Origin of the sequence: Pseudomonas prosekii (assembly GCF_900105155.1) — a bacterium.
Lineage (GTDB): Bacteria > Pseudomonadota > Gammaproteobacteria > Pseudomonadales > Pseudomonadaceae > Aquipseudomonas > Aquipseudomonas prosekii.
The window spans coordinates 2,117,212-2,578,584 of sequence record NZ_LT629762.1 but is presented as its reverse complement, the minus strand read 5'-3'; the positions used below and the strand labels follow the sequence as shown (position 1 = coordinate 2,578,584).

General features: G+C 59.7%; 399 protein-coding genes, 5 tRNA genes, 5 pseudogenes and 1 riboswitch (2 of these 410 cut by a window edge). Of the genes and pseudogenes, 205 read left to right on the top strand and 204 right to left on the bottom strand.

Annotated features, from left to right (window positions below):
* On the bottom strand, positions 1–357 hold the beginning of the coding sequence (locus BLU01_RS11740) for a tyrosine-type recombinase/integrase (RefSeq protein WP_092275148.1). 879 nt of this gene lie to the left of the window's left edge; 357 of the gene's 1,236 nt are visible here — the first part of the coding sequence; the start codon lies at positions 355–357; its stop codon lies beyond the left edge, outside the window.
* 167 nt (positions 358–524) lie between these two features.
* Positions 525–601: transfer RNA gene (locus tag BLU01_RS11735), tRNA-Arg, on the bottom strand.
* 349 nt (positions 602–950) lie between these two features.
* Between BLU01_RS11735 and gabD the strand changes: the two genes are divergently transcribed.
* From gabD to BLU01_RS11720, 3 genes are all read left to right on the top strand, one after another.
* On the top strand, positions 951–2,393 hold the full coding sequence (gabD, locus tag BLU01_RS11730) for an NADP-dependent succinate-semialdehyde dehydrogenase (RefSeq protein WP_092275145.1): 1,443 nt from the start codon (positions 951–953) through the stop codon (positions 2,391–2,393).
* Between the two features lie 185 nt (positions 2,394–2,578).
* Positions 2,579–3,856: a 4-aminobutyrate--2-oxoglutarate transaminase gene (gene gabT, locus BLU01_RS11725; protein ID WP_092275142.1), complete on the top strand. Its 1,278-nt coding sequence runs from the start codon at positions 2,579–2,581 to the stop codon at positions 3,854–3,856.
* Positions 3,857–3,994: 138 nt separating this feature from the next.
* Entirely contained in the window at positions 3,995–5,209 is a 1,215-nt protein-coding gene (locus BLU01_RS11720; RefSeq protein WP_092275139.1) for a response regulator, read from the top strand.
* A gap of 147 nt (positions 5,210–5,356) precedes the next feature.
* Here BLU01_RS11720 and BLU01_RS11715 read toward each other — a convergent pair whose 3' ends face one another.
* Together BLU01_RS11715 and desA are read right to left on the bottom strand one after the other, a co-directional pair.
* On the bottom strand, positions 5,357–6,346 hold the full coding sequence (locus BLU01_RS11715) for a GGDEF domain-containing protein (RefSeq protein ID WP_092275136.1): 990 nt from the start codon (positions 6,344–6,346) through the stop codon (positions 5,357–5,359).
* Between the two features lie 333 nt (positions 6,347–6,679).
* Positions 6,680–7,864 (bottom strand): delta-9 fatty acid desaturase DesA, encoded by a 1,185-nt coding sequence (desA, locus tag BLU01_RS11710; protein ID WP_092275133.1) that lies wholly within the window; start codon positions 7,862–7,864, stop codon positions 6,680–6,682.
* Between the two features lie 147 nt (positions 7,865–8,011).
* On the opposite strand from desA, the gene dibA reads away from it, so the two are divergent.
* From dibA to BLU01_RS11680, 6 genes are all read left to right on the top strand, one after another.
* Positions 8,012–9,931, top strand: coding sequence for a phosphodiesterase DibA (gene dibA / locus BLU01_RS11705; protein ID WP_092275130.1), 1,920 nt, complete (start codon positions 8,012–8,014; stop codon positions 9,929–9,931).
* Between the two features lie 324 nt (positions 9,932–10,255).
* Positions 10,256–10,438, top strand: a complete 183-nt coding sequence (oscA, locus tag BLU01_RS11700) for a sulfur starvation response protein OscA (RefSeq protein ID WP_092275127.1) — start codon at positions 10,256–10,258, stop codon at positions 10,436–10,438.
* Between the two features lie 121 nt (positions 10,439–10,559).
* The gene (locus BLU01_RS11695) at positions 10,560–11,573 is read left to right on the top strand and encodes a sulfate ABC transporter substrate-binding protein (protein ID WP_092275124.1); all 1,014 of its coding nucleotides are present in this window, start codon (positions 10,560–10,562) and stop codon (positions 11,571–11,573) included.
* A 196-nt stretch (positions 11,574–11,769) separates the two neighbouring features.
* Positions 11,770–12,588, top strand: coding sequence for a sulfate ABC transporter permease subunit CysT (gene cysT / locus BLU01_RS11690; RefSeq protein ID WP_092275122.1), 819 nt, complete (start codon positions 11,770–11,772; stop codon positions 12,586–12,588).
* 13 nt (positions 12,589–12,601) lie between these two features.
* The gene (cysW, locus tag BLU01_RS11685) at positions 12,602–13,474 is read left to right on the top strand and encodes a sulfate ABC transporter permease subunit CysW (protein WP_092275119.1); all 873 of its coding nucleotides are present in this window, start codon (positions 12,602–12,604) and stop codon (positions 13,472–13,474) included.
* Between the two features lie 3 nt (positions 13,475–13,477).
* Positions 13,478–14,467 carry a sulfate/molybdate ABC transporter ATP-binding protein gene (locus BLU01_RS11680; protein ID WP_092275116.1) on the top strand — a complete coding sequence of 330 codons (990 nt, stop codon included), beginning with the start codon at positions 13,478–13,480 and terminating at the stop codon, positions 14,465–14,467.
* Positions 14,468–14,566: 99 nt separating this feature from the next.
* Here BLU01_RS11680 and BLU01_RS11675 read toward each other — a convergent pair whose 3' ends face one another.
* Entirely contained in the window at positions 14,567–15,085 is a 519-nt protein-coding gene (locus BLU01_RS11675) for an Mpo1 family 2-hydroxy fatty acid dioxygenase (protein ID WP_092275113.1), read from the bottom strand.
* Between the two features lie 84 nt (positions 15,086–15,169).
* On the opposite strand from BLU01_RS11675, the gene BLU01_RS11670 reads away from it, so the two are divergent.
* On the top strand, positions 15,170–15,856 hold the full coding sequence (locus BLU01_RS11670; protein ID WP_092275110.1) for a Crp/Fnr family transcriptional regulator: 687 nt from the start codon (positions 15,170–15,172) through the stop codon (positions 15,854–15,856).
* A 239-nt stretch (positions 15,857–16,095) separates the two neighbouring features.
* Here BLU01_RS11670 and uraH read toward each other — a convergent pair whose 3' ends face one another.
* Together uraH and BLU01_RS11660 are read right to left on the bottom strand one after the other, a co-directional pair.
* On the bottom strand, positions 16,096–16,506 hold the full coding sequence (gene uraH / locus BLU01_RS11665; RefSeq protein ID WP_092275107.1) for a hydroxyisourate hydrolase: 411 nt from the start codon (positions 16,504–16,506) through the stop codon (positions 16,096–16,098).
* Positions 16,503–17,003: a GlcG/HbpS family heme-binding protein gene (locus tag BLU01_RS11660; protein WP_092275104.1), complete on the bottom strand. Its 501-nt coding sequence runs from the start codon at positions 17,001–17,003 to the stop codon at positions 16,503–16,505. Before BLU01_RS11660 ends, uraH begins: the two co-directional genes overlap by 4 nt.
* A gap of 136 nt (positions 17,004–17,139) precedes the next feature.
* Here BLU01_RS11660 and BLU01_RS11655 point away from each other — a divergent pair, with 136 nt between their 5' ends.
* Both BLU01_RS11655 and BLU01_RS27565 read left to right on the top strand, forming a co-directional pair.
* Positions 17,140–17,505, top strand: coding sequence for a response regulator (locus tag BLU01_RS11655; protein WP_092275101.1), 366 nt, complete (start codon positions 17,140–17,142; stop codon positions 17,503–17,505).
* A 171-nt stretch (positions 17,506–17,676) separates the two neighbouring features.
* Entirely contained in the window at positions 17,677–17,970 is a 294-nt protein-coding gene (locus tag BLU01_RS27565; RefSeq protein WP_101207751.1) for a hypothetical protein, read from the top strand.
* Positions 17,971–18,120: 150 nt separating this feature from the next.
* Here the strand turns inward: BLU01_RS27565 and BLU01_RS11650 are convergent, their stop codons facing one another.
* The gene (locus BLU01_RS11650) at positions 18,121–19,125 is read right to left on the bottom strand and encodes an AraC family transcriptional regulator (RefSeq protein WP_092275098.1); all 1,005 of its coding nucleotides are present in this window, start codon (positions 19,123–19,125) and stop codon (positions 18,121–18,123) included.
* A gap of 100 nt (positions 19,126–19,225) precedes the next feature.
* Between BLU01_RS11650 and BLU01_RS11645 the strand changes: the two genes are divergently transcribed.
* Complete coding sequence (locus BLU01_RS11645; RefSeq protein WP_092275095.1) at positions 19,226–20,299, top strand: fatty acid desaturase; 1,074 nt, start codon at positions 19,226–19,228, stop codon at positions 20,297–20,299.
* A gap of 84 nt (positions 20,300–20,383) precedes the next feature.
* Here BLU01_RS11645 and BLU01_RS11640 read toward each other — a convergent pair whose 3' ends face one another.
* On the bottom strand, positions 20,384–21,199 hold the full coding sequence (locus BLU01_RS11640) for an ABC transporter ATP-binding protein (protein WP_092275091.1): 816 nt from the start codon (positions 21,197–21,199) through the stop codon (positions 20,384–20,386).
* Entirely contained in the window at positions 21,196–22,794 is a 1,599-nt protein-coding gene (locus tag BLU01_RS11635) for an ABC transporter permease (protein WP_092275088.1), read from the bottom strand. Before BLU01_RS11635 ends, BLU01_RS11640 begins: the two co-directional genes overlap by 4 nt.
* Before the next feature lie 385 nt (positions 22,795–23,179).
* Here BLU01_RS11635 and BLU01_RS11630 point away from each other — a divergent pair, with 385 nt between their 5' ends.
* Positions 23,180–24,193: an ABC transporter substrate-binding protein gene (locus BLU01_RS11630; RefSeq protein ID WP_092275085.1), complete on the top strand. Its 1,014-nt coding sequence runs from the start codon at positions 23,180–23,182 to the stop codon at positions 24,191–24,193.
* 97 nt (positions 24,194–24,290) lie between these two features.
* Here the strand turns inward: BLU01_RS11630 and BLU01_RS11625 are convergent, their stop codons facing one another.
* Positions 24,291–25,211, bottom strand: a complete 921-nt coding sequence (locus BLU01_RS11625) for a LysR family transcriptional regulator (protein ID WP_092275081.1) — start codon at positions 25,209–25,211, stop codon at positions 24,291–24,293.
* A 183-nt stretch (positions 25,212–25,394) separates the two neighbouring features.
* Here BLU01_RS11625 and BLU01_RS11620 point away from each other — a divergent pair, with 183 nt between their 5' ends.
* Positions 25,395–26,315: a TauD/TfdA dioxygenase family protein gene (locus tag BLU01_RS11620; RefSeq protein WP_092275079.1), complete on the top strand. Its 921-nt coding sequence runs from the start codon at positions 25,395–25,397 to the stop codon at positions 26,313–26,315.
* 176 nt (positions 26,316–26,491) lie between these two features.
* Here the strand turns inward: BLU01_RS11620 and BLU01_RS11615 are convergent, their stop codons facing one another.
* Together BLU01_RS11615 and BLU01_RS11610 are read right to left on the bottom strand one after the other, a co-directional pair.
* Positions 26,492–28,108, bottom strand: coding sequence for an alkaline phosphatase family protein (locus tag BLU01_RS11615; RefSeq protein ID WP_092275076.1), 1,617 nt, complete (start codon positions 28,106–28,108; stop codon positions 26,492–26,494).
* A gap of 195 nt (positions 28,109–28,303) precedes the next feature.
* Positions 28,304–29,248: a LysR family transcriptional regulator gene (locus tag BLU01_RS11610; protein ID WP_092275073.1), complete on the bottom strand. Its 945-nt coding sequence runs from the start codon at positions 29,246–29,248 to the stop codon at positions 28,304–28,306.
* Positions 29,249–29,413: 165 nt separating this feature from the next.
* Here BLU01_RS11610 and BLU01_RS11605 point away from each other — a divergent pair, with 165 nt between their 5' ends.
* The 7 genes from BLU01_RS11605 to BLU01_RS11575 all read left to right on the top strand — a co-directional run bounded on the left by BLU01_RS11605 (position 29,414) and on the right by BLU01_RS11575 (position 37,258).
* Positions 29,414–31,765 carry a TonB-dependent receptor gene (locus BLU01_RS11605; RefSeq protein ID WP_092275070.1) on the top strand — a complete coding sequence of 784 codons (2,352 nt, stop codon included), beginning with the start codon at positions 29,414–29,416 and terminating at the stop codon, positions 31,763–31,765.
* 23 nt (positions 31,766–31,788) lie between these two features.
* On the top strand, positions 31,789–33,132 hold the full coding sequence (locus tag BLU01_RS11600; RefSeq protein ID WP_092275067.1) for an aryl-sulfate sulfotransferase: 1,344 nt from the start codon (positions 31,789–31,791) through the stop codon (positions 33,130–33,132).
* Between the two features lie 282 nt (positions 33,133–33,414).
* The gene (locus BLU01_RS11595) at positions 33,415–34,236 is read left to right on the top strand and encodes an energy transducer TonB (protein WP_092275064.1); all 822 of its coding nucleotides are present in this window, start codon (positions 33,415–33,417) and stop codon (positions 34,234–34,236) included.
* A 45-nt stretch (positions 34,237–34,281) separates the two neighbouring features.
* Positions 34,282–35,007, top strand: coding sequence for a MotA/TolQ/ExbB proton channel family protein (locus BLU01_RS11590; protein ID WP_092275061.1), 726 nt, complete (start codon positions 34,282–34,284; stop codon positions 35,005–35,007).
* A 1-nt stretch (position 35,008) separates the two neighbouring features.
* Positions 35,009–35,410: an ExbD/TolR family protein gene (locus BLU01_RS11585; protein ID WP_003220570.1), complete on the top strand. Its 402-nt coding sequence runs from the start codon at positions 35,009–35,011 to the stop codon at positions 35,408–35,410.
* A gap of 280 nt (positions 35,411–35,690) precedes the next feature.
* Positions 35,691–36,272, top strand: coding sequence for an alpha/beta hydrolase (locus BLU01_RS11580; protein WP_092275058.1), 582 nt, complete (start codon positions 35,691–35,693; stop codon positions 36,270–36,272).
* Positions 36,273–36,328: 56 nt separating this feature from the next.
* A complete protein-coding gene (locus tag BLU01_RS11575; protein WP_092275055.1) occupies positions 36,329–37,258 on the top strand; it encodes a sigma 54-interacting transcriptional regulator in 930 nt (309 codons plus the stop codon).
* Positions 37,259–37,307: 49 nt separating this feature from the next.
* Here the strand turns inward: BLU01_RS11575 and BLU01_RS11570 are convergent, their stop codons facing one another.
* On the bottom strand, positions 37,308–38,132 hold the full coding sequence (locus tag BLU01_RS11570; RefSeq protein ID WP_231987151.1) for an IS3 family transposase: 825 nt from the start codon (positions 38,130–38,132) through the stop codon (positions 37,308–37,310).
* An 8-nt stretch (positions 38,133–38,140) separates the two neighbouring features.
* A complete protein-coding gene (locus BLU01_RS27990) occupies positions 38,141–38,443 on the bottom strand; it encodes a transposase (RefSeq protein WP_231987094.1) in 303 nt (100 codons plus the stop codon).
* Positions 38,444–38,887: 444 nt separating this feature from the next.
* Between BLU01_RS27990 and BLU01_RS11565 the strand changes: the two genes are divergently transcribed.
* Positions 38,888–39,670 (top strand): MetQ/NlpA family ABC transporter substrate-binding protein, encoded by a 783-nt coding sequence (locus tag BLU01_RS11565; RefSeq protein ID WP_092275051.1) that lies wholly within the window; start codon positions 38,888–38,890, stop codon positions 39,668–39,670.
* Positions 39,671–39,970: 300 nt separating this feature from the next.
* A pseudogene (locus tag BLU01_RS11560) lies at positions 39,971–40,429 on the top strand (glutamine ABC transporter substrate-binding protein); the annotation flags it as partial.
* Positions 40,430–40,717: 288 nt separating this feature from the next.
* Here the strand turns inward: BLU01_RS11560 and BLU01_RS11555 are convergent.
* Positions 40,718–41,878, bottom strand: a complete 1,161-nt coding sequence (locus tag BLU01_RS11555) for an AAA family ATPase (protein WP_092275048.1) — start codon at positions 41,876–41,878, stop codon at positions 40,718–40,720.
* A gap of 317 nt (positions 41,879–42,195) precedes the next feature.
* Between BLU01_RS11555 and BLU01_RS11550 the strand changes: the two genes are divergently transcribed.
* The 3 genes from BLU01_RS11550 to BLU01_RS11540 are packed head-to-tail and all read left to right on the top strand — an operon-like array spanning position 42,196 to position 47,413.
* Positions 42,196–43,299, top strand: coding sequence for an efflux RND transporter periplasmic adaptor subunit (locus BLU01_RS11550; RefSeq protein ID WP_092275045.1), 1,104 nt, complete (start codon positions 42,196–42,198; stop codon positions 43,297–43,299).
* Positions 43,296–44,363: an efflux RND transporter periplasmic adaptor subunit gene (locus BLU01_RS11545; protein WP_092275042.1), complete on the top strand. Its 1,068-nt coding sequence runs from the start codon at positions 43,296–43,298 to the stop codon at positions 44,361–44,363. Before BLU01_RS11550 ends, BLU01_RS11545 begins: the two co-directional genes overlap by 4 nt.
* A complete protein-coding gene (locus tag BLU01_RS11540) occupies positions 44,360–47,413 on the top strand; it encodes an efflux RND transporter permease subunit (RefSeq protein WP_092275039.1) in 3,054 nt (1,017 codons plus the stop codon). The genes BLU01_RS11545 and BLU01_RS11540 overlap by 4 nt, the downstream gene beginning before the upstream one ends.
* A gap of 96 nt (positions 47,414–47,509) precedes the next feature.
* On the opposite strand, the gene BLU01_RS11535 is transcribed toward BLU01_RS11540, so the two are convergent.
* From BLU01_RS11535 to BLU01_RS11480, 12 genes are all read right to left on the bottom strand, one after another.
* Positions 47,510–48,139: a class I SAM-dependent methyltransferase gene (locus BLU01_RS11535; RefSeq protein ID WP_092275036.1), complete on the bottom strand. Its 630-nt coding sequence runs from the start codon at positions 48,137–48,139 to the stop codon at positions 47,510–47,512.
* 243 nt (positions 48,140–48,382) lie between these two features.
* A complete protein-coding gene (locus BLU01_RS11530) occupies positions 48,383–49,027 on the bottom strand; it encodes a methionine ABC transporter permease (protein ID WP_092275030.1) in 645 nt (214 codons plus the stop codon).
* The gene (locus tag BLU01_RS11525; RefSeq protein WP_092275027.1) at positions 49,017–50,138 is read right to left on the bottom strand and encodes a methionine ABC transporter ATP-binding protein; all 1,122 of its coding nucleotides are present in this window, start codon (positions 50,136–50,138) and stop codon (positions 49,017–49,019) included. Before BLU01_RS11525 ends, BLU01_RS11530 begins: the two co-directional genes overlap by 11 nt.
* A 2-nt stretch (positions 50,139–50,140) precedes the next feature.
* Entirely contained in the window at positions 50,141–50,950 is an 810-nt protein-coding gene (locus BLU01_RS11520; protein ID WP_092275024.1) for a MetQ/NlpA family ABC transporter substrate-binding protein, read from the bottom strand.
* A gap of 122 nt (positions 50,951–51,072) precedes the next feature.
* Positions 51,073–52,431 (bottom strand): LLM class flavin-dependent oxidoreductase, encoded by a 1,359-nt coding sequence (locus BLU01_RS11515; RefSeq protein WP_092275022.1) that lies wholly within the window; start codon positions 52,429–52,431, stop codon positions 51,073–51,075.
* Entirely contained in the window at positions 52,431–53,624 is a 1,194-nt protein-coding gene (locus tag BLU01_RS11510) for an SfnB family sulfur acquisition oxidoreductase (protein ID WP_092275019.1), read from the bottom strand. The genes BLU01_RS11515 and BLU01_RS11510 overlap by 1 nt, the downstream gene beginning before the upstream one ends.
* 34 nt (positions 53,625–53,658) lie before the next feature.
* Positions 53,659–54,900, bottom strand: a complete 1,242-nt coding sequence (locus BLU01_RS11505; protein ID WP_092275016.1) for an SfnB family sulfur acquisition oxidoreductase — start codon at positions 54,898–54,900, stop codon at positions 53,659–53,661.
* A gap of 391 nt (positions 54,901–55,291) precedes the next feature.
* Positions 55,292–56,056, bottom strand: a complete 765-nt coding sequence (locus BLU01_RS11500; protein ID WP_092275013.1) for a hypothetical protein — start codon at positions 56,054–56,056, stop codon at positions 55,292–55,294.
* A 498-nt stretch (positions 56,057–56,554) separates the two neighbouring features.
* Positions 56,555–57,310, bottom strand: coding sequence for an L-cystine ABC transporter ATP-binding protein TcyN (tcyN, locus tag BLU01_RS11495; RefSeq protein ID WP_092275010.1), 756 nt, complete (start codon positions 57,308–57,310; stop codon positions 56,555–56,557).
* A 4-nt stretch (positions 57,311–57,314) separates the two neighbouring features.
* A complete protein-coding gene (gene tcyL, locus BLU01_RS11490) occupies positions 57,315–57,980 on the bottom strand; it encodes a cystine ABC transporter permease (RefSeq protein WP_092275008.1) in 666 nt (221 codons plus the stop codon).
* Positions 57,980–58,780 (bottom strand): cystine ABC transporter substrate-binding protein, encoded by an 801-nt coding sequence (gene tcyJ / locus BLU01_RS11485; protein ID WP_092275005.1) that lies wholly within the window; start codon positions 58,778–58,780, stop codon positions 57,980–57,982. Before tcyJ ends, tcyL begins: the two co-directional genes overlap by 1 nt.
* Before the next feature lie 260 nt (positions 58,781–59,040).
* The gene (locus BLU01_RS11480; protein WP_092275002.1) at positions 59,041–60,033 is read right to left on the bottom strand and encodes a D-cysteine desulfhydrase; all 993 of its coding nucleotides are present in this window, start codon (positions 60,031–60,033) and stop codon (positions 59,041–59,043) included.
* A gap of 191 nt (positions 60,034–60,224) precedes the next feature.
* On the opposite strand from BLU01_RS11480, the gene epsC reads away from it, so the two are divergent.
* On the top strand, positions 60,225–61,163 hold the full coding sequence (gene epsC / locus BLU01_RS11475; protein ID WP_092274999.1) for a serine O-acetyltransferase EpsC: 939 nt from the start codon (positions 60,225–60,227) through the stop codon (positions 61,161–61,163).
* A gap of 418 nt (positions 61,164–61,581) precedes the next feature.
* A complete protein-coding gene (gene betT / locus BLU01_RS11470) occupies positions 61,582–63,537 on the top strand; it encodes a choline transporter BetT (RefSeq protein WP_167370469.1) in 1,956 nt (651 codons plus the stop codon).
* Between the two features lie 280 nt (positions 63,538–63,817).
* On the opposite strand, the gene BLU01_RS11465 is transcribed toward betT, so the two are convergent.
* Positions 63,818–64,858, bottom strand: a complete 1,041-nt coding sequence (locus tag BLU01_RS11465) for a LacI family DNA-binding transcriptional regulator (RefSeq protein WP_092274993.1) — start codon at positions 64,856–64,858, stop codon at positions 63,818–63,820.
* Positions 64,859–65,064: 206 nt separating this feature from the next.
* Between BLU01_RS11465 and BLU01_RS11460 the strand changes: the two genes are divergently transcribed.
* From BLU01_RS11460 to mgrA, 3 genes are all read left to right on the top strand, one after another.
* Positions 65,065–67,311: a TonB-dependent receptor gene (locus tag BLU01_RS11460; protein ID WP_092274990.1), complete on the top strand. Its 2,247-nt coding sequence runs from the start codon at positions 65,065–65,067 to the stop codon at positions 67,309–67,311.
* 1 nt (position 67,312) lies between these two features.
* Positions 67,313–68,632, top strand: a complete 1,320-nt coding sequence (locus BLU01_RS11455) for an LLM class flavin-dependent oxidoreductase (protein ID WP_092274987.1) — start codon at positions 67,313–67,315, stop codon at positions 68,630–68,632.
* Positions 68,633–68,784: 152 nt separating this feature from the next.
* Positions 68,785–69,822 (top strand): L-glyceraldehyde 3-phosphate reductase, encoded by a 1,038-nt coding sequence (gene mgrA, locus BLU01_RS11450; protein ID WP_092274984.1) that lies wholly within the window; start codon positions 68,785–68,787, stop codon positions 69,820–69,822.
* Between the two features lie 455 nt (positions 69,823–70,277).
* On the opposite strand, the gene tauD is transcribed toward mgrA, so the two are convergent.
* The 7 genes from tauD to BLU01_RS11415 form a co-directional block, all read right to left on the bottom strand.
* A complete protein-coding gene (gene tauD, locus BLU01_RS11445; protein ID WP_092274981.1) occupies positions 70,278–71,120 on the bottom strand; it encodes a taurine dioxygenase in 843 nt (280 codons plus the stop codon).
* A 143-nt stretch (positions 71,121–71,263) separates the two neighbouring features.
* A complete protein-coding gene (gene tauC / locus BLU01_RS11440) occupies positions 71,264–72,097 on the bottom strand; it encodes a taurine ABC transporter permease TauC (protein ID WP_092274979.1) in 834 nt (277 codons plus the stop codon).
* Positions 72,094–72,888, bottom strand: coding sequence for a taurine ABC transporter ATP-binding subunit (gene tauB / locus BLU01_RS11435; protein WP_092274976.1), 795 nt, complete (start codon positions 72,886–72,888; stop codon positions 72,094–72,096). The genes tauC and tauB overlap by 4 nt, the downstream gene beginning before the upstream one ends.
* 15 nt (positions 72,889–72,903) lie before the next feature.
* Positions 72,904–73,881 carry a taurine ABC transporter substrate-binding protein gene (gene tauA / locus BLU01_RS11430; protein ID WP_092274973.1) on the bottom strand — a complete coding sequence of 326 codons (978 nt, stop codon included), beginning with the start codon at positions 73,879–73,881 and terminating at the stop codon, positions 72,904–72,906.
* Positions 73,882–74,222: 341 nt separating this feature from the next.
* Positions 74,223–75,806 carry a glutamate--cysteine ligase gene (gene gshA / locus BLU01_RS11425; protein WP_092274970.1) on the bottom strand — a complete coding sequence of 528 codons (1,584 nt, stop codon included), beginning with the start codon at positions 75,804–75,806 and terminating at the stop codon, positions 74,223–74,225.
* Between the two features lie 316 nt (positions 75,807–76,122).
* The gene (locus BLU01_RS11420) at positions 76,123–76,506 is read right to left on the bottom strand and encodes a PaaI family thioesterase (RefSeq protein WP_092274967.1); all 384 of its coding nucleotides are present in this window, start codon (positions 76,504–76,506) and stop codon (positions 76,123–76,125) included.
* Positions 76,506–78,830, bottom strand: a complete 2,325-nt coding sequence (locus BLU01_RS11415; protein ID WP_092274964.1) for a Tex family protein — start codon at positions 78,828–78,830, stop codon at positions 76,506–76,508. Before BLU01_RS11415 ends, BLU01_RS11420 begins: the two co-directional genes overlap by 1 nt.
* A 360-nt stretch (positions 78,831–79,190) precedes the next feature.
* Here BLU01_RS11415 and ompR point away from each other — a divergent pair, with 360 nt between their 5' ends.
* Both ompR and BLU01_RS11405 read left to right on the top strand, forming a co-directional pair.
* Positions 79,191–79,931: an osmolarity response regulator transcription factor OmpR gene (ompR, locus tag BLU01_RS11410; RefSeq protein WP_092274961.1), complete on the top strand. Its 741-nt coding sequence runs from the start codon at positions 79,191–79,193 to the stop codon at positions 79,929–79,931.
* 102 nt (positions 79,932–80,033) lie between these two features.
* On the top strand, positions 80,034–81,347 hold the full coding sequence (locus BLU01_RS11405; RefSeq protein WP_092274958.1) for an ATP-binding protein: 1,314 nt from the start codon (positions 80,034–80,036) through the stop codon (positions 81,345–81,347).
* A gap of 627 nt (positions 81,348–81,974) precedes the next feature.
* On the opposite strand, the gene rimK is transcribed toward BLU01_RS11405, so the two are convergent.
* Genes rimK through rimA form a run of 3 tightly spaced genes read right to left on the bottom strand, consistent with a single transcriptional unit; the run spans position 81,975 to position 84,153 of the window.
* Positions 81,975–82,880: a 30S ribosomal protein S6--L-glutamate ligase gene (gene rimK / locus BLU01_RS11400; RefSeq protein WP_092274955.1), complete on the bottom strand. Its 906-nt coding sequence runs from the start codon at positions 82,878–82,880 to the stop codon at positions 81,975–81,977.
* Positions 82,877–83,356, bottom strand: coding sequence for a retropepsin-like aspartic endopeptidase RimB (rimB, locus tag BLU01_RS11395; RefSeq protein ID WP_092274952.1), 480 nt, complete (start codon positions 83,354–83,356; stop codon positions 82,877–82,879). Before rimB ends, rimK begins: the two co-directional genes overlap by 4 nt.
* A gap of 17 nt (positions 83,357–83,373) precedes the next feature.
* Positions 83,374–84,153, bottom strand: coding sequence for a S6 modification regulatory phosphodiesterase RimA (gene rimA / locus BLU01_RS11390; RefSeq protein WP_092274949.1), 780 nt, complete (start codon positions 84,151–84,153; stop codon positions 83,374–83,376).
* A 114-nt stretch (positions 84,154–84,267) separates the two neighbouring features.
* On the opposite strand from rimA, the gene BLU01_RS11385 reads away from it, so the two are divergent.
* Positions 84,268–84,675, top strand: a complete 408-nt coding sequence (locus tag BLU01_RS11385; RefSeq protein ID WP_092274946.1) for an RNA-binding S4 domain-containing protein — start codon at positions 84,268–84,270, stop codon at positions 84,673–84,675.
* Positions 84,676–84,789: 114 nt separating this feature from the next.
* On the opposite strand, the gene BLU01_RS11380 is transcribed toward BLU01_RS11385, so the two are convergent.
* A complete protein-coding gene (locus BLU01_RS11380) occupies positions 84,790–85,590 on the bottom strand; it encodes a phosphatase PAP2 family protein (protein ID WP_092274943.1) in 801 nt (266 codons plus the stop codon).
* A gap of 102 nt (positions 85,591–85,692) precedes the next feature.
* Here BLU01_RS11380 and hslO point away from each other — a divergent pair, with 102 nt between their 5' ends.
* Entirely contained in the window at positions 85,693–86,595 is a 903-nt protein-coding gene (hslO, locus tag BLU01_RS11375) for an Hsp33 family molecular chaperone HslO (protein ID WP_092274940.1), read from the top strand.
* Positions 86,596–86,777: 182 nt separating this feature from the next.
* Positions 86,778–88,319 carry a phosphoenolpyruvate carboxykinase gene (locus BLU01_RS11370; protein WP_092274937.1) on the top strand — a complete coding sequence of 514 codons (1,542 nt, stop codon included), beginning with the start codon at positions 86,778–86,780 and terminating at the stop codon, positions 88,317–88,319.
* Positions 88,320–88,494: 175 nt separating this feature from the next.
* Here the strand turns inward: BLU01_RS11370 and BLU01_RS11365 are convergent, their stop codons facing one another.
* The 5 genes from BLU01_RS11365 to BLU01_RS11345 form a co-directional block, all read right to left on the bottom strand.
* Positions 88,495–88,767: a type II toxin-antitoxin system RelE/ParE family toxin gene (locus tag BLU01_RS11365; protein ID WP_092274934.1), complete on the bottom strand. Its 273-nt coding sequence runs from the start codon at positions 88,765–88,767 to the stop codon at positions 88,495–88,497.
* Positions 88,767–89,210, bottom strand: coding sequence for an antitoxin PaaA2 family protein (locus BLU01_RS11360; protein ID WP_092281580.1), 444 nt, complete (start codon positions 89,208–89,210; stop codon positions 88,767–88,769). Before BLU01_RS11360 ends, BLU01_RS11365 begins: the two co-directional genes overlap by 1 nt.
* Positions 89,211–89,357: 147 nt before the next feature.
* Positions 89,358–89,654, bottom strand: coding sequence for a hypothetical protein (locus BLU01_RS11355; RefSeq protein WP_092274930.1), 297 nt, complete (start codon positions 89,652–89,654; stop codon positions 89,358–89,360).
* A 376-nt stretch (positions 89,655–90,030) separates the two neighbouring features.
* Positions 90,031–91,161, bottom strand: coding sequence for a hypothetical protein (locus tag BLU01_RS11350; RefSeq protein ID WP_092274927.1), 1,131 nt, complete (start codon positions 91,159–91,161; stop codon positions 90,031–90,033).
* Between the two features lie 122 nt (positions 91,162–91,283).
* Positions 91,284–91,565 carry a hypothetical protein gene (locus BLU01_RS11345; protein ID WP_092274924.1) on the bottom strand — a complete coding sequence of 94 codons (282 nt, stop codon included), beginning with the start codon at positions 91,563–91,565 and terminating at the stop codon, positions 91,284–91,286.
* 464 nt (positions 91,566–92,029) lie between these two features.
* On the opposite strand from BLU01_RS11345, the gene BLU01_RS11340 reads away from it, so the two are divergent.
* The 3 genes from BLU01_RS11340 to BLU01_RS11330 all read left to right on the top strand — a co-directional run bounded on the left by BLU01_RS11340 (position 92,030) and on the right by BLU01_RS11330 (position 95,916).
* Positions 92,030–93,958, top strand: a complete 1,929-nt coding sequence (locus BLU01_RS11340) for a RecQ family ATP-dependent DNA helicase (RefSeq protein ID WP_092274921.1) — start codon at positions 92,030–92,032, stop codon at positions 93,956–93,958.
* Between the two features lie 171 nt (positions 93,959–94,129).
* On the top strand, positions 94,130–95,356 hold the full coding sequence (locus BLU01_RS11335) for a 3-hydroxyacyl-CoA dehydrogenase (RefSeq protein WP_092274918.1): 1,227 nt from the start codon (positions 94,130–94,132) through the stop codon (positions 95,354–95,356).
* A 140-nt stretch (positions 95,357–95,496) separates the two neighbouring features.
* Positions 95,497–95,916 (top strand): acyl-CoA thioesterase, encoded by a 420-nt coding sequence (locus BLU01_RS11330; RefSeq protein WP_092274915.1) that lies wholly within the window; start codon positions 95,497–95,499, stop codon positions 95,914–95,916.
* Positions 95,917–95,982: 66 nt separating this feature from the next.
* On the opposite strand, the gene BLU01_RS11325 is transcribed toward BLU01_RS11330, so the two are convergent.
* From BLU01_RS11325 to BLU01_RS11310, 4 genes are all read right to left on the bottom strand, one after another.
* Entirely contained in the window at positions 95,983–96,468 is a 486-nt protein-coding gene (locus BLU01_RS11325; protein ID WP_092274912.1) for a glycine zipper domain-containing protein, read from the bottom strand.
* Positions 96,469–96,814: 346 nt separating this feature from the next.
* Positions 96,815–99,163, bottom strand: a complete 2,349-nt coding sequence (locus BLU01_RS11320) for an FdhF/YdeP family oxidoreductase (protein WP_092274908.1) — start codon at positions 99,161–99,163, stop codon at positions 96,815–96,817.
* Complete coding sequence (gene fdhD / locus BLU01_RS11315) at positions 99,160–99,999, bottom strand: formate dehydrogenase accessory sulfurtransferase FdhD (RefSeq protein ID WP_092274904.1); 840 nt, start codon at positions 99,997–99,999, stop codon at positions 99,160–99,162. The genes BLU01_RS11320 and fdhD overlap by 4 nt, the downstream gene beginning before the upstream one ends.
* Before the next feature lie 94 nt (positions 100,000–100,093).
* Positions 100,094–100,981, bottom strand: a complete 888-nt coding sequence (locus BLU01_RS11310) for a LysR family transcriptional regulator (protein WP_092274901.1) — start codon at positions 100,979–100,981, stop codon at positions 100,094–100,096.
* Between the two features lie 136 nt (positions 100,982–101,117).
* Here BLU01_RS11310 and lysM point away from each other — a divergent pair, with 136 nt between their 5' ends.
* A complete protein-coding gene (gene lysM, locus BLU01_RS11305) occupies positions 101,118–101,561 on the top strand; it encodes a peptidoglycan-binding protein LysM (protein ID WP_092274897.1) in 444 nt (147 codons plus the stop codon).
* A gap of 123 nt (positions 101,562–101,684) precedes the next feature.
* On the opposite strand, the gene yrfG is transcribed toward lysM, so the two are convergent.
* A complete protein-coding gene (gene yrfG, locus BLU01_RS11300; protein ID WP_092274894.1) occupies positions 101,685–102,347 on the bottom strand; it encodes a GMP/IMP nucleotidase in 663 nt (220 codons plus the stop codon).
* A gap of 90 nt (positions 102,348–102,437) precedes the next feature.
* Here yrfG and nudE point away from each other — a divergent pair, with 90 nt between their 5' ends.
* Both nudE and cysQ read left to right on the top strand, forming a co-directional pair.
* On the top strand, positions 102,438–103,004 hold the full coding sequence (gene nudE / locus BLU01_RS11295) for an ADP compounds hydrolase NudE (RefSeq protein WP_092274891.1): 567 nt from the start codon (positions 102,438–102,440) through the stop codon (positions 103,002–103,004).
* Positions 103,001–103,828, top strand: coding sequence for a 3'(2'),5'-bisphosphate nucleotidase CysQ (gene cysQ, locus BLU01_RS11290; protein WP_092274888.1), 828 nt, complete (start codon positions 103,001–103,003; stop codon positions 103,826–103,828). The genes nudE and cysQ overlap by 4 nt, the downstream gene beginning before the upstream one ends.
* Positions 103,829–103,959: 131 nt before the next feature.
* Here the strand turns inward: cysQ and BLU01_RS11285 are convergent, their stop codons facing one another.
* The 7 genes from BLU01_RS11285 to rfbB are packed head-to-tail and all read right to left on the bottom strand — an operon-like array spanning position 103,960 to position 111,052.
* Positions 103,960–104,415: a YiiD C-terminal domain-containing protein gene (locus BLU01_RS11285; protein WP_092274885.1), complete on the bottom strand. Its 456-nt coding sequence runs from the start codon at positions 104,413–104,415 to the stop codon at positions 103,960–103,962.
* 38 nt (positions 104,416–104,453) lie between these two features.
* Positions 104,454–105,848, bottom strand: coding sequence for a sigma-54-dependent transcriptional regulator (locus tag BLU01_RS11280; RefSeq protein ID WP_092274882.1), 1,395 nt, complete (start codon positions 105,846–105,848; stop codon positions 104,454–104,456).
* Entirely contained in the window at positions 105,845–107,653 is a 1,809-nt protein-coding gene (locus BLU01_RS11275; protein WP_092274879.1) for a sensor histidine kinase, read from the bottom strand. The genes BLU01_RS11280 and BLU01_RS11275 overlap by 4 nt, the downstream gene beginning before the upstream one ends.
* A gap of 36 nt (positions 107,654–107,689) precedes the next feature.
* Positions 107,690–108,559, bottom strand: coding sequence for a dTDP-4-dehydrorhamnose reductase (gene rfbD / locus BLU01_RS11270; RefSeq protein ID WP_092274875.1), 870 nt, complete (start codon positions 108,557–108,559; stop codon positions 107,690–107,692).
* Complete coding sequence (rfbC, locus tag BLU01_RS11265; protein ID WP_092274872.1) at positions 108,556–109,101, bottom strand: dTDP-4-dehydrorhamnose 3,5-epimerase; 546 nt, start codon at positions 109,099–109,101, stop codon at positions 108,556–108,558. The genes rfbD and rfbC overlap by 4 nt, the downstream gene beginning before the upstream one ends.
* Positions 109,098–109,973: a glucose-1-phosphate thymidylyltransferase RfbA gene (gene rfbA, locus BLU01_RS11260; RefSeq protein ID WP_092274869.1), complete on the bottom strand. Its 876-nt coding sequence runs from the start codon at positions 109,971–109,973 to the stop codon at positions 109,098–109,100. Before rfbA ends, rfbC begins: the two co-directional genes overlap by 4 nt.
* On the bottom strand, positions 109,970–111,052 hold the full coding sequence (gene rfbB, locus BLU01_RS11255) for a dTDP-glucose 4,6-dehydratase (protein WP_092281578.1): 1,083 nt from the start codon (positions 111,050–111,052) through the stop codon (positions 109,970–109,972). Before rfbB ends, rfbA begins: the two co-directional genes overlap by 4 nt.
* 175 nt (positions 111,053–111,227) lie before the next feature.
* Here rfbB and BLU01_RS11250 point away from each other — a divergent pair, with 175 nt between their 5' ends.
* The 4 genes from BLU01_RS11250 to BLU01_RS11235 all read left to right on the top strand — a co-directional run bounded on the left by BLU01_RS11250 (position 111,228) and on the right by BLU01_RS11235 (position 116,836).
* Positions 111,228–114,140, top strand: coding sequence for an aminotransferase (locus BLU01_RS11250; RefSeq protein ID WP_092274866.1), 2,913 nt, complete (start codon positions 111,228–111,230; stop codon positions 114,138–114,140).
* 246 nt (positions 114,141–114,386) lie between these two features.
* On the top strand, positions 114,387–115,265 hold the full coding sequence (aguB, locus tag BLU01_RS11245; protein ID WP_092274863.1) for an N-carbamoylputrescine amidase: 879 nt from the start codon (positions 114,387–114,389) through the stop codon (positions 115,263–115,265).
* 5 nt (positions 115,266–115,270) lie between these two features.
* Positions 115,271–116,377: an agmatine deiminase gene (gene aguA / locus BLU01_RS11240; protein WP_092274860.1), complete on the top strand. Its 1,107-nt coding sequence runs from the start codon at positions 115,271–115,273 to the stop codon at positions 116,375–116,377.
* 246 nt (positions 116,378–116,623) lie between these two features.
* Positions 116,624–116,836 carry a hypothetical protein gene (locus tag BLU01_RS11235; RefSeq protein ID WP_092281576.1) on the top strand — a complete coding sequence of 71 codons (213 nt, stop codon included), beginning with the start codon at positions 116,624–116,626 and terminating at the stop codon, positions 116,834–116,836.
* Between the two features lie 132 nt (positions 116,837–116,968).
* Here the strand turns inward: BLU01_RS11235 and BLU01_RS11230 are convergent, their stop codons facing one another.
* Positions 116,969–119,071: a TonB-dependent receptor gene (locus tag BLU01_RS11230; protein ID WP_092274857.1), complete on the bottom strand. Its 2,103-nt coding sequence runs from the start codon at positions 119,069–119,071 to the stop codon at positions 116,969–116,971.
* Positions 119,072–119,573: 502 nt separating this feature from the next.
* On the opposite strand from BLU01_RS11230, the gene BLU01_RS11225 reads away from it, so the two are divergent.
* The 5 genes from BLU01_RS11225 to BLU01_RS11205 all read left to right on the top strand — a co-directional run bounded on the left by BLU01_RS11225 (position 119,574) and on the right by BLU01_RS11205 (position 123,303).
* Complete coding sequence (locus BLU01_RS11225) at positions 119,574–120,860, top strand: OprD family porin (protein WP_092274854.1); 1,287 nt, start codon at positions 119,574–119,576, stop codon at positions 120,858–120,860.
* 230 nt (positions 120,861–121,090) lie between these two features.
* Positions 121,091–121,837: a 2OG-Fe dioxygenase family protein gene (locus tag BLU01_RS11220; protein ID WP_092274851.1), complete on the top strand. Its 747-nt coding sequence runs from the start codon at positions 121,091–121,093 to the stop codon at positions 121,835–121,837.
* A gap of 13 nt (positions 121,838–121,850) precedes the next feature.
* A complete protein-coding gene (locus tag BLU01_RS11215) occupies positions 121,851–122,288 on the top strand; it encodes a GNAT family N-acetyltransferase (RefSeq protein WP_178076641.1) in 438 nt (145 codons plus the stop codon).
* Positions 122,285–123,001, top strand: a complete 717-nt coding sequence (locus BLU01_RS11210; protein WP_092274848.1) for an AzlC family ABC transporter permease — start codon at positions 122,285–122,287, stop codon at positions 122,999–123,001. The genes BLU01_RS11215 and BLU01_RS11210 overlap by 4 nt, the downstream gene beginning before the upstream one ends.
* Entirely contained in the window at positions 122,980–123,303 is a 324-nt protein-coding gene (locus BLU01_RS11205; protein ID WP_092274846.1) for an AzlD domain-containing protein, read from the top strand. Before BLU01_RS11210 ends, BLU01_RS11205 begins: the two co-directional genes overlap by 22 nt.
* On the opposite strand, the gene BLU01_RS11200 is transcribed toward BLU01_RS11205, so the two are convergent.
* Positions 123,214–124,140, bottom strand: a complete 927-nt coding sequence (locus BLU01_RS11200) for a LysR family transcriptional regulator (protein ID WP_092274843.1) — start codon at positions 124,138–124,140, stop codon at positions 123,214–123,216. The genes BLU01_RS11205 and BLU01_RS11200 overlap by 90 nt on opposite strands.
* Positions 124,141–124,462: 322 nt before the next feature.
* Between BLU01_RS11200 and BLU01_RS11195 the strand changes: the two genes are divergently transcribed.
* Both BLU01_RS11195 and BLU01_RS11190 read left to right on the top strand, forming a co-directional pair.
* Positions 124,463–124,873, top strand: a complete 411-nt coding sequence (locus tag BLU01_RS11195; RefSeq protein ID WP_092274840.1) for an MbcA/ParS/Xre antitoxin family protein — start codon at positions 124,463–124,465, stop codon at positions 124,871–124,873.
* Positions 124,873–125,550: an RES family NAD+ phosphorylase gene (locus tag BLU01_RS11190; protein ID WP_092274837.1), complete on the top strand. Its 678-nt coding sequence runs from the start codon at positions 124,873–124,875 to the stop codon at positions 125,548–125,550. The genes BLU01_RS11195 and BLU01_RS11190 overlap by 1 nt, the downstream gene beginning before the upstream one ends.
* Positions 125,551–125,686: 136 nt before the next feature.
* Here BLU01_RS11190 and BLU01_RS11185 read toward each other — a convergent pair whose 3' ends face one another.
* Positions 125,687–125,980 (bottom strand): DUF3077 domain-containing protein, encoded by a 294-nt coding sequence (locus BLU01_RS11185; protein ID WP_092274834.1) that lies wholly within the window; start codon positions 125,978–125,980, stop codon positions 125,687–125,689.
* Positions 125,981–126,541: 561 nt separating this feature from the next.
* On the opposite strand from BLU01_RS11185, the gene BLU01_RS11175 reads away from it, so the two are divergent.
* The 3 genes from BLU01_RS11175 to BLU01_RS11165 are packed head-to-tail and all read left to right on the top strand — an operon-like array spanning position 126,542 to position 128,165.
* Positions 126,542–126,763, top strand: a complete 222-nt coding sequence (locus tag BLU01_RS11175) for a tautomerase family protein (protein ID WP_092274828.1) — start codon at positions 126,542–126,544, stop codon at positions 126,761–126,763.
* Entirely contained in the window at positions 126,760–127,416 is a 657-nt protein-coding gene (locus BLU01_RS11170) for a DsbA family oxidoreductase (protein ID WP_092274825.1), read from the top strand. Before BLU01_RS11175 ends, BLU01_RS11170 begins: the two co-directional genes overlap by 4 nt.
* A gap of 38 nt (positions 127,417–127,454) precedes the next feature.
* On the top strand, positions 127,455–128,165 hold the full coding sequence (locus BLU01_RS11165) for an SDR family NAD(P)-dependent oxidoreductase (protein WP_092274822.1): 711 nt from the start codon (positions 127,455–127,457) through the stop codon (positions 128,163–128,165).
* A 502-nt stretch (positions 128,166–128,667) separates the two neighbouring features.
* Here the strand turns inward: BLU01_RS11165 and BLU01_RS11155 are convergent.
* The 7 genes from BLU01_RS11155 to BLU01_RS11125 all read right to left on the bottom strand — a co-directional run bounded on the left by BLU01_RS11155 (position 128,668) and on the right by BLU01_RS11125 (position 134,182).
* Positions 128,668–128,743, bottom strand: a tRNA-Thr gene (locus BLU01_RS11155).
* A 77-nt stretch (positions 128,744–128,820) separates the two neighbouring features.
* On the bottom strand, positions 128,821–129,645 hold the full coding sequence (locus tag BLU01_RS11150) for an FkbM family methyltransferase (RefSeq protein ID WP_092274816.1): 825 nt from the start codon (positions 129,643–129,645) through the stop codon (positions 128,821–128,823).
* 331 nt (positions 129,646–129,976) lie between these two features.
* Positions 129,977–131,209 carry a methyltransferase gene (locus BLU01_RS11145; RefSeq protein WP_092274813.1) on the bottom strand — a complete coding sequence of 411 codons (1,233 nt, stop codon included), beginning with the start codon at positions 131,207–131,209 and terminating at the stop codon, positions 129,977–129,979.
* The gene (locus BLU01_RS11140) at positions 131,190–131,879 is read right to left on the bottom strand and encodes an ABC transporter permease (RefSeq protein WP_092274810.1); all 690 of its coding nucleotides are present in this window, start codon (positions 131,877–131,879) and stop codon (positions 131,190–131,192) included. The genes BLU01_RS11145 and BLU01_RS11140 overlap by 20 nt, the downstream gene beginning before the upstream one ends.
* On the bottom strand, positions 131,876–132,571 hold the full coding sequence (locus BLU01_RS11135) for an ABC transporter permease (RefSeq protein ID WP_092274807.1): 696 nt from the start codon (positions 132,569–132,571) through the stop codon (positions 131,876–131,878). The genes BLU01_RS11140 and BLU01_RS11135 overlap by 4 nt, the downstream gene beginning before the upstream one ends.
* A 77-nt stretch (positions 132,572–132,648) precedes the next feature.
* On the bottom strand, positions 132,649–133,395 hold the full coding sequence (locus BLU01_RS11130) for an ABC transporter substrate-binding protein (RefSeq protein WP_092274804.1): 747 nt from the start codon (positions 133,393–133,395) through the stop codon (positions 132,649–132,651).
* Between the two features lie 13 nt (positions 133,396–133,408).
* A complete protein-coding gene (locus BLU01_RS11125) occupies positions 133,409–134,182 on the bottom strand; it encodes an ABC transporter ATP-binding protein (RefSeq protein WP_092274801.1) in 774 nt (257 codons plus the stop codon).
* A 562-nt stretch (positions 134,183–134,744) separates the two neighbouring features.
* Here BLU01_RS11125 and gabP point away from each other — a divergent pair.
* A complete protein-coding gene (gabP, locus tag BLU01_RS11120; RefSeq protein ID WP_092274798.1) occupies positions 134,745–136,136 on the top strand; it encodes a GABA permease in 1,392 nt (463 codons plus the stop codon).
* Positions 136,137–136,209: 73 nt separating this feature from the next.
* Here the strand turns inward: gabP and BLU01_RS11115 are convergent, their stop codons facing one another.
* From BLU01_RS11115 to BLU01_RS11070, 11 genes are all read right to left on the bottom strand, one after another.
* A complete protein-coding gene (locus tag BLU01_RS11115) occupies positions 136,210–136,686 on the bottom strand; it encodes a hypothetical protein (protein ID WP_092274795.1) in 477 nt (158 codons plus the stop codon).
* Positions 136,687–136,692: 6 nt separating this feature from the next.
* Complete coding sequence (locus BLU01_RS11110) at positions 136,693–137,103, bottom strand: hypothetical protein (protein ID WP_092274792.1); 411 nt, start codon at positions 137,101–137,103, stop codon at positions 136,693–136,695.
* A gap of 37 nt (positions 137,104–137,140) precedes the next feature.
* Positions 137,141–138,109 carry an alpha/beta hydrolase family protein gene (locus BLU01_RS11105; RefSeq protein WP_092274789.1) on the bottom strand — a complete coding sequence of 323 codons (969 nt, stop codon included), beginning with the start codon at positions 138,107–138,109 and terminating at the stop codon, positions 137,141–137,143.
* A 92-nt stretch (positions 138,110–138,201) separates the two neighbouring features.
* Positions 138,202–139,242: a PDDEXK nuclease domain-containing protein gene (locus tag BLU01_RS11100; protein ID WP_092274786.1), complete on the bottom strand. Its 1,041-nt coding sequence runs from the start codon at positions 139,240–139,242 to the stop codon at positions 138,202–138,204.
* Between the two features lie 269 nt (positions 139,243–139,511).
* Positions 139,512–139,862, bottom strand: a complete 351-nt coding sequence (locus tag BLU01_RS11095) for a hypothetical protein (RefSeq protein WP_092274783.1) — start codon at positions 139,860–139,862, stop codon at positions 139,512–139,514.
* A gap of 649 nt (positions 139,863–140,511) precedes the next feature.
* A complete protein-coding gene (locus BLU01_RS11090; RefSeq protein WP_092274780.1) occupies positions 140,512–141,378 on the bottom strand; it encodes an SDH family Clp fold serine proteinase in 867 nt (288 codons plus the stop codon).
* 766 nt (positions 141,379–142,144) lie between these two features.
* Complete coding sequence (locus tag BLU01_RS11085) at positions 142,145–142,573, bottom strand: protein-export chaperone SecB (RefSeq protein WP_092274776.1); 429 nt, start codon at positions 142,571–142,573, stop codon at positions 142,145–142,147.
* A gap of 16 nt (positions 142,574–142,589) precedes the next feature.
* The gene (locus tag BLU01_RS27560) at positions 142,590–142,967 is read right to left on the bottom strand and encodes a hypothetical protein (RefSeq protein WP_157720158.1); all 378 of its coding nucleotides are present in this window, start codon (positions 142,965–142,967) and stop codon (positions 142,590–142,592) included.
* Between the two features lie 12 nt (positions 142,968–142,979).
* Positions 142,980–143,597 (bottom strand): hypothetical protein, encoded by a 618-nt coding sequence (locus tag BLU01_RS11080; RefSeq protein WP_092274772.1) that lies wholly within the window; start codon positions 143,595–143,597, stop codon positions 142,980–142,982.
* 988 nt (positions 143,598–144,585) lie between these two features.
* Positions 144,586–144,810: a hypothetical protein gene (locus tag BLU01_RS11075; protein ID WP_092274769.1), complete on the bottom strand. Its 225-nt coding sequence runs from the start codon at positions 144,808–144,810 to the stop codon at positions 144,586–144,588.
* Between the two features lie 395 nt (positions 144,811–145,205).
* Complete coding sequence (locus BLU01_RS11070) at positions 145,206–145,916, bottom strand: hypothetical protein (protein ID WP_092281572.1); 711 nt, start codon at positions 145,914–145,916, stop codon at positions 145,206–145,208.
* Between the two features lie 568 nt (positions 145,917–146,484).
* Between BLU01_RS11070 and BLU01_RS11065 the strand changes: the two genes are divergently transcribed.
* Positions 146,485–147,036: a hypothetical protein gene (locus BLU01_RS11065; protein WP_092274766.1), complete on the top strand. Its 552-nt coding sequence runs from the start codon at positions 146,485–146,487 to the stop codon at positions 147,034–147,036.
* A 163-nt stretch (positions 147,037–147,199) separates the two neighbouring features.
* Here BLU01_RS11065 and BLU01_RS11060 read toward each other — a convergent pair whose 3' ends face one another.
* From BLU01_RS11060 to BLU01_RS10950, 23 genes are all read right to left on the bottom strand, one after another.
* Complete coding sequence (locus tag BLU01_RS11060) at positions 147,200–147,811, bottom strand: hypothetical protein (protein ID WP_092274763.1); 612 nt, start codon at positions 147,809–147,811, stop codon at positions 147,200–147,202.
* 435 nt (positions 147,812–148,246) lie between these two features.
* Positions 148,247–149,353, bottom strand: coding sequence for a hypothetical protein (locus BLU01_RS11055; protein WP_092274760.1), 1,107 nt, complete (start codon positions 149,351–149,353; stop codon positions 148,247–148,249).
* 142 nt (positions 149,354–149,495) lie between these two features.
* Positions 149,496–149,930, bottom strand: coding sequence for a hypothetical protein (locus BLU01_RS11050; RefSeq protein ID WP_092274757.1), 435 nt, complete (start codon positions 149,928–149,930; stop codon positions 149,496–149,498).
* Positions 149,931–149,978: 48 nt separating this feature from the next.
* The gene (locus tag BLU01_RS11045) at positions 149,979–150,551 is read right to left on the bottom strand and encodes a tail assembly protein (protein ID WP_092274754.1); all 573 of its coding nucleotides are present in this window, start codon (positions 150,549–150,551) and stop codon (positions 149,979–149,981) included.
* Positions 150,548–151,132 carry a tail assembly protein gene (locus tag BLU01_RS11040; RefSeq protein ID WP_092274751.1) on the bottom strand — a complete coding sequence of 195 codons (585 nt, stop codon included), beginning with the start codon at positions 151,130–151,132 and terminating at the stop codon, positions 150,548–150,550. Before BLU01_RS11040 ends, BLU01_RS11045 begins: the two co-directional genes overlap by 4 nt.
* A gap of 3 nt (positions 151,133–151,135) precedes the next feature.
* Positions 151,136–151,486 carry a hypothetical protein gene (locus tag BLU01_RS11035; RefSeq protein ID WP_092274748.1) on the bottom strand — a complete coding sequence of 117 codons (351 nt, stop codon included), beginning with the start codon at positions 151,484–151,486 and terminating at the stop codon, positions 151,136–151,138.
* 111 nt (positions 151,487–151,597) lie between these two features.
* Positions 151,598–152,206: a hypothetical protein gene (locus BLU01_RS11030; RefSeq protein WP_092274746.1), complete on the bottom strand. Its 609-nt coding sequence runs from the start codon at positions 152,204–152,206 to the stop codon at positions 151,598–151,600.
* A 301-nt stretch (positions 152,207–152,507) separates the two neighbouring features.
* Positions 152,508–152,870: a hypothetical protein gene (locus BLU01_RS27555; protein ID WP_157720157.1), complete on the bottom strand. Its 363-nt coding sequence runs from the start codon at positions 152,868–152,870 to the stop codon at positions 152,508–152,510.
* A complete protein-coding gene (locus BLU01_RS11020) occupies positions 152,867–154,660 on the bottom strand; it encodes a DUF927 domain-containing protein (RefSeq protein WP_092274740.1) in 1,794 nt (597 codons plus the stop codon). Before BLU01_RS11020 ends, BLU01_RS27555 begins: the two co-directional genes overlap by 4 nt.
* Positions 154,647–155,528: a toprim domain-containing protein gene (locus BLU01_RS11015; RefSeq protein ID WP_092274737.1), complete on the bottom strand. Its 882-nt coding sequence runs from the start codon at positions 155,526–155,528 to the stop codon at positions 154,647–154,649. The genes BLU01_RS11020 and BLU01_RS11015 overlap by 14 nt, the downstream gene beginning before the upstream one ends.
* A complete protein-coding gene (locus tag BLU01_RS11010) occupies positions 155,525–155,752 on the bottom strand; it encodes a hypothetical protein (protein WP_092274734.1) in 228 nt (75 codons plus the stop codon). Before BLU01_RS11010 ends, BLU01_RS11015 begins: the two co-directional genes overlap by 4 nt.
* Positions 155,745–156,032, bottom strand: a complete 288-nt coding sequence (locus BLU01_RS11005; RefSeq protein WP_092274731.1) for a hypothetical protein — start codon at positions 156,030–156,032, stop codon at positions 155,745–155,747. The genes BLU01_RS11010 and BLU01_RS11005 overlap by 8 nt, the downstream gene beginning before the upstream one ends.
* A 106-nt stretch (positions 156,033–156,138) precedes the next feature.
* Positions 156,139–156,648 carry a hypothetical protein gene (locus BLU01_RS11000; protein ID WP_092274728.1) on the bottom strand — a complete coding sequence of 170 codons (510 nt, stop codon included), beginning with the start codon at positions 156,646–156,648 and terminating at the stop codon, positions 156,139–156,141.
* Positions 156,645–156,908, bottom strand: coding sequence for a hypothetical protein (locus BLU01_RS10995; RefSeq protein ID WP_092274725.1), 264 nt, complete (start codon positions 156,906–156,908; stop codon positions 156,645–156,647). Before BLU01_RS10995 ends, BLU01_RS11000 begins: the two co-directional genes overlap by 4 nt.
* A gap of 472 nt (positions 156,909–157,380) precedes the next feature.
* Complete coding sequence (locus BLU01_RS10990; protein ID WP_092274723.1) at positions 157,381–158,055, bottom strand: KilA-N domain-containing protein; 675 nt, start codon at positions 158,053–158,055, stop codon at positions 157,381–157,383.
* Entirely contained in the window at positions 158,052–158,357 is a 306-nt protein-coding gene (locus tag BLU01_RS10985; RefSeq protein ID WP_092274720.1) for a helix-turn-helix domain-containing protein, read from the bottom strand. The genes BLU01_RS10990 and BLU01_RS10985 overlap by 4 nt, the downstream gene beginning before the upstream one ends.
* The gene (locus tag BLU01_RS10980) at positions 158,358–158,612 is read right to left on the bottom strand and encodes an AlpA family phage regulatory protein (protein WP_092274718.1); all 255 of its coding nucleotides are present in this window, start codon (positions 158,610–158,612) and stop codon (positions 158,358–158,360) included. It lies immediately after the preceding gene.
* A 156-nt stretch (positions 158,613–158,768) separates the two neighbouring features.
* On the bottom strand, positions 158,769–159,794 hold the full coding sequence (locus BLU01_RS10975; protein ID WP_092274715.1) for a hypothetical protein: 1,026 nt from the start codon (positions 159,792–159,794) through the stop codon (positions 158,769–158,771).
* A gap of 122 nt (positions 159,795–159,916) precedes the next feature.
* Positions 159,917–161,119 (bottom strand): tyrosine-type recombinase/integrase, encoded by a 1,203-nt coding sequence (locus BLU01_RS10970; protein WP_092274712.1) that lies wholly within the window; start codon positions 161,117–161,119, stop codon positions 159,917–159,919.
* 208 nt (positions 161,120–161,327) lie between these two features.
* Positions 161,328–161,403, bottom strand: a tRNA-Phe gene (locus BLU01_RS10965).
* A gap of 103 nt (positions 161,404–161,506) precedes the next feature.
* A complete protein-coding gene (locus BLU01_RS10960) occupies positions 161,507–161,779 on the bottom strand; it encodes an oxidative damage protection protein (RefSeq protein WP_092274709.1) in 273 nt (90 codons plus the stop codon).
* On the bottom strand, positions 161,776–162,843 hold the full coding sequence (mutY, locus tag BLU01_RS10955) for an A/G-specific adenine glycosylase (protein ID WP_092274706.1): 1,068 nt from the start codon (positions 162,841–162,843) through the stop codon (positions 161,776–161,778). The genes BLU01_RS10960 and mutY overlap by 4 nt, the downstream gene beginning before the upstream one ends.
* The gene (locus BLU01_RS10950) at positions 162,840–165,071 is read right to left on the bottom strand and encodes an AsmA family protein (RefSeq protein ID WP_092274703.1); all 2,232 of its coding nucleotides are present in this window, start codon (positions 165,069–165,071) and stop codon (positions 162,840–162,842) included. The genes mutY and BLU01_RS10950 overlap by 4 nt, the downstream gene beginning before the upstream one ends.
* A 419-nt stretch (positions 165,072–165,490) precedes the next feature.
* Here BLU01_RS10950 and BLU01_RS10945 point away from each other — a divergent pair, with 419 nt between their 5' ends.
* The 7 genes from BLU01_RS10945 to BLU01_RS10915 all read left to right on the top strand — a co-directional run bounded on the left by BLU01_RS10945 (position 165,491) and on the right by BLU01_RS10915 (position 171,308).
* Positions 165,491–167,155: an OFA family MFS transporter gene (locus BLU01_RS10945; protein WP_092274700.1), complete on the top strand. Its 1,665-nt coding sequence runs from the start codon at positions 165,491–165,493 to the stop codon at positions 167,153–167,155.
* A gap of 270 nt (positions 167,156–167,425) precedes the next feature.
* Positions 167,426–168,019 (top strand): imidazoleglycerol-phosphate dehydratase HisB, encoded by a 594-nt coding sequence (gene hisB, locus BLU01_RS10940; protein WP_007897437.1) that lies wholly within the window; start codon positions 167,426–167,428, stop codon positions 168,017–168,019.
* On the top strand, positions 168,019–168,657 hold the full coding sequence (hisH, locus tag BLU01_RS10935) for an imidazole glycerol phosphate synthase subunit HisH (RefSeq protein WP_092274697.1): 639 nt from the start codon (positions 168,019–168,021) through the stop codon (positions 168,655–168,657). The genes hisB and hisH overlap by 1 nt, the downstream gene beginning before the upstream one ends.
* Positions 168,658–168,915: a DUF2164 domain-containing protein gene (locus BLU01_RS10930; RefSeq protein WP_008024930.1), complete on the top strand. Its 258-nt coding sequence runs from the start codon at positions 168,658–168,660 to the stop codon at positions 168,913–168,915.
* A 42-nt stretch (positions 168,916–168,957) separates the two neighbouring features.
* Positions 168,958–169,695 carry a 1-(5-phosphoribosyl)-5-[(5-phosphoribosylamino)methylideneamino]imidazole-4-carboxamide isomerase gene (gene hisA, locus BLU01_RS10925; RefSeq protein ID WP_092274694.1) on the top strand — a complete coding sequence of 246 codons (738 nt, stop codon included), beginning with the start codon at positions 168,958–168,960 and terminating at the stop codon, positions 169,693–169,695.
* 9 nt (positions 169,696–169,704) lie between these two features.
* Positions 169,705–170,475, top strand: a complete 771-nt coding sequence (gene hisF, locus BLU01_RS10920) for an imidazole glycerol phosphate synthase subunit HisF (protein ID WP_092274691.1) — start codon at positions 169,705–169,707, stop codon at positions 170,473–170,475.
* A gap of 77 nt (positions 170,476–170,552) precedes the next feature.
* Positions 170,553–171,308, top strand: coding sequence for a substrate-binding periplasmic protein (locus BLU01_RS10915; RefSeq protein WP_092274688.1), 756 nt, complete (start codon positions 170,553–170,555; stop codon positions 171,306–171,308).
* A gap of 143 nt (positions 171,309–171,451) precedes the next feature.
* Here the strand turns inward: BLU01_RS10915 and BLU01_RS10910 are convergent, their stop codons facing one another.
* The 4 genes from BLU01_RS10910 to gpmI form a co-directional block, all read right to left on the bottom strand.
* Positions 171,452–172,231 carry a divergent polysaccharide deacetylase family protein gene (locus BLU01_RS10910; RefSeq protein WP_092274685.1) on the bottom strand — a complete coding sequence of 260 codons (780 nt, stop codon included), beginning with the start codon at positions 172,229–172,231 and terminating at the stop codon, positions 171,452–171,454.
* Between the two features lies 1 nt (position 172,232).
* Entirely contained in the window at positions 172,233–173,561 is a 1,329-nt protein-coding gene (locus tag BLU01_RS10905; protein ID WP_092274681.1) for a S41 family peptidase, read from the bottom strand.
* A gap of 34 nt (positions 173,562–173,595) precedes the next feature.
* Positions 173,596–174,891 (bottom strand): murein hydrolase activator EnvC family protein, encoded by a 1,296-nt coding sequence (locus BLU01_RS10900; protein WP_092274678.1) that lies wholly within the window; start codon positions 174,889–174,891, stop codon positions 173,596–173,598.
* 240 nt (positions 174,892–175,131) lie between these two features.
* Positions 175,132–176,661 carry a 2,3-bisphosphoglycerate-independent phosphoglycerate mutase gene (gene gpmI / locus BLU01_RS10895; protein WP_092274675.1) on the bottom strand — a complete coding sequence of 510 codons (1,530 nt, stop codon included), beginning with the start codon at positions 176,659–176,661 and terminating at the stop codon, positions 175,132–175,134.
* Between the two features lie 154 nt (positions 176,662–176,815).
* On the opposite strand from gpmI, the gene BLU01_RS10890 reads away from it, so the two are divergent.
* The 3 genes from BLU01_RS10890 to secB are packed head-to-tail and all read left to right on the top strand — an operon-like array spanning position 176,816 to position 178,018.
* Complete coding sequence (locus tag BLU01_RS10890) at positions 176,816–177,229, top strand: rhodanese-like domain-containing protein (RefSeq protein ID WP_092274672.1); 414 nt, start codon at positions 176,816–176,818, stop codon at positions 177,227–177,229.
* A 1-nt stretch (position 177,230) separates the two neighbouring features.
* Positions 177,231–177,485, top strand: coding sequence for a glutaredoxin 3 (gene grxC, locus BLU01_RS10885; protein WP_045061998.1), 255 nt, complete (start codon positions 177,231–177,233; stop codon positions 177,483–177,485).
* A 41-nt stretch (positions 177,486–177,526) separates the two neighbouring features.
* On the top strand, positions 177,527–178,018 hold the full coding sequence (gene secB, locus BLU01_RS10880; RefSeq protein WP_092274668.1) for a protein-export chaperone SecB: 492 nt from the start codon (positions 177,527–177,529) through the stop codon (positions 178,016–178,018).
* A gap of 118 nt (positions 178,019–178,136) precedes the next feature.
* Here secB and BLU01_RS10875 read toward each other — a convergent pair whose 3' ends face one another.
* Positions 178,137–178,592 (bottom strand): tRNA (cytidine(34)-2'-O)-methyltransferase, encoded by a 456-nt coding sequence (locus tag BLU01_RS10875; protein WP_092274665.1) that lies wholly within the window; start codon positions 178,590–178,592, stop codon positions 178,137–178,139.
* Here BLU01_RS10875 and BLU01_RS10870 point away from each other — a divergent pair.
* Positions 178,591–179,031: a hypothetical protein gene (locus BLU01_RS10870; protein WP_092274662.1), complete on the top strand. Its 441-nt coding sequence runs from the start codon at positions 178,591–178,593 to the stop codon at positions 179,029–179,031. The two genes, BLU01_RS10875 and BLU01_RS10870, sit on opposite strands and share 2 nt — an antisense overlap.
* Before the next feature lie 879 nt (positions 179,032–179,910).
* On the opposite strand, the gene ntrC is transcribed toward BLU01_RS10870, so the two are convergent.
* The 5 genes from ntrC to glnA form a co-directional block, all read right to left on the bottom strand.
* The gene (gene ntrC / locus BLU01_RS10865) at positions 179,911–181,347 is read right to left on the bottom strand and encodes a nitrogen regulation protein NR(I) (RefSeq protein ID WP_054055303.1); all 1,437 of its coding nucleotides are present in this window, start codon (positions 181,345–181,347) and stop codon (positions 179,911–179,913) included.
* Entirely contained in the window at positions 181,344–182,429 is a 1,086-nt protein-coding gene (gene glnL, locus BLU01_RS10860) for a nitrogen regulation protein NR(II) (RefSeq protein WP_092274659.1), read from the bottom strand. Before glnL ends, ntrC begins: the two co-directional genes overlap by 4 nt.
* Positions 182,430–182,659: 230 nt before the next feature.
* On the bottom strand, positions 182,660–183,286 hold the full coding sequence (locus BLU01_RS10855) for a DUF4124 domain-containing protein (RefSeq protein WP_231987144.1): 627 nt from the start codon (positions 183,284–183,286) through the stop codon (positions 182,660–182,662).
* Positions 183,283–183,792 (bottom strand): DUF4124 domain-containing protein, encoded by a 510-nt coding sequence (locus BLU01_RS10850; protein ID WP_092274656.1) that lies wholly within the window; start codon positions 183,790–183,792, stop codon positions 183,283–183,285. The genes BLU01_RS10855 and BLU01_RS10850 overlap by 4 nt, the downstream gene beginning before the upstream one ends.
* Positions 183,793–184,152: 360 nt before the next feature.
* On the bottom strand, positions 184,153–185,559 hold the full coding sequence (glnA, locus tag BLU01_RS10845) for a glutamate--ammonia ligase (RefSeq protein ID WP_092274653.1): 1,407 nt from the start codon (positions 185,557–185,559) through the stop codon (positions 184,153–184,155).
* A 331-nt stretch (positions 185,560–185,890) separates the two neighbouring features.
* On the opposite strand from glnA, the gene thiI reads away from it, so the two are divergent.
* Both thiI and typA read left to right on the top strand, forming a co-directional pair.
* Positions 185,891–187,345, top strand: a complete 1,455-nt coding sequence (gene thiI / locus BLU01_RS10835; protein ID WP_092274650.1) for a tRNA uracil 4-sulfurtransferase ThiI — start codon at positions 185,891–185,893, stop codon at positions 187,343–187,345.
* A 139-nt stretch (positions 187,346–187,484) separates the two neighbouring features.
* Entirely contained in the window at positions 187,485–189,305 is a 1,821-nt protein-coding gene (typA, locus tag BLU01_RS10830) for a translational GTPase TypA (protein ID WP_027922156.1), read from the top strand.
* Positions 189,306–189,928: 623 nt separating this feature from the next.
* On the opposite strand, the gene BLU01_RS10825 is transcribed toward typA, so the two are convergent.
* A complete protein-coding gene (locus BLU01_RS10825; protein ID WP_092281568.1) occupies positions 189,929–190,369 on the bottom strand; it encodes a YkgJ family cysteine cluster protein in 441 nt (146 codons plus the stop codon).
* Between the two features lie 270 nt (positions 190,370–190,639).
* On the opposite strand from BLU01_RS10825, the gene BLU01_RS10820 reads away from it, so the two are divergent.
* From BLU01_RS10820 to BLU01_RS10800, 5 genes are all read left to right on the top strand, one after another.
* A complete protein-coding gene (locus BLU01_RS10820) occupies positions 190,640–193,090 on the top strand; it encodes a glycogen/starch/alpha-glucan phosphorylase (protein WP_092274646.1) in 2,451 nt (816 codons plus the stop codon).
* A 260-nt stretch (positions 193,091–193,350) separates the two neighbouring features.
* Positions 193,351–196,992, top strand: a complete 3,642-nt coding sequence (locus BLU01_RS10815; protein WP_092274642.1) for a DUF2339 domain-containing protein — start codon at positions 193,351–193,353, stop codon at positions 196,990–196,992.
* Positions 196,989–198,362 carry a DUF3999 domain-containing protein gene (locus BLU01_RS10810; protein WP_092274639.1) on the top strand — a complete coding sequence of 458 codons (1,374 nt, stop codon included), beginning with the start codon at positions 196,989–196,991 and terminating at the stop codon, positions 198,360–198,362. The genes BLU01_RS10815 and BLU01_RS10810 overlap by 4 nt, the downstream gene beginning before the upstream one ends.
* 275 nt (positions 198,363–198,637) lie before the next feature.
* A complete protein-coding gene (locus BLU01_RS10805; RefSeq protein WP_092274636.1) occupies positions 198,638–199,648 on the top strand; it encodes a class 1 fructose-bisphosphatase in 1,011 nt (336 codons plus the stop codon).
* Between the two features lie 3 nt (positions 199,649–199,651).
* Complete coding sequence (locus tag BLU01_RS10800; protein WP_092274633.1) at positions 199,652–200,254, top strand: DUF924 family protein; 603 nt, start codon at positions 199,652–199,654, stop codon at positions 200,252–200,254.
* A 134-nt stretch (positions 200,255–200,388) separates the two neighbouring features.
* Here BLU01_RS10800 and BLU01_RS28310 read toward each other — a convergent pair whose 3' ends face one another.
* Together BLU01_RS28310 and BLU01_RS28305 are read right to left on the bottom strand one after the other, a co-directional pair.
* Complete coding sequence (locus BLU01_RS28310; protein ID WP_373561811.1) at positions 200,389–201,153, bottom strand: methyl-accepting chemotaxis protein; 765 nt, start codon at positions 201,151–201,153, stop codon at positions 200,389–200,391.
* Between the two features lie 93 nt (positions 201,154–201,246).
* Positions 201,247–202,269, bottom strand: a pseudogene (locus BLU01_RS28305) (HAMP domain-containing protein); the annotation flags it as partial.
* Between the two features lie 295 nt (positions 202,270–202,564).
* Here BLU01_RS28305 and BLU01_RS10790 point away from each other — a divergent pair.
* Together BLU01_RS10790 and BLU01_RS10785 are read left to right on the top strand one after the other, a co-directional pair.
* Positions 202,565–202,819, top strand: a complete 255-nt coding sequence (locus tag BLU01_RS10790; RefSeq protein WP_092274627.1) for a hypothetical protein — start codon at positions 202,565–202,567, stop codon at positions 202,817–202,819.
* Positions 202,820–202,850: 31 nt separating this feature from the next.
* Positions 202,851–203,420: a lipocalin family protein gene (locus BLU01_RS10785; RefSeq protein WP_092274624.1), complete on the top strand. Its 570-nt coding sequence runs from the start codon at positions 202,851–202,853 to the stop codon at positions 203,418–203,420.
* A 122-nt stretch (positions 203,421–203,542) separates the two neighbouring features.
* Here BLU01_RS10785 and BLU01_RS10780 read toward each other — a convergent pair whose 3' ends face one another.
* Positions 203,543–204,907, bottom strand: coding sequence for a formimidoylglutamate deiminase (locus tag BLU01_RS10780; protein WP_092274620.1), 1,365 nt, complete (start codon positions 204,905–204,907; stop codon positions 203,543–203,545).
* Between the two features lie 200 nt (positions 204,908–205,107).
* Here BLU01_RS10780 and hutC point away from each other — a divergent pair, with 200 nt between their 5' ends.
* The 18 genes from hutC to BLU01_RS10690 all read left to right on the top strand — a co-directional run bounded on the left by hutC (position 205,108) and on the right by BLU01_RS10690 (position 228,161).
* Entirely contained in the window at positions 205,108–205,776 is a 669-nt protein-coding gene (hutC, locus tag BLU01_RS10775; protein WP_231987162.1) for a histidine utilization repressor, read from the top strand.
* Positions 205,777–205,786: 10 nt separating this feature from the next.
* A complete protein-coding gene (locus BLU01_RS10770; protein WP_092274614.1) occupies positions 205,787–206,353 on the top strand; it encodes a HutD/Ves family protein in 567 nt (188 codons plus the stop codon).
* A gap of 489 nt (positions 206,354–206,842) precedes the next feature.
* Entirely contained in the window at positions 206,843–208,543 is a 1,701-nt protein-coding gene (hutU, locus tag BLU01_RS10765; protein WP_092274611.1) for a urocanate hydratase, read from the top strand.
* Positions 208,544–208,677: 134 nt separating this feature from the next.
* Entirely contained in the window at positions 208,678–210,147 is a 1,470-nt protein-coding gene (locus tag BLU01_RS10760; RefSeq protein ID WP_092274608.1) for a purine-cytosine permease family protein, read from the top strand.
* A gap of 167 nt (positions 210,148–210,314) precedes the next feature.
* Positions 210,315–211,283: an ABC transporter substrate-binding protein gene (locus BLU01_RS10755; RefSeq protein WP_092274605.1), complete on the top strand. Its 969-nt coding sequence runs from the start codon at positions 210,315–210,317 to the stop codon at positions 211,281–211,283.
* A 70-nt stretch (positions 211,284–211,353) separates the two neighbouring features.
* A complete protein-coding gene (locus tag BLU01_RS10750) occupies positions 211,354–212,205 on the top strand; it encodes an ABC transporter permease (RefSeq protein WP_092274602.1) in 852 nt (283 codons plus the stop codon).
* Positions 212,202–213,032, top strand: a complete 831-nt coding sequence (locus BLU01_RS10745; protein ID WP_092274599.1) for a quaternary amine ABC transporter ATP-binding protein — start codon at positions 212,202–212,204, stop codon at positions 213,030–213,032. Before BLU01_RS10750 ends, BLU01_RS10745 begins: the two co-directional genes overlap by 4 nt.
* A 163-nt stretch (positions 213,033–213,195) precedes the next feature.
* Positions 213,196–214,719 (top strand): histidine ammonia-lyase, encoded by a 1,524-nt coding sequence (gene hutH, locus BLU01_RS10740; protein WP_092274596.1) that lies wholly within the window; start codon positions 213,196–213,198, stop codon positions 214,717–214,719.
* 141 nt (positions 214,720–214,860) lie between these two features.
* A complete protein-coding gene (hutH, locus tag BLU01_RS10735; RefSeq protein ID WP_092274593.1) occupies positions 214,861–216,393 on the top strand; it encodes a histidine ammonia-lyase in 1,533 nt (510 codons plus the stop codon).
* Between the two features lie 361 nt (positions 216,394–216,754).
* Positions 216,755–217,978 carry an imidazolonepropionase gene (hutI, locus tag BLU01_RS10730; protein ID WP_092274590.1) on the top strand — a complete coding sequence of 408 codons (1,224 nt, stop codon included), beginning with the start codon at positions 216,755–216,757 and terminating at the stop codon, positions 217,976–217,978.
* Positions 217,971–218,774, top strand: a complete 804-nt coding sequence (hutG, locus tag BLU01_RS10725) for an N-formylglutamate deformylase (RefSeq protein ID WP_092274587.1) — start codon at positions 217,971–217,973, stop codon at positions 218,772–218,774. Before hutI ends, hutG begins: the two co-directional genes overlap by 8 nt.
* A gap of 191 nt (positions 218,775–218,965) precedes the next feature.
* On the top strand, positions 218,966–219,937 hold the full coding sequence (pip, locus tag BLU01_RS10720) for a prolyl aminopeptidase (protein ID WP_092274584.1): 972 nt from the start codon (positions 218,966–218,968) through the stop codon (positions 219,935–219,937).
* The gene (dtd, locus tag BLU01_RS10715) at positions 219,934–220,371 is read left to right on the top strand and encodes a D-aminoacyl-tRNA deacylase (protein ID WP_092274581.1); all 438 of its coding nucleotides are present in this window, start codon (positions 219,934–219,936) and stop codon (positions 220,369–220,371) included. The genes pip and dtd overlap by 4 nt, the downstream gene beginning before the upstream one ends.
* Before the next feature lie 275 nt (positions 220,372–220,646).
* Complete coding sequence (locus tag BLU01_RS10710; RefSeq protein WP_092274578.1) at positions 220,647–222,482, top strand: glucan biosynthesis protein G; 1,836 nt, start codon at positions 220,647–220,649, stop codon at positions 222,480–222,482.
* Positions 222,475–225,045 carry a glucans biosynthesis glucosyltransferase MdoH gene (mdoH, locus tag BLU01_RS10705; RefSeq protein WP_092274575.1) on the top strand — a complete coding sequence of 857 codons (2,571 nt, stop codon included), beginning with the start codon at positions 222,475–222,477 and terminating at the stop codon, positions 225,043–225,045. Before BLU01_RS10710 ends, mdoH begins: the two co-directional genes overlap by 8 nt.
* A 571-nt stretch (positions 225,046–225,616) precedes the next feature.
* Positions 225,617–226,414, top strand: a complete 798-nt coding sequence (locus BLU01_RS10700; RefSeq protein ID WP_092281566.1) for a transporter substrate-binding domain-containing protein — start codon at positions 225,617–225,619, stop codon at positions 226,412–226,414.
* A gap of 60 nt (positions 226,415–226,474) precedes the next feature.
* Entirely contained in the window at positions 226,475–227,434 is a 960-nt protein-coding gene (locus BLU01_RS10695) for an amino acid ABC transporter permease (RefSeq protein ID WP_092274572.1), read from the top strand.
* Positions 227,427–228,161 (top strand): amino acid ABC transporter ATP-binding protein, encoded by a 735-nt coding sequence (locus BLU01_RS10690; protein ID WP_092274569.1) that lies wholly within the window; start codon positions 227,427–227,429, stop codon positions 228,159–228,161. The genes BLU01_RS10695 and BLU01_RS10690 overlap by 8 nt, the downstream gene beginning before the upstream one ends.
* 126 nt (positions 228,162–228,287) lie before the next feature.
* On the opposite strand, the gene BLU01_RS28300 is transcribed toward BLU01_RS10690, so the two are convergent.
* The 11 genes and pseudogenes from BLU01_RS28300 to ubiE all read right to left on the bottom strand — a co-directional run bounded on the left by BLU01_RS28300 (position 228,288) and on the right by ubiE (position 236,584).
* A complete protein-coding gene (locus tag BLU01_RS28300; RefSeq protein ID WP_408003142.1) occupies positions 228,288–229,001 on the bottom strand; it encodes a methyl-accepting chemotaxis protein in 714 nt (237 codons plus the stop codon).
* A gap of 144 nt (positions 229,002–229,145) precedes the next feature.
* Positions 229,146–230,216 (bottom strand): annotated as a pseudogene (locus tag BLU01_RS28295) (methyl-accepting chemotaxis protein); the annotation flags it as partial.
* Positions 230,217–230,505: 289 nt separating this feature from the next.
* Positions 230,506–231,213, bottom strand: a complete 708-nt coding sequence (locus BLU01_RS10680; RefSeq protein WP_092274562.1) for a 16S rRNA (uracil(1498)-N(3))-methyltransferase — start codon at positions 231,211–231,213, stop codon at positions 230,506–230,508.
* Complete coding sequence (gene tatC / locus BLU01_RS10675) at positions 231,210–232,004, bottom strand: twin-arginine translocase subunit TatC (protein ID WP_092274559.1); 795 nt, start codon at positions 232,002–232,004, stop codon at positions 231,210–231,212. The genes BLU01_RS10680 and tatC overlap by 4 nt, the downstream gene beginning before the upstream one ends.
* Complete coding sequence (gene tatB, locus BLU01_RS10670) at positions 232,001–232,471, bottom strand: Sec-independent protein translocase protein TatB (RefSeq protein ID WP_092274556.1); 471 nt, start codon at positions 232,469–232,471, stop codon at positions 232,001–232,003. Before tatB ends, tatC begins: the two co-directional genes overlap by 4 nt.
* Positions 232,472–232,481: 10 nt before the next feature.
* The gene (locus tag BLU01_RS10665; protein ID WP_092274553.1) at positions 232,482–232,760 is read right to left on the bottom strand and encodes a twin-arginine translocase TatA/TatE family subunit; all 279 of its coding nucleotides are present in this window, start codon (positions 232,758–232,760) and stop codon (positions 232,482–232,484) included.
* Positions 232,761–232,784: 24 nt separating this feature from the next.
* Entirely contained in the window at positions 232,785–233,117 is a 333-nt protein-coding gene (locus tag BLU01_RS10660) for a phosphoribosyl-ATP diphosphatase (protein WP_008025232.1), read from the bottom strand.
* The gene (gene hisI, locus BLU01_RS10655) at positions 233,110–233,511 is read right to left on the bottom strand and encodes a phosphoribosyl-AMP cyclohydrolase (protein WP_092274551.1); all 402 of its coding nucleotides are present in this window, start codon (positions 233,509–233,511) and stop codon (positions 233,110–233,112) included. The genes BLU01_RS10660 and hisI overlap by 8 nt, the downstream gene beginning before the upstream one ends.
* A 78-nt stretch (positions 233,512–233,589) precedes the next feature.
* Positions 233,590–235,194 carry a ubiquinone biosynthesis regulatory protein kinase UbiB gene (gene ubiB, locus BLU01_RS10650; RefSeq protein ID WP_092274548.1) on the bottom strand — a complete coding sequence of 535 codons (1,605 nt, stop codon included), beginning with the start codon at positions 235,192–235,194 and terminating at the stop codon, positions 233,590–233,592.
* Positions 235,191–235,814, bottom strand: a complete 624-nt coding sequence (locus BLU01_RS10645; protein ID WP_092274546.1) for a ubiquinone biosynthesis accessory factor UbiJ — start codon at positions 235,812–235,814, stop codon at positions 235,191–235,193. Before BLU01_RS10645 ends, ubiB begins: the two co-directional genes overlap by 4 nt.
* Positions 235,814–236,584 (bottom strand): bifunctional demethylmenaquinone methyltransferase/2-methoxy-6-polyprenyl-1,4-benzoquinol methylase UbiE, encoded by a 771-nt coding sequence (ubiE, locus tag BLU01_RS10640; protein ID WP_092274543.1) that lies wholly within the window; start codon positions 236,582–236,584, stop codon positions 235,814–235,816. The genes BLU01_RS10645 and ubiE overlap by 1 nt, the downstream gene beginning before the upstream one ends.
* Positions 236,585–236,739: 155 nt before the next feature.
* On the opposite strand from ubiE, the gene BLU01_RS10635 reads away from it, so the two are divergent.
* The 3 genes from BLU01_RS10635 (at position 236,740) to BLU01_RS10625 (ending at position 238,582) form a co-directional block, all read left to right on the top strand.
* Positions 236,740–237,015, top strand: coding sequence for a polyhydroxyalkanoic acid system family protein (locus BLU01_RS10635; RefSeq protein ID WP_092274540.1), 276 nt, complete (start codon positions 236,740–236,742; stop codon positions 237,013–237,015).
* Between the two features lie 225 nt (positions 237,016–237,240).
* Complete coding sequence (locus BLU01_RS10630; RefSeq protein ID WP_092274537.1) at positions 237,241–237,663, top strand: phasin family protein; 423 nt, start codon at positions 237,241–237,243, stop codon at positions 237,661–237,663.
* 10 nt (positions 237,664–237,673) lie between these two features.
* Positions 237,674–238,582 (top strand): phasin family protein, encoded by a 909-nt coding sequence (locus BLU01_RS10625; RefSeq protein WP_092274534.1) that lies wholly within the window; start codon positions 237,674–237,676, stop codon positions 238,580–238,582.
* Between the two features lie 60 nt (positions 238,583–238,642).
* Here BLU01_RS10625 and BLU01_RS10620 read toward each other — a convergent pair whose 3' ends face one another.
* The 12 genes from BLU01_RS10620 to BLU01_RS10565 all read right to left on the bottom strand — a co-directional run bounded on the left by BLU01_RS10620 (position 238,643) and on the right by BLU01_RS10565 (position 253,798).
* Positions 238,643–239,554 carry a hypothetical protein gene (locus BLU01_RS10620; RefSeq protein ID WP_092274531.1) on the bottom strand — a complete coding sequence of 304 codons (912 nt, stop codon included), beginning with the start codon at positions 239,552–239,554 and terminating at the stop codon, positions 238,643–238,645.
* Positions 239,555–239,558: 4 nt separating this feature from the next.
* Positions 239,559–240,656 (bottom strand): type IV toxin-antitoxin system AbiEi family antitoxin, encoded by a 1,098-nt coding sequence (locus BLU01_RS10615; RefSeq protein ID WP_092274528.1) that lies wholly within the window; start codon positions 240,654–240,656, stop codon positions 239,559–239,561.
* A gap of 130 nt (positions 240,657–240,786) precedes the next feature.
* Complete coding sequence (locus tag BLU01_RS10610; protein ID WP_092274525.1) at positions 240,787–241,407, bottom strand: TetR/AcrR family transcriptional regulator; 621 nt, start codon at positions 241,405–241,407, stop codon at positions 240,787–240,789.
* A gap of 59 nt (positions 241,408–241,466) precedes the next feature.
* On the bottom strand, positions 241,467–243,149 hold the full coding sequence (gene phaC / locus BLU01_RS10605; RefSeq protein WP_092274522.1) for a class II poly(R)-hydroxyalkanoic acid synthase: 1,683 nt from the start codon (positions 243,147–243,149) through the stop codon (positions 241,467–241,469).
* A gap of 125 nt (positions 243,150–243,274) precedes the next feature.
* Positions 243,275–244,129 (bottom strand): poly(3-hydroxyalkanoate) depolymerase, encoded by an 855-nt coding sequence (gene phaZ / locus BLU01_RS10600; protein WP_092274519.1) that lies wholly within the window; start codon positions 244,127–244,129, stop codon positions 243,275–243,277.
* Between the two features lie 146 nt (positions 244,130–244,275).
* Complete coding sequence (phaC, locus tag BLU01_RS10595) at positions 244,276–245,955, bottom strand: class II poly(R)-hydroxyalkanoic acid synthase (RefSeq protein ID WP_092274516.1); 1,680 nt, start codon at positions 245,953–245,955, stop codon at positions 244,276–244,278.
* Positions 245,956–246,217: 262 nt separating this feature from the next.
* Complete coding sequence (locus BLU01_RS10590) at positions 246,218–246,595, bottom strand: gamma-butyrobetaine hydroxylase-like domain-containing protein (protein WP_092274514.1); 378 nt, start codon at positions 246,593–246,595, stop codon at positions 246,218–246,220.
* A gap of 129 nt (positions 246,596–246,724) precedes the next feature.
* Positions 246,725–248,065: an ATP-dependent protease ATPase subunit HslU gene (gene hslU, locus BLU01_RS10585; protein WP_092274510.1), complete on the bottom strand. Its 1,341-nt coding sequence runs from the start codon at positions 248,063–248,065 to the stop codon at positions 246,725–246,727.
* Positions 248,066–248,119: 54 nt separating this feature from the next.
* Positions 248,120–248,650 (bottom strand): ATP-dependent protease subunit HslV, encoded by a 531-nt coding sequence (gene hslV / locus BLU01_RS10580; RefSeq protein ID WP_090176604.1) that lies wholly within the window; start codon positions 248,648–248,650, stop codon positions 248,120–248,122.
* A 255-nt stretch (positions 248,651–248,905) separates the two neighbouring features.
* The gene (locus BLU01_RS10575) at positions 248,906–249,613 is read right to left on the bottom strand and encodes an SPOR domain-containing protein (protein WP_092274507.1); all 708 of its coding nucleotides are present in this window, start codon (positions 249,611–249,613) and stop codon (positions 248,906–248,908) included.
* A 1-nt stretch (position 249,614) separates the two neighbouring features.
* Complete coding sequence (gene argS, locus BLU01_RS10570; protein WP_092274504.1) at positions 249,615–251,351, bottom strand: arginine--tRNA ligase; 1,737 nt, start codon at positions 251,349–251,351, stop codon at positions 249,615–249,617.
* 227 nt (positions 251,352–251,578) lie between these two features.
* Entirely contained in the window at positions 251,579–253,798 is a 2,220-nt protein-coding gene (locus BLU01_RS10565) for a primosomal protein N' (RefSeq protein WP_092274501.1), read from the bottom strand.
* A 289-nt stretch (positions 253,799–254,087) separates the two neighbouring features.
* On the opposite strand from BLU01_RS10565, the gene rpmE reads away from it, so the two are divergent.
* The 3 genes from rpmE to BLU01_RS10550 all read left to right on the top strand — a co-directional run bounded on the left by rpmE (position 254,088) and on the right by BLU01_RS10550 (position 256,582).
* Entirely contained in the window at positions 254,088–254,315 is a 228-nt protein-coding gene (gene rpmE / locus BLU01_RS10560) for a 50S ribosomal protein L31 (RefSeq protein ID WP_092274498.1), read from the top strand.
* A 14-nt stretch (positions 254,316–254,329) separates the two neighbouring features.
* Complete coding sequence (locus BLU01_RS10555) at positions 254,330–255,130, top strand: thermonuclease family protein (RefSeq protein ID WP_092274495.1); 801 nt, start codon at positions 254,330–254,332, stop codon at positions 255,128–255,130.
* Between the two features lie 183 nt (positions 255,131–255,313).
* Positions 255,314–256,582, top strand: coding sequence for a malic enzyme-like NAD(P)-binding protein (locus BLU01_RS10550; protein WP_092274492.1), 1,269 nt, complete (start codon positions 255,314–255,316; stop codon positions 256,580–256,582).
* A gap of 242 nt (positions 256,583–256,824) precedes the next feature.
* On the opposite strand, the gene BLU01_RS10545 is transcribed toward BLU01_RS10550, so the two are convergent.
* Positions 256,825–259,269 (bottom strand): penicillin-binding protein 1A, encoded by a 2,445-nt coding sequence (locus tag BLU01_RS10545; protein ID WP_092274489.1) that lies wholly within the window; start codon positions 259,267–259,269, stop codon positions 256,825–256,827.
* Between the two features lie 215 nt (positions 259,270–259,484).
* On the opposite strand from BLU01_RS10545, the gene BLU01_RS10540 reads away from it, so the two are divergent.
* The 11 genes from BLU01_RS10540 to hemE all read left to right on the top strand — a co-directional run bounded on the left by BLU01_RS10540 (position 259,485) and on the right by hemE (position 275,368).
* Positions 259,485–260,549 (top strand): pilus assembly protein PilM, encoded by a 1,065-nt coding sequence (locus BLU01_RS10540; RefSeq protein WP_092274486.1) that lies wholly within the window; start codon positions 259,485–259,487, stop codon positions 260,547–260,549.
* A complete protein-coding gene (locus tag BLU01_RS10535) occupies positions 260,549–261,115 on the top strand; it encodes a PilN domain-containing protein (RefSeq protein WP_092274483.1) in 567 nt (188 codons plus the stop codon). Before BLU01_RS10540 ends, BLU01_RS10535 begins: the two co-directional genes overlap by 1 nt.
* Positions 261,112–261,735 (top strand): type 4a pilus biogenesis protein PilO, encoded by a 624-nt coding sequence (pilO, locus tag BLU01_RS10530; RefSeq protein ID WP_092274480.1) that lies wholly within the window; start codon positions 261,112–261,114, stop codon positions 261,733–261,735. Before BLU01_RS10535 ends, pilO begins: the two co-directional genes overlap by 4 nt.
* On the top strand, positions 261,732–262,259 hold the full coding sequence (locus tag BLU01_RS10525) for a pilus assembly protein PilP (protein ID WP_092274477.1): 528 nt from the start codon (positions 261,732–261,734) through the stop codon (positions 262,257–262,259). The genes pilO and BLU01_RS10525 overlap by 4 nt, the downstream gene beginning before the upstream one ends.
* A 13-nt stretch (positions 262,260–262,272) precedes the next feature.
* Entirely contained in the window at positions 262,273–264,381 is a 2,109-nt protein-coding gene (pilQ, locus tag BLU01_RS10520) for a type IV pilus secretin PilQ family protein (protein WP_092274474.1), read from the top strand.
* 4 nt (positions 264,382–264,385) lie between these two features.
* On the top strand, positions 264,386–264,904 hold the full coding sequence (aroK, locus tag BLU01_RS10515) for a shikimate kinase AroK (protein WP_092274471.1): 519 nt from the start codon (positions 264,386–264,388) through the stop codon (positions 264,902–264,904).
* Positions 264,905–265,087: 183 nt separating this feature from the next.
* Entirely contained in the window at positions 265,088–266,188 is a 1,101-nt protein-coding gene (gene aroB, locus BLU01_RS10510) for a 3-dehydroquinate synthase (RefSeq protein WP_092274468.1), read from the top strand.
* Positions 266,189–266,198: 10 nt separating this feature from the next.
* Positions 266,199–267,800, top strand: coding sequence for an AAA family ATPase (locus tag BLU01_RS10505; protein WP_092274465.1), 1,602 nt, complete (start codon positions 266,199–266,201; stop codon positions 267,798–267,800).
* Positions 267,801–268,150: 350 nt separating this feature from the next.
* The gene (gene gltB, locus BLU01_RS10495; RefSeq protein WP_092274462.1) at positions 268,151–272,596 is read left to right on the top strand and encodes a glutamate synthase large subunit; all 4,446 of its coding nucleotides are present in this window, start codon (positions 268,151–268,153) and stop codon (positions 272,594–272,596) included.
* Positions 272,597–272,629: 33 nt separating this feature from the next.
* Positions 272,630–274,048, top strand: coding sequence for an FAD-dependent oxidoreductase (locus BLU01_RS10490; protein ID WP_092274459.1), 1,419 nt, complete (start codon positions 272,630–272,632; stop codon positions 274,046–274,048).
* Positions 274,049–274,300: 252 nt separating this feature from the next.
* Complete coding sequence (hemE, locus tag BLU01_RS10485) at positions 274,301–275,368, top strand: uroporphyrinogen decarboxylase (protein ID WP_092274456.1); 1,068 nt, start codon at positions 274,301–274,303, stop codon at positions 275,366–275,368.
* A 142-nt stretch (positions 275,369–275,510) separates the two neighbouring features.
* Here the strand turns inward: hemE and BLU01_RS10480 are convergent, their stop codons facing one another.
* Positions 275,511–276,785, bottom strand: a complete 1,275-nt coding sequence (locus BLU01_RS10480; RefSeq protein WP_092274452.1) for an MFS transporter — start codon at positions 276,783–276,785, stop codon at positions 275,511–275,513.
* Between the two features lie 118 nt (positions 276,786–276,903).
* Here BLU01_RS10480 and BLU01_RS10475 point away from each other — a divergent pair, with 118 nt between their 5' ends.
* Positions 276,904–277,806, top strand: a complete 903-nt coding sequence (locus BLU01_RS10475; protein WP_092274449.1) for a LysR family transcriptional regulator — start codon at positions 276,904–276,906, stop codon at positions 277,804–277,806.
* A gap of 108 nt (positions 277,807–277,914) precedes the next feature.
* On the opposite strand, the gene BLU01_RS10470 is transcribed toward BLU01_RS10475, so the two are convergent.
* The 3 genes from BLU01_RS10470 to BLU01_RS10460 all read right to left on the bottom strand — a co-directional run bounded on the left by BLU01_RS10470 (position 277,915) and on the right by BLU01_RS10460 (position 279,949).
* The gene (locus tag BLU01_RS10470; RefSeq protein ID WP_092274446.1) at positions 277,915–278,361 is read right to left on the bottom strand and encodes an excinuclease; all 447 of its coding nucleotides are present in this window, start codon (positions 278,359–278,361) and stop codon (positions 277,915–277,917) included.
* Between the two features lie 920 nt (positions 278,362–279,281).
* Positions 279,282–279,536 (bottom strand): hypothetical protein, encoded by a 255-nt coding sequence (locus BLU01_RS10465; RefSeq protein WP_092274443.1) that lies wholly within the window; start codon positions 279,534–279,536, stop codon positions 279,282–279,284.
* A gap of 35 nt (positions 279,537–279,571) precedes the next feature.
* Positions 279,572–279,949 carry a DUF6124 family protein gene (locus tag BLU01_RS10460; RefSeq protein ID WP_092274440.1) on the bottom strand — a complete coding sequence of 126 codons (378 nt, stop codon included), beginning with the start codon at positions 279,947–279,949 and terminating at the stop codon, positions 279,572–279,574.
* A gap of 421 nt (positions 279,950–280,370) precedes the next feature.
* Between BLU01_RS10460 and BLU01_RS10455 the strand changes: the two genes are divergently transcribed.
* Entirely contained in the window at positions 280,371–280,967 is a 597-nt protein-coding gene (locus BLU01_RS10455) for a helix-turn-helix transcriptional regulator (protein ID WP_092281564.1), read from the top strand.
* Entirely contained in the window at positions 280,960–281,853 is an 894-nt protein-coding gene (locus tag BLU01_RS10450; RefSeq protein WP_092274438.1) for a queuosine precursor transporter, read from the top strand. The genes BLU01_RS10455 and BLU01_RS10450 overlap by 8 nt, the downstream gene beginning before the upstream one ends.
* Positions 281,854–282,011: 158 nt before the next feature.
* Here BLU01_RS10450 and BLU01_RS10445 read toward each other — a convergent pair whose 3' ends face one another.
* The 21 genes from BLU01_RS10445 to BLU01_RS10345 all read right to left on the bottom strand — a co-directional run bounded on the left by BLU01_RS10445 (position 282,012) and on the right by BLU01_RS10345 (position 300,928).
* Positions 282,012–282,458, bottom strand: coding sequence for an excinuclease (locus tag BLU01_RS10445; protein ID WP_092274435.1), 447 nt, complete (start codon positions 282,456–282,458; stop codon positions 282,012–282,014).
* Between the two features lie 28 nt (positions 282,459–282,486).
* On the bottom strand, positions 282,487–283,713 hold the full coding sequence (locus BLU01_RS10440) for a beta-ketoacyl-ACP synthase (protein WP_092274432.1): 1,227 nt from the start codon (positions 283,711–283,713) through the stop codon (positions 282,487–282,489).
* Entirely contained in the window at positions 283,713–284,441 is a 729-nt protein-coding gene (gene fabG, locus BLU01_RS10435) for a 3-oxoacyl-ACP reductase FabG (RefSeq protein ID WP_092274429.1), read from the bottom strand. Before fabG ends, BLU01_RS10440 begins: the two co-directional genes overlap by 1 nt.
* Complete coding sequence (locus BLU01_RS10430) at positions 284,441–284,899, bottom strand: hotdog family protein (protein ID WP_092274426.1); 459 nt, start codon at positions 284,897–284,899, stop codon at positions 284,441–284,443. The genes fabG and BLU01_RS10430 overlap by 1 nt, the downstream gene beginning before the upstream one ends.
* A complete protein-coding gene (locus tag BLU01_RS10425; RefSeq protein ID WP_092274423.1) occupies positions 284,896–286,092 on the bottom strand; it encodes a beta-ketoacyl-[acyl-carrier-protein] synthase family protein in 1,197 nt (398 codons plus the stop codon). Before BLU01_RS10425 ends, BLU01_RS10430 begins: the two co-directional genes overlap by 4 nt.
* Positions 286,089–286,706, bottom strand: a complete 618-nt coding sequence (locus BLU01_RS10420) for a hypothetical protein (protein WP_092274420.1) — start codon at positions 286,704–286,706, stop codon at positions 286,089–286,091. The genes BLU01_RS10425 and BLU01_RS10420 overlap by 4 nt, the downstream gene beginning before the upstream one ends.
* Entirely contained in the window at positions 286,706–287,431 is a 726-nt protein-coding gene (locus BLU01_RS10415; RefSeq protein ID WP_092274416.1) for a class I SAM-dependent methyltransferase, read from the bottom strand. Before BLU01_RS10415 ends, BLU01_RS10420 begins: the two co-directional genes overlap by 1 nt.
* Positions 287,428–288,675 (bottom strand): NAD(P)/FAD-dependent oxidoreductase, encoded by a 1,248-nt coding sequence (locus BLU01_RS10410; protein WP_092274413.1) that lies wholly within the window; start codon positions 288,673–288,675, stop codon positions 287,428–287,430. Before BLU01_RS10410 ends, BLU01_RS10415 begins: the two co-directional genes overlap by 4 nt.
* A complete protein-coding gene (locus tag BLU01_RS10405; protein WP_092281562.1) occupies positions 288,662–289,819 on the bottom strand; it encodes a sodium:proton antiporter in 1,158 nt (385 codons plus the stop codon). Before BLU01_RS10405 ends, BLU01_RS10410 begins: the two co-directional genes overlap by 14 nt.
* Positions 289,819–292,173 carry an MMPL family transporter gene (locus BLU01_RS10400; protein ID WP_092274410.1) on the bottom strand — a complete coding sequence of 785 codons (2,355 nt, stop codon included), beginning with the start codon at positions 292,171–292,173 and terminating at the stop codon, positions 289,819–289,821. Before BLU01_RS10400 ends, BLU01_RS10405 begins: the two co-directional genes overlap by 1 nt.
* Positions 292,157–292,723 carry an outer membrane lipoprotein carrier protein LolA gene (locus BLU01_RS10395; RefSeq protein WP_092281560.1) on the bottom strand — a complete coding sequence of 189 codons (567 nt, stop codon included), beginning with the start codon at positions 292,721–292,723 and terminating at the stop codon, positions 292,157–292,159. The genes BLU01_RS10400 and BLU01_RS10395 overlap by 17 nt, the downstream gene beginning before the upstream one ends.
* 170 nt (positions 292,724–292,893) lie before the next feature.
* Positions 292,894–293,319 (bottom strand): acyl-CoA thioesterase, encoded by a 426-nt coding sequence (locus BLU01_RS10390; RefSeq protein ID WP_092274408.1) that lies wholly within the window; start codon positions 293,317–293,319, stop codon positions 292,894–292,896.
* A complete protein-coding gene (locus BLU01_RS10385; protein ID WP_092274405.1) occupies positions 293,312–294,856 on the bottom strand; it encodes an HAL/PAL/TAL family ammonia-lyase in 1,545 nt (514 codons plus the stop codon). Before BLU01_RS10385 ends, BLU01_RS10390 begins: the two co-directional genes overlap by 8 nt.
* Entirely contained in the window at positions 294,837–295,784 is a 948-nt protein-coding gene (locus BLU01_RS10380; protein ID WP_092274402.1) for an LpxL/LpxP family acyltransferase, read from the bottom strand. The genes BLU01_RS10385 and BLU01_RS10380 overlap by 20 nt, the downstream gene beginning before the upstream one ends.
* Positions 295,781–296,515 (bottom strand): glycosyltransferase family 2 protein, encoded by a 735-nt coding sequence (locus BLU01_RS10375; protein ID WP_092281558.1) that lies wholly within the window; start codon positions 296,513–296,515, stop codon positions 295,781–295,783. Before BLU01_RS10375 ends, BLU01_RS10380 begins: the two co-directional genes overlap by 4 nt.
* Before the next feature lie 164 nt (positions 296,516–296,679).
* A complete protein-coding gene (locus tag BLU01_RS10370) occupies positions 296,680–298,359 on the bottom strand; it encodes an acyl-CoA synthetase family protein (RefSeq protein WP_092274399.1) in 1,680 nt (559 codons plus the stop codon).
* On the bottom strand, positions 298,356–298,901 hold the full coding sequence (locus BLU01_RS10365; RefSeq protein ID WP_092274396.1) for a COG4648 family protein: 546 nt from the start codon (positions 298,899–298,901) through the stop codon (positions 298,356–298,358). Before BLU01_RS10365 ends, BLU01_RS10370 begins: the two co-directional genes overlap by 4 nt.
* Positions 298,898–299,152 (bottom strand): acyl carrier protein, encoded by a 255-nt coding sequence (locus BLU01_RS10360; RefSeq protein WP_092274393.1) that lies wholly within the window; start codon positions 299,150–299,152, stop codon positions 298,898–298,900. The genes BLU01_RS10365 and BLU01_RS10360 overlap by 4 nt, the downstream gene beginning before the upstream one ends.
* Positions 299,153–299,161: 9 nt before the next feature.
* Entirely contained in the window at positions 299,162–299,437 is a 276-nt protein-coding gene (locus BLU01_RS10355; protein ID WP_092274391.1) for a phosphopantetheine-binding protein, read from the bottom strand.
* The gene (locus BLU01_RS10350; RefSeq protein WP_092274388.1) at positions 299,415–300,227 is read right to left on the bottom strand and encodes a lysophospholipid acyltransferase family protein; all 813 of its coding nucleotides are present in this window, start codon (positions 300,225–300,227) and stop codon (positions 299,415–299,417) included. The genes BLU01_RS10355 and BLU01_RS10350 overlap by 23 nt, the downstream gene beginning before the upstream one ends.
* Positions 300,203–300,928 carry a beta-ketoacyl synthase chain length factor gene (locus BLU01_RS10345; RefSeq protein ID WP_092274385.1) on the bottom strand — a complete coding sequence of 242 codons (726 nt, stop codon included), beginning with the start codon at positions 300,926–300,928 and terminating at the stop codon, positions 300,203–300,205. The genes BLU01_RS10350 and BLU01_RS10345 overlap by 25 nt, the downstream gene beginning before the upstream one ends.
* Positions 300,929–301,285: 357 nt before the next feature.
* Here BLU01_RS10345 and BLU01_RS10340 point away from each other — a divergent pair, with 357 nt between their 5' ends.
* Positions 301,286–302,056 carry a ParA family protein gene (locus tag BLU01_RS10340; protein WP_092274382.1) on the top strand — a complete coding sequence of 257 codons (771 nt, stop codon included), beginning with the start codon at positions 301,286–301,288 and terminating at the stop codon, positions 302,054–302,056.
* A gap of 130 nt (positions 302,057–302,186) precedes the next feature.
* Here BLU01_RS10340 and trxC read toward each other — a convergent pair whose 3' ends face one another.
* Positions 302,187–302,621, bottom strand: coding sequence for a thioredoxin TrxC (gene trxC, locus BLU01_RS10335; RefSeq protein ID WP_092274378.1), 435 nt, complete (start codon positions 302,619–302,621; stop codon positions 302,187–302,189).
* 194 nt (positions 302,622–302,815) lie between these two features.
* Between trxC and BLU01_RS10330 the strand changes: the two genes are divergently transcribed.
* Positions 302,816–303,112: a type II toxin-antitoxin system HigB family toxin gene (locus BLU01_RS10330; protein WP_092274375.1), complete on the top strand. Its 297-nt coding sequence runs from the start codon at positions 302,816–302,818 to the stop codon at positions 303,110–303,112.
* Positions 303,109–303,510: a helix-turn-helix domain-containing protein gene (locus BLU01_RS10325; RefSeq protein WP_092274372.1), complete on the top strand. Its 402-nt coding sequence runs from the start codon at positions 303,109–303,111 to the stop codon at positions 303,508–303,510. The genes BLU01_RS10330 and BLU01_RS10325 overlap by 4 nt, the downstream gene beginning before the upstream one ends.
* Positions 303,511–303,514: 4 nt before the next feature.
* Here the strand turns inward: BLU01_RS10325 and selO are convergent, their stop codons facing one another.
* From selO to BLU01_RS28285, 5 genes and pseudogenes are all read right to left on the bottom strand, one after another.
* Positions 303,515–304,978, bottom strand: a complete 1,464-nt coding sequence (selO, locus tag BLU01_RS10320) for a protein adenylyltransferase SelO (RefSeq protein WP_092274369.1) — start codon at positions 304,976–304,978, stop codon at positions 303,515–303,517.
* A gap of 48 nt (positions 304,979–305,026) precedes the next feature.
* Complete coding sequence (gene mscK / locus BLU01_RS10315) at positions 305,027–308,467, bottom strand: mechanosensitive channel MscK (protein WP_408003130.1); 3,441 nt, start codon at positions 308,465–308,467, stop codon at positions 305,027–305,029.
* A 37-nt stretch (positions 308,468–308,504) separates the two neighbouring features.
* The gene (locus BLU01_RS10310) at positions 308,505–310,247 is read right to left on the bottom strand and encodes a potassium/proton antiporter (RefSeq protein ID WP_092274366.1); all 1,743 of its coding nucleotides are present in this window, start codon (positions 310,245–310,247) and stop codon (positions 308,505–308,507) included.
* Positions 310,248–312,056: 1,809 nt separating this feature from the next.
* Positions 312,057–312,920, bottom strand: a complete 864-nt coding sequence (locus BLU01_RS28290) for a methyl-accepting chemotaxis protein (protein ID WP_408003141.1) — start codon at positions 312,918–312,920, stop codon at positions 312,057–312,059.
* Positions 312,912–313,667, bottom strand: a pseudogene (locus BLU01_RS28285) (MCP four helix bundle domain-containing protein); the annotation flags it as partial. The pseudogene BLU01_RS28285 and the gene BLU01_RS28290, both read right to left, overlap by 9 nt.
* Positions 313,668–313,957: 290 nt before the next feature.
* Between BLU01_RS28285 and BLU01_RS10300 the strand changes: the two are divergent.
* The 3 genes from BLU01_RS10300 (at position 313,958) to BLU01_RS10290 (ending at position 316,541) form a co-directional block, all read left to right on the top strand.
* A complete protein-coding gene (locus BLU01_RS10300) occupies positions 313,958–314,188 on the top strand; it encodes a hypothetical protein (protein WP_054053207.1) in 231 nt (76 codons plus the stop codon).
* On the top strand, positions 314,185–314,487 hold the full coding sequence (locus BLU01_RS10295; RefSeq protein ID WP_092274361.1) for a cell division protein ZapA: 303 nt from the start codon (positions 314,185–314,187) through the stop codon (positions 314,485–314,487). Before BLU01_RS10300 ends, BLU01_RS10295 begins: the two co-directional genes overlap by 4 nt.
* A gap of 101 nt (positions 314,488–314,588) precedes the next feature.
* Positions 314,589–316,541 (top strand): methyl-accepting chemotaxis protein, encoded by a 1,953-nt coding sequence (locus BLU01_RS10290; protein WP_092274358.1) that lies wholly within the window; start codon positions 314,589–314,591, stop codon positions 316,539–316,541.
* 332 nt (positions 316,542–316,873) lie between these two features.
* On the opposite strand, the gene BLU01_RS10285 is transcribed toward BLU01_RS10290, so the two are convergent.
* Together BLU01_RS10285 and putA are read right to left on the bottom strand one after the other, a co-directional pair.
* A complete protein-coding gene (locus BLU01_RS10285; protein WP_092274355.1) occupies positions 316,874–318,676 on the bottom strand; it encodes an acyl-CoA dehydrogenase in 1,803 nt (600 codons plus the stop codon).
* Positions 318,677–318,900: 224 nt separating this feature from the next.
* Positions 318,901–322,851 carry a trifunctional transcriptional regulator/proline dehydrogenase/L-glutamate gamma-semialdehyde dehydrogenase gene (gene putA, locus BLU01_RS10280; RefSeq protein ID WP_092274352.1) on the bottom strand — a complete coding sequence of 1,317 codons (3,951 nt, stop codon included), beginning with the start codon at positions 322,849–322,851 and terminating at the stop codon, positions 318,901–318,903.
* 464 nt (positions 322,852–323,315) lie between these two features.
* Here putA and putP point away from each other — a divergent pair, with 464 nt between their 5' ends.
* The 12 genes and pseudogenes from putP (at position 323,316) to BLU01_RS10225 (ending at position 337,348) form a co-directional block, all read left to right on the top strand.
* Positions 323,316–324,800 carry a sodium/proline symporter PutP gene (gene putP / locus BLU01_RS10275; RefSeq protein WP_092274349.1) on the top strand — a complete coding sequence of 495 codons (1,485 nt, stop codon included), beginning with the start codon at positions 323,316–323,318 and terminating at the stop codon, positions 324,798–324,800.
* Positions 324,801–325,098: 298 nt separating this feature from the next.
* Positions 325,099–327,108, top strand: a pseudogene (locus BLU01_RS10270) (type VI secretion system Vgr family protein); the annotation flags it as partial.
* A gap of 164 nt (positions 327,109–327,272) precedes the next feature.
* On the top strand, positions 327,273–327,791 hold the full coding sequence (locus tag BLU01_RS10265; RefSeq protein WP_092274343.1) for a hypothetical protein: 519 nt from the start codon (positions 327,273–327,275) through the stop codon (positions 327,789–327,791).
* Positions 327,792–328,240: 449 nt separating this feature from the next.
* Entirely contained in the window at positions 328,241–328,633 is a 393-nt protein-coding gene (locus BLU01_RS10260) for a hypothetical protein (protein WP_092274340.1), read from the top strand.
* A 230-nt stretch (positions 328,634–328,863) separates the two neighbouring features.
* A complete protein-coding gene (locus BLU01_RS10255) occupies positions 328,864–329,595 on the top strand; it encodes a DUF4123 domain-containing protein (RefSeq protein WP_092281556.1) in 732 nt (243 codons plus the stop codon).
* Positions 329,595–334,253, top strand: a complete 4,659-nt coding sequence (locus tag BLU01_RS10250) for an RHS repeat protein (RefSeq protein WP_092274337.1) — start codon at positions 329,595–329,597, stop codon at positions 334,251–334,253. Before BLU01_RS10255 ends, BLU01_RS10250 begins: the two co-directional genes overlap by 1 nt.
* Complete coding sequence (locus BLU01_RS10245; protein ID WP_092274334.1) at positions 334,250–334,558, top strand: contact-dependent growth inhibition system immunity protein; 309 nt, start codon at positions 334,250–334,252, stop codon at positions 334,556–334,558. The genes BLU01_RS10250 and BLU01_RS10245 overlap by 4 nt, the downstream gene beginning before the upstream one ends.
* Complete coding sequence (locus BLU01_RS27550; protein ID WP_146198968.1) at positions 334,558–334,794, top strand: hypothetical protein; 237 nt, start codon at positions 334,558–334,560, stop codon at positions 334,792–334,794. The genes BLU01_RS10245 and BLU01_RS27550 overlap by 1 nt, the downstream gene beginning before the upstream one ends.
* An 11-nt stretch (positions 334,795–334,805) precedes the next feature.
* On the top strand, positions 334,806–335,222 hold the full coding sequence (locus BLU01_RS10240) for a hypothetical protein (protein ID WP_092274331.1): 417 nt from the start codon (positions 334,806–334,808) through the stop codon (positions 335,220–335,222).
* Between the two features lie 213 nt (positions 335,223–335,435).
* Positions 335,436–335,813 carry a hypothetical protein gene (locus BLU01_RS10235; protein WP_092274328.1) on the top strand — a complete coding sequence of 126 codons (378 nt, stop codon included), beginning with the start codon at positions 335,436–335,438 and terminating at the stop codon, positions 335,811–335,813.
* 304 nt (positions 335,814–336,117) lie between these two features.
* The gene (locus tag BLU01_RS10230) at positions 336,118–336,306 is read left to right on the top strand and encodes a hypothetical protein (protein ID WP_092274326.1); all 189 of its coding nucleotides are present in this window, start codon (positions 336,118–336,120) and stop codon (positions 336,304–336,306) included.
* A 202-nt stretch (positions 336,307–336,508) separates the two neighbouring features.
* Positions 336,509–337,348: a 23S rRNA (adenine(2030)-N(6))-methyltransferase RlmJ gene (locus BLU01_RS10225; protein WP_092274323.1), complete on the top strand. Its 840-nt coding sequence runs from the start codon at positions 336,509–336,511 to the stop codon at positions 337,346–337,348.
* Between the two features lie 113 nt (positions 337,349–337,461).
* On the opposite strand, the gene msrA is transcribed toward BLU01_RS10225, so the two are convergent.
* From msrA to aceE, 5 genes are all read right to left on the bottom strand, one after another.
* Entirely contained in the window at positions 337,462–338,109 is a 648-nt protein-coding gene (msrA, locus tag BLU01_RS10220; protein ID WP_092281554.1) for a peptide-methionine (S)-S-oxide reductase MsrA, read from the bottom strand.
* 242 nt (positions 338,110–338,351) lie between these two features.
* Entirely contained in the window at positions 338,352–341,045 is a 2,694-nt protein-coding gene (locus BLU01_RS10215) for a sensor domain-containing phosphodiesterase (RefSeq protein ID WP_092274320.1), read from the bottom strand.
* Between the two features lie 439 nt (positions 341,046–341,484).
* Positions 341,485–342,879, bottom strand: coding sequence for an alkaline phosphatase D family protein (locus BLU01_RS10210; RefSeq protein WP_092274317.1), 1,395 nt, complete (start codon positions 342,877–342,879; stop codon positions 341,485–341,487).
* A 278-nt stretch (positions 342,880–343,157) separates the two neighbouring features.
* Positions 343,158–345,143, bottom strand: a complete 1,986-nt coding sequence (gene aceF, locus BLU01_RS10205; protein WP_092274313.1) for a dihydrolipoyllysine-residue acetyltransferase — start codon at positions 345,141–345,143, stop codon at positions 343,158–343,160.
* A gap of 11 nt (positions 345,144–345,154) precedes the next feature.
* Complete coding sequence (gene aceE, locus BLU01_RS10200; protein WP_092274310.1) at positions 345,155–347,800, bottom strand: pyruvate dehydrogenase (acetyl-transferring), homodimeric type; 2,646 nt, start codon at positions 347,798–347,800, stop codon at positions 345,155–345,157.
* A 384-nt stretch (positions 347,801–348,184) separates the two neighbouring features.
* Between aceE and glnE the strand changes: the two genes are divergently transcribed.
* The 16 genes from glnE (at position 348,185) to BLU01_RS10120 (ending at position 367,383) form a co-directional block, all read left to right on the top strand.
* Complete coding sequence (glnE, locus tag BLU01_RS10195) at positions 348,185–351,124, top strand: bifunctional [glutamate--ammonia ligase]-adenylyl-L-tyrosine phosphorylase/[glutamate--ammonia-ligase] adenylyltransferase (RefSeq protein ID WP_092274307.1); 2,940 nt, start codon at positions 348,185–348,187, stop codon at positions 351,122–351,124.
* A 389-nt stretch (positions 351,125–351,513) separates the two neighbouring features.
* Positions 351,514–352,548, top strand: a complete 1,035-nt coding sequence (gene waaF, locus BLU01_RS10190) for a lipopolysaccharide heptosyltransferase II (protein ID WP_092274304.1) — start codon at positions 351,514–351,516, stop codon at positions 352,546–352,548.
* A gap of 1 nt (position 352,549) precedes the next feature.
* Complete coding sequence (gene waaC, locus BLU01_RS10185; RefSeq protein ID WP_092274300.1) at positions 352,550–353,611, top strand: lipopolysaccharide heptosyltransferase I; 1,062 nt, start codon at positions 352,550–352,552, stop codon at positions 353,609–353,611.
* The gene (locus BLU01_RS10180) at positions 353,611–354,732 is read left to right on the top strand and encodes a glycosyltransferase family 4 protein (protein ID WP_092274296.1); all 1,122 of its coding nucleotides are present in this window, start codon (positions 353,611–353,613) and stop codon (positions 354,730–354,732) included. Before waaC ends, BLU01_RS10180 begins: the two co-directional genes overlap by 1 nt.
* Entirely contained in the window at positions 354,732–355,538 is an 807-nt protein-coding gene (gene rfaP / locus BLU01_RS10175; protein WP_092274292.1) for a lipopolysaccharide core heptose(I) kinase RfaP, read from the top strand. The genes BLU01_RS10180 and rfaP overlap by 1 nt, the downstream gene beginning before the upstream one ends.
* A complete protein-coding gene (locus BLU01_RS10170; RefSeq protein WP_092274288.1) occupies positions 355,538–356,272 on the top strand; it encodes a lipopolysaccharide kinase InaA family protein in 735 nt (244 codons plus the stop codon). Before rfaP ends, BLU01_RS10170 begins: the two co-directional genes overlap by 1 nt.
* Positions 356,269–357,021, top strand: coding sequence for a lipopolysaccharide kinase InaA family protein (locus BLU01_RS10165; protein WP_092274285.1), 753 nt, complete (start codon positions 356,269–356,271; stop codon positions 357,019–357,021). The genes BLU01_RS10170 and BLU01_RS10165 overlap by 4 nt, the downstream gene beginning before the upstream one ends.
* Entirely contained in the window at positions 357,021–358,472 is a 1,452-nt protein-coding gene (locus BLU01_RS10160; RefSeq protein WP_092274281.1) for a lipopolysaccharide kinase InaA family protein, read from the top strand. Before BLU01_RS10165 ends, BLU01_RS10160 begins: the two co-directional genes overlap by 1 nt.
* 228 nt (positions 358,473–358,700) lie before the next feature.
* Positions 358,701–359,033: a YceK/YidQ family lipoprotein gene (locus tag BLU01_RS10155; RefSeq protein WP_092274278.1), complete on the top strand. Its 333-nt coding sequence runs from the start codon at positions 358,701–358,703 to the stop codon at positions 359,031–359,033.
* A gap of 173 nt (positions 359,034–359,206) precedes the next feature.
* The gene (locus BLU01_RS10150; protein WP_092274275.1) at positions 359,207–360,964 is read left to right on the top strand and encodes a carbamoyltransferase family protein; all 1,758 of its coding nucleotides are present in this window, start codon (positions 359,207–359,209) and stop codon (positions 360,962–360,964) included.
* Positions 360,948–362,078, top strand: a complete 1,131-nt coding sequence (locus tag BLU01_RS10145) for a glycosyltransferase (RefSeq protein ID WP_092274272.1) — start codon at positions 360,948–360,950, stop codon at positions 362,076–362,078. The genes BLU01_RS10150 and BLU01_RS10145 overlap by 17 nt, the downstream gene beginning before the upstream one ends.
* A complete protein-coding gene (locus BLU01_RS10140) occupies positions 362,078–362,974 on the top strand; it encodes an antimicrobial resistance protein Mig-14 (protein ID WP_092274269.1) in 897 nt (298 codons plus the stop codon). Before BLU01_RS10145 ends, BLU01_RS10140 begins: the two co-directional genes overlap by 1 nt.
* Before the next feature lie 8 nt (positions 362,975–362,982).
* The gene (locus BLU01_RS10135; protein WP_092274266.1) at positions 362,983–364,413 is read left to right on the top strand and encodes a PIG-L deacetylase family protein; all 1,431 of its coding nucleotides are present in this window, start codon (positions 362,983–362,985) and stop codon (positions 364,411–364,413) included.
* Between the two features lie 53 nt (positions 364,414–364,466).
* A complete protein-coding gene (locus BLU01_RS10130) occupies positions 364,467–365,351 on the top strand; it encodes a DUF6625 family protein (RefSeq protein ID WP_092274262.1) in 885 nt (294 codons plus the stop codon).
* Positions 365,348–366,502, top strand: a complete 1,155-nt coding sequence (locus tag BLU01_RS10125) for a glycosyltransferase family 4 protein (protein ID WP_092274259.1) — start codon at positions 365,348–365,350, stop codon at positions 366,500–366,502. The genes BLU01_RS10130 and BLU01_RS10125 overlap by 4 nt, the downstream gene beginning before the upstream one ends.
* The gene (locus BLU01_RS10120; protein WP_092274256.1) at positions 366,499–367,383 is read left to right on the top strand and encodes a glycosyltransferase; all 885 of its coding nucleotides are present in this window, start codon (positions 366,499–366,501) and stop codon (positions 367,381–367,383) included. Before BLU01_RS10125 ends, BLU01_RS10120 begins: the two co-directional genes overlap by 4 nt.
* A 72-nt stretch (positions 367,384–367,455) precedes the next feature.
* On the opposite strand, the gene BLU01_RS10115 is transcribed toward BLU01_RS10120, so the two are convergent.
* Entirely contained in the window at positions 367,456–369,318 is a 1,863-nt protein-coding gene (locus tag BLU01_RS10115) for a bifunctional O-antigen ligase/aminoglycoside phosphotransferase family protein (RefSeq protein ID WP_092274253.1), read from the bottom strand.
* 155 nt (positions 369,319–369,473) lie between these two features.
* Here BLU01_RS10115 and msbA point away from each other — a divergent pair, with 155 nt between their 5' ends.
* From msbA to BLU01_RS10090, 5 genes are all read left to right on the top strand, one after another.
* The gene (msbA, locus tag BLU01_RS10110; protein WP_092274250.1) at positions 369,474–371,276 is read left to right on the top strand and encodes a lipid A export permease/ATP-binding protein MsbA; all 1,803 of its coding nucleotides are present in this window, start codon (positions 369,474–369,476) and stop codon (positions 371,274–371,276) included.
* A gap of 174 nt (positions 371,277–371,450) precedes the next feature.
* Complete coding sequence (gene hldE / locus BLU01_RS10105; RefSeq protein WP_092274247.1) at positions 371,451–372,872, top strand: bifunctional D-glycero-beta-D-manno-heptose-7-phosphate kinase/D-glycero-beta-D-manno-heptose 1-phosphate adenylyltransferase HldE; 1,422 nt, start codon at positions 371,451–371,453, stop codon at positions 372,870–372,872.
* A gap of 126 nt (positions 372,873–372,998) precedes the next feature.
* Positions 372,999–373,979, top strand: a complete 981-nt coding sequence (locus tag BLU01_RS10100) for a glycosyltransferase (protein ID WP_092274244.1) — start codon at positions 372,999–373,001, stop codon at positions 373,977–373,979.
* Positions 373,976–374,680 carry a hypothetical protein gene (locus BLU01_RS10095; protein WP_092274242.1) on the top strand — a complete coding sequence of 235 codons (705 nt, stop codon included), beginning with the start codon at positions 373,976–373,978 and terminating at the stop codon, positions 374,678–374,680. The genes BLU01_RS10100 and BLU01_RS10095 overlap by 4 nt, the downstream gene beginning before the upstream one ends.
* Positions 374,681–374,711: 31 nt before the next feature.
* Entirely contained in the window at positions 374,712–375,518 is an 807-nt protein-coding gene (locus BLU01_RS10090) for a hypothetical protein (protein ID WP_092274239.1), read from the top strand.
* 26 nt (positions 375,519–375,544) lie between these two features.
* Here the strand turns inward: BLU01_RS10090 and BLU01_RS10085 are convergent, their stop codons facing one another.
* The 4 genes from BLU01_RS10085 to BLU01_RS10070 all read right to left on the bottom strand — a co-directional run bounded on the left by BLU01_RS10085 (position 375,545) and on the right by BLU01_RS10070 (position 379,161).
* Positions 375,545–376,516: a metal ABC transporter ATPase gene (locus tag BLU01_RS10085; RefSeq protein WP_092274236.1), complete on the bottom strand. Its 972-nt coding sequence runs from the start codon at positions 376,514–376,516 to the stop codon at positions 375,545–375,547.
* Positions 376,517–376,548: 32 nt separating this feature from the next.
* Positions 376,549–377,361: an aldo/keto reductase gene (locus tag BLU01_RS10080; protein ID WP_092274234.1), complete on the bottom strand. Its 813-nt coding sequence runs from the start codon at positions 377,359–377,361 to the stop codon at positions 376,549–376,551.
* Positions 377,358–378,533, bottom strand: a complete 1,176-nt coding sequence (locus BLU01_RS10075) for an NAD(P)/FAD-dependent oxidoreductase (protein ID WP_092274231.1) — start codon at positions 378,531–378,533, stop codon at positions 377,358–377,360. The genes BLU01_RS10080 and BLU01_RS10075 overlap by 4 nt, the downstream gene beginning before the upstream one ends.
* Positions 378,534–378,828: 295 nt before the next feature.
* Entirely contained in the window at positions 378,829–379,161 is a 333-nt protein-coding gene (locus BLU01_RS10070; protein WP_092274228.1) for a DMT family transporter, read from the bottom strand.
* Positions 379,162–379,263: 102 nt separating this feature from the next.
* Between BLU01_RS10070 and BLU01_RS10065 the strand changes: the two genes are divergently transcribed.
* On the top strand, positions 379,264–380,184 hold the full coding sequence (locus BLU01_RS10065; protein ID WP_092274225.1) for a LysR family transcriptional regulator: 921 nt from the start codon (positions 379,264–379,266) through the stop codon (positions 380,182–380,184).
* Positions 380,177–381,454, top strand: a complete 1,278-nt coding sequence (gene waaA, locus BLU01_RS10060; protein ID WP_092274222.1) for a lipid IV(A) 3-deoxy-D-manno-octulosonic acid transferase — start codon at positions 380,177–380,179, stop codon at positions 381,452–381,454. Before BLU01_RS10065 ends, waaA begins: the two co-directional genes overlap by 8 nt.
* A gap of 149 nt (positions 381,455–381,603) precedes the next feature.
* Here the strand turns inward: waaA and BLU01_RS10055 are convergent, their stop codons facing one another.
* On the bottom strand, positions 381,604–383,043 hold the full coding sequence (locus BLU01_RS10055; RefSeq protein WP_092274219.1) for a TolC family outer membrane protein: 1,440 nt from the start codon (positions 383,041–383,043) through the stop codon (positions 381,604–381,606).
* 192 nt (positions 383,044–383,235) lie between these two features.
* Positions 383,236–383,341: riboswitch (TPP riboswitch) on the top strand.
* A gap of 180 nt (positions 383,342–383,521) precedes the next feature.
* Between BLU01_RS10055 and thiC the strand changes: the two genes are divergently transcribed.
* Together thiC and cytX are read left to right on the top strand one after the other, a co-directional pair.
* Complete coding sequence (thiC, locus tag BLU01_RS10050) at positions 383,522–385,411, top strand: phosphomethylpyrimidine synthase ThiC (protein ID WP_092274217.1); 1,890 nt, start codon at positions 383,522–383,524, stop codon at positions 385,409–385,411.
* Between the two features lie 169 nt (positions 385,412–385,580).
* The gene (gene cytX / locus BLU01_RS10045; protein WP_092274214.1) at positions 385,581–386,873 is read left to right on the top strand and encodes a putative hydroxymethylpyrimidine transporter CytX; all 1,293 of its coding nucleotides are present in this window, start codon (positions 385,581–385,583) and stop codon (positions 386,871–386,873) included.
* Here cytX and BLU01_RS10040 read toward each other — a convergent pair.
* Positions 386,842–387,588 carry an RsiV family protein gene (locus tag BLU01_RS10040; protein WP_092274211.1) on the bottom strand — a complete coding sequence of 249 codons (747 nt, stop codon included), beginning with the start codon at positions 387,586–387,588 and terminating at the stop codon, positions 386,842–386,844. The genes cytX and BLU01_RS10040 overlap by 32 nt on opposite strands.
* 227 nt (positions 387,589–387,815) lie before the next feature.
* Here BLU01_RS10040 and BLU01_RS10035 point away from each other — a divergent pair, with 227 nt between their 5' ends.
* The 9 genes from BLU01_RS10035 to BLU01_RS09995 all read left to right on the top strand — a co-directional run bounded on the left by BLU01_RS10035 (position 387,816) and on the right by BLU01_RS09995 (position 397,251).
* Positions 387,816–388,433 carry an NUDIX domain-containing protein gene (locus tag BLU01_RS10035; protein ID WP_092274208.1) on the top strand — a complete coding sequence of 206 codons (618 nt, stop codon included), beginning with the start codon at positions 387,816–387,818 and terminating at the stop codon, positions 388,431–388,433.
* A complete protein-coding gene (locus tag BLU01_RS10030) occupies positions 388,424–388,876 on the top strand; it encodes a DUF1249 domain-containing protein (protein WP_092274206.1) in 453 nt (150 codons plus the stop codon). Before BLU01_RS10035 ends, BLU01_RS10030 begins: the two co-directional genes overlap by 10 nt.
* Before the next feature lie 99 nt (positions 388,877–388,975).
* Positions 388,976–389,791 (top strand): 3',5'-cyclic-AMP phosphodiesterase, encoded by an 816-nt coding sequence (gene cpdA / locus BLU01_RS10025; protein ID WP_092274203.1) that lies wholly within the window; start codon positions 388,976–388,978, stop codon positions 389,789–389,791.
* Between the two features lie 230 nt (positions 389,792–390,021).
* The gene (locus tag BLU01_RS10020) at positions 390,022–390,630 is read left to right on the top strand and encodes a YqiA/YcfP family alpha/beta fold hydrolase (protein WP_092274199.1); all 609 of its coding nucleotides are present in this window, start codon (positions 390,022–390,024) and stop codon (positions 390,628–390,630) included.
* A 41-nt stretch (positions 390,631–390,671) separates the two neighbouring features.
* Entirely contained in the window at positions 390,672–392,576 is a 1,905-nt protein-coding gene (gene parE, locus BLU01_RS10015; protein WP_092274196.1) for a DNA topoisomerase IV subunit B, read from the top strand.
* On the top strand, positions 392,576–393,565 hold the full coding sequence (locus BLU01_RS10010) for an esterase-like activity of phytase family protein (protein ID WP_092274193.1): 990 nt from the start codon (positions 392,576–392,578) through the stop codon (positions 393,563–393,565). The genes parE and BLU01_RS10010 overlap by 1 nt, the downstream gene beginning before the upstream one ends.
* Positions 393,562–394,083 (top strand): retropepsin-like aspartic protease family protein, encoded by a 522-nt coding sequence (locus tag BLU01_RS10005; RefSeq protein WP_092274190.1) that lies wholly within the window; start codon positions 393,562–393,564, stop codon positions 394,081–394,083. The genes BLU01_RS10010 and BLU01_RS10005 overlap by 4 nt, the downstream gene beginning before the upstream one ends.
* Positions 394,084–394,093: 10 nt before the next feature.
* Positions 394,094–396,352 (top strand): DNA topoisomerase IV subunit A, encoded by a 2,259-nt coding sequence (parC, locus tag BLU01_RS10000; protein WP_092274187.1) that lies wholly within the window; start codon positions 394,094–394,096, stop codon positions 396,350–396,352.
* A 185-nt stretch (positions 396,353–396,537) separates the two neighbouring features.
* On the top strand, positions 396,538–397,251 hold the full coding sequence (locus BLU01_RS09995; RefSeq protein WP_092274184.1) for a PqiC family protein: 714 nt from the start codon (positions 396,538–396,540) through the stop codon (positions 397,249–397,251).
* A gap of 455 nt (positions 397,252–397,706) precedes the next feature.
* Here BLU01_RS09995 and BLU01_RS09990 read toward each other — a convergent pair whose 3' ends face one another.
* On the bottom strand, positions 397,707–399,233 hold the full coding sequence (locus tag BLU01_RS09990) for an AhpA/YtjB family protein (RefSeq protein ID WP_092274180.1): 1,527 nt from the start codon (positions 399,231–399,233) through the stop codon (positions 397,707–397,709).
* Positions 399,234–399,368: 135 nt separating this feature from the next.
* On the opposite strand from BLU01_RS09990, the gene serB reads away from it, so the two are divergent.
* Entirely contained in the window at positions 399,369–400,583 is a 1,215-nt protein-coding gene (serB, locus tag BLU01_RS09985; protein WP_092274177.1) for a phosphoserine phosphatase SerB, read from the top strand.
* Between the two features lie 163 nt (positions 400,584–400,746).
* Here the strand turns inward: serB and BLU01_RS09980 are convergent, their stop codons facing one another.
* From BLU01_RS09980 to BLU01_RS09965, 4 genes are all read right to left on the bottom strand, one after another.
* Positions 400,747–402,531 (bottom strand): molecular chaperone, encoded by a 1,785-nt coding sequence (locus BLU01_RS09980; RefSeq protein ID WP_092274174.1) that lies wholly within the window; start codon positions 402,529–402,531, stop codon positions 400,747–400,749.
* Positions 402,532–402,718: 187 nt separating this feature from the next.
* On the bottom strand, positions 402,719–403,579 hold the full coding sequence (asd, locus tag BLU01_RS09975) for an archaetidylserine decarboxylase (protein ID WP_092274171.1): 861 nt from the start codon (positions 403,577–403,579) through the stop codon (positions 402,719–402,721).
* A gap of 18 nt (positions 403,580–403,597) precedes the next feature.
* A complete protein-coding gene (rhdA, locus tag BLU01_RS09970; RefSeq protein ID WP_092274168.1) occupies positions 403,598–404,413 on the bottom strand; it encodes a thiosulfate sulfurtransferase in 816 nt (271 codons plus the stop codon).
* Between the two features lie 42 nt (positions 404,414–404,455).
* Entirely contained in the window at positions 404,456–405,994 is a 1,539-nt protein-coding gene (locus tag BLU01_RS09965; protein WP_092274165.1) for an HDOD domain-containing protein, read from the bottom strand.
* A 166-nt stretch (positions 405,995–406,160) separates the two neighbouring features.
* On the opposite strand from BLU01_RS09965, the gene motA reads away from it, so the two are divergent.
* Both motA and motB read left to right on the top strand, forming a co-directional pair.
* Positions 406,161–407,012, top strand: a complete 852-nt coding sequence (motA, locus tag BLU01_RS09960; protein ID WP_092274162.1) for a flagellar motor stator protein MotA — start codon at positions 406,161–406,163, stop codon at positions 407,010–407,012.
* A 3-nt stretch (positions 407,013–407,015) separates the two neighbouring features.
* Complete coding sequence (gene motB / locus BLU01_RS09955; RefSeq protein ID WP_092274159.1) at positions 407,016–408,065, top strand: flagellar motor protein MotB; 1,050 nt, start codon at positions 407,016–407,018, stop codon at positions 408,063–408,065.
* A 784-nt stretch (positions 408,066–408,849) separates the two neighbouring features.
* On the opposite strand, the gene BLU01_RS09950 is transcribed toward motB, so the two are convergent.
* From BLU01_RS09950 to rsgA, 4 genes are all read right to left on the bottom strand, one after another.
* Entirely contained in the window at positions 408,850–409,341 is a 492-nt protein-coding gene (locus BLU01_RS09950) for a toll/interleukin-1 receptor domain-containing protein (protein ID WP_092274156.1), read from the bottom strand.
* Positions 409,341–410,300 carry a caspase family protein gene (locus tag BLU01_RS09945; RefSeq protein WP_092274153.1) on the bottom strand — a complete coding sequence of 320 codons (960 nt, stop codon included), beginning with the start codon at positions 410,298–410,300 and terminating at the stop codon, positions 409,341–409,343. Before BLU01_RS09945 ends, BLU01_RS09950 begins: the two co-directional genes overlap by 1 nt.
* Positions 410,301–410,302: 2 nt before the next feature.
* The gene (locus tag BLU01_RS09940; RefSeq protein WP_092274150.1) at positions 410,303–410,710 is read right to left on the bottom strand and encodes a TIR domain-containing protein; all 408 of its coding nucleotides are present in this window, start codon (positions 410,708–410,710) and stop codon (positions 410,303–410,305) included.
* A gap of 210 nt (positions 410,711–410,920) precedes the next feature.
* The gene (rsgA, locus tag BLU01_RS09935; RefSeq protein ID WP_028621995.1) at positions 410,921–411,952 is read right to left on the bottom strand and encodes a small ribosomal subunit biogenesis GTPase RsgA; all 1,032 of its coding nucleotides are present in this window, start codon (positions 411,950–411,952) and stop codon (positions 410,921–410,923) included.
* 107 nt (positions 411,953–412,059) lie between these two features.
* On the opposite strand from rsgA, the gene orn reads away from it, so the two are divergent.
* Positions 412,060–412,602, top strand: a complete 543-nt coding sequence (orn, locus tag BLU01_RS09930) for an oligoribonuclease (RefSeq protein WP_054053345.1) — start codon at positions 412,060–412,062, stop codon at positions 412,600–412,602.
* Positions 412,603–412,822: 220 nt separating this feature from the next.
* A complete protein-coding gene (locus BLU01_RS09925; RefSeq protein ID WP_092274147.1) occupies positions 412,823–413,434 on the top strand; it encodes a trimeric intracellular cation channel family protein in 612 nt (203 codons plus the stop codon).
* Between the two features lie 322 nt (positions 413,435–413,756).
* Here the strand turns inward: BLU01_RS09925 and queG are convergent, their stop codons facing one another.
* Positions 413,757–414,821, bottom strand: a complete 1,065-nt coding sequence (gene queG / locus BLU01_RS09920; RefSeq protein ID WP_092274144.1) for a tRNA epoxyqueuosine(34) reductase QueG — start codon at positions 414,819–414,821, stop codon at positions 413,757–413,759.
* Between the two features lie 63 nt (positions 414,822–414,884).
* Between queG and BLU01_RS09915 the strand changes: the two genes are divergently transcribed.
* From BLU01_RS09915 to BLU01_RS09860, 12 genes are all read left to right on the top strand, one after another.
* The gene (locus tag BLU01_RS09915) at positions 414,885–416,384 is read left to right on the top strand and encodes an NAD(P)H-hydrate dehydratase (protein WP_092274141.1); all 1,500 of its coding nucleotides are present in this window, start codon (positions 414,885–414,887) and stop codon (positions 416,382–416,384) included.
* Positions 416,372–416,842, top strand: coding sequence for a tRNA (adenosine(37)-N6)-threonylcarbamoyltransferase complex ATPase subunit type 1 TsaE (tsaE, locus tag BLU01_RS09910; protein ID WP_092274138.1), 471 nt, complete (start codon positions 416,372–416,374; stop codon positions 416,840–416,842). Before BLU01_RS09915 ends, tsaE begins: the two co-directional genes overlap by 13 nt.
* Positions 416,843–418,270 carry an N-acetylmuramoyl-L-alanine amidase gene (locus tag BLU01_RS09905; RefSeq protein WP_092274134.1) on the top strand — a complete coding sequence of 476 codons (1,428 nt, stop codon included), beginning with the start codon at positions 416,843–416,845 and terminating at the stop codon, positions 418,268–418,270.
* An 8-nt stretch (positions 418,271–418,278) separates the two neighbouring features.
* Positions 418,279–420,177, top strand: coding sequence for a DNA mismatch repair endonuclease MutL (gene mutL, locus BLU01_RS09900; RefSeq protein ID WP_183129277.1), 1,899 nt, complete (start codon positions 418,279–418,281; stop codon positions 420,175–420,177).
* Positions 420,177–421,148: a tRNA (adenosine(37)-N6)-dimethylallyltransferase MiaA gene (miaA, locus tag BLU01_RS09895; RefSeq protein ID WP_092274128.1), complete on the top strand. Its 972-nt coding sequence runs from the start codon at positions 420,177–420,179 to the stop codon at positions 421,146–421,148. The genes mutL and miaA overlap by 1 nt, the downstream gene beginning before the upstream one ends.
* A gap of 92 nt (positions 421,149–421,240) precedes the next feature.
* On the top strand, positions 421,241–421,501 hold the full coding sequence (gene hfq, locus BLU01_RS09890; protein ID WP_007902656.1) for an RNA chaperone Hfq: 261 nt from the start codon (positions 421,241–421,243) through the stop codon (positions 421,499–421,501).
* 12 nt (positions 421,502–421,513) lie between these two features.
* Complete coding sequence (gene hflX, locus BLU01_RS09885; protein ID WP_092274125.1) at positions 421,514–422,815, top strand: ribosome rescue GTPase HflX; 1,302 nt, start codon at positions 421,514–421,516, stop codon at positions 422,813–422,815.
* 96 nt (positions 422,816–422,911) lie between these two features.
* On the top strand, positions 422,912–424,084 hold the full coding sequence (gene hflK, locus BLU01_RS09880) for an FtsH protease activity modulator HflK (protein WP_092274122.1): 1,173 nt from the start codon (positions 422,912–422,914) through the stop codon (positions 424,082–424,084).
* Complete coding sequence (gene hflC / locus BLU01_RS09875; protein ID WP_092274119.1) at positions 424,084–424,953, top strand: protease modulator HflC; 870 nt, start codon at positions 424,084–424,086, stop codon at positions 424,951–424,953. Before hflK ends, hflC begins: the two co-directional genes overlap by 1 nt.
* Before the next feature lie 315 nt (positions 424,954–425,268).
* Complete coding sequence (locus BLU01_RS09870; RefSeq protein ID WP_092274115.1) at positions 425,269–426,456, top strand: ATP phosphoribosyltransferase regulatory subunit; 1,188 nt, start codon at positions 425,269–425,271, stop codon at positions 426,454–426,456.
* Positions 426,457–426,510: 54 nt separating this feature from the next.
* Complete coding sequence (locus BLU01_RS09865; RefSeq protein WP_092274111.1) at positions 426,511–427,800, top strand: adenylosuccinate synthase; 1,290 nt, start codon at positions 426,511–426,513, stop codon at positions 427,798–427,800.
* 149 nt (positions 427,801–427,949) lie between these two features.
* Positions 427,950–429,884, top strand: coding sequence for a methyl-accepting chemotaxis protein (locus BLU01_RS09860; RefSeq protein ID WP_092274107.1), 1,935 nt, complete (start codon positions 427,950–427,952; stop codon positions 429,882–429,884).
* 96 nt (positions 429,885–429,980) lie between these two features.
* Here the strand turns inward: BLU01_RS09860 and BLU01_RS09855 are convergent, their stop codons facing one another.
* The 4 genes from BLU01_RS09855 to BLU01_RS09840 all read right to left on the bottom strand — a co-directional run bounded on the left by BLU01_RS09855 (position 429,981) and on the right by BLU01_RS09840 (position 433,150).
* Entirely contained in the window at positions 429,981–431,546 is a 1,566-nt protein-coding gene (locus tag BLU01_RS09855; RefSeq protein WP_092274104.1) for an ABC transporter permease, read from the bottom strand.
* Positions 431,546–432,556 carry an iron ABC transporter substrate-binding protein gene (locus BLU01_RS09850; RefSeq protein ID WP_092274101.1) on the bottom strand — a complete coding sequence of 337 codons (1,011 nt, stop codon included), beginning with the start codon at positions 432,554–432,556 and terminating at the stop codon, positions 431,546–431,548. Before BLU01_RS09850 ends, BLU01_RS09855 begins: the two co-directional genes overlap by 1 nt.
* Before the next feature lie 255 nt (positions 432,557–432,811).
* Positions 432,812–432,898, bottom strand: a tRNA-Leu gene (locus BLU01_RS09845).
* Positions 432,899–433,063: 165 nt separating this feature from the next.
* Positions 433,064–433,150, bottom strand: a tRNA-Leu gene (locus BLU01_RS09840).
* A gap of 226 nt (positions 433,151–433,376) precedes the next feature.
* Between BLU01_RS09840 and rnr the strand changes: the two genes are divergently transcribed.
* The 9 genes from rnr to BLU01_RS09795 all read left to right on the top strand — a co-directional run bounded on the left by rnr (position 433,377) and on the right by BLU01_RS09795 (position 443,959).
* Positions 433,377–436,013, top strand: coding sequence for a ribonuclease R (gene rnr, locus BLU01_RS09835; protein WP_092274098.1), 2,637 nt, complete (start codon positions 433,377–433,379; stop codon positions 436,011–436,013).
* Entirely contained in the window at positions 436,010–436,771 is a 762-nt protein-coding gene (gene rlmB, locus BLU01_RS09830; protein WP_092274094.1) for a 23S rRNA (guanosine(2251)-2'-O)-methyltransferase RlmB, read from the top strand. The genes rnr and rlmB overlap by 4 nt, the downstream gene beginning before the upstream one ends.
* Positions 436,772–437,083: 312 nt before the next feature.
* The gene (rpsF, locus tag BLU01_RS09825; protein WP_003217491.1) at positions 437,084–437,506 is read left to right on the top strand and encodes a 30S ribosomal protein S6; all 423 of its coding nucleotides are present in this window, start codon (positions 437,084–437,086) and stop codon (positions 437,504–437,506) included.
* Between the two features lie 28 nt (positions 437,507–437,534).
* Positions 437,535–437,765: a 30S ribosomal protein S18 gene (gene rpsR, locus BLU01_RS09820; protein WP_002551829.1), complete on the top strand. Its 231-nt coding sequence runs from the start codon at positions 437,535–437,537 to the stop codon at positions 437,763–437,765.
* 36 nt (positions 437,766–437,801) lie between these two features.
* Complete coding sequence (locus tag BLU01_RS09815) at positions 437,802–438,695, top strand: YybS family protein (protein WP_092274090.1); 894 nt, start codon at positions 437,802–437,804, stop codon at positions 438,693–438,695.
* Positions 438,696–438,714: 19 nt separating this feature from the next.
* Positions 438,715–439,161: a 50S ribosomal protein L9 gene (gene rplI, locus BLU01_RS09810; protein WP_092274087.1), complete on the top strand. Its 447-nt coding sequence runs from the start codon at positions 438,715–438,717 to the stop codon at positions 439,159–439,161.
* 134 nt (positions 439,162–439,295) lie between these two features.
* A complete protein-coding gene (gene dnaB / locus BLU01_RS09805; RefSeq protein ID WP_092274083.1) occupies positions 439,296–440,690 on the top strand; it encodes a replicative DNA helicase in 1,395 nt (464 codons plus the stop codon).
* Between the two features lie 292 nt (positions 440,691–440,982).
* The gene (locus tag BLU01_RS09800; RefSeq protein WP_092281552.1) at positions 440,983–443,286 is read left to right on the top strand and encodes a YgiQ family radical SAM protein; all 2,304 of its coding nucleotides are present in this window, start codon (positions 440,983–440,985) and stop codon (positions 443,284–443,286) included.
* Between the two features lie 295 nt (positions 443,287–443,581).
* Positions 443,582–443,959: an NUDIX hydrolase gene (locus tag BLU01_RS09795; protein WP_092274080.1), complete on the top strand. Its 378-nt coding sequence runs from the start codon at positions 443,582–443,584 to the stop codon at positions 443,957–443,959.
* 73 nt (positions 443,960–444,032) lie between these two features.
* Here BLU01_RS09795 and BLU01_RS09790 read toward each other — a convergent pair whose 3' ends face one another.
* Positions 444,033–444,224: a hypothetical protein gene (locus BLU01_RS09790; protein WP_092274076.1), complete on the bottom strand. Its 192-nt coding sequence runs from the start codon at positions 444,222–444,224 to the stop codon at positions 444,033–444,035.
* A gap of 68 nt (positions 444,225–444,292) precedes the next feature.
* Positions 444,293–444,880 (bottom strand): LOG family protein, encoded by a 588-nt coding sequence (locus tag BLU01_RS09785; RefSeq protein ID WP_092274073.1) that lies wholly within the window; start codon positions 444,878–444,880, stop codon positions 444,293–444,295.
* A gap of 343 nt (positions 444,881–445,223) precedes the next feature.
* Here BLU01_RS09785 and azu point away from each other — a divergent pair, with 343 nt between their 5' ends.
* Complete coding sequence (gene azu / locus BLU01_RS09780) at positions 445,224–445,670, top strand: azurin (protein ID WP_092274069.1); 447 nt, start codon at positions 445,224–445,226, stop codon at positions 445,668–445,670.
* 199 nt (positions 445,671–445,869) lie between these two features.
* Here azu and nadE read toward each other — a convergent pair whose 3' ends face one another.
* The 3 genes from nadE to BLU01_RS09765 all read right to left on the bottom strand — a co-directional run bounded on the left by nadE (position 445,870) and on the right by BLU01_RS09765 (position 449,097).
* Positions 445,870–446,697, bottom strand: coding sequence for an ammonia-dependent NAD(+) synthetase (gene nadE, locus BLU01_RS09775; RefSeq protein ID WP_092274066.1), 828 nt, complete (start codon positions 446,695–446,697; stop codon positions 445,870–445,872).
* A gap of 4 nt (positions 446,698–446,701) precedes the next feature.
* Complete coding sequence (gene pncB / locus BLU01_RS09770; protein ID WP_092274063.1) at positions 446,702–447,937, bottom strand: nicotinate phosphoribosyltransferase; 1,236 nt, start codon at positions 447,935–447,937, stop codon at positions 446,702–446,704.
* Positions 447,938–448,185: 248 nt separating this feature from the next.
* A complete protein-coding gene (locus tag BLU01_RS09765; protein ID WP_092274060.1) occupies positions 448,186–449,097 on the bottom strand; it encodes a LysR family transcriptional regulator in 912 nt (303 codons plus the stop codon).
* 185 nt (positions 449,098–449,282) lie between these two features.
* Between BLU01_RS09765 and amaB the strand changes: the two genes are divergently transcribed.
* The 9 genes from amaB to BLU01_RS09715 all read left to right on the top strand — a co-directional run bounded on the left by amaB (position 449,283) and on the right by BLU01_RS09715 (position 460,568).
* Positions 449,283–450,773: an L-piperidine-6-carboxylate dehydrogenase gene (gene amaB, locus BLU01_RS09760; protein WP_092274056.1), complete on the top strand. Its 1,491-nt coding sequence runs from the start codon at positions 449,283–449,285 to the stop codon at positions 450,771–450,773.
* 134 nt (positions 450,774–450,907) lie between these two features.
* Positions 450,908–452,191, top strand: a complete 1,284-nt coding sequence (gene amaA, locus BLU01_RS09755) for an L-pipecolate oxidase (protein ID WP_092274052.1) — start codon at positions 450,908–450,910, stop codon at positions 452,189–452,191.
* A 365-nt stretch (positions 452,192–452,556) separates the two neighbouring features.
* Entirely contained in the window at positions 452,557–453,690 is a 1,134-nt protein-coding gene (locus tag BLU01_RS09750; protein ID WP_092274048.1) for a branched-chain amino acid ABC transporter substrate-binding protein, read from the top strand.
* A gap of 240 nt (positions 453,691–453,930) precedes the next feature.
* Complete coding sequence (locus tag BLU01_RS09745; RefSeq protein ID WP_092274045.1) at positions 453,931–454,845, top strand: ABC transporter permease subunit; 915 nt, start codon at positions 453,931–453,933, stop codon at positions 454,843–454,845.
* A gap of 3 nt (positions 454,846–454,848) precedes the next feature.
* Positions 454,849–456,132: a high-affinity branched-chain amino acid ABC transporter permease LivM gene (gene livM / locus BLU01_RS09740; RefSeq protein WP_092274042.1), complete on the top strand. Its 1,284-nt coding sequence runs from the start codon at positions 454,849–454,851 to the stop codon at positions 456,130–456,132.
* Complete coding sequence (locus BLU01_RS09735) at positions 456,129–457,004, top strand: ABC transporter ATP-binding protein (protein WP_092274039.1); 876 nt, start codon at positions 456,129–456,131, stop codon at positions 457,002–457,004. The genes livM and BLU01_RS09735 overlap by 4 nt, the downstream gene beginning before the upstream one ends.
* The gene (locus BLU01_RS09730; protein WP_092274036.1) at positions 457,001–457,717 is read left to right on the top strand and encodes an ABC transporter ATP-binding protein; all 717 of its coding nucleotides are present in this window, start codon (positions 457,001–457,003) and stop codon (positions 457,715–457,717) included. Before BLU01_RS09735 ends, BLU01_RS09730 begins: the two co-directional genes overlap by 4 nt.
* A gap of 996 nt (positions 457,718–458,713) precedes the next feature.
* Positions 458,714–459,484: an SDR family oxidoreductase gene (locus tag BLU01_RS09720; RefSeq protein ID WP_092274033.1), complete on the top strand. Its 771-nt coding sequence runs from the start codon at positions 458,714–458,716 to the stop codon at positions 459,482–459,484.
* Positions 459,485–459,662: 178 nt separating this feature from the next.
* Positions 459,663–460,568: a cation diffusion facilitator family transporter gene (locus BLU01_RS09715; protein WP_092274030.1), complete on the top strand. Its 906-nt coding sequence runs from the start codon at positions 459,663–459,665 to the stop codon at positions 460,566–460,568.
* Between the two features lie 130 nt (positions 460,569–460,698).
* Here BLU01_RS09715 and BLU01_RS09710 read toward each other — a convergent pair whose 3' ends face one another.
* Positions 460,699–461,373 carry the 3' portion of an AGE family epimerase/isomerase gene (locus BLU01_RS09710; protein ID WP_092274027.1) on the bottom strand. The gene runs 459 nt beyond the window's last position, so only the last 675 of its 1,134 coding nucleotides appear in the window; the start codon falls outside the window, past its right edge — the gene reads right to left on this strand; it ends in the stop codon at positions 460,699–460,701.

Genomic DNA, 461,373 nt, shown 5'->3' with positions numbered 1-461,373 from the left:
AGCCTCAAACCATTCGCGCCCTAATGCTTCGAAAGTATTGTTGGCGGCCACTCGGTCAGCAATCTTACGAGCCTGCTTACTGACTAAAGGATTTTTACCTGTAGATGCATCATCCCGCAGTTGAGCGGCCTTCTGCCTGGCTAGCGAGCCACTGATTTCGGGGTAACCACCTAGGCCCAGCCAGGACCATTTCCCGTCTGGCTTTTTGTAGCGCAACTCCCACGACTTCTGCCCATTTGCCTTGACCCGAAAATACAAGCCATTGCCGTCTTGCTCCCGATACGTCGCACTCTCTGGCTCCAAGCCTGCAAGAGTAGTGTCGGCCAGTGGGCGGCGTTTGATTTCAGTACGCTTCACTGCGTGTATGCCTCCAGTTCAATGAATCTCAAAGCATACACGTGGGCATACACGGCGTGAAGTTATAGGGGTAGACAGGGATGGATAACCAGAAACAAGAAAGCCCGCACAGGGCGGGCTTCTTGGGGTGTTTAGTAGACTGTCTGAGACAGGTCTAGACTGCTATATGGTGCACCAGGCGGGATTCGAACCCACGACCACTGCCTTCGGAGGGCAGTACTCTATCCAGCTGAGCTACTGGTGCAAGCGGGCGCCATGATACTCATATGCACTGCGGGCGTCCATGCTGCTGAATAGCCTGTGTTTTTTTAACCTGTAACACCCGTTTGCTACGTTGATCAGAAAAAAACGGCAAATGCGCCGTTTTCGTTCTTTTTTTCGAACGGCCTATTGTCCTTTATCGGCATTGATCCTAGGATTCGTTCGAGATTTCAAACGCTCTTGCCTGGGTGCTGAACCGCACGAGATTCGATCAGTGCGCTATTTATGTGCTTCAGCCCGGTGAATGATTTCCCTGACGGCAGCCTACGAGGCGCCTTTCTACAATCATAATTTGCTCCGCGCTGGTCGCGGTGCTGTTAAGGAAAGCCGACATGCAGCTTAAAGACAGCCAGTTGTTCCGCCAGCAAGCCTTTATTGATGGCGCTTGGGTTGATGCGGACAACGGTCAGACGATCAAGGTCAACAACCCGGCAACCGGCGAAATTCTGGGCACTGTGCCGAAAATGGGCGCTGCCGAAACCCGCCGTGCCATCGAAGCCGCTGACAAGGCGCTGCCGGCCTGGCGTGCACTGACCGCCAAGGACCGCGCGAACAAGCTGCGTCGCTGGTTCGAACTGATCATCGAAAACCAGGACGACCTCGCGCGCCTGATGACCCTCGAGCAGGGCAAGCCACTGGCCGAGGCCAAGGGCGAAATCGTTTACGCCGCTTCCTTTATCGAGTGGTTCGCCGAAGAAGCCAAGCGCGTCTACGGTGATGTGATTCCGGGCCACCAGCCAGACAAGCGCCTGATCGTGATCAAGCAGCCAATCGGCGTGACCGCTGCAATCACCCCGTGGAACTTCCCGGCCGCGATGATCACCCGCAAGGCGGGTCCAGCGCTGGCCGCCGGTTGCACCATGGTGCTCAAGCCGGCTTCGCAAACTCCTTTCTCCGCATTTGCCCTGGCTGAACTGGCCCAGCGTGCCGGCATCCCGAACGGTGTGTTCAGCGTGGTGTCCGGCAGCGCCGGCGACATTGGCAGCGAGCTGACCAGCAACCCGATCGTGCGTAAATTGTCGTTCACTGGCTCGACCGAAATCGGTCGTCAGTTGATGGCTGAATGCGCCAAGGACATCAAGAAAGTGTCCCTGGAATTGGGCGGCAACGCGCCGTTCATCGTGTTCGACGACGCGGACCTGGATAAGGCCGTCGAAGGCGCGATCATCTCCAAATACCGCAACAACGGCCAGACCTGCGTCTGCGCCAACCGTCTGTACATTCAGGATTCGGTGTACGACGCGTTCGCCGAGAAGCTCAAAGTGGCCGTGGCCAAACTCAAGATCGGCAACGGTCTGGAAGACGGCACCACCACTGGCCCGCTGATCGACGAAAAAGCCGTGGCCAAGGTTCAGGAACACATCGCTGACGCCGTGAGCAAAGGCGCGACCGTGCTGGCGGGTGGCAAGGTCATGGAAGGCAACTTCTTCGAGCCGACCATCCTCACTAACGTGCCGAAAAACGCTGCCGTGGCCAAGGAAGAAACCTTCGGTCCATTGGCGCCGCTGTTCCGCTTCAAAGACGAAGCCGAAGTGATCGCGATGTCCAACGACACCGAATTCGGCCTCGCTTCCTACTTCTATGCTCGTGACCTGGGCCGTGTGTTCCGTGTCGCTGAAGCGCTGGAATACGGCATGGTCGGCGTCAACACCGGGCTGATCTCCAACGAAGTCGCGCCGTTCGGCGGCATCAAGGCGTCGGGCCTGGGCCGTGAAGGCTCCAAGTACGGCATCGAAGATTACCTGGAAATCAAATACCTCTGCCTGGGCATCTAAGCCTGGCAGATGGGAATGCAATAAGCAGAAAGGGCACGAGAGCGCTGACCCTTTCTGCGTTTCAACCGGTATTTTCTCTGTGGCCGGGAACGCTGTGGCAGTCGATCATCGCATGCTGCCGCGGTTGCCTCCCCGCCGCATTTTCCTTGAGCAACGCCGCCCGATGAGCGGCGAATGAGGACTTTATGAGCAAGACTAACGCTTCTTTGATGAAACGCCGCGAAGCCGCTGTACCACGCGGTGTTGGCCAGATTCACCCGATCTTCGCCGAGTCCGCGAAGAACGCCACCGTGACCGACGTTGAAGGTCGCGAGTTCATCGACTTCGCCGGCGGTATCGCCGTGCTGAACACCGGTCACGTGCACCCGAAAATCATTGCTGCCGTGACTGCGCAACTGAACAAGCTGACCCACACCTGCTTCCAGGTATTGGCGTACGAGCCATACGTTGAGCTGTGTGAAAAAATCAACGCCAAGGTCCCTGGTGATTTCGACAAGAAAACCCTGCTGGTCACCACCGGTTCCGAAGCCGTCGAAAACGCCGTGAAAATCGCCCGTGCGGCCACTGGCCGTGCCGGCGTGATCGCGTTCACCGGCGCTTACCACGGTCGCACCATGATGACCCTGGGCCTGACCGGCAAAGTCGTGCCGTACTCGGCCGGCATGGGCCTGATGCCGGGCGGCGTGTTCCGCGCGCTGTACCCGAACGAGCTGCACGGCGTGAGCGTCGACGACTCGATCGCCAGCATCGAACGCATCTTCAAGAACGACGCCGAGCCGCGTGATATCGCTGCGATCATCATCGAGCCGGTTCAGGGCGAAGGTGGTTTCTACGTCGCGCCGAAAGAGTTCATGAAGCGTCTGCGTGCATTGTGCGACCAGCACGGCATCCTGTTGATCGCTGACGAAGTGCAAACCGGCGCTGGCCGTACCGGCACTTTCTTCGCCATGGAACAGATGGGCGTTTCCGCCGACCTGACCACGTTCGCCAAATCCATCGCTGGCGGTTTCCCGTTGGCCGGTGTTTGCGGCAAAGCCGAATACATGGACGCCATCGCGCCGGGCGGCCTCGGCGGCACCTACGCCGGTAGCCCGATCGCATGCGCCGCGGCCCTGGCCGTGATGGAAGTGTTCGAAGAAGAACACCTGCTGGATCGCTGCAAGGCAGTCGGCGAGCGTCTGGTGACTGGCCTCAAAGGCATTCAGGCGAAATACCCGGTGATCGGCGAAGTCCGTGCGCTGGGCGCGATGATCGCGGTCGAGCTGTTCGTTGATGGCGACAGCCACAAGCCGAACGCTGCGGCGGTCGCTTCGGTAGTCGCCAAGGCACGTGACAAGGGCCTGATCCTGCTGTCGTGCGGTACTTACGGCAACGTTCTGCGCGTGCTGGTGCCGCTGACTTCGCCGGACGAGCAACTGGACAAAGGCCTGGCAATCATCGAAGAGTGCTTCTCCGAGCTCTGATCGCCGAGTGTGACCCGATCGACAAAAAACCCGCTTCGGCGGGTTTTTTTTATGTCCTTGAAACACATCAGGGATAAATGCGCTGTATCGAATGGCCAGCATTGTCTAAGGTTCACGCATTGCCAATGGAGTGTGCGAATGACCGCTGTGGTTTTGCCCGCCGTACCGCGTGTGCTGATTGCCGAGGCTGATCCCTGGTCGCGCGACCTGTTGAAACAGGTGCTGTTGAATGTGCGTTGCGACGCGCGGCTGGATTTGTGTGCCGATGGCCAGCAGGCCATGGAGCTGCTGGAACAGGTGCCTTACGATCTGGTAATCGTTGACTGGGAATTGCCCGGCATCGATGGCCTCAATGTGTTGCGCAGCGTCCGCCAGCGCAAACGCAATCCGCCGCTGCCGTTTATTTTGATGAGCCATCGCAACGACAGCGCCAGTGTCCGCGAAGCCTTGCCGCTGGCGCCCACCGCGTATTTGACCAAACCGCTGAACATGGAAAGCCTGACTCAACGTCTGCAGGATTTGCTGTTGAACGCTGGCGAAGAAGTGTCGTGCGAGATTCCGGCGCTGGCGTCGGGCATGACGTTGTCGGTGTATCTGGAACGCCGGCGTGAATCGACCGACGGCGCGCCGTTGATGACTGACGTGCAATTAGCGGTCAAACGCAGCCTCAATCCCAACGGCCTCGACCTGACGCGGCTGGAAAGCGAGATCCGCAATGATCCGCAAGTCACAGCGGTGCTGATCGCTGCGGCCAACAGTGCCGCGCAGCATCATGGCGTCGGCGTGCAGACCTTGGCGCAAGCGCTGCAGCGCTTGGGTACCGGGCAAAGCATGAACCTGATTCTGGGCCTGGCCCTCAAGCGCTGCGCGCGGCTCAGCGATCCGCAGTTGGCTGATTACGCCGAACGCTACTGGGAGATGTCGCTGCGCACCGCCGAATACGGCCGGACGCTGGCGCGCTTGCTCGATCTGGATCAGGAGCGCTGTTATTGCGCGGGGATGCTGCATCGCCTCGGCGATCTGGCGTTGCTGCGCTGTTTGCAGGAATGGAAGCAGGCGGGCGGCGAGCTGAACGAATGGGACGAGGTGGGCGAGGCGCTGGATGAGTTTGGTGCGAGTTATGGCTCGGCGCTGCGAGCGCGCTGGCGTCTGCCGCTGGAGCTGCGCGATTTGATCGCGGCGGTGTATCAGCTCGGTGGTGGGGTTTATTCCCGCGAGGCGCTGGTGATGAACATGGCGGCGCAACTGGCACGGTTGACCGAGCATGAGGGCATTGAAGAACTGGCCAAGAGCCGAACCGCACGGCTGCTGAAGATCGGCTTGCCGGAATTGATGCGACTGCGCAAAAAGTAGCCAGCCCTCGAATCACCACCTGATCGTTCGCAAATACCTGTGGGAGCGAGCTTGCTCGCGATGAGGCACTGACATTCAGCATTGATGGGGGCTGACAGGACCCTATCGCGAGCAAGCTCGCTCCCACATGGGAATTTGTGTTCAGGGTTACGCCGAGATGATGCGGTTTTTGCCTTGGCGTTTGGCTTCGTACATGGCCGCATCCGCGCGGGCGAACAGGCTGTCGAGGTTGTCATCGTCGTGGGTGAGGTTGGTCAGGCCTTGGCTGACGGTGATGCCGAACGTCTGGTCGTCATGGCTGAAGCTCAAGCGCTGAATCTCCCGTTGCAGGCGCTCGGCCACTTGCATGGCCATGTCCGGCGCGCAACCGGGGAACACCGCGGCAAACTCTTCGCCGCCGATTCGCCCGAACAAGTCACCGCGACGCAGCGCCGCGCGGCCGCTCTCGGCGATGCGTTGCAGCACGGTGTCGCCGCCCTGATGGCCGTAGGTGTCGTTGACCTGTTTGAAGTCATCGATATCCAGCAGCAGAAACGCCATTTGCGCGCCTTGCAGTCGTGCGTGCTCGAACTCGCGGTGAGCGCATTCGAAGAAGTGTCGACGGTTGCTGCTCTGGGTCAGCACATCAGTGGTCGCCAGGCGTTGCAGCTCGGCTTCCATCTGCTTCTTTTCGGTGATGTCCTCGGCGATGCCGACGATGATCACCGGTTGCCCCGGGTCTGCCTGACGATTGATGAAGCATTTGTCGCTGAGCCAGCGCACCTGGCCATCCGCCGCGATGATCCGGTATTCACGATCTTCGACGGCGCCCTTGTCCAGCACTTCGGCGAGGCTACGCTCGGCGTAATCCAGGTCATCGGGGTAAATGCTGTCGCGCCATTCGTTGTAGTCGGCCAGCAGCAGGCCGGCGGATCGGCCAAAAATCCGTTCATAGGCAGGGCTGACGTAGAGCACCTGGCGGGTTTCCCAGTTGAATGCCCAAAGCACCGCGTTGACGCTGACCAGCAGCGAGCTGAACAGCTGTTCGCGTTCACTCAGGCGTGCGACTTCGCCTTGCGCGTGCATCAGCGCCATCAGGGTTTGCGCGGCTTCAGGCCACTGTGGGAGGGATGAGTCTTGTAGGTTTTTATTGACCATCGGCACAAATCTCAAAAAGGCGTGCGCCACTCGAGTTTCAAAGTGGCGACTACGGGGGCCTTTTATCGATTATTTCTTGTGCCACAGCAGGCGATTCACGCGTTGGTGGGAAATAATTGATAACAGGTCTCAGCCCGCCAGGATGGCGAAGTGTCTTTGAGATAGGCGATTTTGAGCTTAGTTCCCGCGCGTTGCGGCTGGGGAGAAGGCTCCCGCCGGGCGGTAGTGGCGATATGATTTTTGCGGAAATGTCGCGTGAGCGAGCGAAGGTGTAACGGCAAGGCTGTTTAAAAACAGGCAGGCCTCTGGGTAGAGGCCTGCGTGCGATTTCAGTCAGACAGCGGCGGGGCGCAGGGAGTAGGTTTTCAGCTGATTGGCGAAATCGCGCAGGGATTGAATCCCGCTCGCTTCCGCTTCATGCACCCAATCCTTGATCGCGGCGAGCATGTCGTGACCATTTGAGCTGGTCTTGACCCAGATCTGCTGCAGCGCCAGACGTTTCTCGTAAATTACCTTCAGCGCCTGGCTGTGCTCGAGCATGTTCTGGATGCGCACATGGTGCTTGTCATCCAGCAAGCTGGTTTCCCGCGAGAGCAGACGCTTGGCGCGATGGAACTGGTGACGGACCGAGTGATCGACCTTTTCCAGCTCCTGCTTGACCAGTGGTGCGATGACCAATTTGCGGTACTGCGCCATGATCTGGAAGCGGTTGTTGAGGATGGCCATGGCGGTGTCCATGTCCAGGCTGCCCTTGCCTTCGACCCGATGGGCGATCGGCGCAACACGCTGCACCTTGGCCAGTCGGAAGAAACTGAAGACTTTGATCCAAGCCCAGCCGAGGTCGAATTCCCACTTCTTCACCGACAGTTTTGCCGAGTTCGGGTAGGTGTGATGGTTGTTATGCAGTTCTTCGCCGCCGATCAGGATGCCCCAAGGCACCAGATTGGTCGCCGCGTCGCGGCATTCGAAGTTGCGGTAGCCGATGGCATGGCCCAGGCCATTGACCACACCGGCAGCCCAGAACGGAATCCACATCATCTGGATCGCCCAGATGGTGATGCCGATGGTGCCGAACAGCAGCAGGTCGATGACGCCCATGATCGCTACGCCCAACAGCGGATAACGGCTGTAGAGGTTGCGTTCGATCCAGTCTTCAGGGCAGTTTTTGCCGTAGATGCGCAGGGTTTCCGGGTTTTCCGCTTCAGTGCGATACAGCTCGGCACCTTTGCGCAGAACCGTGGAAAGGCCCTTGATCACCGGGCTGTGCGGGTCATCGACGGTTTCGCATTTGGCGTGATGTTTGCGGTGGATAGCGGTCCACTCGCGGGTGTTCTGCGCCGTGGTCAACCACAGCCAGAAGCGGAAGAAATGTTTCAGGCCGGCATTCAACTCCAGGGAGCGATGGGCTGAATAACGATGCAGATAGACCGTGACGCCAACAATCGTGACATGGGTCATCAGCAGGGTGACTGCCACCAGAGACCAGGGTGACAAGCCGAGAAAACCTTCGTACCACATAGGCTATAGGGCCCTCGATAAATAAATAAACAGCCGATGCATTATCACTAAGCTCACAGATAAAACCAGTCGCCCTTTCAGATAAGAGTGGCTGGATGTTTCTTTCGCCTATAATTCCAACCTTTTTGTAGGGACATGGACGGCCGAATGTCTGCCACATATCGCGATGCCTTGCGTGCAGCGCTGCTTTACCTGGTGCTTTCAGTCATCTGGCTGCAGTTCAGTGGTTATTTATTGAACAGTTTCTTCGATAGCTCCCGCGAACAGCTGCGCTGGCAACTGATCAACGGCTACGCCTGGGTGGTGCTCAGCGCCGGGCTGATCTTCCTGGCGCGTGCCAAATTGTTCCGATGCCTGGGCATCGGCGCCAAATTGCGTGAGCGCAGCGACGACCGCGAGCGCCTGCGCCAGGCCGCTGCCGTGTTCGACTGCACCCGTGAAGGCGTGCTGGTCACCGACCGCCAGGGCCTGATCGTCCACGTCAATCGCGCGTTCATCGAAATCACCGGTTTTCAGCGAGACGAAGTGCTCGGCCAGCAGCCCAGCCTGTTCAAGTCCGGCCACCATCCGCCAGCCTTCTATCAGGAAATGTTCGCCACGCTCGGCGATAACGGCGAGTGGAGCGGCGAAATCTGGAACCGGCGCAAAAGTGGCGAGATTTATCCGCAGTGGCAGACCATTCGGGTCATTCATGACGATCTCGGCCACGTCAGTCATTACGTGGCGGTGTTTTCCGACATCAGCGCAATCAAGAACTCCGAGGATGAGCTGGCGCACCTCGCGCACCACGACCCGCTGACCGACTTGCCCAACCGGCTGCTGTTTTCCGATCGCATCGAGCAGGCGCTGACCTCGGCGCAGCTGCACAAGCGCGGTTGCGCGTTGCTGATGATCGATCTGGATCATTTCAAGATGATCAACGACAGCCTCGGCCACAACATTGGCGATCAGTTGCTGAAAAGCGTCGCTGGACGCTTCATGGGTTTGTTTGCGCCGGGCGTGACATTGGCGCGATTGGGTGGCGATGAATTCGCCGTCCTCGCCGAAAACTGTCCGCAACCGGCGCTGGCCGCGGCATTGGCGCAACGGATCATCGACGGTTTGAAAGAGCCCTTCGAGATCGACGGCCATCAGCTGTTCATCAATGCCAGCGTCGGCATCAGCCTGTTTCCCAGCGATGCCTTGAGCGCCGGGCAATTGCTGCGCAATGCCGACTCGGCGCTGTTCAAAGCCAAAAGCGCCGGGCGCGACGGCTACGCGCTGTACACCGAGGAGCTGACCGCGCATGCCCAGCAACGCGTCGAAATCGCTTTTGAGCTGCGCCGCGCGCTGGAGCAGAAGGAGTTGCGCGTGCATTACCAACCGGTGCATGACCTCAAAAGTAGTCGCTTGATCGGCGTCGAGGCGCTGGTGCGCTGGGAGCATCCGCAGCGCGGGCTGATTTCGCCGGCAGAATTTATTCCGGTCGCCGAACGGACCGGGCTGATTTCCGAGATCGACGCTTGGGTCATGCAGCAGGCCTGCCAGCACATGTGTGAATGGCAGCGCGCCGGGGTGGTGCTGTCGTTTGTCGCGGTGAATGTGTCGTCGCGGTTGTTTGCGCGCCGTGAGTTGTATCAGCAGGTTGCCCACGTGCTGCACGAAACTGGCCTGGATCCGGCGTTTCTGGAATTGGAAGTCACCGAAAGCGCGGTGATGGACGACCCGGAAGTGGCGCTGGAGCAGATGCATCGCTTGCGCGAGTTGGGCGTGCGGCTGGCCATCGATGATTTCGGCACTGGGTATTCGTCATTGCTGCGACTCAAGCGCTTGCCGGTGCAGAAGCTCAAGATCGATCAGGGTTTCGTCGCCGGGTTGCCGTGGGACGATGACGACGGCGCGATTGTGCGGGTGATCATCGCGCTGGCCAAAAGCATGGGCATGCAGGTGCACGCCGAGGGCATCGAGCAAATGGAACAGGCGCGGTTCCTGCTCGATCAGGATTGCGATCTCGGCCAGGGCTACTGGTTTGGCCGGCCGGTGCCGGCGGAGCAACTGGATCGGGCGCGGGCTCCGGTGATTGGCTGATATGTGGCGAGGGGGCTTGTGTGGCGAGGGGGCTTGCCCCCGTCGGGTGGCGAAGCCGCCCCAAAATGCCTGATACACCGCACTAGCAGAATTTACGACTGCTTCGCAGCCGAACGGGGGGCAAGCCCCTCGCCACGGGGTTTTGTGGGGCTTTCGAAAATGTGAAATCCCGCGCAAGCCCTTGTCCCTTCAAATAATACTTTCTGGTTATATAAACATTCTTAAATAGTCTTTTTAAGAATATCCGCGCCTATCTACTATTGGTCCCACGCCGCAAGCAGTGCCGCCACTGCCAGGCAACCTCTCAGTCGAAGGAGCAGCACCATGAGCGCATCCCTACGTAGCGTTGACGGCCAGGACGAAGCAACCATTTTGCGTGAGATCCAAAGCGCACTGCGCGACCTGCGTTTCGGCGCGGTGGAAATCACCGTGCACAACGCGCAGGTGGTTCAGATCGAACGCAAAGAGAAATTCCGCCTGCAAAACCCGGCCCACAAGCCGAGCTGAGACGCCTTATTCGCAACACCCGAAAATCGCCGCCTCATGCTGCGATTTTGCTGACCGGCAACCGCAACGCCAGCACCTCATAAGAAAAAGCCAACACCACAGAATTCCAGGAGCTTTCACCATGTCGTCGATTCGTCATTTCGCTTTGGCCGCGCTGGCCAGTGCCCTTTTTGCTGGTACCGCGGTTGCCAAGGATTACGAGCTGCTAAACGTTTCGTACGACCCGACGCGTGAGCTGTATCAGGACTACAACGCTGAGTTCATCAACTTCTGGAAGAAAGAGCACGCGGGCGACAACGTCAAAATCCAGCAATCCCACGGCGGTTCCGGCAAGCAGGGGCGTGCGGTGATTGATGGTTTGCGCGCTGACGTCGTGACCCTGGCGCTGGCCGGTGACATCGACGAAATCGCCAAACTCGGCAAAACCCTGCCGGCCGACTGGCAGACACGTCTGCCGGATGCGAGCACGCCTTACACCTCGACCATCGTGTTTCTGGTGCGCAAGGGCAACCCGAAAGGCATCAAGGACTGGGGCGATCTGGTCAAGAACGACGTTTCGGTGATCACTCCCAATCCGAAAACTTCCGGCGGTGCGCGCTGGAACTTCCTCGCGGCGTGGGCCTATGGTCTGAAGGCCAATGGCGGCGACGAAGGCAAAGCCAAAGAATATGTGCAAACTCTGTTCAAGCACGTGCCCGTGCTGGACACCGGCGCGCGCGGTTCGACCATCACCTTCGTCAACAACGGTCAGGGCGACGTGTTGCTGGCCTGGGAAAACGAAGCGTTCCTGGCGCTGAAAGAAGACGGTGGCGCCGACAAATTCGACATCGTCGTGCCGTCGCTGTCGATCCTTGCCGAGCCGCCAGTGGCCGTGGTCGACAAGAACGCCGAGAAGAAGGGCAACGAGCAAATCGCCGAGGCGTACCTCAAGCATCTGTACAGCCCGGCCGGTCAGGAAATCGCTGCGAAAAACTTCTACCGTCCGCGTGACAAAGACGTCGCGGCGAAGTATTCCAAGCAGTTCCCGACGCTGGACCTGGTGACCATCGACAAAGACTTCGGCGGCTGGAAAACTGCGCAACCGAAATTCTTCAATGACGGTGGCGTGTTCGACCAGATTTACCAGGCGCAGTAAGCAGTAAGCTGATTCAAAACGGGCCTTATGCCCAGGCACGAAACATGTGGGAGCGGACTTTTGTGGTGAGGGGATTTATCCCCGCTGGACTGCGCAGCAGGCCCGTTTTCAGGGTCCACTTCGCCGCCCAACGGGGATAAATCCCCTCGCCACAGGGCCTGCTCCCACATTGATGCGTTATTGACCAAGGACTTTTATGTCGCGTCGTATCTCCCCCGTCATACCCGGCTTCGGGCTGACGCTGGGCTACACCTTGGTGTACCTCAGCCTGATTGTGCTTATTCCACTGGCGGCGATGTTCGTGCATGCCGCTCAACTCACCTGGGATCAGTTCTGGACGATCATCACCGCGCCACGGGTGCTGGCGGCGTTGAAGCTGAGCTTCGGCACCGCGCTGTACGCGGCGATCATCAACGGCATCATCGGCACGCTGCTGGCCTGGGTGCTGGTGCGCTACACCTTCCCCGGTCGCAAGATCATCGACGCGATGATCGACCTGCCGTTCGCGCTGCCGACGGCGGTGGCCGGTATCGCCCTGACCGCGCTGTACACGCCGACCGGTCTGGTCGGGCAGTTCGCCGCCGACATGGGTTTCAAAATCGCCTACACCCCGCTCGGCATCACCCTCGCGCTGACCTTCGTCACGCTGCCGTTCGTGGTGCGCACGGTGCAACCGGTGCTGGCCGACATTCCACGTGAAGTCGAAGAAGCCGCCGCGTGCCTGGGCGCCAAACCGCTGCAAGTGTTTCGCCACATCCTCGTGCCGGCGCTGCTGCCCGCGTGGCTGACCGGGTTTGCCCTGGCGTTTGCGCGTGGCGTCGGCGAGTACGGTTCGGTGATTTTCATCGCCGGCAACATGCCGATGAAAACCGAGATCCTGCCGCTGCTGATCATGGTCAAACTCGACCAATACGACTACACCGGCGCCACTTCCATCGGCGTGCTGATGCTGGTGGTTTCCTTCGTCCTGTTGCTGCTGATCAACTTGCTGCAGCGGCGCATCGAAACCCCATAAGGAGGCGCCAACCATGTCCCAATCGTCTATTGCGGCCGCCTCTTCGGCCAACGCCGCCCGCCGTGGCAGCGCAACCTCGCGGCGCATCCTGATCGGCCTGTGCTGGCTGGTGTTTATCCTGTTTCTCGGTCTGCCGCTGTTCATCGTGGTGTCGCAGGGATTGAAGAATGGCCTCGGCACGTTCTTCGCCGCGATCTTTGAACCCGATGCCTTGTCGGCACTGAAACTGACCGTGATCGCCGTGCTGATTTCGGTGCCGCTGAACGTGGTGTTCGGCGTCAGCGCGGCGTGGTGCGTGAGCAAATATTCGTTCCGCGGCAAGAGCATGCTGGTGACGCTGATCGACTTGCCGTTCTCGGTGTCGCCAGTGATTGCCGGTCTGGTCTACGTGTTGATGTTCGGCGCTCAGGGCCTGTTCGGGCCGTGGTTGCAGGACCACGACATCCAGATCGTCTTCGCCCTGCCGGGCATCGTCCTGGCGACGATTTTCGTTACCGTGCCGTTCGTGGCGCGTGAGTTGATCCCGCTGATGCAGGAACAAGGCACGCAGGAAGAAGAGGCCGCGCGCCTGCTCGGTGCCAATGGCTGGCAGATGTTCTGGCACGTCACCGTTCCCAATATCAAATGGGGCCTGATCTACGGCGTGGTGCTGTGTACCGCGCGGGCGATGGGTGAGTTCGGTGCGGTGTCGGTGGTTTCCGGGCACATTCGCGGCGTGACCAACACCTTGCCGCTGCACGTCGAGATCCTCTACAACGAATACAACCACGTGGCCGCGTTCGCTGTGGCGAGCCTGTTGCTGATCATGGCGCTCTTCATCCTGCTGCTGAAGCAGTGGAGCGAAAACCGCATTAACCGCCTGCGCGCCAGCGCCGCGGAGGAATAACTCATGTCGATCGAAGTGCGTAACGTCAGCAAGAATTTCAATGCGTTCAAGGCGCTGGACAACATCAGCCTGGACATTCAGAGCGGCGAACTCGTGGCGCTGCTTGGCCCGTCCGGTTGCGGCAAAACCACGCTGTTGCGGATCATCGCCGGGCTGGAAACACCCGATCAGGGCAACATCGTGTTCCACGGTGAAGACGTTTCCGGCCACGACGTGCGTGATCGCAACGTCGGTTTTGTGTTCCAGCATTACGCCTTGTTCCGCCACATGACCGTATTCGACAACGTCGCATTCGGCCTGCGCATGAAACCGAAAAACCAGCGCCCGAGCGAAAGCCAGATCGCGGTGAAAGTGCATGAACTGCTGAATATGGTGCAACTCGACTGGCTCTCGGACCGCTACCCGGAGCAACTGTCCGGTGGCCAGCGTCAGCGCATCGCGTTGGCCCGTGCCTTGGCGGTCGAACCGAAAGTGCTGCTGCTCGACGAGCCTTTCGGTGCGCTGGATGCCAAGGTTCGTAAAGAGCTGCGTCGCTGGTTGGCGCGCCTGCACGAAGACATCAACCTGACCTCGGTGTTTGTCACCCACGACCAGGAAGAAGCGATGGAAGTCGCCGATCGCATCGTCGTGATGAACAAAGGCGTGATCGAGCAGATCGGCTCGCCGGGTGAAGTCTACGAGAACCCGGCCAGTGATTTTGTTTACCACTTCCTCGGCGACTCGAATCGGCTGCACCTGGGCGACGACAAACACGTGCTGTTCCGCCCGCACGAAGTGTCGCTGTCGCGCCATGAGATCGAAGACCACCACGCCGCCGAAGTGCGCGACATCCGGCCGCTGGGCGCGACCACGCGGGTGACGTTGAAAGTCGAAGGGCAGAGCGAATTGATCGAGGCCGAAGTGGTGAAGGACCACGACAGCCTGGTCGGTCTGGCCAAGGGTGAGACGCTGTTTTTCAAACCCAAGGTCTGGCAGAAAGTCGCCAATATCTAAGATCAAAAGCTTCGCGGGCAAGCCTCGCTCCTACAGGTCAACGTTGTCATCACGACCGACAAAAACCCTGTAGGAGCGAGGCTTGCCCGCGAAAGCGATCTAGACAGCAGCACGCTTCGGATTGACCCGCACACCCCCCACCCGCGCCTCGATCTGCTCTTTGAGGTCATGCCGTAACCCCAACAAAAACGCCAGTTCAACCACCACGAACAATGGCCCGACAATCAGCCCCGTCACGTCATCGACAAACGCCGGTTTGCGTCCTTCGTAATGGTGCCCGACAAACTGGATCACCCAGCCAATCACAAACATCGCCACGCCGCTGCTCAGCCAGAGCAGGGTGCTTTGCTGCGCCAGCGCTTGCCCGGCCCACACGCACAAGCCCAGCAAAACCGTCATCAATACGCCGAGGCGCAACTCCAGGCGCAGGTAAAACCATGCCGATGCCAGCGCCACCAGCATCGCCGGCGACAGCCAGCCGCCGGCCCATTGCGGCCGCGAGAGCAACACCGCGACGGCCAGCACAATCAGCGGAATGCCGATAAAGTGCGTGACGATGTTGCGCGGGTCGCGGTGGTAGGCGGCGTATTGACTGAGATGGTCAACGAGGCTTTTCATTGTTATTCCTCCTGTAGGGTGAGGGATCATGCGCCGGGTTCAGTGCTCGCTCTGTCAGCCAGGCGACAATTTCCAGGAGATTCAATGGACATGCAGGTTTGGCGTGCGCGCCTGATGAGTGGGCAGTGGTTCAGCCATTTACCTGTTCTGTTACAGGATAGTCTGCTGGCGGCGGCGCGGTTGCGGCGCCTGACGGCGGGGCAGTTGCTGTTCAAACGTGGGGATGCGCCGTGTGGTTTGTACGCGGTGCTCGAAGGTTCGGTGCGCATCGGCACGGTCAGCGAGCAGGGCAAAGAGGCGTTGCTGAGTCTGGTCGAGGCGCCGCACTGGTTCGGCGAAATCTGCCTGTTCGATGGCCAGCCACGCACCCACGATGCCTTCAGCGCCGGGCCGTGCACCTTGCTGCACATCCCGCAAACCACGCTGCTGAAATTGCTCGATGAGCAACCGTTGTACTGGCGGCAACTGGCGCTGCTGATGAGCCACAAACTGCGCCTGACGTTCATCAACCTCGAACAGCTGAGCCTGATGCCGGCCCCGGCCCGCCTGGCCCATCGCTTGCTGATGATCGCCGAGGGCTACGGCGAAATCGATCCGCCACGCCGGGTTTTGCAACTGCCGCAGGAGCAACTGGCGTCGATGCTGTCGCTGTCGCGCCAGACCACCAATCAACTGCTCAAAGAGCTGCAGGCGCAGAGAATTATTGACCTGAGGTATGGCGAGATCGAAATCCTCGACGCCGAGCGACTGCGCGCGTTGACTGCGATCTGATCAACAAACCGGCACTTGCCAAAATCTCACTGCCAACCCGGTCCTTGACTCAAATCTCACTGCCAACCCGGCCCTTGCCTCAAATCTCAATGCCAACCCCGCCCCTGTGGGAGCTGAGCTTGCTCGCGATGGCGTCGGGTCAGCCAACGTTGAAGGTGACTGACACTACGCCTTCGCGAGCAAGCTCAGCTCCTACAGGGTTCGGGGAGAGTTTGAGTTGAAGTCGGTTTTCGGTTGACCTACGAACCGCGATACGTCGAGAAGCCATACGGGCTCAGCAACAACGGAATGTGGTAATGCTGGTCCGTCTGCTTGACCTCGAAAATCACCGGAATTTCCGGGAAAAACGTCTCGTGTTTAGTCTTCTGGAAATACTCGCCAGTCTTGAACACCACCCGGTATTCGCCCTTCTCGAACGGTTTGTCCGCCGGAAACAGTTCGCCAATACGTCCCTGTTCGTTAGTGGTGCCCTGAGCCAGCGGCTGCCAATTCTGCCCAACGTGTTTTTCCAGCGTCACGTTGACGCCCGGTGACGGCAGACCGTTTTCCAGATTGAGCACATGCACGCTCAACGGATTGCCGGCCGCCAGGGCCAGGCTCGACAGGCTGCCGAGGGCGAGGGCGGCGAAAGTCATGCGGAACAGGTTCATTTTGAAGCTCCTTGGTTTGAAGGTTTGATCTGCAGGCCGGCGACTGTCGCCGCTTTGATTGCGCAGTTTTCGTCTTGCTCGCCGCCACCGGAACCGGCTACGCCGAGCGCGCCGACCAGCTCATCGCCGGCAAACAGCGGCACACCGCCGCCCAGCAGCAGCAATTCGTCGAGGGTATTGAGGTTGGCCGCTTCAGGATTGCTGCGCGCGCGTTCGGCGAACAATCGTGTCGGGTTTTTTGTCGACAGCGCGGTGTAGGCTTTGCGTTGGCTGGCGGCGGTGTTGTGCGGGCCGATACCGTCAGCGCGCAAGGTCACCAGCAGGTTGCCGCCACGGTCCAGCACCGACACCGTGCCGGTGCAACTGGCCAACGTGGCATCGGCCAATTGGCGCGCGGTGCGCAGATCAAGGTCGGCGTGGCGCGGCAGTTCGGCGGCGGCAAATGCGCTGCCGGTCAGCCCGGTGGCGAGGCTCAAGACAAGGGTTCTCAACAGCATGGGGGCAGCTCCGGAAAATCAGGAGGCCACCTTATCCAGGCTTTTTTGCACAACTCCGTCAGCATGATTACAAGTTTGTAATGGGCAATTCGCCCGAAGGCGCCTAGCCTGTCGCTCTGATCAATCGAGGTGTGCCATGCGTGTCCTGTTAGTGGAAGACAAACCAGCCGTCGCCAAACAACTGGCCAATGCCTTGGGCGAGGCGAGCTATTCGGTGGATATAGCCAACGACGGCATGCATGCCCGACGCCTGATCGAGTCGGGCGAATACGACCTGATCATCCTCGACGTCATGCTCCCGGGCCTCAACGGCTGGCAGCTGCAGCAGCAAATCCGCAAACTCGGCGAAACCCCAGTGCTGTTCCTCACCACCACCGACGGCATCGAAGATCGCCTGCGCGGCCTGGAATTGCATGAGGATGATTACCTGCTCAAACCGTTCGCAATGAGTGCTCTGGTGGCGCGAGTGCGCAAGTTGTTGCGGCGTGATCGCGGGCGGTGAGAGATACAAAGATCGAAAGGCTGCGCGCTCGTAACGCGGCTCGTGGGACGACGAAAAGCCAACATTTTTCTGTGCTAGCGCTGTGCCTACTGTCAGATCTGACAGTAGATAACCTCAGAGCGACGATGCAAAAATCCAAATGTCGATACGACATTTCTCGGAGATTTCATCATGAGCACTGAACAAGGAAATAATCAGATTCCGCCTGCTCCCGTCATTGAGTTTCCAAAGAACGATGCTGTTGTTAAAAGCCCCGTGAAATTTGGGGGCACGGGTATGAACGAATGGTGGGTATGGATCAAATTTTCTGAGACAGCCAATATTTACGAGCCCGTACGGCCTGAAGTGAGATGGGAAGGAACGGTGACACTGCCTCCCGGTCGATACACTGTCCGTGCACTCCAGGAGTACAATCGCCAGCGCTCCGAGTACACACCGGAACTTAGTTTTTTTGTTGTTGAGTAATGGCTTCAGTTTGCAAAAAATTGCCTTCGCGGGCAGGTTCGCTCACACAGTGGTTTTGCGAGGTCAGTGGATTTTGCTTCCACTGAAGATCAATTGTGGGAGCGAGCCTGCTCGCGAAGGGGCCAACCAATAACACACCTTCTGGATCCCTCACCGCAACCCATCCCGAAACTGCCCCGGCGTCATCCCCGTCCAGCGTTTGAACGCGCGGCTGAAGCTGCTGGTGTCGGCAAACCCGAGCAAATAACTCACTTCACTCAAAGAGCATTGCGGATCGCGCAGGTGCAGCAGCGCGAGGTTTTCGCGGCTTTCGTTGAGCAGCGTGTCGAACCGGCAGCCTTCGTCGGCCAAGTGCCGTTGCAGGCTGCGCAGGCTCAGGTGCAGGGTCTGGGCGATGCGTTCGGCGCTGGGTTCGCCTTCGGGCAGTTGCTCTTCAATCGCGTCGCGCACTTTGCGCTCCCAGGTCAGCGGTTTGAGCTGCGCGAGGGTGCGCTTGAGCACGGTTTCGTTGTGTTCGGCGAGTTCCGGGTTGGCGTCGTCGAGGTGACTTTCGAAGTCGATGAGGGCGAATTCGAGGCGATCTTCCTCGGCAGCAAAATGCACCGGCGAGCGGAACACCTTGTGCCATTGGTGCGGGTCCGCCGGTTCCGGCCGGCGCAAATACACCGCCAGCGGCGCATATTCGCGGCCCAGCCGATTGCGGCAGGTGCGCACGTAGATCGCGGCGAAAGCATCGATGGCTTCAAAGGCTGGCGCGGGATTGCCTGACGGAACTTTCAGATGAAAACGGTAGCGGTCCTCGGCGCGAATCAGTTCCAGTTCCAGCGCATCGCTGACCACTTGGTGATAACGCACGATGCGCTCGAACACCTCACGCAAACTGGCGCTGGCCACCAGCGCATAACCGAGCGCATGGAACGTGGTCGGGCTGACGAAACGCGACACGCGCAGGCCGATTGCCGGATCGCCGCTGACTTGCACGGCGATTTCCCACAGGCGCGTGGTGTTGGACAACGGATAACGGGCGTTAGGGTCGTCCATCAACTGCGGGTCGAGCCCCGCCTGTTGGCACAGAGCGGTGCTGTCCAGGCCCAGCGCATCGAGCTGCTTGCGCAGGGCGCGGGTCCAACTGGCGAGGGAGGTCGGTTCAGTCATGTTGATTGGCGCTTCCGGTCAACAGGTTGGCGCTCACGGCTACTACACTTGCAGAGTTCACAAGCGAGGATGTGAGCATCAATAACCAGAGGATGGAAGCATGGACGGTACTTCTGCAAGTCCCCAGCGACTGAATGCAGGCCAGCGATCAGCGCATATTCGCGAAGTGGTGCTGGCCAGAGGCGTTGAACTGCGCAAACGCTACCCGATTCTTGATCATCAGGACGCCTTGGGCGCCGGCATTCTGGCCTTCGCGCTGGCCGGGATGATTGGTTCGGCGGCGCTCTACATCAGCGGCCACATGGCGTGGTGGGTGTGCCTGCTGCTCAACGCGTTTTTCGCGTCGTTGACCCACGAGCTCGAGCACGACCTGATCCACAGCATGTATTTCCGCAAACAACGCGTGCCGCACAACCTGATGATGGGCCTGGTGTGGCTGGCGCGGCCGAGCACGATCAACCCGTGGATTCGGCGGCATCTGCACCTCAACCATCACAAAGTCTCCGGCACTGAAAGCGACATGGAAGAACGCGCCATCACCAACGGCGAGCCGTGGGGCCTCGCGCGATTATTGATGGTCGGCGACAACATGATGTCGGCGTTCATCCGCCTGTTGCGGGCGAAAACCTTGGCGCACAAGCTGAGTATTTTGAAGCGCGTGCTCAAGGTTTACGCGCCGTTGGCGTTGCTGCATTGGGGCGCGTGGTACGTGTTTCTGGGCTTCCATGCGGCCAACGGCGTCGCCCACTTGCTCGGCGCACCGATCGAATGGTCGGCGACCACGTTGTCAGTGATGCACGTCATCGACATCGCGGTAGTGGTGATCATCGGCCCGAACGTGCTGCGCACTTTTTGCCTGCACTTTGTCAGCTCCAACATGCATTACTACGGCGATATCGAGCCGGGCAATGTGATCCAGCAAACCCAAGTGCTGAATCCATGGTGGATGTGGCCGCTGCAGGCGTTCTGCTTCAACTTCGGCAGCAGCCACGGGATTCATCATTTCGTGGTGAAAGAACCCTTCTACATCCGCCAGATGACCGTGCCGGTGGCGCATAAAGTCATGCGCGAGATGGGCGTTCGGTTCAATGACTTCGGCACCTTTGCCCGGGCGAACCGCTTTGTGCGCAAGGAAGAAACACAGTCGCAACCGCTAGACGGTGTGCGGGTCTGATGGCCTCTTCGCGGGCAAGCCTCGCTCCCACGTGAACGACCATCACCTGTAGGAGCGAGGCTTGCCCGCGAAGGCGTCGCCCCTTCAGCAAGCAATAAACGACAGCGGCAGATCCCGGATCTGCACCGCTGCGCTCGGTTGGTAATGGTCGTCGCTGGTGAGTTCGTGCAGCAGTTCTTCGCGCAGTTGGTGGAAGTCGAAACTGCTGCGCTGGCGCGGGTGGGGCAGGGCGATGTCGACCACTTGTTTGATCCGGCCGGGGCGCGGCTCCATGACTACCACGCGGTCGGCGAGGAAGATGGCTTCTTCGACATCGTGCGTCACCAGAATGGTGGTGATTTTCGCCCGCGCGCGGATCGCCAGCAGTTCGTCCTGCATCTGCTGGCGGGTCAGCGCATCGAGGGCGCCGAAGGGTTCGTCGAGCAGCAGGATCCGTGGGCTGGCGACCAGTCCGCGGGCGATTGCTACCCTTTGCGCCATGCCGCCGGAGAGCTGATGCGGGTAGGCGCGGGTGAAGTCGGTGAGGCCCACCAGTTCGATGAAGTCGTTTACGCGCTGGTGTTTTTGCTCGGCGCTCAGTGGCTCGTTGACCAGGCCCAAACCGATGTTGTCGGCGACCGTCAGCCACGGGAACAAGCGGTGTTCCTGGAAGACGATCCCGCGTTCGCTGCCGATGCCGCTGACGGCTTTGCCGTCCACGCTGATGTGCCCGCGAAATTCGGTGTCGAGCCCGACCAGCAATCGCAGCAAGGTCGATTTGCCGCAGCCGCTGGAGCCGACGATGGCGACGAATTCGCCCTCGGCAATGTCCAGGTTGAATTCGCGAATCGCTTCCAGTTCGAAGCCGTCGACGTCGAAGGATTTGCCGACATGGTTGAAGCTGACAATCGGTGCGTTCATGCGTGTCTCCAGCGAGTGGCGCGGATTTCCAGGCGTTGGCCAATAAGGTTGAGGAGCGCGCCGGTAAGGCCGACCAGCAGCATGCCGGCCATGATCAGGTCCATGCGCAGCAGTTGTTGCGCGCCGATCATCTGGCTGCCGATGCCGCCGTTGGACGGCATGAAATATTCGGCGCCAATGGTGCCGAGCCAGGCGTAGATCAGGCTCAGGCGCAGGCCGGCGAAAATCCCTGGCGCGGCACCCGGCAAGACCAAGCGGCGCAGGCGTTGTGCCAAGGTCAGGCGCAGCACTTGCGCCGCTTCATTGAGTTGCGGCGAGAGGTTGGCGACGCTGCGTTGGGTGGCGATGAACAGCGGGAAAAACGCCGCGAGCGCGACGAACACCCACTTGGCCAATTCGCCCAGACCGAACCACGCGGTCAGCAGCGGCACCCAGGCGAAAATCGCAATCTGGCGGATCGCCGCGAGGGTCGGGCCGAGCACTCGTTCACTGCTGCGCGACAACCCGAGCAGCAAACCGACGGCAAATCCGAGACCGCCACCGAGCAGCAAACCGCCGAGCGTGCGCCCCAGGCTCAGGGCCATGCCGCCGATCAACGTGCCATCGAGCAAGCCATGCCCAGTGGTTTCCAGCACCACCAGTGGGCTGACCAAAATGTTCGCGTCGACCCATTGCTGATCCGACGCCACTTGCCACAGCGCCAGCAGCGCTAACGGCAGCAGCCACGGTTGCAGCCGTTGCCAACCGGCATAACGCGGGCCACGACGAATTTCTGCGGTCGCCGGGTGCGGCCAGTGCACCAGTTTTTTGTCGAGCCAACCGATGCCGCGATCCATCGTCACGCCGATCAAACCGATGACCACGATCACCACAAAAACAATGTCGAGCATGAACAACTGCCGCGCCCACACCATCAGAAAACCGATGCCTTCGCTGGAGGCCAGCAACTCCACCGCGAGCAACGACGTCCAACCGGCAGCCAATGCCAACCGCACGCCAGCCATGAATGCCGGCAGCGCGGCGGGCAGCACCAGGCGCCGGATCAACACGTGAGTCGGCAGGCGCAGGACGGCAGCGGCTTCGCGCAATTTCGGTTGTGCATCGCGCACGCCGACCAGCGTATGCAGGGTCACGGGAACCACAATCGCCTTCACCAGCACCACCAGTTTCAGCGTTTCGCCAATGCCGAAAAACACCATGAACAGCGGAATCCACGCCAGCGTCGGCACCTGCGCCAAACCGGCGAATGTCGGAAACACCAGACGCTCCAGACGTCGGCTGAAACCCAGCGCCGCACCCAACGCCGCGCCCGCGCTGACCCCGGCGAGCAAACCCCAGAACAGTCGTTGCAGGCTGATCCACAAGTGCCCCCAAATTTCACCTTGGGCCAGTTCGACCGCGCTGTTCCACACCAGCGATGGCGCCGGGAGAATTTGCTCGCTCATCCAGTGATTGCGGCTGGCCAGCCACCAAAGGGCAAACAGGCTGATGGGCAATAACCATGGCAGCAGGCGTTGGCTGACGCTGGGCCACACGCGCCGACGATTGAGCGGCGGCGCGGCCAGCGGCAGGCTGAGAAGGGAAACACGGGCCATGGGTGACCTCCGTTTTTGACCTTGTGTAGGAGCGAGGCTTGCCCGCGAAGGCGATGTGACGGTCCAGCATCAATGTTGAATGTGACGGCCTCTTCGCGGGCAAGCCTCGCTCCTACAGGGCTTCGATGTATGCAAAATTGATCTATAAAAAATTGAATCAATGCTATTGGGAGATAAGCGAGACCATTTAAGGCTTCCAGCCCATACGCATCCAATGCATTCGAAGAATATTTTCGATGCTGTTTATGCATACCCTCCGCAGAGCCGCGCTTTCCCTCGCATAGATCCAGATGATCTAAAAATGTGAATTTATAGTATTTAAGTGTCGCGACCGATTCAGCCTACGTTCTGCTCCTCAACGCCGTCGTCACCAGGAGCCGCACCCATGAATCGTCCCTTCAAACGTGTCATCAATCTGTTTGCCGCACCGGCGCTGGCAGGGTTAATCGCACTCAGCGCGCAGGCCGCTGAACTCAAGGAAATTCGCATCGCTGTGCCCGACCTTAGCGCCGGTACGCAGAACAGCGGCGGCGGGATTACCGATGTTTTGCGTGACCAGCAGATCCTCGAAAAGGCCTTCGCCGATCAAGGCATCAAGATTCAGTGGAGCTTCTTCAAGGGCGCCGGCCCGGTGATCAACGAGGCATTCGCCAACGGCCAGGTTGACCTCGCCTACCTCGGCGATCTGGCGGCGATTATCGGCAGGTCCAACGGCCTCGACACCCGGCTGCTCAGCGCCACCGCGCGTGGGGTCAAACAGTATTTGGGCGTGGTCCCCGGTTCGGGGATCAAGACGCTGCAAGACCTCAAAGGTAAACGCGTGGCGATTTTCCGTGGCACCGCCACGCAGTTGTCGTTCGATGCGGCGTTGGCCAGTCAGGGTTTGAGCGAGAAGGATGTGAAGGTCATCAACCTCGATTTCAGCGGCGCGGTAGCGGCGTTGGCGGCCAAGCAGATCGACGCGTCGTGGGGCAGCTCCGGGCTGACCGCGTTGCAGGCCAAAGGGCTGGCCGAGTTGCCGCTCAACACCAAGGACCTCGGCGGCGCGGGCAGTGTGCAAGCGGTGCTGGTTGGCAGTGGCAAGTTTGTCGACGAACACCCGGAAGCGGTTGCGAAACTGCTCAAGGCACAGCAGCAAGCGGTGGAATGGCTGACCCAGGACGCCAACAAGGACGCCTACATTCAGCTGGTTTCGGGGCTGGCGAGTTATCCACCGATCATTCTTCAGCAGGATTTGGAGGATCAGAAGCTCAGCGAAGTTTTCCCCTCGACGCTGGACCCGGTGTTCCTCGGCAAATTGCAGGATTCGGTGGATCTGGCGGCGCAGCAGCGGCTGATCCGCAAGCCGTTCAAAGTGAGCGACTGGGTGGCGCCGGAGTTGGCAGCCGCGAAGCTCTGAGATTTCAAGCGTCTGTTCGCACGTCTTCGCGGGCAAGCCTCGCTCCTACAGGGCTTGCGCAAGCACTGTGGGAGCAAGGCTTGCCCGCGAAGAGGCCCTAAACCGCGACGCTGATCTGCTGCTTATCCACAGCCACCAACGTCTCGATCATCGCCCTTGCGGCCGGCGACAATCTGAATCCGGTGCGGCTGACAATCCCGCATCGCGCGTTCATGCTTTCGATGTTCTGAGGCAAATTGCGCCAGTGCAGCAGCACCAGCGAACCCTGCACCACGTCCTCGATAAACGCCTCTTCGGTGCCAATCCCAATCGCGTTCGACTGCAACACGATCTTCACCAGCGCCGGGAAGTGTTCAGTCTCGATGGTCGGTGAAAAATCCATCCGTCCACTGAGGTTCGCCAGCAGTTTGCGGATGCCCGGCGGGATCAGCGTGGTCGCCAGCGGATAGTCGAACATGTCATTGGTCGAGAGGCTGTCCTTGACCAGCAACGGATGCCCCGGCCGGCAGAAAAATACGCCGCGCTTGGGCGTCAGTGCCTGAGTCTGGAAGTTCGGGTCAGCCTCGAAATGGCGGATGTCGGCGATGAAGAATTCGATCTCTTCGCGGCTTAACGCGCGGCTGAGTTTTTCCCAGTTATCCACTTGAAAACAGGTGCGCACTTTCGGGTGCGCGTTGATGAATTGCGCCACTGCATCCGGCACCAGTTTCACCGCCGGCGCCGGGCCGCAACCGAAGCGCAATTCGCCGGCATCGAGCTTGGTCATCTGCGTCACTTCCGCGCTGAGCAGCGCCGCGCCTTGCACCAGGGTCAAGGCATGTTGCAGCACCACCTGGCCCTCGGGGGTGGGGCGCAAATCCTTGTTGCCACGGTCCACCAGCACGCACCCGAACTCTTGCTCCAGCCCTTGAATACTGCGGCTGAACGCCGGTTGAGTGATGCCCATGGCGTCGGCCGCGCGGACAAAACTGCGGTGTTCGTTGAGGGCAATGAAGTAGCGCAACTGGCGAAGATCCATATGCTTTTCCGGCATCCTAAAAATAGCTCGAAGGCATTTGCGACGAGGGTTGCATGAGGTTTTAAATGCAAGCTCTTATTCCGTCAACGAAGCATGCGAATATCTGTTAGATCTAAATTGAATATGGATAGAGTATTGTTTCGCTGGCGTTCAACCGTCAGCAGTCCGATCGAGGGTCTACCCATGAGCAATGCCGCTTTAGCTGTAAAACCCGCTGTCCACGCACTCGAAATCCACCCGGTAGCCGGTCGTATCGGCGCCGAGATTCGCGGCGTGCACCTTTCCGGTGAACTGGACGCCGCCACCGTCGAAGCCATTCAGCAAGCGCTGATCGAGTACAAAGTAGTGTTCTTCCGCGAGCAGACGCACCTCGACGATCAGCGTCAGGAAGCCTTCGCGCACTTGCTCGGCGAGCCGGTGGCGCACCCGACCGTGCCGGTGCGCGACGGCACCCGTTACCTGCTGGAACTCGATGGCGCCGAAGGTCAGCGCGCCAACTCCTGGCACACCGACGTGACCTTCGTTGACGCGTACCCGAAAGCCTCGATCCTGCGCTCGGTGGTCGCCCCGGCTTACGGCGGCGACACCGTGTGGGCCAACACCGCGACCGCTTACAACGAACTGGCGCCGGAACTGCGTGAACTCGCCGACAAACTGACCGCGGTGCACAGCAACGAATATGACTACGCCAGCGCCAAGCCCGACGTGTCGGCGGAGAAGCTTGAGCGCTACCGCAAAGTCTTCACCTCCACGGTTTACGAGACCGAGCACCCGGTGGTTCGTGTGCACCCGATCAGCGGCGAAAAGAGCTTGCTGCTCGGGCATTTTGTGAAGCGCATCAAGGGTTACTCGCAAGCGGATTCGGCGCACTTGTTCGGGCTGCTGCAAAGCCATGTCACTCGTCTGGAAAACACCGTTCGCTGGCGCTGGCAGGCTGGTGATGTGGCGATCTGGGATAACCGTTCGACCCAGCATTACGCGGTGGATGATTACGGAACTCAGGACCGCGTGGTGCGCCGGGTGACGTTGAAAGGTGAAGTGCCGCTGGGCGTGGCGGGGCAGCGTAGCCAGACGATCAAAGGAGCGGAAATCGCCGGAGTCTGATCTGCCGCCATCGCCAGCAGGCTCGCTCCCACAGTGGATTGGTGTGTGTCACAACATCAGTGAATAGGCACAAACCCTGTGGGAGCGAGCTTACTCGCGAAAGCGGTGTATCCATCAATATATTTATCGACTGACACTGCGCCATCGCGAGCAAGCTCGCTCCCACAGTTGATCGGCTACCACACGCCGATCTGGACCATTTTCTCGGTTTCCGGCTCGCCATAACGGAAGCGCTGCCCGCGCAGGTCAATCTCCTGATGGCTGATCGTGGTCCGGCGTTTCAACCCGCGCAGCCACTCGAACAAATACCCTGCATGCTCCTCGCGCACCGCCGCGAACGCCGGGTCCGCGCCCAGATCGTGCAATTCCTGCGGATCATTCAGCAGGTCAAACAACTGTGGGCGAAAGCCGTCATACGCCAGGTATTTCCAGCGCTCGCTGCGGACCATGGTCATGCGACAGCGGTCGATCGGTTGCGCCAGTCGCTCGCGCGCCGGCGCCTGAAACGCGTAGTCGTATTCACTGATCGCATAGCGCCGCCAATCGGTTTCGACGCCGTGCAGCAACGGGATCAGCGAACGGCCTTCGAGCCGGTGATCGGCGCTGGGCAAACCGAGGGCCTGAAGAAATGTCGGCAAGGCATCGATGGTTTCCACCAGTCGATCATCCACCGAACCACGGGTGACATCCGCCGCCGCCCTCGGGTCGCGCACGATCAGCGGAATGCCCACCGCTGGCTCGAGCAAAAACTCTTTCTCGCCCAAATAGTGATCGCCGAGGAAGTCGCCGTGGTCGCTGGTGAAGACAATCAGCGTGTCGTCCCAGCGACCATTGCTCTGGAGAAAATCGAACAGGCGCCCGAGCTGGTCATCGACCTGTTTGATCAAGCCCATGTAGGTCGGCACCACGTTCAACCGCACCTCGTCGCGGGAAAAATTCAGGCTCTCCTCATGTTGACGAAACGCCTCGTACACCGGGTGATCGCTGGCTTCACCGGCCGCCGCGCGCACCGGGGCAATCACTTGATCGGCGCCGTACAGCGCGTGATACGGCGCCGGGGCGATGTAGGGCCAGTGCGGCTTGATGTACGACAGGTGCAGGCACCACGGCTGCGCGCCTTGCTCGGCGATAAAGTCGATGGCGCGGTCGGTGGTGTAGACCGTCTCCGAATGCTGCTCGGGGACGCGCGCGGGCAGATGGGCGTTGCGCATTTGCCAGCCGCTGAGGATTTCGCCGTTATCACCTTCGGCGGCATTCGCCCAGTCGTGCCATGGGTTGAGCCCGTCGAAACCGTGTTCGCGCAGGTAATGCGTGTAGGGCGCGGACTCGCGTTTGTCGGCGAAAATCGGGTCGTCGGGGAAGATCCCGTCGTGGCGCAAGAACGCCTCGAAGCCGACTTCGTTCAAATCCTCCGCTTGCGCACTGTCAGGGTCGATGGCCAGGCGTTGCAACGCCTCCAGATTGGGCGTGGCGTGGGTCTTGCCGACCAGCGCGGTGCGGATGCCGTGCGGGCGCAGATAATCGCCGATGGTCAATTCTTCGAGGGGCAACGGCACCGCGTTCCACGCCACTTGATGGCTGCTGACGTAACGGCCGGTGTAGGCGGACATGCGCGAGGGTCCGCAGATCGTGCCTTGGGTGTAGGCACGGCTGAAACGCACGCCGGCCGCGGCCAGGCGATCGATGTTGGGCGTGTGCAAATGCGGATGGCCGTAGCACGACAGGTAATCGCGGCGCAGCTGATCGCACATGATGTACAGCACGTTACGCACGGGTTTTTCGGGGTTGGACATGAGGTTCACCAATCAGAAGACAGGCGAGGTTTTTCGCTGTTGCGGTGGGGTTGAGGCAAGTGCATTTGGGGAATGGGTTTTATGCAGGGATTGCATCGGCGGCCAGAAAATCGCCATCGCGGGCAAGCCTTGCTCCTACAGGTCCGAGCACGACACAAAACCGTAGGAGCAAAGCTTGCTCGCGATAGCGGTCAATCAGACAGCCAGATTCTCCAGCGAACACACCTCTTCATCCCGCGCATCCACTTCTTTGATCTGCGCAATCATCGCCTCGGCCAGCGGCGATAAACGATACCCGGCGCGGCTGACAATCCCGTAGCGCGTGTACAACTCCTCCAGGTCATCGGCCAGCCCATCAATCCGCAAACAGACCAATTCACCCTTCGCGTGATGCAGCGCGTCCGAGTACGCGCCGACAATGCCGATGGCGTCCGAGCGCATCACCACACTGAGCAGGCTGTAGCTGTTTTCGCACTCCACATTCGGGGTGAAATCCGGGCGACCGCTCAAGTCGACGATGACTTTGCGCAGATTCGGCGGACGGATGCTCACGGCCATCGGATAGCTCATCAACTCCGCCGCGCTGATACGTTCGCGCGCCGCCAGCGGATGCCCGGCGCGGCAGCAGAAATGCCATTTGCGCGGGCGCAGACGCTGGGTCAGGTAGTCCGGATCGGCCTCGAAATAACGCGTGTCGGCGACGAAAAATTCGAACTCCTCACTCAGCAGCCGCTTGCTCAGACTCTGCCAGTCATCGACCTGAAACTGCACCCGCGCTTTCGGGTAGCGCCCGATAAAACTGCCGATCGCGCGCGGGATCAAGCCCGCCGCCGGTGCAGGGCCGCAACCGAAGCGCAACTCGCCGGCCTCGAGGCCATTGAACTGGCTGATCTCGTTGGCCATTTGCTGCGCGCCGCTGACCAGTCGCCGCGCATGTTCGAGCAGCATCTGCCCCTGCTTGGTCGGCGCCAGATCCTTGCGGCCACGATCGACCAACTGACAGCCGACGCTGTGCTCCAGCGCCTGAATGCTGCGGCTGAAGGCCGATTGCGAGAGGTTCACCGCCAGCGCACCCGCGACGAAGCTGCGCTGGTCGGCGAGGGCGATGAAGTGTCGGAGTTGGCGCAAATCGATATGCATTTTTCACATAAAAAATATCGGGCGAATGCATTGGATATGCATCAGGTGGACTCCTTATAAAGGCAATCTCTTATGCAGTAAATCTTTGTAAAAACATAAATAAATAACTTAAAAGAATATGCAGTGCTGAACGTCGTTGCGTGTTTTTTGATCAGGAGCCGCCTCATGAGTCCGTTGAACCTCGCCTCACCCGTATCGCCCCGACGGCTCAAGCGCCTGCCCCTGGCGCTATTACTGGCGAGCAGCGCCCAGGCTTACGCAGCGCAGCCTGCAACTACCGCCGCAGCGCCTGCCGGCAAAACCGCCGCCGACAGTGCGCAACTGGAAACCGTCACCGTCACCACCCGCCGCCGCGAAGAAAGTTCGCAGGATGTGCCGACACCCATGAGTGTGGTCAGCGGCCAGGCACTGGAAACCCAGCGGGTATATCGCATTCAGGATCTGCAGCAACTGGTGCCCAGCGTCAACGTTGCCTACATGCATGCGCGGCAGTCCAGCGTGTCGATTCGCGGGCTCGGCAACAACCCGGCCAGCGACGGTCTGGAGGGCAGCGTCGGGCTCTACATCGACAACGTTTACCTCGGGCGGCCGGGCATGGCGGTGTTCGACTTGATGGACATCGAACAGCTCGAAGTGCTGCGCGGTCCGCAAGGCACGCTGTTCGGCAAAAACACCACGGCGGGGGTGATCAACATCAGCACGCGCGCGCCGTCGTTCACCCCGGAACGCAGCATCGAAACGTCGGTCGGCGAGGACGGTTATTTCCAGACCAAAGGGACGATTTCCGGTCCGCTGAACGATGAACTCGCCGGACGATTTTCGGCCTATCGCACGCGCAGCGACGGCGACATCAAAAACGAATTTAATGGCCACGACTTGAACGGCGGCTCGCGCGAAGGCTTCCGTGGCCAGTTGCTGTACAAGCCCAACGAGTCGTTCAACCTGCGCTGGATCGGCGATTACAACGAAGAGGATTCCAGCGCTGGCACCCGCGTGTTGTACAACACCGGGCCGACCATCAATGGCGTCAACCTTTATGAATCACGCGCCGCTGCGGCGGGCGCGACGCTGGTCAACGGCTCGCATCGCAAGGTCAATCTGGACAACGATCAACACGTCACCGTGCATCAGGGCGGCACCTCGCTGGAGGCAAACTGGAGCTTGCCGAGCGACTTCACCCTGACCTCGATCAGCTCCTATCGCTGGTGGAATTTCACCCCGCGCAACGACGATGGCTTGAACGTGCCGGCGAGCTACAACGCCGGGGTTTCGGTGGAAGACAAACAGTATTCGCAGGAATTTCGCCTGGCTTCGCCCAAGGGTGAATTCTTCGATTACGTGCTCGGCGCGTACTACTTCGGCAACGATCTGGACAACAAATCCTTCGCCAATTACGGCCCGCAAGCGGACATCTGGAACGGCACCCCGGCGGGCGCACTGGCCAACGTCGACAGCGTCGGCAAGGGCCATATCAAGACCGACAGTTTTGCGCTGTTTGCCCAAGGCACCTGGCACCTCACGCCACGCCTGGATTTCACTGCCGGCGTGCGCGGCACTTATGAAGAGAAAAACGCCTCGGTGACCCGCGCGGCACCGGTCGGTGGCGCCGCAGTGACCGGCGCAGCGGCTACGGCGCGACGTGGGCGCACCGGCGCTTACGACTCCGGTGATTTGAATCAGTACAGCGCCAGCCCTTCTGGCTTGTTGAACCTCAGTTATCGCTTCACCGATGACGTGCTCGGCTACGCCACGCTGTCTCACGGCGAGAAGTCCGGCGGGGTCAATCTCGCGGTCGGCTCGGCACCGACGGCGGGCGCCGACTCGCTGCTGATCGGCACCGAGCGCGCGAACAACGCCGAACTCGGTTTCAAAAGCACCCTGTGGGACCGCCGTCTGCAGCTCAACGCCAACGTGTTCTGGACCCAGGTCAACGCCTACCAGACCAATGCCTATGACGCCGACAATCGCGTGCAGTACCTGACCAACGCCGGCTCGGTGCGCTCACGCGGCATCGAATTCGAAAGCACCCTGGTGCCGCTGCGGGGCCTGACGCTGAACATCAATGGCTCGTACAACGACGTCAGTTACCTCTCGTACAAAGACGCGCCATGCCCGCCGGAAATCAGCCAGGCACCGGGCGCCCCGGCGTCGTGCGACCTCAGCGGCCACCAGGTGGTGGGCGCGTCGAAATGGATCGGCAACGCCAACGGCGAATACAAATGGAACCTGAGCAGCGGCCTCGAAGAATACGTCACCGCCAGCTACGCGTTCCGCTCCAAAGCCGTCGGCACCGTGGAAGATTCCGACTACGGGCAGATTCCGAGTTACGCCGTGGTCAACCTCTCCACCGGCCTGCGCGGCGACTTCAACCAAGGCCAGTGGGACGTCTCGCTGTGGCTGAAAAACGCCTTCGACAAAACCTATTACACGACCCTCTGGACCGGCGGCAACGGCGGTTATGAAGGCCTGCTCGGAACCCCGCGCACCCTCGGCCTGACCGGTCGCTACGACTTCTGATTCGTGACTCAAGGAGTTTCATCATGTTGAGCATCAAAACCGCTTTACCGCTGTTGCTGACCGGCGCGGTATTCAGCGCAGGCACCTTCGCCGCACCCAGCGTCTACCCCACGGGCGTGACCCGTTATGACCCGGCCAAGGCGTTTAACCAATACGTGATTTTCAGCGGCGCCGACAAGCAGACGCACTTGATCGACATGAACGGCAACGAGGTGAAAACCTGGCCGCACGCTGGTTTCCCTTCGGCGGTAATCGATCCGCAACTGGTCGGCGGCAAGCGCGGCCATGTGTTGCTGCAACTCAGCGACAAGGACCCCGGCAAACTCGGTTCGGCCGGCAACGGTTTGGGCAACCAGAGCATTGGCGAGCTCGACTGGAACGGCAAAGTCGTCTGGCAGTGGGGCGACAAGGCGCCGGGCGGCGCTGCGCAACAGCACCATGACCAACGGCGTCTGGCCAACGGCAACACCGTGGTGTTGGCCAACAAAGTGCACAAGGTCGCCGGGTTCAAAGTGCCGGAAGTCATCGACGATGCCATCTACGAAGTCACGCCCGAAGGTGAGGTGAAATGGCAATGGCTGGCCTCGGAACACCTGGATGAATTCGGCTTTACGCCCGAGCAATTGAAACTGGTGCACGCCAGCGACAACCCGGATTACCTGCACATCAACAACCTCAGCCTTGTCGGCCCGAACAAGTGGTTTGACGCGGGCGACAAACGCTTCAATCCGGATAATTTGTTGCTCGATTCACGCAACGCCAATTTCATCGCAATCATCGACAAGCAAAGCGGCAAAGTGGTCTGGCGTCTCGGCCCGAACCTGCCGCTGATCGATCCTGAAACCGCGCAAAAACTGCCACGGCCGGTGGACCAGTTTGTCGGCCAGCACGACGCGCACATCATCCCCGCAGGCTTGCCGGGCGCGGGGAATATTCTGCTGTTCGATAACCAGGGCTCGGCGGGTTATCCGAACGTCACGCTGGGGCTGATCTCGGGTTCGCGTGTGCTGGAAATCGACCCGAGCACGAACCAAATCGTCTGGCAGTACAGCGCGGCCAATTCGAAACAGCCGGGATGGGCGTTTTACAGCTCGTTCATCAGCAGTGCGCGACGTTTGCCGAACGGCAATACGTTGATCGACGAAGGCATGAACGGACGGTTTTTCCAAGTCACGGCCAGCGGCGAAAACGTCTGGGAATACGTCAGCCCATACCTTGGCAAAGCGCCGGGTGGCGATGCGATCAGCAACTGGGTCTACCGCGCATTGCCGGTGAGCTACGACTGGGTGCCGCAGGGCACGCCGCGTGCAGAAACCGCAGTGGTTGCGCCGACGGTGGCCGCGCAACAAACCAGCGCAAGCCGCTGATCAGGGCCGCGCAAGGGCCGAAAACCATGCCTGCCGGGAATATTTTCGATGCCTCGAATGCATGGGTAATCGGGCGCCTGCGCGCAGGCCTTGGCGGACAAGGCCTGCAGCAAGGCGGGCAATTTTTATATTCGTTAATGATCTATCAGTAATCGAAAAGATTACTTTCAGAGATAAGCGTCTAGCTCAATGATCACGCCATCGACAGGCCGGCGGGGAATGTTTGTTCCGGCCTGTCTTTTTATGTAGACGCGTTTTTGAAGGACTGCAGGGAGTAAAACCATGGGCAATGTCCAGACCGCCGCCGGCGCGCGTGAGGTGCTGTGGCGCCACGCGCCGAGTGGCGAGTTGGTCGACCTCGGCCGTGTGCATCGGGTGCCGTTGGGCCAGTTGCGTTTGCAGCGTGCGCCCAAGGGGATTTTGAGCCGTCGTGAAGCGATTCTGCTCGGCGTGCTCGCGTTGCTGGTGCATGGCGCGGTGATCTACTGGCTCAATCAGCAACCGCTCAAGGAATTGCCGATTGTGCCGCCGGAAATTCCGCCAATGACCATCGAGTTTTCGCGCCCGGCGCCGCCCGTGGTCGAGCCGCCACCGCCGCAACCGGTACAACCGGTGGTCGAGCCGCCGCCACCCGTCGAAGACGAATTGGCCGTAAAACCGCCGCCACCCAAACCTGTTCCGAAGCCTAAGCCAGTCGCCAAACCGGTGCCCAAGCCAACACCCAAGCCAACACCCAAAGCGGTCGAGCAACCGCCCGCACCGCCACAACCGACGGCGCCGGTCGCCGCGCCTGCGCCACCGGCACCACCAGCGCCCGCACCGGTGACGCCAGCCTCGGCCAACGCCGCGTACCTGAAAAACCCGGCGCCGGAATACCCGTCGCTGGCCCAGCGTCGCGGGTGGGAAGGCACGGTGTTGCTACGAGTGCATGTTTTGGCCAACGGCAAACCGGGGGAAATCCAGATTCAGAAAAGCAGTGGTCGCGATCAGCTCGACGACGCGGCGCTCAGCGCGGTCAAGCGCTGGAGTTTTGTCCCGGCCAAGCAAGGTGAGGTGGCCCAGGACGGCTGGGTCAGCGTGCCGATCGATTTCAAGATTCATTAAACCGAAACCCAATTCGCGCCAAATGTTTACACGAGGGAATACATCATGACGTTACTGGCCTCTCCACTTGAATCCATCGAAAGCGCGGTGATCTGGCTGCTGGTGGTTTTTTCCGTTGCCACTTGGGGTTTGGCGTTGCTTAAAGGCGTGCAGTTCGGTCGTCTGAAAGCTCAGGATCGCAAGTTTCACAAGCAGTTCTGGGCGGCTTCGAGTCTGGATGCCGCTGCCGAATTGAGCGAAACCCAGCCCGGCGCCGCCGCACGGGTTGCCCAGGCCGGTTACGCGGCGATTCAGGTCGGTGAAGCGCCGCAGGCGCAGGATTTGAGCCAGGCGATCAATCATCAGGATCGGCTGGAGCGCGCCTTGCGTCAGCAGATCGTCCGCGAACGGCGTTCGCTGGAAACCGGGCTGGCGGTGGTCGCGAGCATCGGCAGCACCTCGCCGTTCATTGGTTTGTTCGGCACGGTGTGGGGAATCATGGAAGCGTTGAAAGGCATCAGCGCGGCCGGTTCGGCGAGCCTGGAAACGGTCGCCGGGCCGATCGGCGCAGCACTGGTCGCGACCGGTGTGGGGATCGCGGTCGCGGTGCCGGCGGTGCTGGTTTACAACTACTTTTTGCGCCGTTTGAAACTGACCGCGGCGGACCTCGATGACTTCGCCCACGACTTCTACAGCCTGGCGCAGAAGAGTTCGTTCCGACTGCTGATTCACCCGACGTCGCACAAAGTCGTGGCCCAGGGTGGCACGCACAAAGTGAAGGAGGCGTCCTGATATGGCGTTCTCCACGCAAGACAGTGATGAGGTGCTGAGCGAGATCAATGTCACGCCGCTGGTGGACGTGATGCTGGTGCTGCTGGTGGTGTTTATCGTCACCGCGCCGCTGCTGACCAACGCCATCCCGATCAACCTGCCGAAGACCGAAGCGGTGGCGCCGGTTGAGCAGAAGGACCCGCTGGTGGTGAGCATCGATGGCGCCGGCAAATTGTTTATCAACAAGGATGAAATCCAGCCGGACTTGCTGGAATTCAACCTCAAATCAGCGAAAGCCAAAGACCCGGAGGTGCGCGTGCAATTGCAGGCCGACGACGGGGTGAATTACGGCGAAGTCGCGCGGGCCATGGCCTCGATTGAACGGGCCGGGATTACCAAATTGTCGGTGATCACCGCGCGCTAGATTTCCACAGTTTCCGGGGCCGTCTCCTTGGCAGGGTGCGGCCCTTTTTTTTATTCGGGATCACCACAAAACCTGTGGGAGCCGAGCTTGCTCGCGATGGCGGTGGGTCAGTCGCCATCGATTTGGCCTGACCCACCGCTATCGCGAGCAAGCTCAGCTCCCACGGAGATCAGGTTTATATTCGATATAGGTCTTAATAAATAGCTTCTTATTCCTTAACGAATATAACTCGCGTCCCTATACTCGGTCCGGAACAGACACGCAGCAGGAGAGCTCCCCCATGCGCAACGAATCAATTCGCTACCTGATTGTGCCGGGCTGGCAAGGATCGCCAGATGATCATTGGCAAAGCCACTGGCAGAACAGTTTGCCGAACAGTGCGCGCGTGGAACAGGCCGACTGGCTGACGCCGCGTCGGGAAGACTGGGTCGCAGCGCTCGCCGAGGCGATTGCCGCCGACAGCACGCCAGTCATCCTGATCGCCCACAGCCTCGGTTGCATCACCGTCGCGCATTGGGCGGCGACCGCGCCGTCGCAGTTTTTGCGTCAGGTGCGCGGTGCCTTGCTGGTCGCGCCTGCGGACGTCGAGCGCCCGGCCTGCGCGCCGGCCCTGCGCAACTTTGCACCGATTCCGACGACGTTATTGCCGTTCCCCAGCCAAGTCGTCAGCTCCGACAACGACAGCGCCGTCAGCGCACCGCGCGCGCTGGAATTGGCGCGCCACTGGGGCGCTGAGGCGGGGATTCTGTCCGGTGCCGGGCACATCAACGTCAAGTCCGGTCACCAGCGCTGGGAGCAGGGTTTTGCCTATCTCTATCGCCTGCAAAACCGCATGGAACATCACGCCCTGCGCCGCGCTTGAATTTCTTGTTTCTTTAAACGCCCCCGTCTCCCGGCGGTTTTGGGCGGGAGTCTGCCATGAGTTTTGAAGCCTTCGGTCAGCCGCTGCTGACCTTTCCCGACGCCGAAAAAAGTCCCCTGAGCATCCGCGCCAAAGCGTTGGTGTTTGTCGATCCACGCTCGCGCCAGTTGCGCGAGGAACTGGAGCAACTGGCACCGCGCTCGGTGTGCGTGTTGATTCGCGGCGAAACCGGCAGCGGCAAAGAACTGCTCGCGCGCCACATCCATCGCGCCAGTGATCGCGGCGGTTTGTTCGTGTCGGTCAATTGCGGCGCGATCAGCCCGACTTATGCCGACGCTGAATTGTTCGGTTACGCCGCCGGCAGCTACAGCGGCGCGGCGAGCAGTCGCGCCGGGTGGTTTGGCTCGGCGAATGGCGGCACGTTGTACCTGGACGAAATCGGCGACTTGCCGCTGCCGATCCAGATCAAATTGCTCTCGGCGCTGGAGAACCACGAAGTCACCCGCGTCGGCGCGCACCAGCCGAGCCCGGTGGACGTACGCCTGGTCGCCGCCACCAGCATCGACCTCGCGCAAGCGGTGGCCGCCGGCAAATTCCACGAACGGCTTTATCACTACCTCAGCGAAGGCCAGCTGGAACTGCCGGCCCTGCGTGAACGCGTGGGCGATATTCTGTCGCTGGCCGAATATTTTCTCGGCATCTATAGCCAACGCCTCGACCTGCCAGTGCCGCTGATCAGCGAATCGGCGCAACAGGTGCTGGAAGCGCACAGCTGGCCGGGCAATACCCGCGAACTGGAAAACGTCATTCACTTTGCGCTGCTGGTGAGCACCGGCGACGAAATCCTGCCCGAGCATTTGAACCTGCCAGAGGCGACGCCATCGTTGCAGCAGATCGAGCGGCAACTCAAACACATCCTCGCCAACGGATCCGCCGCCGAACGAGCAGCGCTAAACCAACTCCTGAAAAACACCGCCACCCTGTAGGAGCAAAGCTGATCTGGTCAAGTAATCCTGGACACCAATTACGGTTTTTTCACGCCGCCATTTTCTCCATGGCGACCGGTGACCGGTAATCGTTGTAGCTATGGAGCCTGAAGTTGTTGTAGCGCACCACGTAGCGCTGCAAATCAGCCCGGGCTTCATACTCCGAGCGGTAACCGGCTTCAGGCACCCACTCTGATTTCAGACTTCCAAAGAAACGCTCCATCGGGGCGTTATCCCAGCATTCGCCTTTACGACTCATGCTTTGCCGCAGTCCATTCGCCAGCAACTCATTCCTGAACTTATGGCTGGTGTACTGGCAGCCTTGATCGGAGTGAAACAGCACGTCTTTGGGTTTGCCTCGCAGCTCAACCGCCATCCGTAGGGCCTCGCAGGTCAGCTCCGCATCCGAGATCATCGAAAACGCCCAGCCCACGAGCCGGCGGGCGAACAGGTCCAGAACCGCTGCAAAATACATCCACCGCGTGCCGACCTTGATGTACGTCACGTCCGCGCACCACACTTGGTTGATCGCCGTGACATCAAACTCGCGCTTGAGCACGTGCGGCGCCACCAAGGCTTCAACGCCAGATGACTTGTATTTGTGACGTCGGCGCTGACGACTGACCACGCCGGCTTCTCGCATCAAGCTGCGAGCCATGTGCCGCCCGACGCGATGCCCCTTGGCTTGCAGCTCCCTAGAAAGGGTGCGCGCCCCCGCGGAAGCTCTGGATTCCTTGTGATGCTCTACCAGCATGGCTTTGAGTTTCTCCCGCTCAGGGTTCACCTTGCCTTGGCGCTGACGCCAAGCATAAAAACTGCTGCGGCTGACTTCAAACACCCGGCAGCAGTCGTTAACGCCATATCGCTCGCCCAGCTCATTGATCAGTGAGAATGATCTTTGGCGTCCAACAGCAGGAGAGCACTGGCCTTTTTTAGGATTTCGATATCCCGGTCTTTTTGCCTGAGCAAGGCTTTGAGTTCCTGAATTTCTCGCTGGTCAGCCGTGATCGCTTTGGCTCCCACCGGGGTCGAACCCTGGCGTTCTTTACGCACCTGATCGACCCAGCGACGCAAGGCGGTAGGGCCAATATCTAAACTGGCGCAAACCTCGGGAACCGATATCCCCTCATCCAGCACCATGCCAGCAGCCTTGAGTTTGAACTCAGTTGAATAAGAATTACGCATATCCAAAAACACCTCAGATTTGGGCGCCATCATAGCGCCCGATTGAAGTGTCCAAAATCATTAGGCCAGTTCAAGCTTGCTCGCGAAGCAGACGACGCGGTGCATCCGGCAAGACGCCGTCCCCTGTAGGAGCAAAGCTTGCTCGCGAACCGAAACGACGCGGTGCATCGGCAAAACGCCGTCCCCTGTAGGAGCAAAGCTTGCTCGCGAACCGAAACGACGCGGTGTATCAGCAAGGACGCCTTCGCGGGCAAGCCTCGCTCCTACGGGTAATGCGCGAGCCAGAGGTGTATGAACAAAATGGAATATGAAAGTGAATAAAAGATATTGTTCGGGAATAAAAAATCCCGGTATTGTCCGCCTCACGCCAGCGATAGCACATCACTGGCACTCGTACTAATAGCCGTCGCCACTGGCGACCGTGATTTTCGATAAGGACACTGCATGAAAAAGGTTCTGTTGTTCACCGCACTGGCGGCTGCCCTGACTGCTGGCCTGGCCCAGGCCGGCGAGAAACTGGTGGTTGCGGCGACCCCGGTCCCACACGCCGAGATTCTTGAACTGATCAAACCGACCCTCGCCAAAGAAGGCGTGGATCTGGAAATCAAAGTCTTCACCGACTACGTTCAGCCGAACGTACAGGTCGATCAGAAGCGTCTGGACGCCAACTACTTCCAGACCCTGCCGTACCTGGACAGCTTCAACAAAGGCAAGGGCACTAACCTGGTCACCGTGATCGGCGTGCACGTCGAACCGTTCGGCGGCTACTCGAAGAAAGTCAAAAGCCTGGCTGACCTGAAGGACGGCGCCACCATCGCCATCCCTAACGAAGGCAGCAACAGCGGCCGTGCCCTGATCCTGCTGCAGAAGGCTGGCCTGATCGAGTTGAAAGACCCGAAAAACGCTTTGGCGACGCCGAAAGATATCGCCAAGAACCCGCGCAACTTCAAGTTCAAGGAACTCGAATCGGCCATGCTCCCGCGTGTGCTGGATCAAGTCGACCTGGACATGATCAACACCAACTACGCGCTGGAAGCAGGTCTGAACCCGGCTAAAGACGCGTTGGTCATCGAAGGCGCGGATTCGCCTTACGTGAACTTCCTGGTGGCGCGTCCGGACAACAAGGACAGCGACGCCATCCAGAAACTGGCCAAAGCCTTGACCAGCCCGGAAGTGAAAGCGTTCATCGAGAAGAAATACAGCGGCGCCGTACTGCCGGCGTTCTGATTCGACGCAGCACCAAACCCCTTCAAGGTTTCAACGCCGACGGCTGCTACAGCGTCGGCGTTTTTGCGTGCGCCGCAGACCCATGTGGGAGCGAGCTTGCTCGCGATAGCGCCGGGTCAGGCGATGCAAGTTTCGAATGTCAGTCAGCCATCGCGAGCAAGCTCGCTCCCACAAGGATTTGTGTGATTCAGGAAATCTGATCGATCAACTTTTCTCCGCTCCTTCGCCGCTTTCAGCGCACATCCGCAGATAGTTTTTTGCGTGATATCAATATGCTTTAGCGGTATTAAATTCTGCTTTTTGCAAGCCTTGCTGCCGCAGGGCAGCTCGGTGAAAACCCTGGACGACTTGGCGAGCCGCACGACCATCGTCACAACGGGCACCACGGCGGATATCTGGCTGACGAAAAATCACCCGGACTGGAAATTGCTCAAGTTCGAGAAAAACTCCGAGTCGCTGCAAGCACTGGCCAATGGTCGCGGTGATGCCTATGCGCAGGACAATCTGGTGCTGTTCAGCTGGGCCAAACAAAACCCCGGCTACCGGGTGCTGGAGCAGACTCTGGGCGCCGAAGCACCGATTGCGCCAGCGGTGAAGAAGGGCAATATCGAACTGCGCGATTGGGTGAACACCGAGTTGGTGAAGTTGGGTGAAGAGAAGTATCTGCTCAAACTGTACGACCAATACGTGCGCAAAGAACTGAGCGACGACACCAAGCCTGAAAGCGTGATTGTTGAAGGTGGCAAGTGGCAAGGGTGATTCTCTGTTGATTCTGCGGTGTGGCTGAGAACCAACCCCTCACCCCAACCCTCTCCCCAGAGGGGAGAGGGGAAAGGGAGCCGATCTTCATGCTTTTCAAAGTATAGGTTCGGCAGACGTATCGTCTTTTCAAGCCTGAGTTCGGCTCGATATTTCGAGTGTTAATTCTCTTCAGAGCCTGAGTTCAACTCGGTTTTTCAGGTCGATGCAGCTCTAAGAACACCTCGGTCAGTCCCCTCGCCCCTTTGGGGAGAGGGTTAGGGTGAGGGGCATTCTCAAGCCCGACACTCAATCCGGCCAGTTCCACGCCGGTTCATCCAGCATCCGCTGGCCGACAATCCCGGTCTGGCCCAGGGTTTTCTCCAGCACGATGCAATTGCATTCCAGGTCTTCCTGCAGCGCTGAAATCAACTGCCGCGCGTGCGACACCACCCACACCTGACACTGCTCGGACGCGCGGATGATCAAGCGCGCCAGCGCCGGCAAGAGGTCCGGGTGCAGGCTGGTTTCCGGCTCGTTCAGCACCATCAGCGTCGGCGGCCGGGGCGTCAGCAGCGCCGCGACCAGCAACAGATAGCGCAACGTGCCATCGGACAATTCCGCCGCCGACAATGGCCGCAGCAAACCTTCCTGATAAAACTCAATCGCAAACCGCCCGCCCTGTAGCGGCGCGATGTTCAGTCGCGCGCCGGGGAAGGCGTCGCTGATCGCGGCTTGCAGCGCCTCGGGATCGCCGATCTCGCGGATAGTCTGCAACGCGGCGGCGAGGTCGCGACCGTCGTGGTGCAGCACCGGCGTGCGCGTGCCCAGTTGCGGCTGGCGCACCGGGGCGTCGGCGTCGCTGCGAAAGTGATCGTAGAAGCGCCAGCGGCGGATGAATTCGCGCAGGTGCATGACTTCCGGTGAAGTGCGGAAACTGCCGACCTGATCGAACAGGCTGTCGAAATTCGGTGTGTGCTGCGCCAGTACGTCCCAACTGCGGCCTTCGCGCGCGCGAATCATCGGGCCCTCGCGGTCCACCAGCAGGCTCGCGGGGCGATAGTGCGGGCCGGACCAGATGCATTCCTTTTTGATTTCCGGGTCGAGGGAAAAGTACGAAAGGGTTTTCTCCGGCAGGCCCAAGGCAATCGAATAACTGAAATCTTCCCCGGCAAACCCCAGGCGCAGGCGTTTGACGCCTTGGCGCACGGTGGCTTCAATCGGCACTTCGCCGTTGCGCATGCGGCGGCTGATGGTTTCCGGGCCGGCCCAGAACGTCGAATCGAGCCCGCCCTCACGCGCCAGCGCATTGATCACGCCACCCTGAGCGGTTTCCGCCAACAGGCGCAACGCGCGATAGAGGTTGGATTTGCCGCTGCCATTGGGGCCGGTGATCAGGTTCAACCGGCCCAGCGGAATCACCAATTTATTGATCGAGCGGTAATTGGCCACCGCGAGAGTCTTGAGCATGGGAAGCTTCCTGCTGCGTAGCGGGGCAGTTTGCCTTATCTTCGGCAACTTGAAGATCCCTTGCGGGAGCGAGCCTTTGTGGCGAGGGGGCTTGCCCCCGTTGGGCTGCGAAGCGGCCCCGTTGTTTTGTCAGAAATACCAAATACGCCTGCTGCGCAGTCGAACGGGGGCGAGCCCCCTCGCCACAGGTCATCGTTGGGCGGCGGGATTGAGTGTCAGCCACACGGTTTGCAGTAAACCCTAGCGGGCGTTGAACCCTGTTCTAAGCTCACAGTCGTATCGTCACTTGCACGTTCGTACCACGAAAAGGAGTCTGCATGGCGGGTACCGGGTTGAAAATTATGGCGGGGCTGGGCGTTGTTGCTCTGCTGACGGCATGTGGTGATGAAAAACCAGTCGAAAAAGACCTGCCACGGGTGTTCGTGCAAGCGGTGCAGCCGGCTGATTACGCCGCTGCGGTGACGCTCACCGGCGATGTCCAGGCGCGCGTGCAGACCGAGTTGTCGTTCCGTGTCGGCGGCAAAATCATCGAGCGCAAAGTCGAGGTCGGCGACCGGGTTTCGGCCAAACAGGTATTGGCCAGACTCGACCCGAAAGACCTGCAGACCAACGTCAATTCCGCCCAGGCGCAAGTCGTTGCCGAACAGGCGCGGGTCAAACAGACCGCCGCCGCGTTCGTCCGCCAGCAAAAACTCCTGCCCAAGGGTTACACCAGCCAAAGCGAATTCGACGCTGCGCAAGCCGCCTTGCGCAGCAGCCAGAGCGCGCTGACCGCCGCTCAGGCACAACTGGCCAACGCGCGCGAACAACTGAGCTACACCTCGTTGATTTCCGAAGCGCCGGGCATCATTACCGCGCGCCAGGCCGAAGTCGGGCAAGTGGTGCAAGCCACCGTGCCGATCTTCAGCCTCGCGCGTGACGGCGAGCGCGATGCCGTGTTCAACGTCTACGAATCGCTGCTGGCCGAGCCGCCCTCGGACAAGTCGCTGGTGGTCAGCCTGCTCGGCAATCCGAACATAAAAACCACCGGCACCGTGCGCGAAATCACCCCGGCGGTCTCGGCGCAAACCGGCACCGTGCAAGTCAAAGTCACCCTGCATGGCCTGCCCGAAGGCATGCAACTCGGCTCGGTGGTCAGCGCCACGGCGAAAACCGCCGGCAAATCCGCCGTCGAACTGCCCTGGTCGGCGCTGACCAAAAACCTCAGCGAACCCGCCGTGTGGCTGGTCGACGGCGACGGTAAAGCGCAATTGCACAACGTCACCGTCGGCCGCTACCTGACCGGCAAAGTCATCGTCAGCGACGGCCTCGACGCCGGGCAGAAAGTCATCATCGCTGGCGGCCAACTGCTGCACCCGGGAATGAAAGTGGAAATCGCCGAAAACACCTACAAGGATCTGGCGCCGGGGGCTGACCAATGAAGCGCCTGATGCTGCTGTCTGCCGGCTTGCTGCTGGCCGCGTGCTCGAAAGAAGAGGCGCCGCCGGAGCCGGTGCGCCCGGTCTTGTCGATTGAAGTCAAAGCGCTGAATCAGGAAGACCTCGGGCGGTTCGCCGGGAGCATTCAGGCGCGTTACGAAAGCAATGTCGGTTTCCGCATTCCGGGGCGGATCGCCAGCCGTGAGGTCGATGTCGGCGCCGAAGTGCAGAAGGGCGCGTTGCTCGCCACCCTCGACCCGACCGATCAACAGAACCAGTTGCGCGCCGCCGAAGGTGATCTGGCGCGGATCCGCGCGCAGTTCATCAACACCCAGGCCAGCGCCCGCCGCCAGCAGGAATTGTTTGATCGCGGGGTCGGCGCGCAGGCGCAACTGGACATCGCCCAGACTGACCTGAAAACCACCCAGGCCTCGCTCGATCAAGCCAAGGCGTCGGTCGATCAGGCCAAGGACCAGCTCAACTACGTGCAACTGCGCGCCGATCACAAAGCCATCGTCACCGCGTGGAACGCCGAGGCGGGCCAGGTCGTCACCGCCGGCCAGCAAGTGGTGACGCTGGCGCAACCGGACATCAAGGAAGCGGTGATCGACCTGCCCGACAGCCTCGTCGATCAGTTGCCGGCGGACGTGGTGTTTCAGGTCGCCTCGCAACTGGACCCGAGCATCACCAGCACCGCGATCATTCGTGAAATCGAACCGCAGGCACAAAGTGCGACCCGTACTCGCCGCGCGCGCCTGACGCTGACCGACACCCCAGCGGGCTTTCGCCTCGGTACGGCGATCAGCGTAACGCTCAGCTCGGCGATCAAGCCGCGCCTCGAATTGCCGCTCAGCGCGCTGCAAGAGGTCGATGGCAAAAGCCGCATCTGGGTCGTCGATCCGCAGAGCCAGACGGTTGCCCCGCGTGACGTCAGCCTGATCAGCCGCACCGATTCGACCGTGGTCCTGGCCAGCGGTGTGAAGTCCGGTGAGCGCGTGGTCAGTGCCGGTGTGAACAGCCTGAAACCCGGGCAAAAAGTCAAAATCGACGAGGAAAGCCCGCGATGAAAGGGAGTTTCAACTTATCCGAATGGGCCCTCAAACATCAGTCGTTTGTCTGGTATCTGATGTTCGTCGCGTTGCTGATGGGCGTGTTCTCGTACATGAACCTTGGCCGCGAGGAAGACCCCTCCTTCACCATCAAAACCATGGTGATTCAAACCCGCTGGCCGGGCGCGACCCAGGAAGAAACCCTCAAGCAGGTCACTGACCGCATCGAGAAAAAACTCGAGGAACTCGATTCCCTCGACTACGTGAAAAGCTACACGCGGCCCGGTGAATCCACGGTGTTCGTGTACCTGCGCGACACCACCAGCGCCAAGGACATCCCGGAAATCTGGTACCAGGTGCGCAAGAAGATCAACGACATTCGCGGCGACTTCCCGCAGGGCTTGCAAGGGCCGGGATTCAACGACGAATTCGGCGATGTCTACGGTTCGGTGTATGCGTTTACCGCCGACGGCCTGTCGATGCGCCAGTTGCGCGATTACGTCGAGCAGGTGCGCGCGGCGATTCGCGACGTGCCTGGCTTGGGAAAAGTCGAGATGATCGGCGAGCAGGATGAAGTCCTGTACCTGAACTTCTCGACGCGCAAACTCGCGGCGCTGGGCATCGATCAGCGTCAAGTGGTGCAGAGCCTGCAATCCCAGAACGCGGTGACCCCGGCCGGTGTCATTGAGGCCGGGCCGGAGCGTATTTCGGTGCGCACTTCCGGGCAGTTTGCGTCCGAGAAGGACTTGGCCGACGTCAATCTGCGGCTCAATGATCGCTTCTATCGACTGGCCGATATCGCTGAAATCAGCCGTGGTTATGTCGACCCGGCAACCCCGCAATTCCGCTTCAACGGTCGCCCGGCCATCGGTCTGGCGATTGCGATGAAGAAGGGCGGCAACATCCAGGAATTCGGCAAGTCGCTGCACCAGCGCATGACCGACCTGACCGCCGACCTGCCGGTGGGCGTCGGCGTCAACAACGTCTCCGATCAGGCCGCGGTGGTGGAAAAAGCCGTCGGCGGTTTCACCAGCGCGTTGTTTGAAGCGGTGGTGATTGTGTTGATCGTCAGCTTCATCAGCCTCGGCGTGCGCGCCGGTCTGGTGGTGGCGTGCTCGATTCCGCTGGTGCTGGCGATGGTTTTCGTCTTCATGGAATACAGCGGCATCACCATGCAGCGGATTTCCCTCGGCGCCTTGATCATCGCCCTCGGCCTGTTGGTGGACGACGCGATGATCACCGTCGAGATGATGGTCACGCGCCTGGAAATGGGCGAAACCAAGGAGCAGGCGGCCACGTACGCCTACACCTCGACCGCGTTCCCGATGCTCACCGGCACGCTGGTGACCGTCGCCGGTTTTGTGCCGATCGGCCTCAACGCCAGTTCCGCCGGTGAGTACACCTTCACCCTGTTCGCGGTAATTGCCGTGGCGATGCTAGTGTCGTGGGTGGTCGCGGTACTGTTCGCGCCGGTGATCGCCGTGCACATCCTCAGCGCCGAAGTGAAGCCGCATTCCGCCGAGCCTGGGCGCATCGGCCGCGCGTTCAACGCGAGCATGTTCTGGGCCATGCGTCATCGCTGGTGGGCCATCGGTATCACCATCGCGTTGTTCGCGGCGTCGGTGTTTTCCATGCAGTTCGTGCAGAACCAGTTCTTCCCGTCCTCGGACCGGCCGGAGATTCTGGTTGACCTCAACCTGCCGCAAAACGCCTCGATCGAGGAAACGCGCAAGGCTGTGGACAGGCTCGAAGCGACGTTCAAGGACGACCCGGACATCGTGCGCTGGAGCACTTACATCGGCGAAGGTGCGATCCGTTTCTATCTGCCGCTCGACCAGCAATTGCAGAACCCGTACTACGCGCAATTGATCATCGTCAGCAAAGGCCTGGAGTCGCGCGCCGAGTTGAGCCAGCGCTTGCGCGAGCGGCTGCGCAAGGACTTCGTCGGTATCGGCAGTTATGTGCAGGCGCTGGAAATGGGCCCGCCGGTAGGGCGGCCGATCCAGTACCGGGTCAGCGGCAAGGACATCGATCAGGTGCGCAAACACGCCATCGCACTGGCCACCGCGCTGGATCAAAACTCGCACATCGGCGAAATCATCTACGACTGGAACGAGCCGGGCAAAGTCCTGCGCATCGACATCGCCCAGGACAAGGCGCGGCAACTGGGGCTGTCGTCGGAAGACGTGGCCAACCTGATGAACAGCATTGTCGTTGGCTCGCCGATCACTCAGGTGGACGATGACATTTACCTGATCAACGTCGTCGGGCGCGCCGAGGATGCCGAGCGCGGCACGCCGGAAACCCTGCAAAACCTGCAGATCGTCACGCCGAGCGGCACCTCGATTCCGCTGCTGGCGTTCGCCACGGTGCGTTATGAGCTGGAGCAACCGCTGGTGTGGCGTCGCGACCGCAAACCGACGATCACCATCAAGGCTGCGGTGCGCGACGAGATCCAGCCGACCGATCTGGTGAAACAGCTGCAACCGACCATCGACAAATTCGCTGCCGAATTGCCGGTGGGTTACAAGGTCGCCACCGGCGGCACCGTCGAGGAAAGCGCCAAGGCGCAAGGGCCGATTGCCAAGGTTGTGCCGCTGATGCTGTTCCTGATGGCGACGTTCCTGATGATCCAGTTGCACAGCGTGCAGAAGCTGTTCCTGGTCGCCAGCGTCGCGCCGCTCGGGTTGATTGGCGTGGTCTTGGCGCTGATTCCGACCGGCACGCCGATGGGCTTTGTGGCGATCCTCGGGATTCTCGCGTTGATCGGCATCATCATCCGCAACTCGGTGATTCTGGTGACGCAAATCGAGGCGCTGGAGAAGGAAGGCCTTGAGCCGTGGGATGCGGTGTCGCAAGCCACCGAGCATCGTCGTCGGCCGATTCTGCTGACGGCTGCGGCGGCGAGTCTGGGGATGATCCCGATTGCCCGCGAAGTGTTCTGGGGGCCGATGGCCTACGCGATGATCGGCGGGATTATCGTCGCGACCTTGCTGACGCTGCTGTTCCTGCCAGCGCTGTACGTCGCCTGGTACAAAATCCGCGAACCGAAGAAAGAAGCGCAATAAGGCGAGCGCTTCGCGCCTATCGCGAGCAAGCTCGCTCCCACAGTTGCCTGCATGCCCCTGTGGGAGCGAGCTTGCTCGCGATGGCGTCTTCTCAGGCTACGCCGGCTTACGCCAGACACTCGCCAACCATGGCTGTTGCTCGCGCGGCAAACCTGCTGGCCGGTAGTAATGCTCCAGTTCGACAAACCCGGCCTCGGTCAGTAACGCCTGCCATGCCGGCAGATCGTGATAAGCGCCGTAACGCGGACCGTTCCAGCCTTCCTGATTGGCCCCGCGCGGATTGGAGCTGAACAACACGCCAGCCGGTTTCAGCGCCGCATGCAGCTCTTTCAATACTCGCGGCAATTCCTGACGCGGAATATGAAACAGCACGGCATTGGCGAAGATCCCGTCGAAGCGTTCGTCCGGCAGATCGAGCTTGAGAAAGTCCTGCTGCCAGACCTCGCAACCGCTGTCCTCGCGGGCCATCTGCGCAAATTTTTCCGAACCGTCGAGGCCGACGGCGATGTGACCCATGCGCGTGAACGTTTGCAAATCACGCCCCGGCCCGCAGCCGAAATCGAGGATGTTGAACGGCGCGCCAGCCTGAATATGCCGCAGCAGCGCATCGATGTTCTGCCGCACATCATGGTCACGCGTCCCCTCGCGAAAACTCTCGGCCACCGAGTTGTAGTGGCCGAGCGTCGTGGAAGTGATTTGCTGGAGGTCGTCGGGGGACTGTTTCATGGTCGGCTGCGCAGGCAATTGGGATTTGCCGAATATACGCCATCAACCTTGGGGCTGCTGCGCAGCCATTCGCGGGCAGGTTTTGTAGCGCTGCACCTGCGGACGATGACCTGTGGCGAGGGGGCTTGCCCCCGTTGGGTCGCGAAGCGCCCCCCAATCATCCAATGAGGTGTGTCAGCTGAATAAGGTCGCCCATTTTGCGACTGCTGCGCAGCCGAACGGGGGCAAGCCCCCTCGCCACAATCAGCGTTTGTTCAGGCCTTTCGCCAAACGATCCCCGCCGAGCTGGATAATCGCCACCAACACCACCAGCAGCACAATCACCGTCAGCATGATCTGGCTGTCAAAACGCTGATAACCGTAGCGATAGGCGATGTCCCCCAGCCCACCAGCGCCAATCGCCCCAGCCATGGCCGAGGAGTTGATCATCGTCACCAGCGTAATGGTGAAACCGCCAACAATCCCCGGCAGCGCTTCGGGCAACAGCACGTGCCAGACGATGTGCCAGCGGCGGCAACCCATGGCTTGCGCAGCCTCGACCAAACCGTGATCGACTTCGCGCAAGCTGACTTCGGCGATGCGCGCAAAAAACGGCGTGGCGGCAATGGTCAGCGGCACCACGGCGGCCCAGACGCCGTACGTGGTGCCGACGATCAGCCGGGTGAACGGAATCAGCGCGACCATCAGAATCAGGAACGGAATCGAGCGAAACAGGTTCACGAACGCGCCCAGCACGCGGTTCAGCGTCGGTGCTTCGTAGATGCCGCCCCTGGAGCTGGTGACCAGAATCACCGCCATCGGAATCCCCGCCAGCAGCGCAATCAACGACGACACGCCGACCATCAGGAAGGTGTCGATAAAACCTTGCAGCAAGCGATCAAACCACATAACCGACGACCTCCACGTGCTGCGCCCACTGACTGGCGCGCTGGCGTAATTGCTCGGCGCTGGCCGACGCGCCTGTCACCGCCAGCAGCAATTGCCCCAGCGCATGTCCCTGAATCCGCTCGACGCCGCCCTGCAGCAACCGCACGCGGCCACCGAGCGCGCCGAACAGCGCCGCCAGGTCCGGTTCATCGGTGGCGCTGCCGGTGAATTGCACACGCAACACCAGCGCCGCTTGCGCAGACTGCGGTTGCGCGCTCAAACGGCTTTGCAATTCTTCCGGCAGCGCGTGTTGCAGCGGCGCGAGCAAGGTCTTGCTGACTTCGTGCTGCGGGTTGCCGAAAACCTCCCACACCGGGCCTTGCTCGACGACGCGGCCATGTTCCAGCACAACGACGCGGTCGCAGATATCGCGGATCACCGCCATTTCGTGAGTAATCAGCACGATGGTCAAACCGAGGCGTTGATTGATCTCGCGCAGCAGCCCGAGGATCGATTGAGTGGTCTCCGGGTCGAGCGCCGAAGTCGCCTCGTCGCACAGCAGAATCTGCGGGTCGTGCACTAACGCGCGGGCGATGCCGACACGTTGTTTCTGCCCGCCGGACAGCTGCGCAGGGTAGGCCTTGTGTTTCTCTTGCAGGCCGACCAGTTCGAGCAATTCTCGGACTTTCTTCTCGCGCTGATCCTTGGGCACACCGGCCACTTTCAGCGGCAACTCGACGTTCTGCCAAACGGTCTTGGCCGACATCAGGTTGAAGTGCTGGAAGATCATGCCGATGCGCCGACGCAGCGCGACCAGGCGGTCTTCGTCGAAGTCGCCGATGTCGATTTGATCGATCAACACGCGGCCGCTGCTCGGTTGCTCCAGCCGATTGATCGTGCGAATCAGCGACGACTTGCCAGCGCCGCTGCGGCCGATAATGCCGAACACTTCACCGCGCTGGATCGCCAGGTCGATGCCGTGCAGCGCCGCCACCGGACCTTGCTTGCCGTTGTAGGTTTTGCCCAGGCCGATGAAGCGCACGTGGGCACTATTGAGGTCCGGGTGCAGTTCGGTCTGTTGAGCTTTCTGAGGCTCTGGAATATCCAGTCGCCGTTGGATCGCGGCCGTCATGCTCAGCTTTCCCAACCGGCTTGATAGAGCTTGCCGTGCGCCTTGTCGAGCGCGGCGCGGACGGCCGGCGAATGCTGGTAAATATCGACAAATTTGATCAGGCGCGGGTCGGTTTTGCTGTTCGGCTGGATCACGAACTGGATCACGTACTCCTTGTGATCGAGGCCATCGAACAGCAGCGCCGAACCGGCATCGAAGGTCTTCGCCAGGCGAATGTAGGCCGGGTAACCCTGAACCAGATCAGCGTCGTCGTAGGCGCGCACCAGTTGCACGGCTTCGACCTGGAGGATTTTGATTTTCTTCGGGTTGGCGATGATGTCTTCTTCGGTGGCTTTGTAGCCGACGCCCGGTTTCAGCGTGATCAAACCGGCCTTGGCCAGCAGCTGCAAACCGCGACCGCTGTTGATCGGGTCGTTGGCGATGGCGACGCTGGCGCCTTCCGGCAGCTCGTCGAAGCTTTTGTATTTTTTCGAATAGAGGCCGACGTTGTTGATGATTCCCGGGGCGAACGGCACCAGGTCAAAACCGGCAGCGGTTTTTGCATTTTCCAGGAACGGGATGTGCTGGAAGTAGTTCACGTCGATGTCGCCGGCAGCGAGGCTGACGTTCGGCGCGATCCAGTCGGTGAACTCGACCAGCTCGACTTTCAGGCCTTGTTTGGAAGCCTCTTCGACAGCGGCTTCCAGCGGAATGGCGAACGCAGCGGTGGTGCCGACTTTCAGCGGCGCTTCGGCGGCGAACGTGATGGAGCTGAAGAGGCCGAGGGCCAGGGCCAGTGCTTTGACTGGGTGGGAGAGGTAGTGCTTGGTCATGATGGTTATTCCAGTCAGTGCAGAAAAAATTTGGGTGTTTGGTAGGGCCTCTTCGCGGGCAAGCCTCGCTCCTACAGGGGGTTGCGGTGCCCTTGTAGGAGCGAGGCTTGCCCGCGAAGCTTTTAGCGGCGGAACGCGGCGCCAGTGTGTTGCTGCGGCAGATGCGCTTCACCGTGAAACAGCTTCTCGCGCAGGCTGCCGCTGTCGTAGGCGGTTTTGTACGAGCCACGACGCTGCAACTCGGGGATCACCAGATCAATGAAATCGACATAGCTTTCCGGCGTGACGATCCGCGTCAGGTTGAAGCCGTCCAGGCCGGTTTCGGCGATCCACGATTCCAGCTCATCCGCCACTTGCACAGGCGAGCCGACCACGGTGATATAGCGGCCACCGAGGGCGTGTTGCTCAAGCAATTTGCGTCGGGTCCAGTCATTGTTTTGCAGATTCTTGGTCGCCGACTGAATCGCGTTGCTCTTCACGTACTGGATCGGTTCGTCGATTTCGTACTGGGAAAAATCAATCGCCGTCGATGCCGAAAAATGCGCGACACCGGCTTCGGCACTGGCGTAGCTCAGGTACTCGGCGTGCTTCTTCCAGGCCAGTTCTTCGGTGGCGCCGACGATCACGTTCAACCCCATGAACACCTTGACGTCCTCGGGATTGCGCCCGGCCTCGACCGCGCTGGCGCGGACCTTGTCCACCTGAACCTTGGTCGACGGTTTGTTCTGGCCGCTGATGAATACGCACTCGGCATGGCGCCCGGCGAACAGCAAACCGCGCTCCGAACTGCCGGCCTGAAACAGCACCGGCGTGCGCTGCGGCGATGGTTCGCAGAGGTGATAACCCTCGACCTGATAGAACTCGCCTTTGTGCTCGACCTTGTGCACTTTCTCCGGTTGCGCATAGATCCGCTGCTCGGGATCGTTGAGCACCGCGTCGTTTTCCCAACTGCCTTCCCAGAGTTTGTAGAGCACTTGCAGGTATTCGTCGGCCTGATCGTAGCGGCGGTCGTGTTCGACCTGTTCGCTCAAACCCATGGCTTTGGCGGCGCTGTCGAGATAACCGGTAACGATGTTCCAGCCGACCCGTCCACGGCTCAAATGGTCCAGCGTCGACATGCGTCGGGCGAACAGATACGGCGGTTCGTAAGTCAGGTTGGCGGTGAGGCCGAAACCCAGGTTTTTCGTCACTGCCGCCATCGCCGAGACCAGCAGCAGCGGGTCGTTGACCGGCAACTGGATCGACTCTTTCAGCGGCACATCCACCGAGTTTTGATAGACGTCGTACACGCCGACGATGTCGGCGATAAACAACCCGTCGAACAGTCCGCGCTCGAGCAACTGCGCCAGTTCGGTCCAGTATTCGAGGGTTTTGTATTGGGTTGAGTTGTCGCGTGGATGCGTCCACAAGCCGTGGTTGATATGGCCGACGCAGTTCATGTTGAACGCGTTGAGGAGGATTTTCTTTTTCGCCTCGGCCATCAGATAGTCCCCCGCAGCGGCGGGTTTTCATCGTTGAGGTAGTAATTGCCCACCGCGTGATACTTCCAGCGCACCGGGTCGTGCAGCGTGTGCACCCGCGCGTTGCGCCAGTGGCGGTCGAGGCCATGCTCGATCAACGTTGCCTGGCTGCCGGCCAGTTCAAACAAGGTGCTGCCGGCGGTGAGGGAGATTTCGGTGCTGATCGCGCGGGCCTCGGCGACCGCAATCGAAGCAGCGGCCACGGTTTGCGCGTTGGGGTTGGCTTGCGCCTGGTCGAGGAATTCACCCGAGCGTTCGAGCAAGGCTTCGGTGGCGTGCAGACGAATGCTCAAGTGGCCGAAGCTCTTGATCGTCAGTGGATCGTCGATGGCTTTTTCGTGGGTGGCGTCGATCCACGGCCGGGTTTTGGTGCGCACAAAGTGCAGCGCATCTTCATACGCGGCGCGGGCGATGCCGGTGTCGATGGCCGCATGAAGGATCTGCGCCAACGGGCCGACGGTGGTCGGGCGTTCGAACGCGCTTTGAAATGGGATCACGTCTTCAGCGGCGACGTAGACGTCTTCGAACACCACCGAACCGCTGCCGGTGGTGCGCTGGCCGAAGCCGCTCCAGTCGTCGATCACGGTCAGGCCCTGGCTGTCGCGCGGCACGAACGCCAATTGCTGCACGCCGTTTTCATCCACCACTGAAGTGGGGATTCGCTGCGCGTAGATCGCGCCGGTGGCGTAGAACTTGCGGCCGTTGATGCGATAGCCGTCACCGTCGCGTTTGAGGCTGGTGACGCGGTCGTGCGCGGTTTTTGTCCCGAGTTCGGCAAGCGCATTGCCGAAGCGCTGGCCGGCCAATACTTCGGCGTAAAGGCGTTTTTTCTGCTCTTCGTTGCCGTTTACGCGCAGCACTTCGAGGGCATAGAAATGGTTCTGCGGGATCTGTCCGAGCGAGCCGTCCGCCTGGGCAATCAGCGCGATGACTTTGGCCAGCGTGACGTTGGAAACCCCGGCGCCGCCGTACTGTTTGGGCACGCTGATGCCCCACAGGCCCGAGCGTGAAAACACTTCGAGTTCGGGGTGCGGCAAGCGGCGCTCGCGGTCGCGCAGGGCGCTGTCGCGTTTGAAATCGTCGGCCAGATCGCTGGCAACAATCAGGGCTTGCTCATCGCTGGTTATGACCGCGACGTGGTGAGAAAGAGGCATGTGTTTCTCCAGAGGTCTGGTTAAAAGTGTCTGGTCAAATCCAGGAATGACGAGCCGGCAACGTGCCGTTGAGGTGGTAGCTGCCGACCGCGTGATATTTCCAGCGCACCGGGTCGTGCAGGGTGTGCACGCGGGCGTTGCGCCAGTGGCGGTCGAGGTTGAATTCGGCGAGGGTGGCGCGGCTGCCGGCGAGTTCGAAAAGCTTTTCGCTGGCGAGCAGGGAGATTTCGGTGGTCAGCACTTTGGCTTCGGCCACGGCAATCGAGGCGCGCGCGGCGGACTCGGCGGTGAGCGGCGCGGCGTTGACCTGATCGAGCACTTGCCCGGCCTTGCGCAGCAGCGCTTCGGCGGCGTGCAGCTCGATTTTCAGTTTGCCGATGTCGGCGATCACGTAGAGGTCATCGCTGGCGCGTTCGACTTTGGCATCGATCCAGGGCCGCGCGCGGGTTTTGACGAATTCGATGGCGTCATCGATAGCGCCGCGAGCGATGCCAGCGTCGATCGCCGCTTGAATCAATTGCGACACCGCGCCCTGGGTGTTCGGGCTGTCGTTGATCTTCCAGTTATCCACAACGAGCTCGGCATCGACCCGCACGTTGTTGAGCAAAATGGTGCCGCTGGCGGTGGTGCGCTGGCCGAACCCGGACCAGTCATCGACGATGCGCAGGCCCGGCGTGCCACGCCGGACGAAGGCCAATACTTGCTTGCCGTCGTCGTTCAACGCCTTGACCGCGACCCAGTGCGCGAACAGTGCGCCGGTGGAGTAAAACTTCTGCCCGTTGATCACGTAGCCGTCACCGTCTGCGGTGATTCGGGCCTTGAGTTCGAGGGTGTTTTTGGTGCCGCGCTCAGGCCCGGCATTGCCGATGCGCCAGCCTTCAAGCACGCTTTTGAACAGCTGCTTTTTCTGCGCCTCGGTGGCGCTGCCGAGCACCAGATTGATAATGCCGAACTGGTTTTGCGGGATCTGCCCGAGGGCTGGATCGGCGGCGGAAATGATCGCGAACACGTCGGCAATGGTGACAAATGAAACCTGCGGCCCACCGTACTCGCGCGGGATCGCAATGCTGCCGAGGCCGCTGCGGGTGAACTGTTCGATTTCCGACCACGGCAACTTGCGCTGCTTGTCGCGTTTGGCCGCTTGCAGGCGGGCGACGTTCGCCAGCTCGTGGGCAGCCTTGATGGCTTGCGCGTCGTTGCGCAAAACCTGCGCGGGCAACAACAGGGGGGCGATATCCAGATCACTCTGAACGATTGCATCTGCCAGACTGGACATCAGTGCCGCTCCTTGGCTGCACGCAATGCCCTGGCGATCTGCACTGGGGTGATTGTGTTCCGGACCATACCTACCTCACATCTCATGAAAAACGCCGCAAGGGTGGCGGCGAGCGAATAACAAGAATGTCCGGTGGTCCGGTGCATATACCCTAATCGCGTATAAAAAATTAATAAACTAACTTTTGGGAATATGCATAGAAGGGCGTCTGTCCGCGGAGCAACAGTTGTTTGTGGGGCAACAGCCGGGAGCTGAGTTCGGCCGTCAAAATGATCCGCAACCCCTGTGGGAGCGAGCTTGCTCGCGATGAGGCCGTGTCAGTCGATGGAGATTTCGACTGATAGATTGCTATCGCGAGCAAGCTCGCTCCCACAGGGTTTCGGTGATGGTTTTACTGTTTGCGGGTTTCGGCGGCTTTGAGTTGTTCTCGCAGCGGCACTTTCAGATACGGATTGGCGCAGCCGATTTTCAGCGTCCGTGGCGGTGCCCAGCGCGAGTTGTTGCCTACGCGGTCGAGGATGCAATAAGTCACTTCCAGACGCAGGTCTTCGCCGGCCTCAAGGATGATCGCCGGCGGCACCCAGACCTGGATCGGCTCGCCGATATCGCCGGCCTTGAGCCTGGGCAAATCCATGCGCACATCGCCCCAGCGCAGCGTGATCTCATCATCGATGGCCATGTTCAAATACGGCTCGATGGTCAGCGGCACGCCGCGTTTGATCTGGTTGGGGTTCACGCCGTGGCGGCGGATGGTCTCGGGCAGGCTCACCGGCGCGAGGCTCTGGTTTTCGTCGCCACACAGCGCCGGCGCCTGGCCGCCCGGGCAATCGAGTTTGATCCGCACCAGCGTCGTCGGCGACAGCGCCGGGTTTTGTCCGACCTGCATCACGCGGTAGCGAATCTGCGCAATGCCATTGCTGACGAAGCTCTCCGGCACGCGTAGCTGCAAGGCTTGGGCAACATCGCCAGCGATCACGGTGGTGCACGCGACATAGCAGTCGTCCCAGTACAACTCGATCAGGTCGCCAGCCTCCATGCCGGAGTAGGGCGCGACGTCGATCAGCAGGTGCGCGGCGGCAGCGTTGTTGATGCCGCTCTTGTGCGATTGCGCCAGGGTCGGGGCCGCAAGTTCGGATATGTTCGAGGTACTGGTCATGGTGCTCTCCTTGAGGTCTTGCAGCGAAGTCCGTTTCTGGAAGATCAATCAGCGTGAATTACGGCGCAACAAAGTTGGTTGTAAGTGTCGAATGGTTAAAGGTTGATTAGTTGCGATTGGCATTGGCTGGCGACTAGATAAGAGTGCGCCTGATTAACTGTCAATAGAGTTGATTAGTTGGTGGATCAATTTTCGGTTAATCAGAAATGTCCTACACGGTGAAGTTAAGAATCCTCAGCGTGGCGTCGAATAATCTGCATTTTTTCACTGAAATAGGCTTCGCGCATGGTGAAGCACATGCGAGGCTGACCTGCACACCCGTCCGACTTTAAGCTGAATAAATTTATTGCAGGACATATATATGTACCGCACGTGCAGGCGCGAAGTTATATAGCTTGGCTTCGAGATAAGTCAAAGGTGTCGAGAAGTTGGCAATTTGCGTGGGGAGGGCGAATGCAACTTCCATCCATGGAAGTTAACAATCGGTATGGCGGGGTTTTAATGCTGGGTGTTATTCAGAAACTTGCTGAGAAACTGCTTGGTTCGTTCTTCTTGCGGGTTGGCAAACAATGCCTTGGCTTCACCTTGTTCAACAATCACACCCTTGTCGAAAAACACCACACGGTTCGCCACATCACGGGCAAAACCCATTTCGTGGGTGACGATGACCATGGTGCGGTTCTCTTCGGCGAGGCTGCGAATGGTCGACAACACTTCGCCGACCAATTCCGGATCGAGCGCCGAGGTGGGCTCATCGAACAGGATCACTTCCGGCTCCATCGCCAACGCTCGGGCAATCGCCACGCGCTGTTGCTGACCACCGGAAAGGCGTCGCGGGTAAGCGTCTTCCTTGCCCGCCAGACCAACCCTGGCCAGAAGGTTTTTGCCCAGGGCAATCGCTTCGGCCTGGGGCATTTTCTTCACCACGATCGGGCCTTCGATGACATTTTCCAACGCCGTGCGATGCGGGAACAGGTTGAAGTTCTGGAAGACGAAACCGACGTGCTGGCGCAAACGCCGCACCAGGCTTTGCTGCTGGTTCAGCGGGCGGCTGCCATCGATCTCGATGTCGCCGACCTTGATCCGGCCGCTGGTAGGTTCTTCGAGGAAATTCAGGCAACGCAGGAACGTGGTTTTACCCGAGCCGCTGGGGCCGATAATTGCCACGACCTCGCCTTCCTTCACTTGCAGATCGATGCCGTTGAGCACCACTTGACCCTTGAACTGCTTTGTCAGTTTTTCCACGACAATCATGGGGTCAGGACTCCTGGTCGTGCCGATTGACCCGGGCTTCCAACTGGTTTTGCAGGTGCGAAAGCACCGTGGCAAGGATCCAGTAGATCAGCGCGGCGGCCAGATACATGGTGAAGATTTCGAAAGTGCGGGCGGTGATCAATTGCGCCTGACGGAACAGCTCCGGCACCTGAATAGTGGCGGCCAGCGCGGTGTCCTTGACCAGCGAAATGAAGCTGTTGCCCAGTGGCGGCAGCGCCGTGCGCATCGCTTGCGGAATGATCGCCCGGCGCAAGGTCTGCGCGCGGGTCATGCCGATACTGGCGGCGGCTTCCCACTGGCCGCGCTCGATGGAGCTGATCGCGGCGCGGAGGATTTCGCAGGCGTAGGCGGCCATGTTCAGCGAGAAGCCGATCAGGGCGGCCGGCAGCGGATCAAGTTCGAGGCCCAATTGCGGCAAGCCGTAATAGATCACGAACAGTTGCACGAGCAACGGCGTGCCGCGAAAGAACGACACGTAGATGCGAGCAATCCAGCTCACCAGTTTGAAGCGCGACAAGCGCATCAACGCCAGGCCGAAGCCCATCACCAGGCCGAAAAACATCCCGCCCAGGCTGAGGATCACCGTGTAATACGCGCCCTTCAGCAGGAAGGGCGCGGAGTCCAGTGCGAGTTGGAAAGCGTCGCCCATTACTTGGTGACGTCAGCGCTGAAGTATTTTTCCGAAAGCTTGGACAACGTACCGTCGGCACGCAGCTTGTCGATGGCTTTGTTGATCGCGGCCAGCAACTCAGGCTCGCCTTTGCGCAGGGCGACACCGGCTTCCTGACGGGAGAACGCTTCGCCGGCGGCGGTGGTGTCCTTGGCTTTCTTCGCGTATTCGAGGGCGGCGAGACGGTCGATCAGGATGGCGTCGATGCGGCCGACACGCAGGTCCTGGAACTTGGTTGGATCGTCTTCGTAAGTGCGCACGTCAGCGGTCGGGACGTTCTTCTTGACCCACTCTTCGTAGTTGGTGCCCAGGCCTACGCCGACTTTTTTGCCACCCAGGTCGGCGGCGGACTTGATGTTGAGGTCCGCAGCTTTCTTGGTCAGCACCAGCGCCTGAATCCCGGAAACGGTGTACGGCTCGGAGAAGTCATACTTCTTCTTGCGCTCTTCGGAGATGGTCACCTGGTTGATCACGGCGTCCAGACGCTTGGATTCCAGCGCCGCGAGGATGCCTTCCCATTTGGTTGGTTGCAGTTTGACCTTCACGCCCAACTCTTTGGCCAGAGCTTCGGAGAATTCGACTTCGAAGCCGGCCAGTTTGCCGTCGGCGTCGACGAAACTGAACGGTGGATAAGTGCCTTCCAGGCCGACGTTGATCACGCCAGCATCTTTGATTTTTTGCAGTTGCTCACCGGCAACCGCTTGCCCCATCAGGCCGGCGCTGAGTGCCAGGCCCAGCGAACCTACCAGCAGATTTCGACGTAGTGCGGAAAAATTCATGACAAGCCCCTGTTTTTTTGAAAGACGTTTTTTTATGAAAGACGGTTTCTTGTGAACGATGCTATTGGCAATGTTGGCAAAATCGGGATTTGGACGACTGCGATATCCTGCCCTAAAGCAGCTTATGCGTCTGCGCCAAATTCGCCTGCGGCGCGACTATATGACGATGCTGTTAGATAGGAAAATACTAAATAACAATTCTGTTATTCCTTTAAAGAATAAATGAGTGGCGTGATGACCTGTGGCCACGGGGTGTTCGTTTACAGGAAGTCTTTATAGGCAAACAACGCCGGGGCGCCGCCGGTGTGCAGGAAGATGATCGGGCCTTCGTCAAAACGTCCGCGACCAATGCCGTCAAGCAGCCCGGCCATCGCTTTGCCGGTGTATACCGGGTCCAGCAACAAGCCTTCCTGACTCGCGAGTAACTTGACCGCAGACAACGTCCCGGCGTTCGGTTCGCCGTAACGCGGGCCGAAATATTCGTCCCACAATTCAACTTTGAAACTCGCCGGCAGGCTTACACCCAGCAACTCCGCGGTGCGCTCGGCCAGGCCCTGAACCTTCGGCCGCTGATCTTCGTCGCTGCGCGAAACCGTCACGCCAATCACTGGCAAATCCGGCAAAACTTCATTCAACGCCAGCGCCAGGCCGCTGTGAGTGCCAGCACTGCCCGAGGCCAATACCACGGCGGCGAATTGCAAGCCGCTGTCCTTGATCTGCTCGGCCAGCTCCAGGCCGGCGCGCACGTAACCGAGCGCGCCCAACGCGTTGGAGCCACCAATCGGCACCACGTACGGATGTTTACCGCTGTTGCGCAGCCGATCAGCCAAGGCCTGCAATTGCTCATCGGCGTTGTCGAGGTTCTCGACCAATTCGACTTTGGCGTCGAACAACTCCAGCAACAGCCGATTGCCGTTGCCGACATAGTTGGCGTCGTCCGTGCCCAGCGGGTTTTCCAGCAGCGCCACGCAGCCCAGGCCTAACTTGGCGGCAATCGCTGCCGTCTGGCGCACGTGGTTGGATTGCAGCGCGCCAGCGGTAATCAGCGTGTCCGCGCCCTGCGCCAGCGCATCGGCGGCGAGGTATTCGAGCTTGCGCAGCTTGTTGCCACCCATCGCCAGCGGCGTCAGGTCATCGCGTTTGACGTAAACATCGCGGCCCAGCCAGGTCGACAGACGTTCGAGTTTTTCCAGCGCGGTAGGGTGGCCGAGCAGGTCGAGGCGGTTGAAGCGGGCGAGCGAATTTTTGATCATGGGTCCGTACTGGCGCAGGAGAATCACAGGACTATAGGCACGCCCATTTGTTCGGGCAACCGCCAGTCGCTTATATCCATCAGTTCTGATGACAGCACAATTGGTTCTTAATTCGCCCTCCGGACGTTGCCGTAAAGTGATCGCCGTCAGTGCGGCCAGACAGTCCGGCCGCCCGTGAGGAGTTTTCTACCGTGAGCGAGCGTTCCAGCCATTGGCAATTGCACACCATCGTCAGCCAGCTGCGCACGGCGCGGGATCAGTGGCGCAGCCAAAACGGTCGCGTCAGTGGCGAGCAGGGTGGTCGCGAGTTGCCGTCCCGCGCGGCGATGGCGGAGATTCTTGAAGCCTTGTGCGGCGCGCTGTTCCCAATGCGTCTGGGGCCGGTGGACTTGCGCGAAGAGAGCGAAGATTTCTACGTCGGCCACACGCTGGACGTCGCGTTGAATGCGTTGCTGGCGCAGGCGCGGCTCGAACTGCGCTACGCCGCGCGGCACAGTGCGGCAATCGATCGCCAGCTCGACACTGAGCTCGAAGCCAGGACCATTTCGATCATCCAGGATTTTGCCCTCGCGTTGCCGGGGCTGCGCAGCCTGCTCGACACCGATGTGCTGGCGGCCTATCACGGCGACCCGGCGGCGCGCAGTGTCGATGAAGTGCTGCTGTGCTATCCGGGGATTCTCGCGGTGATTCATCACCGCCTCGCCCATCACCTGTACCGCGCCGGTTTGCCGCTGCTGGCGCGGATCAGCGCGGAGATCGCGCACTCGGCCACCGGCATCGATATTCACCCAGGCGCACAGATCGGCCGCAGTTTTTTTATCGATCACGGCACGGGCGTGGTGATCGGCGAGACCGCGATCATTGGCGAGCGTGTGCGGATTTATCAGGCTGTGACTTTGGGCGCCAAGCGTTTCCCGGCGGACGAGGACGGCCAGTTGCAGAAGGGCCATCCGCGCCATCCGATTGTCGAGGACGATGTGGTGATCTACGCCGGCGCGACGATTCTTGGGCGCATCACCATCGGCAAGGGTTCGACGATTGGCGGCAACGTGTGGCTGACCCGCAGCGTGCCGGCGGGGTGCAACCTGACGCAGGCGAACTTGCAGCATGATGACGGGATGCAGAAGTAGGGCCTGAATCTTGATTGGCTGAGCCCGCCTCTTCGCGGGCAAGCCTCGCTCCTACAGGTTTTGCGCCATTTTCAGGTCGGCGCAGGCGCCTGTAAGCGCGAGGCTTGCCCGCGAATGGCTTCAAGCCGGGCCGCAATAATGGCATTTAGCTCACTGAGCACTGAACGAATCCACCAAACCCCACGTCATACGCATCCTTGAGCTAGCGTAGTCAGGCGACCGCCGAGCCCTGCGATTAGTCCCCGGCGCCCGATTCATGTTTAACTTGAACGCTCATTCAAGTTAAACCGCCGGTTTGCTGCCCGCTCACAACAGGAGGCTTGCCCTTGCCGAGTCCGTTATTGATTGCCCGGTTCCACCCCTTTGAGGCGCACGTTTCATGAGTGCTCCGACTGCCCCACCAAGCGGCCAAGTCCGCATGAACCCGCCAGTGTTCTACTTCGCTGCGGGTTTTATTCTGTTATTCGGCATCATCGTCATCGCCATGCCCGCGCAGGCCGGTGCCTGGCTGCTCGAAGCGCAAAACTGGGCGGCCAACACGGTCGGCTGGTATTACATGCTCGCGATGACGCTTTATCTGGTCTTCGTGGTGGTCACCGCGTTATCTGGCTACGGCAAGATCAAACTCGGTGCCGACCACGACGAACCCGAATTCAGTTATCTGTCCTGGGCCGGCATGCTGTTCGCCGCCGGCATCAGCATCACGCTGTTCTTTTTCTGCGTGTCCGAACCGCTGACGCATTTGGCGCAACCGCCGCAAGGCACCGCCGGTACGCCGGATGCGGCACGCCAAGCGATGCAGATTCTGTTTCTGCACTGGGGCCTGCATGGCTGGGGCGTGTTCGCGTTCGTCGGCATGGCGCTGGCCTACTTCGCGTATCGGCACAACCTGCCGCTGGCTCTGCGTTCGGCGCTGTACCCGCTGATCGGCAAGCGCATCAACGGCCCGATCGGCTATGCGGTGGACGGCTTCGGCATCATCGCCACGGTGTTCGGCCTCGGCGCTGACATGGGGTTCGGCGTGTTGCACCTGAACTCGGGCCTCGACTACCTGTTCGGCATCGCTCACACGCAGTGGATTCAGGTCGGCCTGATCACGCTGATGATGGGCGCGGCGATCATTGTCGCGGTGTCCGGCGTCGATAAAGGCGTGCGGGTGATGTCCGACATCAACATGCTGCTCGCCTGCGCGCTGCTGCTGTTCGTGTTGTTCGCAGGTCCCACCCAGCACTTGCTCAACACTTTGATCCAGAACATCGGCGACTACCTCGGCGCGTTGCCGATGAAGAGTTTCGACCTCTACGCTTACGACAAACCGAGCGACTGGCTGGGTGGCTGGACGGTGTTCTACTGGGCCTGGTGGATTGCATGGTCGCCGTTCGTGGGCCTGTTCATCGCGCGGATTTCCCGTGGCCGGACCATCCGCGAATTCGTCTTCGGCGTGCTGCTGATTCCGCTCGGTTTCACCCTCGCGTGGATGTCGATTTTCGGCAACAGCGCCATCGATCAAGTGCTAAACCACGGCATGACCGCGCTGGGTATGTCGGCCATCGATAACCCGTCGATGACCCTGTACCTGCTGCTGGAAACCTACCCGTGGAGCAAAACCGTAATCGCGGTCACGGTGTTTATCAGCTTCGTGTTCTTCGTCACTTCGGCCGATTCGGGCACCGTGGTGCTGTCGACTCTGTCCGCCAAGGGGGGCAACCCGGATGAAGACGGGCCGAAGTGGCTGCGGGTGTTCTGGGGCGCGATGACCGCTTTGGTCACCAGCGCGCTGCTGTTCTCCGGCAGCATTGATGCACTGAAATCCGCGGTGGTGCTGACCTCGTTGCCGTTCTCGATGATCTTGCTGCTGATGATGTGGGGGCTGCACAAGGCGTTCTATCTGGAGTCGCAGAAGCAGATTGCGCAGATGCATTCGCTGGCGCCGGTCTCCGGTTCGCGCCGTGGCGGTTGGCGTCAACGCTTGACTCAGGCTGTGCATTTCCCGTCGCGCGATGAGGTTTACCGCTTCCTCGATACGACGGTGCGCCCGGCGATTGAAGAAGTGAGCGCCGTGTTCGTCGAGAAGGGTTTGAAGGTGGTCACTCAGCCGGACCCGGCCAACGACAACGTCAGCCTGGAAATCGGTCACGGCGAGGAGCATCCGTTTATCTATCAGGTGCAGATGCGTGGTTACTTCACGCCATCCTTCGCGCGTGGCGGCATGGGTTCCAAACAACTCAACAACCGCCGCTACTACCGCGCCGAAGTGCATTTGAGCGAGGGCAGTCAGGACTACGATCTGGTCGGTTACACCAAGGACCAGATCATCAACGACATCCTCGACCAGTACGAACGGCACATGCAGTTCTTGCACCTGGTTCGCTGATCAGCCGCCGGTGGCGCCCAGGTTTTGCTCAGCACCCTGAACAAAACCAGCGCCGCCACCGGCATACGCAGGAGCGAGCCTGCGGTTTCCTGCGAACATCATCAAACCTCACGCTGACGATCAATCCGCATGGCGGCAGCGCTGCGCGAATTATCGGCCTGACGCCGCTCCCTGTAGGAGCGAGGCTTGCCCGCGAAGGCGTCATGTCATCCAGCAGAAATGTTGTCTGGCCGGTCGCTTTCGCGGGCACGCCTTGCTTCCCGCAGAGATGGCCGGTAGGTCAGGCGCTTTCGCGTTCGATCACTTGGCATTCCAGCAGGTTCAGTCGTTGGACTTCGTGCTCCACCGCTAAAACCCCCAGGCTTTGCAGCACGCGGGTGGCGGCGAGGACGCCGATTTCCAGTGCCGGGGGTTTGATCGTGCTGAGGCTCGGCAGGAGCATTTCGGCGAAGGGGTAATCGCCGAAGCCGAGCACGGCGCAGTCTTCGGGGATGTTCAGTCCGGCGCGCTGCCCGGCGAGCAAACCACCGGCAGCCAGGTTGTCGTTGGCGAAGATGATCGCGTCGGGGCGCGGCGAGGTGTTCATCAGCACTTGCATGGCCTGTTTGCCGGCCTCGAACGGCGCTCGATCAACATCCGGCGCGAACACCCACGGCGCCAGCCCCAACTCAGCAACTGTCGCGGCGTAACCGTCACGGCGCTCCAGCGCGCTGAAGTCGCCGGGCGCGCTGTTCTGCACAAACGCGATGCGTCGATAACCTTTGCCATGCAGATATCGCGCAGCGGCCACGCCGACTTCAAAATGCGAAAACCCGATCTGCAAAGGCTCACGCTCAGGCTGGTAATCCCAGGTTTCGATCACCGGGATGTCCGCTTCGGCGATCATTTTTTCCGTGCCGGCACTGTGAAAATGACTGGTCAGCACCAGCGCCGCCGGTGACCAGCCGAGGAACGCGCGCACCGCATTTTCTTCCTGCTCGGCGCTGAAATAACTTGAGGCCAATAACAACTGATAACCGTGCTGGCTCAGCGTGTCGCTGAAGCCCTGGATCGTGTTGGCGAAGATCGGCCCGGAGATGTTCGGAATGACCATGCCGACAATCTTCCCGCGTGCCGACGCCAGCCCGCCAGCCACCAGATTCGGCACGTAACCCAACTCCGCAACCACCGCCGCAATGCGCTCGCGGCGCTCCGGCGACACCTGCTCCGGTTGATTGAAATAGCGCGACACGGTGATCGCCGAAACCCCGGCCTCACGCGCCACCGTATTGAGCGTGACGCGACCGGCGCCACGGCGTTTGCGAGGCTTGTCTGCACTCAACGGGCTACCCCTCTTAAAAACCAAAAAGCATATAAAAGTAATTTTTCAGTATTGGACGGTCTATGGCTGGCTTGCCGATACTGGCGATGTTAGCGCTAACAAAGGGTTCTGTCTGCTACTCGCTCGAGCGAATGCCCAAGACACATTCACCGTCGCTGCCTCACAGAAGGGCAGTGGTTCAGGGCACATTTTCGAGCGGGCAGACCATGCACAGCATTCCTGGGGAAACACAAAAACTGGCGCGATCGATTCGTGCTGCCACGCCACGCCGAGCGCATCTGGGCTGGTTGCTCGCCGGGTTGAGCGCGCTGCCCAGCGCAGGCGCGTTTGCCGTCGAGACTGCGGATCAGGAACCAACGCTGAAGTCCGTCACAGTCACCGCTACCCGGCGCGAAGAGTCATTGCAGAAAGTCCCGGTGGCGGTCTCGGTGCTCGATGGCGAACAGCTCGAACGCGACAATCGCAACGACGTCGCGAGCATCGTCCAGCAAGTGCCTTCGCTGAATTTCCGCACCGGCGCGTCGAATAAAGACACCTCGCTGTTCGTGCGTGGCGTCGGCACCATTTCCACCTCGCCGGGCGTCGAACCGACCGTGGCCACGGTGATCGACGGCGTGGTGTATGCGCGCCCGGGGCAAGCAACGCTGGACCTGCTCGACCTCGAGCGCATCGAAGTGCTGCGCGGTCCGCAAGGCACGCTGTTCGGCAAGAATGCTTCGGCCGGCGTGCTCAATATCACCAGCAAAGCGCCGAGCGCCGAGACCCACGGTTTCATCGATCAGTCGTACTACAGCGGCAACGAAAGCCGTACCCGTTTCGGCCTCGGTGGCAGCCTGATTCCGGACACGTTGAAAGGCTCGATCAGCACGTTGTTCGGCAGCTACGACGGCAACGTCGACAACCAGCACAACGGCCAGGAGGTCAACGGCTACAACCACCGAGGCGCGCGCGGCAAACTCGAATTCACGCCGAATGACGAGCTCAAATTCACCGTCATCGCCGACTACATGCAGTCCCACGACGACGGCCCGAATGGCGTCGTCAGCAAGTCCCTGGCCCCGGCGTTCAGCACTGCGCTGAACCCGGTGCGGCCATCCAGCGACAATCGCGACATCAACACCGACACCCGCAGCCACGTCGAAGACGTCAACAAAGGCCTGTCCGGCCAGCTCGACTGGAACCTCGGCGATTACACCCTGACTTCGATCACCGCGTGGCGCGGCTGGGACAACACGCAGTATCAGGATGGCGACCGTCTCGGCAGCGTGACCGCGGCGTTTCCCGGCACCGCCGACAAGGGCGACCTGGCGTTCGATCAATACTCGCAAGAGCTGCGCCTGGCATCGCCCAAAGGTGAGTTTCTCGAATACGTCGGCGGCCTGTTCTACATGCACGGCAAGGACGACGAAACCTATCAGCGCACCTTGACCACCCCGACCAGCCTCAACCGTGGCGTCGCCGATTACAGCACCACCAGCGACAGCTACGCGGTGTTTGGCGAAAGCACACTGAACTTCACTTCGAATTTTCGCGGCATCGCCGGCCTGCGCTGGACCCACGACGATCTGGAATACGATCACCGCCGCGTTTCCACCTCCGCCACCACCGTCAGCGGCATTCAACCGGCCACCAGCAGTTCAGGATCGGTGGGCGAGGATGGCTGGTCCGGACGCCTCGGCGTGCAGTACGACTTGAGCGATACGGTGACCACCTACCTGACCTATTCGCGCGGCTACAAAGGCCCGGCGTACAACGTGTTTTTCAACATGCAGCCACGCGATACCGAGGCGCTGAAACCGGAAACCTCCAACACCTGGGAGGCCGGAATCAAAGCCACCGCTTGGAACAATCGGCTGACCACCAACCTCGCGGTTTTCCACAGCGATTACGACAACTATCAAGCGAACTTCTTCGACACCGTCGCCGGCCAAGTGGTGACGCGGCTGATCAACGCCGGCAGCGTCAGCACCGAAGGCGTCGAGCTCGATTACGCACTGCAAGCAACCCAGCAATTGAAATTCTCCGGCGCGCTGGCCTACACCCGCGCGCGCATCGACGAATTCGCCTGCCCGGCGGGTGCCGCGGCCTCGTGCAACGTCAACGGCAAGCCACTGCCGTTCAGCCCGGACTGGAAAAGCTACGTGCGCGCCGACTACACGATCCCGCTGGATAACGGCCTCGATGTCGAATTCGGCACCGACTACAGCTGGCAGAGCGAAGTGCAGTACGACATCAGCCAGAACGCCGACACCAAGCAGGGCGCCTACGGCTTATGGAACGCCAGCGTCGCCCTGGCCGACTACAGCAATGGCTGGCGCGTCGCGCTGCTCGGCAAAAACCTCGCCGACAAGTCCTACTCGCCGCTGCTGGCGAGCGGCGGCAACTACATTTACCGCGCTGTGCCACGCGACGACGAGCGCTACTTCGGCGTGCAATTGCGCAAGGATTTCTGACATGCCTCGACAGCTCAAACTCGGCGCTTTCCTGATGGCCACCGGGCACCACGTCGCCGCATGGCGTCACCCCGACGTGCCGGCCGACGCCGGACTCGACTTCGCGCATTACAAACACCTGGCGCAAATCGCCGAAGCGGCGAAGTTCGACGCGTTGTTCATCGCCGACAGCCTCGCGGCGCCCATCGGCGAAATTGCCAGCCGCATGGCGCGCTCTGAGCACTTTGAACCCCTGACTTTGCTCTCGGCATTGAGCGCTGTTACAGAGCGCATCGGGCTGATTGCCACCGCCACAACCAGCTATAACGAGCCGTACCACGTAGCACGAAAGTTCGCCTCTTTGGAGCATCTTTCGGGTGGGCGCTCGGGGTGGAATCTGGTCACTTCCGACAATGCCGCCGAAGCGCAAAATTTCGGCCGCGACCAGCATATCGGCCACGCCGACCGCTATAGCCGGGCGCGGGAGTTCCATCAGGTGGTCACGGGTTTATGGGACAGTTGGGAGGATGACGCTTTCGTACGGGACAAGCTCGGCGGTACGTACTACCAGCCGGAAAAAGTACACGTGCTTGATCATGTCGGTGAGCACTTTCGGGTCAAGGGACCGCTGAACGTCGCGCGTTCGCCGCAGGGGCAACCGGTGATTGTCCAGGCCGGTTCTTCAGAATCGGGGCGTGAACTGGCGGCGGAAACGGCTGAAGTGGTGTTCACCGCGCAGACATCCTTGGCCGGCGCCCAGGCATTTTATGCCGACCTCAAGGGACGTCTCGGCCGTTACGGGCGCAGCGCCGATTCACTGAAAATAATGCCGGGGGTTTTTGTCGTGGTCGGGCGCACGGAGCGCGAAGCCCAGGAGAAATATGAAACGTTTCAGCAATTAGTCGAACCCGAGGTTGGCGTCGCATTACTTGGGCGTATGCTGGGCAACTTCGATTTGTCGAAGTATCCGTTGCACGGGCCGCTGCCGGAGTTGCCGCTGACCGAGAGCGGTCAGCAAAGCCGTCAGGCACTGCTGACCGAACTGGCGGGGCGGGAAAACCTCAGCCTCGCCGAACTGGGCCGCAAGATCGCCGGTGGCCGTGGGCATTACAGCGTGATCGGGACGGCGCAACAGATTGCCGACCGCTTGCAGGAATGGTTCGAGCACGGCGCGGCCGATGGCTTCAATGTGCTGGTGCCGCACTTGCCCGGTGGTCTGCAAGATTTCGCCAGTGAGGTGGTTCCGGAACTGCAACGGCGAGGGTTGTTCAGAACAGAGTACGAAGGCCGGACCTTGCGCGAGAACCTCGGATTGCCAAGGCCCGGGAACAGATTTGCGTAGCGCCTCTGTGGGAGCAAGGCTTGCCCGCGATGGCGATTTCAGGTCCGCTATCGCGAGCAAGCTTTGCTCCCACAGGTCCGTGCGCTATCGCGAGCAAGCTTTGCTCCTACAGCTCCTACAGATTCCAGCTAAAACAGACAAGAGAGGATTCGATGACTTACACCGCTGCCGAAAACCGCTATGACTCCATCCCTTACCGCCGCGTTGGCCGCAGCGGTCTGGTGCTGCCGGCACTGTCGCTGGGGCTGTGGCACAACTTCGGCGACAGCACGCCGATCGACACCCAGCGCTCGTTGCTGCGCACCGCGTTCGACCTGGGCATCAACCACTTCGACCTCGCCAACAATTACGGCCCGCCGTACGGCAGCGCCGAAACCAATTTCGGCCGTTTGCTGCGCGAAGACTTCAAGCAGTATCGCGACGAACTGATCATTTCCAGCAAGGCCGGTTGGGACATGTGGCCAGGCCCGTACGGGCAGGGCGGCGGTTCGCGCAAATACGTGCTCGCCAGCCTCGACCAGAGCCTGCAACGTCTGGGCCTCGACTACGTCGACATCTTCTATTCGCACCGCTTTGACCCGGACACCCCGCTGGAAGAAACCGCCAGCGCCCTCGCCACTGCCGTACAGCAGGGCAAGGCGTTGTACATCGGCATCTCGTCCTATTCCGGGGTGAAAACCCGCGAAATGGCCGCTCTGCTGCAAGAGTGGAAAGTGCCGCTGTTGATCCATCAACCGGCGTACAACCTGCTCAATCGCTGGGTCGAAAAAGACTTGCTGGATGTCACCGACGAACTCGGCACCGGGGTGATTGCCTTCACGCCGTTGGCTCAAGGTTTGTTGACCGACAAATACCTGAACGGCATTCCGAAGGACGCGCGGGTCAACCGTCCGGGTGGCGGTTCGCTGCAGGAATCGCACTTGTCCGAAGCCAACATCGCGCACGTGCGCGGGCTCAACGAAATCGCCAAGCGCCGCGGTCAGAGCCTTGCGCAATTGGCACTGGCCTGGACCCTGCGCGACCCGCGCGTGACCTCGGCACTGATCGGCGCGAGCCGCCCGGAGCAAATCATCGAGAACGTCGGGGCGTTGAAGAATCTGAGCTTCAGCGCGGAAGAACTGGCGGAGATCGACCGATTTGCCCAAGAGGGCGGGATCAACCTTTGGGAAAAGCCTTCGACGGCTGAGTGATGCTTGGATTGGGGTGGGTCAGTTAGATCCACCCCTCACCCCAGCCCTCTCCCCAAGGGGGAGAGGGGAAAGGGAGCCGATCTTTATGCTTTTCAAAGCCTGAGTTCGACTCAGGTCTTTCAGGTCGCTGTATCTCGACCAAACACCTCGGATCCACCCCTCACCCCAGCCCTCTCCCCAAGGGGGAGAGGGGAAAGGGAGCCGATCTTTATGCTTTTCAAAGCCTGAGTTCGATTCAGGTCTTTCAGGTCGCTGTATCTCGACCAAACACCTCGGATCCACCCCTCACCCCAGCCCTCTCCCCAAGGGGGAGAGGGGAAAGGGAGCCGATCTTATGCTCTTCAAAGCCTGAGTTCGACTCAGGTCTTTCAGGTCGCTGTATCTCGACCAAACACCTCGGTCAGTCCCCTCTACCCTTTGGGGAGAGGGTTAGGGTGAGGGGTGGTTGCAAAATCTCAGCGAAAAAACGGCACATCCCCCAACACCGTAGCCCGCTGCATCACACGCCGCGCCGGGCGGTAGTCGTCCACCGCGTAGTGCTGCGTCACGCGGTTGTCCCAGAACGCCACGTCATCCTTCTGCCAGCGCCAGCGAATGGTGAATTCCGGCCGCGTGGTGTGTGCGAACAGAAACTTCAAAATCACCTCGCTCTCGGTTTCCGACAGCTCATTGATCTTCGACGTGAAGCCCTCACTGACGAACAGTGAACGTCGTCCGCTCACCGGGTGTGTGCGGATCACCGGGTGCGACAGCGGCGGATTTTTGCGCCGCGCTGCTTCCCACTGCGCCAGTGCTTCGGGCGTATTGCCGTAGCGCTCAAGCGGAAATGAACGGGTGAAATCGTGAGTGGCGGTCAGCCCTTCCAGCAGGGTTTTCATCGGCGCCGACAACGCTTCATACGCAGCAATTCCGCTGGCCCACAACGTATCACCACCAAACTCCGGCAGCAGTTTGGCGCTGAGCACCGCGCCCATTGCCGGGGTCGGCAGGAAGGTCACGTCGGTGTGCCAGATCGCGTTGTCGCGCACGTCGGTGACGGCGGTGTCGAGGATCAGCACTTCCGGTTGCTCGGGCACATTCGGGTAGATCGGGTGAATATGCAGATCACCAAAATTTGCGGCGAAACGCGCTTGTTGCTGCGGCGTGATCGGCTGCTCGCGGAAGAACAACACCTGATGCTTGAGCAGCGCTTGTTCGATCGCGTCGCGTTGTTTGGCGCTCAGCGGCTGGCTGATATCGATGCCGCTGATTTGCGCGCCGAGGGCTGAGCTGAGAGGAACGATTGTCAGGTTGCTCATGGTGGTTCTCTTCAATCCGGGGTGTCGAGCTGTTGTAGGAGTGAGCCTGCTCGCGATAGCGGTGGATCCGCCACAACGATGTCGCCTGACACTGCGCTATCGCGAGCAGGCTCACTCCTACAGGTTTCTTCACATGAAATTTTTCAATGTGCCTGGCCGTGCCACGGCACCAGTTTGCGTTGCAGCGCGCGCAGGCCCATTTCCATGGCGAAGGCGATCAGCGCGATCACCAGAATCCCCAGCACCACCACGTCGGTGACCAGAAATTGCGCCGCCGACTGCACCATAAAACCCAAGCCGCTGGTGGCAGCAATCAACTCAGCGGCGACTAGCGTCGACCAACCGACGCCGAGGCCAATGCGCACGCCGGTCAAAATATCCGGCAGCGCGCTCGGCAAAATCACGTGCCGAATCAGCTGTGCGCGAGTCGCGCCCAACGACTGCGCGGCGCGCAGTTTCGCCGGATCAACCGTGCGCACGCCGGTCGCGGTGGCGATGGCAATCGGCGCGAAGATCGCCAGGTAGATCAGCAACACTTTCGACAGCTCGCCAATGCCGCACCAGATGACGATCAGCGGCAGATAGGCCAGCGGTGGAATCGGGCGGTAAAACTCGATCAGCGGATCGAGAATGCCCCGAGCGATACGGTTGTGGCCGATGGCGATGCCGACCGGCACCGCGGTCAGCACCGCGAAACCGAGGCCCAGACCAATCCGGCTGAGGCTCGCGGCCAAGTGCTGCCACAACGTTGAATCCATATAACCCGTGGTCGCCAGCAGCCAGCCCTTTTGCAGCACAGCGGACGGTGGCGGCAGGAACAGCGGCTCGATCATCCCGCTGGCCGTCACCGCCCACCACAGCAACACCAACGCAAACAGCGTCAACACACTGATCCAGCGCGTGCCGAGGCTGCGTCGCGCAGGCACTGCCGTCGAAGCGGGTTTCACCGTGACGGCGGGGATTTCATAGCTGCTCATGCGCGCTCCTGCCGCGTGGCGGCGCTGCGTTGCGAGAACACTTTGGCGAGCACGTGTTCGCGGGTTTCGATAAAACGCGGGTCGGATTTGATCGCCCGTGCCGACTCGCCGGCGGCGTAACGCTGGCCGAAATCCAGGCTCAGGCGCTCGACGATTTGCCCGGGATTCGGCGCCAGCAGAATCAGGTCGGTGGCGAGGAACACCGCTTCTTCGATGTCGTGGGTAATCAGGAATACCGGTTTGGCGGTGCGCTGCCAGACTTGCAGCAACAGCTCCTGCATCTGTTCGCGAGTGAAGGCATCGAGCGCGCCGAACGGCTCGTCCATCAGCAACACGCGCGGGTCGGCGGCGAGGGCGCGGGCGAGGCCGACACGTTGCTTCTGGCCGCCCGAGAGTTGCCAGATGCGCCGATTCTCAAATCCGCAAAGATCCACTAACGCGAGCATTTCACGCGCGCGAATTTCACGTTTTTCTTTGGTAATACCGGCCAGTTCCAGACCGAAACCAACGTTGGCCAAGACGTCCTGCCACGGCAGCAGCGCGTCGTCCTGGAACACCACGCCGCGTTCGGCGCTCGGGCCTTTGACTGGCACGCCGTCAAGGGTGATGCGCCCGGCGCTGGGTTCGACGAAACCGGCTATCAGGTTCAACAGCGAAGTCTTGCCACTGCCGGACGGACCGAGCGCCACCAGCAATTGCTGAGGCCCAAGGCTCAGGGAAATATCTGCCAATACCGGTTCCGGACTGCCGGGGTACTGTGCGCTGATGCGCTCCAGCTGAAGCAAAGCCATCGCAGTTAACTCCGATCAGTTGGTGATGAATTTGGCGCTGACGTACGGGGCGTAGTCCGGCAGCACAGCCTCGACTTTGCCTTGTTCCTTGAGGAACACCGCGGTGTCGGTGATGGCTTTGGTGGTCGGCGCGCCGAGGGTGGTGACTTGATCAGCCGCGAGCGGGTAGACGTTGCCTTGCAGCAGCAATGGAATGTCGCTGGCCTTGGCGCCGGAGAGCTTCACCAGTTTGTCGACATTGCTCTGGTTGGCGAGCCAGGCTTTCGGGTCTTTGCGGTAATCGGCGTAGGCGTCGAGGGTGACTTTGGCGAATGCGGTGACGATTTCCGGGTGCTTCTCGGCGAAGTCTTTACGCACGATCCAGGCATCGAAAGTCGGCGCGCCGAACTTGGCCAGTTCGCCGGAAGTGATCAGCACTTTGCCGTTTTCCTTGGCCACGCCGAGCGCCGGATCCCAGACGTACGTGGCGTCGATGTCGCCGCGTTTCCACGCAGCGATGATCGCCGGTGGCGCGAGGTTGAGCACAGTGACTTTCGACGGGTCGATGTTCCAGTGTTTCAACGTGGCGAGCAGGCTGTAGTGGCCGGTGGAAACGAACGGCACGGCGATTTTCTTGCCGATCAGGTCTTGCGGCGAGTTGATCCCGGATCCGTCACGCGCGACCAGCGCTTCGGCGGCGCCGATCTGCGTGGCGATGAGGAAAGTTTCGACCGGGACTTTGCGGGTGATCGCAGCGGTCAGCGGGCTCGAGCCGAGGTAGCCGATCTGCACATCGCCGGAAGCGATGGCGGCGATGATGTCAGCGCCGTTGTCGAATTTGCGCCAGTCGATTTTGGCGTTGGTGGCTTTTTCGTAAGCGCCGTCGGCCTGGGCGACTTTGGCTGGGTCAACGGTGGTCTGGTAGGCGACGGTGACGTCAGCCGCTTGCGCAAAGAAGCTCGCCGCCGCCAGCGACGCGGCCGCCAGGAGGCGAAGGGGAAAATGCAGTTTCATGGGAGAAGCTCCTTGTCAGGCGACCGAGGATCGGCGTGAAAGGAGACTAAATGATCTAAGAATCCGAAAATAAATAACTTTTTCGAATGAGCTTATGAGCGGAAAATTCTAAGGGATGGGTGGGAGGGGAGTGGAGAATTTGCCATTGCGTGCAGTCAGGTGGATCGACCCCTCACCCCAGCCCTCTCCCCACAGGGGAGAGGGGGAAAGGGAGCCGATCTTCGTGCTTTTCAGACCTTGAGTTCGACTCGGGCTTTCAGGTCGATGTATGACGTGAGACACCTCGGTCAGTCCCCTCTACCCCCTGGGGAGAGGGTTAGGGTGAGGGGTGGACCTTGAACCTAGTTACTGATCGCCAGAATACTCGCCTGATACGACCCGACAAACACGTCGAAATCGCCGACTTCGTTCTGTTCCAGCTCTGCCTGTTCGGCCAGCGAGGTGCGGGCGCGATCTTCGAACTTGGCCTGCAGTTCAGCGCTCAACGGCTCGCTGCGGAAAAACTCCGCGTGGGCCTGGCTCTGACGCAGCGAGAACTGGGCGAAGCTTTCCTTGTGCTCGGCCATTGCCGCCAGCACTTGGGCGGATGGGGTGCGGGACGGGTCTTTGACCTTCTCCAACTGCACGTCCAGCGCTTTGCTGTGCGCATCGCCGCCGTGGCTCTGGTCGAGCAACGCCGCCAGTGGCGCGATCTCTTCGAGCAGCTCGGCGGCCCATACCTTCATGTCCACCGGTTGCCCGTCGCGCTGCAATTGCAGGCCCGGACGGCGACCTTCCTTGACCACGCTGAGGAAGTTCGAGGTCGCGTTGCTGCAGCTGCCGTTAGTCAGCAACGGGCTGTCATTCAGCGCGCAGAACAGCAAAAACGCATCGAGGAAACGCGATTCAGTCAGGTCGATGCCCATCGGCAGGAACGGGTTGATGTCCAGGCAACGCACTTCGACGTACTGAATGCCGCGCGCCACCAACGCCTGAATCGGCCGTTCGCCGGTGTAAGTCACGCGTTTCGGGCGGATGTTGGAGTAGTACTCGTTTTCGATCTGCAGGATATTGGTGTTGAGCTGCACCCACTCACCGTCCTTGTGCGTGCCGACTTCAACGTACGGCGCGTAAGGCGTGGCCACCGCTTTGCGCAGGCTGTCGGTGTAGCTCGCGAGGTCGTTGTAGCAAGGCGTGAGGCCGGCCTGGGCGTTGCTCTGATAACCGAGGTCGCTCATGCGCAGGCTGGTGGCGTACGGCAGGTACAAGGTGTCCGGGTCGAGTTGTTCGAGTTGGTGCGAACGCCCGCGCAGGAAACCGGCGTCCAGCGCTGGCGAGGCACCGAACAGGTACATCAACAGCCAGCTGTAGCGACGGAAGTTGCGGATCAGCGCGATATAGGCGCTCGATTGATAGTCGCGGTCGGTGCCGACAAAACCTTCGGATTCCTTGAGCAGCGGCCAGAGCTTTTCCGGCAGGGAAAAGTTGTAGTGAATCCCGGCGATGCACTGCATGGTCTTGCCGTAACGCAGGGCCAGGCCCTTGCGGTAGACGTACTTGAGCTGACCGATGTTGGAGGTGCCGTAATAGGCAATCGGGATGTCTTCCTCGGCCGGCAACGGGCACGGCATCGATGGACTCCACAGGTACTCGTTGCCGAGCTTGCTGTAGGCAAAACGGTGAATGCTGTCGAGGCTCGCCAGGGTGTCTGCCGGGTCGGGCAGGGCCGGGGTGATGAACTCCAGCAGCGATTCGGAATAATCGGTGGTGATCTGTTCGTTGGTCAGCGCGGAACCCAGTTCTTCCGGGTGCGGCGTTTGCGCAAGGCGACCTTCGCTGGTCACGCGCAGGCATTCACGTTCGATGCCGTGAAGGCACTGTTCGAGCAGAGAGAGGTTAGCGCGCTCGCCGAGCATAGCCAGGCGGCGGTTGAGAAGTTCGCTCAAGTTGGATTCCTTCACGCGTCAGTCGCCCCAATATGGGGGTGGGCAAGACGGTCTACAAGGGTGAAGTTAAAACTGGCGTTTTCGCCTGGTTTTTGCAACCGCGCAAGCCATGCCGGTCAGTAAAGAGCTACACCATCCCTGTGGGAGTGACCTGTGGCGAGGGGGCTTGCCCCCGTTGGGCTGCGAAGCAGCCCCAAAATCTCTGAGTTTCCAAGATCCTTGTGAGTGCTACGCACTCAAACGGGGGCAAGCCCCCTCGCCACAGGGTTCCACAGGTTTCGTTGCGCTGAAATTAACTCAAATCGATGACGTCTAGCTACAGGACAGCGAACGTGCCTTGCGCTTTCGCGACCAGTTTGTCGCCCTGCATCACGTCGGCTTCGACCACCAGCGTGCGGCGGCCCGGGTGAATGACCCGCGCCGTGCACAGCACTTCGCCCTCGGCAACGGCGCGAATGTAATTGATCTTGCATTCGATGGTCGCGCTCTGCTGATCAAAGCCGTGGGTGCTGGAACAGGCCAGCCCCATGGCAATGTCGACCAGACTGAACAACGCCCCGCCGTGCAGCTTGCCGCCGCGATTACGCAGCTCCGGCGCCAGTTCCAGAGCGACTTGCGCCACCCCGGTTTCGAGGCTGTGCAAGCGGCACCCGAGCAACTTGAAAAAAGCGCTTTCGGTCAGCCCGGCAGGGATCTCCATCAGCGCTTCTTCAACTGCTTGGCGTTGGCAAACAGCGAAGCCATGGCGTTGTTGGCCGGGGCCGCTGCCGTGGTTTCCTTGCGCGGCGCAGTGTTCTGCGACTGACGCGAAGACGAACCCGGACGCGCGCCACGCGCACCGTCAATCTTCTCGCCCGGCGTGTCGCTCATGCGCATCGACAGTCCCACGCGTTTGCGCGGGATATCGACTTCCATAACCTTCACTTTGACCACGTCACCGGCCTTCACCGCTTCACGCGGATCCTTGATGAACTTCTCCGAAAGCGCAGAGATGTGCACCAAACCGTCCTGATGCACGCCGATGTCGACGAACGCGCCAAAGTTGGTCACGTTGGTCACCACGCCTTCGAGGATCATCCCCAGTTGCAGGTCCTTGAGGTCTTCGACGCCTTCCTGGAACTCGGCAGTCTTGAACTCCGGACGTGGATCGCGGCCCGGTTTTTCCAGTTCTTGCAGGATGTCGGTAACGGTTGGCAGACCGAAGGTTTCGTCGGTGTATTTCTTCGGGTCGAGGCGCTTGAGGAAACTCGCGTCGCCGATCAGCGAACGAATATCGCGGTCGGTTTCAGCGGCAATACGTTGCACCAGCGGATAGGCTTCCGGGTGAACCGCCGACGAATCCAGCGGGTTGTCGCCGTTCATGACACGCAGGAAACCGGCGGCTTGCTCGAAGGTTTTTTCGCCCAGACGCGCGACTTTTTTCAACGCCGCGCGAGTCTTGAACGCGCCGTGCTCGTCACGGTGGCTGACGATGTTCTGCGCCAGCGTCGAGTTGAGGCCGGAGATCCGCGCCAGCAACGCCACGGAAGCGGTGTTGACGTCGACGCCGACGGCGTTCACGCAATCTTCGACCACAGCGTCGAGGCCGCGCGCCAGTTTCAGCTGCGACACGTCGTGCTGGTACTGGCCGACACCGATCGACTTCGGATCAATCTTCACCAGTTCGGCGAGCGGATCCTGCAAGCGACGGGCGATGGACACCGCGCCACGGATCGACACGTCCAGGTCCGGGAATTCCTTGGAGGCCAGTTCGGATGCCGAGTAAACCGATGCGCCGGCCTCGGAGACCATGACTTTGGTCATCTTCATCGCTGGATACTTTTTGATCAGCTCGGCGGCAAGTTTGTCGGTTTCACGGCTGGCGGTGCCGTTGCCGATCGCGATCAAATCCACCGAGTGCTTGGCGCACAGGGCCGCGAGGATCGCGATGGTCTGGTCCCACTTGTTGTGCGGCACGTGCGGGTAAACCGTGGCGTGATCCAGCAGTTTGCCGGTGGAATCGACCACGGCGACCTTGCAACCGGTGCGCAGGCCCGGGTCGAGGCCCAATGTGGCGCGCGGGCCGGCCGGGGCCGACAGCAGCAAGTCGTGCAGGTTGTGCGCAAACACGTTGATCGCTTCGGTCTCGGCGCCGTCGCGCAGTTCGCCCAGCAGATCGGTTTCCAAATGCGTGTAAAGCTTCACTTTCCAGGTCCAGCGCACCACTTCGCCGAGCCATTTGTCGGCGGCGCGATTCTGGTTCTGGATGCCGAATTGCTGGCCGATCATGCCCTCGCACGGGTGCATGGTGCCCGGCAGCTCGTCGCCGACTTTCAGCGCGGAGCTGAGAATGCCTTCGTTGCGGCCACGGAAAATCGCCAGCGCGCGGTGCGACGGCATGCTTTTCAGCGGTTCATCGTGTTCGAAATAGTCGCGGAACTTCGCGCCTTCCTCTTCCTTGCCGGCGATCACGCGGGCGCTCAGCGTGGCTTCCTGCTTGAGGTAGCTGCGCAGTTTGTCGAGCAAACCGGCGTCTTCGGCGAAGCGTTCCATCAGGATGTATTTGGCGCCTTCCAAGGCAGCCTTGACGTCGGCCACGCCTTTTTCGGCGTCGACAAAGCGTGCGGCTTCGGCGTCCGGGGTCAGGCTCGGGTCGTTGAACAGGCCGTCGGCCAGCTCGCCGAGGCCGGCTTCCAGGGCAATCTGACCCTTGGTGCGGCGCTTCTGTTTGTACGGCAGGTACAAGTCTTCGAGGCGGGTCTTGGTGTCGGCCAGTTTGATGTCGCGCTCGAGTTGCGGCGTGAGTTTGCCTTGTTCCTGGATGCTCGCGAGGATGCTGATGCGCCGTTCGTCGAGTTCTCGCAGGTAGCGCAGACGCTCTTCCAGATGACGCAACTGGATGTCATCGAGGCTGCCGGTCACTTCTTTCCGGTAGCGGGCGATGAAGGGTACGGTCGACCCTTCATCGAGTAGCGCGACGGCCGCTTCGACCTGTTGTGGGCGTACACCGAGTTCCTCGGCGATGCGGCTGTTGATGCTGTCCATAAAACCACCTGACAAATTGTGAAAGCAGGCTCGCGGGCGCAGGAATAAAGGCCCGGCGAGTCTGGTTGAGCGGCCTGACCTGCGCCGCTGCCTGGGTCGACAGGCATCCCGTTGACCCGTGAAATCGAACTATTACTGCGCGCGCCGGGAAAATAAAAAGTGGCCGCTGCGCGTAACGATCAAACGTTGCCTGACACAAAACGCCGCGCATTATACCCAGCGTTCCATGATTGCGGGACATTGCGCCCGGCAGGCGCGGAGTCGGTTCTATGGCGGTGAAGGAAAAATCTGCTAACAATGCACACGGTGCGTATAACGACAGCTACGCCATAATGCGCGCCGAGCTAAAAGGAGCATCTAATGAGCAGCACTGCAAACAATGCTGAAGGCGAAAAGATTCTGATTGTTGATGACGATCCAGGGCTGAGCAGCCTGCTGGAACGCTTTTTCGTCAGCAAGGGCTACCGTGCCCGCGCCGTACCGAACACCGAACAGATGGACCGTTTGCTGGCGCGCGAAGTGTTCAATCTGGTCGTTCTCGACCTGATGCTGCCCGGCGAAGACGGTTTGACCGCCTGCCGCCGACTGCGCGGCGCGAACAACCAGATCCCGATCATCATGCTGACCGCCAAGGGCGATGAGCTGAGCCGCATCAAAGGCCTGGAGTTGGGCGCCGACGATTACCTGGCCAAGCCGTTCAACCCGGACGAGCTGATGGCTCGGGTCAAAGCGGTGTTGCGCCGTCAGGCCGCGCCGGTGCCGGGTGCGCCGGGCAGCGAAGACGAAAGCGTGACCTTCGGTGACTACGAGCTGTCCCTGGCCACCCGCGAACTCAAGCGCGGCAACGAAGTGCACATGCTCACCACCGGTGAATTTGCGGTACTCAAGGCCTTGGTGATGAACGCGCGTCAGCCACTGACCCGCGACAAGTTGATGAACCTGGCCCGTGGCCGCGAGTGGGATGCGCTGGAGCGTTCCATCGACGTGCAGATTTCGCGTCTGCGCCGGATGATCGAACCTGATCCATCCAAGCCGCGTTACATCCAGACCGTTTGGGGCGTGGGCTACGTGTTCGTTCCGGATGGCGCCGCCACCAAGTGATCGGCGATTTGTAGGAGCGGGTTTGCGGATGAAGTTGTCCGCAGACTCGCGATCCGCAATGTGCGAGCATCGCTCGCTCCTGCAAGTGTGTAGCGGTTATTCATGAAAACCCCCGTTTGGTTCCCCCAGAGTTTCTTCTCTCGCACCCTGTGGCTGGTGCTGATCGTCGTGCTGTTCTCCAAGGCATTGACCCTGGTTTATCTGCTGATGAACGAGGACGTGCTGGTGGACCGCCAATACAGCCACGGCGTCGCCCTGACGCTGCGCGCCTATTGGGCCGCCGATGAAGAAAACCGCACGAAAATTGCCGATGCCGCGACGCTGATCCGGGTCGTGGGCGCCGGTGTGCCGGAAGGCGAGCAACACTGGCCGTACAGCGAAATCTACCAGCGGCAGATGCAAGCCGAATTGGGCGCCGACACCGAAGTGCGATTGCGCATGCATTCGCCACCGGCGCTGTGGGTCCGGGCGCCGAGCCTGGGCGATGGCTGGCTGAAAGTGCCGCTGTACCCGCATCCGTTGCGTGGCCAGAAAATCTGGAACGTACTCGGCTGGTTCCTGGCCATCGGTTTGCTGTCGACCGCGTCGGCGTGGATCTTCGTCAGTCAGCTCAATCAACCGTTGAAACGTCTGGTCTATGCCGCAAGGCAACTCGGCCAGGGCCGCAGTGTGCGCCTGCCGATCAGCGACACGCCGAGCGAAATGGCCGAGGTCTATCGCGCCTTCAACCAGATGGCTGAAGACGTCGAGCAGGCCGGTCGCGAGCGTGAATTGATGTTGGCCGGGGTCTCCCACGACTTGCGCACGCCGCTGACCCGGTTGCGTTTGTCGCTGGAATTGATGGGTGATCACAGCGATCTGTCGGACGACATGGTGCGCGACATCGAAGACATGGACGCGATTCTCGACCAGTTCCTCGCGTTCATTCGCGACGGTCGTGACGAGTCTGTGGAAGAGGTCGACCTCAGCGACCTGGTGCGCGAAGTGGCTGCGCCGTACAACCAGAACGAAGAAAAAGTGCGCTTGCGGCTGGAACCGATCCAGCCGTTCCCGTTGCGTCGGGTGTCGATGAAACGCTTGCTGAACAACCTGATTGGCAACGCCTTGAATCACGCGGGCAGCAGTGTCGAAGTCGCGGCTTTTGTGTCCGGGGATATCAACGCACCTTACGTGGTGCTGAGCGTGATGGACCGTGGCGCGGGCATCGATCCGTCAGAGCTGGAGGCGATTTTCAACCCGTTTACCCGAGGCGATCGGGCGCGCGGCGGCAAGGGCACAGGTTTAGGCTTGGCGATTGTGAAACGGATTGCGTCGATGCACGGCGGCAACGTTGAACTGCGCAACCGCTCGGGCGGCGGGCTGGAAGCGCGAGTGCGCTTGCCGCTTGGATTGATGCTGCCTAGAGACGCGGTGTAGTCAAAAGCCACCCCTCACCCCAGCCCTCTCCCCAGAGGGGAGAAGGGGAAAGGGGGCCGATCTCGGTTGTTTTCAAACTTGAGCTCGACTCGATTTTTCAGGTCGATGTAGCTCGAAAGAACACCACCGTCAGTCCCCTCTCCCCAGAGGGGAGAAGGGGAAAGGGAGCCGATCTCGGTTGTTTTCAAACTTGAGCTCGACTCGATTTTTCAGGTCGATGTAGCTCGAAAGAACACACCGTCAGTCCCCTCTCCCCAGAGGGGAGAAGGGGAAAGGGAGCAGATCTCGGTTGTTTTCAAACTTGAGCTCGACTCGATTTTTCAGGTCGACGTAGCTCGAAAGAACACCACCGTCAGTCCCCTCTCCCCACAGGGGAGAAGGGGAAAGGGAGCAGATCTCGGTTGTTTTCAAACTTGAGCTCGACTCGATTTTTCAGGTCGATGTAGCTCGAAAGAACACACCGTCAGTCCCCTCTCCCCACAGGGGAGAGGGGGAAAGGGAGCAGATCTCGGTTGTTTTCAAACTTGAGCTCGACTCGATTTTTCAGGTCGATGTAGCTCGAAAGAATACCACCGTCAGTCCCCTCGCCCCTCTGGGGAGAGGGTTAGGGTGAGGGGGCTCTTGGCTTTAGCCCTTCCCTTTGGTGCGCGTCATGTTCGGCCCACCATTTTTCTCCAGATGATCAATGATGATCCCGGCCACGTTCTTGCCGGTGGTGGTCTCGATCCCTTCCAGCCCCGGCGACGAATTCACTTCCATCACCAGCGGCCCGTGGTTGGAACGCAGGATATCCACACCCGCCACCGCCAAACCCATCACCTTCGCCGCCCGCAACGCGGTCATGCGTTCTTCCGGGGTGATCTTGATCAGGCTGGCGCTGCCGCCACGATGCAGGTTGGAGCGGAATTCACCCGGTTTGGCCTGACGCTTCATCGCCGCGATCACCTTGTCGCCGACCACAAAACACCGAATGTCGGCGCCGCCGGCTTCCTTGATGTATTCCTGCACCATGATGTTCTGCTTCAAACCCATGAACGCTTCAATCACCGATTCCGCCGCTGTCGCCGTTTCACACAACACCACGCCGATGCCCTGAGTGCCTTCCAGCACCTTGATCACCAGCGGTGCGCCGTTGACCATGTCGATCAAGTCGGGAATGTCATCCGGGGAGTGCGCAAACCCGGTCACCGGCAAACCGATTCCGCGACGCGAGAGCAATTGCAGCGAGCGCAGTTTGTCCCGCGAACGGGCAATGGCCACCGACTCATTGAGCGGGAACACGCCCATCATTTCGAACTGGCGCAACACCGCGCAGCCATAAAACGTCACCGACGCACCGATCCGCGGGATCACCGCGTCGAAACCTTCCAGCGGCTTGCCGCGGTAGTGGATCTGCGGCTTGTGGCTGGCAATGTTCATGTAGGCGCGCAAGGTGTCGATCACCACCATTTCATGGCCACGCTCGGTACCGGCTTCGACCAGACGACGGGTGGAATACAGACGCGGATTCCGCGACAGCACAGCGATCTTCATGCAACACCTGTGGAGGAGGTAGATACCGGGAACACCGGCTTGTCTTGTACGTATTTGATGCCCGGATTGACCACTAACTGGCCGTCGATCAAGGCTTTGGAACCGAGTAACAGGCGATAGCGCATGGATTTGCGGCAGGCGAGGGTGAACTCGACCCGCCAGACCCGATCACCGAGGGCCAGGGTGGTGCTGACCACATAACGCATCTGCGCGTGGCCGTTGGAGCTTTTGATGGTCTTCATTGTCACCAGCGGCGCTTCGCAACGTCGATGGCGCAATTGCACCACCGACCCCAGATGCGCGGTGAAACGCAGCCACTCTTGCCCGTCCCGCTCGAAGCGTTCGATGTCGGTGGCGTGCAGGCTGGAAGTGCTGGCGCCGGTGTCGATTTTCGCCCGAAGGCCCGCCACTCCCAAATCCGGGAGCGCCACCCACTCGCGCAGACCGACAACGGTCAAATGGTCAAATGTCTTCAATTAGGAACAACCGGCGATTAACGCGTCCAGGCTTCAGGAGCTACCTGGGCCAACGCTTTGAATGCAGGTTTGGCGAACCAGTAACCCTGCATCAGAAAAATTCCACAGTCCGCCAGGAAATCCCGTTCACCGGCCGTCTCAATGCCTTCGGCAATGACTGTAACGTTCAACTCCGCACACATTGTGACAATCCCCCGCACGATGGCCTGACGGACACGGTCGCGGTCGACATCGCGGATCAGCGCCATGTCGAGTTTGATCAAGTCCGGTTGGAAATCGGCGAGCAGATTGAGCCCCGAATAACCGGCACCGAAGTCATCGATGGCGGTCATGAAGCCGAATTCGCGGTATTCACGCAGAATATTGGTCAAATGGCGATAGTTATCTACGTGCTGGCTTTCCAGTGTTTCGAAAATCAGTCGGTTGATCGGGAAATCATGTTTCTTCGCTGCTTCCAGGGTGCTGCGAATGCACAGCTCCGGACGATAGACCGCGTTGGGCATGAAGTTGATTGACAAGTGTGTCTGCATATTTAGATTCGCCGCGCCTTCGATGGCGCGGGTCCGGCAGAGCTGGTCGAAGCGGTAGCGATTCTCTTCTGTAACTTGATCTAACACCGACATCGCGCCTTCACCGGCGAGGCCACGCACCAGCGCTTCGTGGGCGAAGACCGACTGGTCGCGCAGATCGACGATAGGTTGATAGGCGAAGGCAAAGTCAAAGCCCAGCGGTTCACTTTGCTGGCAGCCTTGGCAACCGGATTTGGGTGAGGTCAGGGAAGAGGGGAATATAGTCATCGATCACTCCATGCCGGAAACCGGCCACGATCACAGTCTATCTGCCGGAGCGGGTTCTTGCGCCCGACAGAAACGGTAGTACAGTTCCGACTACTGGCGGAATGAGGAATTCAAATGGCACAAAAACAGGAAGAGGACGACAAGGTTCGCCTCGATAAATGGTTGTGGGCGGCGCGGTTTTTCAAGACGCGTGCGCTGGCCAAATCAGCCATCGAAAGTGGCAAGGTGCATTGCCGGGGCGAACGCTGCAAACCGGGGAAGGAGCCGCGCATCGGCGATGAGTTTCAGATCCGCATCGGTTTTGAAGAGAAAACAGTGGTGGTCCAGGCGCTGTCGATCGTCAGACGCGGCGCGCCGGAAGCGCAGACTTTATATGCGGAAACCGAAGCCAGCGTCGCCAAGCGTGAAGCCGCGGCGGCGATGCGCAAGGCCGGTTCGCTGGGCGTGAGCACCGATGGCAAACCGAGCAAAAAGCAGCGTCGGGATTTGTTCAAGTTTCGTGGCAGCAGTAACGACGAGTGATCCAGTTGTTTCGGCGTTGTTTCGGCGTTGTCCGGGCGGACGCTTTCGCGGGCAAGCCTCGCTCCTACAGGTGATCTCGGTCAATTGCAGGAGTGAGGCTTGCCCGCGAATGCATCAGGCGCTGCGCACCACGCTCATCCGTGAAACTACCGGCAATTTCTCCAGCAGCCCAAACACCGGCGTCGTCACTTTCAGGAAAAACTCCGAAACGTGATACGCAAACGGCGTGTAATAACCCCAGCCCAACGCCCACACCGCCAGCAGCACGCCGCCGATGTAATCGTCCTGGCCCCAATGCGCGCCGGCCACCAGGCGCGGCATCATGAACAGCAACGCCAACCCCCAGATCGTCAGCGTTTGCACGGTGCTGCGGCTGAAAACGGTCATGAACATCGCCCAGATCAACAACACCGAAGCATGATCACCGGGGAAGCTCTGGCTCGAGCGGTCCTTCAACTGCCAGGTCTTCTCAAGCCCGGGGAAGTATTCGCTCATGTGCACCGCGCCTTCGAGCATCATCGACGGGCTGCTGTGCTGCCAGTCCATGTAGTCGGCGAATTTCGAAAACAGCATGCGGATAAACAGCAGCAACAACAGAACCGCCAGAAAACCGAAAAACGCGCGGCGCACGTTGATCGCTTCAAACACCCAGCCGCCGCTGATCAGCAGCGTCAGCAGAATCACCCCAACCACCGCGTCAAACGGCCGCAGACTTGCAATTGCCCAAATGTGGAGCCATATCGGGTTACTGGCCAACGGCGTATTGAGCAGACGAAACAGCCATTCGTCGAAAATCATGCACAACATCTGACCCGTGGGCCATAACCAGAATGCCAGCAGCGCTAAAGGCACGACATTGCACAAAACCAACCGGCGGAGGTTCCACCTTGCTTGGAACAAACCCGGATTGTTCATAAAATGCCTCCAATGGCGGAACATCGCGCACCAAAGTGGTGCCGCAAAGCGTAATTGTCACTTTTTGTAATCAAATTGTCATCACTTCAGATACCCAGACCTATGACCGATCTACCGGATTCCGACTTCACCCAACGCTTCATCTTCGATGACAGCGACACCCGCGGCGAGCTGGTGGCGTTGGAACGTAGCTATGCCGAAGTACTGGCCAAACACCCCTACCCGGAGCCAGTTGCGCAATTGCTCGGCGAACTGATGGCCGCCGCGTCGCTGCTGGTCGGCGCGCTGAAGTTCGACGGCTTGCTGATTTTGCAGGCGCGTTCCGATGGCCCGATCCCGTTGCTGATGATCGAGTGCTCCAGCGAGCGCGAAATCCGCGGCCTCGCGCGTTACGAAGCCGATCAGATTGCCCCCGACGCGACCCTCGCCGACCTCATGCCCAACGGCGTGCTGGCGCTGACCGTCGACCCGACTCAGGGCCAGCGTTACCAAGGCATTGTCGACCTCGACGGCGAGACCTTGTCCGAGTGTTTCACCAACTATTTCGTCATGTCGCAACAAGTCGGCACGCGTTTCTGGCTGTACGCCGATGGCCGTCGCGCCCGCGGCCTGCTGCTGCAGCAATTGCCTGCCGACCGTCTGAAAGATGAGGAAGAACGCGCCGCCAGTTGGCAGCACATCACCGCGCTGGCCAGCACCCTGACCGCCGATGAATTGCTTAGCCTGGACAACGAAACCGTGCTCCATCGCCTCTACCACGAAGAGCAAGTGCGCTTGTTTGATGTGCAGCGACTGCGTTTTCGCTGCAGTTGCTCTCGCGAACGTTCTGCCAATGCTCTGGTCAGCTTGGGTCTGGAAGATGCCCAGTCGCTGGTTATCGAACATGGCGGCCACATCGAGATCGATTGCCAGTTCTGTAACCAGCGTTACCTGTTCGATGCCGCCGATATCGCTCAATTGTTCGCTGGAGCGGGCGTTGATACCCCGTCAGATACCCGGCACTAAAACGGTTCAGCGCAGGTAAATTCACTGGTAAGCGCCGGAATAACGCCGTTACGACGGGAGGGCCCTACTTTTTTTGGGCGTTTCTGGCATAATCCGGCCCACTTTTTGTCGCGGTAGTAGTGCACGACTTTCTACTACAAAACGTTTGGAGCACACTCGGCCACTGGCCGACGGGGAATCTCATGACGCAAGCCAATAACGCCGTGTACACCGATCTGAGTGTTGATGATCTGGTCAAAGAAGCCCTGAGTCGCGGTGAAGGCGAGCTTGCCGATACCGGCGCGCTGGTTGTTCGCACCGGTCACCGCACCGGCCGCTCGCCAGTCGATCGCTTCATCGTCGACGAGCCTTCCACACAGGCAGCCATTGCCTGGGGCCCGATCAACCGCAAGTTCCCGGCCGACAAGTTCGATGCCCTGTGGGACCGCGTCGAGGCGTTCAACAACGCGCAAGAGCACTTCGTTTCCCACGTGCATGTAGGTGCGTCCGCCGACCACTACCTGCCAGTGAAGATGACCACCCAAACCGCCTGGCAGAACCTGTTCGGCCGTTGCCTGTTCATCAACCCTGAGCAGTACAACCCGGCTGGCCGTGACGAGTGGCAAGTCCTCAACGTAGCCAACTTCGAATGCGTGCCAGAGCGTGACGGCACCAACTCCGACGGTTGCGTGATCCTCAACTTCGCACAGAAGAAAGTGCTGATCGCCGGCATGCGTTACGCCGGTGAAATGAAGAAAGCCATGTTCTCCGTGCAAAACTTCCTGCTGCCGGCCGCCGACGTGCTGCCGATGCACTGCGCCGCCAACATCGGCGAAGCAGGCGACGTGACCTTGTTCTTCGGTCTGTCGGGCACCGGTAAAACCACCCTGTCGGCCGACGAAAGCCGTTACCTGATCGGTGACGACGAACACGGCTGGGGCGAAGGCGTGGTCTTCAACATCGAAGGCGGCTGCTACGCCAAATGCATCGACTTGTCCGAGAAGAACGAGCCGGTCATCTGGAAAGCCATCAAGCACGGCGCAGTCCTGGAAAACGTCGTCATCGACGACGCCAAGCACGCCGACTATGCCGATGTCAGCCTGACCCAGAACAGCCGCGCCGCTTACCCGCTGGAGCACGTTGCCAAGCGTTCCGAGAAGAACCTGGGCGGCGAGCCAAACGCGGTAATCTTCCTGACCTGCGACCTGACCGGCGTGCTGCCGCCAGTGTCGATCCTCAGCGAAGAACAAGCGGCTTACCACTTCCTGTCCGGCTACACCGCACTGGTGGGCTCGACCGAAATGGGTTCCGGCAGCGGCATCAAATCGACCTTCTCCACCTGCTTCGGCGCACCGTTCTTCCCGCGTCCGGCCGGCGAATACGCAGAGCTGCTGATCAAGCGCATCCGCGGCTTCGGCTCCAAGGTTTACCTGGTCAACACCGGCTGGACCGGCGGCGGCTACGGCGTCGGCAAACGCTTCAACATCCCGACCACACGTGGCGTGATCGCGGCGATCCAGAGCGGCGCGTTGATCGGTGCTGAAACCGAGCACCTCGACACCATCAACCTCGACGTGCCATTGGCCGTGCCGGGCGTTGAAACTGGCCTGTTGAACCCACGCAACACCTGGGCTGACAAGGCTGCTTACGACGAGGCTGCCAAGGCATTGGCCGGATTGTTCGTTGAGAACTTCAAGAAGTTCGAAGTGAGCGACGCGATCAAGGCTGCCGGGCCTAAGTTGTAAGGTTGCGTTGACGTTGTGAAAAAGCCGCCCTGTTGGGGCGGCTTTTTTGTGGGCGCTGTCTTGTGCGGCAATCGTGCTTTGTTCTGGTCTGGATTTTTCAGGTGTTCACTGAGCTCTAAAGGCTAACGACATTGATTAACCAGCGCCGGTAGTCATGGGCAAACACTGGAGTCAATTACGGCCAATGTTGTCGCGCATGCAGAATCCGCAACACCTCGACGTTTTTGTCCACAACCGTATAAACCATCACGTAGTTTGGAGTGGCCACTATCTCGTGAGTGCCTGAAATTCTTCCGTGTCGGTAGAGCTTGGGCTGATGGCGGGCCTGCTCTGCTTTGAGCTCAAAAACTTCGTCTAAGGCGATAGCTGCGTCGGGATTATCCTGGCAAATGTAATTCATGATGTTGTCCCGGTCATTGAGAGCAGCCGGGCGCCAAATCACTCGCATTAGCGAGGCCGTTGGCGGATAGCATCACGTTTTGCGGCGAAGATTCTGCGCGCCTCTTCATCGCTCACGCTTGGGCGGGGATCATCAATACTTTCCTGAACCTGCTTCCTGAACCATTCATCATAAGCGGCCGATTCGTGGACTTGCTTAAGCGCTTCGGCACGGTCAGGACGCGAGTAAGTCTTTATTTGAGAGGGATCATAGTGCGACGTGTCGACATCAAAATGACTGATCCCTATTCCTTGCAAATAGATCACCAGCGTTTCCAGTCGCTTGAATAGCCGTATTTGCCGGCTGCGCTGAGCTGTAAGCGAAAGGACCTTCATTCCAGTTTGAATTTGGACTGACCAGCCACCTTGCTTGGGATGAATATGGGTTGCAGTCACAGCACCTTTTTCAAGCAATTTAATGAGCGTCGGATGATCAATCGTCTCAGTAGTCATTAGAAAGAGCCTTTGGTGGTTCATCGGCTCGTATGCTACGCAATCATTTATTGTTTGCAAATTTTGTCTCCATCAAGATGCGGGATTGGGTGCCCTTTTTTGTGGATCGCCAGCTCTATTCAGGCGGGCGATCCCCTGACAGTTTGGTTAGGAGGATGCTGTCCAACCCATCATGCGTTGCTGGGCGACTTTTAACAGGTCGCAGCCGTCCTGGGTGAGCAGGTAGAGCGCGTGGGTGATGTGCGGGATGTCTTCGATGTCGCCGTGTTTGAAGCACAGGCAATGCAGGGTTTTCAGCAGGTCGCTGCCGGCTCGGATTCGCTGGAGCCCGCCTTCGAGAATGTCTTGGGGATCGGCCTCTGTGTCGATGATCAGCGGCGAGGTATTGGTGAGGTTGCTTTGGAGTGGGAGGTAACGATCGTTTGGCGGATTGCTGTTGTTCATTTTATGTATTCCCAAATGCATCAGATGAACCGCTGCCACCGTGACCAAGCGATGGAGGCGGACTGTGTTCGGGTTGGTCAACCGGAGGAATACATAAGACCGGCACGCCATCAGACGTCCCAAACACAGCCACCATATAGCGTGCAGACACTTGAGGTGCCGGCAGCATACAACGGACGCGCTTATGTCTTCCATCGGGTGACCAAGCCCGAGCCGCTGAATTGGCAGCGACAGTCACGACTATAGGTGTCGGCACCACTGCGACGATAGAAGACAAGGCGCCGGACTCTGTAGGAAGTGGGCGAAGTTTCTATAGGCTGTTCCTACGAATCCGCGAGCCTTTTAAACACATCGTTTCCCAGCATCATTGACTCGTTCAACGAATGTGCAGATACGAGTCCTTCTCCATTTTCAAACCCGTCGTCAGCCCCGTCGCCGGCGCGAAGATCGTGCCTTTCACCGCAGAAAAATTAACCCCCTTGCTGCCCAGCGACACATAGCGCTCACCGAGGTCCAGTTCGGTGAAATAGGTGTAAGAAATCTTGCGCATCGCCACGTATTTCGAGTCGTCACGACCCATCACGGTGTGCAGGTTTTCCAGTTGCGCGTGGGTCAGGTTCAGGGTTTTGTTCAGCGTCACGCCCCAGCGCTTGAGGCAGGCTTCAGCGAAGTGACGGACGATCTGGCCCGGCTCCGCCAGGGTTTTCGGCCCGCTGACACCATCGGCGGCGGCGTTGCCCACCAGCGTGCCGTGGCGGCCAGGCATCGGGTAAACATGGGTTTTAGTCAGTGGCGAAGTTTGCGGGATCACGCAACTGAAGCCTTTCGAGCGCTCGTCGCGAGCATAAAACGCCACGTACTCTTTAACGTTCTTTTCCAGTTTGACTTTTTCGCTCTGAAAGTTGGATATGCCCGGGACCGGATCAATCGCAAAGATGTTGACCGGAATATCGCGAAGCTGCACATCGTTATAAAGCGCGTTGGCCAACATATGGCAACTAATGCCGCCACGACTCCAGCCGACCAGGTTGATGCGAGTTGGAATAATGCCGTCCTTGCGGAAGGTCTTGATGATTTGCTCCTGCAACTTTTGCTGGGTCACACTACGGTCGCCGTAGTTATACTTGCGCCACATCCACGAACCCTCGACTTTTACATCGTCGATGGGAATGCCGGCGGCTTTCAGGCGGTTGTATTCGGCTTCAGTCAGTTTCTCGCGTTGCCAGTCACTACGACCAAGAACGATGTTGACCGCGTGCTTGACGTTTTCTTCCCAGCCCTTGCCGAACAGGGTTCCGCTGAGCCCATAGTCCTTGGATTGGGTAAACAGTTCGTCGGCTTGCAGGTTGCTGGTGCCGGGGCCATCGATCACAATCCACTCGGCAAACTCGCGCCCGGCGTGATTGGAAGCAAGTGTGGCAACCAGTTCGCCGTTCCAGTAAGTGGTGTTCTTGTTATCAAATTTAGTCGAGCCAGTGCCGCAAAAGAAAACAGTTAACGTCGTCATGATGTTGCTCTTTTATGATTGAAAGAGCGTGCAGACTAAGTTTGCCCGATCAAATAAGAAAGCGCTCAGTTGTTGCGGCTTTTGTATTGCTGATTTGTTATTGCTGATTGTTATTGAGAGGTTCAACGCTTCAATTGCAACTTGGCAACTTCAAGTAATTGATTGCCGTCCTGTGTTAACAAGTAAAGAACGTTGATGATGTGCGGAATGTCCTTGATGTCAGCCTCTTTGAAACAATAGCACTGCAATGTTTCCAGCAAGTCGCTGGCCGCGCAAATGCGTTGGCGCGCGGCATCGAGAATCTCGTGCGGATCGGCTTCGGTGTCGATGACCAACACCGGCGTATTGCTGTAGCTGGACTTGAGCGGTCGATAACGGTCGGGCTGCGGATGGAGCGTATTCATCGAGGTCTGTCCTGTGTGAAATCACTGCAACCGCAGAGTGCTGTTTCAGGCGGGGCTCGGACTATAAAAGGCCAGCCCGCGACGCGGCAATACGGCTTTGATGGACAGACTTTGTAGGGGATTTACCGGTGTTTTCAGATTTGCCCTACGCGTTTCGCAGGGCTTTTTACGGGAAAACGTTTGTCGGTAAATTCTCTTACAGGGCTGTCGGACATTGCGCGGCGAATCGCTGGAAATCGAGCGCCAGAATCCGTGGGATATTTCGTCGCGTCCTACCGGCCTGTCTGAAGAATCAGCGACAGACGCCCGAGGAATTTTTACTCTCACGGCGGCTCGCGTTCCCTGCAAGTCGGGCATTGCATCCGCTGTATCATCCCGTATCGTTTTGGTCCCGACCTTTTCTCGACGCGCTGCAATCCCCGACTAGTCTTTGGGCTTCGCAGCGGTCAACGGAGTGACAGCTTATGCACAACACCCTGGAACAGGTTTTCGGTTATCCACAGTTTCGGCCCGGCCAGGAGGCGGCGGTCAGCGCGGTGTTGGCCGGGCGCTCGGCGGCGGCGATTTTCCCCACCGGTTCGGGCAAGTCCCTGTGTTACCAATTGTCGGCGCTGCTGCTGCCGCACCTGACGCTAGTGGTGTCGCCGCTATTGGCGCTGATGCAAGATCAATTGGCGTTCCTGCAACGCCACGGCATCTCGGCGGGTAGCATTGATTCGGCGCAGAGCCGCGACGACGCCAGCGATGTAATGGCGCGCGCCAAGTCCGGCGAATTGAAGATCCTGATGATTTCCGTGGAGCGCCTGAAGAACGAGCGTTTCCGTAACTTTTTGCAGCAAGTGCCGATCTCGCTGCTGGTGGTCGACGAGGCGCACTGCATCTCCGAATGGGGCCATAACTTTCGCCCCGACTACCTGAAGCTGCCGGACTATCAACGCCAGTTCAACATCCCTCAGGCGCTGCTGCTGACCGCCACTGCGACGCCAAAAGTCATCGCGGATATGGAAGCGAAATTCGCCATCGCCCCCGAGGACGTGGTGACCACAGGTTTCTATCGGCCCAACCTCAATCTGCTGGTGGAGCCGGTTCGCGGCGCGGACAAACGCCGACGCCTCGTCGAATGGATGAGCGCGCGTCCCGGCCAGCCGAGCATCGTCTACGTCACGCTGCAGAAAACCGCCGAGCATATCGCCGAACATCTGGTTCGCAACGGTATTCAGGCCGAGGCTTATCACGCCGGATTGCCGCATGATCAACGCGAGGCGATCCAGAAACGCTTCATGGGCGGCCAGTCCAATTGCATCGTTGCCACCATCGCCTTCGGCATGGGCATCGACAAGAGCGATATTCGCAACGTGGTGCATTTCGATCTGCCCAAATCCATCGAAAACTACAGCCAGGAAATCGGCCGCGCCGGGCGTGACGGGCAGCCGTCGGACTGCCTGGTATTGGCCAACCGCGACAGCCTCAACGTGCTGGAAAACTTCGTGTATGGCGACACCCCGGAGCTCAATGGCATCCGTTGCGTGCTCGACGAATTGCAAGCAGCTGCGCCAGAAGGGCAGTGGGAGTTTCTGCTCGGGCCGCTGGCGGACCAGAGCAATATTCGCCAACTCCCGCTAAAGACCTTGCTGGTGCAATTGGAACTGCGCGCAATCATCGCCCCGCGTTACGCCTATTACGCCGAATATCGTTTCAAATATTTGCAGGAACCGGAGACGCTGCTCGCGCGGTTTGAAGGCGAGCGCAAAGACTTTGTCGCGGCGATCATTCAGACCTCTGCGCGCGCGCGGACTTGGGCGACGGTGAATTTCGATGCGCTGTACGAGCAACATTCGGCCGAGCGCAATCGAGTGGTCAAAGCGCTGGATTACTTCCAGGAGAAGGGCTGGGTCGAGCTCGAAAGCAAACAGATGACCGAGGTCTACAGCCTGCTGCAAAGCGGTTTTGACGCGCAGGCGTTGAGCGAGGAATTGCACGCCTACTTCACTCGGCATGAGCAAACCGAAATCGCGCGGATTCACGCGATGCTCGATCTGTTCGCCACCGAGCATTGTTTGGGTTATCGACTGGCCGAGTACTTCGGTGACCAGAATGCGCCGCGCCAGTGTGGGCATTGCTCGGTGTGCCACGGCGATGTGGCGCGGCTGCCGGCGCCACCGGAATTACCGGCGCTTGTGGATAAAAATTTCCAAGCGTTGTGCGCTGACTTTATCCACAAGCACGAGCAGTACACGGGGAATATCCCGACAGCGGAGCGGGTGACGCGGTTTTTGTGCGGGATCAGCGTGCCGCTGTTTACCAAACTCAAGGCACGAGCGATTCCCGGTTTTGGCGTGCTGGAGGATTATCCGTATGCCGAAGTGCGGGAGTGGGCGCAAGCGCACCTCTGATGGCTGAATCCCAAGAATCCCACGCAGAGCGTGGGAACGACCAAAAAGAAGCAGTGCATCCATCCGCTGAATGTCCCCCATCACACGAATAAATTTCAAAAAACTGCGACGGCTGACTATGGTGAAGCCTGTCTTTGGATCGCCAACCAGTGCACAACCAAGAGAACAAAAATGAGCCAGACGTCGTTCAATGTTCAGCGCGCTGCGGTCATCGGCGCGGGCACCATGGGTCGTGGGATTGTCATGTGCCTGGCCAACGCCGGGGTGCCGGTGCAGTGGGTGGATAACAATCCGCAGATGCTTGAGCAGGCGTTGGCCACGGTCGCCGACACCTACGCGCATAACGTGCGTCAGGGCCGGATTGATCAGGCCGAAGCCGACGCACGCATCGCGCGAGTCACCAGCGCGGCGGATTACGCGGCGATTCGCGATGTCGATCTGGTGATCGAAGCGGTGTACGAGAATCTTGAGCTGAAGCAGAAAATATTCCGCGAACTCGACGGCCTGCTCAAACCCGAAGCGATTCTGGCGAGCAATACCTCGGCGCTCGACATCGACGCGATTGCCGCTGCCACTCGCCGCCCGCAACAGGTGCTGGGCCTGCACTTTTTCAGCCCGGCGCACATCATGAAACTGCTCGAAGTGGTGCGCGGCGCGCAGACCGCTCCGGCTGTGCTTGAGGCGGCGCTGGACCTCGGCCAGCGCATGGGCAAAGTCAGCGTGGTGTCGGGCAATTGCCACGGTTTTATCGGCAACCGCATGCTGCATACCTACGTGCTCGAGGCACGCAAGATGCTCCTCGAAGGCGCGTTGCCGTATCAGGTCGACGCCGCGTTGCAAGGTTTCGGTTTCGCCATGGGGCCGTTCCGCATGTACGACGTGGTCGGCATCGATTTGGAATGGCGCGCCCGCGAACTGGCCGGTAAAGGGCAGGATGCGCCTGAGGTGCAGATCGACAATCGGCTGTGTGAGCTCGGGCGTTTTGGTCAGAAGAGCGGCAACGGTTATTACCACTATGAGCCGGGCAGTCGCCAGGCTGAGCACGATGTAGAGGTCGATGCGCTGGTGCTGGAGGTCAGCGAGCAACTGGGCTTCCAGCGCCGTGAAATCGGTCCTGAAGAGATTCTGGAGCGCTGCTTGCTGGCGCTGGTCAACGAAGGCGCGAAGATCTTCGAGGAAGGCATCGCCGGTTCGGCGCATGACATCGATCTGGTTTACCTCAACGGTTATGGTTTCCCGGCTGACAAGGGCGGGCCAATGGCCTGGGCGGATCAGCAGGGGCTGGCGGAGATTCATCAGCGTTTGTTGGCGCTGGAAACGCGTCAGGGCGATCAGTGGCAACCTGCGCGGCTGATTGGCGAGTTGGCGGCGGTGGGTAAGGGGTTTGCTGACAGGTAGACTCCACCTGTTTGATCGTTCCCATGCTCGGCGTGGGAATGCAGCCCGGGACGGTCCGCGTCCCAAAAGCGGACGCAGGGCGTCCATTGACGCATTCCCACGCGGAGCATGGGAACGATCCTTCAGAATGAGAGAAATCAATGAATCAACGCACCGACTACCCGCACTTCCAGCCCATCACCACGCGCTGGCACGACAACGACGCCTACGGTCACGTTAATAACGTTACCTACTACAGCTTCTTCGATACGGCAGTGAACACGTACCTGATCGAAGTCGGCGGGCTGGATATCCATGACGGCGAGGTGGTCGGTTTTGTCGTGAGTTCGGCGTGCGATTACTTTGCGTCCATCGCTTTCCCGGATCGCATCGAGATCGGCCTGCGGGTCGGCAAGTTGGGCAACAGTTCGGTGCAATACGAACTGGCGGTGTTCAAGCACGGCGAGGACGAAGCCTGTGCGGCTGGGCGCTTCGTCCACGTGTTTGTGGATCGGGCGTCGAACCAGCCAGTGGCGATTCCTGCCGGGCTGCGCGGCGCGCTGGAACGGTTGGTAGTTTGAAAGGCAAAAAAAATCGCAGCCCGAAGGCTGCGATTTTCATCTAGCGGACCGCTAAGCCTTCAGGCCTCAGCGATGACGATAGTTTTTGTGATGCTTGCGGTGGCCATAGGCATGACCCCGGCCAGGGTGGCCATCGCGGTAGTAGCGACGATCATCACGGCCGCGATAGGAGCGACGGTCGTCGTCCTCATCGCTTTTGTTGCCCATGTAGTTACCCAGCGCGCCGCCAGCACCACCGCCGGCTGCGGAGCCGATGAGGCTGCCGGTGCCGCCGCCGAGGCTGCGACCGACTACGTTGCCGCCGGCTGCGCCCAACGCACCGCCAATGGCGGCTTCGCCACGGCTGCGTTTGTCGGCGCCGACTGCGCTACCACCCGCGCCGCCCAAGGCTGCGCCGATGGTGGAACCTGTATTGCCGCCTAGTGACTGACCGACGACCGAGCCCAGAACTCCACCCAATGCGCCGCCCACACCTGCTTCGGTGGTGCCTCCGGCAGAAGCGAAGCCACTGACCAGGCCAAGGGACAACAAGAGAATCGAGGAGAACTTCATAGAGGAACCTCAAGGGGATGACGACGCGATCCTGAGGTGGTGAGCGGATTGTGACAATCAAAATCCGACGAGTAACACGACTTGTACACAATTCGATAAGTTACTGTTTTATCGAGGGAACTTAAGTGTTTTTCGCCGGTCTTTAGCTACTTCGGATAGGCCATTTTTGCGAGAAAACGGCCTTTTATGTGGGCGTTTGGAAAATACCCGAAGCCTATGTTGTCCGGGCAGACGCCTTCGCGGGCAAGCCTTGCTCCTACAGATCGGAGTCGTCCGCGAAATATCCGAACGACACGAACCTGTAGGAGCGAGGCCTGCCCGCGAAGAGAGCAGACCTGCTAACGCCCTAAGCCGACTTGGCCATGATCAAACCGCTCTCACTGGCCATCTCCAGACGAATCGCCACAAACTTCGAGGTTGGCGTATGGCTGCCGTCCCCGGTGCTCTCCAGCGGCACCAGCGGGTTCACTTCCGGGTAATACGCCGCAGCCTGTCCGGCAGGGATATCGAACGCGAGCAAAGTAAAGCCCTTGACCCGACGCTCGCGGCCATCGTCCCAGATCGACACGATGTCGGCTTTCTGCCCAGGCTTGAAGCCCAGACGAATGATGTCCGCCTCGTTCACAAACAACACATCGCGCTGACCCTTCACCCCGCGATAACGGTCATCCAGACCATAAATCGTGGTGTTGTACTGATCGTGGGAACGCATCGATTGCATGATCAAATCCGGCAATACGCCGGTCGCGCGCGTGCGTTCGTGCACCAGATCTTTCGGCAGCAGGTTGGCGCGGAAGTTGGCGCGGCCCGACGGCGTGTTCCACTTGCGTGCGCCAGCGCTGTTGCCGAGGTAGAAACCGCCCGGATTTTTCACCCGCTCATTGAAGTCGCGAAAGCCCGGAATGGTGTCGGCGATCAAGTCGCGGATGCGCGAGTAATCGGCCACCAGCCAGTTCCAGTCCACCGGTTTGCTGCCCAACGTTGCGGCGGCGATGCCGGCAATGATCGCTGGCTCCGAACGCATCAGGTTCGACAACCGCTGCAACTGGCCGTTGGAGGCGTGGACCATGCTGAACGAATCTTCCACGGTGACCGCTTGCGGGCCCTCAGTCTGGATATCGATGTCGGTGCGGCCCAGGCACGGCAGGATCAGCGCTTCTTTACCGTGGGCCAGATGGCTGCGGTTGAGCTTGGTGCTGATCTGCACGGTCAGGTCGCAATTGCTCAGCGCCTGGAAGGTGCGCGAGCTGTCAGGGGTCGCTTGAGCGAAGTTGCCGCCCAGGCCGATGAAGACTTTGGCGCGACCGTCGGCCATCGCGTGAATCGCCTCGACCACGTTGTGCCCATTATCGCGCGGCACTTTGAACTGAAAGCGCCGTTCCAGTGAATCAAGGAACGCCACTGGCGGACGCTCATTGATGCCCATCGTGCGGTCGCCCTGCACGTTGCTGTGGCCGCGCACCGGGCACAAACCGGCGCCGGGCCGGCCGATGTTGCCGCGCAGCAGCATCAGGTTGGCGATTTCCTGAATCGTCGCCACCGAATGGCGGTGCTGGGTGATGCCCATCGCCCAGCACATGATGACGTTCTTGCCTTTGGCGTACATGCGCGCCGCTTGCTCGATTTCCACCAAGGTCAGGCCGGACTGCTCGACGATCTGCTCCCACGGCGTGTCGTCGATGGTGCCCAGGTATTCCAGGACGTTGGCGCTGTGTTCGTTGAGGAAGTCGTGATCGAACACCGCCGGCGTGCCAGCCTTCTGCGCATCGCGTTCCCACAACAACAGGAATTTCGCCATGCCGCGCAGCAGCGCCATGTCGCCGCCCAACGCCGGGCGGAAATACGCGGTGTTGGTGGGTTTATCGCCATTGGTGAGCATTTCGATCGGATGTTGCGGGTGTTGGAAACGCTCCAGCCCGCGCTCTTTCAGCGGGTTGACACACACCACCTGAGCGCCGCGTTTCACTGCTTCGCGCAGCGGTTCGAGCATCCGTGGGTGGTTGGTGCCGGGGTTCTGGCCCCAGACAAAAATCGCATCGGCGTGCTCGAAATCTTCGAACGTCACCGTGCCTTTGCCGACGCCGACACTTTGCGCCAACGCCACACCGCTGGCCTCGTGGCACATGTTCGAGCAATCAGGAAAGTTGTTGGTGCCGAAGGTGCGCACGAACAATTGATACAGATACGCCGCTTCGTTGCTGGCACGGCCCGAAGTATAGAACTCGGCTTGGTTGGGACTCGACAGACCCTGCAAATGCTTGGCGATCAGGGCAAACGCGGCTTCCCAGCTTATTGGCTTGTAACGATCGGTCTCGGCATCGTAGCTCAACGGCTCGGTCAAACGGCCCTGGTATTCGAGCCAGTAATCACTTTGATCGAGCAGCGAGCTGACGCTGTGTTTGGCGAAGAACGCGCCATCGACACGGCGTTTGGTCGCCTCCCAGTTCACCGCTTTGGCGCCGTTCTCGCAGAACGCGACCATGCCGGCTTCCTTGGAATCACCCCAGGCACAACCCGGGCAGTCGAAACCGCCGTTCTTGTTGGTCTTGAGCATCATGCGCAGATTTTTCAGCGCGTTGTCGCTGGTCAACCATGCCCGGGCAACGCTAACCAGCGCGCCCCAACCGCCGGCCGGGCCTTTGTAAGGCTTGTAGCGCGGGACGGGGGTCTGATCGGCTTGATTGTGTTGGCTCACGCTTGATTCTCCATCGCTGGGCTGTAAACCCGCGGCGCACTTTTCTGCGGCAGGTGGATGAGATTGAGGTTGTGGCGGCGCGCCCATTGCACGGCGAGGCCGGTGGGCGACGACAGGCTGACGAGGGTCTGAATGCCTGCGCGCAGCACTTTCTGGATCAATTCGAGGCTGCAACGGCTGGTGACAATCGCCAGCCCGCCCGCAGTGGGTATGTTCTGGCGGATCAGGCCGCCGATCAGCTTGTCGAGCGCGTTGTGCCGGCCAATGTCTTCGCGGCCCAGCAACAATTCACCTTGGCCGTTCATGAACACCGCCGCGTGCACCGCGCCGCAATGCTGGCCCAATGGCTGGAACGCGCCGATGCGCTGGCGCAAACCGTCGAGCCATTGCGCGGGAGGCAGCGGCGCGCCGGGCAACACTTTGAGGTCCGGCAACGCCTGCTCGACCGCTTCGACGCCGCAGAGCCCGCAACCGCTGGTGCCGGCCAGTTGCCGACGTTGTTGCTTGAGGTTCCAGAACGCGCGGTTGGCGATGGTCACTTGCGCGTATTGCGCCGAACCCGCGCCGCTGAGTTGCAGGTCATAGATGTCGCTGGCGTCTTCGATGATGCCGCTGCCCAGGCTGAAACCGACAATAAAGTCTTCCAGATCCGTCGGCGTTACCAGCATCACCGCTTGGCTGATGCCGTTATAGGCGATCGCCAACGCCACTTCCTCGGCCAGCTCGGTGCTGGTCGATTCTGCGTAGGTCAGATCGCTGTAACTGTAGGTGTGGCTGGCGGCAGGCGCGGGCGTTTCGAGTGCGGGCGCCGCGCAGGTTGGGCGCTTGGCGTTCATGGGGCATCACCGACGGTTTGGTCAGCTCCTAGCCTAGGCGCGTCAACTTGTCGCGTCTAATCGCTAATACTGATCCGCCGATAGATGACGTCGATCAAGACTCGCTCGGCGATTTCTGATAGATCGCGAAACACGCCTCGGCCAGCGCCGAACGTGGCGCCGCGCGACGCATGATCAGCCCCAGCCGACCGAGGGTTTGTGCATTGTCGATCGGTTGCAGGCGCAGGTGGTCGGTGAGATTTTCCAGGCCTCCCTCCAGCGGCATCACCGCGCAACAAAATCCGCCGTGCACCGCTTGTAACAATTGGTGGACCGCATCGGTTTGCAGCAACGGTTGCGGCGTCAGCCCGCGACTGTGGAAGTTGTGGTCGATGGATTGGCGAAAGTGCATGCCGCTGGTGAGCATGCCCAGTGGCAGCTCGATCAGCGCTTCCCAACTCAGCGGCGCCTCGCCAAAACTGTAGAAACGTTGATCGTAGAGCAGGCCCATGCGCGTGGTGCTGAACGCCAGCGAATCGAAGCGCTCGCCATCGAGGCGTTCGAGGTAGGACACGCCGAGGTCGAGGCGGTTGTTCGCCAGTTGCTCGAGGATCTGCTCGGAGCTCAACGCCGAGAGTTCGAAACGCAGGTTCGGGTGTTCCTTGTGCAGGCGTTGCATCAGCGGCAGCGGATCGAAACTCGACAGCGGCACCACGCCCAGGCGCAATGTCCCGACCAGATTGCCGCGACACGCCGCCGCTTCAGCCTGCAAGCCGTCATACGCCGCGAGCACCGTGCGCGCCCAGGCCAACACGCGCTCGCCCGGCGCGGTAAAGCCTTCGAAGCGCTGGCCACGATTGACCAGCGGCAACTCGAGTTCTTCCTCGAGGCTGCGCAGGCGCATGGACAAGGTCGGCTGGGTGATGTGACACCGCGCCGCCGCTTGGCCGAAATGGCGGGTTTCGTCGAGGGCGATGAGGAATTTCAGCTGCTTGATGTCCATCTTCGCTCCAGGGCGCGGTGAGGTTGGGGATTTTAGCGCTTGCGGCGGACCGACGTCATTGGTCGGGTTGGAACCGCGCGTTGCCGGGTTGGTCTAGTCTTTTGCGTCTGGACCCTTATCCCATGGAGAGAACACGATGAGCCTTTTGAGTTTTGTGAAAGAAGCAGGCGAGAAACTGCTCGACCTGCTGACACCCGGCAACGCCAATGCCAGCGAACAATTGAAGGAGCACATCAGCAAGGTCGGTCTGGGTAATCCGAATGTGCAGGCCACCGTGGATGGCGACAAGGTCACCGTCACCGGTGAAGTCGCGTCCCAGGAAGAAAAAGAAAAGATTCTGCTGGCGGTGGGCAATATCGCCGGCGTTGGTAGTGTTGATGATCAGATCACCGTGACCGGTGCGGCAACGCTCGTAGCAGCGAAATTTGTCGTGGTCGAGAAGGGCGACACCCTCAGCGCGATTTCCCTGCGCGTTTACGGCGATGCCAACAAGTATCAGAAAATCTTTGACGCAAACAAACCGATGCTCAAAGACGTAAACAAGATCTATCCGGGCCAGTCGTTGCGTATTCCTGAGTAACCACAAACCCGTGGCGAGGGGGCTTGCCCCCGTTGGGTCGCGCAGCGGTTCGAAGATTTTTGCGACTGCTGCGCAGCCGAACGGGGGCAAGCCCCCTCGCCACAATAGGCAGACGTGTCGGGCTCAGAGGCCTTCGATCAGGTCGCGATAATCGCCGACCGCCGCAAATTCAGCGGTGTCTTTCGGCCCTTTGCGGCTGTCCGGTTCGCTCACGGCCAGCAAATGCGCCACACCAAAATCTCGCGCACTGCGCAGGATCGGCAGCGTGTCGTCGATGAACAGGCTGCGCGCCGGGTCAAAACCGATATCGGCCTGCAGCGCGTCCCAGAACTGCGGATTTTCCTTGGCGAACCCGTAATCGTGGGAGCTGATCAAACGCTCGAAGTACGGCGCCAGTTCAATCCGTTCCAGTTTCAGCGACAACGAATCGCGGTGCGCATTGGTGATCATCACCACGCGTTTGCCAGCCCGTTTGATCGCCGCCAGAAACGTGTCGGCGTCAGGGCGCAAGGCAATCAGATCAGCGGTTTCCAGTTTCAGTTCGCGCACCGGAATCTTCAGCTCGGCGCTCCAGAAATCCAGGCAATACCATTGCAACTGACCGGCATTGCGCTCGAACAGCGGCTGCAACTCCATCTCCGCCATCGCCCGACTGACGCCGTGCAACTCGGCATATCGCTGCGGCAGGTGTTCCATCCAGAAATGGTTGTCGTAATGCAGGTCCAGCAGCGTGCCGTCCATGTCCAGCAGCACAGTGTCGATGTCGCGCCAGGGCAGCAGGGACATAAAAAACTTCTCCAGCGGTAAAAAAGATATCCGAGGTCAACAATCAGGATAGGCCGGGTATAGTAACGCGTTCACGCCAAGGAGCCGTCTATGCGCCAGAAACCCACCGTACTCGCCCGCGAGATCGTCGCCACCAGCCGTTTATTCTGCGTCGAAGAGCTGAAGCTGCGCTTTTCCAATGGCGTCGAGCGCACTTACGAGCGTCTGGTCGGCAAGGGCGCCGGGTATGGCGCGGTGATGATCGTGGCGATGCTCGATGCCGACCACGCAGTGCTGGTCGAGGAATATTGCGGCGGTACAGACGAGTACGAATTGTCGTTGCCCAAAGGCTTGATCGAGCCGGGCGAGGACGTGCTGGCAGCGGCCGAGCGCGAGCTCAAGGAAGAGGCCGGGTATGGCGCGCGGCAACTGGAACATCTGACCGAGCTGTCGTTGTCGCCCGGTTATATGAGCCAGAAGATCCAAGTGGTGCTGGCCACCGACTTGTACGAAGAAAGCCTGGAGGGCGACGAGCCCGAGCCGATGGGCGTGGAGAAGATCAACCTGCGTGAATTGTCCGGTTTGGCGCAAAACCCGAAATTCACCGAGGGCCGTGCCTTGGCGGCGCTGTACCTGGCCCGTGACCTGCTGACCCAGCGCGGGGTGTTCCTGCCATGAATTTCCCGCATCCGTTGATGGCGCCAGTGATTGAATTGGCGCTGCGGGCTGGCGACGCGATCCTGCCGTTCTGGCGCACCGACACCGCGGTGACGGCGAAGTCGGATGATTCGCCGGTGACGGCCGCAGACCTGGCGGCGCACCATTTGATTCTCGACGGGCTGACAGCGCTGGACCCGAGTATTCCGGTGTTGTCCGAAGAAGACGCCAACATCCCGCAGAGCGTGCGCGCCGGGTGGCAGCGTTGGTGGCTGGTGGATCCGTTGGACGGGACCAAGGAGTTTATTGCCGGCAGCGAAGAATTCACCGTCAACATCGCGTTGATCGAGCAGGGCCGCGTAGTGTTTGGCGTGGTGTCGATGCCGACCAACGGACGTTTCTACGTCGGTGGCGCGGGATTGGGCGCGTGGCGCGGCGACAAGGATGCGGCGCCGCTGCCGATTCACGTACGCGACGTGCCTGCTGCGGGCGAGGCGTTTACCGTGGTTGCCAGCCGTCGGCATTCCAGCCCTGAGCAAGAGCGTTTGCTGGCCGGTTTGAGCGAAAGCCTCGGCGAATTGCACTTGGCAAATTTCGGCAGTTCGCTGAAATTTTGCATGCTGGCCGAAGGCGCGGCGGATTGTTATCCACGCCTGGCGCCGACATCGCAATGGGACACGGCGGCTGCGCAAGGCGTGCTCGAAGGCGCGGGCGGTGAGGTGCTGGAATTGAGCGGCGTGCCGTTCAGCTATCCGGCGCGAGAATCGCTGTTGAATGAGTTCTTCCTGGCACTGCCGGCCAAGGCTGCGTGGCGCGAAAAGTTGTTGGAGCTTGCACGCGGATAAGATTGCTACTCGAACCCATGTGGGAGCGAGCTTGCTCGCGATGGCGGTGGGTCAGTCAACATTGATGTTGAGTGTGATGCCGCTATCGCGAGCAAGCTCGCTCCCACAGGTTTTGGAGGCCAGATCAGTTGTCAGCGGTGCAGCACGTATTGCCCGCTGAACGTCACCGCCGCTTCTTCGCTTCCGCTGTTCACGATTCGCGAATTCAGCGTCAATCGCGCCCGGCCGTAGCGCTGATACATCGCCAGAAACTTCTTCCACACCGCCGCGCTCGGTGTCTGGCAAATCGCAATCGCATCGCTGGTCACCGGCAACGGGTAGCTGATCTGCCCTTCCTGAATCACGATGTGGCCGTCTTCGATGCCTTCCTCACGCAAGCGCAAATGCAGCCAGCCCCAACCTGCCAGCACCGCGCCGCAGTACAGACTGCCGCCGAACATGGTGCTTTTGTGATTGACGTTGGCCTCCAGTGGCAACTGCAAACGCAGTTGCTGGTCATGCCAGTCGAGCACTGTCAGGCCCATGTCCCGCGTCAGGGGAATGTCGTGGTGGAGGATCGATTGCAGGTGACGACTGTCGCGGCTCATGCACGGCCCCTTGTTTGCTGAAATGAAAAAACGCTGGCTCAATCGAGCTCGTCGGTGTGGCTGTGCGCGCCGCCGTCGGCGAAGTTCAAACCGTGCTTGCGCAACTTGTCGTGCAAGGTTTTACGCGGAATGCCCAAGGCTTCGGCGAGGCTGCGCACCGAGCTGTGCGAGCGCGCGAGTTCGGCGGCGATCAGGGTTTTCTCGAAGTTCTCGACCTGCTCGCTGAGCCCGCCGCTGAGCACTTCCACCGTGGTCCCGGCACCGCCCTCAAATGCACTGTTATCCAGCGCCAATTCCAGACCGAGGGCGAAACGTTCAGCGGCGTTTTGCAGTTCGCGCACGTTGCCCGGCCAGTTGTGGCGCAGCAACAACGCGCGTTGCCCCGGTTGCAATTCGTGCGGCGGCAAACCGTGGCGGGCGCTGGCCTCATCGGCGAAATGCTGGAACAGCATCAGCGCATCTTCGCCGCGTTCACGCAGCGGCGGAATGCGCAGCGGCGCGACGTTCAAGCGGTAATACAAGTCGGCGCGAAAACGCCCTTGATCGGCGGCCTGGCGCAAGTCTTCCTTGGTCGCGGCGATCACGCGGATGTCCAGCGGGATCAACTGATTGCCGCCCAAGCGCTCGACCACCCGTTCCTGCAACATGCGCAGCAATTTGACCTGCACGTCGAGGCTCATGCTTTCGATTTCATCGAGGAACAGCGTGCCGCCATTGGCGAATTCGAACTTGCCGATACGGCGTTTTTGCGCGCCGGTAAACGCGCCGGGCTCGTGACCGAACAGCTCGCTCTCGACCACCGATTCGGCCAGCGCGCCGGCATTGATCGCGACAAACGGACCGTTACGCCGGCTCGACAAATCGTGCAGCGCCCGCGCCACCACTTCTTTGCCGGCGCCGGTTTCGCCGAGGATCAGCACGTCAGCCTTGGTCGCCGCGAGCGCGCCGATCTGCTCGCGCAAACGCAGCATTTGCGCCGATTGCCCGACCAGTCGGGTGCTCAGTTCATTGCGGTCGCTGAGGGCCAGGCGCAGGCTGCGGTTGTCCAGCACCAAACGGCGCAAGTCGAGGGCGCGGCGCACGCTGTCGAGCAGGGCATCGCTGGCGAAGGGTTTTTCGAGAAAGTCATACGCTCCGGCGCGCATCGCCTGCACCGCCAGCGGCACATCGCCGTGGCCGGTGATCAGCAGCACCGGCAGCTCCGGGTCCTGGGCGTGCAGCTCGGTCAGCAATTCGAGGCCGTCCATGCCCGGCATGCGGATGTCGCTGACCACCACGCCCGGCCAGTCGCGCTCCAGTTGCGCGGCCAGGCCCTTGGCTTCGGCCAGCGGCAGAATCTTCAGGCCGGCGAGGTCCAGCGTCTGGCTCAGGGCTTGGCGCAGATGCGGATCATCGTCGATCAACACCACCTGAATGCGGTTATCGATGGTCATGCACTTCGGTCCTCGGACGGTTGCAGGCTCACGCCGGGTGCGCCTGCGCGCAGCTTCAGGGTAATCAGGGCGCCGCCCTCCTTGTGGTTGGCGAACGACAGTTCACCGCCGAAGGCGCGCATCAGGGTTTCGCAAATCGCCAGGCCCAGCCCGAGGCCCTGAGTGCGGGTCTTGGTCGTGTAAAAAGGCTCGCTCGCGCGGCCGAGGGCTTCCATGCAAAACCCCGGGCCGTTGTCGCGAATGTACAGGTTGACGCCTTCGCTGGTGGATTGGGCACTCAGCCAGAGTTTGCGCGGCGGGCCTTTTTCGGTGAGGGCATCGAGAGCGTTGGCCAGCAGGTTGCCGAGCACTTGGCGCAGGCGGGTTTCGCCAGCCTCGACCCACAAGGTCGCCGCCGGCAGATCGCGGATCAATTCGACTTCCATGCTGCGTCGGCGCTTGGCCAGCAACGCCAGCGCATCGTCCAGTGCCGGTTGCAGGGCGACGCTTTCCGGGGCGTGGCGGTCGCGGCGGGCGAACGCGCGCAAGTGGGCGATGATCGAGGCCATGCGCCCGGTCAGTTCACTGATCAGTTTGAGGTTGCCGCGCGCATCGTCGGTGCGCTGATGATCGAGCAACACTTCAGCGTTTTCCGCGTAGCTGCGGATCGCCGCCAGCGGCTGATTGAGCTCGTGGCTGATGCTCGCCGACATCGTCCCCAGCGCCGACAGTTTGCCGGCCTGAACCAGATCATCCTGCGCGCGGACCAGTTCCTGTTGCGCCTGTTCGCGCTCCAATACTTCCTGTTTCAAACGGCGGTTGAGGCCTTCGAGGTCGCTGGTGCGCTCGGCGACGCGACCTTCGAGCTCGCGGCGGGCCTTGGCTTCGAACGCGATGCGTTCCAGGTAATGCCGACGGCGCTGCATCATCAAGCCGAGCAGCAGCATCAACACCAGCAACGTCGCGCCGCCGATCGCGACGACGGTGCGCACCGGGCGGTCAATCAACGTGCGCGGCGCGAGAATGCTGACGTTCCAGCCGGTTTCTTCGATCTGTTGCGTCTGCGTCAGCCAGGCGTTGGGATTGAGCCGCAGTGGCCGGGGATCGCGCGTCGGGTACGGCTGAATCGCGCTGATGGCGGTGTTCTCTGCGTCACTCAAGGCGCGGGTCGAGCGAAAGCGCCACTCCGGCCGCGAAGTGAGAATGACCACGCCGTTGTGATCGGTCACCAGCAGTTGTTCCGGGGTTTTGCCCCACAGGCTTTCGGTGTGGTCGAGGTCGACTTTGACCACCAGCACGCCGATGATTTTTTCGCCCTCGCGCACCGCAGCGGCGAAGAAGTAACCGCGTTTGGCCGAGGTCGTGCCCAGCCCGAAGAAGCGCCCGAGGCGCCCGGCCATGGCTTCGCTGAAGTACGGCCGGAAGGAGAAATTGCGCCCGACAAAACTGTCGTGTTTGTCCCAATTCGACGCCGCGAGGGTCTTGCCGCTGGTGTCCATCAGGTACATGACTTCGGCGCCGGACTGCGCGCTGATGTTTTTCAGCAAGCGGTTGGCGTTGCCCTGGGTGACGCCATCGTCGGGCGCGCCGAGCACCGCGCGCAGCGCCGGCAGGTCGCCGAGAATCTGCGGCAACACTTCATAGCGATGCAGCGTGCCCAGCAGGTTGGCGACGTAGAGGTCGAGGGTCTGACGATTCTGCCCGGCCAGTTCGCTGCGGTAATAACGCTCGGCCAGATGCTGCAGCGGCCACAGCAGAGGCGCCAGGCACAGCGCGAGCAGGGCCAGACTGCGCCAGCGAGGTCTGCGGGGGAGGGTCGGAGTCATGAGCATCGAGCGCCTGGGGGGACAGGCGCATTATGCCTAGGGTTGCTCGGCAAGACACTCGCGCAGCGCGGTTTGCCAATCCGCCTGGCTGACGCCCCACTCGCGTTGCAGTCGCGAGCAGTCGAGCCGTGAGTTCAACGGGCGCGCGGCCGGCGTCGGGTAATCGCTGGACGGAATCGGCAGCAGGTGCGCGCACGGCTTGCCTTGTTCGCGCAGCGCTGCGCCGATGGCCTGGGCGAAACCGAACCACGAAGTTTCACCCTGCGCGGTCAGGTGATAAGTGCCCCACGCTCCGGGATTCCCGGCCTGCCAACGCTCGATCAGCGCCAACGTGCTGCGAGCAATCGTGCCGGCCCAGGTCGGCGCGCCGATCTGATCGGCGACGATGCGCATTTCCGGTTTTTCCTGGAGCAAGCGCTGCATGGTCAGCAGAAAATTGCGCCCGTGGGTCGAGTAGACCCAACTGGTGCGCAGGATCAGATGCTGGCCCTGCACCGCGCTGATCGCCTGTTCGCCCGCCAGTTTGCTTTTGCCGTAGACGCCGAGCGGGTTGGGCGCGTCGTCCTCGGTGTAGGGCGCGGGTTTGCTGCCATCGAACACGTAATCGGTGGAGTAGTGAATCAACGGGACGCCCAGTTCAAGCGCTTGTTCGGCGAGAATCCCCGGCGCGCTGGCGTTGATCGCAAACGCCAGTTCCGGCTCGCTTTCCGCTTGGTCGACGGCTGTGTGTGCGGCGGCGTTGATGATCAAGTCCGGGCGAATGCGTTGCACCTGTTGGCGGATCTGCTCGGGTTGCGCCAGGTCGAGCTGTTCGCGACCGAGCACGACCAGCTCGCCGAGGTGGCTCAAATGCCGTTGCAGTTCTTGCGAGACTTGCCCGTGCTGGCCGTTGATGAGGATTTTCATGGGAACAGATCAGCCTCAAGCAGACTTTTACCGTTCTGATCCTTGGCCGACAGTTGCGGCGCGGCGTGCAGTTGCCAGTCGATGGCCAGGGTTGGGTCGTCCCAGCGAATGCAGCGCTCAGCGGACGGCGTGTAGTAATCGGTGGTTTTGTAGAGGAATTCGGCGACGTCGCTAAGCACCACAAAACCGTGGGCAAACCCTTCAGGTACCCAGAGTTGACGGTGATTGTCGGCAGACAAACGTACCGCCACCCACTGGCCGAAATGTGCCGAGCTGCGGCGAATGTCCACCGCCACGTCGAGCACTTCACCGGCAGTGACGCGCACCAGTTTTCCCTGAACGTTTTCCAACTGATAGTGCAAGCCACGCAGCACGCCTCGCTGCGAGCGCGAATGGTTGTCCTGAACGAACTGCGTGTTGAGGCCAGTGGCTTCGGCGAATGCCTTGGCGTTGAAGCTTTCGTAGAAAAACCCACGCTCGTCACCGAAGACTTTCGGTTCGATGATCAGCACGCCGGGCAGGGCGGTTTCAATCACGTTCATTGCGCTTCTCCGGCGAGCATGAACAGGTACTGGCCGTAACCGGTCTTGCCGAAATAAGCCGCGCGTTCGAGCAACAGTTCGCGGCTGATCCAGCCGTTCTCGTAGGCGATTTCTTCGAGGCAGGCGACTTTCAGACCCTGGCGGTGTTCGATGGTCTGCACGTACTGCGACGCTTCCAGCAGGCTGTCGTGGGTGCCGGTGTCGAGCCAGGCAAAACCACGGCCGAAACGCTCGACCTGCAAGTCGCCGCGTGTGAGGTAGGCGTTGTTGACGTCGGTGATTTCCAGTTCGCCGCGCGGTGACGGTTTCACTGCTTTGGCGATCTTGATCACGTCGTTGTCGTAGAAATACAGGCCGGTGACGGCATAGCTGGATTTCGGGGTTTTCGGTTTTTCTTCAATCGACAGCGCGCGTCCTTCGCTGTCGAAATCAATCACGCCGAAGCGCTCCGGGTCCTTGACCCAATAGCCGAACACCGTGGCGCCGGAAGGGCGTTTTGCGGCGTTCTTCAATTGATCGCCAAAGTGCTGGCCGTGGAAGATGTTGTCGCCGAGGATCAGGCACACCGGGTCGTCGCCGATAAATTCTTCACCGATCAGAAAGGCCTGCGCCAAGCCGTCCGGCGAGGGCTGTTCGGCGTAGCTGAAGTTCACCCCGAACTGGCTGCCGTCGCCCAACAGGTTGCGATATTGCGGCAGGTCGTGCGGTGTCGAAATCAGCAAAATGTCCTTGATGCCGGCCAGCATCAACACGGAGATCGGGTAATAGATCATCGGTTTGTCGTACACCGGCAGCAGCTGTTTGGACACGCCCAACGTGATCGGGTGCAGGCGCGTGCCCGAGCCACCGGCCAAAACAATACCTTTCATCATGCGAGCAGCTCCTTGATGTCGATGGCGCCCAGGCGTTGGCCCTGATAGCTGCCATCCTGCACGCGGCGGCACCATTCGAGATTATCCAAATACCACTGCACGGTTTTGCGCAGGCCGGTTTCGAAGGTTTCTTCCGGCACCCAGCCGAGCTCGCGCTCAATTTTGCTGGCGTCGATTGCGTAGCGCAGGTCGTGGCCAGGGCGGTCCTGAACAAAAGTGATCAGGTCGGCAAACTGCGCGACGCCTTGCGGTTTGTTCGGCGCCAATTCTTCGAGCAGCGCACAGATCCCGCGCACCACGTCGATGTTCTTCTGCTCGTTGTGGCCGCCAATGTTGTAGGTCTCGCCGACCACGCCTTCGGTCACCACTTTGAGCAGCGCGCGGGCGTGATCCTCGACGAACAGCCAGTCGCGCACTTGCAGGCCGTTGCCGTACACCGGCAGCGGCTTGCCCGCCAGCGCATTGAGGATCACCAGCGGAATGAGTTTTTCCGGGAAGTGGAACGGCCCGTAATTGTTCGAGCAATTGGTCAGCAGCACTGGCAACCCGTAGGTGCGCTGCCAGGCGCGAACCAAGTGGTCGGACGCGGCTTTGCTGGCGGAGTACGGCGAGCTCGGCGCGTAGGGCGTGGTTTCGGTGAACAGGTCATCGACGCCGTGCAGGTCGCCGTACACCTCGTCGGTGGAAATGTGATGGAAGCGGAAAGCGCTTTTCTCGGCTTCGGCCAAGGTCAGCCAGTAGGCGCGAGTGGCCTCGAGCAGGCTGTAGGTGCCGACAATATTGGTCTGGATGAAATCCGACGGACCGTCGATGGAACGGTCGACGTGGGATTCTGCCGCCAAGTGCATGATCGCGTGTGGCTGAAAGCGTGCCAGCACCGCGCTCACGGCGGCCTGATCGACGATGTCGGCCTGGACGAATTCGTAGCGGGTATCGGTGGCGATGCTGGTCAGCGATTCGAGATTGCCGGCGTAGGTCAGCTTGTCGAGGTTGAGCACTTCGTGCTCGGTGTGCCGAATCAGGTGGCGGATCAGGGCCGAGCCAATGAAACCGGCACCGCCGGTGATGAGAATACGCATGTTGGCCAACCTTTTTCCGTAAGACGATAAAACGAATGAGCATAGCTTGTCGGCAGGAGCGGGGTGGTGCAAGAGGGTTGTTGGTCGTATTTGGCTTTTGCCGCCGCAGCAGGGGTTGATTATCCCCCGAGGCAATGGCGATATAGGCGCCAAATAACATTTCAGGGGTCGTTGTATGCCGCTCGCCACGTTGATTCATCGCGCCAGTTTGCCCAGCCCGCAAGTGTCTGCGGCGCAAGCGTTGGCGCTGCTGCAGCGGCATTACGGCTTGAGCGGGACGTTGCAGGCGCTGGGCAGTCAGCAGGATCTGAACTACCGCGTCGACAGTGAGCGTGGGCGATTTGTCCTGAAAATTTGTCGGGGCGATTACGCGAAGATCGAATTGCAGGCGCAACACGCCGGGCTCAAGCATCTGGCCGAGCATTCGCAGGTGCCGGTGCCACGGGTGATGGCGGCCAATTGCGGCGAAGAGATTCTCTCGCTCGACGTCGAGGGGCAGCCGCTGCATGTGCGTCTGCTCGACTACATTGAAGGCCAGCCGTTGACGCAACTTGCGCACCTGCCGGGTTCGGTGGTCAGTGGTTTCGGGCGGCTGTGCGCCGACATGGACCTGGCGCTGGCGACGTTCGAGCACGCCGGGCTTGAGCGCACGCTGCAATGGGACGCCCGCCACGCCCACGCGCTGATCGCGCATTTGCTGCCGGTGATCGCTGATGAGCGACAACGCGCTTTAGTCGCCGAGGCCGCCGAACACGCCGAGCAACGCCTGCTGCCACTGATCGACAAGCTGCCGGTGCAGGCGATTCACATGGACATCACCGACGATAACGTCGTGTGGCAGCGCGATGCGCAACGTCAGTGGCAGTTGCAGGGTGTGATCGATTTCGGCGACTTGATTCGCACTTGGCGCATCACCGATTTGTCGGTGACCTGCGCGGCGTTGCTGCATCACGCCGAGGGCGATCCGTTTTACATTTTGCCGGCGGTGCAGGCGTATCACGCGAGCAATCCGTTGCAGCCTGAAGAGCTGAAAGCGCTGTGGCCGTTGATCGTCGCGCGTGCAGCGGTGCTGGTGCTCAGTGGCGAGCAGCAGGTCAGCATCGACCCGGGCAATCAATACAGTCGCGACAACTTGAGCCACGAATGGGAAATTTTCCGCGTCGCCACTTCGGTGCCGCTGGAGCTGATGGAAGCGGCGATTTTGACGGCGGTTGGCCAGACCTTGCCGAGCCTGAGCCATGAAGGTTTTGCGCCGTTATTGCCGAGTCTGGTCGGGCGCGAATTTGCCTTGATCGACCTCGGCGTGCTCAGCGCTCATTTCGAGGCCGGCAATTGGCAGCAGGCAGGCATCGATCAGCGTTTGCTCGACGAAGCGGCGGCGGTGCACGGTCTGGCGGCGAGTCGTTACGGTCAATATCGTTTGTCGCGCACCGAGCCGGACAGCGCCGCTGAACCGGATACCTGTCCGTTGCACGTCGAGTTGCGCGTGCCCCACGGCACAGCGGTCGCAGCGCCGTTTGCCGGGGTTGTGCAGCAGCCGTTTGCGGGCGTGTTGCAGCTTGATGGCGAGCCATTCAGTGTGCGTTTGTGGGGGGTGAATTCTTCTCAACAAAGCGGCGCGGCACTGGCCAAAGGTCAGACGCTGGGGGGGGTCAACGGTCCGCTGATTGTGCAGTTGTGCCGTGGCAGTTCTTTCGAGGCGCCACTGTTTTGCTCGCCGTCGCGCGCGTTGGCCTGGCAAGCGCTGTGCCCGTCGCCGGCGGCGCTGCTCGGCCTGGCGTGTGATGCCGAACCGGAGCTGGATTCGCAGACCTTGCTTGCGCGCCGCGACGCCAGTTTCGCCCGCACGCAAAAACACTATTACGCCGACCCGCCGCGCATCGAGCGCGGCTGGCGCAATCACCTGATCGACATGCAGGGCCGCTCCTACCTCGACATGCTCAACAACGTCGCGGTGCTCGGCCACGGGCATCCGCGCATGGCCGCCGTCGCCAGCCGTCAGTGGTCGCTGCTCAACACCAATTCGCGTTTCAACTATGCGGCGGTCGCGGAGTTTTCCGAACGGCTGTTGAAGTTGTCGCCGGACGGCATGGATCGGGTGTTTCTGGTCAACAGCGGCAGCGAGGCCAATGACTTGGCGATCCGCTTGGCGTGGGCTTACAGCGGCGGTCGCGACATGCTCAGCGTGCTGGAGGCCTATCACGGCTGGACGGTGGGCGCGGACGCGGTCTCGACGTCGATTGCCGACAACCCGCAAGCCCTGAGCAGCCGCCCGGAGTGGGTGCACCCGGTGGTTGCGCCGAACACCTATCGCGGCGAATTCCGCGGCCCGCACAGCGCGGCGGATTACGTGCGCAGCGTCGAGCACAACCTGGCGAAAATCGCCGAGCAGAACCGGCAGTTGGCCGGGTTTATCTGCGAACCGGTGTACGGCAACGCCGGCGGCATCTCGTTGCCGCCCGGTTATCTGCAACAGGTGTACGCGCTGGTCCGCGCGCGCGGCGGCGTGTGCATTGCCGATGAAGTGCAGGTCGGTTACGGGCGCATGGGCGATTTTTTCTGGGGTTTCGAGGAGCAGGGCGTGGTCCCGGACATCATCACCATGGCCAAAGGCATGGGCAACGGTCAGCCATTGGGCGCGGTGATCACTCGCCGGGAAATCGCCGAAGCGCTGGAGGCCGAGGGTTACTTTTTCTCCTCGGCGGGCGGCAGTCCGGTCAGTTGCCAGATCGGCATGGCGGTGCTGGATGTGATGGAAGAAGAAAAACTCTGGGATAACGCGCAGATCGTCGGTGGCCATTTCAAGCAGCGGCTCGAAGCGCTGATCGACATTCATCCGCTGGTCGGCGCGGTGCACGGTTCGGGTTTTTACCTCGGCGTCGAGTTGATCCGCGATCGGGAAACCCTGGAACCGGCGACCGAAGAAACCACGGCGCTGTGTGAGCGCTTGCGTGAGTTGGGGATTTTCATGCAGCCGACCGGGGATTACCTCAACGTGCTGAAAATCAAACCGCCAATGGTCACCTCGCGCCGCAGCGTGGATTTCTTTGTCGACATGCTCTCCAAAGTGCTCGCGGAAGGTTTATGAAACCCCTCTATCCCTTGTAGGAGTGAGCCTGCTCGCGATGGCGGTCTTCCATTCAACATTTTTAGTGTCTGGGCCGGCTTGATCGCGAGCAGGCTCACTCCTACAGTGGCGGGTGTTTAATCCGATTGTTATCGGTGTTTTCTGCTTGTTTTTAGACGGAAGGGCTTGAGGCGACTTTTAAAGCCGATATTTATCGGCTATAAAGTCGCCACTTGCCTCCCTATAAAAATGATCAGGAGATGATTCATGAGCCGTATCGTTACCGTCGCCGCTACCCAGATGGCGTGTTCGTGGGACCTTGAAGCCAACATCGAGACCGCGGAAAAACTGGTCCGTGAGGCAGCGGCCCAAGGTGCGCAAATCATTCTCCTGCAGGAATTGTTCGAGGCGCCGTACTTCTGCCAGAAGCCGAATGCGGATTACCTGCAATTGGCGACGACGGTTGAAGACAACGTCGCGATCAAGCATTTCCAGAAAATCGCCAAGGAACTGCAAGTGGTGTTGCCGATCAGTTTTTATGAACTGGCGGGTCGCGCGCGGTTCAATAGCATCGCGATCATCGATGCCGATGGCTGCAACCTCGGGATTTATCGGAAAAGCCACATCCCGGACGGCCCTGGCTATCACGAAAAGTATTACTTCAACCCGGGCGACACCGGTTTCAAAGTCTGGAATACCCGTTACGCGAAAATCGGCGTGGGCATTTGCTGGGACCAGTGGTTCCCGGAATGTGCGCGCAGCATGGCGTTGCTCGGCGCGGAAATTCTGTTCTACCCGACCGCAATCGGCAGCGAGCCGCACGACAAAACCATTTCGTCCCGCGACCATTGGCAGCGCGTGCAACAGGGCCATGCCGGCGCCAACCTGATGCCGCTGATCGCCAGCAACCGCATCGGCAACGAAGAGCAGGACGGCTACGACATTACGTTTTATGGTTCTTCGTTTATCGCCAATCAGTTCGGCGAGAAGGTGCAGGAATTCGATAAAACCGAAGAAGGCGTGCTGGTCCAACGCTTTGACCTCGACGAGCTGGAGCACATCCGCAGCGCGTGGGGCTCATTCCGCGATCGTCGCCCGAACCTATACACTGCGCTGAAAACCCTCGACGGTTCCCTGGAGTCCTGATTCTGATGACCACTTTAAACAGCACCCCGCGCGCCGATGGCTTCTACATGCCAGCCGAGTGGGCGCCGCAAACCCAAACCTGGATGATCTGGCCCGAGCGCCCGGACAACTGGCGCCTGGGTGGCAAACCGGCGCAAGCCGCACACGTCGCGGTGGCCAAGGCTATTGCACGTTTTGAACCGGTGACTGTGGCGGTGTCCGCCGGCCAATACGAAAACGCCCGCGCGCGCCTCGATGTGCCGAATATTCGCGTGGTCGAAATGTCCAGCGACGACGCCTGGGTCCGCGACACCGGCCCGACGTTCGTGATCAATAACAGCGGCGAAGTGCGTGGCGTGAACTGGGATTTCAACTCCTGGGGCGGTTTTGACGGCGGTTTGTACGCGCCGTGGAATCGCGACTCGCAGGTTGGCGGCAAGATTCTCGAAATCGAGCGCAGCCAACGTTATCGCACCGAAGGCTTCGTGCTCGAAGGCGGTTCGATTCACGTCGATGGCGAAGGCACGCTGATCACCACCGAAGAATGCCTGCTGAACCGCAATCGCAATCCGCACCTCAAGCGTGCCGAGATCGAAGCGGTGCTCAGCGCAAATCTGGCTGTGGATAAAATCATCTGGCTGCCGGACGGTTTGTTCAACGACGAAACCGACGGCCATGTGGATAACTTCTGCTGCTACGTGCGTCCGGGCGAAGTATTGCTGGCCTGGACCGATGATCCGCAGGACCCGAACTACCCGCGTTGCCAAGCTGCAATGAAAGTGCTGGAAAGCAGCACCGACGCCAAGGGTCGCCCGTTCACAGTGCACAAAATGCCGATTCCGGGGCCGCTGTATGCGACCGAGGAAGAATGCGCCGGTGTCGATCCAGTGGACGGCACGCAGGAACGTAATCCGACGGTGCGCCTGGCGGGTTCCTACGTGAACTTCCTGATCGTCAATGGCGGCATCATTGCGCCGAGCTTCAACGATCCGTTGGACGGCCCGGCGAAAGAGATCCTGCAAACGCTCTTCCCGCAGCACGAAGTGGTCATGGTGCCGGGTCGCGAACTGTTACTGGGCGGCGGCAATATCCACTGTCTTACCCAACAGCAGCCTGCGCCGCACAACGATTGAGTGCAGTTGTAACAGCTTGAGTTGCCTGCAAATTCAGGCGGGCAACGATTGCTGAGCAGCGCTGAAACACCGAGCCCGCAGCCCGTAAGGATTGCGGGTTTTTTTGTAGCTGCGCATTTCTGAATGCGACAGATTGGCACAGCTCTTGTATCTGTCCTGAGGCAAATACAGGGAGGGAAGAACGGCGACGTTCTGTCACAAACGTTGGATACGTTAGCCGCTCACAATCCGGGAGAGAGCGCCGAAATGAACGCCGAAGTGAATGTAGCGAGCGAACGGGCACTGCATCCCCTGGCAGTCAACAGCGAATCGCGGCAGGTCCTTGCGCAGTGGTTGAAGTCCAATGGAACGCGTCAGATCAGGGAACCTGATCCGCGCCGGATGATGATCGAGCGCTACCCCGCCGGTTTATTCAGCGAGGCGGAACTGCAAGCGTTGTGGGATGTGATGGAAGGATAAAAGCAACAGCCATGGATTGCCGAAAGCGCTGCCGGGAGGGCGGCGCTTTTTTTATGGGTGAGATTGCGCGACCGCTGAAGATCCGAAAATGTGCGAGTGAGCAGGCTCACTCGCACAGCGATTGCTGCGGATTCAGAAGCTGTAAGTCCCGGTCACCACCAAGCTACGTGGCGCACCTGGCTGGATCTGAAACTGGCTGGTCGCCGATGAGTAATAGGTTTTGTCGCTGATGTTGTTCAGCGCCGCGCGCAAATCCCAATCCTTCTGGCGGAACCCGGCCAGCGCGTCCCAACGGCCATAACCGGGCAGCACAACCGTGTTGAGGTTGTCGGCATACCGGTCGCCGACCAGGGTCAGGCCGGTCTCGGCGTACCAGCCCATTTCCGGTTTCCACGTCAGGAATAGGCTGCCGTTACGTTTGGCCACGTTGCTCACGCGTTTGCCTTCGAAGCCGTTGTTGTCCTTCTCCACCGTCGCGTCCTGCAAACCGACGCCACCGCGCACGTACCAATTGCCGCCGAGCTTGCCGCTGGCGGTCAGTTCGATACCGCGCGAGCGTTGCTCGCCAGTCAACAGCGTCACGGTCGGATTGAGCGGATCACTGGTGCGACGGTTGTACAGTTCCAGTTCGTAGATCGCCAACGTCGTGCTCAAGCGCTCATCGAGCCAGTCGCTTTTCACGCCGATTTCTTTCTGTTTGGTCAGCTCCGGGCTCAAGTCATTGCTGTTGCCGGTCGCGCCCGGCGTGATGCCGATCAAGCCACCGCCGACCGGCGAAAATGTCTTGGTCCACGAGGCGTAGAAGGAATGATTCTGCAGCGGCGTCCAGACAATGCCGACACGCGGACTGGTGCTGTGGCTGTCGCGATCTTCGGAAATGTTTCGCAGTTTGTTGGTCGACTCGATGTCGAACGTGTCGTAACGCAAACCGCCGAGCAACTGCCATTGATCGTTCAGGCGCAACTGATCCTGCACGTACACCGCGCGGCTTTCGACTTCGGTGTGGTTGTCGCTGGCCACCTGCATGCGCCCGGTGTGGCGCAAGTCGCGATTGGGGTTGTACAAGTCCAGCGCCGGCACCGCTTGAATGCCGGGGCCGCGTCCGGTCGCAGCGTTGTAAAGCTTCGGGTCGCGGCGCTGGCTGCCGATTTCGACGCCGGTCAGCAAGCGATGCTCCAGACCAAAAGTGTCGAAACCACCTTCCAGTTCGACGTTGTTGAAAACGTTGCGCGTGCTCAGGTCCTGCTGCCAGTGCTGGCGTAAAACGCTTTGGGTCGCCCCGGAGTAACCGGTCAGGTAAGTGTTATCGAAATCGCTGTCGAGCTTGAACACGCCCAGGGTATGGCGCAGTTGCCAGCTATCGCTCAGCTCGTAACTGAGTTTGGAGCGTAGGGATTGTGACTTGTCGTCGATGTAATCGTGCTCACTGCCGTAGGTCGTATCCCGTCCTACATCCGCCGGGCGACCATTTACACCGGGGATTCCGCGATCCGGCGTACGGTTGTAACGGCTGTATTCGTACTGCACCAGCCAGTTCAGGTCCGGCGTCAGTTGCCAGCTCATCGACGGCGCGAACAATTGGCGATTGCCGCTGACGCCATCGCGAAAGCTGTTTTCATCCATGTTGCCCATGTTCAGGCGCAGGCTGATGTCGTCGCTGACGTCGGTGCTCAAGTCCGCATAAAGACTGCGCAAATCCTCGCTGCCGCCCTGCGCTTCAATGGTCGAGCGGCGGCCGAATTCCGGCAGTTTGCTCACTCGATTGACGATCCCGCCCTGGCTGCCACGGCCGTACAACACGGCGGCCGGGCCTTTGAGCACTTCGATGCGCTCGATGTTGTGCAAGTCGCGCACGTATTGGCTGTCGTCGCGAATGCCGTCGAGGTAGAAGTCGTTGCTGGCGTCAAAACCGCGAATGCGCAAGCTGTCGAAACGCGTGTCGGCGCCGCTGCTGACGTTGGGGATACCGCTGAGTGCAGTGCCGAGGTCGTTGGTGCCGTAATCCGCTACGTTGGCGGTTTTAATCGAATCGATGGCTTGCGGCACGTAACGCACCGCAGTGGCGGTGCGTGTAGCGGTGCTGGTTTCCTTTACGCGCGGGTCGTCGGTTTCAGTTTCGATTTCGGCGCTGATCGACGTGGCGGGTAAAACGGTGGTCGCGGCGCCGGCAAATCCGGCAGACAACAAGGCAGAGAGCCCAAGGGTAACGGGCGAAAAACGCAAGTGGGCAGGCATCTGGAGCGCATCCGAGAGGGTGAAGGAATTCGAGCGCGCGAATGGTAATGCTTGTTATTTACTTCTGTTATTTATTCTTGGTAAGCGCTTGTGAATGATTGTTTCCAATTGTGTCTGGATTGATACACGGTTTAGTAGTCTTGTCTGCCGGATGTACAAACTCGCCGCGCACAGTCTGCTTCTCTCACCAAACGCTTGGCCTGGACGGTTGTATCCACTGATTTCAAGACAATCCCTGCAACAAACTGTCGCGCACAAGGCTTTTCTTAGACGTTTTTTGCCTATTCTCAGACGATTCATGAAATTGACACGGCGTTAAGCGCGCGGCTAGGATTCATGCCAACGCCTGTGGCCAACCGCCATGACCCAAAAAACAATAAAAAGGCCCGTCACGGATTGCTCGTGGGCGGGCCTTTTTGTTTCGGGGTGAAAAAAGAGCGCAACAGCGCCATTTCCGCCGTTCGGCGCAGCGCGTATCAACCCGTAATAAGGAAAAAAACAAATGTTGAATAAGCGCATCAGTTTGATCGCTCTGGGGATGTTGAGCGCGACACAAGCCATGGCTAACGACCAGGCCGAATCCAAGGGTTTTGTTGAAGACAGCAGCCTAAAAGTGCTGTTGCGCAACGCCTACATCAATCGTGATTACAAGGACGGCAACCCGGACAAAGCCGAATGGGGCCAAGCGGCCATCGGTACTTACTCGTCCGGTTTCACCCAGGGCACGGTCGGTGTCGGCGTCGATGCTTTCGGTCTGTACGCACTGCGTCTGGACGGCGGCAAGGGCCGCACTGGCGCCCAAGGTATCGACTTCTTCAAACAGGGCGCCAGCGGCAACGCGGCGGACGACCTGTCCAAGTTCGGCGGTGCGGTCAAATTCCGCATCTCCAGCACTACGCTGACCTACGGCGACCAGATGCCGGAGTTGCCGGTGTTGAACTACGACAACTCGCGCCTGCTGCCGGAAAGTTACACCGGTACGTTGATCACCTCCAAAGAAGTCAAAGGCCTGGTGCTGAACGCCGGTCACTTCACCGCCGAATCGCGCAAGAGCGCTGAAGGTCGTGACAGCGGTGGCTTGAAGTCGATCAACGTGTTGGGCGGTAGTTACCAGTTCACCGAGCAGTTCAAAGCGGCGGTCTACGCGTCCGACGTTGAAGACGTATTGAAGAAGCAATACGTGAACGCCAACTACGTGCTGCCGTTCAACAAAGAACAATCGCTGACGCTGGACTTCAACGGCTACCGCACCAAGTTGGATAACTCGTACGTGCGCGAAAACGGCGTGACGGGCGACGACAACAAGATCTGGAGCCTGGCCGCGACGTTCGCAACTGGCGCGCACTCGTTTACCCTCGCGCACCAGCGCAGCACTGGCGACAGCAACCTCGGTTATGCGTACGGCGGTTACCAGCGCGGCCAAAACCGTGTCGGCGACGGCGGCAACACCATCTACCTGGCGAACTCCTACTGGTCCGACTTCAACGCCGAAGACGAGCGCAGCTGGCAGTTGGGCTACGGTCTGGACTTCAGCACTTACGGCATTCCGGGCCTGAGCTACAACTTCGCTTACGTGCGCGGTGACAACATCACCACGTCCACCAGCGAGGGCGGCACCGAGCGCGAGATCTTCAACCAGTTCAAGTACGTCGTGCAAAATGGCCCGGCCAAAGACCTGAGCGTAAGGTTGCGCAGCTCGGTTCTGCGCGTGTCGCAGAAGTCCAGCGAGTACAACGTCAGCGGCAACGAGCTGCGTGTGTTCGTCGACTACCCGATCAACATCTTCTGATGATCGGCTGAGTTAAAAAACTCAGAAAAAACCCCGACTGGTTCGGGGTTTTTTTTCGCCTGCATTTTGCTCAAAACGATCTAAAGCTGTTCTTTTTGGCATAAAAAACGGCGTTCAAGGCAACTTGTTACGCCGCTTCAAGCAACGCTTGAGATGCCTGAAATTCTTTCTCATGGGCCGAAAATCCCGCACCTAATAGATTAGGTCGCTCAATGCAGCGGAGACTAGTAATGATCGTTTTAAACAGAGAAGTTGGCGAATCGCTAAGGCGCGACAAATTTGTCAACGTCCAGGGTGGTGACTTCAATCTCTACGGTCATTTCGCCGACTTCGTTCGACTGACCAAGAGTTGGGAAAACATGGAGCCGGACAGTTACTACGGTCAGGCCGAATCCGGTATGCGTTTTCGCCGTTACAGCGACTTCGAATACAACCCGGTGACCCGCGATCTTAAGCAACTGGAACACCGCGCGTATGTGCAATCCAAAGCCAACAACAGTTACGTTGGCGGCATGGTTCGGCACTTTCAGGACTTCTCCGAAGAAGTGATCAACTCGCCGGTGATGCGCAGCCTCATCGACATCGATTTCGAAGTGTACAAAAATGTCTTGCCGCCGGAGTTGCACGATGAAATCTGGCAATGCCAGATCCATCAGATCCGCATCGAAATCAAACCCGGCAAACAACTGGAAATCACCCCTGAAGGCATTCACTGCGACGGTTATCCGTTCAGCGGCGTGCACTTCTGGGGACGCAACAATGTTGATGGCGCCGAGAGTCGTTTGTACTCCGCGCATCAGGAACAACTGGCGTCGACGACTTACCAGGAAATCCTCGACACCACGTTTTTCCTTGATCGCGACATGCGCCATTACGTAACGCCTGCACGCAATACCCATTCGCACGACATGGCGTATCGGCAGATTCTGGCGATTTCCTTTTCGCGGCCCGGGACCGCTTTCGACATTGTTCGCTGAACAGTTCGACCCCATGGACGACGCCGCGGCATCGGTGATGCTGTGGCGCGCGAACGCCAAGGATGCGCTGCGCCTGGAGCGCTTCTTTCGGCAGTTCGACGAAGTGTCGTTTTGCGATTGGCAGGACGCCAAATGTTTGCGCGGTGTGTTGATGCAGAAAACCACCACCGCTTACCTCGCGCTCGACCTCAACGGTGAAGTGGTCGGCGCGGTGCTTGGCGGCATGCTCGGCAGTCGCGGCACCATCAATCACTTGGCGGTGAGCCCGCTATACCGCGCGCAAGGCGTGGGCCAACGCCTGGTTGAAGCGGCGTCGGCAGACATGAAACGCGTCGGCGTGCTGCGGATGTTCCTGTTCGTCGACGATGCTAACCTTGCCGGCAAGCGTTTTTGGACTGCCCAGGGTTTTTGCGAGCCGCGTGGCGAAACGACCTTTGAGAGGGACCTATGAATGAGACGTCCAGCAGCCCGCCGCTGATGGTCGAGCCACAGCCATCGCGCACCTTTGCAGAAGCCAGCCCGGTAGTGGCCGGTTACTTCACGGTGTCGTTCGTGTTTGGTTTGATGGCGGTCAACGCCGGGTTGCCGGTGTGGCTGCCGGTGGCTATGTGTCTGTTTGTGTACGCTGGCGCTTCGCAGTTTGCGGCGTTGGCGCTGATCACCAGCGGCGCTTCGCTGACCACGATTATTCTCACGACGTTTCTGATCAACGCGCGGCATATGCTGATGTCGGTCTACATGGCGAAGGCCTTGCGCGCATTGGGCCTCAGTCGATTTGAACGCTGGTGTTACGCCGGTGGCCTGACCGATGAATCGTTCGCTTTTCACAGCGTGAAACTGGGCAGCGGCGCGCCGGTAAACGTGCGTTACCTGATCGGTTTCAACTTGTTTTGTCACACGTCCTGGGTGCTCGGCGGTTTGCTCGGGGCGATCTGCGCGCAGTACGCGGCGCACCTGATCAAATACCAACTCGATTACGCCCTGACCGCGATGATGCTGTATGTGCTGGTGTCGCTGTGCAACACCCGCAACAAATTGATTGCCGCGGCGGCCGCGGTAGTTTGCATGGGTGCGCTGAGCCTGGTCGGCAGCTCGCCGTTTAACGTGTTTATCGCCACATTTGTTGGCTGCGGGGTGGGCGTATGCCTGACCAAACGTTCCTGATTCTGGTCGTCGTGTTGATGATGGCCGTGACCTTCCTGCCGCGCGCGTTGCCGCTGCAAATCAACACCGAGCATTGGCCGCCATTCGTTGCCCGCGCGCTGGAATACCTGCCGGTGGCGATCGTCGCTGCCATCAGCGTCACGCCCTTGTTGATCAAGGACCAGCATGTGCAGCTCGATCGCCCGGAATTCTATGCGGCAATTCCGACGTTGTTATGTGCGTATTTCAGCAAAAACCTCTTTCTCAGTGTGGCGGTTGGGACGGCTGCGTACATTGCGCTCGGCGCGTTCATGCAGGCGTAAATCGACCACATCGCTCAACGCCTGGCTGGACAACTCAGGGTTATTTACCGCGAGGCGCACTTCGAGGTAATCCTCGAAACCGGGAAAAATAGTCAGGCCATTTTTTTGCGCGGCGGTGCGCGAAACCATGCCGATGCCGTCCATTTGCGGGATCAACGACAGCGTCAGGGTTTCGCTGCACGAATAAATCATCCGTTGGCCAGACTCGTTATTGCCAAGGCCGGCGTCGAGAAAGCGCAAAAAGCTGTGGGAATACGGACAATCGTCTGCAGGACGAACCTGAAACTTGTCACCCAGCAGCACCAGCGGATCGTTTTCCTGACCGCAATGCGCGCCGACCACTTGAACCTGCACATCCGGCAACAAAATACTCGGCATGCCCGGTTTTTGCGGACCGATCAGCACCGCCAGGTCGAAGTCTTCATTCTTCAACTTGCTGAGGTTTTCCATCGACTCAGCGTAGGAAAACTCCAGCTGATGGTCAGGAAACACCTCGAACAGGCGTCCGATCATGCGCCGATTGAAGTCTTCCGACAGCGTGGTGTTCAACGCCACCTTCAACGTGCGCTGCCCCGGCGCTTTCAACGCCGCGACTTTCTCTTCCATCTGCCGCGTCGCCACCAGGACTTTGTCCATGTACGGCGTGAGCTCGGTGCCCTGCGCCGTCAGGGTCAAACCCTTGTTGGAACGTCGAAACAGGCGAAAACCAAACTGCTCTTCGACTTTGTTCAACTGCGCGGCCAACGCCTGCACGGTCAGACAGGAATGCTCCGCCGCCGCCGACAACGAGCCGGTCTGCACGATGCGCATAAGGTTGCGTAAGGTTCTGCTATCCATGGGGTAATGCCCTCTAAAGTGGGCTGGCAATTGTTGTTTACCTTGCGACCGATCCGGCGCCTGTGCCGGCTATATTCCTGCACCTGAGCATAGTTGTCGCGGGTTTAGTAGCGAATTGATTCCGCAGCCGATGGCTGGAGGCTTACACAGGATCGGGGTTTTTGGTGGGGTGGGGTGATTGGGGTCAAATAAAATGTTGGGTATGCGGGCATGACTCTGCACCTCCTGAACGACTTCAGAATTCGTTCCCGAATAAAATATTCATAATCCTCCGTTTCTGTACTAGTCTCAGGTCACGATATTCAAAAAGCAGGCCCATCAAATGCCTACCTCTTCCACAGCCCAAACCCCGGAACAACAACTCGACACTGCCGAAGCCGGCCGTGTTGCGCTCAAGTTCTTCTTCAATCTCATGGAGCGTTGGGGCTGCAGCGCCGAGCAGCAACGCACGTTGCTGGGCAAAGTCGGCAACACCACGTTCTACAAGTACAAACATCTGCCGCCGAATGTGCGGTTGCCCCGTGACACGCTCGAGCGTATTTCCTATCTCATGGGCATTCACAAGGCGTTGAGCATCATCTTCAGCAACAGCCGCGAGCGCGTTTACAAATGGGTCAGCAGCCCGAATACCGCCGCGCCGTTCAATGGCCAAACCGCGCTGGATTACATGCTGGTCGGCCGCGTCGTCGACATCGCTGACGTGCGCCGCTACCTCGACGGAGTGCGCGGTTGATGGCGCCGGAACTGGTCGAGCCGCAGTGGCCGCGGGCCTATCGGATCGTCAACAGCTGCTTCCCGCCGATCTCGTTGTTCGAAGACGTGCTCGATCCCGAAGACCTGCCCACGGCCTACGCCCTCGAAGCGCTGACCAACGATCGATTGATGGAAGAGGCCGGCGTGCTGTCGCGCGTTCGTCCCGAAGACCGAATCTCCGGCCCCGGCTCCACGCCGGTCATGGCCGCGTTCACCCACATCGGCAAAAGCAGCCGCTTCACCGACGGCACCTTCGGCGTTTACTACGCCGCGAGCAGCCAGGCTGCGGCGATTGCTGAAACGAGCTACCACCAGGAACGGTTTCTCGCCGCCACCAACGAGCCGGACCTTGAGTTGACCATGCGCACTTACGTCAACAAAGTGTTGAAACCGTTACACGACATTCGCCAGAACTACCCGCAACTGCATGATCCTGATACCAGCGCTTATGGACCGTCGCAGGCGTTCGCCCGCCAACTGCGCGAAACCCTGTCGTGGGGGCTGCTGTACAACAGCGTGCGCTTGCCGGGGCATGAATGTATTGCAGCGTTCCGCCCGCCGGCAGTGTCGATTCCGAAGCAGGGCAAGCACATTCGGTATGTGTGGAGTGCGAGCAGCCGGAGGATTTCGTTTGTGTTTGAGGTGAGTGAGGTTTGAGTTTTAACGGCGAGACAGTGGTGGGTAGGGGAGGAGCGGGTGGTTCGATAATCGTTTTTATGAAAAAAATCTTTTATTTAGCGCTGTGTAAAAGAGCCCCGATCAGTTCGGGGCTTTTTCATGCGGGCAGAAAGATTTAGGAAACAACGTCAGCGCCGCGGTTGTTCCCCGGCGCTTCGAGCACCTTCACCACGTCATCAATGATCGCTTTGCTCATGTCCTGCAAATAATACGAAGCCCAGGCATGCCGGTCGGTTTCGCGATCCATCGCCGCATCCGAGGCGAGCATTTTGGCGACGTGGAGCAGGTTGGAGGCGTGAGTCAGGGCTTCGATCACAGGAACTCCGGCGTTGATGCGGAAGAGTGGTTCGTTGGCGTGGTAGGAAAACGGGGTGAGACCGATGGTTTTCAGGTCTTGGGGGATCGTCATTGTGCACCTCCGGTTTTTCGGCGGTGCTGAAGAATGACGGGCGAGGCGGTGGCGCAAGCTTTGAACCGATCTAAGGCAGGCATTAGCAAAAACTCCTGAATCAAAAGTTTGAGCTACCACGTTCGTTCTCAGGCGAATGGGTGGCAGCTATGCGCGGGCTGAGAAACCGGAGATACAGGAATCCGGCAGACCCGAAGGTCTCCCACGCACAGCCGCCATTACACGGGGATGCAGACACAAAAAAACGCCGGCAATCGTGATTTGGGGCGCTTGTGCGCCTGTATCTTACTTGGGTTCTCAGGCCCGGTCGCTGAATTGGCAGCGACGGCTTGAAGGTAGACGTCGGGCAGGGGATGCGCAATCGTGGCCAAGTGGTGGTTGTGTTACTGGATCTTGCTCTCCTCATCCGCCAGTGAATACACACTACCCAGCCCCAAGAATCATTACACCACGTAACTAATGAAGTACCCGCCCCCACCTTTATCCCCCTGACCCAACCCCCTACATTCTTCTCCAACGCCTACCCATCATCCCGAAGGGCAGGCCACTGGAGACTTCCTCATGCCTTTCGTAAGCGTGCGCATCACCCGCGATGGCGTTACCTCCGAGCAGAAAGCTCAGGTGATTGCCGAAATCACTGCAACCCTGCAGCGCGTTCTCAACAAGGACCCGCACCTGACCCACATCGTGATCGAGGAAGTCGACACCGATAACTGGGGTTACGCCGGGGTGACCACCACTCAGTACCGAAAACAACTGGCCGACGCGCAGGGCAAGTCATGACTGCGTCCGTCGCTATCGACTTCATCTCCGACGTGGTCTGCCCGTGGTGCGCGTTGGGCGCGACGGCGTTGGAGCAAGCGATCGAAAACGTGGCTGGCGAAGTTGCGGTGCAGTTGACCTACAAGCCGTTCGAGTTGAACCCGGACATGCCGGCCGAAGGTGAACACGCGGTCCAGCACTTGATGCGCAAGTACGGGCGCACTGCCGAAGACGTCGCGGCCGGCAAAGCGCTGCAGATCGCTCGCGGCGAGGCCATCGGTTTCAAGTTCGACTTGGAGAAACGCAGCCACTTCTACAACACCTTTGATGCCCATCGGTTGCTGTTATGGGCATTGCAGGAAGGACGGCAAGTTGCACTCAAGCGAGCCTTGATGCGCGCTTACTTCAGCGACGGCCAAAACCCGAGTGATCGCGAAACACTGGTTCGACTGGCGGCAGAAGTTGGACTGGATGCGCAAGCAGCGCGGGAAGTATTGGCGTCCGGCGCATTCGCCAGCGAAGTGCGTGAACTTGAAGTGTTTTACCGCCAACGCGGGATCAACTCGGTCCCGGCCATGGTGTTGAACGGTCGTCACTTGGTATCCGGTTCGCAGTCCGTCGAGTACTACGAACAGATGTTGCGGCAAATGGCGCAGGCGCCTGTTGAAGCCTGATCAATCTTCAAACCATCATTTATTAGTTGAGGTTCATCATGAGCAATTCGAGAAAAGTCATCGTTATCACTGGCGCGTCGCAAGGTCTGGGCGCAGGAATGGTCAAGGCATTCCGTGAACTGGATTACCAGGTGGTCGCCACCTCGCGTTCAATCAAACCGTCTACCGACCCGGACATTCACACCGTAGCCGGCGACATCGGCGACCCGGCCGTCGCCCAGCGCGTAATCCGCGAAGCCATCGAGCGCTTCGGCCGCGTCGACACACTCGTCAACAACGCCGGAATCTTCGTCGCCAAACCGTTCACTGCATACACCCAGGAAGACTACGCCGCCGTGCTGTCGGTGAACTTGAATGGCTTCTTCTACATCACCCAACTTGCAATTGCCGAGATGGAAAAACAGGCCAGCGGGCATGTCGTCAACATCACCACTAGTCTGGTGGACCACGCGATTGATGGCGTGCCGTCGGTGTTGGCTTCGTTGACCAAGGGTGGACTTAATGCGGCGACCAAGTCCCTTGCGATTGAATACGCCAAGCGTGGGATTCGGGTGAATGCGGTTTCCCCAGGCATCATCAAAACACCGATGCATGGTGAAGAAACACACGCCGCGTTGGGCGCACTGCACCCGGTTGGGCATATGGGGGAAGTGCACGATATTACCCAGGCGATTGTGTATCTCGACAGCGCAAAATTTGTCACCGGGGAGATTTTGCATGTTGATGGCGGGCAGAGTGCGGGGCACTGAGGCCTGATTTACAGACGTCGGAAACAGCGAAGCCCTCGTAGGTCTACGAGGGCTTTGATTCGTATTGTGCTGGCACCAAAAGTCGCACCTGGAATGAGAATAAATCGGCCCCTTTCATAGCGCGGTAAAATCCGAGCTATTGTTCCAGATGGGAGCAATTCGCTACTTATCGATGATAGGTGGACAGATGGAGCGATACAAAAATCTCGGCGGCGATTCGGGTGTCATCGCTTACGAGTTAGGACAGGGGGAAATTACTGTTCAATTCGCGGATGGGGCGTACAGAAATTATGTTTACGATTCGATCAAGCCCGGTGCCGCAACTGTGGTCGAACTGCGACGCTTGGCAGTGGCAGGAAGTGGTTTAAATAGCTACATCACACGCGTTGTGAGGGCGAACTACTCCCGCAGATACTGAGGCGGAGCTCAAATTCAAGCTTCTTGTATTTCAAACCCCAGAAACAACAAAGCCCCTGCATTTCTGCAGGGGCTTCGTTTTGTATGGTGCCGGCACCAGGAGTCGAACCCGGGACCTACTGATTACAAGTCAGTTGCTCTACCAACTGAGCTATACCGGCGTGTTGGGCGACGATTATAGCGATTGGAATGCTTCTGTAAACCCCTGAATTCAGACTATTTTTGCGCGGGTGTCTGGTCAGGTGCGCAGGAGGGTTTTCTTGAGTTTGTGCAGGGCCTGCCAGGTGCGGCTATTTTGCATGGCGCGCAGCTGCGCTTCGGCGTGTTCGGCGCGTTGCAGCGCGGTGGCGAGTTGCTGGTCGGCGTCGCTCAACGGGTGGCTGAAAGCGTGGCCGCGGCACAGTTGAAAGTTGTCGAGGTTGCACGGTGGGATGTCGAAGGCGGGTTTGAGGTCGAGGTGTTCGTCGGCCAGAAACCAGGTGTTGATGCCGTCGAACAGGATCGCTTGGTAGCCGGCGTCGGTGACGAGGTGTTCCCAGGTGTGGTCGCGCGCCCATGGGGTTTCGATGAGGATGATCCACGGGCGCCAAGTGGCGAAGTCCATGCCGCGCAGGACGGTTTCTTCGTGGCCCTCGACGTCGATTTTGAGGAAGTGGATGGCGGGGTTTTGCGCGTATTGCTCGCAGATCGAGCTGAGCGTGCGGGCCTTGACCGTTTGGCGGTGCACGTCCATGCCCAGCGCGGTGCGTTCCTCGGCGGTGGCCGGGTCGACGGTGGAGAGGCCGGTGCCGGGTATGCCGAAGAGGGTGAGGTCGTCGGCGCTGTCGCTGGCCACGCATTGCAGGTTGGTGTCGTTGGGGCGTTGTTGGCGCAGGGCGTCGTAATAGGTTTGCATCGGTTCGACGTTGATGCCGGTCCAGCCGCGATCGTAGAAGGCTTTGGTGACCGAGTCGTGGCTGGGGTCGTTGGCGCCGATGTCGATGTAGAAGCCATTTTCGAACTGTTTGAGGGCGCGCCACAGGCGAATGTCTTCGAAATTCTGTGCGTAGGAAATGAAGGTCACAGTGGCGTCCTGTCGGTTATTCCTGGCTGCGCTGGTGGCACCCTTGGCGTCTTGTATAACAAGCGCGGATGCGTGGCGCAATTTTCCGCTGATCGTGTCCGGGAATCGGCGGTTATGTCGTTTTCATAGAGTGCTTATGCACAACGCGACAGTCGTTATGAGTGACGAGAGGCGTATTTGTGAACTCGTTCTCATTTGTTCGCAAATCCCTGTTTTTAGGGTTTTTTATTTATATGTACGAAAAATGAACAGTTCTGTTTCAGCCGCGAAACAGCGGATTTATTGGATCCACGATAATTTCATCAACAGAGTTATCCACAGGCTGGGCCTGTTAAGGACGTTCGGCTAGCAACAGGAAATTTCGCGGTGTGAGCGGGGTTTCGCAGAAGGTGCCAAGCCGAATGCGGTAACCCTGCTCGGCGAGAAAAAGTGCTCGATCCAGTACCAGCCATAGCTCCAGCGGGCGCCGGAAAAGGCCTCGCAGCAGCTCAAGATTGCGCACTTCGGCCAGTCGTTGCCAACCAGCGGCTTCGAGCGCGGGCCAATCTTGCGGGCCGATTGTGGATAACTGCTTCAACGCGGCCAAATGATGGCAGTAGTCGGCGAAGGATTTATCCAGCCAGGCGCTGGGTAACGACGGCGTTGGCAGGTATTCGTCAATGCCGCGCAGTTGACGTTGCAGCAGGTCGAAACCCAGGCGTCGGGCCATGGAGGTATCGCGTTGACGTCGGACGCGTGCCCCGGCGGTGACGGTTTCGCTCATCGGTAATGCGAGATCTTCGAGCGACAGCTGTAGGCCAGAGCGCGAGCCTGCCGAGGAAAGCGCCCCATACGCCGTCAGACTGATCCGGTTGTAACAGCAGGGCGCGATGGCCAGTTGCTTGCAGCCAGCGGCGCTGGCGAGCTGCATCAGCCGCACATGCAGATCGCCACACGCGTGCAGCGCCACCGGCGTGTGCTCGGCGGTCAATAGGGAAGCCGTTTCCGCCGCGAGCACATCTTGCTCGACGTGCAGCGCGCGCAATTGATGGCGCTGGCTGAGTGCCTGACCGCTCGCCACCAGCGCGGCGTCGTATTCCAGGCACGTCAGTTGCTGACCGGATTGCAGCAGGCGCCGCCCCAGATGTCCCTTGCCCGAACACCAATCCAGCCAATGGGTCGGCGATGCAGCGAACGACAGGCAACTGGAAAACGCCTCAATCTGCTGCCATTTGCGCCCCGGCACATCGACGTTCAATCGATGGCCAGCCGCTTCCAACGCATGAGTCGGGAATACGCCGACTGAACTCAACTCACGCGACAGCGCCGCCAATGAAGCAAACGGCTCCGGCGCATCCAGCAGACAAGGTTGGTTATGACTGGTTTCCGCGTCTTCCAGCGACCGACTGCGTAGCCAGGAAGACAACGAAGGGTAGGATGTTTCCCAAGGGAGCTGCAGATGGTTGAACGGTCGTGGTTTCCACAGCGCTTGATGCTCGATCAGGAAAGCATCCAGCGCGGTGAAGCGGGCGAGTAGGGCCTCGCCCGTCAGCACGTAGGAACAATCAGCGTCCTTGGCAGGCATCGACGCGCAGCCAGCGCTCCAGCAGCTTGAAGCCGCGCACTAGCACGTAAGCCATCACCAGGTAGAACATGCCGGCGGCGAAGAAGATCTCTACCGGCAGGTAGGTCCGGGCAATGATCGTGCGAGCCATGCCGGTCAGTTCCAGCAAGGTCACGGTGCTGGCCAAGGCGCTGGCCTTGAGCATCAGAATCACTTCGTTGCTGTAGGCCGGCAGGCCGATGCGCGCGGCGCGCGGCAGGATGATGTAGAACAGCGCTTTAGGTCTGGACATGCCCAGCGCCCGCGCGGCTTCGATTTCGCCCGGCGGAATTGCCTGGATCGCGCCGCGCAGAATCTCGGCGATGTAGGCGGCGGTGTGCAAGGTCATGGTCGCGGTGGCGCACCAGAACGGATCGCGCAGGTACGGCCACAGCGGGCTGTTACGTACGGCGTCGAACTGCGCCAGGCCGTAGTAGACGAGAAACAGCTGAACAAGCAACGGCGTGCCACGGAAAAAGAAGATGTACGCGTAGGGCAATGACCGCACGTACCAGCGCCGCGATGAGCGCGCGATGCCCAGCGGAATTGCCAGCAACAACCCGGCAATCACGGCGATGGCCACCAGCTCCAGCGTCAGCGTCGCGCCCTGGGCCAGTTTCGGCAGCCATTTGATGATGACTTCCCAGTTCATGAGTCGCTCCTCGCGAAGCCGCGCGCGGCGCGTCGTTCCAGAAAGTACATGGCGGTCATGGCCACAATGGTCAGGCCCAGGTACATCAGCGCGGCGACCATAAAGAAGGTGAACGGCTGCTTGGAAACCGTCACGCCGATTTGCGCGTGACGCATGATTTCTTCCAGGCCGATGACGGACACCAGCGCGGTGTCTTTCATCAGGATCATGAACAGGTTGCCCAGGCCGGGCAGGGCGATGCGCCACATCTGCGGCATGATCAGCTTGGTGAAGATGCGAAATTTCGACAGGCCAAGGGCCATGCCGGCTTCACGATGGCCTTTGGGGATCGCCAGAATCGCGCCGCGAAACACTTCCGTGGCGTAGGCGCCGAAGCACAGGCCCAGCGCGATCACGCCGGCGGCGAAGGCGTTGAGGGCGAGGTCGGGCGTGCCGAAAAACTCGCCCAGGGCACGCATCAAATTGACCGTGCCGAAGTAGATCAGCAGCACCCAGAGCAATTCCGGAATCCCGCGAACCAATGTCGAATACGTGCCGCCCAGCCATTGCAACGGCTTGAGCGGAGAGGTCTTGGCCAAGGCGCCGAGCAAACCGAGCACCAGCCCCAGGCACAGGGCCGAGAGGGCCAGTTTTACAGTCATCAGCGCGCCAGCGGCGAGCGCCGGGCCGAATCCGTAGAGGTCGATAATCATGGATTTCTTTTCAATCGCGGCAGGCAATGCCAAGGACGGGCGCCGTCAGCGAACGGCGCCCGTCAGGCAGGTCAGGATCAATAGATGCTGAACGGGAAGTACTTGTCGTTGATTTTTTTGTAGGTGCCGTCTTCGACGATTTCTTTCAGAGCAAGGTTAAGCCTCGCGCGAATCGTGTCGCCTTTTCGTACAGCGATCCCGATCTTGTCGCTTTCTTCCACCGGGTCGCCTTTGAATTCATAAGCGCGGCCGGCTTCGGTTTTCAGCCACTCATAGTTGGCGTATTTGTCAGCCAAGATGCCGTCCAGACGACCGGAAGTCAGGTCCAGGTAAGCGTTTTCCTGGTTGTCGTAGAGTTTGACTTCGACGTCCGGCATGTTGTCTTCCAGCCAGGTGCCGGAGAGAGTCGCCCGTTGGGTGCCGATCACTTTGCCTTTCAGGTATTCCTTGTCGGTTTTGAAGTCGACGTCTTTCTTGGCGATGAATTGCAGCTTGTTCGAGTAGTACGGGTCGGTGAAATCGACCGCTTGCTTGCGCTCGTCGGTGATCGACATCGAGGAGATCAGGAAGTCGAACTTCTTGGCGTTCAGGGCCGGGATGATGCCGTCCCAGTCGGAGGTGACCACGGTGCATTCGACTTTCATCTTGGCGCACAGGGCGTCGCCGATTTCTTTGTCGAAGCCGACGACATTGCCACTGGCATCTTTGTTGTTGAACGGCGGGTAGGCCGCTTCGATGCCCATCTTCAGGGTTTCGGCGGCGGCACCGGCGCTGAATGCCAGGGTGACGGCAGCCGCCAGGAAGATTCTTTTGTAGTTCTGCATGTGGGGAGCTCCGTTAGCGGTTGCTGGACATGAATTGTTTGCAGCGCGCCGAAAGCGGGTTGTCGAACACCTGCTGTGGCGATCCTTGCTCTTCTATAAGGCCTTGGTGAAGGAACACCACTTCGCTGGACACCTGACGGGCAAAGCCCATTTCGTGGGTGACGAGCAACATGGTGCGGCCTTCTTCGGCGAGCGCGCGGATGACATTAAGTACTTCCTGGACCATTTCCGGGTCAAGCGCGGAGGTGGGCTCGTCGAACAGGATAACCTTTGGCTGCATCGCCAAGGTGCGCGCGATCGCGGCACGTTGTTGCTGGCCGCCGGACAATTGCGCCGGGTAAGCGTGGCGCTTGTCGGCAATGCCCACCTTCGCCAGCAAGGCTTCAGCGACTTCGGTGGCCTCGGCTTTGCTCATGCCGAGCACGCGGCGCGGGGCTTCGATGATGTTGTCGAGCACGCTCATGTGCGGCCACAGATTAAAGTTTTGAAACACAAAACCAATCTCGCTGCGCAGGCGATTGATCTGTTTGCCGTCGGCGGCAACCAGTTCGCCGTTCTTCGCGGCCTTGAGCTTGAGTTCTTCGCCAGCAACCAGGATCTGCCCCTGATGCGGGTTTTCCAGCAGGTTGATGCAACGCAGGAACGTGGACTTGCCGGAACCGGAGGAACCCAGGATCGAGATCACGTCGCCGTCGCGGGCGGTCAGCGAGATGCCTTTGAGCACCTCAAGCTGTCCGTAGCGTTTGTGCAAGTTGCGGATTTCAAGCGCGGGCGTGGCCTCAGCCATGTGCGTTCCTCATAGTGTTTCGCTTCTGCTGCAGGCGGCATTCCTGACGAGGCGGCCAAGCTAGCATAGCGTTCGAATGGCAGCCAACAGCGCTTCGGGCGGTAAACGGATGGCGTGTGGCAGGTTGTCGCATTGGTGCAGCAGGCTGTCGCGCTGCTATCAACCGAACAGACGTTTGATCCTGCTCTCAATCACAAATGTCGTGGGCGTCGCGTAAAAAAAGGCGCGATGGTGCCAGCTTTGACGGGGTGTTGGAAGCGCTAACCGGACAAACGTTCATGTTCTGCACTTTTATTGTGCAACCCGCAATTTCCGAGTGCGTTTCTGGTGCGCTGAAACGTTCTACAAGTGAGTCGCAGGGTAACGCTCTGGCGAATTGCCATTAATCTCAATGACTTGCGATGACTGTGCGGTCATGCGGAGAGCCGCGGTTCTCGGGACTTCGTAACATTTTGGCGCAATTATTGCGTGCAGAATAAGGAACGCCCCGTTGGTTTCTTTTTACGAGAAAGAAATGCCAGACCTGGCGGACTGAATCGCTCTCCTTGCAAAGGTAGTTTCAATGAGCAGTACCCAAAGCTCCAATGGCCTCGAACAGGGGCTCAAACCGCGTCATGTGACCATGTTGTCGATCGCCGGGGTTATCGGCGCCGGGCTGTTTGTCGGCTCGGGTCATGCCATTGCCGCTGCCGGCCCAGCCGTGCTGCTGGCTTATGCCGCTGCCGGCGCTCTGGTGGTTCTGGTGATGCGCATGCTCGGCGAAATGGCCGTGGCGTCGCCGGATACTGGTTCCTTCTCGACGTATGCCGATCGCGCGATCGGGCACTGGGCCGGTTTCACTATCGGCTGGTTGTACTGGTGGTTCTGGGTGTTGGTGATTCCGCTGGAAGCCAACGCCGCCGCGACCATCCTGCATGCCTGGTTCCCCGACGTCGCAATCTGGGCCTTCACGCTGGTTATCACGTTGCTGCTGACCGTGACCAACCTGTTCAGCGTGAAGAACTACGGTGAGTTCGAATTCTGGTTCGCCCTGATCAAAGTCATCGCGATCATCGGTTTCATCGGCCTCGGCCTCGCAGCGATTTTCGGCTTCTTGCCGAACAGCCAGGTCAGCGGTGTTTCGCACTTGTTCGACACTCAAGGCTTCCTGCCAAACGGTATGGGCGCAGTGCTCGGCGCGATCCTGACCACCATGTTCTCGTTCATGGGCACCGAGATCGTGACCATCGCCGCCGCCGAATCGAAGAACCCTGGCAAGCAAATCTCCAAGGCCACCAACTCGGTGATCTGGCGGATCGGCTTGTTCTACCTCGTCTCGATCTTCATCGTGGTGGCGCTGGTGCCGTGGAATGATCCGGTATTGGCCGCGGTCGGTTCCTATCAGACCGTACTTGAGCGCATGGGCATCCCGAACGCCAAGTTGATCGTCGACATCGTCGTGTTGGTTGCCGTGACCAGCTGCCTGAACTCGGCGCTGTACACCGCTTCGCGCATGATGTTCTCCCTGGGCAAACGCGGTGACGCGCCGGCCGTTTCCCAGCGCACCAACAAAAGCGGCACGCCTTACTGGGCTGTCATTCTGTCCACCGGCGCGGCGTTCGTCGCGGTATTCGCCAACTACGTGGCCCCGGCCGCCGTGTTCGAATTCCTGCTGGCCAGCTCCGGCGCGATCGCGCTGCTGGTGTACCTGGTGATCGCTTTCTCGCAACTGCGTATGCGCAAAAAGCGCATGGAAAACGGCGAGAAAATCGAATTCCGCATGTGGCTGTTCCCGGGCCTGACCTACGCAGTGATCTTCTTCATCATCGCGGCCCTGACCATCATGCTGTTCCAGGAAGCCCACCGCGTGGAAATCCTCGCCACCGGTTTCCTCAGTTTGATGGTGGTTGCAGCCGGGTTGTTTGTGGCGCGTCGTCGCAAGCAGCAGAAGATTGGAGCGCCAGTGTTGGGGTGATTGGCACTGGGTAATGCAAAACGGCCGCCGTCAGTGATGACAGGCGGCCGTTTTTGTTTTCCTCGAAAGCTGGTTACTCAGCCTTCTCTTCCTCGGCATCCACCGTTGCGCGGTAGGTGTCGAGCGCAGTGCCGAAATCGGTGATGAATTGCGGATCGGTCAGCCAGGCCTGCGCGGCGTCGCGGTCCATGCCGTCGGCCCACATGCGGTAGTCGATCAGCATGTCGGCAGCCAGGTGGGTGGCGGCCATGGCTTCGTTGTCGGCGTTTTCCATGTCCAGCAGTTCGGGTTGGTCGCTGATGATGTCGGCAAGGTTCGACAGCAAGGTCACCAGCATTTCGTTGCGGCTGACGGCTTCGGCGTCGCGCATTTTGCTGAACATCGCCAGGGTGTATTCCGGGATCGGCTCGCCGATTTCGCCCAGTTCGTCACCCAGCTCGTTATCCAGTTCTTCGTCTTGCTCGACCGGCTTACGCCCGTGGATGTTGATCTGCTTGGCTTTGATTTTGGCGCGTTTGGCGCGTTTCTGCTGTTTGTTCAGGGAGGCCATGGGAACTCAGTTCTGTTGGTTTTGGTCTGCGATGGCTGCGGAGGCCGCCACGTAATCAGCCTGGAAGGCTGGGGATTCGATCCACGCCAGGGCGCTGGCTTCGTCGGCTTCGGTGGACCACTGACGGTATTCGAGCAGCGCGCCGATGATGAAGTCGGTTGCTGTTTCTTCACCTTCCTGCTCCAGCACCAAGGCCAGCAGCGGGTGTTCGAGGAACGCCGTGCACATGGCCTGTTGGCTGATTTTTGCGGCGTCGAGCATTTCTTTGAACAGCTCGGTCAGGTCCACCGATTCGAAGTCGATGCGATCATCGTTCGGGTCCAGCTCGACCGGTGCGGCCGCCCGTTGGCTGCGGTTCTGCTTGGCCTTGGCTTTGGCGCGGGTGGCGCGTTTTTGCTGCTTGTTGGCGGAGGCCATGGGCATTGTTCCGTATTTCGTTGAGAGGGCAGGTCACTCAACTGCGTGGCACTCGCCGCCCGGGAGTATCGGGGGCCAGTTCGCCGGTCTGCAGCCAGGACAGTGCAATGGGCCATAGTGTGGCTTGGTATCGGCTGCGAAAAAAGGCGAAATGTCCGACTTCTGCTTCGCCGATGTCTTTTGGCTCGATTCGCAGATGGGTGGTCGTGCTGCCCGAGAAGTAGCCGAGCAAGCGTTCGATGGCTGCAACGGTGCCGTATGGATCGTCGCTGATACTGATCGCCAGGATGTTCGCGGTGACGTTGGCGAACGGCAGTCGGCCGTTTTTAGCGAACATCTGGCGACCGCTGGGGCGCTTCTCGTAGCGTGCGGTCGGCGTGCTCCAATCGCGGACGACGCCCGCCGGTGTGTCCTCCAGCCAGCCAAGACGCTTGCCGGGGAAATAACCGCACAGCTTCGTCACCAGTGGCATGACCACGTGCCATTTGCCGAACATTCGCCAGCGCTGGGCCGGTGCATAGTCGCGCCAATAGGCGAACTGCGCGCCGACTGTCAGCAGACGCCGGATCAGCCGCCCCGAATCGGCCAAGCCCGCCGCACAGCCGCCGAAGCTATGCCCCACCACATCGATGGGCTGGCCGGGGAATTCGCGATGCGCCCGCCGCAGCACCGCTTCGAAATCCAGCGCGCCCCAATCCGACCAAGTCGCGTTGAGGGTTTTCAATGACGCAGGCCGAGACTCACCGATGCCCCGGTAGTCGAAAGTGATGACGTCGAAGCCATTGGCAAACAGGTAATCGGCGAAGCGTGAGTAGTGTCGGCAGCGAACAGACGTCGCGGCGTTGATAATCACCACCGGGCGGGCGGGGTCATGGCGGGTGTGGCGCCAAGTGAAACCACCGAGGATGTAGCCGTCGGGGGCGGGTTCGTTGAAGGGAGCTCCGGCGGTGCTCGGCCTCGTTTCAAATGTGGCGTCTGACAGCGAAGGCGTGTCCTGCAAATTCATCGGCGTAGACCTTTGCGGGTAGCTGCCAAAGATAGTCGTCGGGCCGGCAATGAACAATCCGTCGGAGTCGAGGCGACATGCATTACCGATGCTCACCGATGCGCATCAAGATTCATCCATACCCGATCCAACTCCCCCCGCAACTCCTCCACACTCGGCAACACCGCTCTGTACTTCCCGGCCAACACCTCTTCACTGCCCTCTTGCACCGAGTAACGCACCACCGACTCATCCTTCTGCGCGCAGAGAATGACGCCGACGGTCGGGCTGTCGTCCGCATCGCGTTTGAGGTCGTCGTAGATGCGCACAAGCCTGTCCATTTGGCCGATGGCTTGCTGGGTCAGTTCGCCGCGTCGCAGATCGCAGATGACGAAGCATTTGAGTCGGTAGTGGTAAAAAACCAGGTCGATGTAGAAGTCTTTGCTCAGGGAATTGATGGGTTGGTGGCTGGAAATGAACGCGAAGCCTTTGCCCGGCTGAAGCAGGAAAGCCTGGAGTTGGTCGAGCATGGCTTGTTCGAGCTCGGTTTCCCTGATGACGTCAGCATGGGGCAGGCCTAGGAATTCCAGCACGACCGAGTTACGGGCAAGGTCCAGAGGCGTCGCCTCCATCAGTTGAATGTTGGTGGCGGCTTCCTGTTTGACAGCGGTGCGGTCGCGGCTGGCGAGCAGGCGTTCGTAGTAGAGGGTGTTGATCTGGCGGTCGAGGGCGCGGCTCGACCAGTTCTGGATGGCGGATTCGTTCATGTACCAGTGGCGCGCGTTGATGTTGTCGATGCGCAGCAAGCGCCGATAGTGCGCCCAGCTGAGTTCGTGGCGCCAGGCCTCCCAGTTCGGGAATGCTTCAAAGAACAGGCGCATGTAGCGCAAGTTGGTCGCATCAAAGCCTTTGCCGAAATGGCTCGTCAGCGCCTTCGCCAGTGTCATCAGCAAATGTTTTCCATACACCGCTCGCGGTGCTGGCTGCTGCTCGAACTCGACGATATGCCGACCGATCTGCCAACAGGTTTGCACTTGAGTGCTATCGACCGCGCTGAGGATTTTCTGGCGTGCCTGGCGGGTCAGTTCGCCCAGATGACCGAGCAATGCCGCGATTTGTGGATCTTGCGTGTTGTCGGGGTTGGGGACGCTCATAAAGTCTTCCGCAGCTGGATTAACTGACGGAAAGCATGGCAATGAACGCCCTGTCGGCGATGCCGGGCAATGCGACAAATCCGGAAGGAAATTCCCACTGATGTTGCAGGAACCTGCCCACCGCGTCTGACGTTTGGAGAATACGGCGTGTAGTCCGATTCGCAGTGCAGCAAGTTTCACACAGCCTGAATCTGCGCAATGTAATCCCGATAGCGCCGAACACTGCTTTGTTGAAACCGCCTGTAACGCCGCCAGACGCGCTCGCCGGCCTATCGACGAGTGCGTTTGCGCTTTGGCTTCTGCGGCGCCGCTGCGACGATTCTGTGCAGCCAGAACGCCGCGCCACCCATTACCAGCAAACCGATCGCCTCAACGCTGTGCCAGACAATCAGAAACCAGTACATCTTCGGTTGTTGGGCCAATTTGTAGGTGACGTTTGGCGCGCGGCGGTTCATCTCGCTGATCGAGCCGTGAATCAGCCCGTCGATCACCGCATAAATCAGCAGCCCGGCAGAACAGGCGACCAGCAGGTACACAAGGTTCATCAGCCAGAAGACGATTCGGCTTTCGCGGTACGGCGTCGGATGGGGCAGGGGGACGCGGGTTTTCTTCTGGCTCATGAGGTTGGTTACCCTTTTCCGTAAGGGGAGGCAAAAGTACCGCGAATCAGCCGGGCAAACGTTGCCGGCTAGCGTGGTGAAAAATCGCGGGCATAAAAAAACCCTGAATCTTGCGATTCAGGGTTTTCGGTATTTGGTGCCAGAGACGGAATCGAACTTTTGTCTTTGGGTCACGTATTTATTGGCCTTAAGAGATGTGGGATAAAGAATCTACTCACAAATCTACTCTCTTTTTAATACGTTGCCCTAATTCACCAGCAGATGAGTGGGCACGATCAGCGAAGTGATTTAAGCGTGGCGCGTCCGACGAATGGTCTCGTCCAAGTAGATCTCACGCTCTGAGATCGATCCGAAAGTAAGTGGGCTTCAGAAATCATTGAGCCAAAGACACAAAAGCCCCGCTGTTGGCAGGGCCTTGAGTTAAACGTGAAATCACAATGTGTTTGGAGGGGGAGTCATCGAGGACGGGTTAATTGGCGCTATGTTATAGCGCTCAGGCTGAACGGCTCCCGATTTCACTAGGCGATCATAACGATCGTTGATTGCTGAAAGGCGCTGGGACCTCTCTCCCGAACGGATTGCCGACTCACGTTCAATCGCTTCAGCTGTACGGTTTGCAAGCGTCGTCATGGCATCCCTCCTTCACTGGTTATGTGTAGTGAAGCATAAAAGCAGATCGTTGGCGTTCTGCATGCTCTGTGATCAGTTCTGAATAAACGCGCAGATTCTGCCTCAGTTCCTGATCGTCAGTATAGTCTTCGATCTTCAGCTTCAGACCACCGGTTAACGTATTGATTCCGATCATTCTGCCGTGCGAATGCCAACGATTGTTATCGCTGAGATCTTTTGCAATCTGCTCGGCGCGGGCTTCTTTTTGTGCTTCGGAAACGGCCGTTCCCGGATTGGTACAACCGTGGACGGTCCAGTCTTTGAATTTATACTTTACAAGCCAAAGTTTGAGCAGGCTGACAGAGAGGTCTCTAGCTTGTTCATAGCGACGAAGGGTCGCGAGGTCTTGACGCTGTAGCATCATAAATTCTGCATCTGTGAGGCAGCCTGCGGCGGACTTTTCGATAAGTTGGTTAACTTTGTCGATGTAACCAAGAGCCGGGACAAGTTGCCCATCTGCTAAGGGAACTTGTGGGTCAATGGGACCAAGGGACGAGGTGTAGTCCATGAAAATTTTGTCGCCCGACATGCAAAAAATTGTCCCGGCAGACATTGCGGCGGTAGGTACCACGAAAAAGACTTCATTGAAGTAATGACGGGTCACCTCAACCATTTTCTCAACAGCTTCTACCACCCCACCTGGGGTCGCTATGACAATGCATATTCGATTTGGGTTTGCCGTATTGTCACGATGCCGTACGAGCTCTTCAATCGCATTTACATATGCACTTTGAACCGCGGGGTGAATTGGGCCGGAATATGCTAGCAAGGAGCAGCCAAAATGCTCCGCAATCAAACCTCTATAATGGCTTAAGGCTAAGAGAATGTGATTATCAAGACTTGGCATATTCGATCCCTGAGACCTCTCTACTCGACGATTCAAGTGACGTTTTCGCTAAAGCCACCTTAGCTGGTGTTTTGAGGTCTCGCCATTTTGATCCCCTGCTTTTTAACCACCCCGCATCAGGGTAGTGGTCATTCATGGGGTATGCTTCGCAAACGATCGTTCGAGCATCAATCTGGGGTTGGTTTTCAAAAACGACTTCGTTCGATGCTCTTTCATGGGTGTTTTCGCATCCACGTGTTAGCGATCAGGTAATGGATACTCTTACCCTATGTTTAAGCGATCGGGCTGGTGGGGGTATCGTATTTCGGCTTTGGTGATTTCAGGTCCAGCCGACATCATTACCGCCTCCAGTTACCAGAGGCAGAACTTTTCGCGGAATGGGCAGGTGTTGCTACGATTGCAACACCTCGACCAGAACAAACTCAGAGTTGGAAATGAGCCTGGCCTCCCAATTCGTTATGGTAAGTACGTTAGTTGTTTTGAGTATTATCGACCTAGAAAATTTAGAACCCATTGCGGTATCTCTAGCTCATCAGGGGCTCATCCCTGTCAGTTAACTCGAAGACTGCAACAATGACCAGCCATAGCTAGACCTTGGTGGCGTGTCTTACGCCGAACTTCTTAAGCTTGAGGAATCTGACTATTAGTCCAGATGTTCTGGGGGAGCGATAGAATTGAAGCTCAGTCGGTCAACTTCAAGCACAAAAAAATGTGGTTAGGGGACCGTTTGATTCTTGAAAAGAACGACTGGCTGTAGAGGAATTAGTTAAGCTTGTTCCTGCTTAACGATTCGGAAAACGGGAACTTGTACGAGCGGAAAAATGACTGGGTCGACCCCAGCACGAATGCTGAGAGAGTATGCCTGTTCTCGGATGTAAGGAATGAGAATTACTGGAGCATTGTTCTCGGCAAAATTGTTTATGTGCTCGATCGGGAACTTTTCTTCATCGACTTCGAAATGGCCCGCAATCTTGATGCGCATTTCATAAGGTCGGTCAACTGCACCCGACTCTGGCTCTATGTTCATTTCTAACCTGACGGAAATTATTTTTTCTTCAGGGTCATATTCTGAACGTGAAACTGTAAGAGAGAAATCTCTTGGAAAGTCTTTATCTACGAAAGACTCTCGATCCAACGTCTTAATGTATAGTTCATCTACAGTAATGTTGGAAAGCTGTATGGCGTGCCGATCCATGGACATTCCTTAATGCTCAGGCAGCTTGGCAGAGCATGCCAGCACTAAAGGCACCAACTGCGCCTAAATAGGCGGAGTTGGCGGCTACGTTAGTATGGGCTGTCATGTCTTGCGAAGATGAACCTGTGTTAAAACAAAGGGTAGATTTGCGTTCGAATGATGCCGTAAAGCTTTTCAGGCTTGTGTCGGGAGACTCGAAGACAAAACTTATTTCTTGATGGTGGCTAGTGTCGATTGAACTGCACGCCGAAACAAAAGCTGCAATGTCTCCTTTCGAATGTTCCATGCCGAGTGCGAACATTTCTTTCGCTGGCATAGCTTCAAATTTCGCAAAAGTTTTATCTAATGCTTCCGTGAATTTTTTCGATCTCGATAAGCCAAATACATTTTTCATAACATCACTCACTCATTTAGTGATATTCATAATGCTGATAACATCAGTATCGCGAATCGCAAAACAGCTATGATTGCCTAAGTAAGGAATAAGAGGATCTCCCAACGGCGGACAACCTTGCGACTTGAAAATCACTTTGAACCTCGTTTCAAGGTTCTCTTCAAGGTCAAGGATAAAAGCTTCAATAAAACCATGAATCTCCTCCTGACACTTACTCAAATTGACGCCTATCCAGTCCTCATCTTTTTGAAATCCAAACATTTCTGCGAGTTTTCGCCTCAAAAGCGACCAGAGCCTGAATGTCATCTCAGGATCATCGAGAGGGAGTACTTCGTCTTCCTCCACGCTAATCTCCACTTCAACTATAGCTAGAGATTTATCCTTGTCTCGTGCATAGAGACCTCCTTTTTCCACTTTCGTTGCCCATGCCCTAGCAAGACGCCTTGCCAGATCAAGACATTCGTCCGTTTCAGCCACGGCAGTCCAAAAGTAAGCGCCGACACCTATGCGTCCGGGCTTGGCAACAAAACCCGATTCTCGAATCGATTCTGCTCGAGAAAGGCTAGTGCCATGAGTACCCCAGACCATGAATTTTCTAGCTTCGGGCTCAATTTCTAATGCTGCTGCCATTGCCACTCCTTGGTCACAGCCTAACAGTCAAATCGACAAATTTCGGAAATAATAAATGAAGGAGTCGATAGAAAAAAATGCTGATAAAAAGCGAAAAAAAGCCGCCAAAGGCAGCTGATGGCGGAAGACTATCATGTCACCCGATGGAGCTCAATGAGCATCCTTCAATTGTCAGCAAGTCCATAGCCGACAGGGTGTTGACGAATTTTGAAGCATTCGGTTCGTCAGATCTAAATCTATGATTTGGCTAACATTTATAGATTCGATTTTATAAGGGATTGCCGTCTTGCAAGTGCCCTACAGTCAGCGTAATCGACAAAAGTGGAAAAGCAAATTCGTGCTCGCTGAGCATACGTTTCAAAGCAACTATGGGGTATTCCTAATGCCAAGGAAGTTTGCTGTTGCCACGGCGACGCGCGTCAATGTGCGCTGGGATCTACTGATTTTTGTGTCTACTAGGGCCTGTTCGAGAGCAGGGAGTTACCCAGAGCCATAGTCTCCAGCCACGGCACTAAGCCCCTAAGAGCTGAGATGTGCGCAGTTGCTGAGCCACGGTCAAAGCGGCCCGGTGTTTCACCACCCCATCCCGCTGGCGTTGGGCCGGCGATTGAACGAGCAGTTACCTTGACGGCCAACTCTGGAATTTTTGACGAGGCTTGTGCTGGCCAAGCTGCGCGAATGCCCGCAAAGCCTTGATCTGCGTGGCTTTCAGCGTCCAAACCGCTGGTTTCGCCGGATAAATCCGTCAAGACCTGTCTAAAATTCCGTCAAGACTGGTCATGGATTATCGGGTCGTTTTTCTAGGTGCGACTGGGGGCCAGCTATTACTCAGATCGCCCTCGTAGGCTTCTTCCAGGTTCTGGACGTTGTAGCTACCCGGCCGGCTGTTCGATTTGCTGCGGCTCTTGCTGGCTGTGACTCCGGGCCTGAGTGGGTCAGCCTGTCGCTGCGCAGGCTGTCCAATGCCTGTCCAGAATCCTGGGGATCGTTACGCTTTGCCCAAGCTACCGGAGACGGTCAGCTCAGCAATACCCTGGCGAATGTACACCAGGTTCTCGTCGAGAGTTTCCAGCGCGACGCGTACGTTGTTGGCAATGCCCGCCGATCCGCGCTGCTCGACCCAGTTTGAAAGCTCCTCCACCGCGGCGCTCAGGGCGAGTTGATTTTGATTGAGGCGGTCGAACAGGCTGGCAATCAGTGTGGTATTCGTCATGGTAGCTCTCCTTGTTTCGACAGAGCGTAGCACCGGCGGCGTGAATGCCCGGGATCACCTTTACGTGGTCTGCGTCTGCCGGCGGAAAAGTGTCCTGGCGATGTGATACGGGATTTCCCCGCATCTAATGCGTGAGCCCCGCGCGCATTGGCCGCTGCGGGTTCTCAGGCGGCCACGCTCGCCGAATCCGTCTCATGCCTGTCTCACATTCTCCAGCGATTCGGTAAAAGCCGGGTAAAAGGGGGAGAGGCGAAGGGCTGCGTTCGTCTGGGGTCTGTCAGGGGCATCTGCGGCCACGGTGCGCTTGTTTGACGGGCTGGTCACACGATAAGCCTCAGACGCCCACCCGGCGTGGTTTTGGTCTGATGCCTGTCTCACATTCCGTCAAAGCGTCGTCAAAGTGCGCCTGGATTCGTCCAGTCCGTGTATGGCGCAATCGGCTCAATCTTCTCCGATAGAACGGGCTCCTTGCCATCTAGGAGTGATTGGATAAGCTTGCCTTTTGATACACGTCGCACACAGAACAATCTGTCGGCGCCGGAATGGCAAGCGGCCCACATCGCCTCGCCTCCGAAATCGAATACCACCAGACACTTTGCTCGCTTCCACACCTCACGTGGTTTCAGCCAAACGCATAAGTGATGGCCCACGTAATTTTGCACTACCAGGTCGCCCAGGCTCTGCCCTGAATGAAGTTGATATGTGGGTTTTCCGTCCGGCCAAACGTCGGATCTACGGTAAAACATTAGGCTCCGTCCGTCCCCGCGTATGATTACGTTATTCGTCCTAGGGCCTGTGGTGGGTTGAACGAACATCAAGTCTGCGACGAAGTTCGCCTGGGGATTTGGCAGGGCCTCCTGAATCGTTATCTGACTGCGAAACTTTTCTGCATTCACAATCCACACCATCCGCTCGCCATAAAAAGCTTCCCTGCTTTCCATTTCCTCAATGCTCATAGGCGAGTTCTGCAGTTCGATCACCGTCCCGTCTGGCCGCTTCACGTCCGCGATATGTTTCTCGCCCTTGGCGTCGTGGGCAACGACTTCCTGCCATTCAAATGGAAACAGTGCTTTCCAGGCGCGGTGCCATGGGCCTTCATTCTCCATCCACGGGTCGCAGTGCCTCCGGCCAGCGTGAGCCCAGTGCCACCGAATGATCTGCCCGCATTTTGCCTGTGCGGGTCGTCCGCACAGTGAACACTCGCCTTTCAGGCCTGGCGCTGGCGCTGCGCGCGCCCCATTCACAAGCGCTACTTCCATGGATGGCATGACCGTCTCCCTTTTGATGCGAATCAATGTAGCTGAATACGCCTTAGCGGGCTTATTCATGGGGTGTTTCGCCAGCGGGGAGAACGTTCACGCCGTCCTGAAGAGCTATATGCCGTTCGATGTGCCGGTTTCCAGCAGAAACCACTGTTTTTGGTGGAAACCTCAGTGGAAACCTTCGACGACCACAACTCTCGATAGCGGGGATACCTGGGTGTCAGCCCGGGGGTTTACCACTTCGTCGCGAAAGGTCGGCATGGGCACGGTGGTTCGCGCGCAATGGTGGTTGCGAACCAGGTGCGAACCATCGCTGCGAACTGACGAACGCGCGTGCCATAGTGCGGGCGGCTCACAGGCTTAGCCGCCTATGGAAGCCATTTGTTAAATCATGATCTCAAGGAAGGTACGCATGTTCGCGGGCGCTAACGTTGGTGAAGTCTATAAAAAAACCTTTGAGCTGCTTTCAGAAGAGAATGATCGAGGTGCGGTTCTGCTGAGCGGAGTAATAACAGACGGCATTTTGGATGAGATGATCAAAGCGCGACTCATTGGCCTACCTCACACTCGCAAGGGAAAGCTCAAATTCCAATATGCCGCAAAGATAGACCTAGCGTTCTCCCTGGGTTTGATTTCGTTGGAAATGCTGACGCTGCTGCATAGTCTGCGTGATGCAAGAAATACCTTTGCTCACCAGGTGGTGAATAGTCTCAACGACGCTGCTATCGCTGGAGCTATCAAATCGGTGTTCGATGCGGTACCGAGCCTTTATGACGGTTTCATGAGTAGCTGGATTGCAAATTTGCAAGCCACTCTAAGAGGCGCGGGCGTTGTGGACGAAACAGTAATCGCCAGCGTCTCTCCCGGCGACAGGGCCAGATTTAACAATTATTTGGCACTCGTTGCAGCTCGGCTTCATGAAGCGTCAGTCAACATCAAAAAGCTAAGTTTTACGGGAATTTAGTTTTGCTCGGCACCCTCCACCGAGGGTGCTGGCGGCTGGCAGGGCCAGGTTGCGTACTGATCGTGCGTACCGGACTGCGTACCTGCGCCTGGAGTCTCGCTCCCACAGGGATCACGTGCGCTTCTGGGTGCGTGAAGATCGTGCGTGAAGCCGTGCGCGAAAGCTACTTGATGCCGCACTGACGGAGAGCGGTCTCGAGAGACTCGTCGAGAGCATATTCTCCAGTCGTGGAGGCGGCTTGGTTTAAGCCAACGGTGCGATAGATAACTGTTTTTCCGGCTCGCATCTCCTTGAGAATTGAATGAGCCTTTTCGCCCGTTGCGGCGGTGAATGGGGACATGGATCGCGCGGTGGCTTCCATAACCGTCTTGTAGGCGTTCTCGACTATTTGCTGCTGTTGCGGGTCTTTCGGTGCGTAGGCTTGCATAGCTTTCAGTTGGCCCTCTGGCACGTAATCCAGCGGGGTCTCGCTGGTGCTGATCGTCCACGAATTGTTCTGATCAATTCTCAGCTGGACGTCTCCCACAGGGATCAGGAAGCGGCCTCCACTTTTAATGCCTACTCGGAGATCACCACTTACCGATTCGATGTACGGGTAGTACTGATTGCTGACGGTGTATATCCCGTGCCTTGTGTAATAGGCGCCCACGGTCACTGCGCAGCTCGATTTGTCAGTGAATTGATCAGTGTTGCGAACGGTCACCCATTCGACGGCGGGGCCGGTCGCGCAGCCAGACGTTAGCAGGGCGAGCAGTAGGACGGGAGCGAGCTTCACTTTCACATTCCTTGTATGAGGAGGTGGGACGGCTGGCAATATAGCAGCCGAACGTGCTGTCCGGCGGCGCCGCTCATTGTCTTTGCTCACGGAATATCCCCCTGACGTAGACGCAGGGGCAGGTACGGATGCGAGTGGTCACCAATGGTGGTCACCGCGACTGGTAACCACCCAGGGTATCCGCGCCGGATCTACCCAAACCGTGGATACCAGCGCGGATACCGACCGATCTGGGCAGCGCCAGCGAATTAGTAAAACTTAACGTTCTGTCGACTCAAAAGCCTGACAAAACCTGACATTGGACCGTGGCGAATGCTTGAACTCAGCAGGTTGTAAAAAGTTGGCTACCTCTGGTCCATAGCCCATCACTAAGTGGCTAAAGTGACGGGCACCGGGATACCATAGATCGACACTGCGGGCGGAGAGCGGCTCGAATTAAGCGATGACGACCGCATCGACAATAGGAAGCCAGGCTTTGAATTCTGCTCCGGTAGCAATCCGTCGAAATCCGAAAGGTGTAGCCATGAGAAGGGCGTTGTCGAGGTTCTCTGGGGCGGGGGCCTGGTCCCACAGTCCATGCTCTTCCACCTCCGCAACGAGGGCGGCGAACTGTTCCGCGCTTTCTAGGCCGACTATTAAAATCTCAAAACCTATCTGGTCCACATCTGAAATGAGCGCAGGTGGAGCATCCATGCCAGGTCTGACATAGGCCGTCACAATCTTCCCGCCAAGATGCTCGTTAATCCGTTTCTGTCGCTCGTAGGCCGCATCTACTTGTGGGCCAGGCGCGTCGCTAGATATGGAGAACCTCCCATCCTCGGTCAATTCGATTTTCCACGGCATAGGCGGGTTGTCGCTGAATCTACCTATGATGGTTCGAGCGGGACGAAATGACTCTGCTGTTTTCTGCTGAAAGGCTTGAAGGAGTTCAAAGAAGAACATCGCGATCTGGAACGCGACTTCTACCTCGGCGTTAGACACGAGTATCGGACGACCACCGTTTCTTCGCCTCACCCGAAGACCTTCTTGAGCCAAAATGTAATCCGCATGCGCCATTGCGTTTCTGATGTCGTCACGAAAAGTGATCTCTAAAAGCCTCGCCAGGCTGGTCATCCCTATTTCAGTCGCAACCAGTGCTAGATGCCGAAACATCGCGTTAGCGTTAGGGCCGATTATGGCTCTGGGTTCTGGACGCACTCGAACGAGCTTTTGAAACGGCCAGAGGTTATAAGCCTTTAACTGAGGGATCTGCATGGTGTTCAACAAGCCCTCGTACACCCCGCCCGCCTCGGCAAGATGCGCGTAGAGGCATAGTACTTGGCGAAGTTCAGGCCTAGTAAGCGGTGCGCCCTTCGAACCAAGCACTTTCAGTTCATCAAAGACCTCGACAGCAGTTGCGATCGTGTTCCAGCCGGCATCTTGAACGCCCCGGAACTCAGCGAACAGAGCAGCTGCGGTGTCGATCTCATTAATTTTTCGCGCATATTCAAACAAGTAGGTGAACTGGGTGTTCAGTTCCCGAAGATAGGCTTGAGCTTCCATACTTTTTCACCTCTAACTGAATTTTTGGGCTAATAGGAGTAGGTGAAATGGTTACTTTTAGTGGTTGCCGGTAGTGGTTACCACGTTGTGCGAAACAGACCATATGGTCTCAGTGAGATCATATGGTCTGTTTGACTCATTGTTAAATTGAACTGGGCCGAATATCTGCCCCGTTCTGGGTGCCGGAAACTCTGAACTTTTGCACTTCCCCGGCGCCAATCTCGGTTGCAGCCTCCTTAACTGGCTGGCCGATCTGCAGAGCACACAAACCGTTACCGTCTTCATCGCCTGCGATGCCAACGATGTGACGGCCTGGTTTGAGCTTGAAAGTAACGACCTCTCCGGTGTTGATTCGAGCCGCTTTGCGGCCATCAACCAACACGGTTGCGTAACATCCTCCCGATGCCCAAAAGCCATTGTCACGGCTCACCACAAGGTTAGCGCCACCTGGCACATCGGCCTGATAGGCAAAGGTCCTGTCGGCTGGCACTACCTTGGCAGAGGCCCGGTCTACTGGCGTGCTCGAACATCCGGTGATTAGGGATAGAAGGGCTAGAGCAGCTGCAATCCTGTACATAGAAACTCCTGTGGTATGGCCAGCACTGTAGCACTGGCCTAATCGGGGTTACATCTGGTCTTCAGCGCAAATGGCGGCACTGATTATTGCCCCGCCCCATCGCCGCTTGCCGATGCACAGCGGCACGGGGTTGCCCGACGCGGTTGTGTTCTTGGCACTACCAAACGCATAGCCAGGCGTGTTCTCCGGCGCCGCGCTGGTTTTGAGCCCTTTTGCGGTCGGACTGAGCATTTGGATCACGCCTCCCGCTGCAAGCGCAATACCCGGAGCAAGCGTTGCGCCATTAGTGAAAGGGCTGGCAATGATCAACGCAACGCCAATGATCGTCTGCAATATCCCGGCGCGCTTACTGCCCTCGATCACTGGCGCAATTATGATGTCTCCGGCCCCCTGATGCCTGAGCTCAGATTCGCCGATGTTTTTCTTGCCGAGGAACACCGCGAATACAAGACCCCGCGATCTGGCGTTGGAAAGGAACCGCTCGAAGCCTGGAATCTGCACGCAAAGCGCCTTGATTGCCTCTGCGGGAGTGCGTACAGCTAACGGATAGGATTTTCCAAACTGCCGCAAATGCCCATAGAGCTTTACGGTTCTGATCGGCTGGTAATGAATGGCGCTCATGCTTTGTCCTCTGCGTAGATCGATGCGGAAATGATCATGCCGCCCCAGCGGCGATCGCCAATGCAGATCGGCACAGGGTTCCCGCTGGCCGTAGTGTTCTTGGCGCTGCCGAAGGCGTAGGACGGGGCATTCTCTGGGGAAGAGCTTTGCTTGAGACCTGATGCCTGCGGACTGAGCATCTGTATGACGCCGCCAGCGACCATTGCTATGCCTGGTGCCAACGTCGCACCATTGGTGAAAGGGCTCGCAATAATAAGCGCGATACCAACAATGGTCTGCAACAGGCCGGCGCGCTTACTGCCGGCTATCACCGGTACTATGCGAATCTCCGCGGCGCCACCCATTGCGAGTTCTTTGCCCCCGATATTTCGGCGGTTCCGAAAAACCGCAAATTCGAGACCTTTCCTTTTCGCGTCAGTGAGGTATTTCGCAAACCCTGGATGGTTAACGTCGACCGCCTTAACTGCTTCGCGCACGTCCCCGGTAGAAAGCTCGAAAAAGTGCTCGCGGCCAAACAGCTTTCCAGCTGATCCACCGAGCAGTACTCGGGTTTTGTCTCCGTAATCAATTGCCATTGCCATGCTTTACCCCTGGGCGCCGTGGGCGCTGTGTTTAGGAATTTCCATACCGAGCTGGCCTGCGAGGATCATGCGCGCGGCCGTGGCATCGTTTCGGATCGCTATTTCTCGCTTTACGTCTGGATTCCAGGCCGAGCAGTGCGACGACTGATAGGCCCGGGCGCCGCGGTACTCGATGCGCATGAGTTCGGCCGATATCCTGGCCTCCTCTTCAGTGAAGAAAGGTCCTTCGATTTCAACCCTTGCACCGTCCCTGACGTGTTGGACGGTCCACACGACATACCATCCGATCATGCCGGGGTCGGTGGTGAAATCCGTGGCCTTACACGCTTCTGCGAAGCGTATGTGGTGTGACATGTGTTGCCTCCTTCGACGCCTTGGCGCCATTGATGGGCTGATGCCCGATGGTGTTGCTCTGTGTCGCGACACAATTTGTTGATTCGCGAAACGTGTCGCGGAATAGATCTGTCACTTACCAACGATGCTCAGGGTGGGCGGGAGCTTCGGCCCGAACGGCGCTCCAGGGGCGAATGGGTCGGGGAGCTGGTCTTCTGGGCACTCCCTGATGAACCGGATCATGGCGGCGTGACAGGCCCGGTACAGCGGGCCCCCAGCCCCCCATTCGGTGTATTTACGGTCGGCGCTGTCCTCCAGTTCGGAGAGGTAAGCCACTCCGCGAAGGCTGGTGTCGCCGTCCGCGCCGGCCTGTTGGCGATTTACCGGGTTGACGCTCAGCAAGTCGCACATCCGGTCGAAGCCCAGCGCCAGCGCCAGCCCCTCACGGTCGAACATGAGTGATTGGCCAAACCCAGCAAGTGCGCTCCGAGCTCCACTGCGGGTGGCCTCCTTGTGTTCGCGGGCCTGCTCCTCCAGTTCCGCAATGGCTTGCCGGGTGAAGGGGAGGAATGCTTTCAACTTGCCAGCCTGCCGGCGAAGGGCTCGCCGCTCACTGCGGATAACGTCGAGCTGGTCAGCAATGGCGCGGCAGATCCGCCGGGTGGTGACGAGCTGCGTGGCGGCGCTGATGCCGGGTTTCATACCGATGTTGCACAAGCGGGTGATAAGGCTGGGCGTCATTGGTGCGCCTCCATAGGTGTGGCGTCGTAGCTGGCGCGCAGTTGAGCTCCAGCCGTGCAATGGCGGCCGGTGGGCGCGTAGCAGCTTCGACAAACCATGAAGTGGTTGAGGTATTGGTCGCGAGCCTGTCGCCACTCAGGCGTGGCAGTGACGGCGCTTGCGTGCGGGCTTGTGATGAGCCGGGGAGTTCGCTCGACAGGGTTGGCCAGCACCAGGCGTGGGCGAGGCCGACTATCCATCTTTGGCGTGTAGGTACTGGCAATGGCCGGCGGCATGTGATCGAGCAAGCCGGAAAGGAGACTCATGGCGTCACCTCTGCCTGATCGCTGTTAATCCAATGTTCCTGTGATTTCAAAAACACCGGCAACAGCGGCAACAATGGCAACAGCCCCGTAAGCCGTGGCCTCCAGGCGTTGCCGATGCTGCCAAACTGTTGCCACCAGTTTTTTACCGGCAACAGTGATAACCAAATGAAAGGAGAGTGCGGGTCTCTTATGTTGAAAATGAGGTGTGTGTTGCCAGTTGTTGCCACTTTTTTTACAGGGTGGCAACGGCTGTAAGCCACGCCCCACAAGGCCGTTGCCGGTGTTGCCACTGTTGCCAGTGATTCTAGGTTCCTGTGAACTTGGGCAATCTGGATTGCTGGTTTTTGAGTGACGTTCATACGCCACCGCCTTCACGATCCATGATGTCTGGGTCGATCACATAGAGACGCGCCTGGCCACCACCAGGGAGTCGGTAGTTTTTGGTTTTACGCTCGTTGTCACGGCGTGCGAGGACGTTAGCGCCTTCCAGAGCTTTGATGATGCGAGACAGGCCATAACCGTGCGCCGCCTCGATGAGCGCCGGCTTGTTGAACAGGTACAGGCGGTTGGTGCCCACCAGCTCCCAGTAACCGGCCCGGTTGAACACTTTGGTGTCAGGCGTTTGATCGTCGACATCTGAAAATCGGCTGCTACCGTGGCGGTCGATAAAGTCCAGGATGCCGGCCAGGATCTCTCGATCTTCGGCATTGCCGCTGCCTACCCTGCTGAGCCATTCGCCGTAGAGCAAACGGCAGTCAGCGAGAGCGGTGCCCGGTACCCATGGGAGCAGGCCGTAGGCGATGGCCATCTCGCCGGCAAGCGCGATCACGGCGAACCGATCAGCCACCCGGCCGGCCTGGGCGTTGTCTTCCACAAAGCTGGCGCGTACCCCTGCGAAATCTTCCAGCAGGCCGGCCCGGTCATCGCTCTCGAGCAGCTTCTCGACAAAGGCAGGCCCAAGGTGGCCGTGGTGGGCGCCGACCGCCACGGTGAGCTGCCGGTGAAAGTCCGCTCCCTCAAGCCCGTGCAATTCGTCGAAGGCCCGGTGTGTGCGGGTACCGGCGTTCACGTCGACCATGCGCAACTCGGCGCCAGCGTGTGCGGCATTGCCGGATATGGCGGCGTGTTCAGAGAGTGAGCGCTCGCCGCTGGAGAGTGTCAGCAGGCGCCAGCTCAATTTGGCACGGCCTTCACGCTCACGGGTCATGGTGCCTTTACCCTGGCCGTTGGCGAGGGAGTACGCCATTTCCTGTACGCGCTTGGGATCAGCACGCTTGATCTCATCCAGGGGGAGGATGGTGTCATTGCGGCTTGATGCTTCGATCTCCAGGCCGCCCTTGGTCATGTCCCAACTGGCGGCGAACACGCCCGGGTCTCCCCATACCGACGAGCCGATCAGTTGCGCCAATGACTTGCCGCTTGAGCTGTCGCCCACCAGGTGAACACCACCACCCAGCACGCCCACCAAACTCAGCAATGGGCCAGCCAGCGAGCAGCCGATCGCCAGAGTCAGCACCGGGTTGCCCGCGCACTTGGCGGCCACCTCCGATTGCCACAGCGCGAGCTCGCCGCGCCGGCTGAAAAGTACCTGGGCCTTGTTGCTGGCCTGGTACCGCACATTGGTGCTGCCGATGGTTCGCCCAGGCAGCACGAAAGCGCCCGACTCATGCCAGCCTGGCCGGCTGGTGGTGGCAAACACTTCTGCAGGATGCTGGTCGAGCAGGTACTCCATGAACGTGCCGCGTTTCTTGAGGGCGATAATGACGCCCATCCCGAACAAGGCGCGCCGGGCGTCCTCGCCGCTGCCGCCGAACACCTCCATGGCGATGATCCATTCCTTGATGCCGCCCTCGGTGACCAAGCGCAGCAATCGGCCTTCGCTGCCATCGTCGCTGTTGGTGGTGCGGGCGACGACTGTGACGGGGCTGGAGATCCACTCATCGGTGATAGGCCGGTCGCCGGTATCGCCCTCGGCGTCGTCCTGATCAGCGGCGGCGCGCTTGAAGCTGTGCCAGTAAACACCCGGGCGCAGCTTGCGGCCCTTCTCATTGATCACCCAGTGCTCGTACACCGCCCAGCAGGGGCGATCTGGCGCAATAGTCGCGGCGTCCGGCCGAAGGTTGATCACGTTGGTATCAGGCTTGGACATGGGCGAGTTTCCAGTTGGCGAGGTCGTTGAAGTCGGTGAGGTCATCGGGCGCGCCTTCCGGCCACTCGGGGAAAGCCACTTGGCCACCCACGGCCGCCGCCGCTGCGTTTGCCGCTGAGCGCCCCGGGTTTCCATCGGTGAGCCGGTCGTCGTCGCCGGCAATGACGATTGCCTGGCCCGGGTAGCGAGCGCGAAGAGCCATCGCCGCCGGGAGCAAGTTGCCCGCGTTCATGGCAGCGGCAACGACATAGCCGCCGTGCTGGTGGAGGCTAGCGGCCGTCGCCCACCCTTCGCAGATGCAAAGCACAGAACCTGGCTCGATGATGCCCAGCGGTGAATAGGTGCCCTTGATCCGGCCGCCGAACAGGAAGCGCTTGTCGCCGTCCGGCCCGATCCTTTGCAGGTTGACCAAGCGCCCATCCAGGTACAGCGGGATCAGCAGGTCAGTGCCGCGCTGGCGCAGGCCGTAGGAGCGAACGGCCTTGGCTACCAGATACGGGTGGTCGGGTGAGGCGCGGCGCGCATTGCGCCACCAATGGTTGGCCTTCTCGGCGGCCTGCTGCTGGCGCCGGTGTTGTTCGGCTTCGCGCTGGCGCCGGGCCTGGTCAACTCGCTCGCGGATCTGGACCGCTTCGCGGGCGTCCACCGGTTCGCGACTACACCAGGTGCTGGCGCCGCCGGCTTTCCAACTGCCGAACGCGCCGGATGCGATGCCGTCCAGGTACAGCACATACCACCCATTGAGCGAGCCGGGCTTATCCTCCGGCACACGGAACCTGTGGATTGCACCGTCGGGCTCTGGCAGCCAGTCGAGAGGGCCATAGATGGCCTGGAGCGCATCACGGAATTGGATTGTTGCGTCTGTCATGCGGCCCCCTTCGGCGGGGTGAACCGCTTGGCCAAGTTCTCCAGTTTCTGAGTCAGGCGCTCCAGCTCATCGCAGTAGCGGCCTTGGTCGCCTTCCGAGATGCGCATCTCCAGGAAGCCCACCAGGGTTTCCACCAGCTGCACATACCTGGCGCTGTCGATATGAGCGCCTCTGGTGGGTGGCACACTGCTCCCCTTGCGCTTGATTGGGGTCACGTCACCCATGGCCAACCTCCCGGCGATCAGCGCCAGCAAAGGCCCGGCAAACTTGACCGTTGTTCACACCGTGCCAGCGGGTGATGTCGTCGATTGAGTCAACCAGACAGGCCGTCACCTGAGCGCCAGCACTACGCATAACAACGCGCCCGCACTGGGCGTCTGCCTCGGTCAAGAAGGGCCCAAGCAGCGCCTTGGGCACCTTCGGGTGGGTTACGAACCAAAGCTCGGCGGCTTTATTTTGGCAAGCCGATCCCATCGACGCAGATGCGCCGTTTTGAATTTTCATGCTTAACCTCTTAGTTCAGGGCGTCGGCGCTTCGCGTGAGTTCGTGGTGGCTTCGGGAAAAATGTGAGGCTGGTAATAAGGATCGAATTTGAACGCATCGGCTGGTTCATAGGGCGACCTCGCGGTATTGCTGATCGCCGCCCAGGTCGTCCGATCCAAATAGGGCTTGATTGACGGTCTTCCGGTTTTCCAGCATCAGATCGTGTTCATCATGCGTGCCGACGCCCGCCGCCACCCAGTCAGGCAGTTCCTTGCGGCGCCGCATCTCGTTCAAGTGCGTCCACCACCGGGTAGCGTGTGTGTGCTCGGCAGAAATCGCCTCGGTGACCTCGTTACTGCGCTGGTCCAGCAGGTAGTGCGGCAATGGTGCTGTCTTCTTCGCCTCGGCGTTCGCATCATCCAGCTCGTTTTCCATGCACTCACACCACTGGTAAACCTTGGTGTTCCAGTCGGTTATCTCGATAGTGCCCAACTGCGCGAAGGCGTGAGGCGTGCTGTCTTCGGGGAAGGTCTCGAGCATCAGCGTGAAGATTGCGCGCACGCTCTCGAGCGCACTGGTCACTTCGTACAGATCCTGGACGCCGGTCTCGGCTATTGCCTTGTAGGAGCGGCTCATAGCTCACCCCCGGCGTTCAGACCAGCGCGCCCGGACAGAGCGGCGGAAATTGCCTCGCGATTGCAGTCGGCGGTGTTGGCGCCGTCAGCGGCTAGATTCCATGCGACGTCTACCAGATTGCGGACGTGCTGACTCGCGCCCTTGTCTGCCAATGCGGCATAGAGAACGGCCTCAACCTTGCGCAGCGCGATCTGGGCGCTTTCGAGATCCTCAAGCGTGTCGTGGGCGATTTCTTGGATGGTGCGAGCGGGAGTATTCATTGCGCACCCTCGGCAGACTCCAGGGTACGAGCGATGGCCATGTGGGAGTTGTAACGGGCGAGGCGAACGGAGAGTGATGAGTTTGCTCGGAGGGCGCTCAGGGCCATGCGGCGGTGAGCAAATGCGCGAATCGCAGACGGATTTAGGGCGGGCATACGTGGAGCTCCTAACGTAAAGAGGGAGCTGCCACGTTCGTTACCAAGCGAATGGGTGGCAGCTGTGCGCAGGTTGGTAAACCGGGACGTTAGGAACCCGGCAGGCACGAATGCCTCCCACGCACAGCCGCCATAACACGTAACTGCGGGCACAAAAAAAGCGCCTGCAATCGTAATGGGGGCGCTGTTGCGCCTAACGTTCAGCGGGTTACCAAGCCCGATCGCTGAATTTGCAGCGACGGGCAAACCATACCGACGACCACGACTGCTTGCAACAAAAGTTATCGACCGTTTATCGCTGATCATGAGCATAGCTGTCATGCGGCATCACTCCGGAGGTGCTTGGCTGTCAGGCTTTGGACGTAGCGCAACAGGGATGCTTTACGGGCAGCGAAGTCTTTGCCCTGGCCTATCAACAGCACGTCGCGTATCTCGATTAGGGTGACCAGCACCAGCTCATGTGCGCTGAGTTGATCGCGATTGCGGCCTGCAAATTGTCCGGTGATTGCCTGGTTGATCAGCTTGGCTTCATTGATGAAGTGGTGACGCTGGGGAGTCTTGCCTCTCTCTTCGTGGGCGATCGCCAGCGCTTCACACAGGCCGCGATAGCCAATAGCCGACTGCTGGCGTGCCTGTTGCCAAGTGGCCTGGTCACCGCGTACCAGTGCGTCGATCTGCTCGTCGCACCAGATCTCAAAGTCCACTGAAAGCCACCGGGCGAACTTCACCGCCAGCTTGGGATGGAGCCATGTGCCGCTGGTGGAGGTGTTGCCGCGCCGGGTCTTCACCAGAGTAATGTGTGATTTCCCCACATTACTTTCCTCCATGCGTTCAGACAGTCGCTCGATGTATTCCTTGGTCGAGTCGAGGCGTAGCCATTGCGCAGGCTCTTTGCCGAAACGCTCGGCTATTTCTGTCGCGTGAAGCCAGCCGTCACCGTTGAACCGAACTGCCTGGCCTTCGTAGTCGAAGGGAATTATGCGGGCTGTCATGCCGCCACCTTCGCACCTGGTTCAGCGATCAGCGTGTAAACGGCAACACCGCGGTGGACGCGACCCCACTCGTCCGTCATCGTGATGCGGTTGGTGATGATCTTGTAGCCGGCATTGCGCAAGTCGCAGATACGGGCACCAGGACGGCAGATGTTCAGCTCGCGCATGATGGTGAACGTGTCAGCAGGCCCTTTACGAAGACGCGGAACAAGCCGTACTAGTTGGGCGTGGTTGCTGGTATCGTATAAGTGAGTTTTTTCTGGGCTGGCCTTATTGGGTTGGCCTTTTTTTTGGTCGTCCATTTATGCAGCCTCCACTCGCAGGGCGACCAAGGAGTCGCACCAGGCGATAACTTCTGCCTCGATCCAGACGGCGGACTTCGGCCCAAGCATCACTTGCTTAGGGAAGCGCCTCGCTGCAATGCGTCGATAAATCTCGGATGTGGAGAGGGTGGTCAGAGCCTTGACCTCACCCAGCTTTATGAAACGAAGTGGCCTCTCCTGTGGAGTTGAGGGTTGTTCGGCTTGCTTGCGGATTGGGTGGGTTGTGTTTGCCATGCTAGCGCCTCCTTGGGTGGCGTTGAGAACATGGGCATAGATTGGCTCTCGAATATTGGAGGGAATAGGTGAGGGGTTGCACTCAAGGGGTGAGGGGTTACCCCATCTAGGTTCGGATAAAGAACGTAAGCCTTGAATCGGAAGGCTTACAACGGGTCACCCCTTTTTTCGAGAATTACGGCTTGGAGCGCCGCCTTTTTTACGTGAAAGGATCGTCAGCGCTGTGGCAAACCGATCAATTTGAATTTCTGCCAGCTTCTCCACTCGTTTTTCCAGCCATCGCTTGACCTGCTCACGGAGCCCAATGCCTTTTTCGGCCACAGCATCAACGGAGCAATCATTGCTGAGCTCGCGGCAGCACTGAACCATGAGGCGCAACTCCGGTGGGGAGAATTCGTTATCGACACGCATTATCTCGGCCAGGGCCATCACTTCCTCTAGCCTCTCCTCCATGGACAGAAGAGACTCCGAGAGTTCTAGCCTGGTCCGACGTTCATCGCTTGATTCTCTTCGGAAGTTTTCAGCCTCTTCCATGAACTGCTGTGACCGTGCTTTCTCGATTGAAAGCTGTGCCTTGAGTTCAACGTTCTCCTGCTCTAAACGCTGCCTGCCAGTTAAAGCCTCGTCGAGTTTTTCGCTAGCAGTCTCCTCACCCTCACGGCGTAATTGGGCTTGCAGCGTTTTCAGAACGATCGGAGCGCTGCCAGAGAGGTGCGTTGGTGGTTCAAGCTTGGCTGCAGCAGAGCCGCCGAAGGCGATGGAGAGTCGTCCGTGATCGTTTGCAGGCTGGGCGAAACCAACAGCTAGCTCCGCTCGGGCTGTGACCTCGTCGACAAGGCTCTCAACCCATTTACGCCATACGACTATGTTATTGGCGGGTATCTGGCCGGAGCTAGTTGAAATAGTTGCTGCTGGTCTGCCGTTGCCAGCGGCTTCAAAATAGTCCGTCAGAGCGCCGTAAGTGATTTGGATATCTCTGTCGGATCTGCCCTTCGTAAAGACGCTAACGTGCAAGGGCTGAACCGTTTGATTTGATGGTGCCAATGTTTCGAGAGCAGCGGCGAGTTCGGATGCAAGTAAGCGAGGGTTGAGGTGATGGCCTGACACCCACCCAGGATAGATCCCGTCGAGCTTGATTCGCCCGAACGGTAATATCTGATCATCTCCATCGGCTCCCGCCATTTGACTAGCTCGCATAGTGTCCGCTGTATGAATATCCAGCCGTGACCAATATGTTAACCGCCCAAGACTTGAAAAAGGAGCCCTTGGTGCTCACTGGGAATGATTAATTAGAATTCAACGTCTCAAGCTCGCTTGATATTCACCACATTGGCGCCAGCGCACTGGGCGTCAATTGAGTCGGCCCAAGCCTGCATCATTTCCCGGCGCTGCTCTACATAGGCTGCGTGGTTGTAGGTACCGCGTATTTCGTCGGTATCGCCATGGGCAAGCTGTCGCTCTATCCAATCTTTGTTGTACCCGCGGCCATTTAGCTCGGTACTGAGCAAGTGCCGGAACCCGTGGCCGGTCTGACGTCCTTCGTAGCCCATGAGGCGAAGCGCTTTGTTGACGGTGTTTTCACTCATGGGGCGCTGAGGGTTGGCGCCTGCAAAAACTAGCTCATAGCGTCCAGTGACCTCTTGAAGCTGGCGCAGGATTGCAACAGCCTGACGGGGCAGGGGGACAACGTGAGGGCGGCGGGCTTTCATGCGTTCGGCTGGAATTGTCCAGGTTGCGCGCTCCAAGTCGAACTCTGCCCAGGGGGCTTGGCGAAGCTCGCCCGGTCGAACGGCCGTTAGCGTCAGCAGGCGGATGGCGTGCCGGGTAAGCGAATGGATATTCGCGGCTTCGCTCTTGGCCAACATTTCAGGGAGTTCAACAAAGGTGACGTGCGGATGATGGCGGGCAGCTTTCGGTGGTGCTGCTACCACGCTCAGATCCGTAGCTGGGTTGGCGTCAACGACGCCCTTGGCCAGTCCGTACCGAAATATCTGGTGTAGCCATTGACGGATCTTGCCAGCGGCATTGAGCGTGCCTCTTGCCTCTACCTTACGCACCAGCTCTACCAGATCGGGGCGGGTGATTGCTTTTACCGGGCGGGCGCCGATACCGGGAATCAAATCATTCTCCAGATACAGCTTGGCCTTGTAGGTAGTGCTTTCCGCCCAGCGGGGAGCATTGTAGGCAAACCACTCTCGCGCCAGTGTCTCGAAAGTCAGACCCTCGACCTTCTGTGCCTGCTTGGCCGTTTTCTTCTGCTCGCCTGGGTCAGTACCCTCAATTAGTAGCTGGCGCGCTCCATCGCGAAGCTGGCGGGCTTTCAGAAGGGTGACAGCAGGGTATGCGCCGAGCGCCAACATCTTCGCGCTGCCGTTGAATCGGTATCGATAGCGCCAAAGTTTGGAACCGGTCGTGGTTACTTCTAGACATAAGCCATTGGCGTCGGTCAGCCGGTACAGCTTGTCCTTCGGCTTGGCGGTGCGGATGGTGGTATCAGAGAGTGGCACGCAGCCTCCTTGCAGGCCGCACCAGGCGGGCATCTTGCCGCCATGGTGTGAGTAGATTTCTAGACCGAACTGGATCTACTCACGAATCTACTCACATATGTTTGGGCTTACAAGGGAACGGTTGGGAACCGTAGAAAGCAAAAAGCCCGCACTAGGCGGGCTTCTTGTGTGCTTTCAGGTGTGCTTGGCATCACCTGAAAACGAAAGGTGGTGCCCAGAGACGGAATCGAACCGCCGACACGGGGATTTTCAATCCCCTGCTCTACCGACTGAGCTATCTGGGCAACGGGGCGCATTAAACTGGTTTTTCAGGGGGTCGTCAAGAAAGTTTTGAAAAAAATTTTAATTATTACCGTCGCTTACGATCCGACCCCCGTCGAATCGGGATTATTCAGCTGGCGGAACGTAGCCTTCAGCCTGAGCGTATTCCTCGCCGGAAAAGAACTTGTCCATCTCGCCCTGCAGATATTTGCGATCTTCGCCATTCATCATGCTCAGGCGTTTTTCATTAATCAGCAGGGTCTGGTGTTTCTGCCAGTCGGCCCAGGCTTTGGCGGAGACGTGGTCGAAAATGTCCTGGCCTTTTGCGCCGGGGAACGGTGCAAACTCCAAGCCCGGCAGTTCTTCTTTGTACTTGCGGCACATGATGGTGCGGGTCATGACGACTCTCCTGCGTTCAATACGGCTGCCGCGCGCTCCAGCAATGTCTTGACCGGGGCGGCAAGGCCCAGGCGCGGCGGGGTGGCGAGGTTATACCAGAGCCAGTCGGCCTCGGCCACGTGATGGCCAGCCTCCTGAACCTGAACCAGCCAGGGTTCGATGGACAACTGAAAATGGCTGAACGTGTGGACCAGGCTCGGCAGTGCCTGTTGGCTGCCCAGCTCCAGCGAATGCTGTGTGGCGAGATGTTGCAGATCGTCGAGGTCGTCGAGCTCCGGCAAACTCCACAAACCTCCCCACAGGCCCGTAGACGGGCGGCGGTAAAGCAGAATCGCACCTTCGCCGTTGGCCAGCATCGGCATCAGCGTGCGTTTCTGTGGCACGGCTTTGCGCGGCTTGGGGATCGGGTAGCGAGTTTCGAGGCCGAGCATGTGCGCTTCGCAGCCCTTTTCCAGCGGACACAGCAGGCAGCTCGGTTTGCTCCGGGTGCACAGCGTGGCGCCGAGATCCATCATTGCCTGGGTGTAGGAGTTGACGCGGTCATGCGGGGTGAAGCGCTCAGCGTTGGCCCACAGCTGTTTGGCGACTTTCGGTTCGCCGGGGTAACCCTCTTGCGCGGTAAAGCGCGCCAGCACGCGTTTGACGTTGCCGTCGAGGATCGGCGCGCGCAGGCCCATGCTCAGGCTCGCGATGGCGCCGGCGGTGGACAGGCCGATGCCCGGCAGTTCGACAAGTTTTTCCACATCGCGCGGGAATTCGCCGCCATGTTCGGCGACGACAATCTTCGCGGTTTTCTGCAGATTGCGCGCACGGGTGTAATAGCCCAGGCCCGTCCACAAGTGCAGCACTTCGTCTTCCGGCGCAGCGGCCAACGCTTCGACCGTCGGCAGCGATGCCATGAAACGGTCGAAGTAATTGAGCACGGTGCTGACCTGGGTTTGCTGCAGCATGATCTCCGAGACCCACACCCGATACGGCGTGATGCCTTGTTGCCAAGGTAAATCGTGGCGGCCGTGGCGGTCGTACCAGTCCAGCACCGCCGAGGAAAACTGCTCCGCTTTCATCGTTTGAACAGCCCCTTCAATGCGTTTTTCAGTTCAGGGCTGACCTTGTCGCCGAGCTTCTCGTCAATTTTGTCGCCGAGCTTGTCGCCCGCCAGTTTCGCCGCGACCTGGCCCATGCGCTCGTTGTCGAGACGGCAGGCCTTGGCGCCGAGTTCCAGCGGACCACGGCAGCGCAGCGGCCACTCGATGCCGACGAACTTGTCGCCGACCTGGCAGGCCGGGTCAGGCATGGCGCTGGTGTCGCCCTCGACGACGATGCCGACGCGATAGTCCATGCCGAGCACGCGCAGATCGACGTCGCCGTTACCGTTGACGGTCATGCCGGGGATGCGCACTTTCAGGTCCGGGTTGCTGGCGACGCCGTTACGGAATGTCAGGTTGCCCTTGAGTTCCTGGAACGGCGTGTCCTTGCCGCGCGGTTCGCCGCTCAGCGACTTGCGATTGAGCGTGGCGATGCCTTTGCACAGTTGCTGCTCAAGGTTGGCGTTGAGCAGCACGCCGTTGTTGATCACAAAACTGGCGTTGCCGTTGAGGCTTTCGATCAGCGCTCGCTGGCTGTTGCCGCTGCCGGTCAGCGCGCTGTCAAGCGTCACCAAACCTTTGACCGGTGGGTTTTTGCCTTGGCTTTCGAGGATCTTTTCCGCCGGCACTTTGTTGATGCGCGTTTGCAGGCTCAGCGCCGGCACTGGCTGGCGCACGTCCAGCGTGCCTTTGGCTTCGAAGTTGCCGTTGTACAAATCGCCGCGCAGGTTTTCCAGAGTCAGCAAGCCGCCCTGGCCGGTGGCTTTGAGCGCCGCGTTCTGGATCGGCAATTTGTCGAGGGTCAATTGGCCGAAGGTCAGGTCGGCGTCAACGTCGAGCTTGGCCAGACGTTCAACCGGCAGCAGGCGTTCGGTGCTCCACGCGCCTTTGGTCGGTGAATCTGGCAACGGCGTCGAGCCGGCGCCAGCCAAGGCACTGGCCTCGGTGCTGGCGACTTCGGCCTGGCGCACTTGAGTGGCGCTGTTGGCTTCAGCGGATTTCGGCGGCAGGTAACGGTCGACGTTGAACGTGTCAGCCTTGAGGATCGCGCGAAGTGATTGCTTGGCGAAATCTTCGATGGCGATGCGGCCGCTGAAGCTGCTGTCATCGACTTTCAGGTTGATGTTGTCGAACGACAGGCTGTTCGGCGTGCCCGCGACGCGGCTGACCAGTTCGACTTTGCTCAGGCTGCCCTCGGCCATGGCCGGCAGTTTCTGGCCGATGCTGTCGACGAATTTCGCCAGGTCGAACTGGGCGATCGACAGGCCGCCGTTGATTTGCGGGGTCTTGTCGAGGTCGTTGACCTTGAGTTCGCCCAACGCACGCAATTGGTTGGCGGAGATCTTGATCCCGGTCCATTCGGCGACGTTGGCGGCTTTATCCAGCAACAACTGACCTTGTGCGGCGAAGGTTATGGTCTTGCCTTGCAGCGGATCGCCAGTCACTTCGCCCGAAAGCTTCATGTCTTCAAACTGATAACGCTGCAGCGCCCGCGCAATCCGCAATTCGCCGTTGAGCTCAGTGCGTACACGCACCGCCGGTTGGTTGGAGGACAGGAAAGCCGTGAGTTTGAGCGGAATGTTGGTCGAATCGTGGACCGCGCCGGTGCTCATCTGGATGCTTTCGGCGCTGTAGATTTTGCCGGTCTTCTCGTCGTTGTATTCAACCCGCGCGTTGTTCACGGTCAGGCTGTCGATGTCGAGGCGGATTGGCTGCGGCGGTTTTTCCGCCACGGGTGGTGTCTGCGGCGCAGGTTCGCCGGCGGCAACTGTCGGCGCAGGGTTGGCAGCGTCGGCCGGCGTAGGGACCTTGCCGATGTCTTCCCAGTTGCCGTGGCCATCCTTGTCGCGGTTCAGGCGCAGGTTCAGGCCTTCGACGCGCACATCGCTCATCTGCACTTCGCGGCGCAGCAGCGGGAGGACGCGCACCGAGAGGCCGAGCATCTGCAAATCGGCAAACGGTTCGGCAGGTTTGACCAGGGTCGCGACACTGGCTTCGTGCAATTCCAGGCCCAGCCACGGGAACAGGCTCCAGCCGATGTCGCCATTGAGCGTCAGCTCGATGTGAGCCTTGTCGCGGGCAATCTGGCGAATCTCGTCTTTATAGTCGTTGGGATCGAAGAGGTGGGTCAGGGCAAAGCCCAGCGCCACAATGATCAGCAACAGCCCGAGAAGTACCAGACCCAGGATTTTGCCGAACGCTTTCATGGGCGAGTCCTTGTAGTTAGTCGAATTCAAAATTTAGCCGGGGAGTATAGCGCTCTGAAACTGACGACCGGTCAGTTCATATGGCAGCAGGTCCTGCGGCGCGTTCAGTTTGGCGCCCGCCGGGCATCCGGAAGATCTTTTGCAGGTCTGGCTGACGCTGATAAGTGGCTTGTTTCAGCGGCCGACGATGATCGGCATGGCCGCTTCAACGGTCGGAGAGATCGGACGACATACAAAAGGTGATATCAGTTTGGTTTTTCTGTCACGAGCAAATGGTAACCTCTGCGCGTTCGTCCGTCCTTCTGCGACTTTACGTCGCGCCCTTATGGAGCTTCACTCAAAAAAAGGTCATGCCTGCGTGCATAAGGCTAAGGGTGAGGAGTGGCTGGCGAACCATACTAATAATTGGGGGATACACAATGAGCACGAGCATTACGGCGGACGGCGCATACGCCGGCCAGCCTTCGTTCCTGTCCAAGGAACGCATCATCGCCAAGCCCGGTTTCAACCGTTGGCTGGTACCACCGGCCGCATTGGCCATTCACTTGTGCATCGGCATGGCCTACGGCTTTTCGGTGTTCTGGTTGCCGTTGTCCAAGGCGCTGGGCGTCACTGCCCCGGTCGCTTGTGCACCGGACATGAGCTTCATCTCGCAAGTTTTCTCGTCGAATTGCGACTGGCCGATCTCGATGCTCGGCTGGATCTACACCCTGTTCTTCATCTTCCTCGGCTGCTCGGCAGCGATCTGGGGTGGCTGGCTGGAACACGCCGGGCCGCGCAAGGCTGGTGTGGTGTCGGCGTTGTGCTGGTGCGGTGGTCTGCTGATTTCGGCGCTGGGGATTTATACCCACCAGATCTGGCTGATGTGGATCGGCTCCGGGGTCATTGGCGGTATCGGCCTGGGCCTCGGTTACATTTCGCCGGTCTCGACCCTGATCAAGTGGTTCCCGGACAAGCGCGGCATGGCGACGGGCATGGCGATCATGGGTTTCGGTGGCGGCGCGATGGTTGGCGCACCTCTGGCGGCCGCGTTGATGAGCCATTTCGCTTCGCCAACCGGCGTCGGCGTGTGGCAGAGCTTCCTGGTGATGGCGGCGATTTACTTCGTGTTCATGATCGGCGGTGCGCTGTCGTACCGCGTTCCGCCAACCGGCTGGAAGCCTGAAGGCTGGACCGCTCCGGCGAAAAAAACCGCGAACGCGATGATCACTCATCGCCACGTTCACGTGAACGTTGCCTGGAAAACTCCGCAATTTCGTCTGGTGTGGCTGGTGCTGTGCCTGAACGTTTCTGCCGGTATCGGCATTCTCGGCATGGCCTCGCCGCTGTTGCAGGAAGTGTTCGGCGGCAAACTGCTTGGCGTTGATGTGCCATTCGGTCAACTGGATGCCGGGCAACTGGCTTCGATTGCAGCGATTGCTGCCGGTTTCACCGGTTTGTTGAGCTTGTTCAACATCGGCGGTCGCTTCTTCTGGGCCTCGTTCTCCGATTACCTGGGACGCAAAAACACTTACTTCGTGTTCTTCGCATTGGGTTTTGCGCTGTACGCGCTGATCCCGAACCTCGGTCACTTGGGTAACGTTGCGCTGTTCGTGGCGGCGTTCTGCATCATCCTGTCGATGTACGGCGGTGGTTTTGCCACGGTTCCGGCGTATCTGGCGGACCTGTTCGGTACGCAAATGGTCGGCGCGATCCATGGTCGTCTGCTGACGGCATGGGCGGCGGCGGGCGTGTTGGGTCCGGTGTTGGTCAACTACTTGCGTGAATATCAGCTGAGCATCGGCGTTGAACGTGCCGCCGCTTACGACATCACGCTGTACATCCTTGCGGGCCTGCTGGTGCTGGGTTTCCTCTGCAACCTGCTGGTGCGTCCGGTGGCTGACAAGTACTTCATGACCGACGCTGAACTGGCCGCCGAACAGGCGCTGGGCCACGACAAAGGTGCGGATGCGAATACCGTGCTGGAGTGGAAAGCGGCGCCGGGCAGCAAGCCGTTGGCCGTTGCAGCATGGCTGGTGGTGGGGATTCCGTTGGCGTGGGGCGTTTGGGTAACCCTGCAGAAGACGGCGATTCTGTTCCATTAAGTAAGCTGTAAACGCATCACCCCTGTGGGAGTTAGCCTGCTCGCGATAGCGGTGTAACAGTCAACTGAGATGTTGAATGTTATTGCCTGATCGCGAGCAAGCTCGCTCCCACATTTGCGTGAGGCGCTCTCAAAACCGCTTGTACACACATGTCTATCCCCGACTGCACTGCGTTCTGTCCGTCAGTCATATCACCTCTCGTGTTTCTGTTTCGGCCCCGCGCCCCTATAATGGCTGCCTTTTTCGCCCAATGATTTTGCGGAGCTGGTGATGGCCGAACGTATGGCGTCTGTCGAGCGCGACACTCTGGAAACCCAGATCAAAGCCTCGATCAACCTGGATGGCACCGGAAAGGCCCGATTTGATATCGGTGTTCCTTTTCTTGAGCACATGCTGGACCAGATCGCCCGTCACGGGCTGATCGACCTGGATATTGTCAGCAAGGGTGACCTGCATATCGACGACCACCACACGGTGGAAGACGTCGGTATCACGCTGGGTCAGGCCTTCGCCAAAGCCATCGGCGACAAGAAAGGCATCCGTCGCTACGGCCACGCCTACGTGCCGCTCGATGAAGCGCTGTCGCGCGTGGTGATCGACTTCTCCGGCCGCCCAGGCCTGCAGATGCACGTTCCCTACACCCGCGCCACCGTCGGCGGTTTTGACGTTGACCTGTTCCAGGAATTCTTCCAGGGCTTCGTCAACCACGCCCTCGTCAGCCTGCACATCGACAACCTGCGCGGCACCAACACTCACCACCAGATCGAAACCGTGTTCAAGGCTTTCGGCCGCGCGCTGCGCATGGCGGTAGAGCTGGATGACCGCATGGCCGGGCAAATGCCATCGACCAAGGGCGTTCTGTAATGCAGACGGTTGCGGTTATCGATTACGGCATGGGCAACCTGCACTCGGTGGCCAAGGCGCTGGAGCACGTCGGTGCCGGAAAGGTCCTGATCACCAGCGATGCCAACGTGATTCGCGAAGCTGACCGCGTGGTGTTCCCCGGGGTCGGCGCGATTCGCGATTGCATGGCGGAGATCCGGCGCCTGGGCTTCGATTCGCTGGTGCGTGAAGTCAGCCAGGACCGGCCGTTCCTCGGCATCTGCGTGGGCATGCAAGCCTTGCTCGACAGCAGCGAAGAGAACGACGGTGTCGACTGCATCGGCCTGTTCCCGGGCGCGGTGAAGTTCTTCGGCAAAGACCTGCATGAAGACGATGAGCACCTGAAAGTCCCGCACATGGGCTGGAACCAAGTGCAGCAGAAGGTCAGTCACCCGCTGTGGCACGACATTCCGGACCTGGCGCGTTTCTATTTTGTGCACAGCTACTACATCGCCGCCGCGAATGCCCGGCAAGTAGTGGGTGGCGGACACTACGGTGTCGATTTCGCCGCCGCGCTGGCCGATGGCTCGCGTTTCGCCGTGCAATTTCACCCGGAGAAGAGCCATACCCATGGCCTGCAATTGCTGCAGAACTTCGCCGCGTGGGATGGTCGCTGGTAAATGGCCGTCAAGAAAAAGCCGCCGATCCTGACCCTCACTCCCGAGCAGGAGAACGAGGCCAATCACAAGATCAAACGCTTTATGGAAGATCGCTTCGAGCTGGACCTGGGTTCGTTCGAAGCGGCGGAAATCCTTGAGCTGTTTACCCGCGAAATTGCGCCGCACTATTACAACAGGGCGATTTTCGATGTGCAGACGCACCTTAAAGAAAGGTTCGAAAGCATCGAAAGCGACTTGTGGGCGCTCGAGAAAAACTGATTTTCGAGCGAAGCTGAACAATCGAATTTGAAGGTTTGCCAGATGCTGATTATTCCCGCTATCGATCTCAAGGACGGTGCCTGTGTTCGTCTGCGCCAGGGCCGCATGGAAGATTCCACGGTGTTCTCCGATGACCCGGTGAGCATGGCCGCCAAGTGGGTGGAGGGCGGTTGCCGGCGTCTGCATCTGGTCGATCTGAACGGCGCGTTCGAAGGCCAGCCGGTCAACGGCGAAGTGGTCACCGCGATCGCCAAGCGCTACCCGAACCTGCCGATCCAGATTGGCGGCGGTATCCGCTCGCTGGAAACCATCGAGCATTACGTCAAAGCTGGCGTGAGCTACGTGATCATCGGCACCAAAGCCGTGAAAGACCCGGCCTTCGTCGCCGAAGCCTGCCGCGCGTTCCCGGGCAAAGTGATTGTCGGCCTCGACGCCAAAGACGGTTTTGTCGCGACTGACGGCTGGGCTGAAATCAGCACCGTGAACGTCATCGACTTGGCCAAGCAATTCGAGTCTGACGGCGTCTCCGCGATCGTTTATACCGACATCGCCAAAGACGGCATGATGCAGGGCTGCAACGTTTCGTACACCGCCGCGCTGGCTGCTGCCACGCGCATTCCGGTGATCGCTTCCGGTGGCATTCACAACCTCGGCGACATCAAGTCGCTGCTCGACGCCAAGGCACCGGGCATCATCGGCGCGATCACCGGCCGGGCGATTTATGAAGGCACCCTCGACGTCGCCGAAGCGCAAGCTTTCTGCGATTCGTACACAGGCTGAGGACTGACCATGGCGCTGGCCAAACGCATCATCCCTTGCCTGGACGTGGACAACGGCCGGGTCGTCAAAGGTGTGAAGTTCGAGAACATCCGCGACGCCGGCGACCCGGTGGAAATTGCCCGTCGTTATGACGAGCAGGGTGCCGACGAGATTACCTTCCTCGACATCACCGCCAGCGTCGATGGCCGCGACACCACGCTGCATACCGTCGAGCGCATGGCCAGCCAGGTGTTTATCCCGCTGACCGTCGGCGGCGGGGTGCGCACCGTGCAGGACATTCGCAACCTGCTGAATGCCGGCGCGGACAAGGTTTCGATCAACACCGCCGCGGTTTTCAATCCGGAATTCGTTGGCGAAGCGGCGCAGCACTTCGGTTCGCAATGCATCGTCGTTGCCATCGACGCGAAGAAGGTTTCACTGCCGGGCGAAACCCCGCGCTGGGAAATCTTCACCCACGGTGGCCGCAAGCCGACCGGCCTCGACGCGGTTGAATGGGCGATGAAAATGGAAGGCCTGGGCGCCGGTGAAATCCTCCTGACCAGCATGGACCAGGACGGCATGAAAAACGGTTTCGACCTCGGCGTGACCCGCGCGATCAGCGATGCGCTGGGCATTCCGGTGATCGCTTCCGGCGGCGTCGGCAACCTCCAGCATTTGGCCGACGGCATCATTGAAGGCCACGCCAGCGCAGTACTGGCGGCGAGTATTTTCCACTTCGGCGAATACACCGTGCAGGAAGCCAAGGCTTACATGGCGCATCGCGGCATCGTGATGCGCTAACAAAGCGCTACAGGCCAGTGGACAGCATGGCGGGCTCAAGGCACTCTTGGGCACGCCATGGATTCCGGTAGCCAGACATGCTCAAACGCTTTCTTGTTGTTCTCGCCAGCGCTTCTCTGTTGCTGATCAATGCAGCCCGCGCCGAAGAAGGTCCCGCCACCGACCTGGTGTTGCTGACGGAGAACTTCCCGCCCTACAACATGGCGAAGAACGGCAAAAACTTCGCTCAGGACGAGAACATCAATGGCATTGCCGTGGACATCGTCCGCGAGATGTTCAAACGCACCGACATCACCTACAGCCTGACGCTGCGTTTCCCTTGGGAGCGCATCTACAAACTCGCCCTCGAAAAACCCGGTTACGGCGTGTTCGTGATGGCGCGGCTGCCGGATCGCGAAAAGCTCTTCAAATGGGTCGGCCCGATTGGCCCGGATGACTGGATCATGCTGGCCAAGGCTGACAGCAAGATCACCCTCGAAACCCTGCATCAGGCACGCAAGTTCCGCATCGGCGCTTACAAGGGTGATGCGATTGCCGAGACCCTGGCGAAGCAAGGCTTGAAGCCGATTGTGGTGCTGCGCGATCAGGACAACGCGAAAAAACTGGTCAGCGGCCAGATTGACCTGTGGGCCACCGGCGACCCGGCCGGGCGTTATCTGGCGCGGCAGGACGGCGTGACGGGGCTTAAAACGGTGCTGCGCTTCAACAGCGCCGAACTCTATCTGGCACTGAACAAAGACGTCCCGGACGAAGTGGTGACCAAGCTGCAAACCGCGCTCGACGCCATGCGCAAGGAAGGCGTGGTGGATGACATCATGGCTAATTACCTCTGACACCCAGTTATCAGACATCCAGTTATCAACATGTGGGAGTGAGCCTGCTCGCGATGGGGCCGTGTCAGACGACATGATTGTTGTTTGATAGACCGCTATCGCGAGCAGGCTCACTCCTACAGTTGGTTTTGTGCGGTGGCGAATTAGCGGTACACCCCATCTTTACCATGCGCGGCAGTGGCTCGATTGCTGCGCACGCTGATCATCAGTTTGATGTCGATCCAGTCAATTCCCTGAGCTTTCAGCTTCGGCATCTCGCGCTCCAGCACCGCCAGCGTCTGCGGATACGGGTGGCCGATCATCACCGCCGAACCCTGCTTTTTTGCCAGGCTGATCGCCGTCTGCAGTTGCGTGAAAATCGCCGCTTCGGTGCGTTCATCGTCGAGGAACACATCCCGAGAGACGCTCGCCAGACCAATCTTCTGCGCCTCGGCCGCGCCGACCGTTTGTGCGCTGGTGCGGCTGTCGACGAAGAATTTGTGGCGGCGCTGCAACTCCGCCATCAGCCATGCCATCGCCGGTTGCTGCGCGGTCATGCGGCTGCCCATGTGGTTGTTGATGCCGGCGGTGTAGGGCACCGCTTTAAACGCTGCGTTGAGGCGTTTTTCGAGTTCTTCGAGGGGCAACTCGGGATGCCAGGCAAACGGGCCGGTGGCCGGGTCCATGGGCATGTGCAGGATGACGATTTTGCCGGCGCGATGGGCTTCGCGGGCGAATTCGGCGGCGTGCGGGGTGTCGGGCATGATCGCCGTCGTCACCGGGCCGGGGAGGGCGAGCACACGACGATCCCGGGGCAGGTTCTGCCCCAGGTCATCGATGATCAGCGTCAGGTAGGCTTTGTGTGGCGCCGTGATGGTGGCGGACGCTGCGTGAGCAACACCCGCCAGACAGCACAGCAGCGCCAGGATAATCCGCAGGTGCATCTCAGCGGCCGGACGTAATGCTCAGCCCTTTGAGCAGGCTCAGAGCCTGGGCCAGTTGATAGTCGTCATCCTGCGGCATGGCTTTGGCCTTGCTGCTGGAGGTCGGTTTGTCGGCACCGCCGTTGCCATTGCCCAGGTGACCTTGCAGATCGGCTTCTTTGAAGTACTCGCCGTCCTGCTCGTTGGTGATCTTGGCTTTGCGCACTTCGATGTCCGGGACGATGCCCTGAGCCTGAATCGAGCGACCGTTCGGCGTGTAATACAGCGCCGTGGTGATCTTCAAGGCGCGGTCGTTGTTCAGCGGCAGCACGGTTTGTACCGAGCCCTTGCCGAAACTGGTGGTGCCCATGACCACCGCGCGTTTCTGGTCCTGCAACGCGCCAGCGACAATTTCCGACGCCGAGGCACTGCCGCCGTTGATCAGCGCGACCATTGGCACGGCTTCGCTTTCGTCCTTGCCGGTCGCCGAGAAGCGCAGTTCGGAGTTGGCGATGCGGCCCTTGGTGTAGACGATCAGGCCTTTGGTGATGAAGTGGTCAACCACTTCGACCGCCGCTTGCAGCACGCCGCCCGGGTTGTTGCGCAGGTCGAGAATGATGCCGTTGAGCTTCTTGCCGTTGTCCTTGCGCAACTTGGCGAGGGCCTTGGAGACCTCTTCGCCGGTCTTGACCTGGAACTGGGTGATGCGGATGTAGCCGTAGCCGGATTCCAGCAACTGCGCCTTGACGCTCTTGACCTGGATGATGGCGCGGGTCAGCACCACGTCGAAAGGCGTGCCGCCGTCGCGAACCAGGGTCAGAGTGATTTTCTGGCCGATCTTGCCGCGCATCTTGTCGACCGCTTCGGTCATGGTCTGGCCGCGAGTCGGTGCGCCGTTGATCTTGACGATGAAGTCGCCGGCCTGAATGCCAGCCTTGGACGCCGGAGTGTCATCGATTGGCGAGACGACTTTGATGAAGCCGTCTTCGGCGCCGACTTCAATGCCCAGGCCGCCGAACTCACCGCTGGTGCTCTCCTGCAGCTCCGCGAAGTCTTCCGGGCCAAGGTAGGCGGAGTGCGGATCGAGGTTGCTGAGCATGCCTTTGATGGCATTTTCCAGCAGGGTCTTGTCGTCTACCGGTTCGACATACGCCGCTTTGATCCGGTCCATGACCTCGGCAAAGGTGCGCAACTCTTCCAGCGGCAATGGCGCCTTGGTGGTTGCCGCGGTGCCCGCAGGTGCAGGTGCTGGCGCAGCCGCCGGAGCAGGCTGAGCGGCGAACGCCAGCGGCGCGCCGATCACCAGGGCGATCGTCAGGGCCAGCGAGGTAAGGCGGGACAAATGCAGCATGTCGAACGAACTCCTAATGTAGGTGACTCAACGCCTATCCTTGCGCGCGGCACCATTGCGCCGGATCACTCGGGTGACCCTGCTGACGAATTGCGAAATACAACGCCGGCGTGTCCTGCCCGCCACTGTTCCCGACAGTGGAAATGGACTCACCGGCTTTAACCACATCACCCGCAGACTTGAGCAGCGTCTGGTTGTGACCATAAAGACTCAAAAAACCGTTGCCGTGATCGAGGATCACCAGCAGCCCGGCGCCGCGCAACCAGTCGGCGAACACCACGCGACCACCGTGCACGGCATGCACCTGGCTGCCGGCGGAGGCGCTGATCATCACGCCGTCCCACTTGGTCCGGACGTCATCGCCGCGGCTCTCGCCGAAGCGCGCCAACAGTCGACCATCAACCGGCCATGGAAGTTTGCCGCGGGTCGAAGCAAATGCGCCGCCAAAGGTCTCGCCGGAACTTGAAACCAGCGCGCCAGGTGTCGATTTGACGGGTTTGCGTGGGGCATCAGTATTGGCGTTGGCCTGTTCCTGAGCCTCACGTAAACGCTTTTTTTCGGCTTCCTGCTGGGCGATCAGCGCTTTTTGCCGCGCTTCTTCTGCCTCACGGGCCTGACGGGCCAGGGTTTCTTCGATGGTTTTAAGGACTTTAGACAGGTCTGCCTGATCCTGCTCGCGGGCGGCGAGTTTCTGATCGCGCGCCTTCACGTCGCTGCTCAGCTTGGCCAAGACTTGCTGGCGTTCCTGGCGGACTTTTTCGAGTTCGTCGCGCTGACTGTCGAGGCTGCTTTTCTGCACCAGCAACTGCGCCTGCTGCAGGCCGATGTCTTTTTCGACATTGGCCAATTGGCGCAGGGTTTCGTTGAAATTCTTCAGCTGCTCCAGGCGCGCCTGGCTCAGGTAGTCGTAATAAGTCAGGGTGCGGGCAAATTTTTCCGGGTTCTGCTGGTTGAGCAGCAGTTTCAGGTACTCCTGACGCCCGTTCTGGTAGGCCGCGCGGGCCTGAATGGCGATCAGTCGTTGTTGTTCAGTGCGCGCGCTCTGGAGTTTTTTTTTCTCGGCATCGAGTCGCTGCAGCTCGGATTCGCTTTTCTTCAGCTCTTTTTGCAGAGCATCGACCTGCTTCTCGAGCTTGCCCATCTCGGTCTCGGTGCCCTTGAGATCTTTCTGCACACCGGATTTTTCTTCCTGCAGCTTGCCCAGCAGTTTTTTCAGCTCGGCAATGTCCTGACGCGTCGCGTCCAACTGTTGTTGGGTTTGCGCGCGCTCATCAGCAAAGGCTGGCTGGAGCAGGCAAGTCAGGGCAAGGGCTATCAGGACGCGAAGCATAGAGGCGGGCGACACCAGGGAAAGGGACGGCCTAGTATGCCCGCCAAGCGCTGCAAAAAAAACGCCCAATTGGGACTGTGTGATAACCGGAGCAGCGTTAACCCTGAAAACACCCCAAAACCAATGTGGGAGCGAGCTTGCTCGCGATGGCGGCCTGACATTCAACAGGGTTGTTGGCTGTCAGATTGCTATCGCGAGCAAGCTCGCTCCCACAGGGTTTTTCGCTGTTTTGGAGGCCGATTACACGAGGATCGAGGTGCCGGTCATTTCCGCCGGTTTCTCCAGGCCCATCAACATCAGCATGGTTGGTGCGACGTCCGCCAATACACCGCCATCGCGCACTTTGAAGTCACGCTTGCCGACATAGATGAACGGCACCGGCTCGGTGGTGTGCGCGGTGTGCGCCTGATGGGTTTCTTCGTCGGACATCTTCTCGCAGTTGCCGTGGTCGGCGGTGATCAGCGCTTCGCCGCCAACCTTTTCCAGTGCCTCGACGATGCGGCCAACGCACAGGTCCAGGCATTCCACGGCTTTCACCGCTGCTTCGAGATTGCCGCTGTGGCCGACCATGTCGCCGTTGGCGTAGTTGACCACGATCACGTCAAACCGCTGGTTTTCGATGGCCTCGACGATGCGGTCGGTGACTTCCGGCGCGCTCATTTCCGGCTGCAAGTCGTAAGTGGCGACTTTCGGCGACGGGATCAGAATGCGTTCTTCGCCCGGGAATGGTTCTTCGCGGCCGCCGGAGAAGAAGAAGGTCACGTGCGCGTATTTTTCGGTTTCGGCGATGCGCAGTTGGGTCTTGCCGTTTTTCGCCAGGTAATCGCCCAGCACGTTCTCCAGGCTGCCGGCGGCGAACGCGGACGGCGCAGGAATGCTGGCGGCGTATTGGGTCAGCATGACGAAACCGGCCAGTTGCGGCTGGCGCGCGCGTTGGAAGTCATGGAAATCGTCTTCGACGAAGACGCGGGTCAGTTCGCGGGCGCGGTCGGCGCGGAAGTTCATGAACACCACGGCGTCGCCGTCTTCGACTTTGACCGGCTCGCCGATGGAGGTGGCTTTGACGAATTCGTCGCTCTCGCCACGTTCATACGCCGCTTGCAGACCTTCTTGTGCGGTAGCGGCGTTGAACTGGCCATTGCCGTCGACAATCAGGTTGTATGCCTGCTCGACGCGGTCCCAGCGATTGTCGCGGTCCATGGCAAAGTAGCGGCCGACGATGCTGGCGATCCGGCCTTTGCCCAGGGCTTCGAAGGTTGCGTCGAGCAGTTCAATCGACGACTCGGCGCTTTTTGGCGGGGTGTCACGCCCATCGAGGAAGGCGTGCAGGTAGATTTTTTCAGCGCCGCGCTTGAACGCCAGTTCGGCCATCGCGACCAAGTGATCCTGGTGGCTGTGAACGCCGCCATCGGACAGCAGGCCCATGAAGTGCACGGCTTTGCCGGCAGCCACGGCTTTATCGACAGCGGCGCAGATGGTCGGGTTTTCGAAGAACTCGCCGTCGCGGATCGATTTGGTCACGCGCGTGAAGTCCTGATACACCACGCGGCCCGCCCCGAGGTTCATGTGGCCGACTTCGGAGTTGCCCATTTGCCCGTCCGGCAGGCCGACGTCCATGCCGCTGCCCGAGATCAGGCCGTTCGGCACCGTAGCGCTGAGGCGATCGAGCACAGGCTTGTTGGCCGAGTACACGGCGTTGGCTTCGTGGCTCTCACTGTGACCGAAGCCGTCGAGAATCATCAGGACCAAAGGTTTAGGCGTGGTAGTCATGGAATCCACTCGTGGCTGAGTTAAAAAGAGGGCGATGCAAAAAGGGAGTGGCAGTTTAAAGCTAAGTTCACATCACGTCACCGCCGGACGGGGTTTGGCCCGCCATAGGGCCTGTGTATACTGGCCCACTTTTCACGCCCTGGAACCACCTTAAATGCTTGATCACCTGATTGCATTTGCCACCACCCACTATTTGCTGGCCGGTATTTTCGTTCTTCTGCTGGCTCTGCTGATCGCCCATGAGATGAAAGGTGGCGGCCGTAGCCTGAGCACCGGTGAACTGACCGGGCTGGTCAACAAGGACGCAGGCGTGGTGATCGACATTCGTTCGGCCAAGGATTTCGCCGCCGGTCACATTGTTGGCGCGCTGAACATTCCCCACGACAAGCTGACTGCGCGTGTCGGCGAGCTGAACAAGCACAAGGACAAGACCATCATCCTGGTCGACGCCCAAGGCCAGACTGCCGGCACCCACGCTCGCGAACTGATGAAATCCGGCTTCACCGCCGCCAAGCTGTCAGGCGGGATTTCCAGCTGGAAGGGCGACAACCTGCCATTGGTGAAGTGACATGAGCAACGTCGTCGTCTATTCCAGCGATTACTGCCCTTACTGCTCGCGAGCCAAGTACCTGCTCGAGAACAAAGGCGTGGCCTTCGAAGAGATCAAGGTCGATGGCAAGCCGCAGGTGCGCGCCGCAATGGCTCAGAAGGCGGGGCGCACGTCCGTGCCGCAAATCTGGATCGGCGAGCGCCACATCGGTGGCTGTGATGATTTGTTTGCCCTTGAGCGCGCCGGTAAGCTCGACGCCTTGCTCAAGGCCTGAACGCCTTCCCTACACGACCCCAAGATCAGAAAGGATCTGAGATGACTGACCAACAGAACACTGCAGCTAGCGAAGAAGAAACCGCACCGCAATTCTCCTTGCAGCGCATCTACGTACGTGACTTGTCCTTCGAAGCCCCGAAAAGCCCGGCGATCTTCCGCCAGCAGTGGGAGCCGAGTGTCGGTCTGGATCTCAATACCCGTCAAAAAGCCCTGGAAGGCGACTTCCACGAAGTCGTGCTGACCTTGTCGGTTACCGTGAAAAACGGTGAGAACGGCGAAGTGGCGTTCATCGCTGAAGTGCAACAGGCCGGGATCTTCCTGATCAAGAACCTCGACGACGCTTCGATGAGCCACACCCTCGGCGCGTTCTGCCCGAACATCCTGTTCCCGTACGCTCGCGAAACCCTGGACAGCCTGGTTACTCGCGGCTCGTTCCCGGCGCTGATGCTGGCTCCAGTGAACTTCGACGCGCTGTACGCCCAGGAACTGCAACGCATGCAGGCGGCTGGCGAGACTCCATCCGTTCAATAAGCGTTCGGCAACACCCATGTGGGAGCGAGCTTGCTCGCGAATAGGGAGTGTCAGGTGACATCTAAGTCGTCTGACACACCGCTTTCGCGAGCAAGCTCGCTCCCACATTTGTTTGAGGTTACTTGAAACCGAGTTGGCGCCAGCCTTCGTAGACCGCGACGGCCACGGTGTTAGACAGGTTCAGGCTGCGGCAGCCTTCGCGCATCGGCAGGCGCAGGCGCTGGTCGCCGGGCAGGGCGTCGAGCACTTCTGCTGGCAGGCCACGGCTCTCCGGGCCGAACAGGAACGCGTCGCCCTCGGCGAAACTGACATCATGAAACGGCCGCGAGCCCTTGGTGGTGAACGCGAACAGCCGTGGATGACCGAGGCTTTCCAGGCAACTGGCGAGGTCGGCATGGCGCTGCAGGGTGGCGTACTCGTGGTAATCGAGGCCGGCCCGGCGCAGGCGCTTGTCGTCCATCTCGAAGCCCAGCGGCTCGATCAAATGCAGGTGGCAGCCACTGTTGGCGCACAGCCTGATAACGTTGCCGGTATTCGGCGGAATTTCTGGTTGGAAGAGGATGACGTGAAACATGCACGGCTCCGAAGGTAAAGATGAGCGGCATTCTACGCCGCCCGTGGACAACCGTTCGAAACTATTCCCGCGTGTCATCGGATCGCTGGCGATTGTCGGCGTGATGGTCGGGTTGATGATCGGCCGCCTGACCACGCCAGACCCGACCGAGTTGCAGCAGGTCGAGGTGACTGGCGACGGTTTGGTGGTGTGGTTCAACAATGAACCGAAGACCCACGGCGAGATTATCGACGGCAGCGTCGCGTTGTTGTTCAGTGCTGAAGGCAAGGCGCAGAAGGGTCAGCTCAAGCTCAACGGCAAAGACGTGAACTGGCGAGTGCGTTTGAGTGATGGGGGGTTGTTGCTGACGCTGGTGGCGGCCCGGCCACTGCAAGGCGAGTGGGTCGGTAGCGAGGTCGATGACCGCTGGCGGCTGGAGATCCATCTCCGAGAGCAATAAAAGAGGGAATCCCCGGCCTGCCTGTACCAAGGTTCCCAAAACGGCAGGGACTCGCCAATGGCTGCGAGTCCCGGTGTAAAGAAGGAACCCTTGACCTGCCTGTATCAAGGGCCCCAAACGGGTGGGCTCGTCGCTAAGCGGTGTGAGCCCGATGTAAAGAGGGGAATCCCCGGCCTGCCTGTACCAAGGTCCCCGAAACCGGTGAGTGAACTGAATCACTGAATGGACTATTGCAGGGGGCGTGCCAGGTTTTGCCAAATTGCTGCAGAAAGCTCTGATGAAACGCTCAAAGCCCCGTAATCCGGGGCTTTTGTATTTTTGTTGGGTGGGTTTTCCAACGATTGACGACGGGGTTTCAGACGAGTAGCTGTGCGCGATTGCGGGTCATCGTGCATTGGTGCGGTGCATGAGGGGGACTGCGGTGGACAAAGGAACGAGGGCTGATCCAAAGTCCACCCCTCACCCTAACCCTCTCCCCAGAGGGGTGAGGGGACTGGCCGAGTTGTTGTTTTGAGTTGCATCGACTTGGGATATCGAGGCGAATTCAGGATGTGAAAGCCATGGAGATCAGCTCCCTTTCCCCTCTCCCCAGAGGGGTGAGGGGACCGACCGAGTTGTTTTTTGATTTGCATCGACCTGGGATATCGAGGCGAATTCACAATGTGAAAGCCATGGCGATCGGCTCCCTTTCCCCTCTCCCCAGAGGGGTGAGGGGACTGATCGAGTTGCTGTTTTGAGTTGCATCGACCTGGAATATCGAGGCGAATTCAGGATGTGAAAGCCATGGAGATCGGCTCCCTTTCCCCTCTCCCCTTTGGGGAGAGGGCTGGGGTGAGGGGCTGGTTTTTGAAGGCGACGCAGGCTTTGAGCGAATCGGGATTAACCCTCTTCGCCCTCATCATCATCCCCACCATCGACCTTCATCCCCAGTTCCTTGATCTTGCGCGTCAGGGTATTACGCCCCCAACCCAGCAACACCGCAGCATCACGTCGACGGCCAGCCGTGTGCTTGAGCGCGGTCTCGATCATGATCCGCTCGAACGCCGGCACTGCGCTGTCGAGCAAACTCGACTGGCCGCGCGCCAACGCCTGATCGGCCCACTGGCGCAGCGCTTGCTCCCAGTTGGTCACCGGCGCCGAATCCTGTGGCAGGTTCAACAGCTCTGGCGGCAGGTCGCTGATGTGCACTTCGCGACCCGAAGCCATCACCGTGATCCAGCGGCAGGTGTTTTCCAGCTGCCGCACGTTGCCGCCCCACGGCAGATTCTTCAGGTATTCCTCGGTTTCGCTTTTCAGCAGTTTCGGCTCGACCGCCAGTTCCTGCGCGGCGCGGCTGAGGAAGTGCTTGGCCAGCGTCGGGATGTCTTCGCGACGGTCCGACAGCCGTGGGATGTGAATGCGGATCACGTTGAGGCGGTGGAACAAGTCTTCACGGAATTTCCCGGCGTGCACCAGAGTTTCCAGATTCTGGTGCGTCGCGGCGATGATCCGCACATCGACCTTGACTGGCGTGTGACCGCCGACCCGGTAAAACTCGCCGTCCGCCAATACGCGCAGCAAACGCGTCTGCGTGTCGGCCGGCATGTCGCCGATTTCATCAAGGAACAACGTGCCGCCGTCAGCCTGTTCAAAACGCCCGCGACGCAGGTTGGCCGCGCCGGTGAAGGCGCCTTTCTCATGGCCGAACAGTTCGGATTCCATCAAGTCTTTGGGGATCGCCGCCATGTTCAGCGCAATGAACGGCGAGGCCGCGCGCGGACTGTGACGGTGCAGGGCGTGGGCGACCAGTTCTTTACCGGTGCCGGATTCGCCGTTGATCAGCACGGTGATGTTGGAGTGGCTCAAGCGCCCGATGGCGCGAAACACTTCCTGCATCGCCGGCGCTTCGCCGATGATTTCCGGGGTGCGAGTCAGCGCGACCGGCACTTCCAGGCCTTGCTGTTCCTGCGCGTGCTGGTTCGCGCGCTTGACCAGCGACACCGCTTCATCGACGTCGAACGGCTTGGGCAGGTACTCGAACGCGCCGCCCTGATAGGACGCGACAGCGCTGTCCAGATCGGAGTGCGCGGTCATGATGATCACTGGCAGCCGTGGGTGTTGTTCGCGAATCCGCGCCAGCAAGTCCAGACCACTGGCGCCCGGCATGCGGATGTCGGAGATGATCACGTCCGGCTGCTGGCGCGCCAGGCGGCTCATCACGCCATCGGCGCTGTCGAAGCTTTGCGTGGTCATGCCTTCCTGCTGCAAGGCTTTTTCCAGGACCCAACGGATTGAACGGTCGTCATCGACGATCCACACGGTTTCACTACGGCTCATGTCGATGTGGCTCCTTGTTCCAGTGGCAGAAAGATCGAGAAAGTGGTGTGGCCTGGGTGGCTGTCACACTCGATCAGGCCCTGGTGCTGGCTGATGATGTTCTGAGTAATGGCCAGGCCGAGCCCGGTACCGTCCGGGCGGCCGCTGACCATTGGGAAGAAAATGGTGTCCTGCAATTCGGCAGGGATGCCCGGGCCGTTGTCGATGATCTCGATCTTGGTCACCAGGCGATGGCGCACGTGGCCGATGGTGAATTGGCGCATCGCGCGGGTGCGCAAACTGATGCGGCCCAGGCGCAATTCGTTCTGGCTGCTGATGGCTTGCATCGCGTTGCGCACAATATTCAGCACCGCTTGAATCATCTGTTCACGATCAATCAGCACGTCGGGAATGCTCGGGTCGTAGTCGCGCACCAAGGTGATGCAACCCTGGCTTTCGGCTTCGACCAGATGCGAAACGCGCTCCAGCACTTCGTGAATGTTGCACATCGCCAGGGACGGCAACTTGTTCGAGCCGAGCATGCGATCAACCAGATTACGCAGGCGGTCGGCCTCTTCGATGATCACGTTGGTGTAATCGCGCAGGCTCTCTTCCGGCAGTTCGCGGGCGAGCAATTGCGCGGCGCCACGAATCCCGCCCAGGGGGTTCTTGATCTCGTGGGCGAGGCCGCGCACCAGCATTTTGCTGGTTTCCTGTTTCGACAGCTGCGCCTCTTCCTTGGTGATGCGCAGCAAGCGGTCACGCGGGTGCACTTCCAGCAATAACAGCGTGTCGCCATTACTGAGGATCGGCGTCACCGCGTAATCCACGGTCAATGTCTGGCCGGTAAGGGCGGTGAGCATCGCTTCGCGTTTGGTGAACGGGTGCGCCTGCTCGACGGCCTGACGCAGGGAATTCAACGCTTCAGTCGATTCGGTGAACAACTCACTGATGAACTGCCCATGGCTGCGCTGGCCGCTGATGGCCAGGAGCATCTCCGCCGCCGGGTTCATGTACTCCAGACGCAATTGGGCGTCGAGCAGGATGGTGGCGGTGGTCAGGTTGTCGAGTAATAGCCGATGCAGTGCGTCGCTAATGGTCATCCGGACCTCTTTTGGAGCGGGGCGCGCGCAAGAAATGCGCGCTGATACGGGGAAAATGCAAAAACCAAACCAAAGCTCCGAAAAGAAGCGTTTAACGCTTGAAACGGGCGTTTAGCGCTCGATCTCGTGGCGTTCTGCCAGCTGTTGCGGGTAGTTTCGAACCAAAATGGGCTGGCATGTGGGAACCGTGCAACCGTTTGCACCAACATAGTGCGCAAACCTGAACGGCTTTAAAAGAACCGGAAGAACGGATTTTTTTCTTCGGGCGGTTTGTCCTTGAGCGGACATTCCGGGCGTTGCCCGTAGTCGGTGAGGGCGCAGGGTTTGACCTGGCGCTTCTGCGCCAGTGAGATGCGCAACATGTGGAACGGTTGATTGGCCGTGCGTTCGACCGTGCGGCCCTGCGCGTCGAGGATTTCCACGGAGAGGTTATGGCTGCCACGGTCGATATTACTCAAGGCGAACACCGGGCTCGGGCCGGGTTCGGCGGTGGCTTTGCCGTCGAGTAACAAACGGTAGCGATGACCGCGTTGCAATCCGGGTTCGCTGGTAACGCTGACGATCAATTCGCCGGCGCTGCTGCGCAGGGTGGCGTCCGGTTCCGGCACTAAAACCCGCAGCATGTCGTAGCGAAATGGCGCGGGCTCGGCAGTTTTTTGTGCGGCGGTGACTGGCGCTGCGCTGGTCGGGTTGGCGGTCATGCGATTGCTGGTGGCGAGCGGCACGCGTTTGGCGTTGCCGTGCCCGGGCTGGTCGGTGAAGACGCGATTGCCTTGTTTGTCGACGTAGGTGTAGACGTCGGCCATGGCCGTGGAGGTCATCGCCAGCAGGCTGAGAATCAGCAGCCAACGCTTCAATTGGTATGCACCCGCTGCACGGTGAAGGTGACGAACGGGCTCTGCTGGATCACGGTGTCGCCACTGATCACCTGGACCGCGAGACTGTGTTCGCCGCGGTCGATGTTGACCAGTTGCAGGATCGGCACGTTGCTCGGCTGGCCGTAAGGTTCTTCATCGAGCAACAACCTGAACAACTGCCCACCTTGCAGTCGCGGTTTGATCAACACGCTGACGGTGAAAGTGCCGTTGTTGGCGCGCAGCGCTTCGGTGGTCGGCAGCCCGGTCAATTCCAGCACCTCGTAGGCGTTGCCGGGTTGTTCGCGGGTCGAGGTTTGATTCGCCGGGGCGGCAGGCGCTTGGGGTTCGACACTGTTGAGCGGCGGCAACTCGACCGGCTGCGCCTGCACACCATCGGGCGGCTGGTTGCTGTACGCGGTGTTGCCATCGGCGTCAGTGTATTTGTAGATCTGCGCTGCGGCGGGCAGGGCGATCAGCAGCAACATCAAAAGAAAACCACGACCCATAAAATCGACCAGAAGCGAAAGCGTTGGCTTGCAGCATAGGTCAGGGCTGGCGATAGACCCAAGTCGTTAACATTTGGCGATGAATTTTTGTCGGGTTGAAGATCGACCCCTCACCCCAACCCTCTCCCCAGAGGGGAGAGGGGGAAAGGGAGCCGATCTTCATGTTTTTCAGATTCTGAGTTCAGCTGAGTCTTTCAGGTCGCTGTATTTAGAACACGCAACTCGGTCGGGCCCCTCTACCCCTTGGGGAGAGGGGCGGATCTTGAGGCTGGCTCCCCTATTCAAATTATTCACGGGCATAAAAAAGGCCTCCCGAAGGAGGCCTCTTTTTGTCGCGCCGCGGGCAGCGGCGCTACCGGATCAGCAGCTGTAGTACAGCTCGTATTCCAGTGGGTGTACGAAGGTGCGGACCTTGATTTCTTCTTCGCTTTTCAGAGCGATGTAAGCGTCGATGAAGTCGTCGGAGAACACGCCGCCCTTGGTCAGGAACGCGCGGCCCTTGTCCAGCTCTTCCAGGGCTTCTTTCAGGCTGCCGCAAACTTGTGGGATCTCTTTCGCCTCTTCAGGCGGCAGGTCGTACAGGTTTTTGTCAGCAGCATCGCCAGGGTGGATCTTGTTCTGGATGCCGTCCAGGCCAGCCATCAACAGTGCAGCAAAGCCCAGGTACGGGTTGGCTGCCGGATCCGGGAAGCGTGCTTCGATACGGCGAGCGCGCGGGCTCGACACGTAAGGAATACGGATCGACGCGGAACGGTTGCGAGCCGAGTAGGCCAGCATTACCGGTGCTTCGAAACCTGGGACCAGACGCTTGTAAGAGTTGGTCGACGGGTTGGTGAAGCCGTTCAGTGCCTTACCGTGCTTGATGATGCCGCCGATGAAGTACAGAGCGGTGTCGGACAGGCCGGCATAACCTTCGCCAGCGAAGGTGTTCTTGCCATCTTTGGCGATGGACAAGTGCACGTGCATACCCGAACCGTTATCGCCGTACAAAGGCTTAGGCATGAAGGTCGCGGTGCGGCCGTAAGCGTCAGCCACGTTGTGTACGCAATACTTCAGGGTCTGAACTTCGTCAGCCTTGGCTACCAGAGTGTTGAACTTCACACCGATTTCGTTCTGGCCGGCAGTGGCCACTTCGTGGTGGTGAACTTCGATGACCAGGCCCATTTCTTCCATGGCGTTGCACATGGAGGTACGGATTTCGTGGTCGTGGTCGAATGGCGGAACCGGGAAGTAGCCACCTTTGATGCCTGGACGGTGGCCGCGGTTGCCGCCTTCCACGTCCTGGTCGGACATCCACGAACCTTGTTCGGAGAAGATTTTGAACATCGAGCCGGAGATGTCGGACTTGAACTTCACTTCGTCGAAGATGAAGAACTCTGGCTCCGGGCCAACGAATACGGTGTCACCGATACCGGTCGACTTCAGGTATTCCTCGGCACGCTTGGCGATCGCACGTGGGTCGCGGTCGTAGCCTTGCATGGTCGACGGCTCGATCACGTCGCAGACCAGAATCAGGGTCGGCTCTTCGGTGAACGGGTCGAGCACAGCGGTGCTGTCGTCCGGCATCAGGATCATGTCGGAGGCTTCGATGCCTTTCCAGCCAGCAATGGAGGAACCGTCGAACATTTTGCCTTCTTCGAAGAAAGCGTCATCCAGCGCGTCGCGAGCCGGCATGGTCACGTGGTGCTGAGTGCCTTTGGTGTCCGTGAAGCGCAGATCAATCCACTTGACGTCATGATCTTTGATGAGTTGAACCGACTTCGACATAGTGTCCTCCGGGTGGCTTCGGGCTTTGGTAGTGGATGGCCCTGAAATATGAGTGATGCCGGCGCGAATACTCTGCCAAGGCAACCTGCCTCACAAGGGAGCAAATTGCATGCCAGTGCCCCACCATGGGTTTTTTGCGCCAAATTCAGGCTTATAGAGGTGCAATTTGCCGCAAAGGTCAAATAAGCGCCCCCTAATGTAGCGTCTTATTCGATAAATGACCCGTTTTGGTGCGCGCAAAACCTTCTGCATATTAACTGGTTAAACCTTGAGCAATTTCCGCTATAATCCGCGCCCCCCTTTTTCGGCTGGCCCAGCGCGCGCTGTTTTCATGAAACTAATCGTAAAAGTCTTCCCCGAGATCACCATCAAGAGCCGCCCGGTACGGATGCGTTTCATCCGCCAGTTGGCCAAGAACATCCGTGCCGTGCTCCGCGATCTGGACCCGGCTGTGGTGGTGAACGGCGTGTGGGACAACCTCGAACTGGAAACCCGCGTCAGCGAGCCCAAAGCCCTGAAGGAAATGACCGAGCGCCTTAGCTGCATGCCGGGCATCGCGCATTTCCTGCAGGTCGATGAATACCCGTTGGGTGACTTCGACGACATCGTCGCCAAGTGCAAACAGCACTACGGCGATGCGCTGGCGGGGAAGGTTTTTTCGGTGCGTTGCAAGCGCGGCGGGCATCACACCTTTTCGTCCATGGACGTCGAGAAATACGTCGGCAGCCAACTGCGTCGTCAGTGCGGCGCCGCCGGGATTTCCCTGAAAGAGCCGGAAATCGAAGTTCGCATGGAAATTCGCGACCAACGGTTGTATGTAATCCACAGCCAGCACAACAGCATCGGCGGTTATCCGCTGGGAGCGCTGGAACAGACGCTTGTATTGATGTCCGGCGGCTTTGACTCGACAGTCGCCGCCTACCAGATCATGCGTCGCGGTCTGATGAGCCATTTCTGCTTCTTTAATCTGGGCGGACGTGCCCACGAACTGGGCGTCATGGAAGTCGCGCACTTCATCTGGAAGAAGTACGGCAGCTCCCAACGCGTGTTATTTGTCAGTGTGCCGTTCGAGGAAGTCCTGGGAGAAATTCTCGGGAAAGTCGATAACAGTCATATGGGCGTAGTTTTGAAGCGTATGATGTTGCGCGCTGCGTCGAAGATTGCCGATCGGCTGGACATTGATGCGCTGGTGACCGGTGAAGCGATCTCCCAGGTGTCGAGCCAGACGTTGCCGAACCTGTCGTTGATCGACTGTGTGACCGAGAAGCTGGTCTTGCGCCCGCTGATCGCCAGTCACAAGCAGGACATCATCGACCAGGCCAACGAAATCGGCACCGCCGACTTCGCCAAGCACATGCCCGAATACTGCGGGGTCATCTCGGTGAACCCCAAGACCCACGCCAAGCGCAACCGCGTGGAGTACGAAGAACAACAGTTCGACATGGCCATCCTCGAGCGTGCGCTCGAAAACGCCAAACTGGTGCCGATCGATCGCGTGATCGACGAATTGGGCCAGGACTTGCAGATCGAAGAAGTCAGCGAAGCACTGGCGGGCCAGATCATCATCGACATCCGTCACCCGGATGGCGCTGAAGACGAGCCGCTGGAAATCGCTGGCATTGAGGTACAGACGATGCCGTTTTATGCATTGAACGCTCGTTTCAAGGAACTGGACCCTACTCGCCAGTACCTGCTGTATTGCGACAAAGGCGTGATGAGTCGCCTGCATGCCCACCATTTGCTCAGTGAGGGGCATGCCAATGTGCGCGTTTATCGACCGAGCTAAGTGCCCGGGGCTGTTTGCCTGTGGCCTGCGTCACCGGCCCCCCGACGCCGCCGTCAAGCTGTAACGGCTTTGCCGGACTCTACTGTTAATCGCTGCCAAGACTTGTCAGCACACCGAATCCTCTGATCGAGATACACAAGTGATCGAAAATCTACGCAACATCGCCATCATTGCTCACGTTGACCACGGTAAAACCACCCTGGTAGACAAACTCTTGCGTCAATCCGGCACCCTGGAGCGCAACGAGCTCAACGACGAGCGCGTGATGGACTCCAACGACCAGGAGAAAGAGCGCGGTATTACCATTCTGGCGAAAAACACCGCCATCAACTGGAACGGCTACCACATCAACATCGTGGACACCCCGGGCCACGCCGACTTCGGCGGCGAAGTTGAACGCGTAATGTCGATGGTCGACTCCGTTCTGCTGCTGGTTGACGCTCAAGACGGCCCTATGCCGCAAACCCGTTTCGTGACCAAGAAGGCTTTCGAAGCCGGCCTGCGTCCGATCGTGGTAATCAACAAGGTTGACCGTCCAGGCGCGCGTCCGGACTGGGTTCTGGACCAGATCTTCGACCTGTTCGACAACCTCGGTGCTACCGAAGAACAGCTGGACTTCAAAGTCGTCTACGCCTCGGCCCTGAACGGCATTGCCGGTCTGGAACACACCGACATGGCTGAAGACATGACCCCGCTGTACCAGTCGATCGTCGACAACGTACCAGCGCCTAAAGTCGACCGCGATGGTCCGTTCCAGATGCAAATCTCGGCACTGGACTACAACAGCTTCCTGGGTGTTATCGGCGTTGGCCGTATCGCTCGTGGCCGCATCAAGCCGAACACTCCGGTTGTCGCTATCGACGCCGACGGCAAGAAGCGTAACGGTCGTATCCTGAAGCTGATGGGTCACCACGGTCTGCACCGTATCGACGTTGACGAAGCAGCTGCCGGCGACATCGTCTGCATCAGCGGCTTCGACCAGCTGTTCATCTCCGACACTCTGTGCGACCCACTGAACGTCGAAGCGATGAAGCCGCTGACCGTTGACGAACCAACCGTTTCCATGACTTTCCAGGTAAACGACTCGCCTTTCTGCGGTAAAGAAGGCAAGTTCGTGACGTCCCGTAACATCAAGGAACGTCTTGACAAAGAACTGCTCTACAACGTTGCTCTGCGCGTTGAAGAAGGCGACACCGCTGACAAGTTCAAAGTCTCCGGTCGTGGCGAGCTGCACTTGTCCGTACTGATCGAAACCATGCGTCGCGAAGGCTTCGAAATGGGTGTTGGTCGTCCGGAAGTGATCATCCGTATGGTTGACGGCGTCAAGCACGAACCGTACGAAAACGTGACCATCGACCTGCCGGAAGAATCGCAAGGTTCGATCATGGAACAGATCGGTATCCGTAAAGGCGACCTGACCAACATGGTTCCGGATGGCAAGGGCCGTGTGCGCCTTGAGTACAACATCCCGGCTCGTGGCTTGATCGGTTTCCGTAACGAGTTCCTGACCCTGACCTCCGGTGCAGGCATCCTGACCTCGATCTTCGACCGTTACGACGTGATGAAGTCCGGCGACATGTCCGGCCGTCAGAACGGCGTGCTGGTTTCGGTTGCTACCGGTAAGGCTCTGACTTACTCGCTGGAAACCCTGCAAGCTCGCGGCAAACTGTTCCTGGGTCACGGCGAAGACGTGTACGAAGGCCAAATCGTCGGCATCAACAGCCGCGACAACGACCTGGGCGTCAACCCAACCAAAGGCAAGAAGCTCGACAACATGCGTGCCTCGGGTAAAGACGAAACCATCGCTTTGGTTCCGCCTATCCGTTTCACCCTGGAGCAAGCTCTGGAATTCGTTCAAGAAGACGAATTGTGCGAAGTCACTCCTAAGTCCATCCGTCTTCGCAAGAAGATCCTGGGCGAAAGCGAGCGTACCCGCGCTGCCAAGAAGTCCGGTAACTGAGTCTCGACTTAGTTAGCTGACAAAAAAACGCCCCCGATCGCGAGATCGGGGGCGTTTTTGTTTGTCTGGGGAAAAAGAATTTGATTGGCGGTGTTTTCAGAATTTTGCGGATGATCTGGGATCGACCCCTCACCCCAACCCTCTCCCCGAGGGGTAGAGGGGGCTGGCCGAGGTGTTTATCGGAAGTACTGCGGCCTGAAAGATCGAGCCGAACTCAAGTTTTGAAAGGGGCAGAGGGGCCTGACCGAGGTGTTTATTGGAAGTGCTGCGGCCTGAAAGATCGAGTCGAACTCAAGTTTTGACAAGCTTGAAGATCGGCTCCCTTTCCCCCTCTCCCCAAGGGGTAGAGGGGGCTGACCGAGGTCTTTATTGGAAGTACTGCGGCCTGAAAGATCCAGTCGAGCTCAAGTTTTGAAAAGCTTGAAGATCGACTCCCTTTCCCCTCTCCCCAAGGGGTAGAGGGGGCTGACCGAGGTGTTTATCGGAAGTGCTGCGGCCTGAAAGATTGAGTCGAACTCAAGTTTTGAAAAGCTTGAAGATCGGCTCCCTTTCCCCCTCTCCCCATTGGGGAGAGGGTTGGGGTGAGGGGGGGTTCTGACGCCTGGCACCGAACTCAGCGACGATCAGAACTTCTCGAAGGTGCGACGGCTCTCGCTGGTCTCGCGCGTCACTTCTTTTGGCTTGTAAGCGCAATAGCCTGGCCGTGGGCCGATTTTCGGGTGATTGCGGCAGGTGTCCGGGCGCTTTTCATAAATAGTGCACAGGCGGCTCTTGCGATCCAGGTACAGGCAATCGTTGTTGCTCATGCGCTGCAGCGTGAAGATCTCGGACTTCTGGTTGTAACGCTCGACGATCCCTTCCTTCTGCAACCGCTTGGCAATGTTCTTCGCCGGTTCGCCGCGCTCGAACTCGTCGACGATGCCGATGCGGATCAGATCCTTGATCTTGACCTCGACCGGCAACGTGCAGCAGCTGGATATGCATGAGCCGCACATCGGCGCAGAGTATTTGGCCCAGGTATCGAGGCGGTCGATCTCTGCGGCAGCGATCAGGTTGGACTTCATCATCGGTTGTTACCAGCGTGTGCATCAGGGCGCGCGATCATACCGGGACTGGTGGATTTTTGAACAACCTTTCGCCGGTTTTTTTCCGCAACGCCCAATAACCCGCGTTAATCCGGCACGGCCCCTGCATTGATTCGGGCACACGACAATCTAATGCCGGCCTATCTCGCACTATCGGGCACTATCGGGATCAACCCGCCGAACCAGAGTCCCGTCCGTTTGTCAGACCGTCTAGGCTCAACTACTCCACGCTCGCTCGAGGTCCTATCGATGACTCAAGAACCACTTGTTCGCGAAGCAGAGGTGGCCGCATTTCGCGATGCCGTCTTGACCAAACTCACTTACGCGGTGGGTAAAGACCCGGATCACGCCTTCGACCACGACTGGTTCGAGGCCATTGCCTTGGCGGCGCGCGACCACATGGTCGAGCACTGGATGGACCACACCCGGCAGATCTACCGCAAAGGTCAGAAGCGCGTTTACTACCTCTCGCTGGAATTTCTCATCGGCCGTCTGCTCTACGACAGCCTGAGCAACCTTGGCTTGCTCGACGTTGCCCGCGAAGCCATGACCGAACTCGGCGTCGACATTGAGCGCATCCGCCTGCTGGAGCCCGATGCGGCGCTCGGCAACGGCGGCCTCGGTCGCTTGGCGGCGTGCTTCATGGAAAGCATGTCGACCCTCGGCATCGCTGGCCACGGCTACGGCATTCGTTACGAGCACGGCTTGTTCCGCCAGGCCATCGTCGACGGCTGGCAACAGGAACAAACCGAACACTGGCTGGATTTCGGCAACCCGTGGGAGTTCGAGCGACCAGAAGTGGTTTACCCGATCGGCTTTGGCGGCAGCGTCGAAACCGTCACCGACGAGGCTGGCAAATCCCGCCAGGTCTGGACCGCGGCCGAAACCGTGCGGGCAATCGCCTACGACACGCCGGTGGTCGGCTGGCGCGGTGCGAGCGTCAACACCTTGCGCCTGTGGCGCGCGCGCGCCGTGGAAGATTTGCACCTGGAACGCTTCAACGCCGGTGACCACTTGGGCGCCGTCGCTGAAGTGGCCCGCGCCGAAAGTATCTCCCGCGTGCTCTACCCGGCAGATAGCACCGAAGCTGGCCAGGAATTGCGTCTGCGTCAGGAATACTTCTTCGTCGCTGCCTCGCTGCAGGATTTGCTGCGCCGCCATCGCAACATGCACACCTCGGTGCTGACCCTGGGCGACCACGCGGCCATCCAGCTCAACGACACGCACCCCTCGATTGCCGTCGCCGAGCTGATGCGTCAATTGGTCGACGTCTACGATGTCGCGTGGGATGCCGCGTGGCAGGTCACGGTCGACACGCTGTCGTACACCAACCACACGCTGCTGCCCGAAGCGCTGGAAACCTGGCCGGTCGGTTTGATGGAACGCATGCTGCCGCGGCACATGCAGATCATCTACCTGATCAACGCCCAGCACATCGACTCGCTGCGCGCCAAAGGCATTCACGATTTCGACGTGTTGCGCGCGGTGTCGCTGATCGAAGAAGACAACGGCCGGCGCGTGCGCATGGGCAACCTCGCGTTCCTCGGGTCGCACAGCGTCAACGGCGTGTCCGGTTTGCACACGCAACTGATGCGCAAAACCGTGTTCTCCGAACTGCACAAGCTCTACCCGGAGCGGATCAACAACAAAACCAACGGCATCACGTTCCGCCGCTGGCTCTACCAGGCAAACTCCGAGCTGACCTCTATGCTGGTCGATGCGCTCGGGCCTGACTTGCTGGATAACCCGGAAGAGCGCTTGCTCGACCTCGAACCGTTCGCCGAAAAACCGGCCTTCCGCAAAGCCTTCGCCGATCAGCGACTGCACAGCAAAAAAGCCCTCGCGTACCTGATTCACGAACGCCTGGGCATCGCGGTCAACCCGGCGGCGATGTTCGACGTGCAGGTCAAACGGATCCACGAATACAAACGCCAGTTGCTCAACCTGATGCACACCGTGGCGCTGTATCAGGCAATTCGTGCCGAGCCGGAAATCGATTGGGTGCCGCGCGTGAAGATCTTCGCCGGCAAGGCTGCGGCGAGTTATCACCAGGCCAAACTGATCATCAAGCTGACCAACGACATCGCCCGCGTCGTCAACAACGACCCGACCGTGCGCGGTTTGCTCAAAGTGGTGTTCCTGCCCAACTACAACGTCAGCCTGGCGGAAAGCATTATTCCGGCGGCGGATTTGTCCGAGCAGATTTCCACCGCAGGCTTCGAGGCGTCGGGCACCAGCAACATGAAGTTCGGCCTCAACGGTGCGCTGACGATTGGCACGCTGGATGGCGCCAACGTCGAAATGTGCGAACGCATTGGCGCCGAGCACATGTTCATCTTCGGCCTCAGCGCTCAGCAAGTGGAGGCGCGCAAGCAGAATCAGGAGTTCAACGCGACGCCGGACATCGCCGCTTCGCATCGCCTGAACGACGTGCTGCAAGCGATTCGCGGCGGGGTGTTCTCGCCGGATGATCCGTCGCGCTACACCGGGCTGATCGATTCGCTGGTGGACTACGACCGTTTCCTGGTCTGCGCCGATTTCGACTCGTACTGGGACGCGCAAATGCGCGTGGAAGCGCATTGGCATGATTCGGAGCAATGGTGGCGTTCGGCGGTATTGAACACCTCGCGCATGGGCTGGTTCTCCTCGGACCGGACGATTCGCGAGTACGCCACGGATATCTGGAAGGCATTGGAGTAACTTTTAGCAATAAATACGCGCAAGGCCCAACGCCTGTTGGGCCGGATCGATATACTAAGCGCCAGTTTTGCCGGATGTTTCAGTGACATCTGCGCGGATGCTTTCGCGGGCAAGCCTCGCTCCTACAGGTTTTGCGTGTGCCATGGATTGGGCCACGACACATAACCTGTAGGAGCGAGGCTTGCCCGCGAAGGCGTCAGCGCAGGACGCCACAGGACTTCTGGACTTGCCCGCCAATGGGCCGCTTAGGGATATCGACCATGCAATGGATTTTTGTGCTGATTGGTTTGGTGCTGGGCTGGGTGTTCGACGAGTCGTTCAGCGATGCGCTGTTGGGCGCGTTGCTGGGCTTGGGAATCGGCCAGGCGATTCGTATTGCTCGCCTCGACGCGCAGGTGGCCGAGCAGCATCGGTTGACCCAAATCGCCCAGAACACGCTGCTGCAACGCTTGGCAGCGCTGGAACGCGCGGAGGTCAAACCTGCCGACATCGTGCCGCCGACCGCCGCGCCAGCCGCTGCCAGTCCACCTGACGCCATTGTCACACCCGAATTCGTGCTCGACGAAATCCTCGAAGAAGCGCCTGCGCGATCCCCGACATTGATCTGGGACTTGCCGCCCGAGCTTCAACCGGTCGCCGCCAGCGCCAGCGAAGCCACTCGTACGTTGCCCGACGATGTCTGGACGCCGCAGCCAGCCGCCCGCGAGCCGGTCACCCCTGAACCACGCCAACCCGCCGCCCCACGCGAGCCGAACATTCTCGACCGCGCGATCAGCGGCGCGCGCAATTGGCTGTTTGGCGGCAACACTGTGCTGCGCGTCGGCGTGGTGCTGTTGTTCCTCGGTCTGGCGTTCCTGTTGCGTTACGCCACCGAAGGCATGGTCGTGCCGATCGAAATGCGTTACGCCGGCGTCGCCGCCAGTGCGCTGGGCTTGCTCGGGCTCGGCTGGTGGCTGCGCCATCGCAACAACCATTACGCGCTGATGCTGCAAGGCACCGGGATCGCCGTGTTGTACCTGACGGTGTTTGCGGCGATGCGTTTGCATCCGCTGCTCGACCCGACTGCCGCGCTGGGACTGCTGGTCGCGGTGACCGTGTTCTCGGCGATTCTGGCGATTACCCAGGACTCGCTGGCGTTGGCCTGCGCCGCCGCGCTCGGCGGTTTCGCTGCGCCGATTCTGACCTCGACCGGCGCCGGCAACCACGTCGCGCTGTTCAGCTACTTCGCGCTGCTTAACACCGGCATCCTCGCCATCGCCTGGTTCAAGGCGTGGCGCCTGCTCAACCTGATCGGTTTTGTCGGCACCTTCGGCATCGGTTTCGCCTGGGGCCTGCGTTCTTACACGCCGGAACTGCTGTGGAGCACCGAGCCGTTTCTGATTCTGTTCTTCCTGATGTACTTGGGCATTGGCCTGCTGTTCACCCGTCGCAAGTTGCTGGAAATGCCCGACGCGCCGCAGGACGACAGTCGTCAGGCGCTGCTGCACTGGTCGGCGCGCAAGGGCGATTACGTCGACGGCACGATGCTGTTCGGGCCGCCGCTGGTGGGCTTCGGTTTGCAGTTTGCGTTGGTCCAGCACCTCGAATTTGCCGCGGCGTTCAGTGCGCTGGCGCTGGGCATGATCTACATGGCGCTGGCCCGGGTGTTGATGGGCGGCCGCGCGTTGCTGCTGGCGGAAACCTGCCTGGCGCTCGGGGTGATTTTCACCAGTCTGGCGATCCCGCTCGGCCTCGACGCACGCTGGACTGCAGCCGCGTGGGCGGTGGAAGGTGCGGGGATTTTCTGGCTCGGTTTGCGTCAGCAACGACCGCTCGCGCGGGCCTTCGCGTTGCTCCTGCAACTCGGTTCGGCGCTGGCGTTTCTCAGCGAATTGGGGGTTGGCGAGAGCAGCCTGCTCGACGGTTCATGGCTCGGCGCGCTGATGCTCGGCGTGGCGCTGCTGTTCAGTTTCTACCAACTGCACAAAGCCGCGCCGCAGCAGATTTCGGCGTGGGAACGTCAAGGCTCGCCAGTTTTGGCGTGTCTCGGGTTGAGCTTCCTGTACCTGCTGGCGCCGCTGTTCTTCTTCACCCAAGGCACGGCGATCACCTGGGCGCTGGCCGGTCTGGTCACGCTGTTCGCCGGCCTGCGCCTGCAATCGCGCACGTTCCTGTTCACCGCGTTTGCCGTGCAATTGCTCGGTGGCGCGTTGTTCCTGTTGCGTTTGCAAGGCGCGAGCAGCGATTCGACGGCGGTGTTCAGCGCCGGTTGGAGCGGCCTGCTCAGCGCTTCGCTGATTGGCTTGGCGCTGATCGCCGGCATGCTGCTCGCGGCGCGCGATGACATGGTTCGCAGCGACGTGCGCCTGCTGCGCGGCTTGTCGGTGGTGTTGCTCGCCGGCCTGGTGCTAATCAACCTTGCGGTGCTGTTCGTGCTGCCGTGGCAAACCGCGAGTGCGGTGTGGGCGGCCAGCGGCTTGTTGATCATCTGGCTGAGTCTGTACCTCAAGCAGCGCGTGAGTTTCGTCTTCGGCCTGGTGTTGCAGGTGATTGGCGGCGCGGCGTTCCTGTTTGCCGGGCCTGATCTACTACGGTTTGAGATGCTGGGCCCGTTGGCCAGTGAAGGTTTGAGGCCGCTGGCGCACAGCGGGTTCTGGACGCCGTTGGTGCTGGGCTTGGCGGCATTGGTCGGCGCGTGGCGCTTGCAAGTCGGCAATCATGCGGCGGCGTTCGATGGCCTGAGTTTGCAGCGCTTGTCCGACGTGTTGCTCGCGTGGGGCGCGGGTTGGTGGGCGTTGGCGTGGATCAGCGAAGTGCTGCGTTTTGCCGCGCCGGAGTTGCAAGCGCCGCTGTTGCTTGCAGTCGCGGCGCTGAGTGTGGCGCTGTGGACGGTGCTGGCGCTGCGGCTCAACTGGTCGTCGCTGGGCTTGCTCTGCACTTTGTTGATGCCGGCGGCGGCACTGGTGCTGGTCGCCGCGTGGCATGCGCGTTATCACCCGGCGGCCAACTTCGGCTGGCTGGCGTGGGCGGCGCTGTTTGCCGTGCATTTCATCTCGCTGCGCCGGTTGGCGCCGATGCTGCCGGCGCGCGCCTTGAGCAGCGCGCATGTGCTCGGCTGCTGGCTGTTGCTTGGCGTGCTGGCGCTGGAGTTGCGTTTCGGTTTGCTGTTGTTGTCCGAGCAATACAACGCCTGGCGCTGGTTGGGTTGGGCGATTCTGCCGAGCCTGTATCTGGTGCTCGCCGCCGCACCGCGCGCCTGGCCGTGGCCGGTGTCGGCGCATGCCCGCGAATACCGCGTGTACGCCGCCGCGCCACTGGCGGTGTTGATGCTTGGCTGGTTCTGGTTGGCCAACACCTTCAGCGACGGCAGCGCCGAACCGCTGCCGTATGTGCCGCTGATCAACCCGCTGGAATTGGGCCTGCTGTTTGCGCTGTTCGGCGTCTACGTGTGGTCGCGCAGCGCGATTGCGCAATCGGCGATTCGCCAGGACCGCGCCGACAACGCCACGCAACTGATCGCCGGGGTTTCGCTGTTCGCCTTCTTCACCGCGCTGGTCAATCGCACCGCGCACCATTGGGGCGGCGTGCCGTTTGAACTCGATACGCTGCTGGCGTCGATGCAGGTGCAGGCCGGTCTGTCGATCGTCTGGACCTTGATGGCGCTGGGCTTGATGATCGGCGGCCATTTGCGCCATCGCCGGGAAGTCTGGCTGATCGGTGCCGCGCTGATCGGCGTGGTGGTGGCCAAACTGTTCTTTGTCGAATTGAGTAACCGTGGCGGGCTCGCGCGGATCGTTTCGTTTATCGGCGTGGGCGTGCTGTTGCTGGTGGTCGGCTATTTCGCGCCGTTGCCGCCCAAGCGTGCCGACGCTGTGCCGGAGGCTGATAAACCGGCCGCTGAACCTGAAGGAGTGTCGTCTTGAGTCAGAAGCTGAACCTGGGTTGGTTGGGCGCCGTTGCGCTGGGCGTGGCGCTGTCGGCCGGGGCTCAGGAAAAACCGGCGGACTTCAGCACGCAAGTGCCGCTGTCGGTGAGCGGCGAAGGCCCGTGGTATCGCCTCGAATTGCCGCTGAGCGTGCAACTGAATGCGCAGCAAACCGATCTCAGCGACGTGCGCGTGTTCAACGCGGCCGGCGAGCCGCAGGCCTACGCCATGGCCCGGGCGACGGCGCAGTCTGCCCAAGATCGCAACGTGACCGAGGTGAAGTGGTTTCCGTTGTACAACGCGGCGGACGACACCGAGCGCGCGCCGAGCGTGCGCGTGCAATCGAGCGCCAACGGCACGCTGGTCGAAGTGCAACCGTCGAGCCAATTGGAGGCGGGCGAAGAAGTCCTGCGCGGCTGGTTGCTCGATGCCAGCGCGATCAAGGCGCCGCTGCAGCAGTTGATCCTCGACTGGACCAGCGAGCGCGACGGTTTCCAGCGGTTCAGCATCGAGGCCAGCGACGATCTGCAACATTGGCAGTCGTGGGGCGAAGGGCAGGTCGCGCGATTGTCGTTTGCCGAGGAGCGCGTCGAACAACATGAAGTCGGCCTGCCGGGGCAATCGGCGCGTTACCTGCGCTTGCTCTGGAACGCACCGCAATCGGCGCCGACGCTGACTTCGGCGCAACTGGAAAGCGCCAGCACCCGCAGCCTGCCGTTGCCGTTGGTCTGGTCGCAACCGCTGGCCGGCAGCAGCGCGAAGGCCGGTGAATACACCTGGCAATTGCCGATGGGCGTCAACGTCGAGCGCGTGCAAGTTGAATTGAATCAGCCCAACAGTCTGGCGCCAGTGACGTTGGCGGGACGGCGTGAAAGCAGTTTGCCGTGGCAATCGCTGAGCAGCGGTTTGCTCTATCGCCTGACCCAGGGCGGTCAGGACGTGGTGCAAGACGAATTGCAGTTGTCCGGGCAAACCGTGCAGCAATTGAAGCTGACCGTGGATGAGCGCGGCGGTGGTCTGGGCGCCGAGGCACCGAGCGTGAAATTTGCCGTGCGCTCGACGCAAGTGGTGTTTCTCGCGCGCGGCGCCGGGCCTTATACGCTGGCGCTGGGCAATGCCACGGTGAAAGCGGCGAACCTGCCGTTGTCGACGCTGATTCCGGATTACAGCGCGGCGAAGTTTACGACGCTGGGCAAGGCTGCGATCGACGGCGGGGCCGTGGTCACGCAAGCACCACCGGCGGTCGCCGCAGCGACGGCGGACACCAACTGGAAGAAATTCGGGTTGTGGGCGGTGTTGCTCCTGAGCGTGCTGTTTCTGGCGGTGATGGCGTTCAGTCTGCTGCGCAAACCGCCGGCCAAACCCTGAGAATGGCCGGCGCTGCGCGCCATTCGCGGGCAAGCCTCGCTCCCACAAGTTCGCGTCGTGCCAATGTCCGCGAACGACACAAAACTGTAGGAGCGAGGCTTGCCCGCGAAGGCGGCTTGCCTGCCACCAAAAATCCCGAAACCGCGTCGGTTTCGAACTACGCTCAACCCGACGCATGAACTCTATTCGGCGTATCACGTCTGATAGGAGGAAATGCGCCCCGACTCGCGCTAAACTGCGCGGGTTTTTAGCCCCCCATTCCACCGGAGCCGTCCATGTCCCGCGTTACCCTGAGTCGCTATTTGATTGAGCAGACCCGTAGCAACAACACCCCTGCCGATCTGCGTTTCCTGATCGAAGTGGTGGCGCGCGCTTGCAAGGAAATCAGCCACGCCGTTTCCAAAGGCGCCCTGGGCGGCGTTCTGGGCAGCATGGGCACTGAAAACGTCCAAGGTGAAGTGCAGAAAAAACTCGACGTGATGTCCAACGACATCCTGCTCGAAGCCAACGAATGGGGCGGTCACCTGGCCGGCATGGCGTCCGAAGAAATGGACAACGCCTACCAGATCCCGGGCAAATACCCGAAAGGCGCGTACCTGCTGGTATTCGACCCACTGGACGGCTCGTCGAACATCGACATCAACGCCCCGGTCGGCACGATCTTCTCGGTACTGCGTTGCCCGAACGAATACCTGACCCAGAACGAGCCTTTGAACGAAAAGGCCTTCTTGCAGCCAGGCACTCAGCAGGTCGCCGCCGGTTACGCGATCTACGGTCCACAGACCATGCTGGTGCTGACCCTGGGCAATGGCGTCAAAGGTTTTACCCTGGACCGTGAAATGGGCAGCTTCGTGCTGACTCATGAAGATATCCAGATCCCTGAGGCCACCCAGGAATTCGCGATCAACGCCTCCAACCAGCGTCACTGGGAAGCGCCGGTTCAACGCTACGTCAGCGAATTGCTGGCCGGCGATGAAGGCCCGCTGAAGAAGAACTACAACATGCGCTGGGTCGCCGCGATGGTCGCCGATGTGCACCGCATCCTGACCCGTGGTGGCTTGTTCATGTACCCGCGCGACAGCCGCGAGCCATCCAAGCCGGGCAAACTGCGTTTGATGTATGAAGCCAACCCGATGTCGTTCCTGGTTGAGCAGGCCGGCGGCGCATCCACCGATGGCCACCAGCGCATCCTCGATATTCAGCCAGATGGCCTGCACCAGCGCGTCGCGGTGTACCTCGGCTCGAAAGAAGAAGTCGAACGCGTCACGGCCTACCACAAGGAATAAACCATGACCGAGCCCTGGCAGCCGTTGCTCGAATGGTGGTTCGGTTCAGCCGAAACCCCCGACGACATCGCGGCTGACAAGGGTAAGTTATGGTTCGGCAAGCGCGACAGCCAGGACCTCGAAGCGCAGACGCGTTTCGGGGACTGGGTCGAGCAGGCACTGGCCGGCGGTTTGACCGAATGGGCGCAACGCCCTGAAGGTTGGCTGGCCTTGGTGCTGCTACTCGACCAACTCCCGCGAATGATCTTTCGCGAAAACCCCAAATCGTTTGCTGGTGACCTGCGCGCGCAAGCGCTGGTGGCACAAGGCATCGCCGCGGATTTCGATCGGCAGTTGCAACCGATTCAGCGCGTGTTCATCTACCTGGTGTTTGAGCATTGCGAGCATCTGGCGGTGCAGAACGAAGCGGTTTCGCGCTTTCTCGATCTGACCGAGCAACAACCCGAAGCACAGCGCGCAGTGTTCGCCGACAACCTCGATTACGCCGAACGGCACCAGAAAATCATCGCCCGGTTTGGCCGCTTCCCGCATCGCAATAAAGTGCTGGGGCGAGCGTCTACGGCTGAAGAGATCGAGTTTCTGTCGAAACCGGGTTCACGGTTTTAGATTTTCCTTGCGCCTCAAGCCGTCATCGCGAGCAAGCTCGCTCTCACATTTGATCTCCGGTGGACGCAGATTCTGTGTCCAGCCACAGCCCCTGTGGGAGCGAGCTTGCTCGCGATGAGGCCTTCAAAAGCGCTTCAGATCCTGAAGCTACCGACCAATTGTTTCAACCGCGCCGCTTGCTGTTCGAGGTCCGAGCAGGCGCGCAGGGTTGCTTGCAGGTTTTCCACGCCTTCCTGGTTCAGCGTGTTGATTTCGGTGATGTCGACGTTGATCGATTCGACCACCGCGGTCTGTTCTTCGGTCGCGGTCGCCACGGACTGGTTCATCCCGTCGATTTCGCCGATGCGCTGGGTCACGCTGCCCAGGCGTTCGCCGGCCTGGTTGGCGATGCCGACGCTGCTTTCGCTCTGGCGCTGACTGTCGGTCATGGTGCTGACCGCCTCGCGGGCGCCGATTTGCAGTTCTTCGATCATCTTCTGCACTTGCTGCGCCGAGTCCTGCGTGCGGTGGGCGAGGTTGCGCACCTCATCCGCGACCACGGCAAAACCACGTCCGGCTTCCCCGGCACGCGCCGCTTCGATAGCGGCGTTGAGCGCGAGCAAATTGGTCTGCTGCGAAATGCTGGTGATCACTTCGAGAATCTGCCCGATGTTCACCGTGTTGCTGTTCAGCGTTTCGATGTTGCCGCACGAATCGCTGATCTTTGCCGACAGCTGCTGCATCGCCGCGATGGTTTTATCCACCACGTGCTGACCGTCTTCGGCCAGCGCGCGGGCGTCGCTGGAATGTTGCGAGGCGAGGGCGGCGTTCTGCGCGATTTCCTGGGCGGCGGCGCCCAATTCGTTGATCGCCGCAGCCACGCTGCTGGTGCGCGAGGCTTGCTGGTCGGAGTTGAACATCGACGAGTTCGAAGCCGCGACCACGCGCAACGCCACTTCGTTGACCTGGCCAGTCGCCGAAGCCACTTCGCGGATCGAGGTGTGAATGCGTTCGACAAAACGGTTGAACGAGGTGCCCAGCGCACCGAATTCGTCGTGGCCGTGGATGGTCAGGCGTTTGGTCAGGTCGCCTTCACCTTCGGCGATGTCATGCATGGCGCGGCCCATGGTCAGCAGCGGCTGCATCAGGAAGCTGATCAACATGCCGAGCAACGCGATGATGATCACCACGGCAATGACCATGGCGATGATCGCCGAGGTACGGAATTCGCTGAGCATCGCGAACGCGGTGTCTTTGTCGAGCACCAGCGCCACGTACCAGTCGGCCGACGGCACGCCGTTGACGTGGGTGAACGAAACGAATTGGGTCTTGCCGTCGAACTCGACTTCTTTCAGGCCCGGGCTGACCTGCGGCGCGCCGTTCGGGTAGGCCTCGGCGAGGGTCTTGAGCACGAGTTTGCTGTCCGGGTGAATCAGGATCTTGCCATCGGCGCTGACGATAAAGGCGTGGCCATGGCCACCAAAGTTGAGCGAGTTGATGATCGCGCTGACGCTCGACAGATCAATGTCGGCGCCGGCGACGCCGATCATCTGGTTCTGATGCTGCACCGGCGTGGCCACGGTGATCACCAGTTTGCCTGACGAGGCAGCGATGTACGGTTCGGTGACGATGGTTTGCCCGGCGCTGTTGGCCGCTTTGTACCAGCCACGCGCGCGCGGGTCGTAATCGGCGGCGCGGTTGCCGGCCGGGATCGAGAACATCACGCCATCGGTGCCGCCGAAGTAGCTCAACTGGAAATTGCTGGTGTAGGCCGGCAAGTCGATCGCCCGTTTCAGGCTGGCCGGGGCGCTGCCGTCGACGCTGATCTGCTGCGACAGCGATTGCAGCAACTGAATGCGGCTTTCCAGCCAGGTCTGGATGTTGCTGGTGGTCAGGCTGCCGAGTTCCTGCATCGAGGATTCGGTACTGCTGCGCAAAGTCTGGCGCTGGCGGTAGTCGTTGAACAGGATGAAACAAGCGAATGCAACGGCCACCACGAGGGCAGCAGCCAACAGGATTTTGTGGCTGAACTTCATGTTTCTGGTCATTTAATGAGCTACCGCGGAGGGGGCTGGTCAACAAGGGGCGTCAATTTGCCACAGTGATGGGCTTTGCGCTGCTCTTATGTCGACTGGTCCGCGCCAAAGATTAGGCGGTTTTTGGCGAAAACCGACGAAATACCGGACGGCCCGACAAAGTTCCTGATTTATCGGCAAAAGCCAGACGGGCGGCTGAATAAATAGGCGGGCGCTCGGGGAACCAGACAGGGGTTTTCTCTTCTAAGCTCAAGCTTGGCAGCCATGCCAATTCTCGTTCCCCAGGAGTTTCACCATGTCGCTGCGATCTTTCGCCTTGCTCTCGTTCTGCGTCTTGTTGGCCGCGTGCAGCAAGGTCAATCAGGAGAACTACGCCAAGTTGTCGGCCGGCATGCCCAAAGCCGAGGTTGAAACCTTGTTGGGCAAACCTACCGATTGCTCGGGCGCGCTCGGCATGTCGAGTTGCACTTGGGGCGACAAAAACAGCTTTATCAGCGTGCAGTACGCCGGTGACAAAGTGCTGATGTTTTCTGGCCAAGGCCTGAAGTAAACCGGGGCCACGCGCCCACGGGAGAAAAACAATGAAGCGGTTATTTTTAGTTCTTTTCGCTGGCCTGGTATTGGCTGGCTGCGCCTCTTCTGGCGTAGATCCGTTGGCACCGAAAACCGTCAACAGCGTCAACCTCAAGAAGTACCAAGGGACCTGGTACGAGTTGGCGAGACTGCCGATGTATTTCCAGCGCAATTGCGCGCAATCCGAAGCCCGTTACACGCTCAAACCTGACGGCAACGTGGCGGTGCTCAATCGCTGCCTGACGCCGGACTGGCAATGGGAAGAGGCCCGAGGCACGGCTTATCCACAGGTGCCGGGCAAGACCGACAAGTTGTGGGTCGAGTTCGACAACTGGTTTTCACGGCTGATTCCGGGCGTGGCGAAGGGCGAATACTGGGTGCTGTACGTCAGCGACGACTACAAAACTGCCATCGTCGGCGACCCGAGCCGCAAGTATCTGTGGCTGCTGTCGAGAACGCCGAAGGTCAATGGTGTGGTCCGTGAAGAACTGCTGAGCAAGGCACGTCAGCAGGGTTACGACACCACGCGCCTGATCTGGCGCGCGACGGATACGCAGATGGCCAAGACCTCGAACTGAGGGTTGGCGCGTAACCAATGTGGGAGCGAGCTTGCTCGCGATGGCGGTTGATCATTCAACATTATTGTTGATGCTGATGGCCCCATCGCGAGCAAGCTCGCTCCCACAGTTGTTTCCGGTGTTCAGCCGAGCAACTCGCGCAGCACTTGGGTGAACGCCCGGTTACTTTCTTCTTCCCCCGCATGCCGGCCATCGCGCACCACCCATTGGCCGTTGACCAGCACATCGCGCACTTGGCGATCGCCGCCAGCAAACAACCAGCGATTCAAAATCCCGTCACCGCTCGCCGTCGCCAGGTAGGGATCGTTGCCGTCCAGCACCAGCCAATCCGCGCGTTTGCCGACTTGCAGCGCGCCAATCGGCTGACCCAACGCCTGCGCTCCACCGTCCAGCGCCGCATCAAACAAGGTGCGGCCAATCATCGGCTGATCGGGGCCATACAAACGGTTACGTCGCTGATCGCGCAGGCGCTGGCCGTATTCCAGCCAGCGCAGTTCTTCGACCACGCTCAATGACACATGGCTGTCGGAACCGATGCCCATGCGCCCGCCCTGAGCGAGGAAGTCCACCGCCGGGAAAATCCCGTCGCCAAGGTTGGCTTCGGTGGTCAGGCACAAGCCGGCGATGGCCCGACTCTTGGCCATCAGCGTGACTTCTTCCGGGTTGGCGTGGGTCGCGTGGACCAGGCACCAGCGCTGATCGACCTCGGTGTTTTCGTACAGCCATTGCAACGGACGACGACCGCTCCAGGCCAGGCAGTCGTCGACTTCTTTCTGCTGTTCGGCAATGTGAATGTGCACCGGGCAATGGGCGTCGCTGGCGGCCAGAACTTCGCTGATTTGCTCCGGAGTGACGGCGCGCAACGAATGGAAACACAAACCCAGCGACTGCGCCGGCTGCTGCGCCAGCAACGGCTTCAAACGCGACTGCAGGCTGAGGTAATTTTCGGTGGTATTGATGAAACGACGCTGGCCATCGTTGGGCGTCTGGCCGCCGAAACCGGAGTGGCTATAGAGCACCGGCAGCAGGGTCAGGCCGATTCCGGCGGAGCTGGCCGCCTGGCTGATACGCAGCGCCAGCTCAACCGGGTCGGCGTAAGGCTGGCCGTTGGTGTCGTGATGCACGTAGTGAAACTCGGCGACCGAGGTGTAACCGGCCTTGAGCATTTCGATGTACAGCTGCCGGGCGATCACGCCGAGTTGATCGGGGCTGATTTTTCCGACGAGGCGATACATCAAGTCACGCCAGGTCCAGAAACTGTCGTTCGGATTGCCCGCCACTTCCGCCAATCCGGCCATCGCCCGTTGGAACGCATGCGAGTGCAAATTGGGCATTCCCGGCAGCAATGGGCCGTTCAGCCGCTCGGCGCCATCTGCGTGGGAATCGGCCTGGATATGGGTCAAAACGCCGTCAGCGTTGACCTCAAGACGTACATTGTTGGCCCATCCAATAGGCAGCAGCGCGCGTTCGGCAAAGAAGGCGGACATGGTTCAGCACCCCATCGTGTGTTATTTGTATATACATATACAGACGTTTGCCTGCTCGGTAAACTCCGGCAAGCTAGCCACCTCTATCGAATGAACAAGGATTAAACGTGCCGACTCCGCCTGCCACATTGCCGCCAAATGCCAATCTGAGCGCCAATCTGGGCGACAGTCCGGCGCCCTTGTACGCCCGCGTCAAACAGATGATCACCCAGCAGATCGACAGTGGAAACTGGCCGCCGCACTACCGCGTGCCATCCGAAAGCGAGCTGGTCAGCCAGCTCGGTTTCAGCCGCATGACGATCAACCGCGCACTGCGCGAGATGACCGCCGACGGCCTGCTGGTGCGCATGCAAGGGGTCGGCACGTTCGTCGCCGAACCGAAGAGCCAGTCGGCGCTGTTTGAAGTGCACAACATTGCCGATGAAATCGCTTCGCGCGGTCATCGCCATACCTGCAAAGTCATCACGCTCGAAGAAGAGGCCGCCGGTTCCGAGCGCGCCCTGGCGCTGGACATGCGCGAAGGGCAGAAGGTCTTTCATTCGCTGATCGTGCATTTCGAAAACGACATTCCGGTGCAAATCGAAGACCGTTTCGTCAACGCGCTGGTGGCTCCGGATTACCTCAAGCAGGACTTCACCCTGCAAACCCCCTACGCCTATTTGAACCAGGTCGCGCCGCTGACCGAAGGCGAGCACGTGGTCGAGGCGATTCTGGCCGAGGCCAGCGAATGCAAATTGCTCCAGATCGAAAAAGGCGAGCCGTGCCTGCTGATCCGCCGCCGCACCTGGTCCGGCCGGCAGCCCGTAACTGCTGCGCGGTTGATCCACCCCGGTTCGCGCCATCGTCTGGAAGGCCGCTTCCACAAGTAGAGAGCCGCACATGAAAGTGAAGGTTTTACGCGCCATCGATTACCCGCGCATGCCCTGGAAAAACGGCGGCGGCAGCACTGAAGAAATCACCCGCGACGCCGGCGCCGGTCTTGACGGTTTTGGCTGGCGGCTGTCGATAGCGGATATTGGTGAGTCGGGCGGCTTTTCGACGTTCGCCGGTTATCAACGCGTGATCACCGTGCTGCAAGGCGAGGGCATGACCCTGCGTGTGGACGGCCACGACACCCGCGCCTTGTTACCGCTGGACCCGTTTGCCTTCAGCGGCGAGAGCCAGGTCGCGTGCACTCTGCTCGGCGGGCCGATCCGCGATTTCAACCTGATCTATGCGCCGCAACGTTACAGCGCGCGGCTGCAATGGCTGGACGGCGATCAGCGGTTTTTCAGCTCGGCGGCGACGCTGGTGGTGTTCAGCGTCAGCGCTGAGCTTGAGGTCAAGGTCGGCACCAGCGCCTCGCAACTCGGTCGGCATGATTGCCTGCAATTGGATGGCAATAGCGGTCTGCTCGAAGTCTCGACCAGCGGGCCGTGCTGCGTGATCGAGCTGATCGCGCGTTGATCCAGCGGTTTAGAAAGTCTCTGTGGCGAGGGGGCTTGCCCCCGTTGGGCGGCGAAGCCGACCCTGATGTTCGCTTCAAATTTTGCGCCTGCTGCGCAGCCGAACGGGGGCAAGCCCCCTCGCCACAAAATGTGGCCACATCCTGTTCCCCGAAGCGCACCACTTTGTTACCTAACGCCCCAGCGTGGCGCAAAACCTCGTTCAAGTAACAGCCGACACTCCCTGCAAAAATCCCCCGCCAAATATTTCATCTTAGCCAAACCCCCGATCTACAAGCCTCCCAGCCCCGTAAAAAATTTTCTCGATCACCCCTCCAGCAAGTTGGCCGCTCGATTGCATATGCTTGTATGTACAAGTAAAGACGTATGCGTATGAGTCGCTTGAGACTCTCCGCAGCGTCCACTGATTCGCTGGTCGCGCCTTGAGGCGCACCCGCTCGCTTGCCCGCTGCCAGGGTTGGTTTGAATTGATCGCTGAGGAGTCTTTTTCGTGACTGACAATACCCAGAAACCTACGCCTACCTTTACCAGACGCCGTGACGTCGAAATCCGTGCCGCACGCGGTAACACGCTGACCGCCAAGAGCTGGCTGACCGAAGCGCCGCTGCGCATGTTGATGAACAACCTCGACCCGGAAGTCGCCGAGAACCCTAAAGAACTGGTGGTTTACGGTGGCATCGGCCGCGCGGCACGCAACTGGGAATGCTACGACAAGATCGTCGAAAGCCTGACCAACCTGAACGACGACGAAACCCTGCTGGTGCAATCCGGCAAACCGGTCGGCGTGTTCAAAACCCACAGCAACGCCCCGCGCGTGCTGATCGCCAACTCCAACCTGGTGCCGCACTGGGCGAGCTGGGAACACTTCAACGAACTCGACGCCAAAGGCCTGGCCATGTACGGCCAAATGACTGCCGGCAGCTGGATCTACATCGGCAGCCAAGGCATCGTCCAAGGCACTTACGAAACCTTCGTCGAAGCCGGTCGCCAACACTACAACGATGACCTTAAAGGTCGTTGGGTCTTGACCGCCGGTCTGGGCGGCATGGGCGGCGCGCAGCCACTGGCCGCGACGTTGGCCGGTGCCTGCTCGCTGAACATCGAATGCCAACAAGTCAGCATCGATTTCCGCCTCAACAGCCGTTACGTCGACGAGCAGGCCACTGACCTCGACGACGCCTTGGCGCGCATCGACAAATACACCAAGGAAGGCAAGGCGATTTCCATCGCGCTGCTCGGCAACGCTGCAGAAATTCTTCCGGAATTGGTCAAGCGCGGCGTGCGCCCGGACATGGTCACCGACCAGACCAGCGCCCACGACCCGCTCAACGGTTACCTGCCGGCCGGCTGGACCTGGGACGAGTACCGCGCTCGCGCCAAGACCGAGCCTGCCGCTGTGGTCAAAGCCGCCAAGCAATCGATGGCGGTACACGTCAAAGCGATGCTCGAATTCCAGAAAATGGGCATTCCGACCTTCGATTACGGCAACAACATCCGTCAGATGGCTCAGGAAGAAGGCGTCGAAAACGCCTTCGATTTCCCAGGCTTTGTCCCGGCTTACATTCGTCCATTGTTCTGCCGTGGCATCGGCCCGTTCCGTTGGGCTGCGCTGTCGGGCGATCCGCAAGACATCTACAAGACCGACGCCAAAGTCAAAGAACTGATCCCGGACGACGCCCACCTGCACAACTGGCTGGACATGGCCCGCGAGCGCATCAGCTTCCAGGGTCTGCCGGCGCGTATTTGCTGGGTTGGCCTGGGCCTGCGCGCCAAGCTGGGGCTGGCGTTCAACGAGATGGTCCGCAGCGGTGAATTGTCGGCGCCGATCGTTATCGGTCGCGACCACTTGGACTCCGGTTCCGTGGCCAGCCCGAACCGTGAAACCGAGTCGATGCAGGACGGTTCCGACGCTGTGTCCGACTGGCCATTGCTCAACGCTCTGCTCAACACCGCAAGCGGCGCGACCTGGGTTTCCCTGCACCACGGCGGCGGCGTCGGCATGGGCTTCTCGCAGCATTCGGGCATGGTGATTGTCTGCGACGGCACTGACGAAGCGGCCGAGCGCATCGCCCGCGTACTGCACAACGACCCGGCGACCGGGGTGATGCGTCACGCCGACGCGGGTTATCAGATCGCGATCGATTGCGCCAAGGAACAAGGGCTGAATCTGCCGATGATTACCGGCAAATAACGCTGGCTCCCGTGGGAGCAAAGCTTGCTCGCGATGAACGATAACGCGGTGGGTCAGGTACGCCGCCATCGCGAGCAAGCTCAGCTCCTACAGGGAACGAGAGAATTTCCATAACAATCCACAGAGGTTGAATCATGGCTGTCACCACCGATCGTGCAAGCAACAAACCGTTGATCGAGAAGCGCTCGATTGACTACATCCCGGAAGCGGAAAGACACGGTCGTCTGTTGAGCCAATTCACCCTGTGGATGGGCGCCAACCTGCAAATCACCGCGATTGTCACCGGGGCGCTGGCCGTGGTGTTGGGCGGTGATGTGTTCTGGTCGTTGATCGGTCTGTTGATCGGTCAACTGCTGGGCGGTGGGGTGATGGCGTTGCACGCGGCGCAAGGGCCCAAGCTTGGGCTGCCGCAGATGATTTCCAGCCGAGTGCAATTCGGCGTGTATGGCGCGGCCATCCCGATCGTGCTGGTGTGCCTGATGTACCTCGGTTTCACCGCGACCGGCACGGTACTTTCCGGGCAGGCGCTGGGGCAATTGTTCAGTGTCAGCGACAGCGCCGGGATCCTGATTTTCGCCAGTGTCATCGTGCTGGTAACGGTGCTCGGTTATCGGGTGATCCACTTCATTGGCCGGGTCGCCAGCGTCATTGGCGTGATTGCTTTCGTTTACCTGTTCAGCTGCTTGATGAGCCAGACCGATGTCGGCGCGCTCCTGCAAATCCGCCACTTCAGCTGGAGCAGTTTCCTGCTTGCGGTGTCGCTCGCAGCGTCCTGGCAGATCGCTTTCGGGCCTTACGTGGCGGACTACTCACGGTATCTGCCGAGCAAGATTTCCTCGGTCAAAACCTTCTTCGCCGCCGGCGCCGGTTCGGTGATTGGTGCGCAAGTGGCGATGATCCTCGGCGTATTTGCCGCGGCCTCGGCCAACGGCCAGTTCGCCGGTCACGAAGTCGCCTACATCGTCGGTTTGGGCGGCACCGGTGCCACCGCGGCGCTGCTGTATTTCAGCATCGCGTTCGGCAAAGTGACCATTTCCACACTCAACTCCTACGGCAGCTTCATGTGCATCGCGACCATCATCAGTGGCTTTCGTGGTCACCTGCAGGTCTCGCGTTTGCAGCGGCTGGTGTTCGTATTGGTGATTGTCGGCACGGCGACGCTGATCGCGTTGCTCGGTCAGCACTCGTTCCTCGGTGCGTTCAAGTCGTTCATCCTGTTTCTGCTAGCGTTCTTTACACCGTGGAGCGCGATCAATCTGGTGGACTACTACTGCATCACCCGCGAGCGTTATGACGTGCCGGCGCTGGCCGACCCGAATGGTCGTTACGGGCGCTGGAACCCGCTGGGCATCAGCGTCTATGTTTTCGGTGTGCTGGTGCAATTGCCGTTCATTTCCACCAAGTTCTTCACCGGGCCGCTGGTGGAGGCCATGGGCGGCGTGGACATTTCCTGGATCATCGGTCTGGTGCTGCCCGCAGGCCTGTATTACGTATGTGCGAAAAAATGGCACGGCAGCGTGCCCGACCACCTGATCCTGCCGGTCGAGCAGGACACGGTCACCGAACAAAAGCTGAGTAAGGCGGGTCGTGCAGCTGCGATCTAGACCTTCACGGACGTGGACAGGGCTGGATGCCATTTGACCTGCAGGAGCAAGGCTTGCGCGCGAACCGATGCACCATGGTGTGTCAGGAAAGACGCCTTCGCGGGCAAGCCTCGCTTCTACAAGGACTGACTGCCGTAAGCCAACTCATGATTAGGAGCGTCACCACAATGAAATCGAACAAGACCCTGCTGACCACATTACTGTCCATGGGCCTGCTCGCCAGTGCCGGCGCCACCCAGGCGGCCGGTTGGTGCGAGTCGGGCAAACCGGTGAAATTCGCCGGCCTGAACTGGGAAAGCGGCATGTTGCTGACCGACGTGATGCAAGTCGTTCTGGAGAAGGGCTACGACTGCAAGGTCGATAGCCTGCCGGGCAATTCGATCACCATGGAAAACGCCCTGAGCAGCAACGATATTCAAGTGTTCGCCGAAGAGTGGGTCGGCCGCAGCGAGGTCTGGAACAAAGCCGAGAAGGCCGGCAAAGTCGTTGGCGTCGGCGCGCCGGTGGTCGGTGCAATTGAAGGCTGGTACGTGCCGCGCTACGTCATCGAAGGCGATGCCAGCCGCAAGCTCGAAGCCAAGGCCCCGGACCTGAAAAACATCGCCGATCTGAGCAAATACGCCAGCGTGTTCAAGGACCAGGAAGAGCCGGACAAAGGCCGTTTCTATAACTGCCCGGCCGGTTGGACGTGCGAACTCGACAACAGCGAAATGCTCAAGAGCTACGGCCTCGAAAACACCTACACCAACTTCCGCCCAGGCACCGGCCCGGCTCTGGATGCTGCGGTGTTGTCGAGCTACAAGCGCGGCGAGCCGATCCTGTTTTACTACTGGTCGCCCACCCCGCTGATGGGCCAGGTTGACCTGGTCAAACTCGAAGAGAAACCCGGCGTCGACAAGCGCGTAACCATCAAGGTCGGCCTGTCCAAGACCTTCCACGAGCAAGCCCCGGAACTGGTGGCGGTGCTGGAGAAGGTCAACATGCCTATCGACCTGCTGAACCAGAACCTCGGGCGCATGGCCAAGGAGCGCATCGCCTCGCCGAAACTGGCGAAGATCTTCTTGAAGGAACATCCTGACGTCTGGCACGCGTGGGTAAGCGAAGACGCAGCCAAGAAAATCGACGCGGCCTTGTAGGTCGAGTTTTGCCGACTGTTGGCAACGGCAGTCGGACGCTTGATCGCAACCCCTTGATTGAGAGCCTCTTATGTTTCCCGAAAGCTTTACTTTTTCCATCGCCGACTGGGTCAACGGTTGGGTCGATTCGCTGGTCACCAACTACGGCGATGTGTTCCGGCACATTTCCGACACGCTGTTGTGGGCCATCGTCAATCTCGAAGGCTTGCTGCGTGCCGCGCCGTGGTGGCTGATGCTTGCCATCGTCGCCGGTGTTGCCTGGCACGCGACGCGCAAAATTGTCACGACTGCGGTGATCGTCGGTTTGCTGTTTCTGGTCGGCGCCGTCGGCCTCTGGGACAAGCTGATGCAAACCCTGGCGCTGATGATGGTGGCGACGGTCATTTCGGTGCTGATCGGCATTCCGCTCGGCATCCTCTCGGCGCGCAGCAATCGCCTGCGTTCGGTGCTGATGCCGTTGCTCGACATCATGCAAACCATGCCGAGTTTTGTGTATCTGATCCCGGTGTTGATGCTGTTCGGTCTGGGCAAGGTGCCGGCGATTTTCGCCACGGTGATCTACGCCGCACCGCCGCTGATCCGCCTCACCGACCTGGGCATTCGTCAGGTTGACGGCGAAGTGATGGAAGCGATCAATGCCTTCGGCGCCAACCGCTGGCAGCAACTGTTCGGCGTGCAATTGCCGCTGGCGCTGCCAAGCATCATGGCCGGGATCAACCAGACCACCATGATGGCCCTGTCGATGGTGGTGATCGCCTCGATGATCGGTGCCCGTGGCCTGGGCGAAGATGTGTTGGTGGGGATTCAGACCCTCAACGTCGGACGAGGTCTTGAGGCCGGTCTGGCGATCGTGATTCTGGCAGTGGTCATCGACCGCATTACTCAGGCGTATGGTCGGCCACGGCATGAGGTGAACAAATGAGCAGCGAAGCCATCAGCAAAATCGAAGTCAAAAACGTCTTCAAGATTTTCGGCAACCGTTCCAAGGACGCGCTGGCAATGGTTGGCCAGGGCAAAACCAAGGATCAGGTGCTGGCCGAAACCGGCTGCGTGGTCGGCGTCAATGACTTGTCCCTGAGCATCGGCACGGGCGAGATTTTTGTGATCATGGGCCTGTCGGGTTCCGGCAAATCGACCCTGGTCCGCCACTTCAATCGGCTGATCGACCCGACCAGCGGCGCGATCCTGGTGGACGGCGTGGACATCCTGCAATACGACATGGAAGCCCTGCGCGAATTTCGTCGGCACAAGATCAGCATGGTGTTCCAGAGCTTCGGTTTGCTGCCGCACAAGACCGTGGTGGAGAACGTCGCCTACGGTTTGAAAGTGCGCGGCGAGAGCAAGCAAATGTGCTCGGAACGGGCGCTGCACTGGATCAACACCGTGGGCCTCAAGGGCTACGAAAACAAATACCCGCACCAGCTCTCCGGCGGCATGCGCCAGCGTGTGGGCCTGGCGCGCGCATTGGCGGCGGACACCGACATCATCTTGATGGACGAAGCGTTCAGCGCGCTCGATCCGCTGATCCGCGCCGAGATGCAGGACCAGTTGCTGGAACTGCAAAAAACCCTGCACAAGACCATCGTGTTCATCACCCACGACCTCGATGAAGCAGTGCGCATCGGTAACCGCATCGCGATTCTCAAGGATGGGAAATTGATTCAGGTCGGCACGCCGCGCGAGATCCTGCATTCGCCGGCGGATGAATACGTCGACCGGTTCGTCCAGCGGCGGGCTGCGGTGGTTTGAGGCGAATGATCGGTAAGTTGTGAATCCATTGTGGCGAGGGGGCTTGCCCCCGTTCGAGCGCGCAGCGGTCGCAGATTTTTGGGGGCTGCTCCGCAGCCCAACGGGGGCAAGCCCCCTCGCCACAGGTTTTCATCGATCAACAGAATTTTGTATGAGGCTCCAGATGTCCCACGCGGAAAAAATCGTTATCGCCGACACCCCGCTGCGTTGGCAGGATGTGGTCGCCGTCGCCCGTCATGGTGCGCAGCTTGAGCTGTGCGCCGAGACCTGGGCGCGCATCGATAACGCGCAGGCAATCGTCCAGCAAATCGTCAGCAGCGGCGAGCGCGCGTATGGCGTCAATACCGGCCTCGGCGCCTTGTGCAATGTTTCGCTCAAGGACCAGCAACTCAGCCAGCTCTCGCGCAATACCTTGCTCAGCCACGCCTGTGGCGTCGGCGCACCACTGGCCGACGAACAGACCCGGGCGATTATCTGCGCCGCGATTCGCAATTACAGCCACGGCAAATCCGGGATTCATCGGCGCGTCGTCGAAGCGCTGCTGGCGCTGCTCAATCGCGGCATCACCCCGCAAGTGCCGTCCCAGGGTTCGGTCGGTTACCTGACGCACATGGCGCACGTCAGCATCGCGTTGCTGGGCGTCGGCAACGTCAGCTATCGCGGGCAGATCGTCGCGGCGCAACACGCGTTGGCCGAAGAAGGTCTGGCGCCGGTTCAGCTCGGCGCCAAGGACGGTTTGTGCCTGGTCAACGGCACGCCGTGCATGACCGGCCTGAGCTGCCTGGCGTTGGCCGATGCAACCAATCTGCTGCAATGGGCCGACGTGATCGGGGCGATGAGTTTTGAAGCGCAGCGTGGCCAGATCGCCGCGTTCGATGCCGACATCATCGCGCTCAAAGCGCACCCCGGCATGCAGCAGGTCGGCAGCAATTTGCGCGCGCTGCTCGATGGCAGTGAAGTGATCGCGGCGAGCAAAGGCATCCGTACTCAGGATGCGTTGAGCATTCGCTCGATTCCGCAGGTCCACGGCGCCGCGCGCGATCAACTGCAACACGCGCAAAACCAGATCGAAACCGAGCTCAATTCAGTTACCGACAACCCGATGCTGCTCGGCACGCCGGAGAATTTCCGGGTGATGTCGCAGGCCAATCCGCACGGTCAATCGGTGGCCATGGCCGCCGATTTGCTGGCGATTGCCATGGCCGAAATCGGCTCGATCGCCGAGCGCCGTCTCGATCGTTTGATCAACCCGCACGTCAGCGGTTTGCCGGCGTTTCTGGTGGCCAATCCCGGGGTCAATTCCGGAATGATGATCGTCCAGTACGTCGCCGCTTCGCTGTGTGCGGAAAACCGCCAATTGGCGCAACCGGCGGTGCTCGATAACTACGTCACGTCGGGGTTGCAGGAAGACCACTTGAGCATGGGCACCAATGCGGCGCTGAAACTGCATCGCGCGTTGGAAAACTGCACACAAATCCTCGCCATCGAGTATCTGCTGGCGGCTCAGGCGTTTGAATTTCTCAAGGAGCAACGCTTCGGCGCGGGCACCGATACCGCGTGGCGTCTGCTGCGCGAACGCGTCCCGGCTTACGACGAAGACCGCTGGTTGGCGCCGGATATCGCGGCGGCCGCCAGCGTGCTGAAACAGCCGAATTTGCTGCGACAAGCTTTGCCGAATCTGCACTGAGTTTCACAAGCATTTTTACAACCCAGCGTGCCAAGGCGCGGCTCTCCAAAAGCGAGACGCGACGGACAACGGACATCTGCGGAGCGACTGGTCAGTACTCTTCTTTATAAAAGAAGAAAACCTCACAAAAGGAGAACAAAAGTGACTGAGCTAAATTTGATTCCAGGCCAACTGAGCCTCGCCCAACTGCGTGATATTTATCAGCAGCCGGTCAAGATCAGCCTCGACAGCAGCGCCACGGCGCAGATCGAGGCCAGCGTGGCGTGCGTGGAACAAATCCTCGCCGAGAACCGCACCGCGTACGGCATCAACACCGGTTTTGGCCTGCTGGCCTCGACGCGCATTGCCAGCGAAGACCTGGAAAACCTGCAGCGCTCCTTGGTGCTGTCGCATGCCGCCGGTGTCGGCGAGCCGATCAGCGACGCGCTGGTGCGGCTGGTCATGGTGCTCAAGGTCAACAGCCTCAGCCGTGGTTACTCGGGGATTCGCCGGGTGGTGATCGACGCGCTGCTGGCGCTAATAAACGCCGAGGTGTATCCGCACATTCCGCTGAAAGGTTCGGTCGGTGCCTCGGGTGATCTGGCGCCGTTGGCGCACATGTCGCTGGTGCTGCTGGGCGAAGGCAAGGCGCGCTACAAAGGCGAGTGGCTGGAAGCCACCGAAGCGCTGAAAGTCGCCGGTCTGACGCCGCTGACCCTCGCCGCCAAAGAAGGCCTGGCGCTGCTCAACGGCACGCAGGTGTCGACCGCCTATGCGTTGCGCGGCTTGTTTGAAGGCGAGGATCTGTTCGCTGGTGCGCTGGCGTTGGGGGCGCTGACCGTTGAAGCGGTATTGGGCTCGCGCTCGCCGTTCGATGCGCGCATTCACGCCGCGCGCGGGCAGAAGGGCCAGATCGACGCTGCCGCCGCTTACCGGGATTTGTTGGGCGAGCGCAGTGAAGTCTCCGACTCGCACCAGAACTGCGACAAGGTTCAGGACCCGTACTCGCTGCGCTGCCAGCCGCAAGTCATGGGCGCCTGCCTGACCCAGTTCCGTCAGGCTGCCGAAGTGTTGGCCGTCGAAGCCAACGCGGTGTCCGATAACCCGCTGGTGTTTGCCGCTGAAGGCGATGTGATTTCCGGCGGTAACTTCCACGCCGAACCTGTGGCGATGGCCGCTGACAACATGGCGTTGGCGATTGCCGAAATCGGTTCGCTGAGCGAGCGCCGGATCTCGCTGATGATGGACAAGCACATGTCGCAATTGCCGCCATTCCTGGTGGCGAATGGCGGGGTGAATTCCGGTTTCATGATTGCCCAGGTCACGGCCGCCGCACTCGCGAGCGAGAACAAGGCGTTGTCGCATCCGCATTCGGTGGACAGCCTGCCGACCTCGGCGAACCAGGAAGACCACGTGTCGATGGCCCCGGCGGCCGGCAAGCGTTTGTGGGAAATGGCCGAAAACACCCGCGGCGTGCTGGCGGTGGAATGGCTGGCGGCGTGTCAGGGCCTGGACCTGCGCGCGGGTTTGAAAACCTCGGAAAAACTCGAAAAGGCGCGGGCGATTTTGCGCAAAGAAGTGCCGTTCTACGAGAAGGACCGGTTCTTTGCGCCGGACATCAACGCCGCCACTGAACTGCTGGCCACGCGCTGCCTGAACGAGCTGGTGTCGGCGAAGTTTTTGCCGAGCCTGTAAGTACTTGGGGGTATTTTCGCAGTGTTTGAAAACCACCCCTCACCCCAGCCCTCTCCCCATAGGGGAGAGGGGGGAAGGGAGCCGATCTTCAAGCTTTTCAAGGCCTGAGTTCGGCTCGGTATTTCAGGTCGATGTCGCTCGAAAGAACAACTCGGTCAGTCCCCTCGCCCCTTTGGGGAGAGGGGGAAAGGGAGCGGATCTTCAAGCTTTTCAAGGCCTGAGTTCGGCTCGGTATTTCAGGTCGATGTCGTTCGAAAGAACAACTCGGTCAGTCCCCTCGCCCCTGTGGGGAGAGGGTTAGGGTGAGGGGGCAATCTCCATGACACCCCGTAAAAACCAACAACCAACGGAGACCCCGACAATGAAAACACTCTGGCAACACTGCCACGTCGCGACCATGGCGCAAGGCGTCTACTCGATCATCGAGGATGCGGCCATCGTGACGTCCGGTGCGCACATTGAGTGGATCGGCCCGCGCGCTGAACTGCCGTCCGGCGAATACCCGGCGGTCAACGATTTGCACGGGGCCTGGGTCACGCCGGGCCTGATCGACTGCCACACCCACACGGTGTTCGGCGGTAACCGCAGCGGCGAATTCGAACAACGTCTGCAAGGCGTCAGCTACGCAGAAATCGCTGCGGCCGGTGGCGGCATCGCAAGCACCGTGCGCGCCACCCGCGCAGCGACCGAAGACGAGTTGTTCGCCAGCGCCGCCAAACGTTTGAAAAGCCTGCTGCGCGACGGCGTGACCACGGTCGAGATGAAATCCGGCTACGGCCTCGACCTCGCCAGTGAACGCAAGATCCTGCGGGTGATCCGTCGCCTCGGCGCCGAATTGCCGGTCAGCGTGCGCAGCACCTGCCTGGCCGCCCACGCCTTGCCGCCGGAATACGCCGATCGCGCCGACGCCTACATCGAGCACATCTGCGCCGAAATGCTCCCGGCATTGGCCGCCGAAGGATTGGTCGACGCGGTGGATGCGTTCTGCGAATACCTGGCGTTCTCGCCGGCGCAAGTCGAGCGTGTGTTCATCACCGCGCAAGCGCTTGGCTTGCCGGTCAAACTGCACGCCGAACAGCTGTCGTCGCTGCACGGTTCGAGCCTCGCCGCGCGATATCACGCGCTGTCCGCCGATCATCTGGAATTCATGGACGAAAGCGATGCGATCGCCATGGCCGAATCCGGCACCGTCGCGGTGTTGCTGCCCGGCGCGTTCTACTTTCTGCGCGAAACCCAATTGCCGCCGATGGACGCGTTGCGCAAACACAAAGTCAAAATCGCTATCGCCAGCGACCTCAATCCCGGCACCTCGCCCGCGTTGTCGTTGCGCCTGATGTTGAACATGGCGTGCACCTGTTTCCGCATGACCCCGGAAGAAGCCCTGGCCGGCGCGACGATTCATGCCGCCACCGCACTGGGCATGGCCGACACGCACGGTTCGCTGGAAGTCGGCAAAGTCGCCGATTTTGTCGCGTGGCAGATTGATCGTCCCGCCGACCTTTCTTATTGGCTGGGCGGCGACCTGGAAAAACGCGTCGTGCGTCACGGCGTAGAAACAAATCTTCAGGAGAGCACTCGTGGATAAAGTTCTGCATTTCAAACAAGGTCGCGTGCCGCTGCTGATCAGCATGCCCCACGCCGGCCTGCGCCTGACCCCGGTGGTCGAGGCCGGATTGATCGCCGATGCGCGAAGCCTGCCGGACACCGATTGGCACATTCCGCAGCTTTACCAGTTCGCCACCGAGCTGGGCGCCAGCACCCTGGCCGCCGAATACTCGCGGTTCGTCATCGACCTCAACCGACCATCCGACGACAAACCGATGTACGTCGGCGCCACCACGGGCCTGTTTCCGTCGATCCTGTTTGACGGCATTCCTCTGTTTCAAGAGGGCATGGCACCGTCGGCGGCCGAGCGCGCGACTTATCTGGAACACATCTGGGCGCCATACCACCGCACGTTGCAGGACGAACTGGCGCGACTCAAAGCCGAGTTCGGCTATGCGCTGTTGTTTGACGCGCACTCGATCCGTTCGGTGATCCCGCATTTGTTCGACGGCAAACTGCCGGACTTCAACCTCGGCACCTTCAATGGTGCGAGTTGCGACCCGCAATTGGCCGCGCAAATGGAAGCGATCTGCGCCAAGTACAGTGATTACAGCCATGTGCTGAACGGGCGTTTCAAGGGCGGCCACATCACCCGGCATTACGGCAACCCGGCCGAGAACATCCACGCGGTGCAACTGGAACTGTGCCAGTGCACCTACATGGAAGAATTCGAACCGTTCCGCTATCGTCCGGACCTGGCCGAGCCGACGCAGGTGGTGCTCAAGCAATTGCTCGAAGCGTTCGTGGCTTGGGGACAGAAAAAATTCGCCGCATAACGGTGCCGGATCACGACCGTCGGCAGCACCTGCGGGGATGTCGGCGGGGCGGAATGGCGGTCGGGTTTGCGGCTGACAGACTCTGAGGTTGCAAGGGCATGCTCATTGGCGTAATTCGGGTTTATGATGCCGGACGGCAGAATAATTGAAGTCCCCAGCAGGGATGACCTCGACCCTATACGGAGCGTGCAATGCAGACTTTGTACCCGCAGATCAAACCCTACGCCCGGCACGATCTGGCCGTCGATAAAACCCACACGCTGTACGTCGACGAAAGCGGTACGCCGGAAGGTTTGCCCGTCGTGTTCATCCACGGCGGCCCCGGCGCCGGGTGTGATGCGCAGAGCCGGCGGTTTTTCGATCCCAATCTGTATCGCATTGTCACCTTCGACCAGCGCGGCTGCGGTCGCTCCACGCCGCACGCCAGCCTGGAAAACAACACCACCTGGGATCTGGTCGAAGACCTCGAGCGCATTCGCAAACATCTGAACATCGAAAAATGGGTGCTGTTCGGCGGCTCCTGGGGTTCGACCCTGGCGCTGGCCTACGCGCAGACTCACCCGGAGCGCGTGCATGGCTTGATCCTGCGTGGGATCTTTCTCTGCCGGCCGCAGGAAATCGAGTGGTTCTACCAGGCTGGCGCCAGCCGTCTGTTCCCCGATTACTGGCAGGACTACATCGCGCCGATCCCCCTGGACGAGCGCGACGACTTGCTCACGGCTTTCCACAAACGCCTGATCGGCAATGACCAGATCGCGCAGATGCACGCGGCCAAGGCCTGGTCGACGTGGGAAGGGCGGACCGCGACCTTGCGGCCGAACCCGCTGGTGGTCGATCGCTTCTCCGAGCCGCAACGCGCCTTGTCGATCGCGCGCATCGAATGCCACTACTTCACCAACAAAGCCTTCCTCGAACCAAACCAGTTGATCCGCGACATGGGCAAGATTGCGCATCTGCCAGGCGTCATCGTGCATGGCCGTTACGACGTGATCTGCCCGTTGGATAACGCCTGGGAATTGCACCAGAACTGGCCGAACAGCGAACTGCAGGTGATCCGCGATGCCGGCCACGCCGCGTCCGAACCGGGTATCACCGATGCCCTGGTGCGCGCCGCTGGTCAGATGGCCCGGCGTTTGCTCGACTTGCCGCCAGAAGAAGCATGAAGGGTCTGCTGCAACGGGTGCGCGGCGCGCGCGTCGAGGTAGCGGGGGAGGTGGTGGGCGCGGTGGACCAGGGTTTGCTGGTGCTGGTCGCCGTCGAGCCCGGCGACACTCGGGCCAGCGCCGACAAACTTCTGCATAAGCTGCTTAACTATCGTGTGTTCAGTGACGCTGACGGCAAGATGAATCTGTCCCTGAAGGATGTCGACGGTGGCCTGCTGCTGGTCTCGCAGTTCACCTTGGCGGCTGACACCAAGAGCGGCTTGCGCCCGAGTTTTTCGACGGCGGCGACTCCGGCCCTCGGTGAAGAACTTTTCGACTATCTATTAGGCAAAGCGAAAGTCATGCATGGCACTGTGGCATCAGGTAGATTCGGCGCGGATATGCAGGTGCATCTGGTCAATGATGGCCCGGTTACCTTCCTGTTACAGTCCTGAAAGGCCCTGAAACATGTTTTTAAGGGCATTTCGACTGAAAACAGGGGTTTTTCGCGATAAATACTTTGTTACCCCTGATGCGTTGTAACGCGGCCTACTAGATAATCGCGCGCTACGGGGATCAGCGTTCGTTGGCCCATTTGACTTAGGTAGAGCCTTGCCCGGAACCTGTTGGGGAATCATTTTGCCCCACGGGAGTCGGAACATTGCTCGCCAACCTGGCATATAGATAGCTGGCCGTTGGTTTTTTGATCTGTTTTCGGCGAGGGTTGCTCGTGATTGTTAGTCCCTGTAATGCACCAAAATTGTCTGCCAAACGGTTCCGAAGCGCTCTGGTAGCGGGCTCTGCACTGCTCTGCCTGTTTAGCGCCGGTCAGCTTTGGGCATTCAATCTGGATGATGTGTCGGTCAAGGCGAAAGAGCTGGCCGGGCAGAAATACGAAGCCCCGCGCAGTAACCTGCCGAACGAATTCCGCGAAATGAAATTCGCGGACTATCAGAAAATTCGTTTCCGCACTGAAAAAGCCGAGTGGGCCGATCAGAAGACTCCGTTCAAACTTTCGTTCTATCACCAGGGCATGCACTTCGATACCCCGGTGAAAATCAACGAAATCACGGCCAGCACCGTCCAGGAAATCAAATACGACCCAAGTCGTTTCGATTTCGGCGACGTGCAGTTCGATCCTAAAGCCACCGAACAACTGGGTTATGCCGGTTTCCGTGTGCTGTACCCGATCAACAAGGCTGACAAACAAGACGAAATCATGACCATGCTCGGCGCGAGTTACTTCCGCGTTGTCGGCAAGGGTCACACCTATGGCTTGTCCGCTCGCGGCATGGCCATTGATACCGCATTGCCGTCCGGCGAAGAATTCCCGCGTTTCACCGAATTCTGGATTCAACAGCCAAAACCGGGTGACAAGCACCTGGTGATCTTTGCGCTGCTCGATTCCCCGCGCGCTACCGGTGCTTATCGCCTGACCCTGCGTCCAGGCAGCGACACCGTGGTCGACGTCAAAGCGCAGATGTTCCTGCGTGACAAAGTCACCAAGCTCGGCGTTGCGCCGCTGACCAGCATGTTCCTGTTCGGCGCCAACCAGCCGTCGAAAGTGCTCAACTACCGTCGCGAACTGCACGACTCCAGCGGTCTGTCGATCCATGCCGGCAACGGCGAGTGGATCTGGCGTCCACTGAACAACCCGAAACACTTGTCGGTAAGCAACTTCGGCATCGAGAACCCGCGCGGTTTCGGTCTGCTGCAACGTGGTCGTGACTTCAGCCACTACGAAGACCTCGACGACCGCTACGACAAGCGTCCAAGTGCCTGGATCGAGCCAAAAGGCGATTGGGGCAAGGGTTCGGTCGATCTGGTGGAAATCCCGACCGCCGACGAAACCAACGACAACATCGTGGCTTTCTGGAGCCCGGAAAAACTGCCTGAGCCAGGCCAGCCGCTGGATGTCGCTTATCGCATGCACTGGACCATCGACGAAGCTGCCCTGCACGCACCGGACAGCGCCTGGGTCAAACAGACCCTGCGTTCCACCGGCGACGTCAAGCAGTCCAACCTGATTCGTCAGCCGGATGGCAGCGTTGCGTATCTGGTCGACTTCGAAGGTCCGTCGCTGGCCGCATTGCCGGAAACCGCTGACGTGCGCAGCCAGGTCAGTGTTGGCGATAACGCCGAACTGGTCGAAAACAGCGTGCGTTACAACCCCGACACCAAAGGCTGGCGCCTGACCCTGCGCATGAAGATCAAAGACCCAAGCAAGGCCACCGAAATGCGTGCCGCGCTGGTCGAGAACATCGTGCCTGAAGACCTCGCCAAGACTTCGCTCCCAGCCTCCAATTCCTCCGTTGCCAAGGCCGACAAAGTCGCCGCCAAGCAGCAGGAGAAAGCGGACAAGGAAGCCAAGGACGCCAAGCAGGTTGACGCCAAACAGGCTGAAGCCAAGCCGGTTGCCGATGCCAAGGATCAGAACAAGGACAAGGACAACAAAGACGCCAAGCAGCCTGCTGCTGCGGACGCGGCCCCAGCCACACCGGAATCGACAGCGACTGAACAAGTCCTGACCGAGACCTGGAGCTACCAGTTGCCTGCCGATGAGTAATTCTCAAGTACAGCCAGAGACTCTTTCCGAGTATCTGGCGCATTTACCGATGACCGACCAGCAGCGCGCGGAACTCGCGGGCTGCCAGTCCTTTAGCGAACTGCACCAGCGTCTGTCGTCCTCGACGTTCGACGCACCTGCCGAGGCCGCTCAGGCCTCGGTGGGCAAACGCCTGCTGTTGAACAGCGCGGAAGAACTGGAAGAGGCGGAAATGCTCGCCGTTGATGCCAGTGGCCGCGTTGTGCTCAAGGCGACTCCGCCGATTCGTCGGACCAAAGTCGTCCCGGAACCGTGGCGCACCAACATTCTGGTGCGCGGCTGGCGCCGGATGACCGGTCGCACCAACCCTCCGGCACCGCCGAAGGACGAGAACGTGTTGCCGGCCGCGCGCTGGCGCACCGTCGGTTCGATCCGTCGTTACATTCTGCTGGTATTGATGCTCGGCCAGACCATCGTTGCCGGCTGGTACATGAAAGGCATCATGCCGTACCAGGGCTGGTCGTTCGTCGACCTCAACGAAGTCCTGCACCAACCGGTCCTGCAAACCATCACGCAAGTGCTGCCGTATGCGCTGCAAACCAGCATTCTGATTCTGTTCGGGATTCTGTTCTGCTGGGTCTCCGCCGGTTTCTGGACTGCACTGATGGGCTTCCTCGAGTTGCTCACCGGTCACGATAAATACCGCATCTCCGGCAAAAGCGCCGGCAACGAGCCGATTGCCAAGGACGCACGCACCGCACTGGTGATGCCGATCTGCAACGAAGACGTGCCGCGGGTATTCGCCGGTTTGCGCGCGACGTTCGAGTCGGTGGCGGCCACGGGTGACCTCGACCGTTTCGACTTCTTCGTCCTCAGCGACAGTAACGAAACCGATATCTGCGTTGCCGAGCAGCAAGCCTGGCTGGACGTCTGCCGCGAAGCCAAGGGCTTCGGCAAGATCTTCTATCGTCGTCGCCGCCGTCGCGTGAAACGTAAAAGCGGCAACCTCGACGACTTCTGCCGTCGCTGGGGCGGCGACTACAAGTACATGGTCGTGCTCGACGCGGACTCCGTGATGAGCGGCGAATGCCTGACCAGTCTGGTGCGCTTGATGGAAGCCACGCCGGACGCCGGGATCATCCAGACCGCGCCGCGTGCGTCGGGCATGGACACCCTTTATGCGCGGATGCAGCAGTTCGCCACCCGCGTTTACGGTCCGCTGTTCACCGCTGGCCTGCACTTCTGGCAGCTGGGCGAATCGCACTATTGGGGCCACAACGCAATCATCCGCATGAAGCCGTTTATCGAGCACTGCGCCCTCGCGCCGTTGCCGGGTAAAGGTGCTTTTGCCGGGGCGATTCTGTCCCACGACTTCGTCGAAGCCGCGCTGATGCGTCGTGCCGGTTGGGGCGTGTGGATTGCCTACGATTTGCCGGGCAGCTACGAAGAACTGCCGCCGAACCTGCTCGACGAACTCAAGCGTGACCGTCGCTGGTGCCACGGCAACCTGATGAACTTCCGGCTGTTCCTGGTCAAAGGCATGCACCCGGTGCACCGTGCGGTGTTCCTGACCGGCGTGATGTCTTACTTGTCGGCGCCGTTGTGGTTCTTCTTCCTGGTGCTGTCCACCGCGCTGTTGGCGGTGAACACGCTGATGGAGCCGCAATACTTCATGGAGCCGCGACAGCTGTATCCGTTGTGGCCGCAGTGGCATCCGGACAAAGCCGTCGCGCTGTTCTCGACGACCGTCGTGCTGTTGTTCCTGCCGAAGTTGCTGAGCATCATCCTGATCTGGGCCAAAGGTGCGAAAGAGTTCGGCGGCAAGTTCAAAGTGACGTCTTCGATGTTGCTGGAAATGCTCTTCTCGATGTTGCTGGCGCCGGTGCGGATGATCTTCCACACCCGTTTCGTCCTCGCCGCGTTCCTCGGCTGGGCCGCGACCTGGAACTCGCCGCAACGTGACGACGACTCGACGCCATGGAGCGAGGCGGTCAAGCGCCACGGGCCGCAAACATTGCTGGGCTTCTTCTGGGCGCTGCTGGTGATCTGGCTGAACCCGAGCTTCCTTTGGTGGCTGGTGCCGATCGTCGGTTCGCTGATGCTGTCGATCCCGGTGTCGGTGATTTCCAGCCGTGTCGGCCTGGGCCTGAAGTCGCGCGACGCGAAGCTGTTCCTGATTCCTGAGGAATACAATCCGCCGCAGGCTCTGGTCGCGACCGATCAGTACACCCACGAAAACCGTTATCACGCGTTGAACGACGGTTTCGTTCGGGCCGTGGTCGATCCGCAGCAGAACGCCCTGGCGTGCTCGCTGGCGACTTCGCGTCACGGTCAGGCCGAGCCGATCGAGTGGTTGCGCGTCGAACGCGTCCGTCATGCGTTGAAAGTCGGCCCTGCCGGGCTGAACAACCATGATCGCCTGCAACTGCTGAGCGACCCGGTGGCATTGGGTCGTCTGCATGAGCAGGTGTGGAACGAAGGTCACGCCGAGTGGCTGCAAGCCTGGCGCCAATCGGTGAAAGCCGATCCGCACGCGCCGCTGCTGCCGCTTAAACCACTGAGCGCACAGCCTCAGTTGGCATAACGAAAAACCCCGCGAAAGCGGGGTTTTTTTTGTTTGTGGCGTGTTCTGGATGTGTGTGTACCCCAAGAGCCACCCCTCTCCCTAACCCTCTCCCCAAAGGGGCGAGGGGACTGACCGAGGTGTCTTGCGTCATACATCGACCTGAAATATCGAGCCGAACTCAGGTTTCGAAAAGCCCCCGATCTGCTCCCTTTCCCCCTCTCCCCAGAGGGGCGAGGGGACTGACCGAGGTGTCTTGCTTCATACATCGACCTGAGATATCGAGTCGAACTCGGGTCCTGAAAAGCCCCCGATCTGCTCCCTTTCCCCCTCTCCCCTATGGGGAGAGGGCTGGGGTGAGGGGTGGCCCTTGAATGTTTAAAAAAACCAACAGCCACCCACATTCCTCCGCAGGGTATTTCCTGCCCCTTAGCCAACAAATCCCAACCAAACACTTGTGCAAACACCCCAGTGCGTTAGCATCCGTCCCCGAATTGGTGCGCCCGGACAGATTTCTGTCCGTATCGAGCGGTTTCCTAGTGAAATCCGCCGATTGCGCGCCTCACAACGCAATGGTTTTGGGGACTTGATGATGAAGAAGTATCTCTCGATGCTGCTGGTCGGCGTCACGGCATTGGTTGCAGTCAACGCGGCGCAGGCCGGTGCCATCGATGACGCGGTCAAGCGCGGCACGCTGAAAGTCGGCATGGACCCGACCTACATGCCGTTCGAAATGACCAACAAGCGCGGCGAGATCATCGGTTTCGAAGTCGACATCCTCAAAGCCATGAGCAAAGCCATGGGCGTGAAACTGGAGCTGGTCTCCACCGCCTACGACGGCATCATCCCGGCGCTGATGACCGACAAGTTCGACATGATCGGCAGCGGCATGACCCTGACCCAGGAACGCAACCTGCGCCTGAACTTCAGCGAACCGTTCATCGTTGTCGGCCAGACCTTGCTGATCCGCAAGGAGCTGGAAGGCACCATCAAGACCTACAAAGACCTGAACACCGACCAGTACCGCATCACCTCCAAGCTCGGCACTACCGGCGAAATGGTCGCGAAAAAACTGATCTCCAAAGCCAAGTACCACGGCTACGACAACGAGCAGGAAGCCGTGCTCGACGTGGTCAACGGCAAGGCCGATGCGTTCATCTACGACGCGCCGTACAACGTCGTCGCAGTGAACAAGGTCGGCGCCGGCAAACTGGTGTTTCTCGACAAGCCGTTCACCTACGAGCCATTGGCCTTCGGCCTGAAGAAGGGCGATTACGACAGCCTCAACTTCATCAACAACTTCCTGCACCAGATCCACGAAGACGGCACCTACGATCGCATCCATGACAAGTGGTTCAAAGACACCGCTTGGCTCAAGGACATGGAATAAGCCTTACCGCTGATCGTTCTCACGCTCTGCGTGGGAACGAGCGAATCTGAGAGTCCTGCAATGAAACAGAAAAAAGCCCTGTGGCCCTGGCACCTGCTGACGGTGCTGGTGCTGATCGGCCTGGCCGGCGCGCTGTATTACGCCACCTCGCTGATGTCCTACGAATGGCGCTGGAACCGCGTGCCGCAATACTTCGCCTATCACGCCGAAGAATCCCAGCGCGCCGCCGACATCTCGACCGTCAGCGAACTGGTGCGCAAGGGCGACAAGGCCGACGTCACCCTGCGCAACGACGCCGGCGACGAACAACACCTGACGGTCGACGAAAACAGCCTGCAAGTGGCTCAGGGCGATGACGTTGCGGAGGGCGACGTCGTCGGCGTGACCCGGCATTGGGCCGCCGGACCGCTGTTGTGGGGGCTGTGGACGACGTTGTGGTTATCGGTGGTCTCGGGCGTGCTTGGTTTGCTGATTGGCCTGGTCACCGGCCTCTGCCGCCTATCCAGCAACCCGACCCTGCGCGATCTCTCGACCATTTATGTCGAACTGGTGCGCGGCACGCCGCTGCTGGTGCAGATCTTCATTTTCTACTTTTTCATAGGCACCGTGATGAACCTGTCCCGCGAGTTCGCCGGGATCGCCGCGCTGTCGCTGTTCACCGGTGCTTACGTCGCCGAGATTATTCGTTCGGGCGTGCAGTCGATCGCCCGTGGGCAGAACGAAGCGGCGCGCTCGCTGGGCCTGAGCGCCGGCCAGTCGATGCGTCACGTGGTGTTGCCGCAAGCGCTGAAACGCGTGTTGCCGCCGCTGGCCGGGCAGTTCATCAGTCTGGTCAAAGACACGTCGCTGGTGTCGGTGATCGCGATTACCGAGCTGCTGAAAAGCGGTCGCGAAGTCATCACCACCTCGTTCTCGCCGTTCGAAATCCTGTTCTGCGTGGCCGGGTTGTACCTGTTGATCAACCTGCCGCTGTCGAAAATCGCCAGCCGGCTTGAGCGGAGGCTCGCGCAAAGTGATTGAAGTCCGCGATCTGGTAAAAGTCTTCGACACTCGTGGCCAAGTGGTGCGCGCGGTGGATAACGTGTCGACGCACGTGGCCAGGGGCGAAGTGCTGGTGGTGATCGGCCCGTCCGGTTCCGGCAAATCGACTTTCCTGCGCTGCCTGAATGGCCTGGAAGAATTCGATTCGGGCTCGGTGAGCATCGACGGTCTGCAACTGGCCGACCCGAAAACCGACGTCAACGCCTACCGCCGGGAAGTCGGCATGGTGTTCCAGCATTTCAATCTGTTCCCGCACATGACCGTGCTGGAAAACCTCTGCCTCGCGCAGAAAGTCGTGCGCAAGCGCGGTAAAAAGGAGCGCGAGGCCAAGGCCTTGGCGCTGTTGGAAAAGGTTGGCATCGCGCAGAAGGCCGATGAGTTTCCATCGCGCCTGTCCGGCGGCCAGCAACAACGCGTGGCGATTGCCCGGGCGTTGGCGATGGAGCCGAAGGTCATGCTGTTTGATGAGCCGACGTCGGCGCTCGATCCGGAAATGGTCGGCGAAGTGCTGGACGTGATGAAAACCCTGGCCGTGGAAGGCATGACCATGGTCTGCGTGACGCATGAAATGGGTTTCGCGCGGGAAGTGGCGGATCGGGTGCTGTTCTTCGATCACGGTAAATTGCTGGAAGATGCCGCGCCAGCGGAGTTCTTCGATGCGCCGAAGGATCCGCGGGCGCAGGCGTTTTTGCGCCAGGTTTTGTAGCTTCGGCGTCTGTTCTGACGCCTTCGCGGGCAAGCCTCGCTCCTACAGTTTTGAGGTGTTACGCAATTACGCGGTACACACAACCCTGTAGGAGCGAGGCTTGCCCGCGAACGGCGCGACGCGGTTTCAAACCTTGAACTTGCCCACCAGCATCTGCAAATGCGTGCCCAATCGTGCCAGCTCAACGCTCGACGCCGCGGTCTCTTCGCTCGCCGCCGAGGTCTGCTCGGACACGTCGCGCACGTTCAGCACGCTGCGGTTGATCTCTTCGGCCACGGCGCTCTGCTGCTCGGCCGCTGCAGCGATCTGTTGGTTCATCGACTGAATCGCCGACACCGTGCGGGTGATGCTTTCCAGCGAACCACCGGCGCGGCGAGTCAGCTCGACGCTGCTGTCGGTCAGGCTGCGGCTGTTGTCCATGATGGTTGCGACTTGCTGGGTGCCGGTTTGCAGGCCGACGATCAACTCTTCGATTTCCTCGGTGGACTTCTGCGTGCGCTGAGCCAGGCTGCGCACTTCGTCGGCGACCACGGCAAAACCGCGTCCAGCCTCACCGGCACGCGCGGCCTCGATGGCGGCGTTGAGTGCCAGCAAGTTGGTTTGCTGCGCAACAGACTTGATCACGTCGAGCACGCTGCCGATCTTGTCGCTCTCGCGCTTCAGATCGCCCATGGCGGCCGTGGAGTTGCCGACTTCGATGGCCAGGCGCTCAATCTGCGCGATGGCTTCGCCGACCACTTTGTCACCTTCACGGGCCTGTTGATCGGCAGCGACCGCCGCTTCCGAGGCTTCCTCGGCATTGCGCGCGACTTCCTGCACAGTGGCGGTCATCTCGTGCATCGCGGTGGCGACCTGATCGGTTTCGATTTTCTGATTATTGACCCCGGCGCTGGTCTGCTCGGTCACCGCCGACAACTCTTCGGCAGCGCTGGCGATTTGCGTAACGCCATCGCTGATGCCGCCGATCAGCTCGCGCAGGCCCAACGTCATGCTTTGCATGGCGCGCTGCAATTGGCCGAGTTCGTCTTCACGCTGGGAAATCAGGTTGTGCGTCAGGTCGCCAGCGGCAACGCGCTCGGCAACTTTCAAGGTTTCGCTCAGCGGAATCACGATCTGCCGGGTGATCGCCCACGCCGCAAGCAGCCCGACGACCAGCGCCAGAATCGACGCCATCAGCAAATGGGTTTTGGCTTGCGCCGCATCAGTGTCACGCACCACGGTTTGCGAAACGGTGAGTTTTTTACTGAGGTCGAGCAACACATCGCCTTGCGCGACCATGCGTTTGAGGGCGGCAGCATTGGCCACTTGCGAGTCGCGGAACTGGCTGACGGCGGCGCGATAAGCCTTCAGCGATTCGGCGGCCTGTTGCAGGTTGGCGTTGTGCTGTTCGGTCAGTTGGTCCGGCAGTTGCGTCGGCAGGCTGGCGATGTTTTTCAGCGCGTTGTCGATGGCGTCCAGCGCCGGTTGCTCGGCTTCAGTCTTGGCGCTGTAGGTGTAACCGCGCACCTGGAAGCGGGCTTGCTGGATCAGTTTGCTCAGGTCGACCACCGCGTTGAATTGCGCGACATTTTCGCCCTGGAGCAGGGATTTCTCGACTTCAGCGACTTTCGCCACGGCATTGTCGGCCGTAGCGCCGAGCTTGCCGCGCGCGTCTTCGCGGGTGGCGGCGGCCTGGGTCATGGCGTTGAACGCTTGTTTGTACTCGCTGACGGCGGCCAGTTGCTGGTCGATCATCGCCACGTCGGCCGGTTGTTCGATCAGCTTGCGCGCGGTTTGCAGGCCGGCGTCGAGGCGCCCGAGCATCTCGTTGACCGCGCCCGGGCCTTGTTCGCCACGACGCGTTTCGTATTCCTGGCGGGCGAGGCGCAAGTCTTTGGTCATATCGTTGAGGCTGGCGATGAACCCAAGCTTGTCGCCACGGCTCATCACACCCGTCAGCCCGGTCCAGCCGGTGAAGGCGATCAACAAGGTCAGGAGCAGGACGAGACCGAAGCCGACACCCAGTTTGCGTTTAACGCTTACGTTTCCAAGCTTCTCGGCTAGCCAACGGTACATGCTGCTACTCCCCACGAACGGCGTTTTGGTTTTATGAGGAATGTATCGGCCCGAGGCTGGGAATCTGTAGCCCTGTGGCGAGGGGGCTTGCCCCCGTTCGGCTGCGAAGCAGTCGCAAAACAGCGAAATGTGATGTGTTGGGGGAAACAGTGGCCGCTTCGCGCCCAAACGGGGGCAAGCCCCCTCGCCACATTAGGTGTTTCAGGCAACAGATGAGTTGACTAGCAGTCCGCTATCGCGAGCAAGCTTTGCTCCTACAGGTTTTGTGTCAGACAGACCGGGTGGTGATTTAAAAGAGGCGGGCGAGCAGGGCGGTGACGGCGGTTTCGACGCGCAGGATGCGCTCGCCGAGTTGCACCGGTTGCAGGCCGGATTTGCCCAGCAATTCGATCTCGTAAGGAATCCAGCCACCTTCCGGGCCGATCGCCAGTGTCACCGGTTCATCGAGACCGCGCGGGCAGGGCGGGTAGTTACCGGGATGCCCGACCAGGCCCAGAGTGCCTTCGGCAATGGCCGGCAAACGGTCTTCGACAAACGGCTTGAAGCGCTTCTCGATGACCACCTCCGGCAACACGCTGTCGCGCGCCTGTTCGAGGCCGAGGATCAATTGCTCACGAATCGCGTCCGGTTCGAGGAACGGCGTTTGCCAGAAGCTCTTCTCGACGCGATAGCTGTTCACCAGCACGATGCGCGGCACACCCATGGCCGCAACAGTCTGAAACACCCTACGGAGCATCTTCGGCCGTGGCAGCGCCAGCACCAGGGTCAACGGCAGCTTGGTCGGCGGCGATTGGTCGAGGGTCACGCGCAATTCGGCTTCGCCGGCCTCCAGACGCAACACCTCGGCCGAACCCATCAATCCGCCAATTCGCCCGACGCGCATGCTGTCGCCGACTTCGCAGCGATGCACTTCCTGCATGTGCGTCAACCGACGATCACCCAGGACCACGCGGTCGGGCGCGATGAAATCGGCCTCTTCGAGGAGCAGCAGGTTCACGGTTGGGTCGCTGGCGGCTGGTCGTTGTGATCGTCAACCGGCTGGTCTTCCGGTCGATCGCCACGCTTGCTGATGAGGCTGCCGAAGATAATGCCGATCTCGAACAGCAACCACATCGGCACTGCCAGCAAGGTCTGCGAGAAGATGTCCGGCGGGGTCAGGATCATGCCGACGACGAAGCAGCCGATGATCACGTACGGGCGGATTTTCTTCAGATAGATGACATCGACCACGCCGATCCACACCAGCAGCACCACGGCCACCGGTATCTCGAACGCGACGCCGAAAGCAAAGAACAGCGTCATCACGAAATCGAGGTAGCTGCTGATGTCGGTCATCATTTCGACACCGGCCGGGGTGGCGGCGGCGAAGAATTTGAAGATCAGCGGGAACACCAGGTAATAGGCGAAGGCCATGCCGGTATAGAACAGCATGATGCTGGAGACCAGCAACGGCACGGCGATGCGCTTCTCGTGTTTGTACAAGCCCGGCGCGATGAAACCCCAGATCTGATGCAGGATCACCGGGATCGCGAGGAACAGCGACACCATCATCGTCAGCTTCAGTGGCGTCAGGAACGGCGACGACACGTCGGTGGCAATCATCGTCGCGCCGACCGGCAGATACTGGCGCAGCGGCGTGGAGACGAAGGTGTAGATCTGCTGGGTGAACGCGAACAACCCGGCAAAGATGATGAAAATCGCCGCTACGCAGCGCAGCAGGCGGGTACGCAACTCGGTGAGGTGCGAAACCAGCGGCATGTGCTGGTCGTTTTCAGGGAGATCGCTCATGGGGCTCGCGGCGGCAATGGAGTGTCGTGAGGTGCCGGCGTGGTCGGCGCGGCGGCAGGCGCAGCAGGTTGTTCAGGTGCTGCGGGCGCAACAGGTGCCGGCGCGTCAATCACTGGCGCGGGTTCGACGCCGCCCATGCTTGGCACGGATTCGGTGCCCGGCGCGTGAATGGTCTGCTCCAGCACCGGCTCGACCGGTTTGACCGGCGTGGCTTGCTGCTGGGTCGGCGTGAAAATCTTCCGCGCCTCCTGCTCCAGCGACAGAATGTGTTCGTTGTGCAGTTGCCGACGAATCTCGTCGGCACCGATTTCACGTTCAACTTCCTGTTTGATCGCGTTGAAACTGCGCTTCAACCGCCCGACCCACAGGCCAGCAGTGCGCGCAGCACCCGGCAGACGCTCGGGGCCCAGCACCAGCAGGGCCACGAGGCCGACGAGCAGCAGTTCAGAGAAGCTGATACCAAACATTAGTCAGTGCTCACACGTCTTTGCGGATCGGCTCTTCGACTTTCTGCGCCTGCACGTCGATGGTGTGCGGCTGGCTCAGCGGCGAAGTGGCCGTGGGTTGCGCAGGTGGCACCGGTTGCGCCGGGGTCACGGTCGGATCGGCCGGTTTTTCGTCATCGTTCATGGCTTTGCGAAAGCCCTTGATCGACTCGCCGACGTCCGTGCCGAGGTTTTTCAGTTTCTTGGTGCCGAACACCAGCACTACGACAACCAGGATGACGATCCAGTGTTTCCAGTCAAAAATGCCCATGTTGCTGTTCCTCTAAATAGTTGTTCAGGCGGACGGGCGCGAGGCTTTCTCGGCGTGTCCGGACAGACCGAAGCGACGGTCCAGTTCATCGAGCACAGCCTGTGGATGCTGCCCCAGTTGGGCGAGCATGACCATGCTGTGGAACCACAAGTCGGCGGTCTCGTAGATCACGTCGCTGCAGTCGCCGCTGATCGCGGCGTCCTTGGCGGCAATAATCGTTTCGACCGACTCTTCGCCGACTTTCTCCAGAATCTTGTTCAAACCCTTGTGATACAGGCTGGCGACATACGAGCTGTCGGCCGCCGCGCCTTTGCGCGCTTCCAGCACTTCGGCCAGACGGGTCAGGGTGTCACTCATGGCTGTGTCCTGCGGAATAAATGGAGTGCGGGTCTTTCAGGACCGGGTCGACGGTTTTCCAGTCGCCGTTCTCGTAAACGCGATAGAAGCAGCTTTGGCGACCGGTATGGCAAGCGATGTCGCCAATTTGCTCGACCATCAGGATGATCACGTCGGCATCGCAGTCGAGGCGCATCTCATGCAGGGTTTGCACGTGGCCGGACTCTTCACCCTTGCGCCACAACTTGCCACGCGAACGTGACCAGTAGATGGCACGGTTCTCGGCGGCAGTCAGTTCCAGCGCTTCGCGATTCATCCAGGCCATCATCAGCACGCGCCCGGTTTGGTGATCCTGGGCAATCGCCGGCACCAGGCCATCTGCGTCCCATTTGATCTCGTCCAGCCAGTTTTTCATCTTCGACTCCGACAGCGGCCCGACACTTCATTAGTCGGGCAGGCGTTGAAACAGTGTGCCAGCGTGTGCCGGCTCTGGCTATCGGCGCACGACCAGATACAAACCGACAATCACCATCACACCGGCCGGCCAATGCCCCAGTTCATTCAGCGGGCCACCCGCCGCGAGCACCGCGCCGCCGCCCAGATGCGCACAACCGAGCAGCCGCAGGAACCAGTCGTCCTTGCGTTTATGCCACGGTGGCGGTGGGTCGTAGGCGTGTGGCTGGGACATGCGTTCCAGCAGATCGCGGGCCATGTTGGCCAGGTGCGGCAGTTGCTCGAACTGGCTTTGCACATTGCCGATCAGGGTTTTCGGGCTGACGCGCTCGCGCATCCAGCGTTCGAGGAACGGCTGCGCGGTGTTCCACAAATCCAGGTCCGGGTACAACTGACGGCCCAGGCCTTCGATGTTCAGCAAGGTTTTTTGCAGCAATACCAACTGCGGCTGTACTTCCATGTTGAAGCGTCGCGCGGTCTGGAACAGGCGCATCAGTACCTGGCCGAAGGAAATATCTTTTAACGGTTTTTCGAAGATCGGTTCGCAAACGGTGCGGATCGCCGCTTCGAATTCATTCAGTTTGGTCTCCGCCGGCACCCAACCGGAATCGATGTGCAACTGCGCCACACGCCGATAATCACGCTTGAAAAACGCGAACAGGTTGCGCGCCAGATAATCCTGATCTTCCGGGGTCAGGCTGCCGACGATGCCGCAGTCGATCGCAATGTACTGCGGGCTCCACGGGTTGACGGTGCTGACGAAGATGTTGCCGGGGTGCATGTCGGCATGGAAAAAACTGTCGCGGAACACTTGAGTGAAGAAAATCTCGACGCCACGTTCGGCGAGCATTTTCATGTCGGTGCGCTGGTCGGCCAGCGTCGCCAGGTCCGTCACCTGAATCCCGTAAATGCGCTCCATCACCAGCACTTTTGGCCGGCACCAGTCCCAGTAGACTTGCGGCACATACAGCAGCTGCGATCCTTCGAAATTGCGCTTCAACTGACTGGCGTTGGCAGCTTCGCGCAGCAGGTCGAGTTCGTCGTAGATGGTTTTTTCGTAGTCCAGAACCACGTCCACCGGGTGCAGCAGGCGTGCATCGGCGGAGAGCTTTTCAGCGGCGCGGGCAAGGATGAAAAGCCACGCCAGATCCTGCGCAATGATCGGTTTGAGCCCCGGACGAATGACTTTGACCACGACTTCTTCGCCGCTTTTCAACTGCGCGGCATGCACCTGCGCCACCGAGGCCGAGGCCAGCGGTTCGACGTCGAAACGGCTGAAGACTTCGCTGATTTTTTTCCCGAGCTGCTCTTCGATCAACTTGATCGACAGTTGCGAGTCGAACGGCGGCACGCGGTCCTGCAGCATCATCAGCTCATCGGCGATGTCTTCCGGCAGCAGGTCGCGGCGCGTGGAAAGAATTTGCCCGAACTTGATGAAAATCGGCCCAAGGTCCTGCAACGCCAGGCGCAATCGTGCACCACGGCTCAGTTCCAGGGTCTTGCGCGGGAACCAGCGCCACGGCAACGCATAGCGCAGCGCCAGCAAAAACCAGGGCAGCGGCAGGGCGAACAGCAGGTCATCGAGGCGGTAGCGGATCACAACGCGCTGGATGCGCAACAAACGGCGGACGGCAAGCAGCTTCATGCGTTATCGCTTGGGTCGAGGGATCGGGAAAGGCGCTCGAAACGCGCCTCAAGACGTTCCAGATCAAGTTTGATCTGGTCCAGTTCACTGAAACGGGCTTCGGCTTCGCGCTGACCGACAAGGGTGCGCGATTCTTCGGCCAGGTATTCGCCAAGGTTCTGGTTGAGGCTGGCGAACCCTTGTTGATAAAAGCGTGCGCGGCTGCGCAGATGACCGCCGACCAGTTGCGTGGCCACCGGACCGAGCCAGCGCGAGAGTTCGTACTCCCAGTCCAGCTCAAGGTCCTGAAGGATCGCCGCAAGGTCCAGCAGCACGCCGCTGTCGCCGTCGAGTTCGACTTCAGGGCCGTGCAGCACGGCAGTCTTATCCTTGCTGGTCGCCAGTTTCAACAGGCTGGCGGCCGGTGCGCGCAAGGTGCAATCGGCGCCGGTTTCCCACTGCGAGGCGAGCATCAGGCCTTCATCGCTGGGCAGGATAAACAGTTGCAGCGCCGGGCTGCGGCAATCGACGGCAATCACTTTGCCGCTCAAATGCGCGAGGCGCGGCAGCGCTGTGCTGTCGAGGCGCAGCACCCGGTTAATCCCGAGTTCAACGCTGGCGAGCAGTCCGGCGAGCAGCATCAGGGTTTGATGCCGCGGTGCAGGGCAACGATGCCTGCGGTCATGTTGTGATAGGTCACGCGGTCGAAACCGGCCTCGACCATCATCGACTTCAGGGTTTCCTGATTCGGGTGCATGCGGATCGATTCGGCGAGGTAGCGATAGCTTTCCGAATCGTTGGTGATCAGCTTGCCCATCAACGGCATGAAGGCGAACGAGTAAGCGTCGTAGGCTTTGGACATCAATGCGTTGGTCGGTTTGGAGAACTCCAGCACCAGCAGGCGACCGCCCGGCTTGAGCACGCGCAGCATCGAACGCAGGGCGTCTTCCTTGTGCGTGACGTTGCGCAGGCCGAAAGCGATGGTCACGCAATCGAAATGGTTGTCCGGGAACGGCAGCTTTTCAGCGTCGGCCTGGACGAATTCAACGTTGCCGGCGACACCCAGATCCAGCAGGCGGTCGCGACCGACCTTGAGCATGGATTCGTTGATGTCGGCCAACACTACGTGGCCGGTCGGGCCGACGAGGTGCGAGAATTTTTTGGTCAGGTCGCCGGTCCCGCCGGCAATGTCGAGCACGCGGTTGCCGCTGCGAACGCCCGACAGTTCGATCGCGAAACGCTTCCACAAACGGTGCATGCCGCCCGACAGGAGGTCGTTCATCAAGTCGTACTTGGCGGCTACCGAGTGGAAAACTTCAGCGACTTTTTCCGCTTTTTGGCTTTCCGGAACGTTTTTGAAACCGAAGTGAGTGGTGGGTTCGGCATCGCTGCCTTTGCGCTGATCAGTCATATCGCTGTCACCAGAAGAGAATGCGGGACATTCTAATCCCGGTGGCCTGCTTTGTCTTGGAGTGCCTAAAGGTAAGATGTCGAACCGCCGGGACGTTTTGCCGCAGCAGCGGTCAAGATGCTTCAGGAAAGTATCCCTATAGAAGGAGTCATTCAATGGCCCGAATCAGTGTTGAACGTACCCACGACCTGGGCAAGGAAGCGGCCCGCGAGAAGGCTGACCTGCTGGCGAAGAAGCTCTCCGAGCAATACGGCCTGGAGCCGCAATGGTCCGGCGACACCCTGAACCTCAAGCGCTCGGGCGTGAAAGGCGCGGTGCATGTCGGCGAAGATTCGATCAAGGTCGATGTCGAGCTGGGACTGTTTATGTCAGCCATGAGCGGCACGATCAAATCGGAAATCGAAAAGGCCCTTGATAAGGCCCTGGTCTGACTAATACCTGTAGGAGCGAAGCTTGCTCGCGAAGAGGCCGGTACATTCGCTGCTTCTTCTATGGCAGGAATTCGGCCTTCGCGGGCAAGCCTCGCTCCTACAGTTTTCACGGCACGCAAATGTTGCGGTTGTTAGGGTGCCGTTTCTAATTTTTCTGCCTACTTTGTGCCAGAGCCCGACACTTTCGCGGGCAGTTCCTCAAACCTTCTGCGCGTGAGGTGCACCATGGCCAAAGTTATTTTGAAGAAAAAAATCGACTCCTCGACTAACGCTCTGCACGACGTCAAATCGTATGCCCGCAAGATCTGGCTGGCAGGCCTGGGTGCCTACACCAAGGTTGGCCAAGAGGGCAGCGAGTACTTTCAAGAGTTGATCCAGGCTGGTCAAACTGTTGAAAGCAAAGGCAAAAAAGTAGTTGCCGAAAAACTTGAAGCGGCCAACTCCGAGATCGATGAAGCCAAGAGTGAAGTGCACACTTTCAAAGGCAAGGTCGAAGTTCAACTCGACAAGGTTGAAAAGGCTTTTGACTCACGTGTCGCAAGTGCCTTGAATCGTATCGGCATTCCGTCTAAACATGACGTTGAGACACTGTCTGCTAAGCTCGATGAGTTGACGGCATTGCTCGAACGCGTCGCGCGTAAATCTTAAGGAGAACGGGATGGCTGGTAAAAAGAATACTGACAAAGAAGGCAGCTCGTGGATCGGGAAGGTCGAAGACTACTCCCGCAAGATCTGGCTGGCTGGTTTAGGCGTGTACTCGAAGATCGACACTGACGGCAGCAAGCTCTTCGATACATTGGTCAAAGACGGCGAGAAAGCCGAGAAGCTCACCAAAAGTGCAGTTGGCAAGAAAGTCGACTCCGCCAAGGATTCCGCTTCCTCTGCCAAGTCGCGCATCAGCGGCGTGAAAGATCGCGCACTGGGCAAGTGGGATGAACTGGAAGGTGCTTTCGACAAGCGCCTGAACAGCGCCATTTCGCGCCTCGGTGTTCCAAGCCGCAATGAAGTGAAAGCACTGCACAGCAAGGTCGATACCCTGACCCGGCAGATCGAGAAACTCACCGGCGCCAAGGTTGCGCCAGTTGCGAGCAAAACCGCAGCTGCAAAACCTGCTGCTAAAACTGCTACGGCTGCTAAAACGGCTGCGGCGAAACCGGCAGCCAAATCCGCTGCCAAGCCACTGGTCAAAGCCGCTGCCAAAGCAGTTGCCAAGCCTGCTGCCAAAGCCGCCGCGAAAACCGCTGCGGCCAAACCTGTAGCCAAGGCCGCCGCGAAAACTGCAGCCAAGCCTGTCGCTGCAAAAACCGCCGCAAAACCAGCCGCGAAACCGGCGGCCAAAACCGCGGCAGCGAAACCTGCAGCAGCCAAGCCAGCGGCAAAACCTGCAGCCGCGAAAAAACCTGCTGCGAAGAAACCGGCCGCTGCCAAAGCTGCCGCGCCAAAACCAGCAGCGCCTGCCGCCAAACCGGCAACCCCGGCCACTTCAGCGAACTCCGCTGCCGCGCCGACCCCTGCTGCAACCCCGACTGCGACGCCAACCCCGGCGACCCCAACCAGTCAGTCCTGATTTTCAGGACTCAAGAAAACGCCCGGCCTGCGAAGGTCGGGCGTTTTTTTCATTTGATATCTAAGCAGTACCCTCGCGGATCAATTCGAGCACATGTGTCACAAGTCCCGAGGCATAACGTTGCGCTGCCACTCGTTCATCTGTTTGTTCTTCGCCGCGACCAAACAGGAACTGCGCATATTTGACCGGCCCCGTCAGTTCATAACCTTCCACACCATTGCCTTCGGCAAACTTCTTTTGCAATGCGTCGAGTCCTGCCAGCAGCGCTGGACGGTGCTGACCGCTAAGAAACTTGTCGATAAATTTTGCCGCGATGTAATCAGGAGGTCCGGCATAACGCATGACGTGGAGCAGGTCGCCAGCATCTTTCGGTTCGCCACGACTGTCAAATGCGAGTGCTTTGAGAATGATGAACGCGACCACATCTGCATAGCGGATGACTTCAATGGATATGCCACCTTCATCGAGCAGCGGCGCTTTGATTTCCCTGCTATCGAACCAGTCATGGACGATTTCCGCGTGCTCAATAGCAAGTGCGGAAACAGCTTCACCGTCAAGGAGTTTTATGTCGAATGCGCGACATTGCGCATCGGCGCCGCGTAGAAACTCCACAAGCACATATTCCTTCTCTGACAGTTTTCGCATCCAACGCCATGCCGATTTCCAACCGTTGTCATCTTCAAAGGGCTCAAACCCCCTGTCCTTGAGTTGCTGCGCGAGCGATACGTAGCCATTGCCCTCTGCGATGACTTGCAGGTTCAAGACGATATCTACATCAGAGGTTCCGAAGTGCGGCGGGACGTCGGGAGGCATTTGTGGTGTGAGGTAGCGAGGGACCAGTCCTCCCACCAGCCGCAAAGTGGATTTCAATCCTCCGAACGCACCGAGCAATGTCACCAGAACTTGCTCGCAGGCGTCGGCGTGTTCTAACGAGTAGCCCGCTGCAGTCTTGGGTTTTGGAGCTAGAGCCATGAATTCAGACCTTCAAAATGTCGTGTCGAAGTTGAGTCGCCAACTCTGCGTTGCGGCCTCGTCCATCTTGCAAGTCGAGGTATTGAATGAACTCGCTGGCGAGCCACGCGCCTGATTGTGGGTTGCGGCGTCGGAAAAGCATCCCGGCGCCCGAGCGTTCGATCAGTACGACGTTGTTGCCTTTCTCCGCCGGCTTCAAACCCAGAGCGTCTGCGAGTTGCGCCTGAGTTCCAGGTAATGTTTCCAGTTCGGCCAGATCTACTTGGGTCAGTAGCGGTGACAGGTAATTGGCAGCGATGGCTCCGGTAAACGCCCAACTGGCGCTACTCGACTTCGGCGCTTTGCGGGCGAGGTTCTCGAGCAGTTGTCTGGGGTTGGAAGAAAAGAAATACCAGTTGGACCTGTTCTCCTTGCGTTGCTGCCACGCCTCGGCCCATGCGTCCAATAAATCCCCGGCCCGGCAAAGTCGGCGGCGAAGGAGGCGGCCACTGCCTTCGGATTCCACCCATTCGCGCAGCTCCAATTCCTGCAAGACCGACGACACGGTAAATACTGACGTCTCAGAACGTTCCGCCAATTCCAGTCCTGTGAACCATTCACCTTTGCTGTGCAGCAGTGCATGGACGACCATTTCTTTCGCCCCGCTAAACAGGGGAACTCGCTGCGTTTTCCGTGCAGACGCAGCGGCGGGGCGATCGATATTGATCAGCCATCGTTCATGACGAAAATACAAGGAGCCGCTAGCGTCGTAGTAGCCAGCGCCCGAGTTCTTCAACTCTTCGCGGGCGCCTTGGCTGATCTTTTCGGCGATCACCATCGGGATAATCGTCGTTGCATTTCGCTTTTCTGCGTTCTCGGCGCCGTAGCGTTGGAGCGCCTCTAAAGCATCACGGATATCGCGTGGATAAACGGCGCGTTTGATTTCGACTGCAACGTCCCAGTTGCCGTCCGGCGTATCCAAGGTCAACAGCAAATCAACGCCGCGATCAATACCGGCAGCGTGTCTTCGGTGGAGAACCTTGACTCCCGTCGCGTTCTGCAATGACTCGATGAAGCCTTCAATCAACGGCTGCCGGGCCTGGTCAAAAAACTCATTTGGCATAACGCGAGTCCGAGTGAGTAACGAGGATGCATTTTTGTTTATGCGTTATTGCTAGTTTAGCTGCGCAGCTAAACTAGGCAATTATCCTAAACAAAGAAAGGCTTTTATTGATTCGAAGGGCTACGCAAACTCACTCATGTTCTTCCAAATATTGCAGCGCCAACTGCTCGGTAGCCGCTTTGACCGGCGGCAGCAGGTGCGGCGCTACCAGCATCATGATCTGGTACACCACCAATCTGACTTCACCCTCGCGATCAAGAATCCGCTGATAGTCCAGTGAAAACAGCAGGGTCATGGTGATTTGCTCCACCAGTTGCCCCAACGCCTGGGTGTCGCTGACCAGTTGTCCCTGCGCTTTCAGCCGCGCCAGCAATGAGGCCAGCGTGCGTTTCAGTGCATTGAGCAGGTTGCGGATGCCTTTCGCCAGTTTTGGCAGGCGGCCGGCCAGGTTGGACAGGTCCTGGAACAGGAACCGGTAGTGCGCCAGGCGCTCGACGATCAAGTGCAGAAACAGCCAGTAATCTTCCGGCGCCAGTTCGACGTCGGACGGCGGATCGAGCAGCGGCGCTAGTTCGTTCTGGAAGCGTTCGAACAACCCCAGAATCAGCGGCTCCTTGCCGTGGAAGTGGTAGTAGAGGTTGCCCGGGCTGATCCCCATTTCATTGGCAACTTCCATGGTGGAAACGTTTGGTTCGCCTTTTTGATTGAACAACTGCAGGGCACATTCGAGGATCCGGTCGCGGGTTTTCATCCAGTCTTCTTAATGGTCGAGTCAGGCCACGGCCAGCGCCGGCCGTGGGTTGTTGAACGTCAGCGCACGCGCACGTAGGTGCCGGGTGCGGCTTCCATCGGTGGGTAGGCCGGGTTGCCGAGGGCCATTTGCGTTTCTTTTTGTGCGCCCGAGCGCTGCTGAATCCACTCCAGCCATTGCGTCCACCAACTGCCGTCGGTTTGCTTGGCGTCGTAGTACCAGGCGCGTGGGTCGCTAGTGAGTTTCGGGCTCTCGATGAAGTTGGCTTTGGGGTTGGACGGCGGGTTGAGAATGCTCTGCACGTGGCCGCTGTTGGACAGCACAAAACGCCGCTCGCCACCCAGCAGCAGGGTCGAGCGATACACCGCGTCCCACGGCGTGATGTGGTCGTTGATGCCGGCGACGCTGAAGCTGTCGACCGTGACTTTTTGCAGGTCGATCGGCGTGCCGCACACTTCCAGACCGCCCGCGTGGCTCAGCGGGTTGTGCTTGAAGAAGTCCAGCAAGTCGCCATGAAACGCCGCAGGCAGGCGCGTGTTGTCGTTGTTCCAGTAGAGAATGTCGAACGCTGGCGGCTGTTTTCCGAGCAGGTAATTGTTGACGAAATAGCTCCAGATCAAGTCGTTGGGGCGCATCCAGGCGAATACCTTGGCCATGTCGCGGCCGTCCAGCACACCTTTCTGATACGAGCGGCGCTTGGCCGCTTCCAGGGTTTGCTCATCGGCAAACAATGTCGCCGGGCTGTCCATCTGACTGTCGAGCAAACTCACCAGATACGTCGCGCTCGACACCCGCCGCAATTGCCGTTTGGCCTGCAAATGCCCTTGCAGCGCGGCAATCGTCAGGCCGCCAGCGCAGGCGCCCATCAGGTTCACTTCGCGCGCGCCAGTGATTGCGCGGCAGACATTCATCGCTTCTTCGACCGCTTCGACATAGCTCGACAGCCCCCATTCGCGATGGCGCACGTCCGGGTTGCGCCAGCTGATCATGAAGGTTTGCAGGCCGTTTTTCAGGGCGAACTGGACGAAGCTGTTGTGCGGGCTGAGGTCGAAAATGTAGTACTTGTTGATCTGTGGCGGCACCACCAGCAGCGGTTTGGAATACTGCTTTTCGCTCATCGGTTTGTACTGGATCAGCTCCAGCAACTCGTTGCGAAACACCACCGAGCCCGTAGTGGTGGCGACGGTCTTGCCGATTTCAAAGGCTTGTCTGGTGACCTGCCGGGGCAAGCCGTCGTTGTGCAGGAAGTCGTCGATCAGGTGCCCGGCGCCACGGATCAGGCTGTTGCCGCCGGAGTTGAAAATCTCCTTGAGCGCCAGCGGATTGAGCAGCGTATTGGACGGCGACACGGCGTCGTTGAGCAGGGCGAACGCGAAGTGCGCGCGGGTGCGATCGTCGGGGCTCATGTTGCTTTCGTCGATCCAGCTCTTAACCTCTTTCTGCCAGCTCAGGTAAGCCTGCAAACTGCGCCGATAAAACGGATTGAGACTCCATGCCGGGTCGGCAAAACGGCTGTCGTGCGGGTTGGTCGGGTGCAGGGTTTCGCCCAGCAATACACGGCCCAACTGGCCGCCCAACTTCAACGCGTGACGCGCACTGTGCAGTGGGTTGCGCAAACCATGGGCGGCAACGCTGCGCAGGGTCGACAACATATCCCGGCCGCGCAGGCCGGTAATTGCACTCTGCGCGTTGATGAACGCGGCGGGAGTGGGCAAAAACTCCCTCACTGGTTTTTCGCGCATGAATCAACACTCCTTCGTCTTCAGGCCAAAAACAAACACACCGAACCAGAACACCATAGACGCTGTAGCGGGTTGTTGCGCGGCGCGGCGTCCTGCCGCGCGGTTTCCATCGACCCAACGGTGGCTCAGCCGCCCAATGGCGCCGGGTGCGGATGCATCACCGCACGCTGCCGTTCTTCCTCGAGGAATTTCATGATGATCGGCGCCACCGCTTCGGCGCGGGTGATCAGGAACAGGTGACCGTCGTCGATGATGTGCAACTGCGCGTTGGGAATTCGCCAGGCGAGCATGCGCATGTTGATCAGCGGGATCAGCGGATCGTCGTCGCCGGCCAGCACCAGCGTCGGCTGGTGGATCTTGTGCAGCCAGTGAATGCTGGTCCAGCCGAGGCCGGCGAACAGTTGCCAGTAGTAACCGAGCTTGCCTGCCGAACGCACTTTCGCCGCGTGATTGGCCGCCAGCGTCGGGTCGCGGCGGAACGAACCGCCGTAGATCATCGGCGCGATGCGGATCACGTGCGATGGCTGGATATAGCGCCGTGGGCTCGCCATCATCCACAGCACTTTCGGTTTGCCCGGCACCATCACCGCGCCCGCCGCAGTGGCTGCGAGCACGAGTTTTTTGCAGCGCTCGGGATAGTCATAGGCGAACTGCTGCGCGAGTGCGCCGCCCCACGACACGCCGATCACGTTGACTTGCCCGTAATCGAGATAATCGAGCATGCGCGCGGTGAGTTTCGCCAGGCCTGGAAAGCGATAAGGACGATTCGGCGTCGACGAGCCGCCGACCCCGGGAACGTCGAAAGCGATGACTTCGAGGTCCGGGTCCAACGCCGCGACGAACGGAAACACCAGCTCCAAGTTAGCGCCGATGCCGTTGAAAATCAGCAAGGGCGTCAAGTGAGGCTTGCCGGGGCGTACCGCAGTGCGGAGGGTCTGGCCATCCAGGTCGACGGTACGAAAAACGAACGGTTGCGGCATGCTTCAGGCCCTGTGGGTGTTATTCATCCCCGGTCCCTGTAGGAGCACAGCTTGCTCGCGATGGCGCCGTGTCAGTCGACATTAATGTTGAATGATCGACCGCGATCGCGAGCAAGCTTTGCTCCTACAGAAGGGTGGGGTTTCAGTTACCGCTCGTGTACGTAAGTGCCCGGCGCAGCTTCGCCGGCGGTGTAGGTTTTGTTACCGAGGCTGGTCGGGGATTTCTTCAACTTGCCGGAACGCTCGGCCTGCCATGCCTGCCAGTGCAACCACCAGGAATCAGTGTGTTTGGTGGAGTTTTCCTGCCAGTCCTCAGCCTTCATCGGCATCTCGGCGCTGGTCATATATCGTGACTTCGGATTACCAGGCGGGTTCAGAATGCTTTGGATGTGGCCGCTGCTGGACAACACGAACTCGACATTGCCGCCAAACAATTGCGCCGACTTGTAGCAAGACTTCCACGGCGTGATGTGGTCGTTGGTGCCGGCCAGGGAAAAGATGTCGGCGGTGACCTGCTTCAAGTCAATCGGCGTGCCGCACACTTCTAGTGCATTCGGGCGAATCAGTGGATTACTTTTGAACATCTCGATCAGGTCGCCGTGGAACGCGGCGGGCAAGCGCGTGGTGTCGTTGTTCCAGAACAGAATGTCGAACACCGGTGGCTCGTTGCCCAACAGGTAATTGTTGACCCAGTAGTTCCAGATCAGATCGTTGGGGCGCATCCACGCGAACACTTTCGCCATGTCGCGACCTTCGAGCACGCCGGCCTGATAGGAATGGCGCTTGGCGGTTTCGAGGGTTTGTTCATCGACAAACAGTGCGACGTCGCTGTCCAGCGTGGTGTCGAGCACGCTCACCAGCAGCGTCAGGGCGTTGACCTTTTTCTCGCCAATCGCCGCGTAATGCCCGAGCAGCGCGGTGCAAGTGATGCCGCCGGAGCAGGCGCCGAGCATGTTCACGTCTTTACTGCCGGTGATCGCGGTGACCACATCGACCGCTTCCTTGAGCGCTTCGATGTACGTCGAAAGGCCCCATTCGCGCTGTTCCTTGGTCGGGTTACGCCAACTGACAATGAACGTCTGCACGTTATTGCGCAGGCAGAACCGCGCCAGGCTCTTGTCCGGGCTGAGGTCGAATACGTAGAACTTGTTGATCTGCGGCGGCACCACCAGCAACGGCCGTTCGTGCACTTGCTCGGTGATCGGCCGGTACTGGATCAGCTCCAGCACGTCGTTGCGAAATACCACCGCGCCTTCGGTCACGCCCAGCGATTTGCCGACTTCGAACGCGCCCATGTTGACCTGGCTCGGCATCCCGCCGTTGTGCACGAGGTCCTTGGCGAGGTGCGAGAGGCCGTCGAGCAAACTCTTGCCGCCGGTTTCAAAGAAGCGTTTGACCGCAGCAGGGTTGGCCGCACTGTTGGTCGGGGCCATGGCTTCGGTCATCAGGTTGATCACGAAATGCCCGCGCGCGACGTCTTTGGGCGACAGGCTGCTGTCGTCGATCCAGGCGTGCAGCTCTTTGCGCCAGGCCAGGTAAGTCTGCAGATAACGTTTGTAGAGCGGGTTCTGGCTCCAGGCCGGATCGACAAAGCGACGGTCATCACCAGGAGGCTGCAGTTCGGATTTGCCGAACAGCACGTTTTTGAGTTCAAGACCGAAATGCGCGACATGCTTGACGCTGTGAATCGGTTGTTTGATGGCTTGGCGCAATACCATTCGAGCAGAAGCCAGTAGATCCTTTCCACGCAGCCCAACAACAGGATTAAGCCCCAGGGTGTTTTCCGAGGCTTGGTACTTCAGGTCATCGTTGTTCTTGTTACTCATCTACGACGCTCCATTGTCCTGAGACGAGTACCTGAGCCCGGCTGCATCGTCACGCAGCCAATGTCGGGTACTGCTGCTCGGGTTGACCGTTGATTCTGCAATTACGCCGCTTTTCACATCACAGAGCGTTGCAGGGAACTTGCCAGTTCCATTGGTTACCCGAGTTTAATTTTTTTCGCAAGCGGGCCGATCCTCGGCGCCGTAGCGGAGCATTCAAACAGATGAAATTAGAAAATGCGCTCTAAAGAGCGAGAGGCCTGAGCTAGAGCATCAGCTTGACGATGGACTGGCTCGGATCGCGGGTTTTGCCGGCCGCTTTGAGTTCGGCAAGATAATCGTTCCACAGATCTTCCTGGCGCACGGCCAGTTGGTAGAGGTATTCCCAAGTGAACAGGCCGCTGTCGTGGCCGTCGTCGAAGGTCAACTTCAGGGCGTACTGACCGGCCGGCTCGACCTTGCTCAGGCCTACCGCGATCTTGCCAAATTGCAGGATAGGTTTGCCGTGGCCCTGGACCTCGGCGGAAGGCGAATGCACGCGCAGAAATTCGGCGGGCAAATGAAATTCCTCGCCGGACGCGTATTTCAGCGACAGGGTTTTCGAGGCTTTGTGCAGTTTGATGTCGGTGGGGAGTTGGGTCATGGAGTGAGTTCCGTTATGGATGGAACCCTGTAGGAGCGAAGCTTGCTCGCGAAAGCGTCAGGTCAGTCGACATGTATGTTGAATGAATGACCGATTTCGCGAGCAAGCATCGCTCCTACAAGTTTGGCTCTACAGAATGTAGCGGGACAGGTCTTCGTTTTCCGCCAATTCGCCGAGGTGGCTGTTGACGTAGGCGGCGTCGATCAGAATCACCTTGTCGTCATGCGCGCTGGCCAGATCACCGGCGCTGAACGACACCTCTTCAAGCAAACGCTCAAGCAGCGTGTGCAAGCGACGGGCGCCGATGTTTTCGGTTTTCTCGTTGACCTGCCAGGCGATCTCGGCGATGCGCTTGATCCCGTCCGGCTGGAACTCGATGCCCAGGCCTTCGGTTTTCAGCAGTGCGCAATATTGCTCGGTCAACGAGGCATGCGGTTCGCTGAGAATGCGTTCGAAGTCTTCCGGGGTCAGCGCTTTGAGCTCGACGCGAATCGGCAGACGACCTTGCAGTTCCGGCACCAGATCGCTCGGCTTGCTCAAGTGGAACGCGCCGGACGCGATGAACAGGATGTGGTCAGTCTTGACCATGCCCAGTTTGGTGTTGACGGTGCAGCCTTCGATCAGCGGCAGCAAATCGCGCTGCACACCTTCACGGGAAACATCGACGCCGCCGGAATTACCGCGCTTGGCGACCTTGTCGATTTCGTCGATGAAGACGATGCCGTGCTGCTCGACTGCTTCCAGCGCCTTGGCCTTCAACTCTTCTTCGTTGACCAGACGCCCGGCTTCTTCATCGCGCACCAGTTTCAGCGCTTCCTTGACCTTGAGCTTGCGGCTCTTCTTTTTGCCCTTGCCCATATTGGCAAACAGGCTCTGCAACTGGTTGGTCATCTCTTCCATGCCCGGCGGCGCGGAGATATCGACGCCGGCCACTTCGGCGACTTCGATGTCGATCTCCTTGTCATCCAGCTGACCTTCGCGCAGACGCTTGCGGAACAGCTGACGGGTATTGGAATCGGCCGACGAGGTCGATTCTTCGTTGCTGAAACCCATGCGCGCTGGCGGCAGCAGGGCGTCGAGGATGCGGTCCTCGGCGGCGTCTTCGGCGCGGTGGCGAACTTTGGTCATTTCCTGTTCGCGCAGCAGCTTGAGCGCGGCGTCAGCGAGGTCACGAATGATCGATTCGACGTCGCGGCCAACGTAGCCGACTTCGGTGAACTTGGTCGCTTCGACCTTGATGAACGGCGCGTTGGCCAGTTTGGCCAGGCGGCGGGCGATTTCGGTTTTACCGACACCGGTCGGGCCGATCATCAGGATGTTCTTTGGCGTTACTTCAACGCGCAGCTCTTCCGGCAGTTGCATCCGGCGCCAGCGGTTACGCAGCGCGATGGCGACGGCGCGCTTGGCATCGTCCTGGCCGATGATATGGCGATTGAGTTCGTGGACGATTTCACGGGGAGTCATGGACATAGTTTTTGGCGGTCCTCTAGCAAAAGCGAGCCGTGGCGCGTGGCCGAAACAGGCTTACTCGGCGAGGTCCTGCTCCTCAATGGTAAAGGTGTGGTTGGTGAATACGCAGATGTCGCCAGCGATGCCGAGCGCGGTTTCAACGATTTCCCGGGCCGACAGATCGGTTTTCTTCAGCAGGGCGCTGGCCGCTGCTTGAGCGTAGCCGCCACCGGAACCCATGGCGATCAGGCCTTGTTCGGGTTCGACCACGTCACCGTTGCCGGTGATGATCAGCGAGGCGTCTTTGTTGGCGACCGCGAGCATGGCTTCGAGGCGGCTGAGGGAGCGGTCGGTGCGCCATTCTTTGGCGAGTTCGACGGCGGCGCGAACGAGGTGACCTTGATGTTTTTCGAGCTGGCCTTCGAAACGTTCGAAGAGGGTGAAGGCGTCAGCGGTGGCCCCGGCAAAACCGGCAATGACTTGGCCGTGGTACAGGCGACGGACTTTCTTGGCGTTGCCTTTCATCACGGTATTGCCGAGAGAAACCTGGCCGTCGCCGCCCATGACGACTTTGCCGTGGCGGCGAACTGAAACGATGGTGGTCAAGGGAGAGTCTCCACGCAGCGGGGCGAAAATGCCTTATGCCAACTCATATGGGGGTGGTGGAGAATTTTTCAACTGCGCGGCGCGGCGGGGGACGAATGGCGTTAGGCGGGGGAGGGTGTGTTGTTTGTTCTGGCGTCTTCGCGGGCAAGCCTCGCTCCTACAGGTTTATGTCGTTCCCATATAAGGCGAACGGCGCATTTCCTGTAGGAGCGAGGCTTGCCCGCGAATAACGATAACGCGGTGCTGCTGACGAAATCAGCGGCTTTGGCGTTGTTGTAACAACAGGTTGCTAAAGCCGCTGCCGGCCAGTTGTTTTTGCGCGGTGGTCAGCTGTTCACGGTTGCTGAACGGGCCGACCAAAACGCGGTACCAGGTTTCGTCCTTGACCGTGCCGGATTCAACCGCCACGGCCTGACCGAGCAAAATGATCTGCGCGCGCACCTTGTCGGCATCCGCCTCTTTGCGGAACGAACCGGCCTGCAAGAAGAACTTGGTCACTGGCGCCGCTTTCGACACCGGCGGTGCTGGTGGCGGGGTAATCCCGGCCAGAGCCGCCTGAGCGCGCGCGGTGTCGATCTTCGCCGCTTGCTCCGGGGTCACCGGCGTGGTCGGCACGGCGGGCACTTGCGGCGTCGGCAGGGTCTTCTCCGGCACCGCGTCCGGCGGCACTATCACTTCCGATTCCGGCAGCAAGGTGTAGAAGTCGTACTTCGGCTTCACCGGTTGCGTCGGGCTCGGCGGGGTCTTGTTGGCCTCGGCGATTTTTGACGCTTTCTGCTGTTCGATCTTTTCGCGCTTGACGCTCTCGCTGCCCTTGCCCGGTTCCAGTTTCATCAGGAACACGATAAACGCGCCGACCGTGAGGCCGATGGCCATCCACAGCCAACCCGGAATCGGTTGCTTGGCAGGAGCGGTGTAACGACTGGCGCCGCGCTTGGGTGCAGGTTTTTTCTTGGCAGCCAACTTACATACGCTCCAGAGTTTCCAGACCCAACAGTTCCAGGCCTTGCTTGAGTGTGCGGCCGGTCAGCGCGGCGAGGCGCAGACGGCTTTGCATTTGTGCCGGGGTGTCGGCGCTGAGGATCGGGCAGTTCTCATAGAAACTCGAGAACAGACCGGCGACATCGTACAGGTAGGTGCACAGCGTGTGCGGCGTTCCTTTGTCAGAAACGTTGTTCAGCACTTCGGCGAACTGCGCCAGTTTGGTCGCCAGCTCCAGTTCATGCGGCGCATCGAGGACGATCTGCCCTTCGACTTCGCTGAAATCCTTGCCCAGTTTGCGGAACACGCCGGCCACGCGGGTGTAGGCGTACAGCAAGTACGGCGCGGTGTTGCCTTCGAAGTTGAGCATCAAATCGAAGTTGAAGCTGTAGTCGCTGGTGCGGTGCTTGGACAGGTCGGCGTATTTCACCGCGCCAATCCCCACAACCTTGGCGATGTTGCGCAAGTCGTCTTCGGCCAGCTCCGGGTTTTTCTCTTTGACCAGCGTGTAGGCGCGATCCTTGGCTTCGGTCAGCAGATCGACCAGCTTCACGGTGCCGCCATCACGGGTCTTGAACGGACGGCCATCGGCGCCGTTCATGGTGCCGAAACCCATGTGTTCCATTTCCATCGGGTGCGTGACAAAACCGGCCAGCCGCGCGACCTGGAACACTTGCTGGAAGTGCAGCGCCTGACGCTGATCGACGAAGTACAACGCGCGATCGGCTTTCAGTTTGCCGCTGCGATAACGCACGGCCGCCAGGTCAGTGGTGGCGTACAGGTAGCCGCCATCAGCCTTGACGATGATCACCGGCAGCGGGTCGCCGTCGGCGTTCTTGAATTCGTCGAGGAACACGCATTGCGCGCCGTTGCTTTCGACCAGCAGGCCAGCGGCCTTGAGGTCGTTGACCACGTTGATCAGGTCGTCGTTGTAGGCACTTTCGCCCATCACGTCGGCCATCGTCAGTTTGACGTTGAGTTGTTCGTAAATGGCTTGGCAATGCGACAGCGAAATCTCGCGGAAGCGCGTCCACAGCGCCAGGCATTCGGCATCGCCGGCCTGCAACTTGACCACCAGGCCACGGGCGCGGTCGGCGAATTCTTCGCTGCCGTCGAAGCGCTGCTTGGCGGCGCGGTAGAAGTTTTCCAGGTCCGACAGCTCATCGCTGGTGATCGGGTTTTCCTGCAGATACGCCATCAACATGCCGAACTGGGTGCCCCAGTCGCCGACGTGGTTCTGCCGGATCACGGTGTCGCCGAGGAATTCCAGAACCCGCGCCACGCCGTCGCCGATGATCGTCGAGCGCAAGTGGCCGACGTGCATTTCTTTCGCCAGGTTTGGCGCCGACAGGTCAACCACGGTGCGTTGCAGCGGGCCAGCCTTGCGCACGCCGATATTTTTATCGGCCAGTGCGGCGTCGAGGCGCGCAGCCAGGGCTTGGGTGTTCTGGAAGAAATTGAGGAAGCCCGGCCCGGCGATTTCGGTTTTGGTGACGTTATCGTCAGCCGGCAGCGCGGCGATGATTTTTTCCGCCAGATCACGCGGCTTCATCCCGGCCGGTTTCGCCAGCATCATGGCGATGTTGCTGGCGAAGTCGCCGTTTTTCTTGTCGCGCGAGTTTTCCACCTGGATCGCCGGCGACAGGCCTTCAGGCAACACACCTTCGTTGACGAGTTGGGTGATGGCTTGTTGGATCAGCTGGCGAATGGTGTCTTTCATGGTGTTCTCTTTCGACCGCAAGCGCGGCGGCGCCTGGATGCGCTAGTGGAAAAACTGGGCATTATCCGTGGCACGGACGTGCTTGCCAACTATAGCGGGCAGGTTATGGATATGTGGTGACAAATAGGCCGCCCTGTGGGAGCAAGGCTTGCCCGCGATGACTGTCTTGAGAACGCCATCGCGGGCAAGCCTTGCTCCCACAGCTGCTCGCGATGGCGATCCACCAATCAATACAAATCAACGGGATCAACATCCAGCGACCAACGCACCGCCCGCCCGCTCGGCATTTGCTCCAGCGCCAGCAACCAACTGCTCAGCAACCGATGCAGCGGCGCCCGCGCCGTGGCTTGCAACAACAACTGCGCGCGATAACGCCCGGCACGCCGCTCCATCGGCGCCGGCACCGGCCCCAACAATTCAATCCCGCTCAAATTCTGCTCGGCGAGCAAGCGTTCCGCCTCGCTGCACGCTTCATCGAGAAAGCCTTCAGCCTGCCCCGGTTTGTGCGCTTCGGCGCGCAGCAGCGCCAGATGTGCAAACGGCGGCAGCCCCGCCGAACGACGTTCGCTCAAGGCTTGCTCGGCAAACGCGAAATAACCCTGCTCGGTCAATTGCACCAGCAGCGGATGGTCGGCGAGGTGGGTCTGAATGATCACTCGGCCCGGTTCTTCGGCCCGGCCCGCGCGCCCGGCGACTTGCACGATCAGTTGCGCCATGCGCTCGCTGGCACGGAAGTCGCCGGAAAACAGCCCGCCGTCGGCATCGAGGATCGACACCAGCGTCACCCGTGGAAAGTGGTGCCCTTTGGCGAGCATCTGCGTGCCGACCAGAATGCACGGCTGGCCTTTCTGGATCGTCGCGAACAGTTGGTTCATCGCGTCTTTGCGCGAAGTGCTGTCGCGGTCGACCCGCAACACCGGCACCTCCGTGAACAGAATCGCCAGACGCTCCTCGGCGCGCTCGGTGCCGGCGCCTACCGGGCGCAAATCGACTTTGCCGCACTTCGGGCAATGCCGCGGCACGCGTTCGACGTAGCCGCAATGGTGGCAGCGCAGTTCGCCGGAGCGCTGGTGCACGGTCATCCGCGCATCGCAGCGCTGGCACTCGGACATCCAGCCGCAATCGTGGCACAGCAGCGTCGGCGCAAAACCACGTCGATTGAGGAACACCAGCACCTGTTGCCCCGCCGCCAGGGTCTGGCCGATTGCCTGCTGCATCGGCCCGGAAATGCCGCTGTCCAGCGGACGGCTTTTCACGTCCAGACGCAGGAAGCGCGGTTGCTTGGCGCCGCCCGCGCGCTCGTTCAGGCGCAGCAGGCCGTAACGGCCGGTGTAGGCGTTGTGCAGGCTTTCGAGCGACGGCGTTGCGGAGCCGAGAACAATCGGGATGTTTTCCTGCCGCGCCCGCACTAGCGCCAGATCCCGCGCGTGATAGCGCAGGCCTTCCTGCTGTTTATAGGAGCCGTCGTGCTCCTCGTCGATGATGATCAGGCCGGGATTTTTCATCGGCGTGAACAGCGCCGAACGTGTGCCGATAATAATGTCGGCGTCGCCATCACGCGCGGCGAGCCAGGCTTCGAGGCGTTCGCGGTCATTGACCGCCGAGTGGATCAGCGCAATGCGTGCATTGAAGCGCTGCTCGAAGCGCGCCAGGGTTTGCGGGCCGAGATTGATTTCCGGGATCAGCACCAGCGCTTGCTTGCCGGCCTCGAGGGTTTCGCGGATCAACTGCAAATACACTTCGGTCTTGCCGCTGCCGGTGACGCCGGCCAGCAGGAACGCGTGGTAACTGTCGAACCCGGCGCGGATCGCCTCGTAAGCGGCGCGTTGTTCCGGGTTCAGCGGCAGTTCCGGTTGCGCCAGCCAATGTTCGTGGCGAGCGTCGGGCGCGTGTTTGCGGATTTCCACTTGCACCAGTTCTTTGGCGAGCAACAGGTCGAGGCTGTCCTTGCTCAGCATCAGTTTGCTGAGCAATTGATGAGCGACGCCGTGCGGGTGCTGCGCCAGGGTTGCCAACGCTTCACGCTGGCGTGGCGCGCGGGCGATGCGCGGATCATCAAGGCTGGCGCCGGGCGCGGCGGACCAGAAGCGCTCCTGGCGCGCTTCGGCCAGTTCACCCTGGCGCAGCAATACCGGCAGCGCCCAGCTCAACGTATCGCCGAGGCTGTGCTGGTAATACTGCGACGTCCACAGGCACAGTTTGAACAGCGCCGGTGGCAGCGGCGGCGTGGCGTCGAGCAGGGCAATCGCCGGTTTGAGTTTCTCTACCGGGACTTCGCTGGTGTCGGTGACTTCGACCAGAATGCCGATCATTTCCCGCCGCCCGAACGGCACCCGCAGGCGCATGCCCGGTTGCAACTGGGCGCGCAGCACCCCGGCCGGCGCGCGGTAATCGAACAGACGGCGCAGCGGCGAAGGCAGGGCGAGGCGCAAAATGGCGTCGGGCACGCGGGGGGATCTCGATCAACAGGCTATAAAAGCGGGGTCGTACATCCCCTGTGGGAGCGAGCTTGCTCGCGATGACGGCGTGTCAGTCAACATTTACTGCACTGGCACGCCGCTATCGCGAGCAAGCTCGCTCCCACAGGGGATCGCGTATTGGAGCGGGAGCCTAGCAGACGACCGGTTCAAGCGACAGCTTGCGCGATTTCAAAGGTCTGGTAGAATCCGCGGCCTAATTACGTGCGGTATTCAACAATAGTGTTGAGTGGCGGCACGCTAGCCTGAGGAATACACCATGAAAGCCGATATCCATCCAGCGTACGAAACCATCGTAGTAACTTGCAGCTGCGGCAACAAGTTCGAAACTCGTTCGAACCTGTGCAAGCCACTGGGTACTGACGTATGCAACGAGTGCCACCCGTTCTACACCGGTAAGCAGAAGACTCTGGATACTGGCGGCCGTGTACAGCGCTTCGCAGACCGTTTCGGTGCTTTCGGCAAGAAACCTGCTGCTGCAGAGTAAGGTTGAAGGGCCCGATGGGCTTTTCCCCGCTGTTGAAAAAGGCGTCCCTTGTGGGCGCCTTTTTTGTGTCCGCGATTTGGCTGTCCGCCGCCCAGGCCTTTTGCCCTGTGCCCGCCGGGCTGACGCCAATCGCGGTGCAGCGCGTGGTGGATGGCGACACCCTGCGCCTGAGCGATGGCCGCAGCGTGCGCATGATTGGCTTGAACACGCCCGAGATCGGCCGTCAGGGCCGCAGCGACGAACCGTTCGCGGTGGCCGCGCGCCAGCGTCTCGAAGCGTTGGTGGCGGCCAGCAATGGCCGGGTGGGTTTGCGTCCGGGTAAAGAAGCGCACGACCGCTATGGCCGCACGTTGGCGCATGTCTACAGCGTCGATGGCGCCAACCTCGAAGCGCAAATGCTTGCCGAGGGCTTCGGTTTTCAGGTGGCGGTGGCGCCGAACATCGATTTGGTCAGTTGCCAGCAAGCCGCAGAGCGCGCGGCGCGACGGGCCGGGCTCGGGGTGTGGAAGCGCTCGCCGGTACTGCAAGCGGCGCAGATTCAGAGGTCCGGTTTCGCCGTGCTCAGCGGCCGTGTGGCCAGTGTGCAGCGCAATCGCGGCGGCGTCTGGATCGCCCTGCAAGGCTCGGTTGTACTGCGCGTTGCGCCCAATCTACTTGGCAAGTTCGACGTTGCGGCGCTGCAACGGCTCAAAGGCAAGCAGATCGAGGCGCGCGGCTGGGTGGTCGATCGCTCGCGGCGCGGCGGACGTGATCAGGGGCAGGCGCGCTGGTTGCTGCCATTGAGTGATCCGTCGATGCTGAAAACGGCGCAATGATAAAAAATTGTAGACATTTTTTATTCAGATTGTGAACAGTCAAGCCCTTGTGTTCCGTGGCTCTTGGCCCAAAGTCGTAGGGCAGGGCGCTTGACAGGGGTGACTGGTCAGTCTTGTAGGGACTTTGCGACACGCGTATCCTCGGCGGTCCGTCTGTCCAACAGTAAAAAGCGGAATGCCCACATGTCTGATTTGAAAACTGCCGCTCTCGAATATCACGCCCATCCTCGTCCAGGGAAGCTGAGTGTCGAGCTCACCAAGGCCACCGCTACCGCCCGCGACCTGTCGCTGGCCTACAGCCCCGGCGTAGCCGAACCAGTACGCGAAATCGCCCGCGATCCTGAACTGGCCTACAAATACACCGGTAAAGGCAACCTGGTTGCAGTCATTTCCGATGGCACCGCGATTCTCGGCCTGGGTAACCTCGGCCCGTTGGCTTCCAAGCCAGTCATGGAAGGTAAAGGCGTGCTGTTCAAGCGCTTCGCCGGCATCGACGTTTTCGACATCGAAGTCGACTCCGAAAGCCCGCAAGCCTTCATCGACACCGTCAAGCGTATCTCCATCACCTTCGGCGGCATCAACCTGGAAGACATAAAGGCACCTGAGTGCTTTGAGATCGAACGCGCTCTGATCGAGCAGTGCGACATTCCGGTTTTCCACGATGACCAGCACGGCACCGCCATCGTTACGGCGGCCGGCATGATCAACGCCCTGGAAATCGCTGGCAAAACCCTCGCTGACGCCAAGATCGTCTGCCTGGGCGCCGGTGCGGCCGCCATCTCCTGCATGAAATTGCTGGTGAGCATGGGCGCCAACATCGAAAACATCTTCATGGTTGACCGTACCGGCGTGATTCACTCCGGCCGTGACGACCTGAACCAGTACAAAGCGGTGTTCGCTCACGCGACCGAAAAACGCACTCTGGCTGACGCGCTGACCGGTGCTGACGTGTTCGTCGGCCTGTCCGGCCCGAACCTGCTGAGCGCTGAAGGCCTGAAATCCATGGCGGCCAACCCGATCGTGTTCGCGTGCTCGAACCCGGATCCGGAAATCTCCCCGGAACTGGCGCACGCCACCCGTAACGACGTGATCATGGCCACTGGCCGTTCGGACTACCCGAACCAGGTCAACAACGTGCTGGGCTTCCCGTTCATCTTCCGCGGTGCCCTGGACGTGCGCGCCAAGCGCATCAACGAAGAAATGAAAGTGGCCGCCGCCAACGCCCTGCGCGAACTGGCCAAGCTGCCAGTTCCTCAGGAAGTGTGCGACGCCTACGGCGGCATCAAACTGGAATTCGGTCGTGAGTACATCATTCCGAAACCAATGGATGCACGCCTGATCACCGTGATCTCCGATGCCGTGGCCAAAGCCGCCATCGAGACCGGCGTAGCGACCCTGCCGTATCCGAAGAACTACCCGCTGCAAAGCGTGGATGACGTGTTCAACGGCTAAGCCGTAGAGCGCATCGACCGAAAGCCCCGGCTCGTAAGTGAGTCGGGGTTTTTTTATGCCTGATGTTTTCGCAGCGCCAGAACAGGCCTCATCGCGAGCAAGCTCGCTCCCACAGGGGAATGCATTTCAATGTGGGAGCGAGCTTGCTCGCGATGACGGCTGACCAGTCGCTGCATTTATCCCGGGCAATAAAAAGCCCCGCGCTTCTTTCGAAGGCGGGGCTCCTGGTTTGCGTGACGCGATCAGAACAAGTCGATCGGCGCCGCTTCGTCTGCCGGCAGCGGGCTGCCCGGCGCGGTGCCGTTGCCCAGTTCGTTGGCCGACGGTGGCGTGTCTTCAGCCTTGAACAGCTCAAAGTACGCACCTGGCGTGCCTGGCGACGCGGCACGGCCGCTGACCGGGTCAACCCGCAGGCTGAGGATGCCTTCAGGCTCCGCTTGCGTGTGCGGCGGCTTGTCCTTGAGCGCGGCGGCCATGTAATTCATCCAGATCGGCAGCGCCACAGTGCCACCGAACTCGCGGCGACCGAGGCTTTCAGGCTGGTCGAAACCGGTCCACACCGTGGTCACGTAATCGGCGTTGTAACCGGAGAACCACGCATCCTTGGATTCGTTGGTCGTACCGGTTTTGCCGGCGATGTCGGAACGCCCCAGCGCCAGTGCACGGCGACCGGTGCCGCGCTTGATCACGTCCTCAAGCATGCTGTTGAGAATGAACGTGGTGCGACCGTCGACAATCCGTTCGGCCACGGCCGGCGTTTGCGGTGCAGCTGCAGTGCCCGGCGCTTCGCCCGGCGTTGCGTTGACCGTGAAGGCCTCGGCGGCGGCTGGCGCGGCGATGCCACTGGCCACCGCAGCGTTCTGCGGCACGCTCGGCGGGTTGGCGACGAACAGCGTGTCGCCATTGCGGCTTTCGATCTTGTCGATGATGTACGGGGTGATCTTGTAGCCGCCGTTGGCAAACGTGCTCCAACCGGTGGCGATCTCCATCGGCGTCAATGTCGCGGTGCCGAGGGCGAGCGACAGATTGCGCGGCAGGTCCTGCTTGTTGAAGCCGAACTTGCTGATGTAATCGATGGTGCGATCGACGCCCAGTGCCTGCAGCAATCGGATCGACACCAGGTTGCGCGACTTGTACAGACCTTCACGCAAGCGGATCGGGCCGAGGAAGGTATTGGTGTCGTTCTTCGGCCGCCAGACCTTGTCCAGGTACTCGTCGACAAACACGATCGGCGCATCGTTCACCAGCGTCGCGGCGGTGTAGCCGTTATCCAGCGCGGCGCTGTAGACGAATGGCTTGAAGCTCGAACCCGGCTGGCGCTTGGCCTGCAAGGCGCGGTTGTAATTGCTCTGCTCGAACGCGAAACCACCGACCAGCGAGCGAATCGCGCCGTTCTGCGGATCAAGCGAAACCAGCGCGCCTTGAGCCTGCGGAATCTGGCTGAATTTCAGCGAATTGTCCGGCTGGCGCTGCACGCGGATCAGGTCACCGACCTGCGCGACATCCGACGGCTGCTTCGGATTGGCGCCCATGCTGTTGGTGTTGAGGAACGGCCGCGCCCATTTCATGGTGTCCCAATTGACATGTTCGTCGCCGGTGCGGGTCAGCACCTGCACGCCATTCTTGTCGACTTGGGTAACGATCGCCGGTTCCAGGCTGCTGATGGTGCGCTGCTTGGTCAGCTCACTGGCCCAGGCTTCGCGGGTCTTGCCCGGCAAGCGCGACTCGGGGCCGCGATAACCGTGGCGCTGGTCGTAGGTCATCAAACCTTCGTGCAGCGCGGTGTTCGCCATTTCCTGAAGGTTGCTCGGCACCGTAGTAGTGACGCGGAAACCTTCGGTGTAGGCGTCGCTGCCATAACGGCCGACCATTTCGGCGCGGGCCATTTCGGCAATGTACGGCGCGTTCACTTCCGGGGTCGGCACGTGATAGCTGGCGTTCAGCGGCTCGTTGATCGCGGTGGTGTAGTCGGCTTCGGTGATTTTCCCGAGCTTGTACATGCGCCCCAGAATCCAGTCGCGACGCTCTTTGCTGCGCGCCGGGTTGGCCAGCGGGTTAAAGCGCGATGGCGCTTTCGGCAGGCCGGCGATCATCGCCATCTGCGCCAGGCTCACATCACGAATCGATTTGCCGTAGTAAACCTGCGCCGCCGCTTCGATGCCGTAGGCGCGGTTGCCGAGGTAGATCTTGTTGACGTACAGCTCAAGGATTTCGTCTTTGGTCAGCTGCCGTTCGATTTGCAGCGCGAGGAGAATTTCCGTGGTTTTACGCGAGAAGCTGCGTTCGCTGGTCAGGAAGAAGTTCTTCGCGACCTGCATGGTGATGGTGCTGCCGCCGGACTGAATGTGGCCGCTCTTGACCAGTTGGGTCGCGGCACGCATCAGGCTGCCGGGATCGACGCCATAGTGGTTGGCGAAGTTATCGTCTTCAGCACTTAGTAACGCATTAATGAAATTGGGGGGAATGTCGGCGAAACGGATCGGCGTACGGCGCATTTCGCCAAACTCTGCGATCAACTTGTTATCGCTGCTGTACACGCGCAGAGGAATCTGCAACTGAATGCTTCTCAGCGCCTCCACGGACGGCAATCCCGGACTAAGGTAAAGATAGGCGCCGCTGAGACCTAAAAGCAGTCCGCAGAAAACGGCGACGATGGACCAACCGAAAAATTTCAGCAGACGAATCAAGGCGTTTGGACATCCAGGGTGAAAAATGAATTTGGCGTCAGGGTCTTCTTGACAAGGAAAACAACCCGCGCTGGCAGTAAAAGCGGAAAAAATCGCTGGGCATTATAAGCATTTTTCCGCCGGGGGCGTCATGGGCGCTTCTGTCAAGACGTGGTGATTGAACGCAATGCACATTACAGAGTCCGTAACTCACGGATAGTCATAGGGAATTGGTAGTGCTAGGACTCTTCAATAAAAAGACCAGGACGCTTCTGGGGATCGACATCAGCTCGACGTCGGTGAAGCTTCTGGAGCTCAGCCGTCAGGGCGACCGCTACCGGGTCGAGGCCTACGCGGTGGAGCCTTTGCCGGCCAGCGCGGTGATTGAAAAAAACATCGCCGAGCTTGAAGGCGTGGGCCAGGCGCTGTCGCGTGTGTTGCTCAAGGCCCGCACCGGCATCCGCAACGTCGCGGTCGCTGTGGCCGGTTCGGCGGTGATCACCAAGACCATCGAAATGGACGCCGGGCTCTCCGACGACGAGATGGAAAACCAGCTCAAAATCGAAGCCGACCAATACATTCCTTACCCGCTGGATGAAGTCGCCATCGACTTCGAAGTGCAGAGCGTCTCGGCGCGCAACCCCGAACGCGTCAATGTGCTACTAGCCGCCTGTCGAAAAGAAAACGTCGAAGTCCGAGAAGCCGCGCTGGCCCTCGCCGGACTGACCGCGAAAGTGGTCGACGTCGAGGCCTACGCGCTGGAGCGTTCATTTGGCCTGCTGGCCACGCAAATGGCGGTGAACCCGGAGCGCTCGACCGTTGCCGTGGTGGACATCGGCGCGACCATGACCACCCTGAGCGTGCTGCACAACGGGCGGATCATTTATACCCGCGAACAATTATTCGGCGGCCGCCAGCTCACTGAGGAAATCCAGCGCCGGTATGGCTTGACCACCGAGCAGGCCGGCCTGGCAAAGAAGCAGGGCGGTTTGCCGGACGATTACGTCAGCGAAGTCCTGCAACCGTTCCGCGAAGCGCTGGTGCAGCAAGTGTCGCGTTCATTGCAGTTTTTCTTCGCGTCCGGCCAGTACAACGCGGTCGACCATATTCTGCTGGCCGGCGGCACCGCGTCGGTGCCCGGACTTGACCGGTTGATCGAGCAACGCCTGAGCACGCCGACCCAAGTCGCCAATCCCTTCGCCGACATGGCGCTCAGCAGCAAGGTCAACGCCGGCGCCCTCGCCAGCGATGCCCCGGCGCTGATGATCGCCTGCGGACTGGCCCTCAGGAGTTTCGACTGATGGCGCGGATCAACCTTTTACCGTGGCGCGAAGAACTGCGCGAAGAGCGCCGCAAACGCTTTCTGCTGGTGTTGATTGGCGTGGTGGTCGGCTCGATCGGCTTGGTGCTGATCGCCGATCAAGTCATCGGCAACAGCATCAATCGGCAACTGGCGCGCAATGACTACCTCGGCAAACAGATTGCGGTGGTCGACGAGCGAATCAAGCAAATCAGCGAACTCAAGGCGCGTCGCCAGCAACTGGTCGAGCGCATGCGCATCATCCAGGACCTGCAAGGCAACCGGCAGATCAGCGGGCGAATCTTCGACCAACTGGCGCGCACGCTGCCGGACGGCGTGTATTTCACCGAAGTGAAAATGGACGGCAAAACCCTGTCCGTCACGGGCGCCGCCGAGTCGAACAACAAGGTTTCGGAGCTGATGCGCAACCTCGATGCGTCGGACTGGTTCGATGCGCCGAGCCTCACCGAAGTCAAAGCGACGACCGCCGGTCAGCTCGATCAGGCCAACGTGTTTCAGTTGACCGTGCGTCAGACTCAGCCCGCGACGATGGAGGCTGCCAAATGAGCCCGTCGGAATGGTTTGAAGGCCTGCGCAAGATCGACATCAACGATCTGGACACCAACAACATCGGCTCCTGGCCGCCGGCCATCAAGGCTGCGGCGGGCATTCTGCTGATGGTTCTGGTGCTGGGGCTCGGTTACAACTTCTACATCAGTGACCTGGAAAACGAGCTCGATCTCAAGCGCGAGGAAGAAACCACGCTCAAGGAGCAGTTCGCCAGCAAGGCCAGCCTGGCGGCCAACCTGGAGCTCTACACCCAGCAGATGAAGGAAATGGAAAATTCTTTCGGCGTGCTGTTGCGCCAGTTACCCAGCGACACCGAAGTGCCGGGCCTGCTGGAAGACATCACGCGCACGGGGCTGGGCAGTGGCCTGGAATTCGAAGAGATCAAGTTGCTGCCGGAAGTCACCCAGCAGTTCTACATCGAGTTGCCGATCCAGATCACCGTCACCGGCGCTTATCACGACCTCGCCACGTTCGTCAGCGGCGTGGCCGGGCTGCCGCGCATCGTCACCCTGCATGACTTCGACCTCGCGCCGGCCAGCCCCGATGGCGGCACCAAACTGCGCATGAGCATCCTCGCCAAGACCTATCGCTACAACGACAAGGGGTTGCAGAAATGACCCCGTTTCGTGGTTTGTGCCTGGGCGTTTTACTGATCGGTCTGGCTGGCTGCAGCGGCGAAAACGACTTCAGCGACCTCGATGCTTATCTCAACGAAGTGCGCCTGCGACCGCCGGGCAAGATTGAACCTACCCCGACATTCCGGTCTTACCCCACATTCACTTACAGCGCGGCCAACCTGCGCAGCCCGTTTTCGCGCCAGGTCAGGATCGACATGGCCGGGCAGAAGCACGGTTCGCGCAACGTCAAACCCGACCCTAACCGGGTCAAGCAGTACCTCGAAGGTTTCAACATCGAGCAGTTTGAAATGGTCGGCACCATCTCCAATGCCAGCGGCTCCTTTGCGCTGCTACGGGGGGGGGGCGGGGTACATCGGTTGAAAGTCGGCGATTACCTGGGGCGTAACGATGGGCGGATCGTCGCCATCAGCGGCTCGCAAGTCGATGTGGTCGAAATCGTTCCTGACGGCGAAGGCGCCTGGCTGGAACGGCCGCGGACCATCCCTTTGAAAGAGCACTCATAGTGGAACTCGAATAATGAACAGGATTTTCTCAACCCTCGGTATTTCGCTATGGATAGCGCTGTTATCACCGATGGTCATGGCGGCCAACCTCAATGCGCTGGATGTCGCTGCGCTGCCGGGTGACCGCGTCGAGTTGAAGTTGACCTTCGATGGCCCGCCGCCCGCGCCCCACGGCTACACCACCGAATCGCCGGCGCGCATCGCGCTCGACCTGCCGGGCGTGGTCAGCAAACTGGCGAGCAAAAACCGCGACCTCGGTGGCGGCAATGCCCGCAGCGCCACGGTGGTGGAAGCCAAGGACCGCACGCGGCTGATCATCAACCTGACTGAGCTGACGCCGTACAGCGCCAGAGTCGAGGGCAACAATTTGTTCGTGGTGGTCGGCCAAGGTGCGCAACCAGCAGCGTCCAGAGCGGCGACCCCCAAGCCTGCTGCGGCTGCCAGCGCGCCGCGCACGGCCAAAGCCAATCCGGCGCCGACGAAAACGTTCGCGGCGGTCGGCAAAACCATTCGTGGCGTCGATTTCCAGCGCGGCACGCAGGGTGAAGGCAATGTCGTGATCGACCTGTCAGACCCTTCAATTGCGCCGGACATTCAGGAGCGTGACGGCAAGATCATCCTCGGTTTCGCCCGCACGCAACTGCCGGAACCGCTGCGCGTACGCCTCGACGTCAAGGATTTCGCCACGCCGGTGCAATTCGTCAACGCCACCGCGACCGGTGACCGCGCGATGATCACCGTTGAGCCGAGCGGCGCTTACGAATACTCGACCTACCAGACCGACAACAAGCTGACCGTCAGCATCCGCCCGATGACCGCCGACGATTTGCAAAAGCGCAACGCCGACCGGTTTGCCTATACCGGCGAAAAGCTCTCGCTGAATTTTCAGGACATTGATGTGCGCTCGGTGCTGCAACTGATCGCCGACTTCACCAACCTCAATCTGGTTGCCAGCGACACGGTGCAGGGCGGCATTACCTTGCGCCTGCAAAACGTGCCGTGGGATCAGGCGCTGGACCTGGTGCTGAAAACCAAAGGTCTGGATAAACGCATGATCGGCAACGTCCTGCTGGTCGCGCCGGCGGATGAAATCGCCGCCCGCGAACGTCAGGAACTGGAGTCGCAGAAGCAGATCGCCGAACTGGCGCCGCTGCGTCGGGAGCTGCTGCAGGTCAACTACGCCAAGGCTGCGGAAATCGCCAAACTGTTCCAGTCGGTGACCAGCGCCGAAGCGAAAATCGACGAGCGCGGTTCGATCACTGTTGATGAGCGCACCAACAACATCATTGCCTACCAGACTCAGGATCGCCTCGACGAGCTGCGCCGGATCGTTGCGCAACTGGATATTCCGGTGCGCCAAGTGATGATCGAGGCGCGAATCGTCGAAGCCAACGTCGACTACGACAAGAGTCTTGGCGTGCGCTGGGGCGGTTCGATCCAGAACAAGGGCAACTGGAACGCTTCGGGTGTCAGCAGCGGCGCCAACGGCTCGACCACGATTGGCACGCCGGGCAGCACCAGCACCAACTCGCCGTTTGTCGACATGGGCACAGCGGCCAATACCTCCGGGCTCGGCATCGCGTTCATCACCGACAACGTGTTGCTCGACCTGGAACTGACCGCGATGGAGAAGACCGGCAACGGCGAAATCGTCTCGCAGCCCAAGGTCGTCACGTCCGACAAGGAAACCGCGAAAATCCTCAAGGGCACGGAAATCCCCTATCAGGAAGCCAGCTCCAGCGGCGCGACATCGGTGTCGTTCAAGGAGGCTTCGCTGTCGCTGGAGGTGACGCCGCAAATCACCCCGGACAACCGCATCATCATGGAGGTCAAGGTCACCAAGGACGAACCGGATTACCTGAACAAAGTGCAGGACGTACCGCCGATCAAGAAAAACGAGGTCAACGCCAAGGTGTTGGTCAATGACGGCGAGACCATCGTCATCGGTGGGGTTTTCTCAAATACTCAAAGCAAGGTTGTAGATAAGGTGCCATTTCTCGGCGATGTGCCGTATCTTGGCCGCCTTTTCCGGCGTGACGTGGTTTCGGAGAAAAAATCCGAGCTGCTGGTATTTCTCACTCCGCGTATCATGAACAACCAGGCGATTGCTGTGAGTCATTGATTCTGTGCGAAATTTGATTCTTGTAGGACCGATGGGCGCTGGAAAAAGCACCATCGGCCGTTTGCTGGCCAAAGAGCTGCGCCTGCCATTCAAAGATTCCGACAAGGAAATTGAATTGCGAACCGGCGCCAATATCCCGTGGATCTTCGATAAGGAAGGCGAGCCCGGCTTTCGTGATCGCGAGCAAGCGATGATCGAAGAGCTGTGCGCCTGCGACGGCGTGGTGCTGGCGACCGGTGGCGGCGCGGTGATGCGTGAAGCCAATCGTCGCGCCCTGCATGCCGGCGGACGGGTGGTTTACCTGCACGCCTCGGTCGAGCAGCAAGTCGGCCGCACCTCCCGTGATCGCAATCGTCCGTTATTGCGCACCGCCGATCCGGCGAAAACCCTGCGTGATCTGCTGACCCTGCGCGATCCGCTTTATCGGGAAATCGCCGATCTGGTGGTGGAAACCGATGAGCGGCCGCCGCGAATGGTCGTCCTCGACATTCTCGACCGCTTGCAGCAACTTCCTCCCCGTTAAAGCGCGGCGCGAAATGCGCTATCCTCGGCGTCCTGTCATCGCCGCAAAGGTTGTGGCGGATGGCTGGCAAGCGGCGTCACACCAGCAGACGCCGGGCCATTTGGTTAGCCGGGCCCATTTGGTTACCGGCACATTGGATTATTCGAGGCAGGACGCCTGATTCCATCTTCACTGTGGGGACACATGCAGACACTCAAGGTCGATCTAGGCGAGCGCAGCTACCCGATTCATATTGGCGAAGGTTTGTTGGATCAGCCTGAGTTGCTGGCCCCGCATGTTCGCGGACGGCAAGTGGCGATCATCTCCAACGAGACCGTGGCGCCGCTCTATCTCGAACGCTTGAGCAAAAGCCTCGCGCAGTTTTCGGTGGTGTCCGTTGTGTTGCCGGACGGCGAGTCGTTCAAGAACTGGCAAACCCTGCAACTGATTTTTGACGGTCTGCTGACCGCACGGCACGACCGCCGCACCACGGTTATCGCCCTCGGCGGCGGCGTGATTGGTGATATGGCCGGTTTCGCTGCAGCGTGCTACCAGCGCGGCGTCGATTTCATTCAGGTGCCGACCACGTTGCTCTCGCAGGTCGATTCGTCGGTCGGCGGCAAAACCGGGATCAATCATCCGCTGGGCAAAAACATGGTCGGCGCCTTCTATCAGCCGAATGTCGTGCTGATCGACACCGCCACCCTCAATACCTTGCCGGCTCGCGAGCTCTCTGCGGGCCTGGCCGAAGTCATCAAATACGGATTGATCTGCGACGAGCCGTTCCTCACCTGGCTCGAAGACAACGTCGAGCGCCTGCGTGCGCTTGACCAGGTGGCGCTGACCTACGCGATCAAGCGCTCCTGCGAAGCCAAGGCTGAAGTGGTCGGCGCCGATGAAAAGGAAACCGGGGTTCGCGCTACTTTGAACCTGGGCCACACCTTCGGTCACGCCATCGAAACCCACATGGGCTATGGTGTGTGGTTACACGGTGAGGCGGTCGCTGCTGGCACCGTAATGGCGCTGGAAATGTCCGCACGTCTCGGCTGGATCAGCGAGCAGGAACGCGATCGCGGCATCCGCCTGTTCCAGCGCGCCGGCCTGCCGGTGGTACCGCCGGAAGAGATGACAGAAGCCGATTTTCTCGAACACATGGCAATTGACAAGAAAGTGATCGACGGTCGTTTGCGCCTGGTGCTGCTGCGCCGCATGGGCGAAGCGGTGGTGACCGACGATTATCCGAAAGAGGTTCTACAGGCCACGCTGGGAGCGGATTACCGCGCCCTGGCTCAGCTTAAAGGTTAATAAGATCCCGATGACTAGTTTGCATGCCGACGAGGCTTTCCTCGGCCATTTCCAGTTGAGCCATGACCCTTTTGCACCACGGGTGCCTGGCTTCAAATTCTTCCCGGCCCAGCGCAAACCAGTGCTGGGTCAACTGCATCATCTGGCGCGTTACAGCCAGTTGCTGCTCGTTGTCACTGGCCCGCAAGGCAGTGGCAAGACGCTGCTGCGCCAGGCTCTGGTGGCCAGCACCAACAAGCAATCGGTGCAAAGCGTGGTGGTTTCCGCCCGTGGCGCCGGTGATGCGGCGGGCGTGTTGCGTCAGGTCGCGCAAGCGCTGAACGTGGCTCAGCCAGAGATCGGCGCGATCCTCGCTCAAGTGGTGCAATTGGCGCTCACCGGGCAGGAAGTCTATTTGCTGGTGGACGACGCCGAGCAACTCGACGAATCCTCGCTCGAAGCCTTGATGGCGCTGGCCGCTGGCGCACCTGAAGGTCGCCCGCACGTGTTCCTGTTCGGCGAGTCGTCGCTGATCGCGCAACTGGAGGCTTTGAACCTCGAGGAAGAGCGCTTTCACGTCATCGAACTGCAGCCGTACACCGAAGAAGAAACCCGCGAATACCTCGATCAGCGTCTCGAAGGCGCCGGCCGCGGTATCGAACTTTTTACCGCAGATCAGATCTCTGATATTCACGAAAGCTCCGACGGCTGGCCTGGCAACATCAACCAGGTTGCCCGCGATGCGATGATCGAAGCAATGATTGCCAGCCGCACAGCGGTGAAGCGTCCAAGTATGGGGTTCAACATGCCGAAGAAACACGTATTGGCGATTTCCGCCGTAGTCGTGGTCGCGGTAGCCGCCGCCTGGTTGATGCCGGGCCGCAGCAAGACACCGACCACCGGCGCTCCGGTCAACGAGCAGGCGCAACTGCCGTTGGGCACGCCGCAACCGAATGCTGCTGGCGGCGCACCTGCCGTTGAGTTCGCCGGTAACACCCAACCGATGCCGCTGCCGCTGGTCGGCCAGCAGCAGCCGGTCATGCGCAGCCCGCTGGCCGAAGCGGCCGGTGGTATCACTGAAGGCGACGACGGCGTGCCGGTCGAAGGCTCCAGCGCGACGCCGCCAACCGTGACCACCTCGGCGCCACCGGCCGGCATTCAGCCAGGCCCGGCACCGACCCCGGCTCCAGCTCCAGCGGCCAAACCGGCTCCAGCTCCGGCACCGACCCAGATCGCAACCGCCAAGCCTGCCCCGGCGCCAGCGGCAAAACCGGCGCCAGCGCCGGCCAAGCCTGCCGTTGCTGCCAAACCTGCCGAGAAGCCGGTCACCGTGGCCAAGGCTGCTGGTGCAGGCTGGTACGGCGGTCAGCCGACGAGCAATTACGTAGTGCAGATCCTCGGCACCAGCTCTGAAACCGCTGCGCAAAGCTTCGTCAAGGAGCAGGGCGGCGAGTACCGTTATTTCAAGAAAGTCCTGAACGGCAAACCGCTTTACGTCATCACCTACGGCAGCTTCGCCAACCGCGATGCAGCCCTCACCGCCATCAAGGCCTTGCCAGCGAAGGTTCAGGCTGGTAAACCTTGGCCTCGCACTGTCGCCAGCGTCCAACAGGAACTGGCAACAACTCGCTGAAGATTCGGCGGCCTTACCCAGGCCGCCTCTCCAAGCACCTCAAAATTTCTGCAAGTGCGCGCCGCCTCTACAGGCCGCGTGCCTTGTGGTGTCTGCGTTACAGTAGTCTTTGAGTCGTTGCGGTCAAAATTAAAAAAGTTTTGACTAGCACAGCAGATCGCTTTAAACCTTTCACAAATGCGACATAGATTTGCGACAGTTCGTCGTCAAATTTGTGAGCGTCTGTGTCGCTGTGTACAATGACCACCCTTTTGCCCCCGCTAAGTCGACGAACGTTCGGCGCGGATCGCAAGTGGTTGAATTGAAAAGAAATTTGCTTCGAAAAGAAGCAGCCTGGTGAGAAAGTGTCTATGAAAGCAGGTCTGTACCAACCAGATGAATTCAAGGATAACTGCGGTTTCGGCCTGATAGCCCACATGCAGGGCGAGCCCAGTCATACCCTTTTGCAAACGGCCATCGAGGCCCTGACCTGCATGACCCACCGCGGTGGGATCAACGCCGACGGCAAGACCGGTGACGGTTGCGGCTTGCTGATTCAAAAGCCCGATGTGTTCCTGCGAGCCATTGCCCAGGAAACCTTCGGCGTCGAACTGCCCAAGCAATACGCCGTGGGCATGGTCTTCTTCAATCAGGACCCGGTGAAAGCCGAGGCCGCTCGCGAGAACATGAACCGCGAGATCCTCGCTGCCGGCCTGACCCTCGTCGGCTGGCGCAAAGTGCCAATCGACACCAGCGTCCTCGGCCGCCTGGCCCTTGAGCGCCTGCCGCAGATCGAGCAGGTGTACATCGGCGGTGAAGGCCTGAGCGATCAGGACATGGCGATCAAACTGTTCAGCTCGCGTCGTCGCTCGTCCGTGGCCAACGCCGCCGACACCGACCACTACATCTGCAGCTTTTCGCACAAAACCATCATCTATAAAGGCCTGATGATGCCGGCGGACCTGTCGGCCTTCTATCCAGACCTCAGCGACGAGCGCCTGCAAACGTCGATTTGCGTGTTTCACCAGCGCTTCTCCACCAACACCTTGCCGAAATGGCCGCTGGCGCAGCCGTTCCGCTTCCTCGCGCACAACGGCGAAATCAACACGATCACCGGTAACCGCAACTGGGCCGTGGCCCGTCGCACCAAGTTCACTAACGATCTGATGGACCTGGAAGAACTCGGCCCGCTGGTCAACCGCGTCGGTTCCGACTCGTCGAGCATGGACAACATGCTCGAACTGATGGTCACCGGTGGCATCGACCTGTTCCGTGGCGTGCGCATGATCATTCCGCCAGCGTGGCAGAACGTCGAAACCATGGACCCGGATCTGCGTGCGTTCTACGAGTACAACTCGATGCACATGGAGCCGTGGGACGGCCCGGCCGGCGTGGTCATGACCGATGGTCGCTACGCCGTGTGCCTGCTCGACCGTAACGGTCTGCGTCCGGCGCGTTGGGTCACCACCACCAACGGTTTCATCACGCTGGCCTCGGAAATCGGTGTCTGGAACTACCAGCCGGAAGACGTCATCGCCAAGGGCCGTGTCGGTCCGGGGCAGATCTTTGCCGTGGACACCGAAACCGGGCAGATCCTCGACACCGACGCCATCGACAACCGCTTGAAGTCGCGTCACCCGTACAAGCAATGGCTGCGCAAGAACGCCCTGCGCATCCAGGCGACCATGGAAGATAACGACCACGGCTCGGCGTTCTACGACGTTGACCAACTCAAGCAGTACATGAAGATGTATCAGGTCACGTTCGAGGAACGTGATCAGGTGCTGCGTCCGCTCGGCGAGCAAGGCTACGAAGCCGTCGGCTCGATGGGCGACGACACGCCGATGGCCGTGCTCTCGCAGCGCGTGCGCACGCCGTACGACTACTTCCGCCAGCAGTTCGCGCAGGTCACCAACCCGCCGATCGACCCGCTGCGTGAAGCCATCGTCATGTCGCTGGAAATCTGCCTCGGCGCCGAGCGCAACATCTTCGAAGAATCGCCGGAACACGCCTCGCGCGTGATCCTCAGCTCGCCGGTGATCTCGCCGGCCAAGTGGCGCTCGCTGATGAACCTGGAGCGTCCGGGTTTCGAGCGCGCGATCATCGACCTCAACTACGACGAAAGCGTCGGCCTCGAAGCGGCCATCCGCAACGTGGCCGATCAGGCTGAAGAAGCCGTGCGTTCCGGTCGTACCCAGGTCGTATTGAGTGACCGGCATATTGCCCCGGGCAAGTTGCCGATCCACGCTTCGCTGGCTACCGGCGCGGTGCACCATCGCCTGACCGAAAAAGGCCTGCGTTGCGACTCCAACATTCTCGTGGAGACCGCTACCGCACGTGACCCGCACCACTTTGCGGTGCTCATCGGTTTCGGCGCCTCGGCGGTTTATCCGTTCCTGGCCTACGAAGTGCTGGGCGACCTGATCCGTACCGGTGAAGTGCTGGGCGACCTCTATGAGGTGTTCAAGAACTACCGCAAAGGCATCACCAAAGGTCTGTTGAAGATTCTCTCGAAGATGGGCATTTCGACCATCACTTCGTACCGCGGTGCGCAGTTGTTCGAAGCCATCGGCCTGTCCGAAGAAGTCTGCGAACTGAGCTTCCGCGGTGTGCCGAGCCGCATCAAGGGTGCGCGTTTCGTCGACATCGAAGCCGAACAGAAAGCCCTCGCCGCCGAAGCCTGGAGCCCGCGCAAGCCGATCCAGCAGGGCGGTTTGCTGAAGTTTGTCCACGGTGGCGAATATCACGCCTACAACCCGGACGTCGTCAGCATGCTGCAAGCCGCTGTGCAGCAGGGCGACTACAGCAAATTCAAGGAATACACGGCGCTGGTGGATAACCGCCCAGTGTCGATGATCCGCGACTTGTTCAAAGTGAAGACGCTGGACACGGCGCTGGACATCAGTGAGATCGAACCGCTGGAATCGGTGCTCAAGCGCTTCGACTCCGCCGGCATCTCGTTGGGCGCCTTGTCGCCCGAGGCTCACGAAGCCCTCGCCGAAGCGATGAACCGCCTCGGTGCGCGTTCCAACTCCGGCGAAGGTGGTGAAGACCCGGCGCGTTACGGCACGATCAAGAGCTCGAAAATCAAACAAGTCGCGACCGGCCGTTTCGGGGTTACCCCGGAATACCTGGTCAACGCCGAAGTGCTGCAGATCAAAGTCGCTCAGGGCGCCAAGCCCGGCGAAGGTGGTCAGTTGCCGGGTGGCAAGGTCAACGGGCTGATCGCCAAGCTGCGTTATGCAGTGCCGGGCGTGACTCTGATTTCGCCGCCGCCGCACCACGACATCTACTCGATTGAAGACTTGTCGCAGCTGATTTTCGACTTGAAACAAGTCAACCCGAAAGCGCTGGTCTCGGTGAAGCTGGTTGCGGAAGCAGGCGTCGGCACCATCGCTGCCGGTGTGGCCAAGGCCTACGCGGACTTGATCACCATTTCCGGCTACGACGGCGGCACCGGCGCATCGCCGCTGACCTCGATCAAATACGCCGGCGCCCCGTGGGAACTCGGCCTCGCCGAAACCCACCAGACCCTGCGCGGCAACGACCTGCGCGGCAAGGTCCGGGTACAAACCGACGGCGGCCTGAAAACCGGCCTCGACGTGATCAAGGCAGCCATTCTCGGCGCTGAAAGCTTCGGCTTCGGCACCGCGCCAATGATCGCTTTGGGCTGCAAATACCTGCGCATCTGCCACCTGAACAACTGCGCCACCGGCGTCGCGACGCAGAACGAGAAGCTGCGCAAGGATCACTACATCGGCACCGTCGACATGGTGGTGAATTTCTTCACTTACGTCGCCGAAGAAACCCGTGAGTGGCTGGCGAAACTGGGCGTGCGTTCCCTCGAGGAGCTGATCGGTCGTACCGATCTGCTGGACATCCTCGAAGGCCAGACTGCCAAGCAGCAGCACCTCGATCTGACGCCCTTGTTGGGCAGCGATCACATCCCGGCCGACAAACCGCAGTTCTGCCAGGTTGAGCGCAACCCGCCGTTCGACAAAGGTCTGCTCGCCGAGAAGATGATCGACATGGCCACCTCGGCCATCAACGACAAAAGCGGCGCCGAGTTCGAACTGGATATCTGCAACTGCGACCGTTCGATCGGCGCGCGGATCTCCGGCGAAATCGCGCGTAAGCACGGCAACCAAGGCATGGCGAGCGCGCCGATCACCTTCCGCTTCAAAGGGACGGCCGGTCAGAGCTTCGGTGTGTGGAACGCCGGCGGCTTGAACATGTATCTGGAAGGCGACGCCAACGATTACGTCGGCAAAGGCATGACCGGCGGCAAACTGGTCATCGTTCCGCCGAAGGGCAGCGTTTACAAGACCCAGGACAGCGCGATCATCGGTAACACCTGCCTGTATGGCGCCACTGGCGGCAAGTTGTTTGCTGCCGGCACCGCGGGCGAGCGTTTTGCCGTGCGTAACTCCGGGGCTCACACCGTGGTGGAAGGCACTGGCGATCACTGCTGCGAATACATGACCGGTGGTTTTGTCTGCGTTCTGGGCAAGACCGGTTACAACTTCGGCTCAGGCATGACCGGCGGTTTCGCTTACGTGCTCGATCAGGACAACAGCTTCGTTGACCGGGTCAACCACGAACTGGTGGAAATCCAGCGGATCAGCGGCGAAGCGATGGAAGCCTATCGCAGCCACCTGCAACGCGTGCTGGACGAATACGTCGAGGAAACCGACAGCGAATGGGGTCGTAACCTCGCTGAAAACCTCGATGACTATCTGCGCCGTTTCTGGCTGGTCAAGCCCAAGGCTGCCAACCTGAAATCGTTGCTTTCCAGCACCCGTGCCAACCCGCAGTGATATGCGCCTGAAGAGTTTGATGAGGTTTTAACAATGGCTGAACGTCTGAATAACGACTTCCAGTTCATCGACGTCGGGCGCAAAGATCCGAAGAAGAAACTGTTGCGTCAACGCAAGAAAGAGTTCGTGGAGATCTACGAACCGTTCAAACCCCAGCATTCGGCCGATCAGGCCCACCGCTGCCTGGGTTGCGGTAACCCGTATTGCGAATGGAAGTGCCCGGTGCACAACTTCATTCCGAACTGGCTGAAGCTGGTGGCCGAGGGCAACATCCTCCAGGCCGCCGAGCTGTCGCACCAGACCAACACCTTGCCGGAAGTGTGTGGCCGGGTGTGTCCGCAGGATCGTCTGTGCGAGGGTGCCTGCACCCTCAACGACGGCTTCGGCGCAGTGACCATCGGCTCGGTCGAGAAGTACATTACCGACACCGCGTTCGCCATGGGCTGGCGCCCGGACATGTCCAAGGTCAAACCGACCGGCAAACGTGTCGCGATCATCGGCGCAGGCCCGGCCGGTCTGGGCTGTGCCGACGTGCTGGTACGCGGCGGCGTGACCCCGGTGGTGTTCGACAAGAACCCGGAAATCGGTGGTTTGCTGACCTTCGGCATCCCCGAGTTCAAGCTTGAAAAGACTGTGCTGAGCAATCGCCGCGAAGTCTTTACCGGCATGGGCATCGAGTTCCGCTTGAACACCGAAGTGGGCAAAGACGTGACCATCGAGCAACTGCTCGAAGAATACGATGCGGTGTTCATGGGCATGGGCACCTACACCTACATGAAGGGCGGTTTTGCCGGTGAAGACCTGCCGGGCGTGCACGATGCGCTCGACTTCCTGATCGCCAACGTCAACCGCAACCTCGGTTTTGAAAAGTCGCCGGAAGATTTCGTCGACATGAAAGGCAAGCGAGTGGTGGTGTTGGGCGGCGGCGACACGGCGATGGACTGCAACCGCACGTCGATTCGCCAGGGCGCCAAATCGGTGACCTGCGCTTATCGTCGCGACGAAGCAAACATGCCGGGCTCGCGCAAAGAAGTGAAAAATGCCAAGGAAGAAGGGGTGAGATTCCTCTACAACCGCCAGCCGATCGCCATCGTCGGTGAAGACCGCGTCGAAGGCGTGAAGGTCGTCGAGACCCGTCTCGGCGAACCGGACGCCCGTGGCCGCCGCAGCCCCGAGCCGATCCCGGGCTCCGAAGAGATCATCCCGGCCGACGCCGTGGTCATCGCGTTCGGTTTCCGTCCGAGCCCGGCGTCGTGGTTCGAACAGTTCGAAATCCAGACCGACAGCCAGGGCCGCGTCGTCGCCCCGGAACAAGGTCAATACAAGCACCAGACCAGCAACCCGAAAATCTTCGCCGGTGGCGACATGGTTCGCGGGTCTGATCTGGTGGTCACGGCGATCTTCGAAGGGCGTAATGCGGCTGAAGGGATTCTGGATTACCTGGAGGTCTGATCGTTTTCCAAAACTGGAATGCGATTAATTGTGGGAGCGAGCTTGCTCGCGATAGCGGTAGTTCAGTCGACAGAGATGTTGAATGAGAGGCCGCCATCGCGAGCAAGCTCGCTCCCACAGTTGTTTCTCAGTGTTGCGAATACCCGGTTTTCACTGCGATAAATTGACCCGATAGACAAAAGGCTGACCTGCAACCGTGCCTTTTGCGTCGCGCTCTGAGAAAATGCCCGCACTTTTTTTCCGGATGCCGACATGACTGCCCTGAAGAACGACCGTTTCCTTCGCGCCCTGCTCAAGCAACCCGTAGACGTCACGCCGGTATGGATGATGCGTCAGGCCGGTCGCTACTTGCCGGAATACCGCGCCAGCCGCGCCAAGGCCGGTGACTTCATGAGCCTGTGCATGAACCCGGAGTTCGCCTGCGAAGTCACGATGCAGCCGCTCGACCGCTATCCGCAACTGGACGCGGCGATCCTCTTCTCCGACATCCTGACCATCCCGGACGCCATGGGCCAAGGCCTGTACTTCGAAACCGGTGAAGGCCCGCGCTTCAAGAAAGTCGTCAGCACGCTGGCCGATATCGAAGCGCTGCCGATCCCGGATCCGCACAAAGACCTCGGCTACGTGATGGACGCGGTCAGCACCATCCGCCGCGAACTGAACGGCCGCGTGCCGCTGATCGGCTTCTCCGGCAGCCCGTGGACACTGGCGACCTACATGGTCGAAGGCGGCTCGTCGAAAGACTTCCGCAAAACCAAAGCCATGCTCTACGACAACCCGCAAGCCATGCACCTGCTGCTGGATAAACTCGCACAGTCGGTCACCAGCTACCTCAACGGCCAGATCATGGCCGGCGCGCAAGCTGTGCAAATCTTCGACACGTGGGGCGGTAATCTTTCGGCGGCGGCGTACCAGGAATTCTCCCTGGCCTACATGCGCAAAATCGTCAGCGGCCTGATCCGCGAACACGACGGCCGCAAAGTCCCGGTCATCCTGTTCACCAAAAACGGCGGTCTGTGGCTGGAAAGCATCGCCGACGCCGGCGCCGACGCGCTGGGCCTGGACTGGACCTGCGACATCGGCAACGCCCGCGAGCGCGTCGGCAACAAAGTCGCGCTGCAAGGCAACATGGACCCGACCGTGCTCTACGCCAAACCGGAAGCCATCCGCACAGAAGTCGGGCGCATTCTGGCCAGCTACGGCAAGGGCAGCGGCCACGTGTTCAACCTCGGTCACGGGATCACCCCGGAAGTTAACCCGGAACATGCCGGCGCCTTCCTGCGCGCCGTGCATGAACTGTCGGCGCAGTATCACGAGTGATCGTGAAGGGTTAACAAACACCCGGTTTTAATGTGGGAGCGAGCCTGCTCGCGATGGCGGCGGATCAGTCAACAGAGATGTTGAATGTGAAGCCGTCATTGCCAGCAAGCTCGCTCCCACAGTTGTTTTTGGTTGGCCGAACTCAGGCCTTTACAGCGTCGAGCGGCGGCAACTTGGCCAATTTCAACGCCACCAGCAACGCAATCACCAGCAGCCCGCCAATAAACAAGCCGATCCCGTTCCAGCCACCCATGTGCCAGAACACCCCGCCCGCCGTGCCGGCAATGCTCGAACCCGCGTAATAGCTGAACAGATACAGCGACGAAGCCTGACCCTTGGCCTTGATGGCGCGGCGTCCGATCCAGCTGCTGGCCACCGAGTGCGCGCCGAAGAAGCCGAACGTGAAGATCAGCATGCCGATGATCACCAGCGGCAGCGGCGTGAACAGGGTCAGCGCCAACCCCGCGAGCATCAGCACAATCGTCGCCCACAGCACTTTGCGGCGGCCGAGTTTGTCGGCCAGCGAACCGATTTTCGCCGAGCTGTAAATCCCCGACAGGTACACCACCGACAGCAACCCGACAAACGCCTGATCCATGTCGTACGGCGCCGCCAGCAGGCGATAGCCGATGTAGTTGAACAACGTGACAAACGCGCCCATCAACACAAACGCCTCGAGGAACAGCAGCGGCAGGCCAGCGTCGCGAAAGTGCATGGTGAAGCCGTCGAGCAGGCTGCGGGGGTGCAGCGAGCGCGCGCGGAAGTTGCGTGATTCGGGCAGGATCTTCCAGAACACCGTGGCCGCGATCAGCGCCAGACCGCCGATCACCAGCATCGCCGTGTGCCAACTGACGAAATCGATCAACACGCCGGTAATCAGCCGTCCGCTCATCCCGCCGATCGCATTGCCGCCGATGTACAAACCCATCGCCAGGCCGATGTGTTGCGGGTGAATTTCTTCGCTCAGGTACGTCATGGCGACCGCCGCCAGGCCGCTCAGCGACAAACCGATCAACGCGCGCATGATCAACACGCCTTCCCAGCTCGGCATCATCGCGCTGGCCATGGTGCACAGGGCGGCGGCGAACAATGCCGTCACCATCACCGGTTTGCGCCCGACGCGATCGGAAATCGGCCCGGTGATCAGCAAACCAATCGCCAGCATGCCGGTGGCCACCGAGAGGATCAGGCTGCTCTGCGCCGCGTTGATCGAATATTCGTGGGACAGCAGCGGCATCATCGGCTGCACGCAATAGAGCAGCGCAAACGTTGCGAAGCCACCGGAGAACAGCGCCAACACCGTGCGCATGAACATCGGCGTGCCTTTCTCGATGTAAATCTCTTGCAGCTCGGCGACCGCTTCATCCAGCGCGGAGGGCGGAACTTCATGGGCAAGTGGAGCAACAGCAGTTTTCACTTCGGACCTCGGGGGACGCAGCCGGTCAGGCAATGAAAAAATCATATAGCTGGCTAATGATTCAATCCAATATATTGTTCGACCTGTTTGATAGGTTTAACGACCTAATGGAGTTTTCATGGAATTGCGCCACTTGCGCTACTTCATCGCCGTCGCCGAAGAACTGCACTTCGGCCGCGCCGCACAGGTGCTCGGCATCTCCCAGCCACCGCTGAGCCAGCAAATTCAAGCGCTGGAAGCGGAGGTCGGCGCACGTTTATTCGAGCGAACCAATCGTCGGGTCGAACTCAGTGAAGCCGGCCGATTGTTTCTCGAAGAAGCGCGATTGGTGCTGGCGCAGGTCGATAAAGCCGCGGACGTCGCCCGCCGCGCGCAACTGGGTGAACTGGGTGAACTGAAAATCGGCTTCACCTCGTCGGCGCCGTTCAACTCGACCATTCCTCAAGCGATTTTCTCGTTCCGTCAGCGTTTTCCGGCCGTGCATTTGAATCTTCGGGAGATGAGCAGTACGCAAGTGGCGGACGCCTTGGTCGATGAATCGATCGAAGTCGGAATCATGCGACCGCTAGGCCTGCCGGATTCGCTGAGCGTTGTCGAACTGATGCGCGAGCCATTGGTGGCGGTGCTCAGCTCCAAGCATCCGCTGGTGCAGGACAGTGAAGATGGCCTGTTCCTAGCGGCGCTGGCCCTCGAACCTTTCGTCTTTTTCCCACGCAGTTATGGCAGCGGTCTGTACGCCCAGTTACTCAGCCTGGCGCGCGATGCGGGGTTCAGCCCGCACTTCGCGCAAGAGGCGGGCGAGGCCATGACAATCATCGGCTTAGTCGCGGCGGGCCTGGGCGTTTCCGTGCTGCCGGCGTCGTATCAGCGCATGCGGATCGACGGCGTAGTCTACCGACCGCTGCTCGATCCAGAAGCGGTGTCAGCAGTGTGGCTGGTGCAACGCAAGGATCAGAAATCGCCGATGGCCAAGGCGTTTGTGGAATTACTGACGAGGAAGGTTGAACCGTTAACAGTGTGATGGCATTCGCTGGTTGATTGATGTTGCTGACGCTATCTATGCCACCCAGCAAATCCCCTGTGGGAGCGAGCTTGCTCGCGATAGCGCCAGTCGAATCACCAACAATCTTCAATCCGACAAAGGCAATCGCACCAAATCCCCGCGCAACGCCACTCGCGCCACAAATACTCCGACCCGACACTCGTAGGTATTCAAATCCTTGCGCACGTGTTGGTCGTAATAACTCACGATATTAGTCACCGCGTTCGCCCCAACGCGCTTCGCATCAGCCTGCAACTTGATCAAATTCGACTGCAGCACCCACTCGCACGCATCGTGGTCGCTCTTGTTGGACGCATTCGTCCCCAAGTCGCTGATTACATTCGTACGCAATAATTGCTGATTCGCGGTCGGGCCATTGCCGGCCAGGTAAAACTTCACACTTCCATCCAGCCGCCCGGCAAGCATCGCTTTAGAGAGAACGGTTTCGAATGGCATGTACATCAGATTAGTCGCGTGGCTGGCGCTGGGGAGGAGGGTAAACATGAACATGGCGAGAATGGCTTTCACTTGCATGGTCAACTCCTTTGACGTGAGAGAGAACCGTGGGTGCCTCTGAGATTGAAGAACCCGCCGTTCGATTTGGCTGCTTGCATGAGCCTGTTTGAGCGAGTGTAGATGCAGATTTCCGTCACCTCTATTCGGTTTTAGCAATTGAGGCGGTGGGAAATTTCAGGTTACGGATCTGTCTTAGTGATTTCGCCGAAACCTGCGCAATATCGATTTCTTTCGAAGAGTGCAACGGATGCCACTTCTATATCAGCCTAAGGAGTCCCGTCTGCTGGGCAAAAAAGTGACATGGTCGCGACGGTGAGCCTCTCGAGATTAGACAGGATCAAGAGTCGGGATCGTCGGGGGAAACCTTTTTACTCAATCTCACAACTTGAAACAGATGAGTTTGCTGCTGTAAAAGCCGCAGTCCGCAGCGCTCTTGGGCTGTGATGGCAGCACAGATGGCGCGATGGGGCGGATTGCCAGCCGTTGTCGTTTGCTCAAGTTAAAGCAATACTGCGCACGTTCCCGAAAGGGGCTTGTGAGACTCTGAGGATCCTGGGTAACCAGCTGTCGCAGAGCCAGACAGGTAAATGGCGATGACAAGCCACCTGTTTGTGAGAGGGCGCCGAAAGGCGCCCTTTGTCGTTGTGGCGAAAAAAAGCCGCTGCGGATTGAGTGCAAACGCTGACTCCGTTCTGTAGGAGCGAGGCTTGCCCGCGAAGAGATTTCAGAGAATGTCGGATTTTTTGGACTGCTGCGCAGCCCAGCACGAGCAAGCTCGCTCGCCACAGGATCGGGTTCGGGTCGTCAGAGTTTTTGGCGCTGATGAAAGTGAGGGCGGTGATGGTTCAAGTAGGCTGCTTGCCTCAGCCTGATCAAGCGCGTGCAGATGTTGCACGTTGCACTGAAGTGATACCGACGGGTTGTTAGCGTAGTCCCTCTCAGGTAGCCAGATTCGCCTGCAAACGTCGCCCGATGACATCCAGCAAATCGCAGCCATCGCGCAGAGACGTTACCAATAACCGCGCCAGCTCACTGTGAACGCCATCGGTGAAGGCGAGGTTTTCCAGGAACTGGGTGGCCGTGCGTATGCGATAGGCCGCCGTTTCGTACAACACGTCCAGTGGCGCTTCTGTATCTATTACCAGCGAAGCGATGGTGCAGTCGATACCGGTGATAGGCATGTATCTATCCATGACGAAAACTCTCCATTTTGGGAAAGACTACTGACTCAAGATTTAGAAGTGGTTGATGTTTCATGTGGCTGGTCAGGTAGTTCTAATATCTTCAACGCTCTATCAACGAGCAACTCAGCAACCGATGCCAACTGCTGAATAGCCGTTGCGCGTCGAGAACCCTCCAGGCCGCACGCGAGATCGGTGCTCATGACGTTCATTGAGGCGAGTATTTCACGGGCGTGGCCGAGCAATGATTGCGTGCCCGCTTCAGGATGGATAGTAAATACACTACTTATAGAGGCTGGGTTGTTTAGGGGGGGCATATCCTTACTGGCTAGGGGGTCTGTGATTTTGGAAGATTCGGATGGCTCAACCTCCTCACTGTTTAATTCGGCGGAAGACTCACTATCAGTTGAGTTGTTCTTTTTCATACCGATACTCATCCAAGATTAATTATTGTTGATGGGGGCTGCTGGTTTGGTCGCCCCACTTTACTCAAAGTTGCGATGAGGTAAAGGGGTAAATAGATAATTTTTTTGTTAATCAAAAAACTGAACATTTGTATATTTATATGATTAATCTTTTCTGTTTTTGTAGTCTTTTCATTAGGTGACTTATCAGTCCTCGACTGAAGCTCCAGTATTCGAGACTCATATTTTTTCCTTGTTTCTGTAGGATATTTCCGACTTTTTGGTCCGTTTGGGTAATGAAATATAATCTCACGTTTTTTTTGTGATTTTTTGAAGCTCTTTCCTGTGAAGCGTCTATATAGGTAGGGCTCGCATTGTATAAAGAATCGCGATTGATATCGATGAAGCTTAGCTTGCATGACTATAAGATGTGGGGGTGGAAATGCATAAAAAAGAAAAATCGGAAACTTTGAAAAATAACATAAGGTATTTAATTAAGAGTCGTGGGGAAACACAAATTTCGCTGTGTAATTCGGTTGGGTTAACCCGAACGACAATTTACAATATTTTGGAAGGGAGGGTTGTGAATGTACAACAATCCACTATTCGCAAAATTTCTGATTTTTTTGGTGTTTCTTATAAGGAAATCGAAAGTGTCGACTTTAAAGAAAGAGAGATAATTGAGAGTGACGTTTCGCCAGATGGAAATATGAATCCTGCGGCGGTCCCTATTATAAAAGAAAGCGCCTTGATTCAAAGTTTGGATAAACGCATAGGTGAACTGGCAACAACTTGCCCATTGACATACTATTTTGGCGTGGCTTGTAATTTAATTGGTGTGCTGTTAAGCAGCGAAATTAACGGCACCTACGAATCCGGCGACCTGCTCATCGTAAACAAAGGATTGCTGAACGGCGACAGGGAAACACTGATGTATGACAAAGTGACACATAAGTTATTTATTTCTAACGAGGATTTCTCTGAGTCGGATTCCGTTTGTGTAGTTGGAGAAGTAATCGAGGAGAGATTCAATGGCTAACAGTGATGCTGAAAACAGCAGGTATAAGCTGTTAGGGTTTGAGAATGATAAAGATTTGGCCGTGATTATGATTAATTCAACTGGGAGAATCATAAAGGTCAAGATCGGTGAAGTATTGAAAAGTGAGATTCTAGATGACCTTAATAAAACAGAGATAAAAGCTATCTACAGGAAATTTTATTCTCGTGGTGGTGCGCTGACCGCGTACGAGATAGCAGACAGGAATGAAGTGTCATGGATGGTCTATGTCATATTGACTCTGTTGCTTTTTACACTCTACATCGTATCAAACGTTGCCGCGGCTAAGCTTGTCTCCCTGAATGAGTTTGGTGTCGTAGTGACATCGGGAGTGTTTATCTATCCGCTGACTTTTTTGATTGTAGACTTGTTGAACGAGTTTTATGGTTTGAGACTTGCCAGAAAAGCGATTGTGTTTGCTTTTATAAGCAATGCTTTGATCGTGGTTTTACTGGCCGCGACGACTTATCTCCCGGGACTTCCTGGATGGAAGTTAGATTCGCCTTACGGCGAGGTGATAAATTATTTCTCCTCAGTGCTGATCGCGTCTTCAGTCTCCTTTCTTTTTTCTGAATACGTCAATTCCTATCTGTTGTGCAAGATCAAAGAATTGACCAATTCAAAGCTTTTATTCCTGCGGGTATTTTTGAGTTCGTTTTTTGCGGTTATTTTAGATAGCTTTATTTTCTGTTTTATTGCATTTTCGGGTTCTATGCCGAACGGCGATATCCTTGACCTCATATACACGCAAATAGCCATAAAAATGTGTTTCGCCGTGTTCAATATCCTGCCCGCATACGGCGCAAGATCATTGTTCAAAAAATACGTAATCGGGAATATAGACCTAAAAAGTACAACCGCCGCGTAACGGCGTCGCATTGCTGAAACGCTGTTGTGGCGAGGTAGCTTGCTACCGCTTGAGTGCGCAGCGCTCACGAAATCTCCGCACTTACGAAGATTTTGGGGCTGCTGCGCAACCCAGCGCGAGCAAGCTTGCTCGCCACGGGGTTTTGGGATGACTTCGGGTTACTTGAGCTGAACCAAGTCACCTTTCAGCGCAACACCCGCCATGATGGCGCCGGCGTGGCATTCGTAGTTCTTGGCGTCTTTGCGTTCGTTGCTTTTGTAGAAGCTGACGATGTTGGTCACCGCGTTTGCGCCAGCGCTTTTTGCTGCCTGGTGCAGGCTGATGATTGCCGATTGGGCAACCCATTCGCAGGCTACTTCGTCAGTTTTGTTGAAAGCGTTGGTTTTTTTGTTGGTCACCGAGCCGGCGCTGAGGACGGTGGCTTTGCCGGCGGGCGTGTTGCCGGCGAGGTAGAACTTCACGCTGCCGTCGATTTTGCCGGTGCGGGTGGCTTCGGCGACGGCTTTGTCAAAAGGCAGGTACACGGCGGTGTCACGGGCCTGGCTGACGGCGGGCAGGGCGCAGATCAGCAGAGTGGCAGCGGCAGCGATTTTCTTGAAGTGCATGAAGGTCTCCTTGACCCTGAAATGTGAGTTACGACCAGCGGCGGAAGATCAGCGAAGTGTTGACGCCGCCGAAGGCAAAGTTGTTGTTCATGACGTACTGATTGCTCATCTGGCGGAATTCGCCGCGCAGGTAATCGAGTTTGCCGCAGTGCGGGTCGACCTCGTCGAGGTTGAACGTGTGGGCGTAGAGGTCGCGGTTCATCATTTCGATGCTGAACCAGGATTCCAGCGCGCCGCACGCGCCGAGCGTGTGGCCGAGGAAGCTCTTCTGCGAACTGATCGGCATGTGCTCGCCGAACAATGCGCTGGTCGCCAGTGTTTCGGCGATGTCGCCCTGTTCGGTCGCGGTGCCGTGGCCGTTGACGTAGCCGATGTCCGAGGGCTGTAGACCGGCGTCTTCCAACGCCAGCTCCATGGCCCGGCGCATGGTGACTTGCTCGGGGCGCGTGGTGTGCTGGCCGTCGGCGTTGCTGCCGAAACCGACGAGCTCGGCGTGGATGTGCGCGCCACGGGCCAAGGCGTGTTCGAGTTCTTCGAGCACCAGCATGCCGCCGCCCTCACCGATCACCAGGCCATCGCGGCCACTGTCGTATGGGCGCGGCGAGGTCTGCGGGGCGTCGTTTTTCAGGCTGGTGGCGTAAAGCGCGTCGAACACCATGGCTTCGGTCGGGCACAGTTCTTCGGCGCCACCGGCGAGCATCAGCGGCAGGCGGCCGAACTTGATCGATTCGTAGGCGTAGCCGATGCCCTGGCTGCCGCTGGTGCAGGCGCTGGAAGTCGGGATCAGCCGGCCGGTGAGGCCGAAGAAAATGCTGATATTCGCCGCAGTGGTGTGCGGCATCATCCGCACGTAGGAGTTGGCGTTGAGGCCTTCGGCGACCGAGTTGAGCAGCATGTTGCCGAACGCCTTGATCTCGTCGGTGCTGCCGGTGGACGAGCCGCACGCGACGCCCATCCGCCCGTCCTTGATCGATTCGTCGCCCAGCAGCCCGGCGTCGGCCAGCGCTTGCTCGGCGGCACCGACAGCGAGGCGCGAGACGCGGCCCATGCTGCGCAATTGTTTGCGCGTCCAGTGGCTGGGAACCTTGAAATCATCGATCGGCCCGGCGAGGCGCGTGTTGAGTTCGGTGAAGCGGTCCCACTCGTCCATCCGGCGGATGCCGCTGCGGTTGGCTGCGAAGTTAGCGGCGATGGTCGCCCAATCGTTGCCCAGTGAGGTAATGCCGGCCATGCCGGTGACGACGACGCGCTTCATCAGCACAGGCCTCCGTTGACGGCCAGAACCTGCCGGGTGATGTACGAGGCTTCCGCCGACATCAGGAAATTCACCGCGCCGGCCACTTCTTCAGGTGTGCCCATGCGTTGTGCGGGGATCATTTTCATCAGTTCTTCCACCGGCACGTTTTCGTCGAGCATCGCGGTGTCGATCAGGCCGGGTGCGACACAGTTGACGGTGATTTTGCGCTTGCCCAGTTCAATCGCCAATGCTTTCGCGGCGCCGATCAAACCCGCTTTGGAAGCGCTGTAGTTGACCTGGCCACGGTTGCCGATCAAACCCGACACCGAGGTGATGCAGACGATACGCCCGGCAGCGCGACGACGAATCATCGGCATCATCACCGGGTGCAACACGTTGTAGAAACCGTCGAGGTTGGTGCGCATCACCACGTCCCAATCATCCTCGCTCAGCGCCGGAAAAGCACCGTCGCGGGTCAGCCCGGCGTTGAGCACCACGCCGTAATAGGCGCCGTGCGCTTCGACGTCGGCTTCGAGAATGGCTTTGCAACTGGCGCGGTCGCAAACGTCGAATTGCAACACGCGGGCAGTGCGGCCCAATGCCTGGATTTCGGCTTGAACGGCCTCAGCCTCGGCCCGGCCGCTGCGGCAATGCAGCACGATGTCGTGGCCGGCCTGGGCCAGGCGCAGCGCGATGGCGCGGCCGATACCACGGCTGGAACCGGTGACCAGTACGGATTCAGTCATCACTCGACTCCTTGGGATTCTTGAAGATAGTGCGCCGCTTGCGGCGGACGGTACACGTTCAGCCGTGCGGTGGCGTGGATGCCGGGCGCGTTGATGTGGCATTCGAACACGCCCATGCCGCTGTCATCTTCCAGCGACCGCACGCCGTGGATACTCAGCTCGGTGCCGGCGGGAAAGTGTTCGACGTTGCATTCGAATTTGCGCGTGCCGAGCAGGAAACCCAGCTCCACCGCATCCCCGCGAGCGCGCGCGTGGCAACCGGCGTAGGCGGCGACGCTCTGCGCCATCAGCTCGATGCCGACCCAGGCCGGCAAACTGCCATCGGCGCGGTTGAACAAGCCGCCGGGTTTGACGGTGAGGCGCGTGTGAATCTGCTCGTCATCGAACGACAGGATCTGCTCGATGAGGATCATGTCGCCAGCGTGAGGCAGCAATTCGGCGAGCGGCCAGTCAATCATGGGGCGTCTCCGATAATCAGGCTGACGTTATTGCCCCCGAAGGCAAACGAATTGCTCATCAGGTAGCGAGGTGCAATGGACGCCAGGCGCGTGGCCGGGGTCACCCAATTCAGCGGCGGCAGGTCGGGGTCGGGTTGGCCATCCCAGACGTGCGGCGGCAGCGAGTGCTGGGGATTGTCGGCGCTGAGGCTCAGCCAGCAGAACGCTGCCTCCAGCGCACCGGCGGCGCCGAGGGTGTGACCGGTCATCGGTTTGGTCGACGAGCAGGGCACGCCGTCCGGGAACAATGCCGACACGGCCAGGCTTTCCATCGCGTCGTTGTGTTGCGTGGCGGTGCCGTGCAGGTTCAGGTAAGCGATTTGCGCCGGTTGCAGCTGCGCGCGGCCCAAGGCTTTGCGCATCGCCTGCAGGGCGCCGCGACCGCTCGGTTCCGGCGCGGAAATGTGATGCGCGTCGGAACTGGCACCGCTGCCGAGCAAGGCAATCGATTGGCCGGCGCCCGGCTGTTTGCTCATCAAGAACAGCACCGCTGCTTCGCCGATATTGATGCCATTGCGATTGGCCGAAAACGGATTGCAGCGTTGTTCGGACACCGCTTCCAGCGCCGAGAAACCGTTGAGGGTCAGTTTGCACAAACTGTCGACGCCGCCGCACAGCACGGCATCGCACAAGCCGAGGTCGAGCAGACGCTGCGCGCTCATCAACGCGCGCGCGCTCGACGTGCAGGCAGTGGAAATCACGTAGGCCGGGCCGCTCAATTGCAGCCAGTCGGCGAGGAAGTTGGCCGGGGCGCCGAGTTCCTGTTGCTGATAGTCGTAGTCGGCAGGAAATTGCTGCTCGCGAATGTAATACGCCAAGCCGCGACTGGCTTCGTCGATGCCCGAGGTGCTGGTGCCGAGCACCACGCCGATGCGCCCGTGGCCGAAGGTCTGGATCGCGCGATCGATGTCCGCACGAATCTGCAGCGCGGCTTCCAGCAGCAATTGATTGTTGCGACTGCGCTGATCGGCCATCTCTGGCGGTATCGCCGCCAATTCACCGTGAACCGCCGCTACTGGTAACGAGCGTTCCGCGACCCAACCGGCCTCGCTGCGCATGCCCGAGCAATCGCCGGCAAACAGATTGCGCGCGACTTGCTGCTTGTCGCGACCGAGGGCGCAAATCACCCCGAGGGCGTTGAGGTAGGCGGTCATGGCGCGTCACCGTTGAGCGGTGTGACTTGGTATTTCGGCCCTTTTGGCAGGCTTAGTTTAAAGCTGTCCGGCGCGTAATAACGCACGTCCCAATGCTCGGGCAATACCCGTTGCGCGCCGTGCTGCCGCGCGCTGGGGTAGTTGGCTTGCAACTCGGCGTTGGGCGTCAGCGCAAACAACAACGCGGCGAACAACTCGCGGGCCTCGGGGTTGGGCGGCAGCAGTCCGTCGGCGTGCCATTCGCCGTCCTGCAGCTTTTGCCGCGCCTGGGGAATGCCGAGCAAATCCATCATCGACCAGCGCAGCGCCGGGCCTTCCTGCTGAATCACCAAGACCCAATCCTGACGCTCATCGGCGACGAGGCGCTGGATGTGCAATTGCATCGGCAACGTCAGGTTCGGCAGCTGCTCGGGTAACGGCGCACGGCTGGCGCAGGCGCTCAGCAGCAGGGTGAAGGCCACCAACACTAGGCGCACTAACACCGCGAACCCTGTGGGAGCGAGCTTGCTCGCGATAGCATCAGCACATCCAACATTGAAGGTGGCTGATCCACCGCTATCGCGAGCAAGCTCGCTCCCACAAGTTCTGCGACTGGTTTGAATTGCGCCAAACATCAAACAGCCCCTTGCAGCGGCTTGCGCGCCACCACATTGACCAGGGTTTCTTCCCGTTGGCCAAAGGGCTTGGGCTTGCGCAAACCAAAGCGTTCAAGCAAACCGAAATCCTTCGCCCGGCTCCACCACAAATACGGGTAGGAAACGTTCTGCGGTGCGAATTCAAAACCCTGCTGACGAATCATCTGCAGATACCCCGCAGCGCTTTTCTGCACATGCATCGGGTGGCGGAACAACCAGCGAATCACCCACGTATCAATGTAAGCCTCGGTCGATTCGGCAAACAGCAAATAGCCGCCCGGTTTGAGCACCCGATAAAACTCGGCCAGCGCCTGATCCTGCTCCACCAGATGATGAAATGTCTGGTGGCAGAACAGCAGATCGACGCTGGCATCGGCGACATTCAGCGTCGCGCAATCGCTGCCGATCAACTCGACCTGCATGCCCTGACGCGCCGCTTCTTCGCCACTGAGTTTCAGGCTGTGCGGGTCGGCATCGACGCCAATCAAACGCTGCGGGGCGAAGGTCTGGCGCAGGTATTGGAACGACTTGCCCTGGCCGCAACCGGCGTCGAGCAAAACCGGATTGGTCGGCAGCGACTCACTGAACAACCCGCGCAAATCATTGATCGCCACGCGCAGCACGTGGTGTTGCCAGGTATGGCTGCGCAGGAACCAGAAACCGAATCGGGTTTCTTCGACGTAGTTGTCGCTCAGGTAACTCATGTCGCGTCCCTTGCGCAGATTTCCGAGATCACTTTCAACCGGCGTTTCGCTTCGCTGACAAACGGGTTGCGCTCATCCCAGGCGTAACCGGCGAGGATCGAAGCGATCATGCGGCGGATGTCCGGCGAGCTGGCTTCATGGAAAATCACGTCCTGGAACGTCCCGGCGTACCAGCCTTCGACGTAGCAGCGGAAGGTGTCGACGCCGCGTTTCAGCGGTTCGGCGAACTCGGTTTGCCAATCGACGCTTTCGCCCTGCAACTGGCGGTGCAACACGGCGGCGGCCATGCTCGCCGAGCGCATGGCGATGGTCACGCCGGAGGAAAACACCGGGTCGAGGAATTCCGCCGCGTTGCCGAGCAGTGCGAAGCCCGGGCCGTGCAGCGTTTTGACGTTGGCCGAGTAGCCGCCGATGGTCCGCGCCGGGGTGTCCCACACGGCGTTGTTCAACACGCCGGCGAGGCTTGGGGTTTCGGCGATGAAGCCTCGCAGGCAGGCATCGAGATCGTCGGACCGGCCGGCGAAATGTTCCGCCGCCGCGACCACGCCCACCGAGCAGCGCCCGTTGCTGAACGGGATGCTCCAGAACCAGATGTCGCGGTGGATCGGGTGGGTGGTGACGAGGATTTTGCTGCGGTCGAATTTCGGGTTGTCGATGTGATCTTCGACGTGGGTGAACACCGCTTGGCGCACCGGGAAATTCGACGGCGCTTCGAGGTCGAGCAGACGCGGCAGGACGCGGCCATAACCGCTGGCGTCGAGCACGAAATCGGCCTCGACGCGGTATTCGCTGCCGTCCTCGCGCAGCACATTGAGTTGCGGTTTCGCCAGGCTGAAATCGGCGCTGACGATGGCCTCGCCGTAGCGCAACTCGACGCCTTGCAACGCCGCTTGATCGGCCAGCAACTTGTCGAAATCGGCACGTTGCACCTGGAACGTGGTCGGCTTGCCGTTGCTGAACGTATCGCCGAAATCGAAGGCGCTGTACTGCTCGCCCCAGGCGAATGCGGCGCCGGTCTTGATCTGAAAACCGGCGGCGTTCACCGCGTCGAGCATGCCGGCTTCTTCGACGAAATCCAGGCAATGCGACAACAGGCTTTCGCCGATGGAAAACCTTGGGAAATGCTGACGTTCGATCACCAGAACATCGTGACCGTTGCGCTTGAGCAGCGCGGCGGCGATGGCCCCCGAAGGGCCGGCACCGATGATCACCACCTGACGATGTTCCATTTCAACTGTTGGCACGAGGACTCCTTGCCGGGGCGGCGATGTTCAGCGGGATGCGGTGCATGCCGGCCAATGCCGGCAGCAGTGTTGCGATCAGGCCCATCAACATCAGCGCGAAGTACAGCGCCGGGCTGATGAGTTGTTGTTGCAGCAGCAGGTTGAGGAAAACGATCTCGCTCAAACCGCGAATATTCAGCAGCAAGGTTTCGCGCCAGCGGCTGGCGCCTTGAAACGACACGCCGGCCCAACCCAGGCCCAGCCAGTTGCCGAGCATTTTGCTGAGAATCGGCAACAGCAGCAGTGCCGCCAGTTGCAACCAGCCGAGGCTGGCCATGGCGCTGTGCACGTCGATCTGGACAATGCCGAACGTGAGGATCAGCGGGATGGCGATCCACGTCTGCAAACGGTTCATCCACTGCGCCGGCAGCGGCAATACCAGCGGCACTTTCAGCGCGGCCATGCACAGCAAATAACCGATGCCGAAAATCAGCGCGTTGAGCTTGAAGTGCTCGGCCACCACCAGCAGCGCGAAGAAACAACCGCTGTGCAGTAAAGGTTGGCGCAAACCGAGCAGGCGCAACAGCAACGGCAGGCACGCGCCGGCCAGCGGCAATAACAGACTGCTCAGGTGCAGGCTGCCTTGGGCGAAACCGAACAAGGTCCAACAAGCGAGGTCGATGACGATCGCGGTTTGCACCAGACGCCGGGTCGCGGCGGGCGGGTAATTGATGTGGCGCAGGTACAGGTACAACACCGGCACCGCCGTAATGGCGAACACCAGACCGACCGCCAACGAACTGATCCACGATTGCGCCGGCAACAGCCAGACGGCCGTTGCGAGCCCGCAGGCGAACGGCAGACAGAAACTCGGCAAAGCGATTTTCAGGCTCTGGCGGTCCAGTCGCAGGTCGATCACGTCGCTGAGAATGTGCCCCAGCAGCAAGGCAAAACTCAGGCTGTAGAGGTTTTTCAGCCACACCGGCGAGATCAGCGCGGCGCCGCTGAGTTGCCAGCCCGGTTCGATCCAGAAGTACATCAGCAGCGGCAAACCGAAGGTCGCCAAGAGCAATTGGCTGACAATCGGGATCAGCCCGAAGTGCCGACCGACACGGGTCGCCACGGCGAACAGCAGCAGGGCCATCGCCCAGAACAACGCGATCATCATGCGACCGGCTCCGTGGCTGCGACGGCCGGTGACGGCGGATGAAGGGTGCGTCCGGCCCACGGCGCCAGAATGAAGCTGAATGCCAGACCGAGGCTCACCGACAAACCGAAGTTGCTCACTGCCGGCGTACTCGACACCGCGAGCAAACCGAACGACAGCCACGTCGTCACTGCCGCAAGCAGGGTGCCCAGCAGACTGACGGCGGCGCCGCCGATCTGCTCGCGCATGAGGATCGCGTAATCGACGCTGATCGCCGTCACCAGCAGCAAGCCGAACAGGCTGAACAGGGTCAGCGGCTGCCCCAGCCAACCGAGGCTGGCGAGGCTGCACAGCGCCGCGAGCAGCGGCAGCGCGACGATGCGCAGCGCACCGCTCAAGCCAAATGGCAGGATCAGCACCAGCACAATCAACACGCACGATGCGAGTTTCAATTCAGCGGCGCTGATCTGGGTTTTGGCGAACACCGTGTTCAGTTCGCCAAGACGATCAACCAGTTGCACCCCCGGCAAGTCCAGCGCCTGCACGCGCAGCAACGACGGATTATTCAAGCCTTGCAGGCTGACCATCGCCGCCACGCCGCCGTCATCGGTCGGCCCCAGCCATAACGTGCGATAAGGTTCGGCCAGCGGGCCGAGCAGCGCCGCGTCGATGTCTTCAGTGGGCAACGCCTGCAATTTCGCCAGCTCGGCTTGCAGCGCTTCGGCCGGCACGCCGAGGTCGAGCAAGGGTTGCCAGTATTGCGGCAGTTGGTTCAGCGCCTCGCGCACTTGCTGTTGTTCGCTCGGCTGGCTGACCAGTTGATTGAGCGACAAAAAGCCCTGCAATTTATCGAGGTTGACCAGTTGCTGCAGCCGCTCGCTGAGCGCGTTTTGCCGCTCGAGCAGCTCTTGCTGATTGGCCGCGCGGATCAGGAAAAACTGGCTGGTGGGCTGGTAGCCGGTGATGCGTGCAATGGCCTGGGCTTCATCGGTCAGGTGCTGCGGCATGCCGACCCATTGGCGAATGTCGTTTTTGCTGTCGAGCTGCAATATTCCGCCGACACAAAACGCGAGTAACAGCGCCAGCAACACCGGCGTTTTGACCTGTTTGAGCAACGCTTCGCGCAGGCTCACCAGGCATTCGGCGACGCGCAGCGGCCATTGCGCCGGGCGCAGATCGGCGCCCTTGAGCAGCGCCGGCAGCAGGCACACCGCCGACAGGTAGGCGCCGAGCAGGCCGGCGGCGGAGAACACGGCGATTTGCGTCAGTGCCGGGAACGGCGTCCAGGCCAATGCGAGGTAGCCGATGCAACTGGTAATCAGGCTCAGCGTCAGCCCCGGCAACGTCAGGCGCAACGCCGGCCAACTGTTCCAGGGTTTCAGGCTCCAGCTCTTGGACAAGTAATGCAGCGGGTAATCGACGGCGACGCCGATCAGGCTCGAGCCGAGCACCAGCGTCATCACGTGCATATGCCCGAACAGCGCCACGCACGCGACACCGCCGAACAGCATGCCGACCAGCACCGGGACAAACGCGAGCAACACGCGCCAGCGCCGAAACGCCAGTAACAGCAACAGCAGAATGCCCACCGTGGCGCCGCCGCCAACCCAGGTCATTTCGCGCGTGGCTTGCCGTTGGCCGTTGGCGGCGTAGAGCAAACCACTGGCGGCGAGCAATTGCACGTCGCTTTGCGCGGCTTGCTCGCGGCTGTGTTCGAGCAGGTCGGCGACTTGCAGCGGCAGGTTCATGTCGAAGGCGTTGCCGGTGGTGCGCGCGCGCAGCAACACCCAACTCTTGCCGTCGGCATCGGCAATCAACGCGCCGCTGCCGATGTCCAGTTGCACGGCGCCGTGCTGGGGCTGGCTGTTCTGGATTCGCCCGGTCAGGCCCAGCCAGTCGTCCTGGCTCGGCACCAGCGTGAATCCGGTGAACGGGTCAAACAACGCCTGGACGCGTTGCTGGATAAAGGCTTGCGGATGCTCGATCAGTTGGCGCCGATCTTCGTCACCGAGCATCGCCAGGCGTCCTTGCAGCAGTTGCGTGCGCAGGGCCGGCAAGTCGGCTTGCAAGGTCCACTGGACCTTTTCGAACACACCGCTGGCCTGCCATTGCTCGCCGATTTTTTGCGCCATGGCCACCGCTTGCTGGCGATCGGCGTTGCCGACCAGTACCAGCATTTCGCGGTTCAGCGGCTCTTGCATGCGTTGTTCGGCGCGCAGTTCCAACGCGTCCGGCGCTGTGCCTGGCACCAATTCCATCAGGTTGGCCGACAGCGGCGCGCCGTCACGCCACTGCCAACCGGCGAGCGCGAGCACCGCCAGCAGCAGGATCAGGAACAGCCGTGGGAGCATCCGTTCACTCGGCAAAGTCATGTTGCTCCGCATCGCTCAACGGTTGGGCGCTGGTGCTGTCCTGCATGCGCAGCAGCGTGCTGTCGCCCTGGGTTTCGAGCAGTTGGATGGTGTTGACCAGTTCGCCGCCATCAATGTTGATCTGGTTGAACACTTGCTTGAGCAGCATCGAGCGTGGGGTCAGCACCAGTTGCCATTTCTGCGCATCGCCGCTCAGCGCCAGTTCGAAATCCCGTTGCAAACCGCTGCTGTCGCCTTGCAGGACGGCGAGGAACAAGCGGTTCTGCTCGGCGCCGGCGCTCTTGCCGGGCAGCAATTGCCAGCCATTGGCATCGCGCCGGGCGATACCTTTGGCGCTGATGCGGTAATCCTGTTGCAGCGGCGTGTTCAGCAACCACAGCAAACCGTGGTTCTTCGCGAGGACAAAGGTGCCTTTGCTGACCAGCGGCTGGGGCAGGGCGCGCAGGTGTTTTTCCTGGATGAAATTACCGTGGATGACCTCGGGTTTCGCCAGTTGATCGCTCAACTGCTGCAAATCGAAAGCCTGTGCCCACGAAGTAAAACCAAGCATCAATACCAGCGTCACTACGAACCTGTAGCAGCTGGCGAAGCCTGCGTTCGGCTGCGCAGCAGTCGCCTTGGGTTTCTTCTGATGTACCGCATGTGCAGGTTTTGCGACGGCTTCGCCGTCGAACGCAGCCTCGCGGGCTCGGCAGCTGCTACAGAGGAATTGGGTGAACTTCATGGCAGCATCCTTTCGACGGCTTCGGTGAAGACCTTGGGCGAGGCCAGTTGCATTTCGCGGCTGCTCATCTCGACCGCGACTTGCACGGTGCTGGCGCGGGTCAGGCGTTCGCCGGTTTGCAGGTCGCTGATCAGGTAATTGATCTTCAACCGGTTCTCCCATTCGACAAGGCTGGCGCGCACGTTCAGCGTCTGGCCGAACACCGCGCCGCGCACATAACGCAGTTGCAGGTCGATCACCGGCCAGGCAAACCCCGACTCGACCATCGCCGTGTAGTTGTGGCCGATTTTGTCGAGCAACGCGCATCGGGCGATTTCCAGGTATTTCACGTAATGGCCGTGCCAGACCACGTGCATGGTGTCGACATCAAAGAACGGCACGAGGATTTCCGTATCGGCGTGAAGCACTCCTTTGCTACGCATGCAGCCTCCAGTGTTGTTCGGCGATACGTTGCAGGCACAGGCGCAATTCGCCTTCCAGCGCACGGTCTTCGATGACCGGCGCAAAGTCTTTCGCCAGCTCCTCATGCATCGCTGCCAGCGCGGGCGGCAGCGGTCGCGCCTCTTGCGCCCGGCTGCGCAGCCACACACCTTGGTTGGCCGCGAGCAAGGTGGCGGCGGCGACCTGTTCGGTCAGCTCCAGCACCCGCACGGCATCGCGCGCGGCGATGGTGCCCATGCTCACTTTGTCCTGGTTATGGCACTCAGTGGAGCGCGAGAACACGCTGGCCGGCATGGTGTTTTTCAGCGCTTCGGCGGTCCAGGCGCTGGTGCCGATCTGCACCGCTTTGAAGCCGTGATTGAGCATCGCCCGTTCGGCACTGGCGCCGGACAGATTGCTCGGCAAACCGTGGTTGTAACGCTCGTCGACCAGCAGCGCGAGTTGTCGATCCAGCAGATCGGCGACGTTGGCGACGAGGTTTTTCAGGCTGTCCATGGCGAACGCAATGTGGCCACCGTAGAAGTGCCCGCCGTGCAGCACGCGCTCGGCTTCGGCGTCGATGATCGGGTTGTCGTTGGCGCTGTTGAGCTCGATTTCGATGAACGAACGCAGCCAGTTCAGGCTGTCGGCCAACACGCCAAGTACGTGCGGCGCGCAACGCAGCGAATAGCGATCTTGCAGGCGATGCAGCGGCGCGGTGGGCGCGTCGATCGCGAGATCCTTGCGCAACCACGCGGCGACTTGCATCTGCCCCGGATGCGGTTTCGCGGCGAACAGGCGCTCGTCGAAATGCTCCGGATTACCTTGCAGCGCGACCACGTTCAGCGCGGTGATGCGGGTCGCCAGTTGCAGCAGATAATCGGCGCGGGCGAAGGCGAGGCAGGCAATCCCGGTCATCACCGCCGTGCCGTTCATCAGCGCCAGGGCCTCTTTGGGGCGCAGCACCAGCGGCGTCCAGCCGAGTTCGCGATGCACATCGGCAGCTTGCCGACGTTCGCCACCGAACATCACTTCGCGCTCACCGGACAGGGTCGCGGCGACGTACGACAGCGGGGTCAGATCGCCGCTGGCGCCGACCGAACCTTCTTCCGGAATCAGCGGCAGGATGTCGTGTTCGAGGAAAGCTTGCAGGCGTTCCAGCAGTTCCACGCGAACCCCGGACACGCCGTGGCACAGCGACTGCAAACGCGCTGCGAGCACAGCGCGGGTCGCCTGGGCGTCGAGCAATTTGCCCAAGCCGCAACCGTGGAAAGTGTAGAGATGACGCGGCAGCGCTTCGACGTGATGCAGCGGCACCGCGACCACGCAGGAATCGCCGTAACCGGTGGTCACGCCGTAGATCACGCCTTCCTTGTCCAGCAGCGAGTCGAGAAAACGCGCGCCTTTGGCAATGCTTTCGCGGTATTCAGGGTCGCCCTGCAACTGCGTCGGCGCGTGGCGGTTGGCCACGGCCAGCACGTCTTCGATGCGCAAAGGGAGTTCGCCGAAGGTTACCGGCTCAAGCGTTGGCGTCGTCATCGGTCTTCCAGAAAGGGTAAAAGTTGAACCATTGTTGAGGCGCTTCAAGGCAATAGTGACCCAGGCGTTCGGCGTAGCGGGTCGCCCACTGATGAATGACCTGCTCGCGGTCGCTGCGCTTCCACACGATGGCGTCGGCGAAGGGTTCGAGGGTCAGGCGATATTCACCGTCGGGCTTCTTCAGGCACAGCAGCAGATTGACCGGGCATTTGAGCAGCCCGGCGAGCAGCCACGGGCCTTGCGGGAACGCTGCCGGGTAGCCGAGAAAGTCGACGTTGACGCTGCGCCCACCGTGCAGCGGCACGCGGTCGCCGGCAATCGCCAGCCACTCGCCGCGCTCCAGGCGTTCGTGCAATTGCAGCATGATCACCGGGTCGAGCTCGCTGACCTGAATCAGGCGCAAATTGCTCGCGCCGGCCTCGCCCAGCAGGCGATTGAACTGCTCGGCGTGCTTGGTATGCACCAGCACATTCATCGTCACTTGCTCGCCGATTTCCGCCAGTGCGCGGCAGACTTCAAGGTTGCCCAAGTGCGCGCCCACCAACAGTTGGCCACGGGTGCCGCGCAGTTGCGTGCGCAGCAACGCCGGGTCGACGATTTCGATCTGGTTGATGCTGAGCTTGCCGTTCCACACGTCGAGCTTGTCGAGCATCGAATCGGCGAACGCCATGAACTGGCCGAATACGCGCCAGTGCGTCGGGCGCAATTGCGCGCGAGCGCTCCAGTCGGCGAGGCGCTGCTGGTATTGCCAGGCGCTTTTACGGGCGCTGCGGCCGAACAGGAAAAAGTACAGCACGATGCCGTACAGCAGCGGACTCAACAGCCGTCGGCCAAGGACTTTGGCGCAGACGGCGGTGAATTTCATCAGCCAGAAACTGCCGCGCTCCTGGCGGTCGGCCCAGTGCTTTTTATCGGTATTGGCGGTCATGTGCGCCACCGTCGCCAGAGGATCAGCGGCGCGCGCAGCAACATGCCGAAGAACAGCCGGGTGTGCATGCTCGAGATCAGGACGTTGTCGTGGAACAGGCGAAAATGCGAGACGCCGTCCAGCGGGTAATGGACCTTGGTTTGCAGCCACAACATCGGCTGATTGCGCCACGACAGGCGCACCAGAATGTCCGAGTCGAAATCCATGCGTTTGCCGATTTTCGCCGAGCTGATCAACGCCAGGGTTGCCGGCAATGGATAGACGCGAAAACCGCACATCGAATCGCGGATCTGCAGCGACAAGGTGTTTATCCAGACCATCATGTGGGTCAGGTAACGCGCATACAAACGGCCCTTGGGCACGCTGGCGTCGTACAGCGGATAACCGCAGATCAACGCTGCCGGATTGGCCCGCGATTGCTCGATGAAAGTCGCGACGTCGGCGAGGTCATGCTGGCCATCGGCGTCCACTTGCAAGGCGTGGCTGAAGCCCAGCCGCGAGGCTTCGCGCAGACCGGTCATGACCGCGCCGCCCTTGCCTTGATTGACGGTCAGGCGGACCAGGAAAACGTCATCGCGCTGCGCCAGTTGGTCGAGCACTTTCGCGCAGGCCGGGGTGCTGGCGTCATCGACCAGAATGCACGGAAAACCTTGGGCGATCAGGGCATCGACGACCGTGGTGATCGCGGTTTCGTGGTTGTAGACCGGGATGATTGCGCAGGGGTTATGCATTTTGATACCCACCGCACCCTTGTAGCAGCTGGCGAAGCCTGCGTTCGGCCGCGAAGCGGTGGCAAACCAGATCAACGAGATCCTTCAGAATCACCATGGCGGCCTGATTGCGAGCGCTTCGCACTCGGACGCAGCCTGCGGCAGCTGCTACACGGGAATTCAACTTATCCACAGGACGCCTCCAGCACAATCCGTCCGCTGGAGCAGGTGGCGGTGTCGTTACGGAAGGCGAAATACAATTTGCTGCGCACCGCGTCGAAACGCAGGTGCAATTGGATTTCGTCGCCGGGGCGCACCAGTTGCTGGAATTTCAGCACTTCCATGCCGGCGAAGCGGCTCGGCAGGTTCATCAATTGCTGGCCGAGGCTCAGCGCCCAATCCACTTGCACCACGCCGGGCAAAACCGGGGTTTGCGGGAAGTGACCGCTGAAATAGGCGAGGTCCGGCGGTACGGCCAGTTGCAGGCTCCATTCACCGTCGGTTTCCACTTGTCCCAGCACTTCCGGGGCCTTCGCTCGCGGCGCCAGCAGCAGCGCTTCGACGCCGGCCTGCGGCAGTTTGCCTTGGGCGTTCAGCGGCAATTGACGGAGGATGCGCCAGCGCCGTGGCAATGCCAGCGCTTCGCAATGCTGGCTCAGGTGCTGGCGCAGTTCCTGGGTCAACGTGCGGCGGCCCTGATTGCGCAACGCATGCAGCCCTTGTTGGCTGAGCACCAGCAGCGCGCCCAGCGAAGCACGGTTTTCCTGGACCACGCCAAGCCGCGCGTCGGCGACCCAATCGTGCGCCATCAACGCTTGTTCGAGCATCGGCAGGGAGATCCGTTTTTCTTCCAGTTTGACGATCCGGTCGAGCCGGCCAAGCAATTCGAAACGGCCGTCGGCGGCCATTCGCGCGGCGTCGGCGGTGTGCTCGATGTGGCCGGCAGGCAAGTACGGCGAGGCGATCAGCAAAGCGCCGTCGCTGTCCTGACTGAGCACCACGTCGGCGAATGGCTGCCACAGGTCTTGGCCCTGGCGCCAGGCAATGCCGCCGGTTTCCGAGCTGCCGAGGATTTCCGTCGGCCATTGCTGCAAGCGTTCGAACAGGCTTTGCGCGGCGTCGGCAGGCAGCGCGCCACCGGAGGAAAACACTCGGCAAACTGCGCTCAGGGCCGGCCAGTCGAGGTTGTCGCCCATGCGTTTGAGCAGCGCCGGGCTGCCGACCCAGGCAAACGCCGGGTATTCGCGGCTGGCGCGCTGCAAGTCTTCCGGGAAGGCCAATTGCTTGCGCACAAACGTACGCCCGGCGCACAACGGCCAGAGCACGCGAAACAGCAAGCCGTAAATATGCTGAGTGCCGACGCTGCCGATGATGCAGGCCTGGCCCAGATCGGCGCCCCACAGCTGTTCCAGCGCTTCGACCTCATTGGCCAGTTGGCGCAGGGTTTTGTCGATACGCTTGGGTTCGCCGCTGGAGCCGGAGGTGCACAGGCTCAACTCACAGCGATCCAGATCCAGCGCAGCGGCGGCCAGCGGCGCGTGCTGATAGTCGGCCAGATGCGCGTCGTCGGGCTGATCGGTCAGCCACAGATCGACGTCGCTCGACCAGCGCTGGCGCGTCTGCGCTTGCAGGTCGGCCGGCAGCAACACGCTGACCCCGGCACGCCAGGCGCCGAGCAGCGCAATCGCCAGGTCGGCGGCGTCTTCGAGGTGCACGGCAATGCGTTTGATACCGTCGGCTTGCAGGCCGGCGGCGAAGCTCAGGGCTTGCGCGCACAACTGCGCGTGATTCAGCGCCGGTGCGGCCGTCATGGCGCGTTCCGGCTGAGCCTTGAGCAGCAATTGCTCAAGTTTTATCCAATTCATGGGTGGCCTCGTACCCGTTGTCGTATCAGCCATTCAATGGCAAACATCAGGCCGATCAATCCATAGGAGATCAGGCCGGTGTACAACATCCACCAACTCAGCGGCGCCCAGAGGGTCAACGCGGCGGCGCACAATCCGTTGCAGAGGAAAAACACACTCCAGGCCAGCGTGACCTTGCGTGTGTAAACAATCGCCTTCGCGGGCAATTTCGGTTCGCGCAAGCGCGCCAGGCGTTCGGCCATGGGTGGGCCATATTTCAGGCTCAGCCCGAACAGCGCGAGCATGAACGCGTTGATCAGCACCGGGTACCAGCGCAACAGCGCCGGGCTGTCGAACAGCGCCAGCAGCAGGCAAAACCCGATGGCGACGATGGCCATCCACAGGCTGCCGGGCCGGCGCACGCCGGTCAGCGCGCGCGCCAGCCACAGGCTGCCGAGCAGCAGGCCAAATTGCCACGGGGCAAAGTGCTCCATGCCGAAATACACCGCAAAGGGGTACAGCAGGCCCGCCAGCAGCAGGCCGAGGCCGATCACTCGGCTCATGCGGCGGGTTGAACCAGACGGTAAACCGCCTCGACCACATCGCGGACGGTACGCACCGATTTGAATTCTTCGGCAGCGATCTTTTTGCCGGTCTGGCGCTTGATGTGGTCGATCAGGTCGACCGCGTCAATGCTGTCGATTTCCAGGTCCTGATACAGGTTGGCGTCGAGGCTGACGCGCTCGGGCTCCAGCTCGAAGAGTTCGACCAAGGCATCGCGCAGGGTGTTGAAAATGTCATCACGAGTTTGCATGGTCCGGTCTCAAGCTGCCTGTTTTGCGGTGACGAACGCCGCAAGGCTCGCCACGTTGCTGAAATGGTTGCGCGTGTCTTTGGCATCGGCGTCGATCTTGATGCCGTACTTTTTCTGGATCGCCAGACCCAGTTCCAGAGCGTCGACCGAATCCAGGCCCAAGCCTTCGCCAAACAGGGTCTGGTCGTTGCCGATGTCGTCGGCACTGATGTCTTCGAGGCCGAGGGCTTCGATGATCAGTTCTTTAATATCCTGCTCGAGGCTATTGGTGTGCAGATCGCTCATCTTCGGCGAGCTCCTTAATAAAGTAGGTGTGCAAATAATCGTTGAGCTTGCGCGAGGCTTGCGGGGCAGGGCCTTGCGCGGCGAAGGTCTGTGGGTCTATATCGGCCCCGACACGGAAACTGAAGTGCACGCGCCGTTTCGGGATGCGATACCAGGGTTCGGCTTTGGTCAGGGTGGTCGGGCTGACCTTGATAATCACTGGTGTGAGGATTTTCGCACCGCGCAGGGCAATGGCCGCGCCACCCCGATGAAAGGCCGGTGGCTGGCCGGGCTGGGTGCGCGTGCCTTCGGGGAAAATGATCAGGGTCTGGCCGCTTTTCAACGCGTCGGCCGCGGCGTCGAGCATGTCCATGCTGCCGTCGTTGCTGATGTATTCGGTGCTGCGCAACGGGCCACGGGTGAACGGGTTTTCCCACAGGCTCTTTTTCACCACGCAATTGGTGTGGCGCACCAGACCGATCAGAAACACCACGTCGATCAGCGACGGGTGGTTGGCGATGATCATTTGCCCCGGCCGGCCCAGTTTTTCCGCGCCTTGAATGTCGTAAGTCAGCACGCCTGCGCGGGCCATGAAACGCACGAAAAACCAGAAGCAGCGACTGACGGTCTTGCGCGCCCGCAGCCGATGCGTCGCGGCATCGCCGGGCAGGCAGCCGAGCAAGGGAAAAACCAGCAATCGCAGGCACAGCCCACCCAACCCGAAGAGGGCGAAGCTCGCGGCGGTGGCCAGCAAACGCCAATAGTAGGCGTCGCGGTTTTTTCCGGTTACGGGTTGCGTTGCCAGGTCCATACACGATTTTTCCAGGCATGTTGGCAGGTTGACTGCTGGCCGAGCAGGGTACGCAAGAGATTCAGGGCATGGGGCCAGTGGGTTTTCGGTAATTGCTGCGGATTGCTGCTCAACGACAGCTGCCAATCGTCGCCGGTGGTGATCAACAGGCCAACGGCGTAAGGGAACGGCACATCGTCGATCCACGCCGAATAAGCTTGCGGCGGTTGTTCTTCGGTGACCACCAGCAGCACGGCGGGTGCGCCCTCCGAAAGCAGCGCCGCAGCCTCAAGCATGCCGTGTTCAAGGCCATCGCCGGCAGCGGCGAGGGCGGTCATTTCACTGGTTTCGCCGCGCATGATCGACCACAGGCCAATAACGGCGTTGTGCACCGAGAGGCTGAACTGGGTCGGCGACAGCGGCTGATCGGCGGCCAGATCGCTGAGAATATCGAAGGTGCGCGGGGTTTCGCCGTGACGGGAAATAAAGACCAACGGTAGGTCCTGCCGACCATCGGCCAGTGGCCAGCCAACACTGAACGCCATCCGCGCCAGTCGGCTGAGTCGCCGGCGCTGCATGGCCGGCAGAAACGACACGTCGGGGGCGGCATCGCTGCAGGTAGGCGCGACCGGTTGTCGGCACCATGCCCGCCAATCGTCCACGCTTTCGAGCCCAGGGGCCCATGCGCGCCATTGGGCGATGTTGAAGTTGATCACTGAGATTCATCCCGCCCCTGCGGGCTTTCCTTGACGCGGTGAGTCGCACAAATATGCGCCCGACCTAACGAGGCGCTGAACGCCGAGTGGCGCGCATTATCCCGGTGCGGCGGGCGTGTAGCAAATGTTGGTTACATTTTGCGCAATGAAATGTACCGGTTGGTTCGCGGTAAAGCTGTCGTATTGCCATTATCCACATTCCAGCGCGCAAATCTGTCGGGCGAGTCTGCGATCAACGGGCGATTTTGCGTTTTGTTGACCAAGAGTTTGCACCTGACCGTGTAGTCCCGATACGCGCAAGGTAGCTAAGCAGCGCCATGGACTACTACACTCGGGCATTCTTTGATACACGGAGGTTTCGACATGCGGCGTGTGGTGTTCAATCAGAAAGGTGGGGTAGGCAAGTCGAGCATTGCCTGCAATCTGGCCGCAGTCAGCGCCAGCGAGGGTTATCGCACCCTGCTGGTGGATCTCGATGCCCAGGCCAACTCGACGCAGTACCTGACCGGGCTCACCGGCAATGACATCCCGATGGGCATTGCCGATTTCTTCAAGCAGACCCTGTCTTCGGGGCCGTTCTCGAAGAAAAACCAGGTCGATATCTACGAAACCCCATTCGACAACCTCCACGTGATCACGGCCACCGCCGAACTGGCCGACCTGCAGCCCAAGCTCGAGGCCAAACACAAGATCAATAAGCTGCGCAAATTATTGGACGAGCTGGACGAGGACTACGACCGGATCTACCTCGATACGCCGCCGGCGCTGAACTTTTATGCGGTGTCTGCGTTGATCGCCGCCGATCGTGTGCTGATTCCCTTCGACTGCGACAGTTTCTCGCGCCATGCGCTGTATGGCTTGCTGGCGGAAATCGAGGAGTTGAAAGAGGACCACAATGAAGGGCTGGAGGTTGAAGGCATTGTGGTTAATCAGTTCCAGGCCCGGGCGAGCCTGCCGCAGCAGATCCTCGACGAACTGATCGCCGAAGGCCTGCCGGTGTTGCCGGTTTATCTGGGCAGTTCGGTGCGCATGCGGGAGTCGCACCAGGCGAACATGCCGCTGATCTACCTTGATCCACGACACAAACTGACCCAGCAATTTGTTGAGCTGCATAACCTGCTTGAGAACGCCTGACCCCACAGCCACCGCCGAACCACTGTGGGAGCGAGCTTGCTCGCGACGGGGCCTTAACATTCAACATCCGCGTTGACTGAACGGGCGCCATCGCGAGCAGGCTCACTCCTACATTTGATCTTTGCTGGGCTTAGATTCCTTGGCTACGCAGCCAGCTGAGCAACTGCGGCAATGGCAGCGCGCCGCTCTGGCGCGCGATTTCCCGGCCGTTTTTGAACAGGATCAAACTCGGAATCGAGCGAATTCCCAACTGCGCCGACAACTGTTGATTGGCCTCGCTGTCCAGTTTCGCCAACCGACACTTGCCCGCCAATTGCCCCGCCGCTTGCTCGAATACCGGCGCAAACGACTTGCACGGCCCGCACCATTCGGCCCAGACATCCACCAGCAGCGGCAGATCACCCTTGATCTGGTTGGCGTAATCGCCTTGTTTCAAATCAAAAGGTTTTCTCAGCAACACTTCAGCCTTGCAGCGACCGCATTTCGGCTGATCGCCCATGCGCTCGGCGGGGATGCGGTTGAGGCCGTTGCAGTGGGGGCAGGGAATTAGCAGTGGTTCAGACATGAGGGTGGTCCTGGTAAGAAGCCGATGTCCTGTATTTGGAGACGTCTGCTGACATTTTCAATCGTGCAGCCTATCGCGCGAAAACTAGGCTGAGGTGAATCAGTGAGACCGCTGGTCTTTCGGGTGTTATCGCAACTTGCGATATTCCCAATCTGTGATTAACTCCCCATAGCAGAATGCGATAAGGATGTTGCATGCATGTCATCACCGAAAAACGCATACGCGAAGCCAAGGTCAAATGGCCAATGACTGCTAGCGCACTGGATCATTGGTATCAATTGGCCAAAGGAAGCAAACCGCACGATTTTGCGGCAATGAAGGCTTTGTTTCCCGCCATCGATAAAGTAGGTGAATTGCATGTTTTCGATATCGGCGGCAACAAGCTACGGCTGATCGCCTACGTCAGATACCGTGCGCAGAAGCTCTATATCAAGCATGTACTCGATCACCGCGAGTACGAGCGCGGGAAGTGGAAGGAGGAAAGGACATGAGTATTTTGATCAAAAGAGCCGCCGAGCATTGGGAGTTCGTTGCCCCGTTGCTGCGCAAACCAAAAAACGAAGAAGACTACGACCGATTGGCCCAGGCTCTCGATGAATTGCTGGCGATGACCGGCGGCGATGAGTCCCACCCGTTGATGAGTCTGGTGGATATCATCGGCGACTGGATTGAGGAGTGGGATCACAAGCATCACCCGATGCCCAAACCCAGTGGCGTCGAGGTTCTCGGCTATTTGATGCGCGAGCACGCATTGAGCCAAAGCGACTTGCCGGGCGTCGGAACCCAATCAGTGGTTTCCGAAATCCTGAGCGGCAAGCGTCAGCTCAACGTGCGACAGATCCGCTGGTTGGCTGAGCGCTTCGCCGTTTCGGCGGAAACGTTTATTTGAGCACTCACGACGAACAACTGATCTCCAAATGCTTGCCCCATTCCGGCGGCCGTTCGGCGTAGCTGTCCATCCCCGGCTGTTCCTCGAAGGGGTTGTTCAGCACTGCATGCAGTCGGCGCACCTCGGCGTAGTCACCGCTCTCTGCTGCATCGATAGCTTTCTGCGCCAGGTAATTGCGCAGGATGTACAGCGGATTCACCGCATGCATCCGAACCTGGCGTTGCGCTTGGTCGAGCAAGCCTTCGCGCGCAACCCTGGCCACATAGAGTTCGGCCCAGGCATCGAAACCCTTGATGTCGACAAAGTCATCACGCAACTGCGCGACCGCGAGTGCCGGCGATTGATCGCCGAGGCGGCGGAAGAACAGCGTGTAATCCACGCCACTGTTTTGCATCAGTTGCAGCAGGTGTTCGAGGAGTTTCTGGTCGTCATCTTCGGCGGTGGTCAGGCCGAGGCGGCGGCGCATCAGGTCGAGGTAGTGGGCCTGATACAGCGGCAGGTAGAGGCCGAGGGTTTCGCGCAGGGCGTCGACGCTGATGAACGGCGTCAGGGCCTGGGCGAGGGCGCTGAGGTTCCATTGGCCGATCGGCACCTGGTTGCTGAAGGAGTAGCGGCCCTGGTCGTCGGAGTGGTTGCAGATGAAGTTGGCGTCGAAGTCATCGAGGAAGGCGAACGGGCCGAAGTCGAAGGTGATGCCGAGGATCGACATGTTGTCAGTGTTCATCACGCCGTGGCAGAAACCGTAGGCCTGCCATTTGGCGATCAGTTCGGCATTGCGCTCGACGATTTCGCGAAACATCGCCAAGTACGGCTCGGGTTGCTCCAGGCATTCGGGAAAATGCATGGCCAGAACGTGCTCGCCGAGCTGTTTTTGCTGCTCGGGGCGCTTGGTGTAGTAGAAATATTCGAAATGGCCGAAGCGCACATGGCTCGGCGACAGGCGCAGGACCATGGCCGCGCGTTCCTGTTTTTCGCGCCACACCGGCGTGTCGGAGCCGATCACGCAAAGTGCGCGGGTGGTCGGGATGTTCAGGGCATGCAGGGCTTCGGAGGCGAGAAACTCGCGGATCGAGGAGCGCAACACCGCGCGGCCATCGCCCATGCGCGAGTAGGGCGTCTGGCCGGCGCCCTTGAGGTGCAAGTCCCAGTGTTCGCCGGCCTCGTTGTAGACCTCGCCGAGCAGCAGGCCGCGGCCGTCGCCGAGTTGCGGGTTATAGCTGCCGAATTGATGACCGGAATAGACCATCGCCCGTGGTTCGGCCTCGGCCCAGAGCTTGTGGCCGCCGAACAGTTCGGCGAACACCGGCGTCTCGGCCAGCGCCGGGTCGAGGTCCAGAAGGGCCATGGCGGCGGGGCTGGCGACCACCAGTCGCGGCGCGGCGATGGGCTCGGGCAGCACGTGGGTTGAGAATGCGTCGCCGAGGCGGGCGAAGCGATTATCGAAGGTCAGTTCGTCGAGGGCTTTCAACGGCCATCTCCAGCAGAATGTCCGAGCATTCTGCTAGGGATAAACGCGTTAGTCGAGTTTGGTCGGAGGCGGCTCTTGTTCCGGCTCATCCTTGGCGAGCCCGGTCGAGACATCCTTCGAAGGATCTTTTGCAACATCCGTCGAGGCATCCGTCTTGGCCTGCGTTGAAACACCGGCCGGCACTTCGCGCGAGATGATGGTTTTGTTCTCTTCCTCGACCGGCACCAACTTGTATTCCTGGCCATGCAGGTTTTTCAGATAAACCTCCATCTGCCTGAACGAGATGTTGATGTTCTGCTTCTTGAACTCGTTGTTGATGAAGCGGTTGACCTCATCGAGCACCGGGTTGCGGTCGCCGAGGTCGCGCACGTGCATGCGCAACTCATGGTCGAGGGTGCTTTCGCCGAAATTCAGGAAGTACACGTGCGGCTCGGGTTCCTTGAGCACGCGCGGGTTTTCGCGTGCCGCTTGCAGGAGCAAGGCCTTGACCAGATCGAGGTCGGAGCCGTAGTCGACGCCGAGTTTGAGCGTTACCCGGGTAATGGTGTCGGTCAGCGACCAGTTGATCAGTTGCCCGGTGATGAACGTCTTGTTCGGGACAATGATGTCTTTGCGGTCGAAATCGGTGATCGTCGTGGCGCGGATGCGGATCTTGCTCACCGTGCCGGACAGGTTGCCGATGGTGATGGTGTCGCCGATCCGCACCGGGCGTTCGAACAGGATCATGATCCCGGAGATGAAGTTGGCGAAGATTTCCTGCATGCCGAAACCGAGACCAACCGAGAGCGCCGCCACCAGCCATTGCAACTTGTCCCAACTCACGCCGAGCGTGGACAAGGTCGAGACAAAACCGACGCCGGCAATCACATACGACAGCAACGTGGTGGTGGCGTAGGCGCTGCCCTGCGCGAGGTTGAGCTTCGATAGCACCAACACTTCGAGCAAACCGGGCAAGTTGCGCGCCAGGGCGAACGTGATGCCGATGATGATCAGCGCGCCGAGCATGTCGCCGATGCTGATCGGCACCATGCTCATGTTCGCGCCGGTGCCGCTGGTGTATTCGTAGAGCGTGATGTTGTCGAGGTACGAGAAAACCGAAATCAGGTCCGACCAGACCCAGTACAGCGCAGCGATGAAACCGCCGAGCAGCGCCAGACGGATCAGGCGCAGCGATTGTTCGTTGACCTTTTCGATGTCCAGCGTCGGCTCTTCGATGACGGCTTCGCCCTCGCCGGCCTCTTTTGCAGCCTGGCGTTTGGCCAGGGCGCGGTGATAGGCGAGGCGCCGTGCGGCAACGCTGAGGCCGCGCACAAACGTGGCTTCGATCACCAGCCAGAACATCAGCAAGTACAAGGTGTTGATCAAGCGGTCACTGAGTTTCAGCGCGGTGTAGTAATAGCCGAAACACACCGCGACAAACAACGCGATCGGCAGCACCGCGAACAGCACCCCCACCGCTCGACGGAACAGCGAAGCGCTTTCGTGCGTCGGGCTGCTGATCAGCAGACGACCGAGCAGCCAGGCCATCAAGCCGTAACAGGTCAGCACCACCGGCATGCCCAGCACGTCATCGGCCAGCGCCGCCGGTTGCAACTCGGCAACGGCCACCACGGCCACGAGGGCCATGACCACGAGGCCGAGACGACGGATCCAGCCTTGCAGGAATTCCACCTGAGGTTTTTCCCAACGGAAATGCAGTTCGGCGACGCCGCCCGGCGCAAGAATCCGGTAAGCGGTGTAGAACACCAGCCACGCCTGACCCATCTGGATCAGCGCCGCGCCCATATTGGCGTTTTGCCCGCGGGCGTCAAATTGCAACGCGAGACCGCACAAGGCCAGGCCCAGCGCCACCGGCACCGCCAGCAGAATATTGATCAGAATCGCCTGCGGCGTGTGCCACTGGCTGTCGCGCTTGAAGTGGCCGATGTCCTGGTGAACCTTGTTCAGCCGCGCGTACAGATTCTTGCGGCGCCACAACAACGCGCCGATCAGCAACACCAGCGGCAGGAACAGCAACGGCCGCTGCACCAGGCCATCAATCAATTCGCTCAGGCTCGACGTCCACGGCAGCGTGGTGACCTGACGTTGCAGGCGCTCCGGCACGCCGCGCATCCATTCCGGGTCCAGCGGTTTGTTGCTGGGAATCCAGAACATCTGCTCGTCGAGCGTCGCGCGCAGGCTCTGCGCGGTGCTGAGCAATTGTTTCTGATTGAGTTGCAGGGTGATCGATTCGTTGAGCACCGCGCTCAATTCGCGGTTCAGCCGCTCGAGCAGGTCGGAGCGAGTGTTGGCCAGTTCCAGCAGACTTTTACGCAATTGCGGGGTGACTTGCTCCGGCGGTTGCGTCGACAACAGATTGTCGACGTAGGCCGCTGGGTTGCTGAGCAATTCGCGCTGCTGGCTGACTTCAAACTGATACAAGCGAATGTCGGCAATCTGGTCCGCGAGGTCGCGGTCGAGTTGCAGGCGCGGCAGTGCTTGTTTCTGCTTATAGAGAATCTTCGACAGCAGCAGGCTGCCCTTGAGCACGTTGATCTGCTCGTCCAGCGCCGAATCGCTCTGGGTCACGCTGTCGAGTTGCTGTTTGGTTTGCAGGTTCTGCTGGGTGACTTCGTTGAGGCGGTCGGTGCTCTTGAGCAAGTAATCGGAGAGCTTCAGGTTGGCCGCGCTTTCGACCGCCAGCAAGCTGCTGCTGCCGGACTTCTGCGCTTCAATCGACTGTTGCGTCACGGTTTCCTGGGACTGCGCGAGACGCTTCTGGTTGATCAGCGTTTGCAGTTCCTGGATTTCCTGGTCCAGACGTGTGGTCTTTTCCGAGAGCAAGTCATGCTGGCTGTTGCCCAGATCCTGCAACTGATTGTTGCCAGCCAGTTCCTGGCGACGCAGCGGAATCAGCGCGTTGAGCGCCGCGAGTTCGGCATTCAGCTGATCGCGCTGCTCGCCGCTCAAGGTCTTGCCGTTATCTTTGCCGGCCTTGAGGATGTTGTTGATCTGCTGGATGCGCGTCTGGCTGCTGGCGATCTCCGCTTGCGCGCGCTCGGGGCGCGTTTGCGCGGTGATGATCAGGCTGTTGGCTTCAGCCAGGGCTTTTTGCAGATCGCTTTGCTGGGTGGAGCGCTCGGTCAGCATCTGCTCGAGTTGCTGGATCGACGAGTTGGCGTAGCGTTGTGCCACCGGCAGCACTTTGGTGCCTTTGAGCCGGACCAGTTCGCGCTGATTCTCGATGTTGAGCTTGGGCGCGGTGGCCAGTTGCTGCTTCAGATCGCTGAGTTTCTGCTCGTAGTCTTTCTTGTTATTGAGCTGGGTCAGCGTGCCTTGAAGCAGTGACTGCAGGGCTTTCTGGTCGGCCTCGGGCAGTTTGCGGTCGGCAATCTTGTCCAGGTTCGCCTGCACGGCTTCGCTGGTGGGCGGCTCCGCAGCTTGCAATGGACCAATGGAAAGACTCAGGCCCAGCAGGGCGATGGCGAACAGGGAGCGCAGGGTTGGCATAGATACCGGTCTGGAACTAGGTGAAAAGAATGGCAGTTTAGAGGAAGAGTCCCGGGCCTGGGCGACTTCCTTCGGGGAATCTGACGCCCACTTTGCCAATCTTGTTCCCGTCCATGACCGCGACCGTCCAAATGGTACTGTTCCATTCCACCTGGTCGCCCACGACCGGCGCACCGCCGACTTTCTGCGCGATGAAGCGGCCCAGCGACATGTCCGGATCGATGCCTTCGACCTTCAACCCGTACAGCGCCGCAACCGCCGCCAGCTGGGCATCTCCTTCGAGTACGAAGTCGCCGAAGAAGCGCAAATCCAGACCGCGTTGCGGCGCCTGACTGAACAGTTTGCCGAGCGCCGGGAGGTTGTGTTCATGGCCGATTACGCAGAGCAAATCGTCGACTTCGAGCACGGTACTACCCGACGGATGGAGCAGTTGCTGACCACGAAACAGGGCGGCGATCCGCGTACCTTCGGGCATTTTCAGCTCGCGAAGCGGTGAACCGATGCACCATTTCTCGGCGCCGAGGCGGTAAACGAACAACTCCCACTCGCTGGTGACGTGCACTTCCAGCGCCGAACGGGAGATTGGCGCGGGCTCCGGCGGCACCGTGACTTTCAGCAATTTAGCCACCCACGGCAGGCTCGTGCCTTGCACCAGCAGCGAAACGAGGACGATGAAGAACGCGAGGTTGAAATACAGCTGAGCGTGCGGCAGGCCGGCCATCAGCGGGAACACCGCGAGAATGATCGGCACCGCGCCGCGCAGACCGACCCACGAGATGAAGGCTTTTTCCCGTCCGTGGAACGCTTTGAACGGCAGCAGGCCAACCATCACCGACAGCGGCCGCGCAAACAGGATCATCCACAGCGCCAGGCCCAGCGCGGGCAGGGCGATTGGCAGCAAGTCGTGCGGCGTGACCAGCAAACCGAGCACGAGGAACATGCCGATCTGCGCCAGCCACGCCATGCCGTCGAGCATGTGCAGAATGCCGTGGCGGCTGCGCACCGGACGGTTGCCGATCACCAGACCGCACAGGTAAACGGCAAGGAAACCGCTGCCGTGCAAGGCGTTGGTCAGGGCGAAGACCAGCAGGCCGCCGGCAATCACCAGAATCGGATAGAGGCCGTTGGCCAGGTTGATGCGGTTGACCAGTTGCAGCATGACCCAACCGCCGCCCAGACCAATCACGCCACCGATGCCGAATTCACGGATCAAGTGGCCGAGCAGGCTCCAGTGCAGGCCGGTCTGGCCGCTGGCGAGCATGTCGATCAGGGTCACCGTGAGAAACACCGCCATCGGATCGTTGCTGCCGGATTCGATTTCCAGGCTGGCGGTCACCCGTTCGTTCAGGCCTTTGCCACCGAGCAGCGAGAACACCGCCGCCGCATCCGTTGAGCCGACGATGGCGCCGATCAGCAGGCCTTGAATCATGTTGAGGTCGAACAGCCAAGCGGCCGCCATGCCGGTCAAACCGGTGGTGATCAACACCCCGACCGTGGCCAGCGACAGCGCCGGCCATAACGCCACGCGGAAACTCGAAACCCGTGTGCGCAAGCCGCCATCGAGCAGGATCACGGCCAACGCGAGGTTGCCGACGAGGTAAGCGGTGGGGTAGTTATCGAAGATGATGCCGCCGCCGTCGACGCCGGCCGCCATGCCCACAGCCAGGATGATCACCAGAATCGGGATGCCGAGGCGCGACGAAAGTGAGCTCACCAGAATGCTCGCACCTACCAGCAACGCGCCGATCAAGAACAGGCTGTTGATGGTCGTCGCATTCAAAGGCAATACTCCAGAAAGCTGAAAAAACAGGCACAAACTGACCATGCAGTCTGCGTGCCAGCGATTCTAACCTGTTGAAATGTGATGCTGTCAAAAAGCTTTTGAATGTGTGGTGATTGGGTTTGGGGTCGGCTGGGGATCGGCCCCTCACCCTAGCCCTCTCCCCAAAGGGGCGAGGGGACTGATTGAGGTGTTTGTTCGAAGTACATCGACCTGAAAGATTGCATCGAACTCAGGAGTGGTTTTGCGATTTCGAGTCGAACTCAGACTTCGAAAACCGCGAAGATCGGCTCCCTTTCCCCTCTCCCCAAAGGGGCGAGGGGACTGAACGGGGTGTTTATTCGAGGTGCATCGACCTGAAAGATTGCATTGAGCTCAGGGGTGGATTTGCGATTTCGATTCGGCTTGGGATCGGCCCCTCACCCTAGCCCTCTCCCCAAAGGGGCGAGGGGACTGATCGGGGTGTTTATTCGAGGTGCATCGACCTGAAAGATTGCAGCGAACTCAGGGGTGGTTTTGAGATTTCGATTTGGCTTGGGATCGGCCCCTCACCCTAGCCCTCTCCCCAAAGGGGCGAGGGGACTGACCGAGGTGTTTATTCGAGGTACATCGACCTGAAAGATTGCATCGAACTCAGGAGCGGTTTTGCGGTTTCGATTCGGCTTGGGATCGGCCCCTCACCCTAGCCCTCTCCCCAAAGGGGCGAGGGGACTGACCGAGGGGTTTATTCGAAGTACATCGACCTGAAAGATTGCAGCGAACTCAGGGGTGGTTTTGAGATTTCGATTTGGCTTGGGATCGGCCCCTCACCCTAGCCCTCTCCCCAAAGGGGCGAGGGGACTGACCGAGGTGTTATTCGAAGTACATCGACCTGAAAGATTGCATCGAACTCAGGAGCGGTTTTGCGATTTCGATTCGGCTTGGGATCGCCCCCTCACCCTAGCCCTCTCCCCAAAGGGGCGAGGGGACTGACCGAGGTGTTTGTTCGAAGTACATCGACCTGAAAGATTGCATCGAACTCAGGGGTGGTTTGCGATTTCGATTCGGCTTGGGATCGCCCCCTCACCCTAGCCCTCTCCCCAAAGGGGCGAGGGGACTGACCGAGGTGTTTATTCGAGGTACATCGACCTGAAAGATTGCATCGAACTCAGGGGCGGTTTGCGATTTCGATTCGGCTTGGGATCGCCCCCTCACCCTAGCCCTCTCCCCAAAGGGGCGAGGGGACTGACCGAGGGGTTTATTCGAAGTACATCGACCTGAAAGATTGCAGCGAACTCAGGGGTGGTTTTGAGATTTCGATTCGGCTTGGGATCGCCCCCTCACCCTAGCCCTCTCCCCAAAGGGGCGAGGGGACTGATCGGGGTGTTTATTCGAGGTGCATCGACCTGAAAGATTGCAGCGAACTCAGGGGTGGTTTTGAGATTTCGATTTGGCTTGGGATCGGCCCCTCACCCTAGCCCTCTCCCCAAAGGGGCGAGGGGACTGACCGAGGTGTTATTCGAAGTACATCGACCTGAAAGATTGCATCGAACTCAGGAGCGGTTTTGCGATTTCGAGTCGAACTCAGATTTCGAAACGCGCGAAGATCGGCTCCCTTTCCCCCTCTCCCCAAAGGGGCGAGGGGACTGACCGAGGTGTTTATTCGAGGTACATCGACCTGAAAGATTGCATCGAGCTCAGGAGCGGTTTTGCGATTTCAAGTCGAACTCAGACTTCGAAAACCGCGAAGATCGGCTCCCTTTCCCCCTCTCCCCCATGGGGAGAGGGTTGGGGTGAGGGGTGGCTCTTGAGCGCACCGCTCATTTCAGATCAAAGGCTGAAGCGTCCAACCATGTTGTTCAGGTCCAGCGCCAGGCGCGACAGTTCGTTGCTCGCCGCGCTGGTCTGATTGGCCCCGGTCGCCGATTGCACCGACAGGTCACGGATGTTCACCAGATTGCGGTCAACCTCGCGCGCTACCTGCGCCTGCTCTTCGGCGGCGCTGGCGATCACCAGGTTGCGTTCGTTGATTTCGACAATCGCGGTGTTGATCGTGTCCAGCGACAAGCCCGCGCCACGGGCGATGCTCAGCGTCGATTCCGCGCGTTCGGTGCTGTTACGCATCGAATCCACGGCGTGCTCGGTGCCGCTCTGAATGCTGCCGATCATCCGTTCAATCTCGCTGGTCGACTGCTGAGTGCGATGCGCCAAGGCTCGCACTTCATCGGCAACCACGGCAAAACCACGCCCGGCTTCACCGGCACGCGCCGCTTCGATGGCCGCGTTCAGCGCGAGCAAATTGGTCTGATCAGCCAAACCGCGAATCACATCCAGCACTTTGCCGATGTCACGGGATTCGTTAGCCAGGTCGCCAATCAGCGTCGCGGTGCTTTGCACATCAGCGCTCATGCGTTCGATGGCGCTGACGGTTTCCTGCACCAGATCACGGCCATCGCCAGCAGAAGTCGTAGCGTTTTTCGACGCTTCGGAAGTGCTCACTGCGTTGCGCGCCACTTCTTCAACGGCGCTGGTCATTTCATTGACTGCGGTCGCGGCTTGCTCGATTTCGTTGTTCTGCTGAGTCAGGCCACGCGCGCTTTCGTCGGTGACGCTGTTCAGCTCTTCCGCTGCAGAAGCCAATTGCGTGGCCGAGCCGGAGATCCGTTGCAGGGTGTCGCGCAGTTTCTCCTGCATCTTCGCCATCGCCGCCAGCAAGCGACCGGCTTCGTCCTCGCCATCGACGATGATCGGGCGAGTCAGGTTGCCTTCGGCGATTTCTTCCGCCGCGCCCAACGCATTGGCGATTGGCTTGGTGATGCTGTTAGTCAGCAGCCAGGCAAACAGCACGGTCAGGCCAGTGGCGATGAGCAGCAACGTGATGACCAGATTAAAGGACGACGAATACTGATCGGTCGCTTCTTGATCGGTCTCGGCGATTTGCCGGGTGTTGATCTCGAGCAATTTCGCCAAAGCGCTATTCACCGCTTCCGAATTGGTCAGCAATTCGGTATTGAGCATTTTGCGCAGGTCATCGACCTGGTTGGCGCGCGACAGGCTTTTCATCCGGTCTTCGAGTTGACGGTACTGCGCCAGCAACTGCACGTATTGATCGTAAGCCGCGCGTTCTTCGGCGCCATCGATCAACGGCTCGTAGACCCGCTGCGCGTCACGAATTTGCTGATTGCGCGCATCAAACAGGTCCATTGTTTTCTGCTGCACATCGGGTTCGCGGTTGATCAGCAAACGGTACGACAACACCCGCAGGCGCAGGGTCAGCTGAGTGAATTCGTCGAGGCTTTTGATGCTCGGCACGCTGGCGTTGGCGATGTCTTCACCGGCCGCGCGAATCTTGCTCATCTGATTGAGGGCGAACACACCGAGAATCAGCATCAGGCCGCCAATCAGGGCGAAGCCGAGGAACGCGCGCGGCGCGATATTCATATTACGAAGGGACATGGGGGTTACCGGGGGAAAGCGCATCCGTGCGGGCTAAGACTGCTGTATGCATGACTTATCGGTTCTGTGACTAAAGTCTTGAGCCCCTGTGCGTATTTGTCGCACATGCGGCGCGGCGACGAAGTGCAGGAACCAGATCCGCCAATCACAGTCTTTAAAACTCGCGAGGAAGGTCGCCCGCCAGTGAAATCAAGGCCTTGCGGCCCAATAACCCTGGCATCCGTGGTGACTTTTCTTTATCGTACGCGCCCTTTGAAAAAGCTTGGAAAATCAAAATGTTGGAAGCATCCCTAAGTCAATTGGAACAACTGGTCAGCGACCTGGTGCAACAGAACCAGAGCCTGCTCGGCACCAACCAGACCCTGAGCGCAGAACTGGCCCAGGCCAAGGATGAAAACGAAAGCCTGCAACTGAGCCTGATGGAACAGGAAGAGAAACAAGGCGCGACCGCCGCGCGTATCCAGGCCTTGGTTGAGCGCGTCAGCGCCGGCCCTGTCAGCGCATGAACCAGGGCGCCGCAGGGGTGAAAGTCGTCTCGATCCTGGGGGAGGACTACTCGATCAAGGCACCGGCCGGGGAAGAGCAAACCCTGCTGGACGCCGCACTGATGTTGAAAGCCGCGTTAGCCGACACCAAGCGCAAATACCCGACGCTGATCGGTGATCGCTTGCTGGTGCTGGCTGCGATGAACCTGTGCTCGCAGCAGATCGAAATGAAAAAGCAGCACCAACTCGAACTCGACCGTTACCAAGAGCAAGTCAGCGCCACGGTTGAAGTGATCTCCAAGACGATCAATCAGGCCTGATCGGTGTTGAGCACAACCAAAGAATAAAATTGTCGTTTGGGTTGTATACAATCGGCACGGCTGTTGCAGTGTTTCAGCCACTTATTCTTTGGGGGTGTTCCATGCAGTTCTGGCGACGCAGCATTCAGTGGCAGTTGATCTTGGGGATGGGCACCGCCCTGCTGGTCAGTATTCTGATCGTGATTGGCGTTTATACCCTCGTGGTCAACCGCCTCGCCCAGAGTTATCTGGTCGAGCAAGCGCTGCCTTCAAGCATCGAAGCGATGCGCAACGACATCGAGCGCATCCTCGTTCAGCCCCTCACCGCCGCCAAGGACATCGCCAGCAACAGCATGGTGCGCGACTGGTTGGCCGAGGGCGAAAACAGTGCCCAGACCGACACCTTCGTGAAGTACCTGGAAAGCATTCGCGCCGAGCACAAGGCGTTTACCGCGCTGATCATCGGCACCGCGTCCAACCATTACTTCACGGAAAAAGGCCTGGACCGCACGCTGAGCCGATCCAACCCCAAAGACGCCTGGTTCTATACGTTCCTCGACAGCAACCAGCCGCGCACCCTCAATATTGATACCGACATCGCGACCGGAGAATTGGCGCTGTTCATCGACCTCAAAGTCGAGCAGGCCGGCAAAGTCGTGGGCGTTGCCGGGCTCGGTTTGAGCATGAAAGAGCTGTCGGAGCTGATCCACAATTTCAGCTTCGGTGAGCGCGGCAAAGTCTATCTGGTGCGTTCCGACGGTTTGATCCAGGTTCACCCGGAGGCGCAATTCAGCGGCAAGCGTTCTCTGGCAGAACAGATTGGCGCCCCAGCGGCAGCCTCTTTGATGGGTCATCCCGCTACCTCAAAAGCATCTGCCACCAGCAGCAGTTTTACCCGCGATGGCGAAGATTTCCTGGCGCTCAGCCTGCCGCTGCGCGACCTCGGCTGGACCCTTGTGGCAGAAGTGCCACAGTCGCAGATTTACGCCGAAGCACGCCGCGCCATGTGGATGAGCAGCGCGATTGGCCTCGCGGTGGCGCTGGTGTGTCTGTTGCTGGTGGTGTTGCTGGCCCGTGGTTTGGTGCGGCCGATCCGCCAGGTAACAGCGGCGCTGGTAGCAATCGGTAGCGGTGGTGGAGATTTGACCCACAGGTTAGATTCCAGTCGCGCCGATGAGCTGGGCGACCTCGCGCGCGGCTTCAACCGCTTCCTCGACAGTCAGCGCGGCATGATCGGCGAAGTCCTCGCCACCAGCGAACAATTGCGCACCGCCGTCGGCCAGGTGTCGAAAGTGGTGGATAACACTGCCGAGCGCTCCGGGCGTCAGCAGGAAATGACCGAAATGGTCGCCACCGCCGTTCACGAAATGGGCCTGACTGTGCAGGAAATCGCGCAGAACGCCGGCAGCGCTGCCGTCGCCTCGCAAACCGCGCGCGATGAAGCGATGCAGGCGCGCGAAGTGGTTGGCGGTTCGATCCGCCACATTGAAAGCATGTCCGACGAAATCGGCGTTGCGGCGACGGCGGTGGGTGAGTTGGCGCAGCAGGTGGCGTCGATCGATCAAGTGTTGGCGGTGATTCGCGGCATCTCTGAGCAGACCAACTTGCTGGCGCTGAACGCGGCCATCGAAGCGGCGCGGGCCGGCGACATGGGCCGTGGGTTTGCGGTGGTGGCGGATGAAGTGCGGACGTTGGCGCGGCGCACGCAGTCGTCGACCGATGAGATTCAGCAGATGATCGGCAGCCTCAAGCAGGGCGCGGAGAATGCTGTTTCCTCAATGCATTCGGGCCAGGCTGCAACCGGCACCGGTGTTGAATCGAGCCAGCGCACCGGCATTTCGTTGACGGCGATTACCGGGCAGATCGAGCGTATCAGCGACATGAACCACCAAGTGGCGACCGCCACCGAAGAACAGTCGGCGGTGACCGAAGAGATCAACCGCAACGTGCAAGGGATTTCCGATCTGGCGCGAGCGACGGCCGGGGAGGTGAGAGCGTGTCGTGAAGACTGTCAGACGTTGCAGCGATTGGCCGATGACCTCGCGCGACAGATGGGCGGGTTTCGGTTGAAGTGAGGTTTGTGGTGTGTCAGTAACGACTGCCCCCTCACCCTAGCCCTCTCCCCGAGGGGCGAGGGGACTGACCGAGTTGTTCTTTCGGGTTACATCGACCTGGAATATCGAGTCGAACTCAGGCTTTGAAAACCATGAAGATCGGCTCCCTTTCCCCTCTCCCCACTGGGGAGAGGGGGCTGACCGGGTTGTTCTTTCGGGTTACATCGACCTGAAACATCGAGTCGAACTCAGGCTTTGAAAACCATGAAGATCGGCTCCCTTTCCCCCTCTCCCCTTTGGGGAGAGGGCTGGGGTGAGGGGTTGGTTTTCAAGGCAGACGACATTTCTGAAGGTCAAAACCACTCATCCTGCATTCCCAGGCACACATCATCGCGCGCCTCGAGAATCGCCAGTTCGTGGTGGCAACCCGGTACTTCCCATGTCAGGAAATAGCGCGCCGCTTGCAGCTTGCCTTTATAGAAGCTGACATCCGCCGCATTGCATTTGGCCAATCCTTCCTCGGCGCGGATCGCCTGTTCCAGCCAACGCCAGCCAATCACCGTGTGCCCGAACACTTTCAAGTACAGCGCCGAATTCGCCAGGCTGGTATTGACCTTGCCCTGGCCCAGATCGGTCAGCAAACCGATGGTCACCGTTTGCAGGCGCGCGACCAGTTTTTCCAGCGGCTCACGCAGCGCGGTCAACGATTCATACGCCTGCGCACGCTCGGCGGTATTGGCGATCAGGCGGATCAGTTGCTTGAGTCCGGCGCCGCCGTTCTGCGCCAATTTACGCCCCAGCAAGTCCAGCGACTGAATGCCGTGGGTGCCTTCGTGAATCGGGTTCAGCCGGTTGTCGCGGTAATACTGCTCCACCGGGTATTCGCGGGTGTAACCGTGGCCGCCGAGAATCTGGATCGCCAGTTCGTTGGCCTTCAGGCAAAACTCCGACGGCCAGGATTTGACGATCGGCGTGAGCAAATCCAGCAGTTCATGCGCCTGTTTGCGCGCCTCTGCGGTTTCCAGTGTGGTGGTGTCATCAAACAACCGCGCCGCGTACAGGCCCAAGTCGAACGAGCCTTCGACGTAGGCCTTTTGCGTAAGCAGCATGCGCTTGACGTCGGCGTGCTGAATGATCGCCACCGGCGCGGTATTCGGGTCTTTGCTGTCCGGCACCCGACCCTGTGGGCGTTCGCGCGCGTAGTCCAGCGAGTACAGGTAACCGGCGTAACCGAGCATCACCGCGCCCATGCCGACGCCGATCCGCGCCTCGTTCATCATCTGGAACATGTAGCTCAAACCGTGGTGCGGCTTGCCGACCAGATAACCGACGCACTCGCCGTTATCGCCGAAGTTCAGCGCGGTAGACGTGGTCCCGCGCCAGCCCATCTTGTGAAACAGGCCGGCCAGCAACACGTCGTTGCGTTGGCCGAGGCTGCCGTCATCGTTGACCAGAAACTTGGGCACGATAAACAGCGAAATGCCCTTCACCCCGGCCGGCGCGTCCGGCAATTTGGCCAGCACCATGTGCACGATGTTTTCCGAGAGCGGATGGTCGCCGCCGGAGATGAAGATCTTGTTGCCCTTGAGTCGATAACTGCCGTCAGACGCTGGCTCGGCGCGTGTACGAATATCCGACAACGATGAGCCGGCGTGCGGTTCGGTCAGCGCCATGGTGCCGAAGAATCGCCCGTCGATCATCGGTTGCAGGAAGCGCTGCTTTTGCTCCTCGGTGCCGAAACTTTCGATCAGGTTGGCCGCGCCCATGGTCAGGAAGGGGTAGGAGGTGGACGCCGCGTTGGCTGATTGAAAGTGCGCGAAGCACGCTTGCGAGAGCAAGGTCGGAAGTTGCATGCCGCCGGCATCGAAGCTACGCGCAGCGTTGAGGAAACCGGCTTCCAGGAAGGCATCCACGGCAGGTTTCACTTCCGGAATGAGGATCGCTTCACCGTTCTCGTAGCGCGGCTCGTTTTCGTCATTCTTGCGGTTGTGCGGGGCGAAGAACTTCTCGGCGATGCTGCGCGCGGTGCTGATGGCGGCATCGAACGTTTCGCGATTGTGCTCGGCGAACCGCTCACGCTGGGTCAGGCCCTCGGCATCGAGGACTTCATACAGCTCGAAAGCCAGATTGCGGGAACTGAGCAACGTCTCGGACATGTCGGCCTACCTTTTTTGGGAATGGACCGAGTCTAGGCACGCGCGGGGAGGGCTGAACAGGATGATTGATAAGCGTGATGGTGGAGCCGCGCGACGACTTAGCAGGCGCCACAAAACAAATGTGGGAGCGAGCTTGCTCGCGATGGCGGTGTGTCAGTCACATCTGTGTCGGATGTGCTGCCGTCATCGCGAGCAAGCTCGCTCCCACAAGGGTTTACCAGGGTTTAGCCGATAGTCATCAAGCTCGCGTTACCACCCGCCGCAGCAGTGTTAACACTCAAAGCCCGCTCAATCACCAGGCGTTCCAGCGCGATGTTGGTTTCGCCTTGCGACAAGCCGTGAACCCCGACAATCGACCCGGCACGTTTGGCCACTTGCTGGCACGCCGCGCGCAATTGGTCGGAATGGCCGTGATGCAGGACCGCATCAAACACCACTTCGTCCTTGCTCCAGTCGGAAACCAGCTTGATCCGCGCCTGAACTTCCTTCGGCAGACGTGCGAACAATGCCTTGGTCAAGTCAGCTTCCGGCCATACCGCCGAACCGCCTACAGCCAATACTGCCGCCAGTTGCGTGAGCAAATCGCCTTCGACTTCTGCCAGGCACAACACGTGTTCGCGCGGCAGGATCGCGTAGCTGTTGCGTTCGCCAGTCGGGCCGGCGAGCACACGGGTAATGCCGCTCTGCGATTGCGCCGCAAACTGCACGCACAACGCGCTCAGTTCCGCCAGTTTCTGGCTGTCGGCCCAGGCTTGCAGGGCGGTCAGCGGCTTACTCATGGCATCGCGCAAACGCACGTCCGGGGCAACGATAGCGTCGCCGCGAGCGAAGGATTGTTCGATGGCATCGGTAGGACGTGTCGACAACAGACGGTACAGGTACAGCGGGCCGCCAGCCTTAGGCCCCGTGCCCGACAAACCTTCGCCGCCGAACGGTTGCACGCCAACCACTGCGCCGACGATGTTGCGGTTCACATAAACGTTACCGGCGTTGACGTTATCGATCACCTTGGCGATGGTCTCGTCGATGCGCGTGTGCACGCCCAGCGTCAGGCCGTAGCCGGAAGCGTTGATCTGGCCGATCAACTGGTCGAGGTCTTTGCGCTTGTAACGAACCACGTGCAGCACTGGACCGAAGATCTCGCGTTGTAGCTCATCGAAGCTTTCCAGTTCGATCAGCGTTGGCATCACGAAGGTGCCGCGTTTGACTTCTTCGCCATCGGCGATGGCTACCTGGTAGACATTGCGACCTTTGTCGCGCATGCCCTGAATGTGTTTCTCGATGCCAGCCTTGGCTTCGGCGTCGATCACCGGGCCGATGTCCACGGACAGACGCTCTGGGTTGCCGAGACGGCATTCAGCCATCGCGCCTTTGAGCATTTCGATGACACGGTCGGCGGAATCTTCCTGCAAGCACAGCACGCGCAGGGCCGAGCAACGTTGGCCGGCGCTGTCGAAGGCCGACGAAACCACGTCGATGACCACTTGTTCGGTGAGCGCCGAAGAGTCGACGATCATCGCGTTCTGCCCGCCAGTTTCGGCGATCAGCGGAATCGGCCGACCTTGTGCATCAAGACGACCAGCGACGTTGCGTTGCAGCAAACGCGCGACTTCGGTGGAACCGGTGAACATCACGCCTTTGACCCGATCGTCACCGACCAGACGCGCGCCAACGGTTTCGCCACGGCCCGGCAGCAGTTGCAGCACGCCTTCGGGAATCCCGGCTTCAAGCAGCAAACGCACGGCTTGCGCGGCCACCAGCGGCGTCTGTTCGGCAGGCTTGGCGAGGACCGGGTTACCGGCGGCCAATGCCGCAGCAACCTGGCCACTGAAGATCGCCAACGGGAAGTTCCACGGGCTGATACAGACCACCGGACCCAATGGGCGGTGCGCGTCGTTGCTGAAATCGTTGCGTGCCTGCACCGCGTAATAACGCAGGAAGTCCACGGCCTCGCGCACTTCGGCGATGGCGTTGGCGAAGGTCTTGCCGGCTTCGCGAGCCAGCAGGCCCATCAGCGGCTGAATCTCGCCTTCCATCAAATCGGCAGCACGTTCGAGAATCGCCGCGCGTTCGGCCGGTGGGGTGGCCTGCCAGATCGGTGCGGCGTTCAAGGCGCACTGGATCGCGTTATCAACGTCTTCGACAGTGGCTTCCTGCACATGGCCGACCACGTCACGCAGGTCGGACGGGTTGAGCACCGGCGCCGGGGTTTCCGTGCTGGAAACGCAACCGAGCATCGGCGCGGCTTTCCAGTTGTTGTGCGCGGTGGCCAGCAGCGCGCAGGACAGCGAGGCCAAACGATGTTCGTTGGCCATGTCGATGCCGCTGGAGTTGGCGCGCTCGGCACCGTACAGGTCACGCGGCAGCGGAATGCGCGGGTGCGGCAGACCGAAACCGCCTTCCACGGTAGCCATCTGCTCGATGCTGGCCACCGGGTCGGCGACCAACGCCTGAATCGAAATCGACTGATCGGCAATCTGGTTGACGAACGAGGTGTTCGCGCCGTTTTCCAGCAGACGCCGTACCAGATACGCCAGCAGTGTTTCGTGAGTACCGACCGGAGCGTACACGCGGCACGGACGATTCAACTTGCCTTCGGAAACTTTGCCTACAACCTGTTCGTACAGCGGTTCGCCCATGCCGTGCAGGCACTGGAATTCGTACTGGCCGGGGTAATAGTTCTGACCGGCGATATGGTAAATAGCCGACAGGGTGTGCGCATTGTGGGTGGCGAATTGCGGATAGATGACTTCCGGCACCGACAGCAGTTTGCGCGCACAGGCAATGTAGGAAACGTCGGTGTACACCTTGCGGGTGTAGACCGGATAACCTTCCAGGCCTTCGACTTGGGCGCGCTTGATTTCGCTGTCCCAGTACGCGCCTTTCACCAGGCGGATCATCAAGCGATGACGGCTGCGGCGAGCCAGGTCGATCACGTAGTCGATCACGTACGGGCAACGCTTCTGGTAAGCCTGGATGACGAAACCGATGCCGTTCCAGCCAGTCAGTTGCGGCTCGAAGCACAGGCGCTCAAGCAGATCCAGCGACAGTTCGAGACGATCGGCTTCTTCGGCGTCGATGTTCAAACCGATGTCGTACTGCTTGGCCAGCAAGGTCAGCGACAACAGGCGCGGGTACAGCTCTTCCATCACGCGCTCGTACTGCGCACGGCTGTAACGCGGGTGCAGTGCCGACAGCTTGATCGAAATACCCGGGCCTTCATAAATCCCACGCCCGTGCGACGCTTTGCCGATCGAGTGAATGGCTTGTTCGTACGAGGCCAGGTACTTCTGCGCGTCGTGTTCGGTCAGCGCCGCTTCACCGAGCATGTCGTAGGAGTAACGGAAACCTTTGGATTCAAACTTGCTGGCGTTGGCCAAGGCTTCGGCGATGGTTTCGCCGGTGACGAACTGCTCGCCCATCAGGCGCATGGCCATGTCGACGCCCTTGCGGATCATCGGCTCGCCGCTCTTGCCGATGATGCGGCTCAGAGACGAGGTCAAACCTGTTTCATTGTGGGTGGCGACCAGTTTGCCGGTCAGCAACAAGCCCCACGTGGCGGCGTTGACGAACAGTGACGGGCTGTTGCCCAGATGCGGATGCCAGTTGCCGGTGCTGATCTTGTCGCGGATCAGCGCGTCGCGGGTGCCTTTGTCCGGGATGCGCAGCAGCGCCTCGGCCAGGCACATCAGCGCCACGCCTTCCTGGGACGACAGGGAAAATTCCTGCAACAAGCCCTGAACAATGCCTGCACGGCCGCCAGCACTTTTCTGATTGCGCAGTTTGTCGGCAATCGAGGAAGCGAGTTTGTTGGTGGCTTCAGCCATCGCCGCCGGCAGACGCGCCTGCTCGATCAGCATCGGCACGACTTCCGGCTCAGGGCGACGGTACGCGGAGGTGATCGAAGCGCGCAGAACCGATTGCGGCAGGATGCTTTCAGCGAATTCGAGGAAGCACTGGTGGGCGTGATCCGTTGGCGCATCGACGGCATCGTCGGCGTCCTTGGTCAAACCGCTCAGCTCGGTCAGGGTTGCACCACCCTCGAGTTTTTCCAGGTAATTGAAAATTGCCTGCTTGATCAGCCAGTGTGGCGTGCGATCAATCGAGGTCGCGGCAGCCTTGAGGCGCTCGCGGGTTGGGTCATCAAGTTTGACCCCAAGGGTGGTGGTAGCCATATTTTTATCCTCATGTTTGCCACGATTGCGTGGCATCAGCTGGCCGCAAGATTAGCTGCGCGCTGATCGAGGTGCAACCGGGTGCAACCCTTTTTTTGTCGGAATAATAAGCAGCTCGTCAGGAATTAAATTCCGGTACGAACGTACTGCTTCTGCTTGGTGCATTTACTTCTAGTAAAACCGCCGGACTGCCTTAAAAGGGAGCAAAAACGGGGCGTTCGGCGGTAATTCCGACTAGGTGCAACTTATTCTCGAGAAACTGGTTGCACCTTATTTGGATTGTTGAATAGGATTCGCGCCCAAGGTGCAACCGGTCCGATGAGACAGGTGTACCGGCTGATGGCTTTCCTGGGGAAACATCAGTCATAAATGCGCGGGGCCGGAAATCGTCTGATCAAACATTGTCGTTTGTCGGCGTTTCACACTTCGCCGCTACATAAAAACAAAGCCAGGGCATCCTTCGTATGAGCGTTAGCAATCCAACACTGATCACGTTCGTGATCTACATCGCAGCAATGGTGCTGATCGGCTTCATGGCCTATCGCTCCACCAACAACCTTTCTGACTACATCCTTGGCGGTCGCAGCCTGGGCAGCGTCGTGACAGCTTTGTCCGCCGGTGCTTCGGACATGAGCGGCTGGTTGTTGATGGGCCTGCCGGGCGCAATCTACATGTCCGGTCTTTCCGAAAGCTGGATTGCCATCGGCCTGATCGTCGGTGCCTACCTGAACTGGCTGTTCGTCGCCGGCCGTCTGCGCGTGCAGACCGAGCACAACGGCGATGCCTTGACCCTGCCGGATTACTTCTCCAGCCGTTTCGAAGATAAAAGCGGCCTGTTGCGGATCATCTCGGCGATCGTGATTCTGGTGTTCTTCACCATTTATTGCGCTTCCGGCATCGTCGCTGGCGCTCGTCTGTTCGAAAGCACTTTCGGCATGTCCTACGAAACGGCGCTGTGGGCCGGTGCCGCAGCGACAATTGCCTACACCTTTGTCGGCGGTTTCCTCGCAGTGAGCTGGACCGATACCGTCCAAGCCACGCTGATGATCTTCGCCCTGTTGCTGACGCCGATCATCGTGCTGCTGGCCACTGGTGGCGTTGACACCACGTTCCTGGCCATCGAAGCGCAAGACCCAAGCAACTTCGACATGCTGAAAAACACCTCTTTCATCGGCATTATTTCGCTGATGGGCTGGGGCCTGGGCTACTTCGGCCAGCCGCACATCCTTGCGCGCTTCATGGCGGCGGATTCGGTGAAGTCGATCGCCAAGGCGCGTCGCATCTCCATGGCCTGGATGATCCTGTGCCTGGGCGGCACCGTCGCGGTCGGTTTCTTCGGTATCGCTTACTTCTCGGCGCACCCGGAAGTGGCCGGTCCTGTGACCGAAAACCACGAGCGCGTGTTTATCGAACTGGCCAAACTGCTGTTCAACCCATGGATCGCCGGTGTGTTGCTGTCGGCCATTCTGGCTGCCGTCATGAGCACCCTGAGCTGCCAATTGCTGGTGTGCTCGAGCGCGCTGACCGAAGACTTCTACAAAACCTTCCTGCGCAAAACTGCTTCGCAAGTCGAGCTGGTGTGGGTCGGTCGCGCCATGGTGTTGCTGGTTGCTTTGATCGCGATCGCGTTGGCGTCCAACCCGGATAACCGCGTACTCGGTCTGGTCAGCTACGCTTGGGCCGGTTTTGGTGCTGCATTCGGTCCGGTTGTGCTGATCTCGGTGATCTGGAAAGACATGACCCGCAACGGCGCACTGGCCGGGATCCTGGTCGGCGCGATCACCGTGATCGTCTGGAAACACTTCGAACTGCTGGGCCTGTACGAAATCATCCCAGGCTTCATCTTCGCCAGCCTGGCGATCTACTTCGTCAGCAAAATGGGCGCTCCGACTCAAGGCATGCTGCAACGCTTCGCTGCCGCCGAGAAAGATTTCCGCCTGAACAAGTGATCGGGCAGGGCGTAATGCCCTGAGCCGCCACTGCCAAAAACGGCCCGCTTCCTGATAGGACGCGGGCCGTTTTTTTATGCGCGATGGCCTGCAAAACCCGTGGGAGCCGAGCTTGCTCGCGATGGCGTCATCCGCCTCAACACAGTCCATAAGCAGAGAATGTCTGTAGCCAAACGTACTGTTCCCTTCAGGAAAATCCTCTAAGCAAGTAGGGCAAATCTGATTTTCCTGAGCTCCGCTCAAACGCCCTTGATGCTCATGCAGAATCGCCCGCCTTCATTCTGCAGAGACACATCGGATGTTCGCGCCTGCCAATCAACCGCGTTTCACGTTGACCCTCGAAGGCGTCCAGAATGAGCTCAAGGTGCTTGAGTTCACGGGCAAGGAAGCCGTCAGCCAACCCTTCCATTTTGACCTTGAGCTGGTCAGTGAACGGCCCGACCTCGAACTCGAAAGCCTGCTGCACCGTCAGGCATTTCTGAGTTTCGATGCACAAGGTTGCGGTATCCACGGTCAGATTTATCGCGTCGGCCAAGGCGATTCCGGTAAACGTCTGACACGCTACCAAGTCACTCTCGTACCGCGCCTGACCTACCTTGGCCACCGCATCAATCAGCGGATCTTCCAGCACAAAAGCGTGCCGGACATCATCGCGCAAATCCTCAAGGACCACGGCATCCAGCGCGATGCCTTCGAATTCCAGCTCGGCAGCGACTACGCCGACCGCGAGTACTGCGTGCAATACGCCGAAAGCGACCTGGCATTCATCCAGCGCTTATGCGCCGAGGTCGGCATTCACTTCCACTTCCAGCACAGCCCCGACGGCCATCTGCTGGTGTTCGGCGACGACCAAACCGTTTTCCCGCGCCTGCCCGAATCCACCCTGTACCTGCCCGGTAGCGGCATGGCCGCCCGTGAACCGGCGATCAAGCGTTTCAGCGTGCGAGTGGAAACCCGGACTACAGCCGTAACACGTCGCGACTACGACTTCAAAAAGCCCGGCGTGCAACTCGAAAGCCGCCTCGACAACGAGCAACTGCCGGTGCTCGAGGACTACCACTTTCCGGGCCAATTCACCGACCGCGACTACGGCAAAAAACTCACACAAAGAACCCTCGAACGCCACGGCGCGGACTTCCGTCAGGCTGAAGGCAGCAGCGATCAATCGGCATTGGTTTGCGGACATTTCCTGCAACTGGCGGAGCACCCGCGTCAGGCCTGGAATGATCTGTGGCTGATCACGCAGATCGAACACCATGCTCGCCAGCCGCAAGTGCTGGAAGAGTCCGCCACCGACGACGGAGAATTCCAGGGCTACCGTAATACCTTTCTCGCGACACCGTGGGACGTTGTCTTTCGTCCGCCGCTGGGGCCGGACAAGCCACGCATGCTCGGCTATCAACCTGCTGTGGTCACCGGCCCGGCCGACAGCGAAATCCATTGCGACGAGTACGGCCGAGTCAAAGTCCAACTCGCCTGGGACCGCGATGGCCAGCTCAACGAGCACTCCAGTTGCTGGTTGCGTGTGGCCACCGGTTGGGCGCACGACCGCTACGGCAGCGTATTGATCCCGCGGGTCGGCATGGAAGTGCTGGTCGGTTTCGTCGACGCCGATGCCGATAAACCGCTGGTGATGGGCTGCCTGCCCAACGCCGCGACGCCGGTGCCGCTCGACCTGCCGGCCGACAAAACCCGCAGCATTTTCCGCAGCCAAAGCAGCCCCGTCGGTGGTGGCTTCAACGAATTGCGCATCGAAGATCGCAAGGGCGCCGAGGAAATTTACCTGCGCGCCCAGCGAAACTGGACCCAGCACGTACTGAATGATCAACAGGTACAAGTCGATAACGCCCGCAGCATCGTAGTCACCGGCATCGCCCGCCATGAATTGAAGGCCGACGAGCAACGCATCACCCACGGCCAACGCCAAACCGAAGTGAAACAGGACGACCACCTGCTGGTGAGCGGCGACCGACACATTCGCGTCGCCAGCCAAACCCTCAGCGCCAGCCAGCAATTCCACGTCAGCGCCGGCGAGCAAGTGGTCATCGATGGCGGCGCCAGCGCAACCATTCAGGCCGGCGGACAGTGGATCAACATCGGCCCCGGCGGCATCTTCAGCAGCGTACCGATCCAGGTCGGCGGCGCACCAATGGCGGCGCTGGCCGCTGCACCGATTTCACCGGACATCCCGTTGAAACTCGCGGCGGCCCCGGCGGCGCTGCTGAGTGCCGCGCAGGTGATGAGCTTGAAAAGCGATGCGCCGTTTTGTGAGGAGTGTGAGCGTTGCAAGGATGGGATGTGCCCTTCGCCGAACACTTTGACCAGTGGTTCAAAGGCCTCAACCACAGCACCCGCGTCAACCGTCGAACCGGGTTTCCATATCGTGGAGCAGGGCATGTCTCGGTCTGCGCTTGAGTCAATTTTGTTTGCAAACTCCAGGGCGCGGACTTCTTTACCGAGCGCAAGAGGTTGATGGGGCAGTTGGATAACAGCCTCGGGCCATTGGTGCGCAAGGGTGTGGGAATTGCGGATCATCCAAAACTGAAAAATGCGCTGGGAATATCCAGCCGCAGTCTTGTGCATCACTGGAGTAAGGCTGGAACGGCGGGAGGGATTCCTGGGTATGCGACGCATATTGATGGGGTGAGTAAGGCTGGGAAGGTTATCAAGATGGGAGGGTGGGTTGGGGTTGGGTTACAAGCCACGGCATCAGTTCTTAAAGTGAAAGAAACTTGTCGCGTTGGTAATGAAGAGGCCTGTCGCAAGGTGAAGTTTACAGAGTCAGGGAAATTCGGTGGAATCCTCGTTGGCGGGTACGCCGGTGCATTCTCCGGTGGAGCAGCATGCGTCGCGATAGGCGCTAGCACTGTAGGACTCGGCGGAGTTGCTTGCGGACTTGTTATGACTGGGTTGGGCGTTGCCGTCTTCGGTGACGAATTAGGTCACGTAGGCGAAACATTTGGAGAAGTCATACACGAGGCAATGAAGTGAAAACACTGTCTGAAACTATATATCTGAGTGTTGGTATGGTTTTAATTGTCTCGATTCTGTTTGTAATGGTTATTTTTTTATATATGGCTTATTTCTGTATGGACAAGATTTTACAAAATCTTGGGAATTCCCATGCCGTAATGATAAAAAAAGATCGCTGGGTATAGATCCAATCAGTAGGTTATTGCTTATGAATTGCATAAGCACATTGTTTGTTTTTTCGCGTCAGTCTGTGAAATGCGGTGACTTGAGCTTAGAAGATTATGAAAATTTTCCTGTGGGGCTGAAGCGAGCTATTGAATCTTGCGGAATTTTGATGGTTGTGCTGAGCGTTATTTGTGTGATCTTTGTTATCTTTGGTAACTATCAGAGGTGGGCGTGATCGGGGACATTGGGCGATTAGGCGAACGGATAAAAATGGGAGAGACATCACTTGGGGATATCTATCGATGACGAACGATCATGAAGTTTGGTTCGTTCTGACTTTTGGAGGCTTGTTTTTTGGCTTGGGGTTTATATCTATCTTCGGTCATGTCTATCTTTATTTTTTTCAGATGCAGAAAATCATGGGATTTCTTAGTAATTCCCAAGGAGTTTTGGCGCGGAAGTCTTTTTTAAGCGGTGGGCTGGCTGGGATTTACTTTGTTTTGATTGGAGTGGGATCTTTTTTGGTGTTTCCGTCGTGGGCGATTAAGAGTGGCGCTTTGGATAAGGAGGATTATCTGAGTTTTCCTAGAGGGTTACTGGGGATGATCCGCTTTTTTTACATCGCATCACTGGGAAGTGGGGTTTCGATGATTGTGTTCTTAATCGGGCGCAAATATATGGGCTGGATTGAGTGACATAGACCCGGGGGGCAAACAAAAATGTCACGTATGTACGTGATTGCCATAATTGGCGTGATCATCGGTAACTACAACGGCTGGTTAAAGTAAGTCTGTTTGTAAGGCGTTGCACTGGCTAAGTGCTGGCAGCACTTTCAAGAGTGGCATCTGCTGGTTCCATAAAAATACTTCTATTGATTGTTGATAACAGCGCACTCGATTTTTCGGGCGCTGCACGGGCGCTCGTCATGAATACAGTAAGTCCAAGTCATTGGTTGCAACTTAGTCCTTTGGAAAATGATGAAAAACTGTTCGCAATATTCAGTAACGCCAGCGCGGCCGAGCCATTCAAGGCCTGGCGGCATTCAGTAACTGCTCAAGCCCCGAACCCGATCTGGGCCGGCACGCCCTATGCCGAGTGGGAAGAGGTGATGCCGTATGTGGGAATCGTCGCCGCTGGCAGTGAGTTTTTGGAATGGGTCGCCGCTACTGAATCGCGTGACTGGGGTTGGTTGGTGATTTCTTCTGCGAGCCCTGAGGCGCTGGTCGAGCATTTTCGTTCGCTCACCCAGGCGCTGTTGCCCAACGGCGAGCCAGTGTTTTTCCGCTTCTGGGATGGGCGCTATCTATTGCCCATCCTGCAATCCACAGAGGTTCGGGCGTCCGAGTTGATGCCGCTGATCAGGCGATGCCTGATCAATGGTCACGCGTTCGACATCGGTGGTCGCGCGCTGAAAACCTCGCGTGTTTCTCCTTGGTGGCAAGTCCCCGAAAAGTTGCTCGAAGAACTTGCAGCGCAGTCCGCCATCACCCGCATCAACAACTTGCTGAAATGGCTGAGCGAAGACCGTCCGGACTTGTTTGAAGCATTTTCCGACAACGTGTTGCGGCGCAAAGTCGCGAGTTTTCTCGAGGCGCCGGAGCTGCCGCAAGTACCCAAACAAGCCTTGATCGACTACCTGACGGCGGAACTGGATTGATGGATCAGATCACCTATATCGAGCAGGAGCTCGACAGCTTTCCGAACACTTTGACGCTCTATCGCGAACAGCTGAAACACTGGTTTATCCGCCTCGCAGACGCGGGAAGTCGCGCCAATGATTTGCCTTCGCTGATGAACATGGAGCGGGTCATAAAACTGGGGCACACCACCACTCTTGTCAGCAGTACCGACGACGACTTTCTCTCCAGTGTTGCGCAATGCCCGAACAGCGGAATTCTCGAAATCGAGAGCAAGTTTGAATCGGTCTACGACATTCCCGTCGGCAACATTCAGGTCGATGTCATCGCGATGGATGGCGGCGAAACGACGCCGATTACGCTCGATGAAAACGGCAAAGGGCAGTTCAAAGGGATCGCCGGCAAGTTCTACCGCGTGCATGTTCACAGTGCGATAACGCCCGAGCAAGTCGAAGAGCTTTTCTCTTCTTATGATGGGCTGAACAAGCAACTTGAAAGCTGGTTACGCAAGGAATGGGAGGGCTTCAAACCGCAGTCGTCGCAGCAGTCGGCGTCCGCCTCTCTGGCGGCGACGGGCAGGGGAATGCTCGCCGGTGGATGGGCGGCGATCGTCGGGGTCTGGGATGAAATCGGCGAACTGAGCGACATTCTCAAGGACCCGAATGCTTACCTCGAGAAGCTCGGCGAGAGCGCTGAACAGTTGGTCAAACTGGCTGAAAGTGCGCCGCTGATGATGGAAAAGGCCATGTTGCTGGCCAGCGACGAGGCTGCACTTTTCCTCTTGGTGCGGACTGCGATTTTATGGCTCGACGCAATACCGACATCGCAGCTGTTTGAATCGTCCGCCGAGGCAACTAGCAAGTTGATTGTCGGGCTGGTTATCGACCTGTTGATTGGTCTGGTCTTGAGTGTGGTCGGTATAGGCATCGCGTGGCTGACAGTGCGCTTGGTGAGGTACGGCGCGCGCATCTTCCAGGCGGCTATGGGCTTCGTGAAAGCGATGGTCAAGATCATCGACAACTTCATGGAGTACGTTGACCGCTACAAAAAAATTGCGGCCCGAGGCGTGGCTGCCGGCATGAAAAAAGGCCGGATGCAGTTGAACTGGAATGCGCGGCGCAATACCTCGCTAAAACAAGACCAGCGCCACGACGACGCTCCCGATCAAGCGGAAAACCCCAACGGTGACAGCGCTGATTGTGTGCCGCTTACTTGCACTAACAACTGCCCGGTGTCGATGGTCACCGGCGAAGAGTTGCTCACGCTTACCGACGGTTCGCTGAATGGAATATTGCCGTTCGACTTCACCCGGCTCTACCGCACAAGTGCCGCCGAGATCGACAGCGGCCTCGGTTATGGCTGGAGTCACAGCCTCGCCCATCGATTGGAAGTTGATGGCGAACAAGTCATCTGGATCGATCACGAAAACCGCCGCACTGCGTTTCCGCTACCAAACAGCGCACGGCCGGCGATCCATAACAGCCTCTCGCGAGCGGCGATTTATCTAGGCGATCGAGCCGAAGAACTGATCCTTGCCCAGGCCGGTGAAGAAACACGTTTCTTTCACTTCCAGAACGGTTTTCTTACAGCGGTCAGCGACGGATACGACAACCGCTTGCGCATCAGTCGCGACCGTTCAGGCCGGATCAAACGCCTCGAAAACGGCGCCGGTCGCGCCCTGCTGTTGCGCTACGACCGCTCACATCTTGTTGCTATCGATTACCAACAGTTTCGCCCGGCTGAGACCCTCGATCAGGCTTGGCACACCGAACAAACGCTGGCGACTTACCGCTACGACGAGCGCGATCACCTGATCGAAGCCACTAACGCGGCCGGCGAAAGCGAGCGCTACGACTACGACGAGCAACACGTCATCCTCCAGCGGCAATTGACCGGTGGGGCGAGTTTCTTTTGGGCGTGGGAAAAGTCGGGCAAGGCTGCGCGATGCGTCCGGCATTGGGCATCTTTTTCGCAAATGGACACACGCTACGTCTGGGATGACGAGGGCAGCGTCACTGTTACCAACGTCGACGGCAGCGAAGAGGTTTACGTCCATGACGACCGCGCGCGGCTGGTGCGCAAAGTCGAATTGGACGGTGGCGAACACCTCAAATCCTACGACGACGAAGGGCGCTTGATCGCCGAGCAGGACGCGCTCGGCGCCATTACTGAATATCACTACGACGAAGTCGGACATCTGGTGGCGCTGATTCCGCCGGCAGATGAACCAACGGCCTACGAGTATCGCAACGGATTCCTACACGCACGCTATCGCGGCGACGCGGTGTGGAAATACCGGCGCAACGCGCAGGGCGATGTCACCGAAGCCATCGACCCTGACGGGCAGATCACCCATTACCACTACGACCCGCAAGGGCGGCTGCTGTCGATCCGTTATCCGGACATTAGTCGCCATGTATTCGTATGGGATGGCCTAGGGCAACTGTTGGAAGAGACGCTGCCAAATGGTGGTCAGCGGCACTATTCCTACGACGTACTCGGGCGGCGGATTACCCGGCGTGACGAACATGGCGCTGTCACTCGTTACCAGTGGGACGCCATTGGCCGACTTATCCACACGACATTTCCTACAGGTGCAACACGCGCCTATAGCTACAACGCCTACAGCCAGATCACCGCCGAGCAGGATGAACTTGGCCGTATCACCCGTTACGAGTACGCCGAAGACCTGCATCTGGTCAGCCGTCGTATCAACCCGGACGGCACTCAGCTCAAGTATCGCTACGACAATGCGCAGCTGCTTCTCACAGAAATCGAGAACGAATCCGGTGAAAAATATCTGCTGGACTACACGCCCAATGGATTGATCCGACAGGAAACCGCATTCGACGGGCAGCGCACGGCGTATGCCTACGACCTCAACGGCCACTTGCTGGAGAAAACCGAATTCGGCGACGACGGCTCAACGCTCGTCACCACCTACGAACGCGATGCGGCAGGGCGCTTATTAGTCAAAACGCTGCCCGACGGCATCAAAGTCGAATACCGCTACGACCGCCTCGGTCGATTGATCGGCGTCGACGACGGCCACGACCATCCGCTGGAATTCGAATACGACCGCCAGGATCGCCTCATCACCGAACACCAAGGCTGGGGCACCTTGCGCTATGGCTACGACGCCTGCGGGCAGCTCAACCATTTACGCCTGCCGGACAACAGCAAACTCGACTACCACCATGCCAAGGGCGGCGTACTCAGCGCCATCGACCTCAACGGCGCGCGGCTGACCACCCACCAATTTGCATTTGGACGCGAGCAACAGCGCCAGCAAGGCCTGCTGCTCAGTGAATATTCCTACGACGATCAGGGGCGATTGAAAGCCCACGCCGTCAGCCAAAAACACCAAGCGCTGTATCGCCGCGACTATGCCTACAACGCCAACGGCAATCTCGACAGCATCGCTGACACCCGCCACGGCCAACGTAGCTATCAATATGATTCGCTGGATCGCCTGACCCGCGTGCGCCACACCCGCGACGATCCACCGGAAAGCTTCGCCCATGATCCGGCGGGCAACTTGCTGATGCAGGACCGTCCAGGCGCAGCAACAGTGCGGGGCAATCGGTTATTGATGCAGGGTGATCGGCATTACGACTACGACGCCTTCGGCAATTTGATCCGCGAACGTCGCGGCACCGGGCAAAAACTCGTCACCGAGTATCGCTACGACTGCCAGCATCGCCTCATCGGCGTCACAACTGCGGATGGCCGCTGTGCAACTTATCGTTACGACGCGTTCGGTCGGCGCATCGCCAAAACAGTCGACGGCAAAACTACAGAGTTTTTCTGGCAGGGCGATCAAGTTGTCGCCGAAAGCAGCCGCGAACATTACCGCAGCTACGTTTACGAACCCGGCACGTTCCGCCCGATCGCCATGCTCGACGGCAAAGGCCCGCGCAAGGCTTGTCCGTTCTACTACCAACTCGATCAACTAGGCACACCGCAGGAACTGACCGACTACAGCGGCGAAATTGTATGGTCCGCGAAATACAACGCTTACGGCAAAGTCACTCGCCTGACACACGGGGCAGGCGAACAACTTGAACAGCCGCTGCGCTTTCAGGGGCAGTACTTTGATCCCGAGAGCGGGCTGCATTACAACCGGCATCGGTACTATGATCCGGATGTCGGCCGATACCTGACGCCCGACCCGATCAAATTGGCGGGTGGGTTAAACCAATATCAATACACGCCGAATCCCACGGGGTGGGTTGATCCGTTGGGGTTGGCATGTGGGCCATGTCCGGGAGACGTAGAAGGGCCGTACAGTGAAATTGTTCCGGGTGGCGGACTGGCTGCGCATGAGGCTCAGGGAGGGCACCTTATTGCAAAGCATGTGGGGCGGACAGATACGCAGCTATTACAACGGCTGTCTGACGAGCCAAACATCCCTGCTGCCTCAACATTTCTGGATCGAGCTTTTGCTGAGGCTACAGTGGCGAAGGCGTTAGCTGACAACAAACAGCGTATTGAGAAATTCCTTAGGAGTAGCAAAGGAAAAACGATGATAACGCATCAGTTTCCACATCCAATTGGAGTTAGCGTGCTCAACGGGCACACCAGTTCATTGCCTGCATCCAGGGTGTTGTTGATCTTGATAAAAGAGCCGCGTCTTCCTGAAGGGTATTTTTTATTAACAGGATTCCCAGAGATATGAATAAGCAATTTCCAGAGCTACATCAGTTTTTGGGAGCCTATTTTCACCAGGATTGGATGGTGGAGCATGAGACCGCTGAGCAAGTAATTGATGCTTTTTTAGCTGACTCTGACTTGGAAGATCTCGTTGCTATTCGAGGAGAAATTAGCGCTTTGCTTAATCTGGGGAAAGATGAGGTGGAGCTAAGAGGCTACTTGTTGAGAGAGTTGAGCTGTTACTACTGCTATTGGAATGTGTGGGAGTCAGGCATGTGTTGGATGCAACATATTGTCGATAGGTTGGCTGAGAGACTTGATCGTTCCTGATGACCGGCGGTAGCGATATTTTCGGACAAGTCCATCGGAAGTTTCCTTCAGCTTGTAGCGGCTTTACTAATGGCGGAGATCCTGTTGTAAGGAAAGAAACGCCGGGCGCAGGTAGAGGCTATAAACCAAATAAAAAGGAGCAAAAAAATCCAAAATATGTAGATGAGTTGAATTACTCTGAAGTCAGGTTTCGCAGGCTAGATATCAAAAAACCATATACCGCATTACCGGATTAGGGAAGAGTGCAATGTTGAAGTGGCCCATGTTTGATCTTCCTTTTGAGCCGATGCTTTCGTATTGGCTTGGAGGTATTTCTACCTATGATCTCGAGGAAACGTTGGGCGTCGCTTTGTCGGCATATAATCCGAATAACAAAATCGATAGAGAAATTGTTATTGGGAACTATATCCTGACGAGGTTTGACGATCTTACGTATAGACACAAATTTTTATTATTCAAGGTGCTCGAGGGCGCTCTAAGGATTCCGGAGTTTGATTTTTCAGCGCAGTTTGAAAGTGATTTTGAAGAAAATACTTGCGTAGCTTGGGATGAAACGCAAATAAATGATGCTCGTGGTTTTTTTGAGGATATCTATAGGCTGGCTAGCGAAGAGTGGATGGAAGATCTTCACAAGGCCAGCCTTGAAGATACTTCAGCTTGGTGAGCATAAGTGCGTTTTTCAACTTTGCATTTTAATCATGGCTATGGTCTTTAATCGGTCAGGGATTGTTGTGTTGAAAGTTATTGAGGAAGAGGAAACTGTGTCGTGCTTGATCGGACGGTTAATGCAGGCTGTGTTTTCGATTTTTGAAAAGCGGGAAAGAGTCTTGGAAAGCTATAAACGGTGATGCTCGTGATAAAACAGTGAGGCCAGTAAATGAATAGTAAATATGCGGCGGTTGTACTGGCAGTAGATCCAATCGTTGAGGAAGAGGTTTTATTGCTCGTAAATGGAATGAAAGTTAAATGCTTCGCGAGCTACTGCCCTGAAAAAGTCGAGGTGGGAAAATCCTATGACGTTGAATTAGATATAGTCCTTGCTGATGATAATCTTATCGTCGTTGCAGAAAAGCGCGCTGACAGATTCGTTGAAATAATAGGCGGCGGCTTCCCCTGCTTTCTGTATGGTTATTTGGGCGGAAGTGTCTTCCGATCCTTCGTTGACTTTATGGGGCAGGAAATCCACTACGACTATCCGGAGTTCAATGAGCAATTCGTAAAGATCAGGGTCGACAGAATTAATGTGTATTTCTGATCAACAAACGAATCTAGCTCTTTCCCGCTTTTATTTTATTTGTGGGCAAATGATAGGGTTTCCAGTTTTAGACGATTTCATTGAAAAATTGAATTCGAACAGAGTCACATTTTTATAGAGTTATAGATTGTCAGGAAGAGCGGTGGGTAATTAAATTTGAAAATGTTCTAGGTTTGACTCCGTTGGGACTGTGGAGGCTGTTTCAGGAGTAATTAATAAGAATAATAAAGAAATTGCTGATTTTCTGGATGGTACGGACAGAAGCTAGTAATCAATCAGTCGGTGCCAGTACCCGAGGGTATTGGTGTGGTTCGACGAAGCGGTAACCCTGTTCGTCGACACCCAAGCGCCGCTGGATGTTTTGTATGACGCTGCCAACTACCGAATTCGCGCCGTCACCCAAGTGATGGAGGACTCGTCCATGCGCGGTTCGATCGAGTGTCAGTCCTTCATTTCTAGTGATTTTGCTTTGCTCTGTGCCATTCCTGCGTAGTAGTCGTAAATCGGGCAGTGCGGTGTGTCAGGCATAACCGGATTGCAGGTTTTGGGGCTGCTTCGCAGCCCAACGGGGGCAAGCCTCCTCGCCACAGGGTTGGTGTGATGCCCGAAATAGGGGTGGGATGGCCCGCTCGGCCGCGAAGCCCTGACGTGCGAGCCGGTACAAGGTAAACTTCCCGGCCTTCGCAGGAGCAATCATGAATTATCGTCACGCCTTCCATGCCGGCAATCATGCCGATGTGTTCAAACACCTGACTTTGACCCGCCTCATCGCCCTGATGTCGCGCAAGGACCAGCCGTTTGCCTATCTCGACACACACGCCGGGATTGGTCTGTATGACCTGCAGGGTGATCAAGCGAGCCGCACCGGCGAGTATCTGGAAGGGATCGCGCGGTTGTGGGATCAGCCGGATTTGCCGGCGCTGACCGCCGATTACATGAAGGTGTTGCACGACATGAACCCGAATGGCCAGTTGCGCTACTACCCGGGGTCGCCGGAGTTGGCGCGGCGGCTGACGCGGCCGCAGGATCGGGTGATGCTCAACGAGAAGCATCCCGAGGATGGCGTGCTGCTCAAGGACAACATGGCCGGTGATCGTCGGGTCAAGGTTCACCTGGGCGAGGGCTGGCATGTGCCGCGCGCGATGTTGCCGGTGCAGGAGAAGCGCGCGGTGATGTTGATTGATCCGCCGTTCGAACAGCTCGACGAGATGCAGCGTTGTGCGGCATCGCTGAAAGAAGCGATTGGCCGGATGCGCCAAACCGTGGCGGCGATCTGGTATCCGGTGAAGGATCAGCGTTTGTTGCGGCGTTTTTATCAGGACTTGGCCGGCACGGGCGCGCCGAAGTTGTTGCGCGTGGAGCTGCTGGTGCATCCGCTGGACACGCCGAACAGTCTGAATGGCTCGGGGCTGGCGATTGCGAATCCGCCGTGGGGCCTGGAAGAGGAATTGCGTGAGCTGCTGCCGTGGTTGTCGCAAAAGCTTGGGCAAACGCAGGGCGGGTGGCAGATGGATTGGTTGATTGCTGAGAGCTGATCAGATGGATTGATGGCCTCTGACCGGACGTCTTCGCGGGCAAGCCTCGCTCCTACAGGTTGAGTGATCTGTAGGGGCGAGGCTTGCCCGCGAAGCATTTCAGCGTCCGAAAATCAAATCGGGCAAGTCACGCCAGTACCGCCAATCCCGCAATACCCTTCCGGGTTTTTCGCCAGGTATTGCTGGTGATACGCCTCGGCGAAGTAGACCGTCGGGGCTTCTTCGATTTCGGTGGTGATTTCGCCTTTGCCAGCCTTGGTCAACTCAGCCTGAAACACTTGTGCGCTGTGCTTGGCGGCGTCCAGTTGAGTCGGGTTGGTGGCGTAGATCACCGAGCGATATTGCGTGCCGATGTCGTTGCCTTGGCGCATGCCCTGAGTCGGGTTGTGCAATTCCCAGAACATTTTCAGCAGTTCTTGGTAGCTGACTTTCGCCGGTTCGTAGACCACCAATACCACTTCGCTATGGCCGGTCAGGCCCGAGCAGACTTCTTCGTACGTGGGGTTTGGCGTGAAGCCGCCGGCGTAGCCGACCACCGTGCTTACCACTCCTTCGCGCTGCCAGAACTTGCGTTCGGCGCCCCAGAAGCAGCCGAGGCCGAAGATCGCGAAATCCACGTCAGTCACGAACGGGCCCAGCAGCGGGGCGTCGTGGACGAAGTGGCGTTCCGGCAGGGTCATCGGAGTTTCACGGCCGGGCAGAGCTTGTTCTTTAGTCGGGAGCACGTTTTTGTTCACCAGAATTTCCGAGCGCAAGACCATCATCAGTCCCCTCAGTCAGGTTGAATGTAAATTGTCAGACACGCAGTTTGCCCAATGATGCCAAGTAAATCACTACAACTGTGGGAGCGAACTGTGGCGAGGGGGCTTGCCCCAGTTGGGCGGCGAAGCAGCCCCAAAATATCTGAGGTAACAAAGATCTTGTGAGTGCTGCGCACTCAAACGGGGGCAAGCCTCCTCGCCACAGGGATTAGGGTGTTCCACAGGGGTTTTGCGGTGTTATGTCAGGCAATCGGGCCGCGCGGGTAGCGTCGGAGCTTTTCGATCAGCTCGGAGCCGGGGATTGGCCGGTCGAACAGGTAACCCTGGCCGACATCGCAACGATGGCGGCGCAGGAACGCCAATTGCTCGGCCGTCTCGATACCTTCCGCCACGACCTTGAGTTTCAGGTTGTGCGCCATGGCGATCACCGCTGAGGTGATTTCCATGTCGTCCTGGTTGTCCGGAATTTCGTGGATGAAGCTGCGATCGATCTTGATGATGTCGATCGGGAATTTCTTCAGATAGCTCAGCGACGAATAACCGGTGCCGAAGTCGTCCATGGCCAGGGTCAGGCCCAGACGCTTGAGCTGGTCGAGCTGCAAGTGCGTGTCTTCGGTGGCTTCCAGCAGCAAACCTTCCGTCAGTTCCAGTTCAAGCAGATTGGCCGGCAGCGCTTCTTCCTTGAGGATGCTGGCGATGGACGCCACCAGGTCCGGGTCGGAGAACTGCTTGGGCGACAGGTTGATCGCCACTTGCAGATTGCCCAGCCCGGCGGCGGTCAGGTCTTTGCTCATGCGGCAAGCCTGGCGGGCAATCCATTTGCCAATCGGAATGATCAGGCCGGTTTCTTCGGCGACGCTGATGAACTGGTCCGGGCGAATCATGCCTTTTTCCGGATGATTCCAGCGCAGCAACGCTTCCATGCCCAGCAGGCGGCCGCTGCGCAGGCACAGTTTTGGCTGGTAGAACACGTCCAGCTCGTTCTGCGTGAGCGCGCGGCGCAGGTTGTTTTCGACGAACAATTTGTAACTGGCTTCGGCGTTCAGCGCTTCGGTGAACACCTGCACCTGATGTTTGCCGTTGGCTTTGGCCTTGTGCAGCGCCAGACCGGCGTTGCGCATCAACGTCTGCGGATCGCGGCCATGCAGCGGCGCGCAGGCGAGGCCGACCGAACCGGTAACGCTGATCAACTGGTTGTCGACGAACATCGGTTTGTCGAGCGTCGCCAGCAATTGGTTGGCGACTTGCTGGCCGGCGGCGAGGTCGGTGTTGTCGAGCAACACGGCGAATTCGTTACTGGCGAAACGCGCCAGGCTGCCGCTCGGGCTCAGGCTGTTGCGCAGGCGTCGGGAAAGGCTGATCAGCAGTTTGTCGCCAGTCTGGTGGCCGAGGCTGTCGTTGATCCGCTTGAAGTTGTCGATGTCCACCAGCAACAGGCTGATCGGCGTATCGCTGTCGCGAGCGAAGCGCTCGTCGAGGTTGCGAATGAACGCCGGCCGGTTGCCGAGGTTGGTCAGGTTGTCGGTGTAGGCCAGGCGCTCGATGCGCTGCTGCGCGAGTTTGGTCTGGGTGATGTCTTCGTAGATGCCGATGTAATGCGTCAACTCGCGGTTGTCGCCATACACCTTGGAGATCGACAACTGGCCCCAGTACGGTTCGAGGTTTTTGCGACGGCTTTTGAATTCGCCCTGCCAACTGTTGCTTTTGGCCAGCGCCGAGGGCGCGTCGAACAGCAGTTCGCTGAGGTTTTCCAGCGCCGGCAGTTCCGAGAGCATCTGCCCGTGGACTTCTTCGGTGCTGTATTGGGTGATCGCGGTGAAGCTCGGGTTGACGTACTCGACCACGCCGTCGCAATTGACCAGCAAAAACGCGTTGGCGCTTTGCTCCACGGCACGCTGGAACAGGTGCAGGGCGCTGGTGGCGGTGCGCCGGTTGTGGTTGTTGATGACTTGGGCGAACTGGTCCGCGAGCTCGCCGGCAAAAGCGATTTCGTCTGACTGCCAGGCGCGGGTCGCACCGGTCTGCTCCAGGCACAACACGCCGACCACTTGGCCATCGACGCGAATACTGGCGTCGAGCATGGCGTTGACGTCACGCGGGCGCAGGCTTTCGGCCATGTCGCGGGTGCGCGGGTCGCGAATCGCGTTGTGCGCGTCGATGGCGCGGCTGCTGTGCAAGGCTTCGAGGTAGTCGGGGAAGCTGCTGACGTCGATCGGCTCCGGCAGTTGGTATTCCTGCGTGGCGCGGTGATACGCCGAGATCGGCACCAGCATCGAACCTTCGAGGTTCCACAGGCTGGCGCAATCGATTTCGTAGATGTCGCAGGCGCAACGAGTGATCAGCTCGGCGGCTTCCTGCAACGAGTTGCTGGTGGTGTAGCGCTGACGGGTCAGCAGCAGAATCAGGTCTTGCTGGGCACGCACGCGGTCCAGGTGCTGCAATTGTTCTTGCTGGGCACGCTGGTTGAGTTCGAGAGCGATTTGCAGGCGCGAATTCTGAGTTTCGAGGTCCAGCGCCGGCAGCTGTATTTCACCGTCGAACAAGCCGTCGACAACTAACAGGTAGCCGCGCAGCAGGTGTCGATTGTGTTGTTTGTAGGCTTCGCCGAGTTCCAGCAGGCTCAAGGTCCCGGCGGCGGTGTGCAAGGTGTAGCGCACCAGGTAATGCGGACTTTCGGTGAGTTGTTGCTGGATCGCGTCGTGCAGCTGATAGCGCGCTTCGGGCTCCATCAGGCTCGCGTACGGCGAGCCGACCAGCGCACAGAGTTCCACCGCCGGCAGGCCGAATTGGCGTTCGCAATTGGGATCGAGGAACAGCAGCGCCCAGCTCGCTTCATTCAGCCGTTCGAAACGCAGCATGCCGAGCCGCGAGGGCACAGGCAACTGCGTCACTACCTCGGCCACCATACGGCTGGCGGCATCGGGTTGGCTCTTCATATGGAGGGAAACTCGCTTCGAATATGCTGATCGCGCCGGGCTTTCGCCCTCGTCACTGTTGCCTGCGGCAAGGTTGCATCATTGCGGCACCGACTGACAAGAGTGATGAAGGCCAAGTGCTATAAGAATATGTCGGCAGGACGAAGGATTTCTCCAGCGCCGGGGTGAAAGTAATGTTCATGCCGGCGATTTTTGCGGCTGGAGAGGCGACTGTGGGGCTGGTGAAGCGACTGTGGGTTGATGATGCATCTGTGGCGAGCGAGCTTGCTCGCGTTTGAGTGCGCAGCGCTCACTGGATTTTGGGGCCGCTGCGCAGCCCAGCGCGAGCAAGCTCGCTCGCCACTGGTTTGGTTTTGATTACAGCATCTGCATCTGCATTTGTCGCAATTCCAGTTTCAACCCTAACCCTAGTGAGTCGCTGTCACCGGGGTGTGCAGCCTTAACGCAACGGAATGCTGATCGATTGCAGCAGTTCGCCGTCGCGGTCGTGGTAGTTGACGCGGATCTGCTTGGCCTCGACCAGCAAATGGGCAAAGTTGTCCTGGCTGACCACTTTGCTGGTCAGTTCATGCCGATAGTCCCCGGCCGCGGTTTGCGCCAATGGCTTGTCCAGGATAAACGTCGATTCCCGGGCGTACGGCAGCAGTTTGCTGTTGCATAGCGGCGACGAGACGATGGTGTGCACTTCGAAGTCAGGGTCTTCGCTGTGGGTCAGGCGACTGGTCAGGGAGCCGTGGACATCTCCGGAAATGATGAAGACATTCGGGATGCGCTGCGTACGAATGGTCTCCAGCAGGCGTAGGCGCTGTTCCGGAAATGCCTTCCAGGCATCGTCGCCGAGGCTTTTGCGGTCGGGGTAAAACATCACGCTGGTGACCACAAACTTGACCCGTGCCGGACTGTGGATCAGCCATTTGAGCAGCGCCTCTTCCTGCTCTTTATCGAGAATTCGTCGATTGCCGGCAGACAAGTCGCGCCGGGTGCGGCTGTCAGTGACAAACCATTCAATATCGCCCTCGGCGAATTGATACCAATACTGTTTTAGTTGCGGATTGACTTGTCCGTTGGCCAGTAGTCCATGCGCCGGGCTATGGCTGGCTTGGTATAACTCATAGGCGTCCATTGCGTTTTTATACAGATAATCATCGTTCTTGCTTTTGTTGGCTGGCCAATTATCTTCAATCTCATGATCGTCGAGGATCATGTAAGTCGCTGTGTTAGACATCAACTTGTTGATGTTCGGTTGGGCGAACGCCGTGCGGTACTTGCTGAGAATCTGTTGATAATCGCGGTCGGGAGCAAAACGGTTCAAGTCATCGACGTAGATCTGGTCGCCGGTCATCAGTGTGGCGCTGATCGGCGGGTTGGCCTGTGCCGCCAATCGCGAGATCGAGGCGAAAATCCGGTCGCCCAACTGCGGCGCCGACGGTATGCCTGCGGTCATGCGCAAATAGCGGCACGAGCCGACGATGTAAGCACGGGGCAGGGTGGATTTGCTGGAGCGGGTGCGAAAGCGATACACCTCGCGCGGCCATTGCAGTGGCAGCTCTTGCACGGTGTCCACGGTGTGCACCGGGCTCATCGGGCTGAGCCAGCCGGTTTGATATTCGTATTCGGTGTCTTCATGCAGGTCATTCAACGCAATGACATCGGACATGTCCCGTTGTGTCCGAAGTCTGGTAAACACACCTTTGGTCCAACGCTCTTCACCTGATCGCCGATAACGTATGCCGGCAAATACTGCTGCATCTTTCTGAGTGTCGCCGCGCAAGAATATACGTGCATGGTTAGTTGTAGTGTGACCAATAATCGGGCCGACAGTGGGTTTGAACATATTCGAATCCATTCGAAGTTTGTGCTAACTAAGCAATTAAGGATGTGGAAGTTCGTCTTGAACTTCATGCAACTAAGACTAGTTACTGACTGGCAAAAAATATCGGGCAGAAGTGGACCGGGTTTGTGGGCCAAATAAGCGGAGGCTGTAGGAAGAAGCTCTGCATTTATTCAAGGCAAAAAAAAGCCCCGCCAAATTGGCGGGGTTGAGGTACGAGCGTGGCGCTCGGAAAACGTGGAACGCAACGAGCCCTCCGGTGAAGGAGGGCTTGTTTGGGTTTACAGCAGAATGGTGCGGATGTCGGCCAGCAGGTCGCTCAGGCGCTTGGTGAAGCGAGCGGCTGCGGCGCCGTTGATCACACGGTGATCGTAGGACAACGACAGTGGCAGCATCAGTTTCGGCTGGAAGGCTTTGCCGTCCCAGACTGGCTGGATGGTTGCCTTGGAAACACCGAGGATCGCCACTTCCGGCGCGTTGACGATCGGCGTGAAGCCGGTGCCGCCAATGTGGCCGAGGCTGGAAATGGTGAAGCAGGCGCCTTGCATGTCGTCAGCGGTGAGCTTCTTGTCGCGGGCCTTGGCGGCCAGCGCAGCGGCTTCGGCTGCCAGTTGCAACAGGCTCTTCTGGTCGACGTTCTTGATGACCGGTACCAGCAGGCCTTCAGGGGTGTCGACGGCGAAGCCGATGTTCACGTATTTCTTGCGGATGATCGCCTTGCCGCTTGGTGCCAGCGAACTGTTGAAGTCCGGCAGTTCCTTGAGCAGGTGTGCGCACGACTTGAGCAGCAGCGGCAGGATGGTCAGCTTGACGCCGGCCTTCTCTGCGACGGCTTTCTGGGCGATGCGGAACGCTTCCAGGTCGGTGATATCAGCCGAATCGAACTGAGTCACGTGCGGGATGTTCAACCAGCTACGGTGCAGGCTCGACGCGCCGATTTGCATCAGGCGAGTCATCGGCACTTCTTCGGTTTCGCCGAAACGGCTGAAGTCCACGACCGGAATCGGCGGGATGCCCGCGCCACCGGTTGCGCCGCCAGCGGCCGGTGCTTCCTTGGCCTTCTGCATCATCGCTTTGACGTAAACCTGCACGTCTTCTTTCAAGACGCGACCGTGCGGACCGCTTGGGCTGACCGCGCTCAGCTCGACGCCGAACTCGCGCGCCAATTGGCGTACCGCCGGGCCGGCGTGAACCTTGGCGCCCGGTTTGGCTGGTGCAACAGGTGCCGAAGCAGTTGCAGCAGGTGCCGATGCGGCCGCAGCAGCAGGAGCCGCTTCAGTCTTGGCCGCCGCAGGTGCAGCAGCCGGAGCCGGTGCAGCAGCAGGCGCAGCGCCTTTGACTTTGAGTTTCAGGATCAGGTCGCCAGTACCGACTTCGTCATCCAGCTTGATGGAAACGCTTTCCACCACGCCAGCGGCTGGCGATGGGATTTCCATGCTCGCCTTGTCGGATTCCAGGGTGATCAGCGACTGGTCGGCGGTGACGGTGTCGCCAGCCTTGACCAGGACTTCGATGATCTTGGCTTTGCCCGACGAACCGATGTCCGGAACATGAATGTCCTGAACGGTGTCGGCGGCCGGTGCGGCAGGCGCGGCGGCTGGAGCAGCAGCGGCGGCCGGAGCCGGCGCAGCAGCCTGAGCTGGCGCGGCAGCAGCAGGGGCCGCAGCACCCGCCGCAGCACCCGCCACTTCCAGGTCCAGAATCAGGTCGCCGGTGCCGACTTCGTCGTTGAGCTTGACGCTGATGCTCTTGACCACGCCAGCAACTGGCGATGGGATTTCCATGCTGGCCTTGTCGGATTCCAGGGTGATCAGCGATTGATCAGCCTCGACGGTGTCGCCGACCTTGACCTGGATCTCGATGATCTGAGCCTTGCCCGACGAACCGATGTCCGGCACGTGAACCTGCTGAACCGAAGCGGCAGCAGGCGCGGCAGCTGGAGCAGCGGCGGCAGGTGCAGCCGCAGGAGCCGCTTCAGCCTTGGCGGCCGGAGCACCGGCCGGCGCGTCAGCCGCAGGAGCCGGCGCAGCGTCCCCTTCGACTTCCAGCTCCAGCAACTCGTCGCCTTCTTTCAGGCGATCGCCCAGCTTCACTTTCAGGCTTTTGACGATACCGGCCTTCGGCGCAGGCACTTCCATGCTGGCCTTGTCCGACTCAAGCGTCAGGATGCTCTGCTCGGCTTCGATACGGTCGCCGACCTTCACAAATAGTTCGATTACTTCACCTTCACCGCTGCCGATGTCAGGTACTCGAATGAGTTCGCTCACAGATTGTCTCCTCAGCAGTCCAGTGGGTTGAGTTTTTCCGGGTTGATCCCGAACTTGACGATAGCCTCGGCCACCACCTTAGGTTCGATATCACCACGGTCAGCCAAGGCTTCCAGGGCTGCCAACACCACGAAATGACGATCGACTTCGAAGAAGTGACGCAGCTTTTTACGGCTGTCACTGCGACCGAAACCGTCGGTGCCCAAGACCTTGAATTCCTTGGACGGGACCCACTGACGAATTTGTTCGGCGAACAGCTTCATGTAGTCGGTAGAGGCAATGACCGGACCTTTACGGCCGCTCAGGCACTCTTCGACGTAGCTCACCTGAGGCTTCTGGCCAGGCTTCAGACGGTTGCTGCGCTCGACGGCCAGGCCATCGCGACGCAGTTCGTTGAAGCTGGTAACGCTCCAGACGTCAGCGCCGATGTTGAACTCTTCGCGCAGAATCTTCGCTGCTTCACGGACTTCACGCAGGATGGTGCCGGAGCCCATCAGCTGAACGTGGTGCGCCGCCTCGCGGGTGTCTTCTTCGAGCAGGTACATGCCCTTGATGATGCCTTCCTCGACACCGGCCGGCATGGCTGGCTGCTGGTAGGACTCGTTCATCACGGTGATGTAGTAGAAAACGTCCTGCTGCTCTTCGGTCATCTTCTTCATGCCGTCCTGGATGATCACCGCCAGCTCATAGCCGTAGGTTGGATCAAAGGTGCGGCAGTTCGGGATGGTGCCGGCCAGGATGTGGCTGTGACCATCTTCGTGTTGCAGGCCTTCGCCGTTCAGCGTGGTTCGGCCGGCGGTGCCGCCGATCAGGAAACCACGGGTACGGCTGTCGCCAGCGGCCCAGGCGAGGTCGCCGATACGCTGGAAGCCGAACATCGAATAGAAGATGTAGAACGGCAGCATTGGCTGGTTGTGGCTGGAGTACGAAGTACCGGCAGCGATGAAGGAGCTCATGGCGCCCGCTTCGTTGATGCCTTCTTCGAGGATCTGGCCCTTCTTGTCTTCCTTGTAGAACATCACCTGGTCTTTATCGACCGGATCGTACAACTGGCCGACGGAAGAGTAGATGCCCAACTGACGGAACATGCCTTCCATACCGAAGGTACGGGCTTCGTCCGGGATGATCGGAACGATGCGCGAGCCGATTTCCTTGTCCTTGACCAGTTGCGCGAGGATCCGCACGAAAGCCATGGTGGTGGAAATCTCACGGTCGCCGGAACCGTCAAGGATTGCCTTGAGGGTGTCGAGCGGCGGCGTCGGAATATCGAAGCTCTTGGCGCGGCGCTGTGGCACGAAACCGCCGAGTGCGGTGCGGCGCTCGCTCAGGTAACGGGCTTCGGCACTGTTTGGCTCAGGCTTGAAGAACGGCAGGTTCTCCAGCTCTTCGTCTTTTACCGGGATGTCGAAACGATCGCGGAACAGCTTCAGGCTTTCAACATCAACTTTCTTGGTGTTGTGCGCGGTGTTCTTCGCTTCGCCGGCACCGGTGCCATAACCCTTGATGGTCTTGGCGAGGATGACGGTTGGTTGTTCTTTGTGGTTGACCGCTTCGTGGTAAGCCGCATAGACCTTGTACGGGTCGTGGCCGCCACGGTTGAGTTTCCAGATCTCGTCGTCGGACAGATCAGCAACCATCGCCTTCAGTTCAGGCGTGTTGAAGAAGTGTTCACGAACGAACGCGCCGTCTTTGGCTTTGTAGTTCTGGTACTCGCCGTCGATGACTTCGTCCATGCGACGTTGCAGGATGCCGTCGACGTCTTTGGCCAGCAGTGGGTCCCAGAAACGGCCCCAGATGACTTTGGTCACGTTCCACTGAGCACCACGGAACACGCCTTCGAGTTCCTGGATGATCTTGCCGTTGCCGCGAACCGGGCCGTCGAGGCGCTGCAGGTTGCAGTTGATGACGAAGATCAGGTTGTCGAGCTTCTCGCGGCCAGCCAGCGAGATTGCGCCCAGGGATTCCGGCTCGTCACACTCGCCGTCGCCCAGGAAGCACCAGACTTTCTGCTTGCCTTCAGGAATGAAGCCGCGCGCTTCCAGGTACTTCATGAAACGTGCCTGGTAGATCGCCTGGATCGGACCCAGACCCATGGAAACGGTCGGGAACTGCCAGAAATCGGGCATCAGCCACGGGTGTGGATAGGACGACAGGCCTTGACCATCAACTTCCTGACGGAAGTTGTTCATCTGGTCTTCGGTGATGCGACCTTCCATGAATGCACGGGCGTAAACGCCTGGCGAGGTGTGGCCCTGGAAGTAGATCAGGTCGCCGCCGTGTTCGTCGGTCGGGGCCTGGAAGAAGTAGTTGAAGCCGATGTCATACAGGGTCGCACTGGAAGCGAAGCTGGAAATGTGACCGCCCAGGTCCGAATCTTTCAGATTCGTGCGCATCACCATGGCCATCGCGTTCCAGCGCACCAACGAGCGAATGCGGCGTTCCATGAACAGGTCGCCAGGCATGCGTGCTTCGTGGGTAACAGGAATGGTGTTGCGGTATGGCGTGGTGATGGCGTAAGGCAATTGCGAACCGCTGCGGGTCGCCAATTCGCCCATACGGGTCATCAGATAGTGAGCGCGGTCTTCGCCTTCTTTGTCGAGAACCGATTCCAGGGCGTCCAGCCATTCCTGGGTTTCGACGGGATCGAGGTCTTGCATGGCTTGCTCCAGGGCGGAAAGGCTTCCAGAATCGGTTGCCTGAGTTTGCGACTGGCCTTGTGGGCAGACGATATAAATTCTTGGATTGCCGAGAGGTATGTTCCGGCGGCGTGTAGTTTTACTACAAATCATCGGGCATTTCAGCCTTTCGAATGTATAGACGAGTAGTAAAACTACAGATGAATGGCTTGTGGCCTCCGGCTGCGTTGTGAGAATAATCGTTAAGGTTGGTCTTTTGCCAACCAGAAAAGGTGAAAGCTTGATGCTGGCTGCCAAAATAAAAGAAATTTCAGCTATTTCTAACCTTTGTTCGACAGTCGGTCACGTAGCGGCTTTCCAAGAATCACTACATGCAGCCTTTCACACGCCGATCAAGGATAGACCATGACCCTGCCTTCGCTTGCCCAACTGCCCGCCATTCTCCAGCCATTGGTCAGCCGTTCCGATGAGTCGTTCCGCGCGGCCGTCGCTTTATTGGACGACGAACAGGGGCTGTCCACCTGGACGCCTGAACGCTGGGCGCAATTTGCCCGCGTCACCGCCGCCAGCGATTTCGTGATTGAACAGAGTGTTCGTGACCCTTTGATGTTGCTGACGCTGGTGCAGTCCGGCGAACTGGATCGCAGCCTGGCGCCTGGCGAGTTGTGCGCGCAGATCGCCGCCGCGGTGAACGCGGCGCAAACCGAAGATGAACTCGGCCGCGCGCTCCGGCGCCAGCGCACCCGCCATCAAGTGCGCATCATCTGGCGCGACCTGACGCGCCAGGCCGACCTGATCCAGACCTGCCGCGACCTCTCGGACATGGCCGATGCGAGCATCGATCAGGCTTATCAATGGTTGTACGCGCGGCACTGCCAGCAGTTCGGCGTGCCGACCGGGCGACGCAGTGGCGAGCCGCAGCAAATGGTCATCCTCGGCATGGGCAAGCTCGGCGCCGTGGAGCTCAACCTGTCGTCCGACATCGACCTGATTTTCGCCTACCCCGAGGGCGGCGAAACCGTCGGCGTGAAGCGCTCGCTGGATAACCAGGAATTTTTTATCCGCCTCGGCCAACGCCTGATCAAAGCGCTGGACCCGATGACCGTCGACGGTTTTGTCTTCCGCGTCGACATGCGTCTGCGCCCCTATGGTTCGGCCGGCGCGCTGGTGTTGAGCTTCAACGCGCTGGAGCAGTATTACCAGGATCAGGGCCGCGACTGGGAGCGCTACGCGATGATCAAATCGCGCGTGGTGGCCGGCGATCAAGTGGCCGGCGCGCAGTTGCAAGAACTGCTGCGGCCGTTCGTTTATCGGCGCTATCTGGACTTCTCGGCGATCGAAGCGCTGCGCACCATGAAGCAGTTGATCCAGCAGGAAGTGCGGCGCAAAGGCATGGCCGACAACATCAAGCTCGGCTCCGGCGGCATCCGCGAAGTGGAATTTATCGCTCAGGCATTCCAGTTGATCCACGGCGGCCGCGACTTGAGCCTGCAGCAACGTCCTCTATTAAAAGTGCTGAGTACGCTTGAAGGTCAGGGTTACTTGCCAGCAGCGGTGGTCAGCGAGTTGCGCGAAGGTTATGAATTTTTGCGCTACACCGAGCACGCGATCCAGGCAATTGCCGACCGCCAGACGCAGATGTTGCCGGACGACGAGCAGGATCAGGCGCGAATTGCCTTTATGCTCGGGTTTGCCGATTGGGCCGCGTTTCACCAGCAGCTCATGCACTGGCGCGGCCGGGTCGCGTGGCACTTTGCGCAAGTGATTGCCGATCCTGATGAAGAGCAAGGCACCGAGGCCGAAGTGGTGGTCGGCGGCGAATGGTTGCCGTTGTGGGAAGAGGAGCAGGACGAAGAGGCTGCTTGCCGACAACTGGAGGAGGGCGGTTTCGTCGATGCTGCCAAAGCCCTGAAAACCTTGGCCGGATTGCGCGGCAGTCCGCAATTGCGGGCGATGCAGCGTCTCGGCCGGGAACGGCTTGATGCCTTTATTCCACGCTTGCTGGCGCAGGCGGTTGAACACGCCAATCCTGATCTGGTGCTGGAACGGGTGCTGCCGCTGGTTGAAGCGGTGGCGCGGCGCTCGGCGTATCTGGTGTTGCTCACGGAAAACCCTGGGGCGCTGCGACGTTTGTTGACCTTGTGCGCCGCGAGCCCGTGGATTGCCGAACAGATCACCCGTTTCCCGTTGCTGCTGGATGAGTTGCTCAACGAGGGCCGCTTGTTCAAGCCGCCCTTGGCGCCGGAATTGGCCGCCGAATTGCGCGAACGCCTGACGCGTATTCCCGAGGATGACCTCGAACAACAGATGGAAGCCTTGCGCCATTTCAAATTGGCCCACCGCTTGCGCGTCGCCGCCTCGGAAATCGCCGGCAGCCTGCCGTTGATGAAAGTCAGCGATTACCTGACCTGGCTCGCCGAGGCGATTCTTGAGCAGGTGTTGGCGCTGGCGTGGCGCCAGACGGTGGCCAAATACGGCACGCCGCTGCGCAATGACGGCACATTGTGTGATCCGGGCTTCATCATTGTCGGTTACGGCAAAGTCGGTGGGCTGGAGTTGGGGCATGGTTCCGACCTGGACTTGGTGTTCATCCACGATGGCGACCCGCAGGCTGAAACCGATGGCCCGAAACCTATCGACGGCGCGCAATTTTTCACTCGGCTTGGCCAGCGGATCATTCATTTGATGACGACGCAGACCAACTCCGGGCAATTGTATGAAGTCGACATGCGCCTGCGCCCGTCCGGTGCTTCGGGGTTGCTGGTGAGTTCGCTCGGCGCGTTTGCGCGATATCAGGAAAACGAAGCCTGGACCTGGGAACATCAGGCGTTGGTGCGCGCGCGGGTGCTGGTCGGCAGCAAGGATGTCGGCCAGGCGTTCGAGAAGGTTCGCGCGTCTATTTTGGGCAAGGCGCGGGATTTGCCGACCTTGCGCCAGGAGGTCAGCGAGATGCGCGCCAAGATGCGCGATAACCTCGGCAGCAAGAGCACGGCCGCCGGCACTGCGGCAAATGCCTTCGAAGCCACGGCGCCGTTCGATCTCAAGCAGGACGCCGGAGGTATCGTCGATATTGAATTTATGGTGCAATACGCGGCCCTGGCGTGGTCCGAACAGCACCCGTCATTGCTCCGCTGGACCGATAACATCCGCATTCTGGAAGGGTTGGAACAGGAAGGCCTGATGCCTGGCGAAGACGCCAGCCTGCTGCGCGAGGCCTACAAAGCCTACCGCTCCGCCGCCCACCGGCAGGCGTTGCAGAAGGATCCGGGGGTCATCCCGGGCGACCAGTTCGCGGACGAACGACGGCAGGTATTGCGGATCTGGAAAGAGCTGGGGTTGAGCTGAAACCGTTTATACGCAGCAACGAACACCCCTGTGGGAGCGAGCTTGCTCGCGATGAGGCCGTCACATCCAATGTTTTTAGTGACTGTCAGGACCCCATCGCGAGCAAGCTCGCTCCCACAGTCGATTTTCAGTGTTTGCTGGATTGAGGCACCAATGCCCCAAGTAGACCTGCGGTGTTTGGAAGATTGAAGCGGCTAAGCTACATCGCACTGGATGTGCACCAATACCCAATGTGGGAGCGACGGTTCGACGTTTCGACCTGCTCGCGATAGCGGAGTGACAGTCGACAGTCATGTTGAAGGTGATGACCCATCGCAGGCAGGCCCGCTTTTGCAGTGATTATCGAGGCGGGGAGGCGTATGCCTCCCCGGTTCGTTTTTGGAAACCACATGAAAATTCTGATCGTTGGGCCCAGTTGGGTCGGTGACATGGTGATGGCGCAGACACTGTTTCAGTGCCTCAAGCAGCGCCACCCGCAATGCGAAATCGACGTGCTGGCCCCCGAGTGGAGCCGGCCGATCCTTGAGCGCATGCCCGAAGTGCGTCAGGCCTTGAGCTTCCCGCTCGGCCACGGCGCCCTCGAGCTGGCGACCCGTCGACGCATCGGCAAATCCCTGGCCGGCCAGTACGACCAGGCGATCCTGCTGCCCAATTCGTTGAAATCGGCGCTGGTGCCGTTCTTCGCCGGCATCCCGAAACGCACCGGTTGGCGCGGCGAATTCCGCTACGGCCTGCTCAACGACGTGCGCACGCTGGATAAACAACGTTACCCGCTGATGATCGAGCGCTTCATGGCCCTGGCCTACGAACCGGGCGCCGAACTGCCGCAGCCTTATCCGCGCCCGAGCCTGCAAATCGACCCGGTCACCCGCGAAGCGGCGCTGGGCAAATTCGGCCTGAGCCTCGACCGTCCGGTGCTGGCGCTGTGCCCTGGCGCCGAGTTTGGCGAGTCCAAGCGCTGGCCGTCCGAGCACTACGCCAAAGTCGCCGAAACCAAGATTCGCGAAGGCTGGCAAGTCTGGCTGTTCGGCTCGAAAAACGATCACTCGGTCGGCGAAGACATCCGCGCGCGGCTGATTCCCGGCCTGCGTGAAGAGGCGGTCAACCTCAGCGGCGACACCTCGCTGGCCGAGGCGATCGACCTGCTGTCCTGCGCCGACGCCGTAGTCTCCAACGATTCCGGGCTGATGCACGTGGCCGCCGCGCTGAACCGGCCGCTGGTCGCGGTGTACGGCTCGACCTCGCCGGGCTTCACGCCGCCGCTGGCCGAACAGGTCGAAATCGTCCGGCTCGGCCTCGAATGCAGCCCGTGTTTCGACCGCACCTGCCGCTTCGGCCATTACAACTGCCTGCGCCAGCTCATGCCGCAACCGGTCAACGAAGCCTTGCAGCGGTTGCAGGGCACTGTGGTCGAGGTCAATTAGTTTGCGGGTTCTGTTGATCAAGACTTCCTCGCTGGGCGACGTGATTCACGCGTTGCCGGCGTTGACCGACGCGGCGCGGGCGATCCCCGGCATCACCTTCGATTGGGTGGTGGAAGAAGGCTTCGCCGAAATCCCGACCTGGCACCCGGCCGTGGGCACAGTCATCCCGGTGGCGATCCGCCGCTGGCGCAAAAACATCTGGCAGACGATCAAAAGCGGCGAGTGGAAGCGCTTCAAACAAAGCGTGCGCGCGACGAAATATGACTTGGTGATCGATGCCCAGGGCCTGCTCAAAAGCGCCTGGCTGACCCGTTACGTCAAGGCCCCGGTGGCCGGGCTCGACAAGGATTCGGCGCGCGAGCCGATGGCTTCGCGGTTCTACTCGCGCCGCCTCGCCGTCGGCCGTGGCCAGCACGCGGTCGAGCGCGTGCGCCAGTTGTTTGCGTTGGCGCTGGGCTACGACTTGCCCAAGGGCCTCGGCGATTACGGCCTCAACGTCGAACGTCTGGTCGAATTGCCGCGCAAGAATCCCTACGTGTTGTTTCTGCACGGCACCACGTGGGACACCAAACACTGGCCGGAAGCCTATTGGCGCGAACTCGCCGAACGCGTCGGCCACCTCGGCGTCGCGGTGAAACTGCCGTGGGGCAACCCGGTCGAGAAGGCCCGCGCCGAGCGCATTGCCGCTGGGTTCCGACATGCCGAAGTGCTGCCCAAACTCAATCTCGCCGGGGTCGGCAAAGTATTGGCCGGCGCGCAGGCTTGCGTGGCCGTCGACACTGGTCTCGGTCACCTCGCTGCCGCGCTCGACGTACCGACCCTGTCGCTGTTCGGCCCGACCAACCCGGGCCTGACCGGCGCTTACGGCAAGGCGCAGATTCATATCGCCAGCGACTTCCCGTGCGCGCCGTGCATGCAAAAGAAATGCACCTATCAACCGACGGCCGAAGACGCCCGTCAGTTTGACCTTAAACGCGAGTGGCCCCTGTGCTTCACGCGTCTGAATCCCCAGCGTGTCGCCAGCCGACTGAGCACGTTGTTACTGGCTGAGGAGCTGCGCTGATGCAATTGGCTTTTGTCCTTTACAAATATTTCCCGTTTGGCGGTTTGCAGCGCGATTTCATGCGCATTGCCCTCGAATGTCAGCAGCGCGGACACCAGATCCGTGTGTACACGCTGATTTGGGAAGGTGACGTGCCGCCGGGTTTCGAAGTGTTGGTGGCGCCGGTCAAGGCGTTCTTCAATCACCGGCGCAACGAAAAACTCAGCGAATGGATGGAGGCTGATCTGGCCAAACGTCCGGTCGATCGCCTGATCGGCTTCAACAAAATGCCCGGCCTCGACGTGTATTACGCCGCCGACGGCTGCTTTGAAGACAAGGCGCAAAACCTGCGCAATTCGCTGTACCGGCGCTGGGGCCGCTACCGGCACTTCGCCGAGTACGAGCGCGCGGTGTTCGCCAAGGACGCCAAAACAGAAGTGCTGATGATCTCCGAAGTGCAGCAGCCGCTGTTCATCAAGCATTACGACACGCCGCTGGAACGCTTTCATTTGCTGCCGCCGGGGATTTCCCAGGACCGTCGCGCACCGCCGAATGCGCCGCAGATTCGCGCCGAATTCCGTGCTGAATTCAAGCTCAACGATGACGATCTGCTGCTGGTGCAGATCGGCTCCGGGTTCAAGACCAAAGGCGTCGATCGCAGCCTCAAAGCGCTGGCCGCCTTGCCCGCTGATCTGAAGAAACGCACACGGCTGTTTGTAATTGGCCAGGACGACCCCAAATTGTTCCAGATGCAGAGCGCCACGCTGGGGCTTGGCGACAACGTCACGTTCCTCAAGGGCCGCAGCGACATCCCGCGTTTCCTGTTGGGCGCCGACCTGTTGATCCACCCGGCGTACAACGAAAACACCGGCACCGTGCTCCTTGAAGCGCTGGTCGCCGGGTTGCCGGTGCTGGTCAGCGCGGTGTGTGGCTACGCCCATTACATCGCCGAGGCCGATGCCGGGCTGGTGCTCGACGAGCCGTTCGATCAGGCGCAACTCACGCACTATCTGAGCGACATGTTGCACGACGCAGATGCACGGGCGGCCTGGAGCCGCAACGGTCTGGCCTTCGCCGAGACGGCCGACCTCTATAGCATGCCGCAGCACGCGGCCGATGTGATTCTGGCGGAGCACGCTTAATGAAGTTGATGCTGGCTGAACCGTTCAAAAGCCTGTGGGCAGGACGCGATCCGTTTGCCGAAGTCGAAGGCTTGCAGGGCGAGGTGTACCGCGAGCTCGAAGCGCGCCGGACCTTGCGCACCGAAGTGAACGGCAACGGATTTTTCGTGAAAATCCACCGCGGCATTGGCTGGGGCGAAATCTTCAAAAACCTGCTGACCGCCAAGCTACCGGTGCTCGGCGCGGGCCAGGAATGGAAAGCCATCCAGCGCCTGCAGGAAGTCGGCGTGCCGACCATGACCGCCGTCGCCTATGGCGAAAAGGGCAGCAACCCGGCGGATCAACATTCGTTCATCGTCACCGAAGAACTGGCGCCGACCATCAGCCTCGAAGACTTCAGCATCGATTGGGTGAAAAACCCGCCGGAGCCGAAACTCAAGCGAGCGCTGATCGCCGAAGTCGCGCGCATGACCGGCATGATGCACCGCGCCGGGGTCAACCACCGCGACTGCTACATCTGCCACTTCCTGCTGCACACCGACAAATCGGTGACTGCCGAGGACTTCAAACTCTCGGTGATCGACCTGCACCGCGCGCAGACCCGACCGAAGATCAACCAGCGCTGGCGCAACAAGGATCTGGCGGCGTTGTACTTTTCGGCGTTGGACATCGGCCTGACTCGGCGCGACAAAATGCGTTTTCTCAAGGGCTACTTCCAGCAACCGCTGCGGCAGATTCTCGGCGAAGAAGCCGGCTTGCTCAGCTGGCTCGAAGGCAAGGCCAACAAGCTCTACGAGCGCAAACAGCGTTACGGGGATGCGCTCTGATGCCGGGTTGGAAGCTGGATCCGGCTTACAGCGAACTGGCGGAAGACTTCGGCAACCTCGACGCGGTATTCGCCCTTCAAGGCGAGCGCATGACGTGGGACCCGTTGTCCGAGCTGATCCGCGTCAAGCGCGACGGCGTCAATTACTACGTGAAGCGTTACGTCGGCGCCGGCAAAGGCCTGCGTCGTTATCTGGGCAAGCCACGGGTGAAAGCCGAGTGGCAAAACCTCAAGCGCTTCGCCAAGTGGGGCATCCCGACCGCTGACGTGGTGGCGTGGGGCCTGGAGCGGCGCGGCGCGGCGTACGACCGTGGCGCGATGATCACCCGCGAACTGCCGAACACCGAAGACTTGTCGGCCCTGGCTGATCGCAATGACCCGAAACTGGCGGACCGCGCCTGGGTCGATGGCGTCAGTCGGCAATTGGCCGGTTATACCCGGACCATGCACGACAATCGCTTCACCCATAACGACTTGAAGTGGCGCAATTTGCTGATCGACGATCAGGCCCGACTGTTCCTGATCGATTGCCCGAACGGCGATTTCTGGCGCGGGTTCTGGCTCAAGTACCGCATCACCAAAGACCTGGCCTGCCTCGACAAAGTGGCGAAATATCACTTGTCGGCGACCCAACGCCTGCGCTTTTACCTGCAATACAGCCAACGGCCTCGGCTCAATGCCGCCGACAAAAAACGGATCCGCCACGTGCTGAGATTTTTCGAGGGCCGCGAATGACTGATTTCCTCGCCGCTGAAGACCGCGCGCTCCTCGAGCGCCACGGCCTCGGCACGTTCGACGCACTGTGGGCCAAGCAGCTCGAAGCAGTTGATGAACCCAATACGGCGGGCGGTGGCTGGAGCAGCGTGTTTCGGCTCGATCTGGAAGGGCAGGGGTTTTACCTCAAGCGCCAGAGCAATTACCTGACGCGGACCTTGCACGCGCCGTTCGGCGAGCCGAGTTTTGCCCGTGAATTCCGCAACATTTCGCGTTATCAGCGGATGGGCATTCCCGCCCTGCAAGCGGTGTTTTTCGGCGAGCGCAAAGTCGCTGGCGAAGTGCGCGCGATTCTCCTGACCCGCGCGCTGGACGGCTGGGATGACCTCGATTCGCTGTTGCAGCGCTGGGCCGATTTGAGCGCCGGGCAACATTCGGCGATTCTGCAAGCCTGTGGACAACTGGCGCGACGCCTGCACGGCGTGCGTCAGGTTCACGGCTGTTTTTACCCCAAGCATATTTTCCTGCGCGCGAGCGGCGACGGTTACGAGGCGCAGTTGATCGACCTGGAAAAGACTCGGCCCTTGTTGTTCGGTCAGCGCGACCGCACCAAGGACCTGGAGCCGCTGGTGCGCCGTTCGCCGCAGTGGACGCCAAGCCAGCTGCGCGAGTTGTTGGCGAGTTACGTCGAGCAACCCGTCGACAGTCCGCTGGTGGATAGCTGGCTGTCGCGGCTCACTGCGCGCCGCAGTCACAAGGAGACGCGCTGATGCGTTTGTCCGAACTGAAGGACGCCGGCCGTAACCCGACTTTGCCAATCAACATTCCACTGGCCGATGCTGCCGGGCCGGCCGATCTGCAATTGCTCAGCTTGTTGCGCGTATTGCCGGGCCAGCGTTATGTCGGTGCCGGGGTCTGGCGTGGCCGGCCGGTACTGGCCAAATTGCTGGTCGGCAGCAAAGCCGCGCGGCACTTCCAACGTGAGCTGGACGGCGTGCGTTTGCTCGCCGCTCAGGGCCTGACCACGCCGCTGCTGTTGGCCGATGGCTTGAAGGACGGCGAGGGCGGCTGGCTGCTGTTCGATTTCCTCGAAGGCGCCGAGAGCCTTGGCGAAACCTGGAAACAGGTCGAACACTTGCCGGTGCTCGCCGACATGCAAGGCGCGGTGCTCGCCGAAGCCTTGGGCGCGATCGGCCAAATGCATCGCAAAGGGCTGTGGCAGGAAGATTTGCACCTGGACAATCTGCTGCGCCAGCGCGGTCGGTTGTATCTGATCGATGGCGGCGGCGTTTGCGCCGAAACGCCGGGCCAGCCGTTGTCGCGGCAGAAAGTTCTGGAAAACCTCGGGGTGTTTTTCGCCCAGTTGCCGAAGTCGCTGGAACCGTTCACCGAAGAATTGCTGGTCTATTACCTGCTGAGCAATGGCGAACATGCGTTGCCGATGGAAGCCTTGCAGAAGCAGATCGACAAGGTTCGGCGCTGGCGTCTGCGTGACTTCCTGATCAAGTGCGGGCGTGACTGCACGCTGTTCAGCGTCCAGCGCGGCGCGTTCGGTTTGCGCGCGATTCGTCGCGAAGAACAAAGCGCCATGTTGCCGGTGCTGGAGCATGCGGATGCTTTACTCGATCAGGGGCACTTGTACAAAACCGGCGGCGCCGCGAGCGTTGGCAAGGTTGAAGTGGCCGGGCGCACGCTGGTCATCAAACGTTACAACATCAAGGGTTTTGCCCATTGGCTCAAACGCTTCTGGCGCCCGAGCCGGGCCTGGCATTCCTGGCGCGAGGGCAATCGCCTGGCGTTCCTCGGCATCGCCACGCCAAAACCGTTGGCGTTGCTGGAGCAGCGCTTTTTGTGGCTGCGCAGCCGGGCTTATCTGGTGACCGAATACTTGCCGGGCCCGGACATCATCGAGCGGTTTGCGCCGTACGTTGAAAGTGGCGCCGCGCCCGAGGCCGAGTTGCTGGCGCTGGATCATCTGTTCGCCGAGCTGATCAGCGAACGCATCAGCCATGGCGATTTCAAGGGCCATAACCTGTTCTGGCACAACGATCGCTGGGCGCTGATCGACCTCGATTCGATGTGCCAGCACAGCTCGGCCAGCAGCTTCGCCCCGGCTTATGCGCGGGATCGCGCGCGGTTCATGCGCAACTGGCCGCCGGGCAGCGCGTTGTATCAAGTGATTGATCAGCGCTTACCGAAGGAAATCGCCAGCGCTGTCTGAATCGGGCCTGCGGCCCTATCGCGAGCAGGCTCACTCCTACACTCGGAATGCGTTTCCCCGCAGGAGTGAGCCTGCTCGCGATAGGGTCCACCGAGCCAACACAAAACCCGGTCTGCCAACGGAGGACACATTCTAATGAAATGTCCTACATGATCTGCAGACCCCGTGAACTGTGCCCTGAGTAACCCCAGTGCTAGCTTGTCTGACGATTCCGACAGGCAAATTCAGATGATCAAAATAGCGCTTCCGCTGGTGACGTTTGCACTGCTTTTAACCGGCTGCGGCACTGCCGTCACGGTTCTGCAAGACGACGCCGACGCCGCCCGCAGCCTCAGAAAACAAAAAACCTACTGCCAATCCATCCCGCGCATTTACAGCGGCCTCGCCTACGATTTTTGCGTGCTCAACGCACCGCCCGACCCCACCGGCGTAATGGTGCCGCTGGTGCTGCTGGATTTAAGCCTGTCAGGGGTTCTGGACACAGTGGTGTTGCCGTACACGATCTATCGGCAGGTAGCGGATGGGAATATCGCGGTGTATTGGCGTCCGGGTCGTGGATAAGCTGGCGCAGCGGCGTTTGGCGCAAGTCTTCTTCAGCGGCTGACAACCACAGGGTCATTCCTCTCATGTTTACGCTATAATCCCGCCCTTTAGCTGTCTCTCGCCGCTTGCGAGGGCACATTAATTTTTGAGGCGCTTGTCGCCTGCATGCAGACTAAAGAGGCTAGACCCCTGTGGCATTGACGATTCTTGGCCTGTCCGGCGCCCTTAGCCATGATCCTTCCGCAGCGTTGTACATCGACGGCAAGCTGGTCGCGGCGGCGGAAGAAGAGCGCTTCGTACGCGATAAACATGCAAAGAACCGCATGCCTTACGAATCGGCAAAGTTCTGCCTTGAGCAGGCGGGCATCAAGCCGTCCGATGTTGACGTGGTCGCGATCCCGTTTGCCCCGATCAGCCTGTTCGGCAAAGCGCGCTGGCACTACGCCAAGCGTTACTGGTACGCCCCGGACCGCGCACTCGACGCGATCCTGATGGGCAACCGTCGCTACAAGCGCTATCGCAACAAGATCGTGTTCTGCCTTGAACAACTGGGTTTTGACCCGAAGAAAATCAAGATCGAACCGGTCGAGCACCACTTGGCTCACGCCTCCAGCGCTTACCACTGCTCCGGTTTCAAAGAGAAAACCGCGATCCTCGGCATCGACGGCAAGGGTGAGTACGCCACGACCTTCTTCGGTTACGGCGAAAACGGCAAGATCCACAAGATCAAGGAATTCTTCGATCCCGATTCGCTCGGCGGCCTCTACGGCGCGATCACCGAGTTCCTCGGTTTCGAAATGCTCGATGGCGAATTCAAGGTCATGGGCATGGCGCCGTATGGCGACCCGAGCAAGTACGATTTCTCGCGCCTGGCCTCGTTTGAAAACGGCGAGTTGGTGATCAATACCGACTACGCCAACGTCATCGGCCTGCGTCGTTATAAAGAGAAGGGCAAAGGTTTCTACTTCTCGCCGAAGCTGATCGAGTGGCTGGGGCCGAAGCGCGAAGGTGACATCGCCGACGAGCCATACATTCACTACGCGGCAAGCATGCAAGCGCTGTTCGAAAAGATCTCGCTGCAGATGATCGACCACTACCTGGGCGACGTGCTCAAGGAAACCGGCAAACTGGCGTTCGCCGGCGGCTGTGCGTTGAACGTCAAACTGAACCAGAAAATCATCGCCCGTGACGACGTCACCGAATTGTTCGTGCAACCGGCGTCCGGCGATGCCGGCACCGCGGTCGGCGCCGCGGCATATGTGTCGCACGCCCGTGGTGTACCGGTCGAGAAGATGGAACACGTCTACCTCGGCCCGTCGTACAGCAACGAAGACGTGATCGCCGCGTGCGCCCGTCACGCGAGCAAACCGACCTGGCGCAAGCTTGAGAACATGCCGGAAAACATCGCCAAGATCATGGTCGATGGCAACCCGGTCGCCTGGTTCCAGGGCCGCATGGAGTTTGGTCCGCGCGCACTTGGCGGTCGCTCGATCATCGGTTGCCCGAGTGCCACCGGCGTCGCTGACCGGATCAACCACCAGATCAAGTTCCGCGAGCGCTGGAGGCCTTTCTGCCCGTCGATGCTCGACACCGTTGCACCGCAGATGATCAAGATCGATCACCCGGCGCCGTTCATGACCTTCACGTTTGAAGTGGCGGAAGAATGGAAAACCCGCGTACCGGAAGTGGTCCACGAAGACGGCACGTCCCGCGCTCAGGTGCTCAAGCGCGAATACAACCCGCGTTACTACGACATGATGAAAGCGCTGGAAGTGCTCACCGGCAACGGCGTATCGCTGAACACTTCGCTCAACCGTCGTGGCGAACCGATGATTTGTTCGCCGACTGATGCATTGAACATGTTCTTTGGCTCTGACCTGCAATACTTGATCATGGAAGACATTCTGGTGGTCAAAGAAGGTGCGGAGGCTTATGACACGCTCGGCTGAACGCCATGTGCTGCAGTTCTGTCACGGCTATGACGGGCCGTTTCTGGACTGTGCCCGGCAGTACGCCACTCTGTTCGCGGGGACTGGCTATCGGGTGACCACGGTTTTTCTGACCGGGGTCGCCGACAGTGAAGTCGCCGCGAGCTGCGCTTCTGACGAAGTGCTGTTCATGGAATACCGCTCCAAGGCCATTCGTGGCCTGAAGCTGGGTGCGATCCGCGATCTGCGCAAGATCGCCGCTTCGCGCAACTTCAGTTTCTGCATCGCACACCGCTTCAAACCGATCTACATTGCCTTGCTCGGCACGGCGTTGCCGGTGATCGGCGTGCACCACGCGTTCGACGACTACGAACGCCGCACACGCAAACTCTTCGCGAATTTTTTCCACAAGCGCTTGAGCCTGCTCGGCGTTTCCAACGCGGTACGCGACGACATCCGCAGTTGCCTGCCGAAATGGCCGGCTGCGCGAATTCAGACGCTCTACAACCGCATCGATGTGCAAGCCTTGCAGGACAGTCACCTGTCCGCGCATGTCGCCCGCCAGGATCTGGGTCTTTCGACCGATGCCTGGGTGGTCGGCAATGTCGGCAGGCTGCACCCGGACAAGGATCAGGCGACGCTGCTGCGCGGTTTTGCCGAGGCATTGCCCGGTTTGCCGGCGAACAGCCAGTTGGCGATTCTCGGTATCGGTCGGCTGGAACACGATCTCAAGGAACTCGCGCGCGAGCTGGGCATAGGCGATCGCGTCATGTTCCTCGGCCAGGTGCCCGAAGCCCGGCTGTATTTCCGCGCATTTGATGTGTTCGCCCTCAGTTCCGACAACGAGCCGTTCGGCATGGTACTGCTCGAAGCCATGGCCGCTGGCGTGCCGTTACTCGCTACCGCGTGCGGCGGGGCGAAAGAAGTCGTCGAAGGCGTGGGCATTCTGTTCCCGCCGGGCGACGCCGAACATCTGGCCCAAGGGCTGCAGCACCTGGCTGCGATGGATGAGCAACAACGTCGCCAATGCGCCGAGCTGATGCTCGAGCGCTTGCGTGAGCGCTTCAGCGACCGCGCAGTCGGCGACGCTTTCTGGCATTTGCCACACGTTACCGAATTGGCAAAGAGGGGCTGATGCTCAACCGATTTCAAGGCTGGCGCGAGCGTGGCTGGGCGTCGGTCGACGCCCCGACTTATGCGGCTGCCTGGCAGCGATTTGGCGGCAGCGTCGCCACCCATCCGCTCGTCGTCGAGCGCTTGGCCGCCCTCGCGGACATCCCGGTGCGCTACCTGGCCTGGGAGCAAAACGGTGAAGTCAAAGCCGCGATCCCGACCTGGGGTCGCGACCTCGCACTGTCCAAGGACGTGCTCAAACGCCGCGGCAAAAAAGGCCTGTTCGACCTCGGCAACGCCGAGTTGATCCTGCCGGCCGCCGCCGATGCCCATGCACCTTTGCGCCATCGCGGGCGTTATCTGTCGGCGCTGAATGAAGGCCGCTTCACTGGCATCAAGTTGCAGACCGAACAACTGGCCATGGCCCGCACCCCCGAAGAACTGTCGAAAAAGTTTCGCTACAACCAGCGCCGCGAACTGCGTTTGCTGGAAGAGGCGGGCGGTGTGGTGCGGCCGGTCAGCGAGTTTTCCAGCGCCGAATTGGCAGCGATCTATTGCGATCTGTTTCAGCGTCGCTGGGGTTTCCCGGCGACCGGCGCGGCGCGCATGGGCGAGGTCATCGAACTGCTGCGCGAACTGCTGATCGGCTCGGTGATTTTCCTCAACGATGCGCCGATTGCCATTCAACTGGTCTACCGCGTCGAGGCGCCAGAGTGGATCAGCGTCGAATACATCAATGGCGGCGTCGACCCTGAAACCCGCGAATTCAGCCCCGGCAGCGTGTTGAGTTTCATCAATACGCAAAGCGCCTGGGAACATGCGCGAGCGCTGGATAAACCGCTGCGGTTTTCCTTCGGCCGCGCCGACCGTGAATACAAGGACCGCTGGTGCAATCCTGTGCCGGTCTTCACCGTATGAGCCCGCCCATGAGCCGCAAACAGCAACTGCTCAAGCGTCATCGTCGCAACAAGCGCGTCGGCCTGCTGATCGCGCTGGTGTTGCTGGTTGTGATTGGCCTGCTGGTGGCCTGGTGGCTGCCATTGGTGTTGGCGATCCTCGGCTGGATCGCGCACGAAGCGTGGTTCGCCGACCATCTGTTCTATGCGCCGACCGATGATTATCAGTACAGCTTTCCGCCGTACACCCAGCGGCCCAAGGTGCATCTGAGCGGCGAACATTTGCGCCTCGACGAAGGCGTGATGCTGGTCGATGACGCGACGCTGGTGTTGGCGTTGCGGATAAAAAGCACCTGGCTGGGGCGGTTCTTCGACCCGGTGGTTGAGCTGGTCGGCGGCAGTAATCCGGATCGACAGACCTTCGAACGCGGCGTCAACGGCTTGCGTTATCTGAACCTCAGCGGCCAGTCGCACGTCTTGTCCCAAGGCCAATTACGGTTGCGCGGGCGCTTCTGCAAGGTGTTCGGCGAACCGGTGCTGTGGGCCTTCGAGCAAGCGGATTACCGCCGCGAGCGCGTCATGGTCATCGCGCCTCACGCCGACGATGCGGAACTGGCGGCCTACGGTTTGTACAGTCAGGCCAGTGAAGCCTGGATCGTCACCCTGACCGCCGGCGAAATCGAAGCCGAACACTATCAGCAGATGGGCCTGAACAAGGTCGAAGCGGCGCGGCTCAAGGGCCGTTTGCGCGCCTGGGACAGCATTGCCGTGCCGCGTTGGGCCGGCGTGCCGCAAGAGCATTGTGTGCAATTGGGTTATTTCTGCCTGCAACTGGCGGCGATGAAAGCGGCGCCGTCGCAACCGATGGGCTCGCGCGAAGCGGAGCTGGGCGACACGCGGCTGTTTCGCCAGATGAACCCGTTTCCCTTGCCCGGCGACGCCGACGGTGCGCCGACCTGGAACAATCTGCTGGCCGATCTGCGCGAAGTGCTGCTGCGCGCACGTCCCGATGTAATCGTATTGCCGCACCCGACGCTCGATCCGCACCCGGACCACATCTGCGCGCAGGAAGCGGTGCTGGAAGCGTTGCAAGGCCTGGACTGGCAGCCAACCCTGCTCGGTTACGCCAACCATTTGCATGACAACGATCGCTGGCCGATGGGCGATGCAGGTAGTGGCATCGCGTTGCCTCCGGCGTTCGATGCGACGCTGGCGATGCAACCGTGCTGCCTGCCGCTGTCCATCGAGCAGCAGCGCGACAAAGCCATGGCGCTCGGCATGATGCACGACTTGCAACCACCGCCGCCGTTCAAGCGACGGCTGCGCCGAATCATTCAGCGTTTGCTAGCCGGTCGTGCGTCGTCGGTGTACGGCGAGAACGAATTCTTCCGCAAAGCGGTCAGACGCCATGAATTGTTTTGGGCTCTGAAGCAAAACGAAACATCTGCACAGCAGAAATGAAGCAATTCGCGGCTTAGCATGGCGGCAAATTCAGCCGCTGCAGTGATTGTTCTGTGATTGACCCATGCCCGCGTATTCTTTTTCTGATTCCGTATTTCGGCCAATGGCCATTCTGGATGCCGTTCTTTCTGGAGAGCTGCAGGCGTAATCCGGATATCGATTGGTTGTTGTTCAGTGACTGCGGTGTTCCGGAAAATCTGCCGCCCAATGTCAGCATTGAGGCCGTGACTTTCAGCGATTACTGCGCATTGGTGTCACGGCGCCTGAATATCGATTTTGCCCCGGATGCCGCGTACAAGTTGTGCGACATCAAACCGGCGCTTGGGCATATCCATGTTGATCGGCTGCAAGGCTATGATTTCTGGGCGTTTGGCGATATTGATCTGGTGTATGGTGACCTGCGCCGTTATTTCACCCCGCAGCGTCTGGCCGGGTATGACCTGTTTTCCACCCACGAACGGCGGGTTGCAGGGCATTTCTGTCTGATACGCAACACCGCGCGCAAGCGTGAGTTGTTCATGCAGATCAAGGATTGGCAGCAGCGTTTCACCGATCAAGAGCATCACGCGTTGGACGAGGGCGCTTTCAGTCGCATCTTTCTCTGGCGCAAGAATTTTCCCGAGCCGCTGTTCAAGCTGGTCGGCAAATTCAACCCGTGGCGTCGTCGCAGTGAGTTCATCGAGGCGTTCAGTACGCCGGGTGGCTGCATCAAATGGCATGACGGCACACAGGATTTTCCGCGTCGCTGGTATTGGCGCGATGGTTGTCTGAACAATGATCGCGATGGCGATCGCCGGTTTCCGTACTTCCACTTTGTTTGCTGGAAACGCAACGAGTGGCCACGGCTGCCGTCACCCGATCCGGCCGAAGTCAGGCGCATCGCCGCCGAACCAGCCTGGGTCATCGATGCGAACGGTTTCCACCGGGGAGAGTTATGAGTCAACGGTCCAAGGTTCTGCAATTGCAGCCTGACTACAACGTCAAATCCCATGACTTTGCCGACTTGGCAGAGCAGATCGTCAAGGCCTTGCCGAGCGATCGTTATGAGGTGACCGCGGCGTTCCTGCGCGGCAAACCTGGGCCTGGCGAGGCGGTGAGCCGTGCCGACCGTTCGGTGTATTTCGAGTTTTCCGACAAGTCCCTGAAGGGCATGCGTCTGCGCGCGATGTGGCAGCTGTACAAGTTCTGCCGCGCCGAGCAGTTTGACGTGGTGATCTGCAATCGCTTCAAACCAGTGAACATGATGCTGACGCTCAACCGCTGGCTGAAGGTGCCGCTGTGCATCGGCATCTCTCATGGTTTTGGCGAGTACGACCGCTTTTACCGGCGCCGCCAGACCCAGCGCCTGATTGATCGGCACTGGCGTTTTGTCGGGGTCTCGCCGGCGGTCAAACAATACCTGCTGGACTGCAAGTGCGGTTTTACCGACCAGAACACCTACGCGATCACTAATGCCATCGACATCGAACAGGCTGAAGGCTTGCAGCACAGCCGCGAGCGCGCCCGTGAATTGTTGGGTATTGATCCGTCGGTGCGCCTGATTGGCGCGCTGGGGCGGCTGGTGCCGATCAAGGGCCACACTTACTTGTTGCAGGCGTTTGCCGCGCTCAAGGACAAATACCCGAATACCCAATTGGCGATCATCGGCGCCGGCCGCGAAGAAGCGAAACTCGCCGCCGAGATCGAGCGCCTGGGCCTCAGCGGCCGCGCGCATTTGCTCGGTTTCAAGGAAATCGCCTTGCAGTACATTCGCGCCTTCGATGTCTGGACCATGCCGTCGCTGGCCGAAGGCCTGGGCCTGGCGCTGCTTGAAGGCATGAGCGGGCACTTGCCGGTGATTGCTTCGAACGTGCCGGCCATGCTGCCGCTGATCGAAGGCGCCGGTGGCCTGGCGATTACGCCCAAAGACGTGCCGAGCCTGATTGCCGCGCTGGATACCTACCTCGCGCTGCCCGACGACGAGCTCAAGGCCAAAGGCGAGCAGGCGTTCCGTTATCTGCAAACCGAACACGACATCGAGGTGTTCCGCCAGGAATACCTGAACCTGATTGAATCCGGCCTGGAACAGGCCCGCAAGGAACACAAATGAGCGACGCGCAACCTATCGTCACGGTCATCATCGCGTCGTATAACCACGAACGCTATATCGAGGAAAGCATCCTCAGCGTGGTCAACCAGACCTACTCGAACATCGAGTTGCTGGTGGTCGATGACGGCTCCAGGGATGGCAGCGTCGAGCGCATCAAAGCGTTGCAGGCGCAGCACGGTTTCGATTTTCGGGTGCAGGAAAATCAGGGCCTGACCAACACGCTCAACGGCGCGATTGCGCGCTCAACGGGCAGCCTGATCGTGCCGTTCGGCTCCGATGACATCATGATGCCGGAGCGTATTGCCACGCAGGTCGCGTACATGGACGGCAAGCCGGAAGTGGGGATTTGCGCCGGCAACATCGAGCTGATCGACGCCGACGGCAATCTCTACCCGGAGAAGCGTCAGCGCCGCGACGTGCCATTCCGGCGCCTGGACTTCGAGGACATGTTCCTTGAACGCAAACCGTATCCGCCGGCCCCGACCCTGATGATTCGCCGTGAGGCGCTGGACAAGGTCGGCGGCTTCGATCCGAATATTCGCCTGGAAGATTTGCTGATCGAGCTGAAGGTGACTCACGCCGGTTATTTCATCGATGGCCTGAACGTGTTGATGGCGCGCTATCGCAAGCACGCCACCAACTCCTACAAGAATCACCGCTTCATGATCGATAACATTCTGCGCACGTACGCGCTGTTCAGCGATCACCCGTTGTATGAGCACGTACGCTGCAAGTTCCTCAGTTCGATGTTCCTCAAAGCCGCCAGTCGCGACCGCAAACTGGCGCGCGAACTGCTGGCGCAGATCCCGTTCAAGTCGTGGAACAAGAAAACCTGGCGCGGCTTGGGACGTCTGTATTTTTCGCCGCTGGAAAAAGACTGAGCACCGCTGCGATCAGGGCAGCGGTGTCGAATGAAGCGGTAGGAAGTGGAGCGCGTTGGCGCGCTCCACCGATCAGCTGACCTGGGCCGTGGCGCTGTCCGCCAGCACTTGTTTGTGCAGTCTGTTCACGGCTGCTTGCGAGGCGGTCACGCCATAACCTTGCAGCAACGCCTGGAAATGATCCTCGAACAACCAGCGTCGGTCGGCGGTGTAGCGCTGCATATGGCGCAGGTTGCGCTGGCGCAATGACAGGCTCAGCGCCGACGGGTAGAGACGCAGGTCGGCGACATCGATCAGGCCGAATTCACCGTCCTCCAGCACCAATACATTGCCCAGATGCAGCGAGCGGAAATACACACCGCGCTCGTGCAACTGCGCCATGAATTTGCCGAAGCGTTCCACCAATGCCTGGCGCACGTCCGGCGCGGTGATTGCTTGCAGCACCTGACGCAGCGTATTGCCCGGCAGCGGCGTGTAATGTACGGCGCTGCTGCCGTCATCGAGGCGATACAGGTCGAGGATCTGTGGCGTCGGGAAACCCAGTTCACGCAAGCGCTCACTGTTGACGGCGAAGCGTTCGGAGTAGGAATTGAAGCTGCCCGAGGTGTACCAGCGGCGAGCGCGGAACAGCTTGAGGAAACTGCCATCCTCCAGGCGCAGGACTTTGGGGCCGAGGCCGTCTTCTTCAATCACCCGCGCGTTGGCGGATAACGACTGGAAGGCCGGCTGCGAGAATTTCTTGATCGACATCGCGAGCAAGCGGCCCGCGCGCTGGTTGATGCTCAGCGCGGCGATCAGCGCCAGCGGAATCCACAACAGGAACCAGTGCTCCTTGGGCCGCGAGATAATCCCACCGCCCTCAGTCAGGCCCGCGCCGATGCCGAAAATCATCCACGTCGAGGCAATGATGAACAGCGGTTGTACGCGATGGCGCCAGCTGCACAGCAGGGCGCAGGCCTGGAAGAACAGCCACGGGAGAAGACCGAGAATTCCGACGTAATAAAGCACACCCAAGGCAAAGCTGTGCGGCTCTGAAAGCAAGTAGCCCACGCCCGGATCGACGCTCAGGCTGGCGTCGTAGCCATGGCCGATCCATGGGTGTTCAGCAATTTTCTGCAGGACGATCTGCCAGATCTGCAGACGGTACGAATACCCGCGCTCGAAAATCATGTCGGAGAAAAACATCAACACTGCCGCACCACTGGCAAGCAGGACGCCGAGCAGCACCACGGAGCGGCGATTCCAGCAAGTGAAGCTCAGCCACAGCGCGGCCAGTGTCAGCGCCACCAGTGGTGTCCGCGAACCGGTCGCGATCACCGCCGTCAGCATGATCAACACTGCCGGAATACTCAGCAAAAGTATCTGCGGGCGCTTGCAGGTCATGCTCAAACTGAGCCAGTACGCACAGAAAAACCCGAACAGATGCGAGCTCAGCAATGGATTGTCGAACGCGCCGCCACCGATCAGCCGCGCACCTGGCGTGTAGATCTGGGCAAACATGTAGAGGTTATAAATCGATGCGGTCAGCCCGACGATGGCGGCGCCGAACAGCAACGGTTGTACGATTTCGGTGCGATAGCGGACCAGCAGATAACACCCGGCGAAGAGCATCAGCGTGTGCAGCGGCGCCTTGAATTTACCGGCAAATCGTTCATCGCCCGGGCCCCAGAGCAGGCTGAACATGGCCCACCCGGCGAACACCAGCATCGCGATAAAGATCGGCTCGCGCAGCAACTGCTTGAGCTCACGCGGGCGCAGGCACAGTGCTATCAGCGAGGGAATGCTGAACAAGCCGTAGTAAAACTTGTGCAGCAGACTGCGATCCGGCAGGAAGAACAGCGAGCACAGAAGCAAGAAATAACCTGCTGGAAGCATCCACAGGCAAATGAAATCGAATATTCGATTGGAAGAGCTGTTTAAACCGCTGAATTGCATGCTGGGAAATTCAATCCTGGAAGTTGATCGGCCGTTCTGGTGATGGCTATCTGATACTGTTTGAACCGTCTAACAATAACAGCCTTTATGCGTTTGCCAGAACCCCGAAGAAGCTGTGCTAAAGTCAGCGTCCTTTTTATCGACAATCGCGTGATATGACCGACTCCAGTCTCTCCGCAAGCCCATCGAGCTTGAAAATCTACTTCCGCCTGCTCGGCTATGTCCGGCCGTACATCAGTCTGTTCCTGATCAGCATTGTCGGCTTTCTGATTTTTGCTTCGACGCAGCCGATGCTCGGCTACATTCTGAAGTACTTCGTCGATGGCCTGTCCAATCCGCAAGCGGTGCTGTTTCCGAGCGTTCCTTACCTGCGTGACCTGCAACTGCTGCAAGCGGTGCCGCTGCTGATCATTGTGATTGCGGCGTGGCAAGGTCTGGGTTCCTTTCTGGGCAACTACTTCCTGGCCAAGGTTTCTCTCGGGTTGGTCCACGACCTGCGCGTGCAGTTGTTCAACAACCTGCTGGTATTGCCCAATCGATATTTCGACAAGCATAACTCGGGTCATCTGATTTCGCGTATCACCTTCAACGTGACCATGGTCACCGGGGCGGCGACAGATGCGATCAAGGTCGTAATTCGCGAAGGCATGACGGTGATTTTCCTGTTCGCCTCGTTGCTGTTCATGAACTGGAAGCTGACGCTGGTCATGATCGCGATCCTGCCGCTGATCGCCGTGATGGTGAGCACCGCGAGCAAGAAATTCCGCAAGCAGAGCAAGAAAATCCAGGTCGCCATGGGTGACGTGACGCACGTGTCTTCGGAAACCATTCAGGGCTATCGCGTGGTGCGCAGCTTCGGTGGTGAAGTCTACGAGCAGAAGCGTTTCCTCAAGGCCAGCCAGGGCAACACTGACAAGCAACTGCGCATGACCCGCACCGGCGCGATCTACACGCCGCTGCTGCAACTGGTGATCTACAGCGCCATGGCGGTGCTGATGTTCCTCGTGTTGTACCTGCGCGGCGACGCTTCGGCGGGTGACATGATTGCCTACATCACCTTGGCCGGCCTGCTGCCCAAGCCGATCCGCCAGTTGTCCGAAGTCAGCTCGACCATCCAGAAAGGCGTGGCCGGCGCGGAAAGCATTTTCGAACAACTGGACGTCGCGCCAGAGGTCGATACCGGCACCATCGAGCGCGATGCGGTCAGCGGTCGCCTGGACGTGCGCAACCTCAGCTTCACCTACCCGGACACCGATCGTCAGGTGCTCAACGACATCAGTTTCTCGGTCGAACCGGGGCAGATGGTCGCGCTGGTCGGGCGTTCGGGCAGCGGCAAGTCGACGCTGGCCAACCTGATTCCACGCTTCTATCACCACGACAAAGGCGAGATCCTCATCGATGGCGTCGAAGTGGAGCAGTACAAACTGTTGAACCTGCGCAAGCACATCGCCCAGGTCACTCAGCACGTCACGCTGTTCAGCGACACCGTGGCCAACAACATTGCTTATGGCGACTTGGCTGGCGCGCCGCGTGAAGACATTGAGAAAGCGGCGAAAGACGCTTACGCCATGGACTTCATCGCCCAGTTGCCCGAAGGCCTGGACACGCAGGTCGGCGAAAACGGTGTGCTGCTTTCCGGCGGTCAGCGCCAGCGTCTGGCGATTGCCCGGGCCCTGCTGAAAAACGCGCCATTGCTGATTCTTGACGAGGCGACTTCGGCGCTGGATACCGAATCGGAGCGGCACATTCAGGCGGCGCTGGATCACGTCATGAAGGGCCGGACCACGTTGGTAATCGCCCACCGTTTGTCGACCATCGAGAAGGCCGATCTGATTCTGGTCATGGACCAGGGCAAGATCGTCGAGCGCGGCACGCATGCCGAACTGCTGGCGCAGAACGGCTATTACGCACGCTTGAACGCCATGGGCCTGGATGCCCCGGCGCAAGACATGGCCTGAGCCCGTTGACGGCTATTTAGCCGTCGCGGTCGAATAAAATCGCAGCCTGAGGTTTTCGAACCATTACAGGCTGCGATTTTTTGCTTTGGTGTCCCTCAATTGTGCCTCGCGCCAGCCATGCCCCAACCCTGTGCTAATATCCCGCCCTTGTTCATTTTGTATGTGGGTTGCTCCATGAAGTTGTCCATGCCGCGATTCGATCAAGCCCCTGTATTGGTGGTCGGCGATGTCATGCTCGACCGTTACTGGCATGGTGGTACCTCACGGATTTCCCCTGAGGCGCCGGTACCGGTGGTGAAGGTCGAACAAATCGAGGACCGCCCCGGCGGTGCCGCCAACGTTGCACTCAACATCGCTGCACTGGGTGCGCCGGCCTCGCTGGTTGGCGTCACCGGCGACGATGAAGCCGCCGACAGCCTGGCCAATAGCCTCGAAGGCGCTGGCGTGCGCGCGTTGTTTCAGCGCATTGCGCACCAGCCGACCATCGTCAAGTTGCGGGTCATGAGTCGTCACCAGCAACTGCTGCGGATCGACTTTGAAGAACCGTTCGCCACTGACGCTCTGGCGCTGGGCGAGCAGGTCGACGAATTGCTGGAAGGCATCAAAGTGCTGGTGCTCTCGGATTACGGCAAAGGTGCGTTGAAAAACCATCAGGTGCTGATCCAGGCCGCCCGTGCCCGTGGCATTCCGGTGCTGGCCGACCCAAAGGGCAAGGATTTCTCGATTTACCGTGGTGCGAGCCTGATCACCCCGAACCTCAGCGAGTTCGAAGCCATCGTCGGCGGTTGCGCCGATGAGCACGAGCTGGTGAGCAAGGGCGCGACGCTGATGCACGATCTTGACCTCGGCGCCTTGCTCGTGACCCGTGGCGAACATGGCATGACCCTGTTGCGCCCGGATCATCCGGCGCTGCACTTGCCGGCGCGTGCGCGTGAAGTGTTTGATGTCACCGGTGCCGGCGACACGGTAATTTCGACGTTGGCTGCGGCGATTGCCGCTGGCGAAGAACTGCCCCACGCGGTGGCGCTGGCCAACCTGGCAGCGGGTATCGTCGTCGGCAAGCTCGGTACGGCGTGCATCAGTGCTCCGGAACTGCGCCGCGCGATTCAGCGTGAAGAAGGTTCCGAGCGTGGTGTGCTGGGTCTGGAGCAACTGTTGCTGGCGGTCGACGATGCGCGTGCGCACAAAGAGCGGATTGTCTTCACCAACGGCTGCTTCGATATCCTGCATGCCGGGCACGTGACCTACCTCGAACAGGCGCGCGCTCAGGGCGATCGCTTGATTGTCGCGGTCAATGACGACGCCTCGGTGAGCCGCCTGAAAGGGCCGGGTCGGCCGATCAACAGTGTCGACCGGCGCATGGCCGTATTGGCCGGGTTGGGCGCGGTGGACTGGGTGATCAGTTTTGCTGAAGGCACACCGGAAAACCTCCTGCGCGAGGTCAAGCCGGACGTGTTGGTGAAGGGCGGCGACTACGGGATCGACCAGGTTGTCGGTGCTGACATCGTCAGCGCTTACGGCGGTACCGTTAAAGTGTTGGGGCTGGTTGAAAACAGCTCGACGACTGCGATTGTCGAGAAAATTCGCAGCCATTAATCAAGATTAACGACACCCGTTTCATACAGTGTATGAACGGGTTTTTTTGTGAGGATCACCGTCCAGATGCTATCGGCCGGTATTTAACCTAATGTTTCTAAGCTTTTGTCCCGTGGTAACCGATTTATGAAAGTAATGCTCCTGGTGATGGACGAGCAGCGCGTCATTCTGGATCGCCTGTATGAACTCGTGCAGCAAAACTGCGACGAGTGCGTCATCTATCGCCTGAGCAAAAAGCAGCAGATGAACCTGGGGCCGTTTCTCGCATCGGTCCATTACCAGACCTTTGACCGGGTGGTGATTTTCTCCCGGGTCAAACGCCTGGTGCCTCAACTGCGTGTCTTGAAGTGTATCCCCGGGCTGATTTTTCTCGAGCATGACGCTTATCAGAACTACATGCCCGAGAGTAAGTACATGGGCGTTTACTCGCGGTTGTATGGCCGTTTGCCGAGTTCTCGTGCGCTGGTTTCCGGGGCTGTGGTGGCGCGTCGGCTGAAGGCTGAACAGATCGACGCGGTGTTCGTTTCCAAGGGTTATGACGAACAGATGCTGCACAACACCGGCACCGAGCGCGACATTCCGGTGGGTTTTCTCGGCAGCCTGAAAAGTACCGAATATTCGCAGCGCAAGGCGTTGCTCGAGGCTCTTTCGCGGCGTACCGGAATGCTGGTGACGCGGACCAAGTCCGGCACCGAATACCTGCAAATGCTCAACCGCATCAAGATCTTTGTCAGTGCCGATATCGGCATGAACGAGTTCATGATCAAAAACTTTGAAGCCATGGCCTGCGGCTGCGTCTTGCTGGCCTGGAGTCAGGGCGAAGAGGACCAGTTGCTGGGTTTCCGTGATATGTACAACACGGTTTTCTACCGCTCTGAAGATGAAGCCGTGGAAAAACTCGAGTTGCTGCAGAACGACCCTGAACTGACGGCGCGCATCGCCAGCAACGGCCAGGCGTTCGCCGAGAGCCAGTACTCGTTCGCCCGCGTCGGTCGCGCCCTGGCTACTGAAATTCAGCGGGAAATGCGCCCGTGGCAGCCGCCTTCAGCGTTCACGCGGTTTTGGGTCAAGCTGCGCTACGGCATGCAGGTGCCGCAGCCGTCATGAACAAGCAACCGTCGCCTGCGGCTGAAACCCTGGCGCTGGACGCGCTGCCCGGTGGTTATCAATCCATTGAAAATGGCATGCCGCCGGCGCTCAAAGAGTGCCTGCGCAAAGCCGCGCGAGTGGTGCTTGTTGCCAATAATCCAGCGATCACCCAAGCCGATTTTCAGGCGCTGAACATCGGCGCGGATGACGTCGTCGTCAGCTTCAACACGTGTGTGCTCGCACCGCTGCTGAGCCCGCACAGCGTGAATCTGTTTGTGCATGGCTTCAACGCGCCGGACGCGTATTTTTTCGGCCTGCCGTATGGCCCCGAAGTGCAGCGGCTGTTCGCGCAGAACCCGGCGCGGTGTTTCACCATGCTGGTCGGCTGCACCGGCGAGATGTGCCCATTGCCGTCAGTGGCGCTGTATTGGGAGCGTATTCCGCTGCCGCCCTTGTGGAACTACCCGGTCGATCGTCCGGGCGGCAAGCGTTACGTCGGCCCGACTACCGGCTTCAACGCGCTGGTACTGCTCGACTGGCTGCGCGGACACGCGGGTTACAGCTATCAGCTGATGACGCTGGGTTTCTCCAACGAAGCCGGCAAGCGCTGGGGCGGGCATGCCTGGGATTACGAGCGCGAATGGCTGCAACAAGCGGACGTCATCGTCACACCGCTGCGCCGTCGCAGTTGGTGGCAGAAACTGTTTAATCGCCAGTGATTACTGATCAACTTTCAAGGGGTGCTGTCGAGTGTTGAATATTGCGGTGACTTTTTTTGGTATCCCGAGAAATTCGCAAATCTGCTTTCCATCGATTCAAGCAAACGTCCTTGCGCAACTGCCTGCCGACAGCAACGTGAAGTGCTTCTACCATTTGTACAAAATCGACGAAGTGCAGAACTCGCGTTCCGGTGAACAGGGTTTGTTGGCGGCCGACAATTACGCGCCGTTCGAAACCATGACCGGTCGGCTCGACTCCACCGACGGCGTGCTGGAGCGCTGGGATTTTGAGCAAGTGAAAGCGCTCGGCGATACTTGGGCGGATGATTTCGCCTCGCTGAGAAACCTGATTTATCAGCTCAATTCGCTGCACGAAGTGACGACGATGATGGAGTCGTTCAAACCCGATTTCGTCGTGTTCGTGCGCCCGGACAACTTCTTCCACACCGCGCTGCCGACCTACGTGTTCCAGCAACCCGAGGCGCGGCGCTTGAACGCTTACATTCCGGACTGGCAGTGGTGGGGCGGTTTGAATGATCGGTTCGCCATTTGTGGTCGCAGCACTTATGTCGCGTACGGCAAACGGATCGAGCGGATTTTCGATTTCAGCAAAGCCACCGGGCGCAAGTTGCATTCCGAACGTCTGCTCAAGTTCGCCCTGCAACAGGCTGGAGCGAAGATTTGCACCGTGCCGACCCAGGCATCGCGCGTGCGGATCAGCGGCGCATTTGCCGAGGAATCGTTTTCACCCAAGCGCGGCATGGGCAAACGCGAGAATCGTTATTTCCATTTTTTTGCGCGGTTGCGCACGCTGATCGACAAGCGCCGCGCAGGCTAGAACGGGCCTGCGCCGCCACTCAAATGTCACGGTTCCTTGCGTAGACTGCCGCGAACCAGCCGCACCAGACGCAGGGCCTTGACGCTGAGTTTCTTCAAGCCGCGTCGAGGTGCCTTCGGCGCTTCCAGCCCTTGCTGCACCACCCAGTCCTTCCAACGGATCCGCTCTTCGCGCACGGTCCAGCCTTCCTGAATCGCAAAACTCTCCGCCAGATACAGCCCACGAGTGCTGGCCGGGATCAGCTTGTCGCGCTTGAGCGTGTACAGCTCGGGCAGCGGCACGCCTTCTTCCAGCGGCATCAAATACAGGTCCGGGCGCTTGCGATCGAGGCGCGCGACCAGTTGATCGCCTTCAAGTCGTTCGTCGACATGAAACAGGCTCAGCGATTTGGCTTCCTTGGGTACGTCGAGGCGCAAGTCGTAGATCAATTGCAGCGATGCCGTGGGCAAATGCACGTAGGCGCGCGGGCGTTCGATCAACTGCAAATTGGCGCTGCGCACGGGGCGCGCCGCGCCGGACAGCGGCGTCAGGCGAAAGGGCAGCGCCTCGCGATAATGCAGCGCGGACGAGTAGGGCGCCGGCAGCCACGTGTCGTTGAAACGCCCGCCGAGCCAGCCTTCCGGGGTCTCCAGCAAACACTCTTCGGCAATCTCCTGGATTGCCGTGTGCAGTGGCAGGTTCAGCTCATGCGCGGGCACGTAACCGGAAATCAGCTTGAGCACCACGTCGCCGCGATCTTGCCGACGCTGGCGCACCAGCACCCAATAATCACGATTCTGCCAATGCAGGGTCAGGCGCACCGAAACCCCGAGGTTGGCCAGTTCCAGGGCAAAACGTTCGTTGTCGGGCACCGTGACCGGGCGGCGGCGTTGCAGGGTCTGGGAGAAATTCAGCGGCATCCCGACGCTTTGATAGCTCAGGCCTTCGGGCGTCGCTTCGACGAATAACGGCAGGGTCTTGAAGTTGCTCGGGTTCTTTCTAATGAGCGTACGCGGCATGTCGGCTCCTGCTTAAGGCCGCGTCGGCGGCATCAGTTTCTACGTAGGACCTTGGCAACGGTCGCGACGTTATGGGCGAGGTGCAGCGGATTGATGGTCCCGACAATAGCACTGGCAACACCCGGATGTTCAAACAACAACTCGAAGCTGGCTTGCACGGCGTCGACGCCGGGGCTGAGGATGACGTGGCCGCTGGCGAGGGCTTTTTTCACCAGGATCGCTTTGCCATGCGCAGCAGCATAGTCAATGACGGCTTTCTCGCCCTGTTCGTTCAAATTGTAGGTGACCATCGCGCAATCGCCCTGTTCCAGAGCCTTCAAGCCGCCCTCGACGGTTTTTCCGGAAAAGCCGAATCCGCGAATTTTGCCTTCCTGTTTCAGCGCCGCGAGCGTTGCATAGACCTCGCTGTCGTTGAGAATCGCCAAGTCGTTGCCGTCGGAATGCACCAGCACCAGGTCGATAAAATCCGTTTCCAGACGTTGCAGGCTGCGCTCAACCGACAGCCGCGTATGGGCGGCGCTGAAGTCGTGGCTCGACTGGCCATCGGCGAACTCTTCGCCGACCTTGCTGACGATCACCCAGTCCTGGCGCTGGCCGCGCAGCAACGGGCCGAGGCGTTCTTCGCTGTGGCCATAGGCGGGCGCGGTGTCGATCAGGTTGATGCCAATGTTGCGCGCCATTTGCAGGAGCATTCGCGCTTCTTCGTCGCCGGGAATCTGAAAGCCGTTGGGGTATTTCACCCCTTGGTCGCGGCCCAGTTTCACCGTGCCCAGGCCCAGCGGCGAAACCGTCAGGCCGGTGCTGCCCAAGGGGCGATGCAAGTCGTGCAGAGTTGGTTGGCTCATGGCAGCAATTGGTCCCAGGCAGGAACGCCCATCGGTGGTTTTGGCAGCTCGGGCAGCGGTTGTGCCGGGCCGGGCTGGATGTTGTCGCGGGCGAGGCTGGCGATTACGCGGTCGGCGAAGTCCGGCGCCAAGGCCAGTTTGGTCGGCCAACCGACCAGCAATTTGCCTTGCTCGGCGAGGAACGCGTTGTCCGGGCGGGTCAGGCCCGATTGCAACGGCTCGGCGCGGTCGACGCGCAGGGTCGCCCATCGCGCAGTGCTGAGGTCGATCCACGGCAGCAATTGGCCAAGTTCTTTTTGCGCGGTGGCAATTTGTTCGGCAGGTTCGCGGGCCACGCCCTCGGCTTCGGCAATGTCGCCGCCCAGGTACCAGACCCATTGGCCATCGGCCGCCGGATGGGTGGTCACGGTGATGCGCGGTTTGGTGCCGCCGCCCAGGCAGTGGGCGTACAGCGGTTTCAGGCTCGGGCCTTTGGCGATGATCATGTGCAACGGCCGGCGCTGCATGGCCGGGTTGCTCAGGCCCAATGCTTCGAGCAGCCCGGCAGTGCCGGCGCCAGCGCTGAGGACGATGCGCTGGGCGCGGATTTCACGGCCATCGACTTTCAGCCCGACCAGCAAACCGGCCTCCAGCAAAGGCTCGATCACTTGCCCGGCGAGCAAGCCGTCGCCGGCCAGATCGGCGAGGCGCTGAATCAGGCTCGGCACGTCGATCACCAGTTCGGCCAAGCGGTAGACCTTGCCTTTGAAGCGCTTGTCTTGCAGCGCTGGCGGCAGTTGCTCGCCTTTGACCTGATCAACGCGGCCACGCACGGCTTTACTGGCGAAGAAACTGGTGAGGTTGCCGGCGATCGTGCCGGGCGACCACAGGTAATGGGCTTCGGAGAGCAGGCGCACGCCGCTGAGGTCGAGTTCGCCGTCACCGGCCAGCGCCTCGCGCCAGCGTCGCGGCATGTCGGCGATGGCTTCCGAAGCGCCGGTCAGCGCACCGTGCAGCGCGTATTTGGCGCCGCCGTGGATGATGCCCTGGGACTTAACGCTCTGCCCGCCGCCGAGGGTGGCGCTTTCCACCAGCACGGTCGAAAAACCCTGGCGGCGCAGGCGCGCATTCAGCCAGAGGCCGGCGACACCAGCGCCGACAATCAGAACGTCGGTGGAAATAACGGATGGCATGCTGACCTCAGTGTTCAAGACGAGGGCGCAGTATACAGATTCATGCCGAACGCAAACCTTGTAGCAGCTGCCGAAGGCTGCGTTCGAGGACGCAGTCCTCGCCCTCGGTCTTTCTGAAGAATCGCGTCATCAAGGTTAACGACGACTTCGCAGCCGAACGCAAACCTTGTAGCAGCTGCCGAAGGCTGCGTTCGAGGACGAAGTCCTCGCCCTCGGTCTGTCTGCAGAATCGCGTTATCAGAGTCAACGACTGCTTCGCAGCCGGACGCAGCCTGCGGCAGCTGCTACACGTACGTCAGTGGCCGGCGGTTTTCGAGAAGAGTTGGATGACCACGACGCCCAGTACGATCAGCGCCATCCCGAGCATCGCTGGCACGTCGAGTTTCTGCCCGTAGATAAACAGTGCCGCGACGCTGACCATCACAATTCCCATGCCGGCCCACACCGCGTACGCCACGCCCACCGGCACGCTGCGCACCACCAGCGTGAGCATCCAGAACGCGATGCCGTAGCCGACGATCACCAGGGTCAGCGGCAGTGGCGTGCTGAAACCCTTGACCGCTTTCATCGAAACAGTGGCAATCACTTCGGCGCAAATGGCGATGGCCAGGTAGTAGTAAGCGGTCATGGGTAAATCCTCATCTGAAGTGCTGCTTTCTGGTCCGGCATTTTAGAGATTCCACAGATGCGGTAAAGTCATTACCTATCGGCTGTGGAGATAGGTTGGGCGATGAACATTCAATGGAATCTTGAGCAACTGCGCCTGTTCGTCAGCGTAGCGGAGCAGCGCTCGTTCTCGGCAGTGGCCCGGGAGCAGCGCAAGGCGCAATCGGCGGTCAGCAGTTCGATTGCGCTGCTGGAGGAAGATTTGGGCGTGAGCCTGTTTGACCGCAGCAGCGGCCGCCAACCCAGGCTCACCGAGGCCGGCAATGCCTTGCTCGAAGAGGCGCGCGAAGTGCTGCGCCAATGCGAGCGCCTCAACGGTCGGGCGCTGGCGATGATGCGCGGCCAGGAAGCGCGGCTGCGGGTGGCGCAGGATGAGGCGATGCCTTATCAGCCGATCATCGAAAGTTTTGAAGCGCTGGCGGACAAATTCCCCAGCATCGAAGTGCAACTGACCAGCGCCGCGCAGGGCGATGTGGCGCGCAAACTGGTCGAGCGCCGCGCCGACCTGGGTTTGCTGTTTTTCCACGATCAGATCCCCGAAGCGCTGGAGCGGCGGGTGCTGGGCAGCGTCGAAATGGTCACCGTGTGCGGCAAGGGTCATCCGTTGGCGAGCATGGCCGAAGTCGATTGCCAGCAACTGGCGCGGCATCGGCAGTTGCTGATGTCCACCGAATCCAGCGTCTACCCCGGCAGCGAGCCGGCGAGCCCGCAAGTCTGGCGCGCCGACAGTTTTTACGTGATGGCCGAATGGCTGGTGCGCGGCCTCGGCTGGGCGTGGCTGCCGCGCCACGTCGTGCAATACCCGACGTATCAAAATCAGATGGTCGAACTGGTCAGCGAATGGACCCCGCCAGCGCTGGTGGTCGAGCTGGTGTGGCGCCGCGACGAGCCACTCGGCCCGGCCGCGCGTTGGTTGGCAGAACGTTTTGCCGTGCACTTGCAGGCGATCGGCTTAAAAACCGATAAACTCCGCCGCCATGAATAGAACTCTCTACACCGCGCTGTTTTACCTGGGGCTGCCATTGGTAGCGATTCGGCTATGGCTGCGGGCGCGCAAGGCGCCGGCGTACGCCAAACGCATTGGCGAGCGCTTCTCTTATGGCTTGCCGACGATGCAGCCCGGCGGCATTTGGGTGCACGCCGTGTCCGTGGGCGAAAGCATCGCCGCCGCGCCGATGATCCGCGCGCTGCTGCAGCGCTACCCGACGCTGCCGATTACCGTGACCTGCATGACGCCGACCGGGTCCGAACGCATTCAGGCCTTGTTCGCCAATGAACCACGCATCCAGCACTGCTATTTGCCTTACGACTTGCCGTGCGCGGCGGCGCGGTTCCTCGATCGGGTGCAGCCGAAACTCGCCGTGATTATGGAAACCGAGCTGTGGCCCAACCACATCCATCAATGCGCCAAACGCGGGATTCCGGTGGCGCTGGCCAATGCGCGATTGTCCGAGCGCTCGGCCAAAGGCTATGGCCGTTTTCACAAACTCACCGCGCCGATGCTTGCCGAAATGAGTCTGTTTGCGGTGCAAACCGAGGCCGAGGCGCAGCGCTTCCGTGATCTCGGCGCGCGTCCGCAAACCGTCGAGGTGACTGGCTCGATCAAGTTCGACCTGACCATCGACCCAGCGTTGTTGCAACGCGCCGCCGAACTGCGCGGCCAGTGGCAAGCGCAGGAGCGCCCGGTGTGGATCGCCGCCAGCACTCACGAAGGTGAAGACGAAGTGGTGCTGGCGGCGCATCGTCAATTGCTCGCCAATCACCCCGACGCGTTGCTGATTCTGGTGCCGCGCCATCCGGAGCGTTTCAACTCGGTGTTCGAACTGTGCAAACAGCAGGGTTTTGCCACGGTGCGCCGTTCACTGGCCGAACCGGTGACCGCCGACACGTCGGTGCTGCTGGGCGACACCATGGGCGAATTGCTGTTTCTTTACGCGCTGGCCGACAGCGCGTTTGTCGGCGGCAGTCTGGTGCCGAATGGCGGGCATAACTTGCTGGAGCCAGCAGCGCTGGCGAAACCGGTGCTGAGCGGACCGCACCTGTTCAACTTCCTCGAAATCGCCGCGCAACTGCGCAGCGCCGGGGCGTTGGCCGAGGTCGAGGACGCCGAAGGTTTGGCAGTGGAGGTGCAGCGTCTGTTCGAATTGCCGCGCGATGCGCAGCGGATGGCGGAGGCGGGATTGAACGTGATGCGGCGCAATCAGGGTGCGTTGCAGCGGTTGCTGGATGGGTTGGGGCGGTTGCTCGATCGCTAATTTGTAGGAGCAAGGCTTGCCCGCGATGGATCCTTAAGATCGCCATCGCGGGCAAGCCATGCTCCTGCAAAGGTTAGCGCTGATTCCGTAGGAGCAAAGCTTGCTCGCGATAGCGGTTTCAAGGACGCCATCGCGGGCAAGCCATGCGCTTACTGGCCAGGCCGGGCCTTGAGCTGCTCGGCCGCAGCCTTCGCTAGGTCCGGTGGCAGGAAGTCTTTGTCCGGGTTGTAGTCAGCTTTCAGATAACGCGACAAATCCTGCAAATCCCCCGGGTTCAACGTGCCTGCCGCTTGCTTCAAACGCAGGTTGTCGAGGATGTAGTCGTAACGCGTGTTGTTGTAGTTGCGCACCGAGGTGTAGAGCTGACGCTGTGCGTCGAGCACGTCGACGATGTTGCGTGTGCCGACCTGATAACCGATTTCGGTGGCTTCCACCGCGCTCTGGTTGGAGATGATCGACTGCTTGCGCGCCTGCACCTGCTCGACGTCGGTGTTGACCGCGCGGTGCAGGTTGCGGGTGTTTTCCACGACTTGCCGGCGCAGGCCTTCGCGCTGCTGCTCGGACTGGTCGAGGCGCGCGTAAGACTCGCGCACCTGCGAGTTGATCAGGCCGCCGCTGTAGATCGGGATGTTCACTTGCAGGCCGACCGTGGTCTGCTCGACGTTGCCGCCATACGGCTGGCCAAACGCGCTCGGGTTGCTGAAACCCAGCGCATCGTTGTCACCCTTTTCGTATTTCGCCACCGCATCGAGGGTCGGCGCGTGGCCGGCCTTGCGTTGCTTGAGGGTTTCTTCAGCGGCGCTCACCGCGTAGTTGCTGGCGAGCAAATTGAGGTTCTGTTTCGCCGCGGTTTCGACCCAGGCCTTGGCGTCGTTCGGCGCCGGCGGCAGGATCGGCAACGTGTGGACGATGCCCTGAATCGAGTTGTACTGGCGGTTGGTCAGCGTGATCAACGCTTCAAACGCGTCATCCACCTGACGTTGCGCGAGGATCCGGTTGGCCCGCGCAGTGTCGTAGCTGGCTTGCGATTGCAGCACGTCGGTCTTGTCCGAGAGGCCGACATCGAAGCGCTCGTTGGACTGGTCGAGCTGGCGTTTGAACGCCGCTTCTTCAGCCTTGGTCGAGGCCAGATTGTCTTGGCTGCGCAGCACGTTGAAATAGCTTTCCGCCGATTGCAGGATCAGATTCTGCTCGGTCGCCGAGAGTTGCAGCGCGGCTTGTTCGTTGACGTCCTTGGCCGCCTGGAACTGGAACCAGCGATCGGCGCGAAACAGTGGCTGGGCCAAAGTCGCCTGATAAGAGTGAGCATCGCGGGTGGCGGTGCCGGACGGCTGATCGAGCTGGGTGCGCACCGAGCTCAGATTCGCCCCGCCCGACAGGTTCGGCAGCAATCCGGCGCGCGCCTGCGGCACGACTTCTTTCTGGGCGCCATATTGGGCGCGGGCGGCGGCGAGGTCGGCGTTGTTATCCACCGCTTCCTGATAAACGCTCACCAGGTCGGTTTTGGTGGATAAGGGCGCCTCAGCGGCCCAGGCCATTCCATTGGAAGCACAAGACACGGCAAGGGCCAGTGAGAGTTTGCGCAGCATGCGGCCATCCCTAAAAAATTACGCTGATAATTTGAGCGCCAAAGGTACGGCGCGCTCCGCGCACGGTCAAGGCGTGGCGCAGCGTAGCGAGTGTAGATGGGCGCACGTTCGGCAACAATCCTGTAATCACGCCATTTATCATGCGGTTCGCACCGGGGTTGGCGTTCTTTGCCGGTTGTGTCTAGACTGGCCGGGTTCTTGTCGGGGTGCCTTGCTATGAGGCTGAGATCGAATAATTTCGGATCCCGTTGAACCTGATCAGGTTAACGCCTGCGTAGGGAACAAGATTTCTCGTCACCCGGCGAGTCCTCTTGTGCTTCGTCCGGGATGTTGTTCGACAATCGACAATCGATTTTCGACTGCCCTCGAGCACTGAGCACAGCACCAACAGCATTTTCATCGCTGATTGGTCGCGTCCATTCGTTACAGGTTCGCTCCGACAAAAATCCACTGCTGGATGCTGTCTGGAGAGCCCGTGATGACGATAAAACTAAAAAATACGACGAACCTGAGTGACTCGGCCCAAGTCGATCAACAATCAGTGCAGCCGTTCACCCGTTCGCAAAAAATCTATGTCCAGGGTTCCCGCCCGGACATCCTCGTGCCAATGCGCGAAATCAGCCTCGACGTGACCCCGACCGACTTCGGCGGCGAGATCAACGCGCCGGTCGTTGTGTACGACACCTCGGGCCCGTACACCGACCCCAACGTGATTATCGACGTACGCAAAGGCCTCGCCGATGTGCGTTCGCCGTGGATCGAAGCCCGGGGCGACACCGAGCGCCTGCCGGGCCTGAGCTCCAACTTCGGCCGCGAACGCCTCGCCGATGCCGAGCTGACCAAACTGCGCTTCGCCCACGTCAACAACCCGCGCCGCGCCAAGGCCGGTGGGAACGTGACCCAGATGCACTACGCGCGCAAAGGCATCATCACGCCCGAGATGGAATTCGTTGCCATCCGCGAAAACATGAAGCTCGAAGTGGCTCGCGCCGCCGGGCTGCTCGACCAGCAACACCCCGGCCACAGCTTCGGCGCCAGCGTGCCGAAAATCATCACGCCGGAGTTTGTCCGTGAAGAAATCGCCCGTGGGCGCGCGATCATTCCGGCCAACATCAACCACACCGAACTGGAACCGATGATCATCGGCCGCAACTTCCTGGTGAAGATCAACGGCAACATCGGCAACAGCGCTTTGGGTTCGTCGATCGAAGAAGAAGTGGCGAAACTGACCTGGGGCATTCGCTGGGGCGCGGACAACATCATGGACTTGTCGACCGGCAAGCACATTCACGAAACTCGCGAGTGGATCATCCGCAACTCGCCAGTGCCGATCGGTACTGTGCCGATCTATCAGGCCCTGGAAAAAGTCGGCGGCGCCGCTGAAGACCTGACTTGGGAGCTGTTCCGCGACACGTTGATCGAGCAAGCCGAGCAGGGCGTCGACTACTTCACCATCCACGCCGGCGTGCTGTTGCGCTACGTGCCGCTGACCGCCAAACGCGTGACCGGCATCGTTTCGCGGGGCGGTTCGATCATGGCCAAGTGGTGCCTGGCGCATCACAAGGAAAGCTTCCTCTACACCCATTTCGAAGACATCTGCGAAATCATGAAGGCCTACGACGTCAGCTTCTCGCTGGGCGATGGCCTGCGTCCGGGCTCGATTGCCGACGCCAACGACGCGGCGCAATTCGGCGAGCTGGAAACCCTCGGCGAGCTGACCAAAATCGCCTGGAAACACGACGTGCAATGCATGATCGAAGGCCCGGGCCACGTGCCGATGCAGTTGATCAAAGAGAACATGGACAAGCAGCTCGAGTGCTGCGACGAGGCGCCGTTCTACACCCTCGGCCCGCTGACCACCGACATTGCGCCGGGCTACGACCACATCACCTCCGGTATTGGCGCGGCGATGATCGGCTGGTTCGGTTGCGCGATGCTTTGCTACGTCACGCCGAAGGAACACTTGGGCCTGCCGAACAAGGATGACGTGAAGACCGGGATCATCACCTACAAGATTGCCGCGCACGCGGCGGACTTGGCCAAGGGACATCCGGGCGCGCAGATTCGCGACAACGCCTTGAGCAAGGCGCGGTTCGAATTCCGCTGGGAAGACCAGTTCAACCTCGGCCTGGATCCGGACACCGCGCGTTCGTATCACGATGAAACGCTGCCGAAGGATTCGGCGAAAGTCGCGCATTTCTGTTCGATGTGCGGGCCGAAATTCTGCTCGATGAAAATCACCCAGGAAGTCCGTGAATACGCGGCCAACCAGCGGATTGAAACGATTGACGCCGAAGTCGCCCAGGGCTTGGCGGAACAGGCTGAGCGGTTCAAGCAGGAAGGCAGTCAGCTGTACAAGAAGGTTTGATCTGACCTGAGGTCGGCGGTGCCCGCACCGCCGCCATCGCGAGCAAGCTCGCTCCCACATTGGATTTGAGTCGTTCAAAAATCCCCTGTGGGAGCGAGCTTGCTCGCGATGGCGCCAGACCAGACAGCCAAGATCTCAATGAAAAAATTATCCCTCTGAGATAACACCCTTGAGCATTCAACCCAGCACTTATTCCCCTGACATTGCGGTGCCGACCGACAAACGTGTGTTCGGCGGCCGCGATCTGTTTTCCCTGTGGTTTTCCCTCGGCATCGGCCTGATGGTCTTGCAGACCGGCGCATTGCTCGCGCCGGGTCTGGGCCTGTCCGGCTCGTTGCTGGCAATTTTTCTCGGCACGCTGGTCGGCGTGCTGCTGCTGGCCGCCGTCGGCGTGATCGGCAGCGACACCGGCCTGTCGTCGATGGCCGCGCTCAAGCTCAGCCTCGGCAAACACGGCGCGAGCCTGCCGGCAGTGCTCAACTTGCTGCAACTGATCGGTTGGGGCTCGTTCGAAATCATCGTCATGCGCGACGCCGCCAGCCTGCTCGGCGCGCGGGCGTTCAGCGACGGCAGCCTGCTCGCCAATCCACTGCTCTGGACCGTATTTTTCGGTGGCCTCGCGACTCTGCTCGCCGTCAGCGGGCCGCTGACGTTCGTCCGGCAGATCCTGCGCAAGTGGGGCATTTGGCTGCTGCTGGCCGCGTGCATCTGGCTGACCTGGAACCTGTTCGCCAAGGCCGATCTGGCGGCATTGTGGGCGCAGGCCGGTGACGGTTCGATGCCATTTGCGGTGGGTTTCGATATCGCCATCGCCATGCCGCTGTCGTGGCTGCCGCTGATTGCCGACTACTCACGCTTCGGCAAACGCGCGAAAAACGTGTTTGGCGGCACCGCGATTGGCTTCTTTATCGGTAACTTCTGGCTGATGAGCCTCGGCGTTGCCTACACCCTGGCGTTCGCGCCGAGCGGTGAAGTAAGTGCCTTGCTGTTGGCGTTGGCCGGTGCCGGCCTGGGGATTCCGCTGCTGCTGATTCTGCTGGACGAGTCGGAAAACGCTTTTGCCGATATTCATTCGGCGGCGGTGTCGAGCGGGATGCTGTTGCGCCTGAAGGTCGAGCACCTGGCGTTGGCCATCGGTGTCATTTGCACGTTGATCGCACTGCTGGCGCCATTGGCGCAGTACCAGAACTTCCTGTTGCTGATCGGTTCGGTGTTTGCGCCGCTGTTCGGCGTGGTGCTGGTGGATCACTTCATCCTGCGCAAACGCAGCGGCCAAGTGGCTTCAGCCGCGTTGCGCTGGCCGGCGCTGCTCGCCTGGCTGGGCGGGGTCAGCACCTATCATTTGCTGGCCAATCTGTATCCGGATGTCGGCGCAACCCTGCCGGCGTTGATCGTGGCAGGGCTGCTGCAACTGGTGCTCGGTCGAGCCTTCAGTTACGGCCGGGAAACAGTTCGGGTCTGAGGATGCCGTTCAGGCGCGGGTAGGGGATCTTCAGTTCGATGTGGCCCAGCGCGTACGGCGCGATGGTGCTGGTTTCGTACTTGAGGATCACCCCACCGTAGGTCAGCGCGACGTTCTGGGTTTTCTGGAACTGCCAGTTCTTCAGGAACTCCGGTTCCTGATCGAGCTTGGTGCTGATCAACCAGCTGTTGTGCGCCACTTGTGCGGCTTTCCAGAACGCTTCTTCCTGACCCGGCAGCAGCATGTCCGACAACGTCAGCACTTTGTGCTGCTGGCGCGAATAGTTGACGAAGCTGCGGCCCGGCGTGCCATGCGCGCCGCCGGTGTCCAGGTAGCTGGAAAACTCGACGATCACCAAGCCGTCATGCTGCTCACGTACTTTGGCTTGCAGGTAACTGCTGGAGCGTGGCTCGGCGTTGCGCAAAAACTGATCGCGATACGCGGCGAGTGTCGGCGCGGCCGGCGCGTCGGCGGAGGTGCGGGTCAATTGCAGCAGGTTTCGCTCAACGATGCCGTCCAGCTGTGGCTCGTCCGGGAACCGCAGGGTATCGATGTTGACCAAAGGGCAATCTGCCGTGGTGCAACCCGGTTTCAGTGTTTCCGAGGCATCGCGGGTGGTTTCCAGCGGCGTCCGGTAATTGGGTTGGAACAGGCTTTGGCAGGCGCCCAACGTCAGGGCGATTGCGGCCACGGAGGCGATTTTAAAAAGCGACATGGGCGTCCTTCATAAAACAGGGAAAGGCGAAAAGTTACCGCTTCGACTGTCAACGAAGCAGTCAGTTCGCCACTAAGCTAATTAGAGTTGGTTTCGCCCTCACCGTCTATCCCGCTGATGGTAAAGGGGCTGCATCAACCGCAGTCGCGCGTTAGGATGGCGCGAAAGCGAGGTCGCCAGTTACCACCCGGAACCTCGTCACGGATAAGCAGCACACGAGGATTGTCATGACTGATTTTGCCAACGCCACCCCGACCACCGTTGAGATCGTTCGACGCGAAAAATGCTACGAGGGCTTTTACAAACTCGATCGCCTGCATTTGCGTCACGAATTGTTTGCCGGTGGCATGAGTCGCGAGATCAATCGTGAAGTGTTTGTGCGTCACGATGCAGTTTGCGTGCTGCCTTACGATCCGCAGCGCGATGAAGTGGTGCTGATCGAGCAGTTTCGCGTCGGCGCCATGGGCAAGACGTCCAACCCTTGGCTGATCGAGCTGGTCGCCGGTCTGATCGACAAGGATGAGCAACCGGAAGAAGTTGCTCACCGCGAGGCGCAGGAGGAAGCTGGGCTGGTGTTCGCGGCGCTGTGGCCGATGACCAAGTATTTCCCGTCACCGGGCGGCAGCAACGAATTCGTCCACTTGTATTTGGGGCGTTGTGAAACCGATGGAGTCGGAGGCCTGCATGGACTGGCAGAAGAAGCGGAAGATATCCGCGTCACGGTCTGGGCGTTCGAAGACGCGCTGCAAGCCGTACGCGACGGACGAATTGCCAACGCGGCCAGCATCATTGCTTTGCAATGGCTTGCTTTGAACCGCGCTGAAGTGAGGGGGTTATGGTCGTAAACAAGTTGCGCGATCGCTATCGTGTCGACCTCGCCGGGCTGCAAGCCTCGTGCGAGGCCAACTACGCGCGCCTGATGCGACTGCTGCCGGACATGCGCAGCGAGCCCGAGGCGCGGCGCATTGCCGTGACTCAGGGTGATCAGATGCTCGGCGTGCTGGCGCTGGAAGTGCTGCAAGTCTGCCCGTACACCACGACCCTGCAAGTGCGCCAGGAACACAGTCTGCCGTGGTTGCCGGTGCCGCAGCTGGAAGTTCAGGTCTATCACGACGCGTGCATGGCCGAGGTGGTCAGCGCCGAGCATGCAAGACGCTTTCGGGGCATCTATCCTTATCCGAATGCGGCGATGCATCAGCCGGATGAAAAAGCCCAGCTCAATCTGTTCCTGGGGGAATGGCTGAGTCATTGCCTGGCGTGCGGGCATGAGTACGCGGTTGTGCGTTAGATGTGAACTGTGTCTGGTTCCGCGCTTTCCTCTTTTGACCTTCCCCCAGCATAATTGCGGCTTCTATCCAATTCCGTGATTCAGCCTCGGGAGAACGCCTTGCCCAGCGTATCCACATTGACCACCGCCGATCCGGCGTTGCTGGTGCAGTTATCCGACAGTCATTTGTTCGCCGAGGCGGACGGTTCGTTGCTGGGGATGAAGACGCGCGAGAGCCTGCAACGGGTGATCGAGCTGGTTCGCCAGCAGCAGCCGCAGATCGATTTGATCATTGCCAGTGGTGATATTTCGCAAGATGGGACGTTGGCGTCGTATCAGCAGTTTCGCGATTTGACGCGGCAGCTGGATGCGCCGGCGCGCTGGATTCCGGGCAATCATGATGAGCCGCAGGTGATGGCCGAGGCGGCGGTGCAGAGCGCGCTGCTGGAGCCGGTGGTGGATGTGGGTAATTGGCGGGTGACGCTGCTGGATTCGGCGGTGCCTGGCTCCGTTCCCGGTTATTTGCAGGATGATCAGTTGCAGCTGTTGGCGCGTGCTTTGAGTGAGGCGCCGGAGCGGCATCATTTGGTGTGTTTTCATCATCATCCGGTGTCGATTGGCTGCGCGTGGATGGAGCCGATCGGGTTGCGTAATCCTGAGGCGTTGTTTGCCGTTCTGGATCGTTTTCCTCAAGTGCGCGCGGTGCTGTGGGGGCATGTGCATCAGGAGTTTGATCAAGTGCGAGAGGGCGTGCGGTTGATCGCCTCGCCGTCGACTTGCATCCAGTTCGAACCTGGCAGTGAGGATTTCAAGGTCGGGGAGCAGGCGCCGGGGTATCGGTGGCTGCGGCTGTTGCCTGATGGGCTGATTGAAACCGGCGTTGAGCGAGTCAGCGGGTTCGAATTCGCGGTCGATTATGGGGCGGATGGCTATTGATTATCCGTTGCCGCGGGCGGCTCGCAGATTTGCCCTTGATTTTGTAGGAGCGAGGCTTGCCCGCGAAGGCGTCCGGCCAAACGACAATCCCTCCCAATACACCCCAACCCCCTGTAAAAGTGAGCCTGCTCCCGATTTATCCTCCACACCACCAACTTCCCCAACCCTATCCCCGATCCCTGCGTCTCCCTGTAAACTCCGTCTCTTTACCCGACGCTCAGGGAGCTCTAATGTCCGGTTCGATCCTTTATATCCACGGTTTCAACAGCGCGCCGGCCTCGAAGAAGGCCAGCCAGTTGATCAATGTGATGGAGCGCCTGGGCCTGAGCGACCACTTGCAGGTGCCGGCCTTGCATCACCACCCGCGGGAGGCCATCGGTCAGTTGAATCGGGCGATCGAGGAGCTTGGGCGGCCGCTGCTAGTCGGGAGCTCACTCGGCGGCTACTATGCGACTCACTTGGCTGAGCAGCATGGCCTCAAGGCGTTGCTGGTCAATCCTGCCGTCAGTCCGCACCGGATGTTTGACGGGTTTCTGGGGACGCAGAAAAACCTCTACACCGATGAATCCTGGGAGTTGACCCACGACCATGTGGCGGCGCTCGCCGAGCTGGAAGTGCCGGCGCCTCGGGATCCGCAGCGGTTTCAGGTGTGGTTGCAGACCGGCGATGAAACGCTGGATTATCGCCACGCCCAGCAGTATTACCGGGCCTGCGCGTTGCGTATCCAGGCCGGCGGCGACCATGGTTTCCAGGGGTTTGCCGAGCGATTGCCGGCGCTGTTGAGTTTTGCCGGCATCGGCGCAGATTTGTATCAGGCGATTGATTTCACGGCACTGTGAGCCCTCGCCCCTTTTCATAGAACATTTGACGACGAGACCCCATGGCCACTCCCAGCGCTAGCTCTTATAACGCCGACGCCATCGAAGTCCTCTCGGGCCTCGACCCGGTGCGTAAACGCCCCGGCATGTACACCGACACCAGTCGGCCGAACCACTTGGCCCAGGAAGTCATCGACAACAGCGTCGACGAAGCCTTGGCCGGGCACGCGAGCACGGTGCAGGTCATCCTGCACGCCGATCATTCGCTGGAAGTCAGCGATGACGGGCGTGGCATGCCGGTCGACATTCACCCGGAAGAGGGCGTGTCGGGCGTTGAGCTGATCCTCACCAAACTCCATGCGGGCGGCAAGTTTTCCAACAAGAACTACCAGTTCTCCGGCGGTTTGCACGGGGTGGGTATTTCCGTGGTCAACGCCTTGTCGAACGAAGTCCGGGTGCGCGTAAAGCGTGACGGCAACGAATATCAGATGACTTTCGCGGACGGTTACAAAAAAACCGAACTGGAAGTGATTGGCACCGTCGGCAAGCGCAACACCGGCACCAGCGTGTTCTTCGCGCCGGACCCGAAATATTTCGACTCACCAAAATTCTCCATCAGCCGCCTCAAGCACGTGCTCAAGGCTAAAGCCGTGCTGTGCCCGGGGCTGCTGGTCAGTTTTGAAGACAAGGCCAGCGGCGAGAAAGTCGAATGGCATTACGAAGACGGTCTGCGCTCGTATCTGGTGGACGCGGTCAACGGTTTTGAACGTCTGCCCGACGAGCCATTCTGCGGCAGCCTCGCCGGTAATAAAGAAGCGGTGGATTGGGCGCTGCTGTGGTTGCCGGAAGGTGGCGACAGCGTTCAGGAAAGCTACGTCAACCTGATCCCGACGGCGCAGGGCGGTACCCACGTCAACGGTTTGCGTCAGGGCTTGCTCGATGCGATGCGCGAATTCTGTGAATTCCGCAGCCTGCTGCCGCGCGGTGTGAAGCTTGCGCCGGAAGACGTCTGGGAACGCATTGCCTTCGTCCTGTCGATGAAGATGCAGGAGCCGCAATTCTCCGGCCAGACCAAGGAACGCCTGTCCTCGCGTGAAGCGGCGGCGTTTGTCTCCGGGGTGGTCAAGGATGCGTTCAGTCTGTGGCTCAACGCGCACCCGGAAACCGGCATGCTCCTGGCGGAACTGGCGATCAACAACGCCGGCCGTCGTCTGAAAGCGAGTAAAAAAGTCGAGCGCAAACGCGTGACTGCCGGTCCGGCGCTGCCGGGCAAACTGGCGGATTGCGCCGGGCAGGACCCGATGCGTTCCGAGCTGTTTCTGGTCGAAGGTGATTCCGCCGGCGGTTCCGCCAAACAAGCGCGGGACAAGGAATTCCAGGCGATCCTGCCGTTGCGCGGCAAGATCCTCAACACCTGGGAAGTCGATGGCAGCGAAGTGCTCGCCAGCCAGGAAGTGCACAACATCGCCGTGGCGATCGGGGTCGATCCGGGCTCGGCGGACATTGCGCAGCTGCGTTACGGCAAGATCTGCATCCTCGCCGACGCCGACTCCGACGGTCTGCACATCGCCACTTTGCTGTGCGCGTTGTTCGTCCAGCATTTCCGCCCGTTGGTGGATGCCGGTCACGTCTACGTGGCGATGCCGCCGCTGTACCGCATCGACTTGGGCAAAGAGATTTACTACGCGCTGGACGAAGCCGAGCGCGATGGCATTCTCGATCGTCTGGTCGCCGAGAAAAAACGCGGCAAACCGCAGGTCACCCGATTTAAAGGTCTGGGTGAAATGAACCCGCCGCAACTGCGCGAAACCACCATGGACCCGAACACCCGGCGTCTGGTGCAGTTGACGCTGGACGATTTCGAAGCGACCTCGGAAATGATGGACATGCTGCTGGCGAAGAAACGCGCCGGTGATCGCAAGTCGTGGCTGGAGTCCAAGGGTGACCTGGCCGAGGTGCTCGGCTGATGCGTTTTGGCTTTGCCCTGGCGTGTGTCTGGCTGCTGGTTTCGGCAACGGCGTCGGCCGAGCCGGCGCCGCAGCTGCGCCTGGTGTCCGAGCATGCCGTCGATGGCATGCGCGGCGGCAACCTGTCGGGGCTGGCGCAATGCGGTCAGGAGCTGTGGACAATTTCTGATCGCGATGACGACCAAATCTACCGTCTCGATACCCGCGCCGAACCCTGGCAGGCCGAAGCCGTGCGCATCGACGTACCGCCGGTGCCCGACAGCGGTTTGCCGCTGGGCCTGAGTTCGCGGACCTGGGCGGCGTCGTTTGTGCGCGGCGGTGATCTGGATTTTGAAGGCATCACCTGCGACAGCGCCGGTAACCGGTACATCGTCAGCGAATCCCACGCCGCCGTGCTGCAAGTGACACCGCAGGGCGCCGCGTCGTGGCTGAAGATTTCGCCGATGCTGGTGCGCGAAGCCCGGGCCAGCGGCATGTTGCTGCGTTTCAACGCCTTGTTCGAAGGCCTGGCGATCAACCCGGAAGGCAATGCCTTGTGGCTGGCTGCCGAGCGTGAAAGCCGTGGATTGCTGCTGATCAAACGTCAGCAAACCGTCTGGGATTGCGACGGTCGCTGCGTGCTGTTGAGCGAAGCCGGGCTGGAGATGCAACCCGCGCAGTTTCCTAGAGCGCGCGCGGTTTCCCGGGATTTTGCCGACTTGTCGTTGTTCAACGGCAAGCTGTTTACCCTCGAACGCAACGCGTTTCAGATCTGTCGACGCGATGCGCTGACGGCGAAAGTCGAGCGTTGCTGGTCGTATGCCGACGAAGCGCTGCAGGAACAACGCCGTTATCCACAGGCTTATGGTCTGGCGGAAGCGCTGGTGGTGAACGCCGACGGTGCCTGGATCGGCATCGACAACAACTTCGGGGTGCGCGCCGACGGTGAAGTTCGCCCGATCATCTGGCGCTTCGCCGCGCCTGAAGGTGGCTGGGGTGCCAAGCCATGAGCCAGCAGCCGCCGGGCAAACGCGCCGGTCGGGTCTTGATGATTTTGGCCTGGTGCGCGGCGCTTTTTCTGGCGACGCGGTTTTTCGGCCAGTGGGAACAACGTCAGCAAAACCCCAACGCCGAGGTTGTTTCACAGCAGGGCGAAGGTTTTATCGAAGTGAAACTGGTGGGCAATCACCAAGGGCATTTTGTCGCCAGCGGCCAGATCAACGGTCAGCCGGTGGATTTCATGCTCGACACCGGGGCCACCGATGTGGCGATTCCGGTCAGCGTCGCGCAGCGCTTGAAACTGGAGAAGGGCTTCGGCGTGACCCTGAGCACCGCCAATGGCTTGAGCCAGGGTTACCGAACCCGCATCGATCGGCTGCAACTGGGCGATATCGTGCTGCGTGATGTTCGCGCGCTGGTCGCGCCAGGCCTGGATGGCAATCAGGTGCTGCTCGGCATGAGCGCACTGAACAAACTTGAATTTACCCAGCGCGGTGGCACCATGCTGCTGCGCCAGACCACGAAATAATGAGGCCCGCATGAGCGACTCCCTTGATCTCAGCTTGGACGGTGTAGAGCGCCGGTCACTGGCTGACTTCACCGAAAATGCCTACCTCAACTATTCCATGTACGTGATCATGGACCGCGCCTTGCCGCACATCGGCGACGGCCTGAAACCGGTACAGCGGCGCATCATCTACGCGATGAGCGAGTTGGGGCTGGACGCCGATTCCAAGCACAAGAAATCGGCGCGTACCGTCGGTGACGTGCTCGGTAAATTCCACCCGCACGGCGATTCGGCCTGCTATGAAGCCATGGTCCTGATGGCCCAGCCGTTCAGCTATCGCTACACGCTGGTCGACGGTCAGGGCAACTGGGGTGCGCCGGACGATCCGAAGTCCTTCGCCGCCATGCGTTACACCGAAGCGCGTTTGTCGCGTTATTCCGAAGTGCTGCTCAGCGAGCTGGGGCAGGGCACCGCGGATTGGGGCCCGAACTTCGACGGCACACTCGACGAGCCGCTGGTGTTGCCGGCGCGTTTGCCGAACATCCTGCTCAATGGCACCACTGGCATCGCCGTTGGCATGGCCACCGATGTGCCGCCGCACAACCTGCGCGAAGTCGCGACGGCGTGCGTGCGTTTGCTCGATGAGCCGAAAGCCACGGTCGAACAGCTCTGCGAGCACATTCAGGGCCCGGACTACCCGACCGAAGCGGAAATCATCACGCCGCGCGCCGACCTGCTGAAGATGTACGAAACCGGCAAGGGCTCGGTACGCATGCGCGCCGTTTACCACATCGAGGACGGCGACATCATCGTCACCGCGTTGCCGCATCAGGTCTCCGGGGCCAAGGTGCTGGAACAGATCGCCGCGATGATGCAGGCCAAGCCGTCCAAAGCACCGCAGATTGCCGACTTGCGTGACGAGTCCGACCACGAAAACCCGTGCCGGATCGTGATCATTCCGGGCGCGCGCAAGAACTTTGACCACGATGCGCTGATGCAGCATTTGTTCGCCAGCACTGAGCTGGAATCGAGCTATCGGGTCAACATCAACATCATCGGGCTCGACGGCAAACCGCAGCTGAAAAACCTGCGCGCGTTGCTGGTCGAGTGGCTGGAATTCCGCGTGCGCACCGTGCGCCGCCGCCTGCAGTTCCGCCTCGACAAGGTCGAGCGTCGCTTGCACCTGTTGGACGGTTTGCTGATTGCCTACCTCAACCTGGATGAAGTGATCCACATCATCCGCACCGAGGAACACCCGAAGGCCGCACTGATCGCGCGTTTTGCGCTCAGCGAAATCCAGGCCGACTACATTCTCGACACTCGTCTGCGGCAGTTGGCGCGACTTGAAGAAATGAAGCTGCGCGCCGAGCAGGATGAATTGCTCAAGGAACAAGCCAAGCTGCAAGCCTTGCTGGGCAGCGAAGCCAAGCTGAAAAAACTGGTACGCACCGAGCTGATCAAGGACGCCGAAACCTATGGCGACGACCGCCGTTCGCCAATCGTCGAACGCGCTGAAGCCAAAGCGCTGACCGAGCACGATCTGCTGCCGAACGAGAAAGTCACGGTGGTGCTCTCGGAAAAAGGCTGGGTGCGCTCGGCCAAGGGGCACGAAATCGACGCGACCGGGCTGTCCTATAAGGCCGGCGATGGCTTCAAAGCCTTGGCGCCGGGACGTTCCAACCAGTTTGCGGTGTTTATCGACTCCACCGGTCGCAGCTATTCGGTGCCGTCGCACACGCTGCCTTCGGCCCGTGGCCAAGGCGAACCGCTGACCGGTCGTCTGACGCCGCCGCCAGGCGCAACCTTTGAATGCGTGCTGATGCCCGAAGACGATTCGCTGTACGTGATCGCGTCGGATGCCGGCTACGGGTTTGTGGTCAAGGGTGAAGACTTTCAGGCCAAGAACAAGGCCGGTAAAGCGCTGCTGAGCCTGCCGAACAACTCGAAAGTGATTCTTCCGCGTCCGGTGACCGATCGCGAGAATAACTGGCTGGCGTCGGTGACGACCGAAGGTCGCCTACTGATCTTCAAGATCAGCGACCTGCCACAATTAGGTAAGGGCAAAGGCAACAAGATCATCGGGATTTCCGGTGAGCGGGTTGCCAGTCGCGAAGAATATGTCACGGACATCGCCGTGCTGCCGGAAGGCGTCACCCTGGTGCTGCAGGCCGGAAAACGTACCTTGTCACTGAAGGCCGACGACCTCGAACACTACAAAGGTGAGCGTGGGCGTCGCGGCAACAAGTTGCCAAGGGGCTTCCAGCGGGTCGATGCGCTGCTCGTCGAATAGCTCAATTAAGCGTCCTAGAGCGCTCGATCTACGATTTAACGCGTAGATCGACGCTTTGGCGCTGGAGTCGGAACGCATATTCACGGATGATATGGCCTTTCAAGCGCCGGCGTGGCCGAGCGTTCTTCATATTTATTGAGTATTTTCACTGTGGTTAGCCTTGTGGCAGCCACCTGGATGGGACGATGACTGCTCTGCGCCTTCCGTTTATTTTGATGCTCGCCGGTGTTCTTGGCCTGGCGGGTTGCAGCACACACCAACCGGTGTCGCTGTATCAGCTGGACAGCGGAAGTCCGGCTCAGCCTGCGCAAAGCGCTGGCATGGCGGTACTGCTGGGCCCGGTAACGATTGCCGATTACCTGCAACGCGAAACACTGCTGCAACGCCAGCCGGACGGCAGCCTCCAGGCGTCGGCCGATGGTCGTTGGGCGGGAAGCCTGTCTTCGGACATCGATCAACTGCTGCTGCGTCAGGTTGCCGGTCATCTCGACAGCCAGCGCGTGGTCCTCGCGCCAGCGACATTGGGCTTCGCCCCGGATGTGCAGGTGCTGCTGACGATTACTCGCCTGGATTCCGGTGAGTCGCAACCGGCGATCCTCGATGCACAATGGCGTTTGATCGACCGTCGTGGCCAGGTTCGCGATAACCGCATCATTCATCTGCAAGAGCAACATGCCGGTGACACGGCGGCGCAGGTGCAGGCGCAAGGTGTGTTGCTGCAGCGTCTGGCCCAGCAACTGTCGGTGGCGCTGAAGCCATTGGCCAACCAGCCGCCAATCGCGGACGCACCGCGTAAAAAGAATCCCAAGCCCGTAGCGCCGGCGGCGGAGCAGGACAAGCAGCCGAAGATCCCAATGGCCTCGCCGATCCGCACCGATATGGAAGTGTTCAGGTTCTAAAGCCTGGATTGACCCGACACAAAGCCTGCAGAGATGCGGGCTTTGTTGTTTCTGTGGATTGACTGATGGGTGCCTGGAACAGGTGTCCGGCTTGAGAGTCACCCCTCACCCCAACCCTCTCCCCAAGGGGGAGAGGGGAAGGGAGCAGATCTTCATGCTGTTCAACACCTGAGTTCGACCCGATATCCCAGGTCGATGTAACTCGAGAGGACAACTCGCTCAGTCCCCTCGCTCCAAGGGCGGAGGGAAAGGGAGCAGATCTTCGTGCTGTTCAACACCTGAGTTCGACTCGATATCCCAGGTCGATGTAACTCGAGAGGACAACTCGGTCAGTCCCCTCGCCCCTCTGGGGAGAGGGTTAGGGAGAGGGGTGGTTCTTGGGGTAAATACAATTCCTGCCCAACAAAAAACCCGCAGCCAATCACTCGGCTGCGGGTTTTTTTATAGCAGGGCTTTTACGCCCGGCGCTCGTGCATCCGCGCCAGTTGCCGCTCGAGCATCGATGGATAAGGCTCCATCAACCGCTCCACGCAGCACGCGCCTTCCGGGCTGGCGATCGGGCGGATCCGCGCACGTTGGCGGATCAAGGCGTCGTCGCTGATCTTGCGCTCCACCAGCAGCAGATTGCGGCTGTGTTGCGACAGGGCCAAGGCGTCCTGCGCCGCTTCGGTCAGCAGCAGATCAATCTGGCTCAAGCCAAACAACTCGTCACCCAGCGTCAGGCCCAGCTGCAATTGCAGCGTGATGCCACTGTCCGCGACTTCAATCTGCAACTGATGGCCCAAGGCGCGGAGCAATTCGCCGCAGCAAATTGCGTTGGTCAGGTAATCGTCGCCGCTGTCTTCGGTGTGGAACAGCATCAGCGTGCTGCCATCGTTCAGCGTGTGCAGCTCGCTTTGATACAGCGAAGCGGCCTGATCGAGGCAATCGCGATAGCGCTTGAGCAGTTCCTCAAGGCGCGTGCGCGGCAGGCGACGCAGTTGATCCTGTGCGCCCAACTGCACGGCCAACACGGCGCTGTGCTGCGGAACGTTGGAGATCACCGGTTTTGCCAGGGTTTTCGGCGCGGTATCGACGGCTACGTCGCGCAGATCGGCGAACGGGTCTTCGTCGTCATCGTCTTCAACGGTGCTGACCACCTGACGCGGAGCAGGCTTGAGGCCAGCAACCGGTTTGGTTTCGTCAAAGCTCGGATCGCGGAGGTTACGTACTTCGAAGGCTGGATCAGCCTCTTCGTCGTAATCCTCGTCATCGAATTCAGGCTCGGGCGTCGGCTCCGGTTCGGTCGGTTCCGGGGCGAAATTGGCGTGCAACTGACGCGCGAGGTCGCCGATCTCATCCTGACGCTCAGTGGCCGGGGTGTATTCGTCGATGTTGCGCAGCCACACGCGCAATTGCAGCAGCGGCGTCGAGATATGGCGACCCAGGCGCAGGCTCAAGGCCAGCGACAAGGCCAGCAGAATCGCGCTCAAAATGCCCATGCTTTGCAGGCTGATGGTCATCGGCTGCTGGAACTGATCCATGTCCAGGCTGATGCGCAGTTGCCCGGCGCTGACATCCTGGAAAGTAATCTTGCTCTCATACATGCCTTCAGCTTCGCCCAGCAGGCTGTGCTTGGGGCGCTGGCCAGACTCGGCGAGGATACGGTTATCCACGCTATAAATGGCGGCGTGGGCCACCAGTTTATTTTTCGTCAGGTTGTTGAGCAGCACGTTGAGGCTGAGGATGTCGTTGGACACCAATAGCTCAGTGGCCGAGGTGGCGGTCTGCGTGGTCAGGCTTTCGCCCAGCGCATCAGCCTGCTCGTGCATGGCCTGCTTGAACTGCAAACCCATTACACAGGCATAAATCACCAGGGCCAGAGCGACCAGGATCACGTTATGGCTGGCAATGCGCAATGCAATCGGTACACGGCGGTGGCGCAGTGCACGGAAGATCAGCAGGAAGAAGTTATCGGTTTTTACTGGCGTAGGCCGGTTCACTTGAGCTCGGCTCTTTTGTCCGTGAAGTTGACGCGCAGTATAGCGACAGGCCCTAGACCGGCAAAGCGTTGACGGTGCCCGATGGTCACTGAAAGTGGGTAGAATGCGGTTTTTTTCCACCTGCGGGGGTGCGCCTTGCGCGAAATCGTCCTGATAAACATCACGGGAGTCGACCGACCGGGTCTGACTGCGGCCATTACCGGCGTTCTGGCCCAGGGTTGTGTGAACATTCTCGACATTGGTCAGGCAGTGATCCACGACACCTTGTCGTTCGGCATCCTGGTTGAAATTCCTGACACGGAGCAAGGCAAGTCGGTGCTCAAGGACATCCTGTTCAAGGGCTATGAACTGGACCAGCAGGTGCGTTTCACCCCGGTGTCCGAAGAGGATTACCAGCAATGGGTGGGCAATCAGGGGAAAAAACGCCACATCGTTACGCTGTTGACCCGCAAAGTCACCGCCGGGCAATTGCAGGCAGTCAGTTCGATCACCGCGAAATATGGCTTGAACATCGATCACATCGATCGTTTGTCCGGGCGTATGCCGCTGGACACCCCGGCCGACAAGGGCAAGGGCTGCATCGAGTTCTCGGTGCGCGGCGAAGCGGCGGATGCACAAGCCTTGCGCGCGGAATTCCTCAGCGTTGCGCAAGAACTGAACGTCGACATCGCATTTCAGGAAGATTCGCTGTTCCGCCGCAACCGGCGTCTGGCCGTGTTCGACATGGATTCGACGCTGATCGAAGCCGAAGTCATCGACGAGCTGGCCAAGGCTGCGGGCGTGGGCGAGCAGGTTTCGGCGATCACCGAACGGGCGATGGCCGGCGAACTGGACTTCCGCGCCAGTTTCAAGGAACGCCTGGCGTTGCTCAAAGGCCTCGACGTCAGCGTGCTGGATTCAATCGGTGCTTCGCTGCGCCTGACCGAAGGCGCGGAAACGCTGTTCGCCGAACTCAAGCGTCTGGGGTACAAAACCGCAATCCTGTCCGGCGGCTTCACCTACTTCGCCAAGCAATTGCAGGCGAAACTCGGCATCGATTACGTGTTCGCCAATGAGCTGGAAGTGCTTGATGGCAAAGTCACGGGTGTCGCGGTCGAGCCGATTGTCGATGCGCAGCGCAAGGCTGATCTGCTGAAAGAATTGGCGCACAAGGAAGGTTTGCGTCTGGAGCAGACCATTGCCGTCGGCGATGGTGCCAATGACCTGCCGATGCTGGCGATTGCCGGTCTGGGCGTGGCGTTCCGCGCGAAACCGCTGGTGAAGCAGTCGGCGAAGCAAGCGATTTCCACCCTTGGGCTGGATGGCGTTTTGTATCTGCTGGGTTTCCGTGATCGTGATGGGCAGCTCTGAGATCGTGGTCGCCTAAGCGGGCCTCTGTGGCGAGGGGGCTTGCCCCCGTTGGGTCGCGAAGCGGCCCCCTGCATCCTTTCAGGCACACCGAGTTATTCGGGTTTACGCCTGGCGCGCAGCCGAACGGCGGCAAGCCCCCTCGCCACAGATGTTTTGGCAAGACTCACAACGTCTTCCACAACGAATCAAAATCCTCTTCCGCACCAATCACGCCGCTGCCTGCGGCGTTTTCGGTTCTGCTCGCTTCCAGCGATCGATAGGCGAACTGGTTGAAGCTGTTGGTGCTCGACACCCGCCGATCGAGCCCGGCGCGGCGTTCCTGGCCGTTGGTGTTGATCAGCACTTTATTGCCTTCCTGAAACGGCAGGCGCGGGGCCAGCAGCGTTGCCGGCAAATCTATCGCGCTGATCGCCGGCAACAATAATCCGCGCAAATACTGGCTGTGATCATCCCGAGTGCGCACCAGTTGCAGGCCGCAAGGCTCGGCGTACGGCGCAACCTGCTCGATGCCCATCTGCGTGCCGCCGCCACGCACCTGACGAATCCACCGCACCACGGCAATGCTCCAACCCTGGCCGGCAGCATCTTCGATGCCGACCATTTCACCGGCCTGCAACTCGGCGGGCACCGCGTCCGGCCAGGCCAGGCAATAACCGCCGGGGCTGTGATTGATCACCGGCAACGCGTAGGTCGGGAAATGCTGGTTGCGGTCGTTGGCCTCGTGATTGTCGTCATTCTCCAGGTTCGGGTATTCGATTTCCTCGTAAGGCAGCAGCGCGTCAGGGTTTTCCTGCGGCGCGGCATCGAAGGCGTGGCTCCAGTTGTCTTTGCCGGTGGCGGCCGAAGTTATCGCGGCAAATTGCGCGCGACGGCCGGCAGGGTTTTTCAGGATGTCGCTGAACGAGCGTTGCCCGCCCAGATAAAAGTGCAGCGCGCTCATGCCGACACACAGGTTCAACGTGCCATTACCGACGGTGCGCTGAAAACTGCGCTCGGCCGCCTGGCCCCACGCGGCGTGCAAGTGTTGCAACGTGTCGAGATTGAGCCCCGCTGGAATGGGCAACGTCGTGTCAGTCGGGTTGAGCAAACGCGCTTCGATGGCCGCGACCAGCGGTTGCGGATCGATCCCGAGCAAATTGGCCTGCTGTTCGGCGCGGAACTTGGTCCGGTAGCGCGGGCCGACATCCAGCTCCGGCGCCACCGCAAACAGCTCGTTGCCCTGCTTGCCGGGTTGCAGCTTGATCCAGCGGCTCCAGGGTTCCAGCACTTCGGCGAGGCGGGCGATCTGGTTCTGCCGCAGTTGATTGCAGCGCGACGCACCCAGCAGCAGGGCGGCGACGTAGGTTTGCTCGATGGTCAGTTCCGGCGTTTCGCTGGCCAGTTCATCGCGCACCTTTATATGTTGCAGCTTGTGCTGGCAGCCAATTTGATACAGCTGATGCAGCTCCAGCCACACGCCTTCCGGCACCGGGCAATACAACTGGGTCGCGCGGATCAGCGGGCCGTTCAGGCAATGGATCGCCCGTTGCAGCGCTTGGGTAAGCAGCGGCGCGCGGTCCTTGCTGAAACGCGGCGCGACGCGCAGGACGATTTGTTTGTAGCCGATGGCCAAATGGCTTTGCAGCGCCTGACACAGGTTGGCGATCTTGCGCGAACGCTCGTCGAGCACAATCGCCTGATGGAGGAAGTGCCGTTCGAGGTGTTTGCAGACGTAATACACCTCGGGCCGGAGCAATTCGAGCAATTGCAGGCGATTGTCGCTGGGCGTCAGCAGTTGGTTGAGTTCGCTCAAACCTTGATACAACTGGCGAGCGGTTTCGCCGATATTGGCTTTCGGCAGGTTGGCGATCCAGCGCTTGAGGTCGCGCGGGGTCGGTTCACAGAATGACAGGCGCGAGCCTGCGGGGATCGGGGCGCGTAGCAGCAGCGGTGATTTGGTCTCATTCATGCCGTGGAAAAACTCCAACCGGGTGATGGACGATGAATGACCTGACTGTAGCAGTTATGGCAGTGAGCAGTATTTCAACATGTGACTGGCTTTGTAGGAGCAAGGCTTGCCCGCGATGGCGTCCTTAAGATCGCCTTCGCGGGCAAGCCTCGCTCCTACAGAAGAGCGGCGAGGCTGAACTAGCGAATCAAGCGTTCGGCAAACCCAGCGCCTGGCCCATTTGCACTGGCGAGAGCGCGCCCAGGCCTTCGACCCATTTGACTTGATCCGGGCCAAACAGCACGACCGCAGTCGAACCCAGTTTGAAGCGACCCAGTTCTGCGCCTTTTTCCAGATGAATCGGCGCACGGGCCGCTTCGTCGTAGCGGAAGGTTTTCAGTTCGCGTTTCGGCGGCGTGACCAGCCCGGCCCACACGGTTTCAATCGACGCGACAATCATTGCGCCCACCAGCACCACGGCCATCGGCCCGCGCTCGGTGTCGAAAATGCACGCCACGCGCTCGTTGCGCGCGAACAGTTCCGGGACGTTTTCCGCTGTGGTCTGGTTGACCGAGAAAATCCGCCCCGGAATGTAGACCATTTCGCGCAGGGTGCCGGCCAGCGGCATGTGCACGCGGTGGTAGTCCTTCGGCGACAGGTAAATAGTCGCGAAATCGCCGCCCATGAACGGCGCAGCATTCGCCGCATCACCGCCGAGCAGTTCCAGCACGCTGAAACTGTGGCCCTTGGCCTGGAACACGCGACCGTGTTCAATCGGGCCGAGTTGGCTGACCGCGCCGTCGGCCGGGCTGAGGATCGCGCCCGGGGTTTCGTCGAGTGGGCGCGCGCCGTCCTTCAAGGCACGGGTGAAAAATGCGTTGAAATGCTCGTAGGCGGTCAGGTCTTCGACCAGTGCCTGGGACATGTCAACCTGGTAACGCTTGGCGAACCACGCGGTGAACGCATTCTTGAACCAGCGCACGCGGCATTCGGCGACGCAGCCGGCCAGTCGCGAGAGCAAGTGGTGAGGCAGCAGGTATTGGCTGAGGATAAACAGACGCTTGTTCATTAACTGTCCTTGAAAAACTTAAATCTCTACGGGCGTGTCGGGATGGTTGCCCCATTCGCCCCAGGAGCCGGCGTAGCCTTTGACCCGCGGATAACCGAGGGATTTGGCCACTAGATAAGTGAAGCCAGACCGGTGATGAGTCTGGCAGTGAGTGATGATTTCTTTGTCCTTGGTGATCCCGAGCTGTTCGAGGATCTGCGGCATGTCGCTGCGGATGCGCAGGTTGCGCGCCTGATCCATGCCGGCGGTCCATTCAAAATTGATCGCGCCCGGAATGTGCCCGGCCTTGGCGGCGAGGGCTTTTTCGCCGGAAAACTCCAGCGGCCCGCGGGCGTCCCAGATTGCCAGGTCGGCAGCACCGAGGCGGCTTTGCAAGTATTCGCGGGTGGCGGTCGGTTCGTCGTGCAGCGTCAGCTTCACCGGGCCACCGACGGCGGGCGGGATCTGAATCGACATCGGCATGCCTGCGGCCAGCCAGGCTGGCAGGCCACCGTCCAGGTAGTGGTATTTGCTGTGCCCGATCACATCCAGCAACCAGATGAACCGTCCGGCCCAACCGCCACCTTCATCGTCATACACCACGTAAACCGCGTCGGGATTGTGCCCCAGTTCGCCAAACAAGGCTTCGAGCGCGGCTTTCGGCGGCATCAGGCCGGGCGCCGGAGGTTGGCCCAGTTGCGTGCGTTTGGGATCGACAAAACGCGCGCCGGGCAGGTGACCTTCGGTGTAGCGGGCGCTGCTGGTCAGGTCGACCAGAATCAATTCGCCGGCGTCGAGACGCGGGAGCAAGTCGCTCGGCTCGATCACCAGCGGCAAGCCAGAGAAGTCAGACATGTGAGGTCTCCAGAGCACAAAGGGAGGGATTGTAGCGCAGGGTCATTGGCCGCGGGTGCTAAAGCTATGCAGGGCTTTTTCGATGCACTGCGCGGTTTTGCCGAACGCCTGCACGGTAATTTCCGAGAACTGCCCGCCACCCTGGTCCGCCACCACAATCATGATCACCCGGCCATTATTGACCAGTGACCGCAGCAGCAAGTGTTCGCCGCTGAACTGGGCGCGCAGGCTGGCGGGTAGCAACGCCGAGAATTGCGCATTGTTGGCCGGGGTGATGCGCACTTGCGCCTGCTGCGAAAGCAGACGCTGCAACACGCTGCTTTGGCTGACCTGGAAATTCAGCCCGGCAGCTTCTTTGGGCAGGCCCGCCGTTTGATGCACGCGCAGATTGGCGTGGGTGCGATCGGTCATCAAAATCATCACTCGACGCATGCCGCACGCGACCAGCGCATCGCGGGCGGACGTGGTCAGGTGCATCGCGTTGGTGAACCGACTCGGCTCGACCAGCAGTTCGGCGCATTGTTTGCGCCACTTGCTCAGGTCTTCCGCGTTCGGTGCCGGCGCGGGCAGCAAACCGGCGTGAACCCGATTTGTCCCCCACGGCCACAGCAGCGAAACTGCCGGGTGCCAGAGGTCCGGCATCGCATGCTGGCGGGCGCTGTTGGCGGCTTGCTGGTGCAATTGTTGTTGCACCTCATCCATCGAAATTTGCAGGTATAGCCCGGTGAGGAACTGCCAGCGCTGACTGTGCGGGCCGTCCCAGGATTGCTGCGCCGACAGCGCCAGGCCGTTGGCCAGCAACACGGTGTTGGCCGGTTGGTTGAGCCAGCGACGCAGGGTCGGGTCGTCGTCCAGGCGATTTTGCTGGCGCAGCGGATGCTCGCTGTCGCGGGCGATGCGCAGCACTTTCACCAGTTCGCGTTGCTCGGTGAGTAGCAGCCGATAACCCTGCTGCACCCAGATCGGCAGCCGCCACAAATCAACCAAAGCGAGGCAGATATCCAGCAAACGCACGCCGAATAATTGTTTCTCGACTGTGCGCGCCGACTCGCCTTTATGGATGACGCGCAGTTCCCATTCCTCCAGCAACTTCGGCTGGGCCAGCGCCATCGGCCACAGCGGCGAGAGAAACAGCAGGCTGCCCCAATGAATGTCCTGCCACAGCCGCGCGAGGCGACCGGCGAAAAAACCGTTGGCCTGTTGGGTCGCGTGCTGGCTGATCAACTGCAACTGGCGCAGGGCATGCGGGATCGCCGATTGCGCTTCGGTGGGCAGGCGATCAAGCAGTTCTTCGGTGCGCTTCAAACCGAGACGATTGATCGCCACTTCAAGGTTTTCCGCGGGCTCGGTCATGCTGCCGTGGGTGTGGCGATTGGCCTCGCGGATCACGCTCAAGGCCAGGGCCGGGCTGTTCTGCATCAAATCGGCAATCTCGCGCAACGAGCTGCGATTATTGCGGATGGCTTTGCAGACGCGCTCGTGACTCTCAAGCGGAACCGGCAGGCGCACGCCGTCGAGAAGCTTGATCCAGCCTTCGAGCGTGGTCGGTTTTACCGCTGCAATATTGGTTTCATTAGCCATGGCTGGACGGGATCATCGTTGGCTGAATACACGCCCGGCGCGGGCTAAATTGGCTTTTCGCCTCAACGGGCTATAGTCTGGCGCAGTTTTGCCGATAAGTAGAAGAAGAGATTTTTTAACTTCCGAATATGACCTTGAACCCGACTCAGTAAGTGCTCCCCTACCTATGGCTAAAATAATCGGCATCATCGTCGTATTCGCGAGCGTGCTCGGCGGATACGTGCTTTCTCACGGCAAAATCGCCGCCCTGATCCAGCCCTTCGAGGTGATGATTATCGGCGGTGCGGCACTGGGTGCATTCCTCCAGGCCAACCCCGGTTATATGACCATGCACGTGCTCAAGAAATCCCTGAGCATGTTCAGTTCGCGTTTCAGCCACACCTTCTATCTGGAAGTGCTGGGCCTGATCTACGAGATCCTCAACAAGAGCCGCCGCGAAGGCATGATGGCCATCGAAGGCGACATCGAAGACGCCGCTGCGAGCCCGATTTTCGCCAAGTACCCGACCGTCATAAAAGACGAACGCATGACCGCGTTCATCTGTGATTACCTGCGCATCATGTCGTCCGGCAACATGGCGCCGCACGAGCTCGAAGGTCTGTTCGACATGGAGCTTTACAGCCTCAAGGAAGACCTCGAGCACCCGTCTCACGCGGTAAACGGCATCGCCGACGCCATGCCGGGTTTCGGTATTGTGGCGGCAGTTTTGGGCATCGTCGTGACCATGGCTTCGCTGGGCGAAGGCGACCAGGCGGCCATCGGCATGCACGTCGGCGCGGCGCTCGTCGGTACTTTCTTCGGTATTCTCGCGGCGTACGGTTTCTTCGGCCCGCTGGCCACCTCCCTGGCACACGATGCCAAGGAAGAACTGAACATCTACGAAGCCATCAAGGCGTCGCTGGTGGCTTCGGCCTCCGGCATGCCGCCATCGTTGGCGGTAGAGTTCGGCCGCAAGGTTCTGTACCCGGCGCACCGCCCAAGTTTCGCTGAGCTGGAACAAGCGGTTCGCGGGCGTTAAGTCATGGAAAATAACCAGCCGATAATCATCAAGCGCATCAAGCGCATCGCCGGCGGGCACCACGGCGGCGCGTGGAAAATTGCCTTTGCTGACTTCGCGACGGCAATGATGGCGTTCTTCCTGGTGTTGTGGCTGCTGTCCACCGCGACACCGGAACAGAAGATCGCCATCGCCGGTTACTTCAAAGACCCGGTCGGCTTTTCCGAAAGCGGCACGCCGTACATCATCGATCTGGGCGGCACGCCGACCCTGGCGCCGGATAACACACTCAACCCCGAGGTGAAATCCCAGCCGCAACCGGACAAAGTCACGGCCGACACCGATCAGGTCGAAGGCATGGCCGAGCAGGTCGAGAAAGAACGTCTGGAATTGCTGCTGCAAGAACTGCAGAACAAGGTCGACGAGAACCCGCAACTGCAGAAGTTCAAGGATCAGATCCTGTTCGAAATCACCCCGAACGGCTTGCGCATCCAGATCATGGACGCCGATAACCGGCCGATGTTCGACTCGGGCTCGGCGCGGCTGAAACCGTATTTCGAAGATATTTTGCTGGCCATGGCCGACACCATTAAAGCGGTGCCGAACAAGGTCAGCATCAGCGGCCACACCGACGCCAAGCCATACATCGGCACCGGCGATTTCGGTAACTGGGAATTGTCCGCCAACCGCGCCAACGCCGCCCGCCGCGCGCTGGTCGCCGGCAGCTATCCGGAGTCGCAAGTGGCGCGCGTGGTCGGTTATGCCTCGTCGGCGCTGTTTGATCGGGAGAATCCGTTTAATCCGGTGAACCGCCGTATCGACATTGTGGTGTTGACGAAGAGGGCTCAAACGGCGATTGAAGGCGCGCAAGGTGCGGACCCTTCGGCGATTCCGGGGCAGGGCGCACCCGGTGAAGCGCCGGGCACGCCAGCCACGCCGGTGGACCCGAACGCGTTACCGGCGGACAAGCAACCGGTGCCGGCGCATGAGGTTCGGGAGCGTCTGAATTTGTTTGACGACGTGGCACCGAAGCCGGGTGACCCGGCGAAACCGGCGGAAGCGCCGGCGCAGTGATCGAAGAAGCCGACAGCGATGTCGGCTTTTTTCTGCGCTTGATTCCGTGTAGGTGAACGCAACTCCAACTGTAGGAGTGAGCCTGCTCGCGATAGCTCTCTACAAGCCGACTTGGTTCTCCCAGATGTCCACAGATCCAATTGTGGGAGCGAGCTTGCTCGCGATAGCTTTCTATCAGCCAACTTGTTCTTGTCGGGTGTACATATCCATTTCTGCGGTCACGGCGGCATTGGGTTTCGCTTTTACAGCGAGTCACTTTCGAGAAGCGCGAAAGTAACCAAAGCGCTCTTGCCCCTTTCGTTCGGTGCCTCGCCCAGGCTCGGCATGCCCTCGCTCCGGTCCTGCTCCGTGGGCCCGCCGCCATCGGCCATCCCTGGCCGGGGGCGGCTAACCCGGCATCCTTGCCGGGTTGCCCACTGCGCAGAACCTGCGCTCGGCCTCACGAGGGGGCGGGCACCGCAACTGCGTCGCGAGGCGGCCTGATAGCCGACCTGTTCTCGCGGCTGTGCGCAATCCCTGTAGGAGTGAGCCTGCTCGCGATAGCTCTCTACCAGCCGACCTCTTTCTCTCAGATGTACAAAAATCCAATGTGGGAGCGAGCCTGCTCGCGATAGCCCTCTACCAGCCGACCTCTTTCTCTCAGATGTACAAAAATCCAAATGTGGGAGCGAGCTTGCTCGCGATTGCGGCCTGACAGCCAACTTGTTTGGGTCAGGTGTACATATTTATGACAGCGGTATCAGCCGCTTCCAGTTTCAATCGCTGCGCCTATATCCCACTCGCCTCAAAACCCCCGACGTATCCGGTTCTTAAGCTCAGCATGAAACCGATCCGCATTGCTCTTGTTAAACAACCTCGCCGACTCAGTGCCACTGACAGACTCAAGTGCAATCGAGCGGTTATGGCTCACCTCGCGGTGATACTCATCAATGAAAAAATCAATGTCGGCCCCCTGAACCAGCTTCGGCCATTTATCCAGATATTCCGGCAGTTCGCTGTTCCCGGTCTTGAACGAGCAAATCCGCCGATTGCTGATGGTCGCTGCACCGATTTCAAACGGCACCCACCACGATTGCGCGGTTTTGTCCGAGACCACGGCGAGCAAGTGCGTGCATTCGGTGATGTTGCGGGTGATGACGGTGGTGATGTCGTCGGTGGTTTGCGATTCCGCGTCGAGCACGTCGAGATAGGTTTTGATGCCGGCGCGTTTCAGGCGTTCGTTGAGGGCGATGGCTTGTGGGCGGTCGGTGTGGCGGTAGCTGATAAAGACGGGCATCAGAAGTGTCCCTTGAGTGCGAGTTCGCGGTAGTAGGCGCCGAGTGCGGTGAGGCGGCAGCCGGTTGAGTTGATGGCGGCGTAGTACATGTGCTCGGCTTCCACCGGTTCGATCAGGCTGTGGCGGTTGCACTTTTGCAGTTGCGCGAAGACTTCGCCGTGGTCGGGGTCGAAGCTCGGTTCGGTCGGTTCGTAGCTTGGGTCGAGGGCGAAGTTTGATTCGGCCTCGGCGAACCATTCGGGCAATTTGCGCAGGATTTCCTTGGGGATCAGCGGCGACACTTCCCGCAACGAGATGAATTGCGAAACGTTGGTTTTGAACACCGGGCGCTGTTCCCAGGCGTCGAGGGCGTTGTCGACGAACGCGTAAAGGCTGCCGGGGGTGATCTTGCCGAGGATGTTCGCCGCGCCGCCGTGCAACGCCTGCAGCAGCAAACGGGTGAACACGCCGTGCCCGCCGCCCTCCAGCGCCGATTCCTCTTTCTTGCACGCGGTAAGGATGGTCATGCCTTCGCCCACCACGCTGCTTTCACTGCGCAGCGCGCGGATTTCACCCGCCGAGCCGCCCTGGCAGCAATCGAGAATGATCACTTTGTTTTTGATTTGTACCGCTTTCGAAGCCCAATTGAGGATGTCGCTGATGCGAATGCCATCGCGTGCAGTGCGGTAGTCCTGCGGGACCAGCATGCCTTCGTCGGTGTCGTCATCGAAAACCCCATGACCGGCGAAATACAGCAGCGCCACGTTGCAATCGCCGGAGAACAGTTCGCGGATCTGATCTTCGAGTTTTCCACGGCCCAGGTGATCCTCGGCAGAGGTCAGCACCACGTTCTTGAAGTTTGGGTCGCCGTTGGCGTCGGTTTTCAGCACCGAAGCCATCGCCATGGCGTCGGCGTTGCAGCCGCTCAAAGAGGAAATGTGCGTGTAATTATTAATGCCGATGAACAGTCCCTTGCGCATCGTCACACCGCCGTTTGCGCGCGAATCGCGCTGACGATGCTGGCGGTGTTCCACGCGCACTCGGCGTGAGCGGCGTTGCGCACCACGGCGGAAATCCTTTCGGCACCGAACGGCTTGATCGCGATGATTACCTTGCCCATGCGTTGGGCGATCTCGATTTCCTTGTTGATCCACTTGCTGTAACTGGCGTACATGCCGGCCATGATCAACACGGCGGAGCACGGGCGGATTTTGTTTTCGATGGCTTCGGTCAACTGCTTGTCGGTGCGCGCGCCGACGATCGGGTTATGTGGCGGAACGGAGAAATTCTTGAAAGTGAACGTGGGGTGGGCGGTTAACAGGCTCACCAGTTTGTCGTGGGCGTCGGAGTAGTTCCACGAGTGGCTGATGAACAAATGATAGGTTTGCATGGCTGTCCCTCGGTGTCGCCAAAGAGCGAAGAGGGCTTGAATGTAGGGCGTTGCGTGGAGGTCACAAGACCTTGGGCGATAAACAAAAAAGCCCTACACGCGAGCGTGCGCAGGCCTTACAGAGAAGTCTGACGTTTAATACGAAGGGGATTTTGTAAGAGGGCGCAGATGAACCGCAGCCCGATTGAGTCGGGCTGCGGTTGCGTCTGTTTAGTAGCTGCTTTCCGGCAGACTGGCGATGATCGAGCGGTAGCTGTTCATCCGTTGCTGTTGCACGCGGCCTTCTTCCAGCGCCTTGAGCAGGGCACAACCGGGTTCGCGGTCGTGTTTGCAGTCGCGGAAGCGGCAGGTGCCGATCAAGTCGTTGAACTCGATGAAACCGGCTTCGACGTCGGCACGGCTGACGTGGCCGAGGCCGAATTCGCGGATACCCGGGGAGTCGATCAACTCACCGCCACCGGGGAAGTGGAACAGCCGCGCGGTGGTCGTGGTGTGCGTGCCTTGGCCGGACAGCTCGGACAACGGGCCGACGCGGGTTTCGACTTCCGGCAGCAGGCTGTTGACCAGCGATGACTTGCCGACGCCGGACTGACCAACGAACACACTGATGCGCCCGTCGAGTTGTTCCTGCAGTTGTTCCATGCCGTTGCCGTGATGCGCCGACACTTCCAGCACCGGATAACCCAGCGTGCGGTATACCGCGAGCAAGGCATTCAGCGCGGGGGCGTTCTGCTCATCGATCAAATCGAATTTGTTCAGCAGCAGCAGCGGACGAATCCCGGCGTGCTCGGCGGCAACCAGATATCGGTCGATCAGGTTGGCGTGCGGCTCGGGCAGCGGCGCGAAGACAATCACGATCATGTCGACGTTGGCGGCAACCGGCTTGAGCTGGCCACGGCTGTCCGGGCGGCAGAGTTCGGTTTTGCGCGGCAATTGCGCGACGATGACGCCAATGCCCTGGTTGCCGGCACGCCAGACCACCTGATCGCCGGTCACCAGCGCAGGCAGGTTGGCGCGCAAGTGACAGCGGAACACCTCACCAGCCAGCTCGCCTTCGAGCGCTTCGACTTCGACCTGCACACCAAAGTGCGCGATCACCAGGCCGGTCTGTTCCGGGCCCAGGTCGCCGCCCTCAAGTGCCTCGACGGCCGAGGACTCGCGTTTGGCGGCGCGGGCAGCGCGCTCGCCCTGAATTTTTTCGATGCGCCAGTTTTGACGACGATTGAGTTGGCGTTTGGCCATGGGTGTTCCGTATCAAGAATGCAGCGATTAGGTAAAACGGCCGCGAGTTTAGCACGCCCCGCCGGTTGCCTAGGCTAAACTGCGCAGCATTGCCTAGGAGCCGACACATGCAAAACCCGCAGAATCTGATCTGGATCGACCTGGAAATGACCGGTCTGAACCCTGATACCGACGTCATCATCGAGATGGCGACCATTGTCACCGACAGTGACTTGAACACGTTGGCCGAAGGTCCGGTGATCGCCATTCATCACAGCGACGCGATTCTCGCTGGCATGGATGAGTGGAATACCCGCCAGCACGGCGGCTCGGGCCTGACCCAACGAGTGCGCGACAGCCGCATCAGCATGGCTGAAGCCGAAGCCGAGACCATCGCGTTTCTCGAGAAGTGGGTGCCGAAGGGCAAGTCGCCGATTTGCGGCAACAGCATCTGCCAGGACCGGCGCTTCCTTTATACGCACATGAAATCCCTGGAAAGTTACTTCCATTACCGCAACCTCGACGTGTCGACGCTCAAAGAGCTGGCCGCACGCTGGGCGCCGGACGTGCGCGACAGCTTCCAGAAGGGCAGCACCCACTTGGCGCTGGACGACATCCGCGAGTCGATCGCCGAGCTGCAGCATTACCGCAAGCATTTCATCAAGTTCTGATCCTACGCGGAACATTGTGGCGAGGGGGCTTGCCCCCGTTCGGCTGCGAAGCAGTCGTAAAACCTGAGAATGCGGTGTGACTGACGGAATGCAGGGGAGCGCTTCGCACTCCGACGGGGGCAAGCCCCCTCGCCACAGGAAGTGGGCGAATGGCGCTTGCCCTCTTCTGGTGCGCCCCCGAAATGGCTAGACTGCGCGCCTTCCTGCCAGGACCGCCGCCATGTTGCTGATGCTCTATCTGATCGCCATCACCGCCGAAGCCATGACCGGCGCGCTGTCTGCCGGCCGTCGCGGCATGGACTGGTTTGGCGTGGTGCTGATTGCGTGCGTTACCGCGCTCGGCGGCGGTTCGGTACGCGACGTGCTGCTCGGCCACTACCCGCTGACGTGGGTCAAACACCCGGAATACCTGATCCTGACCTCGGTCGCAGCGATGTTCACGGTGTTTGCCGCGCGTTGGATGCGCCACCTGCGCTCGCTGTTTCTGGTGCTCGACGCCGTCGGCCTAGTGGCGTTTACCCTGATCGGCTGCATGACCGCGCTTGAAATGGGCCACGGCATGTTGGTGGCGTCGGTCAGCGGCGTGATCACCGGAGTATTCGGCGGCATCCTGCGCGACATCTTCTGCAACGACATCCCGCTGATCTTCCGCCGCGAGCTCTACGCCAGCGTCTCGTTTGCAGCGGCGTGGTGCTACATGTTGTGCATTTACCTGCAAATGCCCGGCGAGCAGGCGATTCTGGTCACCTTGTTTGGCGGGTTCCTGCTGCGCCTGCTGGCAATCCGCTTTCACTGGGAAATGCCCAAATTCGTCTACAACGACGAAGCCTGACGCCACCTCCGTCCCGGTAGCAGCTGCCGAAGGCTGCGTCCGGCTGCGAAGCAGTCGTCAATATTCAAATATCGCGCGAGTCCTGCGGCCTCGAACGCAGCCTTCGGCAGCTGCTACATGAGGCCGTGTTGTTTGGGCTCACTCGACATGTTCGAGAACCAGCGGCGCTTTGAGTTCAGGCGTACTGGATGGCGCACCACTAAGCCTGACGCCAACTCCGTACCTGTAGCAGCTGCCGAAGGCTGCGTCCGGCTGCGAAGCAGTCGTCAATATTCAAATATCGCGCGAGTCCTGCGGCCTCGAACGCAGCCTTCGGCAGCTGCTATATGAGGCCGTGTTGTTTGAGGGCCCATTCGACGTGTTCGCGGACCAGTTCTGACGGATATTCGCGCCGCGCCTTCAACGCCTCCAGCACCGGAATGCTCGATGGCGCGTTGCCCAAACCCACCGCCAGATTGCGCAACCAGCGCTCATAACCGGCGCGACGTAGCGGCGAACCCTCGGTGCTGCTGAGAAAGCGCTCCTCGTCCCACATAAACAGTTCGGCCAATTCGGCGTTGTCGAGATTGTGCCGTGGCTTGAAATCGCTTTCGCCGGTCGGGCGGGCGAAGCGGTTCCACGGGCAGACGATCTGGCAGTCATCGCAGCCGAATACCCGATTACCGATCAGCGGCCGCAATTCTTCCGGGATTGCGCTTTTCAGTTCGATGGTCAGGTACGAAATGCAGCGTCGGGCGTCGAGCACGTAAGGGCCGACGAACGCGTTGGTCGGGCAAATGTCCAGGCACGCGGTGCAGCGGCCGCAGTGTTCGGTGGCGTGGGGTGGGTCCTCGGGCAACGGCAGGTCGACGAACAATTCGCTGAGGAAGAAATAACTCCCGGCCTTGCGGTTCAACACCAAGGTGTTTTTGCCGATCCAGCCCAGCCCGGCCTTCTCCGCGATGGCTTTTTCCAGCACCGGGGCGCTGTCGACAAAGGCGCGATAACCGAACGGGCCGATGACCGCTTGAATTTTTTCTGCGAGTTGTTGCACGCGTTTACGGATCAATTTGTGGTAATCGCGGCCCAAGGCATAACGCGATACGTAGGCTTTCTCCGGTTGGGCGAGCAATTGCGCCATTTGCGTGTCGCCGGGCAGGTAGTCCATGCGCAGCGAAACTACCCGCAACGTGCCGGGCACCAGTTCTTCCGGGTGCGAGCGTTTGCTGCCATGGGCGCCCATGTACTCCATTTCGCCGTGGTAGCCGGCTTCGAGCCAGCGCTGCAGATGCTGTTCATGCTCGGCAAGGTCCAGGCCGCTGATGCCGACTTGCTGAAAGCCCAGCTCGCGGCCCCAGTCCTTGATGGATTGGGCGAGGGCGGGCAGGTCTGTGGTAATAGCGGGCATGAGACGAGAGAAACCGGAGCTGAGGTGCGTATAATTCTGCCAGACATCGGAGCCCGAAGACGCATGCCGCAGACTAAAGATGATTTACCCGACGCGCTGTACAGCGCCGCGCAAGTGCGAGAGCTCGATGCGAGCCTGATCGCGGCTGGCACGCCGGGCTTCGAATTGATGCAACGCGCTGCCCGGGCAACGTGGCGGGCGCTGGTCCGCCAGTGGCCGACGGCCAGCGAACTGACAGTGCTGGCAGGTCACGGCAACAATGCGGGCGACGGTTATCTGGTCGCCGTGCTCGCGCAGCGCGCCGGTTGGCAAGTGCGCGTGTTGGCGGTCGGCGAACCGCAACGTTTGCAGGGCGATGCGGCACGCGCGCATGCCGAGGCGCTGGCGGAAAAAGTCTCAATCGAAAACGGCTCTGCACAATCCGAATTGCGCGGCATCATCCTCGACGCCTTGCTCGGCACCGGTTTGACCGGCGAGGTGCGAGAGCCCTACGCCAGCGTGATCGCGGCGATCAATGCCAGTGAACTGCCGGTTGTCGCCGTGGATATCCCCTCAGGCTTGTGCGCCGATACCGGTCGCGTGCTCGGCGGCGCGGTTCGGGCTGATCTGACCGTGACCTTCATCGGTTTGAAAATCGGCCTGTTTACCGGTGATGCGGCGGATGTCGTCGGTGAACTGGTGTTCAACGATCTGCACGCCGATCCGCAATTGCTGGAAAACGCCGCCAGCACCGCGCGCCGCCTCAATCCCGGCAACCTTCCGCTTCCGGCGCACCGTGCGCCAACCTCGCACAAAGGCACGTTTGGCCACGTGCTGCTGATCGGCGGAGATCGCGGTTTTGGCGGCGCCATTTTGCTGAGCGCGCAAAGTGCATTGCGCAGTGGCGCGGGCATGGTTTCGGTGGCGACGCGCAGCGAACATGTGCCGGCGGCGCTGGCGAGAATCCCCGAAGCGATGGTGCTCGGCACTTCGTCGGCCAATCAGTTGATGGAATTGTTGGATAAGGTTTCCGTGCTGGTGGTTGGCCCGGGCCTCGGGCAGGCTGCGTGGGGTCGCAGCCTGTTATCGGCGGCAGCCAATGCGCCGCTGCCGCAAGTCTGGGACGCCGATGCGCTGAATATGCTCGCCGAGCAGCAGGTAACGCTGCCGAAGGATTGCGTGATCACCCCGCATCCCGGTGAAGCCGCGCGTTTGCTCGGGATCAGCACCGCCGAAGTGCAGGCCGATCGGGCCGCCGCCGCTCATGCATTGAGCAAAAAATACACAGCTGTGGTGATTCTGAAAGGCGCTGGTAGCTTGATCGCCAGCCCCGATGGACGTTTGTCGTTGTGCCATCAGGGTCACCCAGCGATGGCCACTGCCGGTTTGGGCGACGTGCTCGCCGGACTGGTCGGCGCGTTGCTGGCGCAAGGCATGCAGGCATTCGACGCCGCGTGCCTGGCGGTCTGGCTGCACGCCAACGCAGGTTTGCAACAAGGTAAATTCGGCCGTGGGCTGGCGGCCAGTGATCTGATTCCAGCCATTCGTCAGTTGTTGGAGGAGCAAGCACCGTGTCTGAAGTAACCCTGTACCTGGCTGATGAAGAAGCAATGAGCGCATTCGGTGCCCGCATTGCACGAACCACTCAAGGACACGGTCTGATTTTTCTCGAAGGCGATCTGGGCGCGGGCAAAACTACCCTGTCGCGCGGCATCATTCGTGGCTTGGGGCATGTCGGCGCGGTAAAAAGTCCGACGTTCACTTTGGTCGAGCCCTACGAGATCGGCGACATTCGCGCCTTCCATTTCGACCTGTATCGACTGGTCGATCCGGAAGAACTGGAGTACTTGGGCATCCGCGACTACTTCGATGATGACGCCATGTGTTTGATCGAATGGCCCCAGAAGGGTGCAGGCTTTTTGCCAAAGCCCGACCTGACCATTACCATTAGCCCGCAAGACAGCGGGCGTTCGCTGAAAATTTTGTCCCAGGGCTCGCGCGGCGAGTCGTGGTGTGCCGCTTTGGCATTGGAATCCAATTAAATGATGGGGTCAGGTATGCGCTTTCGCGCGATGGTAGCTGCCGTAGGATTGTTGTTTTTGGCGGTAACCGTCGACGCTGTGGCCGAATCGAAGGTCAACAGCGTTCGCCTGTGGCGTGCTCCGGATAACACACGACTGGTATTCGACCTCACGGGGCCGGTGCAACACAGTGTGTTCACCCTGACGTCGCCGGATCGGCTGGTTATCGACATCAATGGCGCGTCCCTCGGGGCGCCGCTGAAGGTCAACAGCGCCAACACGCCAATTACCGCCATGCGCTCGGCGCAACGCACGCCGACTGACTTGCGCGTGGTCATCGACCTGAAAAAAGCCGTGACGCCGAAGAGCTTCACCCTGGCGCCGAACGCGCAGTACGGCAATCGTCTGGTGGTCGATCTGTTCGACAACCCGGCCGATGCCGCGCCGATTCCGGCGCCGACCAACGTCGCGACGGTGGCCCCGGTGCCGGTCACGCCGATTGATCCGCCGGTCAAACTGCCTCCAGCGCCGGCCGGCAAACGCGACATTATTGTGGTGATCGATGCCGGCCACGGCGGCGAAGACCCGGGCGCTTCTGGCTCGCGCGGTCAACGTGAAAAAGACGTGGTACTGGCCATTGCCCGTGAATTGCAGCGTCAGGTCAACGGCATGAAAGGCTTCCGCGCCGAACTGACCCGTACCGGCGACTACTTCATTCCATTGCGCGGCCGTACCGAAATTGCGCGCAAGAAGGGCGCCGACCTGTTCGTTTCGATCCACGCCGACGCCGCACCTTCCGCCGCTGCGTTTGGTGCTTCGGTGTTCGCCCTGTCGGACCGCGGCGCGACCTCCGAAACCGCGCGTTGGCTGGCCGACAGTGAAAACCGTTCCGACTTGATCGGTGGTGCCGGCAACGTCAGCCTCGACGACAAGGACCGCATGCTCGCGGGCGTGTTGCTCGACCTTTCGATGACCGCATCGCTGACCTCCAGCCTCAACGTCGGCCAGAAAGTTTTGACCAACATCGGGCGCGTCACGCCACTGCATAAACAGCGTGTGGAACAGGCCGGGTTCATGGTGTTGAAGTCGCCGGATATCCCGTCGATCCTGGTCGAAACCGGGTTTATCTCGAACGCCAACGAAGCCTCGAAACTCGCCGCCGCGAACCACCAGCAAGCGCTGGCGCGGTCGATCAGCAGCGGCGTGCGCCAGTTCTTCCAGCAGAATCCGCCACCGGGCACCTACATTGCCTGGCTGCGCGATTCCGGCAAGATCGCCCAAGGTCCGCGCGACCATCGCGTCAGCCCGGGTGAGACGTTGGCGATGATTGCCGTGCGTTATCAGGTGTCCCCGGCCACTCTGCGCAGCGCCAACAATCTGAGAAGCGATGAGCTGAAAATCGGTCAGACCCTGACGATTCCCGGCACCGAACTGGCGGCCAAAGAATGAATCAGGCGCTGATCAATGCCGCTCGGATCGAGCTGCTCAGCCCACGCCTGGCGAACCAGATTGCCGCCGGTGAGGTGGTTGAGCGCCCGGCATCGGTGATCAAGGAGTTGCTGGAAAACAGCCTCGACTCCGGCGCCAAGCGCATTGATGTCGACGTCGAGTTGGGCGGCACCAAGCTGCTGCGGGTGCGCGACGATGGCAGCGGCATTTCCGCTGACGACCTGCCGCTGGCCTTGGCGCGACACGCCACCAGCAAGATTCGCAACCTCGAAGACCTTGAGCAGGTGATGAGCCTCGGGTTTCGCGGTGAGGCCCTGGCCTCGATCAGTTCCGTGGCGCGCCTGACCCTGACGTCGCGCACCAAGGACGCCGATCAAGCCTGGCAAGTCGAAACCGAAGGCCGGGACATGGCGCCGCGCGTGCAACCGGCGGCTCACCCGGTGGGCACCTCTGTGGAAGTGCGCGACCTGTTCTTCAACACCCCGGCGCGGCGCAAGTTTCTCAAGACTGAAAAAACCGAATTCGATCACCTGCAAGAAGTGATCAAGCGCTTGGCGTTGGCGCGTTTCGACGTGGCGTTTCACTTGCGCCACAACGGCAAGACCATCCTCAGCCTGCACGAAGCGCATGACGACGCGGCCCGCGCTCGGCGTGTGGCGGCGATCTGCGGTTCGGGATTTCTGGAGCAGGCGCTGCCGATCGAAATCGAGCGCAATGGTCTGCATTTGTGGGGTTGGGTCGGTCTGCCGACGTTCAACCGCAGCCAGGCTGACTTGCAGTATTTCTTCGTGAATGGCCGTGCGGTGCGCGACAAACTGGTGGCTCACGCGGTGCGCCAGGCGTATCGCGATGTGCTGTTCAACGGTCGTCACCCGACATTCGTGCTGTTTTTCGAAGTCGACCCGGCGGGCGTCGACGTCAACGTGCACCCGACCAAACACGAAGTGCGCTTCCGTGACGGGCGCATGGTCCACGACTTCCTTTACGGCACTTTGCACCGGGCACTCGGCGACGTGCGCCCGGAAGATCATCTGGCCGCGCCGGTCGCCACCGCGATCGTCCGCCCAAGCGGAATTGACGCTGGCGAGTTTGGTCCGCAGGGCGAAATGCGTCTGGCGGCCAACGCGCTGCTGGAGCAGCCGCAAGGCCAGCCGACCTTTAATACGGCAGCGGGCTCGGGCGCGGGTGCCGGTTATCAGTATCAATACTCACCAAAACCGCAATCCGGCGTGCCGGCGGCCGAGGCGCAGGCTGCGTATCGCGAATTTTTCGCGCCGTTGCCCGAGGCCAATGCGGTCGCATTGCCGGCCGGGCAGGACGATATTCCGCCATTGGGTTACGCGTTGGCGCAGCTCAAAGGCATCTACATTCTTTCGGAAAACGCTCAAGGCCTGGTGCTGGTGGACATGCACGCCGCGCACGAGCGGATCATGTATGAACGCCTGAAAATCGCCATGGCCAGCGAGGGCTTGAGCGGGCAACCGCTGCTGGTCCCGGAATCCCTGGCCGTGAGCCAGCGCGAAGCCGATTGCGCCGAAGAGAACGCTGCGTGGTTCCAGCGCCTCGGTTTTGAATTGCAGCGCCTCGGCCCGGAAACCCTGGCGATCCGGCAGATCCCGGCACTGCTCAAGCAGGCTGAGGCCAATCGGCTGGTCAGCGACGTGCTCGCCGACCTGATGGAATACGGCACCAGCGACCGCATTCAGGCGCACCTCAACGAATTGCTTGGCACCATGGCCTGCCACGGCGCAATCCGCGCCAATCGGCGTCTGGCGCTGCCGGAAATGAACGGCCTGTTGCGCGACATGGAAAACACCGAGCGCAGCGGCCAATGCAACCATGGCCGACCGACCTGGACCCAATTGGGCCTGGACGATCTGGACAAACTGTTCCTGCGCGGTCGTTGATGAGCCAGCTCCCTCCAGCGATTTTCCTGATGGGCCCGACCGCTGCGGGCAAGACCGATCTGGCCATCGAACTGACCAAAGTCCTGCCGTGCGAGTTGATCAGCGTCGATTCGGCGCTGGTTTATCGCGGCATGGACATCGGCACGGCTAAACCTTCGAAAGAGCTATTGGCGCAACATCCGCATCGTTTGATCGATATCCTCGACCCCGCCGAGAGCTATTCGGCGGCAGATTTTCGCCGTGATGCGCTGGAGGCGATGGCCGAGATCACTTCGCGCGGCAAAATTCCGCTGCTTGTAGGCGGCACGATGCTCTACTACAAGGCTTTGGTCGAAGGTCTTGCGGAAATGCCGGCGGCTGATCCCGATGTTCGCGCGCAGATCGAAGAAGAGGCTGCACGCCTTGGCTGGCAAGCCTTGCACGAACAATTGGCGGTGATTGATCCGGTGTCGGCGGCGCGGATTCACCCGAACGATCCGCAACGGCTGAGTCGAGCGCTGGAAGTTTATCGCGTGAGCGGTCAGAGCATGACTGAACTGCGCTTGCGACAATCTGCGCAAAGTACTGAAGCAGCGGCTTCGGGACTGCAACAATTACCCTATACTGTCGCGAACTTGGCCATCGCCCCGGCAAATCGCCAGGTACTGCACGAGCGTATTAAACAAAGATTCACAATTATGTTGGAACAGGGATTCATCGACGAGGTCGTAGCCCTGCGTATGAGAAGTGACTTGCATTCAGGGTTGCCGTCCATACGTGCTGTAGGGTACCGACAAGTCTGGGACTACCTGGATGGCAAGCTGACGCAAGCCGAGATGCAGGAGCGTGGAATCATTGCCACGCGCCAATTGGCAAAGCGCCAGTTCACCTGGCTGCGCAGTTGGGCTGATCTGCATTGGTTGGACAGCCTGGATTGCGACAATCTGCCGCGCGCCTTGAAATACCTTGGGACCATCTCCATATTGAGCTGAGTCCTTGCAATTGCCGTCTATCCTTGGGGGTGTGACGGCACAAGCCATCTGATTACCTATTTTTATATTGAATCCTTAAAGGAGTGCGGCACATGTCAAAAGGGCATTCGCTACAAGACCCTTACTTGAATACTTTACGTAAAGAGAAAGTTGGGGTGTCCATCTACCTGGTCAACGGGATCAAACTGCAAGGCACGATCGAGTCTTTCGACCAGTTCGTAATCCTGCTGAAAAACACCGTGAGCCAGATGGTTTACAAACACGCTATCTCGACAGTCGTGCCGGTTCGTCCAATTCGTCTGCCTAGCGCAACCGAATCCGAAGCAGGTGACGCTGAGCCAGGTAACGCCTGATAGGAGTCTCCTTTGTTCTTTGAGCGCCACGGTGGTGGTGAACGAGTAATCCTCGTTCACTTGGATGGACAGGACCCTGAGGCGCGCGAAGATCCGCAGGAGTTTCAGGAGCTGGCTAATTCGGCAGGCGCCGAGACCGTCGCGTTTGTTAACGTGCCGCGTCATCGGCCAACCGCCAAATACCTGATCGGCAGCGGCAAGGTCGACGAATTGCGCGATCTGGTCCACGCCGAAGAAGCCGATCTGGTCATCTTCAATCACGTCCTCACGCCCAGTCAGGAACGTAACCTCGAACGTGTTTTCGAGTGTCGCGTGATCGACCGTACCGGGCTGATTCTCGATATTTTCGCCCAACGCGCCCGTACTCACGAAGGCAAGCTCCAGGTCGAACTGGCCCAGCTTGACCACATGAGCACCCGGCTGGTTCGCGGCTGGACTCACCTTGAGCGTCAGGGTGGTGGTATCGGTATGCGCGGCCCGGGTGAAACCCAGCTCGAAACCGACCGCCGTTTGCTGCGGGTGCGCCTGCGCCAGATCAAAGGCCGGTTGGAGAAAGTGCGCAGTCAGCGCGAGCAGTCGCGTCGCGGCCGTTCACGTGCAGACATTCCTACCGTGTCCCTGGTGGGCTACACCAACGCCGGCAAATCCACGTTGTTCAATAACGTGACGAAATCCGACGTGTACGCGGCGGACCAGTTGTTCGCCACGCTGGACCCGACCTTGCGCCGTCTGGAACTCGACGACCTGGGGCCGATTGTCCTCGCCGACACCGTGGGTTTCATCCGCCACTTGCCGCACAAACTAGTCGAGGCATTTCGGTCTACGCTCGAAGAGTCGAGCAACTCAGACTTGCTGTTGCACGTGATCGATGCGGCCGAGCCGGATCGCATGTTGCAGATCGAGCAGGTGATGGTGGTGCTGGGCGAGATCGGTGCCCAGGACTTGCCGATCCTCGAGGTCTATAACAAACTCGATTTGCTCGAAGGCGTCGAACCCCAAATCCAGCGCGACGAAAACGGCAAGCCCCAACGGGTCTGGCTGTCGGCGCGTGATGGCAGTGGTCTGGAATTGCTTGAACAAGCCATCGCCGAGTTGTTGGGCACTGATTTGTTCATTGGCACCTTGCGCTTGCCGCAACGTTTTGCTCGACTGCGTGCGCAGTTTTTCGAACTCGGTGCGGTGCAAAAAGAAGAACACGACGAAGAAGGCATCAGCCTGCTGGCCGTACGCTTGCCACGGATCGAGTTGAATCGACTGGTGAGCCGCGAAGGTTTGCAACCGATGGAATTCCTCGAGCAACACACTTTGCAATAAAAGCCTGAAAAAGCGGTTGTGCCGCGGTGACAGGCATTCTGTAGCATTGGTCGGCGCGCCGTGGGTGCGTCTTTGCTTTATCAGATGGAGAGCGCTATGGCTTGGAATGAGCCGGGTGGCAACTCGAATAATCAGGATCCTTGGGGTGGCAAGCGCCGCAATAACGGCGACCGCAAGGGGCCACCGGATCTCGACGAGGCCTTCCGAAAGCTGCAGGAAAGCCTGAACGGGTTGTTCGGTGGTGGTAAAAAACGCGGCGACGACGGCGGCGGTTCGGGCAGGGGTGGCGGCTTCGGCGGTCTGCTCGGCATCGGCCTGGTCGTGCTCGCAGCAGTCTGGCTGTACAGCGCGGTCTATGTAGTCGACGAGCAGGAGCAAGCCGTAGTGCTGCGCTTCGGCAAGTACTACGAAACGGTTGGCCCGGGCCTGAACATCTACTTCCCGCCGATCGACAAGAAGTTCATGGAAAACGTGACGCGTGAGCGTGCGTATACCAAGCAGGGCCAGATGCTCACTGAAGACGAGAACATCGTCGAAGTGCCGCTGACCGTGCAGTACAAAATCAGCAACCTGCAGGATTTCGTGCTGAACGTCGATCAGCCGGAAATCAGCCTGCAGCACGCGACCGACAGTGCCTTGCGCCACGTGGTGGGTTCTACCGCGATGGATCAGGTGCTGACCGAAGGTCGTGAATTGATGGCCAGCGAAATCAAGGAACGCCTGCAACGTTTCCTCGACACTTATCGCACCGGCATCACCGTCACTCAGGTCAACGTACAGAGCGCAGCGGCACCGCGTGAAGTCCAGGAAGCCTTCGATGACGTGATCCGCGCACGAGAAGACGAGCAGCGTTCGCGCAACCAGGCTGAAACCTACGCCAACGGCGTCGTGCCGGAAGCCCGTGGTCAGGCCCAGCGCATTCTTGAAGATGCCAACGGTTACCGTGACGAAACGGTATCGCGCGCCAAGGGTGAGGCTGATCGCTTCACCAAACTGGTCGCCGAGTACCGCAAGGCACCTGAAGTCACCCGCGAGCGTCTGTACCTGGACACCATGCAGGAAGTCTTCACCAACACCAGCAAGGTTCTCGTGACCGGCAACAAGAATGGCCAGAGCAATCTGCTGTACTTGCCGCTGGACAAGATGATCGACAGTGGCCGCAGCACCAGCGCACCGGTAACGGGCGCGGCCGCCGGCAGCAATGAAGCGAATGCGCGTGCAGCCGCTGATCTGCAACAACAGCAAGCGCGTACCAGGGAGAGTCGCTGATGAGCAATAAATCGCTGATCGCCCTTATTGTCTGCGTCGTCGTGGCGATCGCAGCCTGGAACTGCTTTTACATCGTGGGTCAGACCGAGCGTGCGGTAATGCTGCAATTCGGTCGTGTGGTCCAGACCGATGTGCAGCCGGGCCTGCATGTGAAAGTGCCTTACGTTAACCAGGTGCGCAAATTCGACGCTCGCCTGATGACGCTGGATGCACCGACACAACGCTTCCTGACGCTGGAAAAGAAAGCCGTGATGGTCGATGCCTACGCCAAGTGGCGCGTGAAAGATGCCGAGCGCTTCTACACCGCAACTTCCGGCCTCAAGCAGATTGCCGACGAGCGTTTGTCCCGTCGTCTGGAATCGGGCCTGCGTGACCAGTTCGGTAAACGCACCCTGCACGAAGTGGTTTCCGGTGAACGTGACGCGTTGATGGCGGACATCACCGCATCGCTGAACAAGATGGCCGAGAAAGAACTGGGCATCGAAGTTGTCGATGTTCGGGTCAAGGCTATCGACCTGCCTAAAGAAGTGAATCGCAGCGTGTTCGAACGTATGAGCACCGAGCGTGAGCGTGAAGCTCGCGAGCACCGCGCCAAGGGTAACGAGCTGGCTGAAGGCATCCGTGCCGACGCCGATCGTCAACGCCGCGTGTTGCTGGCCGAAGCCTATCGTGAATCCGAAGAGGTTCGCGGTGATGGTGACGCCCAGGCTGCTTCGATCTACTCCAAGGCTTACGGTCAGGATCAGGAGTTCTACGCGTTCTACCGTAGCCTGCGCGCCTACCGTGAAAGCTTCGCGAACAAAACCGACGTCATGGTCCTCGACCCAAGCAGCGACTTCTTCCGTTACCTGGAAAAAGCCAAACCTTGATACCGCGTTGACCTGAATCATCCCCGCCTGGCGGCTAAAAACTGCGGCGGGGTGATCCTTTGGGAAAACGTGTGTATGATGCGGCAGCCGGGAAATTCCCGGCTTTTTTGCGTCTGCATGTTTGATTGCTGTTGTTCAGGCAGGCGCCCGAGTTGAATGACTCGACAGGTTTTTCGAGGAAAGTGGTTGGCGAAGCCGATTTCAGGCTTTTCGCCACGTCGTTCTTGCGCGTGGTTTGTGCATGAGCCGACCATTTTCTGCTTCACTCTAGGCTCGCCCGACGGCTGGCCGCCCGGATCATAGGGGAATGGCGTAATGGCAACGGTAGACCGCTGGCTGCTGCCAGATGGCATCGAAGAAGTACTGCCACCAGAAGCGGCGCGCATCGAAGTAGCGCGCCGTCAGGTGTTGGATCTGTTCCAGAGCTGGGGTTACGAGTTTGTCGTGACTCCCCATATCGAGTACCTGGAATCCCTGTTGACCGGCGCGGGCCAGGACCTGGATCTGCGTACCTTCAAGGTTATCGACCCGCAATCGGGCCGGCAGATGGGTTTCCGTGCCGACATCACGCCGCAAGTGGCGCGCATCGATGCGCACACCCTGCGTCGCGAAGGTCCGAGCCGTCTGTGCTACGCCGGCAGCGTGCTGCACGCACAACCGCGCGCCTTGTCGTCGTCGCGCAGCCCGATCCAGTTGGGCGCCGAGTTGTACGGCGACGCCAGCCCGAGCAGCGACGTTGAAGTCATCAGCCTGATGCTGGCCATGCTGCAACTGGCCGATGTGCCGGACGTGCACATGGACCTCGGGCATGTCGGCATCTACCGCGGCCTGGCGCGCGCGGCCGGCTTGTCCGGTGAGGTCGAGCAGCAGTTGTTTGATGCATTGCAACGCAAGGCCATCGACGAGGTCATTACCTTGACCGAAGGTCTGCCTGCCGAACTGTCGGGCATGCTGCGCGCATTGGTTGATCTGTGCGGCGGTCGTGAAGTATTGAGCGCGGCCCGTGAGCGTCTGGCGCATGCGCCGGCGCCAGTATTGGCGGCGCTGGAAGACTTGCTGGCGATTGCCGATCGTCTGTCCACGCGTTTCCCGCAATTGCCGCTTTACTTCGACCTGGGTGAATTGCGCGGCTACCACTACCACACCGGTGTGGTGTTCGCGGTATTCGTGCCGGGCGTTGGCCAGTCCATCGCCCAGGGCGGTCGTTACGACGACATCGGCGCCGACTTCGGTCGCGCTCGTCCGGCAACCGGCTTCTCCACCGATTTGAAAACCCTGGTGACCCTGGGGCGTGCTGAGATCGAGTTACCGTCTGGCGGTATCTGGATGCCTGACAGTACGGATGCGGCACTCTGGCAGCAGGTTTGCCAGTTGCGCAGTGAGGGTCAGCGTGTCGTTCAGGCATTGCCTGGACAACCATTGGCCGCCGCCCGTGATGCGGACTGCGACCGGCAATTGATTCAGCAGAACGGGCTTTGGCAAGTATTGCCGCTGGCTTCTTGAGTTTTCCTGCCGGCGGCTGCCGGCACCAAGTTTGCGCGAATGAGGACAAGTGTTATGGGTAAGAATGTCGTAGTCCTGGGCACCCAATGGGGTGATGAGGGCAAAGGCAAGATCGTTGATCTGCTGACCGAACATGCTGCCGCCGTAGTGCGCTACCAAGGTGGCCACAACGCGGGTCACACCCTGGTGATCGACGGCGAAAAAACCGTCTTGCACCTGATCCCGTCGGGCGTGCTGCGCGAAGGCGTGCAGTGCCTGATCGGCAATGGCGTGGTGGTTGCACCTGACGCCTTGCTGCGCGAGATCACCAAGCTGGAAGAGAAAGGCGTACCGGTGCGCAAGCGCCTGCGTATCAGCCCGTCCTGCCCGCTGATCCTGTCCTTCCACGTGGCGCTGGACCAGGCCCGTGAAAAGGCCCGTGGCGAGCTGAAGATCGGTACGACCGGTCGCGGCATCGGCCCGGCGTACGAAGACAAGGTTGCACGTCGTGGCCTGCGTGTGGGCGACCTGCTCAACATGCCGCGTTTCGAAGACAAGCTGCGTGAACTGGTGGATTACCACAACTTCATGCTGGTCGGTTACTACAAAGAGCCGGCCATCGAGTTCGAAAAAACCCTCGCCGAGTGCAAGGAATACGCCGAACTGCTCAAGCCGCTGATGCTCGACGTGACCGCCGAGCTGCACGACCTGCGCCGCGCCGGCAAAGACATCATGTTCGAAGGCGCACAGGGTTCGTTGCTCGACATCGACCACGGTACCTACCCGTACGTGACCAGCTCCAACACCACCGCTGGTGGCGTTGCGACCGGTTCGGGCGTTGGCCCGATGTTCCTGGACTACATCCTCGGCATCACCAAGGCTTACACCACTCGCGTCGGTTCGGGTCCATTCCCGACTGAACTGTTTGACGACGTGGGCGCGCACCTGGCCAAACAAGGTCACGAGTTCGGTGCTACCACCGGCCGTGCCCGTCGTTGTGGCTGGTTCGACGCCGTTATCCTGCGTCGCGCTATCGATGTGAACAGCATTTCGGGCATCTGCCTGACCAAGCTGGACGTACTCGACGGCCTGCAAACCATCAACATCTGCGTTGGCTACAAAGACGCGCAAGGCAATGCCGTTGCGCCGACTGACGCTGACAGCTACGTCGGCCTGCAGCCGGTGTACGAAGAAGTGCCGGGCTGGACTGAATCGACCGTGGGCGCAAAAACCCTGGAAGAGCTGCCAGCCAATGCTCGTGCCTACATCAAGCGCGTTGAAGAGTTGATCGGCGCGCCGATTGACATTATTTCGACAGGTCCGGACCGCAACGAAACCATCGTTTTGCGTCACCCGTTCGCTTAATAAGTCGTTGATGTAAAAAGCAAAGGCCCCTCATTTGGGGCCTTTGTCGTATCTGTCTGTCAGACGGCACGACCTTTGCTGTGATGTTGAATAAAAGCATCGCTTCCAGTGCGCCATCAATTTAATGGCGCCAAGCAGAGGGATTTTAAGTGTCAGCCATTCTCTCACTGTTACAAAGCCGTCTATTACGGCCAGTGTTCGTTACTCTTGGTATCGCTCTTTTGGTGCAAGTGCTGGTTGCCGTCGCCCTGACTCGGAGCACGGTGACTGCATTGGAAGCCGATCTGGGTGTGCGCCTCGGCGCCGACAGTCAAAAGCTCTCCGGTGAACTCGAGCAGGCCGGGCGTGAAGTCACGTCGAGCCTCGACAGCCTGTCGACCAACACCCGTCAGCGCCTCACGGCGGGTTTGTCGACGCGCCTGAAGGACGAGCAGTCGCAGCTGCGGGCGACGCTGGAAAAAGACCTCAAGGATTCGGCCAATGACATGGCGCAACTGCTGGCCTCGGTCGCACCGCGTGCGATGTGGGACAGCGACGTGCCGACCCTCTCCGAATTTGCCCGTCGCGCCCAGCGCAATCCCAACGTGTTGTTCGTGGTTTACGACGATGCCACCGGCCAGCACCTGACGCGCTACCTGAACCGGGAAAACCCGATCAACAAGGCGTTGCTTGAGAAAGGTCAGGGCGAGCGTGCGCTGGACAAAGTGCTGGATGCGGCGAAAAACGATCCTTCGGTCTACTACCTCGAAGCCTCGATCAACCCGAACGGCGTGGAAATCGGCAAGGTCCTGATGGGCGTTTCGACGGCGTCGGTGGAAGCCGATCTGGCGGATCTGGACAAGCGCTTCCTGGCATTGATCGCCAGCAGCGATCAATTGGTCGGCGACAGTCTCAAAGGTGCGGCCGCTGAAAGCGCCACGGCGATGGGCGCGCGTTTGCAATCGGCGCAAGCCACCGCCGCCGAGATGAAAACCAACACCACCAGCACCGTGCAGGAAGCGGCCAGCACGTTGCGCTGGCGCATCGGAATGGGCCTGGCGCTCGTTGGTTTTGGCGTGTTGCTGTTGCTCGCGGTGGTGCTGGGCCGTCGTGTGGTCAATCGCCTGAAAATGCTGATTGCCGCAATGGATGATCTGGCGGCGGGCGAGGGCGACCTGACCAAACGCGTACAGATCAACAGCAAGGATGAAATCGGCGACATGGCCTCGGCGGTCAATCGCTTCGTCGACAAATTGCAGCCGATCGTGCGTGAAGCGGGCGATGTAGCCCAGCGCACCGGCGTTGAAATCGGCGCGATGACTTTGCGCAATGCCGGCGCCGATGCGGCGGCGGGCATGCAGCGCGACGAAGTGGCCGAGAGCCTGCGCGCGCTGTCGCAAATGGCCGATGAGGCGCAATCGGAAAGCCACGCGATGCAGGCCGCCTTGCAGCAAGTGGTGGATATTCGCCAGGCCACTGACGAAAACACTCGGACGTCGGCCAAGGTCGGCAGCCTGATCGAAGCGCTAGCCGGGCAGGTCGATACCGGGGCGAAAGTCATCGAGCGGCTGGCGCAGCAAAGTGAGCAGATTGAAGTGGTGCTGACGGTGATCCACGGTATCGCCGAACAAACCAACCTGCTGGCGCTGAACGCAGCCATCGAAGCGGCGCGCGCGGGTGAAACCGGTCGCGGTTTTGCGGTGGTGGCGGACGAAGTGCGCGCGCTGGCGAGCAAGACGCAGAGTTCGACGGGCGACATTCAGGCGCACATCGTCGCGTTGCAACAAGGCGCGCGTGAAGCGGTGGCGGCGATTGGTCAGGCCGGGCGTCAGGCCAGCGAAGGTTTGCTGGTATTGCGTGACAGTGCGCGGCTGCAGCAGTCCGTGCAGGTGTCGGTCGAGCAAGTTCACGCGGCGATCGGCCTCGCGACTCAGGCTGCGGCGCATCAGGCGCAAGGCGCGCAAGCGGTGCGTGGGCGCGTTGAAACCATTCATGCGCAGGCTGAGAAAGCGGCTCAAGCGGTGGTTGAAACCACGGCCAGCGGCAAAGTGCTGGATGGCTTGGCGGCGCAGTTGAAGGCGAGTCTGGGGCAGTTCAGGGCTTAGGATTTGTATTGATTGGGTTGACGCCTTCGCGGGCAAGCCTCGCTCCTGCAAGGAATCGCTTATCCCTGTAGGAGCGAGGCTTGCCCGCGAAGCTTTTCAGCGGCTCAAATACATCCGCGTCGTCAGCAGATAAACCGGCAGCCCCGACACCAGAATCAACAACGCCGCATAAGGCGCCGCCGCCGCAAACTCGACGTTCGCGGTGTGCGCCCAGACTTCCGTCGCCAACGTATTCAACCCGGTCGGGCTCAACAGCAGCGTCGCCGTCAGTTCCTTCATCGCATCCAGAAACACCAGCGCAAACGCCGCGCCGAGTGCCGGAAAGATGATCGGCAACGTCACTCGGCAAAACGCGCTGAACGACGATGCGCCCAGCGTGCGCGCGGCTTCTTCGAGTTGTGGTGCAGCCTTGTTCAGCGCGGTGCGGATCGGCGCCTGCGCCAGCGGCAGAAACAGCAGCGCATAAGCAATCAGCAGCAGCATCGAAGTCTGGTACAGCACCGGCACGTAATGCAGGGCGAAATACACCAGCGTCAACGCAATCACCAATCCTGGCAGCGCGTGCAGCAGATACGGCAAGCGTTCAGCCCAGATTGCCAGTTGGCCTTTGTAACGCACCACCAGCAAACCCACCGGCACCGCCAGCACCAGGCACAGCGCTGCGCCGCCCAGCGATAACGCCAGTGACGACAGCAACGCTTCGCTGATCGCTGCGACCGGGAAGGCTGCCGAGGAACCGACAGCCAACCAGTACGCCAACATCCCCAGCGGAATGCCGCTGCCAATGATCGCCAGCGCCAGGCAATAAACCTGTCCGGCGGCAGCCCATGGCCCCAGTCGAACCTGTTCCGCCCGCCGCGCCGCCCCTTGGCCGGTGCGCACGTGGCGACCCTTGCCGCGAACGCGCAATTCCAGCCACAACAGCAGCAGGCACAGCGCCAGCAACACCGCCGAGAGCATCGCCGCGTTGGCGTTGCTGAATTCCAGTTCGAATTGTTGGTAGATCGCCGTGGTGAACGTTTGCAGGCCGATGATCGACAGCGCGCCGAACTCGACGAGCATGTGCAGCGCAATCAACAGCGAGCCGGCCAGCAGCGACGGCCACAGCAGCGGCAGGGTAACGCGGAAAAACACGCCCCAGCGGTTCTGCCCGAGCGTGCGTGCGGACTCTTCCAGCGACGGGTCGAGATTGCGCAAAGTCGCCGCTACCGGCAGAAATATCAGCGGGTATTTGGACAGGGTCATCACCAGGATCGCACCGCCCAAACCTTCGAAATTCGCGCTGAGCGAAACCCAGGTGAAGCTGCTGACAAATGCTGGCACCGCGAACGGCAGGCACAGGATCACGCCCCATAAACGCCGTCCCTTCAGATTGCTGCGCTCAAGCAGCCAGGCCAGTGACAGGCCAATCACGCCGCAAGCGACGGTGACGCCGACCATCAGCGATAGCGTGTTGCGCAGCAGGCCGAACACATATGGCCGCCACAACAGATGCAGCGCCTCGGCCCAGCCCGCTTGCCAGGTTTTCAGCCCGACATACGCCAGCGGCAACAGACTGAGGACCACCAGCAGCAATACCGGCAGCAGCAACCAGATCGACGGCCTTTTGCGCCGTGGCACATAACCCCCGCGCGAGGCGGGGGCCGATAACGATGCGCTCATCAGTTCAAGCCAACGTCACGTTCCAGGTCCAGGGCTTCTTCGGCATTGCCGAGGTCGGCCGGGGTGACTTTCGGCGCTTCGAGTTCGCTGAACGGCTTGAGCCCGCGATCCGATTCCATGCCTTTGTGCAGCGGGTATTCGGCGGTGGTCTGGGTGATCACGCGCTGACCTTCTTCGCTGGCCATATAGGCGAGGAATTGCTGGGCTTCTTTTGGATGTTTGCTGGATTTCAGCACGGCTGCGCTGGAAACGGTGATCAACCCGCCGACGTCGCCGCCGGTGAAGTAATGCAGTTTCGAATCGAGCTGGCCCTTTTCACGCTGCAGCGCGAACCAGTAGTAGTTGTTGACCAGCACCGTGGCGACTTCGCCATTTTCCACGGCTTTCAGGGCAACCATGTTGTTGCTGTAGGTTTTGCCGAAAGCGCGCAGGCCAGTCAGCCATTCTTCGGCGGCATCACGGCCGTGGACCTTGATGATCGCGACCGCTTGTTCCTGGAAGGCGCCGCTGGTAGGCACGAAGCCGACCTTGCCTTGCCATTGCGGATCGGAGAATTCCATCACCGATTTCGGCAGGTCTTTTTCGTCGATCAGTTTCGGGTTGTAGGCGACCACGCGGACCCGGGCAGTGATGCCGATCCAGGTGCCGTTGCTCGCGACGTAGTCTTTCGGCAGCACGGCGAGCGTGGCGGCGTCGGTGGTGGCGAGCAAACCTTGTTCGCCGAGCTTGTTCAGCGGCGGCGACTCTTCGGTGTAGATCACGTCGGCGGGGGAGCGGTCACCTTCCTCGACAACCTGGCTGGCGAGCTGGTTGCTGCTGCCCTTGCGCACGTTGACGTGAATGCCGGTCTTGGCTTCGAAGGCTTTGGCGACTGCGTCGCCGACTTCCTTGTGCTGGCCGTTATAAAGAGTCAGGGAAACCGGGTCGGCGGCCTGGGTGAGGGGAGTGGCGAGTGCCAGGCCAAGCAGCGTAAAGGTCAGGCCGCGGCGCAGGGTATTTCGAAACATCATTCGCAGGGTTCCTCACTGTCGCATTGCAAAAACTTGAAACAATGATAAACGATATTGTTTCTCAAGTGCGCTTCCCCCGGCCTGATACCGTTGCGTGGGAGCAAGGCTTGCTCGCGATGGCCATTTCGAGGACGCCATCGCGAGCAAGCTTTGCTCCCACGCAACGCGGCGCTAAAGGTTTTTTGAATGCCAGAAACGCAAAAACCCGCTTTCGCGGGTTATTGGTAAATTCCAGATCGACTCTGAAATTTGAATTGGTGCCCAGAAGAAGACTCGAACTTCCACGACCTTGCGGTCACCAGCACCTGAAGCTGGCGTGTCTACCAATTTCACCATCTGGGCAGTATCAACAACGTCGCCGCTGTTGATGTGGCGCACTATACTGAGCGCCTTTTAATCTGTAAACCCCTGATTTGGTTTTAATAATTCAGAAGTCCAGAATGCAAAAACCCGCTTTCGCGGGTTTTTGTGTGAGCGTTGAAATTGATCTAATCTCAAGCTCGAAATTGGTGCCCAGAAGAAGACTCGAACTTCCACGACCTTGCGGTCACCAGCACCTGAAGCTGGCGTGTCTACCAATTTCACCATCTGGGCAGTATCGGCTACGCTAGTGCGTCGTCGATGGCGCGCACTATACGGAGCGTGATTTTAACTGTAAACCCCTGGCATCAAAAAAATCCGGAAAATGTTACCAGCGGCATTTTTTTCAACTTTGCGGTGTCGATAAAGAGCTTTAGATGGCATCTCAGAGCCTGAAATTTCCCGTTTCATTGCGCCTATGCCAAACTAACCCGCATATAGACAAGGTGAAAACTCTCTAATGGCCGATTGGCAGTCCCTCGATCCCGAGGCCGCTCGTGAAGCGGAAAAATATGATAACCCTATTCCTAGCCGCGAACTGATCCTTCAGCACCTTGCTGATCGAGGTTCGCCTGCTAACCGCGAGCAGTTGGTGGAAGAGTTTGGTCTGACCACAGATGACCAGATCGAAGCCCTGCGTCGCCGCCTGCGCGCCATGGAGCGCGACGCTCAACTCATCTATACCCGCCGCGGCACTTATGCGCCGGTGGACAAGCTCGACTTGATCCTCGGCCGCATCAGCGGTCACCGTGACGGTTTCGGCTTCCTCGTCCCCGACGACGGCAGTGACGACCTGTTCATGAGCCCGGCGCAAATGCGTCTGGTGTTCGACGGCGACCGGGCCCTGGCCCGTGTGTCCGGCCTGGACCGTCGCGGTCGCCGCGAAGGCATGATCGTTGAAGTGGTTTCGCGTGCTCACGAAACCATCGTCGGCCGCTACTTTGAAGAGGGCGGCATCGGTTTTGTCGTTGCGGATAATCCGAAGATCCAGCAAGAAGTGCTGGTCACGCCGGGCCGCAACGCCAACGCCAATATCGGTCAGTTCGTTGAAGTGAAGATCACTCACTGGCCGACTCCGCGCTTCCAGCCGCAAGGCGATGTGGTTGAAGTCGTGGGCAACTACATGGCGCCGGGCATGGAAATCGACGTCGCCCTGCGCGCCTACGATATCCCGCACGTCTGGCCTGAAGCGGTGTTGAAAGAAGCCGCCAAGCTCAAGCCTGAAGTCGAAGAGAAGGACAAAGAGAAGCGCATCGACCTGCGCCATCTGCCGTTCGTCACCATCGATGGTGAAGATGCGCGCGACTTCGACGACGCGGTTTACTGCGAAGCCAAACCGGGCAAGCTGCGCCTGTTCTCCGGCGGCTGGAAGTTGTATGTGGCGATTGCCGACGTTTCCAGCTACGTGAAAATCGGTTCGGCGCTGGACAACGAATCCCAGGTGCGTGGCAACTCGGTGTACTTCCCCGAGCGCGTGATTCCGATGCTGCCGGAGCAACTGTCCAACGGCCTGTGCTCGCTGAATCCGCATGTCGATCGCTTGGCCATGGTTTGCGAGATGACCATCTCCAAATCCGGCGAAATGACCGACTACTGCTTCTACGAAGCGGTGATTCACTCCCACGCTCGCCTGACTTACAACAAAGTCAGCGCGATGCTGGAAACGCCGAAACTCACCGAAGCGCGTCAACTGCGCGGCGAGTACACCGACGTTCTGCCACACCTCAAGCAGCTTTATGCGCTCTACAAAGTGCTGTTGGCTGCCCGTCACGTACGTGGCGCGATCGATTTCGAAACGCAGGAAACCCGAATCATCTTCGGTACCGAGCGCAAGATTGCCGAAATCCGTCCGACCGTTCGTAACGATGCGCACAAGCTGATCGAGGAATGCATGCTGGCGGCCAACGTGGCCACTGCCGAATTCCTCAAGAAGCACGAAATTCCTGCGCTGTATCGCGTTCACAACGGTCCGCCACCGGAGCGTCTGGAAAAACTGCGCGCGTTCCTCGGTGAGCTCGGTCTGTCCCTGCACAAAGGCAAGGACGGCCCGTCGCCGAAGGATTACCAGGCATTGCTGGCGAGCATCAAGGATCGTCCGGATTTCCATCTGATCCAGACCGTCATGCTGCGTTCGTTGAGCCAAGCGGTGTACAGCGCTGATAACCAAGGCCACTTCGGCCTGAATTACGAAGCCTACACCCACTTCACCTCGCCGATCCGCCGCTACCCGGACTTGCTCACGCACCGGGCGATTCGCAGCGTTATCCATTCCAAGCAAGACACCCCGCACGTTCGCCGTGCTGGCGCGATGACCATTCCGAAAGCGCGGATTTATCCGTATGACGAAGCGGCCCTCGAGCAGCTCGGCGAGCAGTGCTCGATGAGCGAGCGCCGTGCCGACGAAGCGACCCGCGACGTCGTGAACTGGCTCAAGTGCGAGTTCATGAAAGATCGCGTGGGCGAATCGTTCCCAGGTGTGATCACCGCGGTGACCGGTTTCGGCCTGTTCGTCGAGTTGACCGACATTTACGTCGAAGGCCTGGTGCACGTCACCGCGCTGCCGGGCGATTACTACCACTTCGATCCAGTGCACCACCGCCTCGCCGGTGAGCGTACCGGTCGCAGTTTCCGCTTGGGCGACACCGTTGAAGTGCGCGTGATGCGCGTTGACCTCGACGAACGCAAGATCGACTTCGAGATGGCTGAAAAAACCATCAGCGCGCCGATCGGTCGCAAGAAGCGCGGCACTGAAAGCACTGCGCCAGCGGCGAAAACTGCTGCCAAGGCTGAGCCCGCACCGGCCAAATCCGGTCGTCGTCCAGCCAAGGAAAAAGCGCCCGAGGCCTATCGCCCGAGCGATGCGGCGGCAAAAAATGCCGAGCTGCGCAAAAGCCGTGAATTGAAGCAGGCGCTCCTGTCTGAAGCAAAAAGCGGCGGTAAAGCGGCGTCTGGGGGAAAGACCGGACGGTCGGCGCCTGAAAAGGATGCCGGCGGCAAGCCAGCCAAACCGAGCAAACACCGTAAAGGCCCGCCAAAAGCGGGTTCGGCTCCAGCCGCGAAAAGCGGCGGGGCGCGTAAACCTAAGGCCAAGTCATGAGTCAGTTGGAAAAAATCTACGGCGTGCATGCGGTAGAAGCGTTGCTGCGTCACCACCCGAAACGCGTCAAGCAGATCTGGCTGGCTGAAGGTCGCAGCGATCCGCGTGTGCAGACGCTGATCCAGTTGGCCGCTGAAAATCGCGTGGCGGTCGGCAATGCCGAGCGTCGCGAGCTGGACGCCTGGGTTGATGGCGTGCACCAGGGCGTGGTTGCGGACGTGAGTCCGAGCCAGGTCTGGGGCGAGGCGATGCTCGACGAGTTGCTGGATCGCTCCGAAGGTTCGCCGCTGTTGTTGGTGCTCGACGGCGTGACCGATCCGCACAACCTCGGCGCTTGCCTGCGTTCGGCCGATGCGGCCGGTGCGCTGGCGGTGATCGTGCCGAAGGACAAGTCAGCCACGCTGACCCCAACCGTACGTAAAGTGGCGTGCGGCGCGGCGGAAGTGATTCCGTTGGTCGCGGTGACCAACCTGGCGCGCACGCTGGAAAAGCTCAAGCAGCGCGGCTTGTGGGTTGTCGGCACGGCGGGCGAAGCTGAGCAGAGCCTGTATCAGCAAGACATGACCGGCCCGACCATCCTGATCATGGGCGCCGAAGGCAGCGGCATGCGTCGTCTGACGCGTGATCTGTGCGACTACCTCGTGCACTTGCCGATGACCGGCAGCGTCAGCAGCCTGAACGTCTCCGTGGCCACTGGCGTCTGCCTGTTCGAAGCGCAGCGCCAGCGTAGCGTCAAGGCTGCCTCGAAAAAGTCCTGACACACTGCTGTCTGTAGGAGCAAAGCTTGCTCGCGATAGCGGAGTAACATTCAGCATCAATGTTGAATGTTGCGCCCTCATCGCGAGCAAGCTCGCCCCCACAGTAGTTTGTGGCGGGGCAAAAAATGGTGAGTGAACGAACTGTTCAAATAATCACCAATTGCCTTGCACCTCTCCTGTCCCTTCTCTACAATTGCGCCCCTTGCTGTGACGGCAGGCACGCATGTGTCTATCGCAAGCAAGTCCATAAGTGTCATTCACTCCTTGTCTGACCGTTTTTGAACGGCAGGCTACAACCCGTAAGGAGCATTCATGCGTCATTACGAAATCATCTTTTTGGTCCACCCGGATCAAAGCGAGCAAGTCGGCGGCATGGTAGAGCGTTACACCAAGCTGATCGAAGAAGACGGCGGCAAAATCCACCGTCTGGAAGATTGGGGCCGTCGTCAACTGGCCTACGCAATCAACAATGTTCACAAGGCTCACTACGTGATGCTGAACGTTGAATGCACTGGCAAGGCCCTGGCCGAGCTGGAAGACAACTTCCGCTACAACGATGCAGTGATCCGTAACCTGGTCATCCGTCGCGAAGAAGCCGTTACCGGCCAATCCGAGATGCTCAAGGCTGAAGAAAACCGCAGTGAGCGCCGTGAGCGTCGCGACCGTCCTGAGCACGAAGGCGCCGAAAGCGCTGATAGTGATGACAGCGACAACAGCGATAACGCTGACGAGTAATCCACGGACCTTTTGAGGAGCCTATTACATGGCACGTTTCTTCCGTCGTCGTAAATTCTGCCGCTTCACCGCTGAAGACGTGAAAGAGATCGATTACAAAGATCTCAACACTCTGAAAGCCTATGTATCCGAGACCGGCAAAATCGTTCCAAGCCGTATCACCGGTACCAAAGCACGTTATCAGCGTCAGCTGGCCACCGCTATCAAGCGCGCCCGCTTCCTGGCCCTGCTGGCCTACACCGACAGCCACGGCCGCTGAGACCGGGCAGTCGACACGTAGCAAAGGATTGAATGCATGCGCGCCATAGCTGAGTTCATCATGCGAGGCCGCGTGCAGGCCACTCTGGTAGTGGCTGGATGTGCGGCATTGCCGTTGTTGTATTGGTTGGGTGCTGCCGCAGGTTGCCTTGTGCTCCTGCGGCGCGGATTGAAGGACGCCATTGGCGTACTTGCTCTGGGACTGCTGCCGGCCTTGGTCTGGTGGCTTTACTCCGATGACCCACGGGCACTTCTGGTGCTGCTGGGGTCTTCGAGCCTTGCGTTGGTTTTGCGCGCAAGCGAGTCCTGGAACCGCGTGCTGCTGGTCAGCATAGCGATGGGAGTGGTGTTTGCAGTGGTGCTGGGGACAGCTTTTGCTCCCCAAATCGAGATGTTGGCGCAGGCCTTGATAAAGGTCATGCCGTCGCTACTCGGTGATGTCTACCAGAAGTTGTCGGTAGATGAGCAAGCGCGTTTCGCGTCCCTGATTGCACCGGTCCTGACCGGCCTTATTGCGGCTTTGTTGCAGATCGTCAGTGTGCTGAGCCTGCTTGTCGGGCGCTACTGGCAGGCGTTGTTGTACAACCCGGGTGGTTTTGGTCGCGAGTTTCGCGCCATCCGCTTCCCGCTGGGGCTGGCGATGTTACTGCTGGCGTTCATGCTGCTGGGGCCGAACTTCGGTTCCCAGTTGGCGATGTTGACGCCGTTGTGCAGTGTACCGCTGGTGTTCGCTGGGCTATCCCTGATTCACGGGCTGGTCGCGCAAAAGCGACTGGCCAGGTTTTGGCTGGTGGGGTTGTACGTGACGCTGTTGCTGTTCATGCAGCTGATCTATCCGTTGCTGGTGGTCTTGGCCATCGTCGACAGCCTGATTGATTTTCGCGGTCGTCTGGCGCCGAAAGACGCCGATAACGCGAACGGTGAAGGTTAAAAGTTAAGAGGATTTTCACATGCAACTGATCCTTCTGGAAAAAGTCACCAACCTGGGCAACCTGGGTGACAAAGTGAACGTTAAGGCTGGTTACGGTCGTAACTACCTGCTGCCTTACGGCAAAGCTACCGCTGCGACCGCTGCCAACGTGGCTGCGTTCGAAGAGCGTCGCGCTGAGCTGGAAAAAGCCGCAGCAGACCGTAAGACTTCGGCTGAAAGCCGCGCCGCCCAACTGGCTGAGCTGGAAGTGACTATCACTGCCACCGCCGGTGACGAAGGCAAGCTGTTCGGTTCGATCGGTACTCACGACATCGCTGATGCACTGACCGCCTCTGGCGTTGAAGTTGCAAAAAGCGAAGTTCGTCTGCCGAACGGCACTATTCGCAACGTAGGCGAATTCGACGTAGCCGTGCACCTGCACGCCGAAGTTGAAGCCACCGTACGCGTTGTCGTGGTAGCAGCTTAAGCAGCACTTGTCGGCTGGCACCCTCGGGTGCTTGCCGGTAACATCGGGCACGATCCTGTTTACAGGTCGTGCCCTTTGTCTTTCTGCAGTTGTTGAAAACAGCTCCTGATTTTCACAAACCTATTCAAGTGGCCATGAACGATATCTCCGCTCCTGAGCAATACGATCTGCAAACCGCTGCCCTGAAGGTGCCGCCGCATTCCATCGAGGCCGAACAGGCTGTGCTCGGTGGTCTGATGCTGGACAACAACGCCTGGGAACGCGTGCTCGATCAGGTCTCGGACGGTGATTTCTATCGACATGACCACCGCCTGATCTTCCGCGCCATCGCCAAACTGGCGGACCTGAACTCGCCAATCGACGTCGTGACCTTGGCCGAGCAACTAGACAAGGAAGGTCAGACATCGCAGGTCGGTGGCCTCGGTTACCTTGGCGAACTGGCGAAAAACACGCCGTCCGTCGCCAACATCAAGGCCTATGCGCAGATCGTCCGAGCCCGGGCGACATTGCGCCAACTGATCGGCATTGCTTCGGAAATCGCCGACAGCGCGTTCAACCCGGAAGGGCGCACCGCTGAAGAGATTCTCGACGAAGCCGAACGGCAGATCTTCCAGATCGCCGAGGCCCGGCCAAAAACCGGCGGCCCGGTGAGCGTGAATGACCTGCTGACCAAGGCCATCGACCGCATCGACACCTTGTTCAACACCGACAACGCAATCACTGGCCTGTCCACCGGTTATACCGACCTCGACGGCATGACCAGCGGGTTGCAGCCGTCCGACTTGATCATCGTCGCCGGCCGTCCTTCCATGGGTAAAACCACTTTCGCGATGAACCTGGTGGAAAACGCCGTGTTGCGCAGCGACAAGTGCGTCCTGGTTTACTCGCTGGAGATGCCAGGCGAATCGCTGATCATGCGTATGTTGTCGTCGCTCGGGCGCATCGACCAGACCAAGGTCCGCGCCGGTCGCCTCGACGATGACGATTGGCCGCGCCTGACGTCGGCGGTCAACCTGCTCAACGACCGCAAGCTGTTCATCGACGATACGGCGGGTATCAGCCCGTCGGAGATGCGCGCGCGGACTCGACGTCTGGTGCGCGAGCACGGCGATGTCGCGCTGATCATGATCGACTACCTGCAATTGATGCAGATTCCCGGTTCCGGCGGTGACAACCGGACCAACGAGATTTCTGAAATCTCGCGTTCCTTGAAGGCCCTGGCCAAGGAATTCAACTGCCCGGTGGTGGCGCTGTCGCAGCTCAACCGCTCCCTGGAGCAACGCCCGAACAAACGTCCGATCAACTCCGACCTCCGGGAATCCGGAGCGATCGAGCAGGATGCTGACGTCATCATGTTTGTTTACCGGGACGAGGTTTATCACCCGGAAACCGAGCATAAGGGCATCGCCGAAATCATCATCGGTAAACAGCGTAACGGCCCGATCGGCACGTCGCGGCTGGCGTTTATCGGCAAGTACACCCGCTTCGAAAACCTCGCGCCGGGCAGCTATAACTTCGACGACGAATAACAACCTGTCGGAATAAGCTTTTGTGGCGAGGGGGCTTGCCCCCGTTGGGCTGCGCAGCAGCCCCAAAACCTGTAATCGCATTTTTTCAGGCATATTCCCATTCGCTGATTTTACGACTGCTTCGCAGCCGAACGCGGGCAAGCCCCCTCGCCACAGGGGTTATGCTCTGCCTCTGGGGCTTCAGGCAAAGAGCCTCCGACATTTCCGACCATTACCGTCGGAATTGGTTATTTTTTGTGCTATATTCCGCGCCCGCGAAATTCAATGAAAACCAACACCGGTTATCGACATGATGCAAGCAGCCAAGCCGTTATTTGACTATCCCAAGTACTGGGCCGAATGTTTCGGGCCAGCGCCATTCCTGCCCATGAGCAGGGAGGAGATGGATCAGCTCGGCTGGGATTCCTGCGACATCATCATCGTCACCGGTGATGCGTACGTTGACCATCCGTCGTTCGGCATGGCGATCATCGGCCGGCTGCTGGAGTCGCAAGGCTTCCGCGTCGGGATCATTGCCCAGCCGGACTGGCAGTCCAAAGACGACTTCATGAAGCTCGGCGAGCCGAACCTGTTCTTCGGTGTCGCGGCCGGCAACATGGACTCGATGATCAACCGCTACACCGCCGACAAGAAAATCCGTTCCGACGACGCCTACACCCCCGGTGGCATGGCGGGCAAACGTCCGGACCGCGCGAGCCTGGTCTACAGCCAGCGTTGCAAGGAAGCCTACAAAAACGTGCCGATCGTGCTCGGTGGCATCGAAGCATCCCTGCGCCGCATCGCCCACTACGATTACTGGCAGGACCGGGTGCGCAACTCGATCCTGATCGACGCCTGCGCCGACATTCTGCTGTACGGCAACGCCGAGCGAGCGATTGTCGAAGTGGCCCAGCGCCTGTCCTACGGTCACAAGATCGAAGACATCACCGACGTGCGTGGCACCGCGTTCATTCGTCGTGACACGCCGAAAGACTGGTACGAAGTCGATTCCACGCGCATCGATCGTCCGGGCAAGGTCGACAAGATCATCAACCCGTACGTAAACACCCAGGACACCCAGGCCTGCGCCATCGAGCAGGAAAAAGGTCCAGTCGAAGATCCGAGCGAAGCCAAAGTCGTGCAGATTCTGGCCAGCCCGAAAATGACCCGCGATAAAACCGTGATTCGTCTGCCGTCGGTGGAAAAAGTCCGTGGCGACGCGGTGCTGTATGCCCACGCCAACCGCGTGCTTCACCTCGAAACCAACCCGGGCAACGCCCGTGCGCTGGTGCAGAAGCATGGCGAGGTCGACGTCTGGTTCAACCCGCCGCCGATTCCGATGACCACTGACGAAATGGACTACGTGTTCGGCATGCCTTACGCACGGGTTCCGCACCCGGCGTACGGCAAGGAAAAGATCCCGGCCTACGACATGATCCGTTTCTCGGTGAACATCATGCGTGGCTGCTTCGGCGGCTGCACCTTCTGCTCGATCACCGAGCACGAAGGCCGGATCATCCAGAACCGTTCCGAAGAGTCGATCATTCGCGAAATCGAAGAGATCCGCGACAAGGTCCCAGGTTTCACCGGGGTCATTTCCGACCTCGGCGGCCCGACCGCGAACATGTACCGCATTGCCTGCAAGAGCCCGGAAATCGAATCCGCGTGCCGCAAGCCATCGTGCGTGTTCCCCGGCATCTGCCCGAACTTGAACACCGACCATTCGTCGTTGATCCAGTTGTACCGCAGCGCTCGCGCCCTGCCGGGTGTGAAGAAGATTTTGATTGCTTCCGGCCTGCGTTATGACCTCGCGGTCGAGTCGCCGGAATACGTCAAGGAGCTGGTGACCCACCACGTCGGTGGTTACCTGAAGATCGCCCCGGAACACACCGAGGAAGGTCCGCTCAATCAGATGATGAAGCCGGGCATTGGCAGCTATGACAAGTTCAAGCGCATGTTCGAGAAGTACACCAAGGAAGCCGGGAAAGAGCAGTACCTGATTCCGTACTTCATCGCCGCGCACCCGGGCACCACCGACGAAGACATGATGAACCTGGCCCTGTGGCTCAAGGGCAACGGCTTCCGCGCCGATCAGGTGCAGGCGTTCTACCCTTCGCCAATGGCCACGGCCACCGCGATGTACCACTCGGGCAAGAACCCGCTGCGCAAGGTCACTTACAAGAGTGACGCCGTGACCATCGTCAAGAGCGAAGAGCAGCGTCGTCTGCACAAGGCGTTCTTGCGTTATCACGACCCGAAAGGCTGGCCGATGCTGCGTGAAGCGCTGACCCGCATGGGCCGCGCCGACCTGATCGGGCCGGGCAAGGCTCAGTTGATTCCGTTGCATCAACCGGCTAGCGACAGCTACCAGAGCGCCCGTCGCAAGAACTCGACGCCGGCCGGTAGCCACAAAGTGGCGGGGGAGAAGACCACTAAGATTCTCACCCAGCACACCGGGCTGCCACCGCGCGCCAGCGATGGCGGTAACCCGTGGGACAAACGTGAACAAGCCAAGGCTGCGGCGTTTGCCCGCAACCAGCAGGCCGCCAAGGATCGCAAGGACGCGGCCAAAGGCAAAGGTCCCAAGCCTGCGCGCAAACCGGTCGTGCCCCGCTAAACGCTGAGCGCTGACAACAAAACGCCAACCTTCGGGTTGGCGTTTTGCATTGTGCGATGGGTTGATTCGCGCCACAGCGGCGGCGAGCGCTCTACGCTGGTCAGCTTGCGCGCCAAACGCTAAATCGGCCTGAGCGCGGCCTCAGCCCCGTCTGCCGCTGACAGAAACATTTCCCGCCCACGTAGTCCAATTCCCCATCACCTGCACCGCCCCCTGTAGGAGCGAGGCTTGCCCGCGAAAGCGATCTATCATCCAAACCACCCTTGGCCCCTAATCCCAATCGAAAGGAAACCCCATGTTCCCGGTTTCAATCAAAGGTGTCCTGCAGTCCCCGGAAGGCCTTATCGTTTTGATGCTCAACGAGCGCGACGAATGGGAACTGCCAGGTGGGCGGATCGAACTGGGCGAAAGCGCCACGGATTGCCTGGCACGTGAAATCGCCGAAGAGCTGGACGTCGAGGTGAGGGTAGGAGAACCGCTGGATTCGTATCTGTTCGAGGTGATCCCTGGCAAACACGTGTTTATCTCGACCTACCGCTGCCAGTTGCTGGGCGTATTTGTGCCGACGATCAGTCATGAACACAAGGAGATCGGGCTGTTCGATCCGGCGCAATTGCCGGCCAACCTGCCCACGGGTTATCGCGATTCGATAAACAAAGCGTTGGGCCTGTGAGGGTCAGCAGCAACGCTGCTGACCCTGGACACAGATCCGGTGAGCCTGATCAGATCATCGGGCTCGGAGGGTCTCAGGCGTCGGGCGCCTGATCTTTCGGTGCATCAACAGCGTCTTCTGCGGCCACTTCACCTTCTGCATCCGGGTTCAGTGCTGCTGCTTCTTCTTCAGCTGTAGCTTTCTTGCGCTGAAGCTTTTCCTCTTTCTTCTGCTCCTTGGCCAAGTCTCTCTGACGTTTGGCGAAGGAATAATTAGGTTTAGCCATGGGCGATCCTCTGGGGTCGAAGGTGAGGTTGAGCGGCGCATATTCTGCCCTGTATCGGGGCCGAGCCGTTAGCTGGGTTTTTGCTCGACCCACTTTGGCACCACTGTCGGCTGCCAGGCATCCAGCGCGTCGAGCAGAATCTGCGGCGATTCGCTCACTTGCAGCATGTCACGGTGTGGTTCGCGAACGAAGCCTTCGCCGACGATATGATCAAGAAAAGCGGTCAATTGGCCGTAGAAACCGTTCACTTCGAGCAAGCCGAGCGGTTTGCCGTGGTAACCGAGTTGTCCCCAGGTCCACACTTCGAACAGCTCTTCGAGCGTGCCGAGGCCGCCGGGCAGCGCGATAAACGCGTCGCTGAGTTCGGCCATTCGCGCCTTGCGCGCATGCATGCCGTCGACCACTTCCAGGCGCGTCAGGCCGCTGTGACCGATTTCCTTGTCCTTGAGGCTTTGCGGGATGATCCCGATCACCTCGCCGCCGGCCGCCAGTGCCGCATCGGCGACAATCCCCATCAGCCCGACGGCGCCGCCGCCATAGACCAGGGTCAACTTGCGCTCGGCCAACGTGCGCCCGAGGGCGATCGCCGCTTCACGATAAGCCGGGTTGGTGCCGGTGCTGGCACCGCAAAATACACAAACGGACGCTATAGACATGCCTTACTCCATGCTCGGGATCGGCACAGAGTAAAGGCACTGGCGCGTCGCTCCAAGGCTTAAACCTCGCGTTGAATCGTCTCGTAGGTGCCACTGGCGCCGCAGGCATAAGCGGCGAGCAAACTGCATAACAGACTGTTGAATAACATGACAGGCGCTCCGTATAGGTGATGACGACCCGAGGATAGGGGCGCAGCAGAGACCTGGCTGTTAGATTGTGTCGATGAGTGTCATAGCCGCAAAGTTGTATACAATTTTTGACTCAAGTCATAGGAACTTGCGAAGATTTCAGGCAGTCTTCTGTCCATTCCCGATTTCGTTAACCCTGCCTTGGAGATTCACCATGTTTGCCAAACTCGTTGCGGTATCCCTGTTGACGCTGGCCAGCAGCCAATTGATGGCTGCCGAATGCAAGACCACCATCGACTCCACAGACCAGATGACCTTCAACACCAAGGCCATTGAAATCGACAAGAGCTGCAAAACCTTTACCGTTGAACTGACCCACTCCGGCAACTTGCCGAAGAACGTCATGGGCCATAACTTCGTGTTGAGCAAAGAAGCCGACATGCAGCCGATCGCCACTGACGGCCTGGCTGCCGGCATCGACAAGAACTATCTGAAAGAAGGTGATGCGCGCATCATCGCTCACACCAAGATCATCGGCGCCAAGGAAACTGACTCGGTAACCTTCGATGTGTCGAAACTCGACGCGGCGGAAAAATACGGTTTCTTCTGCTCGTTCCCAGGCCACATCTCGATGATGAAAGGCACGGTTACCCTGAAGTAATCGAATCGCGCGTATAAAAAAAGCGTCCACGTGGGACGCTTTTTTTGTGCCTGGCGGTTGACCGCGTCATCGTTCTTCGCGGGCAAGCCTCGCTCCCACAGGGTTTTGTGTCGTCCACAGGACCAATCTGGGAGCGAGCTTGCTCGCGATGGCGTCGGCACCTACGCCGGCACTTATACCGGGACTTGCACCGGCGCAATCACGGGGCGAACGGCATAACCCGCTTGTGATGCGTCTTCCTGTACGTAGCGCAAATAATCTCGAACGCTTCTTCCCGCACTGGCTTGCCATGCAGGAACGCATCAATCTCGGCATACGTCACGCCATGCGACGCCTCGTCCGGTTTGCCCGGCGACAGGTCTTCAAGGTCAGCCGTCGGCACTTTTTCCACCAGCGATTCCGGCGCGCCAAAGCTGCGGGCAATCGCGCGGACCTGATTTTTCACCAGACCGCTCAACGGCGCCAAGTCGCAGGCGCCATCACCGAACTTGGTGAAGAAACCCATCACCGCCTCCGCCGCGTGGTCAGTGCCGATCACCAGGCCTTGAGCGGCGCCGGCGATGGTGTATTGCGCGACCATGCGCATCCGCGCCTTGGTGTTGCCCAACACGAAGTCCACCGACACCGCATGCTGGCCTTCGAACGCGGCGACTTCGGCCGCGAGGGCTTTGACCGCCGGGCCGATGTTCACCGTGTGGCGCTCGTCGGGGGCGATGAAATCCACCGCAGCCTGGGCGTCGTTCTCGTCGAATTGCGTTTCGTACGGCAGGCGCACGGCGATGAACTTGTAGTTGTCGTCGCCGCTACTGACGCGCAATTCGCGCATTGCGCGTTGGGCCAACAGCGCCGCCGTCAGCGAATCAACGCCGCCGCTGATGCCCAGCACCAGCGCCTTGAGCCCGGAATTGACCAGGCAATCCTGGATAAACGTAATGCGTCGGGCGACTTCCGCCTCGAGCGCCGCTTGATCGGCGAACGGCGGCTGAACCTTGAGCTGCTCAGCAATCTCACGCTGTACGGCTTGCATGAATTCACTCCTTGCTGGGGATACCAGATGGGCTGGAAATGGAGGCAGGTACTTTAAACACGTGTCGCAAATAGGCGACGAAATTCGGGTCTTTGCAGTGCGTCTTGCCCGGCTCATCGGAAATCTTCGCCACCGGCTGGCCGTTGCAGGCGGTCATTTTAAGCACGATGCTCATCGGTTCAACCCCGGGAATATCGCAGGTCAGGTTAGTGCCGATGCCGAAACTGACATTGATCCGACCCCGCAACGCGCGGAATATTTCCAGCGACTTGGGCAGCGACAGGCTGTCGGAGAACACCAGCGTCTTGCTCATCGGGTCGATGCCGAGCTTGTGGTAGTGCGCGATCGACTTCTCGGCCCAGAGCACCGGGTCCCCGGAATCATGGCGCAAGCCGTCGAAAAGCTTGGCGAAATACAGGTCGAAATCGCCGAGGAAAGCGTCGGTGGTAATGCAATCGGTGAGGGCGATGCCCAACAACCCGCGATATTCGCGAACCCAGCAATCCAGCGCAGCAATCTGGCTGTCGATCAACCGTGGACCGAGTTGCTGATGCGCCATGATCCATTCGTGGGCCATGGTGCCCAGCGGTTTCATGTCGAGTTCGCGGGAAAGATGCACGTTGCTGGTGCCGACGAAGCGGCCGGGGAAATCGTGTTTAAGCACGTTCACCACTTCTTCCTGCACGCGGTAAGAAAACCGACGTCGAGTGCCGAAATCGGCTACCTGCAATTCGGACAATTCGTCGCTGCTGGCGTTGGCGGTCAACCAGTCGAACTTGCGATAAAGCTGCTCGCGCGCCTGCTCCAGAATGATTTCCCGGTAGCGATAGCGGTTCCGCACTTCGCTGACAATCGCCAGCATCGGCACTTCGAACAAAATCACATGCAGCCACGGCCCGCGCAGACGGATAAACAACTCGCCGTCCTCGATGCCGGTGTAGACGTAGCGCAGGTTGAAGCGAAACAAGCCGAGAAAACGCAGGAAATCCGGCTTCATGAAGCTGATGCGTTCGAGGAAACTCAACTGGTCGGCGCTCAGGCTCAGCTCGGCCAAACGCTCGAACTGATAACGAATCTCCGCCAGATAAGGGCGCAAATCCTCGCTGTTGCGGCAACGAAACTCCCATTCGACTTCGACGTTAGGGTAGTTGTGCAGCACCGCCTGCATCATCGTCAGTTTGTAGAAGTCGGTGTCGAGCAGGTTTTGCACGATGCGATCGCCAAACACGCTCTCGCTCATAAGGAAGTCTCCACGCTGGCCGCGGCCGGTGCTCGCGACGTTTCAGCTGTTTCAATGAATGGGGGCTAGTGGCGCATATCAGTGGTGGGGATTGCCAGCGATTTTTTAGACAGCACTGATTCCCGTGGGGGCGAGCTTGTGTGGCGAGGGGGCTTGTTCCCGTTCGGCGGCGCGGCAATCGTCGATGTTAAGGGCCGCTGCGCGACCCAACGGGGGCAAGCCCCCTCGCCACAGGATCGGATGTGGGCTCAATGTTGCGCCATATCCGGACTATCAATCTGCTCCAGCATCCATTTCACGAAATCCCGGACCTTGGGCACTTCGGCTGAATGTTCGGGGTACGCCAGGTAATACGCGTCGCTGCTGGGCATTGCGTGTTTCCACGGGATCACCAGTTTGCCGTCGGCCAGTTCTTCTTCCACCAGGAACCGTGGCAGCAGCGCGACGCCGCAGCCGACTTGGGCGGCGCGGATGCACATATAGAAGGTTTCGAAGCGCGGGCCGTGGTAGCTGTGTTCGGTGTGGTAGCCCTGAGTGTCGAACCAGTCGTGCCAGGCTTGCGGCCGCGAGGCGTTTTGCAGCAGGACCAGATCGGTCAGTTGCGTCGGGTCGGTAAACGGCGTGTCCGGCAGGCTGCCGGGGGCGCAGACCGGCACCAGTTCTTCGCTGAACAGCTTCAGGCATTCGGTGCCGGGCCGCGAGCCTTGGCCGAAGTAGAACGCCAGATCGCTGCGCCCTTGGAGCAAATCGTCGGCCTCTTGCTCGCTGCACAGATCCAGATGAATCGACGGATGACGCAGGCGCCAGCCTTTCAGGCGTGGGACCAGCCACCGTGCGCCGAAGGTCGGTGGCGTTGAGACGCGCAGGACTTCAGTGTCGCCGCCGTAGGAACGCAGGTAATGCGTGGACATCTCCACTTGCGTGAGGATTTTTCGTACCTCGACCAGGTACAAATCGCCGGCCGGGGTCATTTGCAAGCGTCGGCGCACGCGGCGGAACAGCAGGTGCTGGAGCAGTTCTTCGAGTTGCGCGACTTGTTTGCTGACGGCGCTTTGGGTCAGGTTCAGCTCTTCGGCGGCGCGGGTGAAGCTCAGATGTCGGGTCACGGCCTCGAAACACTGCAGCGCGGTGATCGACGGCAAGTAGCGTTTATTCAGCATGGCTGGTCCTTTTTCTTGTTGCTCTATGCTTTTCTGTTACCGACTGAGGCGAAGCATGAATAAACGGAATGATATCTCGCTTAATGGTCGTTTGTTGGCTCGTCTCGACGGCGCTACAACTACAGGCCTGATCAGTCGTGAATGTGCGGCTGCACGATTTCCGTTTTTCGCTTGAGGAGTGACCCATGGTTGCCGCATTGCTTGATCGTCTTGGTGTGAACCCGGCCCTGTACCAGAACGGCAAAGTGCCGGTGCATTCGCCGATCGATGGCAGCCAGATCGCTGCTGTGAACTGGGAGGGCGCCGCCGAAGTCGAGCAGCACATCAGTCGTGCAGATCATGCGTTCGAGTTGTGGCGCAAGGTCCCGGCGCCGCGCCGTGGCGAACTGGTGCGGCAACTCGGCGACATCCTGCGTGAATATAAAGCCGATCTCGGTGAGCTGGTGTCCTGGGAGGCGGGCAAGATCACTCAGGAAGGTTTGGGTGAAGTGCAGGAAATGATCGACATCTGCGACTTCGCCGTCGGCCTGTCCCGCCAGTTGTACGGTTTGACCATTGCGTCCGAGCGCCCGGGCCACCACATGCGCGAAACCTGGCACCCGCTGGGCATCGTCGGCGTGATCAGCGCGTTCAACTTCCCGGTTGCGGTTTGGGCCTGGAACACCACGCTGGCGCTGGTCTGCGGCAACCCGGTGATCTGGAAACCGTCGGAAAAAACCCCGCTGACCGCACTGGCCTGCCAGGCACTGTTCGATCGTGTGCTGAAAAACTTCAGCGATGCGCCGCCGCACCTGAGCCAGGTTGTGATCGGTGGCCGCGATGCCGGCGAAGCACTGGTCGATGACCCGCGTGTCGCGCTGATCAGCGCCACCGGCAGCACGCGCATGGGCCGCGAAGTGGCGCCGAAAATCGCCGCGCGTTTTGCCCGCAGCATTCTTGAGCTCGGTGGCAACAACGCGATGATCCTCGGCCCAAGCGCCGATCTCGACATGGCCGTGCGCGCGATCCTGTTCAGCGCCGTCGGCACTGCCGGCCAGCGTTGCACCACCTTGCGTCGCTTGATTGCCCACGAATCGGTGAAGGAAGAAATCGTCACTCGCCTGAAAGCCGCCTATTCCAAAGTGCGCATCGGCAACCCGCTGGAAGGCAATCTGATCGGCCCGCTGATCGACAAAAACAGTTTCGAAAACATGCAGGAAGCGTTGGAGCAGGCCTTGAGCGAAGGCGGCCGGGTGTTTGGCGGCGAGCGTCAGTTGCAGGATCAATTCCCCAATGCCTACTACGTGTCGCCGGCGATTGTTGAAATGCCGGAGCAGAGCGACGTGGTCTGCAACGAAACCTTCGCGCCGATTCTCTACGTGGTCGGCTACAGCGATTTCGCCGAAGCGCTGCGCCTGAACAACGCGGTGCCGCAGGGTTTGTCGTCGTGCATCTTCACCACTGATGTGCGCGAAGCCGAGCAATTCATGTCCGACGTCGGCAGCGACTGCGGCATCGCCAACGTCAACATCGGCCCGAGCGGCGCGGAAATCGGCGGCGCGTTCGGCGGCGAGAAAGAAACCGGCGGCGGTCGCGAGTCGGGTTCGGATGCATGGCGCGGGTACATGCGGCGCCAGACCAATACCGTGAACTACTCGCTGGAATTGCCGTTGGCGCAGGGGATTACGTTCGACTGATAGGCCCCTTCGCGGGCAAGCCTCGCTCCTACAGGTTGTCGACGTTCGTGGGAACGACACTCAACTGTAGGAGCAAGGCTTGTCCGCGAAGCTTTTGCTTTGTTGTTTGTTAGGTTTCTGACTGGAGTCTGGCAATGCCGTTACGCGAAGAGTGTCTGTGGGAAAAACTGACGCCGCAAAGGCCTGATAACGCGGCGCTGAAGGGCGAAGTAACGGTTGATGTCTGTGTCATCGGCGCCGGGTTCACCGGGCTGTCGGCGGCGGTGCATTTGCGCGAGGCGGGTAAGAGCGTTTGCGTGCTCGAAGCGCATCGCGCCGGGCAGGGCGGTTCCGGGCGCAACGTCGGGCTGGTCAATGCCGGGATGTGGATTCCCCCGGACGAGATCGAAGCCGGTTTTGGTGAAGCGGTCGGCAGCCAACTCAACCGCATGCTCGGCGCCGCGCCAGCGCTGGTGTTCAGCCTGGTCGACAAATATAAAATCGATTGCCAGTTGCGCCGCGAAGGCACGTTGCACATGGCGCACAACGCCCGTGGCGAAGCCGATTTGCGCAGTCGTGAACAACAATGGAAACGCCGCGGCGCGCCGGTCGAGTTGTTGACCGGGCAAGCCTGCGAACAGGCGACCGGAACCCGGAAAATCGCCGCCGCGCTGCTCGATCGGCGTGCCGGCACGATCAACCCGATGGCCTACACCACCGGACTGGCCAACGCCGCGAAAAACCTCGGCGCGCAGATGTTCGATCATTCGCCGGTCACCCGCCTCGAACGCCAGGGCCAACGCTGGTCAGTGCAAACTGCGCAAGGCTTGGTGCTCGCCGATCAAGTGGTGATCGCCTCCAACGCCTACACCGAAGGCGACTGGACCGAACTGCGGCGCAATTTCTTCCCCGGCTATTACTACCAAGTGGCCTCGGTGCCGCTGACCGAAGACGCCGCGCAACAGATTCTGCCCGGCGGTCAAGGCTCCTGGGACACGCGCCAAGTGCTCAGCAGCATTCGTCGCGACAAGGACGGGCGGTTGCTGCTCGGCAGTCTCGGCAATGGCAATCAGAAACCGGCGTGGTTCCTCAAGGCCTGGGCCGATCGCGTCCAGCAGCACTATTTCCCCTACCTCAAACCGGTTGAATGGGAATGCACCTGGACCGGTTGCATCGCGTTTACTCCGGATCACCTGATGCGCCTGTTCGAACCGGCGCCGGGACTGGTGGCCGTCACCGGTTACAACGGGCGCGGCGTGACTACCGGGACGGTGGTCGGCAAGGCGTTTGCCGATTATTTGTGTAACGGAAATCCTCAGGCATTGCCGATTCCCTTCGCGCCGATGCAGCCATTGGCCGGTGTCGGCCTGCGCAGCTGTTTATACGAGGCGGGTTTTTCGCTGTATCACGCAGGCCAGTGCCTGCGGATCGTTATCTGACTTGTTGAAATTTGTTGCTGGGAGCGGCGCTTTTTCGCGCAGCGACTAGCCTGTAAAAGGTGCGGGTTGTAGCAGTTGCGCACCAGCAGTGTGCACTTCGGTGACGCACGTTGTTACAAGGTGGTTGCACGTCGTTTGGCGCCGCGGTTGCAATGATGGCGCATGCGGGTTGCGCCTTTTGAAATAAATGGTTTCACCTTCCGCGGTTTAGACGGTTGCACGCCCAATGAAAATGGGAACGAAACAGTCGAAATAACAAGAAAGCAGCGACTTTTTGAAGAATAAAAAACCGATGGCACGGCGCTTGCTCTGAGCATTCATAGAAGTCGCAGTGCCAACTAAAAAAAACCTTGGAGCACCACCTCATGTCCCAGACGTTTTACAAAAAAGGCTTTCTGGCCCTCGCAGTGGCAGCTGCGTTGGGTGTTTCTGCGTTTGCACAGGCTGACGTAAAAATCGGTGTGGCGGGTCCAATGACGGGCGCCAACGCAGCATTTGGCGAGCAGTACATGAAGGGTGCACAGGCAGCAGCCGATGCGGTCAACGCAGCGGGCGGCGTCAACGGGGAAAAAATCGTGCTGGTGAAGGGCGATGACGCCTGCGAACCGAAACAGGCTGTAACGGTCGCCAAGGACCTGAGCAACCAGAAAGTGGCAGGCGTGGTCGGTCACTTCTGCTCCTCGTCGACCATCCCGGCCTCCGAGATCTACGACGAAGCGGGCATCATCGCTATCACCCCTGGCTCGACCAACCCGGCCGTCACCGAGCGCGGCTTGAGCGCAATGTTCCGCATGTGCGGGCGTGATGACCAACAAGGCATCGTTGCCGGCGACTACATCGTCGACGTGCTCAAGGGCAAAAAAGTTGTGGTCCTGCACGACAAGGACACCTACGGCCAAGGCCTCGCGGACGCGACCAAGGCGCAACTGGCCAAGCGCGGCGTAACGCCTGTGCTGTATGAAGGCCTGACCCGCGGCGAGAAAGACTTCAGCACCATCGTCACCAAGATCCGCGGCGCTGGCGCCGATGTCGTGTACTTCGGTGGTCTGCACCCGGAAGCCGGTCCTCTGGTCCGTCAACTGCGTGAGCAAGGCCTGAAAGACGTCAAGTTCATGTCCGACGACGGCATCGTCACCGACGAACTGGTGACCACCGCTGGCGGCCCGCAATTTGTCGATGGCGTGCTGATGACATTCGGCGCCGACCCGCGTCTGCTGCCGGACAGCAAGACCGTTGTGGACGAGTTCCGCAAGGCCGGCACCGAGCCTGAAGGCTACACGCTGTACGCCTACGCTTCGGTTCAGACCCTGGCTGCCGCGTTCAACGGCGCCAAATCCAACAGCGGCGAAAAAGCGGCTGAATGGCTGAAGAAAAACCCGGTGAAAACCGTGATGGGCGAGAAGACCTGGGACGCCAAGGGCGACCTGAAAGTCTCCGACTACGTGGTTTACCAGTGGGACAAGGACGGCAAATACCACCAGCTGGAAAAACAGAAGTAAGGGCTGACTCGATCAGCTGACCCCATTGGCTCTTGGTAGGAGTGAGCCTGCTCGCGATGACGGACTGACAGACGACGACTTTGTTGAATGTTCAACCGCTATCGCGAGCAGGCTCACTCCTACAGGGGGCGGTGGTGTGCAGCCTGATCCTGACTGACATTGCTCCCACGTATATCTGTATTTTCCTTAGAAGAACCGCACACCCCCGGTGTGCAGGTTCTCACTGCGTGAGATTGCGTTATGGATGGTATTTTCCTGCAGCAACTGGTCAACGGCCTGACCCTCGGGTCGGTCTACGGCCTGATCGCCATCGGCTACACAATGGTCTACGGCATCATCGGCATGATCAACTTCGCCCACGGCGAGGTTTACATGATCTCCGCTTACCTCGCGGCGATCAGTCTGGCTCTGCTGGCATACTTCGGTATTGAATCCTTCCCGCTGCTGATGCTCGGCACCTTGATCTTCACCATCATCGTCACGGCGGTGTATGGCTGGGTCATCGAACGTGTCGCCTACAAACCCCTGCGCAACTCCACCCGACTGGCACCGCTGATCAGCGCCATCGGTATTTCGCTGATCCTGCAAAACTATGCACAGATCGCCCAGGGCGCCAAGCAACAAGGGGTGCCAACCTTGCTTACCGGGGCGTGGCGCGTCGAGGTCGGCACAGGTTTTGTGCAACTGACCTACACCAAAATCTTCATTCTGGTCGCGGCGTTTGCCGGGATGGCCCTGCTGACCTACATCATCAAATACACCAAGCTCGGCCGCATGTGCCGCGCGACCCAGCAAGATCGCAAGATGGCCTCGATTCTGGGGATCAACACCGATCGGGTGATTTCCTATGTGTTCATCATCGGTGCAGCGATGGCGGCCCTGGCCGGCGTGCTGATCACCATGAACTACGGCACATTCGACTTCTACGCCGGCTTCATCATCGGGATCAAGGCGTTCACCGCAGCGGTACTCGGCGGCATCGGCTCGTTGCCCGGCGCCATGCTCGGCGGGATCATCCTGGGGATTTCCGAGTCGCTGTTCTCCGGTCTGGTGAACTCGGACTACAAAGACGTTTTCAGCTTCTCGCTGCTCGTTCTCGTTCTGGTCTTTCGGCCTCAAGGCCTGCTCGGCCGTCCTCTTGTGTCGAAGGTGTAAGCGATGTCTTCAACCACTCAAAAAAGCATTGATGTCAAAAAAAGCCTGGTTGACGCGATTCTTGCCGGCCTTGTTGCCCTGATTGTGTTCGGCCCGATTGTCGGCGTGGTCCTCGACGGCTACGGCTTCAACCTGGAAACCACGCGCGTGGCGTGGATTGTCGCCATCGTCATGGCCGGTCGGTTTGCCCTGAGCCTGTTCCTGCAAACGTCGAAAGGCCTGCGCATTCTCGAAGGCTTTGAAAGCACTGGCTCCGGGGTTCATGTACTGCCGCCCGATTACAAAACCCGACTGCGCTGGATCATTCCGATCCTGATCGTCGTCGCCGTGGTGTTTCCGTTTTTCTCCAACTCCTACCTGCTGGGCGTGGTCATTCTCGGTTTGATCTACGTGTTGCTGGGCCTGGGCCTGAACATCGTGGTCGGTCTGGCCGGGCTGCTCGACCTGGGTTACGTGGCGTTCTACGCGATTGGCGCTTACGGTCTGGCACTCGGTTATCAATACCTCGGCTTGGGTTTCTGGACCGTGCTGCCACTGGCGGCGATCACTGCGGGCCTGGCCGGTTGCATCCTCGGTTTCCCGGTGTTGCGTCTGCACGGTGACTATCTGGCCATCGTGACGTTGGGTTTCGGTGAAATCATCCGTCTGGTGCTCAACAACTGGCTGTCGCTGACCGGCGGCCCGAATGGCATGGCGGCCCCGTTGCCGACATTCTTTGGCCTCGAATTCGGCAAACGTGCGAAGGAGGGCGGCGTCCCGTTCCATGAGTTCTTCGGCATCGCCTACAACCCGGATGTGAAGTATTACTTCATTTACGCGGTGTTGTTCCTGGTGGTTCTGGCCGTGCTGTACATCAAGCATCGGTTGGTCAAAATGCCGGTCGGCCGCGCCTGGGAAGCGCTGCGCGAAGACGAAATCGCTTGCCGCTCGATGGGCCTGAACCACGTGCTGGTGAAGCTCTCGGCGTTCACCATCGGCGCTTCGACGGCGGGTCTGGCCGGGGTGTTCTTTGCGACTTACCAAGGCTTCGTCAACCCGACCTCGTTCACTTTCTTCGAATCGGCATTGATCCTCGCCATCGTCGTTCTCGGCGGCATGGGCTCGACCATCGGCGTGGTGATCGCAGCGTTCGTGCTGACCGTTGCCCCGGAACTGCTGCGTGGCTTTGCCGAATACCGCGTGTTGCTGTTCGGCATCCTGATGGTGTTGATGATGATCTGGCGCCCGCGTGGCTTGATCCGGATCAGTCGTACCGGTGTGACACCGCGTAAAGGAGTAGCGCCATGAGCGAAGTCGTACTCTCGGTCGAGAAACTGATGATGCACTTCGGCGGCATCAAGGCATTGAGCGATGTCAGCCTGAAAGTCCACCGCAACTCGATCTTCGCCCTGATCGGCCCCAACGGCGCCGGCAAAACCACGGTGTTCAACTGCCTGACCGGTTTCTACAAGGCTTCGGGCGGCAAGATCGAACTCAACGTGCGTGGCCAGCAAACCAACGTCATCCAGTTGCTCGGTGAATCGTTCAAAGCGGTGGATTTCGTTTCGCCGAAATCCTTCCTCAGCCGCATGTACTACAAGATGTTCGGCGGCACCCACCTGGTGAACCGCGCAGGCCTGGCGCGCACGTTCCAGAACATTCGCCTGTTCAAGGAAATGTCGGTGCTGGAAAACCTGCTGGTGGCGCAACACATGTGGGTCAACCGCAACATGCTCGCCGGCATCCTCAACACCAAGGGCTATCGCAAGGCTGAAAGCGATGCGCTGGACCACGCCTTCTATTGGCTGGAAGTGGTGGACCTGGTGGACTGCGCCAACCGTCTGGCCGGCGAGTTGTCCTACGGTCAGCAACGTCGTCTGGAAATCGCCCGGGCCATGTGCACGCGGCCGCAGATCATTTGCCTCGACGAACCGGCAGCGGGCCTCAACCCGCAGGAAACCGAAGCGCTGAGCGCGATGATCCGGTTGTTGCGCGATGAGCACGACCTGACCGTGGTGCTGATCGAACACGACATGGGCATGGTCATGAGCATTTCCGACCACATCGTGGTGCTCGACCACGGCATCGTCATTGCCGAGGGCGGCCCCGAGGCGATTCGCAATGACCCGAAAGTGATCGCGGCCTACCTGGGCGCGGATGAAGAGGAAGTGGTGCTATGAGCCAACCCATCCTCGAACTGAAGGATCTGGATGTGTTTTACGGGCCGATCCAGGCCCTGAAAAAAGTCTCGCTGCAAATCAACGAAGGTGAAACCGTCAGCCTGATCGGCTCCAACGGCGCCGGCAAGTCGACCCTGCTGATGTCGATCTTCGGCCAGCCACGGGCGGCGAGTGGGCAAATCATCTATCAAGGCGTGGACATCACCCACAAGTCGTCGCACTACATCGCCTCGCACGGCATCGCGCAATCGCCGGAAGGGCGGCGGGTGTTCCCCGACATGACCGTCGAGGAAAACCTGCTGATGGGCACCATTCCCATCGGCGACAAGTACGCCAAGGAAGACATGCAACGGATGTTCGAGCTGTTTCCACGGCTCGAAGAGCGGCGCACCCAGCGGGCCATGACCATGTCCGGCGGCGAGCAGCAAATGCTCGCGATCGCCCGTGCATTGATGAGCCGACCGAAGTTGTTGTTGCTGGATGAACCGAGCCTGGGCCTGGCGCCGATTGTGGTGAAACAGATCTTCTCGACGTTGCGCGAACTGGCGAAAACCGGGATGACCATCTTCCTGGTCGAGCAGAACGCCAACCACGCGCTGAAACTGTCGGACCGCGCGTACGTGATGGTCAACGGCGAGATTCGTCTCTCCGGCACCGGCAAGGAATTGCTGGTCAATGAAGAGGTGCGCAACGCTTATCTGGGCGGGCATTGATACGCCGCTGAAATAGAAAAAGCCCCGACGAGCAATCGCCGGGGCTTTTTTACGTCTTCAATACACTGAAAATCTCTTGTAGGAGTGAGCTTGCTCGCGATGGCGGTGTATCGGTCACATTGATGCTGGATGAGCTTGCGTCATCGCGAGCAAGCTCGCTCCCACAAGGTCCGTATGTGCGGTTTCGGGAAATTGTGGAAAACAATATTCACATGCTCTGAAACCGCGACATAAAGCCGCTGCAAATAGTTGTTTTGTCACGCTTTTGACTTGTCCCCGTTTGCTGTGGAACTGGCTGTGAATAACGTGGGAGTAGCTGGCTGCAAGCCTTGCAAACCGTGGCTTGCAGAAGGATGGTTGTTTTTTGATCAGGCGTTTTTGCCGGACTGACAGCGGCTGTTGTCAACCTTTTTGTTGAGGGTCAAAACGGCCGAATTCGCTGCCGCTCAGCCTGTGGATAAGTCTGTGGTTAAACTCTGGAAAGACTGCGCTGAGGGCCGTCGTTACTGGCTTGGCGCCATCGTCGGTTTGAGCGGTCAATCGTGCAAAATGCCATGGGCTACACGGTGGGGTGTTCAGGGTCAAGCGAAAAACTTTCGATTCTGCCCGCAAAGCCTTATACACAGCGGCTTGCAGCTTTTGCACTTGCCCCCAAAGACTGTGGACCGGCCTGTGGATAACGTGCGCGCACATGGCTGCAAGCCACGACGCACAAGGCGTTGCGCCGGTTGATCGTTTTTCGTACAGAAAACACGGCCCTTGTAGCAGCTGGCGGAGCCTGCGTTCGGCTGCGCAGCAGTCGTAATCCATACAACGCCACTTTCACTGTTTGCCGCCGATGGGCGACTGCTTCGCAGCCGAACGCAGGCTTCGCCAGCTGCTACATGAATGCGTCCAATTGGGGCGTGCCAGTTGCTGCTGCGGGCGCGCGCGGGCATGCTGGCGGCTGATTTTCTATTCCAATGGCTGCCGGTCAGTCGAAGCAAGGAGAACACGATGTCCAACACCCTGTTTATCACCGGCGCAACGTCCGGTTTTGGCGAAGCCTGTGCCCGTCGTTTTGCCGAGGCTGGCTGGAAGCTGGTGCTGACGGGCCGTCGTGAAGAACGCCTTAACGCCTTGTGCGCCGAGCTGTCGAAGCAGACCGAAGTGCATGGCCTGGTGCTCGACGTACGCGATCGCAAGGCGATGGAGGAGGCGATTGCCAACCTGCCGCCATCCTTCGCCAAGCTGCGCGGGCTGATCAATAACGCCGGCCTGGCACTGGGCGTGGACCCGGCGCCGAAGTGTGATCTGGACGACTGGGACACCATGGTCGATACCAACATCAAAGGCCTGATGTACAGCACTCGGCTGCTGTTGCCGCGCCTGATTGCCCATGGTCGTGGCGCCGGCATCGTCAACCTCGGCTCGGTCGCCGGCAACTACCCGTATCCGGGCAGCCACGTGTATGGCGCGAGCAAGGCGTTCGTCAAACAGTTCTCGGTGAACCTGCGCTGCGACCTGCAAGGCACTGGCGTACGCGTCAGCAATATCGAGCCGGGCCTGTGCGAGAGCGAGTTTTCGCTGGTGCGTTTTGCCGGTGACAAGGAGCGTTACGACGCCACTTACGCCGGTGCCGAGCCGATCCAGCCGCAGGACATTGCCGACACCATTTTCTGGGTAATGAACGCGCCGGCGCACATCAACATCAACAGCCTGGAGCTGATGCCGGTGAGCCAGAGCTGGGCCGGTTTCGCGATTGAGCGCAAAGAAAGCAAGGCGTAAGACCGCGTAACGGCTATCGCGAGCAAGCTTTGCTCCTACAGGTTGGGTGGCGTGCGCCGGGATGGGCACGACCCATAACCACTGTGGGAGCGAGCTTGCTCGCGATGAGGTCATAACAGGCGACAACCGCACATCAGGTAGACTCCCTGCCCACAACCCAGTTTTCAGAGGAGGCTACGTGAGTAACCGAGGTGAGCAGTCGCTGCTCAAACAATCGACCATCCTGATGTTCGCCGTGGCGATCGCCGGGATCGTTACCGGTTTTGTTTCAGGTGCCCAATCCATCCTGTTCGATGGTTTTTTCTCTTTGATCGCGACCTTCATCAAGGTCCTGATGCTGATCACCGCCAAACTTATCGCCAAAGAAAGTAACCACCGCTTCCAGTTCGGCTATTGGCACCTGGAGCCGATGGTGTTGCTGATCGAAGGCAGTTTCCTGTTCCTGATTGCGATCTACGCCTTCCTTAATGGCGTGTTCGGCATCATCAATGGTGGCCGCGAGATCGAGTTGGGGCTGGTGATCATCTATGCCGCGGTGTTTACCGTGGTCGAGTTCGCCTATTTCTTCTACGTTCGCCATCGCAACCGCAAGCTCAGATCCACGCTGATCCAGTTCGACAACATCAGTTGGCTGGTCGACGCGATGCTCTCGGTCGGGCTGCTGGTGAGTTTCCTCACGGCGCTGCTGCTGACCTCTCAGGGTTACAACGAGTGGGCGGTGTATGTCGACCCGCTGATCCTGATCGTGCTGGCGCTGAGCATGCTGCCCCCGGCGTTCAAGATTCTGCGTCCGGCGCTGCGCGATGTGCTGGGGATTGCCCCGGATAAACTCGACGACAAAGTGCGCCAGGTGATGGACTCGGCGAAGGTCGAGCACGGTTTCGACGACTACAGCTCCTACGTGCAAAAGCACGGGCGGGCGCGGTTTATCGAGATTCACGTGGTGTTGCCGGCGGATTATCCGCTGCAAGGCGTCGGGCAACTGGATGCGTTGCGCGAGGAGATTTCGGCAAAGTTGGGTCAGGCCGATGCGGCGCGTTGGTTGACCATCAGCTTTACCGGGGATCGCAAGTGGATCGCGTGATTAGCCGGTGACCGCTTTGAGGCCCTCTTCGCGGGCAAGCCTCGCTCCTACAGATTGGTGTCGTTCGCATTATCGCGATTCAACACGACCCCTGTAGGAGCGAGGCTTGCCCGCGAAAGCGGTCTGCCGGTTAGCGCAGATATTCAACCAACCCACGATAACAAGTCGCCAAATGATAAGGCGTGGTCGAAGGCATGTCCTTGCGGCTGACTTCACCCGCTTCATCGCGGCATTCGAACCAGCCGCCGACATGCAGAAAACGCTGCTGCAACGCCTGCAACTGGCGCAGCACCGGCGCTTCGCTGTGTGGGCGCAACGTCAGCGCGCGCAGGTATTCAGCCTGCGCCCAGATGCGTTGAGTCGAATCCTTGGCGCTGCCACCGTCCTGCAGATCAAGCATCGCCAGCACCGCGCCGCTGTGTTCAGCGACGCCGAGGCGCTCGGTGAGTGCGAAGGCCCGGTCCAGCGATTCATGCAACTGCGAACCGCGCAGCAACGGCGACGACTCCAGCAGGAAATACCACTCGAACTGATGCCCCGGCTCAAACCAGTTATCCACAGCGCCCAACGGTTTCTCCATCAACACACGGGTCTGCGGATCGACGAATTGCTCCTGCATGGCTGTGCATAACTTCAGCAGCGCGTCCTCGGCGGCGGCGTCTTCGCGCACCGACAGCGTGGCGAGGAAGGCTTCGGCCAGATGCATCAGCGGGTTTTGCAGCGGGCCGCTGTTCAGCGACGACCAGTCACGCTCAAGGCTGGCTTCGTACAGACCGTCGTCCGTGGCAAAACGTTGTGCGATGAC

Excerpts from the sequence above, each read along its gene's own strand:
- BLU01_RS10750 (WP_092274602.1), top strand. The coding sequence starts at position 211,354 with ATGTTTCCCGAAAGCTTTACTTTTTCCATCGCCGACTGGGTCAACGGT.
- BLU01_RS11640 (WP_092275091.1), bottom strand. The coding sequence starts at position 21,199 with ATGAACGCACCGATTGTCAGCTTCAACCATGTCGGCAAATCCTTCGAC.
- BLU01_RS11140 (WP_092274810.1), bottom strand. The coding sequence starts at position 131,879 with ATGAACTGGGAAGTCATCATCAAATGGCTGCCGAAACTGGCCCAGGGC.
- BLU01_RS11520 (WP_092275024.1), bottom strand. The coding sequence starts at position 50,950 with ATGACCAAGCACTACCTCTCCCACCCAGTCAAAGCACTGGCCCTGGCC.
- BLU01_RS09750 (WP_092274048.1), top strand. The coding sequence starts at position 452,557 with ATGTCCCAGACGTTTTACAAAAAAGGCTTTCTGGCCCTCGCAGTGGCA.
- gltB (WP_092274462.1), top strand. The coding sequence starts at position 268,151 with ATGAAAGCAGGTCTGTACCAACCAGATGAATTCAAGGATAACTGCGGT.
- hisA (WP_092274694.1), top strand. The coding sequence starts at position 168,958 with ATGCTGATTATTCCCGCTATCGATCTCAAGGACGGTGCCTGTGTTCGT.
- aroB (WP_092274468.1), top strand. The coding sequence starts at position 265,088 with ATGCAGACACTCAAGGTCGATCTAGGCGAGCGCAGCTACCCGATTCAT.
- BLU01_RS10445 (WP_092274435.1), bottom strand. The coding sequence starts at position 282,458 with ATGCACTTCAAGAAAATCGCTGCCGCTGCCACTCTGCTGATCTGCGCC.
- BLU01_RS11655 (WP_092275101.1), top strand. The coding sequence starts at position 17,140 with ATGCGTGTCCTGTTAGTGGAAGACAAACCAGCCGTCGCCAAACAACTG.
- BLU01_RS10290 (WP_092274358.1), top strand. The coding sequence starts at position 314,589 with ATGCAGTTCTGGCGACGCAGCATTCAGTGGCAGTTGATCTTGGGGATG.
- tauD (WP_092274981.1), bottom strand. The coding sequence starts at position 71,120 with ATGAGCAACCTGACAATCGTTCCTCTCAGCTCAGCCCTCGGCGCGCAA.
- BLU01_RS11335 (WP_092274918.1), top strand. The coding sequence starts at position 94,130 with ATGAGCCAGACGTCGTTCAATGTTCAGCGCGCTGCGGTCATCGGCGCG.
- BLU01_RS09850 (WP_092274101.1), bottom strand. The coding sequence starts at position 432,556 with ATGATGTTTCGAAATACCCTGCGCCGCGGCCTGACCTTTACGCTGCTT.
- amaB (WP_092274056.1), top strand. The coding sequence starts at position 449,283 with ATGGTTGCCGCATTGCTTGATCGTCTTGGTGTGAACCCGGCCCTGTAC.
- parC (WP_092274187.1), top strand. The coding sequence starts at position 394,094 with ATGAGCGACTCCCTTGATCTCAGCTTGGACGGTGTAGAGCGCCGGTCA.
- phaC (WP_092274522.1), bottom strand. The coding sequence starts at position 243,149 with ATGCGCGAAAAACCAGTGAGGGAGTTTTTGCCCACTCCCGCCGCGTTC.
- BLU01_RS11000 (WP_092274728.1), bottom strand. The coding sequence starts at position 156,648 with ATGAGCCGCTCCTACAAGGCAATAGCCGAGACCGGCGTCCAGGATCTG.
- BLU01_RS10180 (WP_092274296.1), top strand. The coding sequence starts at position 353,611 with ATGCAATTGGCTTTTGTCCTTTACAAATATTTCCCGTTTGGCGGTTTG.
- BLU01_RS27560 (WP_157720158.1), bottom strand. The coding sequence starts at position 142,967 with ATGAAAAATGTATTTGGCTTATCGAGATCGAAAAAATTCACGGAAGCA.
- parE (WP_092274196.1), top strand. The coding sequence starts at position 390,672 with ATGGCCACTCCCAGCGCTAGCTCTTATAACGCCGACGCCATCGAAGTC.
- aguB (WP_092274863.1), top strand. The coding sequence starts at position 114,387 with ATGAGCCGTATCGTTACCGTCGCCGCTACCCAGATGGCGTGTTCGTGG.
- BLU01_RS09865 (WP_092274111.1), top strand. The coding sequence starts at position 426,511 with ATGGGTAAGAATGTCGTAGTCCTGGGCACCCAATGGGGTGATGAGGGC.
- BLU01_RS10065 (WP_092274225.1), top strand. The coding sequence starts at position 379,264 with ATGAACATTCAATGGAATCTTGAGCAACTGCGCCTGTTCGTCAGCGTA.
- hisF (WP_092274691.1), top strand. The coding sequence starts at position 169,705 with ATGGCGCTGGCCAAACGCATCATCCCTTGCCTGGACGTGGACAACGGC.
- BLU01_RS11165 (WP_092274822.1), top strand. The coding sequence starts at position 127,455 with ATGAGCAATTCGAGAAAAGTCATCGTTATCACTGGCGCGTCGCAAGGT.
- BLU01_RS10900 (WP_092274678.1), bottom strand. The coding sequence starts at position 174,891 with ATGCTTCGCGTCCTGATAGCCCTTGCCCTGACTTGCCTGCTCCAGCCA.
- BLU01_RS11505 (WP_092275016.1), bottom strand. The coding sequence starts at position 54,900 with ATGTCCAGTCTGGCAGATGCAATCGTTCAGAGTGATCTGGATATCGCC.
- BLU01_RS11455 (WP_092274987.1), top strand. The coding sequence starts at position 67,313 with ATGCCTCGACAGCTCAAACTCGGCGCTTTCCTGATGGCCACCGGGCAC.
- BLU01_RS11480 (WP_092275002.1), bottom strand. The coding sequence starts at position 60,033 with ATGATCAAAAATTCGCTCGCCCGCTTCAACCGCCTCGACCTGCTCGGC.
- BLU01_RS09945 (WP_092274153.1), bottom strand. The coding sequence starts at position 410,300 with ATGCGCAAGGGACTGTTCATCGGCATTAATAATTACACGCACATTTCC.
- secB (WP_092274668.1), top strand. The coding sequence starts at position 177,527 with ATGACTGACCAACAGAACACTGCAGCTAGCGAAGAAGAAACCGCACCG.
- BLU01_RS11405 (WP_092274958.1), top strand. The coding sequence starts at position 80,034 with ATGAAAACCCCCGTTTGGTTCCCCCAGAGTTTCTTCTCTCGCACCCTG.
- BLU01_RS10475 (WP_092274449.1), top strand. The coding sequence starts at position 276,904 with ATGGAATTGCGCCACTTGCGCTACTTCATCGCCGTCGCCGAAGAACTG.
- BLU01_RS11085 (WP_092274776.1), bottom strand. The coding sequence starts at position 142,573 with ATGGATCGGCACGCCATACAGCTTTCCAACATTACTGTAGATGAACTA.
- BLU01_RS28310 (WP_373561811.1), bottom strand. The coding sequence starts at position 201,153 with ATGTTCAACTCCGACCAGCAAGCCTCGCGCACCAGCAGCGTGGCTGCG.
- BLU01_RS10665 (WP_092274553.1), bottom strand. The coding sequence starts at position 232,760 with ATGGGCATTTTTGACTGGAAACACTGGATCGTCATCCTGGTTGTCGTA.
- glnL (WP_092274659.1), bottom strand. The coding sequence starts at position 182,429 with ATGACCATTAGCGACGCACTGCATCGGCTATTACTCGACAACCTGACC.
- pip (WP_092274584.1), top strand. The coding sequence starts at position 218,966 with ATGCAGACTTTGTACCCGCAGATCAAACCCTACGCCCGGCACGATCTG.
- rfaP (WP_092274292.1), top strand. The coding sequence starts at position 354,732 with ATGAAGTTGATGCTGGCTGAACCGTTCAAAAGCCTGTGGGCAGGACGC.
- BLU01_RS10140 (WP_092274269.1), top strand. The coding sequence starts at position 362,078 with ATGCTCAACCGATTTCAAGGCTGGCGCGAGCGTGGCTGGGCGTCGGTC.
- BLU01_RS10440 (WP_092274432.1), bottom strand. The coding sequence starts at position 283,713 with ATGAAGCGCGTCGTCGTCACCGGCATGGCCGGCATTACCTCACTGGGC.
- BLU01_RS11310 (WP_092274901.1), bottom strand. The coding sequence starts at position 100,981 with ATGGACATCAAGCAGCTGAAATTCCTCATCGCCCTCGACGAAACCCGC.
- BLU01_RS11080 (WP_092274772.1), bottom strand. The coding sequence starts at position 143,597 with ATGGCAGCAGCATTAGAAATTGAGCCCGAAGCTAGAAAATTCATGGTC.
- BLU01_RS10960 (WP_092274709.1), bottom strand. The coding sequence starts at position 161,779 with ATGACCCGCACCATCATGTGCCGCAAGTACAAAGAAGAACTGCCGGGC.
- BLU01_RS10370 (WP_092274399.1), bottom strand. The coding sequence starts at position 298,359 with ATGAATTGGATAAAACTTGAGCAATTGCTGCTCAAGGCTCAGCCGGAA.
- BLU01_RS10985 (WP_092274720.1), bottom strand. The coding sequence starts at position 158,357 with ATGGACGACCAAAAAAAAGGCCAACCCAATAAGGCCAGCCCAGAAAAA.
- BLU01_RS10995 (WP_092274725.1), bottom strand. The coding sequence starts at position 156,908 with ATGAATACTCCCGCTCGCACCATCCAAGAAATCGCCCACGACACGCTT.
- BLU01_RS11550 (WP_092275045.1), top strand. The coding sequence starts at position 42,196 with ATGGCGGGTACCGGGTTGAAAATTATGGCGGGGCTGGGCGTTGTTGCT.
- BLU01_RS10470 (WP_092274446.1), bottom strand. The coding sequence starts at position 278,361 with ATGCAAGTGAAAGCCATTCTCGCCATGTTCATGTTTACCCTCCTCCCC.
- rhdA (WP_092274168.1), bottom strand. The coding sequence starts at position 404,413 with ATGTCTGACTTCTCTGGCTTGCCGCTGGTGATCGAGCCGAGCGACTTG.
- BLU01_RS10635 (WP_092274540.1), top strand. The coding sequence starts at position 236,740 with ATGGCCCGAATCAGTGTTGAACGTACCCACGACCTGGGCAAGGAAGCG.
- BLU01_RS11175 (WP_092274828.1), top strand. The coding sequence starts at position 126,542 with ATGCCTTTCGTAAGCGTGCGCATCACCCGCGATGGCGTTACCTCCGAG.
- msbA (WP_092274250.1), top strand. The coding sequence starts at position 369,474 with ATGACCGACTCCAGTCTCTCCGCAAGCCCATCGAGCTTGAAAATCTAC.
- BLU01_RS10980 (WP_092274718.1), bottom strand. The coding sequence starts at position 158,612 with ATGGCAAACACAACCCACCCAATCCGCAAGCAAGCCGAACAACCCTCA.
- BLU01_RS10450 (WP_092274438.1), top strand. The coding sequence starts at position 280,960 with ATGGCTAACAGTGATGCTGAAAACAGCAGGTATAAGCTGTTAGGGTTT.
- BLU01_RS09940 (WP_092274150.1), bottom strand. The coding sequence starts at position 410,710 with ATGCAAACCTATCATTTGTTCATCAGCCACTCGTGGAACTACTCCGAC.
- BLU01_RS09950 (WP_092274156.1), bottom strand. The coding sequence starts at position 409,341 with ATGCCCGTCTTTATCAGCTACCGCCACACCGACCGCCCACAAGCCATC.
- hfq (WP_007902656.1), top strand. The coding sequence starts at position 421,241 with ATGTCAAAAGGGCATTCGCTACAAGACCCTTACTTGAATACTTTACGT.
- phaC (WP_092274516.1), bottom strand. The coding sequence starts at position 245,955 with ATGAGTAACAAGAACAACGATGACCTGAAGTACCAAGCCTCGGAAAAC.
- hutC (WP_231987162.1), top strand. The coding sequence starts at position 205,108 with ATGATCACCCAGCAGATCGACAGTGGAAACTGGCCGCCGCACTACCGC.
- BLU01_RS10875 (WP_092274665.1), bottom strand. The coding sequence starts at position 178,592 with ATGTTTCACGTCATCCTCTTCCAACCAGAAATTCCGCCGAATACCGGC.
- BLU01_RS11535 (WP_092275036.1), bottom strand. The coding sequence starts at position 48,139 with ATGAAACAGTCCCCCGACGACCTCCAGCAAATCACTTCCACGACGCTC.
- BLU01_RS10115 (WP_092274253.1), bottom strand. The coding sequence starts at position 369,318 with ATGCAATTCAGCGGTTTAAACAGCTCTTCCAATCGAATATTCGATTTC.
- BLU01_RS10085 (WP_092274236.1), bottom strand. The coding sequence starts at position 376,516 with ATGCCGCGTACGCTCATTAGAAAGAACCCGAGCAACTTCAAGACCCTG.
- BLU01_RS11340 (WP_092274921.1), top strand. The coding sequence starts at position 92,030 with ATGCACAACACCCTGGAACAGGTTTTCGGTTATCCACAGTTTCGGCCC.
- tcyL (WP_092275008.1), bottom strand. The coding sequence starts at position 57,980 with ATGGGCGACGCTTTCCAACTCGCACTGGACTCCGCGCCCTTCCTGCTG.
- BLU01_RS10490 (WP_092274459.1), top strand. The coding sequence starts at position 272,630 with ATGGCTGAACGTCTGAATAACGACTTCCAGTTCATCGACGTCGGGCGC.
- BLU01_RS11385 (WP_092274946.1), top strand. The coding sequence starts at position 84,268 with ATGGCACAAAAACAGGAAGAGGACGACAAGGTTCGCCTCGATAAATGG.
- BLU01_RS11545 (WP_092275042.1), top strand. The coding sequence starts at position 43,296 with ATGAAGCGCCTGATGCTGCTGTCTGCCGGCTTGCTGCTGGCCGCGTGC.
- BLU01_RS09765 (WP_092274060.1), bottom strand. The coding sequence starts at position 449,097 with ATGCTGAATAAACGCTACTTGCCGTCGATCACCGCGCTGCAGTGTTTC.
- BLU01_RS11415 (WP_092274964.1), bottom strand. The coding sequence starts at position 78,830 with ATGGACAGCATCAACAGCCGCATCGCCGAGGAACTCGGTGTACGCCCA.
- BLU01_RS10850 (WP_092274656.1), bottom strand. The coding sequence starts at position 183,792 with ATGGGTCGTGGTTTTCTTTTGATGTTGCTGCTGATCGCCCTGCCCGCC.
- BLU01_RS11540 (WP_092275039.1), top strand. The coding sequence starts at position 44,360 with ATGAAAGGGAGTTTCAACTTATCCGAATGGGCCCTCAAACATCAGTCG.
- BLU01_RS27990 (WP_231987094.1), bottom strand. The coding sequence starts at position 38,443 with ATGCGTAATTCTTATTCAACTGAGTTCAAACTCAAGGCTGCTGGCATG.
- BLU01_RS11355 (WP_092274930.1), bottom strand. The coding sequence starts at position 89,654 with ATGAACAACAGCAATCCGCCAAACGATCGTTACCTCCCACTCCAAAGC.
- BLU01_RS10390 (WP_092274408.1), bottom strand. The coding sequence starts at position 293,319 with ATGCGTAGCAAAGGAGTGCTTCACGCCGATACGGAAATCCTCGTGCCG.
- BLU01_RS10360 (WP_092274393.1), bottom strand. The coding sequence starts at position 299,152 with ATGCAAACTCGTGATGACATTTTCAACACCCTGCGCGATGCCTTGGTC.
- nadE (WP_092274066.1), bottom strand. The coding sequence starts at position 446,697 with ATGCAAGCCGTACAGCGTGAGATTGCTGAGCAGCTCAAGGTTCAGCCG.
- BLU01_RS10555 (WP_092274495.1), top strand. The coding sequence starts at position 254,330 with ATGGGCTTTTCCCCGCTGTTGAAAAAGGCGTCCCTTGTGGGCGCCTTT.
- BLU01_RS10950 (WP_092274703.1), bottom strand. The coding sequence starts at position 165,071 with ATGAAAGCGTTCGGCAAAATCCTGGGTCTGGTACTTCTCGGGCTGTTG.
- BLU01_RS10285 (WP_092274355.1), bottom strand. The coding sequence starts at position 318,676 with ATGTCCGAGACGTTGCTCAGTTCCCGCAATCTGGCTTTCGAGCTGTAT.
- hisH (WP_092274697.1), top strand. The coding sequence starts at position 168,019 with ATGCAGACGGTTGCGGTTATCGATTACGGCATGGGCAACCTGCACTCG.
- BLU01_RS10815 (WP_092274642.1), top strand. The coding sequence starts at position 193,351 with ATGCAATGGATTTTTGTGCTGATTGGTTTGGTGCTGGGCTGGGTGTTC.
- BLU01_RS09815 (WP_092274090.1), top strand. The coding sequence starts at position 437,802 with ATGCGCGCCATAGCTGAGTTCATCATGCGAGGCCGCGTGCAGGCCACT.
- rlmB (WP_092274094.1), top strand. The coding sequence starts at position 436,010 with ATGAGTCAGTTGGAAAAAATCTACGGCGTGCATGCGGTAGAAGCGTTG.
- BLU01_RS10055 (WP_092274219.1), bottom strand. The coding sequence starts at position 383,043 with ATGCTGCGCAAACTCTCACTGGCCCTTGCCGTGTCTTGTGCTTCCAAT.
- BLU01_RS10505 (WP_092274465.1), top strand. The coding sequence starts at position 266,199 with ATGACTAGTTTGCATGCCGACGAGGCTTTCCTCGGCCATTTCCAGTTG.
- BLU01_RS11100 (WP_092274786.1), bottom strand. The coding sequence starts at position 139,242 with ATGAGCGTCCCCAACCCCGACAACACGCAAGATCCACAAATCGCGGCA.
- BLU01_RS09905 (WP_092274134.1), top strand. The coding sequence starts at position 416,843 with ATGATGGGGTCAGGTATGCGCTTTCGCGCGATGGTAGCTGCCGTAGGA.
- ubiE (WP_092274543.1), bottom strand. The coding sequence starts at position 236,584 with ATGACTGATCAGCGCAAAGGCAGCGATGCCGAACCCACCACTCACTTC.
- BLU01_RS09870 (WP_092274115.1), top strand. The coding sequence starts at position 425,269 with ATGGCAACGGTAGACCGCTGGCTGCTGCCAGATGGCATCGAAGAAGTA.
- BLU01_RS11125 (WP_092274801.1), bottom strand. The coding sequence starts at position 134,182 with ATGGCTGAGGCCACGCCCGCGCTTGAAATCCGCAACTTGCACAAACGC.
- BLU01_RS11420 (WP_092274967.1), bottom strand. The coding sequence starts at position 76,506 with ATGGAGATCCCTGCCGGGCTGACCGAAAGCGCTTTTTTCAAGTTGCTC.
- rimK (WP_092274955.1), bottom strand. The coding sequence starts at position 82,880 with ATGAAGATCGCTGTGCTGTCGCGGAATCCGCGTCTGTATTCCACCCGT.
- BLU01_RS11065 (WP_092274766.1), top strand. The coding sequence starts at position 146,485 with ATGTTCGCGGGCGCTAACGTTGGTGAAGTCTATAAAAAAACCTTTGAG.
- BLU01_RS10350 (WP_092274388.1), bottom strand. The coding sequence starts at position 300,227 with ATGGACCTGGCAACGCAACCCGTAACCGGAAAAAACCGCGACGCCTAC.
- cysQ (WP_092274888.1), top strand. The coding sequence starts at position 103,001 with ATGAATTTCCCGCATCCGTTGATGGCGCCAGTGATTGAATTGGCGCTG.
- msrA (WP_092281554.1), bottom strand. The coding sequence starts at position 338,109 with ATGGTCTTGCGCTCGGAAATTCTGGTGAACAAAAACGTGCTCCCGACT.
- BLU01_RS09735 (WP_092274039.1), top strand. The coding sequence starts at position 456,129 with ATGAGCGAAGTCGTACTCTCGGTCGAGAAACTGATGATGCACTTCGGC.
- BLU01_RS10645 (WP_092274546.1), bottom strand. The coding sequence starts at position 235,814 with ATGCTGCTCGCCGGACTGCTCGCCAGCGTTGAACTCGGGATTAACCGG.
- queG (WP_092274144.1), bottom strand. The coding sequence starts at position 414,821 with ATGCCCGCTATTACCACAGACCTGCCCGCCCTCGCCCAATCCATCAAG.
- BLU01_RS11280 (WP_092274882.1), bottom strand. The coding sequence starts at position 105,848 with ATGACCATCGATAACCGCATTCAGGTGGTGTTGATCGACGATGATCCG.
- BLU01_RS11645 (WP_092275095.1), top strand. The coding sequence starts at position 19,226 with ATGGACGGTACTTCTGCAAGTCCCCAGCGACTGAATGCAGGCCAGCGA.
- rsgA (WP_028621995.1), bottom strand. The coding sequence starts at position 411,952 with ATGGCCAAACGCCAACTCAATCGTCGTCAAAACTGGCGCATCGAAAAA.
- BLU01_RS09795 (WP_092274080.1), top strand. The coding sequence starts at position 443,582 with ATGTTCCCGGTTTCAATCAAAGGTGTCCTGCAGTCCCCGGAAGGCCTT.
- BLU01_RS11360 (WP_092281580.1), bottom strand. The coding sequence starts at position 89,210 with ATGACTACTGAGACGATTGATCATCCGACGCTCATTAAATTGCTTGAA.
- ubiB (WP_092274548.1), bottom strand. The coding sequence starts at position 235,194 with ATGAAGCTGCTTGCCGTCCGCCGTTTGTTGCGCATCCAGCGCGTTGTG.
- BLU01_RS10235 (WP_092274328.1), top strand. The coding sequence starts at position 335,436 with ATGAATAGTAAATATGCGGCGGTTGTACTGGCAGTAGATCCAATCGTT.
- BLU01_RS11525 (WP_092275027.1), bottom strand. The coding sequence starts at position 50,138 with ATGACGGCCGCGATCCAACGGCGACTGGATATTCCAGAGCCTCAGAAA.
- BLU01_RS10300 (WP_054053207.1), top strand. The coding sequence starts at position 313,958 with ATGTTGGAAGCATCCCTAAGTCAATTGGAACAACTGGTCAGCGACCTG.
- BLU01_RS11530 (WP_092275030.1), bottom strand. The coding sequence starts at position 49,027 with ATGTGGTTTGATCGCTTGCTGCAAGGTTTTATCGACACCTTCCTGATG.
- BLU01_RS11515 (WP_092275022.1), bottom strand. The coding sequence starts at position 52,431 with ATGGCCGAGGCGAAAAAGAAAATCCTCCTCAACGCGTTCAACATGAAC.
- BLU01_RS10070 (WP_092274228.1), bottom strand. The coding sequence starts at position 379,161 with ATGACCGCTTACTACTACCTGGCCATCGCCATTTGCGCCGAAGTGATT.
- pncB (WP_092274063.1), bottom strand. The coding sequence starts at position 447,937 with ATGAGCGAGAGCGTGTTTGGCGATCGCATCGTGCAAAACCTGCTCGAC.
- BLU01_RS10080 (WP_092274234.1), bottom strand. The coding sequence starts at position 377,361 with ATGAGCCAACCAACTCTGCACGACTTGCATCGCCCCTTGGGCAGCACC.
- BLU01_RS10535 (WP_092274483.1), top strand. The coding sequence starts at position 260,549 with ATGGCGCGGATCAACCTTTTACCGTGGCGCGAAGAACTGCGCGAAGAG.
- nudE (WP_092274891.1), top strand. The coding sequence starts at position 102,438 with ATGCGCCAGAAACCCACCGTACTCGCCCGCGAGATCGTCGCCACCAGC.
- BLU01_RS11185 (WP_092274834.1), bottom strand. The coding sequence starts at position 125,980 with ATGACGATCCCCCAAGACCTGAAAACCATCGGTCTCACCCCGTTTTCC.
- BLU01_RS10245 (WP_092274334.1), top strand. The coding sequence starts at position 334,250 with ATGAATAAGCAATTTCCAGAGCTACATCAGTTTTTGGGAGCCTATTTT.
- hflC (WP_092274119.1), top strand. The coding sequence starts at position 424,084 with ATGAGCAATAAATCGCTGATCGCCCTTATTGTCTGCGTCGTCGTGGCG.
- BLU01_RS11005 (WP_092274731.1), bottom strand. The coding sequence starts at position 156,032 with ATGAAAATTCAAAACGGCGCATCTGCGTCGATGGGATCGGCTTGCCAA.
- argS (WP_092274504.1), bottom strand. The coding sequence starts at position 251,351 with ATGAAAGACACCATTCGCCAGCTGATCCAACAAGCCATCACCCAACTC.
- hslO (WP_092274940.1), top strand. The coding sequence starts at position 85,693 with ATGACCGATCTACCGGATTCCGACTTCACCCAACGCTTCATCTTCGAT.
- BLU01_RS10430 (WP_092274426.1), bottom strand. The coding sequence starts at position 284,899 with ATGATTGACTGGCCGCTCGCCGAATTGCTGCCTCACGCTGGCGACATG.
- hisB (WP_007897437.1), top strand. The coding sequence starts at position 167,426 with ATGGCCGAACGTATGGCGTCTGTCGAGCGCGACACTCTGGAAACCCAG.
- BLU01_RS10425 (WP_092274423.1), bottom strand. The coding sequence starts at position 286,092 with ATGACCGCCTACCTCAACGCCCTCGGGGTGATTTGCGCCCTCGGTCGC.
- BLU01_RS10375 (WP_092281558.1), bottom strand. The coding sequence starts at position 296,515 with ATGCATAACCCCTGCGCAATCATCCCGGTCTACAACCACGAAACCGCG.
- BLU01_RS10785 (WP_092274624.1), top strand. The coding sequence starts at position 202,851 with ATGAAGCGGTTATTTTTAGTTCTTTTCGCTGGCCTGGTATTGGCTGGC.
- hflK (WP_092274122.1), top strand. The coding sequence starts at position 422,912 with ATGGCTTGGAATGAGCCGGGTGGCAACTCGAATAATCAGGATCCTTGG.
- BLU01_RS10255 (WP_092281556.1), top strand. The coding sequence starts at position 328,864 with ATGAATACAGTAAGTCCAAGTCATTGGTTGCAACTTAGTCCTTTGGAA.
- lysM (WP_092274897.1), top strand. The coding sequence starts at position 101,118 with ATGAGCCTTTTGAGTTTTGTGAAAGAAGCAGGCGAGAAACTGCTCGAC.
- BLU01_RS10455 (WP_092281564.1), top strand. The coding sequence starts at position 280,371 with ATGCATAAAAAAGAAAAATCGGAAACTTTGAAAAATAACATAAGGTAT.
- BLU01_RS11170 (WP_092274825.1), top strand. The coding sequence starts at position 126,760 with ATGACTGCGTCCGTCGCTATCGACTTCATCTCCGACGTGGTCTGCCCG.
- BLU01_RS28300 (WP_408003142.1), bottom strand. The coding sequence starts at position 229,001 with ATGCACGAGATGACCGCCACTGTGCAGGAAGTCGCGCGCAATGCCGAG.
- BLU01_RS11325 (WP_092274912.1), bottom strand. The coding sequence starts at position 96,468 with ATGAAGTTCTCCTCGATTCTCTTGTTGTCCCTTGGCCTGGTCAGTGGC.
- BLU01_RS10550 (WP_092274492.1), top strand. The coding sequence starts at position 255,314 with ATGTCTGATTTGAAAACTGCCGCTCTCGAATATCACGCCCATCCTCGT.
- BLU01_RS10890 (WP_092274672.1), top strand. The coding sequence starts at position 176,816 with ATGCTTGATCACCTGATTGCATTTGCCACCACCCACTATTTGCTGGCC.
- BLU01_RS09800 (WP_092281552.1), top strand. The coding sequence starts at position 440,983 with ATGCAAGCAGCCAAGCCGTTATTTGACTATCCCAAGTACTGGGCCGAA.
- BLU01_RS10405 (WP_092281562.1), bottom strand. The coding sequence starts at position 289,819 with ATGATCGCGTTGTTCTGGGCGATGGCCCTGCTGCTGTTCGCCGTGGCG.
- waaF (WP_092274304.1), top strand. The coding sequence starts at position 351,514 with ATGAAAATTCTGATCGTTGGGCCCAGTTGGGTCGGTGACATGGTGATG.
- BLU01_RS11275 (WP_092274879.1), bottom strand. The coding sequence starts at position 107,653 with ATGACTCCGACCCTCCCCCGCAGACCTCGCTGGCGCAGTCTGGCCCTG.
- BLU01_RS11075 (WP_092274769.1), bottom strand. The coding sequence starts at position 144,810 with ATGACGAATACCACACTGATTGCCAGCCTGTTCGACCGCCTCAATCAA.
- BLU01_RS10820 (WP_092274646.1), top strand. The coding sequence starts at position 190,640 with ATGACTCAAGAACCACTTGTTCGCGAAGCAGAGGTGGCCGCATTTCGC.
- BLU01_RS10625 (WP_092274534.1), top strand. The coding sequence starts at position 237,674 with ATGGCTGGTAAAAAGAATACTGACAAAGAAGGCAGCTCGTGGATCGGG.
- BLU01_RS11235 (WP_092281576.1), top strand. The coding sequence starts at position 116,624 with ATGAACGCCGAAGTGAATGTAGCGAGCGAACGGGCACTGCATCCCCTG.
- rpsF (WP_003217491.1), top strand. The coding sequence starts at position 437,084 with ATGCGTCATTACGAAATCATCTTTTTGGTCCACCCGGATCAAAGCGAG.
- BLU01_RS09965 (WP_092274165.1), bottom strand. The coding sequence starts at position 405,994 with ATGGCTAATGAAACCAATATTGCAGCGGTAAAACCGACCACGCTCGAA.
- BLU01_RS11045 (WP_092274754.1), bottom strand. The coding sequence starts at position 150,551 with ATGAGCGCCATTCATTACCAGCCGATCAGAACCGTAAAGCTCTATGGG.
- BLU01_RS11250 (WP_092274866.1), top strand. The coding sequence starts at position 111,228 with ATGCCGCTCGCCACGTTGATTCATCGCGCCAGTTTGCCCAGCCCGCAA.
- BLU01_RS27565 (WP_101207751.1), top strand. The coding sequence starts at position 17,677 with ATGAGCACTGAACAAGGAAATAATCAGATTCCGCCTGCTCCCGTCATT.
- BLU01_RS10340 (WP_092274382.1), top strand. The coding sequence starts at position 301,286 with ATGCGGCGTGTGGTGTTCAATCAGAAAGGTGGGGTAGGCAAGTCGAGC.
- BLU01_RS09785 (WP_092274073.1), bottom strand. The coding sequence starts at position 444,880 with ATGTCTATAGCGTCCGTTTGTGTATTTTGCGGTGCCAGCACCGGCACC.
- BLU01_RS11370 (WP_092274937.1), top strand. The coding sequence starts at position 86,778 with ATGACGCAAGCCAATAACGCCGTGTACACCGATCTGAGTGTTGATGAT.
- mgrA (WP_092274984.1), top strand. The coding sequence starts at position 68,785 with ATGACTTACACCGCTGCCGAAAACCGCTATGACTCCATCCCTTACCGC.
- BLU01_RS10170 (WP_092274288.1), top strand. The coding sequence starts at position 355,538 with ATGCCGGGTTGGAAGCTGGATCCGGCTTACAGCGAACTGGCGGAAGAC.
- BLU01_RS10755 (WP_092274605.1), top strand. The coding sequence starts at position 210,315 with ATGAAATCGAACAAGACCCTGCTGACCACATTACTGTCCATGGGCCTG.
- BLU01_RS10075 (WP_092274231.1), bottom strand. The coding sequence starts at position 378,533 with ATGCCATCCGTTATTTCCACCGACGTTCTGATTGTCGGCGCTGGTGTC.
- BLU01_RS11350 (WP_092274927.1), bottom strand. The coding sequence starts at position 91,161 with ATGACGACGTTAACTGTTTTCTTTTGCGGCACTGGCTCGACTAAATTT.
- rnr (WP_092274098.1), top strand. The coding sequence starts at position 433,377 with ATGGCCGATTGGCAGTCCCTCGATCCCGAGGCCGCTCGTGAAGCGGAA.
- BLU01_RS10420 (WP_092274420.1), bottom strand. The coding sequence starts at position 286,706 with ATGTTTGGCGCAATTCAAACCAGTCGCAGAACTTGTGGGAGCGAGCTT.
- mdoH (WP_092274575.1), top strand. The coding sequence starts at position 222,475 with ATGAGTAATTCTCAAGTACAGCCAGAGACTCTTTCCGAGTATCTGGCG.
- BLU01_RS10160 (WP_092274281.1), top strand. The coding sequence starts at position 357,021 with ATGCGTTTGTCCGAACTGAAGGACGCCGGCCGTAACCCGACTTTGCCA.
- putA (WP_092274352.1), bottom strand. The coding sequence starts at position 322,851 with ATGGCTACCACCACCCTTGGGGTCAAACTTGATGACCCAACCCGCGAG.
- BLU01_RS10145 (WP_092274272.1), top strand. The coding sequence starts at position 360,948 with ATGACACGCTCGGCTGAACGCCATGTGCTGCAGTTCTGTCACGGCTAT.
- BLU01_RS10155 (WP_092274278.1), top strand. The coding sequence starts at position 358,701 with ATGATCAAAATAGCGCTTCCGCTGGTGACGTTTGCACTGCTTTTAACC.
- BLU01_RS11630 (WP_092275085.1), top strand. The coding sequence starts at position 23,180 with ATGAATCGTCCCTTCAAACGTGTCATCAATCTGTTTGCCGCACCGGCG.
- motB (WP_092274159.1), top strand. The coding sequence starts at position 407,016 with ATGGAAAATAACCAGCCGATAATCATCAAGCGCATCAAGCGCATCGCC.
- BLU01_RS10825 (WP_092281568.1), bottom strand. The coding sequence starts at position 190,369 with ATGAAGTCCAACCTGATCGCTGCCGCAGAGATCGACCGCCTCGATACC.
- BLU01_RS11575 (WP_092275055.1), top strand. The coding sequence starts at position 36,329 with ATGAGTTTTGAAGCCTTCGGTCAGCCGCTGCTGACCTTTCCCGACGCC.
- BLU01_RS10030 (WP_092274206.1), top strand. The coding sequence starts at position 388,424 with ATGGTCGTAAACAAGTTGCGCGATCGCTATCGTGTCGACCTCGCCGGG.
- tauB (WP_092274976.1), bottom strand. The coding sequence starts at position 72,888 with ATGGCTTTGCTTCAGCTGGAGCGCATCAGCGCACAGTACCCCGGCAGT.
- hutH (WP_092274596.1), top strand. The coding sequence starts at position 213,196 with ATGTCCCACGCGGAAAAAATCGTTATCGCCGACACCCCGCTGCGTTGG.
- rfbA (WP_092274869.1), bottom strand. The coding sequence starts at position 109,973 with ATGATGAAAGGTATTGTTTTGGCCGGTGGCTCGGGCACGCGCCTGCAC.
- betT (WP_167370469.1), top strand. The coding sequence starts at position 61,582 with ATGAACCCGCCAGTGTTCTACTTCGCTGCGGGTTTTATTCTGTTATTC.
- BLU01_RS10265 (WP_092274343.1), top strand. The coding sequence starts at position 327,273 with ATGGGGCAGTTGGATAACAGCCTCGGGCCATTGGTGCGCAAGGGTGTG.
- livM (WP_092274042.1), top strand. The coding sequence starts at position 454,849 with ATGTCTTCAACCACTCAAAAAAGCATTGATGTCAAAAAAAGCCTGGTT.
- BLU01_RS10695 (WP_092274572.1), top strand. The coding sequence starts at position 226,475 with ATGAAACAGAAAAAAGCCCTGTGGCCCTGGCACCTGCTGACGGTGCTG.
- motA (WP_092274162.1), top strand. The coding sequence starts at position 406,161 with ATGGCTAAAATAATCGGCATCATCGTCGTATTCGCGAGCGTGCTCGGC.
- mutY (WP_092274706.1), bottom strand. The coding sequence starts at position 162,843 with ATGAAAGCGGAGCAGTTTTCCTCGGCGGTGCTGGACTGGTACGACCGC.
- BLU01_RS10760 (WP_092274608.1), top strand. The coding sequence starts at position 208,678 with ATGGCTGTCACCACCGATCGTGCAAGCAACAAACCGTTGATCGAGAAG.
- BLU01_RS11590 (WP_092275061.1), top strand. The coding sequence starts at position 34,282 with ATGACGTTACTGGCCTCTCCACTTGAATCCATCGAAAGCGCGGTGATC.
- dibA (WP_092275130.1), top strand. The coding sequence starts at position 8,012 with ATGTCTGCCACATATCGCGATGCCTTGCGTGCAGCGCTGCTTTACCTG.
- BLU01_RS11615 (WP_092275076.1), bottom strand. The coding sequence starts at position 28,108 with ATGTCCAACCCCGAAAAACCCGTGCGTAACGTGCTGTACATCATGTGC.
- tatC (WP_092274559.1), bottom strand. The coding sequence starts at position 232,004 with ATGAGCGATCTCCCTGAAAACGACCAGCACATGCCGCTGGTTTCGCAC.
- putP (WP_092274349.1), top strand. The coding sequence starts at position 323,316 with ATGAGCGTTAGCAATCCAACACTGATCACGTTCGTGATCTACATCGCA.
- BLU01_RS11500 (WP_092275013.1), bottom strand. The coding sequence starts at position 56,056 with ATGACCAGTACCTCGAACATATCCGAACTTGCGGCCCCGACCCTGGCG.
- ompR (WP_092274961.1), top strand. The coding sequence starts at position 79,191 with ATGAGCAGCACTGCAAACAATGCTGAAGGCGAAAAGATTCTGATTGTT.
- oscA (WP_092275127.1), top strand. The coding sequence starts at position 10,256 with ATGAGCGCATCCCTACGTAGCGTTGACGGCCAGGACGAAGCAACCATT.
- BLU01_RS10630 (WP_092274537.1), top strand. The coding sequence starts at position 237,241 with ATGGCCAAAGTTATTTTGAAGAAAAAAATCGACTCCTCGACTAACGCT.
- aguA (WP_092274860.1), top strand. The coding sequence starts at position 115,271 with ATGACCACTTTAAACAGCACCCCGCGCGCCGATGGCTTCTACATGCCA.
- BLU01_RS11635 (WP_092275088.1), bottom strand. The coding sequence starts at position 22,794 with ATGGCCCGTGTTTCCCTTCTCAGCCTGCCGCTGGCCGCGCCGCCGCTC.
- trxC (WP_092274378.1), bottom strand. The coding sequence starts at position 302,621 with ATGTCTGAACCACTGCTAATTCCCTGCCCCCACTGCAACGGCCTCAAC.
- BLU01_RS11650 (WP_092275098.1), bottom strand. The coding sequence starts at position 19,125 with ATGACTGAACCGACCTCCCTCGCCAGTTGGACCCGCGCCCTGCGCAAG.
- rfbB (WP_092281578.1), bottom strand. The coding sequence starts at position 111,052 with ATGCGTATTCTCATCACCGGCGGTGCCGGTTTCATTGGCTCGGCCCTG.
- BLU01_RS11145 (WP_092274813.1), bottom strand. The coding sequence starts at position 131,209 with ATGCCTGCCAAGGACGCTGATTGTTCCTACGTGCTGACGGGCGAGGCC.
- BLU01_RS10385 (WP_092274405.1), bottom strand. The coding sequence starts at position 294,856 with ATGACGACGCCAACGCTTGAGCCGGTAACCTTCGGCGAACTCCCTTTG.
- gabD (WP_092275145.1), top strand. The coding sequence starts at position 951 with ATGCAGCTTAAAGACAGCCAGTTGTTCCGCCAGCAAGCCTTTATTGAT.
- BLU01_RS11680 (WP_092275116.1), top strand. The coding sequence starts at position 13,478 with ATGTCGATCGAAGTGCGTAACGTCAGCAAGAATTTCAATGCGTTCAAG.
- BLU01_RS09995 (WP_092274184.1), top strand. The coding sequence starts at position 396,538 with ATGACTGCTCTGCGCCTTCCGTTTATTTTGATGCTCGCCGGTGTTCTT.
- tcyN (WP_092275010.1), bottom strand. The coding sequence starts at position 57,310 with ATGATTGTCGTGGAAAAACTGACAAAGCAGTTCAAGGGTCAAGTGGTG.
- BLU01_RS11205 (WP_092274846.1), top strand. The coding sequence starts at position 122,980 with ATGCCTGACCAAACGTTCCTGATTCTGGTCGTCGTGTTGATGATGGCC.
- BLU01_RS10035 (WP_092274208.1), top strand. The coding sequence starts at position 387,816 with ATGACTGATTTTGCCAACGCCACCCCGACCACCGTTGAGATCGTTCGA.
- BLU01_RS10225 (WP_092274323.1), top strand. The coding sequence starts at position 336,509 with ATGAATTATCGTCACGCCTTCCATGCCGGCAATCATGCCGATGTGTTC.
- hemE (WP_092274456.1), top strand. The coding sequence starts at position 274,301 with ATGACTGCCCTGAAGAACGACCGTTTCCTTCGCGCCCTGCTCAAGCAA.
- BLU01_RS11095 (WP_092274783.1), bottom strand. The coding sequence starts at position 139,862 with ATGAGCCAGAAGAAAACCCGCGTCCCCCTGCCCCATCCGACGCCGTAC.
- BLU01_RS11625 (WP_092275081.1), bottom strand. The coding sequence starts at position 25,211 with ATGGATCTTCGCCAGTTGCGCTACTTCATTGCCCTCAACGAACACCGC.
- BLU01_RS10525 (WP_092274477.1), top strand. The coding sequence starts at position 261,732 with ATGACCCCGTTTCGTGGTTTGTGCCTGGGCGTTTTACTGATCGGTCTG.
- hisI (WP_092274551.1), bottom strand. The coding sequence starts at position 233,511 with ATGAAAAACTGGCTGGACGAGATCAAATGGGACGCAGATGGCCTGGTG.
- BLU01_RS11610 (WP_092275073.1), bottom strand. The coding sequence starts at position 29,248 with ATGCATATCGATTTGCGCCAACTCCGACACTTCATCGCCCTCGCCGAC.
- BLU01_RS11225 (WP_092274854.1), top strand. The coding sequence starts at position 119,574 with ATGTTGAATAAGCGCATCAGTTTGATCGCTCTGGGGATGTTGAGCGCG.
- BLU01_RS11720 (WP_092275139.1), top strand. The coding sequence starts at position 3,995 with ATGACCGCTGTGGTTTTGCCCGCCGTACCGCGTGTGCTGATTGCCGAG.
- mscK (WP_408003130.1), bottom strand. The coding sequence starts at position 308,467 with ATGCCAACCCTGCGCTCCCTGTTCGCCATCGCCCTGCTGGGCCTGAGT.
- BLU01_RS10465 (WP_092274443.1), bottom strand. The coding sequence starts at position 279,536 with ATGGATAGATACATGCCTATCACCGGTATCGACTGCACCATCGCTTCG.
- BLU01_RS11020 (WP_092274740.1), bottom strand. The coding sequence starts at position 154,660 with ATGTCCAAGCCTGATACCAACGTGATCAACCTTCGGCCGGACGCCGCG.
- BLU01_RS10400 (WP_092274410.1), bottom strand. The coding sequence starts at position 292,173 with ATGACTTTGCCGAGTGAACGGATGCTCCCACGGCTGTTCCTGATCCTG.
- BLU01_RS09915 (WP_092274141.1), top strand. The coding sequence starts at position 414,885 with ATGCCGCAGACTAAAGATGATTTACCCGACGCGCTGTACAGCGCCGCG.
- BLU01_RS11105 (WP_092274789.1), bottom strand. The coding sequence starts at position 138,109 with ATGAATTTGCAGGACACGCCTTCGCTGTCAGACGCCACATTTGAAACG.
- BLU01_RS11030 (WP_092274746.1), bottom strand. The coding sequence starts at position 152,206 with ATGACGCCCAGCCTTATCACCCGCTTGTGCAACATCGGTATGAAACCC.
- BLU01_RS10330 (WP_092274375.1), top strand. The coding sequence starts at position 302,816 with ATGCATGTCATCACCGAAAAACGCATACGCGAAGCCAAGGTCAAATGG.
- asd (WP_092274171.1), bottom strand. The coding sequence starts at position 403,579 with ATGAACAAGCGTCTGTTTATCCTCAGCCAATACCTGCTGCCTCACCAC.
- BLU01_RS10210 (WP_092274317.1), bottom strand. The coding sequence starts at position 342,879 with ATGTTCAAACCCACTGTCGGCCCGATTATTGGTCACACTACAACTAAC.
- dnaB (WP_092274083.1), top strand. The coding sequence starts at position 439,296 with ATGAACGATATCTCCGCTCCTGAGCAATACGATCTGCAAACCGCTGCC.
- cysW (WP_092275119.1), top strand. The coding sequence starts at position 12,602 with ATGTCCCAATCGTCTATTGCGGCCGCCTCTTCGGCCAACGCCGCCCGC.
- BLU01_RS11195 (WP_092274840.1), top strand. The coding sequence starts at position 124,463 with ATGCCTACCTCTTCCACAGCCCAAACCCCGGAACAACAACTCGACACT.
- BLU01_RS11565 (WP_092275051.1), top strand. The coding sequence starts at position 38,888 with ATGAAAAAGGTTCTGTTGTTCACCGCACTGGCGGCTGCCCTGACTGCT.
- hslU (WP_092274510.1), bottom strand. The coding sequence starts at position 248,065 with ATGTCCATGACTCCCCGTGAAATCGTCCACGAACTCAATCGCCATATC.
- BLU01_RS11010 (WP_092274734.1), bottom strand. The coding sequence starts at position 155,752 with ATGGGTGACGTGACCCCAATCAAGCGCAAGGGGAGCAGTGTGCCACCC.
- BLU01_RS27550 (WP_146198968.1), top strand. The coding sequence starts at position 334,558 with ATGACCGGCGGTAGCGATATTTTCGGACAAGTCCATCGGAAGTTTCCT.
- BLU01_RS09980 (WP_092274174.1), bottom strand. The coding sequence starts at position 402,531 with ATGAATGAGACCAAATCACCGCTGCTGCTACGCGCCCCGATCCCCGCA.
- BLU01_RS11620 (WP_092275079.1), top strand. The coding sequence starts at position 25,395 with ATGAGCAATGCCGCTTTAGCTGTAAAACCCGCTGTCCACGCACTCGAA.
- BLU01_RS10020 (WP_092274199.1), top strand. The coding sequence starts at position 390,022 with ATGTCCGGTTCGATCCTTTATATCCACGGTTTCAACAGCGCGCCGGCC.
- BLU01_RS11715 (WP_092275136.1), bottom strand. The coding sequence starts at position 6,346 with ATGGTCAATAAAAACCTACAAGACTCATCCCTCCCACAGTGGCCTGAA.
- BLU01_RS11230 (WP_092274857.1), bottom strand. The coding sequence starts at position 119,071 with ATGCCTGCCCACTTGCGTTTTTCGCCCGTTACCCTTGGGCTCTCTGCC.
- BLU01_RS10610 (WP_092274525.1), bottom strand. The coding sequence starts at position 241,407 with ATGAAAACCCGCGACCGGATCCTCGAATGTGCCCTGCAGTTGTTCAAT.
- BLU01_RS27555 (WP_157720157.1), bottom strand. The coding sequence starts at position 152,870 with ATGAACGTCACTCAAAAACCAGCAATCCAGATTGCCCAAGTTCACAGG.
- BLU01_RS10780 (WP_092274620.1), bottom strand. The coding sequence starts at position 204,907 with ATGTCCGCCTTCTTTGCCGAACGCGCGCTGCTGCCTATTGGATGGGCC.
- BLU01_RS11110 (WP_092274792.1), bottom strand. The coding sequence starts at position 137,103 with ATGGCCTCCGCCAACAAGCAGCAAAAACGCGCCACCCGCGCCAAAGCC.
- BLU01_RS10870 (WP_092274662.1), top strand. The coding sequence starts at position 178,591 with ATGCACGGCTCCGAAGGTAAAGATGAGCGGCATTCTACGCCGCCCGTG.
- BLU01_RS10120 (WP_092274256.1), top strand. The coding sequence starts at position 366,499 with ATGAGCGACGCGCAACCTATCGTCACGGTCATCATCGCGTCGTATAAC.
- BLU01_RS11580 (WP_092275058.1), top strand. The coding sequence starts at position 35,691 with ATGCGCAACGAATCAATTCGCTACCTGATTGTGCCGGGCTGGCAAGGA.
- BLU01_RS10945 (WP_092274700.1), top strand. The coding sequence starts at position 165,491 with ATGAGCACGAGCATTACGGCGGACGGCGCATACGCCGGCCAGCCTTCG.
- tauC (WP_092274979.1), bottom strand. The coding sequence starts at position 72,097 with ATGAGCAGCTATGAAATCCCCGCCGTCACGGTGAAACCCGCTTCGACG.
- BLU01_RS10660 (WP_008025232.1), bottom strand. The coding sequence starts at position 233,117 with ATGAGTGACACCCTGACCCGTCTGGCCGAAGTGCTGGAAGCGCGCAAA.
- BLU01_RS11605 (WP_092275070.1), top strand. The coding sequence starts at position 29,414 with ATGAGTCCGTTGAACCTCGCCTCACCCGTATCGCCCCGACGGCTCAAG.
- BLU01_RS10590 (WP_092274514.1), bottom strand. The coding sequence starts at position 246,595 with ATGACCCAACTCCCCACCGACATCAAACTGCACAAAGCCTCGAAAACC.
- BLU01_RS11600 (WP_092275067.1), top strand. The coding sequence starts at position 31,789 with ATGTTGAGCATCAAAACCGCTTTACCGCTGTTGCTGACCGGCGCGGTA.
- BLU01_RS10100 (WP_092274244.1), top strand. The coding sequence starts at position 372,999 with ATGAAAGTAATGCTCCTGGTGATGGACGAGCAGCGCGTCATTCTGGAT.
- BLU01_RS11035 (WP_092274748.1), bottom strand. The coding sequence starts at position 151,486 with ATGTCACACCACATACGCTTCGCAGAAGCGTGTAAGGCCACGGATTTC.
- thiI (WP_092274650.1), top strand. The coding sequence starts at position 185,891 with ATGAAACTAATCGTAAAAGTCTTCCCCGAGATCACCATCAAGAGCCGC.
- BLU01_RS11365 (WP_092274934.1), bottom strand. The coding sequence starts at position 88,767 with ATGCGAGTGATTTGGCGCCCGGCTGCTCTCAATGACCGGGACAACATC.
- BLU01_RS11200 (WP_092274843.1), bottom strand. The coding sequence starts at position 124,140 with ATGGATAGCAGAACCTTACGCAACCTTATGCGCATCGTGCAGACCGGC.
- BLU01_RS10395 (WP_092281560.1), bottom strand. The coding sequence starts at position 292,723 with ATGCTTGGTTTTACTTCGTGGGCACAGGCTTTCGATTTGCAGCAGTTG.
- BLU01_RS11670 (WP_092275110.1), top strand. The coding sequence starts at position 15,170 with ATGGACATGCAGGTTTGGCGTGCGCGCCTGATGAGTGGGCAGTGGTTC.
- BLU01_RS11675 (WP_092275113.1), bottom strand. The coding sequence starts at position 15,085 with ATGAAAAGCCTCGTTGACCATCTCAGTCAATACGCCGCCTACCACCGC.
- waaA (WP_092274222.1), top strand. The coding sequence starts at position 380,177 with ATGAATAGAACTCTCTACACCGCGCTGTTTTACCTGGGGCTGCCATTG.
- glnE (WP_092274307.1), top strand. The coding sequence starts at position 348,185 with ATGACCCTGCCTTCGCTTGCCCAACTGCCCGCCATTCTCCAGCCATTG.
- BLU01_RS11660 (WP_092275104.1), bottom strand. The coding sequence starts at position 17,003 with ATGCTGTTGAGAACCCTTGTCTTGAGCCTCGCCACCGGGCTGACCGGC.
- BLU01_RS11345 (WP_092274924.1), bottom strand. The coding sequence starts at position 91,565 with ATGAATACGCTCCATCCGCAGCCCGACCGTTATCGACCGCTCAAGTCC.
- BLU01_RS11090 (WP_092274780.1), bottom strand. The coding sequence starts at position 141,378 with ATGCCAAGTCTTGATAATCACATTCTCTTAGCCTTAAGCCATTATAGA.
- BLU01_RS10415 (WP_092274416.1), bottom strand. The coding sequence starts at position 287,431 with ATGAGTTACCTGAGCGACAACTACGTCGAAGAAACCCGATTCGGTTTC.
- BLU01_RS10040 (WP_092274211.1), bottom strand. The coding sequence starts at position 387,588 with ATGTCGCTTTTTAAAATCGCCTCCGTGGCCGCAATCGCCCTGACGTTG.
- BLU01_RS10615 (WP_092274528.1), bottom strand. The coding sequence starts at position 240,656 with ATGCCAAATGAGTTTTTTGACCAGGCCCGGCAGCCGTTGATTGAAGGC.
- yrfG (WP_092274894.1), bottom strand. The coding sequence starts at position 102,347 with ATGTCCCTGCTGCCCTGGCGCGACATCGACACTGTGCTGCTGGACATG.
- BLU01_RS11555 (WP_092275048.1), bottom strand. The coding sequence starts at position 41,878 with ATGCTCAAGACTCTCGCGGTGGCCAATTACCGCTCGATCAATAAATTG.
- BLU01_RS10800 (WP_092274633.1), top strand. The coding sequence starts at position 199,652 with ATGACCGAGCCCTGGCAGCCGTTGCTCGAATGGTGGTTCGGTTCAGCC.
- BLU01_RS11015 (WP_092274737.1), bottom strand. The coding sequence starts at position 155,528 with ATGACAGACGCAACAATCCAATTCCGTGATGCGCTCCAGGCCATCTAT.
- fabG (WP_092274429.1), bottom strand. The coding sequence starts at position 284,441 with ATGACTGAATCCGTACTGGTCACCGGTTCCAGCCGTGGTATCGGCCGC.
- grxC (WP_045061998.1), top strand. The coding sequence starts at position 177,231 with ATGAGCAACGTCGTCGTCTATTCCAGCGATTACTGCCCTTACTGCTCG.
- hutI (WP_092274590.1), top strand. The coding sequence starts at position 216,755 with ATGAAAACACTCTGGCAACACTGCCACGTCGCGACCATGGCGCAAGGC.
- BLU01_RS11285 (WP_092274885.1), bottom strand. The coding sequence starts at position 104,415 with ATGAGCCGCGACAGTCGTCACCTGCAATCGATCCTCCACCACGACATT.
- BLU01_RS10240 (WP_092274331.1), top strand. The coding sequence starts at position 334,806 with ATGTTGAAGTGGCCCATGTTTGATCTTCCTTTTGAGCCGATGCTTTCG.
- phaZ (WP_092274519.1), bottom strand. The coding sequence starts at position 244,129 with ATGCCGCAACCGTTCGTTTTTCGTACCGTCGACCTGGATGGCCAGACC.
- BLU01_RS10005 (WP_092274190.1), top strand. The coding sequence starts at position 393,562 with ATGAGCCAGCAGCCGCCGGGCAAACGCGCCGGTCGGGTCTTGATGATT.
- BLU01_RS10905 (WP_092274681.1), bottom strand. The coding sequence starts at position 173,561 with ATGCTGCATTTGTCCCGCCTTACCTCGCTGGCCCTGACGATCGCCCTG.
- BLU01_RS11220 (WP_092274851.1), top strand. The coding sequence starts at position 121,091 with ATGATCGTTTTAAACAGAGAAGTTGGCGAATCGCTAAGGCGCGACAAA.
- BLU01_RS10215 (WP_092274320.1), bottom strand. The coding sequence starts at position 341,045 with ATGAAGAGCCAACCCGATGCCGCCAGCCGTATGGTGGCCGAGGTAGTG.
- BLU01_RS10260 (WP_092274340.1), top strand. The coding sequence starts at position 328,241 with ATGACGAACGATCATGAAGTTTGGTTCGTTCTGACTTTTGGAGGCTTG.
- BLU01_RS11070 (WP_092281572.1), bottom strand. The coding sequence starts at position 145,916 with ATGGAGAATGAAGGCCCATGGCACCGCGCCTGGAAAGCACTGTTTCCA.
- rpsR (WP_002551829.1), top strand. The coding sequence starts at position 437,535 with ATGGCACGTTTCTTCCGTCGTCGTAAATTCTGCCGCTTCACCGCTGAA.
- aceE (WP_092274310.1), bottom strand. The coding sequence starts at position 347,800 with ATGCAAGACCTCGATCCCGTCGAAACCCAGGAATGGCTGGACGCCCTG.
- thiC (WP_092274217.1), top strand. The coding sequence starts at position 383,522 with ATGACGATAAAACTAAAAAATACGACGAACCTGAGTGACTCGGCCCAA.
- BLU01_RS10700 (WP_092281566.1), top strand. The coding sequence starts at position 225,617 with ATGAAGAAGTATCTCTCGATGCTGCTGGTCGGCGTCACGGCATTGGTT.
- rplI (WP_092274087.1), top strand. The coding sequence starts at position 438,715 with ATGCAACTGATCCTTCTGGAAAAAGTCACCAACCTGGGCAACCTGGGT.
- BLU01_RS11695 (WP_092275124.1), top strand. The coding sequence starts at position 10,560 with ATGTCGTCGATTCGTCATTTCGCTTTGGCCGCGCTGGCCAGTGCCCTT.
- pilO (WP_092274480.1), top strand. The coding sequence starts at position 261,112 with ATGAGCCCGTCGGAATGGTTTGAAGGCCTGCGCAAGATCGACATCAAC.
- rfbD (WP_092274875.1), bottom strand. The coding sequence starts at position 108,559 with ATGAAAATCCTCATCAACGGCCAGCACGGGCAAGTCTCGCAAGAACTG.
- BLU01_RS11210 (WP_092274848.1), top strand. The coding sequence starts at position 122,285 with ATGAATGAGACGTCCAGCAGCCCGCCGCTGATGGTCGAGCCACAGCCA.
- BLU01_RS10165 (WP_092274285.1), top strand. The coding sequence starts at position 356,269 with ATGACTGATTTCCTCGCCGCTGAAGACCGCGCGCTCCTCGAGCGCCAC.
- BLU01_RS11595 (WP_092275064.1), top strand. The coding sequence starts at position 33,415 with ATGGGCAATGTCCAGACCGCCGCCGGCGCGCGTGAGGTGCTGTGGCGC.
- azu (WP_092274069.1), top strand. The coding sequence starts at position 445,224 with ATGTTTGCCAAACTCGTTGCGGTATCCCTGTTGACGCTGGCCAGCAGC.
- BLU01_RS09855 (WP_092274104.1), bottom strand. The coding sequence starts at position 431,546 with ATGAGCGCATCGTTATCGGCCCCCGCCTCGCGCGGGGGTTATGTGCCA.
- cysT (WP_092275122.1), top strand. The coding sequence starts at position 11,770 with ATGTCGCGTCGTATCTCCCCCGTCATACCCGGCTTCGGGCTGACGCTG.
- BLU01_RS11380 (WP_092274943.1), bottom strand. The coding sequence starts at position 85,590 with ATGAACAATCCGGGTTTGTTCCAAGCAAGGTGGAACCTCCGCCGGTTG.
- BLU01_RS10990 (WP_092274723.1), bottom strand. The coding sequence starts at position 158,055 with ATGACAGCCCGCATAATTCCCTTCGACTACGAAGGCCAGGCAGTTCGG.
- fdhD (WP_092274904.1), bottom strand. The coding sequence starts at position 99,999 with ATGAACGCCAAGCGCCCAACCTGCGCGGCGCCCGCACTCGAAACGCCC.
- BLU01_RS10380 (WP_092274402.1), bottom strand. The coding sequence starts at position 295,784 with ATGACCGCCAATACCGATAAAAAGCACTGGGCCGACCGCCAGGAGCGC.
- gpmI (WP_092274675.1), bottom strand. The coding sequence starts at position 176,661 with ATGACTACCACGCCTAAACCTTTGGTCCTGATGATTCTCGACGGCTTC.
- BLU01_RS10790 (WP_092274627.1), top strand. The coding sequence starts at position 202,565 with ATGTCGCTGCGATCTTTCGCCTTGCTCTCGTTCTGCGTCTTGTTGGCC.
- BLU01_RS11115 (WP_092274795.1), bottom strand. The coding sequence starts at position 136,686 with ATGGCCTCCCTGAACAAACAGCAGAAACGCGCCAAACGCGCCAAAATC.
- rimA (WP_092274949.1), bottom strand. The coding sequence starts at position 84,153 with ATGACTATATTCCCCTCTTCCCTGACCTCACCCAAATCCGGTTGCCAA.
- BLU01_RS10770 (WP_092274614.1), top strand. The coding sequence starts at position 205,787 with ATGAAAGTGAAGGTTTTACGCGCCATCGATTACCCGCGCATGCCCTGG.
- BLU01_RS09745 (WP_092274045.1), top strand. The coding sequence starts at position 453,931 with ATGGATGGTATTTTCCTGCAGCAACTGGTCAACGGCCTGACCCTCGGG.
- BLU01_RS11040 (WP_092274751.1), bottom strand. The coding sequence starts at position 151,132 with ATGGCAATGGCAATTGATTACGGAGACAAAACCCGAGTACTGCTCGGT.
- BLU01_RS10805 (WP_092274636.1), top strand. The coding sequence starts at position 198,638 with ATGTCCCGCGTTACCCTGAGTCGCTATTTGATTGAGCAGACCCGTAGC.
- BLU01_RS10010 (WP_092274193.1), top strand. The coding sequence starts at position 392,576 with ATGCGTTTTGGCTTTGCCCTGGCGTGTGTCTGGCTGCTGGTTTCGGCA.
- tcyJ (WP_092275005.1), bottom strand. The coding sequence starts at position 58,780 with ATGAATTTTTCCGCACTACGTCGAAATCTGCTGGTAGGTTCGCTGGGC.
- BLU01_RS11190 (WP_092274837.1), top strand. The coding sequence starts at position 124,873 with ATGGCGCCGGAACTGGTCGAGCCGCAGTGGCCGCGGGCCTATCGGATC.
- BLU01_RS10355 (WP_092274391.1), bottom strand. The coding sequence starts at position 299,437 with ATGAGCGATCTGCACACCAATAGCCTCGAGCAGGATATTAAAGAACTG.
- BLU01_RS10975 (WP_092274715.1), bottom strand. The coding sequence starts at position 159,794 with ATGGCGGGAGCCGATGGAGATGATCAGATATTACCGTTCGGGCGAATC.
- rpmE (WP_092274498.1), top strand. The coding sequence starts at position 254,088 with ATGAAAGCCGATATCCATCCAGCGTACGAAACCATCGTAGTAACTTGC.
- BLU01_RS11460 (WP_092274990.1), top strand. The coding sequence starts at position 65,065 with ATGCACAGCATTCCTGGGGAAACACAAAAACTGGCGCGATCGATTCGT.
- BLU01_RS09790 (WP_092274076.1), bottom strand. The coding sequence starts at position 444,224 with ATGGCTAAACCTAATTATTCCTTCGCCAAACGTCAGAGAGACTTGGCC.
- BLU01_RS10295 (WP_092274361.1), top strand. The coding sequence starts at position 314,185 with ATGAACCAGGGCGCCGCAGGGGTGAAAGTCGTCTCGATCCTGGGGGAG.
- BLU01_RS11135 (WP_092274807.1), bottom strand. The coding sequence starts at position 132,571 with ATGATTATCGACCTCTACGGATTCGGCCCGGCGCTCGCCGCTGGCGCG.
- BLU01_RS10745 (WP_092274599.1), top strand. The coding sequence starts at position 212,202 with ATGAGCAGCGAAGCCATCAGCAAAATCGAAGTCAAAAACGTCTTCAAG.
- BLU01_RS10365 (WP_092274396.1), bottom strand. The coding sequence starts at position 298,901 with ATGAGCCGAGTGATCGGCCTCGGCCTGCTGCTGGCGGGCCTGCTGTAC.
- BLU01_RS10910 (WP_092274685.1), bottom strand. The coding sequence starts at position 172,231 with ATGCACCTGCGGATTATCCTGGCGCTGCTGTGCTGTCTGGCGGGTGTT.
- BLU01_RS28290 (WP_408003141.1), bottom strand. The coding sequence starts at position 312,920 with ATGCAGGAGAAACTGCGCGACACCCTGCAACGGATCTCCGGCTCGGCC.
- tatB (WP_092274556.1), bottom strand. The coding sequence starts at position 232,471 with ATGTTTGGTATCAGCTTCTCTGAACTGCTGCTCGTCGGCCTCGTGGCC.
- miaA (WP_092274128.1), top strand. The coding sequence starts at position 420,177 with ATGAGCCAGCTCCCTCCAGCGATTTTCCTGATGGGCCCGACCGCTGCG.
- tauA (WP_092274973.1), bottom strand. The coding sequence starts at position 73,881 with ATGAAACTGCATTTTCCCCTTCGCCTCCTGGCGGCCGCGTCGCTGGCG.
- ntrC (WP_054055303.1), bottom strand. The coding sequence starts at position 181,347 with ATGAGCCGTAGTGAAACCGTGTGGATCGTCGATGACGACCGTTCAATC.
- BLU01_RS09730 (WP_092274036.1), top strand. The coding sequence starts at position 457,001 with ATGAGCCAACCCATCCTCGAACTGAAGGATCTGGATGTGTTTTACGGG.
- pilQ (WP_092274474.1), top strand. The coding sequence starts at position 262,273 with ATGAACAGGATTTTCTCAACCCTCGGTATTTCGCTATGGATAGCGCTG.
- BLU01_RS11585 (WP_003220570.1), top strand. The coding sequence starts at position 35,009 with ATGGCGTTCTCCACGCAAGACAGTGATGAGGTGCTGAGCGAGATCAAT.
- BLU01_RS10460 (WP_092274440.1), bottom strand. The coding sequence starts at position 279,949 with ATGAAAAAGAACAACTCAACTGATAGTGAGTCTTCCGCCGAATTAAAC.
- dtd (WP_092274581.1), top strand. The coding sequence starts at position 219,934 with ATGAAGGGTCTGCTGCAACGGGTGCGCGGCGCGCGCGTCGAGGTAGCG.
- hldE (WP_092274247.1), top strand. The coding sequence starts at position 371,451 with ATGAAGTTGTCCATGCCGCGATTCGATCAAGCCCCTGTATTGGTGGTC.
- orn (WP_054053345.1), top strand. The coding sequence starts at position 412,060 with ATGCAAAACCCGCAGAATCTGATCTGGATCGACCTGGAAATGACCGGT.
- BLU01_RS09720 (WP_092274033.1), top strand. The coding sequence starts at position 458,714 with ATGTCCAACACCCTGTTTATCACCGGCGCAACGTCCGGTTTTGGCGAA.
- rfbC (WP_092274872.1), bottom strand. The coding sequence starts at position 109,101 with ATGAACGTGATTGAAACCGCCCTGCCCGGCGTGCTGATCATCGAACCG.
- BLU01_RS10095 (WP_092274242.1), top strand. The coding sequence starts at position 373,976 with ATGAACAAGCAACCGTCGCCTGCGGCTGAAACCCTGGCGCTGGACGCG.
- amaA (WP_092274052.1), top strand. The coding sequence starts at position 450,908 with ATGCCGTTACGCGAAGAGTGTCTGTGGGAAAAACTGACGCCGCAAAGG.
- gabP (WP_092274798.1), top strand. The coding sequence starts at position 134,745 with ATGAGCAGTACCCAAAGCTCCAATGGCCTCGAACAGGGGCTCAAACCG.
- BLU01_RS10930 (WP_008024930.1), top strand. The coding sequence starts at position 168,658 with ATGGCCGTCAAGAAAAAGCCGCCGATCCTGACCCTCACTCCCGAGCAG.
- BLU01_RS11050 (WP_092274757.1), bottom strand. The coding sequence starts at position 149,930 with ATGTACAGGATTGCAGCTGCTCTAGCCCTTCTATCCCTAATCACCGGA.
- BLU01_RS10915 (WP_092274688.1), top strand. The coding sequence starts at position 170,553 with ATGCTCAAACGCTTTCTTGTTGTTCTCGCCAGCGCTTCTCTGTTGCTG.
- BLU01_RS10250 (WP_092274337.1), top strand. The coding sequence starts at position 329,595 with ATGGATCAGATCACCTATATCGAGCAGGAGCTCGACAGCTTTCCGAAC.
- glnA (WP_092274653.1), bottom strand. The coding sequence starts at position 185,559 with ATGTCGAAGTCGGTTCAACTCATCAAAGATCATGACGTCAAGTGGATT.
- BLU01_RS11215 (WP_178076641.1), top strand. The coding sequence starts at position 121,851 with ATGGACGACGCCGCGGCATCGGTGATGCTGTGGCGCGCGAACGCCAAG.
- BLU01_RS09925 (WP_092274147.1), top strand. The coding sequence starts at position 412,823 with ATGTTGCTGATGCTCTATCTGATCGCCATCACCGCCGAAGCCATGACC.
- BLU01_RS11510 (WP_092275019.1), bottom strand. The coding sequence starts at position 53,624 with ATGCCTCTTTCTCACCACGTCGCGGTCATAACCAGCGATGAGCAAGCC.
- BLU01_RS10135 (WP_092274266.1), top strand. The coding sequence starts at position 362,983 with ATGAGCCGCAAACAGCAACTGCTCAAGCGTCATCGTCGCAACAAGCGC.
- gabT (WP_092275142.1), top strand. The coding sequence starts at position 2,579 with ATGAGCAAGACTAACGCTTCTTTGATGAAACGCCGCGAAGCCGCTGTA.
- BLU01_RS10125 (WP_092274259.1), top strand. The coding sequence starts at position 365,348 with ATGAGTCAACGGTCCAAGGTTCTGCAATTGCAGCCTGACTACAACGTC.
- BLU01_RS10620 (WP_092274531.1), bottom strand. The coding sequence starts at position 239,554 with ATGGCTCTAGCTCCAAAACCCAAGACTGCAGCGGGCTACTCGTTAGAA.
- BLU01_RS11330 (WP_092274915.1), top strand. The coding sequence starts at position 95,497 with ATGAATCAACGCACCGACTACCCGCACTTCCAGCCCATCACCACGCGC.
- uraH (WP_092275107.1), bottom strand. The coding sequence starts at position 16,506 with ATGAACCTGTTCCGCATGACTTTCGCCGCCCTCGCCCTCGGCAGCCTG.
- BLU01_RS11130 (WP_092274804.1), bottom strand. The coding sequence starts at position 133,395 with ATGCAGAACTACAAAAGAATCTTCCTGGCGGCTGCCGTCACCCTGGCA.
- BLU01_RS10325 (WP_092274372.1), top strand. The coding sequence starts at position 303,109 with ATGAGTATTTTGATCAAAAGAGCCGCCGAGCATTGGGAGTTCGTTGCC.
- BLU01_RS11055 (WP_092274760.1), bottom strand. The coding sequence starts at position 149,353 with ATGGAAGCTCAAGCCTATCTTCGGGAACTGAACACCCAGTTCACCTAC.
- desA (WP_092275133.1), bottom strand. The coding sequence starts at position 7,864 with ATGTGGTACGAAGGTTTTCTCGGCTTGTCACCCTGGTCTCTGGTGGCA.